The organism is Hydrogenophaga palleronii, from assembly GCF_031457455.1.
Taxonomy (GTDB): Bacteria; Pseudomonadota; Gammaproteobacteria; order Burkholderiales; family Burkholderiaceae_C; genus Hydrogenophaga; species Hydrogenophaga palleronii_A.
In genome coordinates this window covers 170,082-631,454 of sequence record NZ_JAVDWU010000002.1, presented here as the reverse complement: position 1 = coordinate 631,454, position 461,373 = coordinate 170,082, and the positions used below count along the sequence as shown (strand labels likewise).

Here is a 461,373-nt window from a genome sequence, read left to right as displayed (position 1 = left end):
CGCCTGAGGATTCACATAGTTGAAGTGGGTGAACCCCTCGGGGTACTTCAGTTCTCCCCACAGCGCATACCCATGCGCGGCCCATGCGGGCGAGCCTTGCAGCAGGAGCGACACCATGAAGAACACGGCGGCTCGCAAAGTGGGATACCGGCGAACGGAAATGCGCATGCGACAATTCTGCTGGAATTTTCTTTGGAGATTGAACAATGGGTTTTCTAGCCGGCAAGAAATTGCTGATCACGGGCGTTCTGTCCAACCGATCCATCGCATACGGCATCGCCAAGGCTTGCCACGAACAAGGTGCGGAACTGGCCTTCAGCTACGTTGGAGAGCGGTTCAAGGATCGCATCACGGAATTCGCTGCGGACTTCAACTCGACACTGATATACGACTGCGATGTGAGCGACGATGCGCAGATTGAAAAACTCTTCCAGGATCTGGGCACCGTTTGGCCCAAGTTTGACGGATTCGTTCACAGCATCGGCTTCGCGCCGCGAGAGGCGATCGCAGGCGATTTCCTCGAAGGCCTGACGCGTGAGAATTTCCGGATCGCACACGACATCAGCGCCTACAGTTTCCCGGCCATGGCCAAGGCAGCGCTGCCGATGCTGAACGACAAGGCGTCGCTGCTGACGCTGTCGTACCTGGGCGCGCTGCGCACCATTCCCAACTACAACACCATGGGCCTGGCCAAGGCCAGCCTGGAATCGTCGGTGCGCTACCTGGCTGAGGCGCTGGGCCCGCGCGGCATGCGCGTCAATGGCATCAGCGCTGGCCCCATCAAGACCCTTGCCGCGAGCGGCATCAAGGATTTTGGCAAGTTGCTGCGCATCGTCGCCAACGCCTCGCCGTTGCGCCGCAACGTGACGATTGAAGACGTGGGCAATGTGGCCGCCTTTCTCCTGTCGGACCTTGCGTCCGGCATGACCGCCGAAATCACCTATGTGGATGGCGGTTTCAGCCAGACCGGTGGCATGAGCCTGGACAGCGAACAGGCCGCTTGACGGAGCGCACTTCACTTTCATGGTGAAGTGCGCCCGTCCGGCAATACCCAGGAACCGGCTTCGCCGGTCTGAAGGTGCGTCCCCTTGAAGGGGGCGCGCGAATCGCGGCGGGGAGGGCTAATCTGCGGCCTTCTTCAGGATCGCGTAGAGCTGGTCCTTGAGCAGCAGCTTCTCCTTTTTCAGGTTTTCGATCTCGATGTGCGTACTGGGCTGGATCTGCGCCTCCATGTTGGCAATGCGCTGATCCAGATCGTTGTGTTTGTCGAAAAGGCGGGTGAAGTGGACATCGTGTCCCTTGAGCTGGGAGATGAGATCGCGGTATTCAGGAAACATCCGGGGTCCTTTCAAAACAGCGCCAGTGGACGGTGAAGGTTAACCCGATCTCACGCAATCTGCGAAATAGGCTTTTCTGCCGTCGGCGTCAGTCATCTCCACCAGGCCGTGGATGTCGGTCTCAAAACCAGGGCACTGCGTGTTGAACTCGCGGGCGAACTTGAGATAGTCCACGATCTTCTTGTTGAACACCTCACCGGGGATCAGCAACGGGATGCCCGGCGGATACGGTGTGACCAGACTGGTGGTGATGCGCCCTTCCAGGTCGTCGATCGGCACCCTTTCGGTGGTGCGGTGCGCGATATGAGCGAACGCGTCACTGGGCTTCATGGCCGGCGTTAGGTCGCTCAGATACATCTCGGTGGTGAGACGGGCAATGTCGTAGCGCGCGTACAAGGCATGCACATGCTGGCAGAGATCGCGCAAACCCATCTGCTCGTAGCGCGGGTACTTCTGGCAGAACTCGGGCAAGATCCGCCACATCGGCTGGTTGCGGGCGTAGTCGTCCTTGAACTGCTGCAGCGCGGTCAACAAGGTGTTCCAGCGACCTTTGGTGATGCCGATGGTGAACATGATGAAGAAGCTGTACAGGCCGGTCTTCTCAACCACCACGCCGTGTTCGGCCAGAAACTTGGTCACGATGGAAGCGGGAATGCCCGTCGCCTCGAATCGGCCGTCCAGATTGAGGCCAGGCGTGACGATGGTCGCCTTGATCGGATCCAGCATGTTGAAGCCGGGAGCCATGTCGCCAAACCCGTGCCAGTCCTTGGCGGTGGGTGACTCGCCTTCGCTCACTGCGGGATACGGGTTGAGCACCCAGTCGCTGGCTTCACCCATACCCTCCTCCGCCAGGTCGTCCGGTCCCCAGACCTTGAACCACCAGTCATCGCCGCCGAACTCGGCTTCGATCTTGCGCATGGCACGGCGGAAATCCAGCGCCTCGAAGATGCTTTCTTCGACCAGTGCCCGCCCGCCCGGGGGTTCCATCATGGCCGCGGCCACGTCGCAACTGGCGATGATCGCGTACTGCGGGCTGGTGCTGGTGTGCATCAGGTAGGCCTCGTTGAACAGGTGCCGGTCCAGCTTGACGTTCTGCGAGTCCTGCACCAGCACATGGCTCGCCTGGCTGATGCCGGCCAGCAGCTTGTGGATGGACTGTGTGGCGTACACCACTGATTCCATGGGACGGTTGCGCTTCTTGCCCATGGCGTGGAAGTTGCCATAGAACGGGTGGAAGGCCGCGTGCGGCAGCCAGGCTTCGTCAAAGTGCAGGTTGGCCACGTAACCGTCGAGCATCTGTTTGATGGCTTCGGTGTTGTAGAGCACACCGTCGTAGGTGGACTGGGTCAGGGTGAGCACGCGGGGCTTCACCTTGGTGGCATCCACGCCGGCCAGCAAGGGGTTGGCGCGAATCTTGGCCTGGATCGCGTCGATCTCGAATTCGCTCTGCGGAATGGGGCCGATGATGCCGTAGTGGTTGCGCGTGGGCTTGAGGAAAACCGGGATGGCGCCGGTCATGATGATGCTGTGCAGAATGGACTTGTGGCAGTTGCGGTCCACCACCACCACGTCGCCCGGCGCCACGGTGTGGTGCCACACCATCTTGTTGCTGGTGCTGGTGCCGTTGGTGACGAAGAAGCAGTGGTCTGCATTGAAGATGCGGGCCGCGTTGCGCTCGGACGCGCCGATAGCACCGTTGTGGTCCAGCAGTTGCCCCAGTTCCTCCACCGCGTTGCACACGTCGGCGCGCAGCATGTTCTCGCCGAAGAACTGGTGGAACATCTGACCCACCGGGCTCTTCAGGAACGCCACGCCGCCCGAATGGCCGGGGCAGTGCCACGAATACGAGCCGTCTTCCGCGTAATCCAGCAGCGCTTTGAAAAACGGTGGCTGGATGCCTTCAAGGTAGCTCTTGGCTTCGCGGATGATGTGGCGCGCCACAAACTCCGGTGTATCCTCGAACATGTGGATGAAGCCGTGCAGCTCGCGCAGGATGTCGTTGGGCAGGTGGCGGCTGGTCTTGGTTTCGCCATAGATGTAGATCGGTACATCGGCGTTCTTCCTGCGCACCTCGTCAATGAAGTTGCGAAGGTTCAACACCACCGGGTCCACATCAGAACCATGGCTGAACTCCTCGTCGTCGATCGACAGAATGAAGGCGCTTGCCCGGCTCTGCTGCTGCGCGAACTGGCTCATATCGCCGTAGCTCGTCACACCCACCACCTCGAAGCCCTCCACCTCGATGGCCTGCGCCAGTGCGCGTATGCCCAGGCCGGAGGTGTTCTCGGAGCGGAAGTCCTCGTCGATGATGACGATGGGAAAACGGAATTTCATGGTGATCTCCAGCTGCGTGACCAGCTCAAAAATGAGAAACGGAACCAGCTCTGCGGCCAATTGACCATCAGGCAGGCGCGAAGTGTACGGAAATCACATGGCAAGCCAGCGTACAGGCAGGCCTTTTGTCGCAGAATGTGGCGCTGGCCAGACAATGCCTTCGCGTGCCGGTTCGGTGGCGACTTTGGTGAGGCACGGTACATTCAATTGGAGGAGCAAGTATGGCGGACTCAACATTGTGGTGGTTGCTGGCGGGTTCTGCGGTGGCCCTCGAACTCTTCACGGGAACCTTTTACCTGCTGATGCTCGCCATCGGGCTCGCGGCTGGGGCGGTTGCCGCGCATGCGGGCGCAGGCACGGCCATGCAGTTGGTCGCATCGGCCCTGGTCGGATCGGCATCGGTGATTGGTTGGTACCTGATCAAGCGACGCAGCCCGACCGATCCCTCGGTTCGTTCCATGAGAAGCGTGAATCTGGACGTCGGCGAAGTGCTGCAAATAGACGAATGGCGCGCTGATGGAACGGCCAGCGTTCAATACCGGGGTGCACAATGGACCGTGATTCAGCGGCCGGGCAATGCACCCACGCCAGGCGCCTACCGCGTGGCAGAGCTTGTCGGCAACCGGCTGATGGTCGACAAGGTCTGACACACCCCTGGACGACCTTCCCTCTCCATTCATCAACCTGCCAAGAAGAAAGAAGAACACGCCATGGAAATTGCCATCCTGCTTTTCGTCATTGCCGCCATATTCATCACCCGCTCCATCAAGGTGGTGCCCCAGCAAAACTCCTGGGTGGTGGAGCGTCTGGGCAAATACCATGCCTCGCTGCCCCCGGGTTTGAACTTCCTGGTGCCCTTCATCGACAAGGTGGCCTACAAGCACAGTCTGAAGGAGATTCCGCTCGACGTTCCCAGCCAGGTTTGCATCACGCGCGACAACACGCAACTGCAGGTTGACGGCATTCTGTACTTCCAGGTCACAGACCCGATGCGTGCCAGCTATGGTTCTTCGAACTACATCATGGCCGTGACCCAGCTGGCCCAGACTTCGCTGCGATCCGTCATCGGCAAGCTGGAGCTGGACAAGACCTTCGAAGAACGCGACATCATCAACGCGCAGGTGGTGCATGCCATCGACGAGGCCGCCCTGAACTGGGGTGTGAAGGTGCTGCGCTATGAGATCAAGGATCTGACCCCGCCGAAGGAAATCCTGCTGGCCATGCAGGCCCAGATCACGGCAGAGCGCGAAAAGCGTGCCCTGATAGCAGCATCGGAAGGTCGCCGCCAGGAGCAGATCAACATCGCCACCGGTGAACGCGAGGCCTTCATTGCCCGGTCTGAGGGTGAAAAGCAGGCCGCCATCAACAATGCGCAGGGTGAAGCCGCAGCCATCATGGCGGTGGCAGACGCCACCGCACAGGCCATCGAGCGGGTCGCCGTGGCCATTCAAGCGCCGGGCGGCGCCGAAGCGGTGCAACTGAAAGTGGCCGAAAAGGCCGTGGAAGCTTATGGCAAGGTCGCAGCCGATGCCACTACCACGCTGGTCGTTCCCAGCAACATGACGGAAGTGTCTGCGCTCATCACGTCTGCCATGAAGATGGTTGGCGTCGGAAGAGCGGCCTGATCGCTGAATATTCAAAACCGCGAGGATCCGATGGCGCTCAATGTTCTGGGTGGTGAGCTGCAGGCCTGCTCCTATGACCCCCTGACGGGTTTTCTGAGGGACGGGTGTTGTCAGGTCGGGCCCGAGGATCGCGGCTCGCACTGGATCTGCGCCCGCGTGACGAGTGAGTTTCTGGCTTATTCATTCGCGTCAGGCAATGACCTGAGCACACCCAAACCCGAGTGGCGCTTCGCAGGCCTCAAACCCGGCGACCGATGGTGCCTGTGCGCGCTTCGCTGGCTGGACGCGCTGGAGGCCGGCGTGGCACCCCCCGTCGTGCTTCAGAGCACGCATGAAGAGGCCTTGACGCTGGTTCCGCTGGAGATCCTGCAATTGCACGCATGGCCCAATGCCATGGGCACTGGCGAGAAAAGGTAGGACACCTCTTTGACTCGGAAGCGCAAGGTCGCCTCGCTTCTTCCTGGATCAGGCCGGCTGGCCTGCTACAATGCGAGGCTTCGCGGAGAGGTGGATGAGTGGTTTAAGTCGCACGCCTGGAAAGCGTGTGTGGGCTAATCCCCACCGCGGGTTCGAATCCCGCCCTCTCCGCCAGGCATCAAGAAACACGCCCTTCGGGGCGTTTTTTCGTTTCAACCTCCCCCCTTTCGATCTCATTGCCTGTGAAAAATCCAGGCAAACACCGGCGCGCTCACCGCGCACCTGTCAAGTGAGCAATCTGCGAGCCGATTTCGAAGAAGGCTTCCCGCACCCGCTTCATCTGCGCGGACACGGCCTCTGAGACAGGCAGCGGCAGGTCAACTAACGTGATCTCCCCCAGCACCAAGCGCGCCAACTCGCGGCCCAGCACCGTACCCGGGGCGATGCCTCTTCCGTTGTAGCCGCAGAAAGCCACCGTATTGCGGGCCAGTTGATGAAAGCGCGGCAAGGCGTTGGCCGTCATGCCAATTTCGCCGTACCACTCGTGTTCAAAGCGAGTACCACTCAACTGTGGAAACAGCTTGCCCAGAGCACGTCGCCCCCAGTCACGGTGGATGGACAGTCCACCGTTCCGCAAGGCGCCCACGCTGCCCAGCACCAGCCGACCCTGGCGGTCTAGCCGAAAAGACGTCAGCAAGCGGCGAGTGTCCCAGGCCCCTTGGCGCTCCGGCAATATCTGCTCCAGAACCGCAGGTGGCAGCGGGGCCGTCGCCAGGTTGAAGTACGGCAGCCTCACCAATTCGGCTTGCAGCGCTCCCCACGGCCCTGCGGCATGGGAATAGGCATTGGTCGCCACGATCACCCAGGGGGCGTGAACGACGCCGCCATTGACGGTGTTCAAGCGCCAATGCTGGCCCGCATCGTGCACGGCGTTGACTGCCGATTGGGTATACAGCCGGGCGCCTGCAGCCACGGCGGCATGGGCAAGTCCCCGAGCGTAGGCCAGGGGCTGCACAGTGCCCGCGCGCATATCCAGCAATGCGCCAAGGTAGGCGTTGGTGCCGGTTTTAAGCGCTGTCTCAGCTCGGGAAAGCAGCCTCACGGGCGCGCCCAGCGCCTGCCACTGATTTTCACGTTCTTGCAATGCCCTCGGCCCGCAGTGTCAGGAGCGCAATGCAGAGTGCCGCTGCGCACTGGCTCGCAGTCCATGCCATGGCGCTCGATCAGCTCGAACACCAGCGTGGGCGCACCTCCCAGTTGCGTCAGAAGGCGGTTGCCCATGGCTTCGCCCAATTCACCGGTCAAGGCAGAGGGCATGACCCACATCCCGGCGTTGACCAAGCCTACGTTGCGCCCGGAACCACCGAATCCCACCTCCTGCGCCTCCAGCACCACGACGCGGGCGCCGCGTTGTGCGAGGTACAGCGATGCCGACAGGCCGGTGTATCCAGCGCCCACCACCACCACGTCGGCGTGCACGCTCGTGTTCAGCGCCTTCGTGTCTGGCCCCGCAGGTGCGGAAGCCTCCCAAAGGCCATGTGTACGGGGATCATGGTTCATGAGCAGACCAGAGTTGGCAGTTGGTGAATCGCTGTTCAGCCTGCCAGTGGGTCCCCCTCTCGGCGGACTGCGTACGAAAAGAAAATGCCCACAAGGCCAGCCGGGTTCTCCATTGGTGCACATGGAGACAAAAAAAAGCCGCCATGAAGGCGGCCTCGGGTGAGAAACGACCGGGCATCTTGAAGATGCCCGGCGAATCTCAGGCGATCAGCGAATGACGGCCAGGGTGGTACGTACACCACCTTTGTAGGTCATCAGCGTGAGGGCACCATTCTTGATGTCGCCCTTTTCGTCAAATGCAATGTTACCGGTCACACCCTTGTACTCGGTGGCCTTGAGAGCAGGCAGGTATTTGGCTGGGTCGGACGAGTTGGCGGTCACCATGGCGTTCGCCATGACCTTCACGGCGTCGTACACATAGGGTGCGTACACCTGGACGTCGGCACCGAACTTGGCCTTGAAGTCGGCGCGGAACTTCTCCATGCCTTCCTTCTGTTCGCCTTCGACACCACCGGCTTCTGCGCAGAAAACCTGGTCGTCGGCCATGCCATCAGCGGCCAGCTTGGGCAGTTCGCTGGAGCAGATGCCGTCGCCGCCCATGAACTTGGCGTTGATGCCAAGCTGCTTCATCTGCTTGAGCATCGGGCCGGCAACCGCGTCCATACCACCGAAGAACACCACGTCAGGCTTCTTGGCCTTCAGGGTGGTCAGGATGGCGTTGAAGTCGGTTGCCTTGTCGTTTGTGAATTCACGACCCACCACGGTACCACCGGCAGCAGCAACACCCTTCTCGAACTCGTCGGCCACGCCCTGGCCATAAGCGGTGCGATCATCGATCACGGCAACATTCTTGGCGCCCAGGGTCTCAATGGCGTACTTGCCCAGTGTGCCACCCAGGTGCACGTCGTCAGCCACCATGCGGAACACGCCAGCGTAGCCCTGACGGGTGTACTTGGGGTTGGTCGCCGAGGGGGAAATCTGGGGAATGCCTGCGTCGTTGTAAATCTGCGAAGCGGGAATGGTGGTGCCGGAGTTCAGGTGACCGATCACACCGGCCACCTTGGCGTCGACCAGCTTGGTCGCTGCAGCGGTGCCTTGCTTTGGATCGCCTGCGTCGTCTTCGGCCAGCAGCTCGAAGGTCGTGGGCTTGCCGTCGATCGTCAAACCGGCTGCATTCAGCTCTTCGATGGCCATCTTCGCACCGTTTTCGTTGTCCTTGCCCAGGTGCGCAATGGCGCCGCTGGTAGGACCGACGTGACCGATCTTGATGACCTGAGCTTCAGCCGCAGGTGCAGCCTCCGGTGCGGCTGCTGCGGGTGCTGCCTCTTCTTTTTTACCGCAAGCGGCAAGTGCGACAGCCGCAGCGATGACGGCCAGTTTGATGTTCAGTTGCATAGAAATCCTCGGAAAGGAGCAGTAGTTGGAATGCGGAGGGAACTTTTTTCTCCACATCCATAAAGATACTCCAAAAAACACCCATATTGAATAACCAAGACCAAGGGCGGAAGACATCAAGGGTTTGCCCGAAGTCCTATTACCTCAATGAATGAAGCATTAGGACCTCATATGTTGCAAACCTTCACAAGCCTACGCGGACTTGACCTCATGCCAAACGGGATCGATCCCCTCGGCTCGGTAGCGCCGCAACCGCTCCCGGGCAGCTTGCCTTTCAAGATCGTCCAGTGTCACGATCTCGAAGATTTTTTCAAACTGCCGCCAGCCGGCCACCCACTCCCGCTGAAGGTTGACCAGCATGCTCGCATGAGGTTGTGCCGGCAGCTCAGGCCCGATCTGAATGGGCGTTCGTGCGATCACGTACGGCGCGGCAGCAGTCATGCAGTGAGGAATGAATGCGTTGGGCGCCAGCGTCCATAGCGCCGATTCGACTTTCTGGACCGTACCTGGCTCAGCCAGCACAAAAAGTGACGAGCCTTTGGCATGGGCCTTGCGAAGCAAGCGACAGGCGTACTCGACCTTGTCGAGCACGTTGAAATGAAAAGCGACTTCGGTCAATTGCGGATCATTTCCAGGAAGGCACTCAGGACTTTCGCCGTGTGGGCTTCGCCGACTTGTTCACAATGCCGCTTCGCGGTACCGCAGCCACGTCCAGCACATATTGAAGCAGCAACGGAACCGGTCGGCCGGTTGATCCCTTGGCCGCCCCACTTTTCCAGGCGGTGCCAGCGATATCCAGGTGTGCCCAGGGCAAATCTGCTGCGAACTTCTCCAGGAACTTGGCCGCCGTGATGGCCCCACCCGCCCTGCCGGCCACGTTACCCATATCGGCAAAGTTGGACTTCAGGCCTTCCGCATACTCGTCATCCAAAGGCATGCGCCAGCAGGGGTCCAAGGCTGTTTCGCCTGCTTTGTGCAGCGCGTCGGCAAGATCGTCGCGGGCGGAGAACAGGCCTGAGCGCACGCCGCCCAAGGCGATCACACAGGCCCCGGTCAGGGTGGCGATGTCCACCACACTGTGGGGCTTGAGACGTGCGGCGTAGGTCAGGGCGTCACACAGGATGAGGCGTCCTTCTGCGTCCGTGTTGAGGATTTCGATGGTCTGACCACTCATGCTGGTGACCACGTCGCCTGGCTTGATGGCCTGTCCGTCGGGCATGTTCTCGCAGGCGGGAATCACACCGACCACGTTCACGGCGGGCTGAAGTTCGGCCAGCGCTGCAAAGGTGCCCAGCACGCTGGCCGCGCCGCCCATGTCGAACTTCATCTCATCCATATCAGCTGCAGGCTTGATGGAAATGCCGCCGGTGTCAAAGGTGATGCCTTTGCCCACCAGCACCACAGGAGACGCACCTTTTTCACCACCGGCGTAGTGCATCACGATGAATCGCAGGGGTTCAACCGATCCCCTGGCAACCGCCAGAAACGCGCCCATGGCAAGCGCTTCGACCTGTTTGGGCCCAAGCACTTCGGTCTTGATATTGGGTTTACGGCCCAGCTTTCTGGCCGCCTCGGCGAGCATGCTCGGTGTGGCATGGTTGGCTGGCCGGTTGGCCCATTCCTTGGCAAACTCCACGCCAGCGATCTGGGCTTTTCCGATGTCGAAGTCTTTTTGAACCACGGCCACCTTGCCAACACCCACCGTGACACGTTGGAGTGCACGGCCTTTGGCTGATGGCTTGGTGGTGGTGTAGGTGTAGGTGGCATCCGCACAAGCCTGCATGGCCGCGCGGACACTTTGACCGTCATCGGGCAGCAGGCTGAGCACAATGCCCAGCTTCTTCACGCTGGGGAGCTTCACCAGAGCCACGGCCGCTGCCACGGCCTTGCGGACGTTGGCGGGACTGCCCGAGCCGCTGCGCACAAGCACCACCCGGGCGGCCTTGAAGCCAGGCGCCCGGTAGCACACCAGCGTCTTGCCAACGCCGGACTCGAGATCACCGAGGCGCACAGCCGACGCGACCAGTTCGTTCAGCGGACCACCACTGGCAGCGCCAAACGTGTCCGGTACCAGAACCAGAAGGGCATCCACGGTGAGCCCTGCGGCGCTGGTGGGAGACAGGGTCTTGAGTTCGAAGTCCATAATTGCGTATTCCTATAGTCTCATTCGATGTTATTCCATTCTTCCATTCGCAGAGAGTTGGCACGCAGTTTCGGGGCAACCCTGGTGGTCCTGTTCACCATCGTGATCACCATGTTGTTGATCCGCACTCTGGGGCTTGCTTCCCAGGGAAGTGTCAACCCAGAAGAGATCATGCTGGTGCTGGGTTACACCGTGCTGGGCCGCATGCCCACAATCCTCACCCTGGCGCTTTTCATCTCCATCGTTTTCACGCTGTCGCGCATGTACAGGGACAGCGAAATGATCATCTGGTTCGCCAGCGGTCGCTCGTTGGGAGGCTTGCTTGGCCCAGTGATGCGGTTCTCCTGGCCGGTGCTGCTGGTCATCACCTTCATGGTCTTTTTTGTGTGGCCCTGGGCCAACCAGCAAATCAACGACTTGCGCGACCGCTTTGAGCAGCGTGGCGATCTGGACCGGGTGGCGCCGGGGCAGTTCCAGGAGTCCTCCAGCGGGCGAAGGGTATTTTTCATTGACAAGGACACTGCCGACGGCACAGAAGGGCGCAACATCTTCATCTCCAGCATCGAAGAAGATGGCGCCGAAAACGTGACCTCTGCGAGGTCTGCACGGATCGAAACGATCGACAACCAGCAGATGCTGATCCTGAGCAACGGTCAGCGGCTGGACACCAGCCCGGACACGGGCGACCTCAAGGTCAGCGAGTTTGAGGAGTACGCCACGCAGATCGGATCTTCAAAGGTGGCTCCCGGCAGTGAGCAGGCGCTCAAGGCGACGTCTTCCTGGCAGTTGCTGGTCAGTCCCACACTGGGCAAGCTGGGTGAACTGGGATGGCGCATTGGCGTGGGACTCACTGCGCTGAATTTTGTCCTGATTGCCTTGGCCACGACGGTCAGCAACCCCCGGGCCGGACGGGGCGGCAATCTGTTTTTCACCATGTTTGCGTTCATCATGTATTTCAACTTCCTGAACATTGGGCAGCGCTGGGTGACCAGCGGGCTGATGAGCCTGGGGAGCCTGCTGCTCTTGTTGCATGGCACGGTGTTTCTGCTAGGGGTTCTCTGGCTGACCAAGCGGCATCACAACTTCAGTCTGCGTGAAGGCCTGATGGCGTTGATGGGACGGAGGGCTTCGCTTTGAAGACAATTCGGCGGCTGATTTACGGCGAGATCTTCATTGCCGTCGGCTTTGTGTTGCTGGCCTTCCTCTCGCTTTTTTACTTCTTTGATTTTGTCGATGAGTTGACCGCGCTCGGGCGCCGTTCGCGGCTGGAGCCCGAATTGAGCTACGAATTGCGACACGCCCTGCTGTATGTGGCGCTGCTGATTCCCAGCCGCATCTATGAGCTCATGCCGATTGCCGTGTTGATCGGATCGGTGTTTGTGCTGGCCCGGCTGGCGCAGGGCTCCGAGTACACCATCTTGCGCACCAGCGGGCTTGGGCCCTGGCGGGCGCTGCGCACCCTGCTCGGCCTCGGAGCCATCTTTGTGGTTTTGACCTTTGCGATCGGCGATTACCTGGCCCCGCTGTCCGACCGGACGGCACAGCTCCTGAAGGCCCGCTTCGAGGGCCGCATCAGCGTGGGGCAGACTGGCGCCTGGCTCAAGGAACGCCAGACCTACAGCAACTTTTCGGTCAATGTGGGCTCGATGACACCCCGAGGGGAACTGGCTGACATCCGCATCTTCGAATTCGACAATCACGGCTTTCTGGTGTCCACCATGCAGGCCAAGTCCGGACAGATCGAACCGGACGAATCCTGGACACTTCACAACCTGGTTCGCCGTGAATTCGATACGGCCGGGCTCTCTTCGGCGCACATCAACCGGGTCGAGCAAGAGCGTTTTCGATGGCCCAGCGGCCTGAGCACCGAGATGGTGTCGGTGGCCCTGCTCAGGCCGGATCGCATGCGCACGGCCGATCTGTTTGCCTACATCCAGCATCTGGACGCCAACAACCAGACGGCCCAGCGCTACGAGATCGAGTTCTGGCGCAAGGTTTTTTATCCCCTGAGTTGCCTGGTGATGGTGGTGCTCGCCCTGCCCTTTGCCTATCTGCATTTCCGCTCAGGCGCCCTCACCGGTTACGTGTTTGGCGGTGTGATGATCGGCATCAGTTTCTTCCTGCTCAACAACGTGTTTGGCTACATCGGCAACCTCAACCAGTGGCGCCCGTGGCTGGCTGCGGCGTCACCCGCTCTGATCTACAGCTTCTTTTCGTTGGGCGCGTTTGGCTGGCTGGTCCTTCGAAGGTAGGCGCAAACATGCTTGGTGTGATTGTTTTTGCCCATGGGTCCAGAGATCCCCAATGGCGACTGCCTGTGGAAGCCGTGGCCCGACAGATCGCACAGCGGGATGCCTCTGTTGTGGTGAGCTGCGCGTATCTGGAACTGTGCGAACCCGACCTTCCCACTGCCTGCGACACGCTGGTGAATCAAGGAGCGAGCCGCATCCATGTGCTGCCACTTTTTTTCGGCATGGGCAAACATGCCCGCGAAGACCTGCCGGAACTGATCCGCGCCTTGGGGCAACGGTACCCTTCCGTTTACTTCCAGCAGCTGGCCACTGCCGGTGAAGATCCCCGCCTCACCGAACTGCTGGCCCGCATTGCGCTGGAGCAAATCCCATGAACCTGCATCAGTTCCGGTTTGTGCAGGAGGCCGTGCGCCGCAACCTGAACCTGACCGAGGCGGCCAAGGCGTTGCACACCTCGCAGCCCGGTGTTTCGAAGGCCATCATTGAACTGGAAGACGAACTCGGCATCGACATTTTTGCCCGTCATGGCAAACGCATCAAACGGGTCACCGAACCTGGAGCGCAGGTGCTCAAGAGCATTGACATCATCTTGCGCGAGGTCAACAACCTCAGGCGCATCGGAGAGCAGTACTCGGCCCAGGACAGCGGCACGCTGTCGATTGCGACCACCCACACCCAGGCGCGCTATGTGCTGCCAGGTCCGGTGGCTCAACTGCGTCACGCCTACCCCAAGGTAGGTGTCAGCCTTCACCAGGGCTCACCTGACCAGGTGGCCAAAATGCTGATGGAAGAAGTGGCAGAAATCGGGGTCGCCACCGAATCCCTGGTCAACTACCCGGATCTCATCACACTGCCCTGCTACGAATGGCAGCACGTCCTGGTGCTGCCATTCGACCATCCGCTGCTGGAGCGCGAGCGCATCACGCTGGACGATCTGGCCACCGTGCCGCTGATCACCTACCACCCCAGCTTCACCGGGCGCAGCCGCATTGACCAAGCGTTCGCACTGCGGCATCTGCAGCCCAACATCGTGCTCGAAGCCATTGATTCGGACGTGATCAAGACCTATGTGAAGTTGGGCATGGGCGTTGGCATCGTCGCGGAGATGGCCATGCAGGGCGAAAACAAGACGCCCGATCTGGTGGCACGGCCCGCTGCACAGCTGTTCGGACACAACCTGGCGCGCGTGGCCTTCAAACGCGGCACCTACCTGCGGCACTTCGTCCTGCGGTTCGCGGAATTGCTGAGCGACCGGCTCTCGCGAGACCAGATCCTTCGCGCCATGAGTGGCACGCCAGACGACTATGAGTTGTGACTCCCGCCGCACCAGCCTGACGGCCTTCACCCCCCAGGGGGCATCACCTGCGGCCTCGCAGCGCCAGTGCCGCGGTGTTCTGGATCAAACCCGTTTTCCCACACCGTCCATGCCGAGCACGACATGACCTCGATCTCCCCTCACACCCCCGCCCTCACCTCCCGCCTGCCCCATGTGGGCACGACCATCTTCACCGTCATGTCGGCTCTGGCCAGCGAAACCCAGGCGGTGAACCTGGGTCAGGGCTTTCCCGACTTTGAATGTGACCCTTCGCTGGTCGATGCGGTGACCCTGGCCATGCAGGCCGGGCACAACCAGTACCCGCCCATGCCAGGGGTGCCCGCGCTGCGCGAGGCCATGGCGGCCAAGATGCAGGCGCTCTACGGGCTCTCAGTGAACCCGAACACCGAAATCACCGTCACGGCAGGCGCCACGCAAGCCATTCTCACGGCCATATTGGCCGTGGTACATCCGGGCGACGAGGTCATCGTGCTCGAACCCTGCTACGACAGCTACGTGCCCAACATCGAATTGGCCGGTGGGGTGGTGGTGCGGGTGCCCCTGACACCTGGTACGTTCCGGCCCGATTTCGACCTCCTGGCAGCAGCCATCACGCCAAGAACCAGGGCGCTGATCATCAACAGCCCGCACAACCCCAGCGGCACCGCGTGGACCGATGCAGAGATGCAAAAGCTGCAAAGCCTGCTGGCGCCGACCGACGTGTTGCTCATCAGTGACGAGGTCTACGAGCACATGGTGTTCGACGGCCTGCAGCACCAGAGTGCCGCCCGCTATTCCGGCCTGGCGGCCCGTGCCTTCGTGATCAGCAGCTTCGGCAAGACCTACCACGTGACCGGGTGGAAGATCGGTACCGTGGTGGCGCCCGCCTCCTTGATGGCCGAATTCCGCAAAGTACACCAGTTCAATGTGTTCACGGTCAACACGCCCATGCAGCACGCACTGGCGGCTTACATGGCCAATCCGGCGCCCTACCTGGGGCTGTCTGCCTTTTACCAGCGCAAGCGCGATCTGTTTCGTGGGGGTCTGGCCAGCACCCGGTTCAAGCTGCTGCCCAGTGAAGGCACCTACTTCCAATGTGTGAGCATCGCCAACCTCGCGGTACCAGAACGCGACTTGCCCGAGGGCGAGTTCTGCCAGTGGCTCACTCGAGAAATCGGCGTGGCAGCCATCCCTCTGTCTGCCTTTTACGGCGATGGTTTTGACCAGAAGGTCATCCGCTTCTGCTTTGCCAAACGGGACGATACCTTGCTGGAGGCCCTGCAGCGCCTGGGTCGACTGTGAGCAGCTATTCGAGGACCGGGCCCACTGTCAGCAGCGCACCGGATTGCGGCAATAGCGATCAAGCTCCTTGACCGTGCTGCGGCTGGCCACGGTTTTCCGGGCGTTGGGTCCCACTTCCAGGCTCAACTTGATTTCGTACTTCTTGAAGAAGTCGTCGAACAGCTCTCCGCCCAATGTACCGGTGGCCGTCAAGGTGTCTGTTGCGGCATCATGCTCCAGCAGCACAGCGCAAAGCGGTTGTTCCGCTGGCCCCGACAAGACACGGGCGCCACGCGCCGGGTCGTACTGGCTGTGGTCGGCACAGCAGTGAATGAGATCGTTGCCCTTGCTCGGCGTTTGGGGATTGACGGCCGCCCCTTTGCGGAAACTGATGAAGCTCAGCTCCTTTGTCGGATACACCAGCTTGTGGGCACAGATGGCGGAGAAAGCCACCACGCTGCGTCGCGGGCCCACGCCCCCCGGCCATTGATAGCTTGTCCTGTCTTTTGTCTGCAGCACCGTCGAAGCCGCCGGCTTGCCCAGGTCCAGCAAGAAAACCGGTGTCGCCTCGAAAGGGTAGTGAAAGACATAGTTGGTCTGGGGTTTCAGGCTGCCCATCTTGAGGGGTTCGCCGGTTTCATCCACCAGCAGCACCCGTCCGTAGCTCTGGGCAATCGCGTCATTGGCCCACACGCCACCCGCGAGCGCGGCGGCCAGCGGCGATGCGCTCAGAGCGCAAGCCTCCACAAATTCCCGTCTGTCCATTTGTTGCCCCTCCGGTTTGGCGTCGCCGCCAGGAAGATATTTCCCGAACAGTGAACAGCAACAGGCAAAGCCCTGTCAACCGCTCAGGCAATCCGTCGACGTACGGCCGGGCAAGGCGCATGCCTGCATGCCGCCAGTGTGTCGGTGGTGTCCAGAAAGTACAGAACACTCACAACGTGAGCTGGGCCCAGCATTTGTCCAGGCGTTTCACGCTCACTGGCTGTGGCGTGCGCAGTTCCTGGGCAAAAAAGCTCACGCGCAGTTCCTCCAGCAACCACCTGAGTTCCTGCAAGCGCGCGTCCTGCACGCCTTTGCGTTCGGCCACCAACCGCCAGAAACGCTGCTCCTGAGGGCGCAGCTCGGCGGACCGGGCAGCATCGCGAGCCGGGTCGGCACGCAGCTTGTCCAGCCGCAGCTGCACCGCTTTCAGGTAACGCGGAAAGTGCTGCAGCTGCGCATACGGCGTGCTCAGCAGAAAGCGCTTGGGCACCAGGCGCTGCAATTGCTGAGTGATGTCGGTCGCCACGTCGGCGGGCGGGCGGCTGTCTTTGAGCTTGCGTGCGGCCGCCGTGTATTCGGTCAGGATCAGGCCAGCGTTGCGGGCGATCTCGGACGAAATCAGTGTGAGGCGACCCCGGCCCTCTTCCACCCGCTTCTTGAATGAAGCCTCGTCGGCGGGCAGCGGATCGGCCAGGAAGGCGCGGTCCAGTGCGAGTTCGATGATCTGGCTGCGCAGTTCTTCCAGCGTACCGCCACCCGATCCGTTGTCCGTCTTGCCGACCTGCATGTAGGCCGTGGCCATGGTCATGAGACTGGGCAGGTTCTTCTCCAGGTACTTCAGTGCGTCGCGGATCTGCAGGGCAAACAGGCGGCGCAGGCCTTCGCGGTGGCGTGCCTGGGCCACCTCGGGCTCATCGAACACCTCAATGCCCACCGCATCGCCCAAGTCCATCAGCGCAGGAAAGCCGATCAGCGTCTGTCCACCCTTGCGGATCTCCATCAGTTCGGGCAGTTCGCCAAAGTCCCAGCAGGTGTGGCGCTGCGTGGCGCTGGCGGTCGGCGCGGCGGGCGCATCGGCCACGACGCGGCGTGCACCGCCGGCATTGGTGGATGTCGGCCCGGTCTTGGGCTCGGGCGCGGCAGGCCGCAGGCGATCCAGCTTGAGCGAAGCCAGCGCCTGAAACGCCCCCCGTGCCTGACTGCCCAGTTCCGCCTTGAGTGCCGCCAGATTGCGGCCCTGTCCGAGTTGGCGCCCATGTTCGTCCACCACACGCAGATGCATGAAGTGGTGGGCGCTCAGCATGTCCACCTTGATGTCGTTGCGTGCGATGTCGAGCTGGGTGGCTTCGCGCACCAGCTTCAGCAGTGCGTCCATCAGGTTGCCAGCGCCAAACACCGCCGGCTCGGTCAGCGCAGCGGTAAAGCGTTCGGCCGTGGCTGGCAACGGCACCAGGCGGGACCGGGGTCGCTGGTGCAGCGTCTTGAGCAACGCCAGCACCTTGTCCTTGAGCATGCCCGGCACCAGCCAGTCGCAGCGGTCTTCGCTCACCTGGTTGAGCGCAAAGATCGGCACCGTGACCGACAGGCCATCGCGCGGGTCGCCCGGTTCGTGAAGGTAGGTACAAGCGCAGTCCACGCCCCCCAGCCGCAGCGTTTTGGGAAAAGCCTGCGTGGTGATGCCGGCCGCCTCATGGCGCATCAGCTCCTCTTTGGTCAGCAGCAAAAGCTTGGGGTTGAGCTTGACCGCGCCCTGGTACCAGCGCTCGAAGCCCGCGCCATTGCACACATCGGCCGGCAGTTGCTGGTCGTAGAAAGCGTAGATGAGTTCGTCGTCCACCAGCACGTCCTGCCGTCGCGACTTGTGCTCCAGCTCGGCCACCTGCTTCACCAGCTTCTGGTTGGCCGCCAGAAACGGCAAGCGCGTGTCCCACTCACCGGCAACCAAGGCCTCGCGGATGAAGATTTCGCGTGCGCCCGCCGGGTCTACCCGGCCGTAGTCGGTGCGCCGGTTGTGGTAGATCACAATGCCGTAGAGCGTGGCGCGCTCCAGAGCCGATACGCGCGCGGCCTTCTTCTCCCAGTGCGGGTCGAGCAGTTGCTTTTTGATCAAGTGGCCGCCCACCTGCTCTAGCCAGGTCGGTTCGATCGCAGCAATACCACGGCCGAATAAACGCGTGGTCTCCACCAGCTCGGCGCAGACGATCCAGCGCCCCGGCTTCTTGCTCAGGTTCGCGCCCGGGTGGCGGTAGAACTTGATGCCGCGTGCGCCCAAGTACCAGTCCTCCGATTCACTCTTCTGGCCGATGTTGCCCAGCAGCCCGGCGAGCATGGAAAGGTGCAGCTGTTCGTAGCTGGCCGGCGCGGTGTTGATCTGCCATTTGTGCTCGGCCACCACCGTGTGCAACTGCGTGTGGATGTCGCGCCATTCGCGCACCCGTCGCACGTTGATGAAGTTCTCGCGCAACAGGTTTTCGTATTGCCGGTGGCTGAGTTTGTGATCTTTACCGTGGCCGCCCTTGCTGTCCTCCAGCCACTTCCAAAGCTTGAGCGTGCCGCTGAACTCGCTCTTCTCATCGTCAAACTTCGCGTGTGCCTGGTCGGCCTGGGCTTGTTTGTCCATGGGACGGTCGCGGACGTCCTGCAGGCTAAGGGCAGACGCAATCACCATCACCTCATCGAGCGCACCGCGCTGCTGCGCCTCCAGGATCATGCGGCCCACGCGGGGGTCCAGCGGCAGGCGTGAAAGTGTCTGGCCAATGCGTGTGAGCTCGTTGGCCTCGTCCACCGCGCCCAATTCGGACAGCAGTTGGTAGCCATCCACGATGGCGCGCTTTTGCGGTGCCTCGATGAAAGCGAAGTCTTCCACCGCTCCCAGTCGCAGCGCCTTCATGCGCAAGATCACGCCCGCGAGCGAGCTGCGCAGGATTTCAGGGTCGGTGAACTTCGGTCGGCTGTTGAAGCCAGCCTCGTCGTACAGGCGGATGCAGATGCCGTCGGCCACGCGACCGCAACGCCCTGCGCGCTGGTTGGCCGCCGCCTGGCTGATCGGCTCCACCATCAGCTGCTCCACCTTCTGACGGAAGCTGTAGCGCTTCACACGCGCTGTGCCTGCATCGATCACGTAGCGGATGCCAGGCACGGTGAGCGAGGTCTCGGCCACGTTGGTGGAAAGCACGATACGCCGACCGCTGTGGTCCTGGAAGATACGGTCCTGCTCGGCCTGGCTCAGGCGCGCGAACAGCGGCAATACTTCGGCATTGCGCAGCGTGGGGATGTGGCTCAGATGTTTGCGCAGGTGGTCGGCGGCTTCGCGGATCTCGCGCTCGCCAGGCAGGAACACCAAGATGTCGCCCCCTTGCGGACCCCGCCAGAGCTCGTCCACTGCATCGGTGATGGCGCTGTTCAGGTCGTAGTCGCGACTTTCCTCAAACGGACGCCAGCGCACTTCCACGGGAAAGGTGCGGCCGGACACCTGAATGACCGGTGCAGGACCTCTTTGAGAAGCAAAGTAGTCGGCAAACCGCTGTGCATCGATGGTGGCCGAAGTCACCACCACCTTCAAGTCGGGCCGCCGCGGCAGCAATTGGCGCAGGTAGCCCAGCAGGAAGTCGATGTTGAGGCTGCGTTCGTGCGCCTCGTCAATGATGATGGTGTCGTAGGCGCGCAGGTCCGGGTCGGTCTGCGTTTCGGCGAGCAGGATGCCGTCGGTCATCAGCTTGACCGAAGCGTCCTTGCTCAGCCGGTCCTGAAAGCGCACCTTGAAACCCACCACTTCGCCCAGCGGCGTCTTCAGTTCTTCGGCGATGCGCTTGGCCACGCTGGAAGCCGCGATGCGCCTCGGCTGGGTGTGACCGATCAGCTGCGCACGCTGGCCCGGTTTCGCGTTGACCTTGCCGCGCCCCATCTGCAACGCGATCTTGGGCAACTGCGTGGTCTTGCCGGAGCCGGTTTCACCGCAAACGATGACCACCTGGTGATCGCGCATGGCGGCCTCGATCTCGTGCCGGCGGGCCGATACGGGCAAGGACTCGGGGAACTGGATGGTGGGCAGCGTACGCGCCGGCTGAGGCGCCGTATCGGAAGAAGACATAGGTGGGGATTATCGGCAGTGGATCGGCTCTGCTCGCCCGCTGCTTGTGCGTTTCTTGCGACACATTGAGGGCATTTGGGGTCTTCAACGTTGCCAAGGCACGCTCGAATCGACACAATTCGCAGCTTCGCCAGATGGCCCGCACCGATTCCGGTCCGCCATCTCCACCGACTCTCTGGAGGTCACCGCCATGTCTGCCTTGTTCGACTCCCCCGCCTGACCACAGTCCACCGCCCCGGCTGGACTGTGCACTCACACCTTCCAGCCACGGCCCTGGCGCGAACACGCGCACTCCAAGAGCCCTGGCACTTCGCCGGGGTTTTTTGTTTCTGGAGTGCACATGAGTGCCCAAAAACCGTCGCGCGCCTTTGCGCAAGGCGACATCAAGAAGCTGCGTCGCATGAAGCAGCCCATCGTGCTCAAGCTGGAAGCGTCCGGCCCGCCGCGTAACCCGGTGGCCGCCGCTCTGGCCCGCCGTAGCCTGTCCAGCGCTGCTGGCAAACACATCCGAACCCATGCGGCTCAACGCCGCGCCGACAAGGTGGCGCTGCAAAAGGCACTGCCCCTGTCGAACCGAAATCTCGATTGAATATGCATACCCCTACCTCACCGCGCGAGCCCCGGGAAGGGCTCCGCGACACCCTGGCACAGCGCCAACAGCGCATCGAGCAAGCCCGGCCTCAATTGAAAGCCGAACTCATCGGCATCGACGACGTGATTGACCGCGTGATGGAAGCGGTGAGTGCCTGGTAATTCTGCCCCGACTGTGGCCGGGTGATTGGTTTAGAACGAAATCTGCACAAGGTCGTCAAGAGCAGCATCGATGCTGGCGTATTCAAACTTGTACCCCTGCTCAAGTGTTCGGCGAGGCTTTACGTTCTGCCCCTCCAACAGGATCGATGCGCGCTCGACGCCGACCAGCCCTTTTATGAGCCAGGCTGGAACTGCCCAAACGACCGGTCTGCGCAACCGCTTCGCAAATGCCTCGGTAAATTCAGCGTTGTTCACAATCCCCGGAGCAACAGCGTTGTAACGTCCAGATGCCGATGTATCGTCAATTACTGCCACGAGGATTCCAACCATATCCTTTATATGAATCCAGGGAAAAGGTTGGCGTCCATGCCCGAGCTTTGCACCCAAACCAAGGCAGAACGGCAACCTGATGATCGGGAGAAACCCGCGTGCTCGCCCAACGCGCCAAAGCTTGCCGATCAGTGACTTGCGTTCAACCGCACCCAACACGACACCGATTCGAACCCGTACATGCCTGATCCTGGAGCTGTCGACACCCTCCGCTGCAGCTTCCCACTGTGCGACCAGTTCGGCGGGGAAATCGATACCCATGGGTTCTGACTCTTCAGTTAACTCCGGGTAAGTGGGGTCCGGGCCAGCTCCGGAAGTCCCATAGAAGCATTTTCCCGCCGTTGATACAAAAACCGATGGCGGTGTGCGACTTCTGTTCAGAACATCTACCAACGCCTTGGTTGTATCAACACGAGAACGAATGACCTCCTCTTTGTATTGCTCTGTCCAGCGACGCCGAGGATCCAGGATGTGTTGTCCTGCAAGATTGACCACAGCATCAAATGGAGGGAGCGGCCCCCGCTGCAGTTCGGTCCATGTGATGCGGTTCGCTCCAGGAGAACGAGAAATGATTGTCACCGAATCACCACGTGAGCGAAGGTGATCAGCAAGCGCACTTCCAATGAATCCGCTTCCGCCGCCGATTAACACGCGCATCATTTCCCCCACACTTGAGATGAACCTATTCAGCGATTGACAACCGCTGGAGCGCGGCCTTCATTCGAGTAGATCGAATGTAGACGAAAACTGAATCGCCGCAGCCGGCTACGAGGCCGAGCGCGAGGAAGATGAAGGCAACGCCCGCACGGGCAAGAAGCCCCATCGCTAAGGCCTTAACGCCTGGGACGCCCCGCGGGTACTGGAGTCATATGCCCGCAAACTGGCCGAATTCGGCGGCGATGCACTGAATCACCCGAAGCATGAAAGCGAGCGCCTCGGATGCTTATGATCACGCACTGATCTCTACCACCGCTTCACATCCCCTGACCCTCCGCGACTGCGCCCATGTCCAACGTCTTCAACTTCACCTTCGTGCCCTGGTTCCGGTCGGTTGCGCCTTACATCCACAAGCACCGAAGCAACACATTGGTGGTGGGCATTGCGGGCGAAGCGATCGCTGCAGGCAAGTTGCAAAACGTGGCACAGGACCTGGCGCTGATCCAGAGCATGGGCGTGAAAATCGTGCTGGTGCATGGCTTCAGGCCGCAGGTAAACGAACAGTTGCTGGCCAAGGGCCATCAGCCCCGCTACTCCCACGGCATGCGCATCACCGACTCCGTGGCGCTGGATTGCGCGCAGGAGGCGGCTGGTCAACTGCGCTATGAGATCGAGGCGGCATTCAGCCAGGGGCTGCCCAACACACCCATGGCGGGCGCCACCGTCCGGGTGATTTCAGGCAACTTCATCTCGGCCCGCCCCGTCGGCCTGATCGATGGTGTTGACTTTCTTCATTCCGGACTGGTGCGCAAGGTGGACACCGAAGGCATCCAGCGTACGCTGGACATGGGTGCCATGGTGCTGCTTTCTCCTTTCGGTTTCTCCCCTACCGGCGAGGCGTTCAACCTCACCATGGAAGACGTGGCCACTTCGGTGGCCATCGCGCTGCAGGTGGACAAGCTGATGTTCCTGACCGAAGTACCGGGCATCCGGGTCGACGCCGCTGATCCGGAGAGCGAAATCGATACCGAACTGCCTCTGGCCGAGGCAAAAAAAATGATTGGTGCCCTGCCGACTCCCTCGCAGCCCACCGACCCGGCCTTCTACCTCCAGCATTGCATTCGCGCCTGCGAAGGTGGGGTGGACCGCAGCCACATCCTGCCTTTCTCGGTGGATGGTGCACTGCTGCTGGAGATCTACACCCACGATGGCATCGGCACCATGGTGGTCGACGAAAAGCTCGAAAGCGTTCGCGAAGCAACCATGGACGACGTCAGCGGCATTGTGGCGCTGATCGAACCGTTTGAGAAAGACGGCACACTGGTCAAGCGGGACCGCACTGAGATTGAACGCGACGCCGGCTACTACACCATCATCGAACACGATGGGGTGATCTTTGGCTGTGCGGCACTGTACCCCTACCCTGAAGAACGCACGGGCGAAATGGCGGCGCTCACCGTGTCACCCGACACGCAAAGCCAGGGCGATGGGGAGCGTCTGCTCAAGCGCATCGAGAGCCGGGCCCGCGCGCAGGGCCTTCAAAGCATCTTCGTGCTCACCACCCGAACCATGCACTGGTTCCTCAAGCGTGGCTTCGTTCAGGTCAACGCCGACTGGCTGCCCGAGGCGCGCAAGCGCAAGTACAACTGGGACCGGAAAAGCCAGGTGTTGGTGAAGAAGCTGGGTTGAAAACGGGAGCGACCCGGCTCACAGAAAGGCGCTCACCTGCTGCGGCGACTCATCAGCAAGATGACTGCCATGACGGTGATGCCGGAAAAAGTCAGAAACGTCCAGTTGGCGATCGACAGGCCCAGAAAGGTCCAGTCGATTTCCGAGCAGTCGCCACTGCCTTTGAAGATCATGGGGATCGCCCGCTTGAGTGGGAACGACTCGATCATTCCAAAAAAGTCCCGCCCGCAGCTAAGAATCTCAGGCGGATTCCATTGCAACCAGCTCTGGCGCGCCGCCACAAACGCGCCGAATGCGGCGAATGCACCCATGGCCACCAGCCCGGTTGTCTGAACCACCCGCTGACCAAAGAATGCCGCGAGACCGGCCACCACGGCCACCAGAATCAAGGCATATCGCTGGACGATGCACATCGGGCAAGGCTCCAGCCCCACCGAATGCTGCAGGTACAGGCCAAAAGCGAGCATGGCAATGCTGCCAACGGAAATCAGGGTCAGCCAGAGTCTGGTGTTCGAGAAGTTCAACATGAGAGGAAGGGATGGGCCTGAAGAAGGCATTCACTGGATGCCCGCGCGGCAATTGGAGCACCATTCGCCAGGCAAGTTTCCTAAAGCGGGCACAATTTCAGCTTTCCCAATCAGTCACAGCAAGGAATTCGACATGGCCCGTACCGTCAACTGCATCAAGCTCGGCAAAGAGGCCGAAGGCCTGGACTTTCCCCCCTACCCCGGTGAGTTGGGTAAGCGCATCTATGAAAACGTGAGCAAAGAGGCGTGGGCAGCCTGGCTCAAACACCAGACCATGCTGCTGAACGAAAACCGCCTGAACCTGGCCGACGCGCGCGCCCGTCAGTACCTGGCCCGCCAAATGGAAAAACATTTCTTTGGCGAAGGCGCCGATGCGGCCGCTGGCTACGTGCCTCCATCTGACCCAGCCTGACCACCTGAGTGTGATCAGCGTCCGAACATCGACCCGGAGCACAAGGCTCGTTCGTGCAGGCTGACCGGTCACGCCATGCACTGGTGATCGGTGCCGGTCTGGCAGGTGCCGCCGTCTGTTCAGCACTGGCTGCCAAGGGCTGGCAGTTGACCTTGCTGGACGCGGCCAAAGGGCCAGCCCAGGCCGCCTCTGCGTTACCGGTCGGCATGCTCAGCCCGCATGTCACGCGGGCACCCACGCCACTTTCGAGGTTGTCTGCACTGGGTGTGGCCGCCACGCGTGCCGAACTGGAACGCCTGCTGCCTCAGGGACAGGGCTGGCAAGCCTGCGAAGTGGACAACCTGAGCCACGACGCGGGTCGGTGGCCAGCTTCACTGGTGCGGCCTGCGGCCTTGGTTCATGCCTGGCTCGACGAAGCCACCCGGCTGGGCCGCCTGACCGCGCACTGGAATCAACCGGTGGCATATCTGAGGCGGGCTCATTCAGACACCGACGCCGGTGAAGGCGCAGCAACAGCATCGGCAACCTGGCAGGCGGTGGCGTCCGACGGTTCGATGCTTGCGGAAGCCCCCGTGGTGGTGGTGTGCGCGGCCTTCGGCAGCCTCGCTCTGCTGACGGGCCGTGATGTCGAGTTGCCCATGGGCGCCCTGCCGCTGCGACCGGTCAAAGGACAAATGTCGCTGGCCAAACTGACGGGAGACCCGCTGGCCGAACGACCACAGCGAGACAACGGCGTGTATGTGCCCTGTTATGAAGACCATGGCCTGGCACCCACCTGGCCCTCGCGAATCTGGGCAATGGGTTCCACCTACGTGCGGGGAGATGCCAGCACGGACATCACAAGCGATGGCCACGAGCGCAACGCGCAGAGCCTGCAGGCGATGAACGCACACGCGGCCTCCCGTCTGCGCGAGGCTGCCGCCGCCAACAACCTCCTGGGATGGGCAGAGGTTCGCTGCGCGTCCCTGGACCGGCTGCCCCTGACAGGTGCCGTGCCCCACACCAATGCCCTGCTTCGGCTACAGGGAGTCCGCAAACGCCAGCTGCCCAGTCTGGCAGACACGCCGCGCGAACCGGGTCTGTACATGCTGAGCGCCATGGGGTCTCGAGGAATCACGCTGGCTCACTGGTGCGCCAGACTATTGGCCTCGCAGATCGAGAGGGAGCCGTGCGAAGCCGATCCGGATCTGGTCGCGGCCATCGACCCGGCCCGTTTCGCCTGGAGGCTGGCGAGAAGGTCTGCGGCCTGACGGGAAGTCCCGATGGCCGGATTCCGATCGCGGCCAGTTCAGAGTCGATCCATCCATTTCGACAGCTCTTCTGGCTGGAGCGGGCGCGCGAGCAGGGCAGCAATACCCAATCGCTCGGCGTTGCGCCGGGTGCGCCGGCGGCTCCACCAGCCGGCCAATGGCCCGGCCAACTCGCTGATCGCGACCGGCAAGGCGTCTCTGTTGCGCCGCCGGAACAATGCCATCAGTGTCCAGGGGTCGATGTGCTGGTCGTCGAGATTGAACACGCCACAGCAGTACAGATTGCGCCCCAGCAGATCGATCGTGTCGTTGGTGGTGGCGGCCGTGTCCACTTCCTCCACGCCAGCCAGGCTCAGGCTGTTGCGGAGCAGCACTGTCTCATCTTCGCTCACGCCCACCAGAATGGCGCGCTTGGGAGGGCTTCCGGTGGCAGACGGGTCTTCGTGCAAATTCGCGGGTGAAGTGATGTCCAGGTCCAGCAGGCCCGAGTCGGCCTGGTGCACGGCGAATACCGCGTCCAGATCGTGCAGGATGTTCACCCACTGGATGGGCCTCTCAAGCACCCGCCAGGCGTGTTCCGGCGCGTCTGGCCCCACCCAGATGAGCCATTGACCACGAGGCAACTGTTTGGCGTGGGAAAGCACGGCCTCGGCCGAGCTGCCATCCACAAGCATGACCTGGGGAGGAGCCAGGGCGGGTTTGGGGTCGGTCGCCGTGGGTGGCGTCCATGGTCCATAAGAGAGATCACGCTCTTCCGACAGCCGGAAGACGGTGTTGAGTGCGTGGCGTTCCACATCGCTGAACCCCACCACGCCCACCAGAACCCTTTGTTTTTGCATGCGCCGAATATTACGCTGCCCCGTGCAGCCTGCGCCAGACGAGTGTCGACGCCATGGCGGGCTGGGTGCGCAAGCCTTTCATTTCCAAAAGTTATATTGCAATAAGCAAAAAGTCGTTGGCCATCTATGGGGCGCTGCGTACAGTCACCGCCATGCCCGATGTTGCGATCATATTTGCAGGTTTTGCCGTCGGCCTCATTGTGGGCCTGACCGGGGTCGGGGGCGGCTCCCTCATGACGCCCATCCTGATCTTCTTCTTCGGCGTCAAACCATACCTGGCGGTGGGTACCGACCTGTTGTTTGCCGCCTTCACCAAACTGGGGGGGACCGTCAGCCTGGCCCGTCAACGGCTGGTGCCCTGGCGGGTGGTCGGCCAACTCTGCGCGGGCAGCATTCCGGCCGCCATTGCCACCCTGGGGGTGCTGCACGCACTGGGCCCCGCGAGCCCGACGGTGCAAAGCCTGATGACCAGCACGCTGGGCGTGGCGCTGCTGTTGACGGCTGCAGCCATGCTCTACAAGGCAGCGCGCGGCAAACAACTGCGCCGCACCCTTCCCGACGACGAACTGGCCAAGGCTTCCCATGCCCGCCACTGGAGCCTGCCCGTGGTCTTCGGTGCCGTCATTGGCACGCTGGTGACACTCACCTCTGTGGGCGCCGGTGCCATCGGCGTGTCTGTGCTGTTGCTGCTGTTTCCGTTGCTTCCCCTGCCGCGCATCGTCGCGGCCGACATTGCCTACGCTGTGCCATTGACCTTGGTGGCCGGCCTCGGCCACGCCAGTCTGGGTTCGGTGGATTGGCCGCTGTTGGGCCAGTTGCTCGCCGGATCGCTGCCGGGCATCTGGCTGGGCACGCGCCTGATGCGCCACACCCCGGAGCGGCTGGTGCGTTCCGCCCTGTCCGTGTTGCTGGCCTATGCCGGGCTGAAACTGATTGCATTCTGACCTTTGATTGCCGACTCCAAATCCCACGACCACGATGTACCAGTATTCCGAATTTGACCGCCAGTTTGTTCAACTGCGAGCCAATCAGTACCGTGACCAGCTCCAGCGTTGGCAAACTGGCTCGCTGCCTGAACTTGAGTTCAAGCCATTGCGCCTTCAAAACGGCTGGTATGTGCAGCGCTTTGCACCCATGTTGCGCGTGGCAGTGCCTTATGGCGAGCTGTCCAGTGCACAGCTGCGTGTGCTGGCCAAGATCGCCCGCGATTTTGACCACAAGGAAGCGCACGACACCTCAAACGCCAACGCAGGCCTGTCGGAAGTGCCCACCCTGCCAGACCGTTGCGCCCATTTCACGACACGCCAGAACGTGCAATACAACTGGATCCCGCTGGCCCGCTCGGCCGACGTGATGGACCTGCTGGCAAGTGTGAACATGCACGGCATCCAGACCAGCGGCAACTGCATCCGCAACATCACAACCGACGCGCTGGCCGGCATCGCCGTGGACGAAGTCGCCGACCCGCGGCCGTTCGCAGAGATCATGCGCCAGTGGAGCACTCTGCACCCGGAATTCGCCTTTCTTCCGCGCAAGTTCAAGATCGCCATCACCGGCGCACGCGAGGACCGGGCAGCCACCGCATGGCACGACGTGGGCCTTCGCCTACTGCGCAACGTCGACGGCGACCTGGGCTTCCAGGTGCGCGTGGGCGGAGGCATGGGCCGCACCCCCATCATTGGCGCGGTCATTCGAGAGTTCCTGCCCTGGAGCCAGATCCTGAACTACCTTGAAGCCGTGGTGCGCGCCTACAACCGCTTCGGTCGGCGCGATAACATCTACAAGGCCCGTATCAAGATCCTGGTGAAGGCCGAAGGCCAGGCGTTTGTGGACCAGGTGGAGGCTGAATACGCCGACATCCTTGAAAAGGATGGCGCGCCCCACACCATCACCCAGGCCGAGCTGGACCGCGTGAGCGCATTCTTCGTGCCACCGGCGCTGCAGTGCGACCGCAAAAGCGCCGACGCCAAGATCGCCCACATCCTGAAGGCAGCAGCCGAAGACGATGTGGAGTTCAGCCGTTGGCTCAACCAGAACGTCAAGCCGCACCAGAACCCCGACCTGCGTGCCGTGACGCTGTCGTTCAAACGCCTGGGCCAGGCCCCGGGCGACGCCACCGCCGAGCAACTGGAGCGGGCGGCCGAGCTGGTCGACAGGTTCTCCGCTGGTGAAGCCCGCGTCACGCACGAGCAGAACCTGCTGCTGCCCTGGGTGCGCTGCGACCAGTTGCCTGAACTCTGGCGCGAGGCACGCCGCCTCGGCCTGGCCAAGCCCAACATCGGCCTGCTGACCGACATGATCGCCTGCCCAGGCGGCGACTTCTGCGACCTTGCCAACGCGCGCTCGCTGCCCCTCGCGCAAGCCATCCTGGGCCGCTACAAGGACCTCGACGAACTGCACGACCTGGGCGAAATCGACCTGCACATCAGCGGCTGCATCAACTCCTGCGGCCACCACCACAGCGGCCACATCGGCATCCTGGGCGTCGACAAGGACGGCCAGGAGTGGTACCAGATCACGCTGGGTGGCTCGGACGGCACACGCCTGTCGGGCGAGTCCGTGCCCGGCAAAGTGGTGGGGCCTTCGTTCGCGGCCAGTGAAGTGCCCGACGTGATCGAAGCCCTGCTCGACACCTACCGCGCCACCCGCAACGACGGCGAGACCTTCATTGGCACCCTTCGCCGCACCGGCCCTGACGCATTCAAGAGCGCGGCGAATGCGGTGCGCACCCATACCGCACGCGCTGCCGCTTGAGGAGAAACCCATGACCCAAGCCCTTGAACTTTTCATCGCCGGCAGCTATTCCGCAACCGAAGCCGAAGACCGCACACTCACCCTGGCCAACGACGCCGATCCACGCGAGGCCGATCTGAGCAGCATCGACGCGGTGGAACTGCAGTTCCCCAAATTCAGCGATGGTCGTGCCTTCAGTCAGGCCTTTCTGCTGCGCCGTCGCCTCGGTTTCACCGGCCAGATCCGCGCCACCGGCGACGTGTTGATCGACCAGTTGCTGCAGATGCAACGCAGCGGTTTTTCGCAGGCGGTGCTGCGCGAAGACCAGAACCTGGCCCACGGCCAGGCGCTGCTGGCCCACTACCCCGCGTTCTATCAAGGCGATGCGGTGCACACCGCGCCCCACTTCGCCCTGGCATCAGGAGCCCATGCATGAACGCCCTGGATCTCTACAACAAGCCTTCGCCTGATTTCGCCGCCAAGGTGGAACGCAGCCTGGCGCTGCTGCGCGAAGTCTCGGAAACGCACCCCTTGCTGACTCAGGCATCGAGCCTGGGCGCAGAAGACATGGTGGTGACGCACCTGATTCATCTGGCTGGCATCAAGACCGACATCTTTGTGCTGGAAACCGGCAAGCTGCATCCTGAAACGCTGGCGCTGGTGAGCAAGATCGAGCAGCGCTATGCGCGCAGCGTGGCCCTCTACCGGCCCAAAAACGAGTCTGTGGTCAAGTTTGTGCGCAATCATGGCGAAGAGGCCATGTACCAGAGCATCGATCTGCGCAAGCAGTGCTGCGACATCCGCAAGATGGAGCCGTTGTCGCGCGCGCTGGCCGGGCACGACGGCTGGATCACCGGCCTGCGCCGCGAACAGTCCAATGCGCGCGCAGAAGTGGGCGAGATTGTGCAAGAGCCCGACCGCATCAAGGTCAGCCCGCTGGTCGAATGGACCTGGGGCGACGTGTGGCACTTCATCGGTGAGCACCAGCTCGACTACAACGCCCTGCACGACCAGTTCTATCCCAGCATCGGCTGCGCACCCTGCACGCGTGCCATCAGCGTCGGCGAAGACTTCCGTGCCGGGCGCTGGTGGTGGGAACAGGAAAGCGCCAAAGAATGTGGCCTGCATGTGCAGCCTGTTTCCACACTCCCAGTATCGACCCTCGAACGGACCCCTTCATGAACGCCCGCACCGAACCCGCCGTCATCCAGTCTGCCCTGGCACATGACAGCGCGCACCACCTGAGCAACGCGCACCTCGACGCGCTGGAAGAAGAGACCATCTTCATCCTGCGCGAGGTGGCCGCAGCCTTCGAACGCCCTGCTCTGCTTTTTTCGGGCGGCAAGGACTCCCTGGTGATGCTGCGTTGCGCCGAAAAAGCCTTTGGCGCGGGGCGCATTCCCTACCCGCTGCTGATGATCGACACCGGGCACAACTTCCCAGAAGTGACCGATTTCCGTGACCTGCGCGCCAGGGAACTGGGCGCCGAACTGATCGTGCGCAGCGTGGAAGACTCCATGGCGCGCGGCACCGTGCGCCTGTCGCACCCCGGCGAGAGCCGCAACGTGCACCAGTCGGTCACGCTGCTGGAAGCCATCGACGAGTTCCGCTTTGACGCCCTCATCGGCGGCGCGCGGCGCGACGAAGAAAAGGCGCGCGCCAAAGAACGCATCTTCAGCCACCGCGACAGCTTCGGCCAGTGGCAGCCCAAGGCCCAACGCCCCGAACTCTGGACCTTGTTCAACACCCGCCTGCAGCCCGGTGAGCACTTCCGCGTCTTTCCGATCAGCAACTGGACCGAGCTGGACGTGTGGCAATACATCGCCCGCGAAAACATCGCCCTGCCTTCCATCTACTACACCCACGCCCGCCAGGTGGTGGACCGCCGTGGCCTGCTGGTGCCCGTGACAGAGTTGACGCCACCACTCGACGGTGAAACCGTGCAGGTGCGCGACGTGCGCTTCCGCACTGTGGGCGACATCACCTGCACCTGCCCTGTCGAGAGCAACGCCGCCACCGCCGACGACATCGTGATCGAGACGCTGGCGGCCGAAGTGAGCGAGCGAGGCGCCACCCGCATGGACGACAAAACCTCCGATGCCTCGATGGAAAAGCGCAAGAAGGACGGCTATTTCTGACCACCCCCGCGTCGCGCCTGCGGCGCGCTACCCCCTCAAGGGGGCAGCACCAGCGGCCCGGCAAAGCCGGTTCCGCGGCGCCACTGGATGGGGCACTTCCTCCGGCAACCCTGCATATTCCTGAAGAGATTGATATGAACACCACCACACCCGTTCGGGCTGAGTCTGTCGAAGCCTTGCAGCCAGACACCCGCGCCGCCCTGCGCCTGATCACCTGCGGCAGCGTGGACGATGGCAAAAGCACCCTGATCGGCCGCCTGCTGGTCGACAGCAAGGCCGTTCTGCAAGACCACCTGGCGGGCGTGCAGCGCAAGGGCGAAACCGATCTCGCGCTGCTGACCGACGGCCTGTCGGCTGAGCGCGAACAGGGCATCACCATCGACGTGGCCTACCGCTACTTCAGCACGGAAACCCGCAAGTTCATCATCGGCGACGCGCCTGGCCACGAGCAGTACACCCGCAACATGGTTACCGCTGCATCCAGTGCCGACGCTGCGGTGGTGTTGGTCGACGCCACCAAGCTGGACTGGAAAAACGCGGCGCTCAAGCTCCTGCCCCAAACCCGTCGCCACAGCTTGTTGCTCAAGCTCCTGCGCGTGCCTTCGGTGGTCTTCGCCATCAACAAGCTCGATGCGGTCGACGACAGCGCGCTGGCGTTTGCCCATGTGAGCGCGGCCTTGCAAGGCTTTGCTGCCGAAGCCGGTATTCCCGTCACGGCCATCGTGCCAATTTCGGCGCTCAAGGGCTGGAACGTGGTCGACGCGCCTGCACAAACTGCCTGGTGCGGCTACCAGGGTCCCACCCTGCTTGACCTCCTCGAACACCTCCCCGTCACGGCTGCTGACACTTCGCTGCCCTTTGCCTTTGCCGTGCAATGGGTTGAAAAGTTCGCTTCCTCTTCGGATACCACCCAGGGACGCCGTGTATTCTGGGGTCGTGTGGCCACCGGTCGGGTGGCGCCCGGCCAGCAGGTGCGCATCATGCCCAACGGCCAGTCGGCGATCGTTTCACAAGTGCTCAACCATGTTCGCGACCCACGTGCGGTACCTGCAGGGCACAGTGCCGGCGTGGTGCTGGACCGCGAGGTCGACGTCTCCCGTGGTGACTGGCTGCTCGCCGCCGGCGACGGCACACCGGAAATCAGCTCTTCGCGCGACTTGCAGGTCACCGTGGCCTGGCTCGATGACGAGCCGCTGGTGCCGGGCCGTGTGTATTGGGCCTTGCATGGTCATCGCTGGGTCAAGGCCAAGGTCAAGCGCATCGTTCACCGGCTGGACATCCACACCCTGGCCGAGGAAGACGCCAGTTCGCTGGAGCCGAACGCCATCGGACACATTGAACTGACACTTCAGGAACCCCTGGCGACATTGCCTTTTCAAAGGTCACGGGCACTGGGCTCCATGGTGCTGGTCGACACCGCCTCCCACAAGACGTCAGGAGCAGTGCTCGTGAACTGACCTCCGCACTCTCACCTTAACTTATGTCAATGCAAAGGGCATGGCCATGCCCTAGCCTCTGGGGAAACCCTAAAATCGAGCGTTTTACCGAATCCGCGCCATCACCATGACCCATGTTGTCACCGAATCCTGCATCCGCTGCAAATACACCGATTGCGTTGATGTCTGTCCTGTGGACTGCTTCCGTGAAGGTCCCAACTTCCTCACCATCGATCCCGACGAGTGCATCGACTGTGCTGTCTGCATTCCCGAGTGCCCTGTGAGCGCCATTTACGCGGAAGAAGACTTGCCCAAGGACCAGCTCCACATGACGGATCTGAACGCCGAACTCGCCAGATTGCCAGGATGGAAGAGCATCACCAAACGCAAAGAGCCTTTGCCCGACGCTGACGACTGGAAAGACAAGACAGACAAGCTGTCTGAACTGCTGCGCTGAATATGGAGCCTCAACTGAACCAGGAAGTGGTGGACACCGCCATCGCACACGATGGACCGATCGAAACCGACGCGGTGATCGTGGGTGCCGGGCCAGTGGGGCTGTTCCAGGTCTTTGAACTCGGCCTGCTCGAGATCAAGGCACACGTGATCGACTCTTTGGCATACCCCGGCGGGCAGCCCGTGGAGCTGTACCCCGACAAGCCTATCTACGACATTCCGGCCATTCCGGTGTGCACCGGGCAGGAACTGACCGACGCCCTGCTCAAACAGATTGAGCCCTTCGGCGCTACCTTTCACCTCGGGCAGGAGGTCTGCAAGGTGGAACGCCAGGACGATGGTCGTTTTCATGTGGAAACGTCCAAAGGCACACGCTTTCTGACCAAGACCATCTTCATTGCGGCTGGCGTGGGCGCATTCCAGCCGCGCACGCTCAAGGTCGACGGGCTGGAGCGGTTCGAGGGCTCTCAGCTGTTCTACCGTGTGAAGAACCCGGCCGCCTTCGCGGGCAAGAACCTCGTGATCGTCGGTGGCGGCGACTCGGCGCTTGACTGGTCCTTGAACTTCGTCAATGAAGGGCCGAACAAGGCCGAAAGCGTGATCCTGATCCATCGACGCGACGGATTCAAGGCCGCCCCGGCCAGCGTGGCGCGCATGCGTGAACTCTGCGATCAGTATGAGATGCAGTTCATCGTGGGCCAGGTCACCGGCTACGAGGAAAAAGACGGCCTGTTGACCGGTCTCAAAGTCACGGGCTCAGATGCGGTCACCCGCGTCGTGCCACTGGACATGTTGCTGGTGTTTTTTGGTCTCTCCCCCAAGCTTGGCCCGATCGCCGACTGGGGCCTTCAGATCGAGCGCAAGCAACTGGTGGTAGACACTGAAAAGTTCTCGACCAACGTGCCGGGCATCTTCGCCGTGGGAGACATCAACACCTACCCCGGGAAAAAGAAGCTCATCCTCTCTGGGTTCCACGAATGTGCACTGGCAGCCTTCGGTGCCATGCCCATCGTCTTCCCGGACAAAAAGGTGTTCCTCCAGTACACCACCACGAGCCCCAAGTTGCACAAGGTGCTGGGTGTGGAATCGCCGGTGTTTGATTGATCAAGCGTCTTGTCGCCAATGGCTCGCCACAAAATTTTGACAAATTGCACCCTCCTCAAAAATCGCAAAAAAACGGCGCTATAATTTGAGGCTGTTCCCTGATAGCTCAGTCGGTAGAGCGACGGACTGTTAATCCGCAGGTCCCTGGTTCGAGTCCAGGTCGGGGAGCCAATACAACACACGAAAAGCCTTCTTCGGAAGGCTTTTCTGTTTTCAGCGCCTGAAGTGCCAATGACCCGTCCAGCCACCGCATTGATCAGAGTCGCGTTCTGGGTCAGCTTGTTCAGCGTGGTCGTGCTCTCGCTGCTCCCCACGGAACAATTGCCGCCTCAGGTATCCCTGGTCTGGGACAAGGCTCAGCACGCCGCAGGCTTTGCCGGACTTGCCGTGCTCGGGCTGACGGGGTACCCGGCAAGTTTCAAGCAGGTTTGCTTCGGTCTGCTCCTGACCGGCGCATTCATTGAACTGGCGCAGCACCTCAGTGGCTGGCGGCACGGCGACTTGGTCGACCTGTTCGCTGATCTTGTCGGTATCGTGGTGGGCACCGGAATCTGGATGGGGGCGAAACACCTCAACCGATAACCACATGCCGGGTCAATTGGTCAACCCTGCTATCTGCCCACCGCACCAAAGGGTCGCATGGACGCATCACAATAGCGCAGATGACGAAGACCCCCCATGTCCGACCGCTGCCTTGGCTTGAACCCCACCAGAGCTTTCCTCCGGTAGAACAGGCATGGGGAGAGACCGATCCGGCCCCGGGTCTGCTGGCCGCCGGTGGGGTCCTGGATGTACCCACACTGGTGGCCGCCTACAGCCAAGGGATTTTCCCCTGGTACAGCACAGGACAGCCCATTCTCTGGTGGAGCACGCATCCTCGCATGGTCCTGCAGACGGACGCTTTTCGCATGCACCGATCGCTGCGCAAGTCTCTTGCGAAACTGCTCAACGAGCAGCGCCTGACAATACGGATTGATCATGACTTTGATCGAGTCATTCAGGCTTGTGCGCACACGCCCAGGGGCGGTCAAAGCGGCACCTGGATACTCCCTCCCATGGTGCAGGCCTACACGCGTTTGAACCGCGCTGGCCTGGCTCACAGTGTGGAAACCTGGATCGACGGCGATCTGGTAGGGGGCCTCTATTGCGTCGGACTTGGGGGTATGGTGTTCGGCGAGTCCATGTTCAGCCACCAGTCGAATGCTTCCAAATACGCGCTCGCGGCCTTGGTCGCGTTTTGCCGGGCGTCTGGCATCACCATGATCGACTGCCAACAGGACACGCCGCATCTGGCCTCACTGGGTGCCCAAGCGATTGCACGCAATGACTTTTGCTGCTTCCTGAAATCCGCCATTGCCCTGCCCTCCCCCCAGTGGGAATTTCAGCCCGTATACTGGAACCAGGTCATTGATTGAAGACGGCGCACGAGAGTGACACATCTCAAAGAACTTCCGCTTCAGGCGCTGCAGTTTTATGCGACCGCTCCCTACCCCTGCAGCTACCTGCCGGGGCGTCAGGCCCGATCCCAGGTGGCCACGCCCAGCCACTTGATCCACAACGATGCCTACTCGGATCTCGTGGTGCATGGCTTTCGACGCAGCGGCATGTTCACTTACAGACCGTATTGCGATGGCTGCAACGCCTGTGTTCCGTTGCGGGTGCCTGTAGCGCGCTTCACACCCAACCGGACGCAGCGCCGTTGCATGGCGCGATTCGGTCGGTTGCAAACCCGGGTGCTCAAACTGTGCTTCGTTCCTGAACACTATCAGCTGTACCTGCGCTACCAAAACCATCGCCATGCAGGCGGCGGCATGGATCACGACAGCATCGATCAATTCACCCAGTTCCTGCTGCAAAGCCGTGTGAATTCGCGGCTGGTCGAGTTTTACGAACCTGCCACAGAGGGGCATCCAGCCAGGTTGGTGATGGTTTCCATTGTCGACGTGCTCAATGATGGGCTGTCTGCCGTCTACACCTTCTATGAACCAGCTGACCAGGCCAGCTACGGAACTTATAACGTCTTGTGGCAAATTGAACAGGCGAAAGCCCTGGATCTGCCGCACGTGTACTTGGGCTACTGGATCGCTGAGAGCGCAAAGATGAACTACAAGTCCAGCTTTCGCCCCTATGAGCTCCTGATGGACGGGCATTGGTGCGGCATTCCGGCATCGGCAAATTCAGCTTCGCCCTGAAGCGCGCAGCCGCTGCACCGCGAAGCGCCTTCACGCCCACTTGCGCGGGTCCCGATTTCATCTTGTAAAATCATGGCAACCCTTGTGAAACCATGACAAAACGCTCCGATCAGTTACCCACCACCCCGACCGTCCAGGTTATTGAACGGATGTTCAACCTGCTGGAAGTCCTGGCGTCACGTGAAGAGCCGGTTTCCTTGAAGGAGGTCAGCGAAAAGACCGGCCTCCATCCATCCACCGCGCACCGGATCCTGAACGACCTGACGATCGGCCGTTTCGTCGATCGACCTGAAGCCGGTAGCTACCGCCTCGGCATGCGCCTTCTGGAGCTGGGAAATCTGGTCAAGGCACGGCTGAATGTACGAGACGCTGCGCTCACACCGATGCGCGAACTGCACAAGCTCATCCAGCAACCCGTCAACCTCAGCGTTCGGCAGGGCGATGAGATTGTCTATGTGGAGCGGGCCTACAGCGAACGGTCCGGCATGCAAGTGGTTCGCGCCATTGGCGGTCGGGCACCCTTGCATCTCACGTCAGTGGGCAAACTCTTTCTGGCCGCAGACGAACCCCTGCGCGTGCGAGCCTATGCCACCCGGACTGGTTTGGCAGGCAATACCCGCAACAGCCTTACCCAGCTGGCGAGCCTCGAACGTGAGCTCAATCAATGCCGTCAGGCGGGCATTGCACGGGACAACGAGGAGCTGGAAATGGGTGTGCGCTGCATGGCAGCCGGCATCTATGACGACCAGTGCAAACTGGTTGCGGGGCTATCCATCTCCGCGCCTGCCGACCGCATCGACGAAAACTGGGTGTCCAAGCTTCGGGCAACGGCGTCTGAAATTTCAGCGGCCCTGGGTTGCCCCAACGCTTGAGGTGAATCGCGGGCGATTGCACCTCCGCGCTCTGGCCTGGACGCCCTCAAAAATTCGATCCTGCGTCAGCCGCCAAGCACCGCAGTGGGCGAGGTTGCAGACCGGCGGGCCCGTCAGCCCTGCGGCCTGATGGCTGCCTCGATGTTTGTCTGACTCTCAACCCATCGACGCACGCGCTCTGCATCCTCGTTCCTGCTGAGAGTGCCCGCGGCGTCGAGAAACACCATGATCACTTGCCGGCCGGCCACACGGGCTTGCATGACAAGGCAGCGGCCCGCCTCCGAGATGTAGCCGGTTTTTTGCAGGCCAATGTCCCAAGCCGGGTTGTGGATCAGCCGGTTGGAGTTGTTGTACTGCAGTGTGCGACGGCCAAGATCGAGTTGGTGACCCGGGGAAGTCGACAAATCGCGCAGCATCGGCCTTTCATAGGCCGCTGAGACCAAAGTCGCCAGGTCGCGCGCGCTGGACTTGTTCTCGCTGGACAGACCAGTGGGTTCGACGTAGCGCGTGTCGTGCATACCCAGCTCCCGCGCCTTGGCATTCATGTCCAGCACGAACTGCCGCATTCCACCTGGGTAAGTGCGCCCAAGCGCATGGGCAGCCCGGTTTTCGCTGGACATCAATGAGAGATGCATCAATTCGCCGCGACTCAGCGTGGTACCAATGGCCAGTCGCGAACGGCTGCCTTTGTAAGTGTCCACGTCAGCGGGCGTGATGGTGATGGGCGTTTCCATGGAAAGGCCTGCTTCGGCGATGACCAAGCCGGTCATGAGCTTGGTCAGTGAAGCGATCGGCAGCACCGCGTCGTCGTTCTTGCTGAAGAGAACTTCGTTGGTTTCCTGATCGATCACCAGAGCCACGCTGGAGTTGAGATCGAGTGGGTCGGTGCCGTGGCGCAACCCCATCCGCTCTCCGTTCGACAGCCTGGGCTGGGTCGCGACACGCACCACCCTGGCAGAGCGCACGCTGCTCGAATGGGGCACTTTGCTCTTGCTGGCGGCCACCCTGACCGGTGCATTTCGAATCTTGGCCACCACCCGGCTCTGGGGTACTTTGGCCTGAACTCGTTTCGCTTTCGAAGCCACTGGCTTCTTGGCGACTGGCCGCTTGACGGACTTGGCTTTGGTGGAGGCCGATTTGGCTGCAACGGGGCGCTTGCTGGAGCTGGCACTGGCCACCGCAGAAACCGGCACCGCCAACGCGAAAGAAATGATGAGCGCTGCAAAGCCCAGAAGGGGTTTGCGAGCGCGGCTTGCACAAAGTTTCATCTCTTTACTCCAACCAGACAATCAGGCTGGTGTGAAGTATAGAGACATCGAAAAAAACTAGCAATATCAAAAACTTGTGTATTGATCTTCAGTGTTCGGAAGAACTGGTGCAACTTTCCGTAGCTTTTCGTAGCATTAACACGGAAGTACCCACAAGTCTTTGATTTCTCACATCTTTTTCATCCTTGTGCCGCGACCCTGTCGCCTTTGCTGTGCAGCTTGTTCAGAGCACTCAGATAGGCCTTCGCTGAAGCGACGACGATATCCGGATCCGCGCCCACCCCGTTGACCACCCGCCCTCCGTGCTGAAGGCGCACAGTGACCTCTCCCTGGCTTTCCGTCGAACCGCTGGTGATGGCGTTGACCGAGTACAGCAACAGCTCTGCACCGCTCTTGACATGGCTTTCGATGGCCTTGAGCGAGGCATCAACCGGCCCGTTGCCATCAGAAGCACCTTGGAACTCCTTACCGTCTATGGTGAACACGACTTGCGCATGGGGCCGTTCACCCGTCTCGCTCGACTGGGACAGGGAAACCAGTCCGTACTGCTCCTTTTCCGCCGTCACGCTTTCGTCACTGCACAGCGCAAGGATGTCTTCATCGAAGATCTCGCTCTTGCGATCTGCGAGCTCCTTGAAGGCGGCGAAGGCCGTGTTGATTTCGCTTTCAGACTCCATCTCGATGCCCAGGTCCTGCAGCCGCTGCTTGAACGCATTGCGTCCGCTGAGCTTGCCCAACACAATCTTGTTGGCGCTCCAGCCCACGTCCTCCGCACGCATGATCTCGTAGGTGTCCCGCGCCTTGAGCACGCCGTCCTGGTGAATGCCACTGGCATGGGCAAACGCATTCGCACCCACCACGGCCTTGTTGGGCTGCACCACAAATCCCGTCGTTTGGCTCACCATGCGGCTGGCGGGCACGATCTGTGTGGTGTCCACACCAACATCCAGCCCGAAGTAATCGCGCCGCGTGCGCACCGCCATCACGATCTCCTCCAGCGAGCAATTCCCGGCACGCTCCCCAAGGCCATTGATGGTGCACTCCACCTGGCGCGCGCCGCCGATCTTCACCCCGGCAAGCGAATTGGCGACCGCCATGCCCAGATCGTTGTGGCAGTGCACCGACCAGATCGCCTTGTCCGAGTTGGGTACCCGCTCGCGAAGCGTGCGAATGAAGTCACCGTACAACTCAGGTATCGCATAACCCACGGTGTCGGGAATATTGAGCGTGGTGGCGCCTTCCTTGATGACCGCTTCCAGCACGCGGCACAAGAAATCTGGGTCACTGCGGTAGCCATCTTCGGGACTGAACTCGATGTCCCCACAAAGGTTTCGCGCAAAACGCACCGACTGGATCGCCTGCTCCAGCACCTGCTCTGGCGTCATGCGGAGCTTCTTTTCCATGTGCAAGGCACTGGTGGCGATGAAGGTATGAATACGCGCGCTGGCGGCCCCTTGCAGGGCTTCCGCGGCGCGCGAAATGTCGCGATCATTGGCGCGGGCGAGCGAGCAGACCGTGGAATCCTTGATCGTGTTGGCAATGGCTTGCACACAGTCAAAGTCGCCATTCGAACTGGCGGCAAACCCCGCCTCGATCACGTCCACTTTCAGCCGCTCCAGTTGGCGTGCAATGCGCAGCTTTTCATCCTTTGTCATCGAAGCGCCAGGCGATTGTTCGCCGTCACGCAAAGTGGTGTCAAAAATGATCAATTTGTCGGTCATCGTCTTCTCCGGTTTTTGATTTGTTTCAACTGATGGTTGTTTCAGAAGGTGCTGCTGTCAGGTCGGTTCTGGCCTTGGCTCTCAGGAGACCCGACAGCACCGCCTTGAATGATGCCGCGACAATGCTGGTGTCCATGCCCACACCAAACACGGTCACCTCCTCACCGACACGAAGCTCGATATAGCTCACCGCCTTGGCGTCCGCGCCCTCGCCGACCGCATGTTCGTGGTAGTCGAGGACCCGCACACACTCACCAGCTGCATTGAGTCCGTTGACGAATGCATCGATGGGGCCTTGCCCGCTCGCTTGCAACTTCAGTGACCGGTCTATCAGCAGCACGTCTGCACTCACGTGCATGCGACCATCATTGTCTTGCTGCAAAAGGCAATGCCCAGGCGCGACCACACGCTCCAGGCCATATTCCTTCACGAAGATGCGCCAGAGGTCGTCGGCCGTGAACTCGCCCCCCTGCGCATCCATTTGCGCTTGAACCACTTGGCTGAACTCGATTTGCAGCCGCCGCGGCATCTCAAGCCCGTGTTCGGATTCGAGCAAATAGGCCATGCCGCCCTTGCCGGATTGGCTGTTGACGCGAATCACGGCTTCGTAGCTCCGGCCCAAATCCTTGGGGTCGATCGGCAAATAAGGAATGTCCCAGACATCACCGTCTCGCCTCGCTGCAAATGCTTTCTTGATGGCATCCTGATGCGAGCCTGAAAACGATGTGTAGACCAGCTCGCCCACATAAGGGTGGCGAGGATGCACGGGCAACTGGTTGCAATGCTCCACCGTGCGCCGAATGTCGTCGATCCGGGAAAAATCCAGTCCAGGCGAAACACCCTGGGTGTACAGATTGAGCGCCACATTGACCAGGTCGAGATTGCCTGTGCGCTCGCCATTGCCAAACAGGCAACCTTCGATGCGATCGGCGCCTGCCATCAGGGCCAGCTCGCCCGCCGCAGTGCCAGTTCCTCTGTCATTGTGGGGGTGGACGGACAGAACAATCGCATCACGCCGTTCCAGATGGCGATGCATCCATTCGATCATGTCGGCAAAGATGTTCGGTGTGCTGTGCTCGACTGTGGACGGAAGATTGACGATGCACTTGCGATCCGGTGTGGGCTTCCAGACAGCAGTCACGGCATCGACCACCCGTTTGGAGAAGGCCAGTTCGGTGCCTGAGAACATTTCCGGCGAATACTGGAAGGTCCACCGGGTCTGGGGCCTCGCGGCCGCCATATCCGCAAACATCTGCGCGTGCTCCGTGGCAAGGGCCACGATGGCATCTTCCCCCATGCCCAGCACCACCGACCGCATGACAGGCGCCGTGGCGTTGTAGAGATGAACAATGGCCCGGGGTGCCCCTTCAAGCGCCTCGAAGGTCCGACGGATCAGAGGCTCACGCGCCTGTGTCAGGACCTGGATGGTGACATCGTCCGGAATGCGCTTTTCCTCAATGAGCAGTCGAAGGAAATCGAATTCGGCTTGCGAAGCCGACGGAAAGCCCACCTCGATTTCCTTGAACCCGATGTTCACCAGCAACTCGAACATGCGGACCTTGCGCGCAACATCCATGGGCTCAATCAGTGCCTGATTGCCATCACGCAGGTCGGTACTCAACCAGATGGGCGCCTTCGTGAGGACCGCATCAGGCCAGGTGCGGTCTGTCAGGCGAATCGGAGGGAAGGCTCGGTATTTGCTGGCAGGTTGGTTCAACATGATTGGATCTCGATGGTAAAACCCCCGCAGCCCCCAATGCAAAACGGCCCGCTGCGGGTGCAAACGGGCCGTTTGGATTGGTAGTGCTTTCGCGCTGTCAACTCTGCCCGTGAAGGACATCCAGTAGTAGGGACAGGGCGCGCAAAGACATGGGGCGAATGTAGCACAGATATCGACCGCGTGCATCAATCATGCAGTCCACGCTCGTCCGGCTCATCGGTCGAGGTGCTGATGACGCTGGTCGGCCGGCCCTTGGCCTTGCGCCAGACATACACGGCATAGCCCGAAAAGCCATACAAGACGAAAAGGCCAAACAACACGGTTGGCGGATGAATGTTGATCACGGCGATACCGAGTGCCACCAGCACAATGGCAGCAAAGGGCACGCTGCGTTTCAGGCTCAGGTCCTTGAAGCTGTAAAACGGCACGTTGGTCACCATGGTCAGCCCGGAATAGAGCGTCAGTGCGAACATGGCCCAGGTGAGATCGGCAGGGGGCACCTCGTGTTCGGTCATCAACCAGATGAAGCCTGCGACCAGCGCTGCAGCGGCAGGCGACGGAAGGCCCTGGAAGTACCGCTTGTCCACTACGCCGGTATTCACGTTGAACCGTGCCAGTCGGAGAGCGGCACAGGCGCAATACACGAACGCGGCAATCCAGCCCCAGCGGCCCAGGTCGCGCAGGGTCCACTCGTAGGCGATCAGGGCCGGGGCCGCGCCAAAAGACACCATGTCGGACAACGAGTCCATTTGCTCGCCGAAGGCGCTCTGGGTATTGGTCATGCGCGCAACCCGTCCATCCATGCTATCCAGAAACATGGCGGCAAAGATGCCGACAGTGGCCAGGTCGAAACGACCGTTCATGGCCATTACCACCGCGTAGAAGCCGCCAAAAAGCGCGGCCAACGTGATCATGTTGGGCAACATGTAGATTCCCTTGCGCCTCCTCGGGACATCCGAGTTGGGCGGGATCATGGGGTCGGTTCCGTCGTGCATGAAAGTCTCGGTGGCGGTGCAGGTGACCGCAAGGTGTCGTCAGTTGGCAGCGGATCGCCAAAGGGTCAGTGTAAGCCAGTGGCCGTCCGGAAATACCCAGGGCCACCGAAGTGGCCCTGGGCAATCTGGCTCAGCGAAAGACCCATTCGGGTCACCAAGGCATCAGTTGCGAGTCTGATCCACCAGCTTGTTCTTGGCAATCCAGGGCATCATGGCGCGCAACTGAGCACCGACCACCTCGATCTGGTGATCGGCGGTGTTGCGGCGGCGCGCCGTCATGCTCGGGTAGTTCAGGCGGCCTTCCTGAATGAACATCTTGGCGTAATCACCGTTCTGGATGCGCTTGAGCGCATTGCGCATGGCTTTGCGGGATTCTTCGTTGATCACTTCCGGTCCGGTCACGTACTCGCCGTATTCCGCGTTGTTGGAGATCGAGTAATTCATGTTGGCGATGCCGCCTTCGTAGATCAGGTCGACGATCAGCTTGAGCTCGTGCAGGCACTCGAAGTACGCCATCTCTGGCGCATAGCCTGCTTCCACCAGCGTTTCATAGCCCATCTTGATCAACTCAACCGCACCACCGCACAGCACGGCCTGCTCGCCGAACAGATCGGTCTCGGTCTCTTCCTTGAAGTTGGTCTCGATGATGCCGGCCTTGCCGCCGCCATTGGCCATGGCGTACGACAGCGCCAGGTCGCGGGCCTTGCCGCTCTTGTCCTGGTGCACCGCCACCAAGTGGGGCACTCCGCCACCCTGGGTGTAGGTGTTGCGCACGGTGTGACCCGGCGCCTTGGGTGCGACCATCCACACGTCCAGATCGGCACGGGGCACGACCTGGTTGTAATGCACGTTGAAGCCATGGGCAAAGGCCAGTGAGGCGCCTTGCTTGATGTTGGGGGCCACGTTGTTGTTGTACACCTCGGCGATCATCTCGTCGGGCAACAGGATCATGACGACGTCTGCGGCCTTGACGGCCTCATCGACTTCCATCACGGTCAGACCGGCCTTGCCGACCTTGTCCCAGGAGGCGCCGCCCTTGCGCAGGCCAACGACGACCTTGACACCGCTGTCGTTGAGGTTCTGTGCGTGAGCGTGTCCCTGGCTGCCGTAACCGATGATGGCCACCGTCTTGCCTTTGATCAGGCTCAGGTCACAGTCTTTGTCGTAGAAAACCTTCATGTTTTTCTCCAGTGAAATTCAGTTGAAATAGGTGTGGTGCCGTTCTTCGCGAGCCTGTCGAAGGGCTCTCGGGGGTCTTGTTCCGTCGGGAAACGGAACAAGGCTTCGACAGGCACGGCCAGAACGGACAAATGGCCGAGCCCTGAAAAAATCAAACGCGCAAGATCCGCTCGCCACGACCAATGCCGCTGGCACCCGATCGCACAGTTTCAAGAATCGAACCCCGGTCGATCGCCTCCAGGAACGCGTCGTTCTTGCCCTGATCACCCGTGAGTTCAATGGTGTAACTTTTTTCGGTGACGTCGATGATGCGACCGCGAAAAATGTCGGCCATGCGCTTCATTTCTTCGCGCTCCTTGCCCACGGCACGCACCTTGACGAGCATGAGTTCGCGCTCGGTGTAGGCACCTTCGGTCAGATCCACGACCTTGACCACCTCGATCAGTCGGTTGAGATGTTTGGTGATCTGCTCGATCACGTCATCAGACCCGGTGGTCTGGATGGTCATGCGCGATAGCGAAGCGTCCTCGGTAGGCGCCACCGTCAGTGATTCGATGTTGTATCCGCGGGCGGAGAACAACCCCACCACGCGAGAGAGCGCACCTGGCTCGTTTTCGAGCAGCACGGCAATGATGTGTTTCATGAATGGATTCCTCTTTTCTGAGCCCTCCCCTGCGCACGGTAATGCGCAGGCTTGGCTGCAAATAGATTCTTCAGTGATGGATGGGAGCGAAGCTTTGTGGTGTGGGTGTGGTGCGCGCAAGGCGCTGACCACCCCAGGCACGGCGGCCTCAGAGATCTTCAGACCCCAGCAGCATTTCCGTGATGCCCTTGCCGGCTTTCACCATGGGGAACACGTTTTCGGTTGGATCGGTACGGAAGTCCATGAATACCGTGCGGTCCTTGAGCTTGCGGGCCTCCCGCAATGCCGGCTCGACGTCTTGTGGACGCTCGATCAGCATGCCGACGTGGCCGTAGGCTTCAGCAAGCTTCACAAAATTCGGCAACGCATCCATGTAGCTGTGGCTGTAGCGACCTTCATAGTCGATTTCCTGCCATTGACGCACCATGCCAAGGTAGCGGTTGTTGAGCGAGACGATCTTGATCGGGGTGTTGTACTGGAGGCAGGTGGAGAGTTCCTGGATGCACATCTGCACCGAACCTTCACCGGTGACACAGAAGACCTCGCTCTCGGGCTTGGCCATCTTGATGCCCATGGCATAAGGAATCCCGACACCCATGGTGCCCAGGCCACCCGAGTTGATCCACCGCCTGGGCTTGTCAAACCGGTAGTACTGGGCAGCCCACATCTGATGCTGACCCACGTCGGACGTGATGTAGGCATCAACATCCTTGGTCATGTCCCAGAGCGTTTCAACCACGTACTGCGGCTTGATCACGTCCGTGTTGCCGCGATCGTATTTCAGGCAGTCGCGCGAACGCCAGGCCTCGATGGTCTCCCACCACAATGCCAGCGCCTTTTCGTCGGCTCTCTGAGCGCTTTCACGAACCATGTTGATCAGCTCGACCAGCACATCCTTCACATCGCCGACGATGGGCACATCGACTTTGACGCGCTTGGAAATGCTCGACGGGTCGATGTCGATGTGGATGATCTTGCGTTCGTTCTGAGCAAAATGCTTGGGGTTGCCAATGACGCGGTCGTCAAAACGGGCACCCACCGCCAGCAGAACGTCACAATTCTGCATGGCGTTGTTGGCCTCGATGGTGCCGTGCATGCCCAGCATGCCCAGGAACTTGCGATCAGACGCCGGGTAGGCGCCCAGCCCCATCAGGGTGTTGGTGACCGGGTATCCAAGGAGGTCCACCAGCGTGCGCAACTCCTGGACCGCATTGCCCAGCAGCACACCGCCACCGGTATAGATGTAGGGGCGTTTGGCCGACAGCAAAAGCTGCAGGGCTTTGCGGATCTGACCGCCGTGCCCCTTGCGCACCGGGTTGTACGAACGCATTTCCACCGATTCGGGGTAGCCGGTGTAGGCGGTCTTGTTGAAAGACACATCCTTGGGCACATCCACCACCACGGGGCCGGGACGCCCACTGCGCGCGATGTGGAAGGCCTTCTTCATGATGACGGCCATGTCGCGCACGTCCTTCACCAGGAAGTTGTGTTTGACGATCGGTCGCGTGATACCGACGGTGTCACATTCCTGGAAGGCATCCAGGCCGATGGCGGCAGTGGGGACCTGCCCGCTGATGATCACCATGGGAATGCTGTCCATGTAGGCGGTGGCAATGCCGGTGACCGCGTTGGTCAGACCTGGGCCTGACGTGACCAGCGCCACGCCCACCTCGCCGGTGGCACGTGCAAAGCCGTCCGCCGCATGCACGGCTGCCTGCTCGTGACGCACCAGAACGTGCTGAATGGTGTCCTGCTTGTAGAACGCGTCGTATATGTGGAGAACTGCGCCGCCGGGGTAGCCCCAGACGTAATTCACACCTTCGGCCTGAAGGGCCTTGACGAGTATCTCGGCGCCGCGGAGGTCTTGGGGAGAGGTGCCGGACACAGCGGCAGCGGAGGCCAGTTCGGCCTTGTTGATTTCCATGATGAACCTTTCGAGAATTTCTCTAACGAAAAACCTTGGGTGCCTCTCGACCAACTCTTGTGAAGCGGTGTCGAGACTTGAGGCCAATGACCATGGGCAGAGACATACCCTGCCGGGCCTTGACCCGTTTGCCTTGTTTTGAATTGCAGCCACCGATTATCGCACTGCATTGCGCCGGGCTGTTTCACCCAACGCCTTCCCAGACGGAAATTCACTGCTTTTTGCCGCAATGCGACAATCCCATCCTGCCATACAGCCCGTCCGAACCCGAACCGGCACTCGATTCAGCGCCTGAAGCCTCCCAGATGCGCTGTCCACATGACGGCGTCAGCACCCATGACCTCCTCACTCGCCCAAGACACTCCTGATCAAACTTCCGCCCAAGGAGCGGGCGACGCCCTCACCGCCCCTTCCCTGAAGCGCCGCATGGCCTGCTGGCTGTACGAAGGCATGTTGATGTTCGGGGTGGTGTTCATTGCGGGGTACCTGTTTTCCACCCTCACCCAGACCCGCCACGCGCTTGACAACCGGCACATGCAACAGGCGTTCCTGTTTGTGGTGTTTGGGATCTATTTCACTTGGTTCTGGGCCAGGGGGCAGACCCTGGCCATGAAGACATGGCATATCCGGGTGGTCGACCGGGCAGGTCGGCCGCTGACGCAGGCACGCGCCCTTTGGCGTTATGTGCTGTCGTGGTTGTGGTTCCTGCCGCCGCTTGCTGCGGGCGACATGTTTTCCCTGTCCGGTGCGGAAGTGTCGGTGTTGACGCTGGGATGGATTGCCATCTGGGCCATTCTTTCCCGCTTTCACACCCAGAAGCAGTTCTTGCACGACGCTCTGGCCGGGACACGCCTGGTGCACTTCCAGCCACCACCCCCACCCAAGCGCCCTGCCCGCGCCTGAATCAACCCATTTGCAGTTTGAACCATGCACAAGGAAGCTGTGGGCGCACAAAAGCAACGAACGGGGCTGAACCGGATCGTGCATGCCTTGGGGTATTCGGTGGCAGGTCTGCGTGCGGGATGGTCAGAGACCGCGTTCCGTCAGGAAGCCATGCTGGCGGTGTGCCTGGTACCGCTGGCGTTCTTTGTGGGAACCAACTGGCTGGAAGTGGCCGTCCTCTGTGCGGTGGTCATCTGGGTCATGGTGGTGGAGCTGCTCAACACGGGCATCGAAACCGCCATCGATCGCATCGGCCCGGAATGGCATGACCTGTCCAAGCGCGCCAAGGACATGGGCAGCGCTGCTGTCTTGTTGAGCCTCCTGCTGTGTGCGGGTGTCTGGGCTGCTGCCATTTGGCATCGCCTGAGCTGATAGAGTGGGCCACTCCGTGCAAGCATCCTTCCCCCTCTGCGTCTATTGCGGGTCGCGCCCTGGTGCCCGTCCTGAATTCACCGAAGTGGCTCGAGCCACGGGCCACTGGATTGGTGCGCATGGCGGCCAGCTGGTGTACGGTGGCGGTCGCAACGGACTCATGGGCACCATTGCCCAGGCCACACTCGATGCGGGTGGTCGCGTGGTCGGCGTGATTCCCAAGGCACTGGTGGAGAAAGAGTGGGCCAATCACGCTTGCACCGAGCTGCATGTGGTTGAAACCATGCACGAACGCAAGCGCCAGATGGCCGAACGTTGTGATGCGTTTCTGGCCCTGCCCGGTGGCATTGGGACGTTTGAGGAGTTTTTTGAGGCCTGGACCTGGCGGCAGCTGGGGTACCACGACAAACCGGTTGGCTTGCTCAACACCGGCGGCTACTACGACGGGTTGATGAGCTTCCTGCGCAGCACCGTGGAGCAAGAATTCATGGGTGGGTGGCAGATGGACCTGATTCAGGTGGATTCCGACGTGCACCGCCTGATACCGGAACTGATACAGGCGGCAGGGTTTTCGCCTGAGTCGCGACTTGACGAGATCTAGACAGGGACCGGCCAGCGCGAGAGGCGCGTCCCCGCGCCGAACTCACACAGCCGTTTCGTCTTCCTCGCCCGTGCGAATGCGGACCACACGCTCCACGGACGTCACGAAGATCTTTCCGTCACCGATCTTGCCGGTGCGCGCGGCACGAACGATGGCGTCGACACAGCGATCCACATCGTCGGTCTTCACGACGACTTCCACCTTGACCTTGGGCAGAAAATCCACCACGTACTCCGCGCCACGGTAGAGTTCCGTATGTCCTTTCTGACGGCCAAAGCCCTTGACTTCGGTCACTGTCAGTCCAGTGACACCTTGCTCAGCCAAAGCTTCGCGCACCTCTTCGAGTTTGAAGGGTTTGATGACGGCGGTGATCTGCTTCATGAGACGCTCTCCGGGTGCGAAAAAGAAAAAAAGGTGACGAAAACTTTAACACGCATCCCTCATCCTCACGCCGCACCGGGACGTGTTCGGGATCCGGACTGCCCCAGACCAGCATGCGCCCAATTGTGCTGAAATCACCCCCCAAACTCTTCTTCGGCGCCATGCATCCCAGCCTGCTTCCCCACCACGTTCCGATTGCAGTGACCTACCGAGGAGGCCACCCAGAAAACATTCATCATGGGTCGGTTGCCGTTGTCGACGCTCAGGGGCGCTTGATCGCCAGCGCCGGAGACGTGATATCGCCCATGTTCACGCGCTCATGCCTCAAGCCTTTTCAGGCCTTGCCGCTGATTGCGCAGTGGTCGAACCGGTACGGACTGGAGGAACCGGATCTGGCGCTGCTTTGCGCGAGCCACAACGGCGAGCCGATGCATGCGGATCGCGTCGCGGCACTTCTGTCCCGATTTGGCGCCGGTGAAAGCGATCTCGCCTGCGGTACCCACGCCCCGTACTTTTTTGGTGCAACCGGCCAGACCCCTGCGCCAGGAGCCCGCTACACATCGCTGCACCACAACTGCTCAGGCAAACACGGCGGCATGTTGATGTTGGCCCATGCGCTGGGTGCGCCGCTGGCAGGCTATCTGGACGTGGACCACCCGGTTCAGCAACAGATCGTGCAAAGCGTGAGCCACTTTTCAGGCTTGCCCGCAGACAAGCTGATCAGGGGCACGGACGGCTGCAGCGCGCCGAACTACGCCATGCCGCTCGAAGCGCTGGCGCGTGCATTTGCCAAGCTGACTTTGACCGAACCCGACCCCATTTATGGCGACACGCCACATCGCATCGCCAAGGCCATGAGCAAGCACCCAGAATGGGTCAGTGGTCAGGGGCGCAACGATCTGACCCTGATGAATGCGGGCGGCGGCGACTGGGTGAGCAAGGTTGGCGCCGATGGGGTGCAGGTTCTTGCCAGCTTCAGCCGCGGCGTGGCGATCGCCGCAAAGTGCAGCGACGGCATGCTCACGCCGTTGATGGTTGCCTTTGTCTCGGTACTCGAGCAGCTGGGCTGGCTGGATGAAGGGCGTCGCGCGGCACTGTCTTCGCTGACGCCGCCACCACTGAAGAACTCGGCAGGCATCGAGGTGGGCGACATGCGCCCGGTGGTGACACTGCGTTTCGGCAGCTGAGGTAAAGCAGGCAGGCCGCTCTTGCGCACCACAAAAGCCCCCACCTCAATTCAGATTGACGTCATGCCCGGTACTTGCTCGTGATCGGGTAGCGCCAGTCTTTGCCAAAGCTCCGGTGCGTGACCCGGATACCTACCGGTGCCTGCCGACGCTTGTATTCATTGATGCGGATCAGCCGCACCACCTTGTCCACATCGGCCGCATGGAACCCCTTGGCCACGATCTCGGCGGGACTGCGGTCGTTCTCCATGTAGAGCTCGATGATGGCGTCGAGCACGGCATAGTCCGGCAGGCTGTCCTGGTCCTTCTGGTCAGGCCGCAATTCAGCGCTGGGCGGACGCGTGATGATCCGTTCCGGGATCGGGTTGGCGCCGGTGCCATAGGGATCGTGGGCGTTTCGCCACCGGGCGAGCTTGAACACCATGGTCTTGGCCACATCCTTGATGACCGCAAAGCCGCCCGCCATGTCGCCATACAGGGTGCAGTAACCGGTGGCCATCTCGCTCTTGTTGCCTGTGGTGAGCACGATGCTGCCAAACTTGTTGGACAACGCCATGAGCAACGTGCCCCGGATGCGTGCCTGCAGGTTTTCTTCGGTGGTGTCTTCGGGCAAGCCTGCAAATTCGTCGGCGAGGCTAGCCTTGAAGGCCTCGAACTGGGGCGCGATCGAGATTTCGTCGTAGCGCACCCCCAGCCTCGACGCCATCTCACGCGCATCCAACCAGGAGATGTCGGCCGTGTAGGGGGACGGCATCATCACCGTGCGCACCCGGTCTTTGCCCAGCGCATCCACCGCGATCGCGAGCACCAGGGCCGAGTCGATTCCACCCGACAAACCCAGCAAGGCGCCGGGAAAGCCGTTCTTTCCCAGGTAATCCCGGACGCCCAGCACCAGCGCATGCCACAGATCGGCCTCTTGGCTGTGGTCCCGGTCGGTCGATGAAGCGATGTCCCAGCCATGGGACTGCCGGGTGAAACTGCAGTCAAAAAGGGCCTCTTCAAAGCTCACGGCACGCCCTGCCAGGGCGCCGTCTGCCGACAGCACAAAGCTTCGCCCTTCGAACACGATTTCGTCCTGCCCGCCCACCAGATGCGCATAAACCAGCGGCAAGCCCGTGGCCAACACACGCTGGCGCATGGTGGCCTCCCGCTCGCCTCCTTTGCCAGTGTGAAACGGCGATGCATTGATGACAGCCAGGATCTCGGCGCCGGCACGTCTGGCGTCGGCGGCGGGCTCTTCAAACCAGGCGTCTTCACAGATGAGCAGGCCGACCCGCACGGTCTCCCCCTCAGCGGTCGGCACGTCGAACACACAGGTTTCATCACCAGGCACGAAGTACCGGCGCTCGTCGAACACCTGGTAGTTGGGCAGCCTGCGCTTCGCATACGTGGCTTTCACCTGCCCCTCGAGCAGCACGCTGGCCGCGTTGTGAAGCTGGGCCACCGAGCTGCTGCGGTCCCGCACCGCCTCATTGATCGGCTCAGCGATGCGGGCCGGGTGTCCCACCACCAGATGCAGCCCCTGAAGACCTGCGGTCGCGCTGGCAATGGCTTTCAAGGCATCATCACAGGCGTCAATGAACGCGGGTCGCAAAAACAGGTCTTCTGCGGCGTAACCGCAGGTGGCCAGTTCAGGGGTCAGCAACAAACGCACACCCTTGGCGTGGGCCTGATGCGCCGCCTCGATGATTTTCTGGGCATTGCCCACCATGTCGCCCACCACGAAGTTGAGCTGGGCCACACAAATTGAGAGTGTCATGCAGTCAAGAATTGAAACAGCATCGGCCGCTGAAACAGGAAGATTGGCGGAGCGATTTCAGCTGGCGCCAATGCATGGCTTCCTGGCGTTTCCGGGAGCCTGCAATTGACGCGATCGAATTATGTCACCCGGGTTTGTTCCTCGCCGATGGAGGTGCCGGCAGAGAGCTGGAATGCCCTGCTGAAGCACGAGGCCGACCCCAGCCCTTTCATGCGGCATGAGTACCTGGCTGCCCTGCATCTGAGCGGTTGCGCAGGACCGCGGGCCGGATGGCAAGCCCAGTTCGTGACGCTCTGGGAGGGCGATCGCCTCTGCGCCGCCTGCCCCATGTATTTGAAGAATCACTCTTATGGCGAGTACGTTTTCGACTGGGCCTGGGCCAACGCATACAGCCAGCACGGCCTGGACTACTATCCCAAGGCGCTGGTGGCCGTGCCGTTCACGCCGGTGCAAGGTGCACGGCTGCTGGCGGTGAATGCCCACGCCCGGTCAGCCCTGGTGCAAGCCCTGCTCGAGCACGCGGGCCAGGAAGATCTCTCTTCGCTGCACCTGCTCTTCGTGAATGCAGAGGACGTGGAGGCTTGCGAGGCCCACGGCCTGATGCTTCGCCACACGGTGCAGTTTCACTGGCAGAACGGTGGATCGGGTGCTGGCCAGTACACCACCTTCGAACATTTCCTCGCCAGCCTGCAGCAGGAAAAGCGCAAGAAAATCCGCCAGGAACGCAAGAAGGTCGCTGAAGCGGGTGTGACGTTTCGCTGGAGCCGGGGTCGCGACATTGGCCCCGCAGATTGGGGTTTCTTTTACAGCTGCTATGAACGTACCTACCTGGAGCATGGCAACGCCCCCTACCTGAATCGCGATTTTTTTCTTCGCATGGCGCAGACCATGCCGGAAAACTGGCTGCTGTTTGTGGCCGAACAGGCAGGGCAAGCCATCGCCTGCAGCCTCATTGCCATCGATCCGGCCCGGGGCGTGGCCTATGGTCGTTACTGGGGCGCGCTGGAGCGGGTGGATTGCCTGCACTTTGAAGCTTGTTACTACCAGCCGATTTCCTGGTGCATCGAGCATGGCTACAGCCGATTTGAAGGTGGCGCCCAGGGTGAGCACAAGATGGCCAGGGCGCTGCTACCGATCAAGACCACCAGCGCCCATTGGCTCACGCACCCTGCTTTCGCCGATGCGGTGGAACGATTTCTCGCGCGCGAGGGGCAAGGTATCGACCAATATGTGCGCCACCTGGAGGCGCGAAGCCCGGTCAAGCGAGTGTCCTTGCTGCCGCAAGCAGTCCAGATTGCAGAGTCGAAGGAGGACTGAGCGTATCGTTTCAACTGGGGCCTTGATGGCTCGCTACACTAGCGCCAGATGAACGAATCGGACGCCTTCTTCACTCAAACCATCGTGGGCGCACCATTTTCTGTGGTGCTTGGTCGGCGCCTCGGCCCGAAAGAGCTGGCCGCGGCCGGCCTCGAAGTCAATCTGAAGACGGGCACCCACCAGCTCAGCGAAACCTGGCAGGACTGGCTGGTGCTCGACCACACCACCGATAAACCTGGACGGTCTCGCCGTCTTCCCGGCAAAGGCCGTTTGTGGATGGAACGGCATGCGCTGTGGCTGGCTGGGATCGGCTTGTTGTCGCTGCTTGTTTCCGGTGGCTTCTGGACATTGAAGTCATGGCTCTGAAGACTCCCCAGGACACACTCACGCTCGATCCGGTGGCCATGAATGTGGTCAACCGCGTGGCAGCGGGCAGCCAGCTCGGCGGAGAACTTCGCTTCGAGGGTGGCCTGCTGGTGCAAGGCGACTTGTCCGGACTCCTTCACGTCAACGGCAACCTCATCGTCTGGACGGGAGGCGTTGTCAGGGGCCGCATCCGTGTCACTGGCGATCTGTATCTGTTCGGGCGCTTGGGTTCGCCGGACGCAGGCCCGAACGCCACCACGCTGGAATGCCAGGGCATGGCGTATGTCGCCAACACGGGCATCTCCACGGGCACGCTGATGGCCCGGCGGCTGCAGCTGTACGAGGGTGCCGACTTGCAAGGACCGTTCAAGACGCTCAAACTGGGCGACAAACTGCCGGTGCTGCACGACGTTCACACAGGCAAGCACCGATGAAATCCCAGCGCTACCTGCACCCCGACCGCCACCTTGAACAGGACCAGGAATATCTCGACATGAACGACCAATTTGCGCCAAACAGTCCGTCCGACCATAACGAGCAGTACGCTGCGGATGGGGAATACCAGCAGGACACACAGGACCAGCCGGTAACCCAGATGGAAGTGGACGTAGGCAATGCCATGCCGCCTTCGCAACCTGCACACCTGCCTCTGCTAAAGCCAGAAACCCAGGCATTGCCCTTGCTGGATGCACAAGAAGCCGGAGCGGCGCGCAGCATGGTCGCAGAAGGCATGCGGTTTGTCGGCAATGCGGAGCTTCGAGGCCCCTGCAGCATTGGCGGACACATCGAAGGCAATATCAAACAGGCGCCGAATGTGCAGGTGGCCGTGGTGGTGACCGAGTCCGGACGTGTCAAGGGCGACATCACGGCGCACAAGATCTCGGTAATGGGGCACACGGACGGCATCCTCGACTCGGGCCAGGGCGAAGTGTCGTTGCACGACACCGCCAGCGTGCATGGTCTTGTGCGCTACGGCCGCATTCAGGTCAATGGCGCGGATCTCAACGCCACGCTGGAACGAGCCACGCCCTCTTCCCCACAGAACTGACAGGTCTGTCAGACTCCATGCCGTGGACAAGCACCGTCCAGACCGTCGATGCGACGACGGGAAATGCACCCCTGCCGGATTCAGAGCGACTCCGTCGCGAAGCCTTGCAAAGAAGCTGGCAGCGCGACAAGGAGGTGAGCCGCCGAAGGTTGCGGATGCGATGGACTGTCTGGGCGCTTTGCCGGTACGGTTTGCCGGTGCTCCTGGTCCTGGCAACGGCCATGGCGGTTTGGATCTGGGGATTGCCACACTTGAGTGCGACCCTCGCGGCAATGACTGGACATGTTGGCTCAACGCGTGTGATCCCGGGCCCAGCCGCCACCAGCCCCGCAATACCTCTGGTACCAGACCCTCTTCCTGCCACGCAAGCTCCCGTGGGTGGTACCTCGCAAGGCGAGGCGCCGCCGGTACCCCCTGGATATGGTGATGGTTCGGATGATCCCATCAAGCTGCGCCGTGAAGGCGACATCCCTTCTTCGAACAAACTGGAAGAAGACAACGCCAGCCTCGAAGACACCGACACCACGAATACCCCCATCCCAGAACTCAAGCCCGACATCGGGCTGCACAGCAAGGAGCCTTGATCCATGAATGAGAACCCCACCCCCACCCGGCTGGTTCCTGTCGACCGCCTCACGGCCATCACCAGCCTGATTGCGGAAGGTGCCGTGTTCGAAGGCAACTTCCACACCTCCAGCGATCAAGGCATCAAGGTCGATGGCCGGCTGCTGGGCAACATCACCTTTGAATCCGGAGGCACCCTGCATGTCGGCGCCACCGGTGTGATCGAAAACACCCGGCTCGAAGCCGACTACGTGTTCATCGAGGGCAAGGTGGTCGGCACGGTGATCGCACGAAAGGCGCTGGAGATCACGGGCTCGGCCACGCTGATCGGTGACGCAAGCTACGACGACCTGATCGACATGCACCCGCGAGCACGGGTGCGCGGCAAGATCGAATACCGCGGCGACATCGACGCAGAGCAACGCTGAAACCTGCCGGCTGAAAAGGAAAAGGGCCTGCCAGGAGTACATCCGGCAGGCCCTTGTTCTTGAGCAAGTGATTGAAAAATCAGCCTGGCAGTTTGTTGTAGTTGGCCACGCCGTCCAGAATTTCCTTGTGTGCGGCTTCCGGGCCTTCCCAGCCCAGGATCTTGACCCACTTGCCTGGCTCCAGGTCCTTGTAGTGCTCAAAGAAATGCTGGATGGTGTTCAGGCGCATCGGGTTGAGATCTGATGGCTTTTGCCATTGGGTGTAGATGGACAGGATTTTGTCGATCGGCACCGCGAGCACCTTGCCATCTTCGCCGGCTTCGTCCTGCATTTTCAGGATGCCGATGGCGCGGCAAGGCACCACCACACCAGGAATCAGCGGCACCGGCGTGATCACCAGCACGTCGACCGGGTCGCCGTCACCGGAAAGGGTTTTGGGCACATACCCATAGTTGGTGGGGTAGTGCATGGCCGTGCTCATAAAGCGGTCCACGAAGATGGCCCCGGTTTCCTTGTCCACTTCGTATTTGATCGGGTCGGCGTTCATCGGAATTTCGATGATCACGTTGAACGACTCGGGGACATTGTTGCCAGGGGTGACGTTGTCAAGGGACATGTTGATTGCCGAAGGTTGATAAAAAATGGGAACAGGCTGAGAGCGGGGTACGGGTCGGGGTGCACCGGAAGTAAGCCCTAGGATTTACCCTGATTTTACTGATTCCAGCCTTACTCCCAGCTACGGATCGATTCTCACCTGACGCCATGGCCTTCCCACGAAGCGCAATTCCAGCTAAATTGCTGGCGTTGGCCAATCGTCCTTCTCACCGCTTTGCTGCGCACCGAGACGGCAACGAGGAAGCAACGCAGCGGGGGCATCCCCGGAGGCGTTGCCCCCTCCAAGTCGAAACAGCAGGAGAAACTAATGGTTGGTCAAAGTGCGCTGATATTTGCGTTGGTGTGTGGGCTGGTGGCCGTGATCTACGGCTTCTGGTCCAGAAGCTGGATTCTTTCCCAGGACGCGGGCAACGCCCGAATGCAAGAGATCGCTGGAGCGATCCAGACTGGAGCAGCTGCCTATCTGGCCCGCCAATACAAGACCATTGCCATGGTCGGCGTGGTGCTGACGGTATTGATCGGCGTGTTTCTGGATGGCCTGAGCGCAGTCGGTTTCGTGCTGGGTGCGGTACTCTCGGGAGCCTGTGGCTTCATCGGCATGAACATCTCCGTGCGGGCCAACGTGCGCACGGCCCAGGCGGCGACCAAGGGTATTGGGCCTGCGCTGGACGTGGCATTTCGCGGTGGCGCCATCACCGGCATGCTGGTGGTGGGCCTGGGGCTGCTGGGTGTGGCGGGCTTCTTCTGGTTCCTTGTGGGCAACGGCAACCTCACGCCGGTCCAGGATCTTGCCAAGCTGCTCAATCCACTGATCGGCTTTGCTTTCGGCTCTTCGCTGATTTCCATCTTTGCCCGACTGGGCGGTGGCATCTTCACCAAGGGCGCCGACGTGGGCGCGGACCTGGTGGGCAAGGTGGAGGCCGGTATTCCTGAGGACGACCCGCGCAACCCCGCCGTGATTGCCGACAACGTGGGCGACAACGTGGGCGACTGTGCCGGTATGGCCGCCGACCTGTTTGAAACCTATGCGGTCACGTTGATCGCCACCATGGTGCTGGGCGCACTCATGGTGGCGGCCGCCCCCATGCAGGCGGTGCTGTACCCGATGGTGCTGGGCGGCGTGTCCATTCTGGCGTCCATCGTTGGGTGCTTCTTCGTGAAGGCCAGCCCGGGCATGAAGAATGTGATGCCCGCGCTGTACAAGGGCCTGGCCATCGCCGGCGTGCTTTCGCTGATTGCCTTCTGGTTCGTGACCGGCTGGATCATGCCGGACAACGCCATCACCGCCACCGGCAGCCAGCTGCGCCTGTGGGGCTCCTGTGCGGTGGGTCTGCTGCTCACGGCGGTGCTGGTCTGGATCACCGAGTTCTACACCGGTACGCAGTACTCCCCTGTCAAACACATTGCCCAAGCGTCCACCACCGGTCACGGCACCAATATCATCGCTGGCCTGGGCGTGTCCATGCGTTCCACCGCATGGCCCGTGCTGTTCGTCTGCGGCGGCATCCTGGCCTCCTACCAGCTGGCTGGCCTTTACGGCATTGCCGTGGCCGCCACCGCCATGTTGAGCATGGCGGGCATCGTGGTGGCCCTCGACGCCTACGGCCCCATCACCGACAACGCCGGCGGCATTGCCGAAATGGCCGAATTGCCCAGCAGCGTGCGCGATGTGACCGACCCGCTGGACGCCGTGGGCAACACGACCAAGGCCGTGACCAAGGGCTATGCCATCGGCTCGGCCGGTCTGGCCGCCCTGGTGCTGTTTGCCGACTACACCCACAAGCTTGAAACCTACGGCCATCAGATCACTTTCGATCTGAGCGACCCGATGGTGATCGTGGGCCTGTTCATCGGCGGCATGATCCCCTACCTCTTTGGCGCCATGGCAATGGAAGCGGTGGGCCGGGCAGCGGGTGCCGTGGTGGTGGAAGTTCGGCGACAGTTCAGGGACATTCCCGGGATCATGGAGGGCACAGCCAAGCCCGAGTACGGCCGCGCGGTGGACATGCTGACCACGGCAGCCATCAAGGAAATGGTGATACCCAGCCTGCTGCCGGTGGTGGTGCCGATTCTGGTGGGCGTGTTCCTTGGCCCCAAGGCCCTGGGCGGCCTGCTCATGGGCACGATCGTCACCGGCCTCTTTGTGGCCATTTCCATGTGCACCGGTGGCGGCGCATGGGACAACGCCAAGAAGTACATTGAAGACGGCCACCATGGTGGCAAGGGCAGCGAGGCCCACAAGGCCGCTGTCACGGGCGACACGGTGGGAGATCCCTACAAGGACACCGCCGGACCGGCCGTGAACCCCTTGATCAAGATCATCAACATCGTGGCCTTGCTGATCGTGCCTCTGTTGCCACTGGCCTGAGGCGGCACATCCGCCCACCGATCGGCCCGCTTCAGCGGGCCGATCTTTTTCTGGCAGCCGCCAGGCGCACTACCGATCCTTCAAGTGTGCGTGTGTCAACGCGCGGACCACCTCGCCGGCTGCCGACGAAAGGACCTGGAGTTGCTCGGCCTCCCCCTTTTCGATGGCCTCCAGCACCAACTCATTGATGCCGCCAACGGCGGCCAGCGCCATGGTTCGGCTCAGCGCCGGCGGCAGCGACGCCGACCCGTCGATGACGCTGCCGCCAGACGGCTCTGCCAGAGGCGCGTTGACCGTCTCCAGCATGAAGTCCGCCAGGTGCTGCATGACTTCCCGTCGGACCTGCATGCCGGCCGGACCCAACTGATGGATTTCAACGAACAGCGTGCGCACCAATGCAGGCCCAGCCGCCAGATGGGCGAAATAGGTGCTCAAGGCATGCTCAACCTGCGCCTGCCATGGCTTGTCGGGCGCCAGAGACGAGCGCAGGGCTTGCAATGCTGCATGGCTGGCCGACCGGTACAACGCAAGAAAGCAGGCGTCCTTGCTTTCGAAGTTTTCGTAGAAGGTTCGCTTGGAGACGCCAGCTTCCCGCACGATGTCTGCAATGGTTGCTTCCGCATAACCCTTGCGGGCAGCCACATCGGCCATGGCCTTCAATAGCCTGAAGCGGTGTTCGGTGGGTGTTCTGAGTGGCTCGCGGAGTTCGGGCTGGTTCATCCGTGCAAATGGTAGAGGTGCACGCATGTGTCGCGAAGCGCCGTTACCGACATTTGCGCAATCATGCGCCGCCCGGCGGGTTTTCGGTTGACAGGCGTGGCCACATCCGTCAGAGTGGAACCGCCCATGGTACCAATCGGTACCAGCGCTGGTTTTTTAACGTCCTCCTGAACATTCATGACCGCACTCGTCGTCCGCCGCCTCCTGATCGACCTCACACAGCCGGTCGACCGCCATTGGTGCAATGGCGACCCCTTCCTGACCGCCTGGTTCAACGCCTTGTCCATGAGCTTTCCCGTCGGCGAACAGTTCTTCATCGATGCCGTGCGCAATGGGTTCAAGCAACTGCCCGAGCCAGAACAAGTTGCTTTCAACACCGAAATCAAAGGCTTCATAGGCCAGGAAGCCACGCACCGGCGCATTCATGCCTTGTTCAACGCCCAAATCGAAAAACACGGCCTCGTCAATGAATGGGAGCCCCGGGCCCGCAAGCGACTTCGTCTGCTGGAGGGAACCGATCCCAGGCATGGCCTGGCCATCACGGCGGCAAACGAGCATTTCACCGCACTGTTTGCTGAGTGGCTGCTGTCCCACCCCACCCTGCTTGACGGCTGCGAACCGCGACTCAAGGCCCTCTGGCAATGGCACAGCGCCGAGGAAGCCGAGCACAAATGCACCGCGTTTGCCCTCTACCAGCAGCTGGGCGGAAGCCAAGCCTGGCGAACCCGCTGGATGCGCAGGGTCACACTCATTTTCCTGACCGACACCCTGCGCCAAACGGCAGACAACCTGAAGCGGGATGGCACCCTTTGGCAGTGGCGCACCTGGCGCAGCGCAGGGCGGCACCTTCTTGGCAAGCAAGGGCTGCTGCGCTGCACCTTCAGACCCTGGCTCGCGTATTTCAAGCCGGACTTCCACCCCAACCAGCAAAACAGCGACTTGTCGAGCCACTGGCTGAAACAAAACGCCCAGCTCTACACCAAGGTCGAAACAGCCTGAAGGGCCATATGAAACGGCGTGGCTCTGCCTTTTGCATGAGCAACCGCGACGGATAGACCCCATGCCGCCTGGGCTCGCTCCCACCCTGCGGTCTCAGGTCCACCATAATCGTGACATGTCGGAACGAGTCATTCCTCTTGTTGATCAGCGCCTGGCGGCGATTCCCGTGCCACTTCCTGCGGCATCTGAACCCGCGACAGGCCTGCTCATTGATGCACTGGGGCGCCCTCTGCGGGACCTGCGCATCAGCGTCACCGACCGGTGCAATTTCCGCTGCAGCTACTGCATGCCCAAGGAAGTCTTTGACAAGGACTATCCCTACCTGCCCCACAACGCACTGCTGAGCTTTGAAGAAATCACCCGGGTGGCCCGGCAGTTCGTGGCACACGGCGTGCAGAAAATCCGGCTCACCGGCGGGGAACCCTTGCTGCGCAAGAACATCGAGATCCTGATTGCGCAACTGGCCGAGTTGCGCACGGTCGATGGGCATCCGCTGGACATCACCCTGACCACCAACGGCTCGCTGCTGGAGCGCAAAGCCGCATCGCTCAAGGCGGCGGGTCTGCAGCGCGTGACCGTGAGCCTTGACGGCCTGGACGACACCATCTTCCGCGCCATGAACGACGTGGACTTCCCGGTGGAAGATGTGCTTCGTGGCATCGAGGCGGCACGCCAAGCCGGCCTGGGGCCCATCAAGGTCAACATGGTGGTCAAGCGCGGGACCAACGATCACGAAATACTGCCCATGGCACGCCACTTCATGAACTCCGGCGTGGTGCTGCGCTTCATCGAATACATGGATGTAGGTGCCACCAATGGCTGGCGCATGGACGAAGTCATGCCCAGCGCCGAAGTCATTGCCCGCATCCGCTCGGAGCTCCCCCTTGTCCAGCTCGACCCGGCAGCGCCGGGCGAAACCGCCGAGCGCTGGGGCTATGCCGACGCGCACGGCAAACATGACACCCAAGCCGGTGAAATCGGCGTCATCAGCAGCGTGACGCAAGCCTTTTGCAGCGACTGCAACCGCGCACGCCTGTCGACCGAGGGCAAGCTCTACCTGTGTCTGTTCGGCACGCAGGGCCACGATCTCAAGCCTCTTGTTCGAGGCACCGCCACGGACGAACAATTGGCCGCCGCCATCGCAGCGATCTGGCGTCCGAGGCGCGACCGGTATTCGGAGCTGAGGGCAAGCCTTCCACCGGACGTGACGGCGGGCACCAGCCGGCGGATCGAAATGAGCTACATCGGCGGATGAGCGGACCGCATTGCGCTGCTCACTTGAATCGCCGTGAGTCCCACCTTGGGTGCTCCCACGTTTTGATCGTGGTCCTTCCTCCCACTTGTCTTCCCTGAAATGATCCATTCCCACCAAATCACCGGTCTCGTGCTTGCTGGCGGTCGCGGCTCCCGCATGGGTGGCGCCGACAAGGGGCTGCAAAACTTCAACGGTACACCCTTGGCCATGCACACCTTGCTGCGGCTGCAAATGCAGGAAGGCGATCTGCTGGCAGAACAAATGATCAATGCCAACCGCAATCTGGCGGCTTACGAGGCGTTCGGGGTGCCGGTGTGGCCAGACACCCTGGACGACTTCGCCGGACCGTTGGCCGGATTCATGACCGGCCTGGAGCGCTGCGAGACGCCCTACTTGCTGACGGTGCCCTGCGATACCCCGCTGTACCCGCTGGACCTGGCTGTGCGGCTGGCGCAGGCCTTCGAAAAGGAAGACACCGAAATCGCCATGGCCGCCGCGCGGGAGGAAGACGGACAACTGCGCGCCCAACCGGTGTTCTGTTTGCTGAAGCTCGAATTGCTGGAGAGCCTCACGGCGTTCACCCAGGGCGGAGGTCGAAAGATCGATCGGTGGACAGCAGAGCACCACACCGTGATCGTCCCGTTTGATCTGCCTGCTGACGATCCAAGGGCATTCTTCAACGCCAATACGCTGGCCGAGCTGCACGCGCTTGAAAACCCCTGAGAGGCAGAGTGCGTCTGAGCGCCTTTCACTGCCACCCGCTTCGCACCCCATGAAAACGATCGATCAAATCGCAGCTGAACTTCAGGGATACGATCCCCAGTCACTCAGCGCCGACCGCGTCAACGACTTTCTCGCCAGACTGGTGGAACCGGTGTCGGAGCGTGAGTCGGTCAACGTCCTCGATGCGCTTGACCGGGTGCTGGCAGAAGACGTCATCTCTCCCATCAGCGTGCCACCCCATGACAACTCGGCCATGGACGGCTTCGCATTCGACAGCCGCCAACTTGCGCCAGGCAAGGACCTGACCCTCCGCGTCGTGGGCACCGCCTTCGCAGGCAAGGCCTGGCAAGGCACGGTGGGCACGGGCGAGTGCCTGAAGATCATGACCGGCGCGATCATGCCGCCCGCGCTGGACACAGTGGTCCCTCTGGAATTTGTTCAAATGCAGGGCGATGCCATCACCCTGCCCGCCAACGCAGTGCAGCCTGGCGACAACCGGCGCCTGCTGGGAGAAGACCTCATGGCGGGGCAACCCGCACTGAGCCAGGGGCAACGGCTGGGGCCTGCCGCCCTCGGCCTGGTCGCCAGTCTGGGCTTGCCTTCGGTGAACGTCTACCGACGCATCCGTGTGGCCTATTTCTCCACCGGGGATGAGATCCTGAGCCTGGGCGATGAGCCCCGCGAGGGGGCTGTTTTCGACAGCAACCGCTACACCGTGTTCGGCCTGCTCACCCGCATGGGTGCAGAGGTGATCGACATGGGTGTGATCGGCGATGACCCCGTGCTGCTGGAGGCCGCTTTCCGTGACGCCGCGGCCAGAGCCGACGCCATCATCACCAGTGGTGGGGTGAGCATGGGCGAAGCCGATCACACCAAGGCCATGATGAAAAAAGTGGGTGATGTGGCTTTCTGGCGCATCGCCATGCGCCCAGGCAGACCGATGGCGGTGGGCCGGATTGTTGGCCCCCACGCTCCACCGCTGCGCGGGTCGCTGCCCCCCGAGGGGGCTGACCTTGCTGGGGGCGGCCCTGCGCTGCGGTCGGATGTCCCCCACACTCCACCGCTGCGCGGGTCGCTGCCCCCCGAGGGGGCTGAACCTGCCTTGGGGCGGCCCGGCGGCAGTCTCGCTGAAAGTGAAAAGTCCGCGTTGCTGTTCGGCCTGCCAGGCAATCCAGTCGCGGTCATGGTCACCTTTCTGGCATTCGTTCGACCGGCGTTGCATCGCCTCATGGGTTGCACCGCCAGTGAGCCGGTCCTGCTGAAGGCCCACTCCATAGAGTCATTGCGCAAGAAGCCCGGTCGCACCGAGTATCAGCGTGGTGTCGTGTTTCGCACTGCGGATGGTGCCCTGCAGGTCCGCACGACTGGCAATCAGGGCTCTGGCGTTTTGAGTTCGATGGTTCAGGCCAATGGCCTGATCGTGTTGCACCACGATCAGGGCAATGTGGCCGCGGGTGATCCTGTGGATGTGATGATGTTCGAGGGGGTCGTGTAGGCCAACCGCTCGGAGTCACAGCGTACCGGACCGCCGCGTGAACGCCCTTCAATAGCGCAGTCGCCCACCGCTGGTGACCACCCCGATATCAACGAAACCGCTGCCGGTGTTTTCCTTCGAGAAGTTCACACGGTAGCCACCAAAATCCATCTCGCCAGCAGCGCGAAGCCCGCGCGCCAGGGTTTCGGGCCGTATGTCGGCGCCACTTCGACGCAGACCCTCCACAAGCACCCGCGCCACGATGTAACCCTCCAGATGGAAGCTGCTGAATTGGGTGAGCGCGGGGTCCAGTGCCTTCATGGCCGCAGCAAACTCGCGCTGCAACGGCAGCGTGCCACCCATGGGGTTGGGATAGGTCTGGGCAATGCCCACACCCCGGGCGGCCTCTTCGCCGGCCAGGCGCGCAATCAGGCCCGGAGGCACATACGACAAGGCAAATATCTGCTGCGTGACGTTGACACGGCGTAATTGGGTAATCGCGTCTGCCATGAACTTGGGGGAGCCAATGGTGACCACGCTCTGCGAATTGCCCGCTGCAACCGCTTTGGCAGCGGCCGCAATGGCGGTCTCTTCCGGCCCGGACTCGGTGGCCGCCACTTCCATTGCCGGCGTGCCCTGCGCCGCCGCCTGGACCATTTCAAGCCCCGAAGTGCCGATCGGGATGTTCTGGTGCAGCACATGCAGACGCGAAACGCCCAGCGTCCGTGCATGCTGAACAATTTTTTCAAGCTGCTGGCGATCACCTGCGCGCACGTGGAACAGGCGGGCATGTCCCGGCTCCCGCAACACCTCCGCACCTGGCACGGCATTCAGTATCAGCACATCGTGCTTGTCGAGCAGCTTGTCCTGCAGGACTTTCTGCATCGTGGCAGAACCCACCGGGGACAACAGTGCCACGGGTTTGCGCTGCATGGCCAGTTCGAGCTGCCTGGCAAATTCATCGGGACTGTATTTGTCGTCCACTTCAAAGAAGGCAATGCGCCGACCATTCACGCCACCCCGCGCGTTGATCTGGGCAAAGTAAGCCTTGGCGCCCAGGTTGATCTGATGCGCATCGGGCGCTGGCAACACCGTGAAGGGACCAATCTGGCCGACAACGATGTCCTGTGCTTGAACTGTGGACATCGCGAGCACTGCGCCTGCAGCCGCCACCAACCGAACCCAAACACGCAAAAAGGCGAAAGCCATCATTTGATATCTCTCAAAAAATCGCGAACGATAGCAGAGCTTCGTGTCCTGGCGCGGTAAAGCGCCGTGCTTTGCGGTTGAGAGACAACAGTTTTTTTGTGCTACTTGGCGGCAGGCGCTGGCCAGGCACCACCATCGGGCGCCATGCCTTCCACCGGGCGCCCACCAATGTGTTTTTTGGTGCGTGCCAACAAGGTGTACATGGTCGGCACCACAAAGATGGTCAGCAGGGTTCCCAGACTCATGCCGCCCACAATGACCCAGCCAATCTGCTGGCGGCTCTCTGCACCTGCACCGCTGGCCAATGCCAGGGGGATGGCGCCCAGCACCATGGCGCCTGTCGTCATGAGAATGGGGCGCAAGCGCAGCGCAGCCGACTGCTTCACGGCCTGCAGCTTGTCCATGCCCTGTTCCTGCATCTGGTTGGCGAACTCCACGATCAGAATGCCGTGCTTGGTGATCAGTCCGACCAGGGTGATCAGTCCGATCTGACTGAACACATTGAGCGTACCTCCCGTGAACTTGAGGGCCAGCAGGGCGCCCAGCATCGAGAGCGGCACACTCAGCATGATGATCAGCGGATCCACGAAGCTCTCGAACTGGGCCGCCAACACCAAGTAGATGAACAGCAGCGACAGTGCAAAAACGATGGCCAGCGAGCCCGATGACTTCCGGAACTCCCGACTCTGGCCATTGAGATCGGTCGTGTACCCTGCGGGCAGGATCTCGTCTGCAACCTGGTCCATGAATTGAAGCGCCTCACCCAGCGAATAGTCGGGTGAAATGTTCGCCGTAATGGAGGCGCTGCGGCGCTGGCCAAAGTGGTTGAGCTCCCGTGGCACCACCACCTCCCGTGTGGTCACCAGGGCTGCCAGCGGGATCATCGCGTCGCCCCGGCCCCGCACGAACAGTCGATCGATGTCTTCAGGTGTGCTTCGGTTGGCAGACACGGTCTGCACCACCACGTCGTACTGTTCTCCCTCGCGCTTGAAGCGTGTCACCGTGCGTCCCCCGAGCATGGTTTCCACCGTGCGGGCAATCACGTCCACCCCCACGCCCATGTCGGCTGCCCGCTCCCGGTCCACATCCATCCGGATCTCAGGCTTGTTCAGTCGAAGATCGGTGTCCACTTGAACGAACCCGGGGTTCTGCGCCAGCCTGTCCTGAAACTGCCTCACCGTCTTGGAGAGGTTTTCGTAGGTGTCGCTGGTCACGATCACGTAGTTGATGGGCCGCTCGCGAAAGCCCTGGCCCAGCGACGGCGGCGTGATCGGGAACGAGCTGACACCCGGAAGCGCGGCAATCTTTGGTGCAAGATCGCGGGCAATTTCCATGGTGGTCCGGTCGCGGTCTTCCCAATCCTTGCCACGCAGAATCACGCTGCCCTGCGCCACCGACGGATTTCCCACGATCGTAAAGACGCGCTCGAACTCGGGGTATTGGCCAGCAATGCCTTCAATGGCCTCGGCGTATTTTCGGGTGTAGGCCAGCGTGGCGCCGTCCGGCCCGTTGATGGTGGCCAGCACCACGCCCCGGTCTTCCATGGGCGCCAGTTCCTGGCGTATGGACCCCAGCAGCCACCAACTGCCCACCGCACTGGTCAACATCACGCCCACCACGATCCAGCGCACCCGCAGTGAAGCGCCCAGAACACGGGCGTAGCCTTTCGTGACCCGGGTGAGTTGGCGCTCCATGAACGCATCGAATCGGCCAGGCTGGGGGTTGTGCCGCAGCAGCTTGGAACACAGCATGGGCGAGAGCGTGAGCGCCACGAACCCGGACACGACGACTGCGCCCGCCAAGGCCAGTGCAAATTCGGCAAACAGGCGTCCGGTGCGCCCCGGTGTGAAGGCCAATGGTGCGTACACCGCCGCCAGCGTGAGCGTCATGGCCACCACGGCGAAACCGATTTCGCGCGCGCCCTTGATGGCTGCCTCGAAGGGTTTCATGCCTTCTTCAATGTGCCGGTAGATGTTCTCCAGCACCACGATCGAATCGTCCACCACCAGACCGATGGCCAGCACCAGCGCCAGCAGCGTGAGTGTGTTGATCGAGAAGCCGAACAATGCCATCAGCGCAAATGAGCCGATCAGGCTGACAGGGATGGTGACCAGCGGAATGATGGAGGCGCGAAGCGTACGCAGGAAAACGAAGATCACCAGGGCCACCAGCACCACCGCCTCGGCAATCGTGGTGTAGACGGCCTTGATGGATCGGTCGATGAAGATGGAGTTGTCGTTGGCGATCTCCACACGCACGCCGTCAGGCAGGTCCGCCTCAATGCGTGGCAGCATGTTCCGCACACCGGCGGAGAGTTCCAGTGGGTTGGCGGTGGCCTGCCGGATGACGCCCAGCGAAATCGCATCGCGACCGTTGTAGCGAACCGAGGTTCGTTCGTCCTGCGGCGCCTGCAGCACGCGCGCCACGTCACCGATCCGGATCGCCTGTCCGTTCACATTGCGAATCATGACCTCGTTGAACTGCTGCGGCGTGTGCAGATCTGTGGCAGCGGTGACGTTGAATTCGCGCAGCGCACTTTCGATGCGACCGGCGGGCACCTCCAGATTCGAGCGCCGCAGGGCATCCTCCACATCCTGCACGGTCAGCTTGTAGGCTGCCATGCGATCGGGGTCGAGCCAGATGCGCATCGAGTACCGACGCTCGCCGAAGATGCGCACATCGGCTGCGCCCGGCGCGGTCTGCAGCCTCGGCTTGACATAGCGATTGGCCAGATCGCTGAGTTCCAATGAGGTGAGCACGTCGGAGTTCAGCGCGAGCCAGACCACCGGCTGGGCATCGGCCTCCACCTTGGCGATCACGGGCTCGTCCGCGTCCTGGGGCAAGCGCTGTCGCACCCGGCTGACCTTGTCGCGCACATCTGCGGCGGCCGAATCGGGGTCGCGCTCCAGCTTGAAGCGCACCGTGATCTGGCTCTGCTCCTGGCGACTGATGGAGGTGATGATGTCCACGCCCTCAATGCCTGCCAGGGAATCCTCCAGCACCTTGGTCACCTGGGATTCGATCACCTCGCTGGAGGCGCCGCCCAGTCGGGTGCTCACCGTCACGGTCGGCTCGTCAATCTGCGGGTACTCCCGCACCGTGAGCCGGTCAAAAGACACCATGCCGACCAGCACCACCATCAGCGAGAGCACGGTGGAAAACACAGGGCGGCGGATCGATATTTCAGGCAATTGCATGCGCGCTGCTCCGTTGCGGGTAGGCCGGGTGGTTCAGTTGCCGGGGGCAGCTGGCGTCGCAGGGGCGGCGCCTGTGGCCGCGCGGGTCATGTCCACCACGCGCACGGCCGTGCCGTCTCGCTGAAGGCGCTGCTGGCCCGCGACCACCACGGTATCGGTGGCGGAAACCCCTCTGAGAATTTGCACCTCGGCCCCACGACGAACACCGATCTCGACTTCGGTCCGGCGCGACACCATCTTCTTTGCATCACCCTCGCCCTCTTCCTCGATACGGAAAACGAACTGTTTGCCCGCCTGCGGCACGATGGCCTCTTCGGGCACCACCAGGGCCGCTTCATCCACCGAGAAAACCGTCAACACCCGGGCAAACATGCCAGGGCGCAAAGCACCGCTTCGTGACGACGGCATCAGGGCGCGCACGGCAATGGAACGCCCGTTTGCATCCAGCAGAGGATCCACCGCCAGCACCCGGGCCTCAAAGGTCTCGCCCGGCAAAGCGTCCAACTGCACCTGGACCGACTGACCGGTGGCCAGTCTGCTCTGGTAGCGCTCAGGCAGGTTGAAGTCCACGGTCAGCGCCGAGGTGTCCTCCAGATTGACCAACGCATCGCCATCTTTTACATACGCCCCCAGGTTGGTACCGCTCAGTCCCACCGTTCCGCTGAAGGGGGCCGTGATGCGCATGCGCTTGAGCCTCGCCTCGGCCAGAGCCACCTGGGCTTGGGCCACCTGCAGGTTGGCTTCGCTTTCTTCAACCACGCGTTGGGCCACAAAATTCTCGGCCACCAGTTCCTTGTTGCGGTTCAGGTTGGCCTTGGCGATCGAGAGTTGTGCCTGCGCCTGGCTGAGCTCCGCGCGTTGCAGGGTGTCGTCCAGTTGCACCAGCAGCTGCCCTTCACGCACGTTGGCGCCATCGGCAAAAGCGATGCGTGCCACCCGGCCGCTGACCTCAGGCCTGAGCACCACGCTTTGCCGGGATCGCAGCGTCCCCACCGCCTGTGCATCGTCCTGCAACCGGACTTTCAAGACCCGCGAAACCTCCACGCCCGGCACGGCAGTCGCACCTCCTCGAGCAGCGGGTGCATTGGCGCCACCACCTGTGGCTGATGGTGCCTGCACAGACGCTGCATCTGGCGCTTCCCTGTTCTGTACCCACCAAGCCCCAAGGGTGGCCAGTGCGATGCCCGCCACGGCGACGAGCAAGAAGGAAGAGTTTTTTGCCATGGGATCCACTGCTCAAGACGAAGGGAAACCGGGCAGCCACACAGCGACCGCCAGGGTAAGCAACGAAATGTAGCAAGGATGAGGGGAAACTTTTGCACAAGTTCCTTCCAACCCTGCATGACCGCAGGTTGTGCCTCCTCCATGGCCTCGATACCGACCAGCGGCATCCGGCCCAGGACTTACAAAGGCACACCGCGGTTGGCCAACGCGTCCGCCCGCTCATTGCCAGGATCACCCGCGTGTCCCCTGACCCAATGCCACTCGATCTGGTGGACGCCCCCGTGCACCAATGCATCCAGGCGCTGCCACAAGTCGGCGTTTTTGACGGGCTGCCTGGAAGCGGTCTTCCAGCCTTTCGCCTTCCATCCATGAATCCACTCGGTGATGCCCTTGCGCACGTATTCGCTGTCGAGGAACAATGCGACCTTGCACGGGCGTTTCAGTGCGGTCAGTGCTTCGATCACAGCCATCAACTCCATGCGGTTGTTCGTGGTCACGCGCTCGCCACCCCACAATTCTTTTTCGAAGCTGCCAGACTTGAGATAGACACCCCAGCCACCCGGCCCGGGATTGCCTTTGCAGGCGCCATCGGTGTAGATCACCACTTGATTCAAAACACGAACTCCAGACATCAAAGAAAAGGCCGGTCAAGAAACCGGCCAAGAGAGACAGGACGAACAGGCCCTAGTGCCGATTGACCGCAGGGACAGGTGCCGACGAGGTCGCCCGACGCGGCTTCCAAGCGGGACCGAGCAGACGCATGCCGCGCACACGTTTGACCGCCACCACGAAATAGACGGCGCCGAACACCGGCCACCATTTCGCCCCGGCCCGATCCAGCCAGGCGTTTCTCTGCAACCATTTTTCAGTGCGCACCGCAGGCCGGTAACAGCCATAGCGGTCAGACTCTACTTCAAAACTCAGCAGACGAAGCCAGTCGCGCAGGCGCCAGGGCCCGATGAAGTCGCCCACTTCGGGAAGGTAAAGGCGGGAGGCACCGAGTGCCGACACCCCCATGCGACCGGCCATGTGGCCCCGTCCCTGTCGCAGCCCCCAAAGACTGGCCGGGTTCAATCCGGAAATCACCACCCGGCCTTCAGGCACCAGCACCCGCTCCACTTCGCGCAGCACATGGTGGGGGTCGGCACTCATTTCCAAGGTGTGCGGAAGCACCACCAGGTCCAGACTGTCCGCAGGGAATGGCAGCGCGGCTGAGTCCGTGACCAGTGCCACCCGGGGTCGAAGCGGATCGCCGGCGCCGGCTGGTTTCGATGCGTTGACGTTCGCAGGCGACGGCTGCAGCGTTTCCACAGGCGCTACCGCTTCTTCGGGCAGGGCCAGCCATCGGTGTGGCATGCGGTTGGTCTTCAGCGCCCACAATTCCGGCAAACCCAGTTGCAAGGCGTTGTACCCGAACAGATCCGCCACCGCGAGGTCGAACTGGGCTTGCTCCCATTCGAGGAGATACTGGCCTGGAGGGGTCTGCAACCACTCCGGCAGGCCTATAATTTGTTCAGACATGGCTTGTGGTGCGCAGGCAATGGATGATCCCGCCTCCTTCGTTTGAATCGCTCGGCTGCGGGCTTGATGTGCCGAACTCTACACGTCCCAGCCCCCCGCCGAATGGAACTCATCCCACTTCCCGTCTTTTCCGACAACTACATCTGGCTCCTGCACAACCGCGAGCGTGCCTTGGTGGTTGACCCGGGCGAGCCCACAGCGGTGCTGGCCTGGCTGGAGGAACAGGGCGTTGTTCTCGACACCATCCTGATCACGCACCATCACCCCGACCACACGGGCGGCGTTGACGCACTTCGAACCGCCACCGGCGCCAAGGTCTTTGGTCCGCTGAATGAACAGATGCCCGAACCGCTCAAACGCGTGGGTGCCGGGCACAGCGTCGAGGTGCTGGGTCTGACGTTCAATGTGCTTGAAGTGCCTGGCCACACGGCAGGACATATTGCCTACTACTGCGAAAACGTCGACGGCAAGCCCCTGGTGTTTTGCGGTGACACCTTGTTCTCAGGCGGCTGCGGTCGCCTCTTTGAAGGAACCCCGGCGCAGATGCTGAACTCGTTGGAACAGCTTGCGCACCTGCCAGAGGCCACCCGCGTCTGCTGCACCCACGAGTACACCTTGTCGAACCTGCGCTTCGCATTGGCCGTAGAGCCCCACAACACGGATCTGGCCCAACACATGGCCCACTGTAAAGATCTGCGGGCCCAGAACTTAGTGACTTTGCCCAGCTCTATCGGGCTTGAAAAACGGATCAATCCTTTTCTGCGCACCACGCAGGACACGGTGGCCCGGTCAGCACGTGTACAAGCAGGTGCTGCCAGCAACGATCCGGTGGCCGTGTTTGCGGCGCTACGCGAATGGAAAAACCGATTTTGATGTCCTTTGCCTCTTCTGCGCCCATCGCGGGCGCTTCCTCTCCTTCGATCCCTTCATTGCCTGAGGCATCACGCCCGTTGAGAACATGGCCCGCGGTCATGGCCGTCATCTTGTCGGTCTGGTTGGCAGGATGCAGCACCGTTCCCACATCAACCACCACCACACCCCCCCCCACAGCGCCCACCTTGACCACCGGCGCGCCTCCGCAGCCGTTGGCACCGGTGGTGTATGGCGCCCCACTCAGTGAAATCGGCGTGGCTGTGGGTGAGACGCCGCCCGTGCTGGCGCTTGCAGCACCCGCTGACATCTGGGACCGCATTCGTCGCGGCTTCGCCTTGAACGATTTGCAAAGCCCGCTCGTGAATGACCGCGAGCAGTGGTACGCCAGCCGACCCGACTACATCTTCCGCATGACCGACCGCTCGCGGAAATACCTCTTTCACATCGTTGAAGAAATAGAGCGGCGCGACCTGCCCATGGAACTGGCTCTGCTGCCGTTCATTGAAAGCGCGTTCAACCCACGCGCAGTGTCCAGCGCGCGCGCGGCCGGCATGTGGCAGTTCATGCCCGCCACCGGGCAATCGTTCGACCTCAAGCAAAACGCCTTCCGTGACGACCGCCGCGACGTCCTGGCATCCACCCGAGCCGCGCTCGACTACTTGGAACAGCTGTACCGGCGGTTCGGCGACTGGCACCTTGCCCTCGCCGCCTACAACTGGGGCCAGGGCAACGTCAACCGGGCCATCACGCGCAATACGAAAGAAGGCTTGCCGACCGGCTACACCGACCTGTCGATGCCGTACGAAACCCGCGAGTACGTACCCAAACTTCAAGCGGTGAAGAACATCGTGGCGGACCCGAAGAACTACGGCGTCGAGCTGCCGCCCATCGGAAACCACCCCTTCTTTGACACGGTCACCATCGACCGCGACATGGACGTGGATGTCATTGCCAATCTAGCCGAAGTCGAGATCGATGATTTCAGGGCACTCAACCCTTCGCTGAACCGGCCTGTGGTGATGGCAGCGGGCACACCCAACATTCTCCTGCCCTGGGACAACGCGGCCATCTTTGAGAATCGCCTGAAGACACATACGGGTCCACTGGCCACCTGGACCGCCTGGGTGGTGCCCACGACCATGACACCGGCTCAGGCAGCAAGCCGCGTGGGCATGAGCGAAGCGGAGCTGAGAAGGGTGAACGCCATACCGCCGCGCATGATGGTGCGCGCAGGCTCCAGCCTGCTGGTGCCTCGCACGGCGCAACGCAATGGCGACGTGCCGATCCACGTTGCAGACAACGGCCATCTCACATTCCAGCCTGAATCAGCATCGAGGCGCACGGTGGTACGCGTCCGCAAAGGGGACACCCTGACCCAGCTGGCCGGACGCTACGGTGTGAGTCCGGTCAGCGTGGCAGGCTGGAACAAGATCGCGGTCAATGCCAAGCTGAAGGTGGGACAGCAAATCACCCTGATGCTGCCTCATCGCGCTGGCGTCGCGAAGGCGGCCACCAAGAAACCGGTTCGCGTAACCAAGCCATCAGCAAAGCCATCTGTACGCAAATCAGGCAGCAAGCCCTCGTCCAGCAGCAAGCGGCCGCCTGGCTGACGTTTTTCGACATCCTGGATGGCCGCCGTGACAACAGCGCCAGCCTGGAAAATCAAGCCTTGAAACGTGCTTTGGCCTTTCGCGCGAAGTCGTTGGTGAAAGTGCGCGCCAGATCCACCCGCTGCACGGCACCGGTGGTGTCGAATCTGGTCAGCATGTTGGCGGCAATACGAGGTCCGGTGGCCGGCATCATGCCATCTGGCGTCCAGGCTTCGCGGGCACGGCTGAAGGCCGCCAGATAGAGTGCCCGATCACCGAGAAAAAAATGTTCGGGCAAGGTCTTGATGATGTCGGAAGGCCCAGCCGTCTGCAGCCATTTCAAGCCATGTACCACTGCGTCGGTCAACGCTTGGCAGACCTTGGCCTGCCCGGCAACAAATTCGGAAGGAGCACTCAGACAGCCCGCTGGCATGGGGCCACCAAAAATCTCTGTACAGCCTCGCACCGTGCGCATGTCGGCGATCACGCGAAGTGCACCGCTTTGCTCCAGCTGCGTGATAGTCGGGTCGTTGTAGCAAATGGCATCGATACCGCCAGAGTGGAAAGCGGCGATCGCTTCGGTGGACGTAGCCAGCCTGACGAACTGCACATCGTTCCTCTCCATCAGCCCCGCGCGCGCCAGTATCAATCGCGCAATACGGTCGGATGCAGAGCTTTCGGCCATCACGCCGATGCGACGCCCTCTCAGATCGCGCAACTCCCGGTAATGCGACATGGCCTTGAGCGACACACCCAGCACCATTTGTGGCGCACGCCCCTGGAGCACAAATGCCGTTTGGGAATGGCCCCTGATCTGCTGGCTGATGGTGGCGAGGTAAGGGCCTGACAACACCTGCGCGGCGCCTGACTGCACTGCATTCAGAGCCTCACCCGGGTTTGTCAATTCGCGCACCGTCACGTCGAGGCCTTCCTGCGCAAAGAAGCCTTTTCGATCTGCGATGGTCAGTGGCAGGTAGCAGAACGAGGCCTTCTGCTCAACAGCAATGACCAACTTGGCCGGCGCTGAGGCAGTCTGCGTCCAGGCCAGCGGCATGCCGGCGCCCAGCAGCGTCACGCCCGCTCCCAGCAAGCCCCTTCGATTCCACATGCCAGCATCCCTTCACGCACTTCTTGATCTGGGAGTCAGCTTAGTGGAGCCGGCAGGTAAGCGCATCGGGACCTATCCCAAGCGGGTTTTCACCGACCCGCTCCGCCATCAATGGCAGGCAACGCCGCTTAGCAGGGCAATGCCGGAGGTGGGCTGGTCAAATCTCAGCGTCTGTCGACCAGGGCATGGGCAATGGTGCCGAGGTCAACGTACTCGAGTTCGCTGCCCACGGGCACGCCGCGCGCAAGCCGGGTCACCTGCACACCTCGCGCCTTGAGCGCTTGAGAAATCACATGGGAAGTGGTCTCGCCTTCGGCGGTGAAGTTGGTGGCCAGAATGACTTCTCGCACCTCCCGCACGCCGTCAACCAGGGTGTCAACCCGCTCCAGCAGCTTATGCATGCCGATTTCTTTGGGCCCTACGCCATCAAGCGGGCTGAGCTTGCCCATGAGAACAAAATACAAACCCTTGTAGGCACCGGTTCTCTCCAGTGCCGCCTGATCCGCCGGGTTTTCCAGCACGCACAGCAGACTGCGATCGCGCCTGGGGTCACGACAGGTCGGGCAGATTTCTTCTTCCGTGAAGGTGTGGCAAAGCAAACAGTGACCCACATGCTTGCAGGCATGCTGCAAGGCTGTGGCCAGCTGGAGCGCGCCCTGTCGATCGTGCTGTAGCAGGTGAAAAGCCATGCGCTGGGCCGACTTCACGCCCACACCGGGCAACTTGCGCAAGGCCTGCACCAACAGCTCGAGCGAGTGCGCCTCAGCCACGGTGACCATCCATGCGGCGCAGACAGCTTGCGGAGCTGGGGATCAAAAGGGGAACTTCATCCCGCCTGGCAAGCCCGGCATGCCTGCGGTGAGCTTGCCCATCTTTTCTTGTGAGGTTTCTTCGGCCTTGCGCACCGCCGCATTGAAAGCCGCCGCCACCAGGTCCTCGAGCATGTCCTTGTCGTCCGCCAGCAGGCTGGGATCGATGGTCACGCGCTTGACGTCGTGCTTGCAGGTCATGAGCACTTTGACCAGGCCAGCGCCGGACTCACCCGTGACCTCGATGAAAGCCAGTTCGTCCTGGGCCTTCTTCAGGTTGTCCTGCATGGCCTGAGCCTGCTTCATGAGGCCGGCAAGTTGTCCTTTGTTGAACATGTGAGTTTCCTGAATCTTGAGTGAAAAAACGTAAGGATATGGGAATGCAGTCCAAGGCGGCTAGACGGAAATTGCCTTCAGCGTACCAGGCACGATTCTGCCGCCAAAGTCTCGCATCATGCTTTGAACAAAGGGGTCGTCCCTGATCACCCGCTCGGCTTCCTGCTGGCGCCGCTGCTGATCTTCCGCCACACGCAAGGCCGGTGAGTCCAGGACCCGACCGATTTCAACCACCAAGCGGACATCGTGCCCGTGGGCCTTCAGCGCCGCTGCCAGCCGATCCCGATTGTTGCCCTGATTGAGCGATTCCCGCTCCACGCGCAACACCCATTGTTCTGCATCTCGCGCCACCAATTGTGATTGCAACCCCAATTCGCGGACCAGGGCAGAAATGAGCTCCGCGCGCGCCAGTGCCATCACGGTGTCGAACCAGAAATCGCCTTCGGCCGTGCGCTGGACGCCGTTGGTTGGTCGCTCCGCCCCTTGCGTGTGCCGCTGTTCCAGGCGCTCAGACATGCCCGGGTCGCGCACAGGAACCGAGACCACTTGTCGGGTGGCCTGAGCAGCGTGTTCAGACGGTGGAATCTCGTCCCATGGCGGGTGATCGTCCTCCACCTCGACATCCGCGTGAATGTCTTCCTGGTATGTGCCGACGTCTTTGTTGATGGCCGGCGTCGAGCGGGTCGACTCCGTGGGGGATGGTGCGGTCGCAAGGCTCTTTGCCAGCCCACTCGGCGTGGGGTCCTGACTGGCAATCGCAGGGGCGAATGCCCGCACAGCGGCCGGAACAGCAGGTGGGGCAGTTGTCGCCACCACCTGGGCAAGGGCAACTGGCTGAGGGCTGGCAGCACCAACCTTCTCAGCGTCAGTTTTTAGTGTTTTTTTTTCCGCCAGATTCGGCTGCACAGCCGAAACGTTTGATGCGGGCTTGAACGCCAACAGACGCAGCAACACCATGGTCAGTGCCGCATATTCATCTGGCGCCAGTCCGAGCTCGCCCCGTCCATGCAGGCAGAGGCTGTACAGCAACTGGGTCTCGTCCGCAGGCAGCAACTGAGCCAGGCGCAGCATTTCTCCCGCATCAGGGTCATCGAAATCTTGCTCCGCGGCCTTGCCAGGCACCGCCTGCATCACCGCCATGCGCTGGAGCACGCCTGTCATCTCCTCGAGCGCCGATGCCGCGTTCAAGCCATTGACGCGCATGGTGTCGACGGTGTCCACCACCGTCGCCCCGTCCGCCCTGGCCAGCGCGTCGATCAGCCGCAACACATAGGAACGATCTACCGCACCCAGCATCTGGCGCACGGTGGCCTCCTGGAGCCGCCCACCACCGAAGGCGATGGCTTGGTCGGTCAGGGAGAGCGCGTCGCGCATGGAGCCCCGTGCGGCGCGCGACAGCAGGCGCAGCGAAGGCGTGTCGGCATCGACCGCCTCAGACTGCAGCACCTGCTGCAGATGTTCCAGCACCGTCTCGGGTGCCATGGGACGGAGGTTGAACTGCAGGCAACGCGAGAGCACCGTCACGGGCACCTTCTGCGGGTCGGTGGTCGCCAGCACGAACTTGAGGTATTCGGGTGGTTCCTCCAGCGTTTTCAACATGGCATTGAACGCCGTGTTGGTCAGCATGTGAACTTCGTCGATCATGAAGACCTTGAAGCGCCCCTGCACCGGCTTGTAGACCGCCTGCTCCAGCAACGCCTGTATCTCGTCCACGCCACGATTGGAAGCCGCGTCGAGTTCGGTGTAGTCCACGAAGCGGCCGCTGTCAATATCGGTGCAGGCCTGGCACACGCCGCAAGGCTCGGCCGTGATGCCGCCCTGCCCGTCCGCGCCCAGGCAATTGAGCGACTTGGCCAATATGCGCGACACCGTTGTTTTACCCACTCCACGGGTCCCCGTGAAAAGGTAGGCGTGGTGCAGGCGCTGGGTCGTCAGGGCGTTGCTCAGGGCTTGCACCACGTGAGACTGCCCGACCATTTCGGAGAAATTGCGCGGGCGGTACTTGCGGGCAAGGACGACATAAGACATGCGACGGATTCTAAGCGGCGCCCTTCGCCAACATCCTGAAGCACAGGTCGACAGCGGGGGCGATCACCATCGCCTACAATGGACAGCGACGGGCCTTCCCGCATGGTGAAGCGGCCAACCGGGTCAGGTGGGGAACCAAGCAGCCCTAACTGTGTAGCCAGTGCCGGGGTCAAGGCTCGTCACCCCCCTTTTTTTGAACCCTTCAGGTGCCCCGCACCAGTTGCATGACCTTGCCCGCGTCCAGCGTACTGGCCGTCTGGCGGATCTCTGGAAGCCACTGCGTCTGCAGTTGTTTGGCCGGGCCCAGCAGGTTCTGGAAGCTTTCCTGCAGCAAGGCAGTGCTCATGACCCGGCCCCCTGTGTAGTAGCGCTTGGCCACCTGCCCCAGCGCATAGGTGGTGGCGAAGGAAAATGCCACGCCCGTGGCAGCCCGCCCGATGCCCCCGATCATCCGGCCTGCCACCGAGCCAATGAGGCCACCCAGCAACTTGCGCCCGAATTGTTCGATGTATTGCGAGGTCAGCCCTACCCCCACGGCGGCAATGAATTCTCGAATATGCCCCTGATCCAGCTCCACCCCGTGGGCTTTGCCGATGTTGTAGATCATGCGCACCTGCAGGGGAATGATGGCCATGGACGCCCATGACTGGGGCAACAGTTCGAGCGCGCCGTTGAGCTTGGCCGAGTTCAGGATCATGCGGTCCAGCTCAGCATCACGCTCCGCATTCCCAGGTGGTTGCGCCGCCGACAATGGCGCAGACGGACTGCTCATTTTGGTGGATGGCTGGGTGCTCACAGGCAACGCGGCTCCTGCGGCAGCCACCATGGCCTGCTCTTCACGTTCAAACTCGGCCACCGCCGCCACGTCCAGCCCGAGCAGGTCCTTCAAACCGGACAGAAACGCCGATTCGGCAGGGTTTTGCCGCCCATCGGCATCGCACACACAAACCGCCATCTCATAGGCGAGCTGCCTTTGGCTTCCGTCGCCCAGGCCATTCACGGCCTCGGCCAGTGAAACGCGCTTGAGCAGCACATCCTGGTACAGGCGGGCAAGACCGGCCCCACCCGCTTCGTGGCCGAGGGATTCCGCCAGTGACTTGATGGCCTCCCGCTCAGAATCGGCCTTCTCGCCGTCGGCAAAGGCGGCCATCAGGGCGATCGTCAAAAGGGCTTGTTGTTCGGTGTTCGTCATGATGGGCTCACGCAACTGAATTGCACAAGCCTGCAATGTAGTTCAACAGGGCCGATCCACGCCGGACCCTACACACAGACGGCAATGCGCCTTGCGTCGATAATCCGCCCATGCGTTTTCTGATTGATTTTTTCCCCATCGGGCTGTTTGTCGCCGCTTACAAGCTGCACGACATTTACACAGCGACCGCTGTGCTCATGGTCGCCACGCTGGTGCAGACCGGCATCATCTACACCATCGACCGCAAGCTTCAGACACTGCACAAAGTGACGCTGGTGCTGGTGATAATCTTTGGTGCGCTCACCCTGTTCCTGCAAGACGAGCGCTTCATCAAGTGGAAGCCCACCGTGCTCTACGCCAGCATGGCGATCGTGCTGGGTGCGGCTTTGTGGGTCTGGAAGAAGAACTTTCTTCAGATCTTGCTGGGCAGCCAGTTGACGTTGCCCGATGCGGTGTGGGCACGCCTGACGGTGATCTGGATTGGTTACTTTTTGTTCATGGCAGCCATCAACGCCTACGTGGCGGCCTATTTTTCAACCGAATTCTGGGTGAACTTCAAGTTGTGGGGCTATGCCTTTCCGCTGATTTTCATCGTGGGTCAGGGCCTGTACATCTCGCGGTACCTCAAGGACGAGGACGGGGCGGAAAAATCATGAGCCGAACGATGCCCCCCTCTGACGAAGTGCCCAGCGCAGAAGCGATTCAGGCGACCCTTCAAGCGGCTTTGTCGCCTGTGACGCTCGAAGTGATCGACGAAAGCGCTGCTCACGCCGGCCATGCGGGCGCCAATGGCCTGGGTCGTGGAACCCATTTCAGGGTCCGGATCGGTGGCCCGGCGTTTGCTGGCCAGAGCCGGGTCGCGCAGCATCGCCTTGTGTATGATGCGCTGCGCCATTTCACCGATGCCGGACTGCATGCATTGGCCATCGAGATCAAGTCCTGACAGGACCGCAAGTTGCTGCGGTCCTCCCCAGATGCTCTCCACCGGCGCCGAAACCTTCTGACACCATGAGCCTGGGCTGCCAGGCAACTTTGCCAGAGCCACGTGCTCCAATCCCATTTTTCGTACCGAGGAACTCCATGAAACTCTCTATGTCGGCCCTCACTTTGGCCGTGTTGATCTCCGCGTCACCCTGGGTGGCTGCGCAAAACGTGGCCATCGTGAATGGCAAGGCCGTGCCCTCGACCCGGGTCGATGCCCTGGCACAGCAGATTGCGGCGTCTGGCCGCCCGGTCGACGACGCTGTGCGGGCGCAGATCAAGGAAGAAGTGATCCTGCGGGAGATCTTCATGCAGGAAGCCGAGAAGCGCGGCATCGCAGCAACCGAGGAATACAAAAACCAGATGGAGTTGGCGCGCCAGACCATCATGATCCGTGCCATGTTTGCCGATCAGCAGGCCAAGAACCCGGTGACGGAAGCCGACATGAAGGCCGAATACGACAAGTTCAAGGCAGCCAACAGTGGCAAGGAATACCGGGCTCGTCACATCCTGGTCGAGAAGGAAGACCAGGCCAAGGCCATCGTCAAATCCATCAAGGGCGGTGCCAAGTTTGAAGACATTGCCAAGAAGCAGTCGAAGGATCCTGGATCCGGCGCCAACGGGGGCGACCTGGATTGGGCCGCAGCCGGTAGCTACGTGACCGAATTCTCCGAGGCCATGGTCAAGCTCGACAAGGGCCAGATGACCGAAGTGCCGGTGAAGAGCCAGTTCGGCTGGCACATCATCCGCGTGGACGATATTCGTGAAGCCCAGTTGCCGCCGTTTGAAGAGGTGAAGCCCCAGCTGGAACAACAGATGAACCAGCAGAAGATGGCTGAATTCCAGCAATCGCTGCGCGCGAAGGCCAAGGTGGAATAAGGGCTCCCCTGCTGGCGCAACCCCCACGGGCGCCCGCCAGCTCAGCATCCCAGGCGGCTCCGGCCGCCTTTTTTTCGTCCCTGCCCCTGCGCCACATTTCGGTGAAGTGACACCCATGACACGGGCTTTTTTGGCCTCCCCGCAACGTGCGCCGTCTGGTTCAATACTTCGTCTTTCGCCTTCGCCAATGGGAGACCCGTCTTGGCTGCCCCTGAACATGCACCCCACCCCACTGCTTCGCCCACGCCAAATGGCCGCGAACGCCTGGATTGGGAAAGGGCCCTGTCATTCCTGGATCGTGAGCGCGCGTTGTATACAGAGCGCAATCCGCGTTCAGCGGTGCTGGCGGCTCAGGCCGCCGTGCACCTGTTGTTGGGCGTTCCACTACACTGGATGCGCGACTGGGGCACGCCATTCCCGCTGCATGTGGCACACGCCAGTGGCGCCCACGTGGTCGACGCAGACGGCCACACCCTGGTGGACTTCTGTTTGGGCGACACGGGCGCCATGTTCGGCCACTCACCGCCGCCCGTGCAGAACGCGTTGCAACACCAGGCCGGCCAGGGGTACACCACCATGCTGCCGACCGAAGACGCCGCCGTGGTGGCCAAGGCACTGAGCGAGCAATTCAGCTTGCCCTGCTGGCAGTTTGCCCTGAGTGCGACCGACGCCAATCGCTACATCGTGCGCTGGATCCGTGCCGCCACGGGTCGAAAAAAGCTGCTGGTGTTCAACGGCTGTTACCACGGCACCATCGAAGATGTGTTCGTCGATCTGGTGCAGGGACAGGCGGTCCAGCGCGACAGCCTGCTGGGGCAGGTGCACGACCTGCTGGAACACACGGCGGTGGTCGAATTCAACGATCTGGCTGCACTGGAAGCGGCGCTGCGGGCCGGCGACGTGGCCTGTGTGCTGGCGGAGCCGGCCATGACCAACATCGGCATGGTGTTGCCTGCACCGGGCTTCTGGCGAGCGGCACAAGCGCTGGTACGGCGGTACGGTGCGCTGCTGGTGATGGATGAAACCCACACCATCAGCACCGGTGTCGGCGGCTACTGTCAGGTCCATGGGATCGAGCCCGACGCCCTGGTACTGGGCAAACCGGTGGGCGGCGGTGTGCCCTGCGCCGTGTACGGCATGAGCGCCGAACTGGCCGGTCACGCGGTACGTGCCAAGGCCGATGCACCGCCCGGACACAGCGGCATTGGCACCACCCTCACCGGTAACATGCTTTCCATGGCAGCGATGCGGGCCACCCTCACCGAGGTGATGACGCCCGCAGCCTACGCCCACATGCTGCCCCTTGCCCACGAGCTGGCCGAGGGCATACGCGACCTCCTGGCCGAGCGTCGACTCCCCTGGTGCGTGACCGAACTGGGCGCCCGGGTGGAGTTCCAGTTCTGCCCGGTTCCTCCGCGAAACGGCAGCGAAGCCGGCGCGCGGCTGGATGCCGAACCGGAGCACCTGATCCACCTTGGGCTGCTCAACCGGGGCGTGCTCATCACGCCCTTTCACAACATGATGCTGGTGTGCCCCCAGACCACGGCCGAGGACGTGCAGCGGCTGTTGGCCGCGCTGGCGGCGGTACTGGACGAAGTCGTGGTTGAGGCGAGCTGAGCCGGTTCATTCCGGCTCAGCGCTGCAAGTACAGGGCCAGCCCGATCAAGCCAATCATCACGGGTTGGTGCGCCAGGTAGTAGCTCAGGCTCCAGCGCCCCAGGGTGGCCAGACCACGAGCCACCCGGCCCTCTGGTGGAACGCCCGAGCGAGCCCAACTGGGGCGGTTGCGCAACACCCATTGCCCTGTAGCCACGCCCCACCACAGCACGCCCAGCCAAGGCAACACGGGTACGTAGTCTTCCGTGATCGGCTTGCGACTGATCAGACCCAGCCAGTTCAAGCCGCGAGCGTTCATCACCTCCATGGCCGGATACTGCGAAATCAGGCTGGCGGCGACCCATGGGGCAACCATGGCCAGGGCGCCCAAGGGCCACAGCCAGCGACCCCAGCCCACGGTACATCGCGCCATCACCAGCATCACCGCGATGCCGTGCAACACCCCGAAGTAGATGAAGCTTTTGGGGAACATGAGCAGTGAGCCGGCGGTGACCAGCAGCGCAGCGCCCGCCACCTGCACCCAGCGTAGCCAGAAGCGCGGCCAGCCCTGCCCTTGGGCGCTGGCCACCGCCTGCGACAGCCCGGCCGTGAACAGAAACAGGCTCACGATCGCGGTGCGCTGCCAGGTCCAGAACGGATCGCGGTAGAAGTTCTCCTGGATCAGCCCGAAGTGGTTGAGGTCGAAGCAGAAGTGGAAAACCGTCATCCACAGCATCGCCACGGCGCGAAGCTGGTCGATGCGAACGAAGCGACCCGCTTGGTGAGCCTGAGGCGTGGTCATGCGTGCGCGGTCACTCGCCGCCCAGCAGGCGCTGGTAGAGGCGCTGAAACAGCGAGGGCCCGTCGCCTGGCAGACAGAGCAGCCCCCAGTCCGGACGCGCCGCGAGCATGCTCTGGGCAGCCGCATGCTCGTGGCTGGCGGCCTTCCTGATCCAGTGGGCAGAGGCCAGGTCGACCGCTGCGCGGCGGGACGGATCGGTCACCACGCGGGGCAACAGCACCACAAGGTCGTGTGCCGACGACATCTGACCTCCGCGCGCGCCGAGCAGGTGCCAGGCCAGGGCCTGGGTGTCGTTGCGCGGGACACCGGCAAAGCCATCTGTGTGGGCGGAGCCCAAGCAGTGGGCAGCGCTGGCAAGCCCGAGTGACGCGCCCAGTTTGCAGTGTGCCAGCAGGCTTTCGAAATCTCTTTGCGGCAGACCCAGGCCGCCTTGCACATGGGCCTGCACGATCTGCTTCATCGCCCAGTCGCTGCCGACCACCATGGCGGCAAAAGCGGTCTCATAGGCTTCCTTGTTGCGCCCCTGCTGGCGCAGCGCCCACGATTTTCGTTCCAGGGCCGATTTGTGATGCGGATGAATCGCAAGCATCCGGTCGGCCAGCGACACCATGGCCGGCCAGTTGTTCACCCGGTTTTCGGCTTCGAGCCAGCCGGCCAGATTGTCGAGCGTGGGCGCGGTCTTCGCCCGGGCTTCCCAGTAGGGCCGCCAGGTCAGCAGGTTGGGGTCTCTTCCCGTGGGGCGAACGTGTTCGTCGAGCGCCTGATCCAGCGAACGGCGATGGGGCTGCGGCAGACCCAGCCGGTTGGCCAGCGCTTTGAGCTGAGCGAACCGCTGATCGCGGACCTCCCGCTCATGCGCCCCTCCGGCATGAGCGGCCGCGCGCAGGTACAGCCATTCATAGTGCGGCGCGTATTCGATGAGACCCAGGTAGCGGTCCCAGGCTGCCTGGCGCTGGGCATCATCCAGCAGGAAGCGAGCCGGCAGATCCACCTCGCGAGCCGCCAAGCCGTAAAAGCCGCCTTGCGCAATCAAGGCATCCACCAACGGTAAAGCCTGTTGCGCGCGATTCCGTGGCCGGTGGTAGTAGCCCCCTGCACGCTCTGGCACGTACCGGTCCCGTTGAACCTCATGGGCCGCATGCACCCAGGCTGCCGCCAGCATGAGCTGGGCCGCTTGTGACTCTGGGTTGCGTGCGTGCCATGCCTGCGCCTGGTGGAGCGTGGACAAGCCTCGGCCTTCCAGTGCGTCCAGGCTGCGCACCACCCAGCGCATCTGTTCGGTCCGGTCCGGCATGGCGGCGATACCATCCCAGTGCGATTGCAGGCCGTCGAAATCCCCACGCACCAGCTGCGATGCCATGCGGTAGGGGCCAAGGTAGTGCCGTTCAATCAGGGGGGTGGGCAGGCGCGAAAGATCCACCGGTGGCGGCGAAGGCAAGGCCACACCAAAGGTCTCCTGCTCCCAGTCGCGATCCCCCCGTTCACAGGCCGTCTTTTGTGCGTGCAACACTGGGTGGGCCAGCACCAAAACCAGACACATGGACACTGCGCACCATGTGCGGCCAGAAATAAACCGAATCAAACTTGTTCCTCCGAGTCAGTGTGTGGGGATATCAATCAGATGGCGTGCCGCTCAAGGACAGCAGCATTTCAGCAAGTTCTTCTGGCTGGCTCACCATGGGGTCGTGCCCGGTGGCCATTTCCAGCACCTGCCATCCCGGCTCGCTGCGCACCCGCTGCCGGGCAGGTGCAATGGTGGCCAAGGCCGGCTGGGTGCAGTCGATGAAGGTACGCGGAATCTGCGCCACCAGCGCCCCATCGAAGTTCAGCGGTTGTTGATAGAGCCTGAACGGCTGCGGCGTCTGGCGGCGGTTGACCCATTCACGGTCTGCGCCGGCCAGACCAAACAAGGCTGAATCGGGCGGGGGGAAACTCAGACCACCGCTGGACTTCGACGCCTCAATGCGCGCCTGGCGGGTTTCGTCCGAATGGTGGCTGGACCAGCTGTCACCGGGGTAAGGCACCGCTGCATCCAGGTAAACCAGCCGGCTCAGCAGACCGGGCCGTTGGCGCTGCAAGCGGTCCGCCACACCGGTGATCACCATGCCAGCGTAGCTGTGCCCAACCAGGAGCACCCGCTCCAGCTCTTCTGCTTCGATCAGGCCGATCACATCCTGAATGTGGGTTTGCAGGTCCACCGCAGGGCTCAGCAGGTGCGCCCGCTCCCCCACGCCGGTGAGTGTGACAGCATATGCCTGCACGCCACCGGCGCGCAGAAGCGGCAGTACCCTGGCCCAGCACCAGGCGCCGTGCCACGAACCATGTACTAGAACCACAGCGGTGGCGGGCGGTGAGGAAGCTGCAATCATGTTCATTCTCCAGGACAATATCGGGCTGCATTCGCACCCGATTCTGCACCGACCCGCCATGCTGCCTCATCACATCGAACTGCTTTCGCCCGCCCGCGACGCCGACATCGGCATCGAGGCGGTGAACCACGGGGCCGACGCGGTCTACATCGGCGGCCCGTCTTTCGGCGCCCGCACCAGCGCCGACAACCGGGTGCAGGACATTGCCCGCCTGGCCCGGCACGCCCACCGCTTCGGGAGCCGCCTCTACGTCACCCTGAACACCATCCTGCGCGACGACGAGCTGGAGCCAGCGCGCAAGCTGGCCTGGCAGCTGTTTGATGCGGGTGCGGACGCGCTGATCATCCAGGACATGGGCTTGCTGGAACTGGACCTGCCGCCCATCCAGCTGCACGCCAGCACGCAAACCGACATCCGTACGCCTGAAAAGGCGCGTTTCCTGCAGGACGCAGGTCTGTCCAAGCTGGTGCTGGCGCGCGAGCTCACCCTGCAGCAGATCAAGGCGATCCACCAAACCCTTGATGCCGAGCGCTGCATCGTGGAGTTCTTCATTCATGGTGCTCTGTGCGTGGCCTACAGCGGCCAATGCTTCATCAGCCATGCGCACACCGGGCGCAGCGCCAACCGCGGCGACTGTTCCCAAGCCTGCCGGCTGCCGTACGAGGTGAAGGACAGCCAGGGCCGCATCGTCGCGCACGACAAACACGTGCTCTCCATGAAGGACAACAACCAGAGCGACAACCTGCGCGCCCTCATCGAAGCTGGTGCCCGCAGTTTCAAGATCGAAGGCCGCTACAAGGACATGGCCTACGTCAAGAACATCACGGCACACTACCGCCTGCTGCTGGACGAGATTCTGGAGGAACGACCGGAGCTGGCCCGCGCGTCCAGCGGGGAGTGCAGCTTCTTTTTCCAGCCCGACCCCAACCAGAACTTCAACCGCGAATTCACCGACTATTTTGTGCAAGGGCGCAAACAAGACATTGGCGCCTTTGACACCCCCAAGAACCCGGGTCGCCCCATCGGCTGGGTGACGCAGGTGGGGGCAAGCTCGCTGGACCTGCAACTGGACGACGCAGCCACCGTGCTCCACAACGGCGATGGCCTGTGCTACCTGGACCTGCAGAAAGAGCTGGTGGGCCTGCAGATCAACCGGGCCGAGGCCATCGATGCTTCCCAAGGCCAATGGCGCGTGTTTCCGAAAGACCCGGTCGCCAGCTTCAAGGACCTGCGCAAGAACACGCAGATCAACCGCAATCGCGACATGGACTGGGTGCGCGGGCTGGAGAAAAAATCGGCCGAGCGACGCATCGGGGCCTGGCTCAAACTGACGGAGACGGCTAACGGAGTGACCTTGAACGTGACAGACGAAGACGGTCACAGCGGCAGCGCCACCTTGCCCGGCGCCCTTGCAGATGCCAAAGACCCGGCGCAGGCCGAATCGAGGTTGCGCGAAGGACTGGCTCGCCTGGGCGAAACGATCTTCGTGCCCATTGACATACAGCTCGACATGCAGGGACCGCGCTTTGTGCCGGCCTCACAGCTCAACGCCTTGCGGCGCGAGGCCATCGAGTCGCTGGAAGCCGCCCGGACCCAGGCATGGCAGCGCCTGCCAAAAGGCGTACCCGTCGACCCGCCAGCACCCTACCCCGAAGACGCCCTGAGCTACCTCGCCAATGTTTTCAACCAGAAGGCACGGGATTTCTACACCAGGCACGGTGTCAAGGTCATCGCAGCGGCCTACGAGAGCCACGAAGAAGAAGGTGAAGTGAGCCTGATGATCACCAAGCACTGCGTGCGCTTTTCCCTGAGCTTGTGCCCCAAGCAGGCAAAAGGCGTGACGGGCGTCCAGGGCACGGTGCGTGCCGAACCGATGCAGTTGATCAATGGCAAGGAAAAGCTGACTCTGCGGTTTGACTGCAAGCCCTGCGAGATGCACGTGGTGGGCAAGATCAAGCGCAGCGTGCTGAACGCCGTGCCCGCGAGCCCCATCCAGTTTTACCGGAGCCGCCCCGCCGCCCCCCACTGACCAGCGCCGCCTCTGACCCGGGGTGGTGCAATGACCGAACTCAGATGTAGGCGTTGACCGGCTTGACGTGCCGCATGTGCAAGCTCAAGCCCAGAGCTGCCATGTGATTGCTGTTGCGGCTCAGGATTTTTTCCGCCAGGGGCAGGAACTCGGTCTCCTCGTAGTGGGCGTGCGCCTGGTATTCGGTGACCAGGCGCTGCAAATCGCTCACATCCAGTTCGCTGGCCTGTCCTTTGATGACCTGCTTGAGGCCTTTTTCGAGGCTCTTCCAGAGCTTTTCAACCGACCGGTGCTCGTCGGTCAGGCGCGTCGCCATGGCCTTGATCTTCAACTGTTCTTCACCCGGTTCAGCGCTGGCGAGCACGGCAGGAAACAACTCGCGCTCCTCTTCCAGGTGGTGCTCAAAAATCGCTTCGCGAAAGAATTCGAGCGACTGTTCTGCAATCTGCCGGGCTCGGGCGGCAGGCTCCAGCAAGGCCGGCAGCTCATCCAGCGCCTTGAGGCGCTGAATGATCCCCACATGACAGTTGTTGAAGTTGCTCAGCGGGGCTTGTGTGTCGACGGGTGACTGGGCAGACATGGTGCGCTCCTGAAGTAAACGGCATGTATGGCGACAGAAGGCAAACCTTCATCACACTCACGATGAACCGTGTCTTCAGTCTAGGCGCTGCGGCTGCCAGCACCTTGACTCAGGTCAATGGCTGACGCTGGCGCCACGCATGCGCTGGATGGCGTTGAAGATCAATACCGCAGCCGCGCCGGCCAACAGACCGGCCACAGCGCCCGCCAGGCTGGACACAACAGCCCCCGCCCAGCCTGCCTGCAAGGCCCATTGCTCGACCGCATGTGCCAACATGGGCACGCCGTGCACCAGAATGCCGCCGCCCACCAGAAACATGGCGGCCGTGCCCAGCACCGACAGCGTCTTCATCATCCAGGGCGCCAGGGTCAGAATGCCGCGGCCCAGCGCCTGCTGCCAGCCGGCCTTGCGCTGAACGAGATACAGCCCGGCATCGTCCAGCTTGACAATGCCCGCCACCAGACCGTAGACCCCCACGGTCATGATCAGGGAAATACCCACCAGCACCGAAACACGTTGTGCGAAGCTGGCGACCGCCACCGTGCCAAGGGTGATGACGATGATCTCGGCCGAAAGAATGAAATCGGTGCGCACCGCTCCTTTGATCTTCTCCCTCTCGAAGGCCACCATATCCACCTGTTCATCGGCCACCGCACGGGCCAACTCGGCATGATGTGCGGCTTCTTCGCCCTTGGATCGCATGAAAGCGTGCAGCAGCTTTTCTGCGCCTTCGAAACACAGAAACAGGCCACCCAACATGAGCAACGGTGTGATCAGCCAGGGAACAAAGGCGCTGATGGCCAGGGCAGCGGGCACCAGAATGGCCTTGTTCACCAACGAGCCCTTGGCAACCGCCCACACCACCGGCAATTCCCGGTCGGCATTCACGCCCGTGACCTGCTGGGCATTGAGCGCCAGATCGTCCCCCAGCACACCGGCCGTTTTCTTCGCAGCCATCTGCGTCATGGCGGCCACGTCATCAGCGGCGGCCATGCCCTGCCGAGCGGCCACTTTGGTCATCACCGCCACGTCGTCAAGCAAGGTGGCGATGTCGTCGATCAGGGCAAGCAGACTCGTGGCCATGGGCATAAGCCGCTGCGCGGCGTGGTTGTGGTGGCCGCGATGCTAGCAGGACGGTGAGGCCTTCTCGAGACCTACCCCACCCATTTGCGCGCATTGCGCCAGATGCGCATCCATGGGCTGTAGGCCGCCGGATCACCGCTGGTCCAGCTCATCTGGATGTTGCGAAACACCCGTTCGGGGTGCGGCATCATGGCGGTGAACCGGCCATCGGCCGTGGTCACGGCTGTCAGGCCACCGGGACTGCCGTTCGGGTTGAAGGGGTAGCGCTCGGTCGCTGCCCCGCTGTTGTCCACGAAGCGCATGGCTGTCAAGGCTTTGGTCTCGTTGCCACGGTAGGCAAAGTTGGCAAACCCTTCACCATGCGCCACCGCGATCGGCAACCGGCTGCCTGCCATGCCTTGCAGGAACAGGCTGGGCGAGTCGAGCACTTCGACCATCGACAAACGGGCTTCAAACCGTTCGCTCTGGTTGGTCGTGAAGCGCGGCCATGCTTCTGCGCCCGGGATGATGTCGGCCAGTTCGGCAAACATCTGGCAGCCGTTGCAAACGCCCAGACCGAATGTGTCTGGCCTCGCAAAAAAACCCTTGAACTGATCGGCCAGCGCCGGGTTGAAAGTGATGCTGCGGGCCCAGCCAATGCCGGCCCCGAGCGTGTCGCCATAGCTGAAACCGCCACACGCGACCACGCCCTTGAAATCCACCAGTTTCGCGCGGCCATTCTGCAGATCTGTCATGTGCACATCAAAGGCCTCAAATCCGGCCTGTGAGAATGCATATGCCATCTCCACGTGCGAGTTCACGCCTTGCTCCCGCAGAATGGCCACACGAGGCCGCGCCAGGTTCAGGAACGGGGCCGCCACGTCCTCGGCCGGATCAAACGTGAGTGCAACATGCAGCCCCGGATCGTCGGGCTGACCGGCCGCTGCATGCTCCGAGTCGGCGCAAACCGGGTTGTCGCGTTGCTGGTTGATGCGCCAGCTCACGCTGTCCCAGACCTGATGCAGGTCTTGCAGGCTGGCGCTGAAAACAGGTTTCGTGTCGCGCCACACCTGCAACTGTCCTTTGCCCGCATCCATGGCCGAGGACAGCGGGCGGGTCTTGCCGATGAAGTGGCTGTGCCTGGAAAGACCATGATCGCGCAGTACCTGCATGACCTCGTTGCGGAGGGCGGTAGGCACCTGCAGCACCACACCCAGTTCTTCGCTGAACAGGGCCTTGAGCGTGAGTTCTTCGCGCCGGGCGCTCACCTGCCCCGCCCAGTTCTTCGCATCGCCGTGATCTGCCCGGCTGTCGCTGATGCCATCGCCTTCGGTCACCAGAAGGTCGACGTTGAGGGACACGCCCACATGACCAGCGAACGCCATTTCAGCCACCGTGCTGATCAGCCCGCCGTCGCTTCGATCGTGGTAAGCCAGCACCCGCCCCTGCGAGCGCAGCGCATTGACGGCATTCACCAGATTGACCAGGTCCTGCGGGTCATCAAGGTCAGGCACGGCATCGCCGAACTGACCCAGCACCTGCCCAAGGATGCTGCCCCCCATGCGGTTCTGGCCTTTGCCCAGATCGATGAGCACCAGCGTGGTGTCCTCCAGTTCGCTGTTGAGAACAGGTGTGAGCGTGCCGCGCACGTCCGCCAGGGTGGCAAAGCCGCTGACAATCAGGCTGACAGGGGACGTCACCTTGTGCGACGCGCCGCCGTGCTGCCACTGGGTGCGCATGGAGAGGCTGTCCTTGCCCACCGGAATGGAAATGCCCAGGGCCGGACAGAGCTCCATGCCCACTGCACGCACGGTGGCATACAGGTCGGCATCCTCCCCCGGCTCACCGCAGGCCGCCATCCAGTTGGCTGACAGCTTCACGCGTGACAATTCAATGGGCGCCGCCAGCAGATTGGTGATGGCCTCGGCCACCGCCATGCGACCCGATGCCGGTGCATTCAGCGCAGCCAGCGGCGTGCGTTCGCCCATGCTCATGGCTTCGCCAGCAAAGCCCGAAAAATCGGCCAGGGTCACGGCGCAGTCGGCCACAGGAACCTGCCAGGGTCCCACCATCTGGTCGCGGTGAGACAAGCCCCCCACAGTTCGGTCGCCAATGGTGATCAAAAACCGCTTTGACGCCACCGTCGGGTGGCTGAACACATTGATGACCGCCTGCTGCAGATCCACACCCGTGAGGTCCATGGGAGCGGCTTCGCGCGCCACCGACTTCACATCGCGGTGCATCTTGGGTGGTTTACCCAGCAGCACATCCATGGGCATGTCGACTGCAGCCCCCACGCTCCCCACTTCGTGTGGTTCGCTGCCCCCCGAGGGGGCTGTGCTTGCTTGGGGCGGCCCGGCGCGGCGCACGACGTCTTCGTTGCCCACGAACAGATGCCGCTCCTCAGTGGCCACCCCGACCACAGAGAAGGGGCAGCGCTCACGCTCACAGAACGCGCGGAACCGCGGCAGCGACTCCGGCGCAATGGCCAGCACATAACGCTCCTGGCTTTCGTTGCACCAGATCTCCTTGGGTGCCAGCCCCGACTCCTCAAGTGGCACGGCCCGCAGGTCAAAACGCGCGCCCCGACCGGCATCGTTGGTGAGTTCGGGGAAGGCATTCGAGAGGCCGCCCGCACCCACGTCGTGAATGAACAGAATGGGATTGTCAGCGCCCTGTGCCCAGCAATGGTTGATCACCTCTTGCGCGCGGCGCTCGATCTCGGGATTGCCACGCTGTACGGAGTCGAAATCCAATGAGGCTGCATTGGTGCCACTGGCCATGGAGCTGGCAGCGCCTCCGCCCATGCCGATCTTCATGCCCGGGCCGCCGAGCTGGATCAACAAGCTGCCGGCGGGAAAGTCGATTTTCTTCGTGAGCTGGGCATCGATCACACCCAGGCCGCCCGCGATCATGATGGGCTTGTGGTACCCACGATTCACGCCCCCCACCGTCTGTTCGTATTCCCGGAAATACCCGAGCAGGTTCGGCCGGCCAAACTCGTTGTTGAAAGCCGCGCCGCCCAGCGGACCCTCGGTCATGATCTGCAAGGGGCTGGCAATGTGCTCCGGCTTGCCGCCGGCCCGATCACTTGCGCCGCCCCAGAGTTTGGACACGGTGAAGCCCGTCAGACCCGCCTTGGGCTTGGAACCCCGCCCGGTGGCGCCTTCGTCCCGAATTTCACCGCCCGCGCCGGTGGCTGCACCCGGAAAAGGTGAAATGGCGGTGGGGTGGTTGTGCGTCTCCACCTTCATCAGCACATGGTGCACGGCAGCCTCGGCCGCATAGGCAGGCGCTTCGTTGCTGCCCGCACGGGCCACAAAACGTTCGACGGCACTGCCCTCCATGATGGAGGCGTTGTCGGAATACGCCACGATGGTGTGTTGCGGATTCGTCTGGTGGGTGTGGCGGATCATGCCGAACAGGCTCTTGTCCTGAGCCACGCCATCCACGGTGAATTCGGCGTTGAAGATCTTGTGCCGGCAATGCTCGCTGTTGGCCTGCGCGAACATCATCAACTCCACATCGGTGGGGTTGCGCTTCAAACCGTGGAAGGCATTCACAAGGTAGTCGATCTCGTCATCTGCCAGCGCCAGACCCCAGGCTTGGTTGGCGGCTTCCAGAGCAGCCCTGCCCCCACCGAGCACGTCCACCTGTTCCATGGGCGCCGGATGAAGCTCCGTGAACAGGGCTTCAGCCTGCTTTCTCTCGGTCGTGACCGCCTCGGTCATGCGGTCATGCAGCAGGTCGGCCACGGCGCGAAGCTGCTCCTCTGACAGCCGCCCCTTGCCCAGGAGGCCCGACTTGAGCTGAATGCGGTACTCCACCAGGCGCTCTACCCGCTTTACCTGCAACCCGCAGTTGTGCGCAATATCGGTCGCCTTGGAGGCCCAGGGCGACACGGTTCCGAGTCGAGGCATCACCAGGATGGCCGCAGCGCCAGCCTTCTCGGCCTGGGCGTGTGCTTCGGCGCATGGATCGCCGTAAGCCAGCAACTCGCGAAGGCGTTCAAGCGTCGCGTCGGTCGGCGGTTCGACAAACGAGGCCAGGTGCACAAAACGCGCTGTCAGGCCTGAAATCTTGTCTGAAATGCCCTGCAGGCGGGGTAGGAGTTGCTGGACTTTGAAAACGCTGATGGCATTGCCGCCATCGAAGAAACACAGGGACAAGGTCACGATGGAGGCCTATGGGCTGAGTGATCCCGTTGGGGGAGGAAAGCGCCAATTTTATCTCTGCGCGCTGAGCCCCCATTCAAGGCGAAGAGGTGGTTGCCTCCTGCACCGCCTGCCAGACCTTCAGGGCGTCCACCGTCTGCGCCACGTCGTGAACACGCACGATGCGGGCTCCCCGCTCAACTGCCATCAGCGCTGCCGCTTCACTGGCCGCAATGCGATCAGCAGGGCGTTCACGGTTCGTCACCGCACCCAACGAAGACTTGCGCGACCAGGCCGCCAGCACAGGAAAGCCCATCGTCAAAAGGTTTTGCTGCTGCGCCAGCAAGCTGAAGTTCTGTTCCACCGTTTTCCCAAAACCCACCCCGGGATCCACCACAATCCGCTGCCGATCCACCCCCAAACCCAACAGCGCGTCTGCACGAGTGCGCAGAAATTCGAGCACGGGAGCCACCACGTCCCCCGCCATTGGCGCCACCTGCATGGTCTGGGGATCGCGGTGCATGTGCATCAGGCACACGCCACAGCGCGCATGCTCCGCCACGACCTGAAGCGCCCCTGGTCGGCGAAGCGCCCACACATCGTTGATTGCATCGGCGCCAGCATCGAGCACCGCGCGCATCACCTCGGGTTTGTAGGTGTCCACCGAAATGGGTACGCCCAGTTGCACCGCCGACTGCACCACGGGAAGCACTCGGTCCAGTTCGTCCGCCAGCGAGACCGCCGGTGCACCCGGCCGGGTGGACTCGCCACCAATGTCCAGCATGTCCGCGCCTTCCTTGAGGAGCCTTTCACACCATTGCAGGGCAGTGGATGTCGTCGCGTACAGCCCGCCATCGGAAAAAGAGTCTGGCGTCACATTGACGATACCCATCACCCTGGGTTTCGTCAGATCAATATCGAATCGGCTGGTCTGCCAATGCATGTTGCTGTCCCAAAAGCAAACGGGGCCGAAGCCCCGTCTGAGATCACGAAAACGCCCAACGAACGATCAGGCTGCCGTCGGCGCCGGATCGGGTGCGACCGGAGGCGTACCGTTGCCACCACCACCCACCGATGGGTTCCGGGGCGTCCAGTCCTTGGGAGGACGGGGTGGTTTGCCCGCCATGATGTCGTCGATCTGCTCGGCGTCGATCGTTTCCCATTCGAGCAAGGCCTTGGCCATGGCGTGCATCTTGTCGCTGTTGCTCTCGATCAGGTCGCGCGCCAGTTTGTACTGTGCATCGATGATGCGGCGCACCTCAGCGTCCACCTTCTGCATGGTCGACTCGCTCATGTTGGTGGTCTTGGTCACCGAGCGGCCCAGGAACACCTCGCCCTCGTTTTCGGCGTAAACCATCGGTCCCAGCGCATCGGTCATGCCGTAGCGCATCACCATGTCACGGGCAATGGTGGTCGCGCGCTCGAAGTCGTTGCTGGCACCCGTGGTCATCTGGTTCATGAACACTTCTTCGGCAATGCGGCCACCGAACAGCATGCTGATCTGGTTCAGCATGTAGTCCTTGTCGTAGCTGTACCGATCCTGAGCCGGCAAGCTCATGGTCACGCCCAGCGCGCGACCGCGCGGAATGATGGTGACTTTGTGGACCGGATCGCACTTGGGCAACAGCTTGCCGATCAGGGCATGGCCCGACTCGTGGTACGCCGTGTTGCGGCGTTCCTCTTCCGGCATGACCATGCTCTTGCGCTCGGGGCCCATGAAGATCTTGTCCTTGGCTTTTTCGAAATCCTGCATTTCCACCACGCGGGCGTTGCGGCGGGCGGCCATCAATGCCGCTTCATTGCACAGGTTCGCCAGGTCGGCGCCGCTCATGCCGGGTGTGCCACGGGCGATCACGCTCGGGTTTACGTCGGTACCCAGCGGGACCTTGCGCATGTGCACATTCAGAATCTGCTCGCGGCCACGGATATCGGGCAACGTGACGTAAACCTGCCGGTCAAAGCGTCCAGGGCGCAGCAAGGCCGCATCCAGAATGTCCGGGCGGTTGGTGGCTGCCACCACGATCACACCCAGATTGGTCTCGAAACCGTCCATCTCGACCAGCATCTGGTTCAGGGTCTGCTCGCGCTCGTCGTTGCCACCACCCAGGCCAGCGCCGCGTTGGCGGCCCACGGCATCGATTTCGTCAATGAAAATAATGCAGGGAGCGTTTTTCTTGGCGTTTTCGAACATGTCGCGCACACGGGCTGCGCCCACGCCGACAAACATTTCCACGAAGTCTGAACCCGAAATGCTGAAAAACGGCACCTTGGCTTCGCCCGCAATACCCTTGGCCAGCAGGGTTTTGCCTGTGCCAGGAGGGCCCACGAGCAACAGCCCGCGCGGAATGCGGCCACCGAGCTTCTGAAACTTGGCCGGATCCTTCAGGAAGTCCACCACCTCCTTCACCTCTTCCTTGGCCTCGTCACAGCCGGCGACGTCCGCGAACGTGACCGTGTTGTTGTTTTCGTCGAGCATGCGGGCCTTGCTCTTGCCAAAGCTGAACGCGCCGCCCTTGCCACCGCCCTGCATCTGCCGCATGAAGTAGATCCACACGCCGATCAGCAGCAGCATGGGACCCCAGCTGACCAACAGGGTCATCAGCAGCGAACCCTCTTCGCGAGGGCGAACGTCGAATTTGACGTTGTTGTTGATCAGGTCGCCCACCAGACCACGGTCCAGCGAGGTGGCCGTGGTGCGCACGCGGCGGTCATCCTGGGTGATAGCAACGATCTCGGTGCCCCCTTGGCCTTCCTGGATGGTGGCGCTCTTGATGCGCTGGGCCTTGACTTCGTCAATGAACTCCGAATAGCCCATATAGCCGGCGCCTGCCACCGCCCGGCCGTCGAACTGCTTGAAGACGGTGAAAAGCACCATGGCGATGACCATCCACACGGCGATTTTCGAGAACCACTGGTTATTCAAGTGCAGCTCCTGGCAAAAAGGAATTCAGAGATGTGCATGTTGAGCCCATTTTAGGACTTTCAAGCTGCAATGCCCCTGATATATGACTTGGCAATGTCAATCAAGGGGTTAGGAAATGTTTTGTGCACGACTCACGAGTCGGAAACGACCTGCACAGGCTTGAGACCCAGACCAACCAAAAAGGTTTCTGAAGACTTGTCGCGTGACGCCTTGGGCTTGAAGGTCTTGACCGATTTGAAGCGCTGGCGAAACAGGGCAACCATCGGATCGTAGGCTCCGCCGTGGAACAGTTTGACCACCAGCGCGCCATCCTTTTTCAGATGGCGCACCGAAAAGTCCACCGCCAGCTCCACCAGGTCGGTGATGCGGGCGGCATCCGCAGAGCCAATGCCTGAAAGATTCGGCGCCATGTCAGACACCACCACGTCAACTTCCTGGACGCCCTTTTCGACCAATGCCGCCTCAAGTTCGGTCAGCACACTCGCCTCCCGAAAGTCACCCTGGATGAACTGCACGCCCTCGACAGGGTCCATGGGCAGCATGTCAAGCGCGATGATGTGTCCTTGCAGCTCTCCGACCGCTGCCCCCTCCGGGCTCAGGCGGCGACGGACGTACTGGCTCCACGCCCCTGGCGTCGACCCCAGATCGACGACGCAATCCCCTGGGTGGATCAATCCCAGCGTTTCGTCAATTTCCTTGAGCTTGTAGGCCGCACGGGCTCGATAGCCGTCTTTTTTGGCCAGACGCACATAGGGGTCGTTGACATGTTGATTGAGCCACGCCTTGTTGATCTTCTTGCTCTGCGACTTGACTTTCATTCCCATGGGGCGCTCTCAGGCTGACTAAACGATAATTGTCCCATGCCCCAGATCACACTCACTCCAGCCCAGCGCAAACTCCACCGTGCCGATGCACACCACCTCGACCCTGTCGTGCTCGTTGGAGGCGACGGTCTTAGCCCGGCGGTCAAAAAAGAGGTCGACGCCGCGCTGACCGCCCATGGCCTCATCAAGGTGAGGGTGTTCAGTGACGACCGGGCCGCCAGAGAGTCCATGCTGCAGACACTGACCGAAGAGCTCAATGCTGCACCGATCCAGCACATCGGCAAATTGCTGGTGTTGTGGCGCGAGATGCCGGAGAAGGTCAAAGTCGTTGACGAAGACCGCAAGCCCGGTCCACGTGATGTGAAAGTGCTGAAATTCAGCAAACGCGGGGGTCAGCGGCCAGAAGTGAAAGTGGTCAGGGTGCTGGGCAACCAGCGCCTCACCACAGGTGGTCAGGTCAAGCGGGCCAAGGTCGTCAAAAAAAGCATCAAGAAGTCCGCCCAGTAGCCCGTTATCACTGACGGGTCCCTCGCTGATACCTTGAATCTTCCGTCCCCGAGCCAATCTGAGGCCGCATGAACGCAAACACTGCCCAAGCAGAAGGCAATCCTCTGCTCGACTTCCTTGACTTGCCCCGGTTCGACCTCATCACGCCAGCTTGCGTGGGACCCGCCGTGGACCAGCTGATTCAGGCGGCGAGCGAGGCACTGGAAACCGTGACGGCAGCGTCCTTCCCGGCCAAATGGGAACTCCTGTCAAAGACACTGGACGTACCGGCCGAGAGACTGTCCCGCGCCTGGGGCGCGGTGAGCCATCTCAACAGCGTGGCAGACACCCCTGAACTCCGCGCCGCCTACAACGCGTCCCTGCCCAAGGTGACCGAGTTCTGGACCCGTCTGGGGGCGGACGAACGCCTATACGCAAAATACAAGGCCATGGATCCCGGCACCTTGACGCCTGAGCAGGCCCAGGCACACAAGAATGCCTTGCGGGGCTTTGTGCTCGGTGGCGCCGATCTGACAGGTGACGCCAAAACCCGGTTTGCCTGGCTGCAGGAACGGCAGGCAGAGCTTGCTCAGAAATTCAGCGAAAACGCCCTGGATGCCACAGACGCCTTTGCCTACTTCGCGACGGCAGACGAAATGGCTGGCGTGCCGGACGATGTGGTCCAGGCAACCGCTTCGGCGGCGCTGGCAGAGGGCAAGACAGGGCACAAGCTCACGCTGAAGATGCCCTGCTACCTGCCAGTCATGCAGTTCGCCCACAGCAGCCAATTGCGTGAAACGCTGTATCGTGCCTATGTCACCCGGGCCAGCGACCAGGCTTCAGGCGAGGCTATCAAGTTCGACAACGGCGCCATCATGGGCGAACTCCTGAGTCTGAGGCACGAAGAAGCGCAGTTGCTGGGCTACAGGCACCACGCGGACGTTTCCCTGGTGCCCAAGATGGCCGAATCACCTGAACAGGTGATCGCGTTCCTGCGTGACTTGGCAGTCAAGTCCCGCCCATTCGCGGAAAAGGACCTGGCCGACCTGCGTGCTTTTGCCGCCTCCGAGCTCAGCCTGCCCGATCCCCAGGCATGGGATTGGCCCTATATCGGCGAAAAGCTCAAGGAGGCGCGCTACGCCTTCAGCGAACAGGAAGTCAAACCGTACTTCACCGCACCCAAGGTGCTGGCAGGCTTGTTCCAGATCGTCGAGACCTTGTTTGAAGTGGCCATCCGGCCCGATTCCGCACCTGTCTGGAATGACGGCGTGGCCTTCTACCGGATCGAACGCCAAAGCCCGGAAGGGACTCAGCTGGTTGGGCAGTTCTATCTGGACCCCTCAGCGCGAACAGGCAAGCGCGGCGGCGCCTGGATGGACGACGTGCGGGCCCGTTGGCTGCGCCCCGACACGGGCACACTGCAAACGCCAGTGGCTCACCTGGTTTGCAACTTCGCGGAAGGCGTTGAAGTGGACGGGGTCGTGCGCCCTGCCCTGTTGACCCACGATGACGTGATCACGCTGTTCCACGAGTTCGGGCACGGCTTGCATCACATGCTCACGCAGGTCAACGAACGCGACGTGTCCGGCATCAGCGGCGTGGAATGGGATGCGGTGGAACTGCCCAGCCAGTTCATGGAAAATTTTTGCTGGGAATGGGATGTGCTCAAGCACATGACTGCTCACGTGGACACTGGCGAGCCATTGCCGCGCGCGCTTTTTGACAAGATGCTGGCCGCGAAGAATTACCAAAGCGGTCTGCAAACCCTGCGCCAGGTGGAGTTCTCGTTGTTCGACATGCTTCTGCACAGCCTGCCTGAGCCCGCGACCAGCCCTGAAGCCATTCAGGCGCTGCAGCAGCAGGTCAGGGATGAAGTGGCTGTGCTGAATCCCCCACCCTACAGCCGCACACCCAACACCTTCAGCCACATTTTTGCTGGCGGCTATTCGGCCGGCTACTACAGCTACAAATGGGCCGAGGTGCTGTCCTCCGACGCGTACGCCGCTTTTGAAGAGGCGGCCCAGGCCAGCGGCCACAACACCCTGGATGTGGCCACGGGCCGGCGCTACCGGCAAGCCATACTGGAAGCGGGAGGAAGCCGCCCGGCCATGGAATCCTTCAAGGCGTTCCGGGGCCGCGAGCCCAGCATTGATGCGCTGATGCGGCATCAGGGCATGGCATGATGGCCGAACAGGTGGTCCAGAACCCCAGGCATTTGATCCAAGGAGTTGAGATGAACGTCGTTCCGTTTGCTTCGCACAACACTACCAAGTCTGCACCTGCCTGGGGCAGGCGAATGGCAGGCGTGCTGCTTGCCATGGCCGTAGCGCCAGTGCTCGCGCAAGGCGTGTACCGGATCGTGGGCCCGGACGGCCGTGTCACGTTTTCGGACCAGCCGCCTGCAGCAGATGCTGCCCCTCGCGCACCTGCTGCGACAGGCCCGTCGGCCGCCGGCAATGCTCAGTTGCCCTATACGCTGCGGCAGGTGGTCAGCCGCTATCCTGTCACGCTCTACACAAGCGCAGATTGCGCCCCGTGCAACAGCGGACGCAATCTGCTCAACGGCAGGGGCATTCCATACACCGAAAAGACCGTCTCGTCAGCCAATGACGCCGACGCCCTGAAACGGTTGAGTGGAGACGCTTCGTTGCCCCTCTTGACCATTGGCAGTCAGCAACTCAAGGGTTACTCGGACGCTGAGTGGACCCAGTTTCTCAATGCAGCCGGGTACCCCGCCCAGTCGGCGCTGCCGGCGGGCTACCGCCGGCCAGAACCCAGTCCGCTGGTGAGTACCCAGGCGGCATCACCGACGGCTGCTGAACGGGCCACAACGCCTCCCGCCGACGGTGCCCCGCCCGCCAGCCCTGAACCTGCGGTGCCGGTCACGCCCCCGGTGAGCAACCCCTCTGGTATCCGGTTCTGACCCTTCGGGGTTGTATGGATGCGCTGGCGTTGAGCCTCAGAACGCCAGCGTTCTCACGCCAGTCGCCGTGCCCAGCAGACAGACCCCGGCCTTCTGGTAGGCAAACACGCCCACCGTGACCACGCCGGGCCATTGACTCACCTCGGCCTCAAATGCCCGCGGATCATGGATCTGCAGGCCGGTCACGTCGAGAATGAATTGGCCGTTGTCTGTCACCAGGGGCGAACCGTCCTTGAGCCGAATGGCGGCCTGGCCGCCCTTTTCTGCAAACTGGCGCTTCAGGCGTTCTGCGGCCATGGGAATCACTTCGACAGGCAGCGGAAATGTGCCCAGCACTTTCACAAGCTTGGATTCGTCTGCAATGCAGACAAACAACCGCGACTGGGCGGCAACGATCTTTTCCCGCGTCAGGGCAGCACCACCGCCTTTGACCATGTGGCCACGCTCATCAATTTCGTCGGCCCCGTCGATGTAGACGGCCAGTTCACCCACATCGTTCGCTTCAAACACCGGAATGCCCAGCGCCTTGAGCCGGGCCGTGGTGGCCTCTGAACTGGAGACAGCACCTGGAATGTGGTCGCGCATGGTGGCGAGCGCGTCAATGAACTTGTTGACCGTTGAACCGGTGCCCACCCCGATAACTTCGCCGGGCTGCACATACTTCAGGGCCGCCTGGCCAACCAGGGTTTTGAGTTCGTCTTGGGTCATTTGAGACAATCGCGCTAGAAACTAAACGTTTGATTATCCAATGTCCTTGCTGCCCTACGCCTTGACCCGCCCCTTCCTTTTCAGCATGGACCCTGAAGCGGCGCACGAGTTGACAATCGGTGCCATCGCCAGATTTCAGCACTCACCCCTGACTTGCCTGTACGGTGAAGGCCGCGTGGACGACCCCATCTCATTGGCCGGCCTTACCTTCCCCAACCGGGTTGGGCTCGCAGCGGGGTTGGACAAAAACGCCCGCTGCATCGACGGCTTGGCGGCCATGGGGTTCGGTTTCGTGGAGGTGGGCACCGTCACCCCCAAAGCGCAACCGGGCAATCCCCGACCGCGCATGTTCAGACTGCCAGAGGCCCACGCGCTGATCAACCGCCTGGGTTTCAACAACGAAGGGCTGGAGGTTTTTCTGGCCAATGTGCAGCAAACCCGCTTTCGAAAGGCCCGGGTCAAGCTTCCCATGCTGCTGGGTCTGAACATTGGCAAGAACGCCAGTACCCCCATCGAGCGTGCCACGGACGACTACCTGACCTGCCTGGATGCGGTCTACCCGCATGCCGATTACGTCACCGTCAACATTTCAAGCCCGAACACCCAGAACCTGCGCAGCCTGCAAAGCGACCAGGCGCTCGACAGCTTGCTGGGCGCCGTGATGGATCGGCGGGAGCAGCTGGCGCAACGCTTCGAGCGACGCACCCCGGTGTTCCTGAAAATTGCCCCGGACCTGGACGATGCCCAGATCGAGATCATCGCCAAGACTCTGCTGCGCTACGGTGCAGACAGCAAGGGCCTCCCCAACAACACGCTGGGCGTCATTGCCACCAACACCACCTTGAGCAGGGATGCGGTGGCGAAGCTGCCGCACGCCGATGAAGCCGGCGGGCTTTCTGGTGCCCCAGTGCTTCAAGCCAGCAATCAGGTGATCCGGCAACTGCGTGCGGGGCTGGGCAAGGGCTTTCCCATCATCGGGGTGGGCGGCATCCTCAGTGGTGAAGATGCCGTGAGCAAGATCGAGGCGGGAGCCGATGTGGTCCAGATCTACACGGGCCTGATCTACAAAGGCGCAGTACTGGTGAAGGCGTCGGCACTGGCGATCAAAGCCCGGTACGCCAATCGCTGATCAATGATCACGGCAGGTTGACCACGTGCTCGGCGATGGCCAGACAACTGGTGAGGCCGGGCGACTCGATGCCGAACAGATTGATCAAACCCGGCACGCCGTGGGTCGCTGGCCCTTGGATCAAAAAGTCCGCGGCCGGCTGGCCTGGACCGCTGATCTTGGGGCGCATGCCTGCATAGCCTGGATGAAGCGCACCGTCAGGCAGCCCGGGCCAGTATTGCCTGACGGCGGTGTAGAAGCGCTCGCCCCGGACGGCGTCCACCTGCAGATCGTCTGGGGATTCTGTCCATTCAACGTCAGGACCAAATTTGGCCTGCCCGCCGAGGTCGATGGTCAGATGCACCCCAAGGCCTGCAAGGTGTCGATCGGGCTCAGGTGCGGGGTAGATCAATCGCTTGAACGGCGAACGCCCTTCCAGCGTGAAGTAGCTTCCCTTGGCGTACCAGGCGCGCGGTACGAACGAGGGCGACAAACCCTGCGTCTGCTGCGCCAGGGCACAGGCACCCAGTCCGGCAGCGTTGATCACACAGCGGGCCCAGAGTCGGGTTCCGTCCGCACAGACGACTTCCATGCCGCCATCGTTTGCCCGTAAGCCAGACACAGAGGTGTGGCAGACGACCAGGCCCTGCGCCTGTTCAAGATCGCCCTGCAGGGCGAGCATGAGGCTGTGACTGTCGATGATGCCGGTGGAGGGTGAAAGGACCGCGCCCATGCAGTTCAGATGGGGCTCCAGTACGAGCGCCTCTTCCCGCGAAACGACCACCAGGTCATCCACCCCGTTGTTGGCAGCTTGCCGCACCAGATCCGGCAAGGCGTCGCGTTGTGAGGTGGTTGAGGCCACGATCAGTTTCCCGCATCGTTGATAGGGGATGCCACGTTCGTCGCAATACCGGTAAAGCGCCTGCCTGCCCTGCACGCACAACCTGGCCTTCAGAGAGCCCGGCGGGTAGTAAATGCCGGCATGAATGACTTCGCTGTTGCGTGAACTGGTCCCCATGCCAATGCCCGCTTCGCGCTCCAGCACCATCACCTCGCGCCCGCGCAGGGCCCAGGCCCTTGCAATCGCAAGACCGACCACGCCTGCGCCCACCACCACCACATCCACCTGTTCCACAAGCGCTCCGTTCACGTTCCGTCTTCCGGTCGGCAGGCCTCCAGGCAACTTGCTGAAAGGCACCCCTATGCCTCAAGTGCCTCCGGATTGACCGATCTTACAGATGCAGAGAATGCATGAAGTGCCCGGCGCCGGACACCGCCGTATCGGTAAAATTGCGGCTTCGCTTCTTGTCTCACCTCCAACGGAACTTCAGCATGTCCCTCTTCTCAGCCGTCGAAATGGCGCCGCGCGACCCCATCCTTGGTCTGAACGAACAGTTCGCCAGTGATGACAACCCCAACAAGGTCAACCTGGGTGTCGGTGTCTACTTTGATGACAATGGGAAACTGCCCTTGCTCCAATGTGTGCAAGCCGCAGAAAAGGCCATGATGGACAAGCCCGCCGCTCGAGGCTACTTGCCCATCGACGGCATCGCCGCATACGACGCTGCGGTCAAGAGCCTCGTGTTTGGCGCTGACAGCGAGCCCGTGGTTTCCGGCCGGGTGGCCACGGTGCAAGCCATCGGCGGCACAGGCGGCTTGAAGATCGGTGCGGATTTCCTGAAGAAACTCAATCCCGATGCCAAGGTGCTGATCAGCGACCCCAGCTGGGAAAACCACCGCGCGCTGTTCGGCAACGCCGGCTTTACCGTCGAGTCCTACACCTACTACGACGCTGACAAGCGCGGCGTGAACTTCGACGGCATGCTGGCCAGCCTCAGCGAAGCCACCCCGGGCACCATCGTCGTGTTGCACGCCTGCTGCCACAACCCCACCGGCTACGACATTTCCCCGGAACAGTGGGACCAGGTGATCGCCGTGGTCAAAGCCCGTGGCCTCACCCCTTTCCTCGACATGGCTTACCAGGGTTTCGGACACGGGATTGCCGAAGACGGTGCGGTGATCGGAAAGTTCGTGGCCGCAGGCCTGACCTTCTTCGTGTCGACGTCCTTTTCGAAGAGCTTCAGTCTCTACGGCGAACGGGTGGGCGCCTTGTCTGTGCTCTGCGAAAACAAGGATGAAGCCGCGCGGGTGCTCTCACAGCTCAAGATCGTCATTCGCACCAACTACTCCAACCCACCGATTCACGGCGGTGCCGTGGTGGCAGCGGTTCTCAACAATCCGGAGCTGCGCGCTATCTGGGAAAAGGAACTGGCAGAAATGCGTGTGCGCATCAAGGCCATGCGCCAGAAGCTGGTGGATGGTCTGAAGGCTGCGGGCGTGAAGCAGGACATGAGCTTCATCACAAGCCAGATCGGCATGTTCAGCTACTCCGGGCTGAGCAAGGAACAGATGATCCGGCTCCGGACGGAATTTGGTGTGTATGGCACCGACACGGGTCGAATGTGTGTGGCCGCCCTCAACAGCAAGAACATCGATCACGTCTGCCAGGCCATTGCCAAAGTGGTCTGATGGGCTGAGCGCCCTTCGCTGCGCCTCGCCAACCAGACATCAGCCCGCCGGAAGTGCGGGCTTTTTTTCGTCTCGGGCGATCTTGCCCCGACGGTGCGACACCGGAAATGACATGCCACTGCGCGACCGGCGGCAAAAACCTCACATTCAGCGGTGAGCAACTTTCACAAATGTGACAAAACCTGGATGAAATTAGGTGTTTTCACCGGCTCACACAGTGGAGCAAGCTGCTATATTGTTGCACTGCAACATAACCATTTCCATCACCATGCTCTACCAGATTTACGAAACCCAGCGCTCAATCATGGAGCCGTTCGCTGACCTGGCCGAAGTGGCAGCCAAGCTCTACAACAACCCCATGCTGCCATTGGCCCAGATGCCGATGGCGCAGCGTGTGTCAGCCGCCTACGACCTGATGCACCGCCTGGGCAAGGACTACGAAAAGCCGGAATTCGGCATTCGCACGGTGGATGTGGATGGGGTGGACGTGGCCATCCACGAACGCATCGAAATTGACAAGCCCTTTTGCGAGCTGCGCCGCTTCAAACGCTTCTCTGATGACACCGACACGCTGACCAAGCTCAAGGGGCAGCCGGTCGTGCTGGTGGTGGCGCCCTTGTCGGGTCATTACGCCACCCTGCTTCGCGACACCGTGCGCACCATGCTCAAGGACCACAAGGTCTACATCACCGACTGGAAGAATGCCCGTCTGGTGCCCCTGTCTGAAGGTGAATTCCACCTGGATGACTACGTCAACTACGTGCAGGAGTTCATCCGGCACCTGCAGGACATCTACGGCAACTGCCATGTGATCAGCGTCTGCCAGCCCACGGTGCCTGTGCTGGCAGCGGTGTCGCTGATGGCCAGCCGGGGTGAAACCACACCGTTGACCATGACCATGATGGGTGGTCCCATTGATGCAAGGAAATCGCCCACGGCGGTCAACAACCTGGCGGTGCAGCGAAGCCACAGTTGGTTTGAGAACAACGTGATCTACCGTGTGCCTGACAACTTTCCAGGGGCAGGTCGACGCGTCTACCCCGGTTTCCTGCAGCACACCGGCTTTGTGGCCATGAATCCCGACCGGCATGCCACCAGCCACTACGACTACTTCAAGGACCTGATCAAAGGTGATAACGAGAGCGCCGAGAGCCACCGCAAGTTCTACGACGAATACAACGCGGTGCTCGACATGGATGCCGACTACTACCTGGAAACCATCGACACCGTGTTCCAGGACTTCAAGCTGGTCAATGGCACTTGGGACGTGAAGAACGAAAAGGGCAAGATCGAACGGGTGCGGCCACAAGACATCACCACCACGGCCCTGCTGACGGTGGAAGGTGAGCTCGACGACATTTCAGGCTCTGGCCAAACCGAAGCGGCCCACGGGCTTTGCACCGGTGTGCCCAAGTCACAGCGCATGCACTACGAAGCCAAAGGCGCTGGCCACTACGGCATCTTCAGCGGGCGTCGCTGGCGTGAAATGGTCTACCCGGTCATAAAGACCTTCATCCAGGTACAACAAGCCAAGGCGGCAGTGTCCGTGGTGCGGGAAGTTGGCGAGGCAACACAGCGAGCGAGGGCGGTTGCCCGGGCAAGCGCCCTGGGCAAGGCAGCACCGGCCGCTGCACTGAAAAAGCAGACAGCGGGCGCTAAGCCTGCCGCCAAGGCGCCCTCGAAAGGGAGCGCTCGCCCAGCCGCACCACGTGCGGCAAAGGCGCCTGCAACAACCAAAAAGCCGGTGCGCAGCCAGGACGCCTGATCGCATATCCCTCATGCTCAGGATCGATGGATTGTCATGGGATGGGAACACGGCGCAGATGACCGATCGGCTGCACTCTGCATGAGCGATCTCGCCCAGCGCATCAACGCGGCCCTGCCACAGACCCAGTGCACGCGCTGCGGCTTCCCGGACTGCGCCAGCTACGCCGAAGCCATCGCCCGTGGCGAAGCACGCATCAACCAGTGCCCCCCTGGCGGCGTTGAAGGCATCGCACGTCTGTCAGACATCACGGGACAACCCACCGCCCCTCTGGACCCGACCTGCGGCATCGAAGGCCCGCTGACGGTGGCGGTCATTGACGAGGACTGGTGCATCGGGTGCACGCTGTGCATCAAGGCTTGCCCCACCGACGCCATTCTGGGCAGCAACAAGCGCATGCACACGGTGATCGAGCCTTACTGCACAGGATGTGAACTGTGCCTGCCCGTTTGTCCGGTGGATTGCATTGAACTGGAAGTGGTCGACCCGAAGCTCACCGGCTGGCAGGCCTGGACAGCGGCCCAGGCCGATCAGGCCAGAGAGCGCTATTCATCGCGTCAATTGCGCCTGGAGAGGGAGAAGGTGGAAAACGATGAGCGCCTGGAAGCCAAGGCTCGCCTGAAGCTGGCCGACCTGTCTGAGCATTCACTGCACACGGACCCAGCCACACTGGACAAGAAACGCGCCATCATCGAAGCCGCGCTGGCCCGGGCACGCGCCCGACGAGGCGAATGACCTAGACCTGAGGACGCGAAACGCGGCGAGGGTGAACCCAGCCTCCGGAGCGAAGTGCCTCATTCCAGAGATACCGTCGGGCCGGCTTTGCCGGACGACTGGTATCGCCCCCTTGAGGGGGTGACGCGCGAAGCGCGGCGCGGGGGGGCTTCCTATACCCTCGCTGCCACCGTCTTGTACACGCCGCAGCCCACGTAGAGATCGTCCACCTTCACCACGTAGGACATCTTGCCCTGAATGGCCCCGGTGACCGGGTTGGCGATGTCGTACTCCACCCAACCAGGCTCCACTTCGGCCTGGGCCACAATGCTCTCCAGCAAGGCTTGGCCATCCACACCAGCGATGTCCTGCACACGGCTACCCACCTTTTCAGGCTTGCCACCGAACGCCCGGTAAACACCTTGCCGGTCGAGCGCGAACACGTACATGTCCCGGTCATGGAAATTCTTTGCCGGATCGGTCAGATCACGCACGAAGGCATCACGCCCACTGCGGTTGCGGTGCTCGATCGCATGGTCGACCAGCACCATCGCCTCCTCGGCGGTGCCCTGCTGCAACATGAAGGAAGACACCGCCTTGGACAAATGGGCGGCCCGATGCTCGAGCTGATTGGCCTGCACCACGGCGCGCTCCACCATCTGGGCGTTGCGCTGGGTGATCTGGTCCAGCTGGGTCACGGCCGACGAGATCTCGGAGAGCCCATTGCTCTGCTCGGCGCTGGAGGCCGAAATGAGCGACATGTTGGCGGCCACGCCACGCACGCCGTTGACGATCTCCGCGATGCTGCTGCCAGCGGTGCGGATCTGCGAAACGCTGGTATCCACCTGCATGCGCGACGTTTCGATCAGTTGCCTGATCTCCTTGGACGAAGCGGCGGAACGTTGAGCCAGGGTGCGCACCTCGTTGGCCACCACCGCAAAACCCCTGCCCTGCTCGCCAGCGCGTGCGGCCTCGACGGCAGCGTTCAAGGCCAGGATGTTGGTCTGAAACGCCAGGCTGTCGATCACGCCGATGATCTCGTTCATCTGCTGCGCGCTCTTCTGAATCACCTCGACCGAACTCACCGCCCTGCCCATGGACTGGGCACCGGACTCGGCCACATCACGCACGCGCGCCGCCTGCTGATCTGAATCACCGGCCGTTTCAGCGTTCTGGTGAACGGTGCTGGACAACTCGTGCACGCTGGCAGCGGTCTGCTCCAGGTTGGCCGCCTGCTGCTCGGTGCGGTCAGCCAGATCGCGGTTGCCCATGGCCAGGCTTTTTCCGGCATGCGCCACCAGGGCCGAGTTGCTGCGCACCTCGGCCACCATGGCCGACAGGTTGCCAATCATGCGGTCGAGCAGGCGGGTAAGGTCAGCCAGTTCGTCACTGCCTTTGGTTTTCAGAACCGTGCGCAGGTTGCCCGACGCCGTTTGCTCCATGCAGTCCAGCACCTGCCGGAAATCGCCCATGAAGCTGACATAGAAGCTCACCATGATGTAGGCCAGCGTAGCGACACCGATGAGTGTGGTCATCGCTATCCAGCGTGCAGCGGACGGCGAACCCGAGATCGCCCAGACCAGCAGAAGGGGCAGCGCTGAGGTCACCACCAGCAGCAAAAGCTTGCTGCGCAGGTGCAGGCGTCTCATCAGCCAGACGCCAGGGGTAAGGGGATGAATTCCGGACATGGGCGTGTCGCTCCTCTTGGTATTGGTGTGTGTATCGACCTTCTGGACCGAAGCTTGAGACTCGGACATCGCTCAATGAGGGTTAACGATGCCCGACTGTTGGGCTTCGAAGTGCCTGAACAGCTGCACTGCCATGACCCGAAGGGTGTCGTCGGCCATGTTATGGGCGTGCGAGAGCTGCTCAAGGCCGTACCGGCGATCGTTCTGCATCAGGGCACGGCTCACACACATGCCCTGGCTCGACATGCGCAAGCAAAAGGCGTCCAGGAGTTCGACCGGCCAGGCCGTCGCTGCAGACGGCGACCAACGTCTGGTCGACGCATCCGTGATGCGCCCTGGAAGTGCTGTGGACTCCATCTGCTGTGGCTTTGAGACCTGGCGCATGGCGGGCTCCTGTGATCGTGGGGCTTGAATACAGAGGTGCAGACAAGGAGGTGCGTACTGCTCTGTGCCGGTATCTTAGGTCGCCTCAGCAGCTGGCATCGGCTGAAACAGCGGGTGAAATACCGGGCAGCTTCACGGTTTTTATGCCCACTGCGGCAGAATCCGACCATGACTTCCACCTCTGCCCGTCTGCTCAAACTGACCGCCCATCCCGACACGTCGCCAGACCTCGACAGGCCTCGGCCAGAGAGGCTGATCGAAGGCAATCCGCTGCGCGAAACCTGGAACAGCGTGGATTCAGATCTACCAGCAGGCAGGGTCTACTGCGGGGTGTGGCGATGCGAACCAGGGCGATGGCGGATCGCGATGGGCGAGACTGAACGAGAACTGTTCACCGTTCTGATCGGCCGTTGCCGTGTGCACGACGTGCAGGGTGGCTACGAAGAAGTGGGCCCCGGCGAAGGCCTCTACATGCCACCGGGCTTTGCGGGGGAATTCGAGGTGCTGGAACACCTCACCAAGACTTACATGATCTCGGAGTGAGTGGCCATTTTCGAAAAAGCGGCCACCACCTCGGGTGGCGCCTGAACCAGCTCGATCAACACGCCCTCGCCCGCGACGGGAAAAGCCTCGTTGGCCTTGGGGTGCAGGAAGCAGATGTCAAACCCTGCAGCACCCTTGCGTATGCCCCCTGGTGCAAACCGTACGCCACGAGCCGTCAGCCAGGCCACTGCGGTGGACAGATCGTCGATCCACAAGCCCACGTGGTTGAGGGGCGTGGTGTGCACAGCGGGCTTCTTTTCAGGGTCCAGCGGCTGCATGAGATCGACCTCAACCTTGAACGGCCCATTGCCCATTGTGCAGATGTCTTCGTCCACGTTTTCGCTCTCACTCCGGAAGGTGCCGGTCACCTCCAGGCCAAGCATGTCGACCCAGAGGGTTTTCAACCGTTGTTTGTCGGGCCCGCCAATGGCGATTTGCTGGATGCCCAGCACCCGAAAAGGGCGTTGTGTGTCTTGCATGGAAGAAACCATTGTTGGGTCAGTGAACGATGCTGGTGCCGCGTGGTGTCTGTTCCAGCGACCAGACCGTGGCAGGAGGCAGATTCGCCCAGATGGATGTCACCCTTCGCCAGCGCCAGCCATAAGGAATGTTGGCGAAAGGACGCAGGTGCGGGGCGGCGTAGGTGTACTGGATCAGGCGCGATCCTGGTCGGTGAGCCAGCAGCGAAAGCATGGCGGTGACGCACTTCTGCACCTCCAGCTTGGGCATGGACAACAATGGCAGGGACGACACCACGGTCACCGGCGCCAGCGCATCCAGGGGAAGCTGGTCCACCAGGGAGGCACAGCGGTTCAGCACCTCCAGTTCGGGAAACCGTGCATTGAGCAGGCGAGCGAATCCGGGATCACGTTCAAACACCACGAACCGATCGTGACGGTCCTTCGCCAGCATCAACGCGTTGGTGATGCCGCCCGTCCCGGCACCCACCTCGATCAGGACGCGGGCGTCGCTGCGAAGCACTTCGTCCAGAATGGCTTGGGCCAGCGCACGAGATGCGGGTGCAATGGCGCCCACGTGGCGGGGGTTGCGCAAATAACCGAGTGCAAATGCCAGTCGCTGCCTCATGCGGTCTCCTCTGTCATCAAGCGGCACAGCGTATCTGAAATCCGTCAAATCGCGAACCCGGCGGCGGTCGGCAAGGTATCGAAATGCTTATTCGAACTCGACAATGGGTTGGTCCACCACCAGTGACTCGCCCTTGCTGGCCAGCACCTTGCCCACAATGCCGTCGGCCGAAGCAAACAACACGTTTTCCATTTTCATGGCTTCGATGACGGCCACGCGCTCACCAGCCTGCACCTTCTGGCCTGGCTGAACCGCCACGTCCACCAGCAGCCCCGGCATGGGTGAGAGCACATACTTGCTCATGTCGGCCGGCGCCTTGAACGGCATGAGCGCATGCAGCTCGGCCATGCGGGGCGAGACCACCATGGTCTCCAGCCGGGTGCCGTTGTGTTGCACCACCAGCGCCAGCGGATTCTTCAACGAACCCCGCTCCATCTGCGCGATGAAGGCCTGTCCGTTGCAGGTGCCGGTGATGACGATGTCATTCAAACGCGAGGGTGATGAAATCTGGTACCGCTTGCCCGACACCACCACCTGCGCCGCCCCGGTTTCACCCACAACCTCATCCACATGCACAGGTGTGTAGCGGTGGGCACCGTCGGCCGCCAGGCTAATGACAACGTAGCCGTGGCCGACCTTCACGCCATAGCCCGGGAGCTGTCCCGACAGGCCGGCCGCCCGCTCGCGGGACTTGCGCCGCACGAACGCGGCCAGCGCCACCAAAAAGTCCGGGTCGTCGTGCGGCACGTCTTCGGCGCGAAACCCGTGGGCATAGTGTTCGGCAATGAATCCGGTGTTGAAGTCCCCCGTCACGAACTTCGGATGTGCGAGCAGCGCTGCCTGGAAAGGAATGTTGCTGCTGATGCCACGAATGACGAAAGCGTTGAGCGCTTCGCGCATCTTGGCGATGGCGTCGTTCCGGTCGTTGCCATGCACGATGAGTTTGGCAATCATCGAGTCGTAGAACATCGGAATTTCACCGCCATCCTGCACGCCCGTGTCCACGCGAACACCCAACAAGCTCGATGTGTTCGCCTGGTACATGGTCTGCTGCGGCGGATTGAAACGCACCAAGCGTCCGGTGCTCGGCAAGAAGTTCCGGAACGGGTCTTCTGCGTTGATGCGGCACTCGATCGCCCAACCATTGCGCTGCACCTGATCCTGGGTGATGGGCAGGGTTTCGCCTGCAGCCACACGGATCATGAGTTCCACCAGATCGAGGCCGGTGATGCACTCGGTGACCGGGTGCTCCACCTGAAGGCGGGTGTTCATCTCCAGGAAATAAAAATCCTGATCCTTGCCGACCACGAACTCCACCGTACCGGCGCTTTGGTACTTCACCGCCTTGGCCAGTGCCACGGCCTGTTCGCCCATGGCTTTGCGGGTGGCTTCGCTGATGAAGGGCGACGGCGCCTCTTCGATCACCTTCTGGTGGCGGCGCTGAATGGAACACTCGCGCTCGTTGAGGTAGATCACGTTGCCGTGCGAATCGCCCAGCACCTGAATCTCGATGTGGCGAGGCTCTTGCACGAACTTCTCGATGAAGATGCGGTCGTCGCCGAAACTGTTGCGTGCTTCGTTCTGGCACGCGGTGAAGCCCTCCAACGCCTCCTTGTCATTGAAGGCCACGCGCAAACCCTTGCCACCACCGCCAGCACTGGCCTTGATCATCACCGGGTAACCAATGTCCCTGGCGATCTCCACCGCGCGTTCAGCGTTCTCAATGGCGTCGTTCCAGCCCGGGATGGTGTTGACCTTGGCCTCATTGGCCAGCTTCTTGGAGGCGATCTTGTCGCCCATGGCCGCGATGGAAAAGTGGCGTGGCCCGATGAAGTCGATCCCCTCCTCCTCACAGCGCTTGGCAAAGGCTTCGTTCTCTGAGAGGAAGCCATAACCCGGATGAATGGCCTGTGCGCCGGTGGCTTTGGCCGCCGCAATGATCTTGTCCGCGACCAGATAAGACTCGCGCGAAGGTGCCGGGCCCAGCAGCACGGATTCGTCGGCCAGCTGCACGTGGCGGGCTTCCTTGTCGGCTTCGGAGTACACCGCCACGGTGGCGATGCCCATCTTCTTGGCGGTGGCAATGACGCGGCATGCGATCTCGCCGCGGTTGGCTATCAGGATCTTGGTGAACATGTTGTTGGTCTCCGGCCCGTTCAGAGGGGGATGTTGCCGTGCTTGCGCCACGGGTTCTCGATCTTCTTGTCCTTGAGCATCACCAGGCTGCGGCAGATGCGCTTGCGTGTGTTGTGCGGCAAGATCACATCGTCGATGTAGCCCCGGTTGGCGGCCACGAACGGGTTGGCGAATCGGGCCTTGTACTCGGCCTCCTTGGCCGCGAGCTTTTCGGGGTCGCCCTTGTCCTCCCGGAAGATGATTTCCACCGCGCCCTTGGCCCCCATCACCGCAATCTCGGCATTGGGCCAGGCGAAGTTCACATCGCCACGCAGGTGCTTGGAAGCCATCACGTCGTAGGCGCCGCCGTAGGCTTTGCGGGTGATCACGGTGATCTTGGGCACGGTGCACTCGGCATACGCGTAAAGCAGCTTGGCACCGTGCTTGATGATGCCGCCGTATTCCTGGGAGGTACCGGGCATGAAACCGGGCACGTCCACGAAGGTGATCACGGGTATGTTGAAGGCATCGCAAAAGCGCACGAAGCGCGCTGCCTTGATGCTCGACTTGATGTCCAGGCAACCGGCCAGCACCAGCGGCTGGTTGGCCACGATGCCCACGGTCTGGCCGTCCATGCGGGCGAAGCCGATGATGATGTTCTTGGCGTACTCGGGTTGCAGCTCGAAGAAGTCGCCATCGTCCACCGTCTTGACGATCAGCTCCTTCATGTCGTAGGGCTTGTTCGGGTTGTCGGGCACCAGTGTGTCCAGGCTCATTTCCACGCGGTCGATGGGGTCGCCGCTGGGTCGCACGGGCGCTTTTTCGCGGTTGGACAGGGGCAGGTAGTTGTAGAGCCGGCGCAGCATCAGCAGCGCCTCCACATCGTTGTCGAACGCCAGGTCCGCCACGCCGCTTCGGGTGCTGTGGGTGATCGCGCCGCCCAGTTCCTCCGCCGTCACTTCCTCGTGGGTGACGGTCTTCACCACTTCAGGGCCGGTCACGAACATGTACGACGAGTCTTTCACCATGAAGATGAAGTCGGTCATGGCAGGCGAGTACACCGCGCCACCGGCCGACGGCCCCATGATCATGCTGATCTGCGGCACGACGCCACTGGCCATCACGTTGCGCTGGAACACCTCGGCATAACCACCGAGCGATGCCACGCCCTCCTGAATACGTGCGCCGCCCGAGTCGTTCAAACCAATCACCGGTGCGCCGACCTTCATGGCCTGGTCCATGATCTTGCAGATCTTTTCGGCGTGGGCTTCGGACAAGGCACCGCCGAACACGGTGAAGTCCTGGCTGAACACGAACACCAGGCGGCCATTGATCATGCCGTAGCCGGTGACCACGCCGTCGCTGGGGATCTTGTTGTCCTGCATGCCGAAGTCGGTGCAGCGGTGTTCGACGAACATGTCCCATTCTTCGAAGCTGCCTTCGTCCAGCAGCACATCCAGCCGTTCGCGGGCCGTGAGTTTGCCCTTGGCGTGCTGCGCGTCGATGCGCTTCTGTCCACCGCCCAAACGGGCCCGGGCGCGTTTTTCTTCGAGTTGTTGAAGGATGTCTTGCATGGTGGGTGCTTCAAATCTCCGGGTGCCCTGAGCCTGTCGAAGGGCGGAGTGGGGGTTGTTCAGGGGCTTTGACAGGCTCAGCCCGAACGGCGTCGGATTCGTAAATGGCGAGCAGTTGCCGCGCGGCGGTGCTGGCAGGCAATGTACCCGCGAGGACCTGCTGCGTGGTGTCTTCCAGCGCAGCGCGCACGGCAGGGTGGGCGCGGAAACGTTGCTTGAGACCGGCGTCGATGCGCTCCCACATCCAGGCACGGGCCTGCTGCTGGCGGCGGGCTGCGAGCCGGCCGTTCTCGGTCTGCAAACGTTGGAAGCGCAAGACTTCAACCCAGAAGGCATCCACGCCACGGCCCTGCAGCGCGCTGAGCTGAATCACCTGGGGGTGCCAGATGGCCTCGTTGTGGTGTACGTGTTCGGGATGGCCTTGCAGACCCAGCAGCCGAAGCGAAGATGTGATCTGCGCCCGTGCCCGCGTGGCGGCGTCGGGGTCGAGGTCGGCCTTGTTGATGACCACCAGATCGGCCAGTTCCATCACACCCTTCTTGATCGCCTGCAGGTCGTCGCCCGCATTGGGCAGTTGCATGAGCACGAACATGTCGGTCATGCCACTGACTGCTGTTTCGCTCTGGCCCACACCCACCGTTTCCACGATCACGATGTCGTAGCCTGCGGCCTCGCACACGAGCATGGCTTCGCGGGTCTTCTCGGCCACGCCGCCCAGCGTGCCGCTGCTCGGACTGGGCCGGATGTAGGCCCTTTCGTGCACGGAGAGCTTCTCCATGCGCGTCTTGTCGCCGAGGATGGAACCACCCGAGACAGTGCTGGAAGGATCCACGGTCAGGACCGCAACGCGATGGCCTTTTTCTATCAGGTACAGCCCCAGGGCTTCAATGAAGGTGCTCTTGCCCACGCCCGGCACACCGCTGATGCCCAGCCGAAAGGCTGTGCCCGCATGTGGCAACAAGGCGGTGAGCAACGCATCGCCCTGGGCGCGGTGATCGGCCCGGGTGGACTCCAGCAGCGTGATGGCCTTGGCCATGGCGCGGCGTTGCCCGGCGGAATCGCCGCGCAGGATGCCCTCCTGCAGCACCGAAGAGCTCACCCGATGGCCTTCTTGATCTGCTCCAGCACATCCTTCGCGCTGGCCGGAATCGGCGTGCCAGGGCCGTAGATGCCCTTCACACCAGCCTCATAGAGCATCTCGTAGTCCTGGCGAGGAATCACCCCACCCACGAAGACGATGATGTCGTCGGCGCCCTGCTTCTTCAATTCGGCAATGATGGCCGGCACCAGGGTCTTGTGGCCAGCGGCCAGCGTGGACACGCCAACCGCATGCACGTCGTTTTCGATCGCCTGGCGTGCACATTCCTCGGGCGTCTGGAACAGCGGCCCCATATCCACGTCGAAACCCAGATCGGCGAAGGCCGTGGCCACCACCTTGGCGCCGCGGTCATGCCCGTCCTGGCCCAGTTTGCTGATCATCACGCGCGGCCGCCGGCCCTGCGCTTCGGCGAAGGCGTTGATCTCTGTCTTGAGGGCGTCCCAGCCCTCGGCGGAATCGTAGGCAGCTGCGTACACGCCGGTCACCTTTTGTGTATCGGCGCGGTGGCGCCCGTAAACTTTTTCCAATGCATCGCTCACCTCGCCCACGGTGGCGCGCAGGCGGATGGCCTGGATCGACAGATCGAGCAGGTTGCCCTCGCCACTCTCGGCGGCCGCAGTGAGGGCCGCCAGCGCGGCCTGGACCTTGGCCGCGTCGCGCGTGGCCTTGATCTGCTGCAGACGGGCGATCTGCCCCTCACGCACCGCCACATTGTCAATGTCGCGCGCCTCGATCGGGTCTTCGGTCTGAAGCCTGTACTTGTTGACGCCGACGATCACGTCCTTGCCACTGTCGATGCGGGCCTGCTTCTCTGCGGCTGCGGCCTCGATCTTGAGCTTGGCCCAGCCGCTGTCCACGGCCTTGGTCATGCCGCCCATGGCCTGCACTTCTTCGATGATGGCCCAGGCCTTGTCGGCCATCTCCTGGGTGAGGCTCTCCATCATGTAGCTGCCGGCCCAGGGGTCGACCACGTGGGTGATGTGGGTCTCTTCCTGGATGATCAGCTGCGTATTGCGTGCAATGCGGGCGCTGAACTCGGTGGGCAGCGCGATGGCTTCGTCGAAGCTGTTGGTGTGCAGACTTTGCGTGCCGCCGAACACGGCGGCCATGGCTTCGATGGTGGTGCGCACCACATTGTTGTAGGGGTCTTGCTCGGTCAGGCTCCAGCCTGAGGTCTGGCAGTGTGTGCGCAGCATGAGGCTCTTGGGGCTCTTGGCGTTGAAGCCCTTCATGATGCGCGTCCACAGCAGCCGGGCCGCGCGCATCTTGGCGATCTCAAGATAGAAGTTCATGCCGATCGCCCAGAAGAAGCTCAGGCGTCCGGCAAAGGCGTCCACATCCATGCCCTTGGCAATGGCCGTTTTCACATACTCTTGCCCATCGGCCAGCGTGAAGGCCAGTTCCAGCGCCTGGTTGGCACCGGCTTCCTGCATGTGGTAGCCGCTGATGCTGATCGAGTTGAACTTCGGCATGTGCTTCGCCGTGTACTCGATGATGTCGCCGATGATCTTCATCGACGGCTCGGGCGGGTAGATATAGGTGTTGCGGACCATGAACTCCTTGAGGATGTCGTTCTGGATGGTTCCGCTGAGCTGGTCCTGCGCCACGCCCTGCTCTTCGGCTGCCACCACGTAGCCCGCAAGCACCGGAAGCACCGCGCCGTTCATGGTCATGGACACACTGACCTTGTCCAGCGGGATCTGGTCGAACAGGATCTTCATGTCCTCCACGCTGTCGATGGCCACGCCGGCCTTGCCCACGTCACCGGTCACGCGGGGATGGTCGCTGTCATAGCCCCGATGGGTGGCCAGGTCGAAGGCGACCGACACGCCCTGCCCGCCAGCGGCCAGCGCCTTGCGGTAGAAGGCATTGGACTCCTCGGCGGTGGAGAAGCCAGCGTACTGGCGGATCGTCCACGGGCGCACCGCATACATGGTGGCCTGAGGGCCGCGGATGAAAGGCTCGAAGCCAGGCAGTGTGTGGGTATGGGGCAGGTGCGCCGTGTCTTCTGCCGTGTACAGGGGCTTGACGCTGATGCCGTCTGGCGTCACCCAGTTGAGAGCATCCACATTGCCGCCGGGTGCAGATTTCCGGGCGGCTTGGGTCCATGCCTCCAGGCTGGCGGGCTGAAATTCGGGCTGTGGAGTGGTCATGTCGGGCAACGCGAAAGGGGGAGGTGGGGAACGACGGAGCGGGGGCAATCATACATCATTCATAATTATTGATGCAGATTTCGGTGATGGGACTACAATCCGCCCGTCACACCCTACGCCATTTCGCACCCACATGTCTGCACTCTCCCTTGCACCGCGCGCACTCTATGAAGAAGTGGCCGAACTGCTGCGCCAGCGCATTTTCAACCGCGAACTGGAACCAGGCAGCTGGATCGACGAACTCAAGCTGGCCGAGGCCTACGGTATCAGTCGCACGCCCTTGCGGGAAGCCCTCAAGGTGCTGGCGGCTGAGGGGCTGGTGACCATGAAGGTTCGGCGAGGCGCCTACGTGACCGAAGTGTCAGAGAAGGACCTCACCGATGTCTACCACCTGCTCTCCCTGCTCGAATCCGATGCGGCGGGCGTGGTGGCCCAAAAAGCAACCGATGAACAGATCGCCGAACTGCAGGCCCTGCACGACGAACTGGAGGCGAGCACCGCTGAAAGGAACCGGTTTTTTGCGGTCAACGAGCGCTTTCACATGAAGCTGCTGGAAACCGCAGACAACCGCTGGCGACAGCAGATGGTGGCCGACCTGCGCAAGGTCATGAAGCTCAATCGACACAACTCCTTGTTCAAGAGCGGCCGCCTCAATGAGTCTCTGGCAGAGCACAGGGGCATCATGGCTGCACTGAAGTCGCGCCAACCGGACCTGGCGGTGGCCCGCATGCGGGAACACTTCCGAAATGGACTGGAAGCCGCTGTCTGACGCCGCCTGAGGCCTCCATCGGCCACTCCCGCCAGAAACAGGGGCGCGATCAGAGCAACGCGACCGCTCGAAGCGCGTCGTCGACGTCTTCTGAAACCTCGGGCTCCATGTGAGCCTGAGCCATGGCCCAGACCTCTCTGGGCGGCAACGGTTTGAGCCGATGGTCGCTCCACACCTGGCGCCACAGCCGCGCCCCTCGCAAGCCGTGCCGGAGGCCCAGCATGTGCCGCGCAATCGCATACCAGGGGCATCCATCTTCTGCGTGAGCACGCTCCATATAGGCCACCATCTGTTCCTCAACCCCTTCACGGGTGATCAAGGAAGGCGAAGCGCCAAAGAAGCGCTCGTCCCAGGACGTCATCAGCCACGGGTGGTGGTAGGCCTCACGCCCCACCATCACGCCGTCGACCTGTGCCAGGTGCGTGTCGATCTGCTCATTGGTGGTGATACCGCCATTCACACCGATGGTGAGGTGAGGAAAATCGCGTTTGAGCTGGTACGCCAGTTCGTAGCGCAGCGGTGGCACCTCGCGGTTTTCCTTCGGCGACAGGCCCTGCAACCAAGCGTTGCGAGCGTGCACCATGAAGACCGAACACCCCGCTTCGCTGACCGTGCCCACGAAGTCGCGAACGAATTCGTAGCTCTCGGTCCTGTCGATGCCGATGCGGTGCTTGACCGTGACCGGCACAGTCACGGCATCCACCATGGCCTTGACGCCATCGGCCACCAGCCCGGGCTCCGCCATCAGGCAGGCACCGAATGCACCGCGCTGCACCCGGTCACTGGGGCAACCGCAGTTCAGGTTGATTTCGTCGTAGCCCCACTGCTCACCCAGCCGGGCGGCCGCGGCCAAATCCGCCGGTTCACTGCCGCCAAGCTGCAGAGCCACCGGATGCTCTTCTTCGTTGAAACGAAGGTGCCGCTGCACACTGCCATGCATCAACGCGCCCGTCGTCACCATCTCGGTGTAGAGCAGCGTTTTCCTGGTCAGCAGGCGGTGGAAATAACGGCAATGCCGGTCGGTCCAGTCCATCATGGGCGCGACGGAAAGGCGCCATGGGGACAAAGCGGGTTCAGATGACATGGCACCGATTATCCCAGCCCAAAAAAATACCCGCCGAAGCGGGTTTGGGAGAGGCGAAGTGCCTTGGTCCAGAACATCGCGGAACCGGCTTTGCCGGGCCGCAGATGTTGTCCCCGTGAGGGGGTGACGCGCCGCAGGCGCGGCGCGGGGGTGGGCATATTCAGCCCATGTGCAAACCGCCGTTGACCGAGAAGTCGGCCCCGGTGGCATAACCACCCTCTTCGCTCGCCAGCCAGGCAATGATGGACGCGATCTCGCTGGGCTTGCCCAGGCGCTTCACGGGCACGGTGGCGACGATTTTTTCCAGCACGTCGGGACGAATGGCGTTGACCATGTCGGTACCGATGTAGCCCGGGCTCACGGTGTTGACCGTCACGCCCTTGGTGGCCAGCTCCTGCGCCAGGGCCATCGAGAAACCATGCATGCCAGCCTTGGCGGCCGAGTAGTTGGTCTGCCCGGCCTGGCCTTTTTCTCCGTTGACAGAGCTGATGTTGACGATGCGGCCCCAGCCCTTTTCCACCATGTCAGGCACCACCTGCTTGGTGACGTTGAACATGGAGTTCAGGTTGGTTTCGATCACGGCCGACCAGTCTTCGCGCGTCATCTTCAGGAACATGCGGTCCTTGGTGATGCCGGCGTTGTTCACCAGCACGTCGATGGTCCCGTGCTCTGCCTTGGTCTTGGTGAAGGCCTCCACGGTGGAGTCCCAGTCACCCACATTGCCCACGGACGCGTAGAAGGTGTAGCCCAGGGCTTTCTGCTCGTCCAGCCACTTGGTGAAATCCCGCGTCGGGCCACACCCGGCGATGACCTTGAAGCCCTCCTTGTGCAGGCGCTGGCAGATGGCGGTACCGATGCCACCCATGCCGCCCGTGACATATGCAATTTTTTGACTCATGTTGTTTGCTCCTCTGAGGTTTGCCGAATGGCATTAAAAAACTTTGTACTTTGAAGATGCGTTGGCCTGAACGTCCAGGTCTGCGCGGAACCGGCTCTGCCGGGCCGCTGCAGACGCCCCCTTGGGGGGTGACGCCGCAGGCGGCGCGGGGGAGGACAGCCCTAGCGTTCCACAGCCAGGGAAACCCCCATGCCGCCGCCGATGCAAAGCGCCGCCACACCCTTCTTGGCGCCGGTGCGCTGCATTTCGTGCAGCAGCGTCACCAGAATGCGGCAACCCGAGGCACCAATGGGGTGCCCGATGGCAATGGCCCCCCCGTTGACGTTGACCTTGGCCGGATCGATGTCCAGCGCCTTGTTCACGGCGCAGGCCTGTGCAGCAAAGGCCTCGTTCAGCTCGAACAGATCGACATCCGACGCCTTCCAGCCCGCACGGGCCAGGGCCTTCTGCGAAGCGGGCACGGGGCCCATGCCCATGGTCGCGGGGTCCAAGCCGCTGGTGCCAAAAGCGGCAATGCGGGCCAGCGGCGTCAGGCCAAGAGCGGCGGCCTTCTTGGCGGACATCACCATCACGGCAGCGGCACCGTCGTTGATGCCGGATGCGTTGCCTGCGGTCACCGAACCGGCCTTGTCAAAGGCGGGGCGCAGGCCGGCCAGCACTTCGGTGGTGGTCTTGGCGTTGATGAACTCGTCGCTGTTGAACAACACCGGATCGCCCTTGCGCTGCGGAATGCTCACGCCCACGATCTCGTCCTTGAACTTGCCGGCGGCCTGCGCAGCGGCGGCCTTTGCCTGGCTGCCGGCCGCCAGGGCGTCCTGCATTTCACGGGTGATGCCGTGGGCCTTGGCCACGTTTTCGGCGGTGATGCCCATGTGGTACTGGTTGTAAACGTCCCACAGGCCGTCCACGATCATGGTGTCGACCATCTTCCAGTCGCCCATGCGCTGGCCGTCGCGGCTGCCGTTGAGCACGTGCGGGCTGGCACTCATGTTTTCCTGGCCACCCGCAATCACGATCTCGCTGTCGCCCCAGGCCACGGCCTGAGCCGCCAGCATCACGGCCTTCAGGCCCGATCCACACACAGCATTGATAGTCAATGCTGGCGTTTCCTTGGCCACGCCGGCCTTCATCATGGCCTGGCGGGCCGGGTTCTGGCCGCAGCCCGCTGCCAGCACCTGGCCCATGATCACTTCACCCACGGCGTCCACCGGCAAACCGGTGCGTGCCAGCAGTTCCTTGATGACGATGCTGCCGAGTTCGGTGGCGGGTGTCTTGGCAAGCGAGCCGCCGAACTTGCCCACACCGGTGCGGGCGGCTGAAACGATGACGATGTCTTCCATGTGTTTGCTCCTTGTAGTTTCAAAAGAAAGTGGATTTGCGTCGCGTGAAGTAGCCCACTCCAGGGGCACCGAGGAACCGGCTTTGCCGGGCCTCTGGTGCCGCCCCCTTGAGGGGGTAGCGCGAAGCGCTGCGGGGGTGCTTCATTTGTTCATGCCTTTGCTTTCACATACCGGCCCGGCGCAGGCTCAATGGCGGTGTAGGTTTTGCCCTTGCCATAGGCCTTGGGCGTTGCCACCAACTTGCCCGCCTGAGGCTTGAGCCAGGCGGCCCAGTCGCCCCACCAGCTGCCGGGGTGCTCGGTGGCGCTTTCGATCCAGGCGTTCACGTCAGCCGGGAACTTGTTGGCAGGACCGATCCAGTGGCTGCGCTTGTTCTTGGCTGCAGGGTTGATCACACCCGCGATGTGCCCGGAAGCGCCCATGACGAAGCGCTTCTTGCCCGGAAACACCTGGGTGCTGGCGTAGGAGCCCCCGATCGGCACGATGTGGTCTTCACGCGAGCCATAGATGTAGACGGGCAGCTTGACCTTGCGCAAGTCCACCTTCTCACCACACACCGTCATGTGTCCGGGTTTGACCAGATTGTTTTCCAGGTACATCTGCCGCAGGTAATGCGCGTAGTAATGACCCGGCAGGTTGGTGCTGTCGGAGTTCCAGTACAGCAGGTCGAACGGCGGCGGGGTTTCACCCTTGAGGTAGTTGCCCACCACGTAGTTCCACACCAGGTCGTTCGGGCGCAGGAAACTGAACGTGGTCGCCAGGTCACGCCCAGGCATGAGCCCGCCTTGAGCAAACTGCATTTCGCGGTATTTGACGAAGTTCTCGTCGATGAACACGTCCAGAATGCCGGTGTCGCTGAAGTCCAGCAGCGTGGTGAGGAAAGTGGCGCAGTTCACAGGCTCTTCGCCGCGCGCCGCCAGCACCGCCAATGCCGTGCCCAGCATGGTGCCGCCCACGCAGAATCCCAAAGCGTTGATGGTTTTTGCGCCCGTGATGTCCTGCGTGACATCGATGGCCTTTATCACGGCATCTTCGATGTAGTCGTCCCAGGTTTTCTGGGCCAGTGATTCATCCGGGTTGCGCCAACTCACCACGAAGGTGCGGTGCCCCTGTTCCACGCAGTAGCGGATCAGCGAATTCTCAGGCTGCAAGTCGAGGATGTAGAACTTGTTGATGCAGGGTGGCACCAGCAGGAAGGGACGCTCGTAGACCTTCGCGGTGAGCGGCTTGTATTCGATGAGCTGGAACAGTTCGTTCTCGAACACCACCGCACCTTCGGTGGTGGCGACGTTCTTGCCGACCTCGAACACGCTTTCGTCGGTCATGGACACATGGCCCTGCTTCATGTCGTGCAGCAGGTTGGCCACGCCCTTGGCGATGCTTTCGCCCTGGGTGTCGATGGCCTTCTTCTGGGCCTCGGCGTTGAAAGCCAGGAAGTTGCTTGGGGCACTGGCATCGATCCACTGCTGCACGGCAAAGCGCACGCGGCTGCGCGTCTTGGCGTCGCCCTGCACCGCTTCGGCCATGGCCATGAGGGTGCGCGCATTGAGCAGGTATGAAGCCGCAGAAAACGCTGCCACCGGGTTGCTTGACCAGGCATCCGAGGCGAAGCGGCGGTCACCGGCCGGCTTGACGTTGGGGCCCTGGTTCCAGAGGCCGGCCACTTCCTGCATGTAGTTTTTCTGGATCTCCATCAGTTTGGCGGGATCGAAGGACACCGGCTGGCCATTGGCATTGCTGAACAGGTCGCTCATACCCGGGAGACCTTGCACAACCGTGGGCAGGTGGGGCATGGCCATGCCGAAAGGGTTCGCTGCGCCACTCTGTGGCATGAAGGCCTTGAAGGCGGCAAAAGGGTCGGCGCCCTCTTTGGCCCCAGCCTGTGCCGCAGCCCCCGGCATGGCCTGGGCCATCTGTGTCCACTGGGCCACCAGATTCTGTTGAAACTGCTGCGCCGCCTCCAGCCAGGGTTGCTGGGGATCTTTCCCTGATGTCATCTATGTCTCCTGTGGTTGGGCCGTCGACTTATTATTCACCGGTCTAGGGCCGCATTCCGGGTTTTCCCTAGCGTCAGGGGGCTGAATTTCCAGTCGCCTGACAGTTCGTCTCGGGCTGCAGGTGAAATGTGTATCTGGTTGTGATTGGCTGGCTCTATGTGGTGCTGATGATGTCGGTGGCGGAAGCGTCCAACACGACCGGCACCGTGCTTGGAGCCATTGTGACCTTTTTTCTTTACGGTTTGATGCCGGTGACGTTGGTGGTTTACCTGATGCGCACACCTCAACGGCGAAAGGCGCGCAAGGCACAAGAAGCCGAAGAGGACCGTGCAAGGCTGGCGGAAAAAAGCGAACCATCAGCTCCAGCGCCGTCAGACGAACCAGACGCAGGCGGCCATGCGGCCGGTGCTGCCAAGGCGGACGGCATCGCGCCGGTGCGAGAAGAACCGCGCTGATTGCGCCACGGTGCACCACGACAGCGAACCGTCGTTGCCGTGCACCGATGACACGCCGACCGCCTGCAACCGGCGCCTGGCAAGCGCCGGCAGGTCCGCCAGAAACCTGCCGCCCGGCTGCGCATTGAAACAGTCAATCGCGGCTGGATCCGGAGTCACAAACGCTTCCACCACTTCTGGTCCGACCTCGAAAGCCTGCGGACCAATGCAGGGCCCCAGCCATGCAATGACTTCTGAACCTCCACCTTGAAGCGGCACAGCAGCGCCAGGCCTTACCTCATGCAGCGCACGCACGGTGGCCTCGACCACGCCCCCTGCAAGACCTCGCCATCCAGCGTGAGCGGCCGCCACAGCCTTGCCAGTCTTGCAGGCCAACAGAATCGGCAGGCAATCGGCGACCATGATGGTCGCGGCCAGGCCGGCACCAGCCCGCACCACGCAAGCATCGGCTTCGGTGCCATCGGGCGTGGTGGCATCAAGATGGGCGACATGCGTGCCGTGAACCTGCTGGAGGAACACCGGCCTCGCAGGTGAGGTCATGGCGCGAAGGCGCGCGCGATTGTCCATCACCGGGGCGGCATCGTCGTGCACGTGATCGCCCAAGTTGAAGCTGTCGAACGGAGGCTGGGACACGCCGCCGACGCGGGTCGTGAACAGCGCGCGCACACCTGCAGGTGCAGGCCAATCGGGAACGATGTGTTCGACAGAGCCGCCCATCAGGCTTCAGCGTCAGGACAGGCGGACGGCTGGGCTGCCTGGAACGCTGGGAGCGCCATGCAGGCGTCGAACACCGCCATGGTTCTCGGGAGCCCGTCCAGCGGCGTCTTGAACCGTTGCGCGTTGAAAATCTGCGGCACCAGGCAACAGTCTGCCATCGTGGGGGTGTTGCCGTGGCAGTAGAGCGCGGCTGGCCCGGCTGCGAGCTGGCGCTCAAACGCTTCCAGGCCGTCGCGCACCCAGTGCCGGTACCAGGTGTTCTTGGCCTCTTCTTCCACCTTCAGTTCTTTGGTGAGGTACTTCAGCACGCGCAGGTTGTTGATGGGATGGATCTCGCAGGCCACGATCTGTGACAAGGCACGCACCCGGGCGCGGCCCAGCGGATCGGCGGGCAACAGGGCGGGCGCTGGATGCATATCTTCAAGGTATTCGATGATCGCCATCGACTGGGTCAGGCGGGTGCCATCGTCGAGCTCGAGCAGAGGAACCAGGCCTTCCAGTGAGAGGTCGGTGAAAGCAGTCTGCCGGTGTTCGCCCTTGGCGATGTGCACGGGCAGGTATTCATAGGCCATGCCCTTGATCGCCAGTGCGATGCGCACACGGAAAGAGGCTGAGGATCGGAAGTAGTTGTAGAGCTTCATGCCGCAAGGATAAACCTTGCTGCCGAAGACTGTAGGACATGGGTCAACTCGAATCTGCCGCGGATTTCGGTCCCAGGCGGCGTTGAGCCGGCAACTTTCCTTTCAGCTGGACGATGCACTTGCCCGCGCGTTGGCTGCGGCTGCGGCTGCGATGCCCCGCTGCACGTTGACCAGCGTCAGCAGGCCCAGACCCGCCACGAAGAACACGCCGGTTGAGACGATGGCCAGGCGGTGGTTGCCGTCGGTCAGCCAGGTGACCAGTCCATAGGTCATCGGCCCAATGATGGCCGACAGGCGCACAGCGAACATCCACAGACCAAAGAACTCGGCCCGGCGGAGTTCCGGTGCCAGCGCACCGGCCAGCGCGCGGCCGGCGGACTGGCTACTGCCCATGCACAGCCCGGCGATCACGGCTGCGACCCAGAACAGGCCGGGCCCGGTGGCCAATGCGGCCAGCACGATCATCACGATCCAGCCCGCCAGGGTGATGGCCAGCGCCGGCCGGTGGCCGATGATGTCCTGCACGTAACCCCAGGCGAAGGCGCCCAATGCCGCTGCGATGTTGACCAAAAAGATCAGCATCATGGTCTCTGTCTGCTGGAAGCCCAGCACCTGTTCAGCGTAGACAGCGGCCAGCGCAATGACCACGGCAATGCCGGCCTGATAGGCCACCGAGCAGGCGAGCAAAGCGGTGAAATCCTGGAAAGAACGGGCCTCTCGCCAGGTGCGCTTGAGCCGGGCCAGCGAGGCCTTCAGGCCGGCCTCTTTCGTCGCCCTGACCTGTGGCCGGGCGCGCTCCTTGAGCAAGACAAAGGTCACCATTGCCGATGCACCGAAAACACCGGCGGTGATGAACATGCTCACTGGCACAAAGTGCGCGGCCGGTAAACCCTGGCCTTGAGCCCACAGCACATACCAGAGGCTGAGCCCCAGCGTGAGCATGCCGCCCAGGTAGCCAAAGCCCCAGCCCCAGCCAGACACGCTGCCCATGCGCTCCTCGCTGGCCAGTTCTGGCAGAAACGCGGCGATCAGCGATTCGCCATAGGTGTAGAACACGTTGGACAGGACAATCGCCACCAGCGCCCAGGCCACATCGCCCGGCCCGGCGCCAGCCAGCGCAGCGGTTCCCGCCACGCAGCCCAGCGTCGAGAGCATCAGCAGTCGCTTCTTGACCGCACGCAGGTCGGCATAGGCCCCGATGGCAGGCATGGTGAGCATCACGATCAGGCTCGACACCGCCAGCGCGCTGGTCCAGGCCAGGGTGCCCCAGGCCTCGCCGCCGGCCACCCCGCCCACAAAGTAGGCGCTGAACACTGCGGTGAGCACCACCGTGGTGTAGCCCGAGTTGGCGAAGTCGTACATGGCCCAGCCGAAGACTTCGCGCTTGCGAACACCAGGTTTCAGGGCATTTTGCGGAAACAGGGACATGGTCAGGGGTGCGACGCGCGCCATTGCTGCAACAGGCGGCCAGTGTAGGGCCGGGGCGAAAGGCTGTGAGGCCCGTTTGGCCTATCCGCCAGACCGACCCGCCCGTACCCCACGCTGATCCCATCTGACAAGCCCTGGAAAGCCCGACAATGGCGGGCATGTCAGATGCACCACCGCCCTCGCCTCCTCGATCATCGGCCAGCCAGCCACGCAACCCGCTGCACGGCGTCACGCTGGAGCGCATGGTGACCGAACTGGCCGATCACTACGGCTGGGAAGGTCTGGGGCAGCGCATTCCCGTGCGCTGCTTTACACACGATCCCAGTGTGGGCTCAAGCCTGAAGTTCCTGCGCCGCACGCCGTGGGCGCGGGAGAAAACCGAAAGCCTGTATCTGTTCATGCAGCGCGAGAATCGCCGCGCGCAGAGACCGTAAAGATCGCTCCGTCGAATTCGCATTCAAGCGAGGTGCAAAACAAGACGGTGACCACAGGTGCTGTCGAACGGTGGGGCAAGCCAGCGCAGTGATGCGTTTGAAGCTGAAGCCCACCCTTGGCCTGATCGCGCAGGCTAGGCTAAGCGGCCTGGAACGCCAGGTTTTTTCGAAACGTCTCCAGGCCTCAGTTCCCCGGCTTCGCAGGTGCTTGCTCCCCTGGTTGCTTGTCCAGCAGACGACCCAGCAGGTCCATGGGCAGCGGAAACACGATGGTGGAAGCACGATCACCGGCCACCTGGGTCATGGTCTGCAAATACCGCAGTTGCATGGCCTCGGGCTGCCGGGCCAGCATCTGCGCCGCTTCCAGCAGTGAGACAGCAGCCTGCTTTTCACCCTCGGCATGGATCACCTTGGCGCGCCGCTCGCGCTCGGCCTCGGCCTGGCGCGCGATCGCCCGGACCATCGACTCGTTCAGGTCGATGTGCTTGATCTCCACGTTCGTTACCTTGATGCCCCAGGCGTCGGTCTGTGCATCCAGGATCTGCTGCACGTCCAGATTCAAGCGTTCGCGCTCGGCCAGCATCTCGTCGAGTTCGTGTTTGCCCAGCACCACCCGCAAGGTGGTCTGGGCCAGTTGGCTGGTTGCCATCAGGTAGTTCTCGACCTGGATGATCGCTTTCTGTGGGTCGATCACCCGAAAGAACACCACCGCATTGACCTTGACCGAGACGTTGTCGCGCGAGATCACATCCTGCGGTTCCACGTCCATGGTCACCACGCGCAAATCGACCCGCACCATCTGCTGCAGGCCCGGCACCACGATCACAAGGCCCGGCCCCTTGACCTTCCAGAAGCGGCCGAGCTGGAACACCACGCCGCGTTCATACTCGCGAAGGATGCGAAATGAAGCACCCAGCAGCACCAGCACCACTGGCAGCAGGATGCCGCCCAGTCCAATGTTGAAATCCAGCATCATGCATTCTCCTTGTGTGACTGCATCGGTTCATCGCCCAGGGACTCCACGCGCAGCACCAGTCCTTCGACGGCCCGCACACGAACGGTCTGGCCAAGCGCCAGCGGGCGCTCGCCAGCCACCTGCCAGCGCTCTCCCTGCACCTGAGCCCAGGCCTTGGACCCTTCCACTGCCGTGACCTGACCCGTGGCCCCCAGCAGGACCTCACTGCCGCTGACCACATGCGCGCGACGGGCCCGCAAGGCCATGCCTCCGCCCAGCAGGACGGCCGCGGCCGATGTGAGTGAAATGCCGAACAGCAGCGGCAGCGGCACCCCAAGACCGGGCACATCCCTGTCGAACAGCAGCAAACCACCAGCCATGAAGGCAATCACCCCGCCCACGCCCAGCACGCCGAAGGCAGGTGTCAGCAACTCGGCCGCCAGCAGGGCGAAGCCCAGCAGGATCAAAGCCAGCGCTGCGTAGTTGACCGGCAGCAACTGCAGGGCGAACAGGGCCAGCAGCAAACAGATCGCACCCACCGTGCCCGGAACGCCGAAACCGGGCGATGAAAACTCAAACATCAGCCCATAGACACCGATCATCAGCAGGATGAGGGCGAAGCTGGGGTTGGCGATCACGCCAAGCAGCCGGTGCCGCCAGTCAGGCGGCTGCATGACCACGACCAGACCCGTGGTGGCCAGTTGCAGCTCGCCGCTGGCGGTGCGCACCGTGCGGCCATCGACCTGCGCCAGCAAGTCGGTCAGGTCTTTGGCCATCAGGTCGACCACGCCCTGCTCCAGCGCCTCGGCCGCGGTCAGACTGACGGCCTCGCGCACCGCACGTTCGGCCCACTCGGCATTACGCCCGCGCTCTCTGGCCAGGCCACGGATGAACGCAGCGGCATCGTTGACCTGCTTGGTGGTCATCGGATCGGCTGGCGCCGAAGCTTTGGGATCTGTCGCCTTCGGAACCTCGCCCTCCTTGCCACTCCCCGCGGGTACGGGTTCGCGTACGGACTGTGGTGCGCCTGGCATGCCAATCGCGACTGGTGTAGCGGCTCCCAGGGTCGTGGCCGGTGCCATGGCTGCCACGTGGCTGGCGTACAGGATGTAGGTACCGGCACTCGCCGCGCGGGCGCCGGTCGGCGTCACGTAAGTCACCACCGGCACAGGGGAGGCCATGATGGCCTGGATGATCTGCCGCATCGACTGGTCCAGACCGCCTGGCGTGTCCAGTTGCAGCACCAACAGCGGCGCGCCGTCGCTGGCCGCCTGCGCGATGCCGCGGACCACATAGTCGGCGCTGGCCGGGCCAATGGCGCCCTCCACCGTCAGCACGGGCGCGGTGGCGGCTCTGGCGGGCGCCGCAGCCAACATCGCCAGCCCCAGCAGGAGTGGGAACAGCCGGGCCGTCAGAAGGCAATAGAACGGGCTTCCCGTGTCTCGGGTTGCGCAAGCAGTGAAGGGACCATGGCGCAAGACCTGTCTCCTGTCTCCGGCTCTGGCAAAAGCCCCAGAACCTTCTGTTCAGGCACATGGTCCTCAATCAAGTGCCCGCTGTCCAGCCCTCAGCCTGCAGAATCGGCCGATAACTGACACACATCAAGAAGGGGAGCGCCCCGGCATCGGGCGGTCAGCAGAACCCGACAGGCCAATCAGGCAAGCGCCGGATAGTCCGTGTAGCCCTGCGCACCACCGCCATAGAAGGTGCTGCGATCGGGCGTGTTGAACGGCCCGCCGCGCCGCAGACGCTCGACAAGATCCGGATTGGCGATGTAGGACTTGCCGAAAGCCACCAGGTCGGAACCGTCTTGCAGTGCCTGCTCTGCCAGCGAAAGGTCGTAGCCGTTGTTGACCATCCACGCGCCTTTGCCGCCTGCAGTGCGGTAGCCGGTGCGCAGCGCGGCATAGTCGAACGGTCGATCGGCGATGTCGCGCGGGCCGCCGGTGGCGCCTTCGATCAGGTGCAGGTAGGCCAGGTTCATGGGCGCCAGTTGCCGCACCACGTGATCAAACAAGGGCTGGGGGTCGGCGTCCACCACGTCGTTGGCCGGCGTCACAGGCGATAGGCGGATGCCGGTGCGCCCGCCACCGATGGCATCCGTGACAGCCTTCACCACCTCCAGCAACAGGCGGGCCCGGTTTTCGATGCTGCCGCCATAGGCGTCTGTGCGCTGGTTGCTGCCGGTCTTGAGGAACTGGTCGATCAGGTAGCCGTTGGCCGCGTGGATTTCCACACCGTCAAAGCCAGCCTCGATGGCGTTGAGCGCGGCCTGACGAAAGTCCTCCACGATCCCGGGCAGTTCGTCCAGGGCCAGCGCGCGTGGCTCGGAGGTGTCCACAAAGGTCGGCACACCGTCCACGATCAGCACGGTCTTGGTCTTGGCGCGGATGGCCGACGGCGCCACGGGTGCGCCGCCATCGAGCTGCAAATCATTGTGGGACACCCGCCCCACGTGCCAGAGCTGCACCACGATCTTGCCCCCGGCGTCGTGCACGGCCTTGGTGACACGCTGCCAGCCTGCGACCTGCTCGGGCGCATACAGGCCTGGCACATCGGCATAGCCCTGCCCCTGGTGACTCACGGGCGTGGCTTCGGTGATGAGCAGACCGGCCGTGGCGCGCTGGCTGTAGTAGGTGGCCATGAGCGGCGTGGGCACAGCCCCGGGTGCGCGGTTGCGGGTCAGCGGTGCCATGACGACGCGGCTGGACAAGTTCAGTTCGCCAACGGCGACGGGTTCGAACAAAGTGGACATGAGGAAGTGGCCTGGTGAACGAAAAGCCGCGATTGTGGGCGTTTCATCCTCGCCGGGCATGCAGCTCAATCAAAGCCCTTGCGACCGCCGGGACGATGCTCACCGCGTTGGTGGCGTGGGCAATGCAGTCCGTGCTCCACACCTCACCAGCACCCGCTGCTTGCACCCGTTCGAGGGCGTCGGATGCAAACAGGGCATGGGTCACCGCCACGTCAACGGAGGCGGCACCGGCTTCTCGCAGCAGTTCAATGGCACGCACCAGGGTGTGACCGGAGCTTGCCACATCGTCGATCAACACCACCGCGCGCCCAGAAACGGACATGGCCGGAAGCTCGATATCGACCTCGCGGTCACCATGGCGCGTCTTGCGGCACACGGCATGGTCCCAACCATGCCGCCGGGCGGCCACGGCCACCCATTGCAAGGCCTCTTCGTCCGGGCCGATGAGCAACACCTGACGGCGATGTGCGGCGATGTGGTCGGCGAGAAGCGGCGCACCGCTGAGCACGACGGCATCGGGCACCGGGATGGCTTCTTCGAGCGTGGCCACGCGATGCAGGTGCGGGTCCACCGTGATCACGGCATCAAACAGACTGGCCAGAAAGCCGCCCACGATGCGCTGGCTGATGGCCTCGCCTGGTCGAAACGCCATGTCTTGCCGCATGTAGGCCAGGTAGGGTGCCACCAGCGTGAGGTGGCTGGCGCCCAACTCGCGCGCCGTGCGGGCGGCGATCAGCAGTTCCACCAGCTTTTCGTTGGGCTGATGAAGACCGCGCCAAAACACCACGCGAGGCGGCAGCGTTTCAGGCAGCCGCAGCCGAAGTTCACCATCGGGAAAGCGATGCCGCTCCATCACGGCGCACCGCAGCGCCGCCTGATCGGCCACCGCCCGCGCCATCGGCAGCTCATCGTCGAAACAAAGCAGGCAGCCCGCCGCACTGGTCGGAACATCCTTCATCAGAACTCCACGAAGACGCGCGGCACATCGGCCTCGCTGCCGATGCTGAAGCCACTGGCGCGCACGCTGGCCAGCCGGGCGAACTCCAGATCAGCTGAGTAGCTGGCGTACATGCGGTACAGCGGTTCGCCCGCGGTCACGGCGTCGCCCAGTTTGCACAGCAGATCCACGCCGGCACCTTTGACCTTGGGCGCTCCCGCCAGCCGCGCCACTTGCGCGATTTGAAGGTTGTCGATGCCGGTGACCACGCCACTGATGGGGGCCGGCACGTCCAGGCTGAGCACGCCCAGTTGCGGATGGTGGTGATCAAACCCGCGTGTTCCCTGCGCCTGGATGATCGCTTGCATCTGTGCGAGCGCGCGGCCGGAATCGAGAATGTCGCGCGCGATGCGAAAGCCATCGCCGCCGCGCACATCCGGGCTGCACTCGATGATGCGCCCTGCCAGCCGCAGCGACTTCTGTCGCAAATCGTCGGGGGCCTGCGGGTGGTTTTCCAGCACCTGCATCACATCCCGCGCCTCCAGCACCGGCCCCACACCGCGACCGATCGGCTGTCGCCCGTCGGTGATCACCACGTCCAGCGACAGGTGCAATCGCTGCGCCACGTATTCGAACAGGCGACGCAGTTTTTGCGCCTCCGGCATGGAGCGCACCTTGGCCGTGGGGCCGATCGGTATGTCCAGCACCAGGTGGGTGGCACCGGCGGCCATTTTTTTGGACAGGATGGACGCCACCATCTGCCCCGGCGAGTCGATGTTCAACGGCCGCTCCACCGAGATCAACACATCGTCGGCCGGTGAGAGTTGCGCCGTGCCGCCCCAGGCCAGACAACCCTTGTGATCACGCACGATGCCGGTGAGCTGCTCGAAAGGCAGTTCCACATTGGCCAGCACCTCCATGGTGTCGGCCGTACCTGCCGGTGAGGTGATGGCACGGGATGATGTCTTGGGAAACACCAGGCCATAGGCCGTCACAATGGGTACCACCAGCATGGTGGTGCGGTTGCCCGGAATGCCGCCGATGCAGTGCTTGTCCACCACCAGTGACTCGTGCCAGTCCAGCCGGCGCCCACTGGCGACCATGGCCTCGGTGAGAAAGTAGACCTCCTCGCGGTCGAGTTCGCTGCGGTTGCTGGCCACCACGAACGCGGTCAGTTCGATCTTGGAGTACCGCAGGTCGGCAATGTCACGGATGATCGCGTGGAAGTCTTCTCGACCCAGACGCTCGCCGTTGATCTTGCGAAACAGTGCGGGAATGGATTCCGGCGGCTCTGCCTGCGACACCGAGGCCGGGTGTCCGTGCGGCACTTCGAGCCGGGCAAACGCGTCTTCGGAAACACCCAACTCATCGCAACCCACGATGCTGGTGTCGTCCACCACATTGAGCGTAGCCAGGATGCGCCTACCGTTGGCCCGGATCTCCACCTTGGACAAGGCCTGAAAACCTTCAGCCCGGTACACCGCGCAATCCCGATGCAGGTAGGCCACGTTCTCGTGGTAGGTGTCGATGGCCACGCGCCGCAGCGACAGGCTGGTTCCCGGTGCGGGCGGTTGTTGCGTCTCCATGTTCGACACGATACACCGCAAAAAAGCCAGTCACACCGCGCGCAGAAGGCTGTTCTTTCCAGAGACACCGCGGAACTGGCTCTGCCAGGCCGCTGGTGTCGCCCCCTGGGGGGTGACGCCGTAGGCGGCGCGGGGGGGATCCGCCCTAGCCCACCACCAATCGCATCACCGGCATCACGCGCTCGGATTCGGCACGCCTCTCCAACGCCAGGCGCATATTCATCTGCGCCACTTCGGTGTGCTCCACCGCCAGTGCCTGGGCGCGTGCACTTTCGCCACGCCGCAGGGCATCGAACAGCATGTGGTGCTGGCGGTGGGCGTAAAGCATCCAGTCGCGGTCCATGGCCACCGTGCCCTGCATGGGCAACATGGCCGACGCGGGCGCAAAAGGCAGTTTGTCGTTCAATGCCACGGCCCGTTGCAGGGCGCGATTGCCGCAGGCCTCCAGCAACAGCGAATGAAAGCGATCATTCATGACAGCGTAAGCGGCGTAGCTCTCAAGCGTGAGCGGGTTGTCGGCCAGCAGGCGGTCGCCTTCGTCCAGACAGGCTTGCAGGTCGCCTTGGAGCTGTCGGGTCAAGCCGTGCTCGGCCACCAGGCGCGCCACCATGCCTTCCAGATGACCGCGCACCGCAATCGCATCGGTCACCTCCTGCGCGGTGAACTGCCGCACCAGGTACTTGCCGGTGTCGTTGGCTTCAACCAGGCCCTCCTGTTCCAGTGTGACCAGGGCCGCTCGCACCGGCGTGCGCGAAGCACCCAGGCGTTCGGCGAGTTGCTGCTCCGCCAGGCGCTGACCGGGCTCGAACTGACCGCTCAGGATCAGATCACGCAGTTGCATCAAAACAGTGTCTTGCAGGGTCATGGCGCAAACTGTACACTGAATTTTACAAACGGTATACCATTTCACCAGCCCACAACGAATCTGCAAGGACGCCACATGAAAGCCGAACTCAACCAACGCCTCACCCAGGTCGGGCCAGGCACTCCCGGGGGCGAGCTGTTGCGTCGCTACTGGCAGCCGGTGGCCTTGCTGGATGAATTCGACCCCGCGCTGGACCCGCGCATGGCGGTGCGTCCGGTGAAAGCGGTGCGGCTGCTGGGACAGGACTTTGTGCTGTTCCGCAACGCATCGGGCGCCTACGGCCTGCTCGACCGCGACTGCCCCCACCGTGGTGCCGACTTGGCTTATGGCCGCAACGAGGGTGATGGACTGCGTTGCCCCTTCCACGGATGGAAATTCGACACCACCGGTCAGTGCATCGAAACCCCGGCGGAACCGGCGGGCAGCACCCTTTGCACCCGCATTCGCCAGCGCAGCTACCCATTGGTGGAAAAAAGCGGTGTGCTCTTCGGCTGGTTTGGCCCGGAGGGACAGACGCCTCCGCCTTTCCCCAATCTGGATTGTTTTGCCGCGCCGGGCACCCACACCTTTGCGTTCAAGGGGCTCTGGAACTGCAACTGGCTGCAGGCCTTTGAAGTGGGCATCGACCCGGCCCATGCGTCTTACCTGCACCGCTTTTTCAACGACGGCTCGCTGGAAGACAGCTACGGCAAGCAGTTTCGCGGCGCCAGCGCGGGTGACGTGGGCGGCGAGCGCTGGCCCATGACGCGCGTGATGCGCGAATTCGGCCAACCTCAGATTTCGTTTGCCCCGCAACCGTACGGGCTGCAGCTCACCGCGCTGCGCCCCATGACCAACGAACTCACGCACGTGCGCATCACCAACGCGGTGTTTCCCCAGACCTTCGTGATCCCCTTGTCGGAGACCATGACCATCACTCAGATGCACGTGCCGGTCGACGACACGCACAACTACTGGTTCGCCTTCTTCACCAGCTTTGCCGGCCCGGTGGATAAAACGGCGATGCGCAACCAGCGCCTCGATGCCGTCACCCTGCCGGACTACATCCCCAAGTCCGGCCGCCACAATCAGTGGGGCTTCAACGCCGAAGAGCAGGTCAACCGCACTTACCTGGGCATGGGTGAAGACGACATCAACGTGCACGACCAATGGGCTTGCGAGAGCATGGGCGCCATCCAGGACCGCACACGCGAACACCTGGGCACCACCGACAAGGTGATCATGGCCAACCGGCGCCTGCTGCAACAGGCCATCGATGCGGTCGAGCAAGGCGGCACCGCGCCCGGCATGGCCGACCCAGCGCTGCACGATCAGATCAACGGCCCCGACACGGTGGATGGCATTGCGCCCGCACAGCAGTGGCAGGCCTGGTGGCAGGACGCGGTGCAGGCCCGGCGTGAAGGTGCGCCCTGGTCAGCCAGCACCGCCGTTCGCCCGGAGCCAGTGGCATGAGCTTTGCCGACCTTTGCGGCATACACACGCCTGAGCGCCAAGCAGCCTGCCTGAGACTTGCCAAACTCATCGAAGCCAGCGGCGTCGAGCTGGTGCGCATGGGCTGGTGCGACACCCACGGCATGTTGCGAGGCAAGACGCTCACTGCGGCTGCGGCCATTCGCGCGCTGCGCGATGGCGTGGGCATGGTAGGCACACTCATGCTCAAGGACACCGCCGATCGCACCGCCTGGAAGGTGTTTGAGCCCGATGGCGTGAGCGAGCTACCTGGCTTTGCCGGCGCGGCCAACCTCATGCTGCTGCCCGACCCGGCCAGTTTCACCACCCTGCCCTGGTTGCCCCGCACCGGCTGGCTGCGCTGTCAGCCGTGGTTTGGCGACGGCAGGCCCGTGACCCTGGACACCCGCCGCGTTCTGCAAAGTGCGCTGGCCCGATTGAAGAAGGCAGGCTACGGCCTGAAGACCGGCCTGGAGGTGGAGTTTCACATCTACCGCATCACCAGCACACGCCCCCAGCTCAACCCCGAACTGGCCGCCTGGCCCGGCCTGCCACCGGAAGTGGAAATGATCCATCCCGGCTACAACCTGCAAGCCGAGGCCATGATGGATATGGCCGACGAACCCTTGCGCATTGTTCAGCACACCGCGCAGGCGCTGGGTCTGCCGCTGCAATCGCTGGAAATCGAACTCGGCCCCAGCCAGGTGGAGGCAGTGTTCGATGCCACCGATGCCCTGACCGCCGCGGACCAGATGGTGCTGTTCCGCAATGGTGTTCGCCAAGCGCTTCGGCGTGCGGGTTACCACGCGACCTTCATGTGCCGCCCGCCGTTTCCGAACATCATGTCAAGCGGCTGGCACCTGCATCAGTCGCTGGTCGACCTCCAGTCGGGCCGGAATGCCTGCGTGCGCGAAACCGCTGCCCCCGGCAGCGGCCCGGCCGATGCCACGCACACCTTGTCCGATGCCGGCGCGCACTGGCTCGGTGGCTTGCTTGCCCACGCCCGCGGCATGACCACGCTTTGCACCCCGACCATCAACGGCTTTGCGCGCTTTCGCCCGAACGCGCTGGCCCCGCAATCGGTACTGTGGGGGCGCGACAACCGCGGCGCCATGCTGCGCGTGGTGGGCGCCGCTGGCGACAGCGCCACCCGCATCGAAAACCGTGTGGGCGAACCGGCCGCCAATCCCTACCTCTACATGGCCGCGCAGATACACGCCGGACTCGACGGACTGGCACGCTCGTTGCAACCACCGCCGGGCAGTGAAACGCCGTACGCCGAGCATGCTGAAAAAATCCCGACCACGCTGGCCGATGGCCTCGCAGCCCTCCAGGCCGACACCGCGCTGGGCGAGGGCTTGGGCAACGACTTCGTGCGCTACTTTTGCCGCATCAAGCAAAGCGAGATCGACCGCTGCGCGCAGGCCGAAGACCGGACCGACTTTGAGCGCCGCGAATACTTCGCGCGCACCTGAACACACCTCGCTCACACACCATGATCCACATCCGTTTTATCGCCGCCGACCAATCCCACCAGGACATCGAAGCCGCTGTTGACCAAAGCCTCATGAAAGCCGCCGTCGATGCCAATGTAAAAGGCATCGAGGCAGACTGCGGTGGCAGCCTCACCTGCGCCACCTGCCATGTGATGGTCGGCGCCGCTTGGGCAGAGAAATTGCCCGCAGCCACGCCCGATGAGCTCGACATGCTCGACTTCGCCGCCAGCCCGGTTCAGCCGACCAGCCGCCTGAGTTGCCAGATCCGTCTGACGCCGGAACTCAATGGCCTGGAGGTGCACCTGCCCGCTTCACAGCACTGACAATCCGATCGACAGCCGCACAGGCCCGATGCCTGTGACTCCCCGTTCGCCTGACCAAAGGATTTCCATGGACTACCTGTTTCCACCCCCACCCGTCGTGTCGGTGCCGGTGCTTGGCCGCACCGAGCGCTTTCCCGTGCACCGTGTCTACTGCGTGGGTCGCAACTACGAGGAGCATGCCAAGGAGATGGGATTCACCGGCCGTGAGCCACCGTTTTTCTTTCTGAAGCCAGCCGACACCGTGGTGGTGTGTGAAGATGGCCAGACGACGACCATCCCCTACCCCAGCCTCACGGCCAACCTGCACCACGAAATCGAGCTGGTGGTGGCCATCGGCAAAGGGGGCAGCAACATTGCCGCCGCGCAGGCGCATGAGCACATCTTTGGCTACGCCGTCGGGTTGGACATGACGCGTCGCGACCTGCAGTCCGACATGAAAAAACAGGGCCGCCCCTGGTGCATCGGCAAGGCCTACGACCACTCGGCCCCCATCGGACCGATCACGCCAGCGGCCGAAGCGGGCCCGATCCACCAGGCGCCGATTGCGCTCACGGTGAACGGTGCGGCCCGCCAGAGCAGCACCATCGACAAGCTCATCTGGAACGTGGCGGAAACCATCGAGCATTTGTCCAAGGCCTGGGAATTGTTGCCCGGAGACCTGATCTACACCGGCACGCCAGAAGGTGTGGCAGCGGTGGTGCGAGGCGACACGATGCATGGAACGGTCGGCGGTCTGACGCCGATCACCGTGCAGGTGACCTGATTGTCTTCATCGGGTTTTCCCTGTATCCCGTTTCTCTATACTTCCAAAGGAATAAACTCATTTCACATTGTTAAATTTTTAACGCCGCGCGGACCCGTCTTCGGGTTTGACCCCTTTCCCGATGTGCAGCAAATCCCTACCTTGGGCACGACGGGCACCACAACGCCTTTTTGAACAACCTTAGGAGATCCCGACCATGATCCAGCGCAGAACCCTGCTCCAGTCCGGTGCCGCCATCGCACTGGGCGCCCCCGCCCTGGTGGGCTTTGCCCAGCAAAGCGTCACGCTCAAGTTCCACACCTTCATGTCGCCCCAGTCCAATGTGTGGCTCAACATGCACAGGGCCTGGATGGACAAGGTCGAGAAAGACTCGGGCGGGCGCATCAAGTTTGAAGCCTACCCGGCCATGCAGCTCGGCGGCTCACCCGTGCAGCTGTTCGATCAGGCACGTGATGGCGTCGTGGACGTGGTGTGGACCCTGCCCGGCAACACGCCCGGTCGTTTCCCTCGCATCGAGGTGTTCGAGCTGCCGTTCATGATGAACAACGCCGAAGCCACCTCGAAGGCCTACTGGGAGTACGTGCAGACCGTGGCCAAGGACGAGTTCAAGGACGTGCAGCCCATTGCCCTGCAGGTGCACGGCCCGGGCATGTTCCACATGCGCACCAAACAGATCAAGACCGCTGAAGACCTGCGCGGTTCCAAGGTGCGCGGCCCGACCCGCCAGATCACCAAGATGCTGGGCTACCTGGGCGCCACGCCCGTGGGCATGCCCCTGCCACAAATCCCGGACGCCCTCTCCAAGGGCGTGATCGACGGTTGCGTGATTCCGTGGGAGGTGGTGCCATCGGTCAAGGTGCACGAACTCACCAAGTTCCACAGCGAGTTCGATCCGGCCGGTGGTGCGCTCTACACCACGACCTTTGTGATGGCCATGAACAAGAACAAGTACCACGGCCTGGCACCCGACCTGAAAGCCATCATCGACAAGAACTCCGGCATGGAGACCTCCGGCTGGCTGGGCAAAGTGCAGCAAGGCGGTGACCCGGCCGGGCGCAAGGCGGCGGTGGACCAGGGCAACAGCATCTACACCATCGCTGCGGCAGAGGCACAGGAATTCCGCCGCAAGGCGCGCCTGGTCGAGGTGGAATGGATGCAGGACATGGACAAGCGCGGCTTCAACGGCAAGCAGCTGTTCGAAACCGCCAAGGCCTTGATCGAAAAACACGGCAAGAAGGCCTGAGCGGCCCAGAGGCGCGCTCCCCCATCAAGAACACCGGGCCCAGGCCCGGTTTCTTTTTGGCATCATCGCCGCCGGATAAACTGCCCCCCATGAATCGCACGCCCGCCAAACACTGCCGCAATTGCGGAACCCTGGTCGAGCTGAGACTGCCCGACGATGGCGACACCCGAACGCGCGCCGTCTGCCCTGCCTGTCACACCGTGCACTACGACAACCCGCTGAACGTGGTGGGTACCGTGCCCGTCTGGGGTGAGACCGGCGAGCGGGTGCTGCTGTGCAAACGCAACATCGAGCCGCGCCGCGGCAAGTGGACACTGCCCGCAGGTTTCATGGAACTGGGCGAGACCACCGCCGAAGGTGCGGCACGCGAAACAGATGAAGAAGCCGGTGCCCGCTTCGAAATGGGCGACATCTTCACACTGATGAACGTCGCCCGCGTCGGGCAGGTTCACATCTACTACCGGGCGAGGCTGCTCAGTGACCAGTTCAACCCTGGCCACGAGACCATGGAAGCGCGCCTGTTCACGGAAGAAGAAATTCCCTGGGACGAGATCGCTTTCCGCACCGTGCGCGAAACGCTTGAGCACTACTTTGCCGACCGGCGCCGGGGCCATTTCGGTTTTCACGCGTTTGACATCGCCTAGCGTGCGCTTGGCGCACCTCCGCTGAGCCCATGCAACCGCAACGCGATTGGCCGCTCGTGCTTGCCCTGGGCACCGCCCAGACGCTGGCTTGGGGCTCCACCTACTACCTGCCGGCCCTTCTGGCCAAGCCCATGGCGGCCGGGCTCGGTTTGCCAGAGACCACGATCTGGGCCGCTTTCACGCTGGCCTTGCTCGCATCGGCCGCACTGGGACCGTTCGCGGGCCGCGCCATTGACCGTTTGGGAGGCCGCCCCGTGCTCATGGGCACCAGCCTGTTGTTTGCCGCTGGCCTTGCGGCGCTGTCGCAGGCCCAGGGCATGGTCAGTTTGATGCTGGCCTGGCTGGTGCTCGGCGTGGCCATGGGCAGCGGTTTGTACGAAGCCGCGTTTGCGGCGCTGGTGAGGCTCAAAGGCACCGAGGCACGCGCCTCCATCACCGGCATCACGCTCATCGCCGGTTTCGCCAGCACCGTGGGCTGGCCACTGAGTGGATGGCTCGAGGCTGAACTGGGGTGGCGCGGTGCCTGCCTGACCTGGGCTGCCCTGCATCTGCTGCTGGGCCTGCCGCTCAATGCCAGCATCCCCCGCGCTGCGGCATTGCCATCGTCGCCAAGGCCGGTGCAACCTGAAGACATGCCCGTGGCTGCGCAGGCGCCGTTGGCACCACCGCCGCGCCACACCGCCTGGTTGCTCTCGTATGTGTTCGCGGCCACCTGGTTCATCAGCACGGCCATGGCGGCTCACCTCCCGCAATTGCTGGTGGCCAGCGGTGCGACGCTGGCCGCGGCCGTGGCCATCGGCGCGCTGGTCGGGCCAGCGCAGGTCGCTGGCAGGTTGCTTGAATTCGGTTTGCTGCGGCGGTTCCACCCGTTGCTGTCAGCGCGAATCGCAGCCATGCTGCACCCTCTGGGCGTGTTGTGCTGGCTTGTGATGGGGCCGACGGTCGGCGCCTTGTTTGCCGTGTTGCACGGGGCTGGCAACGGCATTCTCACCATCGCCAAAGGCACCTTGCCGCTGGTGTTCTTCGGCCCGCAAGGCTACGGCCAGCGGCAAGGCATCATCATGGCGCCGTCCCGTGTGGCGCAGGCCTTTGCGCCCTTGCTGTTCGGTTTGTGCATCGAGCGCTTTGGCTCGGGCGCGCTCTGGATCTCTGCCGCCATCGGGCTGACTGCGGTGGCCGCACTGTTCTGGCTGCGCGCACACGACAGCAACTGAGCCCGCCGCTGCCTCGGGCCCTGAACCGGTGCCTGAGGGCTGGCTCCTGCGGCAAGGCATTGCAGGGACATGGATGCGCACGCCATCCGGAGTTTCACCGATTGGACAGAAGCAGCTCCATCGATACGCTTCGTTCCACCATCCATGCGAATAGAACCCTTGCCAGGCCCCAACGGCCTTTTCAGTGTGTCAGTGATGCCGCGCTTTCTGGTCGACAGCCAGCAAGTCGGCTGGCAGGGTGCGTACTTCACCGACATCGACGGCGCTCCTGAAGGCACTGTTGATCACAAACACGCGCGCTACTGCGTCCAGCGAGGACTGCACCAGGAGACACGGCGCACGCTTGGCAGCCGGGACTGGCAGCCGTTTTCAACTGGCTTTTCCGTTTGGCGCGCGGGGGATGAGCAGCGCTTCGACTGGCGCAGCGGCGGGCGTTCGCAATTCCTTTTCATTGAATCCGACATGGCAGCGTCGGTGCTTGGCGATGCGCGAGAACTCACACCTTCGGGGCATCGGAGCCCTGTCGCTTCGCACATGCTGGAGCTGATGTTCGATGCGCTTCAGGCCGATCTTGCTCAGGGCAGTCCTGCCGGCCCGCTGGTGGGCGACTCGCTGATTACAGCCATCGTCGCCCACCTGGGAGGGGCCAAGGCATCCGTCCTGCGCCAGCCAGCCAGGCGAGCTTGTGCGCGCGCCATCGAGCTGATGGAGACACGGTTTGCCGAGCCCATCACGCTGCAGGACCTGGCTGAAGTCTCTGGCCTGGGCCAGCGACAACTCTGCCGGGCCGTCGGTGAAGCCACGGGTGTCTCACCGCACCAGTACCTCCTGCGCTGCCGCGTGGACAACGCCAAGCGCCTGATCGCACGGGGGCTTTCACTCAGTGAGGTGGCACTTGACTGCGGCTTCGCAGATCAGAGCCAGTTGACGCGCACCTTCGTGCGCCAGGTGGGTACAACGCCTGGCGACTATCGCCGCAATCTCGCACGCTGACGTCCGGTTTCGACAAAAGCCGCCGTTCCTGACAAGACGGGCGACGCCCGACTGCCTACATTCCTGCTCTGCGATCGCTATGGCTTTCGCAAGCAGGGCTCCACGCTTCGACCTTCAGTCTCACCGAACGTCTGGCGCTGGCAGTCATTCAAGTCGTATCCATCAACCCTTTCTTGTTCGAGAACCCGACCATGGCTGAACTGACGACCCGTGCCTTCCTCAAGATTGGCGCACTTGCAACTGCGCTGGCCCTGTGCGGCCCAGCAAGGGCAGCCGAAGTTGAGCTTCTGCCCAATGGACTGCTGACCCCCACCACCAAAGAACAGACCCAATCCGACCAGTTCAAGAAGGCTGGCACCTGGCGCATCGGCGTGTCGACCCCCGGCGTGGGCAACACATGGATCGTGCAGATGATTCAGGAGATGAAATTTGCAGCAGCGCAGCGCAAGGAGATCGTCGAGTTCATCTTCACCGAAGCCAACTGGCAACCCGCCAAGCAGGTGGCCGACGTGGAAGACCTGCTGACCCGCAAAGTCGACGCCCTGATCCTTGCCCCCATGTCGGCAGGCATCGGTGCGCCCCTGGCAGACAAGGCGGTCAAGACCGGCATTCCGGTGGTGGTGTTCGGTGCATTTGGCAAGGCGATGCAGTCGACCGTCGAGATCGGCGCGGGAGGCGAGGTCTTCGGCCAGCAGGGTGGCGAGTTCCTGCGCAAGGAGCTCAAGGGCAAGGGCAATATCTGGGCCATCCGTGGTGTCGCTGGTGTGGACGAGGAAACACTGCGCTACAACGGCTTCCGCAAGGCCCTCGCTGGATCGGACGTCAAGATCACACAGGAGCTGTTTGGCGACTGGAGCTACGCCAAGGGCAAGCAGGTCTGCGAGAACCTGGTGCTCTCAGGCAACCAGGTCGATGCCATCTGGTTCTCTGGCGCTGAAATGACCCGCGCCTGTATCGACGTGTTCAAGGAGAGCGGCAAACCGCTGGTGCCCATGACCGGTGAAGGCAACAACGGCTTCCTGCGGGTGTGGAAGTCCACCGGCGTGAAAAGCGTGGCCCCACAGTTCACGCCAGGCGTGGGAGCGGCGCTGGTGCGGGCCACGGTGGCCCTGCTTGAGGGCAAGCCTTTGTACCGCACCTATTTCTCGGCGCCACCGGCCATCACTCAGGCGGAACTTGACAAGCACTTCCGCCCCGATCTGAGCGATGCCTACTGGCTGCCCTCCACGCTGCCCGAGGCCACATTGAAGGAAACCTTCAAGCGCTGATCGCCCAGGACCAGTTTTTTGATCATGAGCCTTGAGACAGCGCGGGCCAGCGCGGGGACTGCCACGCCCCTACCTCCCTTGATCACCGTGCGCAACATCGGCAAGACCTTCGGCCACACCCGTGCCCTGCATCAGGTCAGCCTCCAAGGGTATGCCGGGTCGGTGCATGCCATCACCGGGGAGAACGGCGCCGGCAAATCCACCCTGATGAAGCTGCTCGCCGGGGTGTATCAGCCAGACGCTGGCGAGCTGCTGATCCAGGGGATTGCGGTGCATCTTCACAGCCCGGCGGCGGCACGCGCGGCCGGCGTGTCTACAGTGTTCCAGGAGCTGACGGTATTGCCCAATCTGACGGTGGCCGAAAACCTGCTGCTGGGCCGGGAGCCCACGCGCGGCGGCTGGCTGCAGCGAACCCGGATGCTGGCACAGGCCCGGGAGGTGCTGACCCATATCGGCCTGGACCTGGACGCCGAACGCGCCTGCGGCAGCCTCAGTGTCGGCGAGCAGCAGTTGGTGGAGATCGCCAAGGGTGTGTCCACCGATGCCTCGGTGTTCATTTTCGACGAACCCACTGCACCACTGAACCGAGCCGAGGTCGACAAGCTGGAAGCACTGATTCTTCGGTTGAAGGCGCAGGGCAAGCTGGTCTTCTATATCAGTCACCGGCTCGACGAGATCTTCCGCCTCTGCGACACGGTGACGGTGCTCAAGGACGGCCAGCACGTGGCGACCGAGCCTACCAAAGCGCTGACGCACGATCGCCTCATCTCGCTGATGGTGGGACGACCGCTGCAGGCCTTGTTTCCGCCTCGTGCGACCGCCGTGGCCAGAGAGCCCGCCAGTGTGGCGCTGGACGTGCGCAGTCTCACGCCTGTTCCCGGTGGCCCCAGCACCGCCTTGCAATTGCGGCGCGGTGAGATCGTCGGCATCGGCGGCCTTGAGGGCCAGGGTCAAAGGGAGATCGTGCGGGCGCTTGCGGGTGTGCTGTATCCGCATGCCTGTGAGATCCTGCGGCAGGTTCAGCACGATCCAAACGGTCCGGCCCAGGCGTTTGATCCGCGCGTCGGCGTGGTGAGCGTGGTTCAACAAGGTGTTGGTCTGATCCCGGAGGACCGAAAGCTCGAAGGGCTGTACCTGGATCTGCCGATCGCCGACAACCTGTGGCTCGGTGCACTGCGCAGTCTGGGGCTGATGCGGGTGGCACCTCGCGATCGCGGCCTGCTCACCGGCATCACCGAGCGGCTGCAATTGCGCGCGAGCAGCCTTGCACAGCCGGCCGGTGAGCTCTCTGGGGGCAATCAGCAGAAGGTGATGATCGGGCGCTGGCTGGTCGCAGGCGTGGACACGCTGCTCATCGAACAGCCCACACGCGGCGTGGACGTGGGTGCCAAGGCCGAAATCTACGGCCTGTTGCGGGAGTTTGTGAACCGGGGCGGCGCGGTGCTGGCCGTGTCTTCCGACCTGCTGGAACTGATCGGTCTGTGTGACCGGGTCCTCATGGTTCGCGCCGGCCAGGTGGTGGGCGACGTACCAGCGGACACCGCCACCGAAGAGAGCCTGCTGGCGCTGGCACTGGTGGAGGCTACTCCATGAGCAATGCACGTTCCGGCATCAGCCGCTACACCATCGGCCTGCCGCTGCTGTTGTTCGTCGTGCTGGCGTTGAGCGCCAGCAGTTTCCTCACACCGCAGAACCTGGCCAACGTCAGCGGCCAGGTCACCGCCTTGTTGATCGTCACACTGGGACAACTGGTGGTGGCCCTGGTCGGTGGCATCGACCTTTCGGTCGGCTCGGTGGTGAGCCTGGCCAGCGCACTGGTGGCCACGCAGACCGATCCGGTGTGGGGCGTCGTGCTGGCCCTGTTGATGGGCGTTGTGGTGGGCCTGGTCAATGGGGCGGGCGTGGCATTGGCCGGCATTCACCCCTTGATCATGACGCTGGCCAGCATGACCTTCCTGCAGGGTCTGGCCTACGTGGTGCTGCCGATTCCCGGTGGTCAGTTGGCGTCCGGGCTGGGGCAACTGGCCACAGGCACGATCTGGGGCCTGCCTCGGGCTTTGCTGTGGTGTGCACTGGGTGTTGCAGGGGTTGCACTGCTTCTTCACCGCACGCGGCTGGGTCTGCACATCTTTGCTGTGGGTGCCAACGCCCGCAGTGCGCACCTCAATGGCGTGCGCTCGGCGGCGGTTGTGGTGGCGGCCTATGTGGTGTGCAGCTTGCTGGCATCGGTGGCCGGCATCTTCCTGGCTGCACGGGTGTCGTCAGGCGACCCGACCATGGGTGCGAGCTTCGCACTTGAATCCATCACGGCAGTGGCGCTGGGCGGCGTGCAGCTGACCGGTGGCGTGGGCAGCATCGTGGGTGCCGTGACCGGTGCACTGAGCCTGGGCCTGATCACCAATGGCATCAACCTGCTGGGCATCTCGCCATTTCTGCGCGGCACCATCACCGGGGTGTTGCTGCTCGTGGCAGTGAGCCTGCAGCGTCGCAAAGGGGTGGGTCTATGAGCACCTCTCAATGGCCTCGGTCTGGCGGCGCCACCCCGTCCGGTTCCCTGCCCTTGTGGCGCCGGGCCCTGCGCTGGGCGCTGGCGCTGCCACCGGCCTATGCAGGGCTTCTGGTGTTGCTGGTGCTGGCGGCGGTCATGCGTCCACAGCTGCTGTCGATGATGCTGTTGCCACTGATTGCCCGTCAGGCCGCGCCGCTGGGTCTGGCGGTGATCGGTCAGTCCCTGGTGATGCGGGGCCGCTCGATCGACCTTTCCTCGGGCGGAGTGATCGTGGGCGTGTCTTACCTCCTGACAAGTGGCTACTTTCAGGTTTCGGAGACGGTTTCCATGCTGCTGTGCGTCCTGCTGGGGCTGGTGGTGGGTGTGGTCAATGGCACGCTGATCGTGAAGGCGCGGGCCTCTTCAATGATCGTCACGCTGGCCGTGGCGATGATCCTGATGGGTGTCGTGATCGCTCTGTCGCAGTTCAGGGCACCAGGTGACGCACCTGAGTTTCTGCGTGAGCTGGTGCGCAAGCGCATCGCTGGCGTTCCGCTCCCGGTGCTGGTGTGGCTGGTGGTGCTGATCCCGGTGGCCTGGCTCCTGCGGCGCACGGTGTACGGCCGCAGCCTGGATGCCATTGGCGCCAACCCGCAGGCTGCTGCGTTGTCTGGTTTGCCACACCTGAGGGTGATCTTCTTCACCCATGTGGCTTCGGCCTTGTTTTCCGTGCTGTGCGGCTTCATTCTGGTCGGCTTCGTCGGCAAGGGCAGCGTCACGCTGGGGCAGGACCTTGCATTGAATTCCCTGGCTGCGGCCATTCTGGGTGGGGTCAATTTCGGCAATGGCAGGGGCGGCATGGCCGGTCCTGCGGTAGCGGCCTTCATGCTCACCTTCCTCTTCAATTTTCTGACCAGTCTCGGCTTGGGCGAGCCCGGCCGCTTGATGCTGCAGGGCGGAATCATTGCCGCCGCCGCACTGGCTTACAGCCTCAACAAACGCTGAAACAGCACTTCTCCTTTTCATTACCTGGAGCATCCATGACCAACGAGAACATCATGCCCGGCGCTGAGCCATTTTTCTTTGCTGGCAACGACATCGGCGTGCTGGTGAGCCACGGCTTCACCGGAACCCCGCAAAGCATGCGCTATCTCGGCGAGCAAATCCATGCGGCTGGCTACACCGTCATGGGTCCCCGCCTGGCCGGTCACGGCGTTTCACCAGCGGCCATGGCAAAAACCGGCGCAGCGGACTGGATCGCATCGATCGAAGAGGCAATGAACCAATTGCGCCAGACCTGCAAGCAGATCTACATGGTCGGCCTGTCGATGGGTGGCACGCTGACCTTGTACACGGCCGCGAAGCACCCAGGGGTGATTCAGGGCGCGGTGACGATCAACGCTGTGGTGCGGGTGGGCAGCCCTGGCATGGCTGCCGTGGCCTACGACCGCACCGCGCCTGACACCGTGCCCGGCATCGGGTCAGACATCAAGGCCCCCGACGTCGAGGAGCTCGCCTACAAGGAGGTCCCGGTGACCGCCTTTCGCGAAGCGTATGCGCTGGCGGCGGTCACGCACGATCTCCTGCCCACCATTGCCTGCCCTGCGCTGGTGATCACCGCTCGCGAGGACCACGTCGTCGACCCGACCAACGGCCCTCTGATTGCACAACGTCTGGGATCCAGCCGCATCGAACTGAGCTGGCTCGATGACTCCTACCACGTAGCCACACTGGACAACGACAAGCTGCGCATTGCACAGCAGGTTGTGGCGTTCATCCGGTCCATCGCCGGGCAATGACGCCAATGGTCGTTGCACAAACAGCCGTGCTCGCCGGCGCAACGCTTGCCACCGCCTAACCAATGAACCACCGCATGGGCACCAGCACGATGGCAGGGAACAAGACCATCAGGAACATCATGATGAATTGAGCCGACATGAAGGGAAGCACGCCCCGGGTGACCTCATCCATGCGCATCTTCCCGACCCCTGCCACCACATTGAGCACCGTGCCCACTGGTGGCGTGATGAGTCCAATGGCATTGTTCATGATGAACAGCACGCCGAAGTAGACCGGGTCGATGCCGGCGGCCTTGACCACGGGCATGAGCATGGGCGCCAGGATCAGAATGGTGGGGGTCATGTCCATGGCGGTGCCCACGGCCATCACCAGCAGCATGATCGCGAACATGAGCAGCATGGGGTGCTCAATGAGAGGGCGCAGCAGTTCGATCAGCTGTTTGGGGATGTCGGCCACGGTGATCAGCCAGGCGCTCACCATGGCCGCCGCCACCAGGAACATGATCACGGCGGTGGTTTTGGCGGCGTTCACAAACACCGCCTGGAGCTGGCGCCAGTGCAGTTCGCGGTAAACCAGTGTGGAAACCAGCAAGGCGTACATCGCCGCCACGGCCGCCGCCTCGGTGGGTGTGAACACACCCATCTTCAGGCCCACGATCACGATCACGGGCAAAAACAGCGCCCAGGTCGACTCCTTCAGTGCCTGCCACATCTCTGTCGTGGACGCCTTGGGTGGCGGTGCGATGTTTTCGCGCTGAGACACCCAGTACCAGGCGACGGCGATGGACAAGCCCATCAGCAGGCCAGGCACGATGCCAGCCAGAAACAGCTTGCTGATGGACACATTGGCGGCCACGCCAAACACCACGAAGCCGATCGATGGCGGTATGACGGGGGCGATGATGCCCGCCGAAGCAATCAACCCACCCGCGCGGGCCTTGTCATGACCGGCCTTGACCATCATCGGCAGCAGCAACGCGGCCAGTGCGGCGGTGTCTGCCACGGCAGAGCCCGACAAGGCCGCCAGCATGCAGGCCGCCAGGATGGCCACAAAGCCCAGTCCACCGCGCTTGTGCCCCACCAGGGTGAGCGCCAGCCTGACGATGCGCTGCGACAGCCCGCCCGCATTCATGAGCTCGCCAGCCAGCATGAAGAAAGGCACGGCCAGCAGCGGAAAGGAATCCGCGCCGTTGATGACGTTCTGGGCCAGGATCTGGGCGTCAAACAAGTCCAGATGCCACATCAACGCCACGCCCGACACCAGCAGCGCATACGCAATCGGCACCCCGATGGCCATCGCCGCCAGCAGGGACCCAAGAAAAATGAAGATGGTCATGTGAGGGATTCCTGGGGAACTCTATTTGGGCGTGTGGGCCTGATCACCTTGCACGCTGCTGATCGCCTCCTGGGCACCGGCGCCTCGCACGAGTTGCTCGTTCCGTATGTGCCCGGAGAGCAGGCGCCAGAGATTCAGCAACAAGAGCAGGCCGGAAGCGGCAGCGAACACCACCCCGGACGCATAAAAAATCGCCACCGACGCCCCCGTGACGGGCGCTTCCACGTCCCAGTTGATGCGCGCCTGTGCCAGCGCGCCGCTGAACAGCAGCCAGGTGCAGAAGAGCATGAGTCCGTGACTGACGACCAGGCACAGCCGCTGTCCATTGGGTGGCAGCTTCATGAGAAAAATATCGGTGCCAAGGTGTCCGTTTTCCTTCACGGCGACGATGGCGCCCAGGAAGGTGATCCACACGAACAGCCAGCGTGAGATCTCCTCGCTCACCGAAATGCCGGAGTTGAATCCGTAGCGCAACACCACGTTGCCAAACACCATCACCACCATCACCGCAAGGGCAACGGCGATGAACAGGTTGATCCACCGGCAGCACCGGTCGATGAGGGCGTTGAGCATGGTGGTGTCTCCTTGGCGAATCTTCAGGCGGTTCAGAGGCGTCGCACGTAGATTGAATGGCGGGACTTTGCAAGGCGCAAAAGCAATCAAAGCGCGGCGTCGCGCAGCAGACCGCGCTGCGACAAGTTGTTGATGAAGGCGCGCAAGCCAAAGCGCCAGGGGGCGGCGGTTTCGCTGTGTGTCACGCAGTTTTGCAGGCCACCCAGCCAGGCGCTCTGAATGGTGACCAGATCGCCCAGCTTGTGGGTGAAGCCGCTGCCAGGCTCATCACGGTCTTCGATGGGCGCGAACAGCGTGCCCAGAAACAGCATGAACCCATCGGGGTACTGATGCGCCGCCAGTGTCTGGGCCACGATGTCGGTGGGATCGCGGCTGATGCTGCCCATGGTGTTGATGCCACGCAGTTCAAAACCGTCCACCCCCACCACGCGCAGGTGCACGGTTTCGCTGCGCACCTGGTCGAGGCCAAAGCCGGCATCAAACAGGCGAATGAAGGGGCCCAGGGCGCACGAGGCGTTGTTGTCCTTGGCCTTGCCCAGCAGCAGCGCGCTGCGGCCCTCGATGTCGCGCAGGTTCACGTCGTTGCCCAGCGTGGCGCCCACGATCTGGCCCCGGCTGTTCACGGCCAGCACCACCTCGGGTTCGGGGTTGTTCCATGCCGAATCGGCGCGAATGCCGATGTCCTCGCCACAGCCGACCGAGGCGAGCACGGGCGCTTTGGTGAACACCTCGGCGTCGGGGCCAATGCCCACTTCCAGGTACTGCGACCACAGGCCTTTTTCCTGCAGCAAGGCCTTCAAGGCCTGCGCCTCGGGTGAGCCAGGGCGGATCTCGGCCAGGTTTTCGCCGATCAGCCCGATGACCTGGCTTCTGAGCCCCTGAGCGCGGCTGGCATCGCCCCGCGCCTGTTCCTCGATCACGCGCTCGATCAGGCTGGCCGCAAACGTGACGCCTGCAGCCTTGACCACCTGCAGGTCGCAGGGCGCCAACAACCACGGAAGCTTGGCGTTGCGCTCTCCGGGCAGGCTGTTGTGGATCAGTTCCTCCACGCTGCACAGCCGATGTCCCCGGGCACCATGCACAGCCTTCTCGGGCTGTTCGGCATCGAGCAATGTGCTCATGGTCGGGTAGCTTTCGCTCAGGTCAAAAACGCCCTCGGTCCGCAGCACCACGACGGCTGGACCGGGAATGCTGCCCGGGGCCCACACACGGCCCACCAGCGTGCCTTGCAGGCCGTCGTCGGGCAGAACTTGCACGCGTGTGCCCTCACCGGTCATGCGAACTGTTGTCATGTTGTTCATTCGAATTCCTTCAAGGGTTCCATTCGCAGCCATGCCGCAGCCCCTGCGGGTCGCTGCGCGATGGGCGGCAGCGCCCGCCTCAATGGTTGTGGCGTGGCGTTGTTTCGGAAATGCGCCTGTACGCCAGCGCGAAGTCCAGCGTCGCGCCGTCGGCGAGCTGCCCCGTCTTCTCGCGGTACAACGCTTCCCACGGCGAATGGCTTTGCGGGATGGGTGGCGCAGGCCCTTCGCGCCGCCTGCGCTCGATCTCTTCCGGCGGCACCAACGCATCGCAGCGGCCGGTGTTGAGATCGATGCGGATCATGTCGCCGCTTTGCAGCCAGCTCAGGCCGCCGCCCACGGCGCTCTCCGGCGACACGTTGAGGATGGAAGGACTGTCTGCCGTGCCCGACTGGCGCCCGTCACCCAAGGTGGGCAAGGTGTTGATGCCGCGCCGGATCAGCGCATCGGGTGGCTGCATGTTGACCACCTCGGCAGAGCCAGGCCAGCCGATCGGCCCCGCGCCACGCATCACCAGTATGCAGCCCTCGTCAATGTCCAGCGCCGGGTCGTTGATGCGCGCGTGGTAGTCGTCTGATCCCTCAAACACCACGGCGCGGGCTTCAAAGATGCCCTCCTGCCCTGGGTGGCTGAGGTAGCGCGCGCGAAAGGCTTGCGAAATCACCGAGGTCTTCATGATGCCGAAGTCGAACAGGTTGCCGCTGAGCACCATGAAACCCGCCTTCTCCATCAGGGGGTTGCTGAACGGGCGGATCACCTCACGATCGCGCGCTTCGCGGCCTTCCAGGTTGTCGCCGATGGTCTTGCCGGTCACGCTGGCGCAATTCGTGTGCAGGCGGCCCGCGTGCTGCAGTTCCCACATCAATGCGGGCACACCACCCGCGCGGAAAAAGCGCTCGCCCAGAAACTTGCCAGCAGGCTGCATGTTGAGCAGCAGCGGCAGGTCGTAGGCGTGCTCGGTCCAGTCTTTGGCCTCAAGCTTCACACCCGCATGGCGCGCCATGGCCATGATGTGCACCTGCGCATTGCTGGAGCCCCCGGCCACGCTGATGACCGACAGTGCATTGAGAAAGCTCTCGCGCGTCAGAATTTTCGAAGGGCGCAGGTCTTCATAAGCCATCTCGACGATGCGACGCCCGGTCTCGTAGGCCATCTGGCCGCGTTCGCGGTACGGCGCCGGAATGGCCGCGCAGCCGGGCAGCGACAGGCCCAGTGCCTCGGCCACGGCGTTCATGGTCGATGCCGTGCCCATGGTGTTGCAGTGACCCGCCGAGGGCGCGCTGCTGCAGGCACGCTGCAAGAATTCTTCTTCGTCGATCTCGCCCGCCGCCAGCTGCCGACGGCTGCGCCAGATCACGGTGCCCGAGCCCACCAGCTCGCCGTCGTGCCACCCGTCCAGCATGGGTCCGCCTGAGAGCACGATGGCCGGAATGTCCACCGTGGACGCGGCCATGATGCCCGCGGGTGTGGTCTTGTCGCAGCCCGTGGTCAGCACCACCGCATCAATGGGATAGCCGTACAGGATCTCGACCAGCCCGAGGTAGGCGAGATTGCGGTCCAGCGCCGCCGTGGGACGGCGGCAGTTCTCAAAAATGGGATGGACCGGGAACTCCATGGGGATGCCCCCTGCATCACGGATGCCATCGCGCACCCGGCGTGCCAGGTCCAGGTGGATGCGGTTGCAGGGCGAGAGGTCGCTGCCCGTTTGCGCAATGCCGATGACGGGCCGGCCCGAACGCAACTCCTCGGGCGTGAGCCCGTAGTTCATGAAACGCTCGAGGTAGAGCGCCGTCATGTCCGAGCGAGCGGGGTCGGCAAACCAGTCGCGTGAACGAAAGTGGCGACGAGGTGTCTTTTTCATGGAGCTACCAGAAGGTATGGAAGAGCCTGTCAACGCGCGGCGTCGGGCCGCGCGTTGCAGCGGGTAAAGGCGATTTACTTGGCGGTTGCTGTGCCGCGTGCCTTGGCCAGTTCGCCCATCATTTCGCTGGTGGTTTCTTCGCCAAACTCGCGCCCGTACTTGGCCAGCACCGGCTGCAGTTTGGTGCGCAGCTTGGCTTGCTCGGCTGCCGGCAATTCGGTGATCTGCATGCCCGCCTTCTTCAGCTCACCCAATGCCGTTTCGCTGAAGGCGCGGATGGTCTTGCGCTCAAAAAGCGTGGCCTCGCGTGCGGCTTCCTGCACAATTTTCTGCTCTTCAGCCGACAGGCCATCCCAGGTCTTTTTGGACATGAGCAGCACCCAGGCGCTGTACATGTGGCGTGACAGCACCAGGTGTTTCTGCACTTCAAAGAACTTGCTGGCCAGGATGGTGGCGGGCGGGTTCTCCTGTCCATCCACGGCGCCTTGCTCCATCGCCGTGTAGAGCTCGGTAAAGGGCATGGGTATCGCGTTGGTACCCAGTGCGTTGAACGTGTCCAGAAACAGCGGGCTCTGGATCACGCGCAGTTTGAGCCCGGCGAGATCGTCGGCTTTGTTGATGGGGCGCCGCGAATTGGTCACATGGCGAAAGCCGTTTTCCCAGAAACCCAGGCCAACGAGGCCCTTCTCTGGCAGCATGGCCAACAGCTTCTGGCCAAAGGGACCATCCAGCAAGGCATCGGCCTCCTGTTCGTTGTTGAAAGTAAGTGGCAGGTTGAGCACGCCAAACGGCTTGATCAGCGACATCAGCGTGGAGGAGTCCGGAATGGTCATCTCCAGCGTGCCGCCGCGCAGGGCCGACGTCATGCTCACATCGTTGCCCAATGCGCCGCTGGCATACAGCTTGGCGTTCATCTTGCCACCACTCTTGGCCGCGAGCTTTTCGGCAAAGTGCCGCACCGCCTGGGCCTGTGGGTGGTCATCGCTCAGGCCGATCCCGACCTTGAACGTGTGCTCCTTGATCTGTGCGGATACCGGGGCGGCCAGAGCGGACAGCACCGTGGCGACGACGGCGAGGGTTTTGAATTTCATGATCTTTGTCTCCGTTGGAATGGCTGTTTCGCGACGAGTTGGCGTACCACGCCGTCGGCGCCCTGCGATTCCTTGGGTGGAAGCGTCCTGACGCACGCCAAAGGTTAGGGAGCGCACCGATGCGGGTCCACTGAATCTTTTGCTACGATCCATTCCAAACACTTATGAGTCCAGACGAATTTCCGGGTAAACCCTTGTCGTTGGCACAGGCCTGTGCCCGGCTGCGGTTCCGGCATCTGCAGTTCCTGGACATCCTGGGACGCACGCGCAACCTGCGGCTCACCGCCGAGCAGATGCACGTGACGCAGCCGGCGGCCACCAAGATCCTGATGGACATCGAGGCGATTCTGGAGGCGCGCCTGTTCGACCGCCTGTCGCGCGGCATGCGGCCCAATGAGCTGGGGCTGTTCACCTTGCGCTATGCCGGCGCCGCACTTGACGGCCAGCGCAAGTTCGTCGATGAATTCAACGCTCTCAAACAAGGCGGCCATGGCCACCTGACCATTGGTGCCATCACCGGCTCTGCGGCGCATTTGCTGGTGGCCTCGGTGGTGGAGATCCAGCGCCTGCGTCCGTTGCTGGTGCTCAAGGTCCTGGAGCAAAGCAGCGATCAACTGATTTCGTGGCTGGAAGAGCGGAAGATTGATTTGATGATCGGGCGCTTCACCGACGAGGCGCAGCGCAGCCAATTCCACTACGAGCGCCTGTCTGCAGAGCCGTTGTGGGTGGTGGGCGGTCTGCACCACCCCTTGCGCGGTGCGGCGAACCTGCCCCTGACCGAACTTGCCCACTGGCCGTGGATTCTGTACCCCGCGTCGACGGCGGTGCGCAAAGTCTGCGACGACCTCTTTGGCGGCGCCGGTCTCGCGTTGTCGGCAGGCGTGGTGGAGACGCCGTCCTTTCTGTTTGCGCTCGAGTTGATGAACACCACCACCATGATGTCGCTGCAACCTGCGGCCCTGGTTGAGAAGTACGTCAACAAGGGCCTGCTGTCACGCATCCCCGTGGCGCTGCCGGATCGCATGCCCGACTACGGTCTGATCACCCGCCTGGCAGAGCCACTCACACCGTCTGCACAGGCTTTCATCACGGTGCTGCGCGAGACGGCGGGGCTGGCGATCGAGACCTCTTGAGCAGCGCACAGCCAGCGGCGTGTGGCAGCACACCGACAAAGCTTCGCTTTTGCATCGCTTCACCTGGCGGCGGGTTCTCTCAGCAAGGTCTGGGTGATGGCGCGTCCGATCTGCTCGAACGCGCGGCGGGCTTCGCGGTGTTCGTTCAGGTCTTCGGCACAAGCGGCCACGATGATGGCAGCGCGGGCGCCGTCTTGTGGGTTGATCACGCCCATGTGGCATGCACGTTCGAACTGTGTGCCGGTCTTGTGGATGAAGCGCACGGTGCGCGGAAGCCCGGCTTCAAGCCGGTAGGCGTCATAGGTTTCGTACTTGAGGTCGCCAAACAGGCGCTGCAGGTTCTGCGGCGAGAGCAGTTTGCCGGTGACCAGTTGCTCCAGCATGCCGCCATAGGCCGACAGCGAAGCGGCATTGAGCCGCCGGGCGTAATAACGTGCGTAGGCCTCCTGCATGGTCTTGGCTTGAAGTTCGCTTGTATCGACTGACAACGCGCGCGCAAACGCAGCCACGCGCCGGGCACCCATGGGCACGGAGGCCAGGCGCAGCAGCTCCATGTTGGAAAATTGGTGGGCATCGGGATGCAGTTCGCCATACACCTCCCGGCGCACCTGCGTGAACGTGGTGATGCGGTTGAACGCCTCCATGCCGAGGTACGACCGGGCCCGATGGTTCAGCCTGTCTTCGCCAATGGTTCGGATCAACATGTTGGCGGCGGTGTTGTCGCTCTCCATCAGCATGCGCCTGAGCAGCGCATCCACGGTGTACGTGGTTCCGCTTTTCTGCCACACCACGTTACCCGAGCCGTCCACCTTGTCACCATCCTGCAGCGCGATCTTATGATCGAGACGGAACCTGCCAGCCTCTGCATCCTGCAACACAGCGATGGCAATGGGTACCTTGGCCGATGAGGCCAGGTACCAGGGCCGGTCGGCCTGGTAGGCCAAGGTTTCCCCGTTGTCCAACCGTTTGACGTACACGCCCAGCTGACCTTGCGTGGCCTTGTCAATGCGCTCGATGCGCTGGCGCAAAGCGTCACTCCATTGGGCACCGAACGCCCCCAGACTAGCGCTCGTCAGGCAAAGGGTGAGGCACAGCCTGCGCAGCAGGGGGGCACAAAGGGTCATGGGGTCTTCCATCGGTGAGCAAGCCAGATCTGCAAATGGCCGCACCCACATCCCTGAGGGCACGGTCTGAACGTGTGCTCTGCAGATCACCGCGCGTGCAGGCGACCACGATCACGCGCCTCTCGTGCCCCAAGCGCGGCACGCTGATCAGGCCCGCATCACAGGTGCGTGCGCGCTGCGTGCCCGTCTTGTGGGCAAAACGCACATGCCCTGGCAACCCGGCCTTGATGCGCTGCGCTCCCGTCTGCACGCGCTCCATCACACGAAACAGATAGCGGGTATGGACGGTATTGAGTACATGCCCTTCCACCACCTGCTGCAGCAGGTCGGCATAGGCTTGGAGACTGCCTGAATTGAGACCACTGGCGTAGTACGCCTCAAAGGCGGCACCCACACTGGGCATCTCAAACGCAGCAGCTGGCGTCTGGAGCAAGTTGGCCAGTGCCTGCAGCCGATCGGCGTCGTTGCGCTGCTGCTTGAGAATGAAAAAATCCTGCCCGGTCAAATGCGCCGCCTCGGGGGTGAGGTGCTTGTATGCGTGCCGCCGCACATCCGCCAATGAGGTGATTCGCTCAAGCCCCTGCGGCACCAGTTGCTGCACCAATGCGTTCACCGCGTCGATACCCACCAGTCCAATGAGCATGTCGCTGGCGGTGTTGTCGCTGTAGATGATCATTTGCTCCAGCAGCTGCCGCACGCTCAGAGGCGTACCGACGGGCTTTGAATTCGTCGAACCGGCGCCGTCGACATAGTCCGCTGCGCGAACGCGCAGCGGGGTGTCGAGCGTGAAATCGCCACGCTCCAGCGCCCGCAGCACCGCCAGCGCGACCGGCACCTTCACGGTAGAGGCCAGGTACCAGCGCTCGTCAGCGCGCCGCGACACTTCGAAGCCAGTCTCCAGATCGCGCACGTACACCCCCACTTCCGCCGTGGGGTGGCGCACGGGAATGAGTGCGAGCTCGGTCTGCAACAGTTCGACCCAGGCAGGGGGTGCCGAGGGCGCGACCGGCACCATCGGCACTTCGTGCGCGCGCAGTTCGACCGTCCCAGCGGCCAGGGCCACTGCGCAAGCCACAGCCAGAGAGCGCGACCGGCGCCTGCTGTGCCCAGAAAACGCCTTCAGAAGCCCAGAGAAGAAGGACAGACGGCCTTGATGAACGGCCCCATGCGAATGAACGATTGCACACCTCCTTGGAACCTGTCCGTGGCCTGGCAGACATGGCCATGAGCGGACGGCAGAGCAAGACCAGCGGACTACGACGGTTTGCAGACAAGATCTCGACCGCTTACCCTACTACGGCACCTGCCACTGGCCGGTAACACCCTGTGAACGCCAAGGACGCGGGCGTGTGTGCGCCGTTAAACTCTCTCGTCGTCAGCGACTCAGAGGGCTGAATCTGTGAGAAGTTTCCGCTGGTTGCCGCCGAGCTGCCCCTGTGGTTGATCTGGAACAACCACGCCGTTTCAGCGAGAACCGCAGCCAAAAAAAGGGAACACCGTGAACACCACCGCCAGCAACGGCAAGCACATCCGCATCGGCATCGGTGGCTGGACCTTCGAGCCCTGGCGTGACAACTTCTACCCCGCAGGCCTCGCGCACAGCAAGGAACTGCACTACGCCAGCCGCCAGCTCAGCGCCATCGAAGTCAACGGCACCTACTACAGCACCTTCAAACCGCCCACCTTCGCCAAGTGGCACAGCGAGACGCCCGACGGCTTTATGTTTTCGCTCAAGGCCAATCGCTTTGCCACGAACCGACGTGTGCTGGCGGACGCGGGCGACTCGATCACACGGTTTGTGGAGAGCGGCATCTCCGAACTCAAGGACAAGCTCGGCCCCATCTTGTGGCAGTTCATGCCGACCAAGCAGTTCGATCCAGGGGACTTCGAAGCCTTCCTCGCCCTGCTGCCCAAGGCGGTGGATGGGCGCCCACTGCGCCACGCGCTCGACGTGCGGCACGAGAGCTTCGCCACGCCGGCTTTCCTGGCGCTGGCGCGCCAGTACGGCTGTGTGCCCGTGTACACCGATTCACCGAAATTTCCAGCCATTGCCGATGCAGAAGCCGACTTTGCCTATCTGCGCCTGATGCGCAGCCAGGCCGACGTACCCACCGGCTACACGCCCCAGACCATCGCCCAGTGGGCCCAGGGCGTGCGCATCTGGACCAGTGGCGAGCGGCCGCGCGACGTGTTCGTGTACTTCATCAACGGCGCCAAGGAGCGGGCACCTGCTGGCGCCATGGCCTTGATGGCGCAGCTCGGCTTGCAGGTTTAGACCGACTGACGGACCAATTCTTAGCGACTGCCCAAGGGCATCAAGTACACTGCGCCCTTCATGTCGTACACCCCTTTTCCCTTCACCGCACGCGTCACTGCCTTCCAGGGCATGGGCTTGATGCAGCCTGCGCGCGCGCAGGTAGTGGGTGCACGAATGATTACCACCATTACCCCCGCGGCCACCTGAGCACGCGCAGGTGGCCGTTTCGGCAGCCACCTGGTGATCGCTCTCTCTTCTCTCCAAGACGAATTGACTGAAACCCAGCTCTGGCAGCTGGGTTTTTTTTGTTTGTTCGTTTGATTGATCGATTGTTTTCAGTCGCTTGGAGAAGCCCATGTACCGCGATCCCGTCCAGTCCCCAGAAGCTCAACCACGCCACTGCGCCACTGTGGCGATGCGCCCCTTGCGGGTGGGCATGATCGGTATAGGCACTGTGGGTGCGGGTACCTTCCGCGTGCTCATGCGCAATCAGGCACTCATCGCGGGCCGCGCGGGGCGGGGCATTGAGGTGGTGGTGGTGGCCGCGCGCAACCTGGCACGCGCCGCGAGCGTGGTGGGAAAGGATGCAGCGTTGACCAACGACCCCATGCAGGTCGCCACCCACCCCGATGTGGATGTGGTGGTGGAGGTCGCAGGCGGTATCGGCCCGGCGCGCGAGTGGGTGCTGGCCGCCATCGCCGCGGGCAAGCATGTGGTCACGGCCAACAAGGCGATGCTGGCGGTGCATGGCAACGAGATTTTCGCCGCCGCGCGCGAGCACGGCGTGGCCATGGCGTACGAAGGCGCGGTGGCCGTGAGCATCCCCATCGTGAAGGCGCTGCGCGAGGGCCTCACGGCCAACCGCATCGAGTGGGTAGCGGGCATCATCAACGGCACCACCAACTTCATCCTGAGCAAGATGCGCGATGAAGGCGTCGGCTTTGCCGAAGCGCTGGCCCAGGCCCAGGCACTGGGCTACGCCGAGGCCGACCCCACGTTTGACATCGAGGGCATCGACGCAGCCCACAAGATCACGCTGCTGGCGGCCAATGCGTTTGGCATGCCGGTGCGGTTTGCGGATGCGCAGGTGGAGGGCATTACCACGCTGCAAGGGCTGGATGTGGCCTGCGCGGAGCAACTGGACTACCGAATCAAGCTACTGGGTGTGGCCAGGCGCCGCCATGACGGCGTGGAACTGCGCGTGCAGCCCGCGCTGGTGCCCGCCGCGCACCTGCTGGCGCATGTGAACGGGTCGATGAACGGCATCATGGTCAAAGGTGATGCGGCGGGCGTGACGATGTACTACGGCGCGGGCGCGGGGTCTGAGCAAACCGCGTCGGCCGTGATTGCCGACCTGGTGGACCTGGCGCGGCTCGATGGCACATCCGCTGCGCAGCGCGTGCCACACCTGGGATTTCATGCGCATGCCATGAACGAGCAATTGGCCGTGCTGCCCCGCGCTGCCGTGCACACCCGTTACTACCTGCGCGTGCCTGTGCACAGCGCGCCGCAGATGGAGGCTGTTGGCGCCTGGCTGGCAACGCAGCACGTGCCCGTGTTGCAAGTCTCGCTGGCGCAGGACAAGGTGCTGCATCCCGGCAGCGTGCCGCAAGTTCTGGTGCTGACCGGCCCCGTGTCGCAATCCACCGTGGACCTGGCCGTGCTTGCGCTGGCAGCGCACCCGGCGGTGGCTGGGCCGGTGGTGGCGCTACGGGTGGAACTGCTGGAAGGCTGAAGTGGCTGAGGTAAGCGCAGAAGGCCTATTTCATGCCTGGCTTTCACGCCTGATGCCGATCTGCCGCACTGAGACAACTTTGCGTCGTTCTTGACCAAGTTCCCGGCGCGTCAACCTGTAAAAGTCCGGGAAGTCTCACTCGGTGCAACTTCCTCTATTCAAGGAACAGGTCATGAAATTGAAACATGCTTTGCTCGGTGTCGCCTCCGCCCTTGCGTCCGTCTGCACGCCGCTCGCCCAGGCTGCCGAGCCTGCCAGCTGTAAAACCGTTCGCTTTGCCGATGTGGGCTGGAGCGATATTGCCGCCACCACCGGCTTGGCCTCGGTGGTATTGGAAGGCCTGGGTTACAAGCCCACGGTGACCATCGCCTCGGTGCCGATCACCTTTGCCGGCATCAAGTCCAAGCAGATCGACGTCTTTCTGGGCTACTGGGATCCCAGCATGACGCCCATCATCGAACCGTTCCTCAAGGCCGGCCAGATCAAGGTGCTGGACCGGCCCAACCTGGTTGGCGCCAAGTACACCCTGGCCGTACCCACCTACCTGTACGACAAGGGTCTGAAGACCTTTGCCGACATCGCCAAGTTCCAGAAGGAACTTGACGGAAAGCTCTACGGTATCGAGCCCGGCAACGATGGCAATGCGCTGATCAAGGGCATGATCGACAAGAACGAGTTCGGCCTCAAAGACTTCAAGTTGGTCGAATCCAGCGAAGCCGGCATGCTGGTCGAAGTGCAACGCGCAGTCCGCACCAACAAAGCCATCGTCTTCCTGGGCTGGGAACCCCATCCCATGAACGTGCAGGTGAGCATGAAGTACCTGGAAGGCGGTGACGCCGTGTTCGGCCCCAACCTGGGCGAAGCCAAGGTGTTCACGGCTGTGCCCCCCAGCTATGAGGCCCGCTGTCCCAACGTGGCCACTCTGCTGAAGAACCTGCAGTTCACCACCGAAATCGAAAACACCGTGATGCTGGCCATCCTCGATAAAGCCAAGCCCAACGATGCGGCCAAGGCCTATCTGAAGAAGAATCCTGGCGTGTTGGACGACTGGCTCAAAGGCGTGAAAACCTTTGGCGGCCAAGAAGGTCTGCCTGCAGTGACCGCAGCCCTCAAGTAAGCCTCGCCGCCGCCTCCTCCGCCTTGGGTGTTTGACGAACACACGGCAGAGCGCATCTCTGTGCGCAGCGTATTCAGCCCCAGCAGTTCGGTGCATGCTTTGCGCTGCGCTTTGTGCCGGACCGGCGCGTCTTCATCAATGCCATAAAGACCGTGGTATTGCGCTGACCTCCTGCCCTCCCAAAAGAAGAGAACGATGACCGAACACCTGATCCCCAGCTTCGTCGATGGCCTGCCCGGGCATGGCCATGGGGAACGCTTCACGACCATCAACCCCGCCACCGGCGCCGTCATTGCCGGCGTGCATGACTCAGACCAGGCCGATGTGAATGCCGCCGTGGCGGCTGCAGAGCGTGGTCTTGCCGTCTGGTCGGCCATGACCGGCGCCGAACGCGGTCGCATCTTGCACCGGGCGGCCCAGCTGCTGCGCGAACGCAACGACGAGCTCGCCGCTATCGAAGTACAGGACACCGGCAAGCCTTGGCAGGAAGCTCAGGTGGTGGACGTGGCCAGCGGTGCCGACTGCGTCGAATACTTTGCCGGCGCAGCCGCCACCCTGGCCGGCGCCCAGTACCCGCTGAAGAGCGCCTTTGCCTACACCCGGCGCGAGCCGCTGGGCGTGTGCGTGGGCATAGGTGCCTGGAACTATCCCATTCAGATTGCCTGCTGGAAGTCCGCACCCGCGCTGGCCGCAGGCAATGCGATGATTTTCAAACCGTCCGAACTCACACCGATGACGGCAGTAAAGCTGGCCGAGATCTACCTGGAGGCCGGCGTGCCTGCGGGCGTGTTCAACGTGCTGCAAGGCCGGGGAACCACCGGTGCGCTGCTGGCCGCCCACCCTGGCGTGGCCAAGGTGTCCGTCACCGGCTCCGTCCCCACCGGAAAGCGCGTCATGGCCAGCGCCGCCGGCACGCTGAAACGCGTGACCATGGAACTCGGCGGCAAGTCGCCGCTGATCGTGTTCGACGATGCCGACTTCGAGCAAGCCGTGAGCGCCGCGATGATGGCCAACTTCTACACCCAGGGTGAGATCTGCACCAACGGCACCCGCGTCTTCGTGCAACGCGGCATTGCCGACAGGTTCCTGGCCCGGTTGAAAGAGCGCGCGCTGCTGCTGCGTGTCGGCGACCCGACCGACCCAGCCACCGAAGTCGGCGCCTTGATCTCCGCAGCCCACCGCGACAAGGTGCTCGGCTATGTGGCCAGTGGCGTGGCCGAAGGCGCCACCCTGGTCTGCGGCGGCACACCGGTCAGCGTGCCGGGTTGTGAAAACGGCAACTTCGTCGCCCCCACCATCTTCGCCGGTTGCACCGACGGCATGACCATCGTGCAGGAAGAGATTTTTGGCCCGGTATTGGCGCTGCTGGTGTTCGACGACGAAGCCGAGGTGGTGCAGCGGGCCAACGCCACGCGCTTCGGCCTGGCTGCCGGCGTGTTCACCCGTGATGGCGCGCGCGGTCACCGCGTCGCCGCCAAGCTGAAGGCCGGCATCTGCTGGATCAACAACTACAACATCACGCCGATCGAGGTTCCCTTCGGCGGCGCTGGCGAGTCCGGCATAGGCCATGAAAACAGCATGGTGGCGCTGGAGCACTACACCCAGTTGAAGACCGTGTATGTTGAACTGGGCGAAGTGGCCTGTGGATACCGCTGAACCATGAGCGCCGAAAACTTCGACTACATCATCGTCGGCGCCGGCTCAGCCGGCTGCGTGCTGGCGAACCGCCTGACCGAAGACCCGGCTGTGCGCGTGCTGCTGCTGGAAGCCGGCCCCGGCGACCGCAGCATCTTTATCCACATGCCCTCGGCCTTTGCCTACCCACTGGCCAACGACAAGTACAACTGGTACTACCACTCCGAGCCCGAGCCTTTCATGAACAACCGCGCCATGTACTGCCCGCGCGGCCGCGTGTTGGGCGGCTCCTCGTCGATCAACGGCATGGTCTATATCCGAGGCCATGCACTGGACTACGAAAGCTGGGCCAGCCACGAAGGCCTGGAGAACTGGTCGTATGCCGACTGCCTGCCCTACTTCCGCAAGGCCGAGACCCGGGCCAAGGGCGGCGATGCCTACCGAGGCGACAGCGGCCCGCTGAACGTCTCCACTGGCGCCTGCATCAACCCGCTGTACAACGCCTTCATCGAGGCCGGTCAACAGGCTGGCTATGCCTACACCGCCGACATGAACGGCTACCGTCAGGAAGGCTTTGGGCCGATGGACATGACGGTCCACAAAGGCCGCCGCTGGAGCACGGCCATGGCGTACTTGCGCCCGGCGCTGAAGCGGTCGAACTTGCAGGTGCGCACCCGCGCGCTGGTAGCGCGGGTCGCGTTCCAGCCCGGGAGCAGCCCGGCGCGTGCCGTGGGAGTGGAAGTAGCAAATGGCCACCGGATCGACATGATCCATGCCAGTCGCGAAGTCATTCTGTGCGGCGGCGCGATCAATTCACCGCAACTGCTGATGCTTTCCGGCGTCGGCAACCCCGACCACTTGCGCGCGCTGGGCATTCGCGTGGTTGCACCACTGCGCGGCGTGGGAGCCAATTTACAGGACCACCTGGAGACCTACGTGCAGTACGCTTGCAAGGAACCCATCACCTTGTACAGCGCAATGAACCCGTTGGCCAAAGCCCAGATCGGCCTGGAATGGCTGGTCAAGGGCACGGGCCTGGGGGCCACCAACCATTTCGAGTCGGGTGGCTTCATTCGCAGCGAAGCCGGCGTCAAGCACCCGGATCTTCAGTACCACTTCCTGCCGATGGCGATCCAGTACGACGGCAGCGCACCCGCCAGCTTCCACGGCTTCCAGGCCCATGTAGGACCGATGCGGCCTACCAGCCGCGGCGCGGTGACGCTGAAAAGTGCCAACCCCAAGGAAGCGCCGCGCATCCTGTTCAACTACATGGCGACCGAACAGGACCGCAAGGAAATGCGCGCCGGCATCCGCCTGACCCGCGAGATCTTTGCGCAAAAAGCCTTTGACCGCTTCCGCGGAGAAGCCGTGTCGCCCAAGGACCACTTGCAGACCGATGCGGAGATCGATGCCCATATCCGTGAGCATGGCGAGAGCGCGCTACACCCCTCGTGTACCTGCCGGATGGGTATGGACGAGATGGCCGTCACCGACGGCAGCGGCCGGGTCCACGGCGTGACAGGCCTGCGGGTGATCGACGCGTCCGTCATGCCCGACGTCATCAGCGGAAACCTCAACGCACCCACCATCATGCTGGCCGAGAAAATGGCCGACGCGATCCGGGGCAAGGCGCCGTTGCCCCGCTCGGACGCACCGTTCTTCGTGCATCCCGACTACCAAACCGCTCAGCGCTAAAGGTCGATGCCAGCGCCGGCCAGGAAGTCCAGCGCTATCCGGCTGAAATCCACCGGCCGTTCCACCATGGGCGCATGCCCACAGGGCGCCAGCACCACCGGCTTCGCGTGGGGCATCAGCCGCATCAAGGTATCAAGGTGGGCCACGGGCAGAAACCGGTCCTGCCGACCCCAGAGCACGCAAGTGGGCGTCTGGATGCGCCGCGCCTTGGCATGGGTGTCGTCCATGACCGATGGGCGAAAGCCGCCCAGGTTCATCAACCCCCGCAAGGTTTTCAGGAACGCCTTCTGTGCACCCGGCTGCCGGGCCAGGGTCACTTTCTCCCGGACCATGTCCGCCGTGATGCAAGCCGGATCGGCCACCGCCGTTCGCCACAGCCGCGTGGTGCCAAACACCGTGGGCCGGGTGAGCAACTCACCGAGGCCCGGCAGCGAGGCCAGCCGGAAATCAAGCAGGGTCGGGTTGGCCATGGTGGCAGGGGCCGAGAGCACCAGCGACTGCACCCGATCGGGCGCGATCGCGGCGCACTCCATGGCCACCCGCGCCCCCAGCGAGTTGCCCACCAGCGACGCCAGATCCAGCCCCATCGCGTCCATGAACCCCAGCGTGAACCGGGCCAAGGTCGCCACGTCGTAGCTCGCATCGCCAGGCTTGGCCGTGAGCCCGCAGCCCAGCAGATCCAGCGCATACACCCGGTGCCGCGTGGCGAGGGCATGGATGCAGTGCTCCCACTCCAGCACCGAGCAGCCAATGCCGTGCAGGCACAGCACCGCGGGCCCTTCTTGTCCCTCTTGCCAATACCGGACCTGGTGGCCCTCAATGGTTGTGAACTGATCACGGGGTCGGTTCATCTGCACCATCGGTCATGCCCGGGCCTTGAGCATCTGGTCGCACACGTAGTGCGCCAGCGCGTACACCGTCTCGGACGGGTTGTAGCCAATGGAGGTAGGCAGCAGGCTGGCGTCCACCACGTAGAGGTTTTTGACGTCGTGCGTCTCACCGTGGGGGTTGACCACCGTCTTCTTCGGATCGCGGCCCATGCGGCAGGTGCCCTGTGGGTGGAAGGAGGTGTACTTGTAGCGGGCGGGCTCGTTCTTCAGCCCGCCGATCACCTTTTCCACGTCTTCCACGCGGTCAATGCTGGAGATGTGGGTGGTGGGCAGGAGCAGCCGCTGGGCACCCGAGGCGAACAGGATCTTGGCCGTGGCGATCAACCCTTTTTTCATGGATTCAAAGTCCTGGTCGTCCACGAAGTAGCTGATGTCTTTCTGGCCGTCCTTCCAGCTCACCTGGCCCACGTTCTGGTCGTGGATCAGGCTGATCAGGCGGATGGTGTTTTTGTAGCCCGACATGTAGGCCACGTAGGGCTTGCCCGTGCCCGGCTCGGCCTGGAAGCTGGCTTCCACCGGCTCCTGGATGGCGTTGAGCAGGATGTAGCCGCCTTTGTCAGGCAGGGTGTTCTGGTCCATGTACAGCGAGTGGGTGGCGCCGTGGAAATCGCGCACCTCGTGCGGAAATTCTGCGGTGACCGACATGGACGGATGACACGCGAAGTTCTTACCCACCTGCCCGCTGCTGTTGGCCAGCCCGCTCTTGAGCAGCAGCAAGGGCGTCTGGATCGGGCCGGCGGCCAGCACCACCAGAGGCGCATCGACCTGGATGTCCGCCTTCTTGCGGCCGGTGGCCGGGTCGATGATCTCGCCCTTGACACCCACCGCCTTGCCCTCTTTGGACAACACTTCGGTGACGCGGGTGTCCGAATGGATGACGGCCCCATGCGCCACCGCCCACGGCAGGTAGGTCACCAGCATGGACTGCTTGCGGTCGGTGGTGCAGCCGCTGAAGCAGAAGCCGGTCATGGCGCAGTCTTTGATGTTGCGCCGGGCCTTGCCTTGCGGGTAGCCCAGCTTGTCCATGCCCTGGCCGATCAACAACGCGCCGGGGCTGGTTTCCTGCGGCCCTACGGTCTTGATGTGCAGGTTGCGTTCCACCTTTTCAAAAATCGGCGTCATCACCGCCGGGGTGAGGTTGGTCAGGCCAAACTCCTTGGCCCAGAGCTTCAGGTAATAGTCGGGCGTGCGAAAGCACAGCGCGGCGTTGACCACCGTGGAGCCGCCCACGCAGGCCCCCTGCAACACCGAGATGTCGCCCGCCGAATTGGTCTGCCCGCCGTGGTCCTGGTAGAGCGCACCCATGGCCACGGCCAGCATTTCTGGGAACTTGTCGGAGGTGATGTAGGGCCCGGCCTCCAGCACCACCACCTTCTTTCCGGCCTTGGCCAGCTCGTAGGCGGCAATGGCACCGCCCGCTCCCGAACCCACCACCACGGCGTCGGCCTTCAGGTGGATCTGGCTGTCTTTGATGTCCGCAGCCTGGGTGACCTTGAGGCCTTGCTTTTCAACTTTGATCGCGTGATTTTTCATGTTCTCTCCGATGTGGGGGGCTCAGCGCGTGGGCAGTGGGGCGTTGCCGAGGGACTTCAGGCCACTGCGCACGGAAATCGGGCCCTCGTATTCGAGCGGCGCCCATGACGCGGGGTTGGCCCAATACGAGAGCTGCACCAGCTTCTTCAGGCCGGAAGCCAGGGCGCGGTGCGGCACTTCTTCGGCATTGCCCCAGGCGTCCAGAAAGGCGGTGGCCGTGGCGTCGTCCAGCGCCGTGAAGCGCTTGCCGTGCTGCGCCACCGGGCCTTCGTTGAAATACTGCAGCCCGCCCTTGAGGCCCGCCAGCACGTGGGGCGGCATGGTGCCCAGCAGGGCCGCGTCCAGCGTGCCCAGCAGCACCTCGGGCGTCCAGGGCGCGAGCGCGCTGCCGCCCACAGGCAGCACCACCTCGGCCACGCGGCGAAAGATGTCGGCCTCGGCGGCGTTGATGCTCTTGAGCGCCGGGGCCTGGGCCTGCGCCACCGACGCGGCGCCACTGGCGGCCACGCCCACGGCGGCACTGGCAAAGACCATGAAGTCGCGCCGCGACAGGCGGGCGACGACCTTCAGGGCCTGGTTCAAAGGGGTTTGAGTGTCCAGATGCATGGTGCGTCCTCTCGGTCTGCGTGGGGTCAGAAGGGGTAGACGATGGGTTGCTCCATCACGCTGACCCACTGGGTCTGGGTGAACTCGTCGAGGTTGGCCGGGCCGCCAAAGCGCCCGCCGTTGCCCGAGGCGCCCATGCCCCCAAAAGGCACGTGGAACTCGTTGTTCACGGTCTGGTCGTTGACGTGGATCATTCCGGTGTGCAGCCGGTTGGCGACCGCCATGGCGCGGGACACGTTGGCGCTGTGAACGGCGGCCGCCAGTCCGTAGGGCGAGGCGTTGACCAGCTCGACGGCTTCGTCCTCGGTGTCGAACACCGTGATGGGGGCCACGGGGCCAAAAATCTCGTCGGCGAACGCGGGCATGTCGGCGGTCACGCCCGACAACACCGTGGGCTGGAAGAACAGGCCCTCGTGCGTGCCCCCGGTGAGCAGCCGGGCGCCCTGGGCCACGCTGCGGTCCACGATGTCTTGCACGCGGCTGCATTGTTTGGCATTGATGATGGGGCCCAGGTGCGCGGGGCCGGCGTGCGGGTCGCCCACGTACAACGCCCTCGCCCGCTCCACCAGCTTGTCGGCATAGGCCTCGGCCACTTTGCGCTGCACCAGATGCCGCCCGGCCTGCATGCAGATCTGCCCCTGGTGCAGAAAGGCGCCCCAGGCGCCGTTGGAGGCGGCGGCGTCCAGGTTGGCGTCGTCCAGCACGATGAGGGCGTTGTTGCCCCCCAACTCCAGCGCCACCTTTTTCAGCAGCCCGCCACAGGTGGCGCCAATGCTCTTGCCCACCGCCGTCGAGCCGGTGAAGGAAATCATCGTCACGTCCGGGTGGCGCACCACCGCGTCCCCCGTTTCGGGGCCGCCTGGCAATACGTGCAGCACGCCGTCAGGCAGGCCCGCGTCGGCAAAGACCTGGGAAATCAGGTGGCCGCCGGTCACCGCCGTCTGGGCGTCGGGCTTGAGCAGCACGGCGTTGCCCAGCGCCAGCGCCGGCGCCACCGAGCGCATGGCCAGCAGCAGCGGGAAATTCCATGGGGCAATCACCCCCACGGTGCCCATGGGCACACGGCGCCAGAGGTTGGTGCGCCCGGGCATGGACGAGGGGAACATCTGCCCGTTGGCCTGCATGGGCAGCGCGGCGGCCATCAGCATCTGCTCGTAGGTGGCGTGCAGTTCCCATTCGGCCTTGGGGCCGATGGAGCCGCATTCGCGGATGTTCCAGGTGTTGATGTCGGCGGCACGCTCTTTCAGCAAGCGTGCGGCCTCGCGCACCACTGCCGCGCGCTGGTCGAACGGGGTGGCGGCCCAGGCCGCGCGAGCGGCCTTGGCACTGGCGGCGGCGCGGTTCACGTCGGCCGCGTTGGCGATGCCGGTTTGTTCCAGGGACTGGCCGGTGGCGGGTTCCCGCACATCCTGTACGCCGCCAGCGGCGTCTGTCCATCCGTTGCTGAAAATCTTGCCTGACCAAATCGCGGGGCTGCTTACGCTCATGGGTTGTCTCCGTATAGGTATGTGTTCGTGGTGGGTCACCGGTGGCGTTTCTGCAAGCGGTGTGCCAAAACGGCAATCCAGTGCATGCGCGGCTGTTTTCTGCGGGTTTGTCCGGAGTTTTTGGCCCGTCGGCGGCCGTCCATCGGACCCATTCCCGCACAGCCCCGGTGAAGATGTCTCACTGAGACGCCCATTTCGTCTCAAGCCGGGACGATCCGTCTCAACGCCGGGAAAACCCGCATGAGGCGCTCCACAACATGCACTAAAGTGCATTGACCCCCATGCTGTGCCGCCCATGAACAACCCAGCCCCCACCCTGCCGAGTCCGCGCATCGACTACCGGCCCGAGCGCATCTGGGAAGCCCGCCAGCACTATTTCAACGACGGCCAGCTGCCTGACGGGCTGCTGGATCAGCCCCTGCTGCGGTCGTGGGAGCGTTGCCGCCAGTCGGGCCGGGCGCCCCAGGAACATGTGGTTTTCGATCCAGTGGAGCGCAGCCACCTGAGCGCCCTGCTGGAGCGCGAACACCGCTTGCTGCAAGCCGCCCGCCCGGAACTCGACGTGCTGGCCGGGCGCGTGTCCGAGGTGGGTTACGCCGTGCTGCTGACCGACACCGTGGGCCAGGTGCTGGCGGTGGCCGGCGCACTGGACCGCCACTGCCAACCCATGCGCCAGGCCTTTCGCCCCGGGGTGGATGTGTCGGAAGCAGCCATCGGCACCAGCGCCATGGCCGTGGCGCTGGCCGAGCAGCGCACGGTGCGCGTGCTGGGCCCCGAGCACTACTTCGCCAACAACCAGATCTTTCACTGCTGCGCCGCGCCAGTGTTCGACCCGCGCGGGCGCCTGATGGGCACGGTGGACGTGACCCGCGACGCGCCGCAGCTGGCCACTGGCGTGATGGGGCTCACCCACCAATGCGCCCAGCAGATCGAACACCGGCTGTTCGACGCCCTCCCCGTCTTTCTGAGAATCGAACTGGCCGACACCCAGGGCGCCGCCCTCGCCTTCGACCGCGACGGCGTGCTGCTCGCCGCCAACGGCGCCGCCCGCCACCTGTTCGACATGCCCGTGGTCCGCGAGGGCCGCACCTTTGAAGACCTGTTTGAAGGGCGCTTTGACGCTTGGGCTTCCCGGGCCCGCCGCCAATCCGCCGGCAGGCTCCCCCTGCAACTGCACGGCGGGGTGCGGTTGCAAGGCGTCTCGCTGCCACAGCGCGCAGCAGCCCGGGCCTCCGTCAGCCAGACTCTCCCCGTCAGCGCGCGATGCACCGTTCTGACCGAGGAAGTGGCCACCCCGCGGCCTCCTGAACTCGCGGTGGCATTGCGCGCCCTCGAAGCCGGCCTGCCCGTGCTGGTGACGGGTGAAACCGGTGCCGGCAAGGAAGTGGCGGCCCGCGCGCTGCACCAGGCCAGCCAGCGCGCACAGGCGCCGTTCCTGGCCATCAACTGTGGCGCCCTCACGCCCGAACTGATCGCGTCGGAACTGTTTGGCCATGTGGAAGGCGCCTTCACCGGAGCGGTGCGCGGCGGCAGCATCGGCAAGTTCGAAGCGGCGCGGGGCGGCACGGTGTTTTTGGACGAAATTGGCGACATGCCCCTACCGCTGCAGGTGGCCCTGCTGCGGGTGCTGGACCGCGGCGAGGTGCTGCCCGTGGGCGCCACGCAGCCGCGCGCGGTGGATGTGCGGGTGCTCTGTGCCACGCACCGCAACCTGCAGGCGCTGGTGGCCGAGGGCCGCTTTCGCGAAGACCTGTACTACCGCATCAGCGGCTTCGTGCTGGCGGTGCCCCCGCTGCGCGAGCGCGATGATTTCCACGCCATCGTGGACAACCTGTGCCACCGGATCGGCGCCGACGCATCCCGCCTGAGCGACCCGTTGCGGGTTCAACTGCGCCAACGCCCATGGCCCGGCAATGTGCGCCAGTTGCAGCATGCGTTGACGCTGGCATTTGCGGTGGCTGAGCCGATGCGCCCTTTGGCGCTGGACGATTTTGGCCAAGCGCCGCCAGCGGCTGCGGCGCCTGCACCGCCCTGGCCCTCGCAGCCACTCGACACGAGGGTCGGGCTGTCGGTCCACGATGCCCAGCGCAAGGCCATGTCGACCGCCTTGCAACAGACCCGGGGCAACGTCACCGCGGCGGCGGCCATGCTGGGCATCGGGCGCGCGACGCTGTACCGCCGGCTCAAGTCAGACCCGGAGCTGGCCGCCTGCGGCTATTCGCGTGGGTAGTCCGTCCGGTCGAACAGACGAAAACCCGAGCCGTTTCTGGCGCGGTGGAGGGTCTTGCCGATGTCCACCTGGTCGGCGCCAACTCGATGGCAAAAAACTTACCCCGCTCCACTGTGGACTTCTGTGTGGATAAGCCTGTTCACAATCATCAAGCCCGGCGCCAGGCTTGGGTTTGCCAAGAGCGCCCGCTTTTTAAGCAGTGATCAACTTCTCGCCGGAAGCCTGCGCCTGCTGTGTTAAGGGCCGGTGTAGTCCTCCCGCCTTGTCACGCTGGGCCATGTCGACATCCGGCCGTGGGGCGCAACGGTGTCAATTGGCAAGCAGATCCAATACCGGCAATCGGTTGGTCACCTTCATCTCGCGCAATGAGATGTTCGACCTGATGCTCAACACACCCGGCAACTGCCGCAAAACCCGGTCCACAAACCGGCTGTAGTCGTCCAGATCCTTGGCCACGACCTTCAGCAAGAAGTCCGCCTCACCGGTGATGTTGTGGCAATCCACGACGTTGGGGCAGGCCCGGATGATGCGTTCAAAGTGGGCCGTGACCTCCTCACTGTGCTGGGTGCAGACGATCTGCACAAAGGCCATGACGCCGATGCCCAGCTTTCGGCGGTTCAGGGTGGCCTGGTAGCCCTCGATGACACCCAGCTCTTCCAGTCGCTTTTGGCGCCGCCAGCAAGACGCTTCGCTCAGCGCCAGTTCCTCGGCCAGCTTGGTGTTGGCCAGCCGGCCGTCCTGTTGCAGCCTGGCCAGCATGGCGAGGTCGGTTTTGTCCAGTGCGTCCATGTTTGAAAGATTCCTTCAGCAGCCACCCGCAGGCCGCGAAGGAGTTTATCGAAATACATCATGGATCCGACACAAACCGCAAAACACCTCCACATGAAATCCATAAACTGACGGAATCATTCACACCGTTGGAAATTCATGAAAGCAGTTCTCTACGAGTCCTTTGGCGCCCCACCCCGGCTGGCCCAGGTTCCAGACCCCACACCCGAGCCCCATGGGGTGGTCATCAAGGTCATGGCCACGGGGGTGTGCCGCAGCGACTGGCATGGTTGGGTGGGCCACGATCCCGACATCCAGTTGCCCCATGTTCCAGGCCACGAGTTCTCAGGCGTGGTGGAAGCGGTGGGGCAGCAGGTGCAGAAATGGAAAGCTGGCGACCGCGTCACGGTGCCGTTCGTGGCGGCGTGCGGGCATTGCCCCGAATGCCACGCCGGGCACCAGCAGGTGTGCGACCACCAGTTTCAGCCCGGCTTCACGCACTGGGGTTCGTTTGCCGAGTACGTGGCCATTCACGAGGCCGACATCAATCTGGTGGCCCTTCCAGAAACGCTCGATTTCGCCACGGCGGCCAGCCTGGGGTGCCGGTTTGCCACGTCGTTTCGTGCCGTCGTTGACCAGGGCAAGACCTCGGCCGGGCAGTGGGTGGCGGTGCATGGCTGTGGCGGGGTGGGCCTGTCAGCCATCATGATCGCCAACGCCATTGGCGCCAATGTGGTGGCGATTGACATTGCCGACGACAAGCTCAGCCTGGCCAGCGCACTGGGCGCGGTGGCCACCGTGAACGCCACGCAGGTGGCCGACGTGGCAGAAGTCGTGCGCGAGATCACCCGGGGTGGCGCGCATGTGTCGCTGGACGCGCTGGGCCACCCCACCACCTGTTTCAACTCCATCAGCAATCTGCGCAAGCGGGGCAAGCATGTGCAGGTCGGCCTCATGCTGGGTGAACACACCACTCCCGCCGTTCCCATGAGCCGGGTGATCGCGCACGAGCTGGAAATCCTGGGAAGCCACGGCATGCAGGCCCACCGGTACGGCGCCATGCTGGCGATGATGGATTCGGGAAAACTGTCTCCCGAAAAGCTCATCGGCGAAAAGATCAGCCTGGCGCAATCCATCGATGCGCTGATGAACATGGACAGCTTCGTGGTGGCCGGGGCCACCGTCGTTACCGAGTTTTGAGGGGTATCGCTTTCGAGGCATGGCGCCGGGCACGCTGCGCAAGGCGTGCTTTAGCCCGACCCCCAGGCCTCTCGAAATGCGGCAGAACATGCCGCAGGCTGCTCACGAACGATAGAAGTAGGGATCGAGCACCGACACCTCTGTGATGCGGTCAACGGGCAGTCCGTTGGCCGCTGCACAGGAGCGGATAGCGTCCGGGCTGGGTGAGTCATAGATGCAGAAGGTGTTCTTGCGATCGGGCGTCACGTAGGAGTGCAGCCAGGTGACGCCCTGCTCGGCATTCCTGGACACGACGCCGAGGGTGATCTTGCGGCCCTCGTCGTTCATCGGGATGGACAGGCCTTCTGGGAAGCTGCGTTCGATCAGATAGCGGGGCATGATGTCTCCTTAGCAAGTTCGTTTTCCACACAATGTGGTGGATTGAGTATGCTTTCGGCAAACGCCGCTTCCCATGTCCGAGCAGCCTGATCTGTTGTCCGTTCAACCCGCTGAGCATCCGCGGAACGACGAGGTGCTGAGCGATGTCTTGCGCTGGCTGCGCATCGACGGCGGCATCTTCCTTCGGGCCGAGCTGCGCGCACCCTGGGCTTACGAGTCGCCGCCCAGTGATCACATGGCTGCGGTGCTGAAGCCCGGCGCCCAGCGACTGATCCTGTTTCACATCGTCGCACAGGGGCAGTTCGGGCTGCGCCTGCCGAACGGCACCGGTGCTCGACTCGCTGCCGGCGACGTGATCATCCTCCCCTACGGCGACCAGCACCGCGTGGCGAGTACGCCTGACGCTGAGCTTGTCGACATCTCGACGCTGATCCCATCACCGCCCTGGACCAAGATGCCGGTGCTGCGCATCGGTGAGGGGGGCGAGCTCACGCAGATCGTCTGCGGCTACCTGCACAGCGACGACATCCTGTTCAACCCCGTGCTCAGCGCGCTGCCGCGGTTGATGCACTTGCGCTCTGACGACACGCCTCTGGCCGACTGGGTGCGGGCGAGCTTCCGCTATGCGTTGCATGCGACCGAACTGCTCCGACCAGCGGACGACCTGCTGCTTCAGCGCCTGCCCGAGTTGCTGTTCGTCGAGTGCCTGCGCAGGTGCCTGGCGGCAGGCTCGCACGATAAACAGGGCTGGTTCGGTGCGTTGGCCGACCCGGTGGTGGGCCGCGCGCTGCAGCTGCTTCACGGCGACTATGCAAGGCCCTGGACGCTGGACAGCCTCGCGCGCGAGGCGGCCAGCTCGCGCTCGCGGCTGGACGAGCGGTTTCGGCGACATCTGGGTGTGGCGCCGATGGCCTACCTTGCAAGATGGTGGCTGCAAGTGGCCGGGCAGTTGCTGCGTTCGACCACACGTGGCGTCGCCGACATCGCTGACAGCGTGGGCTATGGCTCCGAAGCAAGCTTGAGTCGCGCTTTCAAGCGTTACGCCGGCGTTTCGCCGGCTGCATGGCGCCGTGGCGGCGCCGCGCGGTGAAATCGCGAACAGCGCGCCCCCCAGGGTCGCTGCACTGCGTCAGACCGGCCCGGCACCTCTCGCCGCTTCCGCATGCCCACCATGGGCCAATCCCACAAGCGCAAGAATCGCAACTCCACGCCTTTGGATCCAACGCGTTGATGTACGCAGCAGGCGATGTAGACGGCTTGGCCAACAGCCGCGTCGGTTTCTCCATCACCAGGGCCCGCATGGGTGCCCCTGTCGCCACCGCATGGACAATGCGCGACGCGGACTTTGGTAAGGCCAGTACAGTAGCTCACTGATTGGCCTGACCATTTCAGTGGGCAATCCTGGCTTCGGCCTTGCCCTCGCATACACTGCAACCCACGCGGAGAACCCATGCTGGACCCCCTCAAACAGGTTGACAACCGTCGGCTGTACCAACAAATTGCCGACCAGATACGCGCCTTCATTGATAAGGGCAACTACACAGCCGGCATGCGCCTGCCGCCCGAGCGAGACCTGGCCCAGCAGCTGGGTGTGTCGCGCCCCTCGGTGCGCGAAGCGCTGATTGCGCTGGAGATTGAGGGCAGCGTGGAAGTACGCATGGGCGCTGGGGTGTATGCATGCAACCTGGCCCAGCGCAAGCCCCAAGCCCTGTCCACCATGGGCGAGAGCCCCACCGAACTGATGCAGGCCCGCGCCGCCATCGAAGGCACCGTGGTGATGATGGCCTGTGGCAAGGCCACGCCGGAGGCCTTGCAGGCGCTGCGCCAGATTCTGGACAACATGCTGGCCGCCATCGCGCAAAACCGGTCGCCACTGCCGTTTGACCGCCAGTTCCACCAGACCCTGGCCGCCATGACCGGCAACGCCGTGCTGGAGCGCCTGGTGGGCGAGTTGTTTGACGAACGCCACAGCCCGATTGCCGCACGCCTCAGCGCCCACGCCGAATCGGGCCAGACCTGGGCTGCGGCGCTGCACGAACACGAAGCCATTCTGCGTGCCCTGGAAAACCGAGACGTACTGGCCGCGCAAACCGCGCTGCGCATGCACTTGCAGGCATCGGAACAGCGCTGGGTCGAAAACAACCGCCGCGAATGGTCTTGACCCCCTGAATGCCAACCGCAGCACCACGGCTCGCGTGGTCAGGCCTGTGCACCTGCACAGGCTTTTTTTGCGCCATTTCTACCCGCATCCAAGCCAAATGCCGGGTAAATACCGATACATCCACTCACATTGGTAAGGCCAAATGACGCCGATTGCGTCATGCAGTCTTACCAATTTGCCATGACGCCCCCTCCGCTGTTTCGGCGTCGTTGACTGCCCTACAGGAGTTTGCATTGTTGCCCTCCGCATCCGATCCCGTCCATGTCGCGACGCCCAGCACGGCGACCACCGCTGGCGTGATCTTGCGGCTGGAGGGCATGACCAAACGCTTTCCCGGCGTGCTGGCGCTCGATGGAGTGAGTCTGGAAGTGCGTCGCGGCGAAGTGCATGCGGTGTGCGGCGAGAACGGTGCGGGCAAGTCCACGCTGATGAAGGTCATCAGCGGCCAGTACCAGCCCGACGCGGGCACCCTGCACTACCGGGACCAGGCCTGCCAGTTCCGCTCCCCCGCCGATTCCGAAGCGGCGGGCATTGCCATCATTCACCAGGAACTGAATCTGGTGCCCCACCTGTCGGTGGCCGAAAACATCTTTCTGGCGCGCGAACCGCGCAAAGCCTGGCTGATCGACCGCGCTGCGCTGCGGCGCAACGCCAAACAGTGCCTGGACCGGCTGGGTCTGGACATTGCGCCGGACGCGCTGGTCAAGACCCTGTCGGTGGCGCAGCAGCAGATGGTGGAGATTGCCAAGGCGCTGTCGCTCGACGCCCAAGTGCTGATCATGGACGAGCCGACGTCGTCACTGACCGAGTCGGAAACCGAAAAGCTCTTCGCCATCATCCACGAGCTCAAGCGCGCGGGCGTGGGCATCGTCTACATCTCGCACCGGCTCGACGAGTTGGCGCAGATCGTGGACCGGGTGACCGTGCTGCGCGACGGTCGCTACGTGAGCACCGACCGCTTCGCCGACACCAGCGTGGAGCAGATCGTGGCCAAGATGGTGGGGCGCTCGCTGGACGACGTGTTCCCCAAACGCACTTCGGTGCCCACGCCGGAGGTGCTGCTGCGTGTGCAGGGGCTGACGCGCCGGGGTGTGTTCCACGACGTGAGCTTCGAGCTGCAGCGCGGTGAGATTCTGGGGTTCGCTGGCCTCATTGGCGCGGGGCGCACGGAAGTGGCGCGCGCGATCTTTGGTGCCGACCCGATCGACGCGGGCCAGGTGTTCCTGGGCGAACAACGCCTCGCCATCCATTCCCCGCGAGACGCGGTGCGCCACGGCCTGGCCTATTTGTCGGAAGACCGCAAGCACGATGGGCTGGCGCTGAAGATGACGGTGGCGCAGAACATCACGCTGGCCAACATGGCGGCTGTGGCCAACCGCGTCGGCATGATCCGCTTTGACAAGGAGCAGGTCGCCGCGGCGCGCTACATCAAAGCGCTGGACATACGCACCCCCGGCAGCAACCAGATCGTGCGCCTGCTCTCGGGCGGCAACCAGCAGAAGCTGGTGATCAGCAAGTGGCTTTTCCGCGAATCGCGTGTGCTGTTCTTCGACGAACCCACGCGCGGGATCGACGTGGGCGCCAAGTACGCCATTTACCAACTGCTGGACGAGCTCGCCGGCCAGGGCATCGGCGTGGTGATGATCAGTTCGGAGCTGCCCGAAATCATGGGCATGACCGACCGCGTGGCGGTGTTCCACGAAGGGCGGCTGGTCTCCGTGCTGAACACCCGCGAAACCAGCCAGGAGGAAGTCATGCACCACGCCTCGGGTCGCAGCATCCCCGTCCCTGTCTGAAACGCCACCGGACCACCCCATGACCGAACGACAGAAAGACCTGCTCCAGAAATTTGCCGCGCTGGCCAGCCTGCTGGGCCTGATCGTGATTTTTTCCTTCACGAGCAGCGCCTTCTTCACCGTGGGCAACGGCATGACCGTGGCGCTGCAGGTGACCTCCATCGCTTACCTGGGCATTGGTGTCACCTGCGTGATCATCACGGGCGGCATTGACCTGTCCGTGGGCGCCATCCTGGCGCTGGCGGGCGTGGTGGCTGCCCTGGCCGTGAAGGCCGGTGTGCCCGTGCCGCTGGCCATGCTGACCGGATTGCTGGTGGGGGCTCTGTGTGGCCTGATCAACGGCCTGTGCGTGACCGTGCTGAAGCTTCCGCCCTTCATCGCTACCCTGGGGATGATGCTGGTCGCGCGGGGCGTGGCGCTGCAGATCACCGATGCCAAGGCCATTGGCGGCCTGGGCGAGAGCTTTGCCGAACTGGGCAACGGCTCGCTGTGGCGCGTGGTGAACATAGGTGCCGACGGTTTCCCCGATGTGGTGTTCGTCGGCATTCCCTACCCCGTGCTGCTGCTGGTGGTGCTGGCGGTGGCCGTGTCCATTTTGCTCAACCGCGCCACGCTGGGCCGGCACCTGTATGCCGTGGGGTCCAACATGGAAGCCGCCCGCCTCTCGGGCGTGAACGTGCAGCGCGTGACGCTGTTTGCCTACGTGTTTTCCGGCCTGATGGCCGGTCTGACCGGCTGCGTGCTGATGTCGCGCCTGGTCACCGCCCAGCCCAGCGAAGGGCTGATGTACGAACTCGACGCGATTGCAGCCGCCGTGATTGGCGGCACCTCGCTCAGCGGGGGTGTGGGCACGATCTCCGGCACCGTGATCGGCGCTTTCGTGATCGGCATCCTGCGCAACGGTTTGAACATGGCCGGCGTCTCGGCCTTCACGCAACAGATTCTGATTGGTCTGGTCATCCTGCTCGCGGTGTGGATCGACCAGATGCGCCACCGCAAGTGATCCCTACCGGCAGGGCCTACCGGGACGTCTGCTCCACCCCATCCACAAAGAGGAATGAAATGAAACAACTGCTGAGCACCCTGATTGCGGCCACGCTGGTGGCCGCGTCGTCCCTGGCCACGGCGGCCGACAAGGAAATCGCTGTGATCGTGAAGACGACCAACTCCGACTTCTGGCAAAACGTGAAAAAGGGTTCGAACGATGCCGCGAGCAAAGCGAAAGGCTACACCGCGACCTTCCAGGGGGCGGCCTCCGACACCGACCTGGCCGGCCAGGTGGCCCTGGTGGAAAACGCCGTGAACCGCAAAGTGGCCGGGATCGTGCTGGCGCCATCCGACCCGGATGCGCTGATTCCCGCCATGAAGAAGGCCTGGGAAGCCAAGATCCCCGTGGTGCTGATCGACTCCGCCGCCTCCGACGCCGGCAAGGCCTACTACCAGTCCTTCCTGGCCACCGACAACAAGGCCGCGGGCGAAATGTCGGCCAAAACCCTGATCGACAAGATCGGCACCACCGGCAAGATCGCCATCATGTCCTTCACAGCCGGTTCGGGCTCGGAAATCGGCCGCGTGGGCGGCTTCACCGACTACATCAAGAAGCACTCCAAGCTGCAGATCGTCGGGCCCTTCTATTCCAACTCGCAGATGGGCACGGCGTTGAACCAGACCACCGACGTGCTGGCCGCCAACCCAGACTTGAAGGGTATCTTCGGCGCCAACGAACCCACCGCCATCGGCATGGGCCGTGCGCTGGCCCAGACTGGAAAGGCCGGCAAGGTGGTGGCCATCGGCTTTGACGGCAACGCCGACCTGCAGGCTTTCGTGAAGGACGGCACCATCGAAGCCATTGCGGTGCAAAGCGCTTACGAGATGGGCAACCTGGGCGTGAAGACCGTGATGGAACTGGTGGAAGGCAAGAAGGTCCCTGCCTTCCGCGACACCGGCGTGTTGATGGTGAACAAGCAAAACATCGACAGCCCTGCGGCCAAGAACGTTCTCTACTGAGCCTCCCGCCCTTCTCCTGATGCACACCTCCGGCGCCGCGCGCCCGGGGGATGGCGTTTCCTGGCCCGATCGATTCGAACCCAAAGGACACGTATGCTGACCGTGATTTGCGAAACACCCGGCGTGCTGCGGGCCCAGGAGAAGCCCCGCCCCGCCCGTCAGGGAGACGCAGTGCTGCTGCGCGTGCGGCGTGTGGGCGTGTGCGGCACGGATCTGCACATCTTCACCGGCAACCAACCCTACCTGGCCTACCCGCGCGTTATGGGTCACGAGATCTCTGGCACCGTGGAAGAAGCGCCCGAGGGCAGCAGCCTGGCCACGGGTGACGAGGTGTTTGTCATGCCCTACATCTCCTGCGGCGGATGTATGGCCTGCCGGCAAGGCAAGACCAATTGCTGCGTCAACATCCAGGTGCTGGGCGTGCACCGCGACGGTGCCTTCACAGAGTACCTCAACGTGCCCGCCCCGTTCGTGCGCAAGGCCGAGGGTGTCTCGCTGGACCAGGCGGCCATGGTGGAATTTCTGGCCATCGGCGCCCATGCCGTGCGCCGTGCCGACGTGTTACCCGGCCAGCGCGTGCTGGTGGTGGGTACCGGGCCGATCGGCATGGCGGCCTTGCTGTTTGCCGGCCTGCGTGGCGGCCAGGTGACGGCGCTGGACACCCGGCCCGAGCGGGTGGCGTTTTGCCAGCAGCACCTGGGTGCCCACGCCGGCGTGGTCATTGGGCCAAACGACCTGGAGGAACTGCGCGCGCTGACAGACGGCGACTTCTACGACGTGGTGTTTGACGCCACTGGCAATGCGCGCGCCATGGAGCGTGGCTTCCAGTTCATCGCGCACGGTGGCAAGTACGTCATGGTGTCGGTGGTGCTGGACAACATCACATTCTCCGACCCCGAGTTCCACAAACGCGAAGCCACACTGCTGGGCAGCCGCAATGCCACCATGGAAGATTTTGAGACCGTGTTGAACGCCATGCGCGCCGGCCAGGTGCCTACCGCAGCCCTCAACACCCACCGCATGCCACTGGCCGACGTACCTACGGCCTTTGCCACGCTGATGGACCCGGCGCAGGGGGTGGTCAAGGCGCTGATCGAATGCTGAGCGGGTCCGGAGCGGCGCACCCCAGTTTGGGCGCTTCTGACAAATAAGTGCCGCTGCCGACAGGCCAGGGTGAAGTGGCGTCGATCTGGGGCAATACCGTCCAGCTTCTATAAAAAAGCCCGGACGGTTCATTCCCCGTCCAGGTCTTCTGTGTCTGCGAGCGGAGAAGCGCTCTACTTCTTCGCCGGCGGCAAATCGGTACAAGACCCGTGCGCCACCTCCGCCGCCATGCCGATGCTCTCGCCCAGCGTGGGGTGTGGATGGATGGTCTTGCCGATATCGACGGCATCCGCACCGATCTCGATGGCCAGCGCGACCTCGCCGATCATGTCGCCTACGTGCGTGCCCACCATGCCACCGCCCAGGATCTTGCCGTGGCCATGGGCTTCCAGGCTGTCGTCGAACAGCGGCTTGGTGACGCCTTCGTCGCGGCCATTGGCGACGGCGCGACCTGGTCGGGTTCATCAAGGGGGGCCCCAGCAACGAGGGGCCGCGTTAGCGACCCCCTCCAGCCGCTTTGAGCGGCTCACATCCCGAAAGCCCCTGGCTTTGCCGGGGGACGGTTACCATCGACGATGCCCAAGGTCAATTGAGCGAGTTCAGCCCGGCGATCACCGGATCGAGCTGGCAGGTCACGGCCGACAGCACCACCTCCAGCTCGACAGGTCCGGCTCCCTCCGAGCATGCGAGTTCGAGCGCCGCGGCAGCCTCGTGAACGGCCTGGGCGCCCAGCGTGCCGGCCACGCTCTTGAGGTCGTGCGCCAGTCGCGTGGCGACGCTCTTGTCAGGCAATGCGCAGGCGGCATGGAAGCGGGTCGCGAAGTTGGCTTCGCGGTCGCGAAACATCAGCAGCAGACGCCGATAGAGCCGCTCATCACCCATCAACCCCGCAAGCCCGAGCTTCCAGTCGATGCCGGGAAGGCTCTCGTTTGCAGTCGCCGCGGGCGGCCGCATGTGGCGGGCCAGCGTCGCGAACATCTCGTCCACCTTGATCGGCTTGGCGATGTGGTCGTTCATGCCGGCCTCCAGCGCCTTCTCACGGTCGCCGACCATCGCGTTGGCCGTCATCGCGATGACCGGAAGCCCTTGCCACTGAGGCTGTTCGCGCAATGCGCGCGTCGCTGCGTAGCCGTCCATGACCGGCATCTGGCAGTCCATCAGGACAGCGTCGAAGCGCTCGCGCGCGAGCATGTCCAGCGCCTCGCGGCCATGGTTGGCCACGCTCACGACGATGCCTGCACGACCCAGCAGGTCGCGCGCGAGCTCCTGGTTGATCGGGTTGTCTTCGACCAGCAGAATGCGCGCGCCGGCCAGACTGGCGCGGTCTTGCTGCGCCGCATAGGCGCGGCGCTTGCCACGATCGCCGATCCGGCGCGGGCTGCCGCCCGCCAGCAGGCAGGCCTCCAGCAGGCTCGAAGGCGTCACTGGTTTGGACAGGGTTGCGGCCACGGCGAGCCCTTCGGCTGCCAGCCGGCGTGCCACTTCGTCGCGGCTGAAGGCGGTGAGCATCAACACCGTCGGCAAACGGTGGTGCAAGGGCAAGTGCGCCAGACGTCTGGCGCACTCCACACCGTCGATGCCCGGCATCTTCCAGTCGAGCAGCACGATGTCGAAAGGCTCGCGGCTCGCGTCAGCCTGCATCACGGCGTCGATGCCCGCAGCGCCGTTGGCGGCGGCCGAGACGTTCAGGCCCAGGCTGCCGGCCATCTCCAGCAGCACCTGGCGCGCGCAGTCGTTGTCGTCCACGACCAGTACGCGGCTGCCGTGCAGCAAGGCACCCGGTGCCGCCTTCTTCACGGCGTCGTGCCTGATTCCCAGCCGCAGGCTGAAGTGAAAGCGACTACCCTCGCCCGGCGCGCTGTTCACCTCCAACGTGCCGTCCATCATGCGCACCAGGTGGTGGCTGATGGCCAGCCCCAGGCCGGTGCCGCCGAAGCGCCGGCTGATCGACGAATCGACCTGCGAGAACGGCTTGAAGAGCTTTTCCTGTTGTTCAGCCGACATGCCGATGCCGGTGTCGCGAACCTCGAACCCGAGCTGCACCGAAGCCGCGTCGCGCCCCTCCAACTCGACGGCGACGACGACCTCGCCACGCTCGGTGAATTTGGCCGCGTTGTTGCCCAGGTTCAGTAGCACCTGGCGCAGGCGCGATGGGTCGCCCACCACCTGCGAGGGCAGCCCCGGCGGCAGTGCAAAGACCAGTTCGAGGCCCTTCTCCTCGGTCTTCAGCCCCAGCACGTCGGCGAGCTGTTCCAGCACGTCGTCGAGGTCGAACGGAATCTGCTCGATGTCCAGCTGGCCGGCCTCGATCTTCGAGAAGTCGAGGATGTCGTTGATGATGCCCAGCAGCGACTCGGCCGACTGGTGCACCTTCTGCACGTAGTTGTGCTGACGCTCATCCAGGCCGCTTTGCAGCGCCAGGTGCGACATGCCGAGGATCGCGTTCATCGGCGTGCGGATTTCGTGGCTCATGTTGGCCAAGAACTCGCTTTTGGCCTGGTTCGCCGCCTCGGCGATCTGCCGCGCCGCGCGCTCCGCCTCGGCCCGGTTGCGCTCGGTCAGGTCGAGCACGAAGGCCACCGATTCTGGCGTCGTGCCCTCGAACAAGATACCGCCGACGAGCACCGGCACACGGCTGCCGTCCTTGCGCAAGTATTCTTTCTCGTACGGGGCGAAACGGCCCTCGCGCCGCAGTTCTTCCAACGCGCGGGCATCGATCTCCCGGTATTCCGGCGGTGTCATCCGGTAGCTGCTGAGCAGGCCGGCAGCGAGGTCGGCGCGCGTATAGCCCACCATCTGCAGGAAGGCGTCATTGGCCTCGAAGACGCGCCCTTCCAGATCGGAAAAGCGCACGCCGACGAGGCTGGACTCCACCAGCCGCTGCAGGCGCAATTGCCGCTCCAGCGCCGCCTGCTCGGCGCGCCGGCGCTCCGCGTTTTCTTCCTTGAGCGCGGCATACAGGCGCGCCGTTTCCAGCGAAATCGCGGCTTGCGATGCCAGCATCTCCAGCAGAGCGCCCCGGCCCTCGCCGAAGGCGTGGGTGCTGAGGCGGTGTTCGAGATAGAGCACGCCAACGAGGTCGGCGCGCCGCTGCAGCGGCAGGCACATCACCGAACGGGGCGGCTCGTGATGCAGGTAGGGGTCGGCGGAGAACGCATGCGGCGTCGCCGCGTCCGCCAGCAAGACCTGCTCCCGCGTGCGGCGCACGTAGTTGACGACCCACGGCACCGGCGCATCGGCTGCGGTGTCCGCATGCTCGCTCGGCCCCCGAACATGCACCTGCACGTCCGTCCCTTGCACCGCCGCCAGTGCGGCCAGCTGAAGCGCTTCGCCGTCCACCAGGTACAGCCGGGCCGTCTGTGCGCCCGCATGGTCCAGCGCAATGCGCATCAAGGTGTCGATCAGCTGGTTCAGGTCGATCAGGCTCGACAGCGCCTGGGACGCCTTGGCGACCGCGAGCGCGTCCAGATCCGCCTCGCGGCCGTGCGCCGGCGCCGCAGCCGGCGGGTCTTCGGCGTCGAGCGCACGCAGCTTCGCGCCCGCGCCCCAACGCTGGTAGCCCTGCCGCGCATCGCGCAGGCAGGCGCGCGCAAAGCCGGCCTGCCCGCGCTCGCGGTGAAAGGCGGCGGCGCGCTCCAGCGCCTGCGCCTCGTGCGCGACGAAGCCATGCCGGTGTGCGGTGTCGATCGCGTGCCCGTACAGGCCCTCGGCCTCGGCGTCGCGGCCGTGCAGGCGGGCCAGTTCGGCGCCGATCAGCAACCAGCGATGGCGGAAGTTGTGCGGGCAGGCCTCGGCCAGCTGCTGCATCGCGGCGTGCTCGGCCTCGAGCAGCGCCACCCACTGCGGGGGCGGCGCGGCGCGCGGGCACAGCGCTGCCGCCGAAAGCGCGCGGTAGTAGCGGTGCGTGACCTCGATCGCCATGCCGCTCAAAGAGCGGAACGACTCTGCGGCCTGCCGCGCCAGCTCGAGCGCCAGCGCGTGGTGGCCCGCCATGCACGCAGCCACCTGCTTCAGCACCAGGTAGACGTTATGCAGCGGCACCGCATCGGCGGCCTTCAACCGGGACACGTAGTCGGCTTCGTTGAAATCGTCGCCGTCCAGGCTGTCGGGTGCACTCGTCAGGCCTTGCAGGGCGCGCGCAAACTGCGCCCAGGAGCGCAGCATCAAGGGCCACAGGCCTGCCTGGGCCCGGCCGAACGAAGGCGCGTAGGTCTCGGCGCCCTTGGCGATCTGCTCCAGCGATGCGCCGCACTCGAGCAGATACTCGAGCGCGACGAGTGCGCAGCCCGTGGCGTCGTACAGGCTGCCCGACTGCAGGCTGGCATTGAAGCCGTCTTCCAGCAGCGGTAGCCCGCTCGCATACGGCTGGCGCAGGAAATAGCTGCTCGCCATGTGCGAAAAGAGCAGCGAGCCGTGGAGCGCGGTGGCGCCGAGGCGCTCGGCCAGCTGCAGGGACAGCAGCGAAAATTCATAAGCTTCGTCGAGCCGGCCCTGGCGCCGCAGCAGGCGCGGATACTGGGCATAGGCTTGGCAGCTCTGCACTGCGTTGCCGTGCTGCAACGACAGCGTGACCGCCTTGACGACGAGCACCAGGAACAGCGCAGGGCGGGCGTTGCGTGCCGGGAAGAAGGCGTCGACCAGCAATGCGATGGCCGACAGCGGGGAAGGCTCGGTCACGGCCGGGAGCGCCAGCAGGTCAGCCGGGCGGCGGCCGGCCATTGTTTGTTCGAGCGCTGCGCCGTCGGCCTCGAGCATCGTTTGCAGGCCCGCGTCGTCCTGCGGAAATTCGAGCCCGAGCAAGCGCAGGGCCTCGAGGGCGGCGTCCAGCGCCGGGCCATAGCGGCTCCAGACCAGGCGCAGGCGGCTGCGCATACGGTGTACCCGCACGCACTCGAGGTCGTTGCGTGCGTGTTGCAGCGCGGTGTCGAGGGCGCGTTCGCCGGCGTCCGGATCGCCGGCGATCGATTCGGCTTCGGCCAGATCCAGCGCCAGCTCGAATGCCTGCTCGTGGGCGGTCTGCCAGGCGCCGGCGGGCTGCAGCGCGAGCGCATTCAGGAAGTAGCTGCGCGCCGAGACGTAGGCACACTCGGCGCAGGCCTTGCGGCCCGCGCGCAGGTTGAGTGTCCAGACCTCGGTCGCTTCGTCGCCCTGCAGCAGCGCCGCGGCCCGATTGAACTGGTGCACGACATCGAACAGCCGGTGCTCTTGTTCCGGCGGTGTGGCCTTCGCCAGCAGCAGGCGGCCCGCTTGCCGGTGCATCGCGGCGCGCTCGGCCGGTGGAATGAGCTCGTAAGCCGCCTCCCGTACGCGGTCGTGGGCGAAGCTCAGGCTGCCGTCGAGCGGCAGCACCAGCGACGCCTCCAGCGCCTCGGTCAGCACGGCGGCCACGCGTTCGTGCGTGTGCCCGCTGAGCGCCGCCAGCAGGTCGATCGTCGCAGCGCTGCCCAGACAGGCCGCCTGGCGCAGCAGCTGCTGGGTCTGCGGTTGCAACCGCTGCAGCCGGCGCAGCATCAGCTCGACGACGTTGCCTGAGTAACCCTTGGCGCCGATGGCGCCGAGGTCCCAGGACCAGCCGCCGTGCGCCGCATCGAAGGTCAGCAGCGATTCGGCATGCAGCTCGCGCAGGAACTCGATGACGAAAAACGGGTTGCCGGCGGTCTTCTCGTGCATCAGCGCGGCGAGCGCGTCCATGTTGGCGGCCGGACGCCCGAGCGTTGCCGCAAGCATCGCCGCCACGTCGGCGCGTCCCCACGGCGCCAGATCGATGCGCAGCTGCGGCACCTCGTCTTGCCGCAGGCGCTCGAGCCATGCGGACACCGGGCCCGGCAGGTCGCCGTCGGCGGTTCGGCTGGTGCCGACGGCCAGCGTCGGCGTCGCGAGCGGGTCGGCCAGCAAATCGGCCAGCAGCGACAGGGTGCCGGGATCGGCGGCGTGCAGGTCGTCGAGAAACAGCACCAGCGGCGCATGCGAGCCGACGAGCACGGCGAGGATCTGCCCCAGCACCCGCTGGAGCCGGCGCTGCGCACCGAGGGCGTCGAGTTCCGCCGGCGGCACACCGGGGCCGAGCAGCACGGCCAGCGCCGGAACGAGGCGGGCAGCGACGCCAGTGTTGATGCCGAGCGCGGCTTCGAAACGTTCCCGCGCGGCTTCGACCTCGGCTTCAGGCGCGGCCAGCAGCGGGCGCACCAGATCGCCAAGCGCCGCCTGCAGCGCCGAATACGGTACATCGCGCTGTGCCAGATCGTGTTTGCCGGCGGCGAAGCAGCCGCCTGCCGCCCCTGCCCGCTCGCGCAGGCGCAGCGCGAGCGAGGTCTTGCCGATGCCGGCGCCACCGGTCAGCAGCACCAGCCGGCTGCGCCGCGTGGCGGCGACTGTGTCGAAGGCCTCGGCGAGCGCGGCCGCCTCGGCATCGCGGCCGAACAGCGCCTGCGGCAGCTCCAGGCGCCCCGCAGCGTCGCGCGTGCCCAGCGCGAAGCCGTGCACGTCGCCGCGTTCATCGGCGTCGTGAAGGCAGCGCTCGAGGTCGGCCTGCAGGCCGAAGGCGCTCTGGTAGCGCTGTTCCGGCGCCTTCGCCAGCAGCTTGGCGACGATCTCGGCCAGTATCGGCGGCAGCGCGGGAACGGCGTCGGCCAGTGAAGGCGGAACGCGGGCCAGATGGCAGTGCGCCCACTCGAGGGGGTCGCGCGCCTCGAACGGGAGCCGCCCGGCCAGCAGCCGGTACATCAGCACGCCCAGTACGTAGAGGTCGCTGCGGGCGTCGACCGGCCGGCCGGATCGGCCGGTGTGCTCGGGCGAGAGGTAAGCCCACGGATCACCCGTTTCGCTGAGGTCGGCGCGGCTGCCGTCTGCCATGCCCTCGTGCGGTGACGCCGGCCCGGGCGGGGCGGCGGCGCTGAAGTCGGCGATCCGCAGCGCCTCGGCGGGCGCGTCGAGCAGCAGGTTCCCGGGACGAAGATCGCGGTGGACGAGGCCGCGTGCGTGCAGCGCGGCCAAGGTGCGCGCGAGCACGAGCACGAGCCGCGTCGCCAACCGCCACTCCCATGGGCCGGCCCCGAGCCGGCCGACGAGCGGCACCGCGCCGGCCGGCCCGAGCGCTGCCGCCAGCCCTTCTTCACCTTGGAGCAGCGGGCCAGGCCGCGGAACGCCCGGCACGTCGATCGTGAGCATCAACTCGTGCTCGCGCCGCAGGACCGCCGCGTCGGCGCCGTCGTGGGCGATTTTCAGCAGCACGCGCTCGCCATCGGCGAGCCGCACGGCGCGGGCGATACGAGACGAACGGGTGTCTCCCAGCCATTCCTCGACGCGCCAAGTCCGCGTCGTCACTGCTCTGCCCCAGGCATGCCGGGATCATCGCGCTTTAGCGGCATGGGCAACAAAGTGGTGCCTTCCCATCCCACAGCCCGGCGGCTGCGATCGGCCGCGAACGATGGCGCCATCGGCCACGGCACGGGCGGGTGTCGGGCGCCGCGCCGCTCAGCCCCGCGCCGGTGGCACCGGCGCGCGGGTGTAATTGACCTCGACGGCGAGCGCTTCGTCCCCGGCCGGCGTGATGTTGAAACGGACAGGAAATCCAACCGCATGAAAGTGAGTATTGCACAGGTATTGAGCATCACAAGCCTGCACGTTGGGCACAGCAAAGGGAACACCTCGTAGATGCGGGCGATGCTTTCAGCTCCAGTGGCGTGAGTGTGATCTCGTCCACCTTGGATGCGCGCTTGTCGTGTTGGTTGCTGCCAGGTTCGCTGTGCTGCTTGGCGCAGCGGTAGACCAACTCGCTGCCCGCTTTGCGTGGCCGCTGCAGCGCAAACGGCGGTCGCGCGCTTCGATGCAAACGCTGGTGTCCACCGAGAAGCCGCTGTGGCGGTACGCCAGCATCTCTTGGGCGTCAAAACGCTCCAGCAGGCCCCGGCCCACAAAGGCCCGCAGGATGCGGTTGCGCGGCGTTCCTGTGCTTGCGCCGCAGTTTGCGCAGGCCGGGTGGAAGATCACACTCGGCCTTGTGTTTTGCCCGTGCGGGTCCACCACTTCCTCAAACACCCCATCGAGCGCACACATGGAAGTGCACATGCTCGTTCAGGCTGGAGTCGAACCGGCAGATGTAGGCAACAGCGCCGATGTTCAAGCTCGCCCTGTTCACCTTGTCTATATGCGCCGCACCGGGGCTGCTGGCTTGCAGGCTTTGCTCCATCACCCGCAGGAAGATGCGCAACACCATGCCCAGCACCGCTCCATCGCGCAGCATGAAGTAGCGCAGCCGTTAGCACAAAGGCCGATCAGTTGCCGGATCGGCCTTTGTTGGATTGGCCTGGAGACGGGTTTACTTCTTCGCCGGCGGCAAATCGGTACAAGACCCGTGCGCCACTTCCGCCGCCATGCCGATGCTCTCGCCCAGCGTGGGGTGCGGGTGGATGGTCTTGCCGATATCGACCGCGTCAGCGCCCATCTCGATCGCCAGCGCGATCTCGCCGATCATGTCGCCGGCATGCGTGCCGACCATGCCACCGCCCAGGATCTTGCCGTGGCCATGGGCCTCCGGGCTGTCGTCGAACAGCAGCTTGGTCACGCCTTCGTCGCGGCCATTGGCGATGGCGCGGCCCGAAGCGGTCCAAGGGAACAGGCCCTTTTTGACCTTGATGCCTTGCGCCTTGGCCTGGTCTTCGGTCAGGCCCACCCAGGCCACCTCCGGGTCGGTGTAGGCCACGCTGGGGATCACGCGGGCGTTGAAGGCGGCCGCGGCCAGCTCCTTGTTGCCCTGCAGTTCTCCGGCGATGACCTCGGCCGCCACATGCGCCTCGTGCACCGCCTTGTGCGCCAGCATGGGCTGGCCCACGATGTCGCCGATGGCGAAGATGTGCTGCACGTTGGTGCGCATCTGGATGTCGACGTTGATGAAGCCGCGATCCGTCACGGCCACGCCAGCCTTGTCGGCGGCGATCTTCTTGCCGTTGGGCGTGCGGCCCACAGCCTGCAGCACCAAGTCGTAGACCTGGGGTGCGGGCGCGGTGCCGCCGGGCTCGGCGCTCTCGAACGTCACCTCGATGCCTTCGGGCGTGGCCTTGGCCCCCACCGTCTTGGTCTTGAGCATGATGTTGTCGAAGCGCTTGGCGTTCATCTTCTGCCAGATCTTCACCAGGTCGCGGTCGGCGCCCTGCATCAGACCGTCGAGCATTTCCACCACATCCAGGCGCGCACCCAGCGTGCTGTAGACCGTGCCCATTTCCAGGCCGATGATGCCGCCGCCCAGAATCAGCATGCGCTTGGGCACGTCTTTCAGCGCCAGCGCGCCGGTGCTGTCGACCACACGTGGATCGTCGGGCATGAAGGGCAGGTGCACGGCTTGTGAGCCGGCGGCGATGATGCACTTCTTGAAAGCCACCACCTTTTTGCTGCCGGTTTTTTCCTGGCCTGTGCCCGAGGTTTCTTCCACCTCCACGTGGTTGGGGCCCACGAAGGCGCCGTATCCGCGGACGGTGGTGACCTTGCGCATCTTGGCCATGGCAGCCAGTCCACCCGTGAGCTTGCCGATCACCTTTTCCTTGTGGCCACGCAGCTTTTCGATGTTGACGATTGGTCGGCCAAACTCCACACCCAGGTCTGCCATGTGGCTGACCTCGTCCATCACTGCGGCCACGTGCAGCAGCGCCTTCGATGGGATACAACCCACGTTCAGGCACACGCCACCCAACTGCGCGTAACGCTCCACGAGCACCACCTTGAGGCCGAGGTCGGCCGCGCGGAAGGCGGCCGAATAGCCGCCAGGGCCGGCGCCGAGCACGAGCACGTCGCACTCGATATCGGCACTGCCAGCAAAGCTGGACGCCGTGGGCGCCACGACCGGCGTGGCGGCCTGGGCAGGTGCCGGCGCAGCTGTGGGCGCTGCGGCTGCAGGTGCTGGAGCCGACGAAGCGGGCGCGGAGGCTGCGCCCTCACCTTCCAGCACCAGCACCACCGAGCCTTGCTTGACCTTGTCGCCCAACGCGACCTTGAGCTCTTTCACCACGCCAGCGTGCGAAGAAGGAATCTCCATCGAAGCCTTGTCAGACTCCACGGTGATGAGCGACTGCTCGGCCTTGACGGTGTCGCCGGGTTTGACCAGCAACTCGATCACGGCCACTTCGTCGAAGTCACCGATGTCCGGAACCTGGATATCAATCATTGCCATGGTCCGGCTCCTTTACAGCAATACCCGGCGGAAGTCGCCGAGGATCTGGCCGAGATAGGCGTTGAAACGCGCGGCGGCAGCGCCGTCGATCACACGGTGGTCCCAGGTGAGCGACAGTGGCAACATCAGGCGCGGCTGGAAAGCCTTGCCATCCCACACCGGTTCCATCTGGTTCTTGCAGACGCCCAGGATGGCGACTTCAGGTGCGTTGATGATGGGTGTGAAATAGCGGCCACCAATGCCTCCCAGCGAGGAGATGGTGAAGCAGGCACCGGACATGTCGGCCGGACCCAGCTTGCCATCGCGCGCTTTCTTGGCGAGCTCACCCATTTCCTGGCTGATCTGCAGCACGCCCTTCTTGTCGGCGTCCTTGATGACCGGAACGACCAGGCCGTTCGGCGTATCGGCAGCAAAACCGATGTGGTAGTACTGCTTGTAGATCAGCGCATCGCCGTCCAGGCTGCTGTTGAACTCAGGGAATTTCTTGAGCGCGGCCACGCAGGCCTTGATCAGGAAGGCGAGCATCGTCACCTTCACGCCGCTCTTTTCGTTCTCCTTGTTGGTGGAGACACGGAAGGCTTCGAGGTCTGTGATGTCGGCGTCGTCATGGTTGGTGACGGCCGGAATCATGATGGCATTACGCAGCAGGTTGGCGCCGCTGATTTTCTTGATGCGGCCCATCTCCTTGCGTTCGATCGGGCCGAACTTGGCGAAGTCGACCTTCGGCCAGGGGATCAGGCCCAGTTCCGAACCACCACCGGCGGCGGGCGCTTTGGCAGCCTGTGCCCTGGTCTGCACCGCACCGGCCATGACCGACTTGGTGAAGCCCTGCACGTCGTCCAGGGTGATGCGGCCCTTGGGGCCCTTGCCCTGCACTTCCTCCAGCGGCACACCGAGTTCGCGTGCGAACTTGCGCACCGAAGGCGAGGCGTGAGGCAGACCCAGCGCCGGCGTGGCTGTGGGATTGTGGGCGGGCGCGGCTGCAGCCGATGTGGTGGCTGTGGATGGTGCGACTGCGGCAGCCGTGGCAGGCGCAGCGGCGGGAGCTGGCGCTGCGGTCGCAGGTGCTGATGCCGGAGCAGCGGCACCTGCAGTGCCTTCCAGGATCGCCAGCAGATCACCGATATTGACCTTGTCGCCGACCTTGACCTTGAGCTCCTTGAGCACGCCCGCAGCGGACGAGGGGATCTCCATCGAAGCCTTGTCGGACTCGACCGTGATCAGGCTCTGCTCGACCTTGACAGCATCGCCGGGTTTCACAAGCACCTCGATGACGGCAACGTCCTTGAAGTCGCCGATGTCCGGCACACGCACTTCCACCGGCCCTGAAGCCGCAGGTGCGGCAGGGGTTGCCGGCGCGGCGGCAGGTGCGGCAGCCGCTGGTGCGGGCGCCGAAGCGGCGGCTGGTGCTGGTGCTGCGGCTTCACCCGCCGCCTCCACCACCAGCACCACCGACCCCTCCTTCACCTTGTCGCCCAACGCGACCTTCAATTCCTTGACCACGCCGGCCGTGCTCGACGGGATCTCCATCGAAGCCTTGTCGGACTCGACCGTGATCAGCGACTGCTCCGCCTTGACCGTGTCACCCACCTTGACCAGCAGTTCAATCACTGCCACTTCATCAAAGTCGCCGATGTCCGGGACCTTCACTTCAACCAATGCCATGTCTGTCTCCAATCAGATGTTCGATGCGCCGAAAGCGATGCCTTCAACCCGGGAAACCGCCGCGCTGGCAGGGCCTGCGGGCTGATTTCGCCCCTTTGAAGGGGAAGCGCCTGAGGCGCTGCAGGGGTAAGCCCGCTTCATGCATAGAGCGGGTTGACCTTGTCGGTCTTGATGCCGTACTTCTGGATCGCCTCAGTGACCTTGGCCATGGGGATCGCGCCCTCATCGGCCAGCGAGCGCAGAGCGGCGATCACGATGTAGTGGCGGTTCACCTCGAAGTGTTCGCGCAGCTTGCTGCGGAAGTCGCTGCGGCCAAAACCGTCGGTGCCCAGCACGCGGTAGGTACGCCCCTTGGGAATGAACGGGCGGATCTGCTCGGCGTAAGCCTTCATGTAGTCGGTGGACGCCACCACCGGGCCGACATGCTTCTCCAGCTGCTGTGCCACGAACGGTACACGCTGCTGCTCGGTGGAGTGCAACAGGTTCCAGCGGTCGGCGTCCTGGCCATCGCGGGTCAGTTCGTTGAAGCTTGGGCAGCTCCACACATCAGCGGCCACGCCCCAGTCTTTCTCCAGCAGCGCCTGGGCCGCGATGGACTCACGCAGGATGGTGCCGGAACCCAGCAGTTGCACCCGCTTGTCGCCCTTGGCACCCGGCTTGCACAGATACATACCCTTGATGATCTGATCTTCGGTACCGGCGGTCAGGCCGGGCATGGCGTAGTTTTCGTTCAACAGCGTCAGGTAGTAGAAGACGTTGTCCTGCTTCTCCACCATGCGCTTCAAGCCGTGGTGCAGGATCACGCCCACTTCGTGCGCGAAGGTCGGGTCGTAGCTGATGCAGTTCGGGATGGTGCCGGCCAGGATATGGCTGTGGCCGTCTTCGTGCTGAAGGCCTTCGCCGTTGAGCGTGGTGCGCCCCGACGTTCCGCCCAGCAGGAAACCCCGGGCCTGCATGTCGCCCGCCGCCCAGGCCAGGTCACCCACGCGCTGAAAACCGAACATCGAGTAATACACATAGAACGGCACCATGATGCGGTTGCTGGTGCTGTAGCTCGTGGCCGCCGCGATCCAGCTGCTCATGCCGCCGGCTTCGTTGATACCTTCCTGCAGGATCTGTCCGGCCTTGTCCTCCTTGTAGTACATGACCTGGTCTTTATCCACCGGGGTGTATTGCTGACCCGCAGGGTTGTAGATGCCGACTTGGCGGAACAGGCCTTCCATGCCGAAGGTGCGCGCCTCGTCGACCAGGATGGGCACCACGCGCGGGCCCAGGGCCTGATCCCGCAGCAACTGCGTCAGAAAGCGCACATAGGCCTGGGTGGTGCTGATCTCGCGCCCTTCGGCCGTGGGCTCCAGCACGGCCTTGAAGGTTTCCAGTGATGGCACCGTGAAGCTCTCGTCCGCCTTCACACGGCGTTTGGGCAGGTAGCCGCCCAAGGCTTTACGGCGCTCATGCAGGTATTGCATTTCCGGCGTGTCGTCTGCCGGCTTGTAGAACGGAATCTTGGGGAGTTCGCTGTCCGGAATCGGCAGGTTGAAGCGGTCGCGGAAGATCTTGATGTCTTCGTCGGTGAGCTTCTTGGTCTGGTGAACGGTGTTCTTGCCTTCGCCCGACTTGCCCATGCCAAAACCCTTCACGGTCTTGATCAGCAGCACGGTGGGCTGGTCCTTGTGGTTCACCGCGCGGTGATAGGCCGCATACACCTTGTGCGGATCGTGACCGCCGCGGCGCAGGTTCCAGATTTCGTCGTCGGTCATGTGGGCAACCAGCTCCAGCGCCTTGGGGTCGCGACCGAAGAAATGCTTGCGCACGTAGGCACCGTCGTTGGCCTTGAAGGCCTGGTAATCGCCGTCCAGGGTCTCCATCATGATCTTGCGCAGTGCGCCGTCCTTGTCGCGCGCCAGCAGCGGATCCCAGTTGCTGCCCCAAAGCAGCTTGATCACGTTCCAGCCGGAACCACGGAACTCGCCTTCGAGTTCCTGAATGATCTTGCCGTTGCCACGCACCGGACCGTCCAGGCGCTGCAGGTTGCAGTTGACGACAAAAATCAGGTTGTCGAGCTTCTCGCGGGCGGCCAGGCTGATGGCCCCCAGAGATTCGACCTCGTCCATTTCACCGTCACCGCAAAACACCCAGACCTTGCGGTTTTCGGTGTTGGCGATGCCGCGGGCGTGCAGGTATTTCAGAAAGCGGGCCTGGTAGATCGCCATCAGCGGGCCCAGGCCCATGGACACCGTGGGGAACTGCCAGAACTCGGGCATGAGCTTGGGGTGCGGGTAGCTGGAGAGCCCCTTGCCGTCGACTTCCTGACGGAAGTGCAGCAACTGCTCTTCGGTCAGACGACCTTCCAGGTAGGCCCGGGCGTACACGCCGGGCGATACGTGGCCCTGTATATAGAGGCAGTCACCGCCATGGTTTTCGCTCTCTGCATGCCAGAAATGGTTGAAGCCGGCTCCGAACATGTGGGCCAGCGAAGCGAATGACCCGATATGACCACCCAGATCGCCCCCGTCTTCCGGGTGGTGGCGGTTGGCCTTGACCACCATGGCCATGGCGTTCCAGCGCATGTAAGCACGCAGGCGCTCTTCGATTTCAATGTTCCCAGGGCAGCGCGCTTCCTCGGTGGGCTCAATGGTGTTGACGTAGCCCGTGTTCGCGGAGAACGGCAGGTCGATGCTGTTTTGCCGGGCCTCCTCCAGCAGTTGCTCCAGAAGAAAATGCGCCCGCTCGGGCCCTTCACGCTCGATGACCGCAGCCAGTGCGTCCATCCACTCCCGGGTTTCCTGGCTGTCCACGTCCACGGCACTCTGGCCGTTGTGCGGGTCGGTCACTGACATGTTTGTCTCCTTTTGAGGGTTTGAAATCAAGCTTAAGGCGGGCTTTCCACCGTGTCACGGATTTTCCCACAATGTTTTCATAATTTCAATATGTGCATGGAGATTTCATATTGCGAATTTATGGAATTGAATGACCACAAGGCAGACTTTCAGAAAAGAACCCGAAACCACCACCAATGCACGCCGATGCACGCTTTTGACGAGAAGCGAGATCACACACTCACGTAGACTCAGTCCAGCAATGTCGACCCAGCCCCAGCCCAGCCTCAAACCTGCACCCCGGCGACCACAAACCGTGTGGTGGAAACGCTGGTGGCGGCGCCTGCCGCCCTCGAGACAAGACCGATTCGCCACGCTCGGGCCGCTGCTGGCGGTGCTGCTGTTCCTCTCGGCCATCGCAGTGGCCATCACCTACCTTCGTTTTGAGGAACTGAAGCGCGATCAGGAGGCCGTCACACGGGACGTGGAATACGCCCAGCAGCGCCTGAGGTTGCGCCTGCTGGAGCGTCAGGAACAACTGATGCGCCTGGCACGCGAGGTGGGCAACAAGGAAATTGAAAATGACGAGTTCGAATTTCAGGTTGAGTCGCTGATCAGCCAATTCCCTGAGCTGATGGCCATCAGCTGGATCGATGCCCGGCGCAATGTACTGGCGGCCTACGCATCGCCCAGCGCACCTGTGCACCTGATGCGCCCTGTGGACAGCACGCTCGACGCGGGCGAAACGGACGGCACTTTCGAACTGGCCCGGGACTTGCGACAACCCATCTACTCCCGGCCGATGGGCAAAGAACCGCGCAATTCGGTGCTGATGCTCCAGGTCCCGATGAGTGAGCAAGGTCGGTTCTCTGGCACGGTCATGGGCGAGTACTCGGTCGACGGCCTTCTGCGCTTCGGCATCCCCCCTGAGATCATGGCCCGCTACGCCGTCGCACTGGTGGATGAACAGGGCCTGGTCTTGGCGGGCAGCCTGCAGACGCCCAACGAGGTGTTGCGCCTGTTGCCGTGGTCCGACCAACCCCTCGAGCACGAGGTGCCCGTGTCCCCCGTGGGCAACGGGCTGATCCTGAAAGCGCAGGGCTACCGCACCTCGCAAGACATCGTTGGCAGCGGCTTTTTCTGGGTGATCGGCGCGTTGAGTGCGCTGACGGTCTGGATGCTCCTGGGAACCTGGCGCCACACCAGGCGAAGGGTGCAGGCCCAGCAGGCCCTGGTCTCAGAAACCAACTTCCGGCGGGCCATGGAAAACTCCATGCTGACCGGTATGCGAGCGCTCGACCTGCAGGGCAGGATCACCTATGTCAATCCCGCCTTCTGCTCCATGACCGGGTGGACCGAGGGCGAGCTGGTCGGGCGCACGGCACCCTTTCCCTACTGGCCGGAAGAAGACCACGACCTGCTGGCCGCCAGGCTGGACGACGAGTTGAATGGGCGCTCCACCCCGGGAGGATTCGAGGTGCGTGTGCAGCGCCGCGATGGCAGCGTCTTTGATGCACGCATGTATGTCTCGCCGCTGATCGACCCCCATGGGCACCAGACCGGGTGGATGACATCGATGACCGACATCACCGAGCCCAAGCGCATTCGCGAAGAGCTGTCCGCTTCGTACGAGCGTTTCACGACGGTGCTTGAAAGTCTGGACTCGGCCGTCTCTGTGGCACCCCTGGGCAGCGATGAAATGCTGTTCGCCAACAAGATGTACCGGCTCTGGTTTGGCACGCGCGGCCAGGGACACCGCCATCTGGTCGACCTCGCAGGCAACCAGCCCACACCCAGTCCCGACGACGGCGACGCGGTGGATGCGTTTGCGGGCATGCCCACAGAGACCCTCACCGACGCAGGTTCGGAAAACGCGGAGGTGTTTGTCGAAGAACTCGATCGCTGGCTGGAGGTGCGAACGCGCTACCTCACCTGGGTCGACGGCCGCTTGGCCCAGATGGTGATCGCCAGCGATATCACGCCCCGCCGACTGGCCGAGGAACAGACCGCCAGGCAAACTGAACGCGCGCAAACCGCCAGCCGCCTCATCACCATGGGCGAGATGGCCTCCAGCGTTGCGCACGAGCTCAACCAGCCACTCACTGCCATCAGCAACTATTGCAACGGCATGATCTCGCGTCTGCAGGATCAACGCATCAGCCCCGACGAGCTGCTGGGTGCACTGGAAAAAACCGCTCGACAGGCCCAGCGCGCTGGCCAGATCATCCAGCGGATCAGGGCTTTCGTGAAGCGCAGTGAGCCGAACCCGACACTCTCGGACGTGCCCCAGATGGTGAGCAATGCAATCGAGCTGGCAGACATTGAACTGCGCCGCCAGCAGGTCCGCCTCACGTCCTATGTGGCCGCACGCCTGCCGCTGCTCATGGTGGACCCCATCCTGATCGAGCAGGTGCTGATCAACCTGCTGAAAAACGCAGGCGAAGCCATTGCCCAGGCCGGCCGGCCACCGGGCAACCGTTCGATTGAACTGCGGGTCGGCCCACGTCGGCAGGAAGATCAAGACGTGATCGAGTTCTCAGTGATCGATACCGGCAATGGCGTGCCCGACGAGATGATCGAGCGCATCTACGAAGCGTTCTACAGTACCAAGAACGAAGGCATGGGCATCGGACTGAAACTGTGCCGCAGCATCGTCGAGTCCCACCACGGCAGAATGCAGGTACAGAACCTCTACAATGGCGACGAGGTCTCGGGGTGCTGCTTCAGCTTCTGGATCCCCGTGGTGTCGCGGCTGCGTGCCGAGAACCCTGGTGAAAGCGCCCCTTCCAAGTCGTTGACGGACACAGAAAGAGCGAGATGAGTTTGATTCCCAAAAAAGGCACCGTCTACGTCGTCGATGATGACGAGGCCGTCCGCGACTCCCTCCAATGGCTGCTTGAAGGCAAGGACTACCGCGTCCGCTGTTTCGAGTCTGCCGAAGCATTTCTCAGCCGCTACGATGCACGCGAAGTCGCCTGCCTGATTGCTGACATCCGCATGGGCGGAATGAGCGGCATGGATCTGCAGGAACGGCTGATTGAACGTCAGTCTCCATTGCCGATCGTGTTCATCACGGGCCATGGCGATGTGCCCATGGCAGTGAACTCCATGAAAAAGGGTGCACTGGACTTTATCCAGAAGCCCTTCAAGGAAGATCAACTGGTCGCACTGGTCGAGCGCATGCTCGAACATGCCAAGGACGCGTTCGCCACCTACCAGCAAGCCGCCAGCAGAGATGCCCTGCTGTCAAAGCTCACCAGTCGTGAGGCCCAGGTGCTGGAGCGCATCGTCGCGGGTCGCCTGAACAAGCAGATCGCCGACGACCTCGGTATCAGCATCAAGACCGTGGAAGCGCACCGAGCCAACATCATGGAAAAACTCGGCGCCAACACGGTCGCCGATCTGCTCAAGATTGCGCTGGGACAGACGCCCGCCAAAGTCTGAATCCATCAGCGCCACCAAGCGACCCATGGCGGGCCCGCGCACACGCGGTGTGGCGCCGCGAACGCATTTCATCTCCCACACGCTCATTCCGATGACCGCTCAACTGATCAACGGCACCGCCCTTTCCCAGAAGATCCGATCCGAGGTTGCGGCACGCGCCGCTGCGCTCACCGCAAAAGGTGTTCAACCCGGACTCGCGGTGATCCTCGTTGGTGAAGACCCTGCTTCGTCCGTGTACGTGCGCAACAAGGTGAAAGCCTGCGCCGAGGCGGGTTTGCACTCCGTGCTCGAGCGCTACGACGCCGACCTGACCGAGGCCGCCCTGCTGGAGCGCATCCAGGCTCTCAACAGCAACCCGAGCATTCACGGCATCCTGGTGCAGATGCCACTGCCTAGACACATCAACCCGCAGCGCGTGATCGAGACCATCTCCACCGCCAAGGACGTGGATGGTTATTCGGTGCAGAGTGCAGGCGACCTGATGAGCGGCCTCCCCGGTTTCCTGCCCTGCACACCGTACGGCTGCATGAAGCTCATTGAAAGCACCTGCGTTGATCTGCGCGGCAAGCACGCCGTGGTGATCGGGCGCAGCAACACGGTGGGCAAGCCGATGGCATTGCTGCTGCTGCAAGCGAATGCCACGGTCACGGTCTGCCACAGTGCCACCGTCGACCTCAAGTCGCACACGCGCCAGGCTGATGTGATCGTGGCGGCCGTGGGCAGGCGCGATGTGCTGACCGCGGACATGGTGAAACCCGGGGCGGTGGTGATCGATGTGGGCATGAACCGCAACGACGAAGGCAAACTCTGCGGTGATGTGGACTTTGAAGGGGTGAAGCAGGTGGCCGGCTGGATCACGCCGGTACCTGGCGGCGTCGGGCCCATGACCATCGCCATGCTGCTGGTGAACACGCTCGCATCGGCGGAACGAACACTGCCCTGATCCCGCCCTGCCGGCCCACGGGATGCCCTGTCATCGCAAGGCGACCGACGCAGAGTCGCCCTGCACGCTCGCGCCACCGATGGGATAATCGCGCCATGAGCATCACCTACAAAGACGAAGCGGGTATTGCAGGCATGCGCGTGGCCGGGCGCCTGGCATCCGAAGTGCTGGACTACCTCACGCCCCTCATCCAGCCTGGAGTCACCACGCTGGAAATCGACCGCCTGGCGGCCGAGTTCATGAAGCAGCAGGGAACCGTCTCGGCCACCATCGGCTACCAGCCCAGCGGCTACCCACCCTACCCTGGTCATTTGTGCACTTCGGTCAATCAGGTGGTGTGTCACGGCATTCCCAATGAAAAGCCGCTGAAGAAGGGCGACATCCTCAACGTGGATGTGACCGTGATCAAGGACGGCTGGTACGGTGACAACAGCCGCATGTTCCTCATCGGCGGCGAAGCCGCCTGCACGATCCAGGCACGTCGGCTCTGCCAGGTGACCTACGAGGCCATGTGGAAAGGCATTGTCATGGTCAGGCCGGGCATCCGCCTTGGCGACATCGGTCATGCGATCCAGACCTACGCCGAAGCCAGCGGTTTCTCGGTGGTTCGCGAATTCTGTGGCCATGGCATCGGTCAACGGTTCCATGAGGATCCCCAGGTGCTTCACTATGGTCGGCCTGGCACGCTGGAAGAGCTCAAGGAAGGGATGACCTTCACCATCGAGCCCATGATCAACGCCGGCAAACGCGAGATCAAGGAAATGGGCGACGGCTGGACCATCGTCACCAAGGACCGATCGCTGTCGGCCCAGTGGGAACACACTGTGCTGGTCACCCCCACAGGGTACGAAGTGCTCACCCTGTCCGCCGGCAATCCGCCGGCGCCCGCCTTCGTCACCGCCGAAACCGCCACGGCGAGCGCCTGACACCATGTCAGCGCCCGTGCTCGCGCCCGGTGTGAGCGACCTCGGTTCGCTGCGCCTGCAGTACCGCCGCGAAAAGGCGGCCCTGCTGGCACAGCTGGGTGTTGAAGGCTCTTCGACGCGTGGAGTGCGCAGCGCCTTGCAACGGCTCTCGAAATTGACCGACCAAACCTTGCGCGAGCTGTGGGCACGATCGGGGTTCGGTCCGGGCTATTCCCTAGTGGCTGTGGGTGGCTATGGGCGCGGCGAGCTGTTTCCCTGTTCAGACGTCGACGTGCTGGTATTGCTGCCTGATGGCAGCACCCCGGACTCCGACAGCGTCCTGAAGGCCCGACTGGAAGGTTTCATCGGTGCCTGCTGGGATCTGGGTCTGGAGATCGGCTCCAGTGTGCGCACCGTTGAGGAATGTGTGGACGAGGCGCTGCGCGATGTGACGGTGCAGACATCGCTGCTCGAATGTCGGCTGCTTTGCGGCAGCAAGTCGCATTTCACCCGCCTGGTGGGAAAGCTGGGCGACGTCATGGATCCGAAGGCGTTTTTCGTGGCGAAAAAGCTCGAAATGCGCCAGCGCCACAATAAGTTCGAGAACACGCCCTACTCGCTGGAGCCCAACTGCAAGGAATCCCCCGGCGGGTTGCGCGACCTGCAGATCATTCTCTGGGTGGCCAAAGCTGCCGGGCTGGGTCGGAGCTGGGACGAACTGGCCCGAAAGGGACTGGCCACGCCACTGGAGGCTCGCCAGATCAAGGCCAACGAGGCCATGCTCAGCCTCATTCGCGCACGCCTGCACCTGCTGGCCAACCGGCGCGAGGACCGCCTGGTTTTTGATCTGCAGACCTCGGTGGCGGAGTCCTTCGGTTTCAGGGCGCACGCGCCCGCCGTGTTGACCGGTTCAGCACCGGAAGCACACGCCGCGCCCACGTCCAAAGGCACCCGCCGGGCCAGTGAGGCGCTCATGAAGCGCTACTACTGGGCGGCCAAGGCCGTCACCCAGCTCAACCAGATTCTGCTGCTCAACATTGAAGAACGGCTCAGCAGCGACGAGGCCGGTGTGGACCGATTGCGGCCGCTCAACGAGCGCTTCTTTGACAAGGGCGGCATGCTGGAGGTGGCCAACGACAACCTGTACGTGCAGCAGCCGCACGCCATTCTGGAAACCTTTCTGCTGTACCAGACCACCGTGGGCATCAAGGGACTCTCGGCGCGCACGCTTCGTGCCCTGTACAACGCCCGTCCGGTCATGAACGCGCGCTTCCGCAACGACCCGGTGAACCGCGCAACGTTCCTGCGCATCCTCCAGGAACCGGAAGGGATCACGCACGCGATCCGCCTCATGAACCAGACCTCGGTGCTCGGCCGCTACCTCTGGGTGTTCAGGCACATCGTCGGGCAGATGCAGCACGACCTGTTCCACGTCTACACGGTGGACCAGCACATCCTGATGGTGCTGCGCAACGTCCGCCGGTTCTTCATCGCCGAGCACTCGCATGAGTACCCCTTCTGCTCGCAACTCGCAGCAGGCTGGGACAAACCCTGGATCCTGTACATCGCGGCGCTGTTTCACGACATCGCTAAGGGACGGGGTGGCGATCATTCCGAACTGGGTGCGCGCGATGTGCGCGCCTTCTGTCGCCAGCACGGTATTGCGCGAGAAGATACCAAGCTGATCGAGTTCCTGGTGGCACAGCACCTGATCATGAGCCGAATGGCCCAGAAGGAAGACCTCAGCGACCCGGAAGTGATCAGTGCGTTCGCCCAGCGGATTGGCAACGAGCGCTACCTCACAGCCCTCTATCTCCTCACTGTGGCAGACATCAGGGGCACCAGCCCCAAGGTATGGAACGCCTGGAAAGGCAAGCTGCTGGAGGATCTGTACCGCTACACCCTGCGCGCACTCGGCGGGCGCGCCCCCGATCCCGGCGCCATGATCGAGGCCCGCAAGCGCGAAGCACTTTCGATCCTGGCACTCCACGCCCTGCCCCATCAGGCGCACAAGGCGCTGTGGGACACGCTGGACGTGAGCTATTTCATGCGCCATCAGGCCGACGAAATCGCCTGGCACACCCGGGTGCTGACCCGCCAGATCTCACAATCAGGCGGATCCTCCCCGGCTCATGCAGACGGCAAAACCATCGTTCGCGCCCGGCTCTCGCCGGCTGGGGAAGGCTTGCAGGTCCTGGTGTATGCGGCCGACCAACACGACCTGTTTGCGCGCATCTGCGGTTACTTTGATACGTCCGACTTCAGCATTCTGGATGCGCGCGTGCACACCACACGGGACGGACACGCGCTCGACACCTTCCAGGTGGTGGCACCCACGCTGTCCGACCACTACCGCGAACTGATTGCCATGGTGGAAAACAACCTCGCGCGCACCATCGACGAGCGTGGTCCTTTGCCAGCGCCCACCAAAGGACGCCTTTCGCGCCGGGTCAAGAATTTCCCTGTCAACCCACGCGTCGACCTGCGGCCAGACGAGAAGGCTCAGCGCTGGCTGCTGAGCGTCTCGGCCAGCGACCGGGCGGGTCTGCTCTACTGCATCTCGCGCGTGCTTGCCCGCCACGACATCAGCGTCCAACTGGCCAAGATCACCACCTTGGGCGAGCGCGTTGAAGACACGTTCCTGATCAGCGGGCCGCAACTGCAGGTCAACCGCCGACAGATCGAAATCGAAACCGAACTCCTGGAAACATTGGAGGGATAGTCGCGACCACCCTGCAAGGGGTGCGGCAGACCTGCAGTTCAGTCATCCTCCACCGCCAAGCCGGGAAACAGCACTTCGGTAAAGCCAAACCGGGAAAAATCGCGCATGCGCATGGGATAGAGCTTTCCCCAGAGGTGGTCACATTCGTGCTGCACCACGCGGGCATGGAAACCATCAACGGTGCGATCAATGGCCTGCCCTTGCGCATCAAAGCCCTGATAGCGAATGCGCTGCCACCGGGGCACCACACCCCGCATGCCCGGCACGGAAAGGCAACCCTCCCATCCGTCCTCCTCCTCATCCCCCAGAGGCGTGATCACCGGATTGATCAGCACCGTGCGAGGCACCAGCGGCGCATCCGGATAGCGGGGATTGACACTCTCCCTGCCAAACACCACCACTTGCAAGTCCACGCCAATCTGCGGCGCGGCGAGCCCGGCCCCCTCGGCCGCCGCCATGGTTTCTTCCAAATCCACGATGAGCTGGTGAAGCGCCGGTGTACTGAATTCACGCACAGGCTGCGCCAGGCGAAGGAGACGAGCGTCTCCCATTTTGAGAATGGTGTGTACGGTCATGACGGAAAAGGGGCATTGGCCTGGAGCCTGATGCGCGAGCGGATGGTTGAGCCGGGTTCATTGTCATACAGCTTTGAATCGACCGCTGCGGTTGTCCACTGGGTCAGTTTGCATGCACCGCGCTGAGAATCCGGTGCACACAAGCCCTAGACTACAGGGCTGCCTCATGCCTCCCACTTCCATGTCCGCACATTCCTTTGCCTTGAGGGCCTTGCGCCACGCCATCCTGGGCCTCGTTGTCTCTCTGAGCTCGGCACATGCGACCATCGAGCAGGCAAAGACAGCAGCCTCAACCCCTGCTGCGGTTGCACCAGCCGCCGCAGAACCCTCGTCGTCGGCGCAGGCCCTGTTCTCGCGCACAAAAGACGGCATCGTCCAGGTGCGGGTGCTGCTGTCCAGCGCAAATGAACAGTCCTCCCTCGGCTCCGGGTTCCTGGTGCGCGACGACGGCGATCAGGGTGCCTGGGTGGTCACCAACTACCACGTGATCTCTGCGCTGGCCATCCATCCCGAGCGCTACAGGATGGAGCTCCGGGGCACCAACCAGCGTGTGGTGGAAGCCGAACTGGTGGCCATTGATGTGATTCACGATCTGGCGGTTCTGCGCACCAAGCCGTCTGCCCAATCGCCCGCACCCGCCTGGCCGGTGCTCACCTTGAGTGATCAGTCCCTTGTGCAGGGTTCACCGGTGTTTTCACTGGGCAATCCGCTGGAACTGGGCTTCCTGATTTCGGAAGGCATCTACAACGGTTTGGTCGAAACCCGCTTGTACGAGCAGATGCTTTTCTCCGGCTCCATCAACTCAGGCATGAGCGGTGGGCCAGCGATTGACCAGCGCGGCCAGGTCGTGGGCGTGAACGTGGCCACCCGACGTGATGGCCAGCAGCTGAGTTTTCTCGTGCCGGTGCGCTACGCGAAGTTATTGCTGGAGCGCTCCTGGGCGGCGCCGCCACAGGTCGAATGGCGCAGTCAGATCGCCCTGCAACTGCTCGAGCATCAGCAGTTCGTGACCCAGAAAATGCTGAACCAGCAGGCGCCACCCATTGCAGATGGGCAGCGAAACCAGACCGCAGGTTTCTCGTCACAGTCGCTCGTGGGTCGTTCGGTGCCCACCCTGCACGGCACGCTCACCCGGTGCTGGGCCCAAGGGCGTGATGTCGAGCGATTGCGCTATTCGCGTGACCGGTTGAATTGCAGCCTGAAGGAGGACGTCTTTGTGCGCGACAGCCTCTACACGGGCACCCTGGAAATCGAACACAACCTGCTGCGCAACGACCAGCTCGCCACGCCCCAGTTTCTGGCATTGGGCAACGGCATGGGGTACCTGAGGAGTGGTCAGACAGGTGAACTGACACCCAACCGCTGCACGGACGCCTACATACAGGGCGGCGAACGCACCTACCGTGCGGCCATCTGCGTGCGCGCCTACCGCAAGTTTCCGGGTCTCTACGACTACACCGTGCAAGCCACCCAGGTGGACGATGCGCGCGAGCGGCTGAGCAGCCAGTTGAGCCTGCGCGGATTTTCTTTCGACAACGCCCAGCAACTGGGGCAGCTGTTTCTGGAGCGTCTGCGATGAAATGGTTTGTCGAACATCTGCACCGCGACGGCTCGGTGCTGGCCCGTGTTCCGGTGCAAGGGGACGTGTTCCGGATTGGCCGCGCGCTGGACAACGATCTGGTGCTGGACGACCTGCACACCGCCGCTCACCACGCCACACTGCAGCCGGGCACCGACGGCACCGCCAGTTTGCACGACCTCGGCAGCAAGAACGGCATTGCGACCGCCAAGGGCAAGCGCCGCCAGGCCTTGCTCATCACCGACGAACAACCGGTTCGAGTCGGACAGCAGCTCATCCGGGTGCGCTGCAGCGATTGGCCACTGGCGCCAGAAATCGCCCTGAGCGCCGGCCGCTTTGGTGTCTGGGCGACGCTCGCCCTGCTGGGGGTCGTGGCCTATTCACTCTGGGAGCTGTGGTTAATGGATGTGCAGGACAAGTCGCCGCCCTATCTCTACGGCATCAGCGGGGTCGTCGGTGCCGTGGCGCTGTGGAGCACGGCCTATGCGGTGTTCGGACGGCTCATCAGTGGCGCGGATCGCTTCACCACCCATCTCTTGATCGCCTGCAGCGGCTATCTCGCAGCAGCGGTCACCAGCGACCTTCTGGACGGCCTGGCATTTGCCGCAGGATGGGTGTGGCCGCTGCAGATCGCACAGTACGTTTTGATCGGGGTCGTTGCGATCACGGTGAGAGCCCATCTGCGACAGGCAGATCCCAGACACTGGCCCACCACGCGCTGGGCCTGGGCGCTGGTGACGTTGGCCGTGCTTTTCGTGCCGCTGACGCAGGAGTGGATTTCCAACCGCCAGCTGACATCGATTCAGACCATGGACGTCCTGTCGTACCCCTCGTTGCGAATGGTGGCACCGACCTCGATCACTGATTTCACGCAAAAGGCGACCGTGCTGCAGCAACGGGCCGACCTGGCCAAAGAACAGGAAGCCGGTGCGGAAGAGGCCGAGGATGATGAATGACGGGATGCGGCGCTGAAGGCTGGCCGACCAGACGCCGAGATACTGTGTGAGCCTTTCACTTGCAGACGCATGCTCTGAGACTCGATCGGGTTCAGATCCGGATCGCTGCTAGCTTCCGCCATCCAGCATCGCAAGCATGCCTGCTTCGTCCAGAACCGGCACGCCCAGCTCCACGGCCTTGTCCAGCTTGCTGCCTGCCTCGGCGCCCGCCACCACGTAGCTGGTCTTCTTGCTCACGGAGCCGGCCACCTTGGCGCCGGCAGCCTCCAGCCGTTCCTTGGCCTGCTCGCGACTCAGCGTGGGAAAGGTGCCCGTCAACACAAAGGTCTTGCCAGCAAGGGGCTGGGGCGCGCGTTCGGCGGGCTCACCCTCTTCCCAATGCAGACCACAGGCGCGCAGCTGCTCCACCACCTTGAGGTTGTGTGGCTGATCAAAAAAGGTGCGCACGCTTTGCGCCACCACCGGCCCCACGTCATTCACTTCGAGCAGCTGTTCCGTGCTGGCGGCCATGATGCGGTCCAGGCTGCCAAAGTGACGCGCCAGATCCTTGGCGGTGGTTTCGCCCACGTGCCGAATGCCCAGGCCAAACAGAAATCGCGGGAGCGTGGTCTGTTTGGACTTCTCCAGCGCAGAGACGATGTTCTGGGCGGATTTGTCGGCCATGCGGTCGAGCTGAGCGAGAGCGGTGAAGCCCAGGCGGTACAGGTCGGGCAAGGTCTTGACAAGGCCAGCATCCACCAATTGCTCCACCAGCTTGTCGCCCAGTCCTTCCACCTCCACTGCCCGTCGCTGGGCAAAGTGAAGAATGGCCTGCTTGCGCTGGGCACCACAGAACAGACCACCGGTACAACGGTAATCGGCTTCACCCTCCTCGCGAACGGCGGCGCTCCCGCAAACGGGGCATTGTCTGGGCATGGAAAAGGGTTCTGCGTTTGCGTTGCTGCGCCGATCCAACAGCACCGACACCACCTCGGGAATCACGTCGCCGGCGCGGCGCACGATCACCGTGTCACCCACCCGAACGTCCTTGCGGCGCGCTTCGTCCTCGTTGTGCAAGGTGGCGTTGGTCACCGTCACGCCCCCCACAAACACGGGTGCCAGCTTGGCCACGGGCGTGAGCTTGCCGGTGCGGCCCACCTGCACGTCGATGGCCAGCACGGTGGTGAGCTGTTCTTGCGCGGGGTACTTGTGCGCCACCGCCCAACGCGGTTCACGACTAACAAAGCCCAGCTGTTTCTGCAGTGCGAGCGAGTTCACCTTGTAGACCACGCCATCGATGTCGTAAGGCAACTGGTCACGGGCCGCGCCAATGCGCTGGTGAAACGCCACCAGCTCGTCCGCACCGGTGCAAAGCGCCGTCTGCTCTGCCACCGGAAACCCCCAGGCCTTGAGGCGCATGAGCATTTCATGGTGGGTGCCAAACTCAGGCCCACCCTGGTCCGGTGGGGTGATCTCGCCCAGGCCATAGGCGAAAAAACGCAGGGGACGCTGCGCAGCGATGGCGGAGTCATGCTGGCGGACGGCGCCTGCTGCGGCGTTGCGCGGGTTCACGAAGGTCTTTTCGCCCTTGGCGCCCGCCGCGATTCGGTTGCGCTGGCGTTCGTTGAGCGCATCAAAATCGTCGCGGCGCATGTAGATCTCGCCCCGCACCTCGAGCACGGGGGGCACATCCTTGGGTAGCCTCAAGGGCACCGACTTCACGGTACGCAGGTTGTGGGTCACATCTTCACCCACTTGGCCATCGCCACGCGTGGCCGCCAGCACCAGCACACCATCCTCGTAGCGAAGGCTCATGGCCAGGCCATCGAACTTGAGTTCGGCCACATACGCCACCGCCGGATCGCCTTCTTTCAGACCTAGCGCACGACGCACGCGGCTGTCAAATTTGCGTGCCCCGCTGGGTTCGGTGTCGGTCTCGGTATTGATCGAGAGCATGGGCATGCGGTGCCGCACCGCCACCAACTCGTCCAGCACGCGTCCACCCACCCGCTGCGTGGGCGAATCGGAGGTGAGCAGTTCGGGGTGCCGCGCTTCCAATGCCTGAAGCTCGCGAAAAAGGCGGTCGTACTCCGCGTCAGGAATTTCAGGATCGTCGAGCGTGTAGTAGCGGTAGGCGTGGTGATGGAGCTGCTCACGCAAGGCGGCAGCCCGGGCGGCTGGCGACACGTCAGAAGAAAAAAGGTCAGGTGTGCTCATGCAAAAAGATCACGCTTGGGTTGTGGGCAAGTCCGACCGGGGGTCCCTTCAGGGAAGACCGGCGCGTCGCGTTGGCCCGTTTTGATGCGCCACACACGCAGGGCTTCAGGCCATGCCGATGCGTCAGGAAAAGAGCCGTCGGGCCTGTGGAGAGCCCGCAGAAAGATCGCGACTGTCCAGCGCATCGTAGAGGCTCTCCAGGTCGGCGCCGATGCTGTCCATGGTTTCGATCGAAAGCAGCTGACCAGCGTCATCGGTGATCACCCCGTCCATGGCCTCGGCCAGCGCGATGGCCGCCTGGCGCATGCGCTGGAACGGCTGTTCGCTGCGCGGCACATGGGTCACCTCCAGCGCCAGCGCCACTTCGCGCAGCGCGGTCTGTTCCGGGTCCTCGGCCATGGCCGCCTGGGAATCGAACGTCAGGCTCAGGATGGGTGCCTTGCCGCCCTGGCTGCCCGGCAGCACCATGCGACCAGGCAACACACCAGCCACAAATCCGATTTGAGCCGCGTTTTGCGTCAGGTAACCCGGGCTCCAGGCGGCCCGGCGGGCGCGCAGGGTGAAGCCAAGTTGCGCGTCGTGCCCGCTGGCGAATGCGTCGAGCTCGCGCGCGCGGGCCACCTCGGCGCGCATGTCGGGAAAATCCGGGTTGGCGCCCACGGCGTCCGCATAGGCCTGCGCCTTCACCACAAACTCAGAAAACTCGATGTCGTTGAGCGGGCCGGCCCGATTGGCCAGTTGCACACCGGCCTGCAACACGCGGTAGCGCTGCCCCGGCCGCGGCGTCTCCCATTCGCCGGTCTCTTCGCACTGGGCTTCCACGGCAAAGGGCTTGCTTCCCACGCGGCGAGTGCCCGGCATCGCGGCCAGCAGCGCATCGCCGGAAACCTGGTTTTCCAGCAGCAGCGGCGTGATGACATCGATCAGCGCGTCAAGTCCGGGCCGTTTTTCCGGTGCGGTGATCACGTGGTTAAGCGTGACCGGCACCGCCGGGGGAACGACTGAGACAGGGGCGACAGAAGGGGCGACTGGCGCCACAAGTGCCAGTTGCTGTTCGGATGTGGCGCCAGACAGCGGGTTCACGGTGCCCCCTTCAGCCAGCACAGGCGCATCGTCCAGCACGGGTTCGATCCGTTGGGCCAGCCGGTCCTCGGGCAAATCGGTATCGACAAACGCGCGCGGCCCTTGTTGGCCCGCCTCGGTGCCCGGCGCATCCTGCGGCCACTCGCGCGCCGTGCGTGGTGCGCTCTTGCTGGTCAGCCAAGCGTTGTAAGCCACCACCCCCGCCAGCACGAGGCCGCCAATGATGGCCAGACTGATTTGAAGTGAACTCATGGTGTTCTCGACCCGTGCTCAGGTGGATTCCAGCATGCCAGCGGCGGACTCCATGTCCACCGCCACGATGCGCGAAACGCCCTGCTCCTGCATGGTCACGCCAATCAGTTGTTCGGCCATCTCCATGGCGATCTTGTTGTGGCTGATGAACAGGAACTGCGTCTCCTTCGACATCGCGGTCACCAGTTTCGCATAGCGTTCGGTGTTGGCGTCATCCAGCGGTGCGTCCACCTCGTCCAGCAGACAGAAGGGGGCGGGGTTGAGCTGGAAGATGGCGAAGACCAGGGCGATGGCGGTCAGCGCCTTTTCACCACCCGAGAGCAAGTGAATGGTCTGGTTCTTTTTGCCCGGCGGCTGGGCCATCACCTGCACGCCGGCATCCAGAATCTCCTCGCCCGTCATCACCAGTCTGGCGTTGCCACCGCCGAACAGCTCGGGGAACATCCTGCCGAAGTGCGTGTTGACCGTGGCGAACGTGCTGCCCAGCAAATCCCGGGTTTCGTTGTCGATCTTCTTGATGGCGTCTTCCAGCGTGGTCATGGCCTCGTTGAGGTCGGCACACTGCGCATCCAGGAACACCTTGCGCTCGCTCGCCGCCGTGAGTTCATCCAGCGCGGCCAGGTTCACGGCACCCAGTGCCTGAATGTCGCGGTGGATGCGGTCGATCTCACCCTGCATGCCGGCCAGGCGCACATTGCCTTCCTGAACACTCTGGGCCACGGCGGCCAGGTCCGCCTGGGCTTCTTCCAGCAACTGGCTGTACTGCTCCACACCCAGCCGGGCGGCCTGCTCCTTGAGCTGGAAATCAGTGATGCGGGTGCGCAGGGGCTCCAGTTCGCGTTCGAGCTGAAGGCGTCGTTCGTCGCTGGCTCGCAGCTTCGAGGTGAGGTCGTCGTACTGGCTGCGCAACGCGCCCAGCGCCTGCTCGCGCTCGAGCTTCGTGGCCAACGCGTTCTGCAGCCCGGCCTGCGCCGCAGCGTCGTTGAGGCGACCGAGCTCTTCGGTGGCGCGCTGCTCCTCATCGGCCAGCGATTTTTCCTGCGAGGCAGCGGTCTCCAGGGAGCGCTGCAATTCCGCCTGGCGCGCCTGGAGGCTGCGCAGAGCGAAAGTGGCCTCTTGTGCGGTGCGTTCCAGGGAGCGCTGCTGTTCACGCGCCTGATTCAAAGCGCGTTCGGCTGCGATGACCGTATCGTCCAACTGGGCGTGCCGCTCCTGACTGTCTGCCAGTTGCATGTCGAGCTCTTCAAAACGCGCTTCAGCGGTCACGCGCCGCTCCTGCAGTTCGTCGAGTTGCGCGTCCACCTCGGCCAGGTCGGCGTTGATCTGCTCGCTGCGTGCTCGGGTCTGCTCGGCCAGTTGCGTCAGGCGCAGGGCCTCGACCTGCAGTTCGTGGGCCCGGCTGCGCGATTCGGCGGCTTCACGCCGGGCACTCACCAGCCGCTGCGAGGCATCGGTGTAGGCGGCCTCTGCGCGAACCAGGCCGGCACGTGCCTGCTCATTGATCAGCACCTGGGCCTTGAGCTGCTTCTCGATGTTTTCGATTTCCTGCGCACGCGCCAGCAAGCCGGCCTGCTCGCTGTCGGGCGCGTAAAAGCTCACGCTGTGCGCCGTGACCGCGTGACCGCTGGCGACAAAGATCACTTCACCGGGCTGCAACTGGTCGCGCTGCGCCATCGCTTCTTCCAGGCTGGGCGCAGTCAGGCAACCGTGCAGCCACTCGCCCAGCAGGGCCTGCTGGCCCGCATCGTTCAGGCGCAGCCAGGCGGCCAGCGGCTTGAGCCCTGTGGTGGACCCCGGCGCAGCACCGCCCGCGGGCGGGCTGTAGAACGCCAGCTTGGCTGGTGGTGCGTCGGCGCCGAAAGCCCGCACCATGTCCAGGCGCGAGACTTCAAGGGCCCCCAGGCGTTCGCGCAGCGCGGCTTCGAGGGCGTTTTCCCAGCCGGTCTCGATGTGAATGCGGCTCCACAGGCCCTGCAGGCTGTCGAGCCCGTGCTTGGCCAGCCAGGGCTTCAGTTTGCCGTCGGTCTTGACCTTCTCCTGCAGCGCCTTGAGCGCCTCCATGCGCGCCGAAAAATCGGCCTGCCTGGCGGATTCCTGGTTCACCGCTTGCTGCGCGGCCCGCCGCGCTTCGTCCAGCTGGGGCACGCTGTCCTGCAGCTCGTGCAGCACGGCGTCGTTCAGGTCGGCCGCTTCCTGCGCACTGGCGAGCTGGCTTTGTGCCTCCAGCACCCTTGCCTCGTCGGGCGCGGCGAGCGCACTCCGATCTGCGATCAGCTTTTCACGACGCTGGTTGAGCGAACGGCTCTGTTCTTCGATATTGCGCTGCTCCGCAGCCAGCACCTGAATCTGCTGCTGCACCTGCGAGACGCTGGCACGCTGCTCGTTGGCACGGGCCTGGGCCTGGCGCAGGCTGTCTTCCAGCGCAGGCAGGGCACCCGATTGTTCTTCGCCCTGCGCCGCCAGCACGACCGACTGGTCTTCCGCCACGACCATGCTTTCCGCCAGTTGCTCCAGCTCCACAGCAGCATCTTCGCTTCGCGTGGACCAGGAGGCGATCTGCTCCTTCAATTGCACCAGGCGCTGTTCCACCCGGGTGCGCCCCTCCACCACGAAGCGGATCTCGGCTTCAAGCTTACCCACCTCGGCACTGGCTTCATACAGCCGGCCCTGTGCCTGATTGACCTGATCACCCGCTGCGTAGTGCGCCTGGCGGATGGTTTCCAATTCGGATTCGATGCGCCGCAGATCGGCGGTGCGGGCCTCCAGGTCGTTGACCGCCTGGGCCGCGTCGGTCTTCACCTTCACCTGATCGGCCTCGGCTTCGCTGCGCTTCAGAAACCACAGCTGGTGCTGCTTGAGCGTGACACTGGCTTGCAGCTGGTTGTACTTCGCCGCCACCTCGGCCTGCTTTTCCAGCTTGTCCAGGTTGGCGTTGAGCTCCCGAAGGATGTCTTCGACCCGGGTGAGGTTCTCGCGCGTGTCGGCCAGACGGTGGGCCGTTTCGCGGCGGCGTTCCTTGTATTTGGAAACACCCGCGGCCTCTTCCAGGAACAGCCGCAGTTCTTCGGGCTTGCTCTCGATGATGCGGCTGATCGTGCCCTGACCGATGATGGCGTAGGCGCGCGGTCCCAGCCCGGTGCCCAGAAACACGTCCTGCACGTCGCGGCGGCGCACCGGCTGGTTGTTGATGTAGTAGCTGCTGGTGCCATCGCGCGTGAGCACGCGCTTGACCGCGATTTCGCCAAACTGTCCCCATTGCCCGCCGGCCCGGTGGTCGCTGTTGTCAAACACCAGCTCCACGCTGGAGCGGCTGGCCGGCTTGCGGGTGTTGGTGCCGTTGAAAATCACGTCCTGCATGGACTCACCACGCAGTTCGCTGGCCTTGGACTCGCCCAGCACCCAGCGCACCGCGTCCATGATGTTGGACTTGCCGCAGCCATTGGGCCCCACCACGCCCACCAGTTGGCCCGGCAGCATGAAGTTGGTGGGTTCGGCGAAAGACTTGAAGCCTGAGAGCTTGATGGAGTTGAGACGCACGGGCTGCTTGGATTCGAAAAGAGGGGAAGCACCCACCGGAGCAGGCACAGCGGGGAAATGATACCCCGCGACAGCAGGCTGAAAGTACACACTTCGATACCCCGGCGTGAGGATTGCCGCGCGTCAGGCCCGCCCCACGGATAATTGCGGGATGAATCCGCTTCTCTCCCGCCTCCAGCCCTATCCTTTTGAGCGTCTGCGCAAACTTTTTGAGGGCGTCACGCCCAACCCTGCGTTCGAACCCATCAGCCTGGGCATTGGCGAGCCCAAGCACGCGGCACCTGAATTCCTCAAACAATCGCTGTCCGCTGCGCTGGACAACGGCCTGAGCAACTACCCCGCCACCGCAGGAACGCCTGCCCTGAAACAGGCCTGCGCCCGCTGGCTGATGCGACGCTACGGCGTGAGTGTGGATCCGTCGACACAGGTGCTGCCGGTGAACGGCTCGCGCGAAGCCCTGTTCGCCTTTGCCCAGACCGTGCTGGACCCCTCACAACCCGGCGCCACGGTGGTGTTTCCCAATCCGTTCTATCAAATCTACGAAGGTGCGGCGCTGCTGGGCGGTGCGCAGCCGCACTATGTGGCGAGCGACCCGAAGCGCAATTTCGCGGCCGACTGGGCCAGCGTTCCAGAAGCTGTCTGGGCGCGAACGCTGTTGCTGTTCGTGTGTTCACCAGGCAATCCGGCGGGCGCCGTAATGCCCCTGGACGAATGGCGCACGCTGTTTGAACTCAGCGACCGCCATGGCTTCGTGATCGCGTCCGACGAGTGTTACAGCGAAATCTATTTCCGCGACGAACCCCCGCTGGGTGGGCTGGAAGCAGCCAAACTGCTCGGACGCACCGACTTCCAGCGCCTGATGTGTTTCACCAGCCTGTCCAAGCGCAGCAACGTGCCCGGCCTGCGCAGTGGCTTTGTGGCTGGCGACGCGGCGCTCATCAAGCCCTTTCTGCTGTACCGCACCTACCACGGTGGCGCCATGTGCCCCGCCGTCCAGGCCGCCAGCGCCGCTGCGTGGGCCGACGAAACCCATGTGGAAGACAACCGTCGCCAGTACCGGGACAAGTTTGCGCAGGTCACGCCGGTGCTGGCGGAGGTGCTGGACGTAGCGCTGCCGGACGCTTCTTTCTATCTCTGGGCCGGCGTACCCGCATCGTTTGAACACCGGGTGCCTGGACTGAGCGCGGACGAGGCCTTTTCGCAGGCCCTGTTGGCTCAATACAATGTCACGGTTCTGCCCGGCAGCTACCTGGCCCGTGAATTTGGTGGTGTCAACCCGGGCAAGGGGCGCGTTCGCATGGCCCTGGTGGCCGAAACCGCGGAATGCCTGGAGGCCGCCCGCCGCATCGCCGAATTCGTCACCCGCAACGCCTGAGACGCACAGGTCGACTTTTTTACTTTCTACAAGCCTTATGACTCAACAACTGCAATCACTGATCGACAACGCCTGGGACAACCGGGCCGAGCTCTCTCCAGCCACGGCACCCAAGGAGGTCATGGACGCCGTGGAACACGTCATCGCCGAACTCAACTCGGGCAAGCTGCGCGTGGCCACACGGGAAGCGGTGGGTCAGTGGACGGTGCACCAGTGGGTGAAGAAGGCGGTGCTGCTGTCGTTCCGCCTGAAGGACAACGAGATCATGCGCAGTGGCGACCTCGCCTTCTACGACAAAGTCTCCACCAAGTTCGCCCACCTGTCCGACGCTGAAATGAAGGCCACTGGCGTGCGGGTGGTGCCGCCTGCGGTTGCGCGCCGCGGCAGTTTCATCGGCAAAGGGGCCATCCTGATGCCCAGCTACGTGAACATTGGCGCCTATGTGGATGAAGGCTCCATGGTGGACACGTGGGCCACCGTGGGTTCATGCGCCCAGGTGGGCAAGAACGTGCACCTCTCTGGCGGCGTCGGCCTGGGTGGTGTGCTGGAACCCCTTCAGGCCAACCCCACCATCATTGAGGACAACTGCTTCATCGGCGCGCGCTCCGAGGTGGTCGAAGGCGTGATCGTGGAAGAAAACTCGGTGATCTCCATGGGTGTGTACATCGGACAGAGCACACCGATCTACGACCGCGCCACCGGCGAAATCAGCTACGGCCGGATTCCGGCGGGTTCGGTCGTCATCAGCGGCAGCCTGCCCAAGGACGGCGGCAAGTACAGCCTGTATGCTGCGATCATCGTCAAACGCGTCGACGCCCAGACCCGTGCCAAGACCAGCCTGAACGATCTCCTGCGTCCCTAAAGATAAAGACAGACCGTTTTCCAGTTTCCTGAAAGGCAACACATGAGCAGCGGAACGATGGAGCGCATCCTGCGCCTGATGGCTGAGAAGAAGGCGTCCGACGTCTATCTGTCGGCGCACGCGCCGGCGATGATCAAGATCAACGGACAGACCATCCCCATCAACAGCCAAGTGCTGCCGCCGGAAGCACCCCGCAATCTGCTGGCCGAAATCGTCCCGCCCACCCGCATTGAAGAGTTGCAGGAAACCGGCGAACTCAACATGGCCGTGCCGCTGGATGGTGTGGGCAACTTCCGGGTCAGCGCCTTCCGCCAGCGCAACAACTACGCCGTGGTGATGCGTTTTGTGCCCAGTGAAATCCCTTCGCTCGATTCGCTCAACGTCGCGCCGGTGCTCGCCGAACTGGTCATGGAGAAGCGCGGTCTGGTGTTGATGGTGGGCGCCACGGGCGCCGGCAAAAGCACGACGCTGGCCGCCATGATCGATCACCGCAACGAGCGGGCGACCGGGCACATCCTCACGGTGGAGGACCCGATCGAGTACATGTACCGCAACAAGAAGTCGGTGGTGAACCAGCGCGAGGTCGGCTCCGACACCGCGTCCTTGCAGGTTGCACTCAAGAACGCCCTCCGGCAGGCACCCGACGTGATCCTGATTGGTGAGATCCGCGACCGGGAAACCATGTCGGCTGCGATTGCCTACGCTCAGTCTGGCCACCTCTGCCTGGCCACCATGCACGCCAACAACAGCTACCAAGCCCTCAACCGCATCTTGAGCTTCTACCCTGTCGAGGTGCGCCCCACCATGCTGGGCGACCTCGCCGCCGCCCTGCGGTCAGTGGTGTCCCAGCGCCTGTTGCGCACCCACACCGGCGGCCGCGTGCCGGCCATGGAGGTCATGCTCAACACCGCATTGATTGCCGATCTGATCCAGAAGGCCGACTTCTCCGGCGTGCGCGAGGCCATGGAGAAGTCCCTGGCCGAAGGTTCGCAGAGCTTCGAACAGGACATCGCCCGCCTGGTGAATGACGGCGTGATCGCTCGCAATGAGGGCCTCGCCCACGCCGACTCGCCCAACAACCTGATGTGGCGCCTGCAAAACGACTTCAACGCCAGCAAGTCCAATCTGTCCGCCACGCCCACCGAAGAAGAGCACAGCGACAGCGCGACCTTTACCGAGTTCACGCTCGACGTCAAATTCTGATGACCGCCACCCTGCGACTGACCGAACAACTCATCTCACGACCTTCCGTCACACCGCAGGACGAGGGCTGTCAGGCCGTGATCGGCGAGCGCCTGTCCGCGCTGGGCTTCAACTGCGAAACCATCGAAAGCGGCCCACCCGAGTTCCGGGTGACCAACCTGTGGGCGCGCCTGGGCCAGGGCAAAAACCCCACCCTGGTTTTTGCTGGACATACCGACGTGGTGCCCACAGGCCCGCAAGACCAGTGGAGCAGCCCACCCTTCACCCCATCGCACCGCGACGGGAAGCTGTATGGCAGAGGGTCCAGCGACATGAAAACCTCGCTGGCGGCCATGGTGGTCGCCTGTGAAGAGTTCATTGCACAGAACGCCCACCCTCCCATCGACATCGCCTTCCTGCTCACCAGTGACGAAGAAGGTCCTGCGCTGGATGGCACAGTGGTGGTTTGCCGCGAATTGCAGAAGCGCCGCGAGCGCCTGGACTGGTGCATCGTGGGCGAACCCACCTCGGTGGAACGCACCGGCGACATGATCAAGAACGGGCGGCGCGGCACCATGAGTGGCAAGCTCACGGTCAAGGGTGTGCAGGGGCACATCGCCTACCCCCATCTGGCGCGTAACCCCATTCACATGGTCGCACCCGCGCTCGCTGAACTCACCGCCACGGAGTGGGACCGGGGAAACGATTTCTTTCCGCCCACCAGCTGGCAGGTGAGCAACATCCATGGGGGCACCGGGGCCAGCAACGTGATCCCGGGCACGATGGTGATCGATTTCAACTTCCGCTTCTGCACCGAATCCACACCCGACGACTTGCAGCAGCGCACCGCCGCCGCGCTTCACCGGCATGGTCTGAAGGCCGAGGTCGACTACGACCTGCAATGGACGGTGGGCGGCCTGCCCTTTTTGACCCCCCCGGGCGATCTGGTGGACGCGGTGCGCCTGGCCATCGAACTCGAGACCGGCATCAGCACCCAGCTTTCCACCACCGGTGGTACCAGCGATGGGCGCTTCATCGCGCAGGTCTGCCCTCAGGTTATTGAAGTGGGTCCGCCGAATGCCACGATCCACAAGATCGATGAACACGTGGCACTGGCCGACATCGAGCCCTTGAAGAACATCTACCGACGCACGCTGGAGAATCTGGCTGCCGGTACCGATGACCGGCGCTGAATGCCCATGATCCTGAAAGATCTCATTTCGTGGGCGCATGCGCAGCTTGACGAAGCCCGCTTGTCCTACGGCCACGGCACAGACAACGCGCACGATGAAGCCGCGTGGCTGGTGCTCTGGCAACTGGGGCTGCCGCTCGACACCGATCTCGATGAGCATGCCGACCTGACGGTGAGCCCCGAAGCGACACAGGCCACCGAAGCGCTGATCAAGAAGCGTATCGAATCCCGAAAGCCGACGGCCTACCTCACACGCGAGGCCTGGCTGCAGGGCCTGCCGTTCTATGTGGATGAGCGTGCCATTGTTCCTCGAAGCTTCATCGCCGAGCTGATCGCCGACGGCGGCATCGACCCCTTCCTGGGCGCGCACACGCAATCAGTGCTTGACCTGTGCACGGGCAACGGCAGCCTGGCCGTGCTGGCGGCCATGGCCTGGCCTGAAGTGCTTGTGACCGGCGCCGACCTCTCGCCCGATGCCTTGGAAGTCGCGCGCATCAATGTCGAAAGGCACCACATGGAAGACCGCATTCAGCTGGTGCTGTCCGACGGGCTGTCTGAATGCCCCGGGCCATACGACCTGATCATCTGCAACCCACCCTACGTCAATACGCAGAGCATGAAGTCGCTCCCAGCCGAGTTCCGAGCTGAACCAGCGCTCGCGCTGGCCGGCGGCGAAGACGGCATGGATTTCGTGCGACATCTGCTGGCAGACGCGCCGACCCGCATGAGCCCCAATGGTGTGCTCGTGCTGGAAATCGGTCATGAGCGTACGCATTTTGAGGCCGCCTTTCCTCGGCTGGAGGCCATCTGGCTCAGCACCAGTGCTGGCGACGACCAGGTGCTGCTGCTCACCCGGGACGACCTGCGGCCATGACCTTGTGGCTTCAGCGCAGCACCGTCCAATGATTTCGGGCCAACCCGCCATTTCTTGACCGGCACCGCCCTGCGCCGCGAGGACGCGGCCAACTCCCTATTGCTTTCCCTTTGTCATGATCACCCTCAAAAATGTTGTTCTTCGCCGCGGTGTGAAGGTCCTGCTCGATGGCGCCTCCTGCGTGATCAACCCGGGCGAAAAAGTCGGCCTGGTCGGTCGAAACGGCGCGGGCAAGTCCAGCCTGTTCGGCCTGCTCAACCACACCCTTCACGAAGACAAGGGCGACTTCTACGTGCCACCACAATGGCGCATGGCCCAGGTGGCCCAGGACATGCCGGAGACCGACCAGACGGCCACACAGTTCGTGATCGAAGGCGACGTGACCTTGCTCGCGGCACAACAGGAAGTGACCGCCTCGGAAGAAAGCGGCGATGGTGAACGCATGGCCCACGCCTACATGGCCCTGCACGATGCCGGTGCCCACGATGCGCCGGCCCGCGCACAGGCACTGATTCTTGGACTCGGTTTTCGTACCGACGAGCTCGAACGCCCCGTGAACAGCTTTTCCGGTGGCTGGCGCATGCGCCTGCAGCTGGCGCGGGCGCTCATGTGCCCCAGCGAGCTCCTGCTGCTCGACGAACCGACCAACCACCTGGATCTGGATGCCCTGGTCTGGCTGGAAGCCTGGCTCAAGCGCTATGAAGGTACGATGCTCGTGATCAGCCACGACCGCGAATTTCTGGATGCCGTCACCAATGTCACGGTGCATATTCACAATGCCCAACTGACGCGCTACGGCGGCAACTACAGCCGCTTTGAAGACATGCGGGCTGAACAGATGGCCTTGCAGCAATCGGCCTTTGCCAAGCAGCAGGAAAAGATGGCCCACCTGCAGAAATTCATCGATCGTTTCAAGGCCAAAGCCAGCAAGGCCAAGCAGGCGCAAAGCCGTGTCAAGGCGCTGGAGCGCATGGAGAAGATCGGGCCGGTGCTCGCCGATGCCGAGTTCACCTTCGAATTTGCCGAGCCACAGAACCTGCCCAATCCGATGCTGGCCATGAGCGATGCCAGCTTCGGCTACCCACCACCCGACGAAGGCAGTGAACCCACCGTCATCGTGCGCAACATCAGCCGCTCGGTACTGGCGGGCCAGCGCATCGGCATTCTCGGTGCCAACGGGCAAGGCAAGTCCACTGTGGTCAAGACCATCGCCCGCGACCTGCACCCGCTTGCCGGGCAGATCACCGAAGGCAAGGGCCTCAATATCGGCTATTTCGCCCAGCAGGAACTGGACGTGCTGCGGCCGGCCGACACGCCGCTGGAACACATGATCCGCCTGGTTCGCGAGTGCACGGCAGAGGGACGCCTGAGCGGCCAGCCCACCCGCGAGCAGGACCTGCGCAGCTTCCTCGGCAACTTCAACTTCACGGGCGACCAGGTCAAGCAGTCGGTGGGTAGCATGAGCGGCGGCGAAAAAGCGAGGCTGGTGCTGTGCATGATCGTCTGGCAGCGCCCCAACCTGCTGCTGCTGGACGAACCCACCAACCACCTGGACCTGGCCACCCGCGAGGCCCTGTCGGTGGCCCTCAACGAGTTCGAAGGCACCGTGATGCTGGTGAGCCACGACCGCGCCCTGCTGCGCGCGGTGTGCGACGAATTCTGGCTGGTGTCGCGCGGTGGTATCGAACCGTTCGACGGCGACCTGGACGACTACCAGCGCTACCTGCTCGACATGGCCAAACAGTCGCGAGAAGCGCAGCGCCAGGAACAGCGCGGCGCACAGCGCGCTGCGGCGCCTGCCGAGGCACCGGCCCCGGCACCAAGCAAAAAGCCCACGCAGCCCGGCAGAACGCCTGAACAGAAGCGCGCAGACGCCCAGCGGCGCCAGCAACTGGCCGAAAAGACCAAGCCTTTGAAGAAGGAACTTGATCAAAACGAAAAGCGCATGACCCAACTGGCGCAGGAGAAGGCCGACCTGGAAGCGGCCATGGCGCAACCCATCAGTCAAGGCGATATGGCAGACATGGGGCGCCGCCTAAAGGCCTTGAGCGATGAAACCGACACGCTCGAAGCACGTTGGCTCGAATTGCACGAGGCCATTGAGGAATTGGGCCGCTTCTGATGGATTGACACGGTGCTGCGGTATCCTGAGCGGATCGTCAATCGGGCGCCTGCCCCCTTTGCAAACCAAGGAAGCACCACATGATGTCCATTCTCGGCACCCTGTTCATTGGCCTGATTGCAGGTTTCATTGCGCGAGCTCTCAAACCTGGTGATGACGGCATGGGCTGGATCATGACCGCCTTGCTGGGCGTGGCCGGTTCGTTCGTCGCCAGTTACCTGGGCGCCGCACTGGGCCTGTACCAGCCTGGCCAACCAGCAGGGTTTGTGGCCTCGGTACTTGGGGCCATCCTGCTACTGGTCATCTATGGAATGGTCAAGAAAAAATAGCCAACGGCTGGCCGCCCCGATGCTTCAGTAGTCGTTGCCGCCGGCCAGGCTTTCGAAGCGGGTGAGCATGTTCAGGAAGGCCAGCTTCACTGTTCCGGTGGGGCCGTTACGCTGCTTGCCGATGATGATCTCCGCTACACCGGGCTCCTTGCACGCATCCTTGGTGTAGTACTCGTCGCGGTAGATGAACATGATGATGTCCGCGTCCTGCTCAATGGCGCCGGATTCGCGGAGGTCGCTCATCATGGGTCGCTTGTCGGTTCGGGTTTCCACGCTGCGGTTGAGCTGCGAGAGCGCAATCACCGGGCACTGCAGCTCTTTGGCCAGCATTTTCAGGCCTCGGGAAATTTCACCGAGTTCAGAGGCCCGGTTGTCACCATCCGAGCCACTGCCGCTCATGAGCTGCAGGTAGTCAACCACGATCAGGCCCAGCTTGCCGCACTGGCGTGAAAGGCGCCGGGCATTCGCGCGCAGCACACTGGGTGTCAGGCCTGGGGTTTCATCGATGTGCAAGGACACATTGCGCAATTTCTCGATCGCCTCGGTCAGGCGCGGCCATTCGTCATCGGTCAGCTTGCCATTGCGCAAATGGCTCTGGTTGATGCGCCCGATCGAACCGACGATACGCACCGCCAGCTGGGAAGCACCCATTTCCATCGAGAACACAGCGACCGGCAACCCTTCGTTCAGCGCCACGTGCTCTGCAATGTTGATGGCAAATGCGGTCTTTCCCATGGAAGGGCGTGCGGCCAGCACCACGAGGTCACCGGCCTGCAAGCCGGAGGTCATTCGATCGAGATCGATGAACCCAGTGGGCACGCCGGTGATGTCGTTCGGGTTGTCAGCCATCTCCTGCACACGGTCGAGCAGGTCGACAACCAGCGTGTCCATGCCCTGAAAACCCTCTTTCATGCGCGAACCCTCTTCCCCGATGTGGAAGATCTTCTGCTCGGCTTCGTCCAGGATCTTGTCTACCGGGCGGCCCTGGGTATTGAAGGCTGCCGTGGCGATTTCATCGCTGGCCGCTACCAGCTTGCGCAGAATGGCGCGTTCGCGCACGATCTCGGCGTAGCGGCGGATATTGGCGGCGCTGGGCACGTACTGAGCCAGCGAGTTGAGGTAGGCCAGTCCGCCCGCTTCTTCGGCTTTGCCCAGGTTCTGCAAGTGTTCAAAGACCGTGACCACGTCAGCGGGTTTGCTGGCGTTGACCAGGGCAGCAATGGCTGAGTAGGCCAGTCGGTGCTCGTACCGGTAGAAATCAGAGTCGTTGACCAGATCGGCCACACGGTCCCAGGCGCCGTTGTCGAGCAGCAGACCGCCCAGCACACTGGACTCGGCCTCGATCGAATGGGGAGGGACACGCAATTGGGCGATCTGGCGATCACCCAGCGAAGGGTCATCAAGACCCGAGTCAAAAGGCGGAAACGGACTGGAAAAAACGGCGGACATGGGCTCTCTTTGGTCAGTCGACGATGGTACGCGCTGAGGCGCCGGAAGTCATGGGACAACCCTGTGGACAACCGGTGCAGTCTCGGTGGACGGGGTGGGAACAACGGCCAGGCGACCAGCGGTCTGATGCACGATCCACCCACTCAAGAAAAAAAGCCGCCACCCTTTTGGGGTGGCGGCTTTTGGTGCGGCACCTGTAGGCGCCAGCAAAAAGGATCAGGCCGACTCGCCGAGCACGGTCACAGCCACTTCAACCGTCACGTCGGTGTGCAGGTTCACGCTCACCGTGTAGTCGCCCACGTTCTTGAGGGGACCGTTGGGCATGCGCACTTGCGACTTGGCGACCTTGAAGCCCTGCTTGTTGAGCTCTTCGGACACATCATGGTTGGTGACGGAGCCGAACAGGCGGCCGTCCACACCAGCCTTTTGCGACAGCTTGACCGTCGCGGCGGCCAGCTTTTCGCCCAGGGCTTGCGCCTCGGCCAGTTTGGCGGCGGCCACTTTTTCGAGTTCGGCGCGGCGTGCTTCGAACTCGGCGATGGCGCCTTGCGTGGCGCGGCGGGCGCGGCCGGAGGGGATCAGGAAGTTGCGGGCGTAGCCGTCCTTGACCTTGACCACATCGCCGAGCGAGCCGAGGTTGACAACTTTGTCGAGCAGAATGATTTGCATGTCAGGCTCTCTTTCAGACGCGGTGCTGGTCGCTGTAGGGCAGCATGGCCAAGAAGCGTGCACGCTTGATGGCGGTGTTGACCTGGCGCTGGTAGAAGGCACGCGTGCCGGTCAGGCGTGCGGGAATGATCTTGCCGTTTTCGGCGATGAAGTCACGCAGGACGTCCACGTCCTTGTAGTCGACTTCTTCGACATTGGCCACGGTGAAGCGGCAGAAGCGCTTGCGCTTGAACAGCAGCGACTGGGTGTTGCGCTTGGGGCGCTTGTCTTTGTTGAAACGTTTGGGTGCAGCCATGATGGGCCTTCCTATGTTTTGCTGAAATCTTGGATATGGAACACAACGCCTTTGCCGTTGCGTGCACTCGCCATGAAGCCGTGAAACTCACAAACCGCGTCAAGCCCCTGGCGGGACAACACTTCGGCCTGCGCACCGAAGGCAATGGCCTTCAGTTGCAGCTTCACCTGCCGCGGGGTATCCATCTCGACGATCTGGGACTCGTGTTCAAGCACCAGATTGACGGCCGGTATGCCTGCCGGGGTGTAGCGCATGCTCTGCACCTGCACCACAACGGCGGACAACTGGAGTTGGTTCACCCGCTGACGGTGTCACGCAGCAGCATCAAGCTGCGGCCTGTTCCTGCGGTTGTTGCTGGGACTTGCGGGCTTCTTCGCGCTCGACCGACTTCATCATGGACGAAGGACCGGTTTCGGCCTTCTTGCGCAGAACGGTCAGGTGGCGCAGCACGGCGTCGTTGAACCTGAAGGCGTGCTCGAGTTCGGCCATCACGGCCTGATCGGCCTCGATGTTGACGCAGAGGTAGTGGGCCTTGGACAGCTTGTTGATCTGGTAGGCCAGTTGACGGCGACCCCAGTCTTCAACGCGATGGATCTGACCGCCACCAGCGGTGATCATGCCCTTGTAGCGTTCCAGCATGGCCGGAACCTGTTCGCTTTGATCCGGGTGGATCAGCAAAACGATTTCATAGTGACGCATAGACTCTCCTTGTGGATTCGCCCACCGACTTCAGCGGCGAGACTGGATGAAAGCTACCCCCAGCGTCGTTTGGGGTGCAGCAAGGCAAGCCCGCGATTCTAGCAAAAAACCCGGCCAGTCGCAAAACTGGCCGGGTCGGGGGGAGCTGACCGGCACCGAGGTGTCGGTCAGCTCGGGGCTGAAAAGCGGTTTCAGCTGTCAGGCAGACCGCAGACTGGGGTAACGGACGTGCTCCACCAGTTCCTGGATCTTGCGGCTGGGCGCCGGTGTGATCAGGCTCACCAGGATGATCACGGCAAAACCCACCGGCACGCCAAAGAGACCTGCCGAGATCGGCTGAATGCCCCACCACAGCTCGATAGGCGAGGTCACACCGAACAAGCCGCGCATCCACACTTGCGTCGTTGCCATGTAGTAGAAGGTGATGCCCAAACCGGCAATCATGCCAAGTGATGCCGCGATCCCGGTAGCACGCTTCCAGAAGATACCGAGCACCAGCGCCGGGAAGAACGCCGCCGCCGCGAACGAGAACGCCGCCGACACCAGGAACAGAATGTCCGCCGGTTTCTGCGCCGCCACGTAGGCCGCACACAATGCCACGATCAGCAGCAACATCTTGGAGATGGTGACGCGACGGGCGGTGGAAGCATTGGGGTCGATCATCTTGTAGTACAGGTCATGCGACAGCGCGTTGGCAATCGTGAGCAACAGGCCGTCGGCGGTAGACAGTGCCGCAGCAAGGCCACCAGCAGCCACCAGGCCCGAGATCACATAGGGCAACCCACCAATTTCAGCAGTGGCCAGCACGATGATGTCACCACCGATCGTCATCTCGTTGAGCTGCAGGATGCCGTCCTTGTTGATGTCGGTGATCGACATCAGCGAAGGATCCACCTTGTTCCACGACGCCACCCATGATGGCAACTGATCGAATGGCGTGCCCACCAGGACATGGAACACCTCGTATTTCACCAACACGGCCAGCGCTGGGGCAGTGAAGTACAGCAGAAAGATGAAGAACAACGACCAGGTCACCGACTGCCGAGCCTCCTTCACGCTGGGCACCGTGTAGTAGCGCATCAGGATGTGAGGCAGCGCAGCGGTACCGATCATCAGGCAGAAGATCAGCGCCAGGAAGTTGCGTCGCGATGTGTCGTAGGCTTCCACAGCCGCTGCATCACCGTTCGGGTTGCCAGAGAACTGTTGCGCGTGAGGCGGCATGCCATTGAGCGGTTTCGCTTTGTTGTCTGCGGCTGTCTTTGCCCGGGTCCAGGCGGCTTTGGCTGCCGCTTCGTCCTTGGGCAGGTCTGCGATCGCCTTTTCCGCCGCAGCGACGTCGCTGGATGGCGCATTGGCGGCACGCAGTTCGGTCAGCTTGGCTTCAGCAGCGGCCTTGTCCGCCACCAGTGCAGCCGCCGGGTCCTTGAGCTTTTCGGCCAGCGCATCGGAACGCGCCTTGAAGATGCCGCGCACCTCCAGCTCCTTGGGATCTTCAGTCAGCAGCTTTTCCTTGGCCGACACCTTCTCCAGCTGGAAACCGTAGATGGCCTGAGGCACCGGCACGCTGGTCTGCTTCACCGACAGCCACACCACCGGAATCATGTAGGCCACGATCAGGATGATGTACTGCGCCACCTGTGTCCAGGTCACCGCGCGCATGCCGCCCAGGAACGAGCACACCAGAATGCCGCCCAGGCCCAGGAACACCCCGAGTTCGAACGCCACGCCGGTCAGGCGCGAAGTGATCAGGCCCACGCCGTAGATCTGCGCCACCACATAGGTGAACGAACACAGAATGGCGGCAAAGATGCCGATGAAACGCGGCAGGTTGCCACCATAGCGCTCACCCAGGAAGTCGGGAATGGTGAACTGGCCGAACTTGCGCAGGTAAGGCGCCAGGAACAGCGCCACCAGACAGTAGCCGCCGGTCCAGCCCATGATGAAAGCCAGGCCGCTGTAGCCAGTCAGGTAGAGGGTACCCGCCATACCGATGAACGACGCGGCTGACATCCAGTCCGCGCCCGTGGCCATGCCGTTGTAGACCGCCGGGACCCGCCGCCCCGCCACGTAGTACTCGGCCGCGTCGGTGGTGCGGCTCATGATGCCGATGCCGGCATACAGGCCAATGGTGGCAAGCAGGAAGATGAAGCCGATCCACTCGCGGGAAAGACCCATCTGCTCAAGGATTGCAAGCACGATCACGAAGACGAAGAAGCCCCCCGTGTACCACTTGTAGACCTTGTTGAGTTGTTGTTTGAACGCGCGATTGGAATCGCCCGCGCTCATGCCGGCTTTGGTTTCGAACATGCCTGCCATGGTGTTATTCCTCGGTCTCTTCGACACCGTGTTCGATGTCGAGTTTGTTCATGTACCAGGCGTAGTACCCAATGATCACGCAGTACACCACCAAGGCGCCCTGGGCACCCATCCAGAAACTGAACGGCCAACCAAAGAAGTTGAAGCTCAGCTCACGGGCGAAATAGCTCACGACGAACGTCACCACAAACCATATGGCGAGCAGTATGGCTGTGATGTTCAGGTTTTTCCGCCAGTAGCGGCGGTGCTTGTCAGTCAGTTCCATGCGATCGACCTCCAATCAAACACACCCTTTCGGGCAAGCCACGGACGCTGCCAATGTCCCCCGGGCAGCCTTGCAACCCGTCCGCGTTTCTCGGGAACCTGCTTGCGCCGGCTCCCCCTTTTGATGGCTGCGCAGCGGCAGCGCGACCTCAGGCCTGGGAATGCCCCAGACCGGTTTCGCGCTCCAGTTGTGCCGCCACTTTGGGCTCGAACTTTCTGAGGTGGCGAATGATCTTCGCCGCCTCGTCGGGTTCTTGCCGGTCTACATGAACCCGGGCCAGTTGGTACCAGCCGTAAGGACTCATGGGTTGCAGTTCGGTGTTCTTGCGCAGGGCTTCAACGGCTTCTTCGAAGCGGCGCTGGCGGATGAGACTCAGACCCAGGCCGTACCAGGCCCGGTCGAGTTTGGGGTCCAGTTCGGTCGCGCGCCGAAAGGCCGCTTCGGCCTCCTCCAGTTGACCCATTTCTTCGCAAAGGTAGCCCAGGTTGAACCACGCCGCAGGCTGCTCGGGCTGCGTCGCCACCAGCCGTTTCAGGTTCTGCTGCGCCCCGGCCTTGTCGCCCAGTTCGGCCAGAAGATGGGCGCGGGTGGCAAGTGCATGCGGGTCTGCAGCATTGAGGTCGAGCAATTCGTCCACTTTGTCCAGGGCACGCTGCCGTTGCCCTAACAGCACCAGGGCGCGAACCTGGAGCTGGAGGAATCGCCGATGAAGGGAGCGACCTATTGACACAATGCCACTCCGATCTTGAGACAGTGATTGATCTTGGCAAAGGTGACGGCGATCCAGACGAAGCCCAGAACAAGAAACGCCACCAGGGGATGGTGGCGTTCAAGCACGAACTTTGGTGTGATCAGTCTCGCCAGTTGCACAAAGGGTTTTCCCACTTGTTGCAGCAACTGGTAGAACAGGTTTTCGTTCTTGCGCTGCCCGGCAAGCAAACCCAGTACCCACTGACCAAACAGCGCCAGCAGTGCGATTTCGGCAATCAACTTGACCGATGAAATGAAAAAGAGCATGCAGCCCTCACAAGAATGTGTGTCATTCTGAATTCGCACCTTACCGTGTTCTTACAAATTGTCCCAACTCGGCGCTGACACAGGTCAAACCCTCTCAGGATTTACCCTCAGTCCAAACTGGGCACAAGCGTTAGGATGAAGCACCCTTTCGAGTGCCCGATTTCATCGTCCCGATGTCCAGTCACCTTCTCGACCCCTCCTCTTCGCCCGCCACGCCACCCAGCGAAGTTGCGGGGCCGACAAACGATCCGGCGCTCACGCTCATGACCACGCCGGTCAGGGCGCTTGTGAAGCGGGCGCCCATTTCGCTGCCGCCCCAAACCACCATCCGCGAGGCAGCGCAGGTGATGAGCGAGCAGCGGGTTTCATCCATCCTCATCGTCGAGCAAGGCCTGCTCTTCGGGTTGATCACCGATCGGGATCTGCGCAACCGTGTGATCGCTGCAGGCCTCGACACATCGCGCCCGATCCTGGACATTGCCACGCTGGCGCCGCTGTCCGTTGGCGTGGATGACCCGGCATTCAGCGCACTGCTGCTGATGGCTCGCCACAACATCCACCACGTGCCAGTGCTCGATGGTCAGCATGTCGTCGGCATGATCACCGCCACCGACCTGACCGAGCAACACAGCACCTCGGCCGTTTTTCTGGCGGGTGACATCTACAAGCAATCTTCGGTGGAGGGCCTGCAGCGTGCGAGCACCAAGGTCAAGGCGCTCCAGCAAAGTCTCGCTGCCGCCGGTGCGTCTGCCTACAGCACCGGCCATATCATCACCGCCATCACCGACGCCATCACCAGTCGGCTGCTGCAACTGGGTGAGGCCCAACTGGGCCCTGCCCCGGTGGACTATGTCTGGGTGGCAGCAGGCTCTCAGGCCCGCAATGAGCAGTCGGCCAAGTCGGATCAGGACAACTGCATGGTGCTGGACGACAGCTTCGACGAAAACACACATGGGGCTTACTTCAAGGCCCTGTCGCAATTCGTCTGCGACGGGCTGGACGCCTGTGGCTACATCTACTGCCCCGGCGAGATGATGGCAATGACCGACGCGTGGCGCCAGCCGATGCGCCGATGGTCCGAGTATTTCGCCCGCTGGACCGGACAACCCGATCCCAAGGCGCTGATGCTGACGTGCGTGTTTTTCGACCTGAGGGCCATCTACGGTCGATCAGAACTGCTCGACCAGTTGCGCCAGGATGTGTTGCAACGCACCAAGGGCAACACCCTTTTCCTGGCACACATGGTGGGCAACGCACTCACCCACTTTCCCCCGTTGAATGTGTTCAACCGCATATCGCTCATCCGCAGTGGAGAGCACAAGGGCACGATCGATCTCAAGCACGGTGGCATCGTGCCCATCGTCGACCTGGCGCGTGTCCACGCACTCTCCAGCGGCGACGAAGCCGTCAATACCCACGACCGCCTCGCCAACAGCGTGCCCGGTGCCGCCATCGGCGAACAAAGCGCCAGGGATCTGCGCGACGCCCTGGAGTTTCTGGCCTTCATGCGCATCCAGCACCAGACCCGCCAGATCAGTGCCGGCCAGCCCCCGGACAATCACCTGCGACTGGAAGAGATCTCCAACTTCGAACGCACCCTGCTCAAGGACGCATTCACCGTGGTGCAGTCGATGCAGAGCGTGTTGGGTCAGCGGTATAGGTTCTGACGCCCGCCACGGGCGTCAATACTTCAATCGTGCGTAGAACGTCCGCTGCGCCGCTTCGCGGGCCTGTCCCAGCGTGTGAATGCCCTTCTCCGCCAGCAAGGGGATCAGCTTCAGGAAGACCTCGGCTGTGACCATGGCATCGCCAATGGCGGTGTGGCGTCCGATGACGGTGACGTTCAAGCGTTCGGCAATCGCTTCCAGGCGGTGGGAGTCCTGCTGCGGGTGGATGAGGGCCGAGAGCAGCAGTGTGTCCAGCACCGGCTGATCGAAGATCACGCCGGTCTGGCGCTCCTTGATCTGCAGAAACCGCATGTCGAAGGCCGCGTTGTGTGCCACCAGAACCGTGTCGTGCGCAAAGGTGTAGAACGCGGGCAACACCACATCGATGGTGGGCTGGCCCTTCACCATCTCTGGTCGGATGCCGTGGATGGGGATGGAGGCGGCCGGGATGTTTCGCCGTGGGTCGACGAGCTGATCGAAGCACTCCTGCCGCAACAGCTTGCCGTTCACGATGCGCGTGGCGCCCACCTGAATGATCTCGTCACCCTCAAGGGGATTCAGGCCGGTGGTCTCGGTGTCAAACACGGTATAGACCAGTTCCGTCAGCTTGTGGTCGTCCAGTGAGCGCGTGAATTCAGAGGTCTGGAACAGATCAAAGTCGTAGTACTCCGGCCGCCCCTGGTTGCGCACAATGGTGGCCACGTCCAGCTGTTCCTGCGGGTTGGCCAGGGGCAGCAGGAATCGGAAGAACGCCTGATTGCGTACCCGCTCACGCTCAAACCAGAAGGCACCCCCGTGTCGCTCCACCACATCGCGCACCGAAAGGCGGGTCGCTTCAGACCCGACTCTCATGCCGTCCATCTCCCAGCTCATGACGGTCTCCGTGCTCATCGCCCCTCCAGACCAGATGAGATCGAGCTGCCCCTTGCCAGGGCTGGCAGTGGCAGCACTCAAGCGCAGTTGCACGAACCGCACCGAAAACTCGTCTGCCAGCCGCCCCGACAGGTAGACCAATGCCTGCAGCAGCGAGAAGCTCTCCACCTTGAGCCACAGCGACCCATCCACCTCGATCGTCGAGGCCTGCAGGCCCGTCACCGTCTCGATGCGCCGAAGGGCCGCCTGCAGCAGGTCGGTGCCCAGCATGTCCTCGAGTGGCCAGCGGCTTTTGATGTGGGCGAAGGCACCGGCTTCCGCGTCCGCGATGCGGCGGGTGAGCATTTGCGTTTCCTCTCGAATCACCCGAAGGAATCGCTCACGGGTGGCGGTGTCCAGATCGGGGAAATCCAGCATGTCCACAGCGGCCTGCATGTTGGCCAGGGCCGACCGACTGCCTTCGGTCAGCGCATGCAGAACCTGGTCTCGCGCGGAGTCTGACTCATAGTCCTGGGTGATGTTCTCCAGCATCAGGACAAAACCAGTCAGCTCGGCCCGGTCGGCGGGGGACTCCGCGACTTGTGCCTGCATGGAACGCACCGGCGCCATCTGCACACGCAGCAATTGCCCTGCAGCGGTGCTGGTGACGAACTGTGCCGATGGCTGATCCGCACCCCGCAGCATGCGCTGCTGAATGTTTTCCAGCGCGTGCGTCACCAGCTTGCGATCGAACACACTGTAAATGGAGCGCCCCAGACCGATCAGCTCGGCCCCTCCGGCGACCACGGGTGTGGAAGACAAGGCGCGAAACTGGAAGCGTGCCCGGTTGTTGTACAGAATGACGCGCCCATCCAGATTGCACACGACCACGCTTTGCGTGAGTTCCGACATGAGCGCCGCCAGACGGCTCTTTTCCAGCTCGATGTTCTGGCTCGCCTCTTTCACGCGCTCGTCCATGTCGCGCCGCAGCTTGCCGCGCTGCTCAACCAACAGATTGATCACCCGCGCCAGCGCCCGGTTCTCGGTGCTGCCCCGCTCCGGCAGCCCGCGTGCCACATCCGCCCGCGCCACCGCGCCGCTTTCTTCGGCCAGCTGGGCGGCCGGCGCCAGGAAATGCTGCATCAGCGCATGGAGCGCAAAACCGCATAGTCCGACGAAGACCAGGCCCATCATCACCATCAGGGCCATCGCCGAAAAGCCCCACTCACCCCAGACTTGTGAAAGCAGTCCGCGCTGGCTGGCGGTCAGCGTGGACCACAGCAGGCCCGCAGTGGCCAGCAGCCACGCCACGAGAGCCACCACCATCAGGGCGCTGCCCCACAGCAGCCGCCGGTCCAGCGGACGACGGTTCACTGAACCACCCTCCGTGCTGCGCACTCCGAGGCCGTGCGCCCTCGGAACGGCCGAGGGTTTGAGGCAGGATGTCTCATGGTGTCTGCCCCAGCATTTCCCGCACCTTCTGCACCAGTTCCTTCGTGGAAAACGGCTTGGTCATGTAGGCGTTGGCGCCCAGGGCCAGGCCTTTTGCCACATCCGTGTCGCGTCCCTTGGCGGTGAGCATGAGAATGGGGGTGTCCCGCAAGGTTTCGCTGGCGCGCACCTCGTGGCAGACATCGAAGCCCGTCTTGATCGGCATCATCACGTCGAGCAGCACCAGTGCCGGGCGCTCACGTTCGATGGCGTCGATGGCCTCCTGGCCGTCCCTGGCCACCACCACTTCATAGCCCTCGCGCTTCATCAGGAACTCCAGCGAGATCAGGATGTTGGGCTCGTCATCTGCAATCAGGATCTTCTGGCTCATATCTCACTGCTCCGGTTCATGGGTTCATCTTGTTCGTCAGGGGCTTCGCGATGCCAGGGGAGAAAAAACCCGAAACAGGCACCCTGCCCGACCTCCGAGCGCAGCCACATGCGACCGCCAAAGTACGCCACGATCTGTCGGCTGATCGGCAAGCCGAGACCCGTGCCACCGGGGCGGTAATGCTCGTCCCCTTCCACCTGCCGGAATTTCTCGAACACCATGCCTTGCTGGTCGTCTGGAATGCCCGGCCCGTTGTCCTGTACCTCCACCGTGATGCCCTCTTGATCTTCGCTCAAGGTCAGCACCACTTGGCCACCGCCTCGGGGTGCGTACTTGGCCGCATTCGACAGCAGGTTCAAAACCACCTGGGTGATGCGGTCGGCGTCGACCCGAAGGGTGCGCACCTTGTCGGGCAGGCGCATGTTGAGTGTGATGCCCCTTTCCCGGTAGAACTCTGCCATGCTGCCAAAGGCCTTGGCCAGCAGGTCGCGCATGTCCACATCGGTAGGGTGCCAGTCGGCATGGCCCGCTTCCAGCTTGGCCATGTCGAGCACCTGGTTCACAAGTCGGCTGAGGCGCTCGGCCTCGGTCACGATGATGTCGAGAAACTTCTGGCGCTGCGCAAGCGGCATATTGTCATCATCACGCATGAGTTCGGACAATGCCCTGATCGACGTCAAGGGCGTGCGCAACTCGTGGGTGACCGACGACATGAAGTCGTCCTTCATGCGGTCCAGGCTCTTGAGCTTCTGGTTGGCCTTTCGAAGCTCGGAGGTGGCCCGTTCCAGCGAGCGGGATTTGTCTTCCAGTGCATGTGAATAAGCGCGCAGGTGGGAGGCTTCTTCCAGAATGCGCATGACGTCGTCGAGGTCGAGCGCCTCCTCCTCCACCACCGAGGCCACCATCACGCGCGCAGACGCACTGCCAATGGCTCCCGCGAGCTGGGTTTCCACGAACTGCACCAGCCGGGCATCGGCCGAGATGTCCTCGATGCGGGCCACACCCACGCGGCGGGCATAGTCCTCAAAGAGCCGCTGTGCAGGTTCCGCCCCCAGGAAGCGTCCCACCAGGGGCAGCAAGGCCGAGACCTGTGCCTTGCCTTGCCAGAACACCGGATGAGACGCCGCCGTGCGGTGGAACACGTCAACGAACAACAAAGCCTGGCTCGTTTCAACCGCGGTGGGCGAACGCCACAGAGACAGCCCGGCGTATGCAGCGATGTTGGCCAGCAGGCTCCAGAACAGGGAATGCGTGAGGTTGTCCAGGCCGGTCAAGCCCAGAAAGGCCTCGGGCTTGAGCAGCTCGACGCCCAGCAAGCCTTGATCAAGAAAAGCCGAAGGCAACCACCCCGACTTGGCCAGCGAAGGCAGCATCAAGGTGTACGCCCAGAACGCGAAACCCACCATCAGGCCAGCCAGTGCGCCGCGCCGGGTGCCGCCTTTCCAGTACATGCCACCCAGCATGGCCGGTGCAAACTGAGCCACCGCCGCAAAACTGATCAGGCCGATGCTGACCAGGGCATACGCCTCGCCGGCGAGGTGAAAGTAGAGGTAGCCAAGCAGCAGGATGCCCAGGATGGCCAGGCGCCGGATCCCCAGCAGCAAGCCGGTCAGGTCGCCACTGGCGCGGGCACCAAACCGCCGCATGCGCAGCAGGATGGGCATCACCAGATCATTGCAGACCATGGTGGACACGGCAATCGCCTCCACGATCACCATGCCGGTGGCGGCCGACAGCCCGCCCACGAAGACGAACAAGGCCAGCCAACCGTAGCCCTGCGACAAGGGCAGAGACAACACGAAGGTCTCGGGGTCCATGACCCCAGGCCCAAAATGCAGCAGACCACCAATCGCGATCGGCAGGACGAACAGATTGATCAGAAACAGGTACAGAGGGAAAGCCCACACAGCCCGGCGAAGGTGCTGCTCATCCACGTTTTCCACCACCATCACCTGAAACTGGCGCGGCAGGAAGATCACGGACAGCATCGCCAGCAAGGTCAGGCCCAGCCACTGGGCGTAAGCAAATGGCTGCCCTTGTCCGAACTGCAGAAGCTCGCGAAGTGCAGGCACGGCGCGGGCCTGCTCGAACAAAGCCGCCGGGCTTGAGAACAGCCAGAAGCTGACGAACAGCCCCACCGCCATGAATGCCATCAGCTTCACCACAGACTCGAAGGCGATGGCGGCCACCATGCCTTCATGTCGTTCGGTGCTGTCGAGGTGCCGCGCACCGAACACGATCGTGAACCCGGCCAGCGCCAGCGCCACATACAAGGTGCTGTCGCTCCACCATTGCGTGCTCTGTACGGCCGGCTGGCCCAGTGGCGATGTGAGCACCGCATAGCCGCTGGCAATGGCCTTCAACTGCAGGGCAATGTAGGGCACGATGCCCACCACGGTGATGAGCGTGACCAGACCGGCCAGCGTGGGACTTTTGCCGTAGCGGCTCGCGATGAAATCGGCGATGGAGGTGATGCGGTAGGTCTTGGCAATGCGAATCATCTTTCGCACCACCATCCAGGCCATGATCATCGCCAGCATGGGTCCCAGATAGATCGGCAGAAACCACACCCCGGAATTGGCCGCTCTGCCCACGCTGCCGAAATAGGTCCATGCGGTGCAATAAACCGCCATGGACAAGGCATAGACCCAGGGGCTAGCGATGACGGATCGCCCTTGCGCCGCGCGCCAATCGCCCCAGTAAGCCACCGCGAACAGCACCAGCAGGTACGCGAATGAAACCCCGATGACCAGTGACCCGGACAGCATGCTCAGCGGGCTTTGGCGTCAAGGCGCTGGATGACCCCGTGTCGGCGCCCCGCGCGAACTGGACAGCAACGGGTGCGCCGACCAGCCCAGGCGGCCCCACAGGCACGCATGCCAAATGGTGACGGGATTCTGAGATGTGCAGGGATGTGCATGGCCATCTCTGAACTCAATCACCGCGCGTTGCGGCGGTCGCCCGCTTTTCGCGCCAGGCACTGCGCTCCATCACCCAGGCCAGCGCAGCGATCAGCAGCGCCCACACCACGAACAACGCCAGGGGAAACAGTGGCAGACCGAACACGACCGTGTCGTGTTCCCAAAGGGCCAACAATGGGAAATTGAACAGCGCCCAGCCTGCCAGAAACAGGGCCACCAGCCGTTGTGCGTCCAGGCCTTGAAACATGTGTGTCTCCTCATTCGACAGGTCCCGGTACATTGCCGTCGCCCTGCCCGTTCATTGTGCCCCAGGCACTGACCCAGCGCTTACGCAGGCGGACACAAAAAAGGCGAGGTCATGACCTCGCCTTTTCGCTGGATCGTCAGTCCTGCCTGGTCATCAATCCGCGTCTTTGGCCGTTGACGCCAGCAGTTGCCAGGTGTCCACCACCGAGTCCGGATTGAGCGAGATCGAGCTGATGCCTTCATCGCGCAGCCATTGGGCAAAGTCCGGGTGGTCGCTGGGTCCCTGGCCGCAGATGCCCACGTACTTGCCGGCAGCCTTGCAGGCACCGATGGCCATCGTCAACAAGGCCTTCACAGCGGGGTCGCGTTCATCAAAATCATGCGCCAGCAGTTCCAGCCCCGAATCGCGGTCCAGCCCCAGCGTGAGTTGGGTGAGGTCGTTCGAACCGATGGAGAAACCATCGAAGTACTGCAGAAAGTCCTTGGCCAGCACCGCGTTGCTGGGGATCTCACACATCATGATGACCTTGAGGTCGTTCTCGCCACGCTTGAGGCCTTTCTCGGCCAGCAACCCTGTCACGCGTTCGGCCTGCGCCAGCGTGCGCACGAAAGGCACCATCACCTGCACGTTGCTCAGGCCCATGTCTTCACGCACGCGCTTGAGTGCCTCGCACTCCATGGCAAAGGCTTCGCGGAAGTCTTCGCTGATATAGCGCGCTGCGCCACGGAAACCCAGCATCGGGTTCTCTTCATCGGGCTCGTAGCGCGAGCCACCGACCAGTTTGCGGTATTCGTTGCTCTTGAAGTCCGACAGGCGAACGATGACCGGCTTCGGCCAGAACGCGGCGGCAATGGTGGCCACACCTTCCGCGACCTTGTCGACGTAGAAAGCACGGGGCGATGCGTGCCCACGGGCCACGGATTCGACGGCTTTCTTCAGGTCGGCATCGATCTGAGGGTAGTCCAGGATCGCCTTGGGATGCACGCCGATGTTGTTGTTGATGATGAATTCCAGACGCGCCAGGCCCACACCGCCATTGGGCATCTGGGCGAAATCGAAGGCGAGCTGGGGATTGCCCACGTTCATCATGATCTTCACATCCAGCGGGGGCATTTCGCCGCGCTGCACCTCGGTGATCTCGGTTTCCAGCAGGCCGTCGTAAATGTGGCCGGTGTCGCCCTCTGCACAGCTCACTGTCACCAGCGTGCCGTCCTTGAGGGTGTCTGTGGCATCACCGCAGCCCACCACCGCAGGAATACCCAGTTCGCGCGCAATGATGGCCGCGTGGCAGGTGCGCCCGCCGCGGTTGGTCACGATGGCGCTGGCGCGCTTCATCACCGGCTCCCAGTTCGGGTCGGTCATGTCGGTCACCAGCACGTCGCCAGGCTGCACCTTGTCCATCTCGCTGATGTTGTGCACCAGGCGCACCGGACCGGTGCCCACCTTCTGGCCAATGGCACGACCGGACGCCAGAACCGCACCTTTGCCCTTGAGCTTGTAGCGCACCTCGGTCTTGCCCGCGCTCTGGCTCTTCACGGTCTCGGGGCGTGCCTGCAGGATGTAGATCTGGCCGTCGGTGCCGTCCTTGCCCCACTCGATGTCCATCGGACGGCCGTAGTGCTGCTCGATCACCAGGGCGTACTTCGCCAGTTGCTCCACGTCGGCGTCGGTCAGGCTGTAGCGGTTGCGCTGCTCCACTGGCACGTCGACAGTCTTCACCAGCTTGCCCTTCAGCGGACCGTCTGCGGCCTTCTCCTCGGCCGTGCTGAACACCATCTGGATCAGCTTGGACCCCAGGTTGCGGCGGATCAGCGCGCGCTTGCCGGCCTTGAGCATGGGCTTGTGCACGTAGAACTCGTCAGGGTTTACAGCGCCCTGCACCACGGTTTCGCCCAGGCCATAGCTGGAGGTGATGAAGACCACATCTTCAAAGCCGGATTCGGTGTCAATGGTGAACATCACGCCAGCGGCGCCGGTGTCGGAGCGCACCATGCGCTGAACGCCTGCGGACAACGCCACGTCTGCATGGGCGAAGCCTTTGTGCACGCGGTAGCTGATGGCGCGGTCGTTGTACAGCGAGGCGAACACCTCCTTCATCTTGTGCAGCACTTCGTCAATGCCGTGCACGTTCAGAAAGGTTTCCTGCTGGCCAGCGAACGAAGCATCGGGCAGATCTTCGGCGGTGGCCGATGAACGAACGGCGAAAGTCGCCTGGTGGTTGTCGCCCACCAGGGTCGTGAACGCGTCGCGGATGGCTTTTTCCAGGTCGGCAGGGAATGGCTGGTTTTCCACCATGGCGCGAATCTCGGCACCGGCCTCGGCCAGGGCGCGCACGTCTTCGGTGTCCAGTGCATCAAGCCGCGCATTGATGCGATCGGTCAGGCCGTCATACTTGAGAAACTCCCGGAACGCATGGGCCGTGGTGGCGAACCCCGTGGGTACTTTCACGCCGCTGGGGAGCTGGGAAATCATCTCGCCGAGGCTGGCATTTTTGCCACCGACGGTTTCGACGTCGCTCATCCGCAAATGCTCGAAAGGCACGACCAGATCGGTCGGGGAAAACAGGGACATGGATAGACTCCGCTCAAGTTAAAAAACCGGGGGCTCCATGCGCGAGGCTCATGACCTGTGGTTGTGTTGTGGGTCGGGCGCCGGGCAACGGGGCGGAAATCGAGGCAGGCAGAACCGGGATAATGGGTTCGAGCCAAGCCGCTGATTGTAGTGGGCAGGCCCATTTCAAAAGCCTGACGGATGGGTGCGCTGTAAAAAAACACAGCCCAGCCCAACGTCCCTTGTCACCTGACCCGGTCAGAGCCACAACATGTCCAACAGAACGGTCTATTTCATTTCCGATGGCACCGGCATCACCGCCGAGACCTTTGGCAACGCCCTGCTGGCCCAGTTCGAAACCTCGGTTCGTCGGGTGCGCCTGCCGTTTCTGGACAGTGTGGACAAGGCGCACCAGGCGGTGCGGCAAATCAATCACACCGCTGCGGTGGAGGGCAAACGCCCGCTGGTGTTCACCACGGTGGTGAACATGGACGTGCTCTCGGTGTTCACCAACCACTGCCAGGGCATGATGCTGGACATGTTCGGCACCTTCGTCGAACCCATGGAGCAGGAACTGGGTCTCAAGTCGAATCACCGCGTCGGCCGGTTTTCGGATGCCTCCAAGAGCAAGGCGTACAACGATCGCATTGAGGCCATCAACTTTTCACTGGCCCACGATGACGGCCAGAGTCACCGCGACCTGGAAGGATCCGACGTGATTCTCGTGGGCGTGAGCCGCAGCGGAAAGACGCCCACCTCGCTCTACCTGGCCATGCAGTACGGGCTCAAGGCGTCCAACTACCCCCTCATCCCGGAAGACTTCGAGCGCCGCAAACTGCCACCCGCCCTGGCACCGCACAAGAAAAAGATCTTTGGCCTGACGATCGCGCCCGAGCGCCTGAGCGAAATCCGCAACGAACGCCGGCCCAATTCGCGCTACGCCAACCTGGACAACTGCCGCATGGAAGTGAGCGAGGCAGAGGGCATGATGCGCCGCGAAGGGATTCGCTGGTTGTCGACCACCACCAAGTCGATCGAAGAAATCGCCACCACGATCCTTCAGGAAATTCGGCCGGAGCGGCTGGAGTATTGACTCCCCCCTGCGCCGCTCACGCGGCTTCCCCCCAGAGGGGGGACGCACCTTTAGGCCCGGCAAAGCCGGTTCCTCGGGTGCCCTGGTCTGAGGCACTTCTTTCCACGCGGGATGGACGTTCCCGCAGTTCGCTCACACAGAGGTGCTCAGCTGCTTTGTTTCTTCTTGGGGCCCAGCCCATGGGCCTGACGGCTGAGCGCAAACGAAGCAAACAGTTTGCACCACAAGGTCACACCCGCAACAGCGATCCAGTCGTCTGATGCCAGCGCCTGGAAGCCGAGCACGGCCACCAACAGGCAGACCATCACGGCCCCTCCCACCAGATTGATCGCCATCTCGTAGGGGGCGTACTTTTCCACATTGGGCGGCGGCACGCCCTTTTTCAGCGCAACCTCGGAGTAGTCCCGCTTCACGAGAATGCGGTAGGCGCGTCGCAGCCAGAAAAAAGCCACCGGAAACAACGCAAGCAAAAAGATCCAGTTCAGGATGAAAACACTGGGCAAAGGCATTCGATCGGTCCTTGGGAAAACAGTTTTCAGTCAACGTCGATGAACAGACTCTGCAAAGCCCGCGTCAATCACGGCTTTGCAGAACCCACGCAATGGGCAACATCCATGGCGCGATTGTGCGCCTGGAGCACCAGAAACAACACGGCCCCGCCGGCGAACCGACGGGGCCGTGTTCAGCATAGCGCCGGCGTCGCCGCCAGCGTCAGCAGTCTCAGACCTTACTTAGTGGCCGCCAGTGGCCACGCCAGCGCCCTTGGGCACGCGGACCGACTCCACCAGCTCCTGGATGTGCTTCGGTGCAGGTGCCGTGATCTTGTTCACCAGGAAGGCCACCACAAAGTTGGTAATGGCACCCACGGTACCGAAGGCTTCGGGCGTGATGGTGAAGAAGCCGTTCACGCCACCCACCATCTCCACATAGGCAGTGCCCGGGATGAAGAAGATGCCCTTGTGAGCGAACACATAGAACAGGGTCACGAACAGGCCCGCCAGCATGCCGGCAACAGCACCCTTGTCGCTCATGGTGCGGCTGAAAATGCCCATCATCAACGCGGGGAAGATGGTGGAAGCCGCAATACCGAACGCCAGAGCCACCGTACCCGCCGCGAAGCCGGGCGGGTTCAAGCCCAGCCAGCCCGCCACAAAGATGGCCACCGCCATGGCGATCTTGCCGGCCATGAGCTCGCCCTTTTCGCTGATGTCAGGCTTGATGGCGCCCTTGATCAGGTCGTGCGAAATGGCAGACGAAATGGCCAGCAGCAGACCAGCAGCGGTGGACAGCGCAGCGGCCAGGCCACCAGCAGCCACCAGCGCGATCACCCAGTTGGGCAGCAGCGCAATTTCCGGGTTCGCCAGCACGATGATGTCGGCGTTCACGGTCAGCTCGTTGCCCTTCCAGCCAGCCGCTTCGGCCTTGCCTTTGGCGACTTCGTTTTTGGTCTTGTCGTTGTAGTACTGGATACGGCCATCGCCGTTCTTGTCTTCCCACTTCAGCAGGCCGGTGCGCTCCCAGCGCTTCATCCAGTCAGGACGCTGTTCGTAGACCAGGCTGTTTTCGGTGGCATACACGTCTGCATTGGCCTTGACCGCCTCCGGGTTCACACCCAGGCGACCGTCGGCGTCACTCACCAGACCCACAGCGGAGTTCACCGTGCCATGCAGGTTCAACTTGGCCATCGCGCCAACAGCAGGCGCCGTGGTGTACAGCAGTGCAATGAACACCAGTGCCCAGCCAGCGGATGCGCGTGCATCGGCCACTTTGGGCACGGTGAAGAAGCGCACGATCACGTGGGGCAGACCAGCGGTACCGATCATCAGTGAGATCGTGTAGAACATCATGTTCAGCGTGGAACCCGCAGCAGTGGTGGTGTACTGGCCAAAGCCCAGGTCGGTCACCACCTGGTCCAGCTTGGTCAGCAGCGACACATCGGTACCAGCGATGGAAGAGCCCAGGCCCAGTTGTGGCAGGAAGTTACCGGTCAGGTTCAACGAGATGAAGAAGGCCGGCACCAGGTAGGCCAGGATCAGCACGATGTACTGCGCCACCTGTGTGTAGGTGATGCCCTTCATGCCACCGAACACGGCGTAAGCAAACACGATCGCCATACCGATGTAGATGCCCTGATCGCTGGTCACGCCCAGGAAGCGAGCGAAGGTCACGCCCACGCCGGTCATCTGGCCGATGATGTAGGTGAGCGAAGCCACCAGCAGACACAACACGGCGACGTTGCGGGCTCCCTTGGAGTAGAAGCGGTCACCGATGAACTCCGGCACAGTGAACTTGCCGAACTTGCGCAGGTACGGTGCCAGCAGCATGGCCAGCAGCACGTAGCCGCCGGTCCAGCCCATCAGGAACACGGCGCCGCCGTAGCCCATGTTGGAGATCAGGCCGGCCATGGAGATGAAAGACGCGGCCGACATCCAGTCGGCTGCGGTGGCCATGCCGTTGGTCACGGGATGCACGCCGCCGCCGGCCACATAAAACTCGGAGGTGCTGCCAGCGCGGGCCCACACGGCGATGCCGATGTAGATCGCGAAGGTGAAGCCCACCACCACGTAGGTCAGGGTTTGAAGGTCCATTTTTATTCCTCTTGATCAGTCTTCTTGCATGCCGAACTTGCGGTCGATCTGGCCCATCTTGTGCGCGTACCAGAAGATCAGCGCGATGAACACGTAAATGGAGCCTTGCTGTGCAAACCAGAAACCCAGCGGGTAGCCGCCGAGACTGATGTTGTTGAGCAAGGGGGCAAACAGAATGCCGGCTCCATAAGAGACCAGGGCCCAGATGACCAGAACCTTGGTCAACAGCCCCAGCGTTGCAGACCAATAGGCCTTTGCGTTGCTATCGCTACTCATGAAAGATGTCTCCTCGATGGAAGGTTGTCCCACGAACCGGTGTTCAAACTGGTTCGACTTGCACGACATGAACACACGGTTCGTGCCACTACGGGGCCAATGTCGTGAGACTGGCTTACGCGAAAATTGCGTGACAGCCCTATTGAGGCGACATCAAGGGTAATCACCTAAGACCCCGCAGAAAACCTGACGCCAAGCTTTCAAAGTGATAGCAAGCTTGGCGTAAGAAACAAAAAAAGCGACCAAGGAGGTCGCTCTTTTTTTTATGCCCGCCAGCGGGCCCCTGATGAAGGACGAGGTTTCAGGCGGCCACTTCTATTGGCTCCATCACAGGCTGTCGAATCAGGTAATCAAAGGCACTCAAGGCTGCCTTCGACCCCTCGCCGGCTGCGATCACGATCTGCTTGTAGGGCACCGTTGTGCAGTCGCCCGCTGCGAACACGCCGGGCACATTGGTGTGTCCCTTGGCATCCACCACGATCTCGCCGAAGCGGCTGAGTTCAATCGTTCCCTTGAGAAACTCCGTGTTGGGCACGAGCCCGATCTGCACGAACACACCTTCAAGTTCAATGTGATGCACACCACCGCTGACGCGGTCCTTGTACGACAGGCCATTGACCTTGCCGTCGGCGCCTGTGATCTCGGTGGTCTGGGCATTCACATGAACGGTCACATTGGGCAGGCTCTTGAGCTTGCTCACCAGCACCGCATCGGCCTTGAGTTCGTCTGCAAACTCGATCAAGGTGACGTGCTGCACGATACCGGCCAGATCGATCGCGGCCTCAACGCCCGAATTGCCACCGCCGATGACCGACACACGCTTGCCTTTGAACAAGGGACCATCGCAGTGCGGGCAGTACGCCACGCCCTTGTTTTTGTATTCCTGTTCGCCAGGCACGTTCACGTTGCGCCAGCGTGCACCAGTGGACAGAATCACGCTGCGCGCCTGCAACACCCCACCGTTGGCCATCTGCACCTGCACCAGACCACCCGGCTCCTCAGCAGGAATCAGCTTGTCTGCGCGCTGCAGGTTCATGATGTCCACCTCGTAGTGGCGCACCTGGGCTTCGAGGGCCGCAGCAAATTTGGGCCCGTCGGTTTCCAGCACGGAGATGTAATTCTCGATCGCCATGGTGTCGTTCACCTGACCACCAAATCGTTCGGCCGCCACACCCACCCGGATGCCCTTGCGAGCAGCGTACACCGCAGCCGCGGCGCCTGCGGGGCCGCCGCCCACGATCAGCACGTCAAACGGGTCTTTGGCATTGAGCTTCGCGGCATCGCGATCGCCAGCGTTGGTGTCGAGCTTGGCGACGATTTCCTCCACCGTCATGCGACCGGAACCAAAGACCTGCCCGTTCAGGAACACCATGGGCACGGCCATGATCTCGCGCTCGGTCACTTCCTTCTGGAAGGCGCCACCTTCGATCACCACCGTCTTCACCTGGGGATTGAAGATGGCCATGAGCGACAAGGCCTGCACCACGTCCGGGCAGTTGTGGCAGGTCAGGGACATGTAGACCTCAAAATCGAAATCACCGTCCAGCGCCTTGATCGAATCGATCACGTCAGCCTCCACCTTGGGCGGGTGGCCACCGGTCCATAGCAGGGCCAGCACCAGCGAAGTGAACTCGTGCCCCAGCGGCAAGCCGGCAAAGCGCACGCCAGTGCTTTCCCCGGATCGCGCGACCACGAACGACGGTTTGCGACTGTCATTGCCCGAGGTGTCCAGGGTCACCTTGTCGGAAAGGCTGACGATGTCCTCCAACAGGCCGCGCATCTCCACCCCGGTGGCACTCTCGTCCAGTGAGGCAATGAGGTGAATGGGCTGGCGCAGCATGCCAAGGTAGGTCTGAAGCTGCGATTTGAGGGTGGCGTCAAGCATGGCGGACTCCTGAAGAATGAAACGGGTGAGCACTGAAGGGTTCAGTGCCGCTGTTGGATGGGCCTATGAACAAGCCCATCGGGCAGCGGAACTGCCAATCAAGGGAGCGGTTCCGGAGCGAGCTGCTCCATTCCAGAGATACCGTGGAACCGGCTTTGCCGGGCCACTGGTATCGCCCCCTTGAGGGGGTGACGCGCCGCAGGCGCGGCGTGGGGGCGGGCTTAAATTTTCCCGACCAGGTCCAGCGAAGGGGTCAGGGTCTTCTCGCCTTCGTTCCATTTGGCAGGGCAGACCTGGCCAGGGTTCTTGGCCACGTACTGAGCGGCCTTGAGCTTGCGCAAGGTTTCCTTCACGTCACGGGCGATGGCGTTGTCGTGCACTTCCATCGTCTTGATTTCGCCTTCCGGGTTGATGATGAAGGTGCCGCGCAGCGCCAGACCCTCTTCTTCAATGTGCACACCAAAGCCACGGGTCAGTTGGTGGGTGGGGTCGCCCACCAGCGGGAACTGGGCCTTGCCCACGGCGGGCGAGGTTTCGTGCCACACCTTGTGGGAGAAGTGGGTGTCGGTGGTCACGATGTAGACCTCGGCACCGGCCTTCTGGAATTCGGCGTAGTTGTCGGCGGCATCTTCCACTTCGGTGGGGCAGTTGAAGGTGAACGCGGCGGGCATGAAGATCAGCACCGACCACTTGCCTTGCAGGTCCTTGTCGCTCACTTCGATGAACTTGCCTTGCTTGAAAGCCTGGGCCTTGAACGGCTGAACTTTGGTGTTGATCAGAGAAATGGGGTTGATCATGGTCATGGTGTTTCCTGGATGGAGGGTTGAAAGAGAGGGAGGGAATCGTCAGATGCGACCCTCGAATCATAGTAGACAACTATCAAATCAACGAATTGATAGTTGCTATGAAGTGCATAGCTTTTGTTGCCATGCAGCATTCAAGAACAATCGTAATGGTTTTCGTTATTGGCTGAAGCCGCAACGACGGCTCGCATGGTTCGATGGGCTGAGGCCTCTCAAGTCTGGATCTTCATGAGAAGATGAGTTTCAGTATAGAACTCATTCTCATTTGCAATAGAATCGCTTTCCCAGCCAGCCATGGCGCGCAAATTGTTGCGCCGCAGCCAGCCGACAACACCTTGCCAGCGAACTGCGCACCCATGTCTGCAACCCCTTTCCCTCCTGCTTCTCGCCCTGCCCTTGCCGGCACTGGCACCGACGCCGTCAGCCCCCTCTGCTCCTCTGCCGCCCTGCTGCCGCTGGGTGCGATGCTGCTGGCCGGCACCATGAACGCCATGGCGCAAAACGCGCCGCCCCCTGCCGAAGCCTCGTTACCCACGGTGGTGGTGCGTGAAACGGTCGAGGCGCCAGAGGGCAAGGACGCATTGCGCGCCACTGAAACCCGCATCGGCAAAGGCAATCAGCAGTTGCGCGACATTCCTCAGTCGGTCACGGTCGTCACCGAAAAGCTCATCGACGATCGCAACCTCGACACCGTCAAGGAAGCGCTGAAGAACACTTCCGGCATCACCTTCCTCGCGGCAGAAGGCGGTGAAGAAGACATCCGCTTGCGTGGCTTCTCGCTGCAAGCCACGGGTGACCTGTTCATCGACGGCATGCGCGACCCGGCCATTTACGACCGCGATACCTTCAACCTGGACCGCATGGAAGTGCTGCGCGGTTCGGCCTCCATGCTGTTTGGTCGCGGCTCCACCGGCGGTGCCGTCAATCAGGTCAGCAAGGCGCCCCGCCTGATCGACGAACACCAGGTTGACCTGACCCTGGGCAGCCACAAGTACGTGCGCGCCACGGGTGACTTCAACATCAAGACCGGCGAAAGCTCGGCCCTGCGACTCAACGCCATGGCCACCAAGGCCGACAACAATGGCGCGGGCTCCAGCCTGGACAAGCGCGGCGCGGCCATCGCCTACCGCAGCGGCATCGGTGAAAAGAACGAGTTCCTCGCCAGCCTCTACCACCTGGACAACAACAATGGCATCAACTACGGCATTCCGTACATCGCACCCACCCCTGACGCGACCGACCGGGTGCTGCTGCCGCTGAGCCCCGATGCCTACTACGGTGCTGCCAGCGATTACAGCCACAGTGGCGGCACCATCGCGACCTTCGGCCACACCCACCGCTTCAGCCGCGACAGCGAGCTCAGGACCCTGGTGCGTGTGGGCAAGTTCGAACGCGACCAGCGTTCAGGTGCCATCCGCCTGTGCACCTCGAACACCAACCCGACCACTGGTATGGTCAACAACCCGCAGTGCCCGAGTGCCGTCAGCCTGGACAGTTTCGGCCCCGGCACGGTGCTCACGCGCGGCAACCACCTGAAAATTCAGGACATGGAAAACATCCATGCCCAGACCGACTACAACACCCATTTCGAAGGTCTGGGGCTGAAGCACGAGTTGATTGCTGGCGCCGACGTGTCGCGCGAAAAGCGAACGGTGTTTGCGGCTCGCTCTGCCGCTCAAGGCGGCGTCACGATCACGAAGCCGACCACCACCGTGGGCACGCCCAACGACGGCGCCTGGGTCGATGAATCCTCACGGGTGCTGAGAGTGAACAATCAGTACGTGGCGCAGGGATTCGGCGCCTACGTGCAGGACACTGTGCACGTGGCCCCGCATTGGAAGCTGGTGGGCGGCCTGCGCTATGACCACCTGACCGGCGATTACGATACCTACAACCTGCCAAACGATGCAGCCGGTCCGCTGACCGCCGAGAGCTACCGCATGAAAGTCTCTGAGGTGAGTCAGCGTGTGGGCGTGCTGTTCCAGCCCACGGCCCTGCACTCTTTCCACGCTTCGGCAGGCACCTCTTTCAATACATCGGGGGACGCCTACTCGCTGGGTGCGTCCAACGTGGACACGCCGCCCGAGAAGAGCATCAACCTCGAAATCGGTGCCAAACTGGACTCGGCCGACAAGCGCTTCACCACCCGCCTGGCGGTGTTTCGCTCCACCAAGCTCAACGAACGCAACACCGATCCGGACCGCCCGGTAGTCACCTTGAGCGGCCGCCGCCACGTGGCCGGTTTCGAAACCGACATCACCGGACGCCTCGCCCCCGAATGGGAGGTCTATGGCTCCTACATGTGGATTCCGGTGGCCAAGGTGGACAATGCAGCCCCCTGCCCGGCCACCGGCGCCTGCACTCAGGGCGCGCCCGGTGAACGTGTCGGCGACCGCCCATCGCTCACGCCTGAGCACAGCGGCACCGTGTGGACCACCTACCAGCTCACGTCCCGGTTGCGCGTGGGCGCTGGGTTGAACTTCCGCAGCAAGCAAAAGCCCACCCGCGTCGACTGGAGTGTGCCCTCCTACGTCACCACGGACCTGATGGCCGAATACAAGTTCGACTTCGACCGCCTCACGCTCAAGGCCAACCTCACCAACGTCACCGACAAGCTGTACGCCGACCAGCTCTACCCCGGGCACTACATCCCGGGTGCTGGTCGCACCTTGCAGGTGACCGCCAGCTTGAAGTTCTGAACGCTCGCACCGTCAGGTTTTTTGTCTCCAGGGTTTGCCGCCCCTGCTGCGCAGCGGGGCGGCTTTTTGCCTTTTTGTGAATACCGCTCATCTTCCCAGAAGCTCCCATGCTGCTCAAACTGCCCGACATCCTGACTGCGAAAGACCTGGCCGAGATCCAGCTGTTGTTGGCCGACGCGCCCTGGGCAGACGGTCGCGAGAGCGCGGGCCCGCAGGCCCGGACCGTGAAGAACAATCAGCAACTGCCGCACGACTGTGCGGCGGCTCAGCGCATCCGCCACCTCGTCCTCAGCGGCCTGGACCGTTCGGCCCTGTTTTTTTCGGCCGCGTTGCCCCTGCGTGTGTTCACGCCGCGCATCAACCGCTACAGCGGCGAGGCCAACACATACGGCAACCACATCGACAACAGCATCCGCATCAAGGCCGACACCGGTGAGCGCGTGCGCACCGACGTGTCGTGCACCGTGTTCCTCAACGACCCCGACAGCTATGACGGCGGCGAACTCGTGGTGGCCGACACCTTTGGCACGCGCGGCGTGAAGCTGCCCGCAGGCCACGCCGTGCTCTACCCCGGCACCAGCCTGCACCAGGTGACACCCGTCACGCGCGGACAGCGTGTGGCCTGCTTCTTCTGGGTGCAGAGCATGGTGCGCAGCGACGAACAGCGCCGCCTGCTCTACGAGCTGGACATGAGCCTGCTCGCACTGCGCCAGCAGCACGGCGAAACCGCCGAGACCACGGCCCTGACCGGCACGTACCACAATCTTCTGCGCATGTGGGCGGAAGTATGAGTGGAGAAGACCCCCACGCTCCGCCGCTACGCGGGTCGCTGCCCCCCGAGGGGGCTGACCTTGCTTGGGGCGGCCCGGCGCTGCGGTCTGAAGGCCCCCACGCTCCGCCGCTGCGCGGGTCGCTGCCCCCCGAGGGGGCTGACCTTGCTTGGGGCGGCCCGGCGCTGCGGTCTGAAGGCCCCCACGCTCCGCCGCTACGCGGGTCGCTGCCCCCCGAGGGGGCTGACCTTGCTTGGGGCGGCCCGGCGCTGCGGTCTGAAGGCTCCCACGCTCCGCCGCTGCGCGGGTCGCTGCCCCCCGAGGGGGCTGACTCGGTAGGGGGCGGCCCGGCCACTGATGCGGCATCGGTGCGCACGACATTGCCCGAGGGCCTTGTCAATCTCGCCGACCATGAGGCTTTTGCCCGCTCCGTACTCTCCGCTCAGGCTGATGCCTACTTCAACGGCGGGGCGGCCGACGAGCTCACGTTGCGCGAAAACGTGCTGGCCTGGCAACGCATTGCGCTGCTGCCCCGTGTGCTCCAACCCTTGGCGGGCGCGCACACACGGGTCGAGTTGCTGGGGCGTACGCTGGCGCACCCGATTTTGATTGCCCCCATGGCCTATCAGCGCCTGGCCCATCCCCATGGCGAAATGGCCACGGCGCTGGCTGCGGCGGTACTGGGCGCCGGTCTTGTCCTGAGCACCCAGGCCAGCACGCCTCTGGAAGACGTGGCACGACTGGTGCTGGCCGAGAGTGCCCGCGGGCCGCTGTGGTTCCAGCTCTACCTGCAGGCCGACCGGGGTTTCACACGCGAATTGGTGCAGCGCGCCGAGGCGGCGGAATACGAGGCGCTGGTGCTCACGGTGGACGCACCTGTCAACGGAGCACGCGATCGCGAACGACGCGCCGGCTTCACACTCCCGCCCGGCATCTCGGCCGTCAACCTTCGGGGACTGCGCGAGCCCGACCCGGTGGTCTTGCGGCCCGGTCAGAGCGCCCTCTTCGACGACTTGATGACCCACGCCCCCAGCTGGGACGATGTGGCCTGGCTGCGGTCCATCACTCGGCTGCCGGTGCTGCTCAAGGGCATCACCCACCCCGCCGACGCCCGCCTCGCCGTGAGCGCCGGCGCGGCCGGCCTGATCGTGTCCAACCACGGCGGTCGCACGCTCGACACGGTGCCCGCCACGGCCATGCTGTTGCCGGCGGTGGCGCAGGTAGTTGGCGGTGCCGTACCCCTGCTGGTGGATGGCGGCATCCGGCGCGGAACCGACGTCCTGAAAGCCATCGGCCTGGGTGCTGCCGCGGTGATGGTGGGTCGCCCCATTCTTCACGGGTTGACGAATGCGGGCGCCATCGGTGTGGCGCACGTGTTGCGACTCCTGCGCGACGAGCTGGAGTTGGCCATGGCCCTCACAGGGTGTTCATCGCTGGTTGGCGCCAGTGAAGCGCTCGCCAAGCCGATGTCTTCCCCCTAAGGACCTCCGACCAGCATCGAAAGATCGGCATCGCTTCAAATACACATATAAATGCGACGCATTCTCGTTTATACTAAACCCAGAAAATGCCATTTGGCACCGTTCAAGAAGGGAACCACCATGGTCACGGGAGTCACAATGTTGGGCCTTAGCCTCGCTGCCGTGCTCGCCGCGCTCTGGTGGGTGTTTCGCTCTTGAACGAAGAGCCTGTTCTTGATACCCACCCCGCCTGCCTGCCTGCGACGCTGACACCATGATTGCTTCTCCATTGGCGCCCGCACTGCCCCAGCCCTTCATGTCATCCGCTTCATCTACCCGCATTCCCCAACGGCTGGCCGTTGTCTGCGCCGTGATCGGACTGCATGTCGTGGGCCTGTGGGCCATGCAGAGCGGACTGCTTTCACGCGTGGTCGAGACGGTGGTTCCGGTGCAGGTGATCGCAGAAATGATCGAAGCCCCGCAGCCCGAGATCCCACCTGCGCCGCCCCCTCCTCCGGCGCCTAAACCCGAGCCCGTGATTCAGAAGCCTCGCCCCGTCGTGAAGCCCGTGCCCCGGCCAGAGCCCGTGCCCATTGCCGAACCCCTTCCCCAGGTGGCTGAGCCGGCGACGATCACTGCGCCGCCCCCACCGCCGCCCGTCGCCCAGGCGCCAGCCACAGCGCCTTCCGTGCAGACCGAAGCCGTCCAGCAGCCTGCCCCGCCTCGCATCGAGCTGCCTTCAAGCGACGCCGACTACCTCAACAACCCTCGCCCCGCCTACCCTGCACTCTCTAGACGCCTCGGGGAACAGGGCAAGGTCGTCGTGCGGGTATTCATCGACGCGAATGGCACTGCCACGCGCGCCGAAATCCGCACCTCCAGTGGCTACGAACGCCTCGATCAGACCGCACTGCAAACCGTGCAGAGGTGGCGCTATGTGCCCGGCAAGCGCAATGGCGTTGCCGAAGCCATGTGGTTCAACGTGCCCATCAATTTTGTTCTTGAATAACCGTCTTTGAGGAACTTCCCAAATGGATTCACAAATCGCCACATCAGGATTGGCACAAGTCTGGCTGCAGGGTGACTGGGTCACACGCTCGGTCGCCCTGGTGCTGCTGGCCATGTCGCTGGCCACCTGGATCATCATTCTCTGGAAAGCGCTGGACCAGCGCGCGCAGCGCGCACAGGCCAAAGGCATTGAGGGCTTCTGGCACAGCGCGGATTTCGCCGAAGGTCTCGACAAGCTAGGCTCCACGGAAAGCAATCCTTTCCGGGCGGTGGCACTGGAAGGCCGGGAGGCCACCCGGCACATCCTGCACAAGGACGGCCGCACCGGAACACAGCTGCACGACACGCTGGACGTGAGCGACTGGGTCGAGCGCTCATTGCGCAAAAGTGTCGATGACTTCCAGGCGCGCGCACAGGGTGGCCTGTCCGTGCTGGCTTCGGTTGCCTCCACCGCACCCTTCGTGGGGCTGTTTGGCACGGTCTGGGGCATCTACCACGCCCTGATCGGTATCGGCGCGGCGGGTCAGGTGAGCATCGATCAGGTCGCCGGCCCCATTGGAGAAGCGCTGATCATGACCGCGCTGGGCCTGGTGGTGGCCATTCCTGCGGTGCTGGGCTACAACGCCCTGCTGCGTGGCAACAAGGGTGTGATTCACCAGCTCAATCGCTTTGCACACGATCTGCATGCCTACTTTGTGACCGGCGCACGCGTCACCGCCAGTGGCGACGGCAAGGTCCTTCCCATGAAGAAGGCCTGAAATGAAACACCCCCGCCGCGCTGCGCGCGACCCCCTCAAGGGGGCGGCACTGGCCGTCCGGCAAAGCCGGCCCGGCGGCGCCCTGGGCTTGTACCGCGTCATGCATCGGGATAGCGCTTCGGCGCATCGAAGTCTTCACGCATAAAGGAGAGCCGCTCATGGCCATAGGAACCCAGGAAGACAGCGACACCATGATGGGCGAGATCAACATGATCCCGTTCATCGACGTGATGCTGGTTCTCCTGATCATCTTCATCATCACCGTCCCCGTGATCAAACACGCGGTCAACATCGACCTCCCACGCGCCAGCAACGAGAAGGTGCTGGACAAGCCGGAGAACATCCGGCTCGCCGTGGATGCAGACGGTGTCTACTTCTGGAACGACGCGCGGATCGACGACGCAGAGTTCGAGGCTCGACTGGCGGCAACGGCCGCGCAGGAGCCACAACCGGAACTGCACATTCGCGGCGACAAGGCTGTGCGCTACGAACGGGTGGCCCAGGTGATGGCTGCCGCCCAGCGGGCCGGTGTTCGCAAGATTGGTTTCATCACCGAACCTGCTGCGCAGTGATTGCGCCGCTCAGCATCCAGGGACATTGCCATGAAAACACCACAACCCGCCGCAGACATCGACCCGCGCAAGCCCTCATGGGCGCGCGAAATGTCACCGACTGAGCCGTCGGAAGTCTCTCAGGTGTTGCACAGCGCCAGTCTGCTGCGAGGGCAGAAAACGGTGGCCATCGAACACAACGGAGCGCTCTACCGCCTGCAAAGCACCCGGGCCGGCAAGCTCATCCTCACCAAATAGGCGTTCTTCCGCCGGTATCTGTATCTGTTTCATCGTGGGGCGACCCGGGGATCTCACCCTCCCCGACGTCGTTTTTGGCCAGCCAGGGAAGCCCTCAAGGCGACCGTTAGCCAGGCATTTTTTGAATCAGACCGCGGTCAGAGACCGATCGCAGCGATGCCGGCGCGGGCAATCTGGGCATCTTCGGTGGATTTCACACCGCTCACGCCCACCGCGCCAATGGTCTGCCCGTCCTTCAGGATGGGCACCCCACCCTCCAGCATGCCGGATACGGTGGGCGCACTCAGAAACGACACGCGCCCCTGATTGATCACGTCTTCATAGACCTTGCTTTCACGGCGGCCCAGCGCTGCCGTGTGGGCCTTGGCAGGGGCAATGTGGGCAGATATTGCCGGGGCGCCGTCCAGACGTTGCAGCCACAACAGGTGCCCACCGTCGTCAACGATCGCAATCGTCACGGCCCAGTTGTTCTGCAGGGCCTCTGCTTCGGCGGCTGCGGCAATGGCCTTGAGATCGACGAGTTCGAGAACGGCTTTGTTTTTCATGAACTTTTCCTTGGTGAGGTGGTCAGAGAACGGACACGACAGACGGCGCATGGGGTACATGAACACAGACGCCGCAAGTCCGGTGCGGTGAATGGAGCATACCCAAAGGCTGCTTGCACTTGCCCGGGCACGCGCTGGGCCCCAGCCGTCTACAATGCCCTTTCGACAATCCTGCGCTCCAAGCGCTTGATTGCCCACCTGAGTCAGATATTGAAGGAGTTCACCACCATGTCCGACCACATCCAAACCAGCGGCCGCTTCGGCACTGCTGTTTCGACCTCTGCCGAGCGCAACAAGGTCATGCGCAATACCTACTGGTTGCTTGCCCTGTCCATGGTGCCCACCGTGCTGGGTGCGTGGATCGGTGTGCAGACAGGCATCACAGCGGGCCTCACCGGCGGTCTGGGTCTGATCGTGTTCCTTGGTGGCGCGTTCGGCTTCATGTTCGCGATCGAGAAAACCAAGAACTCCGCAGCAGGCGTGCCCGTTCTGTTGGGGTTCACCTTCTTCATGGGTCTCATGCTCTCCCGCCTGCTCGGCGCCGTTCTCGGCCTGAGCAACGGATCGAGCCTGATCATGACCGCCTTCGGCGGTACAGCGGCCGTCTTCTTCGTGATGGCCAACCTGTCCACCATCATCAAGCGCGACCTGTCCGGCATGGGCAAGTGGCTCTTCGCAGGTGCACTTGCGATCATGGTCGGCGCCATCATCAACGTGTTCGTTGGCAGCACCGCCGGCATGGCCGCAATCGCCACGCTCGCGATTCTGGTGTTCAGCATGTACCTGCTCTACGACCTCAAGCGCATCGTGGACGGCGGCGAAACCAACTACATCACGGCGACCCTTGGGCTGTACCTGAGCTTGTTCAACATCTTCCAAAGCCTGCTGGCACTGCTGGGGATCTTTGGCGGCGAGCGCGACTGACGTGCACCGTTCCCGTTGGCCCTTTGAGGCACAAAAAAAGGACCTTCGGGTCCTTTTTCTTTTTGCTGCGACGGGTGTGTCGCTTCTGCAAAAGGCATCAAGTTGCGCACGGAAATGCCGAAAGAACTTCCAACAAGCCCTTTCCCATCATGCGACACCCCGCCATCACCCTTTGTCTGGTCAGCGCAGCGAGCCTGCTCGCTGGGTGCGAAGCCCTGGGCATCGAGACCGCGACCCAGATTGCAGCCAAGAAAGAGGCCGAGGCCAAGGCCATTGGCAGTGCCTGTCGTCACGCGGTGCGCAGCATCGAAGCCTGCTTTGAAAGCAACCCCAGGGCCGGCAAGGCTGCCGTGTTTGCAGGTTGGCGCGAGATGGACGAGTACATGCGCGAAAACGCCATCGTCGGCATGCCGGCGGTGAGCCCAACCGGCGGCTCGGACCCATCCAGCACCCAGGAATCCGTGTCGCCCGATCCGTCAAAGGCTGGCCAGGGTTCGCGCAGCTCCTGAACAAGGCGCGCCAACCACTGGGCTGGCGCACCCCACCTGCATCGATCAGTCGTCCAGATCAAAAACGGCCATGCTCTCCACATGCGCCGTGTGGGAGAACATGTTGACCACCCCGGCAAACGTACAGCGGTAGCCCGCCTGGTGCACCAGGAGGCCAGCGTCGCGGGCCAGGGTGGCTGGGTTGCAGCTGACGTAGACAATGCGCCTGGGTGGCGTCCAGTCGCCGCGCAGATCGGGTTGCTGGTGCAGATCGGCCATGGCTTTTGCCAGGGCGAATGCGCCCTCGCGCGGCGGATCCACCAGCCATTTGTCGGCAACGCCGTCGTTCACCAGCATCTCCGGCGTCATCTCAAACAGATTGCGCGCCACAAAAGCCGTTTGACCCAATGGCGCCAACCGGTCGGCCTGGTTGAGTTCAAAGTTCTCGCGTGAGCGAGCGACCAGGGTTTCACTGCCCTCGATGCCCAGCACCTCGCCCGCGAGCGTGGCAATCGGCAGCGTGAAATTGCCAAGTCCACAGAACCAGTCGATCACTCGCTCATTTTTCTGGGGATCCAGCAACCTAATGGCCCGGGAAACCAGCACCCGATTGACATACGGATTCACTTGCGTGAAATCGGTTGGCTTGAACGGCATGGAGATGTCGAATTCCGGCAGGCCATAGGAGAGCATGGGGCCGCCCTCATCAAGCAGCTTCACGGTCTCTGGTCCTTTGGACTGCAGCCACCACTGCACGCCATGCTGCACCCCGAAGGCACGAAGTCGGGCCACATCGTCTTCCGACAGGGGCTCCAGATGCCGCAATACCAGAGCCGTCACCTCGTCGCCGCTGGCGAGCTCGATCTGGGGGCAGGTTTCGCGGGCGTCCATGCCGAAGATCAGCTCCCGCAGCGGCATGAGCATGGCACTGACATGGGGTGGCAAAACGGGACAGACGGTCATGTCAGCGACATAGCGGCTCTTGCGCTCGTGGAACCCGATCAGCACCACCCCCTTCTTGTGCACATGGCGTACCGAGAGCCTGGCCCGGTAGCGATAGCCCCAGGAAGGCCCCTCGATGGGGCGCAACATGGTTTCGGCCTTCACTTTTCCCAGGTGCCAGAGGTTGTCTTCCAGCACCCGCTGTTTGATCGCCACCTGGGCGGACGCATGGAGATGCTGCATCTTGCAGCCGCCGCAGGCACCGGCATGCAGGCCAAAGTGCGGGCAGCCCGGGCGCACCCGCTGCGAGGACTCGCGGTGGATCGCCGTGACGACACCCGCCTCCCAGTTGTTCTTCTTGCGGTGCACGCTGGTGCTGACCACCTCAAAAGGCAAGGCGCCCTCGATGAAGACGACCTTGCCGTCCGGACGGCGCGCGATGCCCTGGGCATCGATGTCGAGAGATTCCACCGCCAGCCAGCCGTCAGGCAAAGAGGCCTCGGATGCGGCGGGCGCGTCTTCACGCGCGGTGGTGAGCAAGCTGTTTTCGTGGGCAAGGGGTGCAGTCATCCCCCGATTGTCTCAGGACGCGAGTGGCGGTCTGGCCACGCGGCCAACCGCAGACCCAGTTTCACATCCAGGCCGTGAGGTACTCGTCCCAGTGACTCTCCGTGGAGGCCAGATTGCCCAAGGTTTCCTTGACGTAGGCGATCTCCTGCTCGTACTCGGCTTCGGTGAAGCCGCCGCGCATCTTCTGGAACCGGCAATACACCAAGTAGGTGTTCATCACGTCAGTTTCGCAGTAGCGACGGATGTCCTCCAACTGGCCGGCGAGGTACTGTGCGTAGACCTGCGAGCCGTCCATGCCCAGCTTGCCCGGAAAACCGCAAAGCTTGGCCAGCGCATCCAGCGGCGCATTGTTTTTGGGCGAATACATGGCCAGCAGATCCATCAGGTCGAGGTGACGCATGTGGTAGCGGCTGATGTAGTTGTTCCACTTGAACTCGCGGTCGTCTTCCCCGAGGTCCCAGTACTTGCCGGCTTCCACGCCGTGTCGCAGCCCCCGGTAGTGCAGCACCGGCAAATCGAAGCCGCTGCCATTCCAGCTCACGAGTTGTGGGGTGTGCTTCTCGACCGCATTGAAGAAGGTCTGGACCACCTTGCCTTCGCTCTGGCCATCGCGGTCCACAAACGAATGGATGCGCAGTCCTTCCGAGTTGCGAAACACCACGCTGATGACCAGGATGCGCTGCAGGTGCAACGGCATGAAGTCGCTCTGCCCTTTTTCCTTGCGCCCTGCCAGCCAGGCGCCATACACCTCTGCGTCGGACAACTCGGGCGGGGCGGCATGCAGGGCTCTCAGACCATCGACATCAGGAATCGACTCGATGTCAAACACCATGACAGGCCAGGTCATGCTGTTCGGCGTCGGTGCGAGTTGGGTTTCAGGCTCAACGCCGCGGCAGGTGGTTGAGCGGATCGACCGGCTTGCCCTGACGGCGGACCTCAAAGTGGAGCTTCACGCGGTCGGTGTCGCTGCTGCCCATCTCGGCGATCTTCTGCCCCTGACGAACGGACTGATCCTCGCGCACAAGAAGGGCTTGATTGTGTGCGTAGGCCGTGAGGTAGGTATTGTTGTGTTTCAGAATGACGAGGTTGCCATAGCCACGCAATCCGGCGCCGGCATAGACCACCCGACCATCTGCTGCCGCAATGACAGGATCACCCACGCGACCGGCAATGGACACGCCCTTGTTCTTGGCTTCATCGAAACCCGCGATCACCGTGCCCTGGGCAGGCCACACGAAGTTCAGTTCGTCAGCGCCGGCCGAATCCGTATTCGGCGGCACGGCCGGAGTCGCCGGGGTGGTCGCAGACGGTGTGGCAGGCGCCAGTGGCACTGGATCGCTCGAGGAGAGCGGGCGCGGCACCACACCGGAAGGCGCCACAGGTGTGACGGCAGCAGTACCCGGCGTCGCAGCGGGCGGAGTGACCGCCGCCACCGGGGGTGGTGTGGCACCTGGCGGCTGCACGCGCAAGATCTGCCCCACTTCCAGAATGTTCGGATTGGTCAGGTTGTTCCAGGCCTGTATGTCGCGCCAGCTTTGTCCGCTGTCCAGCGCGATCCGGAACAACGTGTCGCCCGGCTTGACGGTGTAGAAGCCGGCCTTGCCGGCATTTTCAGCGCCAGGCAAAGGCTTGACGTCCGTCACAGCACCACCAATACGGTCCTCCACGGGCGCGGGCGACGAGGCGCGACGGGTTGCGCAACCGGCAGAAAGCAGCATCACGGCCATCAGGCCCACCACTGCAGCCCCCTGCCAAGAAGGCCGTCCCGGATGGACCGCGGAGTCCGCAGCAAGGAAATCGCGCTTGATCATGAAAACTCCCACCAATTGCACCTTTATGCGCAAGCACCGACCAGATGGCGGTACTCAAAAAAATATGTTCGATTACCCATGAAGCACAGGGTTTCACCCGATGCCCGATTTTAGTGGCACGAAGTGCACCGCTTCCAGCTCGGTCCGCACCAGGCCTCTGGCGGTCTTGTCCACCACCACCAGATTCTGCTGCCCGGTGGCCGTCACCGTCGGCGCCACCAGCCGCCCACCCACGGCAAGCTGCTCAAGCCACGCTTGCGGAATATCATTACCGCCTGCGGCCGCGATGATGGCCGCATAGGGCGCCCCCTTGGCAAAGCCCAACATGCCGTCCCCCATCAAAAGATGAAGATTGGCCAAGCGCAACAGGCGCAGGTTCTCGCGTGCCCGCTCATGCAATCCGCGCAAGCGCTCCATGCTGTAGACCTCGGTCGCCACCACACTCAGAACGGCGGCCTGGTAGCCACAGCCTGTGCCAATCTCCAGGACACGCCCGAGCTTCCCAGGCCGGTCGTGACACAGCAGTTCGATCATGCGAGCCACCACGCTCGGTTTGGAAATGGTCTGCCCGAGGCCAATGGGCAGACTGGTGTCTTCATAGGCTTGATTGGCCAGCGCCGAATCCACGAAACGGTGCCGTTCCACCTTGCCCATGGCGGCAAGCACCGCCGGATGCCGAATGCCGTGGGTCTCCAGCTTTCGCACCATGGCCAAGCGAGCCGCCTGCGACTCTGTCCCGTGGGCCTTTCGGACTGGAGGTCTTGATGGTTCCCGCCCCACCTGGACTGGGGCAAACGCAGCGGGTTTGCCAACTGCCTGCACCCGAGGACCCTGACCGGAGGCTCCCACCTGGCTGCGACCCTGTGGCGCCTGCTGTGCGGTCGTCAGCTTGACGGGAAACGAGGGCCTGGGCCGCACTTCCGCGCCGACGGCCGATGGCTTGACCAACTTGCCGATGACGTCCCGTTTCAAAAAGCATCTCCTGCGTCGGTCGTCATAGGGGCTTCTTTGGGCAATTGCGTCGTCGACGGCGACGCTTGCGAAAGCTGGGCCGCCGCCGGTGCCCAATAAGGCAGTCTATCGTGATCGGTCAGATCCACCTGCAGGGGTGTGATCGTGGCGTAGCCTTGGGCGGCCGCGTGGAAATCGGTTCCTTCGGCATCGTCTTTGGCAGGCCCGGCATTTCCAATCCAGTACATGGTGTCACCCCGGGGATTGGTCTGCGAGATGACCTGTTCGGCCGCATGGCGCCGTCCCAGGCGCGCCACCTTGAAGCCCTTGATGTCTTGCAGCGGCCGGTTGGGGATGTTCACATTAAGCAACCAGGGTTCCGCCCGCTGCGCCGCCTCGCTCAAGGAGGGCAACAACTGAGCCACCAGTTGACTGGCCTTGCTGGCAGCCGCCTCCAGGTGAGCCCATCCCTTCTCGGTCTGGGAAAACGCGATGGCCGGGATGCCAAACAGGTAGCCCTCCATGGCCGCACCAACGGTGCCGGAATAAATGGTGTCATCCCCCATGTTGGCACCGTTGTTGATGCCTGACACCACCAGGTCGGGCCGGTAGCCGAGCAAACCGGTCAATGCGATGTGCACGCAGTCGGCTGGGGTGCCATTGACGTAACGAAATCCGTTGGGTGCCGTGTGAACATACAGTGGCGAATGCAGGGTGAGCGCATTGGACTTGGCGCTGTTGTTGTGCTCCGGCGCCACCACTTCCACCTCGGCCAGTCCTTTGAGCGCTTCGTACAGGGCGACGATGCCCGGCGCCTGGTAACCGTCGTCATTCGAGATGAGGATTTTCATTGAGCAGATTCTAGGTGCAATGGCCTCGCTGATCGGGTTCGTCTGCTGGCTGCGCATGGGTCACGCCCGGGACAAATGCTGGACTTACCCTGTTGTTGCGGGCCTCACTCTGTCTCTATCATGGTCAGCTTTGATTCAGGTCCTGCCATTCGGATGTTTCCAGGCATGAATGGGCGCCTTCGCCCAGAGGACGCTGCCGCGAATGCTCGCGGTTTTAGTTGTCATCGCTGCTGCTCACATCCGAATGCCGTGCCTCAACATAGGAAATCCCCATGCAAGCCTGGCTGTGCGAGAACCCGGTGGGCGTCGACGCCCTGATCTGGAAAGAATTGCCGACCCCTGTGCCTCAAAAAGGCGAGGTGCTGATCGAAATCCAGGCTGCGAGCCTGAATTTCCCTGATCTCCTGATTGTGCAGAACAAGTACCAGATGAAGCCCGCCCTGCCCTTTGTGCCGGGCTCGGAGTACGCCGGGGTGGTTCAGGCCCTGGGCGAGGGCGTTACCCATCTCCAGGTGGGTCAGCCTGTGGCGTGTCTCAGCGGCACCGGCGGCTTTGGTACCCACACCCTGGCACCTGCTGCGCTGTGCATGCCGCTGCCTCTCGGCTTTCCTCCGGTGGATGCAGCGGCTTTCATCATGATCTACGCCACCTCGTGGCATGCGCTGATGGACCGGGCCGCACTCAAGGCCGGCGAGACGGTATTGATACTCGGTGCCGCCGGAGGCGTGGGCACCGCCGCGATACAGATTGCCAAAGCGGCCGGCGCGCGGGTGATTGCCGCAGCGTCCAGCGAAGAGAAATGCGAGCTGTGCAAGCAGTTGGGCGCCGATGCCACCATCAACTACAGCGAGCACACGCCCGCCAAGGGGCTTCGCGACGTGATCAAGCAGTTGACCGATGGCAAGGGCCCGGACGTGATTTACGACCCCGTGGGCGGCGAATTTGCCGAGCCGGCCTTCCGGTCCATTGCCTGGCGGGGTCGCTACCTCGTGGTGGGCTTTGCCAGTGGCCCGATTCCCTCTCTGCCCTTGAACCTGACCTTGCTCAAGGGCGCAAGCATCGTGGGCGTGTTCTGGGGCGACTTCGCGCGCCGCGAACCCACGGCCAACGCCGAGATGATGCAAACACTGGCCAGCATGTACGCCAAAGGCCAGGTCAAGCCCGTGATCGACCAGACCCTGCCCATGAGCGAGTTGCACAAGGCCTACGAAATCATGGGATCGCGATCGGTCAAGGGCAAGTTGGTGCTGGTGAACTGAACCGGCAGGGCGTCATGCGCCTCTAGCCCTGCTCCTCTATCGCAAGTTGAAACTGCCACCCAGCAAGCCAACCAGACCGATGATGATCAGGTAAATCGCAACGATGTAGTTCAGCATGCGGGGCATGATGAGGATCAGGATGCCGGCGATCAGTGCGATCAGTGGGCCAATGCTCAAATTCAGGTTCATGGTTTCTCCGTCGATGGAACTGGGGTGGTGGCGCGGCCTGTGCTGAGGCATCAGGGCAGACGACCCATTTTGTATGGGTTCGGCCAGCCGTCTGTGCGCTATCTAACGCAGGCATTCAACAGACGAGTCTGGAAGCCGTCGCGTGGCTTGTTGCTGTCGGTCTGTCAGTGGTTCCGCTTTCCAGATATCTTGTCATCCGGGGAACCCCATCGCAAATCTCGCAAGCGTCAAGACCACAAACAAAAAAGCCCGGTTTCAAAAACCGGGCTTTCTTCATTCGATGGGGTGGCTGATGGGGCTCGAACCCACGACAACAGGAATCACAATCCTGGACTCTACCAACTGAGCTACAGCCACCGCAAGCGTCGAATTATAGCTCGAAGTCCACTCGACTTTTCACCCGGATGCCGGGTGAAGTCGATCAACGTGGTGCGGCGGCCGCAGCAGCAGGTTCCGGAACCAGGATGCGGACCTTGAACCGCTCCTTGAGCATGTCGTAATAGGCCACGCCTTCGGCGGCGGACCACCACTGGGTGTACTGCTGCACCTCTTGCGCCAGGCGCTGTGCGTCGCCCGGTTCGCGGGGCAGCACCTTGTCCACCCTGACCACCGCATGCCCCTGCTCGCCCAGGCTCACGCCAACCCAGGCCGGCAGAGCCTTGGGGTCTGCACTGAGCGCTGCCGTGAGCACCTGGGGCAGGACGCCCTGCGGGTTGTCACGTGAAACCGTGACCGCTGCTGCAAGCCCTGTGGTGTCGCCTCCCGCTTTCCATGCGGCCAGCTTTTTCTCGCCCTCTTCTCGCGCCAGTTCGGCAGAGCGCTGTGCCACCAGTCTTTGCCGCACGCTCTCGCGGACATCGGCCAGAGGCAGGGTGCGCGCAGGTGAGTGCTGGACCACGCGAGCCGAGGTCAGTTGACCAGAGCCGGTTTCAACGGCCTCCGTGTTGCGCTTTCGCTCGATGGATTCGGGCGAGAAAATCGCCTCAAGCAACGCGGGGTTGGCCAGAACGCCAGCGTCTTGCTGAGGCTGGCGGGTCAAGCCTTTCGCCTCCTGGATGTTGAGTTTGAAGCGCTCTGCGGCAGGCCGAAGCGAATCGGGTTGTTCGTACACCAGGTTGCTGAAGGCTTCGGCTGAGTCCGCAAAGAGGCGCTGTGCCTGCTGTCGCTTCAGATCCTTCTCGATCTCGGCGCGCATGTCCTCAAAGCTCTTCAGTGGGGGAGCCTTGATGTCGGTGAGCTGAATGATGTGAAAACCGAATTCGGTTTCCACCAGATCGGAAATGTCGCCCTTCTGCATCGCGTAGACCGCATCTTCAAACGGCTTGACCATGGAGCCGCGAGCAAAGAAATCGAGATCGCCTCCATTTGGCGCCGAGCCGGGGTCCTGCGATTGTGATTTCGCCACTTCGGCAAAGGTCTGGGGTGCACCCTTTACCTGTGCAAGCAGCGCAGCAGCGCGCTCACGAACAGCAGCCTTGTCGGCATCAGAAGCGCCCTGGGGCACGGTCAGCAGGATGTGGCTGGCGCGACGCTCTTCGGAACCTGACAAGCGGGCAGCGTTCTGTTCGTAGTAGGCCCGCACATCGGCCTCTGCCAGCACGACCGACTTTTCCAGCGCCGCTGCGTCGAGCACGAGGTACTCGATATCGGCCTGCTCGGGTGCCTGAAACAGCGCCGCGTTGCTGCTGTAAAACGCTTCGATCTCGGCCTCGGTTGGTTTCACGCTGGCGGCAAAGTCTGTGGACAGAAACTGCGCCACCCGGATCTCGCGCCGTTCAAAGAAGGCGTTCAATGACACATTTGCCAGCGCCTCGGTGGCGAAACTGGTGCCCTGGATGGCTTGCGCAACTTGCCGCTGCGAAAGATCGGCCCTCACCCTCGCCTCGTACATCTCGGGCGTCAAGCCCTGACGACCCAGCAACACACGGTATGCATCCACATCCAGCGTGCCGTCCGGACGACGCAAGGAAGCAATGGTTTCATTGGCCTGCAGATCCTGTGCCAGCCGGCGATCGCTGGTATAGAGGTTGAGTTTCTGAGCCGCAGTGGCCAGAACCCGCTGGCGCACCAGGCGCTCCAGGGTGGCGTAGCGCGCCTCTTCGCTGTCGAGCATGCGCGCGTCCAGAGAAGGCATGGCTTCACGCAGACGTTGCGATTCGGTCTGGTGCGCCCGATCCCATTCCAGCTTGTTGATTTCTTTTCCGTCGACGGTGGCCACTGGTTCCCCGCCTTCGTTGAAGCGGCTGTAACCCTCGACGCCGAACAGCACGAACGCTGGAATGATCAGGATCATCAAGAAGCCCATGAGGTACTTCTTGTGATTGCGGATGGAATCGAACATGCCTTGATACCCTGAAACAAAAGACCGGAGCCACCCACTCGGGCGCTGCGGCAACATAAAAAAAGGCGAACCCGGGTTCGCCTTTTCAGTGGTGGTGGGTGCTGACGGGGTCGAACCGCCGACCTACGCCTTGTAAGGGCGCCGCTCTACCAACTGAGCTAAGCACCCCACCGGAAACCTGCAGATCGCATCAGTTCAGCGCATCTTTGAGGGCCTTGCCCGGGCGGAACTTCGGGACCTTGGCGGCCTTGATTTTAATCTCAGCACCCGTGCGTGGGTTGCGCCCTTTACGCGCCGGGCGTTTCGTCACGGCAAACGAACCAAAACCCACCAGCGAAACGGTGCCGCCCTTTTTGAGCGTGGTGCGAATGGCGGTGATGGTGGAGTCCAGCGCTCGCGCAGCTGCCGCCTTGGAGATGTCGGCGTGCTTGGCGATGTGTTCGACGAGTTCGGTTTTATTCACAAATAGCCCCTCTTGAATTGATTGAAAGAATCCGTGTGGAAAGGTGCAGGCCGACGGTACTGTTGGTATCGCGGGCAAACCCTGTGAGCTCCGATGGGCACCTGCGCAACCCATCGGGCCACGCCAGAGCGCCGGGTGATTAGACCCACGGGCCGCCACCGCTGTCAATACGCGTGCGGCACTGGAGCTCACCAGACATCACGAAACGCGAGATTCTAGTCGCTTTCACAACGGGTGCTGGCGGGCCGGCCCAGTCACAGGGTCTCAGCGGCGCAACGTTGGACCCTTCCGTGGTCAGGCGCCCAACAGCGCCTGCTCGATGGCCTTGCCAACGTCACTGGTCTGGGCGGAGCCACCAAGGTCGGGGGTGCGCGGAGCCCCGCTGCCAGGCGACAGGACCGACTCGATGGCCTGCATCACGGCGTCATGGGCCGCACGATGCCCCAGGAAATCGAGCATCATGGCGCCACACCAGATCTGCCCGATCGGGTTGGCGATTTGCCGTCCTGCGATGTCGGGGGCGGAACCGTGCACCGGTTCGAACAGAGACGGGTGCGTGCGGTCCGGGTTGAGGTTGGCACTGGGCGCGATGCCGATGGTGCCAGTGCATGCCGGACCCAGATCGGAGAGGATGTCGCCAAACAGATTGCTGCCCACCACCACATCAAAAAAATCGGGGCGCTGGACGAAATGGGCGGTGAGAATGTCGATGTGGAACTTGTCGACCCTGACGTCCGGATACTGTTTGGCCATCTCCGCCACGCGTTCGTCCCAATAAGGCATGGTGATCGCAATGCCGTTGGATTTGGTCGCGCTGGTCAGGTGCTTTTTGGGGCGCGAGCGCGCCACCTCGAAGGCGTAACGCAACACCCGATCCACGCCGATGCGTGACATCACTGTCTCCTGTACCACGATCTCGCGCTCGGTACCGGGATACATGCGCCCGCCAATGCTGGAGTATTCACCCTCGGTGTTTTCGCGCACGATCACCATGTCGATCTCGCCGGCCAACCGTGGACTGCCGTCACGGCGCACCACCGGTGCGGTCACACCTGGCATGAGCTTCGCAGGCCGGATGTTCACGTACTGATCGAACTCGCGTCGGAACAGCAACAGCGAACCCCACAGCGAGATGTGGTCAGGCACTTTGTCCGGCCAGCCCACCGCGCCGAAATAGATGGCCTCGTGGCCACCGATCTGGTCCTTCCAGTCATCGGGCAGCATCTTGCCGTGCCGCTCGAAATAGTCGCAACTCGAGAAATCAAAGTGGTCGAATTGCAGCTCAATGTTGAACCGGGAAGCCGCCGCCTCCAACACCCGAAGTCCTTCAGGCATGACTTCCTGGCCAATGCCATCTCCGGCGATGACAGCGATGCGGTGCTTGCTCATGGTGTTCTCCTGCGGTTGAAATCTCATGCCATGGCCACAGCATAGCCCTTAGCTGAGCAACAATAATGGAATCAATCATTTCCTCATGAGAAACAATTGGAACGTTCCGATCTGGAGCTTGTCACGGCCGTCCGCCAACATGGCAGCCTGGTCATGGTGGCCAAGGCCCTGCGTGTGGCCCCATCGGCCATCACCAAACGACTCGCCGCCCTTGAAGCCGAACTCGGCCTGCGCCTGTTTCAGCGCACGACCCGCCGCGTCAGTCCGACTGCCGAGGGCGACGTCCTGTGCGAGCGCGCAGCCCGGATCCTGAGCGCTTTTAACGAACTGGAATCCGAGCTCAGGGAACGCCAGGTCGAGCCTGCCGGCCCGCTGCGCTTGGCAGCCACCTTCGGTTTCGGCCGGCTCTGGGTGGGACCTGCCCTGGCCGACTTTCAACACCGCTACCCCAGGGTCGCGATCGACCTGCAACTCACCGAGCGCCTGCCGGATCTGGCGGTGGAGGGCTTTGACGGTGCCATCTGGCTGTGGAACGCGCCTGACGAACGCGCCGCCGAGTGGGTGTCCAGACGGCTGGCACCCAACCAGCGTGTGCTGGTGGCCGCACCCAGCTACGTTCTGGCCCACGGCACCCCCCGAACATCGCAAGACCTCCATGCACACAACTGCCTCGTCGTGCGCGAGAACAGCAGCCCGGTCGATCGGCATATTGACCATTGGCGACTGCAGCGGGGCGTCGAGCCCCAGGTGCTGCACCTGCCAGCAAGCGGCAGCATGTCGTGCAACTCGGGCGAGATGGTGCGCGACTGGTGTCTGGCCGGACAGGGGATCATGCTGCGTAGCCTGTGGGACATCGGACCCCAGCTGGCCAGCGGGCAGTTGGTGCGTGTGCTGCCTGAATATGCGATGACGGATGCAGACATCCACTGGCTGGCACCTTACCGGCCACAAAATCCCAAACGCATTCGCCTGCTGGTGGATTTTCTCGCCGAACGCTTCCGCGAAGAACCGTGGAAAGTCAGGCGGCCCTCGCCGGCCTCACGACCAAGCTCACGCCGAAAGCGGTGAGCGCAATGCCGGCCACCGTCACGAGCGTGATGGGCTCGTCGAACAGCATCCAGGCGATCAGCGCGGTACACGGTGGCACCAGGTACATCAGGCTGGTGACCGATGCCGCCGCTCCACGCTGAATCAGCATGTAGAGCAGCGAGCTGCCACCCAGGGTCAGGCCCAGCACCGACCAGGCCATGGCGCCGGTCAGCTCCCAGTTCACGCCAGCATCGCCGTGCGTCCAGCGCATGGCCTCAAACTCCAGCAGGGCCAGCGGCAGTGTCACCAGAAACGCGGCAAGCAACTGCACGGCATTGGCAGAGCGCACGTCGCAGGCCGCCACATAGCGCTTCTGGTACAGCGTGCCCACGGTGATGGCCAAAAGCGCCATCACGGCAAACGACAGATTGATCCAGTTGGCCTGGTCGCCCGGCCCGCCTGCGCCGAACTTGCGCGACACCACCAGCACCAAGCCGGCAAAGCCCAGCAGGAGCCCCATCCATTGGCGCCTGGAGACCTTGGCACCCGTGCCCGAGAGCCAGATGGCCGTGAGCACCGGCTGAATGCCCACGATCAGCGCCGACAGGCCGGAGCCCATGCCGGCCTTGATGGCGGCCCATACGCCGCCCAGGTACCCCGCATGCATGAGAACCCCGGTCACCGACAGGTGCAGCCACTGCTTGCGACTGGACGGCCACTTGACACCCGAGAACCAGATCCAGGGCAGAAAGCACAGGATGGACAGGGCGTACCGCACGGCCAGGAACTTCATGGGGGGTGCGTGCGGCATGCCGTAGCGCGCCACGATGAAGCCCGTGCTCCAGATCAGCACGAACACCCAGGGCATGGCACGCAGCCACGCGTTGTCCTTGGTTGTGCTCACCATGTTCGCATTGGGCAGCGGATCAGCGCGCGCGGGCGCGAATTTCCGGCAAGGCTTTTTGCAGGTAATACACCATGGACCAGACCGTGAGCACCGCAGAGGCCCAGATGAGCCAGGTGCCCCAGAGATGGGTATCGATCATCCCGAACACACTGCCATTGAACAGCAGGAAAGGAATGGCCACCATCTGCACCGTGGTCTTGACCTTGCCCAGCATGTGCACGGCCACGCTCTTGGTGGCGCCAATGATCGCCATCCATTCCCGAAGCGACGAAATGGCGATTTCCCGACCAATGATGATGAGGGCCACGAACACGTCGGCCCGGTCCAGATGCACCAGCACAAGGAGGCTGGCGCAAACAAGGAACTTGTCGGCCACCGGATCCAGGAAGGCACCGAAGGCCGAAGTCTGGTTGAGCTTGCGGGCCAGGTAGCCGTCGGCCCAGTCGGTGGCTGCAAACACAACGAACATGATCGTGGCGATCAGGTTCTTTTGGGCCATGCTCATGCCTTCCAGATAAAACACCCCGATGATCAGGGGAATCGCAATGATGCGCGCCCAGGTCAGCAAGGTAGGAAGGTTGAAGAACATGACGCGATTATGCGTTGGCGCCGCCCGGGCGTTTCAACCATGTGGTTTTGCAGAAATCAGGCGAGAGGTGACCTCGACGAAATGCCGTCTCGCAGGCCAGGGCCATCCCATCGCAGCTGTCAGTGGAGCGCCCGGTAGATGGCATCGGCCAGCTCGGCTGAAATGCCGTCCACGGTGCACAGATCTTCCACGCTGGCCGATGCCACGCCACGCACACCGCCAAAGCGCTGCAACAGCCGAGCACGCTTTTTCGGCCCGACACCAGGAATATCTTCCAGCCGGCTGCCCCCGGTGCGCACCTTCGCCCGCTGGGCGCGCATGCCGGTGATGGCAAAGCGATGGGCCTCGTCGCGGATTTGCGCCACCAGCATCAGGGCGGCGGAATCGTGCCCCAGGTAGACCTTGTCGCGCCCGTCGGCAAACACCAGCTCTTCCAGACCGACCTTGCGGCCCTCACCCTTCTCCACGCCCACAATGAGCGAGAGATCCAGCCCCAACTGCTCAAACACCTCGCGCGCCATGCTCACCTGACCCTTGCCACCATCGATGAGCACCAAGTCGGGCATTCGTGGACCGGAAATGGCTTCTACCGTGGGTTCAGGCAGAGCGGTGTCGGCGGGGTCCTGCTCTGCGAGCGCTGGGGCTGAAGGCCCCAACACCGAATCCTCGGTGCCGGCCGGCACGAGTGCCTCGCCAGTGTCTTCCTTCATCGCCTCGGCAATCTTGCCGTAGCGGCGCAACAGCACCTGCCGCATGGCGGCGTAGTCGTCGCCTGGCGTGATGCCTTCGATCTTGTAGCGCCGGTACTGGCTGTTCTGCATCTTGTGGCCCTCGAACACCACGCAGGACGCCTGAGTCGACTCTCCCGCCGTGTGCGAGATGTCGAAACACTCGATGCGCAGCGCGTCCAGCTGGTCGTCGGGCAGATTCAATGCATCGGCCAATGCGCGGGTGCGGGACTGCTGGGAGCCCTCTTCGGCGAGCAGGCGCGCCAACGCGATCTCGGCGTTTTTCTGTGCCATTTCCAGCCAGATGCGACGGTGCTCACGCGGCTGGTGCACGGCGCTGACCTTGGCGCCCGTCTGCTCGGAAAGCGCATCCAGCAGTGGCCTGCCCACCGCGTGGCTGGTCACCAGTGTGTGCGGCATGGCAATGCCCAGGTAATGCTGGGCAATGAAAGCTTCCAGTACCTGCCTGGCCACGCGCTCGCTGGGTTCTCCTGGCTGGGGAGCCTCATCGTCGGCCAGCGCGCCTTCGATGGCAGAGGCGTCTTCCACATGAGCAGGGAAATACGGCCGGTCGCCCAGATGGCGGCCGCCCCGGATCATGGCCAGGTTCACACAGGCGCGACCGCCCTGCACCTTCACGGCCAGCACGTCCACGTCCTTGTCTGACACGGTGTCCATGGCTTGCTGGTGCAACACCCGGGACAGCGCCGACATCTGGTTGCGGATCTCTGCCGCCTGTTCAAATTCCAGTTTTTCTGCGTGGCCCATCATGCGCTGCTCCAGTGCGTCGAGCACGGCCTGGGTTTCACCACGCAGAAAGCGCTCGGCATCGGCCACATCGCGCGCATAGGCTTCGCTGTCCACCAGGTCCACGCAGGGGCCGCTGCAACGCTTGATCTGGTAGAGCAAACAAGGGCGCGTGCGGTTGGCGAACACGGTGTCTTCGCAGGTGCGCAGGCGAAACACCTTCTGCAGCAAGGTGATCGACTCCTTCACCGCCCAGGCGCTGGGGTAAGGGCCGTAGTAGCTGTGTCGCCGATCCACCGCGCCGCGGTAGTAGGCCATGCGCGGGAATGCGATGGAGGGCGAGGGCTGGCGCGGCGCCGTCCGAAAGGTTTCGCGGGTACCGGTGATCTTCAGGTAGGGGTAACTTTTGTCGTCCCTGAACAGGATGTTGAAACGCGGATTCAGCGTCTTGATGAGGTTGTTTTCCAGCAGCAGCGCTTCGGCCTCGGAGCGCACCACCGTGGTCTCCATGCGCGCGATCTTGCTCACCATGTGCCCGATGCGGGTGCCGTCGTGGTTCTTCTGGAAGTAACTGGCCACGCGCTTCTTCAGGTTGCGCGCCTTGCCCACATAGAGCAGTTGGCCCTGGCTGTCGAAATAACGGTACACGCCGGGCAGGCCTGGCAGGGTGGCAACTTCACTCAGCAGTTGTTCGGAATGGGTCTCGGACATGGGCGCCATTGTGAACTGAGCGGCAAGGGTCGTCATGGCAGGTGGGCCAGTTTGAAATGCGGCAAGATCACGGCCATGGTTCATCCTTCCAGAGTCACGCTTGCCAACCACGACCGTCCCACGTGGGATGTGTTCTGCCATGTGGTGGACAACCTGGGCGACATCGGTGTGTGCTGGCGCCTGGCCACCAACCTGGCTGCGAGAGGACAACACATCCGGCTCTGGATGGACCAGCCCGAACCGCTGCGCTGGATGGCGCCGGGCGCATTGGAAGGCACACACCCCTGGATCGAGGTGATTCCGTGGACCACACCGCTGCCAGCAGGTTTGTGCGAGTCACTGACACCCGCCCAGGTCTGGGTGGAAACCTTCGGCTGCCACCCGCCCGAAGAGGCACAAGAGGCCCTGGCAGCCCATCTTGCCACGGGCGTAACGCCGCCAGCGTGGATCAACCTCGAATACCTCAGCGCCGAGCCGTATGTGGAGCGCTCGCACGGCCTGCCATCACCGGTGATGAGCGGACCGTTGAAAGGTTTGGGCAAATGGTTTTTCTTTCCCGGGTTCACGGCCGCCACGGGTGGGCTGTTGCGCGAGCCCGATCTGGAGGCGAGGCGCGGGTCGTTCAGCGCAGCAGCATGGCGCGCGCGCATGCAGATCCCAACAGATGCACTGGCGGTCAGCCTGTTTTGTTATGAACCTCAGGCGCTCGAAATGGCGCTACTCCAGTCAGCGCATCGGGACCGGGCAGTGCACTGGTTGATCACACCTGGCCGTGCCGCAGCCGCCGTGCAAACCCTGCGCATGCGAAAGGTATCCGCACCCTGGGCATCAGGCGAACACATGCATCCCCTGCCCCTTCAGGATCAGGCGGGGTTCGATGAGCTGCTGTGGGGGTGCGATCTGAATTTTGTGCGCGGAGAAGATTCGCTGGTGCGCGCGCTGTGGGCCGGCAGGCCTTTTGTCTGGCAGCTGTATCCGCAAGATGAGGGCGCCCACCTGATCAAGCTCGCAGCCTTTCTGGACTGGCTGCTAGCGCCAGACGACCTGCGTCAATTCCATCTCGCCTGGAACGGTGGAGCGCCTGCTGAAACCCTGCGTTGGCCCGATCCCGCCAGTCTGGCAGAGTGGAAAACGACGGTCGAGTCAGCGCGGGTGCGGCTGTTGCGCCAGCCCTCGTTGGCGGAACAACTGCTGAGCTTCGTGGAGCAAGCAGCCGCGCAAAGGACCTGAGTCCTTTCACACGAAGGCAAGGCCCACCGTCAAGGTGACGGCATCAGCGACACCGTCTGTGGCGTCCAGATGCCTGTGCCCGGATTACTTGCAATGCGGATTTCGCCATTGCTTGTGCGGCGCAGAACGAGCTCGGCTTGCGCATCGCCATTGACGTCGGTCACTGCCGCCAACTGGAATCCGGATGGCAGGGCCGTCAGGGCCGTTTGATGTGCCGACATGGTGAATGCCAAGCCAGTCCCCTGGCTGAGTGAATAGCGGATCGCGCCCCGGTTGTTGAAAACGAAATCCGGCCGACCATCGCCGTCTATGTCCGGTGTGGCGACCAGGGTTCCTGCCAGATTCAGCGCGCCCACGCTCAAAAGGAAGGGATTATTGGGCAAGGTGTCGCCCTGCCAATGGACAAAGTGGGCCTCCTTCGGCATGCGACTGTTCCGGAAGAGCACCTGTGCGCGGCCCGTGCCGTTGAAGTCACCCACTGCCACCGGCGCGAACGTGGTGATCAGTCGCCCATTCAGGTCTGTGAAGCCAAAGAGGAAGTCCACGAGATCAGGGACATAGTTGCCTGAACCGTTACGAGAGAGCAGCACCAACTGCATCAGCCGCTGGCGAGGATCGTAGAGCGCCAGATCGGCGATGCCATTGCCATCAAAGTCGCCCAGACCTAGCACCTTGATGCTGCGGTCCATTCGGGCGTGCAGCAGCCACTCGCCGGTCTCAGTCCCGCCGCCGTTGTCACGTTCCTGCAGCACACTGAGGGTTTCGGTGCCAAACAGGCCCGGGCGGCGCAGCACCACGTCGTCACGACCATCGCCGTCAATGTCTTGCACCGCCACGATTTTCGCGGTTCCATATTCCAGCGGTTGGAAAACCGCTGGTGAGCGCCACGTGTCGTCCTCGCTGAGGCCATTGGCAGTACCGTTGAGACGGGCGGCCTGGTAGGCGGTGCGCCCGAGCGGGCTGGCCCGCAGGTCGCGCAGCACCAGCTCGCGCGGACCGGTGGTGTGGCCTGTGCGCGCCACCATGACCAGCGGCCGGGTGGGGGTGTGCAGCCAGTTGCGCAAGCCGCGGGAATAGGCCGTGGAAAAACGGCCATACTCGTCGGGCAGGCCATTGCCCGCCGTGCCAGCCAAGTTGCACGCCGAGAAACCACCCCACAAGGTACCAATCACCTGGTTTTGGGCATTGAGCAAAGCAGAGCCACTGCTTCCACCCTGAGTCGCTCCTTCGTGCCAGAGAACGCGAAGGAAATTACTGGAACGGGCGGGCGATGCAAATCCGAGGCTGCGCATCAAGTGGTCACCACCGGGGTGGTGCAGCCCCACCACGGCTTGCGTGCCCGTTTGTGTGGCCGCACTCCAGCCCGCGAGCGTGAGACCGTCGGCTGGCACGTGGTAGTTGCCATCGAAAGGACGCAACAGGGCCATGTCGGCCCCTTTGCGAACGGTTTCAGAATACAGGTACTCGAGACCTGCTGCAAACAGTGCATAGCGGGAATCCACGGTGGAACCGCCACAAGTGGTGGAGCGAAAGAACAGGTAGGCGTCGGTGTCGTAAGCGCCTGCCGCCGTGCCGATGCAGTGGTCGGCCGTCAGCACATAGGGTGCATTGGTTTGTGCACTTTCGCCCACCAGCATGCCGGAACACAAATAGTTCGACATGAAGCCGAACTTGTCGTACCGCACAAAATCCAGAAACAGCGCGGCGTCTGCCACTTGCGGCGTAGCCCCCCCGCACACAAAGTCGCGTTGACACGCACCAGAGAAATTGCCTTCCCGACGTTTCTCTGTACTCCGGTCAAACGCCTCTTCCGTGCTCATCACCATGTGGATGACCCGGTCCACGCTCAGGCGCACGGCCGACGTAGAAACACCCGGGGGCACTGCCACCTCGACAACACCCACCGACCCGGCCGAGGCGGGCGCCCAGTAGGTGCTACCGCCTTGCAACGCGCCGGCCTGCTGCTTGGCCTGCATTCGAGCCAGGACCTGCGATGCCGGCAACTCCACCATGGTAGTCGCCTCCGGTGCGTAGAAACGCAGCAGGGCTTCGGGAGGCAGCGCGTCAATCTGAAGACCCAGCCGGACGCCTTTGGCATCGCCGGTATTCACGGCCAGCGAACCTACCTGCCAGCCGTCGGGCAAGGTGCGCCAATTCCAATTCGAACCTTCGCTTCGGGTCAATGCCGAGACTTGCGGCGACAGCCTGCGCCCGACACCCGTACGCACCAGCCGCTGCTGCATCTCGTCGCTGGGTTTGCCACTCTCGTCCTGCGAGCTGGTCAATTCCGCAGCCGACAGTGCACCAAGTTGCACGACATTCGCCTGCGGCGCCAACGCCAGTTCGCGTGGCTGCATGGGCGACCGCCCCCCGGATCTGGCCGCGGCCACCGGATACGAGCTTGCACTTTCCGATTCAAAATCCTGGCTCAGCGCTGTGTCGGTGTCGTCGACCGGTTCTGCGCCCACACCAGGCTGAAAAGAAGGGAACTCGCCGTCGACCGGCTCTTCAATACCACCCCCTTGGCTGCCATCGGCAACCTGTACCGGCATCACCGTGGGTGTGGTTGTGCTCTCGCCACCTTCAATACCACCACAAGCGGCGAGGAGCGCCGCCGCCAAGAGGCAGAAACCCCGAAACAACCCAACTTTCAGCTGCATGCGCCCTCCTGACGAATCTTGCGAATGGATGCGACCAGCATGGCGTCTGGCGGCCGCCAACAGTGTAACTAAATAACTACTACTGCCGGGCACCTTTGATCCGCCAAATCCCACCGTCTGCGCAGTCTTCATGAGCTCGCAAGCCGACGAAACGCTGGAAAGCTGCCCCGCTATGCCACACCGGATGCGTCGACTAAAATAGCGGGTTTTGCGGACCAGCCCGGGTCTACCGGCTGATCCTTCTGCATCTGCCTCGCCGCACAGATCGCGACCACCACCCACGTTCCAGGGGCCGCATGGCCACTCAGGAAACGCGCGGCCCAACCGATGGAATCCTATGAAAATCGCTCAAGAACTCCGCGCCGGCAACGTCATCATGCACGGCAAGGACCCGATGATCGTGCTGAAAACCGAGTACAGCCGGGGCGGCCGTGGTGCTGCCACCGTGCGCCTCAAACTCAAGGCCTTGCTCAACAACATGGCCACTGAAGTCGTCTGCAAGGCCGACGACAAGATGGACCAGATCATTCTGGACAAGAAGGAGTGCACCTACTCCTACTTCGCCGATCCCATGTACGTGTGCATGGACGCCGACTACAACCAGTACGAGGTGGAAGCCGAGAACATGGGCGACGCCCTGAACTACCTCGAAGATGGCATGACCGTTGAAGTGGTGTTCTATGACGGCAAGGCCATCTCGGTCGAGCTGCCCACCAGCGTGGAACGCGTGGTGACCTGGACCGAACCCGCCGTCAAGGGTGATACCTCCGGCAAGGTGCTCAAGCCCGCCAAGATCGCCACCGGCTTTGAAGTCGCGGTGCCGCTGTTTGTGGCACAAGACGACAAGATCGAGATCGATACGCGCACGGGTGAATACCGCCGCCGGGTCTGATCGATTAACGATCTCGCTGACATCACTGAAGGCTCCTGCGGGAGCCTTTTGATTTTCCCTCTCACCGCTGAGCCTGCATGGACCTCATCGCGCGCATCACCGACGTCATCCTCCCGGTGTTCCTGATCGTGGCCATCGGCTTTGGCTACGCCCGCCGCAGCGACCCCGACATGACGGTGTTCAACCGGGTTGCGCTCGATGTGCTGGCGCCGGTGCTGGTGTATTCGGCACTCGCTGCGAAAGACTTCCACATCTCCGAACACGCCACCCTGCTGATCGGTGGTGCCATCCTGATCCTGGGCAGTGGCCTGATTGCATGGCCCATCGCGCGTGCTTTCGGTGCGCAGCCCCGAACGCTGGTGCCGGTGGTGATGTTCAACAACTGCGGCAACATGGGGCTACCACTGGCGCTGCTGGCCTTTGGCTCGGCGAACTTCGGTGCGGCTGTGGCGCTGTTCTCGGTCAGCAACCTCTTGCACTTTTCGATTGGTGCGCGCATCACCAGCAGCCACGCCCGCACGCGCGACCTGTTGCTCAGTCCGCTCATGATCGCCACGGCACTCGGCTTCCTCAGCGCGATGACCGACATCAGGCCACCCGATGTGGCGATGGCGGGTCTGAAGCTGCTGGGCGATGCACTGCTGCCCATGATGCTGTTCGCGCTGGGTGTGCGCTTGACCGCACTGACGCGCGCAGGACTGGGCATGGGCATGCTGGGCGCCCTGGCTCGCCCGCTGATCGGTCTGGCGATCGGTCTGCCACTGGTCTGGGCACTGGGGCTGGAAGGCGCAGCCAAAGGCCAGCTCCTGTTGTTTGCTGCCCTCCCCCCTGCTGTGATGCAGTTCATGCTGGCTGACCGCTACCACCAGGAGCCGGACAAGGTTGGTGCGATGATCATGCTGGGCAATGCGCTGGCCATCGTCTTTGTACCGCTGGCGCTCGCACTCAGCCTTTGAGCCGCGCCCCCTCATTTCGATCAACGTCAGGAGTCAATTCATGGAAGCCACACAAGACATCAACGAACGCCGCCTGGCAGATGCCTGGGCCGAGCTGCAGGCCCATGCCAACGATGGTCACCCCCTGCAGGCAGACGCTTACCGGCTCGCCTTCGCGGACCCCGAATTCATGCTGCGCCGGGAAACCCGTGGCATGCGCTTTCAACTGGAGATGCTCAAGCCCGATCTGGCACAACAGGACCTGGGCATCGAGAACACCATCGTGGTGTTCGGCAGCGCCCGCTTCCGCGACGCCGCCGAATCTGCAGAACAGCTGGTTCGCGCAGAGCGCAGCGGCGAACCCCGCGACATTGCGCGCGCCAAGGCGCTGGTGCGCAACGCCCATTACTACGATCAAGCGCGCGAGTTCGCACGCATCGTGGCGCGCTACAGCAAGGCATGCCCTAAGGAAGACCAGTTGTTCATCTGCACCGGTGGCGGCCCCGGCATCATGGAGGCAGCCAACCGCGGCGCGCACGACGAAGGCGCGCTCAACGTCGGCTTGAACATCGCCCTGCCCCACGAGCAGGCCGCCAACCCTTACGTGTCACCGCGACTGAGTTTCAAGTTCCACTACTTCGCCTTGCGCAAGATGCATTTCATGATGCGCGCCAAGGCCTTGGTCGCTTTTCCCGGTGGCTTCGGTACCCTGGACGAACTGTTCGAGGTGATCACGCTGGTGCAATGCAAGAAGGCCAAGCCGGTACCGATCGTGCTGTTCGGCAGCGACTACTGGAAACGCCTGATCAACCTCGATGTGCTGGTCGAGGAAGGCACCATTTCGCCAGAAGACCTGCAGTTGTTCAACTACGTGGACGACCCGCAGACCGCGTGGGAAACGGTCAAGCAGTTCTACGACCTCCCCAAGGTCTGACCCGGCTGCCAGACGCGAGGATGGGCACATCATCCTGGCGTGCAAACTTCTCCGAAGCAAAACAAAGAGCCGCTGCCTGAACGGATCAGAGAGCGGCTTTTTTTAGAGCAGCAACGGTGCGAACCCGACTGCACCTACTCGGACCAGCCTCCGCCCAGCGCCCGATAGAGCGCCACCTGATTCTGTTGTTGAGCCAGGCGGGTTTGCACCAACGCCTGTTCGGTGCCGAAGAGTGATCGCTGCGCATCCAGCACATCCAGAAAACTGGCCACGCCATTGCGATACCGCAATTCAGCCAGACGGAAGCGCTCGGCCTCTGCGGTGGCCTGGACCTGCTGAGCGCGCAGCTGCTCACCCAGGGTGGCTTGTCCCGCCAGCGCGTCGGCGACCTCGCGGAAGGCGGTCTGAACGGCTTTTTCGTATTGGGCGACGGCGATGTCGCGACCGACCCTGGCCGATTCGAGTGATGCCCGGTTTCGCCCTGCATCAAAGATCGGCAACAGCGCCTGCGGCGCCAAGGTGAAACCCCATGACCCGTCCTTGAACAGGCCGGACAACTCACTGCTGGCGGTGCCTGCACTGGCCGTGAGCGAAATGCGCGGGAAAAAAGCCGCCCGCGCGGCACCGATGTTGGCGTTGGCTGCAATGAGTTGCTGTTCCGCCTGGCGAATGTCGGCGCGCCGCTCCAGCAGGTCGGACGGCAGGCCCGCAGGCACATCGCTCAACAAGGGCTGCATCGCAGTACCGCCCTCACCGGTGGATGCGGCTGGCTGGCTCGGTTCGAGCAGCTTGGCCGGGATGGGTTGCCCCACCAGCAGGGTAAGTGCATTCAGGTCGAGCGCGCGCTGGCGCTGTTGTTGAGCGAACGAGGCCTGGGCTGCGGCGGTGAGCGACTCGGCCTGGCGCAAATCCAGCGCCGATGTGGCGCCGTTGTCAAAACGCAGCTTCGTCAGACGCAGTGAGTCCTCCCGGGTGGCCAGTGTTCGCTGCGTGAGCGCCAGAAGATCGTCACTGCTTTGCAGGCTCAACCAGGTGCTGGACACCGCCGCCACCAGGCTGGTCTGAGCAGCCCGCTGTGCCTCTTCGCTCGCGAGGTACTGCGCCAGCGCCGCCTCTTTCAGACTCGCAATACGCCCGAAGAAATCAATCTCCCAACTGCTCAATGCCAGGCCGGCACTGTAGGTACTGCTGATACCACCGTTGCCATCGGGCTGGCGATTGCCGCTGGCGGCAAGCCCCAAAGACGGTAACTGATCGGCACGTCGGATCTGGTACTGTGCGCGCACCTGCTCGATGTTCAACGTGGCCACACGCAGATCGCGGTTGTTGGCCAACGCCAGCGCGATCAGCTCACGCAGATGGGCATCCCCAACGAACGAGGTCCAGGCCAGGGCTGGCGCAGTGGCCTGCGTGCCGGCATTCGACCCGAGTGAGGGATAAGCATCAGCCACCGGCGCCGCGGGGCGCTCATGGGTGGGAATGAACGAGCAGCCCGCCAGGACGGCCGCCGCCACGAGCGAAAGCGCTGTGCGCAACTTGGGACCAGTGGATTCATGCATCGCTGTGCACTCCCATGTGTTCGGCATCGGCCGCATGCAAGCGGCGCTGGCGGTCGCTGCCCTTGAACAGCGTGCGCACCACGACAAAAAAGATCGGAACAAACACCACGGCGAGGATGGTGCCGGTGACCATGCCACCGATCACACCCGTGCCAATGGCACGCTGGCTGGCCGAGCCGGCACCGGACGACAAGGCCAACGGCACCACGCCCAGCGTGAACGCCATCGAGGTCATGACGATGGGCCGGAACCGCAGGTGGGCAGCGGCCAGGGCCGATTCGATCACGCTCTTTCCCTGGGCCTGAAGGTCCTTGGCGAACTCAATGATCAGAATCGCGTTCTTTGCCGAGAGGCCGATGATGGTGATCAGGCCCACCTGGAAATACACGTCGTTGGAATAGCCGCGCAGCATCGTGGCCAGCAACACCCCCAGCACACCCAGCGGCACCACCAGAATCACCGAGAGCGGAATCGTCCAGCTCTCATACAGCGCGGCCAGGCAAAGGAACACCGCCAGAATGGCAAAGGCATACAGCACCATGGCCTGGGAGCCGGCCAGTTTCTCTTCACGCGACTGGCCTGTCCATTCGAAGCCCATGCCCTGGGGTAACTGGGCAGCCAGCTTCTCCATCTCGGCCATTGCCGCGCCGGTACTGGCGCCGGGTGCCGCGCTGCCACTGATGCGCATTGACGGATAGCCGTTGTAGCGCACGGTCTGCATGGGCCCGGTGATCCAGCTTGTGGTGGCGAACGCCGACAGCGGCACGGCCTGACCCTGCCTGTTGAGCACGTTGATGCGCAACAGGTCCTCGGGTTGCATGCGCGCGGGTGCGTCGGCTTGTACCACCACGCGCTGCAGGCGTCCGGCATTGGGGAAATCGTTCACATAGCTGGACCCGAGCGCCGTACCAATGGCGCCGCTGATGGCATCGAAGCCCACGCCCAGGGCATTGGCCTTGTCGCGATCGATGTCGATCTGCAGCTGGGGCGCGTCCTCCAGGCCGTCAGGGCGCACCTGAGTCAGCACCTTGCTCTGGGACGCCATGCCCAGCAACTGGTTGCGAGCACCCAGCAGCGCCTCACGACCCAGACCAGCGCGATCCTGCAACCGGAAGTTGAAGCCGGATGAGGCACCCAGCTCCGGAATTGGTGGCGGACTCAGCGGGAAGATGAAGGCGTCACGGACACCGGAGAGCGCGCCAAACGCACGCCCCGCCAGCGCCTGTGCCGAACTGCCGGGGTCCGAGCGCTCGGCCCAGTCCTTGAGCGTCACGAACGCCAGCGCCGCGTTCTGTCCTTGCCCGGAGAAGCTGAAGCCCAGCACCCCGACCATGCTCTGCACTTCCGGTTGCTGCAGCATGAAGCCTTCGACCTGCTTCATCACCTCCAGCGTGCGCTCCTGTGTGGCGCCCGGTGGCAACTGCACGTTCACCAGCATGGTGCCCTGATCCTCACCGGGGAGGAACGAAGTGGGCAGACGGTTGTAGACCCAGGCCACCGCACCGATGATCACGGCGTAGATGACCAGCGTGCGACCAGCGCGCGGCAGCAAGGCCGCCACACCGCGCTCGTACCCTTTGGCGGTACGGGAGAAGCCCCGGTTAAACCAACCGAAGAAGCCCTTCTTCTCGTGGTGGTGACCGGCTTCCACCGGCTTGAGCAGCGTGGCACAGAGGGCCGGCGTGAGCGAGAGCGCCATGAAAGCCGAGAACGCAATCGACACCCCCATCACGGCGGCAAACTGGCGGTAGATATTGCCCACCGAGCCGGCGAAGAACGCCAACGGCACAAAAACCGAAATCAGTACAACGGTGATGCCGATGATGGCGCCCGAAATCTGGCCCATGGCTTTTCGGGTGGCTTCCAGCGGGGGCAAACCCTCCTCGCTCATGATGCGCTCGACGTTTTCCACCACCACGATGGCGTCGTCCACCACGATGCCGATCACCAGCACCATGCCGAACATGGTCAGCACGTTGATGGAAAAACCCATCGCCAGCAGCACGGAGAACGTACCCAGCAATGCCACCGGCACCACGATGGTGGGGATGATGGTGTAGCGGAAGTTCTGCAGGAACAGGAACATCACCAGGAACACCAGCGCCACGGCTTCTGCCAGTGTGATGGCCACTTGCTGGATGGAAATTTTCACGAAGCGCGAGCTGTCGTAGGGGATCGACCAGCTCATGCCTTCGGGAAAGAATTTCTCCAGCTCGGTCATCTTGGCGCGCACCGCATCGGCGGTAGCCAGCGCATTGCCACTGGGCGAGAGCTGCACACCGATACCGGTGGAAGGCTTGCCATTGAGGCGTGCTGAAGTGGCATAGGCCTGCGCACCGAGTTCGATGCGCGCCACGTCTTTCAGGCGTACGGTGGAGCCATCGGTGTTGGCTCGCAGCACGATGTTGCCAAACTGTTCCACATTGCTCAGCTGGCCGTTGACCACCACGGTGGCGGCGATGCTCTGTCCCGCAACGTTGGGCAGTGCACCGATTTCGCCTGCAGACACCTGGGCATTCTGTGCCCGAATCGCTGCCGCCACGTCGGCCGCGCTCAGGTTGTATCCCAGCAGCTTTGTCGGGTCGATCCAGATGCGCATGGCCCGCTCGGTTCCGAACAGCTGCGCCTGACCCACACCGGGCAGCCGCTGCAGTTCAGGGACCACGCTGCGCGAGGCGTAATCACCCAGGGCCACCGGGCCCCAGGCCGGATCGTCGCTGGAAAGGATGGCAAACAGCAGGAAGTTGCTGCGCGACTTGTCCACCCGCACGCCCTGCTGCGTCACCGCTGCCGGCAGCCGGGGCGTGGCACGTGACAGGCGGTTTTGCACATCCACTTGCGCCAGATCTGCATTGGTGCCGGTCTCAAAGCTCAGCGTGATGCTGCCGGTGCCGTTGGCCTGCGCCACCGACTCCATGTAGATCAGGCCCGGGGAGCCGTTCATTTCCTGCTCGATGACCGACAGCACGCTGTCTTCCAGCGTGGCCGCCGAAGCACCCGGATAACTGGCGTTGATGACGATGGCAGGAGGTGCCACCGGTGGGTACTGTGCGATCGGCAACTGGGTGATGGACACGCCGCCCAGCACCATGATGAACAGCGCAATCACCCACGCAAAGATGGGTCTGTCAATGAAGAACTTCGCCATGTGGGGCGCTCCTTAGCTCGTCGCGCCGGCCGGTGCGGGGGCTTCACCTTTCGCAGGCGCCTCCGCTCCCTGGGGCTTCCAGGGCACCGCCTTCACAGGGGTACCGGGCGGCATCATCTGCAGCTTCTGGAAGCCATCGACCATGACCTGCTCACCGGCCTTGAGCCCTTCGCGGATGACCCACTGGCCATTCTGCTGGCCACCCACCTTGACCGACCGGCGTGAAATCTTGCCTTCGGCGTCCACCACGCTGACCGTGTCGCCCTGCGCGGTGCGCGTCACCGCCTGCTGGGGCAAGGTGACCGCGTCGCCGGCCGTGGCCTGCTCCAGGCGCACGCGCACGTACAGACCTGGCAGCAGCGCGCCGCCCGGATTGGGCACTTCAGCGCGCAAAGTGATCTGACCCGTGGCCGAATCCACCGTCAGGTCCGAGAACAGCAACCGGCCCTGCTTGTCATACTCGCTGCCGTCTTCCAGCACCAGCCGCACGCTCGCCGCATCTGCACCGGCGGCCTTGAGTTGCCCCGCCTGCATCGAACGGCGCAGCGCCATGACTTCTGCCGCCGATTGGGTGAAGTTGACGAACATCGGGTCAACTTGCTGAATCACCGCAAGCGGCGTGGCCTCGCCCTGCCCCACCAGCGCGCCTTCGGTCACCAGCGAGCGACCGATGCGACCGGCGATGGGCGCCGTGACGTTGGCGTAGCCCAGATTGATCCGGGCGGTCTGCACGGCGGCCCTGGCCACGGCCACATCGGCTTCGGCCGACTTCTGCGCCGCTTCGGCGTTGGCGAACTCCTGATGGCTGATGGCGTTTTCGGCCACCAAGGGCTTGTAACGCTCGGCCAGCGCCGTGGCCTGTGCTTTGTTGGCCTCAGCGCGGGCCAGCGAGGCCTGGGCACTTTGTAATGCTGCTGCATAGGGCCCCGCATCGATGCGGAACAGGGCCTGCCCGGCCTTCACGTCGCTGCCTTCGCGGAACAAGCGTTCCTGAAGAATGCCGGCCGCCCGGGCACGAACCTGGGCGACACGCGAGGCTTCAAGACGGCCGGGAAGCTCGGTCACCAGCCCGACGTCGCCCGGGGTCACCGTGATCACACCGACCTCGGGCGCAGGCATGCCACCTCCCGCAGGCGCCGCACCTTCGGGCGCAGCGCTCTGCCCACAGGCCACCAACACGGCAGACAAGGCCATCACAGACAAGCCACGAGCCATTTGAGGCGGAGGCAGCGGAGCAGACCAGATGCGCAGGATGGGCACGGTCTTGATGAAGCTCAAGGCGGGCATGAGAGTCCTTGGGATAGAAGGTGGAAGCCGCACGACCACAGGGTATACCCTGACAGCTTGTGCTATTGCAAAGCGGCAAAGTATACATACATGCACGAATGTATGTATAGTCCCGCCCATGACAAAACTGTAAGCCAACCGGAGAAACACGATGGTTCGTCGAACCAAAGCCGACGCACTGGCCACACGCAACAGCCTGCTGGATGCTGCCGAACTTTTATTTCAGGCCAATGGCGTCTCGCGCACCTCGCTCAACGACATCGCAGTGGCTGCAGGCACCACACGCGGCGCGATCTACTGGCACTTCAAGGACAAGGCAGACCTGTTCAACGCCATGATGGAGCGTGTGACCATGCCGCTGGAATCCACGCTGGCAGGTACGGCGTGCAACGCCAGTACGATTGACGATCCCCTGCTCTCACTGCGCGACTTGATGATGGCCGCGCTTCGGCAGACCGCCACGGACGAACAGACCCGGCGCGTTTTTGAGGTGGCCACGCACAAGGTGGAATACGTGACGGAAATGCAGGCCGTGCGAGACCGTCACCTTCAGGTGCGCAATCAGTGTGTCGCAATGACCGAGAAAGCCCTGCATGAAGCGGTGGTCCGAGAGGGCATCCTGCTTCCGATCCCGCTCTCCACTGCAGCACTGGGCCTGCATGTGATCATCGACGGCCTGATCCAGAACTGGTTGCTGGACCCGCAGGCCTTCGACCTTGAAGAAAGCGGGCGCGACACAGTGGATGTTTACTTTGCGGGCCTGGGCTTCAGTCATTCCGGCGCTCAGGCACCGCATCAGCCGGCACCGGCGCACGAGATGCCAGCTTGAGGTGAAGCGCCGCCTGGGCCATGAGGTTGGCTGACACGGGAGCCGTCACGAACACGAACAAGGTGATCAACAATTCGGCGATGCCGGGGCGTCCCTGACTGGCGGCAACCAGCATGGAAGCAATCAACACACCGCCCACGCCAAGGGTGGACGCCTTGGTCGGCGCGTGCAGGCGCATGTAGAAGTCGGGCAGTCGCGCCAGGCCAAGTGCACCCACCAGTAGAAAAAAGGCAGCGATCACGATCAGGGCGGCGGCTGTCCATTCGATCAGGGGATTCATGTCGTCTCCTTATTCGACCACGTCGCCGCGGCTGAGGTAGCGCGCCAAAGCCACGGTGGACGCAAATCCGAGCATGGCCACCAGCAAGGCCGCCTCGAACAGCAAGGGCGTGTTCCAGCGCATGCCCAGCACCACGATGAGGGCCACGGTGTTCAGGTAGAGCGTGTCCAGCGCGAGCAGGCGGTCAGTGGTTTCAGGTCCGAACAACAACCGCCACCCGCACAACAACAGAGAGACGGTGATCGCGGCCAGCGCAATATTCAGGGCAATGCCAAGAATGCTCATGTGTTGCTCCCGGTACGGCCCTGCTGGCCAAAGATCCGCATCAGCGGCGCTTCATAACGGTTCTTCATGTCGTCGATCATGGCCTGGGCGTCATCACAATTGAGCGCGTGCACCAGGATCACATGCCTCTGCTCGTCAACCACGCACGACACGGTGCCCGGCGTGGTGGTGATGATGGTGGCAAACAGCGCATTGATGCGGGGATGGTCGGTGGCCAGGGGCACAGGCAACCAGGCGGGCTGCGGACGGCTCATGGGGCCGAGCACCAGCCGCGCCACGGTGATGTTGGACAGCACAACGTCCTTGAGAACCACCGCGCTCAGGCGCAGTGCCGCTATCCAGTCGATTCGGTTCGCTGGCGCCAGAAAGGGGTGCAACAGGCGAGGCACGATCAACCCGATGAGCAGGGCCGAGAGCAGGTGCACCAATGCCAGGCTGTGCGAAAGAGCGAGCCAGCTCACACCCAGCAGCACGGAAAGCACCGGGTGGGCCAACCATGTCGCCCTGGATGCGGGCAATCGAGGCGCGGTTGCGGGTTCGGTCATGGACGGTCCTCCGTTGACTTGACGGCTGGCTCGGGTCGCGTGCCGTCGTAGGGTCGCATGGTGGGCGTGGTAGCGCGATCAGGGCCCAGCACGGCGCGCACATAAAGGGCCTGATCGGCGAGTTGGGCGGCAGCCGCATCGGTGTAGCGCTTGATGGGCGACGCCAGCACGGCCATGGCCACCGTCATCAGCATAATGACCCACACGGCTGACAGCAGCTTGAGACTGGAGCCCGAGGCACCATTGCTCTCACCTTGCGCCGGTTGCACATGCCAGAACACCACCACACCGGCGCGGGCCAGTCCCACGATGGAGAAGAAGCCGACCAACAGCACCACGGTCCAGACCCAGGCCTGGGCGGGCAGGCCCGAAGCACTTTCCAGCACCATCAGTTTGCCCAGAAACCCAGGCAACGGGGGCAGGCCCGCTGCCGAAGCGGCGCCGAAGATCATCATCAGGCCGAGCAACAGCGGTTCTCGCACCGCCACCGCAGGGCGCAACCTGTCTTGCGCTTCTCCGCGTTGTGAGGCCATGAGCTCCACCAGCAGAAACAGTCCCGCGATCACCACGGTGCTGTGCAGCGTGTAATAGAGAGCGGCAGAAAGGGTGCCGGTCGTGAAAAGACCCACGCCCGCCAGGATGGTGCCCACGGAGGACACGGTGAGGTAGGCCACCAGCCGTGCCATGGAATGTGCGGCCAGTGCCCCCAGCACGCCGAGCACGCTCGTGGTGAGCGCCAGCGGCAACAGCCAGTCCTGCACCGCCAGCGCGGCCTCACCGGCTTCCACACCAAACACACCCCAGTGCACACGGATGATGCTGTAGACACCGACCTTGGTCATGATGGCAAACAGTGCCGCCACAGGCGCGCTCGCCGACGCATAGGTCGCGGGCAGCCAGAAGTACAGGGGTACGAGGGCGGCCTTCAGGCCGAACACCACCAGCAGCACCAGCGCCGCAGCGCGCGCGAGGAATGCGGCATCGCCCGTGAGCTGCCCGACACGAAACACCACATCCGCCATGTTGAGTGTGCCGGTGACGGCATAGACCATGCCCAGGCCGATCAGGAAGAGCCCCGACGCCGCGAGATTGAGCACCACGTAGTGCACACCCATGCGGAATCGCTCCTTGCCTTGCCCGTGCACCAGCAGCACGTAGGAAGCGATGAGCAGCACTTCGAAGAACACGAACAGGTTGAACATGTCGCCCGTGAGAAAGGCGCCACACAGACCCATGAGCTGAAACTGGAACAGGGCGTGAAAGTGCCGTCCACGGCAGTCCCAGCCGCCCGTGGCGTACCACATGGCGGGCACGGCCACCGCGTAAGTGAGCAGCACCATCAGGGCCGAAAGGCGATCAAGCACCAGCACGATGCCGAACGGCGCAGGCCATTCGCCCATTTGGTAGACCAGCAACTCGCCCTTGGATGCATGCCAGACCAGACTGGCTGCCATGAAGGCGCCAAGCAATACCGAGCCCATGGCCAGTCGCCGACGCCAGCGCAGGCGGGTGTCGTCATGGGCACCGCCCTGCGCCGACACGCCCGACGGGTCCCCAACAAGCAGCATGAGGATCGCGGTGAAAGTCGGCAGAAGCACCGACAGCACAGGTGCGTGCTGCAGCCAGAAAGCACTGATCACACTCCACATCAGTTGCGCCCTCCGGGTTCACGGCCATCGACATGATCGGTGCCACTTTCATGGCTGCTGCGCAAGGCGAGCTCGATCACGAAACCGGTGGTGGCAAAACCGATCACGATGGCCGTGAGCACCAGCGCCTGCGGCAGCGGATCGGCCACGGCCCCCTCGCCCACCAGAATGGGCTGGGCGTTGGTCCACAGGCGGCCCATTGCGAAGAGGAACACGTTGACAGCGTAGCCAAACAGCGACAGGCCAAGCACGACAGAAAAAGTGCGCCCGCGCAGCATCAGGTACACCGCACAGGCCGTGACAAAGCCAATGCCGGAAGCCAACAGGAATTCCATGCTCATGCAACGCTCCCGGAAGATTGAACGGGCGCGGGGCTTTCGCGCGAAACAGAGCCCAGCACCGAGATGGTCAACAGCGTCGCACCCACGACGGTGAAATAGACCCCGAGGTCGAACAGCGCGGCTGAAGCAAACGGCAATTCACCAAGCCAAGGCACGTGCGGGTGACCATGCGCGCTGGTCAGGAACGGCCGGCCGAACAGGAACGCGCCGACCCCGGTCAGCCCGGCGATGCCCAGACCAGAACCGATCCAGACAACAAAACGGCGACCTGCATGCGCCCGCAACAAGGACTCGGCCTTGCTTTGGCCCATCGACATGAACTGGAGGACGAGTGCCACCGCCGTGATCAATCCGGCGATGAAGCCGCCGCCGGGCAGATTGTGACCGCGCATGAAGATGTAGATGGTGAACACCAGCGCCAGCGGCAGCACGACCGAGGCTGCCACGCGCAGCAGCAGCGGCTGTGCGGCAAAGGTCCAGGCGCGCCCGTCAGGGTCTGCTGCGGGCCGGCGCGTGCGCATGCCCTCCATCAGTGCAAGCACGCCCAGCGCTGCAATGCCGAGCACCGTGATTTCACCAAACGTGTCGTAGCCCCGGAAGTCCACCAGGATCACGTTGACCACATTGGTACCGCCACCCACCGGCATGGACTTCTCGAGGAAGTACCAGGAGATGGACTCGAAGTCGCGCGTGAGCACCACCCAGGCAATGCCAGCCATGGCCGCACCGGCTGCCAGCGCCAAGCCCGCATGGCCGATTCGGTGAATGGATTTCGTCTCCTTGGGAGACCGCTGCGGCAGCAGGGCCAGCCCCATGAGAAGCAGGACCGTGGAGACCACCTCCACAGAAAGCTGGGTCAATGCCAGATCGGGGGCAGAAAGGCTCACGAAGGTAAGTGCGGTGACCAATCCCACCACACCCACCAGCACCACCGTCTGAAACCTCTCGCGGTGCGTGAGCGCTATTGCCATGCAAGTCGCCAGCAGAAGCACCCAGACCGCGATGGCCAGTGGAGATGCTGCCATCAATTCCCGCCCGCCGGTACCGATGTTGCTGTTGGCCAGGGGGATGCCGGCCAGCAACAGCGCAACACCGAGCAACCACGCCACATAGCTTTGCAGCGACCCATTTTCAAGCCGCTCCGAGATCCGGCCGGACACGGCAAACAGCCCGTCAATGACGCCGTCGAACATCTGACGCCCCGTGGCCGGACCAAACCAGTCTTCGGAACTGATTCGATGCAGCCACCTGCCACGGGCGAGCCAGAAGTACAGGCCAGCGCCCGCTGCCAGCGCGATCACGCTCATGAGCAGCGGCAGGTTGAAGCCGTGCCAGATCGCCAGGTGGTATTCAGGCAATGGCTTGCCGGCCAGCGCGGTGGCAGCCACATCGACCAGGGGGCCGAAGGTGAGCGCGGGCAAGAGGCCGACCACGATGCACATGGCCACCAGCAGCATCGACGGCAACTTCATGCCCAGCGGTGGCTCGTGCGGATGCGGGTTCGGCACATCGCCGATCGGTCCATTGAAGTAGGTGTCGTGAATGAAGCGCACCGAATAGGCCACGCTGAAGATGCTGCCCAGCGTCACCGCCACCGGCACGAGCAAGCTCCACAGGCCAGCCGTGCCCACCACGGCTTCTGTGAGGAACATCTCCTTTGAAAGGAACCCGTTCGTCAGCGGCACACCGGCCATGGAGGCCGCCGCCACCATCGACAGCGTGGCAGTCCAGGGCATGAGGCTGTACAGGCCGCCGAGCTTGCGCATGTCGCGGGAATGGGTTTCATGATCAACGATGCCTGCGATCATGAACAACGAGGCCTTGAAGGTGGCGTGGTTGAGCACATGGAACACCGCCGCCACCGCAGCCAACGGCGAGCCCAGCCCCACCAGAAAAGTGATGAGCCCGAGGTGGCTCACCGTGGAATACGCCAGCAAGCCTTTGAGGTCGTGCTTGAAGATCGCTATGAAGGCCGCAAACATCATCGTTGCCAAGCCGGTCGTGGTGACAATCACCTCGAACCAGCCTGAACCAGCCAGGATCGGATACAGGCGCATCAGCAGGAACACCCCGGCCTTCACCATGGTGGCCGAGTGCAGGTAGGCCGACACCGGCGTGGGCGCCGCCATGGCGTCTGGCAGCCAGAAATGGAACGGAAACTGTGCACTCTTGGTGAAGCAGCCCAGCAAGATCAGCAACAGCGCGGGCACGAACATCGGATCGGCCTGGATCTGTGCCACCTGACCCAGCATGGCGCTAATTTCGTAGGTACCCGCAATCTGGCCCAGCAACACAAAGCCACCGAGCATGGCCAGGCCGCCTCCACCGGTCACGGCCAGCGCCTGCCGGGCGCCTGCTCTTGCGTCGGCACGGTGGCTCCAGTACCCCACCAGCAGGAAGGACGACAGACTGGTGAGCTCCCAGAACACCACCAGCAGCAGCAGGTTGTCGGACAGGACCACACCGAGCATGGCCGCCATGAACAGCATCATCTCGCTGTAGAACTTGGCCACCGAGTCCTTCAGACTGAGATAGAAGTGGGCGTAGATGACGATCAGCAATCCGATGAACAGGATCAATCCCGCAAACATCAGGGACAGCCCGTCCAGCCTGAACACCAGGTTCAGACCAATCTCCGGCACCCACTGCCAGCTGTTCATCACCACCTCACCCGACATCACGGCCGGGGCATGGGAGACCAGCAACACGAAGCTGGCCAGAGTGACCAGTCCAGCGGCCAAGGCAGTCAACAAACGGGATTTCGACCCCAGCCAAATGGTCGACAAGGTACCCAACAGGAGCGGCAGCAGAACAATGAGCAACAGCACGGCATGTCTTTCAGGTTAACCGTTGATTCTAAAAGTAAATTTTTGCGGCCCTGTTGTGGCTTCCACCAAGCCCGTGGCGCAGCCGCCCTGCCCGGCTTCGGATCAGGACTGAATGCGTTCAGGTGCGCTGGGCGGCGTTCGCAAGGACCAGGCCAGGGGCGAGGCCAGACCAACAGCTGATCCCACCAGCCAGAACACTGCCCCCACGCCAATCAAGGCTCCCGCCGATCCAAACAGCAAGGGCATGACCACACTCGACCCATTGATGGCCATGGCGCGCAAGCCGAGGGCCTCGCCGTGGCGGTGATGCGGCGTCATCTGATGCAGCGTGCTCATGATCATCGGCTGCACCGAGCCCAGTGCCACCCCCAGCAACACCGAGAGCACCGCCATCGCCCACGCAGCCTGTGCAAAGGGATACAGGCCGAACAGCGCGGCGGTTGCCAGCATGGCCGCAGTGATCACCGCCGATTCGCGCAGATGGGCAGCCAGCCAGGGCATCGCCAGCCGGATGGCGGTGGCGGCCAGGGCAAAACCGCCCAGGATGGAGCCGATCACCGTGGCGCTCAGGCCGCGCTCATGGCCCAGCACCGGCACGAGGAAGGTGTGCACATCCCAGCATGAGGAAAGCAACCAATTGACAGTCATCAGCCTCCGAAACCCCTTGTCGCGCAGCAGGTTCCATGAAGAGCCACTGGACTGACGAAGCCCAGGATCCACAGGCGCATGTTCAACGGTGTGACGCACCCAGAACCATGCCAGGGAAGGCAACAGGGCGAGCAGCAGGAAGGCAGCCCGAAAGCCGAAGCTGTCGATCATCACACCGGCAGCAAAAGGGCCCAGGAAGTTGGAGATCGATGGTCCGATAGCCATCCAGCTGAACACCTGTTTGAGCTCGGTGGGGCCTTGAGCGAGCCGGCCCACATGGCGCTGCAGCGCGATCATCGCAAGTCCCGTGGCCGCGCCACAGGCGAAGGCGGTCACGCACAACACCGCAAAAACAGGAAAGGCCACCGCCAGCGCCGCGCCCACCGAGGCCACCCCCACCGAGATCGCTACCGGCTTTCGGAGGCCGCGTCGGTCCGCGTAGCGCCCGGCCGGCAAGGCGATGAACACCGTGGCCAGTGCAAAAAGCGCCAGCAACACACCCACCGCAGCAGGGCTGTGCCCCTCACGCAGCGCCATGAGCGGCGCGGCCATGCGAAAACCCGTCATGCAGGCGTGAAGGCAGATCTGTGCCGCGATGAATCGCGCCAGCGCAGCGCGCAGGTTGGGGTTCAAGTTTCTCCGGCGTCGTTGGGGTCCAGAGGCAGCAGCGCACTGGCCTGCTCTTGCGGCAAGGCCTCCACCGTCTTGAGTGCCCGACCCATTGCGCGACTGCGGGTTTCCGCACTGTCCAGCGTGTTGAGCACCGTCTGGGTCTGGCTTTTGACCCTGGCGAGCACATCACCGAATTTGCCGAATTCGGTCTTGACCGCGCCCAACACCTGCCAGACCTCACTGGAACGCTTCTCCAGCGCCAGCGTGCGAAAGCCCATCTGGAGGGAGTTGAGCATGGCCATGAGCGTGGTTGGCCCGGCCAGCGTGACGCGGTGTTCGCGCTGCAAGACCTCCATCAACCCAGGGCGGCGCAGCACTTCTGCGTACAGCCCCTCAGTGGGCAGGAACAGGATCGCGAAGTCGGTGGTGTGGGGTGGCGCCAGATACTTGTCCGCCATCGACCGGGCTTCCAGCCTGATGCGTTGCTCCAGCCCTCGGCCCGCCAGTTCGGCACCTTCGGCGTCCGCTCGCTGTTGTGCATCGAGCAGGCGCTCGTAGTCTTCATTGGGAAATTTTGCGTCGATCGGCAGCCAGCACGGCGCGCCGTCGTCGCCCCGTCCCGGCAACTTGATGGCGAAGTCGACCGCGAACCGGCTGTCCGGTTTGGTCATCACCTGTGTGGCGTACTGATCGGGCGCAAACACCTGTTCCAGCAAGGCGGCGAGTTGCGCCTCGCCAAACATGCCACGCGTCTTGACATTGGTCAGCAGGTGCTTGAGATCGCCCACGCCCTGCGCCAGAGTCTGCATTTCACCCAATCCTTTGTGCACCGCCTCCAGGCGGTCGGCCACCTGCTTGAAGCTCTCGCCCAGGCGCGCCTGAAGTGTGCTCTGCAGCTTCTCGTCCACCGTGGCTCGCATTTCGTCCAGTTTGGCGGCATTGCTTTGCTGCAACTGGGTGAGTTGGCCATCCAGCGTGGTGCGGATCTCGGTCAGGCGCCGGGCATTGCCTTCGCTCATGTCCTGCAACTGCCGGGTGAGCGTATCGCCCAGCGTGCCCCGCAACTGCATCAGTTGCTGGGCAAAGCCGTCAAGCTGGGCGTTCTGGGTGCGCGTGGCTTCGGCCTCTTGCCGGGACAGCGTTTCCTGAAAGGTGGCCAGCGTCTGCTGGATCTCCTGCCGGGCGCTGCGCGCGTTATCACCCATCTCTCGTCGCAATTCGCTTTCCACCCGCTCCACGCGCTGGCCAATGGCCTGGGTGTGTCCCAGCAAATGCGCGCGGTGTGCTTGCTCGTCAGCATCCACAGGACGTGGGCGCACCACCAGCCAGATCCCGATCAGGAGATTGCAGACCAGCAACGCCAGCAGCACCCAGCTCAAGGTCTCGACACTCACCGGACTACCCTCCGTGCTGCGCACTGCGGGGCTGAGCGCCTTCGGAACGGCCGGGCGGCGCTCATTCGCGCGTCACCTCGGGGTTCAGCGGGGTGAGTGCCTTGCCCTGGGTCAGGTAGGCAATGACGTTGTCGGCAGCCAGCATGGCCATGGCCATGCGGGTGCCCAGGGTGGCGCTGGCGATGTGGGGCGTGAGCACCACGTTGGGCACGGTGAGCAGGTCGGGATGCACCTTGGGTTCGCCTTCGAACACATCCAGCCCGGCTGCGGCAATGCGCTTTTCACGCAGGGCATGCGCCAGGGCAGCGTCGTCCACAATGCCGCCGCGTGCGATGTTGATCAGTGTGGCGCTGGGCTTCATCTGGGCGATCTCGGCTGCACCGATGCTGTGGTGAGACTCAGGGCTGTAGGGCAGTACCAGCATCAGGTGATCGGCACACCTGAGCAGTTCCGCCTTGTCCACATAGCGCGCCTTGCATTCGGCTTCAAGGGCGCCATCCAGTCGCGAGCGGTTGTGATAGATCACGTTCATGCCAAAGCCGTGTGCGCCACGACGAGCAATGGCCTGCCCGATGCGGCCCATGCCCAGAATGCCCAGCGTGCTGCCATGCACTTCGGCGCCCGCAAACATGTCCAGGCTCCAGCGGTTCCATTGCCCGGCTCGCAGAAAGTGTTCGCTTTCGGTCAGGCGCCGAGCCGTGGCCATCAACAACGCAAAGCCGAAATCAGCGGTGGTCTCGGTCAGCACGTCTGGTGTGTTAGTGGCCAGCACGCCAGCTGCGTTGATCGCCGCCATGTCGAAGTTGTTGTAACCGACCGCGATATTGGCCACGATCTTCAGCTCGGGGCAAGCGGCCAACAATGCCGCATCCACCCGCTCACTGCCGGTGGTGAGCACGCCCACCCTTCCCTGCAGGCGCTGGGCCAGTTGCTCGGGTGACAGCACGTGGTCGGTGTCGTTCATCTCGACATCGAAGTGCTCACCGAGCCGGGCGACCACTTCAGGAAACACCTTGCGGGCGATGAAGATGCCCGGACGGCTCCCCGTCTCAAAAGCCATCAGACCGCCAGCAAATCGACTTCAAACAGCAGTGTGGCATTGGGCGGGATCACGCCGCCCGCACCCCGGGCACCGTAGCCCAGTTCTGCCGGGATCACGAGCCGGCGCGTACCGCCCACGGCCATGCCTTGCACACCTTCGTCCCAACCCTTGATGACGTGCCCCGCACCCAGGGGAAACTCGAAGGGCTGGCCGCGGTCTTTGCTCGAATCGAACTTGGCGCCCTGAACGCCATTGGTGTAGAGCCAGCCGGTGTAGTGCACCTGGACCGGGCGACCGGCTTGCGCAACTTCGCCATTGCCGACCACGGTGTCTTCGTATTGCAGGCCGCTGGGGGTGGTGATCATGGTGTGTCCTCGGGTTGGAAATGAAATAGGCAAAACCCGATTATCCCCGCCCGAAAAATCCCTCGCCGGCACGGCGTTCGATACAGCCGGCAGCACCGTTTACCGGCGCTTTGCAAACGAGTCACATGGGGTTGATGTGCGCAAGATCTACTGTGGTCTCCGCATCCACTCTCTTTGGAGATTTCTCATGGAAACACCCAGCTTGTTGCTGACCCGCCGCATGGCACTCGGAGCGCTCACCGGCGCTGCGTTGCTGAGCGCCCTTCCCGCCCAGGCGCTGGGCAGCCTCGCCAACGTGCGTGTGATTGACCGCGACCGCAACCGGGTCCTGCCCCTGTACCCGCACCGGGGCGAACTGTGGCTCCCTGGTGAGCCCGGCGCTCGCTATGCCGTGGAGCTGTTCAATGAGAGTGGCGAACGCTTGTTGGCGGTGGTTTCGGTCGACGGTGTCAACGTGATCACCGGTGAGACCGCCGCGTTCCACCAGTCGGGCTACGCGCTGGCGCCGGGGCAGCGCTACGAGGTCACCGGATGGCGCAAGAGCCACCGTGAGGTGGCGGTCTTCCGTTTCACTGATTTGCCGCGATCGTATGCCGCTCGCACCGGGCGTCCCGACGATGTCGGTGTGATCGGCGTGGCGGTGTTCCGGGAAAAAGCAGCCAGGCCGACGCCTCGACCGCCCTGGGGGCACTACGGCGATGTGCCGCAGGCTCAGGGGCGTTCGGCGCCAGAAGCCCAGGGCAAGTCCATCCCCTGGGGAACAGGGCCGCAACTGGGCACCGGTCATGGCGAGCGTGAGCGGGATCGCGTGAGCTCCACCGATTTCGTCAGGCGCAGCCAGCGACCCGATGAGATCACCCTGATCCGCTACGACAGCCACGCCAATCTCGTGGCCAGGGGCATCGCCCCGCCGCCCCGCAGACGCCCCCGCTTTGACCACCACCCCAACCCATTCCCGGGCGCTCGACCAGGCTTTGCGCCGGATCCGTACTGAGCCAAGACCCAGGCGCGATCCGGATTGGCCTCGCAGCGCTCAGCTTATTGATCCGGCCCGGTGAAGCATCAACCGTTCGCCGCGAAGCGACGCGGGGGTGTACTCTCCGGAGCGAAGTGCCCCATTGCAGCAACACCCAGGATCCGGCTTTGCCGGTCCAAAGGTGTGCCCCCTTGAGGGGGTGACGCGCTGAAAGCGCGGCGCGGGGGTGTTTCATCCACACCAGTGCGTGAAAGACGCGACCGGCTCGCGCGGCGTGTGGAAGTCGTTGACCTTGTCTTCAGGGTCGGCATAGCCCAATGACATGCCGCAGACCAGCATCTCCTGCTCACCTGCGCCTATATGCGGCAGGATGATCTTGGCGAAACCGTTCCAGGCCGCCTGTGGGCAGGTGTGCAGACCGCGGCCCCGGGCTGCGATCATGATGTTCTGCAGAAACATGCCGTAGTCCACGAGCGAGCCCCGTCCCATGACCTGATCGAGTGTGAACATCAGTCCCACCGGTGCGTCAAAGAACCGGAAGTTGCGCTGGTGCTGTGCATGCATCTTGTCCTTGTCGCCCTTCGTGATGCCCAGCAGGCCGTACAGGCTCCAGCCGTTTTCGCGCCGGCGGTCGATGTAGGGGCTGACCCATTTTTCAGGGTAGTAGTCGTAGGCCTCCCGGTACTCGCTGGCCAGCGACGGGTCGGCGCGCAAGGCATCGTGCGCGGCACACACCTTCTGAACAAGGGCATCACGGCTGGCGCCCTGCAACACGTAGACCTTCCAGGGCTGTGTATTGGTACCGGAAGGTGCGCGACTCGCGACCTCCAGGATGTGTTCGATCACCTCGCGTTCCACCCCTTGCGGCAGAAAGGCTCGCACAGACATTCGGCTGGTGATGGCAGCATCAACCGCTTGGGCACTGATCACGGACGCAGATGGCGTGGGGTTGTGGCTCATAGAAGGGTCTCCAGGGTCGATTTCAGTGGCGCGGGCAATGAGACGGGCCGGCGGGTTTCGCGGTCTACATAGACGTGGACAAAATGGCCGCATGCCGCCGCCGCTTGATGGCCTGGAGCGAACAGACCGACTTCGTAACGAACGCTGGAGTTGCCCAGATGCGCCACCCGCAGTCCTGCTTCTACCGTTTGCGGGAAAGCCAGAGGAGCAAAGTAATTGCACTGGGTCTCGATCACGAGGCCAATGACCGCACCCGCATGGATATCCAACGCCCCCTGCTCGATCAGGTAGGCATTGACGGCGGTGTCGAACCAGCTGTAGTACACCACGTTGTTGACGTGACCATACACATCGTTGTCAGCCCATCGTGTGCCGATGGGACGGAACACGCGGTAGGCACTGCGGGGCTGCGGCTCGGCGCGGGAAGGTCGGCTGTCTGTACTCATGCAGCGGCATTTTGCCAGCGAGGTGCACCCATGCCTGTCGCAGCAGCGGCCATGGATGAGCACGGTACCAAGGCTTGCCAACGCTGGTCGTATTCAAGTGCCGTGCGGTAGGTGTGCATCTGCACCTGCAAGGTGGTCTCCATGTCGGCGCCGTAGCCTCCCGCCATGGCAAACGCCAGAGGCACGCGGCGCTGCCAAGCCCAGTCCATCACGCGCCTGTCGCGGGCCTCCAGTCCATCGAAGCTGAGCTTCAGCCGCCCCAGTCGATCGCCTTCGTGCGGATCGGCCCCTGCAAGGTAGATCACCAGTCCGGGGATGAAGCGCCTATCCAGCTCATCGAGCGCGTGCTCCAGAGCCTCCAGATAGGCGGCGTCTCCGCAGCCGTCTGGCAGATCGATATCCAGATCGCTGGACTCCTTGCGAAAGGGAAAATTCTTCGCCCCGTGCATCGACAGCGTGAACACCGAGGCGTCGCGTTCGAAGATGCGCGCAGTGCCATTGCCCTGGTGCACATCCAGATCAATGATGGCCACAAGCAGTGGTCCGCTGGAGCGAGCCACGCGCGCATGCTCGGCCTGCATCAACCTGGCGGCCACGGCGGCATCGTTGAACACGCAGAAACCACCGCCCTTGTCGGCATAGGCATGGTGCGTGCCACCGGCCAGATTGGCCGACACGCCCGCCCCACTCATTGCCGTGCGGCAAGCCTGCAGCGTGGCACCGACGGACCGTCGGGCGCGCTCGGCCATGGCAGGGCTCCAGGGAAAACCGATCTCGCGCAGCGCTGCGGGCGAAAGGGTGCCAGCGGTCACGGCGGCGATGTAGTCGGGCGTGTGGGCCAGCGCCAACTCGCCATCGCTGGCCGGCATGGCCTCATGCATCTGCACCTGCGGCAACTCGACGGCCAATCGCTCTCGCAACCGGGCGTATTTGGCCATGGGGAAGCGGTGCCCGCTTGGCAGCGGCAATACGAAATGGTCGGCGTAGTAGGCGTGCACGGAAGACCTGGGTGAAACGAGGTGAGGATTGTGGCTGCGCACGACCACCAGTCGCCATGGTGGGGTTTTAGAAGCTGCCATCTAATATGCTGCATTGCAACAATTAGGACTTGCACACTCCGCACAACTGCCTATAATTCAAACCATGTTGCAGTGCAGCAAATCGAACGAAAACAACAGCGTCCAGACAGCGCGGTGTTCCATAGCAGCCCTCAACTGACCCCGTCATCCGACCCCCGTCATCCACCTCAGGAGTATGAACATGCTGACCGCTGAACAAATCGTCGCCGCCCAGAAAGCCAACATTGAAACCCTTTTCGCCTTGACCAACAAAGCTTTCGAAGGCGTGGAAAAGCTGGTTGAACTCAACGTGCAAGCCACCAAGGCTGCCCTCTCCGAGTCTGCCAACAGCACACAGGCGTTGCTCAGCGTCAAGGACGCTCAGGAACTGCTGACCCTGCAGGCCAGCCTGTTCCAGCCCCTGGCTGAAAAGACCGTGGCCTACAGCCGTCATCTGTACGACATCGCTTCTGGCACCGGCACCGAATTCGGCAAGGCCGCTGAAGCCCAAGCAGCTGACGCGCAGAAGAAGTTCAACGCCTTCGTTGACAATGCAGCCAAGAACGCCCCTGCCGGTTCCGAGACCGCCGTGGCCGTGATGAAAAGCGCCATCTCTGCCAGCAACAACGCTCTGGAATCGGTGCAGAAAGCTGTCAAGCAAGCCACCGAAATGGCCGAAGCCAATTTCAACACCGTGACCACCCAAGCTGTGAACGCCACCAAGGCCACTGCCAAAAAGCGCTGAACTGAACCAGGATTGCACGGTTGATCGGGCGACTTGACTTTTGTCAGACCGCCCACAATTGAGACACTGTGCGATTCACGCAGCCCTGCAAAGGCGGCTCTTTCGCAATTGCCCGTTTTTTCTGGTTGTCTCCTCGGGTCCTTTTCGAAATTCGGTTTCATCGGACCCCTTAAGCCCTCACTGCAAGGTGGGGGCTTTTTTTATGCGCGCGTCCTCCTGCGGCCATGCATGAGAGCCCTACCGCAGTGAATCCACCGGCTTCAAGTTCTCAATGCTTACTAATAACCATTCGTGTTTCTGATAGCATTCACAACTGAACCAGTGCACACGCCGTCCGAGACGACATGCACCGTGCAAGTGACGCTGGCATTCCGTTTTTCCGACTCAAAGAAAGGCCCCAAGTGACTTCTTTCGCCAAGCTCCCCCTGGCCATCGCCGCGATGGCCACCGCCCTGTGCCTGCCAGCGCAGGCCCAAGAGAAGGTGCTCAATCTCTATTCAGCGCGTCACTACCAGACCGACGAAGTGATGTACGACACATTCACCAAAACCACGGGTATCAAGATCAACCGGGTCGATGCGGACGACGCCGGCATTCTTGCCCGCTTGCGCGCCGAAGGCGCAGCGTCGCCTGCTGATGTGATCCTGCTCGTGGATGCCGCCCGCCTGGCTTCGGCCGACAGCGACGGACTCTTCCAGCCGATCAAATCAGCCAAGCTCGATGCAGCGATTCCTGCCAACCTGCGCGCTGACGCCGGTGAAGGCGGGGTCACATGGACAGGCTTCTCCACCCGCGCACGTGTCATTGTTTACGACCCGCTTCGCGTCAAGCCTGAAGCCGTGGCCACCTACGAACAGCTCGCCGATCCCGCCCTCAAGGGCATGGTGTGCACCCGCAGCGGCTCCCACCCCTACAACCTGTCGCTGTTTGCCACTGTGGTCGAACGCCTGGGAGATGCAAAGGGCGAAGCCTGGCTCAAGGGCGTGGTCGCCAACATGGCGCGCGCGCCCAAGGGCGGCGACACCGACCAGATCAAGGCCGTGGCGTCTGGCGAATGCGGTGTGGCCGTGACCAACAGCTACTACGTGGCACGGTTGCTGAAATCCAGCAAACCCGAAGACCGCGCCGTGATGGAAAAGGTGCGCGTGGTGTTTCCCAACCAGGGCACCAGCGGCACGCACGTCAACATCGCTGGCGCCGGCGTGGCCAAGCACGCCAAGAACCCTGAGAGCGCCATCGCCTTCATGGAATTCCTGGCCAGCCCCTTTGCACAGGACTACTTCGCCAACGGCAACAACGAGTTCCCTGCAGCCAAGGGCGTGAAGGTCAACAACCCGGCCATCAAGGCCATGGGCGGCGATAGCTTCAAGGCCGAGACCATTCCTCTCGGCGTGGTTGCCAAGAATCTGACCAAGGTCCAGCAGATGCTGGATCGTGTCGGGTACAAGTAAGCCCACCCCCGCGCCGCGCCTGCGGCGCGTCACCCCCTCAAGGGGGCGGCATCAGCGGCCCGGCAAAGCCGGTTCCGCGATGCCACTTGACTGGACTCCTCCTCACTCCTCTTACCCCTCTCCGGCGCGAAATGCCTTTATCCAGAGATGCGGTGGAACCGGCTTTGCCGGGCCACTCGCATCGCCCCCTTGAGGGGGGCGCGCTCAGCGCGGCAGGGGTGGGCCTAGCCCCTGCGGAGGTGTTCAATAGACCTGCGGTACGTAGATCTCGCCCGGCACCTGGTGGCGGCGATAGCCTTCGTGGCGCACGCGCTCGGGCAAGGTGATTGGGGGGCGTTCCACTTCGCTGTATTTCATCTGCGACAGCAGGTGCGCAATGCAATTGAGTCGCGCTTTTTTCTTGTCATCAGCCGGGACCACCCACCAGGGGGATTCCGGGATGTGTGTGCGGGCGATCATCACCTCCTTGGCCTTGGTGTAGAGCTCCCAGCGGCGGCGCGATTCCAGATCCATCGGGCTGAGTTTCCACTGTTTCAATGGGTCGTGAATGCGGCCCAGGAAGCGCAGCTCCTGCTCCTCGTCCGAAATCGAAAACCAGTACTTGATCAGCTGGATGCCTGAGCGCGTGAGCATTTTTTCGAACTCGGGCACATCACGAAAAAACGCTTCGTACTGCTCATCGGTACAAAAGCCCATCACCTTTTCCACGCCGGCACGGTTGTACCAGCTGCGATCGAACAACACGATTTCGCCGCCCGCCGGCAGGTGGGGTACGTAGCGCTGGAAATACCACTGCGTGCGTTCGCGATCATTCGGTGCCGGCAGTGCGACCACGCGGCAAACCCGCGGGTTCAAACGCTGGGTGATGCGCTTGATCACGCCGCCCTTGCCTGCGGCGTCGCGTCCTTCGAACACGATCACCACCTTGTGCCCGGTGGCCACCACCCAGTCCTGCAATTTCACCAGTTCGGCCTGCAGGCGAAACAGCTCCCGGAAGTAGACGCGACGGCTCTCCTTCTGGCTCGCGAGAGTCAAAGGGTCCAAACCCTGGGACAACTCGTCGACGTGGCGATCTTCGATTTCCATCTCGATCTCTTCGTCATAGCCGTCCATCAAATCGTTGTGAATGCGGCGCAGCAGCTCGTCCTGATTGTCGATCATGAAATCACTCCATTCCGGAATCGGAAAATCGGATCAGGCTACCCACCTCACATGACAAACTCGTGAAAATCACGTGCCACGGCTGTGACAGCTGGCACCGTGATTGCCCTGGTTCATAATTGACGTTTACGTTAACGTCAAATCCTCCCGAGGAGCAAACCATGGAAATTCAAGGCAAGGTATTCATCGTCACCGGCGGCGCATCTGGTCTGGGCGAAGGCACGGCCCGCATGCTGGCCGCCAACGGCGGCAAGGTGGTGATTGCCGACATGCAGGAAGACAAAGGACTGGCTGTTGCGAAGGACATCGGTGGTGTTTTCGTCAAATGCGATGTCAGCAACGAGGCAGATGGGCAGGCGGTGGTGGCACAGGCCACTTCGATGGGCAAACTCATGGGCCTGGTCAATTGCGCTGGCATTGCGCCCGCTGAAAAGACCGTCGGCAAAAACGGACCGCACAGCCTCGCTGTGTATTCCAAGACCATCATGGTCAACCTGGTGGGCACCTTCAACATGATCCGCCTGGCGGCAGACGCCATGTGCAAGAACGAGCCCGAAACCACCGGTGAGCGTGGCGTGATGATCAGCACCGCCAGCGTGGCGGCTTACGACGGCCAGATTGGCCAAGCGGCCTACGCGGCATCCAAGGGCGGTGTGGTGGGCATGACGCTTCCGATCGCCCGCGACCTGGCGCGCAACGGCATCCGCAACATGACCATTGCTCCCGGCATCTTCGGCACACCCATGCTGTTCGGCATGCCGCAGGAAGTGCAGGATGCCCTGGCAGCCAGCGTCCCCTTCCCCAGCCGCCTGGGCACGCCGGCCGACTACGCCAAGCTGGCAAAGCACATCATCGAAAACGACATGCTCAACGGCGAAGTGATCCGACTGGATGGAGCAATCCGTCTCGCGCCACGCTGAAGCCTGCCCTGCCTGGCTCGCTGCTGCCTGCAGCACCATAAAAAAAGCCGGCCTGTGGGCCGGCTTTTTTGAGCGCGCCTCGTCAGCGCTACTGACTCACTTGGCCGTGCGCGCCTGCGCCACAGCGTCCTGCACCTCTTTCCACAGCGACTCACCCACGTTGGCAGCGATGGAGGTGTTGATCGCGCTCAACTTGTCGCGCATGCGGCCTGCCTCGGCAGACGAAAGTTCGTTGACCTGCATGCCCTTTGCGCGCAGATCGGCCAGCGCCTTGTCGGCTTCAGCCCGCGTGTCTTTGCGTTCGAAATCGCGACTCTTTTTCGCAGCATCGAGCAGCACCTTCTGCTCATCCTTGCTCAGGCCGTCCCAGTACTTCTTGCTGACCAGGACGATCCAGGGGCTGTAAACGTGGTTGGTCACCGTGAGGTACTTCTGCACCTCGTAGAACTTGCTGGACAGAATAGTGTTGTACGGGTTCTCCTGGCCATCCACCGTCTTGGTCTCCAGCGCGGTGAACAGCTCGGAGAATGGAAGCGGTACGGCATTGGCGCCCAGCGTCTTGAAGCTGTCGATGAAGACGTTGTTCTGCATCACGCGCAGCTTGATGCCCTCCATGTCTTCGAGCTTGGTCACCGCGCGCTTGTTGTTGGTGAGGTTGCGGAAGCCGTTTTCCCAGTAGACCAGGCCCACCAGGCCTTTTTCCTGGAGCTTGTCCATCACCTTCTGCCCCACCGGGCCGTCCAGCACGGCGTCAGCCTCTTTGCCATTGTTGAACAGGAAAGGCGTGTCCCAGATGGCCATTTCCTTGGTGATGCCCACCAGGGTGGCGGTGGAACCCACCATCATTTCCTGTGCGCCGCCAATCAAGGCCTGCTGCATCTGAACGTCGGAGCCCAGTGCGGCGGCGCCAATGGCGCGGATCTTCATCTTGCCACCCGAGGCCTTTTCCACCTCGTCGGCGAACACCTTGGCGGCGCGCCCCTGGTTGGACACTTCGTTCAAGCCGTAGCCGAAGCGGATCAGGCGGTTCTTGATGTCTTGCGCCTGGGCCAGGCCTGTGCCCAGCGTGGCCAGCGCCACAGCGGCGGCGATGGTGAGTTGTCGGATCTTCATGGTTTATCTCCTTGGGGTGGAATCGGCGAGTGCCGCGAGGGAAAGAAAAATGCGATGTGTCAAAACATCAGCTTGAGAGGCCACAGAACGATGGCGGGGAAAAGAATCAGCAGGACCAGCATGGCGAAATACACCAGCAGAAAAGGGGTCACGCCCTTGATGACAGGCTCCATGCGCAGGCCACCCACGCCGGCCACCACATTGAGCACCGTGCCCACCGGTGGTGTGAGCAGACCCAGGCAGCCCACAAAGATGAAGACAAAGCCGAAGTACACCGGATCGATGCCGGCCTTGGCGGCCAGTGGCGCGAGCACCGGGGCCAGGATCAGGATGGTGGGTGTGAGGTCCATGACCATGCCCACGGCCAGCAGGAACAGGCAGACCACGGCCATGAACAGCATGGGGCTCTGCAACAGCGGGCCCATGTTCTGGGCCAGCTGGCTGGGCAGATCGGCCAGCGTGATCATGTAGCTGGCGGCGGTGGCTGCTCCACAAAGGAACATCACGATACCGGTGGTGCGGGAGGCATCCACCAGCACACGGTAGAGCCGCTGCAGGTTGAGCTCGCGATAGATCAGCGTGGCCACCAGCAGCGCGTACATGGCCGCCACCACCGCCGCTTCGGTGGGTGTGAAGAAGCCAAAACGCAGGCCCCCGATGATGATCACCGGCATCATCAGCGCCCAGGCACTGCCGCTGAGCACTTTGCGGCGCTCGACCCAACTGGTCTTCTCTGCCACCGGCAGATCCTTGCCACGCGCAATGCCGCGCCAGACCAGCACCAGGCCGATGGCCATGATGATCCCTGGGACGATGCCGGCCAGAAACAGCTTGCTGATCGACGTGTTCGTGGTCACCCCATAGATCACCATGGGCATGGACGGCGGCACGATGGGCGCGATGATGCCGCCCGATGCGATGAGGCCTGCGCTGGGGCCGGCTGGGTAGTTCTGCTTGCGCATCATCGGCAGCAGCAGCGTGGCCAGGGCAGCGGTGTCAGCAATGGCCGATCCGCTCATGGATGCCAGCATCAGCGAAGCGCCTATGACCACATAGCCCAGACCACCGGGAATGTGCCCCACCATGGAACGGGCCAGATCGATGATGCGGCGGCTCAGCCCACCGGCGTTCATCAGCTCTCCCGCAAGAATGAAGAAGGGCACCGCCAGCAAGGGGAAGCTGTCGAACCCGGCCTGCACGTTCTGCGCCAGCAACTGGGCATCGAAAAAGTCCAGGTGCACCATGAGCGCCAAGGCGGTCAGCATGAGCGCGAAGGCAATGGGCACGCCCACCGTCATGGTTGCAAACAACACCAGCAGGAAAATGGCAATGGTCATGGTTGCGCCCTCCCCGGCTCGGCTGCCTGCTCGCCAGGGCCGTCGCCTCGCAGGTCCTGCCAGCTCTGCAACAGCAGCAGCACCGCCATGCACACACCCATGACCAGCGTACCGGCGGCGCCCAGCGCCAGCGGGTAGTTCATGACCGGGCTGCGGCTGTCCATGCCCACCAGTACCTGTTCCCAGGAGCCGCGGACGAGGTACCACAGCGCCAGCGCGATCAGCCCGCGCGACAGCCAGCGCAGCACGGTCGCCTTCGTGCCACTCATGCGCGCCGTGAGCAGATCGAAGCCCAGGTGTTTGCCCTCACCGAAGGCCAGGGTGGCCGACAGGCACACCAGCCAGACGAACAGCAGACGCGAAAGCTCTTCCGACACCACCCAGCCTGTGCCCAAGAAGTAGCGCAGCAACACGTTGCCGAACACGGCCAGGACCATGCCGGTCATGCACATCGCCATGAGGGCTTCCACCAGATGACGCAGGGTTTTCGCGAGATTCATGGTGCCACCTCCACCGGCCCGTCCGGCTCACCCACCCGGACCCACCGCACCACGTCCGCTTCCAGTGATTCGAGCGAAGCGGTGGCGTCCAGGCTAAGCACGCCAGGCTCGCTGCAGGGGTCCTCCAGCGCTTCGAACTGGCTGGCCACCAGACTCACGGGAAACAGATGGGCGGGTCTCGCAGCCACGCGTTCGCGGGCCTGGGCGGGTGTCAGAGCCAGAAAGACGAATCGAAGTCCGGGCACCGCCTGCCTCAGATGATCACGGTAGCGCTGTCTGAGCGCGGAACAGGTCAGCACACAGCCGGTCGACAGGCGCAGTTGAAGCTCTTTGGCCAGCACGTCCAGCCACGAATGGCGGTCGGCATCGGTCAAAGGCACACCGCTCCGCATTTTTTTGACACTCTGTGCGGAGTGGAAATCATCGCCTTCCAGCAAAGGAACACCGAGCGCCTGGGCGCACCGTGACCCGAGGCTGGACTTGCCGCAGCCGGCGACGCCCATGATCACCAAAAAGGCCTTTTCGGATGATGTTGTCATTATGGTAGCGCTATCCCAAAAAGGGAAAAAATCAGGATCCGGGAGGGGCAACGCGTGCCTTCGACAACGGATCCTGTGGAGAATCAGAAGGCTTGTGAGCCTTCATGGATAGCGCTATCCTACGCAAAACGCATCCCACCTTCATCAGGGAAAACCCTTGAAAACACCCGAACGCAGGCGCCGCCCCAGTGGTCGCGTCACCCTCTCAGACGTGGCCAAAGCGGCCGAAGTCAGCCCCATCACCGCTTCACGCGCACTGCGCGGCGAGCGCGGCGTGGCGGCCGGCCTCGTGGAAAGGGTCAAATTGGCGGCCAAGAATCTCGGGTACGTGCCCGACCCCGCAGCGCGCGCGCTGGCTTCTCAACGCAGCGCACAAGTACCGGTGCTGGTGCCGCTGCTGTCAAATGCGCTGTTCGTGGACGTGCTGGAGGCCGTGCACCGGACGCTTCAGCCGCACGGGTTCCAAACCCTGATCGGCGTCACGCACTACGACCCGGATCAGGAAGAGCAGTTGCTGAGTTCGTACCTGGCCCACCGCCCCGCCGGGCTGTTGCTGACCGGCTTCGACCGCACAGAGGCTGCCAGACAGTTGGTCGCGAAAAGCGGTGTGCCCTGTGTGCACCTGATGGAGCTGACACAGGCCAGCGGCGTCTATTGCGTGGGATTCTCCCAACATGACGCGGGCCACGACCTGACCGAACACCTGGTGGCGCGCGGCAGAAAACGCATCGCCTTCGTGGCAGCGCAACTGGACCCTCGCACCATGCAGCGCGCAGAAGGTTACCGTGCCTGCCTGCGCGAGCATGGGCTCTACGATCCGCGGCTGGAGCTTCTCAGCCCGCAGCCTTCGTCCATGCGCCTGGGCGGTGAGCTGTTTGAAGACCTGCTGCGCACCCGCCCCGACGTGGACGCCGTGTTTTTCTGCAACGACGACCTGGCACAAGGCGGGCTGCTCACGGCCCTTCGCTTGCGCATCGATGTCCCGGGGCAGATCGCCATCGCGGGCTTCAACGATCTCTCCGGCAGCGACCTGATGGTGCCGCCGCTGACCACCGTTCGCACGCCCCGCAGCGCGATGGGGGTGGCCAGCGCACAAATGCTGCTGAGTCTGATGCGCGGCGAAACACCGACTCACAACTCGACCGATCTCGGCTTCGAGCTCATGGTGCGCGCCAGCACCTGACCCCACGGCAGCGGCGCTTTCTGAAACTTTGCGCCACAAATCAGGGTAAATCCCAGCCATCAAACGCAAGAGAGTACAAATTCGTCTCTTTTGCGTACAAACCGCGCCTGAGCGTCGGCCGAGAATTCTTCCACGGTTCACCGAAAACCGTTGACCAGAACTTCCGCCCATCCTTCCAGGAGACAACTGTGAAATTCCGCCTTGCTTCTGTCCTGACCGCTGCGTTGCTGAGCACCGGCCTGGCACACGCCAACACCGAACTCGTGATTGCCACCGTGAACAACGGCCACATGATCGAGATGCAGAAGCTCAGCAAGAGCTTCGAGGCCGCCAACCCCGACATCAAACTGAAGTGGGTCACGCTGGAGGAAGGCGTTCTGCGCCAACGCGTCACCACAGACATTGCCACCAAAGGCGGTCAGTTCGACATCATGACCATCGGCATGTACGAAGCGCCGATCTGGGGCAAACGCGGCTGGCTGCAGGAGCTCAAGACCGACGGCGCCTATGACGTGGACGACTTGCTTCCCGCCGTGCGAAACGGCCTGACCGTGGACGGCAAATTGTTTGCCGCACCGTTCTACGGCGAAAGCTCCATGCTGATGTACCGCAAGGACCTGGCCGACAAGGCCGGTGTAAAAGTAGCCGAGCGCCCGACCTGGACCGAAGTGAAAGACTTGGCGGCCAAGATTCACGACCCCAAGAACGGCGTGTACGGCATCTGCCTGCGCGGCAAACCGGGCTGGGGTGACAACATGGCTTTCCTGACGACCCTGGTCAACACCCATGGGGGCCAGTGGTTCGACATGGAATGGAAGCCGCAACTGGAATCCAAACCCTGGAAAGACGCGATCAACTTCTATGTGGACCTGCTCAAGAACTACGGCCCACCGGGATCGGCCGCCAACAGTTTCAACGAAATCCTGGCGCTGACCAACTCGGGCAAATGCGGCATGTGGATCGACGCCACCATCGCTGCTTCGTTCGTCAGCGACCCCAAGCAGTCCAAGGTGGCTGACCAGATGGCCTTCGCCCAGGCGCCCACCGCTGTCACGCCCAAGGGTGCCAACTGGTTGTGGTCCTGGAATTTGGCGATTCCCGCTGGCTCGAAAAAGGTCGATGCCGCCCAGAAGTTCGTGACCTGGGCCACCAGCAAGGACTACATCCAGCTCGTGGCCAAGACCAATGGCTGGGCCAACGTGCCCACCGGCACCCGGGCCAGCACGTACGCGTCGCCCGAATTCCAGAAGGCAGCGCGCTTTGCTGCGGCCGAGAAGATGGCCATCGACAGCGCCAACCCGACCGATTCCACCCTGCCCAAGAGCCCGTACGTAGGGGTTCAGTTCGCAGCGATTCCGGAGTTCCAGTCCATCGGCATCGCGGTTGGGCAGCAGATGAGCGCCGCACTGTCAGGCAAGACTTCGGTCGATGCAGCGCTCAAGGCCAGCCAGACGGCGGCCGAGCGTGAGATGAAGAAAGCCGGGTATTACAAGTAGGCTGTCGCCGGGTGCTTTGTGCTCCCTCCCCCGCTGGGGGAGGGAGTTTGGTACTCGTGCTCCGTACACACGCTTTTGTCATCTCCAAAGCCCCCATGAACCGTCTGCTTCCCCGACTGCTGCTCACGCCAGCCGTGGCCACGCTCTTCCTGTGGATGATCGTGCCGCTGGTGATGACGATCTATTTCAGCCTCATCCGCTACAACCTGCTGCAGCCCGACCAGACCGGTTTCATCGGCCTGGAAAACTTCGAATACTTCGTCACCGATCCGTCGTTCGCCACCGCCATTGGGAACACGGTGCTGCTGCTGGGCAGCGTGATCCTGATCACCGTGGTCTTCGGGGTGGCGATCGCATTGCTGATCAACGAGCCCTTTGCCGGCCGCGGCTTGGTGCGCGTGTTGCTGATTTCGCCCTTCTTCGTCATGCCCACGGTCAATGCCCTGATGTGGAAAAACATGATGATGAACCCCATCTATGGCGTGCTGGCGCAGGTGTGGCTGTTCTTCGGCGCCACACCGGTTGACTGGCTCACCGATCACCCGCTGTTTTCCATCATCGTCATGGTGTCGTGGCAGTGGCTGCCGTTTGCCACGCTGATCTTCATGACGGCGTTGCAGAGCATGGACCGTGAACAGCTTGAAGCCGCCCGCATGGACGGCGCCACTTACGGCCAGCAGCTGCGCTACCTCTACATCCCGCACCTGGGTCGCTCCGTGGCCGTGGTGGTGATGATCGAGCTGATCTTCCTGCTCAGCGTGTTCGCCGAGATCTACACCACCACCGCGGGTGGCCCGGGTGATGCCAGCACCAACGTGGCCTTCCTGATCTTCAAGCAGGCGCTGCTGAATTTTGATGCCGGTGTCGCTTCGGCTGGCGCCCTGTTCGCCATCGTGATGGCCAACATCGCTGCCATCTTCCTGATCCGCATGGTTGGCAAAAACCTGGACAAGTGACTATGAAACACCCCCGCCGCGCTTCGCGCGCCCCCCTCAAGGGGGCGGAAGTACTGGCTCCCCCCGCCGCGCTCCGCGCGACCCCCCAGGGGGCGGCTCTGGTGGCCCGGCAAAGCCGGTTCCACGGAGCCCTGGCTGACTCCCCCTCTGTCCTGGAATTCACCTGATGAGAGCATCCATCTATACACCCGCATTTGCCGTGCGCACCGTCGCCGCCTGGGCCGTGGCCCTGTTGCTGTTCTTTCCGCTGGGCTGGCTGCTGCTCACCGCATTCAAGACCGAACTGCAGGCCATCGCCGTGCCGCCCGAGCTGTTCTTCAGCCCCACGCTGGAGAACTTCCACGAGGTGCAGGAGCGCAGCGACTACCTGCACTACGCCTGGAACTCGGTGGTCACCAGCGTGGTGTCCACCCTGCTGGGCCTGGCCATTGCTGCGCCGGCAGCCTATGCCATGGCCTTTCACAAAGGCAAGCGCGACAAGGACATCCTGATGTGGATGCTGTCGACCAAGATGATGCCGGCCGTGGGCGCCCTGGTGCCGATCTACGTGATCGCGCAGAAGAGCCACCTGCTGGACACCCAGCTCGCACTGATCATCGTGTTTACGCTGTCCAACCTGCCCATCATGGTCTGGATGCTGTATTCATCCTTCAAGGAAATCCCGAACGAGATCCTGGAGGCCGCGCGCATGGATGGCGCAACGCTCTGGCAGGAAGCCACCAAAGTGCTGCTGCCGCTGGGCATGGGTGGCCTGGCGTCCACCGGGCTGCTGTGTCTGGTGCTGAGCTGGAACGAAGCCTTCTGGAGTCTCAACCTCACAGCCGCCAAGGGAGGCACCCTGGCCACGCTGATCGCCAGCTACTCCAGCCCTGAAGGCCTGTTCTGGGCCAAGCTGTCAGCCGCCTCGCTGATGGCCATTGCGCCCATCGTGGTTTTTGGCTGGTTCAGCCAAAAGCAACTCGTCCAGGGTCTGACCTTCGGCGCGGTGAAATGAACGCCCCCCGCGTCGCCTTCGGCGCCACCCCCCACTGGGGGGCGCGACTGGCGGCCCGGCAAAGCCGGTTCCGCGGTCGCCTTGAACAAGACACCTTCGCTCGCAACGCATCTGCGGCATCGAACATCTGAGGAGACATTCCAGTGGCCTACCTGCAACTCAAAGGCATCGAAAAATTCTTCGGTGAGCACCGCGCCATCAAGGGCATTGATCTGGACATCCAGCAAGGGGAGTTCGTCGTTTTCGTGGGTCCGTCGGGCTGTGGCAAGTCGACGCTGCTGCGCCTGATCGCCGGGCTGGAGCGCATTGACGGTGGCCAGCTCACGCTGGACGGCAAGAACATCACGCACCTGCCCTCGAGCAAGCGCGATCTGGCCATGGTGTTCCAGAGCTATGCGCTGTACCCGCACATGAGCGTGTACGAGAACATGAGTTTTGCGCTCAAGTTGGCCAAGGTCGATGCCAAGGTGATTGAGGAAAAGGTACAGAACGCCGCGCGCATCCTGAACCTCACGACCTATTTGCAGCGTACGCCCAAGGAACTCTCAGGGGGGCAGCGCCAGCGTGTGGCCATTGGTCGCGCCATCGTGCGTGCGCCCAAGGTGTTCCTGTTTGACGAGCCGCTGTCCAACCTGGATGCGGCGCTGCGCGGCCAGACCCGGGTGGAGATTGCCAAGCTGCACCGCGACCTGGGCGCCACCACCATCTACGTGACCCACGACCAGGTCGAGGCCATGACCCTGGCAGACCGCGTGGTGGTGCTGCGCGACGGCGTCATTGAACAGGTAGGCACGCCCCTGGAGCTGTACGACCGGCCCGCCAATCAGTTCGTCGCGCAGTTCATCGGCACGCCGCAGATGAACGTCGTGCCATTGAACCAGTTGCCTCCGCTGGTGCAGCACCAGGCCCCGGCAGATGCCGTGGGTGGCGCGATCGGCCTGCGGCCCGAAAGCGTGACCGTGCAAGCCACGGGGCACACACCGGTCACCGGCACCGTGGACCTGGTCGAGGCCCTGGGCGCGGAGACGCTCATCTACGTGAGCACACCCAGCGGCGCGCAGTTTGTTGCGCGCCAGAACGAGCGCACCCAGCTGCACGCAGGCGAAGCCGTGAGCCTGGACATTGACACCTCGCTGGCCCACTGGTTCGACACCACGGGACGCGTGGTCGGTCGGGTGAACAGCGCAGCAACGGCGTGACCTGGCGCTCTCACCTTTGTCATTCACTCAAACCATGAGCCAAGCACAAGCACTTGCCGGCCAGGTGGCAGCCATCACGGGCGCGGCGTCGGGCATTGGTTTCGCGAGCGCCCATGCGATGGTGAAGGCCGGCGCGCAGGTCGTATTGATCGACCGCGATGAAGCCGCGTTGGCCAGGGCCTGCGCGTCCCTGGGACCCGCCGCCCAACCCCTGGTGCTGGATTTGCTGGACACCGGGCAGTGCGCAGGCATGCCGGAGCGTGTGCTCGCGCAAGCGGGGAGGCTCGATGTGTTTCACGCCAACGCGGGCCTCTACGTGGGAGGGAACCTCGTTGACGCCAGCGACGATGCCATCGACCGCATGCTCCAGCTGAACATCAATGTGGTCATGAAGAACGTGCGTGGCGTGCTGCCGCACATGATCGAACGCGGCAGCGGCGACATCATCGTCACCAGCTCGCTGGCCGCCCACTTTCCCACACCTTGGGAGCCTGTCTACGCCTCGTCCAAGTGGGCCATCAACTGTTTTGTGCAGACCGTGCGCAGGCAGGTCTTCAAACACGGCATCCGGGTGGGCGCGATCTCACCGGGACCGGTGATCACATCATTGCTGGCCGACTGGCCCGCCGACAAGTTGCAGGAGGCCAAGGCCAGCGGCAGCCTGATCGAGGCGTCTGAAGTGGCCGAGGTCGTGCTCTTCATGCTCACGCGTCCGCGCGGCGTGACGATTCGCGACATCGTGATGATGCCCACCCAGTTCGATCTCTGACCGCTCCCACCCATCTCACCATTCCGTCTCTCGACACCCTGCCCCAAGGGTCATTGCTCACCATGAACACCATCCTGCACCTGGGCCTGGGCTCGTTCCATCGCGCGCACCAGGCCGTTTATGTCCATCAGCTGCGGCAACTTGGCGACAAGCGCTGGCGCATCGCCGCAGGCAACCTGCGCCCCGACATGCAGGACACCATCGCCGCACTGCAGTCACAGGGTGGCGCCTACACGCTCGAAACCGTGACGCCGCAAGGCGAGCGCAGCTACACGCGCATCACCGCCATTGAACAAGTGATCCCGTACCAGGCGGATCTGGCGCCCCTGGTGGCCGTGGGCGCCAACCCGACCACACGCATCATCTCTTTCACCGTCACCGAAGCAGGCTACTACCTCGACGCAAACAGCCGCCTGGACTGGGCCGGATTCCCAGAGCTGCGCGCCGACCTGGAGGCCATGAAAACGGGCCTGGCCGGCCACACCCTCTACGGTGCCCTGGTCACCCTGCTGCGAGCGCGGGCAAAGGCGGGTGCCGGGCCTGTCACGCTGCTGAACTGCGACAACCTGCGTCACAACGGTGAGCGCGCCCGCAGCGGTCTGCTGCAGTTCATCGACGCACTTGGCGATACGGCACTCAAGGCCTGGGTCGAAGCCCAGACCAGCAGCCCCAACGCCATGGTGGACCGGATCACGCCCCGCCCCTCGCCCGACGTGGTCGATCGCGTCCTGGCCGCCACTGGTGAACAAGACCCTGCTTCCCTCATGGCCGAGAGCTTCATCCAGTGGGTGATCGAAGACGATTTCATTGCAGATCGGCCAGAGTGGGAGCGCGTCGGTGTGGAAATGGTGGATTCGGTGGATGCCTTTGAAGAAGCCAAGATCCGCCTGCTCAACGCCACGCACAGCTGCATCGCCTGGGCCGGCACTCTGCTGGGCTTGCGTTACATCCACGAAGGCACGCAGCATGCAGTGATCCGCCGATTCGCCTACGATTACGTCACCGACGACGTGATCCCCGTGCTGGACACACCGGAACACCCCTGCCCCATCCACCTGCCCTCCTACCGAGATGTGGTGCTTGACCGCTTCAGCAACCCCGCCATTGCCGACACCAACCAGCGCGTGGCCATGGACGGGTTCAGCAAGATCCCGGGCTTTGTCGTGCCGACCATTCGCGAGCGCTTGGCCCGGGGTGAGAGCATCGAAAGTGTGGCCATGCTGCCAGCGCTCTTTCTGGCCTACCTGCAGCGCTGGCATGCCGGGCAGCTTCCCTACACCTACCAGGACCAAGCCATGAAACCCGACACCGCACACGCCCTCTGCGAAGCGGCCGACCCGGTGGCCGCCTTCTGTGCCGAGCATGCGCTGTGGGGCGAACTCGCTGCAGACGCCCGCCTGGTGGAAGCGGTGCGCCGTGCCCGCGACCGGGTGAGCCGTTTTGTCACCGCCCACACCGGCGTCGGTCCGGCTGCCGCCTGACGCGGATCGCCACGCAGGGGAACACCATGATCGTCCGCAGCCGCAGTGCCCCGCGCCAGATCAGACCCGAGCTGGAACACGAGCTGGCGCGCTCGCCCAACCTGGGCTACGAGTCGCCAGTCGACGTGGGCTTTGTGCGATGTCTGGCACATGGCTTCCCCACGCCCCTGGCGCGCTGGCATTACCACGACGAATACGAACTGCACCTGATCACCAGCACCAGCGGCAAGGTGTTCGTGGGCGACTGGATCGGCACCTTCCAGCCTGGCCAGGTGGTGCTCACCGGTCCGCGTCTGCCCCACAACTGGGTCAGCATGGACGTGCCCGAAGGCGGGGTGGCCCAGCGTGATCTGGTGATCCAGTTCACCCATGAGCCGCTGGCGCAAGCTTCCGAGACCATTCCTGAATTGCGCGAAGTGCTGCCCTTGCTGGAGCGCGCCAAACACGGTATCGAGTTCTTCGGTCTGTCCGAGGCCGCCGAACAGCACTGGCACCGCGTGAAGGCCGCACGGGGTCTGCGCCGCCTCATCGCATTCTGCGACTACCTGGCCGATCTCGCCGCCTGCACCGACTACCGACAGCTCTCCAGCGTGCAGTTGCAAAGCGACGACGACGACGCTTCCATCGACCAGATCCACGCCGTGGTCAGCCGCATCACCGACCGCCTGGCCGACGAACACTCGGCGGCCGCACTGGCCGCCGAGCTCGGCATGAGCGAGAGCCGGTTCAGCCGCTTCTTCCGCAAGGCCACCGGCAACACCTTCACCGACTTCGTGAACCGCGTGCGCATCAGCCGGGCCTGCCAGTTGCTCATGGACACGGATCAGCAGGTCACCCACATCTGCTTTGAGGTGGGTTTCAACAACGTGGCCAACTTCAATCGCCGCTTTCTGGAAATGAAGGGCATGACGCCCAGCGAGTTCCGCAAACAATCGCTCACCCGATTCAGGGGCGCGGCATAAGACCCCTTTGTTCAGCTTGGTTCAAGACGGCGCTGACGCACAAGTCTGGGCCTGCGAGGCATCCAGATAGGGCCTCAGCACCGGCCCCATCGAACTCAGGATCTGCACCGGCAGTCCCGAGGTGAACCGGTACCTTGCGGCATTGGGTCCGACAACGTACGCAGTCACCGTGCCGAAATAGCGCGGACCCAGGTGAAACACAAAGGTGGCAGTGCGGTTGAGCGAAAGCGCGGCGCGACCGCGCACGACCACGCGGTTGTCGCCGGTGCCGGTCTTGCCTCCCGGCGACAGGTCTTCACCGCCCTCGGTGCGGAAGCTGCCCGCCAGGCGACGCGCCGTGCCACGTTCCACCACGTCAGCCAAGGCTTGCTGCAGCGCCCGGGCCACCTCTGGCGCCATCACACGTTCGCCTGCCACGGAGCCCCTCGCCAGCGAGGTGGCCCAGGGGGTGTCGCTGGCAAACTGCACGCCTGTCAGGTGGCGGGTCGGCAGGCGCACGCCGTCGTTGAGAATGATGCCCATCAGTTCGGCCAGCGCCGCAGGCCGGTCACCCGAGCTTCCCAGCGCCGTGGCCAGCGAGGGCACCAAGTGGCCGAACGGATAGCCCAGCCGGGTCCAACGCTGATGGATGTCCAGGAAGGCCTCGACTTCCAGCAGGGTGTAGATGCGTGTGTCCTGTGCACTCTTGACGCGGGAACGGAACAACCAGCCGTAGACCGCCTGCCGTTCGCTCTTGCTGGCGCTCAGCGCCTCGCTCAAGGTGGCTGCGGGGTTCTGCAAGCGGTACGCGACCAGCCAGAGCTCCAGCGGGTGCACGCCGGCCAGGTAGCCGCGGTCGGGCAGGTCCAGGGTTTCGGGCGCGAAGCGGCTGTACAAACGCTCCAGACGGGGTGCACCCGGCGTTCTCTCGCCAAGCCGTTCGTGCAGAAAGGCGCTCAGCGCCTCCTGCGAAGCGTCCGGCTCCAGGTAACGGAACACGGCGGTCAGACGCTCAGGCGTTGGGCGAAGGCCTTCGAGCAACATCGAGCGCAATTCAGTGGCGCTACGCGGTTCCAGTTTGCGCCAGAAACGGCGCAGAAAGGTCTGCCCCTCCCGATCGGCAAAGCGAGCAAGGTAAACCTCACGGCGCGGGTCGCTGTCGTCTTCGAGCAATCGCGCGGTGCTGCCCGGCACCTGGTACATCGTGTGGCGGACGACTTCCCTCATCAGTCGCACAAACGGCAGGTTGATGGAGGCCTGCATCGCTTCCCGCAGGGTCGGCGAGCGTGAGTTGTCGTCGGCGTTGAAATTGTTGAAGGTGTGCAGGCCTCCGCCAGTGAAGAAGCCCTCGCCGGGGTCGGCCGAAAACCGCCGCTCCAGCGCGGCATGGAGCATGGCATCAAGGCTGCTGTCTTTCGCGTGGCTGAGGTGCTGCACAGCCCAGCGCGTGAGCGTGTCCTGCCCGTCAAAGGCGCTGGCCCGCAGGCTTTCCGCATCCAGGGGGGCCAGGCGGGCGTGCAGCTCAGCCACCAGTTCCAGGTAGGTGGCCAACACCCGCAGCTTGGCGGTGGAGCCCAGTTCGAGCTTGCTGCCTTCGTTGATGTCCAGCGGCTGGGCCGTGGTGTCGGTCTGTACGCGCACCAAATTGCCCTCGTCTGTGCGCTCCAACAAGGTGAAGCTGTAGTTCACCTCGCTCAGCGTGGCGGGCTGCAGCAGGCGCTCACCGATGAGTGCCTGCGAGCGCGCAAAGCCCGCATCGCTCAGGCGCCCCAGGTAGTCACTGACGGCATCCTGCAGTTCGCCATGGAGCGTGGTGTCCAGGCTGGCATCCAGTCGGTCCAGGCTGTAGAGCGACGTGCCCAGCCAGGTCGCCAGGCGGCTGCGCGCCACGGCACTGCCTTTGCCGAGGTGGGTGGGCAGCAGAGGTGGATCGATAGCCATGTCGCGGAAACCAAGCCGTTGCCCCAATGCGGCGTCGCGCCAGCCGGCATCGATGATGCCTTCGGCAGCCAGCAGGCGCAGGTAGGCGTCTGTCGTGGCCTCGAGGTCATCGCGTCCCTGGGCGAGGTACCACGAGGGACGGCGGTGCGCCACCATGAGGGCCACCACCTGACGCAGGATCTGGCCACGTTCGGTCTGGTGCTCGCCCACCCCCTCTCCAGGCGTGAGCAGGAAACGGGCGCGGTCGAGGTCGGTACCAAACCACACCCACAAACCATCAGCGAGCCCATGGACTTCGCCATGGCGCGGTGCGGCCGACAGCGGAACCGTATTGAGATAGTCAAGCAGAATCTGGCGCCGTACCGGCAGCGTGTCCTTGCCACGCTGGTAGGCACGCACCGCAGCTGACACCATCTGGCGCAACTTTTCGCGTTCGTTGTGGGTGATGCCGGCAGGCGAATGCCGGTACTTTTCGATCTGCGTCGCCAGGGTGCTGCCACCGGGCGTGTCGACCTCGGCGTGGAGGCGGTTGCCGAGCTGACCCAACACAGCCCGGGTGAAACGCACCCAGTCGACCGCCGGGTTCAGGTTCGGTCGCTCGGGATCCAGCAGGTCGCGGTTCTCGATGAACAACAGCGACTGCGCGACCACAGGCGGCACGTTGTCCAACTGCTCGAACTGGCGATGGGGATAGCGGAAGCGGTGAATCGAGTTGTGGCGGCAGTCGAACACCGTCAGCCCGGCCTGCGCCTTTTCGGCATAAGGGGCGTATAGGCCGCGATCCAGGTGCGCAATCAGAGCCGGGTTGTGCCTCGCCTGCTCCGTGACCTCGAAGCCGCGGGCCTGCAGGCTGGTGAGGAATGCAGGAATGCGGGTGTAACCCAGGCGCTCATCGAACGGACCGTGCTTGGGAAACCGAATGTGCTCGCTGGGCCCGGGGGCCACTTCAAACCCCAGTGGGGCGGCGTAGCGTTGCAGCGCCCAGGCCTGCCAGCGAGACGTATGCGCTTCGTGTGACAACAGCACGACAGCCAGAATGGCCATCAACAGCAGGGTGCCCAAAACCATCAGCCACAGGCGTGAGCGCCTACGTCGACCGGGCTCGGCCGCGTGTTCGCTGAAGGCCGTTTGGCCAGTCTCCCGGAAAGGCGTCTCGGTCATGAAGGCTCTGTCTGCAGTATGAGCGCCATTGTGTGCTGACATGCCAGGAATCCGTGTGTCGAAAAACACGACTGCACACTCAGTTACGTACTGTGCACTGGCAGGATGACCGGGCGCCGGATAATCCCACTCCATGCTTATGCGTCAATCGCGCCGCCTGTTGCTCAGTCTGGCGCTCGCCATCTCTGCCCCACTGCTGCTGGCCACGTCAGCAGCACAAGCGTCCACGTTCGATTTGCCTCCGCTGGATCGCATCGTCAGCTATGCGCCGAAGCTCCCCCTGCAGGTGTTCACCGCCGACGGTGTGGAGATTGCCCAGTTCGGCACCGAGCGGCGGGTGTATGTGCCGCTGGCACAAACGCCGCAACAACTGAAAGATGCCGTGCTCGCCGTGGAAGATTCCCGCTTCTATGAGCACTCCGGCATCGACCCGAAAGGCATGGCCCGCGCGGCCGTGGCCCTGCTCACTGGCGGCAGAAAGCAAGGCGCGTCCACCATCACGCAACAACTGGTGCGCACCATGCTGCTCACGCGCGAGCTGTCGGCCGAACGCAAGGCCAAGGAGATCCTGCTGGCACTGCGGCTGGAGCAGGCGATCTCCAAAGACCGCATCTTGGAGATCTACCTCAACGAGATCTTTCTTGGTCAACGTGCCTACGGGTTCGCCGCCGCCGCGCAGGCCTATTTCGGCAAGTCCCTGGACAAGCTCACGCTGGCTGAAACCGCGATGCTGGCCGGACTGCCGCAGAACCCCTACTACGCCAACCCGGTCGCCAACCTTGATCGGGCAGTGAAACGCCAGCGCGTGGTGCTGGAGCGCATGCGAGCGGTGGGCGTCATTGACGAGAGGCAACTGGCCGCCGCAAAAGCCGAAAAGCTGCAACTGCGCACCAGAGGCCCGCGCAGCGTGAACGCCGCCCACGTGGCCGAGATGGCCAGGCGGGCGGTGGTGGAGCGTTTCGGCACCGAGGCCTACTCCACCGGGCTCAAGGTCACCACGTCGTTGAAGTCAGCGGATCAGCGTGCGGCCCACGAAGCGCTGCAACGTGGCGTGCTCGCTCACGATCGCCGCGGCGCGTGGCGTGGCCCCGAATCGTTTGAAGCGATTTCGGGCAGTGGAGCGGAACTGGAGCGTGCTGCGGCAGAAGCCCTGAAAGACCATCGCGACGACGAAACGCTACGGGTGGGCATCGTGCTCGCCGCTTCACCCAATGAGGTGCGGGTTCAACTGGCCAGCGGGGAGCAGGTCCGCCTGCAGGGCGAAGGCCTGCGCTGGGCCCAGCGTGGGCTGGCGCCGAAAGCCAAGGACTCATTGAAGCTGGCTCGGGGCTCGGTGATCCGGGTCGTGAAGACGGGTAAGAACTGGTCCATTTCGCAATGGCCGGAAGTCGAGGCTGCCCTGGTGGCGGTGGATGCAAAAACAGGCCGGGTCCGTGCCCTGGTCGGCGGTTTCGATTTTTCCCGCCAACCCTTCAACCACGTCACCCAGAGTTGGCGCCAGCCCGGCTCTGCATTCAAACCACTGCTCTACTCCGCAGCGCTGGAAGAACGGGTGATGCCTGGTACCCTGATCGATGATCTGCCCTACACAGCCCCGAACGGCTGGAGTCCGGGCAACAGCAACGGCGAATTCGCAGGCCCCATCACGCTGCGCACGGCGCTGGCCAAGTCGAGCAACCTGGCCAGCGTGCGCGTGTTGCAGCACATGGGCACTCAGCGGGCCCGCGACTGGACCAGCCGTTTCGGCATGGATGCTGAACGCCATCCCAACGACCTCACGCTGGCCCTGGGCACGGGAAGCACCACACCGATGCAGATGGCGCAGGCCTACGCCACACTGGCCAATGGTGGCTGGCGCGTGGAGCCGGTCGTGGTGGAGAAAATCACCGATGCACACGGCAAGGTGCTTTTCGAGGCGCCTGCGCCCGCTGCGCACACCGAAGACAACCGCGTCATCCCGGCCCGCAATGCGTACGTGACCAACAGCCTGCTCAATGAAGTGGTCCGCACGGGCACTGCTGCGCGCGCACAGGCCTTGCTCAAACGCAGCGACATCTACGGCAAGACTGGCACCACCAACGACGTGCAAGACGCCTGGTTTGCCGGCCACCACCCGTCGCTGGCCACCGTCGTCTGGATGGGCCACGACCAACCGCGCAGCCTGGGCAACAGCGAGTCGGGCGGTCGCATGGCCCTGCCCATCTGGATCGACTACATGGCGGCAGCACTCAAGGACGTACCGAACAAGCCACTGGGGCCGCCGCCAGCCGGCCTGGTGCGCGAAGGCGACGACTGGCTCTACAGCGAGTGGCGCGAAGGCGGCTGGGTGGCACACATCTCGGATCCCGACAACGTGGAGTACGCACCGCCGCCGGGCCTTTTCTGGAACCTTCGCAGCCTGTTCAGCGACGTGCCGAGCATGTTTCCCTTCGATTCGAGACCCTGACTGGCGTCATCGCTTCAGCTCGACGAGGGCAAAGAAAAAACCGGCGAAGGCCGGTTTTTTCGCAGGAGGCTGGCGCAAGCGTCACTGGGCGCAGATCCGCGCCCTGGCCTCTGCATACTCCTTCTTGAATCTGGCAACAAGGTCCGCCGCCGGTACCACTTCACGGATGGCGCCGATGCCTTGGCCGCAACCCCAGATGTCTTTCCAGGCCTTGGCGGCATTGGCGCCTTCACCGGTGCCGAAGTTCATCTTGCTCGGGTCGCTCTGCGGCAGGTTGTCCGGGTCCATGCCGGCGTTCTGGATGCTGCCCTTGAGGTAGTTGCCATGGATGCCCGTGTAGAAATTGCTGTAGACGATGTCGTCCGAATTCGACTTCGTGATCATCTCCTTGTAGCCGTCCACCGCGCGCGCCTCTTCGGTGGCAATGAAGGCCGAGCCGATGTAGGCGAAATCGGCACCCATGGCCTGTGCCGCGAGAATGGCGCCGCCCGACGCAATGGAACCAGACAAAGCCACCGGGCCACCGAACCATTCGCGAATCTCCTGGATCATCGCAAAAGGGCTCTTCACGCTCGCGTGACCTCCGGCACCCGCAGCCACAGGAATCAGGCCATCGGCCCCCTTCTCGATGGCCTTGTGCGCGAACACGTTGTTGATCACGTCGTGCAGCACCACGCCGCCCCAGCTGTGCACGCCCTGGTTCACGTCCTCACGCGCACCCAGACTGGTGATGATGATCGGTACCTTGTACTTCGCACACAGGGCCATGTCGTGCTCCAGCCGGTCGTTGCTCTTGTGCACGATCTGGTTGATGGCGAAAGGCGCGGCCTTGTTGTCGGGGTTGGCAGCATCATGTGCAGCCAGTGCCTCGGTGATTTCGGCCAGCCACTCGTCCAGTTGCGATGCTGGCCGCGCATTCAACGCGGGCATGGCGCCCACCACACCAGCCTTGCACTGGGCAATGACGAGTTTGGGGTTGCTGATGATGAACAGCGGCGAGCCGATCACCGGGAACTTGATGTTCTTGAGAACCGGGGGCAGGCTGCGGGCGGGTGCTGTCATTTGGTCTCCGTCGATGGGGGTTGGTTCAGAACGATTCAATGGCCAATGCTGTGACAGCGTCCGCGCCGTCAACGATCGCATCGCGCGTGCCGGGGACGCGACTGAGGATGTGGTCGGCATAGAAGCGTGCGGTGGTGATCTTGGCCTGCATGAAGGCCACGTCCTGTCCCTTGGCAGACAGCTCTTCAGCGACCAGCAGCGAGCGAGCCAGTTGCCACCCTGCCATCAGGTTGCCGGCCAGCATCAGGTAGGGCACGCTGCCGGCGAACGCCGCGTTGGGGTTGGAGCGCGTGTTGGCGGCGATGAAATCCACCACGTCCACAAACGCCTCGCGCGCTGCCTTCAGGCGCTGGTGCACGGCCTTGGCGTTGGCACTGTCACGCTTCGCCAGTTCGGCCTCGGTCTTCTCGATCTGCGCAGCAATGGCCTTGGCGCCGGTGCCGCCATCGCGGGCGGTTTTGCGACCCACCAGGTCGTTGGCCTGAATGGCCGTGGTGCCTTCGTAGATGGTCAGGATCTTGGCATCGCGGTAGTACTGTGCCGCGCCGGTCTCCTCGATGAAGCCCATGCCGCCATGCACCTGCACACCCAGGCTGGTGACTTCGAGGCTCATCTCGGTGCTGTAGCCCTTGACCAGCGGCACCAGGAATTCGTAGAACGCAGCGTTCTGCTTGCGCACCTCGGCGTCCGGGTGGTGGTGCGCGGCGTCGTAGGCCGCGGCCGCCACGGAAGCCATGGCGCGACAACCTTCGGTGGAGGCGCGCATGGTCATGAGCATGCGCTTCACATCCGGGTGGTGGATGATGGGTGCGGCTGCGCTCATTGAACCGTCCACCGGGCGGCTTTGCACACGGTCTTTCGCGTAGCCCACGGCCTTCTGGTAGGCACGTTCTGCAATCGCAATGCCCTGCACGCCCACTGCGTAACGCGCGGCGTTCATCATGATGAACATGTACTCCAGACCGCGATTCTCCTGGCCCACGAGGTAGGCAGTAGCACCCCCATGGTCACCGTACTGCAGCACGGCCGTGGGGCTGGCCTTGATGCCCATCTTGTGTTCGATGCTCACGCAGTGCACGTCGTTGCGATCACCCAGCGTTCCGGCCTTGTTCACCAGGAACTTCGGCACCACAAACAGGCTGATGCCCTTCACACCCTCGGGCGCGCCGGTCACGCGCGCGAGCACCAGATGCACGATGTTTTCGGCCATGTCGTGCTCACCGTAGGTGATGAAGATCTTGGTGCCAAACACCTTGTAGCTGCCGTCGGGTTGCGGCTCAGCCCGGCTGCGCACCGCTGCCAGATCGCTGCCGGCCTGCGGCTCGGTGAGGTTCATGGTGCCGGTCCACTGCCCGCTCACCAGCTTTTCCAGGTAGATGGCCTTGAGTTCGTCGCTGCCCGCAGTGATCAGCGCCTCGATGGCGCCATCGGTCAGCAGCGGGCAGAGCGCGAAGCTCATGTTGGCGCTGTTGAGGATTTCGCCGCAGGCCGCGCCAATCGTCTTGGGCAGGCCCTGACCACCAAAATCGACCGGGTGTTGCAGGCCTTGCCAGCCCCCTTCAGCGTACTGCTTGAAGGCGTCCTTGAAGCCGGGGGTGGTGGTGACCACTCCATCTTTGAAAGACGACGGATTCTTGTCGCCCTCGAAATTCAGCGGCGCAATCACGCCTTCGTTGAGCTTGGCGCACTCTTCCAGGACGGCTTGCGCCGTCTCCAGGCCGGCGTCTTCAAAGCCTGGCATCTGCGACACCTGGTCGATGCGTGCCAGATGCTCGATGTCGAACAGCATGTCTTTGAGGGGTGCGGTGTAACTCATTCTCTTGTCTCCAGCAGATTCCAGGGTGCAGATACAACAAGGAACAAGGGCATCGCGAACGATGCCCTTGCTTTCTTCAGAGGGCTCAGAGCGCCTTGATCAGCTCAGGCACGGCCTCGAAAAGGTCGGCCTCCAGGCCGTAGTCGGCCACGGAGAAGATCGGGGCTTCGGGGTCCTTGTTGATCGCCACGATGACCTTGCTGTCCTTCATGCCAGCCAGGTGCTGAATGGCTCCGGAAATGCCAGCAGCGATGTAGAGCTGCGGTGCAACGATCTTGCCGGTTTGGCCCACCTGCCAGTCGTTGGGTGCGTAGCCGGCGTCCACCGCTGCGCGGCTGGCGCCCAATGCAGCACCCAGCTTGTCGGCCAGCGGTGTCATCACGTCGTTGAATTTTTCTGCGCTACCCAGGGCGCGGCCACCGGAGACGATGATCTTGGCTGCAGTGAGTTCCGGGCGGTCGCTCTTGGCGATCTCACTGCCCATGAAGGTGCTCTTGCCGCTGTCAGGCTGGGCTGCCGCTGTTTCAACAGTGGCGCTGCCACCCGTGGCGGCGGCCGGATCAAAGCCCGTGGTGCGAACGGTGATCACCTTGGTGGCATCGGCGCTCTGCACCGTGGCCACCGCGTTGCCTGCGTAGATCGGGCGCTCGAAGGTGTCCGGGCTTTCCACCTTGGTGATGTCGCTGATCTGGCCCACGTCGAGCTTGGCGGCCACACGAGGGGCGATGTTCTTGCCGCTGGCGGTGGCCGGGAACACCAGGTGCGAGTAGCTGGATGCGATGTTCAACACCTCGGCTGCCATGTTTTCGGCGAGGCCGTGGGCCAGGTACTCGGCGTCCGCATGGATCACCTTGCTCACGCCCGCGATCTGGGCGGCAGCAGCGGCGGCGCCACTGGCGTTGTGGCCGGCGATGAGCACGTGCACATCACCCCCCATCTGGGCGGCGGCGGCCACGGTGTTGAGCGTGGCCCCCTTGACGGTGGCGTTGTCGTGTTCGGCAATGACGAGTGCAGTCATGACTTGAATTCCTAAAAAAGCAGATACAGGTCGAAAGAAGTGTGTCGGTCAAGGAACCCGCGGAACTGGCTTTGCCAGGCCGCAGGGTCCGCCCCCGGGGGTGACGCCGCAGGCGGCGCGGGGGGAGCGTCATCCCTGCGCGGGGGGTTAAATGACTTTTGCTTCGTTCTTGAGCTTGTCCACCAGCGTGGCCACATCCGGCACCTTGATGCCGGCGCCGCGCTTGGGCGGCTCGCTGACCTTCAGCGTTTTGATGCGCGGGCTCACGTCCACGCCCAGATCTTCGGGCTTGAGGATGTCGAGCTGTTTCTTCTTGGCCTTCATGATGTTGGGCAGGGTCACGTAGCGCGGCTCGTTCAGACGCAGGTCGGTTGTGACGATGGCCGGCAGGCTCAGGCTCAGGGTTTCCAGGCCACCATCCACCTCGCGGGTGACGTTGACCTTGCCGTCGGCCACTTCCACCTTGCTCGCGAACGTGCCCTGAGGAAGATCGGCCAGCGCCGCCAGCATCTGGCCGGTCTGGTTGCAGTCGTCGTCAATGGCCTGCTTGCCCAGGATCACCAGGCCCGGCTGTTCCTTGTCGAACAGCGCCTTGAGCAGCTTGGCCACGGCCAGCGGTTGCAGCTCTTCCGCCGTTTCCACCAGAATGGCGCGGTCTGCGCCAATGGCCATGGCGGTGCGCAGGGTCTCCGAACACTGTGACACGCCACAGGAGACGGCAATCACTTCAGTGACCACACCCTTCTCCTTCAAACGAACCGCTTCTTCCACCGCGATCTCGTCAAACGGGTTCATGCTCATCTTGACGTTGGCGATGTCCACACCCGTGCCGTCACTTTTGACGCGCACTTTGACGTTGTAATCCACCACACGTTTGACGGGGACGATGACCTTCATGCTGGGTTGCTCCTGATACGTAGTGAAAAGAATCTGATTGACGTACACGTCAATTGTCGGATTGTAGAGCCGGGGCCCTGGAAAGTCCGGATTGACCTGCCGCCTGCCTGATCGTTCCGCAGATCACCGCAAAAAACGAACGATCGTGCTTTTTTGTGATTATAGGGGAAGTCACGCGATCGCGGACAAACGCAGGCGACTCCTTCTCGTCCGCATTAACCAACCCATTGGTCGGCTAACTCGGGTAAGCATGGAGACGACCGTAAAAGGAATTGGCCTATAGTTCCCTGTTGGGCATCTATTTCTGTTGAACAATCTTATTCCCGACCTTATAAGGAGCCAGTTGATGAACTTACGTTATGCACTCGGTGCGGTCTTTTCCGGCACGCTCATGGTCAGTGGACTGGCCTCTGCACAGACAGTGTTCAACACCTCCAGCTGGGTCCCCCCCACCCACACCATCAGCGTGGCCCAGGCCAATTGGTGCAGTGAGCTGGAGAAAGAAAGCAGCGGACGCATGAAGTGCAATGCCCTGCCCAAGGCCGTCGCGGCCCCGCCCGGCACCTTTGATGCCATCCGGGACGGCCTGGCCGACATCTCGTTCACCGTGGACGGCTACACGCCGGGACGCTTCATCAACACGCAAGTGGCGGAATTCCCTTTTCTGGGTGACAGTTCCGTGGCGACCTCGGTGGCCTACCAGCGCATCTACAGCAAATACTTCGCTCCGCTCGGTGAACACCGTGGTGTGAAGGTGCTGGGTGTGTTCACACACGGCCCCGGCATCATTTTCAACACCAAGAAACCGGTGACTTCAGCCGCCGACGCGGCCTCGCTGAAGTTCCGTATCGGGGGCGGCAACATCAATGAGCTGTCCAAGGCCATGGGCTGGAACACCACGCTCAAGCCTGCGCCCGAGTCGTTTGAACTGCTGTCCACCGGGGTGATGGACGGCACGTTCTTCCCGGACGAGTCCGTCGCTTCTTTCAAGCTCTCAATGATCAGACACGCCACGACCTTCCCTGGCGGCCTGTACAACACCAGCTTCGTCTTCATGATGAATCCGGGCAAATACGACGCGCTGTCGGCCGAAGACAAGGCCGTCGTCGACAAGATTTCGGGAGAACGCGTCGCACGGGTGTTCGGCGAAGGCTGGGACAAGGTCGACGCCGTCTCTCGCGATACCGTGCAGAAAGCACAAGGTGTGCAGCGGGTACAGGCCAGCGAGAGCTTCATCAATGAGGTGAAGGCAAAACAGGCGGCCCTTGAAGACCGATGGGCGGCGGCAGCCGAAGCAAAGGGCCTGAAAAACGCCAAGGCTGTGTTGGCCGAATTCCGTGCTGAAATCGCCAAACTGAAATAAGTTAAGGCACTCCCCAACCCCTGCTGGCACTGGCTGGCGGGGCAGCCCGAGTTGACGCTGCCCCGCCAGCCCTTTTTTTGCCAGCCCTTTCTGCTCTGACATGCAAAAGACTCTGGACCGACTGCTGTACTGGTCGACCGGCCTCATGGCCTCCATGGCATTGTTCGCCATCATGTGGCTCACGCTCATTGATGTGAGCGGGCGCAAGTTCCTGAGCAACTCGGTGCCTGGCGCGCTGGAGATCACCGAGATCCTGATGGTGATCGTCATTTTTGGCGCGCTTCCTCTGGTGTCCTGGCGCAACGAGCACGTCACATTCGACTCCTTCGACGCGTTCATTCCCGACTGGCTCAAAAACATCCAGGCACGGCTAGTGGACCTGCTGTGCGGTGCCGTGTTTGCGTTCCTGGGGTACCTGATGGTGACGCGCGGAGATCGCTTTCAGGAATACGGTGACACCACCGCATACCTCCTGCTGCCGGTCGCTCCCGTGGCTTACCTGATGGCGGCGTTGCTCTTCCTGACCGCAGCGACCCACTTCGTGCGGGCTTTCCTGAAACGCCCGCCGGGACATGGCCCGGCCTACATCGACGGGAGCGTTTCATGATCGAAGCGTTCCTGGGTTTCCTGGCCGTTTTCACGATGGCCTTCATGCGCATACCGCTGGCCGTGGCCATGACCATTTCCGGTTTTGTCGGCATGGGCCTCATGCGCGGCTGGTCACCGGCGATGGCCAGCACCAGCCAGGTGATTTTCGAGACCGGGTTCCACTACGTGCTTTCAGTCATTCCCCTGTTCGTGCTGATGGGCAACTTCGTGGCCAAGGCTGGATTGGCGCGGGAACTCTTCACTGCCGCCAATGCGTTCGTGGGACACAGGCGCGGCGGTCTGGCCATGGCCAGCATCATCGCCTCCGGTGGCTTCGGCTCCATCTGCGGCTCGTCGATTGCCACCGCTGCCACCATGTCGCGCGTCGCCTATCCCCAGATGAGGGCCCACGGCTACAAGGACACCCTGGCCACCGGCTCCATTGCATCGGGCGGCACGCTGGGCATCCTGATTCCGCCGTCCACCATTCTGGTGGTGTACGGCATCATCACGGAAACCGACATCGGCAAGCTGTTCATCGCGGGCATCCTGCCCGGTGTGGTGGCCATCGTCTGCCTGTGCATGGCCGTCGTTTTCGTGACCTGGCGCGACCCGCTGGCTGGCCCGCCTGCCGAGCGCTTTAACTGGACGCAACGCCTGAAGGCCATTCGCGGCATATGGGGCGTGGCGGTGCTGTTCGCGCTGGTGATTGGTGGCATCTACGGCGGCGTTTTCACCGCCACCGAAGGCGCGGGCGTGGGCGCGGCGGGGGCTTTCTTCTTCGCGCTGTTCAGGGGTGCACTCACGCCCCGGGTGCTGATGGATGTGCTGGTGGAAAGCACCCGCACCACGGCCATGCTGTTCGCCATCCTGATCGCGGCCATGGTGTTCACCAATTTCGTCAACTTCACCACCATGCCGGGCGACCTGCGTGACTTCGTGCTGCAGTTCAGTCCACACCCGATCATGGTGGTGGTGGTGATGATGGGCATCTACCTGGCGCTGGGCATGGTGATGGAGGAGCTGGCCATCGTGCTGCTGACCATTCCCGTGTTCTTCCCAATCATCACGGGCTTGGGCTTCGACCCGGTGTGGTTCGGCATCCTGATCGTGACGATTGTTGAAATTGGCATGATTTCCCCGCCCGTGGGCCTGAACCTGTTCGTGCTCAACTCCCTGTTGCCCGATGTGAAGCTCAGTGCCATCTACAAAGGCGTGATACCTTTCGTGATGGCCGACATCGTGCGACTGGGCATCCTGATCGCCGTGCCGTCGATCGCGCTTTGGCTACCCAGCCTGATGGGGCGTTGAACCGGCCGGTGGGTGGCCGGTAGCCTGTAGCGCAGCCAGTGCTGCGCGATCGGCTGCCGGCACATGCAGCACCCGTTGCGGGTAGGGAATCTCGATCCGGTGTTCCCGCAACGCCTTCAGAATACATCGGTTGATGAGGGAGCGCAGACCGAGCTGACCGTTCTCCGGATCACTGATCCAGTAACCCAGCGTGAACTCCAGACCGTCAGCACCGAAGGCCGACAAGGCCACCGACGGCCCTGGGTCGCGAAGCACCCGCTCCTGCGCGAGTGCTGCATCCATCAGCAACGCAATCACCAGCTCGACATCGCTGTCATAGGCCACCGAGACAATGGTCGACTGCCAGACACGGTTGTCCGCCAGCGAGAGATTTTCCACCCGATTGATGATGAGCAATTCATTGGGCACGATGGATTCACGCCCGGTGAGGCTGCGGATCACGGTGTACCTGGCATTGATGTCGGTGATACGGCCCTCGAAGCCGTCCACCCGCACGTTGTCGCCGATGCGCATGCTGCGCTCGGCCAGGATCACGAAGCCACTCACATAATTGGAAGCGAGCTTCTGCAGGCCAAAGCCAATCCCCACGCCTATCGCGCCACCCAGCACGGAAAGAGCGGTCAGATCGATGCCCACAGTCGAGAGCGCAATGATCAGGCCCACGAACATCAGCAGTGCGCGAGTGGCATTACTCACCGCCTTGCGCAGCGACAGATCGCCGCCCACGGCCTTGCGCAGCAACCGGGCCTCAATGGCCGAAGAAACCCACAGCGACAGAATGAGCACGGCTCCGGCAGTGAGCACGCCCTCCAGCAGGGTCAGCAGGCTGATCTGAGTGGAGCCGATCTTCCAGTTGATCCGGTCCATCTCGGCCAGCACCAATGGCAACAGGCCGCTCACCCACAACACCATGGCCAGCCAGGCCACCCAGGAAATGGTGCGCTCCAGCACACGCACCCACGGAGCGGTGGCGAAGGCGACCTGCAGGACCTTCACCCCCACCCGTATCACCACCAGCGACACCAGCACCGGGATCGCAACCTTGAACGCCGCCAGCGGCATCAGCTTCAACAGCCATGCACGGGCGATGTAGCCCAGCACCAGCAACAGCAGCGGAAACATCACCCCGTCCACAATGCGACGGCCGAAGGTGACGGAGGCCTCGTCTCCCTCGGCCCCGACGGCGCGGCGCAAGAGCCAGGTCAGGCCCCAGGCCAGCAACACGCAGACGGCCAGGGCAGCGAGCTCCGCCAGCACGGTGGGCTGGGTGAACCCGCTGAGCCAGAGCTCCAGGTCATCAATCGGCTTGGGACCGCCGGAAACGGCAGACGGTGCGGGCTGGGCGGGCGAAGCGGCGTCAGAGTTGGGGGTCATGTCGAAAGCGGAAATAGGATCTCAGCGGCGCCAGCTCGGTGCACGTTTGTCGATGAAGGCCTGAACGCCCTCCTGCGCCACGGGATGGGCCATGTTGCACGCCATGGTCTGTCCGGCCAGTTGATAGGCAGACTCCACACCCGTTTCCAGTTGCCGGTAAAACAGGGCCTTGCCCATGGCCAGCGCTTCTTTTGGCTTGTCCAGCAGCCGCACCAGCAAACGCTCAACTTCGGCGTCCAGCTCTTCGGCAGCCACCACCCGGTTGACCAGCCCGCGCGCGCGCGCTTCGTCGGCATCGATGAATTCACCCGTCAGCAGCATTTCCATCGCTTGTTTGGGCAACAGGTTGCGCGACAGCGCCACACCAGGCGTGGCACAGAACAGCCCCACATCGATGCCGTTCACCCCGAAGCGCGCTTCGTGCGCAGCCACCGCCAGGTCGCACTGGGCCACCAGCTGGCAGCCTGCCGCCGTGGCCAGCCCCTGAACGCGCGCCACCACCGGCACCTCCAGCCGGCGGATCGCCAGCATCACGCGGGTGCATCGCGCAAACAAGGCCTGGTAATAGGCCTGGTCAGGCTGGGCGCGCATCTCCTTGAGATCATGTCCCGCACAGAAGGCCTTGCCGGCGGCGCCAATGACCACGGCACGGGCCTGATCGTCGGCGGCCACCCCATCCAGCCCGTGTTGCAGGGCCGCCAGCATGGCTTCGCTCAGTACATTGAAGCTGCGGGGTGTGTTCAAGGTGAAACGATGCACGCCGCGCGCATCGCGCTCATGCAACATCACGGAATCGGTGGGATCGGCGTTCATGTGGTCTCAGTCAACAGCTGGGCTGAACATTGTCAGGGATTCCCGCGCAGCAAAGCATCGCCACGGGCGAGAGCATAAGATACTGGACTTCCGTCATCCGGAACCGCTCACCCACGCCCCTCGTCCTGAACCACCCGTTTGCGCATGAATCCGCCCGCCAGCCGCCCCGTCCGTTCCCAGTACGAAGACTTCATGCGCCATGTGTTCACCACTGGCGTGCAGAAAACCGACCGCACCGGCACCGGGACCACCAGCGTGTTCGGACATCAAATGCGCTTCAACCTGCAGGAAGGCTTTCCCCTGATCACCACCAAGAAGGTGTTCCTGAAGGCCATCATCGTCGAGTTGCTGTGGTTCCTGCGCGGCGACAGCAACGTGAAATGGCTGCAGGAACGCGGCTGCACCATCTGGGACGAATGGGCGCGTGAAGACGGCGACCTGGGACCTGTGTACGGCGTGCAGTGGCGCAGCTGGCCCACGCCAGAAGGCGGCCACATCGACCAGATCACCGACGTGATGCAGACGCTCAAGTCCAACCCGGATTCCCGCCGCATCATCGTGAGCGCCTGGAACGTGGCCGAGCTTTCCAAGATGGCCCTCCTGCCCTGTCACGCCTTCTTCCAGTTCTACGTGGCGCCACCTCAGAATCCGGGCGAACGCGGCAAGCTGAGCTGTCAGCTGTACCAGCGCAGCGCCGACATTTTTCTGGGCGTGCCCTTCAACATCGCCAGCTACGCCCTGCTCACCCACATGGTGGCGCAACAGTGCGATCTCGATGTGGGCGACTTCATCTGGACCGGCGGCGACTGCCACATCTACAGCAACCACCACGAGCAGGTAGAGCTCCAACTGAGTCGCCAGCCGTTCGCCTACCCGACCCTGCACATCAAACGCCGACCCGATTCCATCTTCGACTACCAGTACGAGGACTTCGAGGTGCAAGGCTACGAGTGCCATCCCGCCATCAAGGCACCCGTGGCGGTTTGATGCCGGCCGAGACAGCTTCGACCGCATGATTTCGCGCCGCCAGCTCTGGGGATTGCTGGCCCTCACCCTCATGTGGGGTGTCAACTGGCCCATGATGAAGCTGTCGCTGCAGCAACTCACCCCACTGTATTTCCGGGCGATCACCATGTGCCTGGGTGCCGTGTGCCTGTTGGCCTACATGGCCACCCGCGGCGAGCGCTTACGCCCCACAGGCAAGGAACTGCTTGCCATCACGGTGCTGGGCGTGCCCAACATACTGGGCTGGCACACGCTCTCGATCTTCGGCGTTCAGGAACTGGCCTCCGGAAGGGCCGCCATCCTGGGCTTCACCATGCCGATCTTCACGGTGTTGATCGGCGCCATGTTCTTTGGTGAACGCATCACACCCCGCGTGCGGGTGGCGGTGGTGGCGGCCGGGATCGCGGTGGGCCTGCTGCTCTGGCACGAACTGCAGCGCATGACCGGGCGCCCGGCCGGCGTGGCCTGGATGCTCGCTGCGGCGATTTCCTGGGCTATCGGCACCTTGATGTTCCGTCGCGCCCACCTGACCCTGTCGGCCCTGGTGGTCACGGTCTGGATGCTGCTGCTTGGCAGTCTGGCCGTCTGGATACTGGCCATTGCGCTGGAACCCGTGCCGGCCCCGGCATCGTTCACATCGGCCATGTGGATCAGCCTGGCCTACGGTGTGTTCATTAACTACGGTGCTGCTCAGCTGATCTGGTTCGGCATGGCGCGAGACTTGCCGCCAGCCACCAGCGCCATGAGCGTCATGGCCATTCCGTTGGTGGGCACGCTCAGCGCCACGGCGCTGGTGGGCGAGGTGCCGCACTGGCAGGACTGGATCGCCATGGGCTTCGTGATGATCGCTATCGCCAGCGTCCTATGGCCTGCCCGTCGGGCAAACACGCCCATCACTGCACAATAACCCCATGTCCACGGAAACCACCCGCCTGCACCTGATCTTCGCGCGCGCCGCCAATGGCGTGATCGGCAAGGACAATGCCCTGCCCTGGCACTTGCCGGAAGACATGGCGCACTTCAAGCGCACCACCCTGGGCTGCCCGGTGATCATGGGGCGAAAGACCTGGGATTCGCTGCCACCCAGGTTCCGCCCCCTGCCGGGTCGGCTCAACATCGTCGTCTCGCGCAACGCGAGCTGGCAGGCCGATGGTGCATTGCGCGCGGCCTCGCTCGCAGATGCATTGGCGCTGTGCCCGCCAGACGCAGACGCCTGGGTGATCGGCGGCGCCCAGATCTATGCAGCCGCCCTGCCTCTGGCCCAAACGGCCGTGGTCACGGAGATTGCGCGAGAATTCGAGGGCGACGCCTACGCGCCCGCGTTCGGTCCCGCCTGGCACGAAGTCGCACGCGAGAGCCACACCGGATCCAATGGTCTGCCCTACGCCTTCGTCACCTACACTCAGGAGCGCTGAAACCATGCAACTTGCCACATGGAACATCAACTCCCTCAGCGTGCGCCTGCCCCAGGTGCTGGACTGGCTGGTGGCCAACCCTGTCGATGCGCTGGGTCTGCAAGAGCTCAAACTGGTGGACGAGAAGTTTCCCTTCGCCGCGCTGCGGGAAGCGGGCTATCACGCGGAGTGCTTTGGTCAGAAAACCTACAACGGCGTGGCGATCCTGAGCCGCTCGCCGCTGCGCGACGTGGCGCGAAACATTCCCGGGCACGGCGACGAACAGTCACGCGTGATCGCCGCCACGTTGGACACTCCCGACGGTCCACTCCGCCTGGTGAACTGCTACTTCGTCAACGGGCAGGTGCCCGGCAGCGAAAAGTTCACCTACAAACTGGGCTGGCTGGATGCCTTGCTCCGGTGGATCGGTGAAGAGCTGAAAGCCCATCCCCGGCTGGTCCTGATGGGCGATTTCAACGTGGCTCCGGAAGACCGCGACTCCTTCGATCCGGTGGGTTTGAAGGACACCATCCACCACACGGTCGAAGAGCGGTCCCACTTTCAGGCGTTGCTCCAGCTTGGCCTCACCGACGCCTACCGCCTGTTCGAACAACCCGAAAAGAGCTATTCGTGGTGGGACTACCGCATGCTGGGCTTTCAGAAAAACCGCGGCCTGCGTATCGACCATATCCTCGTGAGCGATGCGCTGCGCGACAAAGTGACCGCCTGCACCATTGACCGCGCACCCCGCAAGAACCCACAACCCAGCGACCATGCGCCGGTGGTGGTGACACTGAGCTGATCGCGGACCGATCCGGCGCCGGGCCGCCCCCAGCAAGGTCAGCCCCCTCGGGGGGCAGCGACTCGCAAAGCGGCGGAGCGCGGGGGCTCCATCCGATCCGGCGCCGGGCCGCCCCAAGCCGGATCAGCCCCCTCGGGGGGGCAGCGACCCGCGCAGCGGCGGAGCGTGGGGGCTCCACTATTCCAGGTGCAATTCCTGGATCTTGCGCGTGATCGTATTGCGGCCAATGCCCAGTTTCTGGGCGGCCTCGATGCGCCGCCCACGCGTGTTGAGCAACGCGGTCTGGATCAGTCTCGTTTCAAATCGCCGCGTGAGCACGTCCCACACGTCGGTGCGGCCGTCCTCCAGCAGGGTCAGGGCCTCCGCCTGCAACCCGGCTTCCCAGGAATTCGGTTGATCCGCCACAGAAGGGGCCGCGAGCACGGCACCGCCAATGGGCGCGTCGTCTTCCGGCGCCTCGCGCAACCCCTTCTCGGTCGCAGCCCACTCGCTCACGTCGGGCACCTCGGTCGAGCGCGACACAGCCTCCACAGGCGCTCTCGCAGCGGCCACACCGTCAGCCCCGGCCGCCAGCAACACCTCCGGAGGCAGGTCCTTGAGCTCAATCATCTGCGCTGGCGCCATCACGGTCAGCCAGTGGCACACGTTTTCGAGCTGGCGCACGTTGCCCGGAAAGTCGAATGTGCCCAGCAGCTTGAGCGCCGATTCCGAAATGCGCTTGGGCTCGACACCCAGCTGTTTTGCGCTTTGCTGAAGGAAGAAGCGCGTCAGCATGGGCACGTCTTCGCGTCGCTCACGGAGCGCAGGCAGGCGCAAGCGGATCACATTGAGACGGTGAAAGAGATCTTCGCGGAACACGCCTTCCTTGACGCGCTGCTCCAGGTTCTGGTGGGTGGCAGCGATCACACGCACATTGGCCCGCACGGCGCTGTGGCCGCCCACACGGTAGAAGTGCCCATCAGACAACACCCGCAGAAGACGCGTCTGCAGGTCGAACGGCATGTCGCCAATTTCATCAAGAAACAGCGTGCCGCCGTCGGCCTGCTCGAAGCGGCCTCGGCGCATGGTTTGCGCGCCGGTGAAGGCGCCGCGCTCATGACCGAAGAGTTCAGACTCCAGCAGGTCTTTCGGGATGGCTGCGGTGTTGATGGCCACAAAAGGACCGCCAGCGCGGGGCGAATGCTTGTGCAGCGCACGCGCCACCAATTCCTTGCCGGATCCGGATTCGCCGGTGATCAGCACCGTCACCTGGCTCTGGCTCAGGCGACCGATGGCGCGGAACACGTCCTGCATGGCCGGTGCCTGACCCAGCATTTCCGGCGCGGCCGCCATGCGCTCTTCGGCCACCTCTTCGCGCTGACTTTCTTCCACCGCGCGGTGGATGAGTTCCACTGCCTTGGGAAGATCGAAAGGTTTGGGCAGGTACTCGAAGGCGCCGCCTTGAAAAGCCGACACCGCGCTGTCGAGATCAGAAAACGCGGTCATGATGATCACCGGCAGGCCGGGGAGCATCTCCTTGACCTTCTCCAGCAGCTCCAGCCCGGACCCGCCGGGCATGCGGATGTCACTGACCAGAATCTGAGGTCCCTCAGCTTCAGGCGTGTCTGCCAGGGCGCTCAGCACTTCCTGGGGGTTGGTGAAGCTGCGGGTCGGCAGGTTTTCGCGCAACAGCGCCTTTTCAAGCACGAAGCGGATCGATTGGTCGTCGTCCACTATCCAGATCGGCTTCATTTGTGGGTCATCCCTTCGTGCGGCGAGGCAGTGTGATTCAAATTTCAAGGCAACGGAATCAGGATCTTGAAGTCCGTCTTCCCCGGCACACTTTCACACTCGATCAAGCCATGGTGCTGCTGGACAAAGGTCTGTGCCAATGTGAGTCCAAGACCAGATCCGCCATCACGCCCAGAAACCAATGGGAAAAAAATGCGGTCCTTGATCGAGTCCGGTACGCCGGGTCCGTTATCGATCACATGCAATTCCAGTGCCAGCTTGTAGCGCTGCTTGCCAAAGGTCACCTGCCGACCCACACGCGTTTTGAAAGTGATCTCTCCTTCGCCTGAAGCAATGCTTGCAGACAAGGCATGCGCCGCGTTGTGAGCAATGTTGAGCACCGCCTGGATGAGTTGCTCGCGATCGCCGCGAAACTCGGGAATCGACGCGTCGTAGTCGCGCAGCACCCTCAGCCCCTTTGGAAACTCGGCCAGGATCAACGAACGAACACGCTCGCAGACCTCATGGATGTTCACATCGCCCACCACGTGCGGCCGCCGGTGTGGCGCCAGCAGGCGATCAACCAGCGACTGCAGGCGATCAGCCTCGTGGATGATGACCTGGGTGTACTCGATCAACTCCTTGGACTCCAAGTCCATCTGAAGCAATTGCGCTGCACCGCGAATGCCCCCGAGCGGGTTCTTGATTTCGTGCGCGAGGTTGCGGATCAACTCCTTGTTGGCTTGCGCCTGATCGAGCAAACGCTCCTCTCGCTCCTGGCGCGTCTGCTGCTCCAGCGGCAGCAATTCGACGATGACCTCGCCTGGTGTCTCGGTCTGCGCCACCACCACATGCACAGGCAGAGGCTCGTGATTGGTGCGCTTGAGGAACGCGTCGTAACGAAGAGCGGCAAATTCATTGCCTCGCGCGCCAGACAGCGCGCTTTCAAGCAATGCGGGATCGTTAAAACACGCCTGTAGCGGGGTCCCTGTGATGCTGCGCCGTGACATGCCCAGCGCATCCTCCAGCGCCGCATTGGCATACAGCACGTCGCCATTGGAAGACACCACCGCCACCAGCGTCGCCAGCATGTCAAGCGACTGAAAGCGCTGTGCTGCGGGTATCAGCAGTTCGGTGAGTTTGCGTTTGGCAACAGATCCAGGCCGTGCCAACAGATCGGGGGGGAACTTCGAAGGCGTCTTCCGTCCGTTCATTGGTTCGACGGAGGTGTCGAGCCGTTCGCCGCGGGCAGGCGCCCCAGTTCCCGGCGAATGCCCGCCACATCGCTCTCTGCACGCCCCACGGCCTCCTTGAGTTCGGCCACCCGGTCAAGGTAACGCTGGTGATTGCGACCCTCGATACCCTGCTTCTCGGGCTCGCCACCGGCGTAGGCTTTCCGGGCCTCCGCCAGCCGTTCTTCGGCACGCCTGAGTTCTGTCTCCAGAATGGCGCGCGCGTCGCTGTCGCGTGCACGCTGTGCCGCCGAATCCACACGTTCGGCGGCTGCGGGTGATCGACGGGCCGCCGCAGGGTTGGCTGCCTGAGGTTTGATCCCTTCGATGACCGTGATGTTGCCGCCCTGCATGAGCGCGCAGCCTCTGCTTCGCGCCTGTTCGGCGTTGTTGATGTATTCGACAGGCGTGCCGGGGCAACGGTAGACGCGGTCCTGCGCTTGAACCTGGGTCAGGCCAAGCCCCGCCATGAAGACGGCCATCCAGCGAATCGTTGATGTGGGTGTCGAGTTCAAATGCACTGTTTACTCCGTGGACACAGGTTGCGCGGCGGCACCTGCTCGCCTGTCAAACCAATGGCAGTATGAACCAAAAGCCCCCCAAAAGTGCCCGGATCGCTGCTTCGGCGCGACGGATCGCGTCTGTGGCGCGACGAATCGTCAGACTGAACGAAAAAGGGACGCTTGGTGGCGTCCCTTTTTTGATCCATTGTCTGTATGTGAAGTGAACCTCCTGCTGCGGCCTGGTTTGCACCAGGCGCAGGCATCACAGGCTGTAATACATGTCGAATTCGACCGGGTGTGGCGCCATGCGGAAACGCGTCACCTCGGCCGACTTCAGCTCGATGTAGGCGTCGAGCATGGAGTCGGTGAACACGCCACCCTTGGTCAGGAACTCGCGGTCCTTGTCCAGGTACTCCAGCGCCTGGTCCAGGCTGTGGCACACGGTCGGCACCAGCTTGTCTTCCTCGGGTGGCAGGTGGTACAGGTCTTTGGAAGCAGCCTCGCCGGGATGGATCTTGTTTTCCACGCCATCCAGACCCGCCATCATCAGTGCCGAGAAAGCAAGGTAAGGGTTGGCCGATGGATCTGGGAAGCGCGCCTCGATGCGACGGCCCTTGGGGTTGGCCACATAAGGGATGCGGATGGACGCTGAACGGTTGCGAGCCGAATAGGCCAGCTTCACCGGAGCCTCGAAGCCAGGCACCAGGCGCTTGTACGAGTTCGTGCCCGGGTTGGTGATGGCATTCAGGGCGCGGGCGTGCTTGATGATGCCGCCGATGTAGTACAGCGCGAAGTCGCTCAGGCCCGCGTAGCCGTCGCCAGCGAACAGGTTCTTGCCATCTTTCCAGATCGACTGGTGAACGTGCATGCCGGAGCCGTTGTCGCCTGCGTAGGGCTTGGGCATGAAGGTCGCGGTCTTGCCGTAGGCATTGGCCACGTTCCACACCACATACTTGAGCACCTGGGTCCAGTCGGCGCGCTCAACCAGCGTGCTGAACTTGGTACCGATTTCGTTTTGGCCAGCGCCCGCCACTTCGTGATGGAACACCTCGACCGGAATGCCCAGCGACTCAAGGATCAAGGACATTTCAGCGCGCATGTCTTGCATGCTGTCCACCGGCGGCACGGGGAAATAGCCACCCTTCACGGTGGGACGGTGGCCGCGGTTCCCGCCTTCGAGCTTGGCGCCGCTGTTCCACGGGGCTTCGTACTCTTCGATTTCGTACATCACGCGGCCGGGCTCGTTACTCCAGCGCACGCCGTCGAAAATGAAGAATTCCGGCTCTGGTCCGAAGAAGGCGGTATCGCCCAAGCCGGAGGCCTTGAGGTACGCCTCGGCACGCTTGGCGATGGAACGGGGATCGCGGTCGTAGGCCTTGCCATCGCCCGGCTCGATCACATCGCATTGGATGAACAGGGTGGTCTCTTCAAAGAAGGGATCGATGTTGGCGGTATTGGGGTCGGGCATGAGTTGCATGTCCGATGCTTCAATCCCCTTCCAGCCTGCCACGGAAGAACCATCAAAAGCGTGGCCCGAGGTGAACTTGTCTTCGTCGAAGTGGGACACAGGCACGGTCACGTGCTGTTCCTTGCCCCGGGTGTCGGTGAAACGCAAGTCAACGAACTTGACTTCGTTGTCTTTCACCATTTGCATCACGTCTGCGACGGTCTTGGCCATCAAATACTCCTGTAGCTGGGTGGGTGAGTGGAAAGGAAAAGTCGATGCTTATAAGCAGTATCTGTGCCAAATGGTGACCGACGCCCTCAGACGGCCTCGACAAGCTTCGCCGGAATTATGGCGCAGCCATGCATCAAAACGGTTCAAACCCGCATCTCGCACCATCTGGATCGCGCAGGTGCACGCAAGCCGACCGGAAATGCACCGCATTGGCACTTTTTATATTCATTCGCGTCCAGATGCACTGTTTTTGTGCATCTATGATCGCACCATTTCGGGGCCCAATGATGCACGGTGGAGATGAAGCCCGGCGAGCAAATCGGCAAAAGCAGCGCCCACGGCGGCTGTTTCGCCTTTCACACCCAGCTCGATATGGCGACCGTATTCCGGGTGGTCCACGCTGGGCAAGCTGAACACCTTGACCGCATGCTGGCGTTCGATCTGTTCCATCAAGGGTGTCAATGCAGCCTCCATGGCACCGAAGACGATGACCGAACGCTCCTGCCTCTCGCCCGGTCGCTGGATGTGCTGGTACTCGTTGTCCAGCACCCACTCGATCATGGGCCAGGCCATCACCGGAAAACCAGGCAAAAAGTGCACGCGACTGCCAGAGGTGCCCGAACAGCTGAACCCAGGGATGCGGTTGTAGGGGTTGGGAATGATGTCGCAGCCCACAGGAAACACCCCCATGTTCAGGCGATGCACATTGTCTGGATGCTCCGCATCAAATGCCTTGCCCTGCTCTGCTGCCACCTCCCGCATGCGCTCGAAGATCAGATCTCTGGCAACGGGGTGCAGCGCTAACGGCGTACCCAGCGCCGCGGCGGCGCACTGTCGGGTGTGATCATCCGGCGTCGCACCAATGCCTCCGCAGCAGAAAACAGCATCGCCGCTGCCCAATGCATCGCGCAGCACCGCCGTGATCCGCAGCGGGTCGTCGCCCACGCAGCGCGACCACGCCAACCCCTGCCCTCTGGCCGCCAGCAGCTCAATGACCTTGGGCAGGTGCTTGTCGCTGCGTTTGCCAGACAGGATTTCATCGCCGATGATGATCAGGCCAAAGGCGGGTGATGGTGAGGTGGGTTCGCTCATGAATGGGTCCCTTGTTGACCTGGGGCTGGCAAGGTGTACGGCTCATATGCGGTGACGGCATCTTCTGGCGGCACCGGCCGTCCGCTCAAGGCGTACCGGGGTTCCGGGTCAAGCACCGCGATGGGCGGCGTGGCCCGCAGGCGCTCCAGGACGCTGAGCAGGTAGTGGGCAAACCAGAGAGAGGCGAACGCAAAAACCAAGGTGTAGATCCAGATCGCCATCGGCACAAGCACTGGCGCCATCGCAATGAACATCGCGCCCGAAGCCCACAACAAGCTGGGGGCAGCACCCAGATACCCGGTGAGCACGCCCATCAGAAAAAGGCTCGTGCGATGCTCTTTGAGAATGACCTTGCGTTCCTCGCGGCTGGCATGCGCAGCCAGGGCATCGAACGAAAAAACCCGGTAGGTCAACCAACCCCAGATCAGGGGCGGGAGTATCAACACCAGCGGAGGAATGAGCCAGAGCGGCATCGAAAGAACCAGCGCCATCACGGCCAACAAGGTCGATCCGAGTGACCAGAAAACGCTCACCAACAGGGATCCGCCATGCTTGCGCTCCAGGCGAGTGAACCTGCGCCGCCCCACCAGCTCCACCATGGCAGGTGTCATGAACATCGCCACCAACAACAGGCACATCAGCACGATCACCGGGGTGGCCAGGATCAACACCAGCAAAGGGGCAAAAACTGCGCGCAGAGGCCCCATGCCGATGCCGTCCATCCATCCCAGAAAGGTCTGCACCCACACAAGCCCGTCCAGCCAGGCCGTGACCATGGCAACCGCGTTCTCCCAAAAAAAATAGCCCAGGACAAAAGAGAACAGCACCATCAGGAGCAATGGAAGCACAGAAAGCGCGATGACGCGCGGGTGCGCGCAGTAAGCGACAGCACGCCAGAACGAATCAAAAAGCAAACGCATGCTGCGAAGAATACAACCAATACTTCGCGCGCGAATGCGCCGCCCAGGCTCCCAAGCGGGCCCTGGGAAGTGGACCACGCCACGCCGTGCTGCACGCTAGGATGCACCCATGATGAACCGAATCGAGATTTCTGGCGTCTGCCTGGAAGTGACAGCGATCCCAGGCCCGAGAGAGCGTGCGCCCCTCGTCTTTCTCCACGAAGGCCTCGGAAGTGTGTCCATGTGGACCCAACGTGGTCGGGATTGGCCCTCGGAACTGTGCGCAAGCACGGGTCGTCCGGGTTGGGTGTATTCAAGGCGCGGCTACGGCCAGTCTGATCCCGTGCCCGATGTTCGCGGCGAACCGGGATGGGACGGCTTCTGGCACACCGGCCGCCACGAGCCGGACTACATGCATCTGGAGGCATGGCACGTGCTTCCCGCCCTGCTCCAGAAGCTGGAGTTGCACAAGCCTGTGCTCGTTGGGCACTCCGACGGCGCCACCATCGCCCTCCTCCATGCGAGTCGCCAGCCCGTGACAGCCTGTGTTGCCATCGCTCCGCACGTCATGGTGGAAGACATGGCCATCACAGCCATTGCACGCGCAAAGGAGCTTTTTGAAGAGCCGATACCCGACAAGCCGGGACTCCGCCAGCGCCTGGCGAAGCACCATGCCGACGTCGACAACGCGTTCTGGCAATGGAACGATGTCTGGCTCAGCCAGGCGTTCAGGCAATTCGACATCAGGACCACCTGCCACACCATCACCGCGCCCTTGCTGCTGGTTCAAGGCGATAGCGACGAATACGGCACCCTTCAGCAATTGCAGTGGGTGCAGGAGGCTGCGTCACATGCCCGCCAGGTTGTGATCAAAGACTGCGGCCACTCCCCTCACAAAGACCAGCCAGATACCCTCACGGCCTCGGTGGTTTCGTTTCTCACGGGACTGCCCTGAGCTGATGCCCGACGGGGCCGCCCATCCGAAGATCCAGTCTGGGCAGGAGGCGTCAGGTTGAGCCCCTGAAATCTGACGTCGCCCACGAGCCACAGGGCACTCCGATGAATGCATTTAGGCAAAAATCGCCAAAGAATGCACACTAAGGTGTGGCAATAAAACCCAAATACCGTCCACCAACGACCTATCTGTCTACACTTTGATACAACTCGCCCTCCGCACGATCAGATGATTGAATGGCACAACCCTTGGCTGCTCGCAGCCCTCGCTCCGCTCCTGATGGCGCTGGGAGCGTGGCTGCATCGCACCTGGGTGGCGCGCACGGCCCGGAACCAGCGCCGCATTCCCAAGCATTGGCCGCTCAGCACGCGCGCATTGACCAACAGCGAAGAAGCCAGGGTCTGGCATTGGCTGTCCCGTACGTTCTATGACCATCATGTGATGGTGAAACTGCCCGTCACCCGGTTCACCCTGCCAAGGGACCGGGAACAGGGCATGCACTGGTACCGGTTGCTGGGCAGTGTCTACTGCACCTTCACCATTTGCCAGCCAGATGGCAGGGTGGTGGGGTGCCTGGACGTGCCGGGCTCCGCAGGTCTTCCCCGGAGCACCCGCATGCTCAAGCACTCCCTTCTGACCCAGTGCGGCCTGCCGTACTGGGTGGTCCGGTCCAACAACCTGCCTTCGGTGGTTGAGATCCGTGCTGAATTTCTGGGGGAATCACCCACCATCCAGGCCATGCGTGAGCGCGAGCAGGAAGAGCGGGCCATCATCGCAGCGCAGGCGAACCTGCGCACGGCTCTGACGCGCCAGCGAAGCAGCCGGAACAGCGACTTCAGCCCGGTGTCCAACTGGTCCAACAGCACCACCGGCGGCATCCGCAGCGACTTTCATTCGCAGTGGCAAGACGAAAACTCTTTTCTCATGCCACTGGACAGCCGCAAGGGTGACCTGCTCTGATCTCTCAGGGCGCCGCCCCAGCCACGAGCCCCCGCGGTCTCACCTGACCTTCTGCGTCAGCGTCTCGATTTCATTGCGCGTCAGCCAGCGCCACTGTCCCTCCGGCAACGAATCCGAAAGTGCCAAGGGGCCGATGGCCGACCGGTGCAATGCCTCCACCCGGTTGCCCACCGCCGCGATCATCCGCTTGACCTGATGGTATTTGCCCTCGGTCAGCGTCATTCGGAGAAGGTGCTCACTGACGGCTGTGCAGGCCTGGGCGCGTACCGGCTTGGGATCGTCATCCAGCACCACCCCCTCCAGCAGGCGAGTGGTCATGCGATCGTCGAGCGGGTGCTTGACCTGCGCCTCATACACCTTGGGCACGTGATGCCGGGGCGACGTCATCCGGTGGATGAACTTGCCATCATCCGACAACAGCAACAACCCAGTGGTGTCTTGGTCAAGCCTGCCGACGGCCTGCACGCCCGCCGCAGCGCTCCCCCCACGCTGGCGCAAAGGTCCTGGCAACAGGGTGTACACGCTGGGGTAGGTGCCCGGCTTCTGCGAGCACTCAAAACCCGAAGGCTTGTGGAGCATCAGATAGGCCCGTTCCTGGTAAACCCACCGAACGCCCTGAACCCAAAATACAAGGTCTTCGGTCGGAAGAAGTGCCAGTGGATCGGTACACGCCTCCTTCGCCTCTCCCACCGCAACAAACCCCTGCTGAACCAGTCCACAGCAGATCCGTCGCGTGCCGAAACCTTGTGAAAACAATATGTCTTGCAACTGCATCATCGTGATGGAATTGTCGCTGCTCAGGCGGATGTGTCATCTGGTTCGGCGAAAATAAGAGGTTGATTGGCGCCCTGCCATCCGCATCTGATTCCAAATGAAAAAAAGACTCAAGTCATGGCTACCCAAGCCGGAGACACTGCTTCAGAACCGCTGGCTGAGGTGGATGGGTCCTGCGCTACGGCACCCGAGACTGTGGCACTTCAGCCGCAAGGGCATCTCCCTTGGCTTGGCCCTGGGCATCTTTTTCGGCCTGCTCATTCCTGTTGCCCAGATACCTTTTTCTGCCACCCTGGCCGTGATTCTGCGGGCCAACCTCCCGATGGCGGTGGCCAGTACGCTGGTCACCAATCCCGTGACCTTTGGCCCTGTTTACTACGGCGCCTACCGACTCGGCAAAGCGGTGCTGGGTGAGCCACCAGTTTCTGAAGAAGAGGCCATGAGGGTGCTCGAAGATGCCCAAGTCGAACCGCCAGAGATCACCGGATTGTCCGACCGTGCGGCCTACTGGGCCGAGCACCTCCGCACGGTTGGCAAGCCTTTGGTCGTGGGTTTGGCCATCGTGGCAAGTGCGAGCGGAATCGCCGTGTATTTCCTGGCCAGTGGCTTGTGGGTACTGAGGACACGATGGAACAGAAACAAGCGACTTCGCGACCGCGCAGCTCGCCTGCCGTCTCAACCACAGCCTGCAGAACGCAAACCCTGACGCCTGCACGCTGGTAGCGCCGCGGTGGGTGGCTGTCGTGGCAAATAAAAAGGGCCCGGAGACAATCCGGGCCCTGGTGCTGGGGTCTACTGAATGAACGTCCAGAACCCGCATGAACGCTAACTTTTGCTAAGGTTCAATTTCATTTGTTCCCCCCTTTGTTCCCCACAGACTGGCGACCTAGCCTTGCTCAGTTGAGAATTTTTGCTTTTTCAGAGTCGTATTCCTGCTGCGTCAACGCGCCACTGTCCAACAGTTTCTTGAGCCTTTCGAGCTGGGTGAGGCGATCTTGTTGTGGTGCCGTCTCTGCTCGGTCTGCTGCCTTCACCGGATGGCACTCAAAAACAAGCTCAGCGCGGGGAAAGTTTCCGAGGATATGAGGCGGTACTGATCTGCGCCACTTCACCGCGCGAACGACGGAGCCCTTGTGCTCGCAAAACTTCGCCGCGTTGTGCTCCACATCTTCCACGACACCAGACAAGGGCACGAACCCTGTTGCGCCTTGCTCAAAGATGCGGAATTGCTCCATGCCCGGAGTGAGAGAGGCAACCTCCAGCTCCTCTCCCTTAAAGACCGCATCTGCAAAGCCGGACTCACTGGAACCAGGCGAGATTACGGGGGACACAGCGCAGCCAAACAGCGCCGCAGCGGCAAAAACAGAAAACCAAGAGCGAAACACGAAAGCCCTTCACTTGGCAATTTGCCAACTCAGTTAGTGAGCTAGGTCACGAAAACTGCTAGCGACTTGCGACAAAGACCGCCAGACAAGTGTAGCTGGCTATACTCGTACATCGTGTTACGAATTCGGCTTTGATCTGCTTAATATTTCTTAGCCGCTTCCCAGACCACGGCAGGAAAGGGGTGCCTGACTACACCCACATCAGGAGACACGACAGTGAAGAAATTACTAGTGGCAGCGACTGCAGCAATTTTGCTTGCAGCCTGTGGCGGCGGCAGTGATGGTCCAGTTGATAAGCCTTTGAACAGTTTGTGGACCAACACAGATACCGGCGCCACCCTTGATATGCAAGCGCTGCAGCTAGGTCAAAGCCTCACCGTTGCACTGTTTCCCCCCAGCGCAGTTCGTTGTCTGTGCACGTTGACGGTCATTGGCTCGCAAACCTCGGGCTCCTTTGCCATTACTGGTTGCATCGTTTCACCGTATGACGCAAGGACGAACAATCAATGTACCGCGTTAAACACAACCGGGAACTACAGCAAGTCGACTGACGTGCTGACTCTGACAACACCTAACGGCGCAAGCAATTACAGATGATGTGAATTTTCCGGCCGCGTCCGTGGCTAGCGTTTTGCATAAACCCGCTTCGGCGGGTTTTTTCTTTGGGAGATACCTTGAGCACCAACGATTGAACTAGGCCAATAGAAGGCGAGCCATCAAGCTACTCAGTGCCTCCTCCCGAAGCTGTTCGCAGTCCATTACACCCGCCAAGATGTGTTTATAGGTACGCTGCCGCATACCCTTAGGTCGGCGCCAGTGATCACCCAAAAGAGCTGACAACCGCGATTGCTTGCGCCACAGCCGGTCCATCTCATCTTCTGACTGAGAGGCATATGCAATGCGCTGACAGGTTCGGCAGGCAAACCGCCCCCACCGAAGATACAACAGCGCCACGCGCCGCCCACAGCGAGGGCAGGCGAACCATTGTCTCGCGCCACCATAAGGGCATGCAGTCATCGGCAGTTCGACCCTTTGCGCAACGTCGCGCCGTTCGCCGTTTTCGGTCACGGTGTAACGCAGCGTCAAATGGTTGGGCGAACTAACCGATACCCCGATAGATCCCGCCGGTTCAGTGCCACACCGCCAGGACCAGGTAAACGTGGCTGCCCTTTTCAAATAGCCGCGCCGCGCCCACTCCCTTACATCAATGCGCTGCATGTTCTCAGCTTTGGCGCGCGTGGCTGGCCTGCCAGCTCCCCAACGGGAACCGCCCCTGCTCATGTCGCCGCCTCCACTGAATACGAAATCAATTGTCTAAGTGCCTTTTTCGGAGACCGGTACGCGCGCGCGCGCGAGGCCGCTAGGTGTTTGGCCCCGTCAGCAGAGCAGAAGCAGACCGAGAGAGACAGAACAGAGAATGGCTTCTCTATAAAGCTGTCCATCTCTGAAACATCGAAACCGGCGGAAATGGCGTCTGCAAGTCCATCTGCGAATCGTACAAAGACATGTGCGCCCCTTGATGGTTTCAGCGGTGGACTTGCAGCGCCTCTCATGGTTTCAGCCGTGGACAAAGCTTTGCGTTTTTTCATCTGGCTGCCGTCCCCCATTGGGTAATGTCCAGTCTCGCTTGGGCTTTGCATTGGGCATGGGCAAAGGTGTGTCAATTCGATAGGCCTTGGCTTTGAAACAGTGCAATGCTTCGGGGTCGAATTTTGGCGATACGTCCAGCGGAAACCAGGTCAAGGCGAGCAGTTCACAGGTGGACGGCATGTGACCTTTGCGGGTCACGTACACAAAGCCAGCTTTGATCAGCTCTGACTTACAGCGCCAGAGCGTTGTTCTGGATCGCCAGCCGCGTTTGCTCACCACCGACCATGCCACCGTCAGATTGCCGTTGTTGTCCCCCCGGTATTGCCCGGCCAACTCAAGTAGCAGCTTACAGGCATGAGGGCTAAGTCCGACAAAGGCCGGAGATTCGAACACGCTGCGCACGATGCCCACGAATGGCTCGGCGTACTTGGTTCCCTTGTACCGCGCGTTACCCCCCGCCATCACCCGTCCCCAGCACCCCCGCAAGGAACATCGTTGCAGCCTCCAGGGTCGCCAACGGTTGCACCGTGCCAAGTCGCATTGCGTAATACAGCGCCTGCCCGTCTATCGCCGGGTCTCCCTTGATCAACACGTACCCCAGCAAAGCAAACTGCGCCGCCAGCGTAGCAAAGGCCTTGCCCTCCCGTTCGGCCGTTGGTGTTTCAAGATCGTTTGTCTGGTTCATGGCTGGCCCTCAAGAACGTACAACCCGACCCGGTGTTTGTCACCCGATTCGGTTTCCACGGTCTGCCAATGGGTTGCGATTTTGTAGCCCTGTTTGCGCAATTGCAGAATTCGTGCGGGGCAGTGATACACATCCAGGTAGCGCATGGCTTCAAACGTGGTCACGGAATAGCGCGACAGCGCCTCCAACAACCGCGCGCGTTGCGAACTGCTAGCATTGCCCTTAAACTCGGTTCGGATCATTTCCAGGGCTGCTTTCTTTTCGGGGGAGGTGGCCTTTTCTTTTGTCATGGCTTTTCCCCCTCACACCGTGGCTAGGTCTGCGCGCTTCGCGTGCAAACGACTCACCAACTCCCGAATCTCAGCCTCTGATTTCCCGGCGATACGTGCGGCATTGATCGCCTGCACTTCGCTATCAGGCCAGCCTACCGCACGCTCCCCAATAGGCACCGGCTTAGTGAACAGCCCCACCCGAATCGCGTTGTAGATGCTCGCATGTGAACGGTGCCCCGTCTCAGCCTTGACGGCTGGGAGTCTCAAGATCGCCATATTTGCCCTTTACTGTATGTCGGTGGATTTCGACATGGGCAATTTACTGATCGAGGGCTACGATGAATAGACTAGATTATTCCGAAATATGTCGGACCAATCGATGGGAATAACAAGTCAATGGTTCGGAACCATTGACATCTTTCCCCACAGGCTAACGGCGGCCAGCGGGAAGACCATCTGCTCGCAATATCGAAGCTATAGCCCTTGCCTTGTCTTTTGCAACGCCGCGCTCTTGCATCAACCAATCCGCCACCATTTCATTTGTTGGTGCGGTCGAGGTGTCACTTGGGTCATAGAGTGTCCAGAATCTATGAGCTGCAGCCTCAAGATGCGCCAGTTGCGCGGTGTGATGACCTCCCCAGGGCCAATGCTGAGTGCTCACCGTTCTTTCGTTGACCGGGTCTTTTTGGGCAAGATGCAACCCATATTCTCTCACTCGATCGAAAGTCCAAAGTGTGGTTTTGTAAATCCATTCCTGCTTTCGATGCACTCGGTAGATGATTCCAAATAAGGCAGCCACACCCATTAGAAGAATCCCGAACTGCATCATTCCGAAGATTGCTAGGTTTCCGAGCACTTCAGCGTTGAATTTAGTTGGATCCACAACCCCATAAAATCGTTTGTAGAAGGAGAACAGAACTATTGCAGTTCCTGCAATATATAGCCCCCATCCTCCGATTTCCCACAAGTGTTTTTCTACAGCCGCTATAACACGCCCCAACAGCGGTTCATCTGATTTCTCTACTTCTAGGTTCAAAATGGGCCTCGATTAGCTGCACCGACTAGAAACCAGGACCAACGGGTCGGAGAGTCCCGCGTTTCACTCCCGGGCATGGCCGGGGCTAGGCATGGCGTCAAACCTTCAAGCTCGTTTCATAAGAATGACATCGGCACCAGCGGCAAGGAGGTCCATGTAGTCCGCCCATCGCTGCATCATGTCCGCCCGCTGTTTGATGTACTGCGTGCGGTTGTAGGCCCGTCCGTTCGCGTCCTTAACCGAGTGCGCCAGTTGGGCCTCGATCACAAGCGGGTCACACTCAAGTCGCTCCGCCAGCATCGTGCGCGCCGTTGCCCGGAAGCCGTGCCAGGTTTGCACGTCCGGGGTGTAGCCAAGCGTGATCAAGGCTGTTCTTACCGAGTTTTCAGATATGGGCCGATCGTGGCTGCGCTCACCGGGAAACACGTTCATGCCGTGGCCTGTGTAGCCACGCAAACCCCGCAAAATTTCCACCGCCTGACGTGGCAAGGGCACCAAGTGCGGATCGCCGTTTTCTTTCCCGTCTTTGCTGCGCTTCATGCGCGCCGCCGGAATCGTCCAGAGGGCCGCGTCCAGGTCGATCTCTGCCCACGTTGCACCGCGTAGCTCACCGGGCCTCTGAAATAGCATGGGAGCCAGTTGCAGCGCAGCCCGAACTATTGGCCCGCCCTTGTAAGCCCGAATAGCCCGGATCAACTCCCCCAGCTTGGCCGGTTCCGTGGTCGCAGCAAAGTGAGTGCCACGGTAAGGCATGAGAGCCCCCTTCAGGTCGCCGGTAATGTCGCGCCCTACCCGGCCCGTCGCCACCCCATACCTCCAAATCTGCCGCGCCAACATCAGGCCCCGGTCTGCTGTTTCGACTGCTCCACGCTCCTCCACCTTGCGAAGTGTTGCCAACAGTTCAACGGGTTCTATGTCGATCAAGCGCCGCTCACCGATCCAGGGGAACAGATCCCGCTCAAGCTGGCGTTTTGATCTCTGCGCATGGGCCTCACTCCATTGGCCCGCCTGTTTGTCGAACCACTCCAAGGCCACCGCCTTGAATGTGTCGCCCGCCGGGTTGGTCGACTTGAGTTTTTTCAACTTGCGGGCCTGCCCCAAGTCGACGCCATCCGCCCTTTGGCTCTTCGCAGCATCGCGGGCCATGCGTGCCGCTTTCAAAGTCACCGTGGGATAGCTGCCCAAGGCCACGCGGGAATCGCTGGCACCCTTGCGAAACTTCCAGAACCAGCGGCGTGAACGGTTCGGACTCACCTCCAGGTAAAGCCCCCCGGAATCGGTTAGGCGCACCCGCTTTTTTTCTGGTGGGCAGATAGCGTTTTTGCAGTCGATGTCGGTCAGCATGAGGTAGCGTGGTTGAAGTCTGTTCCCCACCGCGACCATGAGGCTTGACCCCACAATACGCTGATGTTCCCCACAAAGTGTGGGGTAACAGGCTTTGTTCCCCGCATTGTTCCCCACACTGAAACTGACTGTCAATAGCGGTCTTTGTATGTCGCTGCACGCTAGGTCTTTGATTTTCCAAAGAAAAAGGCCGCTAGGTGTATGTTCCTAGCGGCCTTTGTCACAGGTTATGGTGGAGCTGGGGGGATTTGAACCCCCGTCCGCAAGCCTTATCCGAGCAGTTCTACATGTGTAGCCATCTGATTTGATTCTCGCTTCCCGCATCGCGCAGTGGCACGCTATACAAGACGCCAGCAACCTTGGATCTCATTGCGCGCCAAGTTACCCGACGCACAACCAGCCTATTGAATTATCTTTGCAGCCTGGACCCCGCCGGCTTGCGCCGTAAGGACCCTTGCCCAGCCCATAGGCCTGCTGTTGCAAAGCTCACTGGCAATTAAGCAGCGAGTGCGAAACGTTCGTCGTTTGCAGTTAGTTTTTTTCTGCGGATTTACGAGGTGACAGAACCTCGACATGCCCTGCTGCGTGTCCGAACCCACGTCGAAACCAGTGCAGCCCCTGAAGTGAGTAGTTTAAGGCAAAGCGATTAATTTCAAGAGCTCAAGTGGATGGTTCACTTCCGCGTGCGCTCCCCAGGCGGAAACCGTCGACACATCCCCCACGTAGCCGTACCTGGCAGCGACGGTGTGCATGCCTGCCGCCCTGCCTGCAACAATGTCTCGCTCGTCATCACCCATATACATGCACTGACCGGGGCGCAATGCCAAGCGCCGTGCGGCTTCAAGCAGTGGTTCTGGGTGTGGTTTGGAGAAAGGCGTGGTGTCCCCGCCGACAATCGCACCCGCGCTCGCGAACATGGCCATGGCGGCCGTGATGGGCTGGGCGAAACGTTCTGCTTTGTTGGTCACCACGCCCCAGCGCAGGCCCCTCTCGGTCAAAGCCTCTACCAACTCCGCGGCCTCGGCAAAGGGACGTGTGCGTTCAAGCATGCATGACTCATACAGCGTCAAAAATTCAGCCTTCAGGTCTTCATAGTCCGGGTCACCCGGGGCCGACTCGAGCGCCACGCGCAGCATGCCTCGCGCTCCAGAACCTGCATGCGGCCGATAGCGATCTATCGGTAGCGATGGCAAGCCTCTGCGAGTTCGCATCAGATCGGCCGCAGCGCCAAGATCGGGCGCACTGTCGATGAGAGTTCCATCAAGATCAAACAGGATCGCCTTGATGCCTTCAACAGGTTTGAAAATCATGGCCTGCGGGTGGCCACCATGTAGTTGACGCTGGTGTCGGCACTGAGCCAGTAGCGCCTTGTCAACGGGTTGTACTCCAAACCGCGTGTGTGCTCGAGTTCAAGACCGGCTTCGCGGCAATACCTGGCCAACTCGTGCGGTCGTATCAGCTTGGCATACTCGTGCGTCCCCTTGGGCAGCATGCCCAATACATACTCCGCGCCCACGATAGCAAAAAGGAACGATTTGGGGCTTCGATTGATGGTGGAGAAGAAGACCCATCCGCCCGGCTTGACCAGCGCATGACACGCCCTGACCACCGACGACGGATCAGGCACGTGTTCCAGCATTTCCATGCATGTCACCACATCAAACGAACCAGGGCGATCCCGCGCGAGATCCTCGGCACTGATCTCTTCGTAGCTCACATTGGGCGTCGCTGCTTCAAGCGCGTGCAGTTGCGCAACGCCCAAGGCTTTGGAGGACAAATCGATCCCGGTGACCTTGGCCCCTTTGCGAGCCATGGAATCAGCAAGAATGCCGCCGCCACAACCCACATCAAGAACCTGCTTTTCTCCGATGTCCGCAAGCCCCTCAATCCAGGCCAGGCGCAACGGGTTGATCTGGTGCAATGGGCGAAATTCGCTTTCGGTATCCCACCAACGGTGCGCGAGATCAGAAAATTTGGCCAGTTCGGCAGGGTCGGCGTTGATGTTTGGATTCATGGGTCGATTATCGTCAGGACACAAAAAAACCGCGCCGAAGCGCGGTTTTTTTGTTGGTCGGTTGCCCGGTGATCAGTTGGCGCGGGTGCCCACAACTTCCACTTCAACACGACGGTTCTTCGCACGGCCTTCGCGGGTGCTGTTGTCAGCCACTGGCTGAGTCAGGCCCTTACCTTCGGTGTAAATGCGGTTGCTTTCGATGCCCTTGCTCACCAGATAAGCCTTGACGGCTTCGGCGCGGCGAACCGACAGCTTCTGGTTGTAGCCAGCAGGGCCGGTGGAGTCGGTGTGACCCACTGCAATCACGACTTCCAAATTGATGCCACCCACCTTGCTGGCGAGATCGTCCAGCTTGGCTTTGCCTTCAGGCTTCAGGACAGCCTTGTCGAAATCAAAGAAGGCATCAGCTGCGTAAGTAACCTTGGCAGCAGCAGGCGCTGGTGCGGGTGCGGGTGCAGGCGCTGGTGCAGGCGCGGGAGCTGGTGCAGCAGCTGGTGCGGGCGCGGGTGCGGCAACAGGCACGATAGCACCGTCACAGCCGGCGGCTGCGGTGGCTGGCGTCCAACCGGCATTGCGCCAGCAGAGTTCGTTGGTGCCGTTTTTCCAGACAGTGCCATCGGCAGCACGCCAGTTGTCCACGGTTTGGGCACCCGCGGCCGTTGCCATGGCGGCGGTTGCAAACAGCATTGCCACTTTATTCAGTTTTTTCATGGTATTCCTCTTGGTGATCCGCAGACTTGCTGCGTTACAGAAATTGACGCTCGAAGTGACCACCACCCAAAGCGTTGAATTCATTGTGCCACAAGCCTGATGGGGCTAATGCGACGCATGAGGGACCTGTTGTAACCACTTTTGGCTGTGCGAACGCATTCGTTGTTGAACCGCAACACCGGCGCAGCCTGCGACCGATTGCCTGAGCACTCTAAAATGTCAGGTTGCCTTCTGGCCTCATCCCGTACAACCGACGCCACTCATGACACAGTTTGCCAAAGAGACCCTGCCCATCAGCCTTGAAGAGGAGATGAGGAGAAGCTATCTGGATTACGCCATGAGCGTCATCGTGGGACGGGCTCTCCCTGATGCCCGGGACGGTCTCAAGCCTGTGCATCGGCGCGTGCTGTTCGCCATGCATGAGCTCAACAACGACTGGAATCGCCCCTACAAAAAATCTGCCCGCATCGTGGGTGACGTGATCGGTAAATACCACCCTCACGGCGACAGCGCGGTCTACGACACGATCGTTCGCATGGCGCAGGATTTTTCTTTGCGGCACATGCTAGTGGATGGACAGGGCAACTTCGGCTCGGTCGACGGCGACAACGCGGCTGCGATGCGGTACACGGAAATTCGCATGTCGAAAATTGCCCACGAGATGCTGGCAGACATCGACAAGGAAACCGTCAACTTCGGGCCCAACTACGACGGCTCGGAAAAAGAACCTCTGGTGCTGCCTGCACGGCTTCCCAATTTGCTTGTAAATGGCTCCGGCGGAATTGCTGTGGGCATGGCCACCAATATTCCACCGCACAACCTCAATGAAGTGGTGGACGCATGCCTTCACCTGCTGCGCAGTCCAGACGCGACCATTGACGAATTGATGGAAATCATTCCCGCTCCGGATTTCCCCACCGGCGGGATCATCTATGGCGTCAATGGCGTAAAGGATGGTTATCGCACCGGCCGCGGCCGCGTGGTGATGCGGGCCAAATGCCATTTCGAGGATATCGACAAAGGCCAACGCCAGTCCATCATCGTGGACGAGCTGCCCTATCAGGTCAACAAGAAGACGCTGCAGGAACGTATCGCCGAGTTGGTCCACGAAAAGAAAATCGAGGGCATCAGCCACATTCAGGATGAGTCGGATAAATCCGGCATGCGGTTGGTGATCGAGCTCAAACGAGGCGAAGTGCCAGAGGTCGTGCTCAACAACCTTTACAAACAGACCCAGCTGCAAGACACCTTCGGCATCAACATGGTGGCGCTCGTCGATGGGCAGCCCAGGCTGTGCAACCTGCGAGAGCTGGTCCAGGTGTTCCTCGAACACCGGCGGGAGGTGGTTACCCGACGCACGGTGTTCAACCTTCGCAAGGCGCGCGAGCGGGGTCATGTGCTCGAAGGTCTGGCGGTGGCGCTGGCCAACATCGACGACTTCATCGCCATCATCCGCGGTGCTCCAACGCCGCCGGTGGCCAAAGCGGAACTCATGGCACGGCCATGGGACAGCCAACTGGTACGGGAGATGTTGACCCGCTCACGCGCCGACGGCGGCGTGGTCAACGCAGACGATTACCGTCCGGAGTCGCTTGAGCGCGAGTTCGGCATGGGCTCGGATGGCCTCTATCGGCTCTCCGAGACGCAGGCGCAGGAGATTCTGCAAATGCGCCTGCAACGCCTGACCGGGCTGGAGCAGGACAAGATCGTTGCCGAATACAAGCAGGTCATGAGTGAGATCGACGACTTGCTGGACATCCTTTCCAAACCTGAACGGGTCTCGACCATCATTGGCGATGAACTCACCGAGGTAAAACTGGAATTCGGACAAACCAAGCTGGGCGCGCGACGCAGTGAAATCGAGCACAGCGCACAAGATCTGAGCACCGAAGACCTGATCACCCCCACCGACATGGTGGTGACATTGAGCCACAGCGGCTACATCAAGAGTCAGCCGCTGGCCGAATACCGGGCACAAAAGCGTGGCGGCCGAGGCAAGCAGGCCACGGCGACCAAGGAAGACGACTGGATCGATCAACTCTTCATTGCCAACACCCACGACTACATCCTGTGCTTCTCGAACAGAGGCCGCCTGTACTGGCTGAAGGTGTGGGAAGTGCCCGCTGGGTCGCGAGGATCTCGCGGCCGCCCCATCGTGAACATGTTTCCGCTGCAAGAGGGTGAGAAGATCAACGTGGTGCTGCCCCTGACGGGCGAGATGCGCACCTTCCCCTCCAATCGCTATGTGTTCATGGCGACCAGCATGGGCACCGTCAAGAAGACCGCGCTGGACGAGTTCTCCAATCCGCGCAAGGCGGGCATCATCGCTGTGGATCTCGACCAGGGGGATTTCCTGGTGGGTGCGGCGCTCACCGACGGCGAGCACGACGTCATGCTGTTCAGCGACGGCGGAAAGGCCGTCCGCTTCGACGAAAACGACGTGCGCCCCATGGGACGCAACGCACGCGGCGTGCGCGGCATGATGATCGAAGAAGGCCAGAGTGTGATTGCGATGCTTGTGGCCGAAGACGAAGAACAGAGCGTGCTGACCGCCACCATCAATGGCTATGGCAAACGCACATCCATTGCCGAATACACGCGACACGGGCGTGGCACCAAGGGCATGATCGCCATCCAGCAGAGCGAACGCAATGGCAAGGTCGTTGCCGCCACGCTGGTGCACAACGATGACGAGATCATGCTGATCACCGACACAGGCGTACTGGTGCGCACCCGCGTTTCCGAGATCCGGGAGATGGGGCGCGCCACACAGGGCGTCACGCTGATTGCGCTCGACGACGGCTCTGAACTCTCTGGGTTACAACGCATCGTGGAAAACGATGCCAATGTGACCGACGCGCCCGAAGCGAACGGCGCGGAAGAAGCAGGCAACGGCGGCACATGATGCGTCCGTTCAATTTTTCGGCGGGTCCAGCGGCCATGCCTGCGGAGGTTCTGCAAGAGGCCGCTTCAGAAATGCTTGACTGGCACGGCAGCGGCATGAGCGTGATGGAGATGAGCCATCGCGGCAAGGAATTCATGTCCATCCGCGATCAGGCGGAGGCCGATCTGCGAGAGCTGCTGGCCATTCCAGAGCACTTCAAGGTGCTGTTCATGCAGGGTGGCGGGTTGGCTGAAAACGCCATCGTGCCCTTGAACCTTTCACGAGGCGCGGCCGCCGACTTTGTTGTCACCGGCAGCTGGAGCAAAAAATCAGCCGCCGAAGCACAGAAGTACTGCCGGGTCCATGAAGCGGCCAGCAACACCTCTGACAACCACACTTGCCTGCCTGACCCCGGGCACTGGCAGTTGAACTCAGACGCACAATACGTGCACATCTGCGGCAATGAAACCATCAACGGCGTCGAGTTTCACGAACTGCCGGATCTGAAATCCCTCGGCAGCGACGCGCCCCTGGTGGTTGATTTCTCGTCACACGTGGCTTCTCGCCCGGTCGATTGGTCGCGCGTCGGCCTGGCATTTGGTGGAGCGCAGAAGAACCTCGGGCCCGCAGGACTGACCCTGGTGGTCGTGCGCGAAGACTTGCTTGGCAGGTCGATGAGCGTCTGCCCCTCTGCGTTCGATTACGCCACCGTGGCCACTCATCAGTCCATGTACAACACGCCGCCCACCTACGCCATCTACGTGGCGGGGCTTACTTTCCAGTGGCTCAAAAGGCAAGGCGGTGTGGCCGAGATGGAACGGCGCAATGTGGCCAAAGCCGCTCTGCTGTACGGCTTCATTGATGGCTCCGACTTCTATGTCAACAAGGTAGCCAAAGACTGCCGCTCGCGCATGAACGTACCCTTCTTCTTGCGCGACGAGACGCGCAACGATGCCTTTCTGACGGGAGCGAAAGCACGTGGCTTGCTCCAGCTCAAGGGTCACAAATCCGTGGGAGGCATGCGGGCCAGCATCTACAACGCCATGCCGATGGAAGGTGTGCAAGCGCTGGTTGATTACATGCGCGACTTCGAACACTCCCAGGCTTGAGCAGCATGACGCAACCCAAACCATCGGACTCGCTTGGCGATCTGCGCATCCAGATCGATGCCCTGGATCAGCAACTGCTCTCGCTGCTGAATCAGCGCGCCCACGTCGCAGAAAAAGTCGGCGAGATCAAACGCCAGGAGGGCTCCCCCTTCTTCCGACCGGACCGGGTGGCACAGGTCATCGAGAAGATCCAGGCCGCCAACCAGGGGCCGCTGCTGAACCAGCACGTGGCCTCCATCTGGCGAGAAATCATGTCGGCTTGCCTGGCGCTTGAGGCACCACAGCGCGTGGCGGTGCTCGGCCCTCAAGGCACCTTCTGCGAGCAGGCGGCAATCGAGTTCTTTGGCAGCGCAGCCAACCTGATCTACTGCGCCAACTTTGATGAGGTGTTTCACGCCACGGCAGCCGGCACAGCACAGTACGGTGTGGTGGGCATGGAGAACTCGACCGAGGGTGTGGTGGCAAGATCGCTGGACCTGTTCCTTCGCTCACCCGTACACGTGGTAGGCGAAGTCAGTCTGCTGGTTCGCCACAACCTGCTCAGGCAGATCAACAACCTGGACGGCATCGAGGTCGTGATGGCCCACCCGCAGGCCCTGGCACAGTGCCAGAACTGGCTGTCCCAACACCTGCCGAACGCCGAGCGGCGCGCGGTTTCAAGCAATGCCGAGGGCGCGAGACTGGCCGCGACCCAACCGAACTGGGCCGGCCTGGCCAGCGAACGCGCGGCAGCTCAGTTCGGACTGCACATCGTGGCCCATGCGATTCAGGATGAGGCATACAACCGGACCCGGTTTGCCGTCATCTGCCTGCCTCAGACGCTCGCCATGCCGCCGGCGTCCGGCAAGGACTGCACCAGCCTCGTGGTTTCGGTTCCCAACCGTCCAGGTGCAGTACACGATCTGCTGGTGCCACTGAAAAACAATGGCGTGTCCATGACCCGGTTCGAGTCCCGCCCTGCCAAATCCGGTCAATGGGAGTATTACTTCTACATCGACATCGCAGGGCATCCGTCCCAGCCTCATGTGGCGGCGGCACTGGGGGAACTCCAGAATTTGTGTGCTTTCTACAAGGTTCTGGGCGCCTACCCGGTCACAGAGTGATGCCAACCCGCCCTCTTTTGAAGAAACTGTATGTTTGAACAACTTGGCCTCATTGGCTGCGGCCTGATGGGCGGCTCATTTGCTCTGGCGCTCAAGAAGGCGGGCCTGGTCAAGCGGGTGGTGGGCTACAGCAAATCGCCTTCCACCACCGAGCGCGCCCGGCAGATGGGCGTGATCGATGTGGAAGCGCCGTCGGCCCTGCTGGCGGTGTCGGGCGCGGATCTGGTGCTGCTGGCCGTGCCGGTGGCTGCCACTGAGGCCACCTTCAAGGCCATTCGCCATCTGGTGACACCGAACACCCTCATCATGGATGTCGGGTCGACCAAGCGCGAAGTGATCGATTCGGCGCGCCGGGTGCTGCGCGATCAGGTGGGGGTGTTCGTGCCCGCCCACCCGATCACAGGCAAGGAACTGGCAGGCGTGGAGCATGCCGACGCCGAACTCTATCGCGGGCGCCAGGTCATCCTGACGCCCATTGAGCGCACCCTCACGGCCCAGCTGGAAAAAGCCCAACAGGTGTGGACGGCACTGGGCTGCCACGTGCGGCAGATGTCGCCTGAGGCGCACGATGCGGCCTACGCTGCGGTGAGCCATTTGCCCCACCTGATTGCCTTTGCGCTCATGAACTCCATCAAGGGCCAAGCGGATGGCGACACCTACCTTTCCCTGGCGGGTCCCGGCTTCCGGGACTTCACCCGCATTGCGGCCAGCGACCCGAGCATCTGGCGCGACATCCTGATCTCCAACCGGGAAGAGCTGATCGCACAGTCCAGGCACTTTCAGCGTGCTCTTCACACGATGGAAACAGCCATTGCGGCGGGCAACCCGGATGCGCTGGAGGCCCTGATCGATGCTGCCAGTTCTTCGCGATCCCATTGGCGCATGACGGCAATCAAGTCCCATGGCTGAAATCCCGGGTCCCGCTCGCGATCCGTCTCACCACGTGATGGACCCAACGAGCCGCCCACGACCCAACTGCCCGAATGTACTCAACTGACCACCTAGACATCCCCCCTCTGGCGAGCGCTGGCGGGACGGTTCAATTACCAGGCTCCAAAAGCATCTCGAACCGCGTGCTGCTGCTGGCAGCACTCAGCACCGGCCATACCGACATCACCGACCTGCTGGATTCGGACGACACGCAGGTCATGCTTCAGGCACTTGCCACCTTGGGTTGCCAAGTTGAACACCGTTCGAACGGTGAAGTGCGGGTGCACGGCCTGGGTGGCACCCTGCCGGTCAAAACCGCAGCGCTGTTTCTAGGCAACGCCGGCACGGCCATGCGACCACTCACGGCGGCACTGGCCGTTTTGGCCAGCCAGCACGGCGGTCAATTCGACCTCAGCGGTGTTGCACGCATGCACGAACGTCCCATCGGCGACCTGGTAGATGCACTGCGGCAGCTGGGTTGTTCGGTGACCTACACGCTCAACGATGGTTATCCACCCTTGCGCCTGGGTACCGGCGAGCCCACCGAACTGACGATTGATGCACCCATTCAGATCCGGGGCGACGTCTCCAGCCAGTTCCTCACTGCACTGCTGCTGACGCTGCCGCTGGCCGCCCGCACACGCGACATTCATATCGATGTGGCGGGTGAGCTGATTTCTCGGCCCTACATCGAAATCACACTCAATCTGATGCAGCGCTTCGGCGTCGACGTGAAGCGGGACGAGTGGAAACGTTTCACCATTCCGGCTGGCAGCCAGTACCGATCCCCCGGGCGCATCCCGGTGGAGGGTGATGCTTCATCGGCCAGCTATTTCATTGCACTGGGAGCCATTGCGCCCTGCTCGCCCGGCTGCGACGGCATCTCCATCAAGGGGGTGGGCTTGGCTTCGATCCAGGGCGACATCCGCTTCATTGAAGCCGCCAGGCTTATGGGAGCCGACCTCAGCGGTGACGCCAGCACGCTGCACATCAGGCGAGGCGCCTGGCCGTTGAAGGCCATTGATCTTGACTGCAACCACATCCCTGATGCGGCCATGACGCTGGCCGTGATGGCGCTGTATGCGGACGGTCCGTCCACATTGCGCAACATCGCCAGCTGGCGCGTCAAGGAGACCGACCGCATCGTCGCCATGGCCACAGAATGCCGCAAGCTCGGCGCTTTGGTAGAGGAAGGTCCGGATTTCATTCGCATCACACCGCCCGCGTCCGCCGAGGCCTGGTCCGCCGCCAGCATCCACACCTACGACGACCACCGGGTCGCCATGTGTTTTTCTCTGGCGGCATTCAACCCGGCCGGACTGCCCGTGCGCATCGAAGACCCCAAATGCGTGGGCAAGACCTTTCCCGACTACTTCGAGACCCTGTTTGAGGTGTGCCAGACCCCGCCGGCCAACATACCGGTGATCTGCATCGACGGTCCCACCGCGTCAGGCAAAGGCACCCTGGCTGCGGCTTTGGCACATCGGCTGGGCTACCACCTGCTGGACTCCGGTGCCTTGTACCGACTGGTGGGTCTCGCGGCGGAAAGAGCGGGCCTTGCAACAGACGAAACTGCGCTGAAGGCCGAGAATCAGGCCGATCGACTTGGCGAGCTGGCTTCGAGCATGCAGGTGCGCTTCACGGGTGACCATATCCTGCTGAACGAGGAAGACGTGACCGAGCTCTTGCGCAGCGAATCTGCCGGCATGGCCGCTTCCCGGGTTTCGGCGGTGCCGCAGGTGCGGTCCGCATTGCTGGGTCTGCAGCACGACTTTCGCCAGCTCCCGGGCCTCGTGGCCGACGGGCGCGACATGGGTACGGTCGTTTTCCCCGATGCGGCTCTGAAGGTGTTCCTGACCGCCAGCGCCAGCCAGCGGGCACAGCGCCGGCATAAGCAGTTGATTTCTAAAGGATTTGCTGCTAACATCGACGACCTTCTGGCGGATTTGATCCGGCGCGACGAGCGAGATTCTTCCCGCAGCCATGCGCCTCTCAGGCCCGCCGAAGACGCCTTGCAACTGGACAACTCGGGTTTGAGTATCGAGCAATCGATCGATCAGATGTTGATCTGGTGGCAAGACAAAACGGCATTCCCAAAGGTTTGAAAAGCGTTTGAGTTTGTCGGTGTATTTGGCCCAGACGGTCCCGCCGGGTATTCACAGCCCGCAGGCCTGATGGTTCTTGACCCTTAACCCCGCGGTGCCCCGGCCCGCAACGTCAATACCGCCCATACGCCGATTCGCATGCTGCACCTCTTGTGCGCAGCTGTGCACGGCTTTGATCGGTTTTAGGAAATTCAATGTCTGAATCTTTTGCCGCCCTGTTCGAAGAGTCCCTCAAACGCGCTGAAATGCGCTCGGGCGAAGTCATCACCGCTGAAGTTGTTCGAATCGAACACAGCCACGTGGTGGTCAATGCCGGTCTGAAGTCGGAAGCCTATGTGCCGCTGGCCGAATTCAAGAACGACCTGGGCGAACTCGAAGTGCAGGTGGGCGATTTTGTGTCCGTGGCCATCGACTCGGTCGAAAACGGCTTCGGCGACACCCTGCTCTCCCGCGACAAGGCCAAGCGCCTCGCATCGTGGATGTCGCTGGAAAAGGCGCTGGAATCCGGCGACTTCGTCACCGGCACCACCAGCAACAAGGTCAAGGGCGGCCTGAAGGTCATGGTCAACGGCATCAGCGCCTTCCTGCCAGGCTCGCTGGTCGACAGCCGTCCCACCAAGGACCTGACGCCCTACGAAAACAAGACCATGGAGTTCAAGGTCATCAAGCTCGACCGCAAGCGCAACAACGTGGTGCTGAGCCGCCGCGCCGTGGTGGAAGCCTCCATGGGCGAAGAGCGCGCCAAGCTGATGGAAACCCTGAAAGAAGGCGCCATCGTCAACGGTGTGGTCAAGAACATCACCGAATACGGCGCGTTCGTGGACCTGGGCGGTATCGACGGCCTGCTGCACATCACCGACATGGCCTGGCGCCGTGTGCGCCACCCGAGCGAAGTCGTTCAGGCCGGCCAGGAAATCACCGCCAAGATCCTCAAGTTCGACACCGAGAAACAGCGCGTCTCCCTGGGCCTCAAGCAAATGGGCGATGACCCATGGATGGGCGTTTCGCGCCGCTACCCACAGAGCACCCGCATGTTCGGCAAGATCACCAACATCGCCGACTACGGCGCGTTCGTGGAACTCGAGCCTGGCATCGAAGGCCTGGTGCACGTGTCTGAGATGGACTGGACCAACAAGAACGTGGCCCCGAACAAGCTGGTGTCGCTGGGTGACGAAGTCGAAGTCATGGTGCTCGACATCGACGAAGACAAGCGCCGCATTTCGCTGGGCATGAAGCAGTGCCGCGCCAACCCCTGGCACGAGTTCGCTGAAGCCACCAAGCGCGGCGACCGCGTCAAGGGCCCGATCAAGTCCATCACCGACTTCGGCGTGTTCGTGGGTCTGGCTGCCGGCATCGACGGCCTGGTGCACCTGTCTGACCTGTCCTGGAACGAAACCGGCGAAGCCGCCGTGCGCAACTTCAAGAAGGGCCAGGAAGTGGAAGCCATCGTGCTGGCCATCGACGTGGAGCGCGAGCGCATCTCCCTTGGCATCAAGCAGCTCGACGGCGACCCCTTCACCACCTTCGTGTCGGTGAATGACAAGGGTTCCATCGTGACCGGCAAGGTCAAGACCGTGGACGCCAAGGGCGCCGAGATCGATCTGGGCGAAGACGTGCTGGGCTACCTGCGCGCCAGCGAAATCAGCCGCGACCGCGTGGAAGATGCGCGCAACGTACTCAAGGAAGGCGACGAAGTGAGCGCTGTGGTGACCAATGTGGATCGCAAGACCCGCAACATCCAGTTGTCCATCAAGGCCAAGGACGCCGCTGACCAGCAGGAAGCCATGAGCAGCCTGAGCCAGCAATCGTCCCGTGAAAACGCCGGCACCACGAGCCTGGGCGCCCTGCTGCGCGCCAAGCTGGACAACAACAACTGATAGCCGAGGCACGGCGTTCGACCTGATGCATCGGGTGGGTTTTTCCCGCCCGATGCATGCATGCCGAACACCTGAGGTCCAACGCTCAACCACAACACAATGACCCGATCAGACCTTGTTGAAGCTCTGGCCAACCGCTTTGGCCAGTTGACCCATCGTGATGCCGAGTTCGCCGTCAAGGCGATCCTGGACGCCATGGGCGACGCCTTGGTCAAAGGTCATCGGATCGAGATCCGTGGGTTTGGCAGCTTCTCCGTCAACCGCCGCTCTCCCCGAATCGGGCGCAATCCACGTTCGGGCGAAAGCGTGATGATTCCGGAGAAACGTGTGCCGCATTTCAAGCCAGGCAAGGCATTGCGCGAGCATGTGGATGCCAGAACGGCTGAAATCCTGGGACGGGAGCCAAAGAAGCCTGTGTAGGCGGCTGATGGCGATCCGACCTTGTGCTCGGATCGCTACAATCGTTCCACCACAAAGGGGACGATTTGAGATACCTGATGTGGCTGCTCAACGCAGCCATTTTTTTTGCACTTTTCGCCTTCGCCCTGAACAACCAGGACGATGTCACGCTGCGGCTCTTCTTTGGGGCAAGCTGGCAGGCACCCTTGGTATTGATCCTGTTGGTGGCCTTGATCGCCGGTGTGTTTCTCGGTGTGGCCGTGATGCTGCCGCTGTGGCTGCGTGCGCGCAAAGCGCGACGCGCCCAGCCTCCCGCCGCACCGGCCACCGAGATCGACGTGAGCCAGTTCCCCGAGCCTCACGATCCGCGGCATGGACTTTGATTTCACATGGTTGCTATGGGGTCTGCCCCTGGCGTTCGCCTTGGGCTGGATCGCCTCCCGACTGGATCTGCGACAGTGGCGCATTGAGGGTCGACAAGCGCCCAAGGCATATTTCCGGGGCCTGAATCACCTGCTCAACGAGCAACAGGATCAGGCCATCGACGCTTTCATCGAGGCGGTTCAAGGCGATCCGGACACCGCCGAACTGCACTTTGCCTTGGGCAATCTCTTTCGCCGACGGGGTGACTACGATCGGGCCGTGCGCGTCCATGAACATCTGCTTTCGCGCGCCGACATCGGGCGCAAAGAGCGTGACCGGGCACAGCATGCGCTTGCGCTGGATTTTTTGAAAGCGGGCCTGCTGGACCGCGCAGAGACCGCCTTGCACCGCCTGGAAGGCTCAGCCTACGAGGCCGAGGCTTTGCTCGCACTGCTTTCAATCTACGAACGCTCGCGCGACTGGCCGCAAGCCAAGGTGATCGCTGAAAAACTCGAAACTGCTGAACAAGGCAGCTTCTCCAACCGCCTGGCGCACTATCTGTGTGAAGAAGCCGAGCAGGCTGTGCGCACCGGCGACACAGAGAAGGCGCTGAAGCTGCTGAACGATGCCGTGGCGCGGGCGCCGCAGTTGGCGCGCGGCTGGTTGGCGCTGTCCTCTTTGAAATCGCAAGCAGGCCAGCCCGATGCGGCATTCAATGCGCTGCGCGAACTGCAGAAGCAGGCACCGTCCGCCATGCCGCTGGCTGCCCGATCCCTTGCCGATCTGGCCCGGCAGACAGGGCGACTGGACGAGGCCAGACAGCTGCTCACGATCAGCGACCAGCGCGCTCCCTCGATCGATGTGACCGAGGCCTTGGCCAGCCTTTGTGAAGACAGGGAAATTGCACGGACGCAGTACCTGACCCATCTGGGCCGCGAATCCTCCTTGGTTCTGGCGGCCCAGTGGCTGGCGGGTGAACAGTTTTCGAACCCAGCCGCGCAGGCGCCCGTACAGACAGCGCTCGCCCAGGCCAGCATGCCGCTCAAGCGCTACCGCTGTGCGGCATGCGGGTTTGAAGCACAGCAGCACTTCTGGCACTGCCCAGGGTGCCAGACCTGGGACAGTTACCCGGCCAGGCGGGTTGAAGAGCTTTAAGACTTGGCCCACCCCCGCGCCGCGCCTGCGGCGCGTCACCCCCTCAAGGGGGCGATACCAGTCGTCCGGCAAAGCCGGCCCGACGGTATCTCTGGAAGGGGCACTTCGCTCCGGAGGATGTGTCTCTTACTTCCTCGCCCCTCTGGGGAGAGGGCTGGGGAGAGGGGCCACGCCTTCTCAAATGCTTCTTTTCTGAGAAAGGCTGGTTGGGCTGGTTCGCGGTTCGGTCCAACCTTGCGAAGAAACAGACCATTGCGGGGAGGCGCCCTTGATTCCTGGCGTCCCGCGTTCGCTACGGTGCACCGTACCCACCACCCCCTGGCGTAAGGATTTCGAAGATGTCGCCGGGCTTCATCTCGGCCTGACCAATATGAGCCAGGTCCTCGACACTGCCGTCTGAGCGCACCACGCGGTTGATGCCGACAGCGCCGGGTTGTCCGCCAGCCATGCCGAACGCGCCGTGCACCCGACCATTGGAGAGGATGCTCGCAGTCATGTCCTCAAGAAAGCGGACACGGCGAACGCCACCATTGCCGCCGTGCCATCGCCCTGCCCCACCTGAGCCGTCGCGGATCTCATAGCTTTCCAGCCTGACTGGAAAGCGGAATTCGAGCACTTCCGGATCGGTCAACCTTGAGTTCGTCATGTGGGTCTGCACCACACTCGTGCCATCGAAACCGTCGCCTGCACCACTGCCCCCGGAGATGGTTTCGTAGTACTGGTGGGTGGCATTGCCGAAGGTGAAGTTGTTCATGGTGCACTGGCTGGCGGCCATGACCCCCAGAGCGCCGTACAGCGCATTGGTGATGCAGCTTGAGGTCTCCACGTTGCCTGCCACCACGGAGGCAGGCGGATTGGGGTTGAGCATGGAGCCGGCGGGAATGATCACCTTCAATGGTTTGAGACAACCTGCATTGAGCGGAATGTCGTCGTCCACCAGCGTGCGGAACACGTAAAGCACCGCCGCCATGCACACCGCGGTAGGCGCGTTGAAGTTGTTGAGTTGCTGCTCGGAGGTGCCGGTGAAGTCGATCTCGGCGCTACGGGCTTGGGTGTCCACGCGAATGGCCACCCGGATCTGTGCACCATTGTCCAGCGGCAACGTGTATTCACCGTCTTTCAAACGCGTGATGACGCGTCGCACCGACTCCTCGGCGTTGTCCTGCACATGACCCATGTAGGCCTGCACCACGTCCAGGCCGAACTGGTCGACCATCTTGCGCAGTTCCTGCACACCCTTCTCGTTGGCGGCGATCTGTGCCTTGAGATCGGCCATGTTCTGCTGCGGGTTGCGCGAAGGGTATTCACCGCTCTGCAGCAACGCGATCATTTCGGCTTCGCGCAGCATGCCCTTGTCCACCAGCTTGACGTTGTTGATCTGCACGCCTTCTTCCTCGATGCGGGTGGAGAACGGGGGCATGGAGCCAGGGGTGGTGCCTCCGATGTCGGCGTGGTGGCCACGGCTGCCCACGTAGAACAGAGGCTTGTCGTTCCCCGCTGCGGCGAGATACACCGGCGTGATGACGGTGACATCGGGCAGGTGCGTGCCTCCGTGGTAGGGATCATTCAGGGCGTACACATCGCCCGGCTGCATCTTGCCCGCGTTTTCGCGGATCACGGTCTTGATGCTTTCACCCATGGAGCCCAGATGCACCGGCATGTGCGGTGCGTTGGCGATCAGGTTGCCTTCGGCGTCGAACAGCGCGCAGCTGAAGTCGAGCCGCTCCTTGATGTTGACCGAGTAGGCCGTGTTCTGCAACTGCAAGCCCATCTGCTCGGCAATGTTCATGAACAGGTTGTTGAACACTTCGAGCAGCACAGGGTCGGCCGTGGTACCCACCGCAAAAGAGGCGTTGCGCGGGATCCGGCGGTCCAGCACCAGATGATCAAGCGCGGTGAGCACAGCCTCCCAGCCGGGCTCCACCACCGTGGTGGCGTTCTTCTCGGCAATGATGGCCGGTCCGGGAATCACATCGCCAGGTCGCAGGTCTTCGCGCACCACCAGTGCCGCGTCAAACCACTGGCCGCCGGAGTACATGCGCACGGTCTCGCGGCGGGGGACTTCGCGTGCCTCGAAGGTGTCGAAGCGGGGTTCGTTTGGCGCGTCGCCTGCGATCACGGCTTCGACCGACACGGCTTCGATCACCAGCCGCTTCCCCTGCATGAGGAATGCGAACCGCTGGCGGTAGGCCACCTCGAACCCAGCCTGTATGGCGGCCAGATCGCCAAACGGCACCACCAGCGCCGCGTCGCTGCCTTCATACCGAACATGCACGCGATGGTGCAGGATGATGGGCCCTGCACTGACCTGCTGGCTTTCCAGCTCTCCCTGTGCAGCGGCGGCCAGCTTGTCGAGCTGGTCAGCAACCAGCGGCAAGGCGTTGGCCTCCAGGGGCAACTCAACGGCCTCCTCACGGATCACGTTCTGGTCGGCCAGGCCCATGCCGTAGGCGCTCAACACGCCGGCCAAAGGATGCACGAACACGCGTGTCATGCCCAGCGCGTCGGCCACCAGGCAGGCGTGCTGCCCCCCTGCCCCGCCGAAACATTGCAGGGTGTAGCGGGTGACGTCGTAGCCGCGTGCCACCGAAATCTTCTTGATGGCATTGGCCATCTGCTGCACGGCGATGTTGATGAAGCCTTCGGCCACCTCTTCAGGCTTGCGACCGGTCTGCGTCGCCAGCTCTTCGAACTTCGCTTTCACCGCCTCATGGCTCAGCGATTCGTCGGCCCCGGGTCCGAACACCTTGGGAAAATGGTGTGGCTGGATCTTGCCGGTCATCACGTTGGCGTCCGTCACCGCCAGCGGGCCGCCACGGCGGTAGCTCGCCGGCCCGGGATTGGCGCCGGCGCTTTCCGGTCCCACGCGGAAACGCGATCCATCAAAAGACAGGATGGAGCCTCCACCCGCGGCCACGGTGTGGATGCTCATCATGGGTGCGCGCATGCGCACCCCGGCGACCTGGGTCTCGAATTCACGCTCAAATTCGCCCGCGTAGTGCGAGACGTCTGTGGAGGTGCCCCCCATGTCAAAGCCGATGACTTTCTCGTGCCCAGCCAGACCGGCGGTGCGTGCCATGCCCACGATGCCGCCCGCCGGGCCAGAGAGAATGGCGTCTTTGCCCTGGAACGCGCGGGCGTCAGTCAGACCGCCGGACGACTGCATGAAGAACAATTTCACGCCAGGCATCTCGGCTGCCACCTGGTCCACATAGCGGCGCAGGATGGGTGAGAGGTAAGCGTCGACCACGGTGGTGTCGCCCCGGCTCACGAACTTCATCATCGGGCTGGTTTCGTGCGAGGCGCTCACCTGCGTGAAACCCACCTCGCGCGCGATGCGGCTGGCGATGCGTTCGTGCTCGGTGAAACGGTAGCCGTGCATGAACACGACAGCCACGCTGCGAAGTCCGCGACCGTGAGCGGCGATCAAGTCGTCGCGCAATGCGGCTTCATCCAGTGGCTGCACCAGCTCACCCACAGCACCCATGCGCTCCCGGGCTTCGATCACCTCGCTGTAGAGCAATTCAGGCAGCACGATGTGGCGATCAAACAGGCGTGGACGGTTCTGGTAGGCGATGCGCAGCGCATCGCGGAAACCGCGCGTGGTCACCAGCAACGTGCGCTCACCTTTTCGTTCGAGCAAGGCATTGGTGGCCACGGTGGTGCCCATCTTCACGCACTCCACCTGCTCTGGCGTCACCAGTTCACCGGGCTTCAGCCCCAGCAGGTGGCGAATGCCGGCCACCGCCGCGTCACGGTACTGCTCCGGGTTTTCGGACAGCAGCTTGTGGGTGATCAGTGTGCAGCTTCCATCGGGCAACGGTTTCTTCGCCACGATGTCGGTGAATGTGCCGCCCCGGTCGATCCAGAACTGCCAGCGGTTGCCTGTGGGGGGTGTCGTGTCTTGCATGATGAGGGACTTTAGCGTTGAAAGTAGTAGGGCACAAAGATGACGTTGGCCTCATTGCCAACCGACTGCACCCACTCACGGGAAAAACGTTCGCCCAGGCGCTTGAGCTCGGCTTCGAAGCTGGGGGAAATCCGGCCCACCTTCATGCCCTTGAGCTCAAGTTCCCGGGTAGAAGCCTCGGCCACCTGCTGGCTCATGGCCCAGCCACGCGACTCGGCTTCTTTGGCCGCGGACAGCACCGCCTCGCGCACCGCAGGCGGCAAGGCTTCGACCGCCTTGAGGTTGACGAAGACGATGTTCTTTGGGAACCAGGCGTTGATGGTGTAGTAATGGCCGATCTGCCCCCAAACCTGGTTCTCCACGCCAGTGATGGCCGAGGTGATCATGCTGTCGATCCTGCCGCCTGCGAGCGCCTGGTTGACCTCCACCATGGGCACGTCGACCGGTTCGGCGCCCAGCATCTGGGCAATGCGCCGGGTGGACAGGTTGTACGTGCGCATGCGCTTTCCATTGAAATCGGCAGGTGACTGCACCGGCGATTTGGTGAAGAGCCCCTGTGGCGGCCATGGCACGGCGTACAGCGGCATCAGCCCTCGCTGGGAGAAGTGCTTGGCAATAAGGGGCCGCTGCAGGTCCCAGAGCCTGCGAGCGTCTGTGTAACTGCCGACCACAAATGGAATGGCATCGGCACCCGCGATGGGCAGATCAGCCACCATGTTGGTCATGATGGTTTCACCGGCCTGCACCTGGCCGGATTGCACCGCCTGCGGAATCTCGGGCAGCTTCAAGAGCGTGTTGTTCGGGTGCACCTCGATGCGCAGGGCGCCATTCGTGGCCCGCTCCACGTCGCGGGCGAACTGCGCGATGTTCTCGGTGTGAAAGGACTCGGCCCGGTAGCCGGTGGCCAGTTTCCACTGGGTCTGGGCGTGCGCCACCGAGGCTGCGGCCAGCGCAACCAGAACAATCCATTTCATGGGAGGCTCCTTTTTCGGAAGGTGGATCAGGCCCGGTTCGGCAACCAGAGCACCAGCTCGGGCACAAAGTAGGTCGTGATGACCGCAAACACCATAAGCAGGAACAGCGGCAGCGCCGTTCTCGCAATCCAGGTCACTTCGCGCCGCGTCAGCCCCTGCAGAACGAACAGGTTGAACCCCACCGGCGGTGTGATCTGCGCCATCTCCACCACCAGCACGATGAAGATGCCGAACCAGATCAGGTCAAAGCCTGCGGCCTCCACCGTGGGCAGCAGCACGGCAATCGTGAGCACCACCATGGAAATGCCGTCCAGGAAACAGCCGAGCGCGATGAAGAACACGATCAGCAGCAGCATCAGCACGAAGGGCGAGAGGTTCAGGTCACCAATGAACTCCGCCACGTGCCTGGGCAGCCCGATGAAGCCCATGGCCAGGGTGAGGAAAGCGGCGCCGGCGAGGATGAGGCCGATCATGCAGTACACCTTGCAGGCCGCCACCAACCCTTCCTTGAACCGGCTCCAGTTCAGCGAGCCTTCAATGGCGGAGAGCGCCAGCGCACCTGCTACCCCCACCGCCGCCGCCTCGGTGGCGGTGGCAATGCCGCTGTAAATGCCTCCCAGCACCAGCCCGATCAGCACCACCACCGGAATCAGGTGGCGCGCCGCCGCCACCTTCTGGAGAAAGCTCATGCGGATGCCGGCAGCGGGCACTTTGTCCCGGTTGAACAGCGACCACACCATGATGTAGCCCATGAACAGCGCGGCCAGCAGCAGCCCGGGCACCACGCCCGCCAGAAACAACTTGGCGATCGACACATTCGCCGCCACGCCATAGACGATCAGGATGATGGACGGCGGTATGAGCAGGCCCAGGGTGCTGGCGCCGGCCAGCGTGCCCACCGACATTTCTTCCGGATAACCGCGCTTCTGCAGTTCGGGCAGCGTGATCTTGCCCACGGTGGCGCAAGTGGCGGCCGAAGAACCGGAGATGGCCGCAAAGATGGTGCAACCCACCACGTTGGTGTGCAGCAGTCGGCCCGGCAGGCTTTCCAACCAGGGCGCCAGGCCCTTGAACATGTCGTCGGTGAGTTTGCTGCGGAAGAGGATTTCACCCATCCACAGGAACAGTGGCAAGGCGGTGAGGGTCCAGCTGGAGGTGTGGCTCCAGATGGTAAGCATCATGCTGTCGCCCACCGGGCGAGAGGTGAAGAGTTCCATGCCGATGTAGGCCACCGCCGTCAGGGAAAGGCCGATCCATAGGCCCGATCCAAGAATGGCAAACAGCAGCACCATCAGTGCCAGTGCGATCACGACGTCCATATTTTCTTTCTTCTTCACGGCACCAGGCCGCTGTTATTCGGCACGGGCGGCTTCGTCGCCGCTCTTGGCCATGAAGTCGCCGCCCTGCCAGCGCAACACAATGGCGTGCACAAACGCCATGGCAAATCCGATGCTGCCCAGCACCAGGCCCATTTGTGGCATCCACAGCGGCGTCACATCGGCTGCGGGCGACACGTCGTGGTACACGTACGATTGCCACGCCAGCCGCGCGGAGAACCAGGCCATGAGACCTGTCACCAGCAGACCCGCACCCAGACAAAACCACTCCATCGCGCCCCGAAGCGACGGCGGCAAGCGGTCCAGCACAAGGGTGACGCGAATGTGATCACCGCTGGCCAGCGTGGCCGGCAGCGCCAGAAACAGCGCACAGACGATCGCGTAGCCGGCATAGGCGTCAAGCCCGGGAATGTCCCACTGCGCCTGCCTGGCCACCACCCCGAGCGCCACCGAACCGAAGGCAGCGAGCATGGACAGACAGGACAGTGCCAGCAGGCCCTGATAAAACGCATAGACGAGTCTGGACACCGCACGCTCCTGGTTCGGTCTTCAATTCAGTGGGAGAGGCAGGCGACGGGGCGGCCGGCTTGCCGGTACGCTCGCCGCACTGCGGAGGATCAACGGCCGCGGTAGGCGTCGATCACGGCCTGGCCATCAGGCCCGGCGGTCTTGAGCCATTCGGCGGTCATGGTGTCGCCAATGACGGCGAGTTCCTTCTTGATGGCCTCCGAAGGCTGGGCAATGGTCATGCCCTTGGCGCCCAGTTCCTTGATGTATTCACCGTCGAGCCGCTCGCTGGTGATCCAGCCGCGCTGCTCGGCGTTCATGGCCGCCTTCAGCACGGCGTCCTGTGTGGCCTTATCAAGCTCATCAAAAGCCTTCTGGTTCACCACCGTGGCATTGCGCGGCAACCAGGCGCTGACCGGATAGAAGTGCTTCACCTGCTCGTGCAGCTTGCTCTCGACACCGCTGGCGCTGGAGGTCAGGAAGTTCTGCACACCGCCGGTGGCCAGGGCCTGGGGCAACTCGGCGAGCTGGATGGTCACTGGCTGCGCCTTGAGCAACTGCGCAATGCGCGTGGTGGCCGGGTTGTAGGCGCGCATCTTGGTGCCGGCAAAGTCGGCCGGGCTGTTCACAGGCTTGATCGAGTACAGCGACTGGCCTGGCCACGGCACGGTAAACAGCACCTTCATGCCTTGCGAGGCCAGCAGCTTGTCCTGCGCCGGCTTGGCGGCTTCGTACAGACGTTTGGACGCGGCATAGCTGGTGGCCAGGAAGGGAATCGAGTCCACACCGAACAAAGGATTTTCGTTGGCCGCACCGGAGAGGATGAACTCGGCCGCGGGCACTTGCCCGGTCTGCACCGCGCGTTTGATCTCGTTGGCCTTGTAGAGCGAACCACCGGCGTGAACCGTGATCTTGAGCTTGCCGTTGGTGAGCTTGTCCACTTCATCGGCGAACTGCTGAACGTTCTGGGTCTGGAAGCTGTTGGCCGAGTAGCCGGTAGGCAGATCCCATTTGGTCTGGGCAGAAGCAGCACAGGCAAAGGCGACGGCGGTGAGGCAGAACAGGGTTTTCTTCATCGGAGGCTCCTGGTTAAAAACTGGCGAGTTGGTGGTTGAGGAGATCGGTGATCAGCATCGCGCCGGGGGCATGGGTGATGCAGAACGCGGGGCGGGCCTGCTGGATCGCGGCCTGCGGCGTGACGCCACAGGCCCAGAACACGGGCAGTTCATCGGGCATCACGTCGACCGCATCGCCGTAGTCAGGGCGGGCGAGGTCGGCAATGCCGATCAGGGAGGGATCACCGATGTGCACCGGCGCGCCATGAACATTGGGAAAGCGGGAAGTGATCTGCACCGCGCGAATCACGGCACTGGCGCGCAGGGGTCGCATGGTCACCACCAGCGGCCCTGAAAAAGGTCCTGCGGGCTGTGTAGGAATGTTGGTGCGGAACATGGCCACGTTGCGCCCCTGCTCCACATGCCGCAGGGTAAGTCCCGCTTCCATCAACGCCTGTTCGAAAGAAAACGAGCAGCCAATCACGAAACTCACCAGATCGTCGCGCCACAACGCCGTGATGTCGGTGGGCTCATTCACCAGTTCGCCATCGCGCCACACGCGGTAGCGCGGAACATCGGTGGCGATGTCGATGTCCGCACCCAGCGTAGGCAGGCTGCGGTCCCCCGGGTTGGACACCGCGAGCACCGGACAGGGTTTGGGGTTGCGCTGGCAATACAGCAGAAAATCGTCAGCCTGCGCCTTGGGCAGGATCACCAGGTTGCCCTGCACATGTTCATCGGCCAGACCGCTGGTGTGCGAGGTCCACAGACCCTTGCGGATCCGGCTTCGCACCAGCGCTGCGGTCTGCAAGCCTTCGGCGCCAAACACCGCGATCGCCTGTTCGCTTTCGTTCTTCACTGCGTCTCCTGTTATCCGAACATGTCACCGTGATGACGTTGGGCGGATTGTGGAGTGCGTGGCGCCTCAGTTCAAACTCAAAATATTTCTCTTACTTCATCGATTTTTTCGATGATCCATCAAGGGGCGCCGTGCGCCTGTTTGGTGCACTCTTTGCCCGGCCACCGGAACCTGCATGCACCGCCTGGAAGGCCAGTGCCGACTTCACCACCGTCTCGACCGCATCCGTGCTGGGGTCGGTCCGGTAGCTGGCATGAATGGGCAAGGGTTGCAGCGACGTATCGCAACTCAGGGGGCGAAGGTTCGGGTAGTTCTGCATGCGCTCCACCGCCTTGCGCGGCAGGGTGGCCACCCCAAAGCCGCCCTGCACAAGCTGCACCATGGCCGAGATGGACGAGATGGTGTGTATGCGTCGGGGCTCGATCGCTTCCTGCCGGAACACATCCAGCAAAGCCACATGCGGGAGCGAGCCTCGCTGGAAGGTCAGTATCTCGAACTCACCCAGTTCGGCCAGGGTGTAGCGGCGCTTGCGATGCATCTGTGTGTGACCCATGAAGACCATGTCCATGGGCGGCAGACTTCTGCTGCGCACGCCATCAGCCGAAGCGGGCAAGGCCGCGAAGACGAGATCTTGCGTTCCGCGCTGGACCTGCTCCACCAGAATGGGCGTGGTCTCCACCGTCAGCTCCAGCGCCAGCGCCGGGTGATCGGCTCGCAGCTTCTCGATCCATGGAATCAACCAGGAATGCAACACCGATTCAATGGCTCCGATGCGCATGGAAACCGCCAGCGATGCACCGGACCCCATCTCGGTTTTCGCTTCCCGCTGCAGCTCGAGCAAGCGCTGCGCATAGGTGAAGAAGCGCGTGCCGGCCACCGTGAGCCGGAACTGCTTGTCGCGCCGGTCCAGCAGCAGCACCCCCAGCTCGTCCTCGAGCGCGGCTATGCGACTTGACATGGCCGACTGCGTGAGAAACAGCTTTTCCGCCGCCCTGGTCACGCTCTTGAGCGAGACCACCCAGTAGAAGGCCTCGACAAAACGAAGGTTCACGTCAGGCCTCCGAGATGCTGCAGACATCCCACGGGGCACCGCCGCACAGGGGAAAACACCCTGACGCCTGGCCCACTACTTGCATTTATGCTCTGGCTTCCCATCATTCAATCATTGTCCCGGAGAAACCATGAAGTTCAAATTTGGAATGCTCGCTGCCGCCCTGGCCCTTGGCACCGCTGCCCAAGCCCAAACCAAATGGGACCTGCCGGCGGCCTACCCGGCCACCAACTTTCACTCGGTCAATCTCGCGACTTTTGCCAGCGATGTGGCCAAGGCCACCGACGGCAAACTCGCGATCACGGTGCACCCGGGTGCGTCGCTTTTCAAGGCACCCGAAATCAAGCGTGCGGTGCAGGGTGGACAGGCCCAGGCTGGCGAGATCCTACTGGCGGCTTACCAGAACGAATGGCAGATGTTTGGCGCCGATGGCCTGCCCTTTCTGGCCACCGGCTACGACGATGCGATGAAGCTCTACAAGGCCCAGAAACCCATCCTAGAGAAGAAGCTGGGCGAACAGGGCATGCAGCTGCTCTACACCGTGCCATGGCCACCGCAAGGCATCTACAGCAAGAAGGCAGTCACAAGTGCGGCAGACCTCAAGGGCAGCAAATGGCGCGCCTACAGCCCCGCCACTTCGCGCATCGCAGAGCTGGTAGGTGCCCAGCCCGTGACAGTACAGGCCGCCGAACTGTCGCAAGCCCTGGCCACCGGCGCGGTCGAGGCCAACATGACCTCCGGCGCCACCGGTGTCGACAGCAAGCTGTACGAACATTTGAAGTTTTACTACGACGTACAGGCCTGGTTGCCGAAGAACGCCGTCATCGTCAACAAGCGCGCCTTTGATGCACTCGACAAAGCCACCCAGGATGCCGTGCTCAAGGCCGCTGCCGATGCCGAAACACGCGGCTGGGCAGCGTCGCAGAAGGTCAACACCGATACGCTGGCCGTGCTCAAGGCGAACGGCATGGCGGTGGAACCACCATCGGCCACGCTCAAGGCAGACATGATGAAAGTGGGCGACACCATGCTCAAGGAGTGGCTGGAAAAAGCAGGCCCAGAAGGGCAGGCCATGCTGGACGGGTATAAAAAATAGACACCCCCGCAGCGCTTCGCGCTACCCCCTCAAGGGGGCGATACCAGAGGCCCGGCAGAGCCGGTTCCTCGGTGTCTCTGGAAAGGGGCATTGCGCGCCGGCAACGCATTGGGTCCGGCCCATCCCTTTGCACCACCATCTCTTGCACCGCACCGCCCTCTCGGCGCGCAATCTGCTCATGCGAAAAATCCTCGACGCACTCTACCTTGGTTCGGCCTGGCTGGCCGCGCTGTTCATGATCGGTGTGCTGGTCATGGTGCTGCTGTCCATCTTCGGTCGGCTGCTTCAGTTCTATGTGCCGGGCACAGATGCCTACGCAGGCTATGCCATGGCAGGTGCTGGTTTTCTTGCGCTGGCGCACACGCTCAAGAGTGGCGAGCACATTCGCGTGACTCTCATCATCGGCAAGCTCACCGGTTCAGCCCGCCGTGGTCTGGAGCTTTGGTCGCTGTCTGTGGCGGTGCTGCTGGCGGCCTTGCTCGCGGTGTATTCATGGCGGCTGGCCTGGCAGTCGCATCAATTTCACGACATCTCCACCGCAGCGGATGCCACCCCCTTGTGGATTCCGCAAATTCTGATGGGGGTGGGCACGACGGTGTTACTGATAGCTTTCGTCGACGAATGGGTGCTCGAACTCCGGCAGCGCCGCCACCATGATGCCGGGAGCACCCGCCATGAGTGAGTTCGTCGTCACCACGCTGCTCATCGTCTCGCTGTTCGCCCTGCTGGGCAGCGGCGTCTGGATCGGCCTCACACTCGCGGGTGTGGCCTGGATCGGCATGGAGCTGTTCTCCCCCCGCCCCGCTGGCGATGCCATGGCCATCACCATCTGGGGCTCGGCCAGCAGCTGGACGTTGACCGCGCTGCCGCTGTTCGTGTGGATGGGGGAAATCCTGTTCCGCACCAAACTGTCGGAAAGCATGTTCAAGGGGCTGGCACCCTGGGTGAACGCCCTGCCCGGCCGGCTGCTGCACACGAACATCCTGGGCTGCACCATTTTTGCTGCCGTCTCGGGGTCGTCAGCAGCCACCTGCGCCACGATCGGCAAGATGAGCATTCCCGAACTGTCCAAGCGCGGCTACCCTGCCGACAAGATCGTGGGTTCGCTGGGGGGCGCCAGCACGCTCGGCCTGCTCATTCCGCCTTCCATCATCATGATCGTCTATGGCGTGGCGGCTGAGGTGTCCATTGCCAAGCTGTTCATGGCCGGCGTCGTTCCCGGCCTGTTGCTGGGCGCGCTGTTCAGTGGATACATCATGGTGTGGGCACTCTTCAACCCCAGCCAGGTGCCCCTGAGCGACACGCGGCTGACCCTGGCACAGAAGCTCGTCGAATCGCGGCACCTGATCCCGGTGGTGCTGCTCATTGGCGGTGTCATCGGCACCATCTACACCGGCATCGCCACCGCCACCGAAGCGGCGGCCGTGGGCGTGGTGGGCGCCTTGGTCCTGTCGGCTGCACAGGGTTCCCTGACCTGGGCCACGTTCCGCGACTCACTTCTGGGTGCCACGCGTCTCTACTGCATGATCGCGTTGATCCTCTCTGGCGCGGCCTTTCTGACACTGGCCATGGGCTACATCGGTCTGCCCAGGCATCTGGCCGAATACGTCACCGGACTTAACCTGTCGCCGGTGGTGCTCATCATCGCGCTGGCGCTGTTCTACATGCTGCTCGGCTGCTTCCTCGACGGCATTTCCATGATCGTGCTGACCATGGGCGTGATCCTGCCCACCGTTTCGGCCGCCGGCATTGACCTGATCTGGTTCGGTGTTTTCGTGGTCATCGTGGTGGAAATGGCACAGATCACGCCACCGGTGGGCTTCAACCTGTTCGTGCTGCAAGGCATGACAAAACGCGAGATCACCTGGATCGCCAAAGTGACCATTCCCTACTTTTTCCTGATGGTGCTGGCCTTGGCCCTGCTGTGGTGGTTCCCCCAGATCGCGACCTGGCTGCCAGGCCGCATGTGACCGTCTGGCGCTCCGGCGCTTACCACCGAAGCATCTCATCCCGGCCCCACTAAGATGACGGGTTGCGCTCGCCAAGCGGGCGCCACTCTTTGTTGTTGTCAGAAGGATTTCCGTGTTCAAGAATGTGACGATTTACCGCCTGGCCCCAGGCTGGAGCCCCTCTCTGGAGGCCATGGAAGCAGCGCTGGATACCACCCGGTTCGTGCCCTGCGGCGCCACGCAGGACAAGTCCGTGGGCTGGGTTGAACCACGCGGTGAAGACCATGGCCCGCTGGTGGAGTCGGTGGCGGGTCAACGCATCCTCAAGCTGAGAATCGAGACCAAGGGTGTGCCGGGCTCGGTGGTGCGCGAAAAGGCCCAGGAGGCGGCTGACCAGATCGAGGCTTCCACAGGCCGCAAACCTGGCAAGAAAGAAACCAAGGCCCTGCGTGAAGACGCCTTGCTGGCCCTGCTGCCACAGGCCTTTGCCCGGCAGATGAATGTGTGGGTGTGGATCGACCTTCAGAACGGCTGGCTGGTCACCGACGCCAGCAGCCAGGGCAAGCTCGACGAAGTGGTGACGGCACTGGTGCGGGTCTTTGACGGCCTGACCATCACCTTGCTTCAAACCCAGGTCACGCCACAAACCGCAATGACGCAGTGGCTGTCGGCCACCTCCACCGACCCGGACGAAGGCGCCGTGCCCGGCGGCTTCGCTGTCGAGCGCGAGTGTGAACTCAAGTCGGGCGACGAAGAAAAGTCGGTCGTGAAGTTCACTCGGCACAACCTCGCCACCGACGAGGTGCGCAAGCACATCGTAGAAGGCAAGCTGCCCACCCGCCTGGCCATGAGCTGGGAAGGCCGCATCGGTTTTATGCTCACCGAATCCCTACAGCTCAAGAAGCTGGCCTTCCTGGAGGGTGTATTCGACGACCGTGCCAACGACGATGAAAGCGGCTTCGACACCGACGTGGCGCTCTCCACTGGCGAATTGCAGAAGCTGATTCCCGAACTGGTCGAGGCGCTGGGTGGCGAACAGACCTTCGATGCGGCTACCGCAAGCGCAAGCGCAACCAGCGTTGGCAACGAGGCTTCGCTCGCCACTGCAACCATGACACAGGAGCCTGTCACCGCTGAGGCAGACGAGGAAGGCCCTCCGTTTTGAGCGTCATGACCGTGCGGGCCGGACCTGGAACAGCCACGCCGCCACATCCTGACGAGCTCTCGACAGGTTGCGGGCGCACGGAAAACCCAACCGCGATGCAATGAACACTTTGCCCAGCGTGCTTGCCATTTGCCTGGGTGCCTGCGTCGGCGCCCTCGCCCGGTGGCGTCTGGGTCTGTGGCTGAACCACGGTACTGCATTGTTGCCCTGGGGCACCCTGGCAGCGAACTGGATCGGGGCCTATCTGGTGGGCATGGCAGTCGTGTACTTCCAGAACCAGACACAGCTCGACCCGGCCTGGCGCCTCGCCATCGTGACTGGCTGTCTGGGTGCGCTGACCACGTTTTCCACCTTCTCGGTGGAGGTGGTGGGCATGCTGCAGCACGGCCGCTGGTTGCTTGCCACCGGTACCGCGAGCCTGCACCTGTTCGGCTCTCTGGCGTTGACGCTGGCCGGCATGAAGTCGGCGCAACGCTGGTTGTTCTGAGCGGCTGCCCCCCCCGGACACTGACGGCCAGTTGGTCAATTTTCTTGATGCAAGTCAAGCGCACACAAACATTCATTTTTAATGAATTAATTCGGACATATAGTCCGCGCATGACGAATTTCCCGAGACCCTCACGTCAGTCGGTGTTGGTGGGTTTTTTCGCCGGCTTGCGCTTGGCCGCAGGCACGTGCGTGGGTTCGGCCTTGGCACCCGGGGCCGCCCCCTTCTTCCGCATATTCAGCGAAGCCATCTGGATCGGAATCAGGTGCGGCAGCTGCCCTGCCTGTGCCTTGGCCAACGACACGGGAGCCAGCAGATCGGCCAGCGTGATGCCATCAAGCACGTCAAAAAACCCCTTTGTCGCCTTGTACAAGGCGTCCTTGAGCCTGCAATAGCCATCCAGGCGGCAGGTGTTGGTCTTGCGATCAAAACATTCCACCAGGGTCATGTCGGTTTCGGTCTGGCGCACGATCTCGCCCAGCGTCAGATCCCGGGCCGGCTTGAGCAAACGCAGGCCACCACCCCGACCCCGCGTGGTGGCCAGCCAGCCGAACGACGCCAGGATCATGACGATCTTGGTGAGGTGGCTGCGGGAAATGCCATGCGCCTCCGCGATCTCGCTCACCGTGGGCGGATGTTCACGCCCTTCGCAGGCGGCGCAATACATCAGCACCCGCAGGCTGTAGTCGGTCCATTGAGTGAGTCGCATGAGTCCTTGCCCGGGGTTGAGAGCGGTTGAATCCATGACTGTAGCGTCAATGTGCTTGCCCCAAGAAACCGGGCACCGAAGCCGCTCCGGCAGAAACGATTTTCGATGAAGGGCGTGAACCCTCGAATTGACAAAAATCAACGTCGTGTGCGTTGGTGAAGTCTACATTTGACACTCCCAGGGGTATATAACACCAGCCCGGGAAACGTTCACCAACAGGAGACATTCATGGCCGATTTCCAGGCATCAGATCACCGGGTGGAAGCTGCACGCCGCCGCTTTCTTGTCGGCCTGGGCGCCCTGCCGCTGGCAGCGACGCTTGCGCAGACCAGCACAAAGGCGCGTGCCAGCAGCATGAAGAGCAGCGCCCGCATCGTGATCGCCGGCGGCGGTGCTGCTGGCCTGGCAGTAGCCTCCCGCCTGGCGGCCGCCCTCGACGGCGCCTCCATCACCGTCATCGATGGGCGCAAGGCGCACTACTACCAGCCTGGCTTCACCTTGGTGGCCTCGGGCATCAAGCCTCAGGATTACGTTGTGTCCAGCACTGGCAGCTACATCCCCGCAGGGGTCGAGTGGGTGGCGGAGAAGGTGGCCGAAATCGACCCCGATAGCAACAAGATCACCACGGAAAGCGGCAAGACGATCGCCTACGACTTCCTGATCCTGGCCACCGGGCTGGAGCTGCACTACGCAGGCATCGAAGGCATGGACACCACGCGCATTGGCCAGAACGGCATGGGCAGCATCTACCACAGCCCAGAGGGCGCGTCCGCCACATGGAAGGCCATGTCCGGGTTCGCCGACAAGGGGGGCATTGGCCTTTTTGGCCGGCCTGCCGGTGAAATGAAGTGCGCTGGCGCACCGCTCAAGTACACCTTTGTCACAGACGACTACCTGCGCCGCCGCGGCAACCGGAGCAAGGCAGAGATGATCTACATGGCGCAGAGCAAGAGCCTGTTCGGTGTCCCGATCGTCGCCGAAAAGGTGCGCATGCTGTTCCAGGACCGGGGCGTGAAGGTCAACCACGAACATGTGCTGCAAGCCATCGACTTGGACAAGCGCATCGCCACTTACAAGACCCCTGCGGGTTCGGTCGAGCAGAACTACGACTTCATCAATGTTGTGCCACCCATGCGAGCGCCTGAAGTGGTGCGCAACAGCCCCCTGCCCTGGACCGAAGGCCCGTTTGCAGCCGACGGCTGGGTTGAAGTCGACCGCGAGACGCTGCGGCACAAGCGCTATCCCAACGTGTTCGGCGTTGGTGACATCGCCGGCGTACCCAAGGGAAAGACAGCAGCCAGTGTGAAGTGGCAGGTTCCGGTGGCGATATCGCACCTCCTCGGGGACATTTCAGGCAAGCCCTCCACCGAGGTCTACAACGGCTATACCTCGTGCCCGCTGATCACCCGCCTGGGCCAGGCCATGCTGATCGAGTTCGACTACAAGGACAACCTGATCATGTCTTTCCCTAGCGTGATCGCGCCCCTGGAGGAGCTGTGGATCAGCTGGGTCATGAAGACCATGGCCCTCAAGCCCACCTACATCAGCATGTTGCGCGGCAACGCCTGACCCTTTTAGGAGAACGACCGTGAAAGAACTCGATCCTCTGGTATTTCTGTCGGTGTTTCAGGAAATGCTCGGCTTCTGGCTGTGGCTGATGTTGATCGCCGGTGTGTTGTGCCTGGCGGCATTCCTGGCGCTGCTGGTGCACGAACGCCAAGTGGTGTCGCGCCGCCTGATTCAGGCCGAAGTGCTGGGCCTTCTCGGCGGTGTCGTGGCGCTGTTCATCATGGCCAAGGTTTCGTCGTCGGGCTTCACCGACGCGGGCGGTCCGGCAGACTGGTTCCTGATTGCGCTGGTTTACGGGGTCGGCCTGGTGGCCACCGTTGTGCTGACGTACACGACCATGGGCTGGTTGTCACCACGCAGGCGTGCAACTTGACAGGCACCATGCCTGCGCCTTTGACCACGGGCATGAACGAGCAGGATCGAAATGGCACCCGGCCTGTTCGTACCGGCTTGCCCGCGCGCGGTGAGATGAGCCCGGCCATGTGAAAAAGGCCACAAAAAAAAGAGGCTCCCGAAGGAGCCTCTCTTTTTTGCTGAGCAAGTTGGCGGGCCGCTGACCCGCCAGACCTGGCTCAAGCGGCTTTGGAAGCCTTCTTTGCCATATCGGTGGCTTGCTTGGAAGCCGTTGCGAAGTTGGCTTGCGCGGTGGCAGAAGCCTTCTTGATGGTGGCTTGAGCAGACTCGATCGCCTTCTGGCTGTTGCTCAATGCGCTCTGGAAAGCCGCCATGGCGGCTTCTGAGCCAGCGGGTGCGCTCTTGACCATCTGGTCCACGGAGGCGCCAATCGCTTTTTGCGCATCGGCCAGTTGGGCTTCGATCTGCTGGGTGAAATCAGCGCTGCCTTCGGTGGCGATGCTTTGCACGTGCTGGAAGTAAGCTGCAGACTTCTCTGCCAGAGGCTGGAAGAAAGCGGCCTGGACAGACATGAATTCCTGCGGCGACTTGGCAGACATCACCGCTTGAGCAAAGCTGAAGGACTCGCCCAGAGCAGCCTTGGAAGCGGCCATGTTGAGTTCCACGAGCTTTTCGACGCCGGTGTAGGCCTTCTTGGCGGCACCTTCCAGGGCTTCCAGGTTGGCTTTGTTGGTGGCCATGATGTGTTCTGCGGGGTTGTTCATTTCGATTTCCTTAAGGTGGAGAGGATGGACGGGGCACCGTGGAACACAAATCGACAAGTCAATTTATGTTGCAGTGCAGCATGGGGTCGATTCTAGGGCGAATTCAGCGCAATGCAAGTATTTTTGCTGCGCCGCAGCAAAAACTAGAGGTGCCACCCCAATCCGGGCGAATGGTGCTGCCAGTTCCAGTTGTTCCCCATCGCAGACAGCATCGTGCCGCGCTGGCACACAGCGGCCAGCCAGATGTTCAGCGCCGGTGCTTGCGGGCCAGTGCACGCCGCACCTGGCGACTTTGCCGGGTCTGTGCGTTCGCGTCTTCGCGGGCCTGCCGACGCCTTCTCATCGCGGCCGCAATCGCTCGCGCAATCCCGAAGGCAATGGCGGCGCAGGCTGCCGCCACCACCACACCGGCAAGGCTGATGTCCATCATTCCACCCGCGTGATGCGCGTGGGCTTGAAGCCCAGGTCGGCCGCCTTGCCCTTGCGAGCCCGGGCTGCGCGTGCGTTGTTCAAGCTTCGGATTTCCAGCGTTTCGTCGCGATCCTTGCCGCCTCGGCCAATGCCTGCGATCTTCACGCTGCGGGTGTAGGCCGCTGCACCGGCCAGGGTGTCCTTGGCGTCGAGATCGAGCAGCATGAGGCCTCGACCACCCTTCTCCATCGCCTTGAGTTCACCGATTTCGAAGGTGAGGATGCGGCCGCCAGTCGAGGCGCAGGCCACGTGCGTGGCAGGTACCAGCGGTTGGCTGCCCGAGGTGTTGGCCACATGCGAAGGAGCGCAGATGGTTTCGCCCTCGCCCACGCTGATGAAGGCCTTACCAGCCTTCTGGCGCGAGACCAGGTTTTCCACCGTGGCCAGGAAACCATAACCACCGGTGCCACTGAGCAGCAAGGTGGCATTGGCCGGGCCAGCGAAGTAGTGCAGCGGCTGGGTGCCGCTTTCGAGTTCGATCAAAGTGGTGATGGGCTGGCCGTCGCCGCGAGCGCCAGGCAGGCTGGCCACCGGCACACTGTAAACGCGCCCGTTGCTGCCGAAAGCAATGAGTGTGTCCACCGTGCGGCATTCAAAGGTGCCATACAGACCGTCACCGGCCTTGAAGGCGAAACTGGCGGCCTCGTGGCCGTGGCCGGTGCGCGCACGCACCCAGCCTTTGCTGGAGATGACGACCGTCACCGGCTCATCCACCACCTTGATTTCGGCGACGGCCTTTTTCTCGGCCTGGATCAGCGTGCGGCGCGGGTCGGCAAAGGTCTTGGCGTCGGCCTCGATCTCCTTGACCATCAGGCGCTTCAGGCTGGCCGGGTTGCCCAGAATATCTTCGAGCTTGCCCTGCTCTTCGCGCAGGTCTTTCAGCTCCTGCTCGATCTTGATGGCTTCGAGCCGTGCCAGCTGACGCAGGCGGATTTCGAGAATGTCTTCGGCCTGCCGTTCGCTGAGCTTGAAGGCCTCGATCAGCGCGGGCTTGGGCTCGTCGCTGTGGCGAATGATGCGGATCACCTCATCGATGTTCAGCAGGACGAGCTGTCTGCCTTCGAGGATGTGGATGCGGTCCAGCACCTTGTTCAGCCGGTGCCGCGTGCGGCGAACGATGGTGCTCTGGCGAAACTCGATCCACTCGCTCAACATGAGCCGCAGGCTCTTCTGGGTCGGCCGGCCGTCCAGACCGATCATGGTCAGGTTGATGGGCGATGAACTTTCCAGGCTGGTGTGGGCCAACAGCGCGGTGATGAGTTCCTGCTGCTCGATGCGGCTGCTCTTGGGCTCGAACACCAGTCGCACGGGTGCGTCCTTGCTCGATTCGTCACGCACCACGTCCAGCACCATGAGCATGCTCGCCTTGAGCTGCGTCTGCTCCTGGCTCAGGGCCTTTTTGCCCGCCTTGACCTTGGGGTTGGTGATTTCTTCGATCTCTTCGAGCACGCGCTGCGTGCTCACGCCAGGCGGCAGTTCGTTCACCACCAACTGCCATTGGCCACGCGCCAGATCTTCGATCTTCCAGCGCGCACGCACCTTCAAGCTGCCGCGGCCGGTGCGGTAGGCGTCGGCAATGTCGCTGGCCGGGCTGATGATCTGACCACCACCGGGGTAGTCTGGGCCGGGAATGATCGCGGCAAGCTCTTCGTCTGAGATCTTGGGGGTTTTGATCAGCGCCACACAGGCGTCGGCCACCTCCCGCAGGTTGTGGCTGGGGATTTCGGTCGCCAGGCCCACGGCAATGCCGCTGGCGCCATTGAGCAGGTTGAATGGCAGGCGTGCGGGCAACTGCCGGGGTTCTTCAAACGAGCCGTCGTAGGTGGGGATGAAGTCCACCGTGCCCTGGTCGATTTCGTCGAGCAGCAGGCCGGTGATCTTGGCCAGGCGTGCTTCGGTGTAACGCATGGCGGCGGCGCCGTCGCCGTCCCGGCTGCCGAAATTGCCCTGGCCATCGATCAGCGGGTAGCGCTGCGAGAAGTCTTGAGCCATGCGCACCAGGGCGTCGTACGCCGCGCTGTCGCCATGCGGGTGGTACTTGCCCAGCACGTCGCCCACCACCCGGGCGCTCTTGACCGGCTTGGCAGCGGTATTGCCGCTGAAGCCCAGACCCATGCGGTCCATGGCGTACAAAATGCGGCGCTGCACCGGCTTCTGCCCGTCGCACACATCGGGCAAGGCACGGCCCTTCACCACAGACAGCGCATATTCCAGGTAGGCGCGCTGAGCGTAGGTGGCCAGGTTGTCTTCACCGGGCGCATCGGCCGGCTGCAGATCGAGTTCAGGGGTGTCGTTCATGTGGAATCAGAAATCTTTGCGAGGAACGGATCGGCTATGCGTGAAGTGCCTGCAGTCCAGAACATCGCGGAACCGGCTTTGCCGGGTCGCAGATGTTGCCCCCTGGGGGGTGACGCGAAGCGGCGCGGGGGGAGGGGTCAAACATCCACTTCGACCGAATCGCCGTGCAATTCCATCAGTTCACGCCGTGAGGCGGCTTCGCCCTTGCCCATGAGCTTGGTGATGAGCGCCTCGGTGCTCGCAAAGTCCATGGCGCCCAGTTGCACCGGCATGAGGCGGCGCGTGTCGGGGTTGAGCGTGGTGTCCCAGAGCTGCTCGGCGTTCATCTCGCCCAGGCCCTTGAAGCGGCTGACCTGGCACTTGTCGGGCGCTACGCCGTCTTTCGCGCACTTGTCGAGGATCGCGTGCAGCTCGCCTTCGTCGAGCGCGTACTGTTTGCTCGCGGGCTTTTTGCCGCGGGCTGGCACGTCCACCCGGAACAGCGGGGGACGAGCCACGTACACATGGCCGGCCTCGATGAGCTTGGGAAAGTGGCGGAAGAACAGGGTGAGCAGCAGCACCTGGATGTGCGAGCCGTCCACGTCGGCGTCGGACAGGATGCAGACCTTGCCGTAGCGCAGGCCGCCGAGGTCGGGCGTGTCGTTGGGGCCGTGCGGGTCCACACCGATGGCAACTGCAATGTCGTGAATTTCATTGTTGGCGAACAGGCGATCGCGCTCGACATCCCAGGTGTTGAGCACCTTGCCACGCAAAGGCAACACGGCCTGGCATTCCTTGTCACGCCCCATCTTGGCGCTGCCGCCGGCCGAGTCGCCCTCCACCAGAAACACCTCGTTGTGCGCCAGGTCGCGGCTTTCGCAGTCGGTGAGCTTGCCGGGCAGCACGGCCACGCCGGAGCCCTTGCGTTTTTCGACCTTCTGCCCCGCTTTCTGGCGGAATTGCGCGGCCTTGATGGCCAGTTCGGCCAGCTTCTTTCCGTAGTCCACGTGCTGGTTGAGCCAGAGTTCCAGCGCCGGGCGCACATAGCTGGAGACCAGGCGCACCGCATCGCGCGAGTTCAGGCGCTCCTTGATCTGGCCCTGGAACTGTGGGTCCAGTACCTTGGCTGAGAGCACATAGGAAGCGCGTGCAAACACGTCTTCCGGCAACAGCTTCACCCCTTTGGGCAGCAATGCATGCAGCTCGATGAAACTCTTCACCGCCTGGAACAGGCCATCGCGCAGGCCGCTTTCATGCGTGCCGCCGGCGCTGGTGGGAATCAGGTTGACGTAGCTCTCGCGCACCGGCTGGCCATCTTCGGTGAAGGCCACACACCAGGTGGCGCCTTCGCCTTCGGCAAAGTTGTCATCCTTCGCGTCGGCAAAGCCTTCGCCTTCAAACAACGGAATCACCGGGTCGCCATGCAGCGTCTGCTGCAAGTAATCGCGCAAGCCGCCCTTGTAGAGCCAGGTCTGGGTGTCCTTGGTCTTTTCGTTCACCAGCGTGACCGACACACCGGGCATGAGCACGGCCTTGCTGCGCAGCAAATGGGTGAGCTCGCCCATGGGCAGCGCGGCGGATTCAAAATACTTGCCGTCGGGCCAGGCACGCACGGTGGTGCCCTGCTTGCGGTCGCCCTCGCCCTTGGGCGTCATGGCCAGCGGCTCGATCACATCGCCAGCGGAAAACGCCAGGCGAGCGACTTGCCCTTCACGGTAGCTGGTGACTTCCAGCCGGGTGGACAGCGCGTTGGTGACGCTCACGCCCACGCCATGGAGTCCACCCGAAAAGCTGTATGCGCCGCCCGTGCCCTTGTCGAACTTCCCGCCAGCATGCAGGCGGGTGAACACGAGTTCGACCACTGGCGCGTTTTCTTCCGGATGCAGACCAAAGGGAATGCCGCGCCCGTCGTCTTCCACGCTGACCGAGCCATCGGTGTGCAGCGTGACCTTGATTTTTTTGCCATGCCCGGCCAGCGCTTCGTCGGCCGCGTTGTCCAGGACTTCCTGGATGATGTGCAGCGGGTTGTCGGTGCGGGTGTACATGCCCGGGCGCTGCTTGACCGGCTCCAGTCCCTTGAGGACGCGAATGGAGCCTTCGGAATATTCTGAGGGGGGTTTGCTTGCCATGGGGGCGGATTGTAAGCGTCTCACCCCCAAAGACCTGTATGGAATCACATGCACCGAGCCCGAACGGAGCTGCTGATGCGCCGATCGCATCAATTGCCGCATGAAATGTCACCGGCCAGGCACACGCCCGCGACAAGCAGAAGCTCGCGCAATTCGCTAAAGTCGCCGGATGCCTGCCACGCCCACCTCCGCCCCCCTCCAACAGCCAGCCCGCCTGAGCCTCTGGCAGGTGCTTGCCTGTGGCGCCGCCATCGTGACACTCTCCATGGGCATTCGCCACGGCTTCGGCCTCTGGCTGCAGCCCATCACCATGGCCCAGGGCTGGACGCGCGAGACGTTTTCTTTCGCCATGGCCATCCAGAACCTGTCCTGGGGCGCCTTCGGCATCTTCGCCGGCATGGCTGCGGACCGGTTCGGCGCCTTCCGGGTGTTGCTGGTGGGGGCGGTGCTGTACGCGGCCGGGCTGGTGGGCATGGCGCTGTCCACATCCTCCATCGCTTTTGCCATGACGACCGGCGTGTTGATCGGCGCGGCTCAAGCCGGCACCACCTACGCCGTCATCTACGGTGTCATCGGGCGCCAGATACCGGCCGAAAAGCGTTCGTGGGCCATGGGTGTGGCCGCTGCGGCCGGGTCTTTTGGCCAGTTTCTGATGGTGCCGGTGGAGGGCTGGCTGATCAGCAGCTTCGGCTGGCAGGAAGCCCTGCTGTTCCTGGGTGCGGCGGTGCTGCTCATCATGCCGCTGGCCCTGGGCCTGCGCGAGCCGGGGTTTGCGGCCGGCGGCGCGCCGCTGCGCGACCAGAGCATCATGCACGCGCTGCGCGAGGCGCTTCGTTACCGCAGCTTCCAGTTGCTCATGGCGGGTTATTTCGTCTGTGGCTTTCAGGTGGTGTTCATTGGTGTGCACATGCCCAGCTACCTCAAGGACAACGGGCTTTCACCTCAAGTGGCCAGCTATGCGCTCGCGTTGATCGGCCTGTTCAACGTCATCGGCACCTATGCGGCGGGCGCCCTGGGGCAGCGACTGGCGAAGCGGCACATTCTGGCGTTCATCTATTTCGCCCGCGCCGTGGTGATTGCCGTGTTCCTGATCGTGCCCCTGTCGCCCATGAGCGTCTACGTGTTCGCCAGTGTCATGGGCCTGCTCTGGCTCTCCACCATCCCGCCCACCAACGCGGTGGTGGCGCAGATTTTCGGCGTCGCGCACCTGTCCATGTTGGGCGGTTTCGTGTTCTTCAGTCACCAGATCGGCAGTTTCCTGGGCGTGTGGCTCGGCGGCGTGCTTTACGACCGCACCGGCAGTTACGACATCGTGTGGTACATCGCCATTGCCTTGGGGGTGTTTGCGGCACTGATCAACCTGCCAGTGCGCGAGTCACCCATTGCCCGTGGGCCGCAACGTGCAGGAGCGGCGGCGTGACGGCCACCCGGCTTGCGGTATGGGCGGCCATTGCACTGGCCCTGGTGGGCACGCTCATGCTCTACAACCAACCGGGGTTTCTGGTGAACCTGGCCGACCAGCTCTGGAGTTGCTTCTGATGCACGGCAACGAAGCACCCTCGCCCTGGGTCCAGCGCTGGGCTCACCTGATTGGGCCAGGGGGATCGGTACTGGACGTGGCCTGCGGCCATGGCCGGCACATGCGATGGCTGGCTGCTGCGGGCCACAGAGTCACCGGCGTCGACCGTTCGCCCGAAGCCATCGCATCAGTCGAGACACTGGGTCGTGCGGTGCAGGCCGACATTGAAAACGGGGCCTGGCCCTTTGATGGCGAACTGTTTGACGCGGTGGTGGTCACCAATTACCTGTGGCGTCCGCTGATGAACACCTTGCTGGACAGCGTGGCGCCGGGTGGCGTGCTGATCTACGAAACCTTCGCGGCCGGCAACGAATCCGTAGGCAAGCCCTCGCGACCCGACTTCCTGCTGCAGCCCGGTGAACTGCTCCAGGTCTGCGAGCAACTGCACGTGGTCGCATTTGAAGACGGGTTCTGCGACCAGCCAGCGCGCTTCATCCAGCGCATCGCGGCGGTACGAAAACCGACAACACCGTCCGCCCTACCCCTGCGCCATTCCCTGGCGACCACTGGGTAGAATGCATCACCCTCGTGCTTGCGCGTCGCCGATCATCCATGGTCTGGTCCGCGAGACACGCTTTCTTTGAGCAACTGGCCTATGAACACCATTACCGGCAGCACCGTTGCCCTGGTCACACCCATGCTGGAAGACGGCAGCGTGGACTATCCCACCCTGCGCGAACTGATCGACTGGCACATTGCCGAGGGCACCGACTGCATCGGTGTGGTCGGCACCACCGGCGAATCGCCCACGGTGACCGTGGAAGAGCACTGCGAGATCATCCGGGTTGCCGTCGAGCAGGCGGCCAAGCGCGTGCCCATCATGGCGGGCTGCGGCGCCAACTCCACGGCAGAAGCCATTGAACTGGCCCGGTTTGCCCAGGGCGTGGGCGCCGATTGCCAGCTGCAAGTGGTGCCCTACTACAACAAGCCCACTCAGGAAGGCCAGTACCAGCACTTCAAGGCCATCGCGGAAGCCTCGGGCGACCTGCCCATCGTGCTCTACAACGTGCCTGGTCGCAGCGTGGCCGACATGTCGGTTGACACCACCCTTCGTCTGGCCCAGATCGACGGCATCGTCGGCATCAAGGACGCCACCGGCAACATCGAGCGGGCGCAATGGCTCATTCGCGAAGCGCCCGAAGGTTTTGCCATCTATTCCGGTGACGACCCGACCGCCGTGGCCTTGATGCTGTGCGGTGGCCACGGCAACATCAGCGTGACGGCCAATATTGCGCCGCGCCTGATGCATGAGTTGTGCGTGGCGGCCATGGCCGGTGACGCCAGACGCGCCATGGACATCCAGTTCCGACTGATGCCTGTGCACAAGCACCTGTTCGTCGAATCCAACCCGATTCCACTCAAGTGGGCGATGGCCCGCATGGGTCTGTGCGGACCGGCGATGCGCCTGCCTCTCACACCCATGGCCGCTGCGTACGAGTCCATCGTGGAAAGCGCCCTGCAGGACAGCGGCCTGATCGCCTGAACCTCTGCGACCTGTCAGACTCCTACCTGCCATCCTCTGAACAACCGAGTCCATTCATGCTTCCATTGAACGCGTCAACGCCCATCTCCCGCCCGCAGGTTGACACCGGCGCCACGCCCTTGCGCGCCACGCTGATTGCCATCACCGCCGCAGCCCTGTTCAGCGGCTGCACCGTGCTTCAGGAAGACAAGATCGACTACAAGAGCGCGCAACGCGGCAGCACCCTGGAAGTGCCCCCTGATCTGACCCAGCTCAACCGCGACAACCGCTTCAACGTGCCAGGCGCGACGGTCACGGCCAGTGGCTTCGAAGCGGGCCAACCTGCGCAGCCGGGTGGCAGCACAGCGGCCTCCACCGTCGGCGACGTGCGCATCGAGCGAGCGGGCAGCCAGCGCTGGCTGGTGGTGGACCGCCCGGCCAATGCACTCTGGGAACCGGTGCGTTCCTTCTGGCAAGAGAACGGCTTTGTGCTGGAACTCGATCAGGAAGCGCTCGGCATCATGGAAACAGACTGGGCCGAAAACCGTGCCAAGTTGCCGCAGGATTTCATCCGCCGCACACTGGGCCGGGTGCTTGACTCGTTCTACTCCACTGCGGAACGCGACCGTTTCCGCACCCGTCTGGAACGCACACCTTCAGGCGGCACGGAGATCTACATCAGCCACCGCGGCATGATCGAGGTCTACACCAACACGCAGAAGGAAGACACCCGTTGGCAGCCCCGGCCGGCTGACGTGGAGCTGGAAACCGAGTTCCTGCGCCGGCTGATGGTTCGACTGGGCGTGAGCGAAGCACAATCCCAGGCCGTCACGGCCACCGCACCTGTGGTGGCTGCGGCGCGTGTGACCACGGCCAACAACGTGCCCGTGATGCAGTTTGAAGATGGTTTTGACCGCGGCTGGCGCCGGGTGGGCCTGGCACTGGACCGCACCGGTTTCACCGTCGAGGATCGCAACCGCAGCCAGGGAATTTACTTCGTCCGGTATGTGGAGCCACGCGCCGACAAGGGTCAGCCAGGATTGATCAGCCGGGTGTTTGGCGCCTCCAGAGCCGAAAATGCGCCGGTGCGCTACCGGGTGTCGGTGGTCAGCGCCGACAACATCACCACTGTGACCGTGCTTTCCAGCGAGGGGAAGCCCGACAGTTCGGCGAACGCGCAGCGCATCCTGACACTTCTGGCCGACGACCTCAAGTAAGGCACCGGATGCCGCGTCCCATGAAAAAACCGCCCGTGTGGCGGTTTTTTCATGGTGAGCCCTCGGCACTGAGGGCATGTGACAACCTGACGATGCTGGCGACAGGTTCAGGTCACCCGCAAGTTCCGTGGCATCGCAGAAGGATGCGCCTGAGCGGCAATCACTGCGCCTGCTTTTTCGCAGCCTCGGCGGTCGCCTTGGCAGCATCGGAGGCCCGTTGTGCAGCCTCCTCCGCTGCCTCGGCAGCGGCAGCGCCCGCTTCCTTGGCCGCCTTCATTGCCGCCTCACCGGCCTCGGTCGCGCTTTCTGCAATGGCACCTGTCGCCTCCTTGGCAAGCTCCGCACCATCTTTGGCCGCTTCTTTGGTTGCCTCTGTGACGGCCGCCGCACCTTCCTTGACTTCTTCCGCTGCCTCGGATGTGGCGTTCCTGGTGGACTCAACGGTTGTTGGCACAACCACCGTCGGCTCTTCCGGTTTGCTGCAGGCAGACATGGCCGTGGCGGTCAACAAAGCGGCGAACAAGATGGCTGTTTTCATGGCAAAGGCTCCCTTGAATGAAATGACGCGGCCAGATGATACGCCCGAAGGGCGCTGGCATCACCCAGCCAACCAACGCTTTCATTTCTTACGCATTTCTTCGAGATGTGCTCATGCACGCACGCTGCGACGCCCTCTACAGACCCAAGGTGCTTGCCGGAAATGAGGGTGACGCCTTGTGCCATGCGGCATCCAGACGCTCGCCCAGCGCCACGCGCCGGGCCGGGTCGAAGGTAGCGACCACCACGTTGTGTTTCAAGTCCAGTCTCTCCATAGTCCATTGGGAGGTCCACAGGGCACTGGGCAGCTCACCTCCTGTCCCTCTGCCTGTGGCACGGGCCTCGACCAGATGCGACCACATCACGCGCCACTGCACAAACCGGGGATGGTGTTGCTGAAGCACGGAAAAGTCCTGTGCCAGCAGATGCAGCGAGCGCCCGCTGGCCGACCAAGCCTGCATCGATTCGATCACCGAGCGCTCACCCAGGGGCCAGTCGGCGAAGTCCGGGTCGCACCACACCATCTTCACCCAGCCCTCGGATGCAGCGGCAGCGATGGCTTGTCGCACCAGATCAACGAACGCACGGCGACCCAATATGCGCCCCTCGGGCAGAGAGGGGTTGTCGAGGGCCTGGTCAGTGGCTGGATTCATGAGTCAAACCTCGCTGATCTGTGCGGGGGTCAGGTTCAGTCTGGATCGGTGAGCTGCAGCCAGCCGGCCTCAAACCACTCCTGCAGCAAAGCCAGCGCAGCGGTGCTTGCTTTGCGCACGTCGCTTGCGGCGAGCTGTCGCTGGTCGGCCAGACGACGCATGAGCCGGGCATCTGCCCCGCCCGCCCGAAAACCCTCTCCATTGATGAACACATGGCGATCGTCGTACATCATGCGGGTTCGGCGGTCCAGGTGCAAGGCCCGGGGCGACCAGGCGCCAGCGGGTTGGTCGAACCACACGCGCGGCTTGGGCTCCGTCATGACCTCGCCCAGCGCACAGGCCAGTGTCTGGCGTTGGGCCAGCAGCCGCTGCAAGGCGTCGGCCGCAAAGGCCTCCAGCGCCGACGGCATGGCAGCGGGCGTCGACGTGGCAGGCTGGTTCCGATCGGCGTAGAGCGTGGTGTCTTCAAATTCATCGGCCATGCGCTGAAGCAGCTCACCGGCCAGGCCGCCGCGCTGCGGGACCCGGAAACCGATCGAATAGGTCATGCAATCGCCGCCCACGGCCACACCGTCGTGGGCCCACCGAGGCGGCAGGTAGAGCATGTCGCCCGGGCCGAGCAGGTGCTCTTCTTCGGCTTCGAAGTGACTCAGTATCTTCAAGGGCACATCCGGCTCCAGCGACAGGTCTTTCTGCCGACCAATGCGCCAGCGGCGTTGTCCGCTGACCTGAAGCAGGAACACGTCGTAGCTGTCAAAGTGAGGCCCGACGCCGCCGCCATCGCTGGCCCAGGAAATCATCAGGTCGTCGAGCCGCGCGTCCGGCACAAAACGGAATCTCTGAAGCAAAGCGTGGGCGGCATCCAGATGGGTATCCACGCCCTGAACCAGTAGCGTCCAGCCCTTTTTCTTCAACGGCGGAAAGGCGCGGGGCGAAAAAGGTCCGTGCCGGAGCGTCCAGCCAGCATCCTTGTGTTCAATCAACCGTGACTCCACCGCGTCGTCTGCGGTCATGGCAAACAGCGCCTGGCGGCTCAGCAATGGTGCGAAGTCAGGCAGTGCGTCGCGGATCAACAGGGGCTTCTTCTGCCAATGACGCTGCATGAAGCGGGCCGGGGACAGGCCACCCAGCAATGCAGAAGGCTCATGGGGTGACGGGGCAATGGGACTGGTGGCGCGGACGGGTGTCATGGGACAATTGTCGGATGAAAATTTCTGAACAATGCGTGGTCGCGTTGACCTGGACGCTCAAAGACACATTGGGTGAAGAACTCGATACGCTCGACGAGCCGGTCGAGTTCCTGGTTGGCGGAACCGATCTGCTCGACAAGATAGAAGATGCGCTGCAGGGTCATGTCGCCGGGGACACGATTGAACTGCACCTGGAACCACAGAACGCGTTTGGTGACTACGACGATCGCCTGCTTTTTCTTGAACCCCGCCACCTGTTCCCCGAGCACATCGAAGAAGGCATGGGGTTTGAAGGGCTCCCTGAAGGCGGCAACTCCGCGGCACCGAAGGATCGACTGTACTTCGTCAGCGACATCTACCCAGAGCATGTTGTGCTCGATGGCAACCACCCTCTGGCGGGCATTGCCTTGCGCATCAAGATGAAGGTGCATGCCGTTCGCGAGGCCACATTGAACGAAGTCGGACTGGGCACGCTGGGCACGGGCTTCTTCCGTATGCAGCTCGACCCCAGCCGGCCTTCTGGCGAAGGCGAAGACCCTTCACCAGGATCCCGCACACTTCATTGAAGGCCATGGCTTGGGCTGCCGCGCACAGCCCGGCCAGCCATGCCCGCGTCATCGATGCATGGGGTCGCTTCGGCAAGGCGGGCGCTTGGCCGCGCCCGTCCGGGATGGTGCCTATCCCCGTCCCGTCGATCCGTAACCACCTGAACCGCGCTCGCTGGCCTCCGCAAAGTCGTTCACCACACGAAAGCTCGCCTGCACCACGGGCACGATCACCATTTGCGCGATGCGCTCCATGGGTTCGATCGTGAATGGCACATCGCTGCGGTTCCACGCACTGACCATCAATTGCCCCTGGTAATCGCTGTCGATCAGGCCAACCAGATTGCCCAGCACAATGCCGTGTTTATGACCCAGCCCGGAGCGCGGCAGGATCATGGCCGCGAAGCCCGGGTCGGCCAGATGAATGGCCAGACCGGTGGGCACCAATTGCCAGGCATTGGGTGCCAGCGTCAGCGGCGCATCCAAGCATGCCCTCAGATCCAGCCCGGCGCTGCCGGGGGTGGCGTAGGCTGGCGGCTGCTCGCGCAGGCGTTCGTCAAGAACTTTGAGATCGATGTGCATGGTTGCGGAAGCACCTCCAGCGTTCATTCTGCCGCTCGCTTGATCGCCTCTTCCAGCGCCTTGGCAGGGTCTTCCTCCGCCGCGGACTGTGGCTGACCGGGTGTGGCGTCGCTGCCCTCCGCTCCAGGCTCGGGGAGGCCGAAGTCTGGCGCAGGCATCGGCTCGTCAAAGCCCTGCAAGTCCTGCATGTTGTTGAGCATGTCGGTGACAGCCGCGTCGTCCACCACAGCCTCCTTGTCCAGATTGCCTGTGACGATGCCCGGGTTGAACAGAATGACACCGACCATGATGAGCTGAAGGATGATGAAGGCGATCGATCCCTTGTAGATCTGCGCGGTCGTCACCGCCTTGATGCGCTTGCCGGTGATCACGTCATCGTAGTCGTTGCGGGCCGCCACACTGCGCAAGTAGAACAGCGCGAAGCCGAACGGCGGCGTGAGGAACGAAGTTTGCAGGTTCATGGCCAGGATGATGCCGAACCAGATCAGGTTGATGTCGAGCTTCTCAGCCACCGGCGCCAGCAGTGGAATGACAATGAAGGCAATTTCGAAGAAATCGATGAACATGCCCAGCACGAAGACCAGCGCGTTCACGAACAGCAGAAAGCCCAGTTGCCCACCCGGCAGTTTGTCGAACAGGTGCTCGACCCAGATGTGACCGTCGGCCGCATTGAAGGTGAAGCTGAACACGGTCGAGCCGATCAGGATGAACATCACGAAGATGGCCAGCTTGGTGGTGTTCTCCAGCGCCTGCTTGAGCAGGCTGAAAGACAGCGTGCGGCGGGCGCCGGCCATGATCAGGGCGCCCAGGGCGCCCATGGCGCCACCCTCGGTGGGTGTGGCAATGCCAAGGAAGATCGTTCCCAGCACAAGGAAGATCAGCACCAGCGGCGGGATCAACACGAAGGTGACGCGCTCGGTCAGTCGGGAGAGCAGACCGATCTTGAACAACCGATTCACCAACGCCAGGCCCAGCGCCAGAAAAGCACCGATGGTGGTGGACAAAATAAACACCTCATCGCGCGGCGCCGGCAGTTCCCGGCCCAGCCATGGGTTCATCACACTCTCGTGAATTTGCGCCCAGCCCACGCTGACCACCGCACAGATGGCCAGCAGCAGCACCAGCGAGCGGTGGCCACTGGAACCATTGGGTTCGCTGTAGATACGGGCTTCGGGTGGCAAGGCCGGCACCCAGCCTGGCTTCACCAGTGCAACGACCACAATGAACAGCAGATACAGGCCGACCAGCATCAAGCCGGGTACCAGCGCACCAGCGTACATGTCCCCCACCGAACGGCCGAGCTGGTCGGCCAGCACGATCAACACCAGCGAGGGCGGCAAGGCCTGAGCCAGCGTGCCTGAAGCGGTGATGGTGCCGGTGGCGATGGTGCGGTTGTACCCGTAGCGCAACATGATCGGCATGGCGATCAGGCCCATGGAGATCACCGAAGCGGCCACCACGCCCGTGGTCGCAGCCAGCAATGCACCCACCAGCACCACGGCAATGCCCACGCCGCCGCGCAGCGGACCAAAAACCTGGCCCACCGTCTCCAGCAGGTCTTCGGCCATACGGCTGCGCTCCAGGATGATGCCCATCAGCGTAAAGAACGGAATCGCCAGCAGCGTGTCGTTCTGCATGATGCCGAAGACCCGCAGCGGGAGTGCCTGGAACAGGTTGGAGGGAAACAGCCCCAGCTCCATGCCAATAAAGCCAAAAAACAGGCCTGTGGCGGCCAGCGAGAATGCCACCGGAAAACCCGCCAGCAGAAAGATCAGCAGGCCCGCGAACATCACGGGCACAAAATTCTGAGTCAGCAGTTCAATCATGTCGCGGCTCCTGCGCGACGCGCTTTTTCGTCGGCGGCAATTTGTTCGGCCAGCAGTTCCGCCTCGGAAGGCCCGGTGTGGCTCAAGACATCGGGCCCTTGACCTGTGATGAACGCGAACCGCTTGATGAGCTCAGACACGCCCTGGATGAACAGCAGCGTGAAGCCCAGTGGAATGAGGCCGTACACCGGCCAACGGATGAGGCCACCCGCGTTCGACGACATTTCGCCCGTGTTCCATGCGCGCTCGAACAACGGCCAACCCAGCGTGGCCATCATGTAGCACATGGGAAAGAGGAAAACGATGATGCCGGCGACGTCGATCCAGTTGCGCGTGCGCGGGCTGAACTTGCTGGAGATGAAATCGATGCGGACATGGGCATTGCGAAGGAAGGCATAGCCACCGCCAAGCATGAACACGGCCGCAAACAGGTACCACTGGATTTCAAGCAATCCGTTGGAGCTGACGTTGAACACCTTGCGCACAATGGCGTTGCCGGCGCTGATGACCGTGGCGGCCAGGATGAGCCACATGGCTCCTTTGCCGATCAGATCGCCGATGGCGTCAATGAGGCGTGAGATTCTGAGCAATAACGACATGATGGTCCCTTGGACGCAAATGCTTGTGCGGGTGCTTGAAGCGACACGCGAGTCTACGTGGCAGACATGGACGAGGACTGAAGAACGGCTGACGGCAGCAGCCACGTCTGCGACTGGCGGGGCACGGTAACCGATCAAAAAACCCCGCAGGTGCGGGGTTTTCTGATCGGACTGAAGGGCCGATTACAGGCTGGCAGACTGCATGTAGCGATCGAACTGGGCTTCGGTGAAACGGAACCAGAGGTTCTGATCCTTGCGGAAGGCCGAGTAGTCGTCGTAAATCTTCTTCCACTTCGCGTTCTTGCTGCTGATGTCCGAATAGAGCGCCATCGAATTCTTGAAAGCAGCGTCCATGACCGCCTTGGGGAACGGCAGCACCTTGGTGCCCGAAGCCACGAGCTGCTTGAGGGCGCCCGGGTTCAGTGCGTCGTACTTGGCCTGCATGGTGGTGTGCGCGATGGCAGCAGCGCATTCCACAATGGCCTTGTTCTCTGGCGACAGGGCAGCATAGGCCTTGTTGTTGATGTACAGCGAGAGCTGTGGGCCACCTTCCCACCAGCCAGGGTAGTAGTAGTTGGGTGCGACCTTGTTGAAGCCGAGCTTCTGGTCGTCGTAAGGGCCAACCCACTCGGTGGCGTCGATGGTGCCTTTTTCCAGCGCCTGGTAGATCTCGCCGCCGGGAATGTTCTGTGGCACGCCGCCCATGGTGGTGAGCACCTTGCCGGCGAAACCGCCGATGCGCATCTTCAGGCCCTGGATGTCGGCAAGGCTCTTGATTTCCTTGCGGTACCAGCCACCCATTTGTGCACCGGTGTTGCCCATGGGGAAGTTCACAATGTTGTAGCCCTCGTAGAACTCGCGCATCAGCTTCATGCCGTTGCCTTCGTACATCCACGCGGTCATCTGGCGGCTGTTGAGGCCGAAGGGAATGGCGCAGTCCAGAGCAAAGGTGTCGTCCTTGCCGAAGAAGTAGTACGGCGCGGTGTGTGCGCACTCCACGGTGCCTTCCTGCACGCCATCAACCACGCCGAACGCGGGCATGAGCTCACCGCCCGGATGCACCGAGACCGAGAACTTGCCGCCGGACATTTCGCCGACCTTCTTGGCGAAAACTTCTGCCGCTCCGTAGATGGTGTCCAGCGCCTTGGGGAAGCTGGAGGCCAGACGCCAGCGAATGGCGGCCTGGGCGTGAACCGCAGGTGCGGCCCCTGCTGCCAGCACGCCGGCGATGCCTGCGTGCTTGATGAGTGAACGACGATCCATATCGATTGACTCCGTGGTTGGTATGGGAAAGACCCGACCCGGTGATCCAGGCAGGTGACTCGATAGTCAAGGGGAATTGTAGGAACGGGGTCACCATGACCGGTGGGGGTTTTCCCTCGAAAACGGGTGCCTGAGGGTGAGTATTCAGCCTCTTGCAAGCTTCGAAACAGGACCGGTCCCCGCGTCACGCCACCGCTCAGATGCGAAACCGAAAACCCCGCTCATGCCGTGCAAAGGCAAGGCCGAGGTGATGCAAGATCACCATGAAGGCCACGAAAGGCCGGCACATTCAGCAGATGAGATGCGAATGCGGGCCGTCTTGAGCAGGTTCAGGCCACCACTTTCAGGCCAGGAGAAGCGTCAACGATGGCTGAGAATCGCTCGCGCACCGAGCGCTCGATGCCCTCAGCGTCGAGACCCACCATGCTCAACAGCTTGGCGGGGTCCCCATGCTCGATGAAGACGTCGGGCAAACCCAGTGTCAGCACCGGCAGTGTAAAACCCTCGGCCTGCAAGGCTTCGAGTACGGCGCCGCCGGCCCCACCTTGCACGCAGCCCTCTTCGACCGTGACGATCGCCTGATGCGTGCGGGCCAGTTCAAGAAGCAGCTCCACGTCGAGCGGTTTGACCCACCGCATGTTGGCCACGCTCGCTCCCAGCTTCTCTGCCGCCTTGAGGGCGGGATAGAGCAAGGTGCCGAACGCCAGAATGGCCACGCTCCGGCCCTGGCGTCGAATTTCCCCCTTGCCGTAGGGCAAGCCTTCCAGGGTGGCGGGCACAGCCACGCCGGCGCCTGCACCGCGCGGATACCGCACGGCGACGGGATGGTTCTGTTCGTGCGCGGTGGAAAGCAGCTGGCGACACTCGGCCTCATCCGCGGGACATGCCAGCGCCATGTTCGGGATGCATCGCACAAAAGCAATGTCGTAGGCCCCCGCATGGGTCGCACCGTCGGCGCCCACCAGACCGGCTCGGTCCAGAGCAAACACCATCGGAAGATTCTGTAGCGCGACATCGTGGATCAACTGATCGTAGCCACGCTGCAGGAAGGTTGAATAAATGGCCACCACCGGCTTCAATCCTTCGCAGGCCAAGCCGGCAGCAAAGGTCACCGCGTGCTGTTCGGCAATGCCCACGTCGAAATAGCGGTCCGGGAAGCGGCGCTCGAACTCGACCATGCCAGAGCCTTCGCGCATGGCAGGCGTGATGCCCACCAGTTTGGGATCGGCAGCCGCCATGTCGCAAAGCCATTGCCCGAACACCTGCGTGAAGGTGGTCTTGGGCGTGCTCGTTGGTGGCTTCAAGCCCACGGCCGGGTCGAACTTGCCAGGGCCGTGGTAAGCGATGGGATCGGCTTCGGCGAGTTTGTAACCTTGGCCTTTGCGCGTGACCACATGGAGGAACTGGGGACCGCTACCGGCCTCCAGCAACTGCCTGATGTTTTCCAGCGTGGGAATCAGCGATTCAAGGTCATGGCCATCGATGGGGCCGATGTAGTTGAAGCCGAACTTCTCGAAAAGCGTGGCGGGCACCACCATGCCCTTGGCGTGCTCTTCCAGCCGCTTGGCCAGCTCGAAGAGGGGGGGTGCGTTCTTCAGCACCTGCTTGCCCACGTTCTTGGCGGCGGCGTAAAACTGCCCGCTCATGAGTTGGGCCAGGTAACGGTTCAAGGCACCCACGGGCGGTGAAATCGACATGTCGTTGTCATTGAGCACCACCAGCAAGCGGCCCTCGGCCACGCCCGCGTTGTTCAGGGCCTCGAACGCCATGCCTGCGGTCATGGCGCCGTCGCCGATGATGGCCACGGCATTGCGGTCCTCACCCTTGATCCGGGCCGCCTGCGCCATGCCCAGCGCAGCCGAGATGCTGGTGGACGAATGGGCGGTGCCAAAGGTGTCGTATTCACTTTCACTGCGGCGAGGGAACCCGCTGATGCCGTCGAGCTGCCTGAGCGTGTGCATCTGGTCACGTCGGCCGGTCAGGATCTTGTGTGGATACGTCTGGTGCCCCACGTCCCAGACCAGCCGGTCATCAGGCGTGTTGAACACGTAGTGCAAGGCCACCGTGAGCTCCACGGTACCCAGGTTGGAACTCAGGTGGCCACCGGTGCGCGCCACACTCTCCAGCAGGTAACTGCGCAACTCGTCGGCCAACGGATGCAACTGGGCGCGGGTGAGTAGCCGCAGGTCGGCGGGCGATTCGATCGTGGACAACAAAGATGACATGGGACTGCGCGTGGATCGCTGTTCGAATGGCGGTTCAACAATCGCGTCGGCCGACCCAGTCGGCGAGCGAGTGAAGAACATCGCGATGGACAAGACCGGTCTGGCTCAGGGCATCATGGGCCTCGGCGAGCGCCCGGTCGGCGTATTGCTGGGCCGATTCCAGCCCCATCAGTGAAACGAAGGTGGGCTTGTCGCAGGCAGCATCCTTGCCCGCAGTCTTGCCCAGCTTGGCGGAATCGGCGGTGACGTCCAGTATGTCGTCAACCACTTGAAAAGCCAGCCCAAGGCTGGCACCAAAGCGTTGCAGCTGGGCAGTGGCTTCGCTGCTGACTTGCCCGGTGGCAGCCCCCATCATGACACTGGCCTGCAGCAGCGCCCCCGTCTTGCGGCGGTGCATGGCTTCCAGCGAGGGCAGATCGAGCGACTTGCCCACACTGGCCAGGTCCACCGCCTGACCACCGGCCATGCCATCCGCACCCGCCGACAGCGCCAGCAGGCGGCACAGCGCAACAGACAGGCCAAGCGGCACGCTGGCGTCGCCGGGCACCAGCAGTTCAAAGGCCAGTGCCTGCAGGGCATCGCCTGCAAGCAAGGCCTGGGCCTCGCCAAACTTCACATGCACTGTCGGCTTGCCTCGCCGCAACACATCGTTGTCCATGCAGGGCATGTCGTCATGGACCAGGGAATAGGCATGGATCAGTTCCACCGAACAGGCGGCCCGCATGGCCGCAGCCGCATCGCCGGAAACGGCTTCACTGGTGGCCAGCACCAGCAAGGGACGCAATCGCTTGCCACCGTCAAGCACGGCATAACGCATGGCATCACCCAGACCGGCCGGTGCACCAGGCAGCACCCAGTTCGACAGCGCCGTTTCCACCGCCTGCTGGGCCTGCGCGCGCCACGCGACGAATGAGGCGTTTTCAGATGTTCTGGCGTTCACGTGGCGTCCCAGGGTTTGAGTTCGCCACCTTCGAGCACCTTGATCTGCTTGTCCACCGCCTCCAGTCGATCACGACAGAAAGCCAGCAAGGCAGCGCCTCGCTGGTAACGCTCAAGCAACTGGTCCAGTGGCAGTTGTCCGGCTTCCAGTTGCGCCACCAATTGCTCCAGCTCTTCAAGCGCAGCCTCGTAGCTGGCGGCGGGCTCGGACGCCTGGGCAGGTCTGGCAAGCGATTTTGAGGTTTTGGTCGGAGGTGCTGTCGTCATCGGGGAGTTTGTCAACCGGGCCACGGGCCTCGTGAACGTCAACCAAGGCAAGGCCGGGTGCCACCTGATTGAAACGTGATCTCGGGAATTTTATCCCTCCGCCACCATCGAAGCCGATTCTGCAGGCGACACCCTGCCCGTCGGGCGCGTTTCTTGCTGCGTCATTTCGCCCCACCTGTACAATCCGCCCTTTTTTCTTCTACGACGGACAATCATTGTCCGGAGGGACGCACCACTTCACCCTTCCCGCGCGAATTCGATCTTCGACCAGCGCTTACCCTGCCCCTTCATAGGGGGAGTCTCTAGGTCACGACCACCATGTCTGATTTAAGTCTTCAATTTCAGCAGGCCAGAAGCCAACTCCCGGTTTCCAGCTATTTTGACCAGGCGCTGTTCCAGCGCGAACTGGAAACGATCTTTCAGCGCGGGCCCCGGTATGTGGGGCACGCCAACGCAGTGCCCAACGTGGGCGATTACCAGACGCTGCAGCATGAGGGCGAAGGCCGCGCGCTGGTGCGCACGGCCCAGGGCGTGGAGCTTGTCTCCAATGTCTGCCGCCACCGGCAGGCCGTGATGCTCAAGGGTCGGGGCAATCTGGCTGAGCAGAAGGCCGGCCACGCGGGCGGTCAGATCGTGTGTCCGCTGCATCGCTGGACCTACAGCGGCGGGCAACAGGCGCCACTCGGCTCCCTGCTGGGAGCGCCGCATTTTGCGCAAGACCCCTGCCTGAACCTGAAGCGCTACCCGCTGCGCGAGTGGAATGGCCTGCTGTTCGAGGACAACGGCCGGGATATCGAGGCCGATCTGGCGGGCATGGGGCCACGCGCCGCGCTCAGCTTTGAAGGCATGGTGCTCGACCACGTGGAATTGCACACCTGCAACTACAACTGGAAAACCTTCATCGAGGTCTACCTCGAGGACTACCATGTCGGCCCCTTCCACCCGGGCCTGGGCAATTTCGTGACCTGCGAAGACCTGCGCTGGGAGTTCAAGCCGGAATTTTCGGTACAGACCGTGGGTGCCCAGAACCTGGAAAAGAAGGCCGGTAGCCCCGTGTACCAGCGCTGGCACGAGCAATTGATGCAATACCGGGAGGGCAAAATGCCTGAGCACGGCGCCATCTGGCTCACCTACTACCCGCACATCATGGTGGAGTGGTACCCGCACGTGCTCACCGTTTCCACCCTGCACCCCATCAGCGTGGACCAGACGCTCAACCGGGTGGAATTTTTCTACCCGGAGGACATCGCGGCCTTCGAGCGGGAGTTTGTCGAGGCGCAGCGCGCGGCCTACATGGAAACGTGTATTGAAGACGACGAGATTGCCGAACGCATGGATGCGGGACGCAAAGCGCTGCTGGCGCGTGGCGACAACGAGGTGGGGCCCTACCAGAGCCCGATGGAAGATGGCATGCAGCACTTCCATGAATGGTATAGGGAGAGGATGATCCCCCCCGCGCCGCCTTCGGCGTCACCCCCCCAGGGGGGCGTCACCAGCGGCCCGGCAAAGCCGGTTCCGCGGTGACCCTGGACGACGCTGTCCGCGCAGCGGCGACGCTTGGGGGCAACGCGATCCGGCGCCGGGCCGCCCCAAGCCGGATCAGCCCCCTCGGGGGGCAGCGACCCGCGCAAGCGGCGGAGCGTGGGGGCTATTAGTCATGCAGGCCCTGTGGATGCTGCTGGCATCGCTGTTCTTCGCCTCCATGGGTGTGTGCATCAAATTTGCGTCGGTGCACTTCAACAGCTTCGAGATCGTCGCCTACCGGGGGCTGGTGGGCGTGCTATTTCTGATCGGGTTCACGCGCATGCGGGGGGTGACGCTCGGCACTTCGGTGCCCATGATGCATTTCTGGCGCAGTGTGGTCGGCGTGATTGCTCTGACGGCGTGGTTTTATGCCATTGCCGCGCTGCCGCTGGCCACCGCTGTGACCCTCAACTACATGAGCAGCGTGTGGATCGCCGCCTTCCTTGTCGGCGGTGCGGTGCTCACCCAGGGCAGCAATGCCCCGATCCGACGGCAGGGCCCGCTGTTTCTTACCGTGTTGGCCGGTTTCGCCGGCGTGGCCATGATGCTGCGTCCCACGCTCAACAATGACCAGGCAGTGGGTGCGCTGGTGGGTCTGCTCTCGGGCATCTTCTCCGCTTTTGCCTACCTGCAGGTCGCGTCACTGTCCCGCGCGGGCGAGCCAGAGAGCCGAACCGTCTTCTACTTTTCGGTGGGTGCTGTGGTCGCTGGCGGGCTCGGCATGCTGTTTGTCGGAGCCAGTGCATGGCATTGGCCGAGCGCGCTCTGGTTGCTGCCGATCGGGCTGCTCGCGGTGATGGGTCAGCTTTGCATGACGCGCGCCTACTCGCGTGGTGCCACGATGGTGGTGGCGAACCTGCAGTACTCAGGCATCGTGTTCGCAGGCATCTACGGACTGGCTTTCTTCGGCGATGTGCTGCCACTGATGGGCTGGGCCGGCATGGCCCTCATCATCGTCAGCGGCATCGCCGCCACGGTGCTGCGTTCGCGCGCGGTGCCCAATGCGCCGGCCGAAGACCATTGATGCCCGCCTGATTTCGTGAAAACCTGCGCAGGCGTCTGCCCGCAGTAACGCTTTGGTGGCATGGCCACATTGCGCCTCGTGCGGGACAATCCCGGGCATGCATACCACCCTGATCACCGCTGAGACGCTCCAGGCGTTGCTCAACAGCAGCCTGCCACCGAGGGTCTTCGATTGCAGTTTTGATCTGACCGACCCAGCCAAAGGTCGCGCGCAGTACGAAGAACAGCACATTCCAGGCGCCCGGCACGCCGACCTGAACCTGCACCTCAGCGCCCACGGCGCTGACGCAAGTGAGGGCAGGCACCCCCTTCCCTCTCGCGGACAGTTCGCTGGCTGGCTCGGAGGGACCGGACTGACCCCAGATCAACAAGTGGTTGTCTACGACCGCCAGGGAGCGAATTACTGCGGGCGCCTATGGTGGATGCTGAAATGGGTCGGGCACGAAGCAGTGGCCGTGCTGGATGGCGGACTTCCCGCCTGGCTGGCCACCGGCGCTCCCACCGAATCAGGCACCGGCCCCGCAGCGATTCCAGCCACGGACTACCCTTTGCGGGACGCACTGGTGAAAACCATCGACACCGCCACCCTCGTGAAGCGCATCGGCCAGCCGACCTTGACCCTCGTCGATGCACGCGCGTCGGCCCGGTTCCGCGGCGAAATGGAGCCGCTTGATCCCGTGGCGGGTCACATACCGGGTGCATTGAACCGGCCTTTTTCAGACAACCTGCTGCCCGATGGCCGGTTCAAGCCGGCCGAGGTGTTGCAGGCCGAGTTCAAGACCTTGCTGGCCGGTCGTGACGTGCAAGGGGTGGTCCACCAGTGCGGCAGTGGCGTCAGCGCGATTCCGAACCTGCTGGCCATGGAGCTTGCCGGCCTTGGACGCACCACGCTGTATCCCGGCAGCTGGAGCGCATGGTGCAACACGCCGGGCACACCACGTGCCAAGAGTTAAGTCTGCGCGGAGCTGGTCGATAAATCTGCAGGCGCCCGGCATGCCGGAGCGCAAGAAATAGGCCGCGGGGACAACAGCGTACAGAACACCACGAGCACCGACCCCCGTGAAACCCATCGAGACAAGCACCCCGCCGCTTCAAGAAGCGCAGGCCATCGACCGGCAAAGCGAGTCGTTGGGATGGATTGCACTCCTGATCAGCCTGGCGGCGACCATCTTGGTGCCATTGGTTTACTTCACCACTTCCAACCAGCTGGAAACAGTGGTCACGGCGCTGATGGCACTGTCTAGCTGGACCTGCTGGGTGTTCTTTCGACTGGGCCTTCGCAGGTACATGGCCCATGCCCTCGTGTTCTCGGTGATGGTTGTGGCGGTCGTGGGTGTCGTGGCATTCGGATCGGTGCGAACCAGCTCCAGCTTCCTTTTCGTGGGCGCGGTCGCCGCTGCCGGCATTTTCATGGGTCGAAAGGCCCTTGTCGCTGCGGTGGCGTTCAGTGTGATTTCCTTGGGCGGTCTGATCGCAGCTGAAGCCAACGGCCTTCTTCGCCTCGCTGATTTTCAGGTCGGCCTCAAGAACTGGTGGACACTGTCGATCACATTGGTCGTGGTGGCTGCCATGGTCTACTACAGCCGCCTGCAGCTTGAAACGACGTCGGCCGAACTGAGCAATGAGCTGGAACGCAGGAAGCGCACAGAAAAAAAGCTCGACCTCAATCAGGAACGCTTTGCTCGCATCTTTCGGACCAGCCCAAGCCCGATGATCGCGCAGTCGGCAAGAACCGGTGCCATCCTGGATGTAAACCCCGCGTTTGAGCGCTGCTACGGCTATGCGCGTGAGGCCGTGCTGGGTCAGTCGGACGAAATGCTCTGGGCCCAACCCGAGCAACGTGTGGCCTACGCCGCTCGCCTGTTCGAATTGCGTCAGGTACAGCTGTTTCGATGCACCGGATTGCGTGCGGATGGCAGCACCTTCGAGGCCCATGTTTCCAGCGAAATGGGCAATGACCGGGAGGACAAGCTCATCATCACCACCGTGAGTGACATCAGCGAACTGGCGCATGCACTGGAAGAGCTGCGTCGATCGGAAGAGCGGTTTGCGAAGGCTTTCAACTTCAGCCCGCTGAACATGACCATCACGCGGGTGTCGGATGGCTCCTTCATTGAAGTCAACGAAGGTGCCGATCGCGTGCAGGGCTTTTCGGCCCAGGAACTCAAGGGCAAGAGCACCCTGGAAGTGGGCTCATGGCTCACACAGGCCGATCGGGATGCCTTTGTCTCGAAACTGAGAGGCGAGGGACGCATTCACAACTACGACACCCGCATGCGTCACAAGGATGGCAGGGTGATCGATGCACGGCTATGGGCCGAACTGATCGAAATAGACGGGGAGCCGTGCATTCTTTCCTGCACCGTCGACATCAGCGCCGAGAAACGCCGGGAGGCCCTGTTGCTTGATGTGGCCCGAGGCGTGACCGGCAAGACGGGGGAAGACTTTTTTCCAGCTCTCACCCGGCACATGGCACTGTCACTGGACGCTGACATGGTGATCATGGGCGAATTGAGGTCTGAGCAAAAAATCAAGACCCTTTCGGTCTGGCGTGAGGGCGGGCAAAGCCGAAATTTCAATTTCGCCCCCCAGCACACACCCTGCGACCAGGCGCTTCGTGAGGCAGGCCTCTGTGTGCACACAGAGCAACTGGCTGCCCGGTTTCCCGACGGCACGTCCCTGGTCGCTGCGGGCTTCGAGGCTTACGTGGGACAGTCGATGCGGGATGAGCAAGGCGTGGCCATTGGCGTGCTCAGTGCAATGTGGAAGCGCCCCATCGTGCTCACACCCGAGATGCAGGCCCTGATGTCGATCTTCGCCAGCCGGGCCAATGCCGAACTGCTGCGCCTGAAGCGGGACCGGGAAATCCGGCATCTCAATGAAACACTGGAGGTCCGTGTGAGGGAGCGCACCGCCGACCTGCAACGCCTCAACAGTGAGCTCGACTCGTTCGCCTATTCGGTGTCACACGATCTGAAGTCGCCACTGCGTTCGATCGATGGCTTCACGCAGATCCTGAGCGATCACCTTGCTGGTCGCCTCACCGAGGAAGAGCAGGCTCTGTTCGATCGGATCCTCGCTTCAACCCACCGCATGAGCAACCTGATTGCCGACATGTTGGCGCTCGCCCGGGTGAGTCAGGGCAAGCTGCAACTCCAGACCGTCGACCTCAGCTGCATGGTGCGTGACATCCTGGAACAGGAACTGGCCAGGCAACCCGAACGCAAGGTGGAGCTACGCATCAAGCCAGGGCTCAGCGCGCGATGTGACGCCCGCCTCACACGGATTGCGCTGGAGAATCTGCTGGTCAACGCCCTGAAATACACCCGCATGCAGGCCTCACCCCTGATCGAGTTCGGACAGTTGGCCACCGTCCCGGGACTGCCGACGGATTTTTATGTGCGCGACAACGGTGTTGGATTCAACATGGCACTGGCCGATCAACTGTTCAAGCCCTTCCAGCGTCTGCACATGCCCGGCGAGTTCGAGGGCACAGGCATCGGGCTGGCCACCGTGCGTCGAATCATTGAGCGCCACGGCGGCAGCATCAGCGGCTACGGCGAACCGGGTGCGGGCGCCACCTTCTCGTTTCACCTTGAACCTGTCTGCCCGCAAGCGATGGCGAACAGAACCACGCCAACCCAAGCCTGAAATTCCACGCCTTCATGGATTACCTTCCCGTCGACGACGACCCGTTGAGCCCCCGCCTGCCCAGCGCCATTGAACAGCAGCAACGTCAGGTCGTGCGCTCACTGTTGCTGACCGTCTGCTGCTTCATGCCTGTCATCTTTCTGGCTCTGCTTGATCGAAGTGGCTTCACGCCCCTGACAGGGGTGGTGGGGGCGATGTGTGTTTTTGTCTTGACCCTCTGGCTGCCCTTTCAAATTGGGCACACGCGGCTGGTGGCGCACTTGCTGATCGGCGGCCTTCTGGCCACCTCCACCATGGCGCTGTACTACGAAGGCACGGTACGCAGTGCGGCTGTGCTGGCCATGATGGCGGGCGTGATCATGGCAGGCACCTTCCTGCCCAAACTGAGCCTGGCGACCGTGGGCGTGTACTGCATCGCGGTGCTGGGCGCCTTCAACTGGATGGAGCAGCAAGGCATGCTTGGGAGCCAAATGCTGCCCGTCACCTGGGTGGTCTGGTTCATCCAGGCGGGCGTGATCGCGGCGATTCTGGTCAGCATGTTTTTTGGCCGCCATCGCCTGATCGAGGCCTACCACAGCCAGGCCCAGAGCCTGCTCAAAGCACAGGTCGCCCAGGAAGGCCTTCGCGCCAGTGAGAAGCGCTTCAAGACGCTGTTCCGGAACAACCCCGCGGCCTGCCTGGTGCAGTCGGTTGAAGCGAAGGTGGTGATCGATGCCAATGATGCTTTCCTGGCACTCACCGGCTACAGGCGGGAAGAGGTGCAAGGGCAACTGCCCCCCTCGCTCTGGGCGGACGCTGACGAGCATCGGCGTTTCCGGGCCCAGCTCAAACAGCACGGAGAGGTTCGCGCCATGCGTGCGCGCAGCCTGCGCAAGGACGGCAGCTGCATTGATGTGCAGATTTCTGCCGAGCTGCTGGAGGAAGGATTTGAGCGCCTTCTGCTGGTGATGGTGCTCGACGTCACCAACGAAGTGGCGTCGCGTGTGGCACTGGAAACATCGCAACAACGCTTCTCCACCGCTTTCAGTTTCAGCCCCCTGGGAACCGTGATCTGCCGATTGCGCGATGGCCAGTACCTGGAGGTCAATGATGCCAACGAGCAGGTGCTGGGCTATCGCGCAGACGAAATGCTCGGACACACCTCGACAGACCTGAACGTTTGGGTGACAGAGACGGAGCACCAGGCCTACACCCGGCAACTCAATGAACACGGAGAGGTTCTTGGTTTTCCCACGCGGCTACGCAACAAGTGGGGAGAGCCCGTTCACGTGAAACTCTGGTCGCGCCGCATCGATCTGGATGGCGAGGCCTGTGAACTGGTCTACAGCGTCAATGTCAGTGAGCAGCAACGCCGGGAAGCCATGTTGATGAGCGTTGCTCGCGGGGTGTCGTCCAAGACCGGCGAGGCGTTCTTCCTTTCGCTCGCCGAACGCCTGGCCGAAGGCATTGGCGCAGATGGCGTGTTGATTGGCGAGCTCGGTCAGAGCGGTGAGCTCGACACGCTTGCCCTGCTACAGGAGGGCGACCTGCAGCCGAATCGGGGCATAGCGCTCGCGCAGACCACCTTGATCGGCATCCTGGCGCAGGAAGAACTGGTCACCATCGATGCGCGTGCGAGTCAGATGGTGTTGAATGTGCCTGCGATGGAACTGGATGCACCACAGACGATGTCGGGTGTGGCGCTGCGCGACCCGGACGGTTCGGCGATTGGTGTGATGGCGGTGGTCTGGCGCGAGCGGCGCGACCCGACGCCCGATGTGCGTGCCCTGCTCACCATCTTCGCCAGCCGCTGCAACGCCGAACTGGTGCGCTTGCGCAGGGACAGGGAAATTCGCCGCCTGCAGGCCACGCTGGAGCATCGGGTGGCGGCGCGCACCCAGCAGCTCGAGTACCTGAACCGCGAACTGGAGAGCTTCTCTTATTCGGTGTCGCACGACCTGAAGTCGCCACTGCGGTCCATGGACGGCTTCACACACGTGTTGCGCGAACAGATGGCCGGTCGACTCACGCAGGAAGACGAGCATCTGATCGCCCGGGTGCAGGGTGCCATCGCCCGCATGAACAGCCTGATCACCGACCTGCTGGCCCTGGCACGCGTGAGCCAGGGGCGCCTGCAGCGCATGGAGGTCAGTCTCACGGATCTGGCAGAGGATGTGGCTCGCCGTCTGTACCACACCGATGCAGGCAGAGAGGTGGAGGTGCGCATCCAACCCAGCCTCACGGCCAATTGTGATGCGCGTATGGCCCACATCGTGCTGGAGAACCTGCTGGGCAACGCCTGGAAATACACCCGCCACCAGACGCCGGCTTTGATCGAGATGGGCAGGGAAGGCACTGGCAGTGGCCCCCCCAGGTTCTACATCCGCGACAACGGCGCAGGTTTTGACATGTCGCGCTCTGATCGCCTGTTCAAGCCCTTCAACCGGCTGCACGCAGTGACCGAATTCGAAGGCTCAGGCGTGGGTCTGGCCACGGTGCGGCGCATCATAGAGCGGCATGGTGGCGACATTGCAGGCTCCGGCGAACCGGGCGGAGGCGCGACCTTCGTCTTCAGTTTCGGCAGCGAAACCACTGGCTGAACTGGCCCACCCCTGCGCCGCTTCGCGTCACCCCCTCAAGGGGGCGATACCTGTGGCCCGGCAAAGCCGGTTCCACGGTATCTCTGGAAAGGGTCATTCGCTCCGGAGGGGAGGTTGGTCCTAGGGCACCGCGGAACCGGCTTTGCCGGGCCGCCAGTGCCGCCCCCTTGAGGGGGTGACGCGAAGCGGCGCGGGGGGGTGCTCAGTGAGCCAACCCGCTCACCAGGGTGACCATGCCGATGCCGGTCAGCAACCAGGCCACTTGTGCCGCCGTTTCGCGCAGACCCAGGCGCTTTTGCAACTGGGGAATCAGATCGGCCAAAGCCACGTAGACGAAGCTGCTCGAAGCGGCAACCAGAAAATAAGGCAGGTAGTCGGCGAGACGGTTGAGCAGAAAGTAGCCCAGCAATCCGCCCACGGCCGTGACCGTTCCGGCCATCGATACCTTCCAGAGCGCGGCACGGGCGGTTCCCGTGGCCTGCCGCAGCACCACCAGATCGCCGATATGGTGAGGCACTTCGTGAGCCAGCACGGCCACCGCCGCAACCACACCCAGGCGCATGTCGGCCATGAAGGCAGAGGCGATCAGGATGCCGTCGCCGAATGCGTGCACGCTGTCGCCAGCCAGAACAGCCCATCCGCCGGCGCGGCCTTCGCCTCTGGCGTGGTGGTGATGCCCGTGGTGGTGACCATGCGCCAGACCCGACGTGGCGTGGTCATGATCATGATCATGGGTGTGATCCTGGTGGTGCTCATGCCCGTGATGCCAGAGCTCGGCTTTGTCCAGCAGGAAGAAGAACACCAGCCCGGCCAGCAGCAGGGCGAACAACTCGTGGGCACCGGCCTCGCTCTCGAAAGCCTCTGGCAACAGGTGCATGAAGGCGGTGGCCATGAGTGCCCCAGCAGCCAGGCTGAGCATGTGCTGGGTGTACCGGGCGAGCACGGAAAAGCCCAGCAAGGCCGCCAGCCACACACTGCCGACACCCGCGGCGATGGTCCCGACCAGGATCGCAAGCAAAGTCATGTTTTTCTGTTCTGTTCAAACTCACATACGGCTCGTACCAGAACCCTGGGCACGGGTGCCGGTCACCTCATCCACGCGATGCCTATTCAGCCACAAAAAAGGGCCACCTCCTGGCGACCCTGTTCAATCCGGCCCCTCACGGCCTGAGCTTGATCAACCCACACCGTGTTGCTTGAACCAGGCCAGTGCACGTTTCCAGCCATCTTCGGCAGGCTCCTTGCGGTAACTGGGCCGGTAGTCGGCATGAAAGGCATGCGGCGCGTCTGGATAGACCACGAAGGTCGACGCCTTGGCGGCGGCGTTGCCGCCAGCCAGTGCGGCCTTCATCTTATCAACCGTGTCAAGCGGGATGCCCGTATCGGCCGCGCCGTACAGGCCGAGCACGGGGCCATGCAGGCCAGCGGCCACATCCACCGGGTGCTTCGGGTTGAGCTCCGAGCTCTGCCCCTCCAGGCGCCCGTACCAGGCCACGCCCGCCTTCACCGCCGGGTTGTGGGCAGCATACAGCCACACCTGACGGCCTCCCCAGCAAAACCCGGTGACACCGAGTTTGCTCACATCGCCACCGTTGGCACCGGCCCATTTCACGGTGGCATCCAGATCGGCCATCACCTGCACGTCGGGCACCTTGGAAACCACTTCAGCGATCAGCTTGGCGATCTCGCCATAGCTCTGCGCGTCACCCTGGCGCACGAACAGTTCAGGGGCAATCGCCAGATAGCCCTCCCTGGCAAAACGACGGGCCGTGTCGGCGATGTATTCGTGAACGCCAAAAATCTCGGACATCACCAGCACCACCGGCAGGCCGGTCTTGCCAGCGGGCGCGGCACGGTAGGCTGGCATCGAATAGCCGTTCACATCGATCATCACCTCGCCCACGGTCAGACCATCAGACGGCGTCTTGATGGCCGTCTGCGCCACCACCGGCAACACGGAGGCGGCATAGCCCACGCCCAGGGCCACCTTCAACGCGGTGCGCCGCGTGGCACCCTCTGCGGTGGACTGGCCGGGCAGAAGCGCTTCGGCATCGCGGGTCAGGTCGGGTGTGAGTTTGCCTGTGAGCATGAGCTTGTCTCCTGGGTTGAAATGAAAGGACTCATTCCGATTCTGACCCGAAGACAAAGTTCTGCAGAAATGGGGTTATGGCGCCCGACCGGGCAGCGCACGTCAATGCACCGTGGGCACCAGGAAGTCCTGACTGATGCGACCACCGAGTTCGTTCACCCGATCGAGGAACTGGGTAAGAAATGCATGCAGGCCGGTGGAGAGGATTTCGTCGATCCGGGCGTATTGCAGGTCGGCCTTGAGCTTGCCTGCGCGACGCAATGTTTCGCCTGAGTGGTCGTTGGCCACCACGCTGAGGTTGCTCACCACCTCATTGAGGCTGGCGGCCAGGCTGCGTGGCATGTCGGCGCGCAGGATGAGAAGCTCGGCCACACGCTCGGGCGTGATCACGTCGCGGTACACCTTGCGGTAGACCTCGAAGCCCGAGACCGATCTCAGGATGGCGCTCCAGTGGTAGAAATCGTATTCCTGATCCAGCTTGCTCGCAGCACCGAAAAAGTCGCTTTGCACGGCATGAAACTTCACATCGAGCAGGCGCGCGGTGTTGTCGGCCCGCTCCAGGAAGGTGCCCATGCGATAGAAGTGGAAGGCTTCGTCCTGAAGCATGGTGCCGATGGCCACGCCGCGGGAAAGGTGCGAACGGAACTTGACCCACTCAAAGAACTGAGAAGGATCACGCTCAAAGTCCTTGCCCTTGAGCATGCGGGTGAGCTCCAGCCATGTCTGGTTCTGGGTTTCCCAGAACTCGGTGGTGAGTGCGCCGCGCACGGCGCGCGCATTCTCGCGCGCAGCGCGCAGGCAGGACACGATGCTGGACGGATTGCCCTCGTCGCGCACCATGAAATCAAGCACGCCGCGCGGGGTAACGGCCTGGCCATACTTGGCGGAATAGGTGGGCAAAAGCTCGCTGATGGTGAGCAAACCCTCCCAGCCGACCTGGGCCACTTCGGCCGACTGCGGCAGCATGGACGTCTGGTAGTTCACATCCAGCATGCGGGCGGTGTTTTCGGCCCGCTCGGTGTAGCGAGACATCCAGAACAAGTGGTCGGCAGTACGTGAAAGCATTTTTATAACTCCAGCAAACAACGCCACAAACGCAGCGCATGAAGTGATTCATTCCAGTGGCACCGAGGAACCGGCTTCGCCGGGCCTCTGGTGCCGCCCCCCTTCCAGGGGGGTGACGCCGAAGGCGGCGCGGGGGGTTATTCCAATACCCACGTGTCCTTGGTGCCCCCCCCTTGAGACGAGTTGACGACCAGCGATCCCTCCTTGAGCGCCACGCGGGTCAAGCCACCGGGCACCATCTGCACCTCCTTGCCCGACAGCACGAACGGACGTAGGTCGATGTGGCGCGGCGCCACGCCACTCTCCACATAGGTGGGGCAGGTGGAGAGGCTGAGCGTGGGCTGGGCGATGTAGCCGTCGGGCTTGGCGATCACTGCCTTGCGGAATTCCTCGATCTCGGCCTTGGTGGATGCCGGACCCACCAGCATGCCGTAGCCACCGGCCCCGTGCACCTCCTTGACCACGAGGTCTTTCATGTTGGCCAGCATGTACTTGAGGTCTTCCGGGTCACGGCCCATGAAGGTGGGCACGTTGCTCAGAATGGGTTTCTGCCCCAGGTAGAACTCGATCATCTTGGGCACATAGGGGTAGATGGACTTGTCGTCTGCCACGCCCGTGCCCACCGCGTTGCAGATGGCCACGTTGCCACTGCGGTACACGCCCAGCAGGCCGGCACACCCCAGCGTGGAGGTGGGCCGGAACACCAGCGGGTCGAGGAAATCGTCATCTACCCGGCGGTAGATCACATCCACCCGCTTGGGCCCGCGCGTGGTGCGCATGTAGACAAAGTTGTCCTTGACGAACAGGTCCTGCCCCTCCACCAGTTCAATGCCCATCTGCTGCGCGAGAAACGCGTGTTCGAAATAGGCGCTGTTGTACATGCCGGGTGTGAGCACCACGACCGTGGGCTCAGCAGTGGTGGCCGGGCTCACCGCGCGCAGCGTTTCCAGCAGCAGGTCGGGGTAATGCTCCACCGGTGCCACCCGGTTCTCGCCAAACAGTTCGGGAAACAGCCGCATCATCATCTTGCGGTCTTCCAGCATGTAGCTCACGCCACTGGGCACGCGCAGGTTGTCTTCGAGCACGTAGTACTCGCCCACGCCGTCGGTGTTGGGGGCCCGCACGATATCGACACCTGAGATGTGCGAATAGATGTTGTGGGGCACGTCTACCCCCATCATTTCCGGGCGGAACTGCGCGTTCTGGAAGATCTGGTCAGACGGGATCAGGCCCGCCTTGATGATTTCCTGGTCGTGGTACACGTCGTGGATGAAGCGGTTCAGCGCGGTGACCCGCTGCACCAGGCCTTCTTCCATGCTCTGCCATTCGTCTGCCGGAATGACACGCGGGATGAGATCAAAAGGAATGAGGCGCTCGGTGCCGGAGCCGTCTTCGTCCTTGGCGCCGTACACCGCAAAGGTGATGCCAACGCGTCGAAAAATCATTTCGGCCTCTTCCCGCCGAGCCGCCATCACGTCGGGTGGCTGCTGCGCCAGCCAGCGTGCATAGCTCTGGTAGTGGGCCCGAACCTCGCTGGGCGAGGCATTCATTTCGTCAAACATCGGTCGGCTCATGGGCGTTTTTTCTCCTGCCCACAGCATAGCAAGGACTGGGCCAGCAGAGGGATTTTCCTGTCAAACCCGGCGCAGATGGCCGGCACAAGCCAAGAGGTCAGTCGGGACGGGATGCCGAATCAGGTTCGCCCGGGTGGTGCCAGAAGCGCCTTTCCGCCTGCCGGTGGCAGTGCACCGTGTCGGGTTGCCAGCTGCGCCAGGTGGCCGCACCACAGTTGGCCGACGTGACCCAGGGAATCCCTCGCTGCCTGTAGCGGTCCAGCACGGTGGGCGCCGGATGGTTAAAGCGGTTGCGGTAGCCCGCCTGCGCGATCACCCACTGCGGGCGCAATGTGTTCAGCAGCACCGGGCTTGAGGAAGACCGGCTGCCGTGGTGCGGCGCGAGCATGACGGTGGCGCGCAGATCGGGCCGGTCAAGCGCCATGCGCACCTCCTGCCGGTCGGTGATGTCGCCACCCAACCAGGCACTGTGTTCGCCCGCCGTCACCAGCAACACGCACGACATGTCGTTGGTGGACAGGCGTCCTTTGCCTGTTTCGTCAAAGTGGTGCGGGTGGGGGTGCAACACCTCGAACCGCACGCCATCCCATTCCCAATGCTGACCGGCCAGGCAGCGCCTTCCGGGATCCGGGTCATAGGAAGACAGCCACCGGGCCTTTGGGTGAGCGGCCTGCACCGCATCGGCACCGCCGGAGTGATCGCCATCGATGTGGCTGACCACCACTGTATCGAGACGCTCACCGAGCGCCCGCAGCAAAGGCACAACGATGCGATCGCCAGCATCGCTCTCTGGCGAATAGCGGGGGCCGGTGTCGTAAAGCAAGCCGTGGTTCGCGGTGCGAATCAGCACCGCACTGCCCTGCCCCACATCCACGGCCATCAATTCGAAAGCGGCCATCGGCGGGCGAGGCAGCGACCAGAGCAGGATCGGCCACAACAGCAGCAGCCCGGCACTGCGCACCGTCCAGGGCAATCGCAGCACCAACAGGAGTCCGCCGAACACGCCTGCCAGCGACAGCCACAGGGGCGCGACCGGGCGGTGCACCGCCGCCCAGGGCCACTGGGCCAACCAGCCCAGCCACACCGACAAGACCTGCACCAGCCATGCGGCCACATCCCACAGGGGCGCAAAAACGGCACCTAGCAGCACCAGCGGCATCACCAGTTGCGTGACAAGGGGAATACCCACCAGGTTCGCGGCCAGACTGGCCACCGAAAACTGACCAAACAGCAAGAGGCTCAGCGGCGCGAGCGCCACGGTCACCACAGCCTGGGTACGCACCATGCCCATGAAGGAAAGCAGCAGGCGTCGCCAACGATCGCGCGCCGCGGAGGGCCGTGCATCGTCGTCTTGCGATGGCATGCCCGGCAGCTGCCTGCCCGAAGCAAACAGCACCCCCACCGCAAAAAAGCTGAGCCAGAAACCCGGCTGCAACCAGGCCATGGGATCGATCAGCAACACCGCCCACATGGCGCAACCCCAGACCAGCGGCCAGGGCCAGCGACGCGCCCCCAACCGCAATACCATCACCACACCCAGCATGATGACCGCGCGTTGCGCAGGCAGACCCCAGCCCGAAAACAGCGCATAACCCGCGGCCAGCAGCCAGCCACCCCAAGCGCTGGCCACCGGCGTAGGCACGCTGAGCAGCAGCACGGGCCATTGGCGACCCAGGCGTGGCCAGATGGCCGCCACCATGGCCATGGCCATCCAGGCAAACAGCGTCACGTGCAGGCCAGAGATCACCATCAAATGGGCCACCCCCGTCGTGCGGAACAATGCCCAGTCGGCGCGCTCGATGGCCGATTGATCGCCCACCAGCAGGGCGGCGAGCACGCCCGCCGCGCGAGGGTCATCCACCCTGGCCTGAATGGCGTCGCGCACCTGCTGCCGTGCAGCCTGCAAGGGGTAGCCGCTGGCGGCGGCGATTTTTTGAGGCACTGGATCGCGCGGCCCATTGCGCACATAGCCGGTGGCACCGATCCGTTGGCTCCAGAGCCAGCGCTCGAGATCGAATCCATGGGGGTTGGCATTGCCATGCGGGCTGCGCAGGCGCACCGAGAAACGCCATTGCTCTCCGGTGCGCAGGCCGGGGCTGCCTGCTCCTCGAGCCCACATGGCAGCCCCCTCGCCGCCGCCATACCAGCCCAGCTGGAGCCGCTGCGGCACATCCACCGGTTGGCCCCGCTGCCGGGCAGACGCCACGGCAAACAGGAAGCGCTCCCCTTGCGCGGTGCGCTGCGGCAGCGAATCGATGTGCCCGGTCACCTCGATGTTCACGCCTTGCAGCTCAGGCGCCAGCGCCTGGCTGGCAAAGTGCGCCGCTCGCCAACCCGTTGAACCAGCGCCCGCCAGAACGCCCGCAAGCACAAAAACGCCAGCCGCAAGCCGTCTGCCCGGGATACTGAGACGTCCCGTGCATCGGATCCACCACAACCAGAGCACGGCGCCAAAGCCCAGCAGACCACTCCAGCCCAGCATGGCCAGGTAGCGATTCCCGGACCAAAGCCATGGTTGCTGCAACTGCCACGCCAGACCCACCACGGTACCCGACATCAAGGCCAGGCCATGCCGCCCGGCGATCAAGGCTCGAATCCCCTGCCCGACATGCAGCCGGAGCGATTGTCATCGCCGTTTGGCGCAAGACTTGCTAGCATGGCTGCCAGCCGCACGGCAAACCGATTGCCTGCGGACCCGTTGTCGGACCCATTGTTTTCCTCCCTGTTGAAAGCACTCGCATGGCCATTCATGTTGCTCTGAGCCACGTCACGCATTATCGGTACGACCGCCTCGTCAAACTCGGCCCACAGGTGATCCGCCTGCGCCCTGCGCCGCACAGCCGCACCAAGGTGCTCTCTTATTCGCAGAAGATCGAACCGGGCGGGCACTTCATCAACTGGCAGCAAGACCCCTTCGCCAACTACCAGGCACGACTGGTGTTTCCCGAACCCACGACCGAATTCAAGGTCACGATCGACCTGGTGGTGGAAATGGCGGTGTACAACCCGTTCGACTTCTTTCTGGAGCCGCGCGCAGAGAACTTCCCATTCGATTACGACGCAGCACAGAAGCAGGAGCTCGCCCCCTATTTGGTCACTGCGCCATCCACTGGGCTGCTGGACACCTACCTGAAGAAGATCGACCGCAAGGAGCGCCGCACCATCGACTTCCTCGTCGATGTGAACCAGATGCTGCAACGCGACATCGCGTACACCATCCGCATGGAGCCTGGCGTACAGACGCCCGAAGAAACGCTCAAGCTGGGCAGCGGCTCCTGCCGCGACACCGGCTGGCTGCTGGTTCAGATCCTACGCCACATGGGGCTGGCGGCGCGATTCGTCTCGGGCTACCTGATTCAGCTGGCGCCCGATGTGAAATCCATCGACGGCCCCAGTGGCCCGGAAAAGGATTTCACCGATCTGCATGCCTGGTGCGAAGTGTTCCTGCCCGGCGCGGGCTGGATCGGTCTGGATCCCACTTCCGGTTTGCTCGCAGGCGAAGGGCATGTGCCGCTGGCCTGCACACCGCAGCCTTCCAGCGCCGCGCCGGTGGAAGGCGCCATGGACGAGTGCGAGGTCGAATTCAGCCACCACATGGGTGTGACCCGCGTGTACGAATCGCCGCGCGTGACCAGTCCTTACACAGATGAACAATGGGCAGCAGTGCTGGCGCTGGGTGAAAAAGTGGACGCCGACCTGGACGCCCACGATGTGCGCCTGACCATGGGTGGTGAACCCACCTATGTGGCCACCGCAGACCGCGACGCCCCCGAGTGGAACATTGATGCGCTGGGCCCCACCAAACGCGGTTACGCCACCGAACTGCTGGGCCGCCTGCGCGAGCGCTACGGCCAGGGCGGCTTCGTGCACATGGGGCAGGGCAAGTGGTACCCCGGCGAACAATTGCCGCGCTGGGCGCTGTCGGTGTTCTGGCGCGCCGATGGCGATCCCTGCTGGCACAACCCGACCCTGCTGGCTGACGAGCGCGACGACGCACACTACACAAGTGAAGATGCGCAACGCTTCACACAGGCGCTGGCCCGCAAGCTGGGTTTGTCGACGCAGTACATCACCCCGGGCTACGAAGACACCTGGTACTACCTGTGGCGCGAGCGCCGCCTGCCGGTCAACGTGGACCCGTTCGATGCCAAGCTGGACGACGAACTGGAGCGCGCGCGCCTGCGCCGAGTCTTCTCGCAAGGCCTGGATGCCACCGTGGGCTACGTGTTGCCTTTGCAGGCGGCAGCTCACGGCGGCGCGCTGACCAGCAACGGCAAGAGCGCCTACCACCGTGTCTCAGGCACCGTGTGGTCCACCGGCCCCTGGTTCTTCCGCGACGAGCGCATGTACCTGGTGCCTGGCGACTCACCCATGGGCTACCGCCTGCCGCTGGATTCGTTGCCCTGGGTCTCGGCGGCCGACTACCCCTACCACATCGAGCAGGACCCGCACACCGCGCGCGACCCCCTGCCGCGTGGCGCCGCCACCCGGCACCAGGTGGCGCCGCACCAGGTGGGTGGCGGCTTTGCCGAAGGCGGCACGGTGTCCATGCAAGGCGTGGATTTCGACGCCCAGGGACCTGTGATCGATGGCCTGCGCCCCGGACAACCTGGCCCTGGCTCCACGCCTGCCCAGGCCTTGTCGGCCCGCTATCCGCAGCGCAGCGAATCAGCTGCCTGGCTCACGCGCACCGCACTGGTGGTGGAAGCGCGCGACCCCCACCGCTCGAACGGGCCCAAGGTGGAAAAAGACATGGGCGGAAAGTTTCAGCACGTCTATGTGTTCATGCCCCCCATGGCCCATCTGGAGGACTACCTGGACCTGCTGTCTGCGGTGGAAGCCACGGCGGAAATGCTGGGCATGGCCATCGTGCTGGAAGGCTATCCACCGCCGCGCGACCCGCGGCTGAAGGTCCTGCAGATCACCCCCGACCCCGGCGTGATCGAAGTCAACATCCACCCGGCGCACAACTGGAGCGAGCTGGTCGATCACACTGAATTCCTGTACGAAGCCGCGCATGAAACGCGGCTCTGCGCCGAAAAGTTCATGACCGATGGTCGCCACACCGGCACCGGCGGCGGCAACCACTTCGTGATGGGCGGCGCCACGCCAGCCGATTCGCCCTTTCTGCGCAAGCCCGAGCTGCTGGGCAGCCTGATCGCCTACTGGCACAACCACCCTTCGCTCTCGTATTTGTTCAGCGGCCTGTTCATCGGCCCCACCAGCCAGGCGCCGCGCGTGGACGAAGCGCGCAACGACCAGTTGTACGAGTTGGAGATCGCGCTGGCGCAGATTGCAAAGAACCGGGAAGTCCATGGTGAGCAAATGCCGCCATGGCTGGTGGATCGCACCCTGCGCAACATCCTGATCGATGCCACCGGCAACACCCACCGCAGCGAGTTCTGCATAGACAAGCTGTACTCGCCCGACGGCCCCACCGGGCGCTTGGGCTTGCTGGAACTGCGCGCGTTTGAAATGCCCCCGCATGCCCGCATGAGCATCGCCCAGCAACTGCTGCTGCGCGCGCTGGTGTCACGCTTCTGGCAACAACCCTGGCAGGGCAAACTCACGCGCTGGGGCACCGAGCTGCACGACCGTTTCCTGCTGCCGACCTTCATCCGCATGGACTTCGAGGACGTGCTGGCCGACCTGACCGACTTTGGCTACCCCATGGACATGGCCTGGTTCGAGCCACACTTCGAGTTCCGCTTCCCGCTGGTGGGCCAGGTGGCGGCGCGCGGCATCGAACTCACACTGCGCAATGCGCTGGAGCCCTGGCATGTGATGGGCGAAGAAGGCGCGCCAGGCGGCACCGTGCGCTACGTGGATTCTTCGCTGGAGCGCATCGAAGTGAAGGTGAGCGGCTACAACGACAGCCGCTACGTGATCACCTGCAATGGCCGCGCCCTGCCCTTGCAAAGCACGGGCACCGTGGGCGAATACGTGGCCAGCGTGCGCTACAAGGCCTGGAGCCCACCGTCTGCCCTGCATCCGTCGATTCCTTCACACACACCGCTGACCTTTGACATCGTCGACAACTGGATGCAGCGTTCGATGGGCGGCTGCCAGTACCACGTGGCGCACCCGGGTGGGCGCAACTACGACACCTTCCCCATCAATGCCTACGAGGCAGAAAGTCGGCGTCTGTCGCGCTTCTTCCAGATGGGCCACACCTCTGGCCGCATGACGGTGGCGCCTGCTGTTCACAGCAGGGAGTTCCCGTTCACGCTGGATTTGCGCTATTGAACACCCCCCGCGTCGGCTTCGCCGCCACCCCCCTGAAGGGGGGCGCCAGCAGCGGCCCGGCAAAGCCGGTTCCGCGCTGGCCCTGGATGGGCGCTCCCGCGAGCGAGCCTGAGCATGCTCCGGGACAGGTCCGGATGAGTCCTTTGGGTTGCGGCGGCCTTTCGACGTGACGGACGACACACGAAAACCTGCGGCGCGGGTTTCGCCCAAAGGCCCTTCGAAGGAAGCGAAGGCATACTCGGAACCCGTGAACAACGACGCCTCCGACTCCCTGTTTGACGAACTCAGTCCCGAATCGCCCGGTGACTGGGCGCTGTCTTTGTCTCTCCCGGCCGATCCCGGCCACCGGGACGAGCTGCGTCGGGCCAACCCCAAAGACCCGGACGCCCCCGCAGAATTGTCAGCGCAGTGGGCCAGTTTCTTCGAGCACATCGGGGCAGACGGTTTCGCCGATCTGAACCGGCGCTCGGACAACCTGCAGCGCCAGATCCGCGACAACGGCGTCACCTACAACGTCTACGCCGACGCGGCCACCGGTCTGCAGCGCCCATGGGCGCTCGATCTGTTCCCCATGATCCTGAGCCCCAGGGACTGGGCGCACATCGAAGCCGGTGTGCAGCAAAGGGCGCGCCTGCTCAACGCCATGATGGCCGACCTGTACGGCGAGCGCGAGTTGCTCAAACGGGCCCTGCTGCCGGCCGCGCTGGTGCAAGGCCACCCCGGCTACCTGCGCGCCATGCAGGGCATGCGCCCACCGGGCGACACCTGGCTGCACATCGTGGCCATGGACCTGGCCCATGGGCCTGACGGCCGCTGGTGGGTGGTGGGCCAGCGCACCCAGGCGCCCTCTGGCCTGGGTTACTTGCTGGAAAACCGCATCGCCATCGCTCGACAGTTCCCCAAAGCCTTTGCCGGCATGAAGGTACAACGCCTGGCGGCCAGCTACCGTGCCCTCATGGAGGGCATCAAGGCCATGGCGCCCGAGGGCGAGAACGCGCGCATCGCCCTGCTCACGCCCGGCCCCTACAACGAAACCTACTTTGAACACGCCTACCTGGCCCGCTACCTAGGCCTGACCCTGGTCGAAGGCAACGATCTCACCGTGCGCGACCAGCGCCTGTACCTCAAGACGCTCGGTGGCCTGGAGCCGGTGCACGCCCTGATCAAGCGGCTGGACGACGAATGGCTGGACCCGCTGGAACTGCGCTCGGACTCCACACTGGGCGTGCCGGGCCTGCTACAGGTGCTGCGCGCGGGCAACCTGCTGCTGGCCAACGCCCCGGGTTCGGCCCCGCTCGAATCCAGTGCCATGCTGGGCTTCATGCCCGCCATCAGCCGCCATTTGCTGGGGGAAGAACTGGCGTTGCCGTCGCTGGCCACCTGGTGGTGCGGTGAAGACGCCGCGCTGCGTGAAGTGCTGCCCCTGCTCAAGCAGAGCGTGATCCGCCCCACTTATCCGCGGTCGGGTCTTGACACCGTGATGGGTCAGAGCCTGAGCCCACGCGAACGCGACGAATGGGCGGGCCGCATGGTGCGCCACCCGGATCACTACACCGTGCAGTCGTGGCTACCGCTGTCGCAGACCCCAACCTGGAGCGGTGAACGCCTGGTACCCCGCTCGGCCATGCTCCGGGTTTTCGCCCTGGCGGATGGCCCACAGTCGTGGCGCGTGCTGCCCGGTGGGATGGTCAGATTGGCACCGCGTGGCCAGCTGATTGCGGCCATGCAGCGCGGGGGCAGCAGCGCCGATTGCTGGGCCATCACCGAAGGTCAGGTGGACCACACCAGCCTGCTGCAGTCCGCGCCCAGCACGCTGGCGCTGGCGCATCAGAAGCGCCCCGTCACCAGCCGCGCGGCCGAAAACCTGTTCTGGTTGGGCCGCTACACCGAACGCGCAGAAAACAGCATCCGGCTCGCGCAGATCGTGCTGGACCACCTGGGCGGCGAAGAACCGAGTTCACGACCGCTGATGGCGTGGATGTCAGCCACCGCCCGCGAGAACTCGCTGGTGCTCGCCGATGTGCCCGATGCCAGCCAGTCGGCACGGGTGTTCGCGCGCAGCCTCATTGCCGGTCTGTCACCCGCCAAGGGTGACCCCATGGCGGCCACCTCTTATAGCGTGGGCTTCAACCTGCGGGCATTGAAGTCGTCTGCCTCGCAGGTCCGGGAACGCCTGTCGCAGGAACACTGGAACCTGATCGAGCGCACGGAAGCCGAGTTCGCACGCGATTGCGCAACCCTGACCAGCGACGCCGAATACACCACCGCGGAGGCCCTGTCCGCCCTGCAGAACGCGAGCGAACTGCTCGCCGCCATCACCGGCTCGCAGACAGACCGCATGGTGCGCGACGACGGCTGGCGCCTGCTCTCTGTGGGGCGCCACATTGAGCGCCTGATCACGCTTTCGCGCGCGCTGATGCTGGGCATGGAGCACGGCTGCGTGCACGATGCGGCCGGGTTTGAAGCCGTGGTGGCGTTGTTCGACAGCACCATCACTTTTCACGCGCAATACCAGCAGCGGCGCGACATGGTCGCCCTCATCGACCTGCTGGTGATGGACCGAGACAACCCGCGTTCGCTGGCCTGGGTGGTGCAGACGCTGCGCTCCCGGCTGGCCAAACTGTCGCAGACTGCTGCGCCGCATGACGCCGAACTCGCCATGGCCCTGCCCGACCCCGACACCTGGGTGCTGGCCGATCTGAGCAACTGGCAACGCAGCCCCGAAGGCTTGCGAACCTGGGGTGAACTGGCTGAACTGCTGGACCAGTGCGAACTGGCTGCGGGCGAACTGTCGGACGAGATCACCCGGCTGCACTTCAGCCACGCCGACAGAAAAACCATATGACGCCCCCTCGTTGCCTGCTCATTGTGTGTCGCCGCACGCGGTGTATCAGGAAACCCTGACATGCTGCTTCGCATCCTCCACCGCACGGTCTACGACTACCACGGCTCGGTCAACATGGCGCAGCACATGGTGCACCTCACGCCGGTGAACACGGGCAGTCAGACCTTGCTTGAACACGCGCTGCGCATCCACCCGGAGCCAGCGGCGCGCAACCAGACCGTGGATGCCTTTGGCAACCTGCGCACCTTCTTTTCCCAGCAGGCGCCTCACCACACGCTGACGGTGGAAGCCGAAAGTCTGGTCGAGACATCGGAACCGCTTCCCCTGCCCGATGGCCCGGACTGGGAAGCCCTGTCCTGGGAGCAGGTTCGCGAGCACTTCAGGTACCGGGCCAAGGCCCCTTACGACCCGGCGGCCGAGTTCCTGTTTGCGTCGCCCTATGTGCCGCGCGACGATGCGTTCACCGCGTTCGCCCGCCCCGCCTTCGAGCCCGACCTGCCGGTGCTGGACGCGGTGCGCGCGCTGATGGAGCGCATCCACACAGAGATGACCTACGAAACGGCCAGCACCGAGGTCAACACCCCGGCCCTGGAAGCGCTGGAACAAGGCAAGGGCGTGTGCCAGGACTTTGCCCACATCATGCTGGGCTGCCTGCGCAGCCTGGGCCTGCCAGCGATGTATGTCAGCGGCTACCTGCTGACCCAGCCGCCACCGGGAAAGCCGCGACTGGTCGGTGCCGATGCCTCCCACGCCTGGGTATCGCTCTACCTGCCCCTGCCGCCGGTGGAGACAGCGTCCGACAGTGAGGCCGCCTTCGAGCCGAGAGGCACCTGGTTCGACTTCGACCCCACGAACAACCGCTGCGGCTGGGGCAGCCCGGGCGAAGACTATGTGACGCTGGCGACCGGGCGGGACTTTGGCGATGTGTCGCCGATGCGTGGTGTGATGCAGGGCGGCTCCAAACACACGCTGAAGGTGGGCGTCACCGTGGCTCCGCCTGACGAGTTTGCTGCCCTGCTGCGGCGCTGACCACGTCACCGCGCCCTCATGATTTCGGCTGATGCGAGTGGCGCAGACAGGGCACCCGCCACCTTGGCCAACCATCGCGTCGATAGAATGAAGCGGTCATTTTTCAGGAGTCCTTTATGAGCGTTTACGACCAACTCGCCCGCCTCAACATCGTTTTGCCGCCCGTCTCGGTGCCCGCCGCTGCGTACGTGCCTTTCGTGCAGACAGGCAACCTCATCTTTCTGAGCGGGCACATTGCGCGCCAGGATGGCAAGCCCTGGGTCGGCCAGGTGGGCCTGACCATGACCACCGAAGAGGCCAAACTCGCTGCACGCGCGGTGGCGATCGATCTGATGGGCACGCTGGCCGCCGCCTGCCTGGCGGTCAACAAAGACCTCAACCACGTCAAGCGCATCGTCAAGGTACTCAGCCTGGTCAACTCCACGGCCACCTACACCGAGCAGCACCTGGTCACCAATGGCTGCAGCGAACTGCTGGGCGAAGTGTTCGGCCCGACCGCAGGCGCGCACGCCCGCAGCGCGTTTGGTGTGGCACAGCTACCCATGGGTGCGTGTGTGGAGATTGAGCTGATCGCTGAGATCGGCTGAACCGCAGACCACCCGGCCCGTTCATCCGCCGCCACGCTGCATGTAAAGATCGAAGCGACGCATGAAGGTGTAGCGCTGGGCGGCGTCAAGGCCGCTGAAGGCAAAGCGCACCTGCAATACCGGCATGCGCATGAGCGCAATCACCCTGGGGGGACAGGTTTCCCAGCGCAAAGACAGCGTGCCCGGTGGCACTTCCACCGTGGCTCTTTGTCCGTCTCGCCTCCAGACACAGTCGCCCATGGCGGCCGGCAGCCAGCCCAGCCATTCGGCCTCTGTGCAGCCCATTTCGCGCTCGAAGCGCTCGGCGTAGTTCGATTGCAAGTCAGACACTCCGCCATGAGGGCCAGGCCCCCAACCGGAGGAGGGGTTCCAACCCAGAGACACCGCCGGGCTGGCTTTGCCAGACGGCTGGTGTCGCCCCCTTGAGGGGGTCGCGCGCAGCGCGGCAGGGGTGATTCATGTTCAACCGCCAGCAATCGGCGGCCAGATGGCCAGCACGTCGCCTTCGGTGAGCGTGGTGCTCAAGCGGGCTTCAGGCTCGATGTATTTGCCGTTGACCAGCACCAGGTGCACCAGCTTGGGCGGCAGGCCAAAGGGCTCGATGATCTGGCTGATCGTCGCAGCCGGGTCGACGTCGAGCGACACCTGGTTGCTGCGCCGCGCTTCGGCGGGCAGGTAGTCGGTGAGGGTGGCGAACAGTTTGAAGGTGATGTTCATGGAAGACATTTTGTTCGGCAGCGATCGATCCGCCGCCGGGCCGCCCCAAGGCGGATCAGCCCCCTCGGGGGCAGCGACCCGCGCAGCGGTGGAGCCTGGGGGCCATACCTTCAGCGTCGACGTTCATCGGCAGCACCCGCCCATTGCCCCTGCCCTTGCGCACTCGCCAGGTAGGCGTCCATGAGCTTGGTGGGGTCGTGCATGAGGCGGTCTTTCCAGCTTCCCAGATGCACCTGCCCCTCAACCAGCCCCCGCATCACACCCACGTGTTCGGTCCAGCCCACCGAATTGCAGCCCACCATCACGTCGTCCTTGAACTGCAGGCTGAGGTGGCGACCGCTGGCCTTGTCGGTGAGTTCGGTGTGCTCGCCACCGGGCACGCCTTCCCAGTTGCCGAAGCTGGTGGAGATCAGGCCCAGGGTGTCGAGCACGTTGATCTGCGTCACGCCCTTGAGTTCGGTCTTCTGGCCCACCATGTTCAGGGCGGCCACGCGTGCTTGCTCGGCCGCGTTGGGTTGGATGGCGCTGACGATGGTCTTGCCGCTGACCTTGTCGAAAGCTTCAGCGCAATCACCGGCGGCGTAAATGCCCGGCACATTGGTTTGAAGGTGCTCATCAGTGAGCACGCCCAGCAGGCAGGTGATGCCCGAGTCCTCCAGAAATCCAATGGCCGGTCGCACACCGGTGGCGCTGATGACCAGGTCGGCCTCCACGGTTTGCCCGTTGGAGAGCTTCACACGCAGCCCCGCCGTCGGTTCGTCTGACCCAAGGCCGATGGCACTGGCGATTCTGCTCACCACGCCGCCGCCACCGCCGGCTTCGATGCCTTCCACCTTGGTGCCGGTATAGACCTTCACGCCCTTTTTCTCGCACCACTCGCGGATCATGTTGCCCGCCGTGGGGCCCATCATGCGCGGCACCATGCGGTCGCCCATTTCCACCACGCTGAGTTCCACGCCGCGTGCGGCCAAGGCTTCCATGATGATGCAGCCGATGAACCCTGCACCCATCTGCAGCACCCGCGCGCCGGGCTTGGCCAGCTTCATGATGGCGCGGGCGTCGTCCAGCGTCCAGCACGGGTGCACGCCGGGCGAGTCCATGCCTGGAATGGGTGGGCGCACCGGGTGCGAGCCGGTGGCGATCAGCAGGCGGTCGAAGGACAGCGTGGTTCCGTTGTCCAGCGTCACGGTGCGGGCGGCTGCATCCACCGCCGTGGCACGACCACCCACTTGGTCGATGCGCAGGTCGGCGTAGTGCGTGAGGCTCTTGCGCAGGTAGGTGCCCGTTTCCTTCACATTGCCGATCAGCAAATAGGGAATGGCCATGCGCGAATACGGCGGCTCGGCTTCGTCGCCCACCAGGGTGATCTGGTCGTCGGGGGCATGCTTGCGAATGGTCTCTGCGGCAATGACACCGGCGGGGCCGGCGCCCAGGATGACGTGGTGCATGTCTGTCTCCTCAAGAAATGAAAAAGGGGGCAGCGTGACAACTGCCCCCTGGGTTCCAGCCAAAGCTCAAGAGGGGCCAGGCATCAAAGGCTCAATCGCGCCCGGGTCTCCGCAGTCGGCCGACCTTCCGTGTCCCAGCCGCGCGCGGCGTAGTACTTGGGCAGCATCTCGGGCAATTTGCTCACCATGCCCTTGGAAGCGCCGGTCTTGGCGGCTTCGGTGAGCAGACGCTTGGGCAGGCTGTCGTCTTTGGATGTAAAGCCGGCAGCGTTGTTGAATTCGCGCTCCATGTTCCAGATGCGCTCGCCGATCTTCTCCAGCTCTTCGGTAGTGAAGGCTTCATCACACGCTGCCTGCAACTGAGGCGCCAGGTCAGCCACACCCCAGGCAAAGGTGGTGAACACGCACAGGCCCGACGAATCGAACGCGGCGGTGGCGTCCTGGAAGGCCTTCACCAACTCGGGTTTGCCTTCGGACTCCACCGGATCGGTCTTGACCGGAATGCCCAGCACTTCAGAAGCGATGGTGTAGCCGCGCAGGTGGCAAGCCCCCCGGTTGCTGGTGGCGTAGGCCAGGCCGATGCCCTGGATGGCACGGCCATCGTAGGCCGGGAATTCCTGGCCCTTGACGCTCATGGACAGATCCGGGTAGCCATACTTTTCGGTGAGCCGCTTGGAGCCCTGGCCGATTTCCTTGCCAAAACCTTCGCCCTTGGCCGTGATCTCGGCAAAGTGCGCCAGCGCCTGGGCCGAGCCAAACTTGGCGTCGATGCCCAGTTGCTCCGCGGTGAGCACGCCCATTTCATACAACTCCATCACCGCGCCCACCGTGGCGCCAAAGCTGATGGGGTCAAAACCTTCTTCGTTGCAGAGCAGGTTGGCATATTGCAGCGCTTCCAGATCGTTCACGCCGTTGGCCGCGCCCAGTGCCCAGGCCGCTTCGTACTCCAGACCGCCATTGGCGCCCCAGTACTGCGGCTTGTTCTGCACAGTGAAGTGGCCTTCGTCCATCTTGCTGATGCGACCGCAGGCAATGGTGCAGCCGAAGCAGGCCTGGTTGGTCACCAGGTGCTTCTTGCCGTCGCTCTCGCGTGGCGTGACCATGGCCTCGGCCGAGATGTCTTTCGCGCCTTCGAACTGCACGTCGCGGTGGTTGCGGGTGGGCAGCGCGCCGATCTCGTTGATCACGTTCATCAGCACCTGGGTGCCGTAGGCCGGCAGGCCCTGGCCGGTCACGGCGTTTTCGGCCAGGATCTTCTTCTTCTCGAAGGTGGTCTTCATGAAGGCCTTGGGGTCGCGGATATTGCCCACGCCCTTGGTGCCGCGCACCGCAATGGCCTTGAGGTTCTTGCTGCCCATGACCGCGCCCACGCCGGAGCGGCCAGCCGCACGGTGCAGGTCGTTCACCACGGCGGCGAACAGCACACCGTTTTCACCCGCCTTGCCGATGCTGGACACCCGAATCAGCGGGTCCTGCAGGCTGGACTTGAGGATCTCTTCGGTCTTCCACACGCTCTGACCCCACAAGTGGGCCGCATCGCGCAGTTCGGCTTCGTCGTCGCTGATGTGCAGGTACACCGGCTTGGCCGACTTGCCTTCGACGATCACCATGTCCCAGCCGGCCATCTTGAGTTCGGCACCGAAGTAGCCGCCCGAATTGGAGCAGGCAATCGCGCCGGTGAGCGGGCCTTTGGTGATGACGGTGTAGCGCCCGCCGGTGGAGGCCATGGTGCCGGTGAGCGGCCCGGTGGCCCAGATCAGTTTGTTCTCGGCAGCGAGCGGGTCGACCTTGGGATCGATCTCGCTGATCAGGTATTTGCTGCCGAGCCCGCGCGAACCCAGGTAGGCGCGCGCCCACTCCATGTTCAGCGGTTCGGATTTGACGGTGCCCGCGGTGAGGTTCACGCGAAGCAGTTTTCCAGCCCAGGACATATCGGTTCTCCTTGTGTGCGTGGTGTTCAGGCGGCGGCAGGCTGGTTGCCCAGCTTGTCGGCCCACTGCTTCATCTTGTCGATACCGGTCCAGTTGGCATCGATGAAGGTGATCGCTGTCGTTGGGCAGGCTTCGACACAGGCGGGTTCCCCATCGCACAGATCGCACTTCTGCACCTTGCCGGTTTCCTGCACATAGTTGATGGTGCCGAACGGGCAGGCGATGGTGCACACCTTGCACCCCACGCAGGTCGCGTCGTTGACCACCTTGGCGCCGGTGAGCTTGTCCACCGTGATGGCCTCCACCGGGCAGGCATGCAGACACCAGGCTTCATCGCACTGCGTGCAGGTGTAGGGCACCTTCTTGCCGGTGTGATGAAAGTCGAACACCTTGATGCGCGATTTGGAGGTGGCGTAGGTGCCGTAGTTCTCGAAGGAACAGGCCATTTCGCACTGCAAGCAGCCGGTGCATTTGTCCGGGTTGATGTGCAGGACTTTCTGCATGTGTGTCTCCTGTTGGGTAGCGGCGCGCCTTGGCTGCGCCATGCCTATGTGGGAAAGTGCATAAGCATTGTTGGAGCGCCGCCGGGCTTTGAGTTCAGGGTTATCCCTAGTCGGGCATACGTGCAGATGGATATTCTCAAAATGAAACACTGACCCTTTGAACACTGGGCGTGCGCAAGCCCGAACATCGGGCCAGAATGGCGGTGCAAGATCGAAAAGACCAAGAGACAGGCCCATGACGATTTCACACACCATGCCTGCCGTGCCCTCGGAGGTGGAGCGCCTCTCCCGGATCGAGAAGGCCCGTCAGGACATCCTGAGCGATGGCGCCGTAGCGCCGACAGAGTGGGTAGAGCCTTGGATCGATCGGTCCTGGCGCCGGTGCCTGGCGCGGGGTTTCCAGCCCTCGCAGCGACTTTCCTTTGACGCCGTGTCGGCCGCCGAAGCCCGGCGCGCCCTGGAGGCCAGCCAACCCCTTTTGCAGGCGGCTGCGCCGGTGATCCGCTCCCTGGCCCGTGCCATGGCCGACACGCGCTATTTCGCCGTGCTGACCGATGCCCAGGGCGTGGTGATCGACGTCAACGGCCCTATCGACCACCAGAACCCCCAAGCCAGCGCAATCGCCCGCATCGGCGTGAATCTTTCAGAAGCGGCGGTGGGCACCACCGCCATCGGCGCCACCTTGACCGAGTTGCAACCGGTGTGGCTGCACCGGGGCGAACACTTCTTCAACGACACCACGGTTTACAGCTGCGCCGGCGCTCCCCTGTTTGGCCCGGATGGCCGCTGCGTGGGCATGCTGGACCTCACCGGCATCAACGTGCCGGAACGCCCTGCCCTCAAACACCTGGTCACCCAGTCGGCTCGCAGCATCGAAAACGCGCTCACACTGGCACAGCCGCACCGCCTGCTGCTGCGCATCAACTGGCCAGGTGCCGGGCTTGGAGAAGAAGGTGATGGCCTGGTGTGCGTGGACGCCGATGGCCGGATCACCGGCGCCAACCGCACGGCAGCCGACATGCTGACCCTGCCCTCCGGATTGCCCTGGCCACATTGCAGCGATGTGTTCGCCGTACCGCCCGACAGCCTGTTCGATGCCGCACGCGCCCAACGCGCGGCCACTGAACTGCCCCTGTGGTCGGGCCTGCGACTGCAGGTGCTCGCACGACTGAACCATGGGGGCGCGGGCACCATCACCCCACAGCAGCCGCTGAAAGACGTGGAAACCGCGCTGATCCGCCGCGCGGTTGAAGAAGCACGCGGCAATGTCATGGAAGCCGCCCGCGTGCTCGGCATCAGCCGGGCCACGGTGTACCGCAAAATCGCTAGACGGTGACCCCCTGCGCCATTTGCGGCGCAGGGAAGTCTCCACTACGGCGCGGTGAGTGTCATCCCCTGCTGCTGGAAGATCTTCAGCAGCTCGCCGCTCTCGCGCAATGACTTGAGCGCGGATTCCAGTGCCTGACCCAGCTCCCTGTGGCCCGCCTTGATCGCCATGCCCACCGGCCAGCCAGTGTCGACGATGCCGTTGTTGAAGTTGAGCTTGGCAATACGGAAGTGGCTGGCGCTGTCCGGGTTGCGTGACAGCACCGACTCGGCTTGTGCGCGCGTCACGAACGCCGCCGCGGCCTTGCCATCCACTGCGGCCTGGACCGCTTCAGTGCCCGTGTTGTGGATCGAGACCTGCGGGCGCAAAAGCCCGCCGCCGTAACCCATGAGCACACTCGCCGCGCCCGCGCCACGCTCGGCAGTCAGCGGCACGCCCTTGAGGTCTTCGGGCACTGCAGCGTCGGCTAGCTTGCGGACGTCGTGCACCAGCACCAGCGACTCCCGCATGTAGGGCGCGAAGATCATCACCTGCGGGTTCTTCTGGGCCAGGTACTTGTCGGCCGGCACATGCAGCATCACGTCGGCGGGGCCGTAGCCCAGGTAGTGCCCTTTCCAGACCATGTTGCGCAGGTCGTCGCCCATGTTTTCACCGGCATCGAAAGGGAGCAACGAGAGCTTCAGGTTCAACTGCCGCGCCAGACCTTCGGCCAGTGCCACATCCAGTCCCTTCATGGCGGCCGCGGCGCCATCCGAGAACGGCGCGTTGTCCTTGTACACCGACACCTTCAACACGCCGCTGGCACGGATGCGGGCCAGGTCGGTAAGCTCGGTCTGCGCGTGCACCGCGTGGTGTCCTGCGAGCAAAGGCATCAGCACAGCCAGCATCTGCCGGCGGGTCAGCCCGCGATTCACAGCCCAGGGCTCCTCGAAGTTTTTTGAATCGAATGGCATGCTGCGTTGTCTCTCTTGTGGGTATCGGGCGGGAGTGGCGGGCGGCGATCAGGGTTCGCGACGCGTCTCGATGTAGGTGCGGATGGCCCACACCGCTTCCTGCGTCAGCGTGCCTTCAAACGGCGGCATATAGACGCGACCGTCCCGCACGCGGCCACGCCGCACCGTGGCAGTGAAAAAGTCGTCCATTTCTCTGAAGCAGGCGGCCTTCTTGGCCGCATCGGCCAGCCCCGTGCAGTCGCCGTCGAACTTGCGCAAGTCCGGGGACATACCACCGGAAATGGCTTCCAGGCCATGGCAGCGCGCGCAGTTCTGGTTGTAGGCCGAGGTGCCGATGCGCAGCGCTTCGCCTCGCGCCGGGCTCTGTTCGTTGTAGGGATTGGCGTCGAGCCACTTCTCGCCGAGCTGTGGCAGGGTGTGGGTGTCCACGCTCTGCGGCACCACGTCGCCGTGCGCCATGACGACGGCGGCGACGAGGCCACTGGCTGCCAAGGCCAGCACACGCAGCGTGGCGCGCGAGGGTTTCTTGAAGAGAGGGTTTTTCATGGGGGATGTCTCCTGTTGTCAAATGGCTTCACCCCTCCTTTCAGCAATATGCGGGCCACCAGCTTCGGACATCCTGAGACCCACGCCAAGGCAGCATTTCAGTGTTCCAAATTGAAGCAGTTGCCCCTCATCGGACCAGCGAACTGTCACAGACTGACATGCAGACGCGCCCGATGGCGGGCCACAAGCGGCCATGCCCGTTGGCGAACTACTTGCTATGTCTCACAACGTGGCAGCAGGTACAACATGTTTCATACCGGGAATACCCAGTGTTGATTCATGTGACAGATATGAAGAGAATCACATGAGCCAAGACCAACAAGACACAGACGAGACAACACCCCTCCTGGCTCCGCGCGATGCACCATGGGGCATGGACTACTGGGGGGGATTTCCGACCGATCCTGGAGACGACATGAGTGCAGGCATCCACACGCGCCCCGATGGTGGCAGCGTCGGGACTGCGCCAGCTGGCGCCTCCCCGAACCCAGACCTGATTGACCAGTCCCACCAGCGCTCGGCGTCCTACGGACTGACGACCCAGGCTGAGCCCGACTTCTCCAGCCCATCGCGCGGGTTGCTGAACGACGCGCTGGACGAGAACCGCTTTCTCTTCCAGCACGCGGCTCCCGTGATGGAGACGCTGTACGACCAGATCGTCAACACCCACAGCATGGTGCTGCTCACCTCCGCGCGGGGCATGGTGCTTCATTCGCTGGGTGACACCGACTTCCTGGAAAAGGCCTCGCGCGTGGCGCTCACGCCGGGCATGGACTGGTCAGAGCAGAACAAGGGCACCAACGCCATCGGCACCGCGCTCACCGAAGAAGAAGCGCTCACGGTGCACGGCAGCCAGCACTACCTGAACGCCAACAAGTTCCTCACCTGCTCCGCCGCACCCATCTTCGATCCCTATGGCCAGGTCATCGGCGCGCTCGACGTCACCGGCGACCACCGCAGTTTTCACCAGCACACGCTGGCGCTGGTGCGCATGTCGGCGCAGATGATCGAGAACCACATGTTCGCCGACATCTTCCCGAAGGCGATCCGCATCCACTTCCATACCCGCTCGGAGTTCCTGGGCACGCTGGTCGAAGGCATCGCGGTGTTCTCGCCGGAGGGGCGCTTCATCTCGGCCAACCGCAGCGGGCAGTTCCAGATCGGCCTGCCCTTTGCAGCGCTCAAGGCCCACACCTTTTCTTCGCTGTTCGGTATCCCTATCTCGGCGCTGTTTGACCTCTTCAGCGGCACGCTGCCCAACCCCAAGCAACTGCTGCTGCACAACGGCGTCTCGGTGTGGTGTCGTGTCAAGGTCAAGGCGGCCGCCCACCCCTGGTCGGCAGTCCGGTCGACGCCGGACCAGGAACCATCTGCCGCTGGTGAAACCGCGGGCCAAAGTACCTCGTCGCCCCTGCCAACCAGGTCCACCGGCAAACGGGCCCAACTCTCTTCGCTGCAGTACCTGGACACGGGCGATCCGCAGGTTTCGTCGGTCATTCACAAGCTGCGCATGGTCTCGGGCAAGGACATCCCGGTCATGATCCTGGGCGAAACCGGCACCGGCAAAGACCTGCTGGCGCAAGCCATTCACGGCGACTCCAACCGCTGCGGCCAGCCGTTCGTGTCGGTCAACTGCGCCTCGATTCCCGAGACGCTGATCGAGTCCGAGCTGTTCGGCTACGAAGAAGGCGCCTTCACGGGCGCGCGCAAGAAGGGTGCCATCGGCAAGATCCTGCAGGCCAATGGCGGCACGCTGTTCCTCGACGAAATCGGCGACATGCCCAAGCACCTGCAGGCGCGGCTGCTGCGCGTGCTGCAGGAGCGCCGGGTCAGCCCGCTGGGTGCGGGCAAGGAAGTGGAGGTGGACGTGGCCGTGGTCTGCGCCACGCACAAGAACATCAAGGACATGATCGCGCGCGGCGACTTCCGCGAAGACCTGTACTACCGCCTCAACGGCCTGGTAGTGCGCCTGCCGGCACTGCGCGAGCGTTCCGACTTCGAACTGGTCGTGCGCAAGATCCTCAAGGCCCTGTGCGAGAACGGCGAACAGGTCGGCATCTCGGCCGAGGTCATGAACATCTTCAAGCGCTACCATTGGCCGGGCAACTTCCGACAGTTGCACAACCTCTTGCGCACGGCTGTTGTCATGGTGGGCTGCCAGGGCGTGATCGAACTGAGCCACATGCCTGACGACTTCATGGAAGAGCTGGAACACGGTCTGCCCCACCCGATACCGCCGCGCCTGATGGGCTCGATTGGCTCGGCCCAGCCACTGCCGGACGAGCCCAACACAGCCCCGATACCCGAGCCCGTCGTGCCCGAAGGCACGCGCCTGGAAGACGTGGCCCTGAGCGCGATGGCGCAGATGCTGCGGCTACACAAGGGCAATGTGTCGGCTGCGGCCAAGGCACTGGGTGTTTCGCGGAACACCATCTACCGAAAGAAGGACTTGCTCCCTCCAGGCACTTTGTAACCCCCCGCGCCGCCTTCGGCGTCACCCCCGAGGGGGCGATGCGAGTGGCCCGGCAAGCCGGTTCCACCGCATCCCTGGATGAAGGCATTGCGCGCCGGAAGTTTTATTTCGTTGGTGTCGCGCCTTGATCCATCCATACCGGTTCCAGCTCGCGCCAGGCGCGTTGTAGGTTGAAGCCGTGGCGTGCTTCGTAGCCGGCCCAGTCTCGGTAGGCCGGTAGCTCGCCCCAGGTGGTTTCCTGCGGCTGGTGGCCCTCGTCCATCGCAAGCAAGACGCGCGATCTCAGCGCTGTCAGGTAGCCTTGTGTCGCCGCCAGTGCCGGGGGCGGATCACCCGCTGCGGCCGCGCTTGACCACACCGTGCCCAGCACCTGCCGCGGCCGCAGTGCCTTCAACCGCTCCAGCGCCGCGAGCCAGCCGTCCAGACTGCCCTGCGCGAGTTCGGGCACACGGCCGTCGTACACCAGGCCGCCGGCCCACAGCACTCGGTGGCGGGCGTTCCAGAGCACCAGATCACCTTCGGTGTGGCCGGGCTCGATGGCCTGCACCACCAGACTCAGCGTGCCCACGCGCAGCCGCTCACCGACAAACAGCGTGCGACTGGGCAACACGATCTGCGTGTCTGCCAGCGCCGCTGCGCCAACGCGGTTGGTGAGGCTCACCAGGCAATCCGCGCAGCGTTGCTGCATGGCGCTGCGGGTGGCGGCACTGGCCATGATCTCCAGCTGGCCAGCTTCAAGCAGATCGGCAAAGGCCGAATTGGCCAGCACGTTATCGGCGTGCGCATGGCTGTTCACCACCCAGCGCGGCTTCGCCTTGAAACGGCAGGCCAGAGACGCGCGCACGCGCAGGCCGTGTCGATGGCTCGGGCCGGGGTCGATCACCAGTGCTTCGCCACGGCTCACCACCACGCTGGTGGGCAGCACATGGCCGGCGTTGTCGGGCGATACCTCACCATTCTCCGTCGCAGGCCAGACCCAGATGCCCGGCGCCACCGGCTGCCAGGGCACAGCATCGACCGCCTGGCAATCGGGTGACGGACCGGTTGCGTGCGTCGGCGCGACGAAGCCGCCGAGGCACAGCAGCGTGGTCAGCCAGCGGCGCAGCACAGCGCTCACCAAATGCCCCGCGTGATGTGCGCGGCGGTGAGCGTGCATGGGAAGCGTCCTCATCCGTGTCTCCGCACCACCGCACGCAAGGCCGCAAGCATGCCCGGCTCGCCGCCCAGGTGGCCGCTCAAGGGCTCGGTCAGTGTGACTTGTTGCGGCGCCAGTCGACGGCCCAGCGCAGCCCAGGCGCGGCTGTTGGCGGGCGGACAGACGGCGTCGCAGGTGCCGTGCACCCAGTCCACCGGTACGCCCAGGCGCGCCAGGCCGAGCACGGCGGCATCGAGCGCACCCGGCCGCACAAAGCCCCGGTGCTGCAGGTAGTGCGCCTGGATGCGGAATTTGTGCAACGCCGCCCGGTCGGACGGGTGCATGGCGAGGCGGTGTCGGCTCGCTTGCGCCTGTCGCTGCCGGCGCCGCAACGTGGCCCAGTCACACCGCATCGCTGAGGCTCGCGCAGCGGGGGTCTGCATCACCGCCCGCAGCAGCGCACGGCGCATGCCGTTCGAGACGCAGGCCGATTCCAGCAAGGCCCAGCGGCGCAACACGCGCCGGCCTGCAACACCCGGTGTTCCACTTTGAAGCAGTTGTCTCAGTCTGGCCAGCGTCGCGGGCAGTGGCACACCCGGCGCGGCGGGCCAGGCGGCCTCGCGGACGAGGGTTTGTTGCACCCGGCGAGACGGCTGCAGCAGGCCACCCACCTCGCGCCGGCTGAGCGCGAACGCGCCGCGCAACACCAGCCGCCGCACCCGATGCGGGTGCGCCTGCGCGTACGCCAGCGCCACCACCGTTCCCCACGACCCCGCCAGCAACGACCAGCGCTCGACACCCAGATGCCGCCGCAGCGCCTCCAGATCGGCCACCAGCGCCTGGGTGGTGCTCGCGGCGGTTTTCCCTCTGGGCCGGCTCGCTCCGCAGCCCCGTTGATCGGGGGCGATCGCCCACTGACGCGCCAGATCCAGCGGTGCGAGCATGCCCGGTTGGCAACTGCTGCCTGGGCCACCGTGCACCAGCAACCAGGGCTCACCCTGCGGGTTGCCGACAGTCCGGTAAGCCATGCAGTGACCGCGCCCGACGGCCAGGTAGGTGGGCATCGGCCAGGCGCTGCGCCGACCTGCGGCAGGCGCCACCTCAGGGGTATCCCTAGGACGGTCCTTCGTGGCATTGATATTGCTGAACATGGTCGCGGCTTGAGGTGCAGAGGTGCTGACAAGTTCGCAGACATGTTTCATGCCAACCCACTCTACAGGAGACACACCATGCAATGGACCACCCCCGCCTTCACCGACCTGCGTTTCGGTTTTGAGATCACGATGTACATCGCCAACCGCTGAGCGCAGCGTGATGTATTCGGGGCGCACGGGTGAGTCACACGTGCGCCTCTTTTTTTTCCATTCCATGGTGAACTGACATGCGCATACGGGTTCTCGGCTCTTCGGCCGGTGGTGGCTTCCCACAGTGGAACTGCAACTGTCCCAATTGCGACGGCGTTCGGCGCGGCACGATCAAGGCGCGTGCGCGCACGCAGTCGTCCATCGCGGTCAGCGCCAACGGCAGCGACTGGCTGCTGGTCAACGCCTCGCCCGACATCCTGACCCAGATCCGCGACAACCCCGAGCTGCAACCGGCTCGTGCCATCCGCGACAGCGGCATCGTCGCCGTGCTGCTGATGGACGCGCAGATCGACCACGTCACCGGCCTCTTGATGCTGCGCGAGCGCCAGACACCGCTGCCCCTGCTGGCCACGCCCGAGGTGCTCTCGGACTTGTCCGACGGCTTTCCCATCACCCGCATCCTCTCGCATTTCTGCGGCGTGGACCGCCACGAGCTGCCCATCGACGGCCGCACGCTGGCTGTGCCCGGCCTGGCCGACGTGCAGCTGCAGTGCGTGTCGCTCTCGTCCAAGCCGCCGCCGTATTCACCGTTTCGCGGCAACCCGCGCCCGGGCGACAACATCGGCCTGGTGATCACCAACCCGCTGAACGGCCAGCGCGTGTTCTACGCGCCCGGACTGGGCGAGGTCACGCCCACGTTGCTGGAACTGATGGCCGGCTGTTCGGTGGTGATGGTCGACGGCACCTTCTGGACCAACGACGAAATGCAGCGCATGGGCCTGCACAGCAAGACCGCCACCGACCTGGGCCACCTGCCGCAAAGCGGGCCGGGCTGTATGGTCGAACAGCTCGACCGCCTGCCCGCCCACGTGCGCAAGATCCTCATCCACATCAACAACACCAACCCCATGCTGGTGGAAGACTCCGAGGAACGCTCGCTGCTGACGCAGCACGGCATCGAGGTGGCTTTTGACGGTATGCACATCACGTTCTGAAGACCCAGCCATGGAAATCGCCCAAGCCATCCGCAACGACAGCCACCTGCCCGCCTGGAGCACCGAAGCCTTCGAAGCCCAGCTGCGAGACAAAGGCCGCGCGTACCACATCCACCACCCGTTCAACGTGCGCATGAACGCCGGCGGCTGCACGCCCGACGAGATCCGCTGCTGGGTGGCCAACCGCTTTTATTACCAGATCTGCATTCCACGCAAGGACGCCGCCATCCTCGCCAACATGCCCGACCGCGCGCACCGCCGGCTGTGGCTGGAGCGCATCCTGGACCACGACGGCCATGGCGATTACGAAGGATCGGCCGCGGGCGGCATCGAGGCCTGGACGCGACTGGGTGAAGCGGTCGGCATCTCGCGCGAAGACCTGTGGTCGCTGCAAGGCGTGGTGCCCGCGGTGCGTTTCGCCTGCGATGCCTACGTGAACTTCGCGGCCAAGGCGCCATGGCAGGAAGCCGTGTGCTCCTCGCTCACCGAGATGTTCGCGCCGCAGATCCACAAAGACCGCCTCGCCACCTGGCCCACCCACTACCCCTGGATCGAGTCCGATGGCCTGGCCTATTTCCGCAACCGCATTCCGCTGGCCACGCGGGACGTCAAACACGGCCTGCAGGTCACGCTGGCGCACTTCCAGACCCGGCAGGCCCAGCACCACGCGCTGGACATCCTGCAGTTCAAGCTGGACATTTTGTGGACCATGCTGGATGCCATAGAAAAAGCTTGTCAATGAGCACGCTTCCGAATCAACCCAAGCTCTCGCGCCGCTTCCGGCTGCAGTACGAGGAAGCGCAGAGCCGCTGGGTGCTGCTGTACCCCGAGGGCATGGTGCAGCTCAATCCGTCGGCGGCCGAGATCCTGCAGCGTTGCGACGGCGTGCGCACGTTCGACGGCATCGTCGCCGAACTGGAAGCCGCGTTCAACGCGAAAGGCATTTCACCCGAAGTGCAGGCCCTGCTTGAAGAAGGACAACGCCGTGGCTGGATCGACTGAACCCCCCACCCTCGGCCAGCCCCTGTGGCTGCTGGCCGAGCTCACCTACAAGTGCCCGCTGCACTGCGTGTTTTGCTACAACCCCACGCAACACGCGCACATCCACGACGAGATGAGTACGGCGCAATGGGTCGACGTGATGACCCAGGCGCGCAAGCTCGGCGCAGCGCAATTGGGTTTCTCGGGCGGCGAGCCGCTGCTGCGCGACGACCTCGAAGAACTGGTGCAGGAAGCTCACCGCCTGGGCTACTACACCAACCTCATCACCTCCGGCGTGGGCCTCACGCCCACCCGCGCGCAGAAGCTGAAAGACGCCGGGCTCGACCACGTGCAGCTCTCGTTCCAGGACTCCACCAAGGAGATGAACGACTTTCTCAGCCACACCAAGACCTTCGATCTCAAGCAGCGCGTAGCGCGGCTGATCAAGGAACACGACTGGCCGATGGTGATGAACTGCGTGCTGCACCGACACAACCTGCCGCACGTGCGCAAGATCATCGAGATGGCAGTGGCGCTCGAAGCTGAATACCTCGAACTCGCCAACACGCAGTACTACGGCTGGGCCTGGGTCAACCGCGACCACCTCATGCCTACACGCGAAGAACTCGTTGAAGCCGAGGCCGTGGTCAACCGCTTCCGCGCCGAACAGGAAGGCAAGACCGGCCCCCAATGCCGCGTGCTGTTCGTGGTGCCCGACTATTTTGAAGAGCGGCCCAAGGCCTGCATGAACGGCTGGGGCGCGGTGTTCCTCTCCATCGCGCCCGATGGCTTGGCCATGCCCTGCCACAACGCGCGCGACCTGCCCGGCCTGCAGCTGCCCAACGTGAAAGACACGCCCATCGCCGACATCTGGCAGCGCAGCACCGCCTTCAACGCCTACCGCGGCGACGCGTGGATGAAGCCCACCTGCCGAACCTGCGACGAGCGCCACAAGGACTTCGGCGGTTGCCGCTGCCAGGCCTTCCTGATCACCGGCGACGCCACCGAGACCGACCCGGTGTGCAGCAAGTCGGCCCACCACCACAAGGTGGTGCAGGTGGTGAAGAACGCGCCTGCGCGGCGCAACATCCCCATCGTGTTCCGAAGTGACGCCGAATCGCGGCTGTTGCATCCCATGCCTTGATTGCATCCAGGACCGATCGTCTTGAGCCAGCGGATTGAAAGCCGTCAGCATCGGAACACGAAATCGGGCCTTCGCCAGCGCCACGGCGCTCCCATCCGCTTCAACACGCAGTAGGCAGCGTATGCCGAGGGTTCATGGCTTTGCGGTCATGACCCATTCGGCCAAGGTCTTGATGTCAGCGGGGTTCATGCTGGGGTGTGCGGGCATGGGAATGCGGCCCCACTTGCCTTTGGAGCCGTTCTGGATGGACTGCGCCAGTGACGCCACAGCGTCCTTGTCGTCTTTGTATTTTTCAGCCACCGAGATGAAGGCTGGGCCAACGACTTTTTCTTTGGACGAATGGCAGGACAGGCAGCCATTGTTCTTCGCCAGTTCCAAGGCGGCGGCTTCGTCGATCGCGTGTGCAGTGCCGGAGGCGTACAGCACGGCGGCGGTGAGGATCAGGACAGTGCGCATGGGTGAAAGATGGAAATGGGGTGAAAAAGGATGGAGTACCAGCCAAGCGCATCAGCGCCGCCAGACTGGTTCGAAGGGCCACCACCGCAGGCGGTGGCCCGGCGCTGTTCAATGCGCAGCGGCGCAACGGGGGGTCACTTCAGGAGCTTGAAGGTCCAGACAGAGCCGCCTTGCTCCAGGAAGTTGACCTTCTTGGCCACTTCACCGCCCCACAGCGGGACCGCCCCGCCCCAGCCGGAGACCACGCTGACGTACTGCTCGCCGCCTTCGGTCCAGGTGATGGGCGGCGCCACCACGCCGGAGCCGGTCTGGAACTGCCAGACCACCTTGCCGGTCTTGGCATTCGCGGCCTTGAGGTAGCCCTCAGGCGTGCCCCAGAACACCAGGTCGCCGGCCGTCAGCACGCCGCCCCAGAGCGGGGCTTCGTTCTTGACTTCCCATTCGACCTTGCCGGTCTTGGGGTTGATGGCGCGCAGCGAACCAATGTGGTCGTCGAATAATGGCTTGATGGTGAAGCCCGCACCCAGGTAGGCGGCGCCCTTCTTGTAGGTGATGGGTTCGTTCCAGATTTCCATGCCCCATTCGTTGGTGGGGACGTAGAACAGGCCGGTCTTCGGGCTGTAGGCCATGGGCATCTGGTTCTTGCCACCCAGGAAGCCTGGTGCCGAGAACACCGACTTGCCCTTGGTGCCGTCGCCGCCTTCGGCCGTTGGGTCGCCCGGGCGGTTGGCTGGGTCGAAGTTGGGGCGTCCTGTCTCCAGGTCGATGCTGGTGGCCCAGGTCACTTTCTTCACGAAGGGGAATGCATTCAGCAGCTTGCCCGTGGCGGCATCGTTCACGTAGAAGAAGCCGTTGCGGTCAGCCTTCGCACCCACCCGTTTGCCGTCCATGTCGAAAGTGATGAACTCGTTCACACCGTCGTAGTCCCAGCCATCGTTAGGCGTGTTCTGGTAGTGCCACTGGATCTGGCCCGTCTTCACGTCGATGGCGACGGTGGAGGTGGAGTAGAGGTTGTCGCCCTTGCGCACATGGCTGTTCCAGGGGCCGGGGTTGCCGGTGCCAAAGTAGGCCAGCTTGGTCTTGGGGTCGTAGGTGCCACCCAGCCAGGTGGCCGCACCACCGGTCTTCCAGGTCTCGCCGGGCCAACTGGCGTTGGTGGTCCCGGTGATGCCATTTTCCTTGCCGTCCAGGTAGCCCATGTGGCCTTCAACCACAGGGCGCGACCAGACCATCTTGCCTGTCTTGGGGTCACGCGCTTCGACGCGGCCGACCACGCCGAATTCACCACCAGAGACACCGGTCAATAGCAGGCCTTCGGCGATCAGCGGCGCAGCGGTGTAGCTGTACCCAGCCGAGTAATCGTCGATCTTCTCGCGCCACACCACCTTGCCACTTTCCTGGTCAAGTGCCACGAGTTGAGCGTCCAGCGTGCCGAAGATGACAAGGTTGTCGTACAGGGCAGCGCCGCGGTTGATCACATCGCAGCAGGGCATGATGCCCTCGGGCAAGCGGTGCTCATACTTCCAGAGCTTCTTGCCGGTCTTGGTGTCCACCGCGTAGATGCGCGAGTAGGACGCCGTGACAAACATCTTTCCCTTGTGCACCAGCGGCTGGCTTTGTTGGCCACGCTGTTTTTCACCACCGAATGACATGGACCACACGGGCACCAGTTTGCTGATGGTTTTCTCGTTGATGCCGGTCAACGGCGAGTGGCGCTGGCCCTGAGTGCCGAGGCCCCAGCTCAGCACGTTGTCGGGGGTCTTGGCGTCGTCCGCGATCATTGCGTCGGTGACGCCCTGGGCGCTGACATGGGCCGTGGCGGCCATGACCATAAGGCTCAATAGAGTGCGTTTCACTGGTTTGTCTCCTGCTCGTTCGTGAGGTTGATGGGCTGCGTCCGTGCGGCGTGCCCGGCCGTTTGTGAACTCCCGACCCTCCGGTCTGTGGGTTGCACGCGCATCAAGATGGCAACATCTGTGCCACCTTTCTCTCCCGCTTTTTCAAGCCGTTTTCAGTGCCCTTTCTGCGCCACTTCTGCGTTTTTTTGCGGGTGTTTTAGGGGTATCCCCTGAGAGCGATCGGGTTGGATGCGCAGGACTGCGCCAACCACTGTCCCGGTGGATCCACCAGGGCCGTGACACTGTTCAGAAATGTGGCAATCAGTTGGTCAAGCTGCAACAACCAGCGGGCAGGCCCGTGCCCGCGCCATTCGTCAGCGGCTGGGCACCGGGCCGGCCAGCGCGCGCTGCTCGTAATGCGGATACCACTGCGTCAGGCTGCGGTGCAGCTCGGCGGGTTGCGCGGCCCAGTCTTTGAAACGATCGGGCACGGGCGTGCTCAGCACCTCGCTCAGGTCGAGCCCCCGTTCAGCGCTCTCCAGCATCAGCGTGGTGAGCCAGTGCAGCCAGTCGCGGGTCTGCTGCACGCCCGCCAGACCACTGTGCACCGGGCCGTGGCTGGGCACCACGGTTTTCACCTGACCGCTTGCGATGAGTTGTTCCAAGGCGTCGAGACTGGCGAGCCAGCGTTCAAAGTCGGCGTGCGGCGTGGTGGGCGCACGCTCGGCGAACACCAAGCCACCGGCGAACAGCACGCCGGTCCTTCGGTCGAGCAGCACGAGGTCGTCGGCGGTGTGACCCTGCAGACGCATCAGCTCCAGCGGGTGCTGGTCGAGCTGCAGGGTCTGCGGCAACACGGCTTCGCGCGCCGGGGTGGGTTCGGTGCCGCGCATCCAGTCGCCACAGAGGCGGTAGAGGTTGTCCGCGTAGGCAGCGCCCTCCGCCTGCATCCCGGCGATGCTGCCCGGCAGTGCCTGCGTGGGCCGGTGGGCCCAGGCCTGATTGCCGAAGAAGTAATCGGGGTGCAGGTTGAGTGCCAGCACACGCGCCACCGGTTCGCGCGTGACACTTTCGATCGCGCGGCGCTGCTGCTCACCGTACAGGCGCGAAGGCCCGGTGTTGATGACCACCACACCCGAGCCGGTGGCGATGAAGGCGGTGTTGATGATGTTGCAGCCGTTGGCGCGGTTGAAGTCCTGCACCGCACCTTCAATGACCCAGGTGCCTTTGGCGATCTGGCGCGGTTGCAGGTCGTAGTTGAGGCTTGCGATGTCGGGCTTCGATGCCAGAGGGGGCACGGCGCTGTTTTGCGCCTGCGCACTGCCCGCCAGCACGAGCGCCACCACCAGCCAGCACTTCATGCCCCCACCTCGGCATCGATCCGGTTGCCGTTGTTGTCGCGCCCCACCAGCCGCAGGCCGCTCACCACCTGCGGTGGCAGCTCAAAGGTGATGAGCGGGTTTTCCGACACCGGTTCGTGCAGCGCCAGCTTCCACCAGGCCTGGCCCGCGCTGTCCACCAGTTGCAGTTCCTCGATGTAGAAGGCCGGGATGCCCGCGACCAGGCCGGTGTCCATGGGGTGCATCACACGCACGCGCAAGCGCCGGCTGCCTTCGAGCACGTTGTTGAAAAAGCGCGCCTGCACCTGGCCCAGGGTCTTGCTCCAGGAACCGTCGGCACGTGTGAGGCCAGGCACCGTGCAGCCACCGCCCGCCGCCAGCACCCAGGTGCTGCCCACGTGCCACTGGCTGTCTTTGGTCTGCACAAAGGCCCGCACCGGTGAAGCCTGCTCCATGCGGATGCGAAAGGCCAGCATGGGCAGCGCACGCAGGGGCTCGAAGTCCAGCACCTGGCGCACCGGGTTGCGGTCCACCGCCACGCGGATGCGCGCCACACCACCACCCACTGCGTTCATCCCGCGCGCGTCCACCAGCAGCGGCACGTTCATCGCGTCGTCGGCAAATGCCGGGCCTTTGACGATCACCGCGTCGGAGAACCGGGCCGTGGCCTTGCCGATGGTCTGCTCGCGCAGACTGGGGTACTGCATGGAGCCCAGCGGGTCGCCGCCGTTGGGATCGTCCTGCGCGAACGCCAGCGGCCAGCAGGCCAGACCGACCACACCACCCAGTGCTTCACGTCGATTGGTCATCGCCGCATCCAGCCACGCTGGGGGTCGTAGCCCCACAAGGCAGCCACAAAAAAAACGATGTTGCAGCTCACCACCACCGCCCACGACAGCGCCGTGAACTGCCCGACCAGCGCAAACCGCATGGCCTCGACCGCATGGGTGAAAGGGTTCCACTGGGCCAGCTTGAGCAGCCACCACGCGCCCGACTCTTCCAGCTTCCACAGCGGGTACAGCGCGGGGCTGATGAAGAACATCGGGAAGATCACGAAATTCATCGTGCCAGCGAAGTTCTCCAGCTGCTTTACGTACACCGAGAGCATCAGCCCCAGCGCAGCGAGCATGGTGGCACCGCAGGCCATGGCGACCAACAGACCCGGCAGGAACGCCAGCGGCACCTCCACCCCAAAGGCCCAGGCAATGGCGAGGAACACCACCATCTGCAGCACCGACAGGCAGGTGCCCGCGAGCAGCTTGAAGCCCAGCAGCCAGCCGCGCGCCAGCGGCGCAGTGAGCAAGAGGCGCATCACGCCCATCTCGCGGTCGTACACCATCGAGAGCGAGCTCTGCATGCCATTGAACAGCGCCACCATGCCGAGCAGACCGGGCACCATGTAGGCCTTGTATTCGATGTAGGTCTCGTAGGGCGGCACGATGGCGACACCGAACACGTTGTTGAACCCGGCCGAAAACACCACGAACCACAGCAACGGCCGCACCAGCGCAGAACCCAGGCGGGTGGGCTGACGCAGGAAGCGGTTCAACTCGCGACCCACCACCGCGCGCAAGGCGCGCAGCAGGTGCAGTGGAAGCGAAGGCGCTCCGAGCCGCATCACGGACGCGCTTTGCATGCACTCTCCTGTTCATCGACACCCAGTGTGTCGAGCACTTCTTTCGGGTGCAACACGCCCTCCAGTGGCGCCGTGCCCACCACGCCATCGACGTGACTCAGGAACAGCGGCTGGCGCAACTGGCCGTCCCAGGCGCGAAAGGAAATGCTGCGACCCTTGAAGCCGTCCAGCGTGGTGCTGCCGCCGCGCAGCGACTTGAGCTGTTGCGCGACCGTGGCCTTGGGGTTCTCGGCCAGCACCGTGGCCACCGCGCGGCCTGCGGCCCAGGCGGCCCAGTCGGCGCCCTGCATGGGCCGCCGCGCCAGCTTGACGAAGCGGCGCGTGAGCTGCGGGCCGCCGTGACGCTCCCACTGCGGGTGCCATGCCGCCGCTACCAGGCCGCTGGCGCCCACCACCGGACGCGGCCACTGCGTGGCATAGGGCAACAAGCGCGCGAACTCGCCGTCGCTGTCCATCACCGCCACCACCTCGTGCTCGCGGTCACCGGTGAGCAGGCGCGTGTTGCCCAGGTCGCGCTCGCGCGGGTCGCCGGTGAGCTTGAACGGCTTTTGCGCCACGACCTTGATGCCGAAACGCTTGGCCGCGCGGTTGAAGGCCTCGTTCATCAGCGCGTCGGCGGGGAGTGGTCCTTGCAGCAGCAGCGCCTTGCGCCAGTTGCGCGCGGCCAAGTACTGTACCAGCGCGTCGCTCAGCATGGCGCGGCTGGGTGCGGTGTGCAGCAGGTGCGCCGCGCACTGGGCGCCGCGCAGGCGGTCGTCATCCAGCCCGGTGTTGAACACCATGGCACCGCCCAGCGCAGCGGGCGCGGCCTGTACCAGCGCGTGCAACTCGGCCAGCGGCAGGTCGGCCACCACGTGCTGCACCCTCAAAGCTTTCAGCTCGGCCAGCGCCTTGGGCAGCGCCGCGGCGTTGGGCAGCACAACGTCTTTCACCACCAGCTCGATGCCAGCCGCGTCGAGCTCGAATGCCGATTCCTCGGCCGCGAGGCGCACGCCATCAATGGCCCGCCCGCCCGGGTGCCCGGGATAGGCCTTCTCCAGGCGGCGCGGTGCAAGGCGTGGATCGCCGTCGAGCGACACCACCGCGATGGTGATCTGGGTGGCCGCAAACGCTGGCAAGACAGAGGCCAACGCCAGCACCCCGGCCAGGGCGCGGAGCGAAGACGTCAAGCGTCTTTTCATGGGGAAACTAAAACAGTGTGCGGCACCCGCCCGGCCGGCACCGTCCTGATCGCCTTGCCTGAAGCCGTGTCGATCAGCGTCATGTCGTCCGACAGGCCGTTGGCCACGTACAGCGTCTTACCGTCGGGCTGGAAGCCCAGACCCCAGGCGCGTTGGCCGACCAGGATCTGGTTCTTCACCACCTTGGTGGCCACGTCGATCTCGGCCACGTGGTTGGCCTTGCCCAGCCCCACCCAGATGGACTTGCCGTCGAGGCTGATGGTCATGCCCACCGGGGTGATGTCGGCCTCGCGCATGCCCTTGACCGTGAACTTGATCTTCTGCTTCTCGGTGTGGGTCCTGGTATCGACCACGCTCACCGTGGCGTCCAATTCGTTGGTCACCCACAGTTCGGCGCCGTCTGGCGACAACACGAAGCGGCGCGGGCGCTTGCCGACCTTGATGTTCTTCGTGACCTTCTTCGCGCCGAGGTCGATCACATGGACCACGTTGGCCACCTCGGATGTGACATACGCGGTCTTGCCGTCGGGCGTGACCAGCACGCCCTCGGGCTCACCGCCGGTCTTGACCTCGAACACCGCCTTTTTGCTGTCGATGTCGTAGGCGGCCACCACGTTCTCGTCTTCGATCGACACATAGGCTGTTCTCCCGTCCGGGCTGAGGTCGAACATCTCGGGGCTGTCGCCCAGGGGCACGGTCCCGGTCAACTTGCCGGTGGCCACATCTACCAGGCCCATGGCGTTGCTGTCGCCACAGATCACGAGGATCTGTTTGCTGTCGCCACTGAAGCGCATGTCACGTGGACGCTTGCACACGTCGATGGCGCCGGTGCGCTCACCCCGGGTGTCGAACACATAGATCTTGTTGTCCTTCTCGCTGGACACGTAGACCTTGCCTGCGCCTTGTGCCTGGACAGGGAACGCGAGCGAGGCGGCAGTTGCGGCGATGGACAGGGCGCGCAGAGCGAAAGCCAAAGGGGCTTGGTGGGTCATGAAATGTCTCCAGTCTTGTGTGTCATGGATGAACGGGTGTTCGTCCTGCACGCATCGAGGTGCGCATGGTCAATCTGCAAAAACGGTGCCAGGCCCGCAGGAATAGAAATTGCGGGAAATCAACCCGTGCCCGGGGCTTTCCCGGGCAATGGAGACAAGGCGGCCGCCCCATGAGACACCCACCGTCACAACCATCGTTCAAAAATGACACAGGGGAAACCCCAGAAGCGTTCCATCACGACACGCCCGGGTGTTCGCGGCGCAGCCTCATCGGCGCAGCGGTATCTCTGGTGCTGGGAGCGGCATTGCCCAGGGTGCACGCTCAGCCTTCCAGCCCCGAGCCGGCATGGCCGAGCCGTCCGTTGCAGATGATCGTTCCCTGGCCTGCAGGCGGCGCGACCGACCTGACATTGCGCATTCTGTGCGAAGAGGCCGAACCGCTGCTGGGTCAGCCGATCGTCATCATCAACAAACCCGGCGCTGGCGGAACGCTGGTGGCCGCGCCACTCAAGGCCGCCCAGCCTGACGGCTACACCATTGGGCAGGTGCCGATCACGGTGTACCGCCACGCGCTCATGAACCCGGTGCCCTGGAACCCAGTGACCGACTTCAGCCCCATCGTGCAGGTGTCCGGCGTGACCTTCGGGGTGCTGGTGCCCGAAAGCAGTCCGTGGCATCACTTTGCCGATCTGCTGGACTGGGCGCAGAAGCACCCAGGCGAACTGATCCTGGGCTCCACCGGCATCGGCACCACCGCCCACCTGGCGATGGAAGAGATCCTCCTGCAGCACGGCGTGCGCTATGTGCACGTACCCTACAAGGGCACGGCCGACCAGATGCTGGCCGTTGCGGGCGCGCAGATCATGGCCGGCGTCAACTCCACCGGCTTCGCCCCTTGGATCGACCAAGGCAAGATCCGGCTTCTGGCTGTTTTCAGTGCGCAGCGCAGCGCACGCTGGCCCAGCGTGCCCACCATGCGCGAACTGGGCTACGAGCAGGCGGTCTACACATCCCCCTGGGGCCTGGCCGCACCGCGCGGCACCCCTGATGCGGTGGTGAAGAAGCTGCACGATGCGTTCCACCGCGCCATGTTCAGCGAGCGACACCAGGCCGCGCTGGCCAAGTACGACCAGGGCCTGGACTACCTCAACACCGCCGACTATCGTCGGGCGGTGCTGGCCACGGTGGAGCGCGAAAGCCGCTTGCTCAAACGCATGAACCTGCTGGCTCACCCGGCCAACTGATGTCCTCGACACCCCCTATCGCCATGAGCACGCCTTTTCTACTCACTGCGCAAAACCTGCACAAGGCCTACAACGGCAAGCCGGCGCTCAAAGGCGTGAACCTGACGCTGCGTGCGGGTGAGATGCTGGCCCTCCTGGGCCCCAACGGCGCGGGCAAGTCCACCCTGCTGCAGTTGCTGACCGGCCTGTTCAGCCCTGATCAAGGCACGATCGTGGTGATGGGGCACGACTTGCAGCGACACCCCAGCCGCGCGCTCGCTTCGCTGGGCGTGGTTTTCCAGCAGACCGCGCTTGACATAGACCTCACGGTCATGGCCAACCTGCTGTTTCACACCGATCTGCACGGCCTGCCGCGTATCATGGCGCGACAGCGCATCGCCGACGGGCTGGCTGCCATGGGCCTGGGCGACCAGGCCAGGGCCGTGGTGCGCAGCCTCTCCGGCGGCAACCGGCGCAAGGTGGAGCTGGTGCGCGCGCTGCTGCACGAACCGGCCCTGCTGTTGATGGACGAGGCCACCGTGGGGCTGGACCCGGCCTCGCGCCAGCACCTGCTCGACCAGGTCCGCAGTCTGTGCCACGCGCGCGGCATGGCGGTGCTCTGGGCCACGCACCTGATCGAAGAAGCCAAGGTGGCCGACCGCCTGTTGCTGCTGCACCAGGGCACGGTGCGTTTCGACGGCAGCATCGACACCTTCATGTCCGCATCCAGTGGAAACGACTTCCAGGCTGAAGTGTTGCAACAGCTCGAAAAGCCCGGCCCCTGAACAAGCTCAGGTCTTTCCAGACGCCGCTGCGGAAGCCTCTTGCGCATCCAGTTCGGCCATTTCGGCTGGCGTGAACACGCGCGAGCGCGTGTGGAAGGCTTTGCCCTCCGGCCCTTCAAGCGAGAAGGTGCCGCCGTGGCCTTCGATCACGTCGATGATGAGCTGCGTGTGGCGCCAGTAGGCGTACTGCGCCTTGCCGATGTAGAACGGGCAGCCGCCAATGTGGCCCAGGTACACGTCGCCCGCGCCCATGGTGATCTCGCCCGGCAGGTAGCAGTTGGCCGCGCTGTTGTCGCAGCAGCCGCCGCTCTGGTGAAACATGAGATCGGGACCGTGCTTGGTCTTGAGGAATTCAATCAGCTCGACCGCGGCCGGTGTGGCAATGACTTTTTCAACCATGTCTGTCTCCTGGTTCTGAAAGAAAAAGGGACACCTCCGAAAAGAGATGTCCCATTCCAGAACGCAGCGGAACCGCCCTTCGACAAACTCAGGACGGGCCGCCAGCGTTGCCCTCTTGAGGGGTGACGCACCGCAGGCGCGGCGCGGGGGTGGGTCAAAAGAAGCCCAGTTTCTGCTCGCTGTAGCTCACCAGCAGGTTCTTCGTCTGTTGGTAGTGGTCCAGCATCATCTTGTGGGTCTCGCGGCCGATGCCCGATTCCTTGTAACCTCCGAATGCAGCGTGTGCCGGGTAGGCGTGGTAGCAGTTGGTCCACACGCGACCGGCCTTGATGGCGCGGCCCATGCGGTAGGCCACGTTGCCATTGCGGCTCCACACACCGGCGCCCAGGCCGTACAGCGTGTCGTTGGCGATTTCCAGCGCTTCGGCTTCGTCCTTGAAGGTGGTCACGGCCAGCACGGGGCCGAAGATTTCTTCCTGGAAGATGCGCATCTTGTTGTGGCCCTTGAACAGCGTGGGCTGCACGTAGTAGCCGCCTTCGAGATCACCACCGAGGTGGGCCTGGCCGCCGCCGGCCAGCACTTCGGCACCCTCTTCCTTGCCCAGCGACAGGTACGACAGGATCTTGGTCAGCTGCTCCTTGGAGGCCTGCGCGCCCATCATGCTGTCGGTGTCCAGCGGGTTGGCGTGCTTGATGGCGGCCACGCGCTTGAGCACGCGCTCCATGAACTTGTCGTAGATCGATTCCTGGATCAGCGCACGGCTGGGGCAGGTGCAGACCTCGCCCTGGTTGAACGCGAACAGCACCAGGCCTTCGATGGCCTTGTCCAGGAAGCCGTCGTCCTTGTCCATGATGTCGGCGAAGAAGATGTTGGGCGATTTGCCGCCCAGTTCCAGCGTGGCCGGGATCAGGTTGTTGGCAGCGGCCTGGGCGATCACGCGGCCGGTGGTGGTGGAGCCGGTGAACGCAATCTTGGCGATGCGCTTGCTCGTGGCCAGCGGCATGCCGGCTTCGCGACCGTAGCCGTTGACGATGTTCAGCACGCCCGGGGGCAGAAGGTCGGCGATCAGCTCGGCCAGGATCAGGATGGAGATGGGGGTGGACTCTGCGGGCTTGAGCACCACGCAGTTGCCGGCACCCAGGGCAGGGGCCAGTTTCCAGGCGGCCATCAGAATGGGAAAGTTCCAGGGAATGATCTGGCCCACCACGCCCAGCGGCTCGTGGATGTGGTACGCCATGGTGTTCTCGTCAATCTCGCTGATGCCACCTTCCTGCGCGCGCAGGGCACCAGCGAAGTAGCGGAAGTGGTCCACGGTGAGCGGAATGTCGGCGTTGAGCGTTTCGCGGATCGCCTTGCCGTTGTCCACCGTCTCGGCGTAGGCCAGCAGTTCCAGGTTCTGCTCGATGCGGTCGGCGATCTTGAGCAGGATGTTGCTGCGTGTGGCGGCGTCGGTCTTGCCCCACTTGTCAGCGGCGGCGTGGGCGGCGTCCAGTGCCAGTTCGATGTCTTCAGCCGTGGAGCGCGCGGCCTGGGTGTAGACCTTGCCGCTTACCGGCGTGACCACGTCAAAGTACTCGCCCTTGACCGGGGCGACCCACTCGCCGCCAATGAAGTTGTTGTACTGGGCCTTGTAGGCGATCTTGGCGCCGTCGGCGCCGGGGGCTGCATAAAGCATGGGTGTCTTCCTCTGGGTGAACGTGATTGAAGAATGAATTCCCGAATCGGGCCCCACACTCACTACAAGTTCCATGCCACGGCAAACCCAGCCCACACAGCTTGGAATGCAACATCTTTTGAAGCAGCGCTGCTACAGAACGCCACACCCACGCGCGCCACTCAACTCAGTTGTTCAAATCTGGTACGCACGCTTCTGCATAGGCTCGCCGGCTGGACAGCCGCCCCTGCAAGCAATGGTGTGGGTTCCTGCGTGGGTTTTCAGTGGCGACAGATTCTGGCGACTTGTGCGGCAGCTTGAGGCTGGTTGCTGCCGGTGGCTTAACACGCCTGAATGTCGTCCGCCGCGGGCACCTGACGTTCGAGGACGCAAGGGTTGAACGACCGCTGCACCTCCATCTCCGGCCATCCAGCGCAGGCCACCCTGGTCGCGATCCGGGGTCAACTCAGAGGCTGCAGGTTAGATAGGAAGCATGCTGTATGCAAATCTGCAACGCCTTGACATTGTGTTCGTTGGTCACGGATGTGAAACTGGAATTGTCAAGCAGAGCTTCGATGGTTCAAGTCTTGTTCTCGGTGTCTAGCATGTGGGCTGAGGCCGAGCGCTCGAACACTTCGATCAAACGCATGGCGGCCGGCGACAGAAAACTGTTGGAACGGTAGGTGACCACCAGCCTGCGTCGCATGGACGACCCTCGGATGGGGACTTCCTTCAACCCGGGAATCCGGTTAGGTCCCTGCAGGTGGTATCGGGAAATAAAGCTGAGCAGTCCGGTCTGCACGATCAAAGCCGGCAGCATCAACAGCATGGTGGTTTCCACCTGAACGTGGGGGCGGGGCAGGCCCTTTCTGTCGAACGTGTGATCCAGCCAGTCGCGTGTCGGTGCGCCAGATGGTTGCAAAGCCCAGCGATAGCCCGTGAGGTCCTTGAAACTCCTCGCGTTGTGAAATACTTCGTGATCCTCACTGGCGGCCACGACGATCATGTCTTCGGCAAGTAGCTTCGATTGGAAGCCCTTCTCGACGCCGCTCTCGGTTCCGACCATCAAGTCCAGCTCCCCCGCGCGCAGCTGTGGCTGAAGCGTATCGATCAGTCCAACCACGGTGCGCAGGGTCACATCAGGGGCCTCCAGGAGCAGGTCACGCGCCACCGACGGCAGCAAAGCCTGCGCGGCAGTGGGAACGATGCCCAGGCGCACATGCCCCGTCAGCCCGGCGCCGATAGCGCGGAGTTCGCGGCGGGCGTCTTCAACGTCGAAGCGCATTCTTCTCGCCCACTTCAGCAAGACCTTGCCCGCCTCGGTGAGCCGAATGCCACGCCCCGACTTCTCAAACAGGGCCGCACCGTAGTCCGCTTCCAGACGCCGCACGCTGCTGGTGAGCGCGGGTTGGGTCCGGTGCAGTTTCGCCGAGGCGCGCCCCATGTGCTGAAGCTCGGCGATGGCTTCGAAGTAGCTGAGGTCGCGAAGATCCATTGCAAAAGTCCTGTGAATGGATTTCAAGAAATTATCGATTGGACCAATTGTCGTCGTGTTTCAACAATCAGCACTCCCGTCAACGCTGCGTCATGACGGCGCAGACAACATTAGGAGACAAACGACATGAAGACCACACGGCGCCTGCTGCTTGCGCTGGCTACCAGCTTTCTGGCCGCCTCGGCTTTCGCGCAAGCCAGCTTTCCGGACAAACCCATCAAGCTCATTGTGCCGTTCCCCCCGGGCGGCGGTACCGACATCATCAGTCGGGTGATCGGCGACAAGCTTTCGACCACGCTGGGCTGGAAGATCGTGATCGAGAACAAGGCCGGTGCCGGTGGCACGCTAGGTCTGGACGCTGCAGCAAGGGCCAGGCCCGACGGGTACACGATGGTCATGGGACAGACCAGCAACATGTCCATAGCGCCCTCACTGATGTCTGGCCTTCCGTACGACCCGGTCAAGGACTTCACGCCGGTGACGCTGGTCAGCGAAGTGCCGCTGGCCATCGCAGTGGGTGTCGACTCGCCAATCAAGACATTTGCCGATCTTGTGAATGCGGCCAAGGCAGACCCGGGCAAGCTGTTGATGGCCTCCCCCGGCAACGCCACCGTTGCGCACCTGACGGGTGAGTATCTGCAGAAGGCCGTTGGCATCAGCTACAAGCATGTGCCATACAAGGGAACTTCCCAGGCCCTGCCGGACGTGATCAGTGGCCGAGCCACCTTCTTTGTGGCTTCGGTGGAGTCGGTGCGCGGGCCAATCAAGGCCGGCCAGTTGCGTGCGATTGCCGTGACCTCGGCCAAGCGTATCGCTGATTGGCCAACCGTGCCGACGGTGGCCGAGTCGGGCTTCCCCGGTTTCGCTGCGGTCACCTGGTTCGGCATTGCAGTGCCTGCCGGCACGCCGGATGCCGTGGTGTCGCAAATGAACACCGAAATCACCAAGGTGCTGCAAGCACCGGACGTGCGCGAGAAGCTTGAAGGCGGCATCGTTACCGGTCCGGCCGCTTTTGCCGCGGCGATCAAGAGCGATCACGACAAATGGGCTGGTGTGATCAAGGAAGCCGGCATCAAGGGCCAGTGAGCCATTTCATGAGCATCTGAAGGCAGACAGGCATGAGCACCAAGTTCCCCAACAACCGCGACGCACTGGCCGGCCTGCTCTTTATGGCGCTGGGCACCATCGGCTTCTTCGTCGCGCTGTCTTACCCGTTCGGCAGCCTCCAGGAAATGGGGCCGGGCTTCTTCCCACGCGTTCTGGGGGTGATCCTGATCGGCTTCGGCATCGTCACCCTGCTCAAGGGACTGCGGTCCGGTGAGCAGGTCGACGGTTCCTGGAGCTGGTTGCCGCTTTTGCTGCTGGCTGTTGCGCTGGTCGCTTTTGGCTGGCTCATGGAGCGCTTCGGCCTGCTGCCTGCACTCGTCGTTCTGATCGTGACGAGTGCGCGGGCGGGCAAGGAGTTCCGGTGGAAAGAAGCCGTCGTGCTCACTGTGATTCTGTGCCTGATGGCCGTGGCCATCTTCGTCTGGGGACTGGGCCTGCCTTATTCCTTGTTTTCCTTCGAGCTGGGGCACTGATCCATGGACGTCATTTCAAATCTCTCGCTCGGGTTCGGGGTCGCTTTCACGCTGCAGAATCTGGCGTACTGCTTCCTGGGCGTGCTGCTGGGTACGCTGATCGGTGTGCTTCCAGGCGTTGGCCCGCTGGTGACGATTGCCATGCTGTTGCCGATCACCTTCGGTCTCGATCCGGTGAGCTCGCTGATCATGCTTGCGGGCATCTTCTATGGTGCGCAGTATGGTGGCTCGACCACGGCGATTCTGGTCAACATGCCCGGCGAAGCCTCGTCCGCCGTGACGGCAATCGATGGCTACCAGATGGCACGGCAGGGCCGCGCGGGTCCGGCGCTCGCGATCGCGGCGGTTTCTTCTTTCGTGGCCGGCACGATCTCCACGCTGGTGGTGGCCTTCTTTGGCCCGCTGATTGGCACATGGGCACTGGAATTCGGCGCCGCAGAGTACTTCTCTTTGATGTTCATGGGCCTGGTGTTCTCGGCCGTACTGGCGCATGGCGACCTCGTCAAGTCGCTGGCCATGGTGGCTGCCGGGCTGATGCTTGGCATCGTGGGCACCGACGTCACATCGGGCCTGCCGCGCTTCTCGTTCGGCGTGTCGGAGCTGCTCGATGGTGTGGGTTTCACCGTCATCGCCGTGGGCCTCTTCGCAGTTGCCGAGATCGTCCAGAACGTCTCCAGGACCGAGAAGGTCGAGATCTTCTCCAAGGACATCAAGAACCTGATGCCCACCTGGGCAGACATGAAGGCGGCCTGGAAGCCCACCTTGCGCGGCACGGCGCTGGGTTCGTTCTTCGGCGCGCTGCCAGGCATCACAGCCTCCGTAGCGTCGTTCTCGGCATACATGCTGGAGAAGAAGCTGGCCAAGGATCCCTCCCGATTCGGCAAAGGTGCCATCGAAGGCGTCGCAGCACCCGAGGCGGCCAACAACGCCGCCGCGCAGACCCACTTCATCCCTACCCTGACCCTGGGCATCCCGGCCACCGCCGTCATGGCACTCATGCTGGGCGCGCTGACCATGCAGGGCATCCAGCCCGGTCCAGAGGTCATGAATTCCAGACCCGAACTGTTCTGGGGTCTGGTGGCCAGCATGTTCGTTGGCAACGCGCTGCTGCTGGTACTCAACCTGCCCTTGGTGGGCCTGTGGGCGCGCTTGACCCAGGTGCCGTACCGCTGGTTGTTCCCGGCCATCATGATGTTCGCCGCGCTGGGCAACTACAGCCTTAACAACAGCGCCATGGACGTCTACCTCTGTGCCGCCACCGGCATTCTGGGCTACGTCATGGCCAAGCTCGAATGTCATCCGGCGCCGCTGATCCTGGGTTTTGTGCTCGGACCCATGCTGGAAGAGAACCTGCGCCGCGCCTTGCTGATGTCGGACGGCAGCTTCGCTGTATTCGTCACGCGCCCGATCAGCCTCACTTTCCTGCTCGTCACCTGCGTGCTGTTCCTCGCCATGGTGCTGCCCTCGGTGCGGCGCAGGCGCGATCTGGCCACCGCTGGCGATGGATCGGACTGATCGACCCCCACAGATCGCCACTGGCACCAGAACACCCTGTCTCCGCGTCCGCGTTTGACGCCCTTCATCTCCGTCAAGGAATCCCATGTCCCAATCCGACATCATCAAAGACTTCCCGCGCGTCGCGCCCCAGCTGGTCGCTCAGGCGACCCAGTACCAGCCAGCCATCTTTTCCGACATCAACGGCCGCCGTGGGGCGCTGCACGGCCGTATCAAGGCGCTACGTCCGCGCATGAAGGTGGCTGGTCCGGCCTTCACCGTGGAGGTGCGTCCCGGCGACAACCTGATGATCCACGCCGCCATGGCGCTGGCCAAACCCGGCGACGTGCTGGTGATCGACGGCAAAGGCGACCAGACCTCGGCCCTGATGGGCACCATCATGATGACCGCCTGCCGTCAACTTGGCCTCGCTGGCGTGGTGATGGACGGTGCTGTGCGCGACAGCCTGGAGATCGACGAGATGGACTACCCGGTCTTCTCGGTCGGCACCAACCCCAATGGCCCGACCAAGAACAACGCTGGACGCATCGGCCATCCGATCAGCGTGGGCGGTGTGACGGTGAAGCCTGGTGACTTTGTCATCGGAGACTGTGATGGCGTGGTGGTGGTGGAACGCGAGTCGCTGGCCGGACTGCTTCCGCTCGCCGAACACAAGGTAAATGCCGAAGCCAAGCGCATTGCCCAGATCAAAGACGGCAACACCTCGGCCGCCTGGCTGAACGCCTCACTGGTCACGGCCGGTGTGCTCAAAGCGGGAGAGACACTGTGAGCACGCAACCCGTCATCCTCGTCACCGGAGCCGATCTGGCACCGCAGGCGCTCGCCTTGCTGAGCGACTTCGAGGTGGTGTTTGCCGGCAAGACACCGCAACTGTCGGATGTCGCAGCCCTCGCCAGGCAACACAACCCGGTGGGTATCATCGTGCGCTACAGCGGCGTGAACGCCGAGGTGATGGACGCGGCGCCCGCGCTGCGCGTGATCTCCAAGCACGGCAGTGGCACCGACACCATCGACAAGGCGGCTGCGGCTGCACGCGGCATCGTTGTCACGGCCGCCGTGGGCGCCAACGCCGCAGCCGTGGCCGAGCAGGCCATGGCGATGCTGCTGGCCTGCGCCAAGTCGGTCGTGCAGCTCAATGCTCGCATGCACGACGGTCACTGGGACAAGGCCACGCACAAGAGCCTGGAGCTGGGCGGCCGCACGGTCGGCCTAGTGGGCCTGGGTGCGATCGGCCTGCGCTTCGCAACGATGGCCCATGCAATGGGCATGCACGTGATCGGCTTCGACCCGTTCGCGAAGAACCTGCCTGAGTATGTGACGGCAGTGGACCTGGCGACGATCTGGAGCGAAGCCGACGCCATCTCGTTGCACTGCCCGCTCACACCCGAGAACAAAGGCCTGCTCAACGCCGAGACGCTGGCCCGGTGCAAGCCCGGTGTGATCGTGGTGAACACCGCACGCGGCGGACTGATCGATGAGCCAGCGCTTCTGGCTGCGGTGCAGAGCGGCCAGGTCGGCATGGCCGCTCTCGACAGCTTTTGCGTCGAGCCCATGAGCCACCCGCACATCTTTCATCATCAACCGGGCTTCGTTCTCAGCCCCCACATCGGCGGTGTGACCAGCGACGCCTACGTGAACATGGGGGTCGCGGCGGCCCGAAACACGTTGGACGCTCTGAAGACCCTTGTCAGTGCCATCCATTGAGTTCACCTGGTGGGCATCCCCCCACCTCATTGAGACCCCGCCTTTCAACCAGCAGGAGACAAAGATGCAATTTACCCTTCTTCGCCGCAGCCTCTTGGCATGCGCCGCCCTCACCGTCCTGGGCCTTTCGGTGGCCCACGCCCAGAGCGACTGGCCCAATCGCGTTGTCAAGATCATCGTGCCCTATGCGCCTGGCGGCGCCGTCGACGTGGTGACGCGCAAGATGGCCCAAAAGCTCAGTGAACAGACCGGCCAGAGTTTCATTGTCGAGAACAAGGCAGGCGCCACCGGCACCATCGGCACCAACCAGGTGGCGCAGTCTGCAGGCGATGGCTATACCCTGCTGGCCAACGACACCACCTATTCGCTGCTGCCGCATATCTTCAAGAAGCTGCCCTTCGACCATGCGACCCAATTGGTTCCGGTGGGCGCCTACGTCTTTGCGCCAATGGGTCTGGTGGTCAATGCGCAATCACCGCACAAGACCTTGGCCGATCTCACCACAAAGGCCAAGAGCGCACCCGACACGGTGAGCTACGGCACGGGAGGCCCTGGCACAACGCCACACTTCGCCAGTGAGGCACTGGGCATCGCAGCGGGTGTGAAGTTCATGCACGTCCCGTTCAAGGGTGCCGCCGAGGCCACCGTGGGCGTGCTTTCAAACGCCATCGAGTTTCAGATTGCTTCCACCACCGGACTCATGAGCAACGTGCAGGGCGGTCGGATGCGGATGCTGGCGGTCAGCGGGGACCAGCGCCTTCCCGCTCTTCCGGATGTACCAACTTTCAAGGAGTCCAATATCGGCTGGTCGGGCGTGGTCAACTGGACCGGTCTCTGGGCGCCCAAAGGGACCCCGGTCGAAGTACTTGAGCGCCTGCACAAGGAAATCGAGAAGGCCATGGCCAGCGAAGACATGAAGAGCTTTGCAGTGGGCATGGGCGCCGAGGCACGCCAGGTCACCGGGCCAGCGTTTGCGACGATCCTCAAGGACAGCACCGACAGCTGGGGTAAGGTCGTTGCAAATACCGCTTTCGAAAAGCGTTGAAAGCGTCCCAACCCAACCAGATCCCGCTGCCACCATGTTGCTGCTCAACTCTCCCAAACTGCGTCCGCTGGATGCCTGGACAAGCTTGCCCTCCCGGTTCAGGCAGAAGCGACGCACCGGCTGGAGCGACGCCAACATGGGCGGGCGCGATGTCGACTCGTTCCTGGAGGGACCGGTGTTTGATAGCGCCGGCAATCTGTATGTGACCGACATCCCGTTCGGCCGCGTGTTCCGCATCGACCCTCAGGGCGATTGGGACTTGGTGGCGCAATGGGATGGCGAGCCCAATGGCATGAAGTTCCTGAACGCCACTGAACTGCTGGTCACCGACTACCGCAACGGCCTGATGGTGGTGGACAGCCACAGCGGTGCGGTTCGTCCTTACCTGGGGCGGCGCAACACCGAGAGCTTCAAAGGGCTGAACGACCTCACCTTTGACTCGCATGGCAACCTGTACTTCACCGACCAGGGTCAGACCGGCCTGCACGATCCTACGGGCCGCGTCTACCGGCTCAGCCCTTCCGGTCGTTTGGATCTGTTGCTGAGCAACGTGC

Annotated in this window: 399 protein-coding genes, 4 tRNA genes, 2 other RNA genes and 2 pseudogenes (2 of these 407 running past the window's edge); 191 read left to right on the top strand and 216 right to left on the bottom strand. The window is 62.9% G+C overall.

The features are described 5' to 3' along the window. Positions 1-117, bottom strand: partial view of an extracellular solute-binding protein gene (locus tag J2W49_RS07435; protein WP_310313827.1) — the beginning only. The gene continues 1,680 nt to the left of window position 1, outside the view; only the first 117 of its 1,797 coding nucleotides appear in the window; it begins with the start codon at positions 115-117; its stop codon lies off the left edge, out of view. Between the two features lie 89 nt (positions 118-206). On the opposite strand from J2W49_RS07435, the gene fabI reads away from it, so the two are divergent. Next, positions 207-1,004 (top strand): enoyl-ACP reductase FabI, encoded by a 798-nt coding sequence (gene fabI / locus J2W49_RS07430; RefSeq protein ID WP_310313660.1) that lies wholly within the window; start codon positions 207-209, stop codon positions 1,002-1,004. A gap of 117 nt (positions 1,005-1,121) precedes the next feature. Here the strand turns inward: fabI and J2W49_RS07425 are convergent, their stop codons facing one another. Together J2W49_RS07425 and J2W49_RS07420 are read right to left on the bottom strand one after the other, a co-directional pair. Continuing rightward, a complete protein-coding gene (locus tag J2W49_RS07425) occupies positions 1,122-1,337 on the bottom strand; it encodes an HP1242/YdcH family protein (protein ID WP_310313657.1) in 216 nt (71 codons plus the stop codon). A 39-nt stretch (positions 1,338-1,376) separates the two neighbouring features. Next, positions 1,377-3,671 carry an Orn/Lys/Arg family decarboxylase gene (locus J2W49_RS07420; RefSeq protein ID WP_310313654.1) on the bottom strand — a complete coding sequence of 765 codons (2,295 nt, stop codon included), beginning with the start codon at positions 3,669-3,671 and terminating at the stop codon, positions 1,377-1,379. Positions 3,672-3,892: 221 nt separating this feature from the next. On the opposite strand from J2W49_RS07420, the gene J2W49_RS07415 reads away from it, so the two are divergent. The 4 genes from J2W49_RS07415 (at position 3,893) to J2W49_RS07400 (ending at position 5,887) form a co-directional block, all read left to right on the top strand. Then, on the top strand, positions 3,893-4,318 hold the full coding sequence (locus J2W49_RS07415) for an NfeD family protein (RefSeq protein WP_310313652.1): 426 nt from the start codon (positions 3,893-3,895) through the stop codon (positions 4,316-4,318). Between the two features lie 63 nt (positions 4,319-4,381). Beyond that, positions 4,382-5,296 (top strand): SPFH domain-containing protein, encoded by a 915-nt coding sequence (locus tag J2W49_RS07410; RefSeq protein ID WP_310313649.1) that lies wholly within the window; start codon positions 4,382-4,384, stop codon positions 5,294-5,296. Positions 5,297-5,326: 30 nt separating this feature from the next. After that, positions 5,327-5,713 (top strand): DUF2237 family protein, encoded by a 387-nt coding sequence (locus J2W49_RS07405; protein WP_310313647.1) that lies wholly within the window; start codon positions 5,327-5,329, stop codon positions 5,711-5,713. 84 nt (positions 5,714-5,797) lie between these two features. Further along, positions 5,798-5,887: transfer RNA gene (locus J2W49_RS07400), tRNA-Ser, on the top strand. A gap of 97 nt (positions 5,888-5,984) precedes the next feature. On the opposite strand, the gene J2W49_RS07395 is transcribed toward J2W49_RS07400, so the two are convergent. The 5 genes from J2W49_RS07395 to J2W49_RS07375 all read right to left on the bottom strand — a co-directional run bounded on the left by J2W49_RS07395 (position 5,985) and on the right by J2W49_RS07375 (position 10,811). Continuing rightward, entirely contained in the window at positions 5,985-6,815 is an 831-nt protein-coding gene (locus J2W49_RS07395; RefSeq protein WP_310313644.1) for an NAD(P)/FAD-dependent oxidoreductase, read from the bottom strand. After that, entirely contained in the window at positions 6,812-7,273 is a 462-nt protein-coding gene (locus J2W49_RS07390) for an NAD(P)/FAD-dependent oxidoreductase (protein ID WP_310313641.1), read from the bottom strand. The genes J2W49_RS07395 and J2W49_RS07390 overlap by 4 nt, the downstream gene beginning before the upstream one ends. A gap of 207 nt (positions 7,274-7,480) precedes the next feature. Further along, positions 7,481-8,668 (bottom strand): branched-chain amino acid ABC transporter substrate-binding protein, encoded by a 1,188-nt coding sequence (locus tag J2W49_RS07385; protein ID WP_310313639.1) that lies wholly within the window; start codon positions 8,666-8,668, stop codon positions 7,481-7,483. A gap of 192 nt (positions 8,669-8,860) precedes the next feature. Next, positions 8,861-9,286 carry a DNA polymerase III subunit chi gene (locus J2W49_RS07380; RefSeq protein WP_310313636.1) on the bottom strand — a complete coding sequence of 142 codons (426 nt, stop codon included), beginning with the start codon at positions 9,284-9,286 and terminating at the stop codon, positions 8,861-8,863. Positions 9,287-9,311: 25 nt separating this feature from the next. Continuing rightward, the gene (locus J2W49_RS07375) at positions 9,312-10,811 is read right to left on the bottom strand and encodes a leucyl aminopeptidase (protein ID WP_310313633.1); all 1,500 of its coding nucleotides are present in this window, start codon (positions 10,809-10,811) and stop codon (positions 9,312-9,314) included. Positions 10,812-10,838: 27 nt separating this feature from the next. Here J2W49_RS07375 and lptF point away from each other — a divergent pair, with 27 nt between their 5' ends. The 5 genes from lptF (at position 10,839) to J2W49_RS07350 (ending at position 15,680) form a co-directional block, all read left to right on the top strand. Next, positions 10,839-11,948 (top strand): LPS export ABC transporter permease LptF, encoded by a 1,110-nt coding sequence (gene lptF / locus J2W49_RS07370; protein WP_310313630.1) that lies wholly within the window; start codon positions 10,839-10,841, stop codon positions 11,946-11,948. After that, on the top strand, positions 11,945-13,063 hold the full coding sequence (gene lptG / locus J2W49_RS07365) for an LPS export ABC transporter permease LptG (protein ID WP_310313628.1): 1,119 nt from the start codon (positions 11,945-11,947) through the stop codon (positions 13,061-13,063). The genes lptF and lptG overlap by 4 nt, the downstream gene beginning before the upstream one ends. Positions 13,064-13,071: 8 nt before the next feature. Beyond that, complete coding sequence (locus J2W49_RS07360) at positions 13,072-13,437, top strand: sirohydrochlorin chelatase (protein ID WP_310313625.1); 366 nt, start codon at positions 13,072-13,074, stop codon at positions 13,435-13,437. Then, positions 13,434-14,378, top strand: coding sequence for a CysB family HTH-type transcriptional regulator (locus J2W49_RS07355; RefSeq protein WP_310313623.1), 945 nt, complete (start codon positions 13,434-13,436; stop codon positions 14,376-14,378). Before J2W49_RS07360 ends, J2W49_RS07355 begins: the two co-directional genes overlap by 4 nt. A gap of 123 nt (positions 14,379-14,501) precedes the next feature. Continuing rightward, a complete protein-coding gene (locus J2W49_RS07350) occupies positions 14,502-15,680 on the top strand; it encodes a pyridoxal phosphate-dependent aminotransferase (protein WP_310313620.1) in 1,179 nt (392 codons plus the stop codon). A 27-nt stretch (positions 15,681-15,707) separates the two neighbouring features. Here the strand turns inward: J2W49_RS07350 and J2W49_RS07345 are convergent, their stop codons facing one another. Then, positions 15,708-16,424, bottom strand: coding sequence for a Rieske (2Fe-2S) protein (locus tag J2W49_RS07345; protein WP_310313617.1), 717 nt, complete (start codon positions 16,422-16,424; stop codon positions 15,708-15,710). A 169-nt stretch (positions 16,425-16,593) separates the two neighbouring features. Next, positions 16,594-20,514 (bottom strand): ATP-dependent RNA helicase HrpA, encoded by a 3,921-nt coding sequence (gene hrpA / locus J2W49_RS07340; RefSeq protein ID WP_310313614.1) that lies wholly within the window; start codon positions 20,512-20,514, stop codon positions 16,594-16,596. A 340-nt stretch (positions 20,515-20,854) separates the two neighbouring features. On the opposite strand from hrpA, the gene J2W49_RS07335 reads away from it, so the two are divergent. Further along, the gene (locus tag J2W49_RS07335) at positions 20,855-21,103 is read left to right on the top strand and encodes a hypothetical protein (RefSeq protein ID WP_310313612.1); all 249 of its coding nucleotides are present in this window, start codon (positions 20,855-20,857) and stop codon (positions 21,101-21,103) included. A 2-nt stretch (positions 21,104-21,105) separates the two neighbouring features. Further along, positions 21,106-21,267 (top strand): hypothetical protein, encoded by a 162-nt coding sequence (locus tag J2W49_RS07330; protein ID WP_310313610.1) that lies wholly within the window; start codon positions 21,106-21,108, stop codon positions 21,265-21,267. Positions 21,268-21,297: 30 nt separating this feature from the next. On the opposite strand, the gene J2W49_RS07325 is transcribed toward J2W49_RS07330, so the two are convergent. Then, a complete protein-coding gene (locus J2W49_RS07325; RefSeq protein ID WP_310313608.1) occupies positions 21,298-22,257 on the bottom strand; it encodes a TIGR01777 family oxidoreductase in 960 nt (319 codons plus the stop codon). A 345-nt stretch (positions 22,258-22,602) separates the two neighbouring features. Between J2W49_RS07325 and argA the strand changes: the two genes are divergently transcribed. Continuing rightward, positions 22,603-23,943: an amino-acid N-acetyltransferase gene (gene argA / locus J2W49_RS07320; RefSeq protein WP_310313605.1), complete on the top strand. Its 1,341-nt coding sequence runs from the start codon at positions 22,603-22,605 to the stop codon at positions 23,941-23,943. A gap of 32 nt (positions 23,944-23,975) precedes the next feature. On the opposite strand, the gene J2W49_RS07315 is transcribed toward argA, so the two are convergent. After that, positions 23,976-24,470, bottom strand: a complete 495-nt coding sequence (locus J2W49_RS07315; protein WP_310313603.1) for a disulfide bond formation protein B — start codon at positions 24,468-24,470, stop codon at positions 23,976-23,978. A gap of 133 nt (positions 24,471-24,603) precedes the next feature. Here J2W49_RS07315 and J2W49_RS07310 point away from each other — a divergent pair, with 133 nt between their 5' ends. Then, the gene (locus J2W49_RS07310) at positions 24,604-24,882 is read left to right on the top strand and encodes an oxidative damage protection protein (protein WP_310313600.1); all 279 of its coding nucleotides are present in this window, start codon (positions 24,604-24,606) and stop codon (positions 24,880-24,882) included. 53 nt (positions 24,883-24,935) lie between these two features. Then, positions 24,936-26,132, top strand: coding sequence for an FAD-dependent oxidoreductase (locus J2W49_RS07305; protein WP_310313597.1), 1,197 nt, complete (start codon positions 24,936-24,938; stop codon positions 26,130-26,132). 38 nt (positions 26,133-26,170) lie between these two features. Here the strand turns inward: J2W49_RS07305 and J2W49_RS07300 are convergent, their stop codons facing one another. Continuing rightward, the gene (locus tag J2W49_RS07300) at positions 26,171-26,971 is read right to left on the bottom strand and encodes a hypothetical protein (protein ID WP_310313594.1); all 801 of its coding nucleotides are present in this window, start codon (positions 26,969-26,971) and stop codon (positions 26,171-26,173) included. Between the two features lie 152 nt (positions 26,972-27,123). On the opposite strand from J2W49_RS07300, the gene J2W49_RS07295 reads away from it, so the two are divergent. From J2W49_RS07295 to J2W49_RS07235, 13 genes are all read left to right on the top strand, one after another. Next, on the top strand, positions 27,124-27,915 hold the full coding sequence (locus tag J2W49_RS07295; RefSeq protein WP_310313591.1) for a sulfite exporter TauE/SafE family protein: 792 nt from the start codon (positions 27,124-27,126) through the stop codon (positions 27,913-27,915). A gap of 34 nt (positions 27,916-27,949) precedes the next feature. Next, positions 27,950-29,725 (top strand): nitrite/sulfite reductase, encoded by a 1,776-nt coding sequence (locus J2W49_RS07290; RefSeq protein WP_310313588.1) that lies wholly within the window; start codon positions 27,950-27,952, stop codon positions 29,723-29,725. A 10-nt stretch (positions 29,726-29,735) separates the two neighbouring features. Further along, entirely contained in the window at positions 29,736-30,140 is a 405-nt protein-coding gene (locus J2W49_RS07285; RefSeq protein ID WP_310313586.1) for a DUF934 domain-containing protein, read from the top strand. Then, on the top strand, positions 30,137-30,886 hold the full coding sequence (locus tag J2W49_RS07280) for a phosphoadenylyl-sulfate reductase (RefSeq protein WP_310313583.1): 750 nt from the start codon (positions 30,137-30,139) through the stop codon (positions 30,884-30,886). The genes J2W49_RS07285 and J2W49_RS07280 overlap by 4 nt, the downstream gene beginning before the upstream one ends. Continuing rightward, complete coding sequence (cysD, locus tag J2W49_RS07275; RefSeq protein ID WP_310313580.1) at positions 30,883-31,842, top strand: sulfate adenylyltransferase subunit CysD; 960 nt, start codon at positions 30,883-30,885, stop codon at positions 31,840-31,842. Before J2W49_RS07280 ends, cysD begins: the two co-directional genes overlap by 4 nt. Positions 31,843-31,976: 134 nt before the next feature. Then, entirely contained in the window at positions 31,977-33,299 is a 1,323-nt protein-coding gene (locus J2W49_RS07270; RefSeq protein WP_310313577.1) for a sulfate adenylyltransferase subunit 1, read from the top strand. 106 nt (positions 33,300-33,405) lie between these two features. Further along, positions 33,406-33,735, top strand: coding sequence for a ferredoxin FdxA (gene fdxA / locus J2W49_RS07265; protein ID WP_310313573.1), 330 nt, complete (start codon positions 33,406-33,408; stop codon positions 33,733-33,735). Positions 33,736-33,737: 2 nt separating this feature from the next. Then, positions 33,738-34,838, top strand: a complete 1,101-nt coding sequence (locus J2W49_RS07260) for an NAD(P)/FAD-dependent oxidoreductase (protein ID WP_310313570.1) — start codon at positions 33,738-33,740, stop codon at positions 34,836-34,838. Positions 34,839-34,933: 95 nt separating this feature from the next. After that, positions 34,934-35,009: transfer RNA gene (locus tag J2W49_RS07255), tRNA-Asn, on the top strand. A 60-nt stretch (positions 35,010-35,069) separates the two neighbouring features. Further along, entirely contained in the window at positions 35,070-35,420 is a 351-nt protein-coding gene (locus J2W49_RS07250; protein ID WP_310313568.1) for a VanZ family protein, read from the top strand. Between the two features lie 80 nt (positions 35,421-35,500). After that, complete coding sequence (gene aat, locus J2W49_RS07245) at positions 35,501-36,253, top strand: leucyl/phenylalanyl-tRNA--protein transferase (protein WP_310313565.1); 753 nt, start codon at positions 35,501-35,503, stop codon at positions 36,251-36,253. Between the two features lie 15 nt (positions 36,254-36,268). After that, on the top strand, positions 36,269-37,030 hold the full coding sequence (locus J2W49_RS07240) for an arginyltransferase (protein WP_310313563.1): 762 nt from the start codon (positions 36,269-36,271) through the stop codon (positions 37,028-37,030). 92 nt (positions 37,031-37,122) lie between these two features. Further along, positions 37,123-37,902: an IclR family transcriptional regulator gene (locus tag J2W49_RS07235; protein ID WP_310313560.1), complete on the top strand. Its 780-nt coding sequence runs from the start codon at positions 37,123-37,125 to the stop codon at positions 37,900-37,902. A 113-nt stretch (positions 37,903-38,015) separates the two neighbouring features. Here J2W49_RS07235 and J2W49_RS07230 read toward each other — a convergent pair whose 3' ends face one another. The 7 genes from J2W49_RS07230 to J2W49_RS07200 all read right to left on the bottom strand — a co-directional run bounded on the left by J2W49_RS07230 (position 38,016) and on the right by J2W49_RS07200 (position 47,352). After that, a complete protein-coding gene (locus J2W49_RS07230) occupies positions 38,016-39,170 on the bottom strand; it encodes a serine hydrolase (RefSeq protein ID WP_310313557.1) in 1,155 nt (384 codons plus the stop codon). Positions 39,171-39,349: 179 nt separating this feature from the next. Further along, positions 39,350-40,891: a 2-isopropylmalate synthase gene (locus J2W49_RS07225; protein WP_310313554.1), complete on the bottom strand. Its 1,542-nt coding sequence runs from the start codon at positions 40,889-40,891 to the stop codon at positions 39,350-39,352. Positions 40,892-40,916: 25 nt separating this feature from the next. After that, positions 40,917-42,611, bottom strand: a complete 1,695-nt coding sequence (leuA, locus tag J2W49_RS07220) for a 2-isopropylmalate synthase (protein ID WP_310313825.1) — start codon at positions 42,609-42,611, stop codon at positions 40,917-40,919. A 185-nt stretch (positions 42,612-42,796) separates the two neighbouring features. After that, positions 42,797-43,606 carry a CDP-diacylglycerol--serine O-phosphatidyltransferase gene (pssA, locus tag J2W49_RS07215; RefSeq protein WP_310313551.1) on the bottom strand — a complete coding sequence of 270 codons (810 nt, stop codon included), beginning with the start codon at positions 43,604-43,606 and terminating at the stop codon, positions 42,797-42,799. 162 nt (positions 43,607-43,768) lie between these two features. Then, entirely contained in the window at positions 43,769-44,785 is a 1,017-nt protein-coding gene (gene ilvC, locus J2W49_RS07210) for a ketol-acid reductoisomerase (protein ID WP_310313547.1), read from the bottom strand. A gap of 151 nt (positions 44,786-44,936) precedes the next feature. Beyond that, the gene (gene ilvN, locus J2W49_RS07205) at positions 44,937-45,428 is read right to left on the bottom strand and encodes an acetolactate synthase small subunit (protein ID WP_310313545.1); all 492 of its coding nucleotides are present in this window, start codon (positions 45,426-45,428) and stop codon (positions 44,937-44,939) included. A gap of 148 nt (positions 45,429-45,576) precedes the next feature. Beyond that, positions 45,577-47,352 (bottom strand): acetolactate synthase 3 catalytic subunit, encoded by a 1,776-nt coding sequence (locus J2W49_RS07200; RefSeq protein ID WP_310313542.1) that lies wholly within the window; start codon positions 47,350-47,352, stop codon positions 45,577-45,579. 336 nt (positions 47,353-47,688) lie between these two features. Here J2W49_RS07200 and J2W49_RS07195 point away from each other — a divergent pair, with 336 nt between their 5' ends. From J2W49_RS07195 to J2W49_RS07185, 3 genes are read left to right on the top strand one after another with little or no spacing between them, the layout of a single operon-like run. Beyond that, positions 47,689-48,255 carry an RDD family protein gene (locus tag J2W49_RS07195; RefSeq protein ID WP_310313539.1) on the top strand — a complete coding sequence of 189 codons (567 nt, stop codon included), beginning with the start codon at positions 47,689-47,691 and terminating at the stop codon, positions 48,253-48,255. A 24-nt stretch (positions 48,256-48,279) separates the two neighbouring features. After that, positions 48,280-48,666, top strand: a complete 387-nt coding sequence (locus tag J2W49_RS07190; protein WP_310313536.1) for a diacylglycerol kinase — start codon at positions 48,280-48,282, stop codon at positions 48,664-48,666. 16 nt (positions 48,667-48,682) lie between these two features. Beyond that, positions 48,683-49,267, top strand: a complete 585-nt coding sequence (locus J2W49_RS07185; protein ID WP_310313534.1) for an LOG family protein — start codon at positions 48,683-48,685, stop codon at positions 49,265-49,267. A 42-nt stretch (positions 49,268-49,309) separates the two neighbouring features. Here the strand turns inward: J2W49_RS07185 and J2W49_RS07180 are convergent, their stop codons facing one another. Then, the gene (locus J2W49_RS07180) at positions 49,310-49,648 is read right to left on the bottom strand and encodes a P-II family nitrogen regulator (RefSeq protein ID WP_310313532.1); all 339 of its coding nucleotides are present in this window, start codon (positions 49,646-49,648) and stop codon (positions 49,310-49,312) included. A gap of 113 nt (positions 49,649-49,761) precedes the next feature. Between J2W49_RS07180 and J2W49_RS07175 the strand changes: the two genes are divergently transcribed. After that, positions 49,762-50,835 (top strand): asparaginase, encoded by a 1,074-nt coding sequence (locus J2W49_RS07175; protein ID WP_310313528.1) that lies wholly within the window; start codon positions 49,762-49,764, stop codon positions 50,833-50,835. Between the two features lie 61 nt (positions 50,836-50,896). Here the strand turns inward: J2W49_RS07175 and J2W49_RS07170 are convergent, their stop codons facing one another. Further along, positions 50,897-52,594 (bottom strand): NAD+ synthase, encoded by a 1,698-nt coding sequence (locus tag J2W49_RS07170; protein ID WP_310313525.1) that lies wholly within the window; start codon positions 52,592-52,594, stop codon positions 50,897-50,899. Between the two features lie 147 nt (positions 52,595-52,741). Here J2W49_RS07170 and J2W49_RS07165 point away from each other — a divergent pair, with 147 nt between their 5' ends. The 6 genes from J2W49_RS07165 (at position 52,742) to J2W49_RS07140 (ending at position 56,317) form a co-directional block, all read left to right on the top strand. Beyond that, a complete protein-coding gene (locus tag J2W49_RS07165) occupies positions 52,742-53,911 on the top strand; it encodes a GNAT family N-acetyltransferase (RefSeq protein WP_310313823.1) in 1,170 nt (389 codons plus the stop codon). 48 nt (positions 53,912-53,959) lie between these two features. Then, on the top strand, positions 53,960-54,277 hold the full coding sequence (locus J2W49_RS07160; RefSeq protein ID WP_310313522.1) for a hypothetical protein: 318 nt from the start codon (positions 53,960-53,962) through the stop codon (positions 54,275-54,277). After that, the gene (locus J2W49_RS07155) at positions 54,268-54,711 is read left to right on the top strand and encodes a bactofilin family protein (protein WP_310313519.1); all 444 of its coding nucleotides are present in this window, start codon (positions 54,268-54,270) and stop codon (positions 54,709-54,711) included. Before J2W49_RS07160 ends, J2W49_RS07155 begins: the two co-directional genes overlap by 10 nt. Continuing rightward, positions 54,708-55,325, top strand: coding sequence for a bactofilin family protein (locus J2W49_RS07150; protein WP_310313516.1), 618 nt, complete (start codon positions 54,708-54,710; stop codon positions 55,323-55,325). The genes J2W49_RS07155 and J2W49_RS07150 overlap by 4 nt, the downstream gene beginning before the upstream one ends. A 374-nt stretch (positions 55,326-55,699) precedes the next feature. Beyond that, positions 55,700-55,909 (top strand): hypothetical protein, encoded by a 210-nt coding sequence (locus J2W49_RS07145; protein ID WP_310313514.1) that lies wholly within the window; start codon positions 55,700-55,702, stop codon positions 55,907-55,909. Between the two features lie 3 nt (positions 55,910-55,912). Further along, on the top strand, positions 55,913-56,317 hold the full coding sequence (locus J2W49_RS07140; protein ID WP_310313511.1) for a bactofilin family protein: 405 nt from the start codon (positions 55,913-55,915) through the stop codon (positions 56,315-56,317). Positions 56,318-56,396: 79 nt separating this feature from the next. On the opposite strand, the gene ppa is transcribed toward J2W49_RS07140, so the two are convergent. Further along, positions 56,397-56,933 (bottom strand): inorganic diphosphatase, encoded by a 537-nt coding sequence (gene ppa / locus J2W49_RS07135; RefSeq protein WP_310313508.1) that lies wholly within the window; start codon positions 56,931-56,933, stop codon positions 56,397-56,399. 306 nt (positions 56,934-57,239) lie between these two features. Between ppa and J2W49_RS07130 the strand changes: the two genes are divergently transcribed. Beyond that, a complete protein-coding gene (locus J2W49_RS07130; RefSeq protein WP_310313505.1) occupies positions 57,240-59,300 on the top strand; it encodes a sodium-translocating pyrophosphatase in 2,061 nt (686 codons plus the stop codon). Between the two features lie 69 nt (positions 59,301-59,369). Here the strand turns inward: J2W49_RS07130 and J2W49_RS07125 are convergent, their stop codons facing one another. Beyond that, on the bottom strand, positions 59,370-60,020 hold the full coding sequence (locus tag J2W49_RS07125; protein ID WP_310313503.1) for a TetR/AcrR family transcriptional regulator: 651 nt from the start codon (positions 60,018-60,020) through the stop codon (positions 59,370-59,372). Between the two features lie 177 nt (positions 60,021-60,197). Here J2W49_RS07125 and J2W49_RS07120 point away from each other — a divergent pair, with 177 nt between their 5' ends. From J2W49_RS07120 to J2W49_RS07105, 4 genes are all read left to right on the top strand, one after another. Further along, complete coding sequence (locus J2W49_RS07120; RefSeq protein WP_310313499.1) at positions 60,198-61,019, top strand: metal-dependent hydrolase; 822 nt, start codon at positions 60,198-60,200, stop codon at positions 61,017-61,019. A 115-nt stretch (positions 61,020-61,134) separates the two neighbouring features. Beyond that, positions 61,135-62,274: a GTP 3',8-cyclase MoaA gene (gene moaA / locus J2W49_RS07115; protein ID WP_310313496.1), complete on the top strand. Its 1,140-nt coding sequence runs from the start codon at positions 61,135-61,137 to the stop codon at positions 62,272-62,274. Between the two features lie 99 nt (positions 62,275-62,373). Continuing rightward, on the top strand, positions 62,374-62,997 hold the full coding sequence (gene mobA / locus J2W49_RS07110; protein WP_310313494.1) for a molybdenum cofactor guanylyltransferase MobA: 624 nt from the start codon (positions 62,374-62,376) through the stop codon (positions 62,995-62,997). A gap of 49 nt (positions 62,998-63,046) precedes the next feature. Further along, positions 63,047-64,492 carry a molybdopterin molybdotransferase MoeA gene (locus J2W49_RS07105; RefSeq protein ID WP_310313492.1) on the top strand — a complete coding sequence of 482 codons (1,446 nt, stop codon included), beginning with the start codon at positions 63,047-63,049 and terminating at the stop codon, positions 64,490-64,492. Positions 64,493-64,540: 48 nt separating this feature from the next. Here J2W49_RS07105 and J2W49_RS07100 read toward each other — a convergent pair whose 3' ends face one another. The 5 genes from J2W49_RS07100 to J2W49_RS07080 form a co-directional block, all read right to left on the bottom strand. Beyond that, a complete protein-coding gene (locus tag J2W49_RS07100; RefSeq protein ID WP_310313490.1) occupies positions 64,541-65,617 on the bottom strand; it encodes an ABC transporter substrate-binding protein in 1,077 nt (358 codons plus the stop codon). 164 nt (positions 65,618-65,781) lie between these two features. Next, a complete protein-coding gene (locus J2W49_RS07095) occupies positions 65,782-68,877 on the bottom strand; it encodes an efflux RND transporter permease subunit (RefSeq protein ID WP_310313487.1) in 3,096 nt (1,031 codons plus the stop codon). Between the two features lie 33 nt (positions 68,878-68,910). Beyond that, complete coding sequence (locus J2W49_RS07090; protein ID WP_310313483.1) at positions 68,911-70,101, bottom strand: efflux RND transporter periplasmic adaptor subunit; 1,191 nt, start codon at positions 70,099-70,101, stop codon at positions 68,911-68,913. 179 nt (positions 70,102-70,280) lie between these two features. After that, the gene (gene rnhA, locus J2W49_RS07085) at positions 70,281-70,715 is read right to left on the bottom strand and encodes a ribonuclease HI (protein WP_310313480.1); all 435 of its coding nucleotides are present in this window, start codon (positions 70,713-70,715) and stop codon (positions 70,281-70,283) included. A gap of 70 nt (positions 70,716-70,785) precedes the next feature. Further along, a complete protein-coding gene (locus J2W49_RS07080; RefSeq protein WP_310313477.1) occupies positions 70,786-71,622 on the bottom strand; it encodes a class I SAM-dependent methyltransferase in 837 nt (278 codons plus the stop codon). A 102-nt stretch (positions 71,623-71,724) separates the two neighbouring features. Between J2W49_RS07080 and gloB the strand changes: the two genes are divergently transcribed. Together gloB and J2W49_RS07070 are read left to right on the top strand one after the other, a co-directional pair. Beyond that, complete coding sequence (gene gloB, locus J2W49_RS07075) at positions 71,725-72,495, top strand: hydroxyacylglutathione hydrolase (protein WP_310313474.1); 771 nt, start codon at positions 71,725-71,727, stop codon at positions 72,493-72,495. Positions 72,496-72,593: 98 nt separating this feature from the next. Further along, positions 72,594-74,105, top strand: coding sequence for a transglycosylase SLT domain-containing protein (locus tag J2W49_RS07070; protein WP_310313472.1), 1,512 nt, complete (start codon positions 72,594-72,596; stop codon positions 74,103-74,105). A gap of 52 nt (positions 74,106-74,157) precedes the next feature. Here the strand turns inward: J2W49_RS07070 and J2W49_RS07065 are convergent, their stop codons facing one another. The 4 genes from J2W49_RS07065 to dnaX all read right to left on the bottom strand — a co-directional run bounded on the left by J2W49_RS07065 (position 74,158) and on the right by dnaX (position 78,365). Then, positions 74,158-75,192 carry an ABC transporter substrate-binding protein gene (locus tag J2W49_RS07065; RefSeq protein ID WP_310313470.1) on the bottom strand — a complete coding sequence of 345 codons (1,035 nt, stop codon included), beginning with the start codon at positions 75,190-75,192 and terminating at the stop codon, positions 74,158-74,160. Between the two features lie 164 nt (positions 75,193-75,356). Continuing rightward, a complete protein-coding gene (recR, locus tag J2W49_RS07060) occupies positions 75,357-75,971 on the bottom strand; it encodes a recombination mediator RecR (RefSeq protein ID WP_405000995.1) in 615 nt (204 codons plus the stop codon). Positions 75,972-76,004: 33 nt separating this feature from the next. Further along, positions 76,005-76,337 (bottom strand): YbaB/EbfC family nucleoid-associated protein, encoded by a 333-nt coding sequence (locus J2W49_RS07055; RefSeq protein ID WP_304913088.1) that lies wholly within the window; start codon positions 76,335-76,337, stop codon positions 76,005-76,007. Between the two features lie 60 nt (positions 76,338-76,397). Continuing rightward, positions 76,398-78,365: a DNA polymerase III subunit gamma/tau gene (dnaX, locus tag J2W49_RS07050; RefSeq protein WP_310313463.1), complete on the bottom strand. Its 1,968-nt coding sequence runs from the start codon at positions 78,363-78,365 to the stop codon at positions 76,398-76,400. An 87-nt stretch (positions 78,366-78,452) separates the two neighbouring features. Between dnaX and ffs the strand changes: the two genes are divergently transcribed. Beyond that, an RNA gene (gene ffs / locus J2W49_RS07045) (signal recognition particle sRNA small type) lies at positions 78,453-78,549 on the top strand. 18 nt (positions 78,550-78,567) lie between these two features. On the opposite strand, the gene J2W49_RS07040 is transcribed toward ffs, so the two are convergent. Beyond that, complete coding sequence (locus J2W49_RS07040) at positions 78,568-79,557, bottom strand: DUF533 domain-containing protein (RefSeq protein ID WP_310313459.1); 990 nt, start codon at positions 79,555-79,557, stop codon at positions 78,568-78,570. A gap of 110 nt (positions 79,558-79,667) precedes the next feature. Here J2W49_RS07040 and J2W49_RS07035 point away from each other — a divergent pair, with 110 nt between their 5' ends. The 4 genes from J2W49_RS07035 (at position 79,668) to J2W49_RS07020 (ending at position 83,034) form a co-directional block, all read left to right on the top strand. Next, complete coding sequence (locus J2W49_RS07035; protein ID WP_310313456.1) at positions 79,668-80,213, top strand: septation protein A; 546 nt, start codon at positions 79,668-79,670, stop codon at positions 80,211-80,213. 8 nt (positions 80,214-80,221) lie between these two features. After that, complete coding sequence (locus J2W49_RS07030; protein ID WP_310313453.1) at positions 80,222-80,500, top strand: BolA family protein; 279 nt, start codon at positions 80,222-80,224, stop codon at positions 80,498-80,500. 137 nt (positions 80,501-80,637) lie between these two features. Further along, positions 80,638-81,417: a peptidylprolyl isomerase gene (locus J2W49_RS07025; RefSeq protein ID WP_310313451.1), complete on the top strand. Its 780-nt coding sequence runs from the start codon at positions 80,638-80,640 to the stop codon at positions 81,415-81,417. 264 nt (positions 81,418-81,681) lie between these two features. Then, the gene (locus tag J2W49_RS07020; protein WP_310313820.1) at positions 81,682-83,034 is read left to right on the top strand and encodes an aspartate aminotransferase family protein; all 1,353 of its coding nucleotides are present in this window, start codon (positions 81,682-81,684) and stop codon (positions 83,032-83,034) included. Positions 83,035-83,050: 16 nt separating this feature from the next. On the opposite strand, the gene J2W49_RS07015 is transcribed toward J2W49_RS07020, so the two are convergent. The 3 genes from J2W49_RS07015 to J2W49_RS07005 form a co-directional block, all read right to left on the bottom strand. Then, positions 83,051-83,815 (bottom strand): heparan-alpha-glucosaminide N-acetyltransferase, encoded by a 765-nt coding sequence (locus J2W49_RS07015; protein WP_310313448.1) that lies wholly within the window; start codon positions 83,813-83,815, stop codon positions 83,051-83,053. A gap of 10 nt (positions 83,816-83,825) precedes the next feature. After that, positions 83,826-85,355, bottom strand: a complete 1,530-nt coding sequence (locus J2W49_RS07010; protein ID WP_310313445.1) for an SEL1-like repeat protein — start codon at positions 85,353-85,355, stop codon at positions 83,826-83,828. A 73-nt stretch (positions 85,356-85,428) separates the two neighbouring features. Next, a complete protein-coding gene (locus J2W49_RS07005; RefSeq protein ID WP_310313443.1) occupies positions 85,429-86,184 on the bottom strand; it encodes an alpha/beta fold hydrolase in 756 nt (251 codons plus the stop codon). A gap of 58 nt (positions 86,185-86,242) precedes the next feature. Between J2W49_RS07005 and J2W49_RS07000 the strand changes: the two genes are divergently transcribed. After that, positions 86,243-88,213, top strand: a complete 1,971-nt coding sequence (locus tag J2W49_RS07000) for a peptidase U32 family protein (protein WP_310313818.1) — start codon at positions 86,243-86,245, stop codon at positions 88,211-88,213. A 40-nt stretch (positions 88,214-88,253) separates the two neighbouring features. Here J2W49_RS07000 and J2W49_RS06995 read toward each other — a convergent pair whose 3' ends face one another. From J2W49_RS06995 to J2W49_RS06970, 6 genes are all read right to left on the bottom strand, one after another. Next, positions 88,254-88,793 (bottom strand): hemerythrin domain-containing protein, encoded by a 540-nt coding sequence (locus J2W49_RS06995; RefSeq protein WP_310313439.1) that lies wholly within the window; start codon positions 88,791-88,793, stop codon positions 88,254-88,256. Positions 88,794-88,907: 114 nt separating this feature from the next. Further along, positions 88,908-89,876 carry a DUF808 domain-containing protein gene (locus tag J2W49_RS06990; RefSeq protein ID WP_310313436.1) on the bottom strand — a complete coding sequence of 323 codons (969 nt, stop codon included), beginning with the start codon at positions 89,874-89,876 and terminating at the stop codon, positions 88,908-88,910. Positions 89,877-89,947: 71 nt separating this feature from the next. Beyond that, on the bottom strand, positions 89,948-94,030 hold the full coding sequence (gene purL / locus J2W49_RS06985; protein ID WP_310313433.1) for a phosphoribosylformylglycinamidine synthase: 4,083 nt from the start codon (positions 94,028-94,030) through the stop codon (positions 89,948-89,950). Positions 94,031-94,106: 76 nt separating this feature from the next. Further along, on the bottom strand, positions 94,107-94,952 hold the full coding sequence (folP, locus tag J2W49_RS06980) for a dihydropteroate synthase (RefSeq protein ID WP_310313431.1): 846 nt from the start codon (positions 94,950-94,952) through the stop codon (positions 94,107-94,109). A gap of 66 nt (positions 94,953-95,018) precedes the next feature. Then, a complete protein-coding gene (gene ftsH / locus J2W49_RS06975; RefSeq protein ID WP_310313427.1) occupies positions 95,019-96,932 on the bottom strand; it encodes an ATP-dependent zinc metalloprotease FtsH in 1,914 nt (637 codons plus the stop codon). Between the two features lie 131 nt (positions 96,933-97,063). Next, complete coding sequence (locus J2W49_RS06970; RefSeq protein WP_310313816.1) at positions 97,064-97,750, bottom strand: RlmE family RNA methyltransferase; 687 nt, start codon at positions 97,748-97,750, stop codon at positions 97,064-97,066. A 42-nt stretch (positions 97,751-97,792) separates the two neighbouring features. Between J2W49_RS06970 and J2W49_RS06965 the strand changes: the two genes are divergently transcribed. The 3 genes from J2W49_RS06965 (at position 97,793) to J2W49_RS06955 (ending at position 101,165) form a co-directional block, all read left to right on the top strand. Next, positions 97,793-98,263 (top strand): YhbY family RNA-binding protein, encoded by a 471-nt coding sequence (locus tag J2W49_RS06965; RefSeq protein ID WP_310313425.1) that lies wholly within the window; start codon positions 97,793-97,795, stop codon positions 98,261-98,263. A 68-nt stretch (positions 98,264-98,331) separates the two neighbouring features. Beyond that, a complete protein-coding gene (locus J2W49_RS06960; RefSeq protein WP_310313423.1) occupies positions 98,332-100,425 on the top strand; it encodes a M3 family metallopeptidase in 2,094 nt (697 codons plus the stop codon). 113 nt (positions 100,426-100,538) lie between these two features. Further along, complete coding sequence (locus J2W49_RS06955; RefSeq protein ID WP_310313815.1) at positions 100,539-101,165, top strand: glutaredoxin family protein; 627 nt, start codon at positions 100,539-100,541, stop codon at positions 101,163-101,165. 36 nt (positions 101,166-101,201) lie between these two features. Here J2W49_RS06955 and rpiA read toward each other — a convergent pair whose 3' ends face one another. Continuing rightward, positions 101,202-101,873 carry a ribose-5-phosphate isomerase RpiA gene (rpiA, locus tag J2W49_RS06950; RefSeq protein WP_310313421.1) on the bottom strand — a complete coding sequence of 224 codons (672 nt, stop codon included), beginning with the start codon at positions 101,871-101,873 and terminating at the stop codon, positions 101,202-101,204. A gap of 40 nt (positions 101,874-101,913) precedes the next feature. Here rpiA and J2W49_RS06945 point away from each other — a divergent pair, with 40 nt between their 5' ends. Beyond that, positions 101,914-103,002: a quinone-dependent dihydroorotate dehydrogenase gene (locus J2W49_RS06945; protein ID WP_310313418.1), complete on the top strand. Its 1,089-nt coding sequence runs from the start codon at positions 101,914-101,916 to the stop codon at positions 103,000-103,002. Between the two features lie 7 nt (positions 103,003-103,009). Here the strand turns inward: J2W49_RS06945 and J2W49_RS06940 are convergent, their stop codons facing one another. Then, positions 103,010-104,131, bottom strand: coding sequence for an NAD(P)/FAD-dependent oxidoreductase (locus J2W49_RS06940; protein ID WP_310313415.1), 1,122 nt, complete (start codon positions 104,129-104,131; stop codon positions 103,010-103,012). A 182-nt stretch (positions 104,132-104,313) separates the two neighbouring features. On the opposite strand from J2W49_RS06940, the gene J2W49_RS06935 reads away from it, so the two are divergent. The 3 genes from J2W49_RS06935 to rsxB all read left to right on the top strand — a co-directional run bounded on the left by J2W49_RS06935 (position 104,314) and on the right by rsxB (position 108,010). Further along, positions 104,314-105,510, top strand: a complete 1,197-nt coding sequence (locus J2W49_RS06935; RefSeq protein ID WP_310313412.1) for an amino acid aminotransferase — start codon at positions 104,314-104,316, stop codon at positions 105,508-105,510. Positions 105,511-105,778: 268 nt separating this feature from the next. Beyond that, the gene (locus J2W49_RS06930; RefSeq protein WP_310313407.1) at positions 105,779-107,275 is read left to right on the top strand and encodes a polyhydroxyalkanoate depolymerase; all 1,497 of its coding nucleotides are present in this window, start codon (positions 105,779-105,781) and stop codon (positions 107,273-107,275) included. 36 nt (positions 107,276-107,311) lie between these two features. Next, complete coding sequence (gene rsxB, locus J2W49_RS06925; protein ID WP_310313403.1) at positions 107,312-108,010, top strand: electron transport complex subunit RsxB; 699 nt, start codon at positions 107,312-107,314, stop codon at positions 108,008-108,010. Positions 108,011-108,162: 152 nt separating this feature from the next. Here the strand turns inward: rsxB and J2W49_RS06920 are convergent, their stop codons facing one another. Then, the gene (locus J2W49_RS06920; RefSeq protein ID WP_310313400.1) at positions 108,163-109,677 is read right to left on the bottom strand and encodes a methyl-accepting chemotaxis protein; all 1,515 of its coding nucleotides are present in this window, start codon (positions 109,675-109,677) and stop codon (positions 108,163-108,165) included. Positions 109,678-109,749: 72 nt separating this feature from the next. Continuing rightward, complete coding sequence (locus J2W49_RS06915; RefSeq protein WP_310313398.1) at positions 109,750-110,061, bottom strand: hypothetical protein; 312 nt, start codon at positions 110,059-110,061, stop codon at positions 109,750-109,752. 168 nt (positions 110,062-110,229) lie between these two features. Between J2W49_RS06915 and J2W49_RS06910 the strand changes: the two genes are divergently transcribed. Then, positions 110,230-110,604, top strand: coding sequence for a cupin domain-containing protein (locus J2W49_RS06910; RefSeq protein ID WP_310313395.1), 375 nt, complete (start codon positions 110,230-110,232; stop codon positions 110,602-110,604). Here J2W49_RS06910 and J2W49_RS06905 read toward each other — a convergent pair. The 6 genes from J2W49_RS06905 to scpA all read right to left on the bottom strand — a co-directional run bounded on the left by J2W49_RS06905 (position 110,586) and on the right by scpA (position 118,631). Continuing rightward, positions 110,586-111,083 carry a VOC family protein gene (locus J2W49_RS06905; protein ID WP_310313392.1) on the bottom strand — a complete coding sequence of 166 codons (498 nt, stop codon included), beginning with the start codon at positions 111,081-111,083 and terminating at the stop codon, positions 110,586-110,588. The two genes, J2W49_RS06910 and J2W49_RS06905, sit on opposite strands and share 19 nt — an antisense overlap. A gap of 19 nt (positions 111,084-111,102) precedes the next feature. Then, positions 111,103-111,690: a class I SAM-dependent methyltransferase gene (locus J2W49_RS06900; RefSeq protein WP_310313389.1), complete on the bottom strand. Its 588-nt coding sequence runs from the start codon at positions 111,688-111,690 to the stop codon at positions 111,103-111,105. Positions 111,691-111,777: 87 nt separating this feature from the next. After that, on the bottom strand, positions 111,778-113,826 hold the full coding sequence (locus J2W49_RS06895; protein ID WP_310313386.1) for an acetyl-CoA carboxylase biotin carboxylase subunit: 2,049 nt from the start codon (positions 113,824-113,826) through the stop codon (positions 111,778-111,780). Between the two features lie 20 nt (positions 113,827-113,846). Further along, positions 113,847-115,379 (bottom strand): acyl-CoA carboxylase subunit beta, encoded by a 1,533-nt coding sequence (locus tag J2W49_RS06890; RefSeq protein WP_310313383.1) that lies wholly within the window; start codon positions 115,377-115,379, stop codon positions 113,847-113,849. 10 nt (positions 115,380-115,389) lie between these two features. Next, a complete protein-coding gene (meaB, locus tag J2W49_RS06885; RefSeq protein WP_310313380.1) occupies positions 115,390-116,478 on the bottom strand; it encodes a methylmalonyl Co-A mutase-associated GTPase MeaB in 1,089 nt (362 codons plus the stop codon). Beyond that, positions 116,475-118,631 carry a methylmalonyl-CoA mutase gene (gene scpA, locus J2W49_RS06880; RefSeq protein WP_310313377.1) on the bottom strand — a complete coding sequence of 719 codons (2,157 nt, stop codon included), beginning with the start codon at positions 118,629-118,631 and terminating at the stop codon, positions 116,475-116,477. Before scpA ends, meaB begins: the two co-directional genes overlap by 4 nt. A 133-nt stretch (positions 118,632-118,764) precedes the next feature. On the opposite strand from scpA, the gene J2W49_RS06875 reads away from it, so the two are divergent. Continuing rightward, positions 118,765-119,400 carry a GntR family transcriptional regulator gene (locus tag J2W49_RS06875; protein ID WP_310313375.1) on the top strand — a complete coding sequence of 212 codons (636 nt, stop codon included), beginning with the start codon at positions 118,765-118,767 and terminating at the stop codon, positions 119,398-119,400. Positions 119,401-119,449: 49 nt separating this feature from the next. On the opposite strand, the gene dusA is transcribed toward J2W49_RS06875, so the two are convergent. The 7 genes from dusA to J2W49_RS06840 all read right to left on the bottom strand — a co-directional run bounded on the left by dusA (position 119,450) and on the right by J2W49_RS06840 (position 127,960). Further along, on the bottom strand, positions 119,450-120,484 hold the full coding sequence (gene dusA / locus J2W49_RS06870) for a tRNA dihydrouridine(20/20a) synthase DusA (RefSeq protein ID WP_310313372.1): 1,035 nt from the start codon (positions 120,482-120,484) through the stop codon (positions 119,450-119,452). A 160-nt stretch (positions 120,485-120,644) separates the two neighbouring features. Next, positions 120,645-121,382 (bottom strand): acetoacetyl-CoA reductase, encoded by a 738-nt coding sequence (gene phbB, locus J2W49_RS06865; protein WP_310313369.1) that lies wholly within the window; start codon positions 121,380-121,382, stop codon positions 120,645-120,647. A gap of 161 nt (positions 121,383-121,543) precedes the next feature. Next, positions 121,544-122,722: an acetyl-CoA C-acetyltransferase gene (locus J2W49_RS06860; RefSeq protein ID WP_310313366.1), complete on the bottom strand. Its 1,179-nt coding sequence runs from the start codon at positions 122,720-122,722 to the stop codon at positions 121,544-121,546. A 149-nt stretch (positions 122,723-122,871) separates the two neighbouring features. Continuing rightward, the gene (locus J2W49_RS06855) at positions 122,872-124,719 is read right to left on the bottom strand and encodes a PHA/PHB synthase family protein (RefSeq protein ID WP_310313363.1); all 1,848 of its coding nucleotides are present in this window, start codon (positions 124,717-124,719) and stop codon (positions 122,872-122,874) included. Between the two features lie 371 nt (positions 124,720-125,090). Next, positions 125,091-125,891 carry a peptidoglycan editing factor PgeF gene (gene pgeF / locus J2W49_RS06850; RefSeq protein ID WP_310313360.1) on the bottom strand — a complete coding sequence of 267 codons (801 nt, stop codon included), beginning with the start codon at positions 125,889-125,891 and terminating at the stop codon, positions 125,091-125,093. Beyond that, positions 125,891-126,532, bottom strand: coding sequence for a maleylacetoacetate isomerase (gene maiA / locus J2W49_RS06845; protein WP_310313357.1), 642 nt, complete (start codon positions 126,530-126,532; stop codon positions 125,891-125,893). Before maiA ends, pgeF begins: the two co-directional genes overlap by 1 nt. Before the next feature lie 102 nt (positions 126,533-126,634). Then, positions 126,635-127,960, bottom strand: a complete 1,326-nt coding sequence (locus tag J2W49_RS06840; RefSeq protein ID WP_310313354.1) for an MFS transporter — start codon at positions 127,958-127,960, stop codon at positions 126,635-126,637. A 158-nt stretch (positions 127,961-128,118) separates the two neighbouring features. Between J2W49_RS06840 and J2W49_RS06835 the strand changes: the two genes are divergently transcribed. Next, on the top strand, positions 128,119-128,394 hold the full coding sequence (locus J2W49_RS06835; protein ID WP_310313351.1) for a VF530 family protein: 276 nt from the start codon (positions 128,119-128,121) through the stop codon (positions 128,392-128,394). 184 nt (positions 128,395-128,578) lie between these two features. Here the strand turns inward: J2W49_RS06835 and J2W49_RS06830 are convergent, their stop codons facing one another. The 6 genes from J2W49_RS06830 to J2W49_RS06805 form a co-directional block, all read right to left on the bottom strand. Continuing rightward, entirely contained in the window at positions 128,579-129,370 is a 792-nt protein-coding gene (locus J2W49_RS06830) for a slipin family protein (RefSeq protein WP_310313348.1), read from the bottom strand. Then, positions 129,367-130,725 (bottom strand): NfeD family protein, encoded by a 1,359-nt coding sequence (locus tag J2W49_RS06825; protein ID WP_405000997.1) that lies wholly within the window; start codon positions 130,723-130,725, stop codon positions 129,367-129,369. The genes J2W49_RS06830 and J2W49_RS06825 overlap by 4 nt, the downstream gene beginning before the upstream one ends. Positions 130,726-131,003: 278 nt before the next feature. Next, entirely contained in the window at positions 131,004-132,104 is a 1,101-nt protein-coding gene (locus J2W49_RS06820; RefSeq protein WP_310313343.1) for an alkene reductase, read from the bottom strand. A 43-nt stretch (positions 132,105-132,147) separates the two neighbouring features. Continuing rightward, positions 132,148-133,062: a ribose-phosphate diphosphokinase gene (locus J2W49_RS06815; RefSeq protein WP_310313341.1), complete on the bottom strand. Its 915-nt coding sequence runs from the start codon at positions 133,060-133,062 to the stop codon at positions 132,148-132,150. Continuing rightward, positions 133,062-134,627 (bottom strand): thymidine phosphorylase family protein, encoded by a 1,566-nt coding sequence (locus J2W49_RS06810; protein ID WP_310313339.1) that lies wholly within the window; start codon positions 134,625-134,627, stop codon positions 133,062-133,064. The genes J2W49_RS06815 and J2W49_RS06810 overlap by 1 nt, the downstream gene beginning before the upstream one ends. A gap of 145 nt (positions 134,628-134,772) precedes the next feature. Then, positions 134,773-135,492 (bottom strand): GntR family transcriptional regulator, encoded by a 720-nt coding sequence (locus tag J2W49_RS06805; RefSeq protein WP_310313336.1) that lies wholly within the window; start codon positions 135,490-135,492, stop codon positions 134,773-134,775. Between the two features lie 75 nt (positions 135,493-135,567). On the opposite strand from J2W49_RS06805, the gene J2W49_RS06800 reads away from it, so the two are divergent. The 13 genes from J2W49_RS06800 (at position 135,568) to J2W49_RS06740 (ending at position 149,172) form a co-directional block, all read left to right on the top strand. After that, positions 135,568-136,944, top strand: a complete 1,377-nt coding sequence (locus tag J2W49_RS06800; RefSeq protein WP_310313334.1) for an aromatic ring-hydroxylating dioxygenase subunit alpha — start codon at positions 135,568-135,570, stop codon at positions 136,942-136,944. Beyond that, on the top strand, positions 136,941-138,416 hold the full coding sequence (locus tag J2W49_RS06795; protein WP_310313332.1) for a glutamine synthetase family protein: 1,476 nt from the start codon (positions 136,941-136,943) through the stop codon (positions 138,414-138,416). Before J2W49_RS06800 ends, J2W49_RS06795 begins: the two co-directional genes overlap by 4 nt. 20 nt (positions 138,417-138,436) lie before the next feature. Beyond that, entirely contained in the window at positions 138,437-138,760 is a 324-nt protein-coding gene (locus J2W49_RS06790; protein ID WP_310313328.1) for a 2Fe-2S iron-sulfur cluster-binding protein, read from the top strand. A gap of 67 nt (positions 138,761-138,827) precedes the next feature. Beyond that, positions 138,828-139,523 (top strand): fumarylacetoacetate hydrolase family protein, encoded by a 696-nt coding sequence (locus tag J2W49_RS06785; RefSeq protein ID WP_310313325.1) that lies wholly within the window; start codon positions 138,828-138,830, stop codon positions 139,521-139,523. Positions 139,524-139,719: 196 nt separating this feature from the next. Continuing rightward, positions 139,720-140,766, top strand: coding sequence for a TRAP transporter substrate-binding protein (locus J2W49_RS06780; protein WP_310313322.1), 1,047 nt, complete (start codon positions 139,720-139,722; stop codon positions 140,764-140,766). A gap of 89 nt (positions 140,767-140,855) precedes the next feature. Further along, entirely contained in the window at positions 140,856-141,410 is a 555-nt protein-coding gene (locus J2W49_RS06775; protein WP_310313319.1) for an NUDIX hydrolase, read from the top strand. A 29-nt stretch (positions 141,411-141,439) separates the two neighbouring features. Beyond that, a complete protein-coding gene (locus J2W49_RS06770; RefSeq protein WP_310313316.1) occupies positions 141,440-142,624 on the top strand; it encodes an MFS transporter in 1,185 nt (394 codons plus the stop codon). Between the two features lie 144 nt (positions 142,625-142,768). After that, positions 142,769-143,617 (top strand): AraC family transcriptional regulator, encoded by an 849-nt coding sequence (locus J2W49_RS06765; protein WP_310313314.1) that lies wholly within the window; start codon positions 142,769-142,771, stop codon positions 143,615-143,617. Between the two features lie 191 nt (positions 143,618-143,808). Further along, the gene (locus tag J2W49_RS06760) at positions 143,809-144,885 is read left to right on the top strand and encodes an ABC transporter substrate-binding protein (protein ID WP_310313311.1); all 1,077 of its coding nucleotides are present in this window, start codon (positions 143,809-143,811) and stop codon (positions 144,883-144,885) included. 24 nt (positions 144,886-144,909) lie between these two features. Further along, positions 144,910-146,478, top strand: coding sequence for a sugar ABC transporter ATP-binding protein (locus J2W49_RS06755; protein WP_310313307.1), 1,569 nt, complete (start codon positions 144,910-144,912; stop codon positions 146,476-146,478). Next, complete coding sequence (locus J2W49_RS06750) at positions 146,475-147,392, top strand: ABC transporter permease (protein ID WP_310313304.1); 918 nt, start codon at positions 146,475-146,477, stop codon at positions 147,390-147,392. Before J2W49_RS06755 ends, J2W49_RS06750 begins: the two co-directional genes overlap by 4 nt. After that, positions 147,389-148,378 (top strand): ABC transporter permease, encoded by a 990-nt coding sequence (locus J2W49_RS06745; RefSeq protein WP_310313302.1) that lies wholly within the window; start codon positions 147,389-147,391, stop codon positions 148,376-148,378. The genes J2W49_RS06750 and J2W49_RS06745 overlap by 4 nt, the downstream gene beginning before the upstream one ends. Before the next feature lie 35 nt (positions 148,379-148,413). Further along, on the top strand, positions 148,414-149,172 hold the full coding sequence (locus J2W49_RS06740; RefSeq protein ID WP_310313299.1) for an alpha/beta hydrolase: 759 nt from the start codon (positions 148,414-148,416) through the stop codon (positions 149,170-149,172). 55 nt (positions 149,173-149,227) lie between these two features. On the opposite strand, the gene J2W49_RS06735 is transcribed toward J2W49_RS06740, so the two are convergent. The 5 genes from J2W49_RS06735 to J2W49_RS06715 all read right to left on the bottom strand — a co-directional run bounded on the left by J2W49_RS06735 (position 149,228) and on the right by J2W49_RS06715 (position 155,334). Then, positions 149,228-150,508 carry a TRAP transporter large permease subunit gene (locus J2W49_RS06735; RefSeq protein ID WP_310313296.1) on the bottom strand — a complete coding sequence of 427 codons (1,281 nt, stop codon included), beginning with the start codon at positions 150,506-150,508 and terminating at the stop codon, positions 149,228-149,230. A 21-nt stretch (positions 150,509-150,529) separates the two neighbouring features. Further along, positions 150,530-151,081 carry a TRAP transporter small permease gene (locus J2W49_RS06730; protein ID WP_310313293.1) on the bottom strand — a complete coding sequence of 184 codons (552 nt, stop codon included), beginning with the start codon at positions 151,079-151,081 and terminating at the stop codon, positions 150,530-150,532. 86 nt (positions 151,082-151,167) lie between these two features. After that, complete coding sequence (locus J2W49_RS06725) at positions 151,168-152,382, bottom strand: fumarylacetoacetate hydrolase family protein (protein WP_310313290.1); 1,215 nt, start codon at positions 152,380-152,382, stop codon at positions 151,168-151,170. 79 nt (positions 152,383-152,461) lie between these two features. After that, positions 152,462-154,243: an IlvD/Edd family dehydratase gene (locus tag J2W49_RS06720; RefSeq protein ID WP_310313287.1), complete on the bottom strand. Its 1,782-nt coding sequence runs from the start codon at positions 154,241-154,243 to the stop codon at positions 152,462-152,464. A gap of 74 nt (positions 154,244-154,317) precedes the next feature. After that, the gene (locus J2W49_RS06715) at positions 154,318-155,334 is read right to left on the bottom strand and encodes a TRAP transporter substrate-binding protein (protein ID WP_310313284.1); all 1,017 of its coding nucleotides are present in this window, start codon (positions 155,332-155,334) and stop codon (positions 154,318-154,320) included. 164 nt (positions 155,335-155,498) lie between these two features. Here J2W49_RS06715 and J2W49_RS06710 point away from each other — a divergent pair, with 164 nt between their 5' ends. Then, positions 155,499-156,467: a LysR family transcriptional regulator gene (locus tag J2W49_RS06710; RefSeq protein ID WP_310313282.1), complete on the top strand. Its 969-nt coding sequence runs from the start codon at positions 155,499-155,501 to the stop codon at positions 156,465-156,467. 59 nt (positions 156,468-156,526) lie between these two features. On the opposite strand, the gene J2W49_RS06705 is transcribed toward J2W49_RS06710, so the two are convergent. Together J2W49_RS06705 and J2W49_RS06700 are read right to left on the bottom strand one after the other, a co-directional pair. Further along, the gene (locus J2W49_RS06705) at positions 156,527-157,495 is read right to left on the bottom strand and encodes a serine hydrolase (RefSeq protein ID WP_310313279.1); all 969 of its coding nucleotides are present in this window, start codon (positions 157,493-157,495) and stop codon (positions 156,527-156,529) included. 34 nt (positions 157,496-157,529) lie between these two features. Continuing rightward, positions 157,530-158,654: a serine hydrolase gene (locus tag J2W49_RS06700; protein ID WP_310313277.1), complete on the bottom strand. Its 1,125-nt coding sequence runs from the start codon at positions 158,652-158,654 to the stop codon at positions 157,530-157,532. A 435-nt stretch (positions 158,655-159,089) separates the two neighbouring features. Between J2W49_RS06700 and J2W49_RS06695 the strand changes: the two genes are divergently transcribed. The 5 genes from J2W49_RS06695 to betA all read left to right on the top strand — a co-directional run bounded on the left by J2W49_RS06695 (position 159,090) and on the right by betA (position 166,030). Further along, positions 159,090-159,866 carry a DUF72 domain-containing protein gene (locus J2W49_RS06695; protein WP_310313275.1) on the top strand — a complete coding sequence of 259 codons (777 nt, stop codon included), beginning with the start codon at positions 159,090-159,092 and terminating at the stop codon, positions 159,864-159,866. Between the two features lie 337 nt (positions 159,867-160,203). Beyond that, the gene (locus tag J2W49_RS06690; RefSeq protein ID WP_310313271.1) at positions 160,204-161,583 is read left to right on the top strand and encodes a homoserine dehydrogenase; all 1,380 of its coding nucleotides are present in this window, start codon (positions 160,204-160,206) and stop codon (positions 161,581-161,583) included. A gap of 172 nt (positions 161,584-161,755) precedes the next feature. Next, positions 161,756-162,700: a choline ABC transporter substrate-binding protein gene (locus J2W49_RS06685; RefSeq protein WP_310313268.1), complete on the top strand. Its 945-nt coding sequence runs from the start codon at positions 161,756-161,758 to the stop codon at positions 162,698-162,700. Positions 162,701-162,895: 195 nt separating this feature from the next. Further along, positions 162,896-164,356: a betaine-aldehyde dehydrogenase gene (gene betB / locus J2W49_RS06680; RefSeq protein ID WP_310313266.1), complete on the top strand. Its 1,461-nt coding sequence runs from the start codon at positions 162,896-162,898 to the stop codon at positions 164,354-164,356. 3 nt (positions 164,357-164,359) lie between these two features. Continuing rightward, the gene (gene betA / locus J2W49_RS06675) at positions 164,360-166,030 is read left to right on the top strand and encodes a choline dehydrogenase (protein WP_310313263.1); all 1,671 of its coding nucleotides are present in this window, start codon (positions 164,360-164,362) and stop codon (positions 166,028-166,030) included. Here betA and J2W49_RS06670 read toward each other — a convergent pair. Genes J2W49_RS06670 through J2W49_RS06655 form a run of 4 tightly spaced genes read right to left on the bottom strand, consistent with a single transcriptional unit; the run spans position 166,027 to position 170,546 of the window. Further along, positions 166,027-166,881 (bottom strand): alpha/beta fold hydrolase, encoded by an 855-nt coding sequence (locus J2W49_RS06670; protein ID WP_310313260.1) that lies wholly within the window; start codon positions 166,879-166,881, stop codon positions 166,027-166,029. The genes betA and J2W49_RS06670 overlap by 4 nt on opposite strands. A 12-nt stretch (positions 166,882-166,893) precedes the next feature. After that, on the bottom strand, positions 166,894-168,453 hold the full coding sequence (locus J2W49_RS06665) for a GMC family oxidoreductase (protein WP_310313257.1): 1,560 nt from the start codon (positions 168,451-168,453) through the stop codon (positions 166,894-166,896). A gap of 21 nt (positions 168,454-168,474) precedes the next feature. Then, positions 168,475-169,059: a twin-arginine translocation signal domain-containing protein gene (locus tag J2W49_RS06660; protein WP_310313254.1), complete on the bottom strand. Its 585-nt coding sequence runs from the start codon at positions 169,057-169,059 to the stop codon at positions 168,475-168,477. Between the two features lie 26 nt (positions 169,060-169,085). Then, complete coding sequence (locus tag J2W49_RS06655) at positions 169,086-170,546, bottom strand: benzaldehyde dehydrogenase (protein ID WP_310313252.1); 1,461 nt, start codon at positions 170,544-170,546, stop codon at positions 169,086-169,088. A gap of 295 nt (positions 170,547-170,841) precedes the next feature. Between J2W49_RS06655 and J2W49_RS06650 the strand changes: the two genes are divergently transcribed. After that, a complete protein-coding gene (locus J2W49_RS06650; RefSeq protein WP_310313249.1) occupies positions 170,842-172,776 on the top strand; it encodes a sigma-54-dependent Fis family transcriptional regulator in 1,935 nt (644 codons plus the stop codon). 309 nt (positions 172,777-173,085) lie between these two features. Here the strand turns inward: J2W49_RS06650 and J2W49_RS06645 are convergent, their stop codons facing one another. Continuing rightward, positions 173,086-173,565 (bottom strand): Lrp/AsnC family transcriptional regulator, encoded by a 480-nt coding sequence (locus J2W49_RS06645; protein ID WP_310313246.1) that lies wholly within the window; start codon positions 173,563-173,565, stop codon positions 173,086-173,088. A 138-nt stretch (positions 173,566-173,703) separates the two neighbouring features. Here J2W49_RS06645 and J2W49_RS06640 point away from each other — a divergent pair, with 138 nt between their 5' ends. Then, positions 173,704-174,744, top strand: coding sequence for a zinc-dependent alcohol dehydrogenase family protein (locus J2W49_RS06640; RefSeq protein WP_310313243.1), 1,041 nt, complete (start codon positions 173,704-173,706; stop codon positions 174,742-174,744). 102 nt (positions 174,745-174,846) lie between these two features. Here J2W49_RS06640 and J2W49_RS06635 read toward each other — a convergent pair whose 3' ends face one another. Then, a complete protein-coding gene (locus tag J2W49_RS06635) occupies positions 174,847-175,122 on the bottom strand; it encodes a DUF4242 domain-containing protein (protein ID WP_310313241.1) in 276 nt (91 codons plus the stop codon). Between the two features lie 73 nt (positions 175,123-175,195). Here J2W49_RS06635 and J2W49_RS06630 point away from each other — a divergent pair, with 73 nt between their 5' ends. From J2W49_RS06630 to J2W49_RS06605, 6 genes are all read left to right on the top strand, one after another. Then, positions 175,196-176,212 carry an AraC family transcriptional regulator gene (locus tag J2W49_RS06630; protein WP_310313238.1) on the top strand — a complete coding sequence of 339 codons (1,017 nt, stop codon included), beginning with the start codon at positions 175,196-175,198 and terminating at the stop codon, positions 176,210-176,212. Positions 176,213-176,572: 360 nt separating this feature from the next. After that, the gene (locus J2W49_RS06625; RefSeq protein ID WP_310313235.1) at positions 176,573-177,283 is read left to right on the top strand and encodes a FadR/GntR family transcriptional regulator; all 711 of its coding nucleotides are present in this window, start codon (positions 176,573-176,575) and stop codon (positions 177,281-177,283) included. A 296-nt stretch (positions 177,284-177,579) separates the two neighbouring features. Then, positions 177,580-179,079 carry a sugar ABC transporter ATP-binding protein gene (locus J2W49_RS06620; RefSeq protein ID WP_310313814.1) on the top strand — a complete coding sequence of 500 codons (1,500 nt, stop codon included), beginning with the start codon at positions 177,580-177,582 and terminating at the stop codon, positions 179,077-179,079. Positions 179,080-179,098: 19 nt separating this feature from the next. Then, positions 179,099-180,082, top strand: a complete 984-nt coding sequence (locus J2W49_RS06615; RefSeq protein WP_310313233.1) for an ABC transporter permease — start codon at positions 179,099-179,101, stop codon at positions 180,080-180,082. Between the two features lie 59 nt (positions 180,083-180,141). Further along, complete coding sequence (locus J2W49_RS06610) at positions 180,142-181,086, top strand: ABC transporter substrate-binding protein (protein ID WP_310313230.1); 945 nt, start codon at positions 180,142-180,144, stop codon at positions 181,084-181,086. Between the two features lie 93 nt (positions 181,087-181,179). Then, positions 181,180-182,190, top strand: a complete 1,011-nt coding sequence (locus J2W49_RS06605) for a zinc-binding alcohol dehydrogenase family protein (protein WP_310313229.1) — start codon at positions 181,180-181,182, stop codon at positions 182,188-182,190. 173 nt (positions 182,191-182,363) lie between these two features. Here J2W49_RS06605 and J2W49_RS06600 read toward each other — a convergent pair. The 6 genes and pseudogenes from J2W49_RS06600 to aceE all read right to left on the bottom strand — a co-directional run. Then, positions 182,364-182,651: pseudogene (locus tag J2W49_RS06600) on the bottom strand (dihydrolipoyl dehydrogenase); the annotation flags it as partial. 124 nt (positions 182,652-182,775) lie between these two features. Beyond that, positions 182,776-189,444, bottom strand: a complete 6,669-nt coding sequence (locus J2W49_RS06595) for a response regulator (protein WP_310313226.1) — start codon at positions 189,442-189,444, stop codon at positions 182,776-182,778. A 415-nt stretch (positions 189,445-189,859) separates the two neighbouring features. Then, positions 189,860-190,447 (bottom strand): annotated as a pseudogene (locus tag J2W49_RS06590) (transposase); the annotation flags it as partial. A 60-nt stretch (positions 190,448-190,507) separates the two neighbouring features. Then, positions 190,508-192,352 carry a dihydrolipoyl dehydrogenase gene (gene lpdA, locus J2W49_RS06585; RefSeq protein ID WP_310313223.1) on the bottom strand — a complete coding sequence of 615 codons (1,845 nt, stop codon included), beginning with the start codon at positions 192,350-192,352 and terminating at the stop codon, positions 190,508-190,510. 12 nt (positions 192,353-192,364) lie between these two features. Continuing rightward, positions 192,365-194,017, bottom strand: coding sequence for a dihydrolipoyllysine-residue acetyltransferase (gene aceF, locus J2W49_RS06580; protein ID WP_310313220.1), 1,653 nt, complete (start codon positions 194,015-194,017; stop codon positions 192,365-192,367). Between the two features lie 137 nt (positions 194,018-194,154). Beyond that, positions 194,155-196,857 carry a pyruvate dehydrogenase (acetyl-transferring), homodimeric type gene (gene aceE, locus J2W49_RS06575; protein ID WP_310313217.1) on the bottom strand — a complete coding sequence of 901 codons (2,703 nt, stop codon included), beginning with the start codon at positions 196,855-196,857 and terminating at the stop codon, positions 194,155-194,157. A gap of 241 nt (positions 196,858-197,098) precedes the next feature. Here aceE and J2W49_RS06570 point away from each other — a divergent pair, with 241 nt between their 5' ends. The 5 genes from J2W49_RS06570 (at position 197,099) to J2W49_RS06550 (ending at position 204,850) form a co-directional block, all read left to right on the top strand. After that, the gene (locus J2W49_RS06570; protein WP_310313214.1) at positions 197,099-199,657 is read left to right on the top strand and encodes a PAS domain-containing sensor histidine kinase; all 2,559 of its coding nucleotides are present in this window, start codon (positions 197,099-197,101) and stop codon (positions 199,655-199,657) included. Further along, positions 199,654-200,280 (top strand): response regulator transcription factor, encoded by a 627-nt coding sequence (locus tag J2W49_RS06565; protein WP_310313212.1) that lies wholly within the window; start codon positions 199,654-199,656, stop codon positions 200,278-200,280. The genes J2W49_RS06570 and J2W49_RS06565 overlap by 4 nt, the downstream gene beginning before the upstream one ends. Before the next feature lie 91 nt (positions 200,281-200,371). Then, the gene (gene folD, locus J2W49_RS06560) at positions 200,372-201,223 is read left to right on the top strand and encodes a bifunctional methylenetetrahydrofolate dehydrogenase/methenyltetrahydrofolate cyclohydrolase FolD (protein WP_310313208.1); all 852 of its coding nucleotides are present in this window, start codon (positions 200,372-200,374) and stop codon (positions 201,221-201,223) included. A gap of 32 nt (positions 201,224-201,255) precedes the next feature. Beyond that, a complete protein-coding gene (gene map / locus J2W49_RS06555) occupies positions 201,256-202,149 on the top strand; it encodes a type I methionyl aminopeptidase (protein WP_310313811.1) in 894 nt (297 codons plus the stop codon). 4 nt (positions 202,150-202,153) lie between these two features. Beyond that, positions 202,154-204,850: a [protein-PII] uridylyltransferase gene (locus tag J2W49_RS06550; RefSeq protein ID WP_310313206.1), complete on the top strand. Its 2,697-nt coding sequence runs from the start codon at positions 202,154-202,156 to the stop codon at positions 204,848-204,850. A gap of 38 nt (positions 204,851-204,888) precedes the next feature. Here J2W49_RS06550 and def read toward each other — a convergent pair whose 3' ends face one another. Continuing rightward, positions 204,889-205,425, bottom strand: coding sequence for a peptide deformylase (gene def, locus J2W49_RS06545; RefSeq protein ID WP_310313204.1), 537 nt, complete (start codon positions 205,423-205,425; stop codon positions 204,889-204,891). 181 nt (positions 205,426-205,606) lie between these two features. On the opposite strand from def, the gene J2W49_RS06540 reads away from it, so the two are divergent. Both J2W49_RS06540 and J2W49_RS06535 read left to right on the top strand, forming a co-directional pair. Then, positions 205,607-207,004: a S1C family serine protease gene (locus tag J2W49_RS06540; RefSeq protein WP_310313200.1), complete on the top strand. Its 1,398-nt coding sequence runs from the start codon at positions 205,607-205,609 to the stop codon at positions 207,002-207,004. Further along, on the top strand, positions 207,001-207,960 hold the full coding sequence (locus J2W49_RS06535; RefSeq protein WP_310313198.1) for an FHA domain-containing protein: 960 nt from the start codon (positions 207,001-207,003) through the stop codon (positions 207,958-207,960). The genes J2W49_RS06540 and J2W49_RS06535 overlap by 4 nt, the downstream gene beginning before the upstream one ends. Before the next feature lie 108 nt (positions 207,961-208,068). Here J2W49_RS06535 and ligA read toward each other — a convergent pair whose 3' ends face one another. The 3 genes from ligA to smc form a co-directional block, all read right to left on the bottom strand. Then, positions 208,069-210,156 carry an NAD-dependent DNA ligase LigA gene (gene ligA, locus J2W49_RS06530; RefSeq protein WP_310313194.1) on the bottom strand — a complete coding sequence of 696 codons (2,088 nt, stop codon included), beginning with the start codon at positions 210,154-210,156 and terminating at the stop codon, positions 208,069-208,071. 123 nt (positions 210,157-210,279) lie between these two features. Then, on the bottom strand, positions 210,280-211,491 hold the full coding sequence (locus J2W49_RS06525) for a cell division protein ZipA C-terminal FtsZ-binding domain-containing protein (RefSeq protein ID WP_310313192.1): 1,212 nt from the start codon (positions 211,489-211,491) through the stop codon (positions 210,280-210,282). An 18-nt stretch (positions 211,492-211,509) separates the two neighbouring features. Then, positions 211,510-215,028: a chromosome segregation protein SMC gene (smc, locus tag J2W49_RS06520; protein WP_310313189.1), complete on the bottom strand. Its 3,519-nt coding sequence runs from the start codon at positions 215,026-215,028 to the stop codon at positions 211,510-211,512. A gap of 151 nt (positions 215,029-215,179) precedes the next feature. Between smc and dapC the strand changes: the two genes are divergently transcribed. The 7 genes from dapC (at position 215,180) to J2W49_RS06485 (ending at position 222,964) form a co-directional block, all read left to right on the top strand. Next, positions 215,180-216,403 (top strand): succinyldiaminopimelate transaminase, encoded by a 1,224-nt coding sequence (gene dapC, locus J2W49_RS06515; RefSeq protein WP_310313186.1) that lies wholly within the window; start codon positions 215,180-215,182, stop codon positions 216,401-216,403. A gap of 37 nt (positions 216,404-216,440) precedes the next feature. Further along, positions 216,441-217,265, top strand: a complete 825-nt coding sequence (gene dapD, locus J2W49_RS06510) for a 2,3,4,5-tetrahydropyridine-2,6-dicarboxylate N-succinyltransferase (RefSeq protein ID WP_310313183.1) — start codon at positions 216,441-216,443, stop codon at positions 217,263-217,265. Positions 217,266-217,307: 42 nt separating this feature from the next. Continuing rightward, entirely contained in the window at positions 217,308-218,468 is a 1,161-nt protein-coding gene (locus tag J2W49_RS06505) for a PilT/PilU family type 4a pilus ATPase (protein ID WP_310313180.1), read from the top strand. Further along, positions 218,468-219,640: a succinyl-diaminopimelate desuccinylase gene (gene dapE, locus J2W49_RS06500; protein WP_310313177.1), complete on the top strand. Its 1,173-nt coding sequence runs from the start codon at positions 218,468-218,470 to the stop codon at positions 219,638-219,640. Before J2W49_RS06505 ends, dapE begins: the two co-directional genes overlap by 1 nt. 6 nt (positions 219,641-219,646) lie before the next feature. Beyond that, positions 219,647-220,513, top strand: coding sequence for a 50S ribosomal protein L3 N(5)-glutamine methyltransferase (gene prmB, locus J2W49_RS06495; RefSeq protein ID WP_310313174.1), 867 nt, complete (start codon positions 219,647-219,649; stop codon positions 220,511-220,513). Positions 220,514-220,628: 115 nt separating this feature from the next. Further along, the gene (locus J2W49_RS06490) at positions 220,629-222,635 is read left to right on the top strand and encodes an ABC-F family ATP-binding cassette domain-containing protein (protein WP_310313171.1); all 2,007 of its coding nucleotides are present in this window, start codon (positions 220,629-220,631) and stop codon (positions 222,633-222,635) included. Between the two features lie 80 nt (positions 222,636-222,715). Beyond that, positions 222,716-222,964, top strand: a complete 249-nt coding sequence (locus J2W49_RS06485) for a GlsB/YeaQ/YmgE family stress response membrane protein (RefSeq protein ID WP_310313168.1) — start codon at positions 222,716-222,718, stop codon at positions 222,962-222,964. 24 nt (positions 222,965-222,988) lie between these two features. On the opposite strand, the gene dnaB is transcribed toward J2W49_RS06485, so the two are convergent. From dnaB to J2W49_RS06440, 9 genes are all read right to left on the bottom strand, one after another. Further along, on the bottom strand, positions 222,989-224,413 hold the full coding sequence (gene dnaB / locus J2W49_RS06480) for a replicative DNA helicase (protein WP_310313165.1): 1,425 nt from the start codon (positions 224,411-224,413) through the stop codon (positions 222,989-222,991). Between the two features lie 216 nt (positions 224,414-224,629). Further along, on the bottom strand, positions 224,630-225,082 hold the full coding sequence (gene rplI, locus J2W49_RS06475) for a 50S ribosomal protein L9 (RefSeq protein ID WP_310313162.1): 453 nt from the start codon (positions 225,080-225,082) through the stop codon (positions 224,630-224,632). A 13-nt stretch (positions 225,083-225,095) separates the two neighbouring features. Then, positions 225,096-225,377 (bottom strand): 30S ribosomal protein S18, encoded by a 282-nt coding sequence (rpsR, locus tag J2W49_RS06470; RefSeq protein ID WP_068166407.1) that lies wholly within the window; start codon positions 225,375-225,377, stop codon positions 225,096-225,098. Between the two features lie 11 nt (positions 225,378-225,388). Then, complete coding sequence (gene priB / locus J2W49_RS06465; protein WP_310313159.1) at positions 225,389-225,676, bottom strand: primosomal replication protein N; 288 nt, start codon at positions 225,674-225,676, stop codon at positions 225,389-225,391. Between the two features lie 25 nt (positions 225,677-225,701). Further along, positions 225,702-226,076, bottom strand: a complete 375-nt coding sequence (rpsF, locus tag J2W49_RS06460; RefSeq protein WP_310313156.1) for a 30S ribosomal protein S6 — start codon at positions 226,074-226,076, stop codon at positions 225,702-225,704. Between the two features lie 198 nt (positions 226,077-226,274). Continuing rightward, positions 226,275-228,392, bottom strand: coding sequence for a sodium:solute symporter family protein (locus J2W49_RS06455; protein WP_310313153.1), 2,118 nt, complete (start codon positions 228,390-228,392; stop codon positions 226,275-226,277). A 4-nt stretch (positions 228,393-228,396) separates the two neighbouring features. After that, on the bottom strand, positions 228,397-228,657 hold the full coding sequence (locus J2W49_RS06450) for a DUF4212 domain-containing protein (protein ID WP_310313150.1): 261 nt from the start codon (positions 228,655-228,657) through the stop codon (positions 228,397-228,399). Between the two features lie 148 nt (positions 228,658-228,805). Beyond that, positions 228,806-229,330 carry a tetratricopeptide repeat protein gene (locus J2W49_RS06445; protein WP_310313148.1) on the bottom strand — a complete coding sequence of 175 codons (525 nt, stop codon included), beginning with the start codon at positions 229,328-229,330 and terminating at the stop codon, positions 228,806-228,808. Between the two features lie 47 nt (positions 229,331-229,377). After that, positions 229,378-229,674 (bottom strand): hypothetical protein, encoded by a 297-nt coding sequence (locus tag J2W49_RS06440; protein ID WP_310313146.1) that lies wholly within the window; start codon positions 229,672-229,674, stop codon positions 229,378-229,380. Between the two features lie 173 nt (positions 229,675-229,847). Here J2W49_RS06440 and J2W49_RS06435 point away from each other — a divergent pair, with 173 nt between their 5' ends. Then, entirely contained in the window at positions 229,848-231,341 is a 1,494-nt protein-coding gene (locus J2W49_RS06435) for a putative nucleotidyltransferase substrate binding domain-containing protein (protein ID WP_310313144.1), read from the top strand. Between the two features lie 15 nt (positions 231,342-231,356). Here J2W49_RS06435 and J2W49_RS06430 read toward each other — a convergent pair whose 3' ends face one another. From J2W49_RS06430 to ppsA, 5 genes are all read right to left on the bottom strand, one after another. Next, positions 231,357-233,567, bottom strand: coding sequence for a 3'-5' exonuclease (locus tag J2W49_RS06430; protein ID WP_310313143.1), 2,211 nt, complete (start codon positions 233,565-233,567; stop codon positions 231,357-231,359). A gap of 73 nt (positions 233,568-233,640) precedes the next feature. Continuing rightward, entirely contained in the window at positions 233,641-234,015 is a 375-nt protein-coding gene (locus J2W49_RS06425) for a response regulator transcription factor (RefSeq protein ID WP_310313140.1), read from the bottom strand. Next, on the bottom strand, positions 234,012-236,783 hold the full coding sequence (locus J2W49_RS06420) for an ATP-binding protein (RefSeq protein WP_310313137.1): 2,772 nt from the start codon (positions 236,781-236,783) through the stop codon (positions 234,012-234,014). Before J2W49_RS06420 ends, J2W49_RS06425 begins: the two co-directional genes overlap by 4 nt. 166 nt (positions 236,784-236,949) lie before the next feature. Next, positions 236,950-237,183, bottom strand: coding sequence for a hypothetical protein (locus J2W49_RS06415; protein WP_310313135.1), 234 nt, complete (start codon positions 237,181-237,183; stop codon positions 236,950-236,952). A gap of 153 nt (positions 237,184-237,336) precedes the next feature. Further along, positions 237,337-239,754: a phosphoenolpyruvate synthase gene (gene ppsA, locus J2W49_RS06410; RefSeq protein WP_310313131.1), complete on the bottom strand. Its 2,418-nt coding sequence runs from the start codon at positions 239,752-239,754 to the stop codon at positions 237,337-237,339. 250 nt (positions 239,755-240,004) lie between these two features. Between ppsA and ppsR the strand changes: the two genes are divergently transcribed. Further along, positions 240,005-240,826 carry a posphoenolpyruvate synthetase regulatory kinase/phosphorylase PpsR gene (gene ppsR, locus J2W49_RS06405; protein WP_310313128.1) on the top strand — a complete coding sequence of 274 codons (822 nt, stop codon included), beginning with the start codon at positions 240,005-240,007 and terminating at the stop codon, positions 240,824-240,826. Positions 240,827-240,972: 146 nt separating this feature from the next. On the opposite strand, the gene J2W49_RS06400 is transcribed toward ppsR, so the two are convergent. The 5 genes from J2W49_RS06400 to ahpC all read right to left on the bottom strand — a co-directional run bounded on the left by J2W49_RS06400 (position 240,973) and on the right by ahpC (position 246,360). Beyond that, positions 240,973-241,335: a hypothetical protein gene (locus J2W49_RS06400; protein WP_310313125.1), complete on the bottom strand. Its 363-nt coding sequence runs from the start codon at positions 241,333-241,335 to the stop codon at positions 240,973-240,975. A 222-nt stretch (positions 241,336-241,557) separates the two neighbouring features. Further along, positions 241,558-243,414, bottom strand: coding sequence for a sodium:solute symporter family protein (locus J2W49_RS06395; protein WP_310313122.1), 1,857 nt, complete (start codon positions 243,412-243,414; stop codon positions 241,558-241,560). 15 nt (positions 243,415-243,429) lie between these two features. Next, positions 243,430-243,690, bottom strand: coding sequence for a DUF4212 domain-containing protein (locus tag J2W49_RS06390; RefSeq protein WP_304913187.1), 261 nt, complete (start codon positions 243,688-243,690; stop codon positions 243,430-243,432). A gap of 301 nt (positions 243,691-243,991) precedes the next feature. Further along, positions 243,992-245,575, bottom strand: a complete 1,584-nt coding sequence (gene ahpF, locus J2W49_RS06385; RefSeq protein WP_310313119.1) for an alkyl hydroperoxide reductase subunit F — start codon at positions 245,573-245,575, stop codon at positions 243,992-243,994. Between the two features lie 221 nt (positions 245,576-245,796). Next, a complete protein-coding gene (gene ahpC / locus J2W49_RS06380) occupies positions 245,797-246,360 on the bottom strand; it encodes an alkyl hydroperoxide reductase subunit C (protein WP_310313809.1) in 564 nt (187 codons plus the stop codon). 374 nt (positions 246,361-246,734) lie between these two features. On the opposite strand from ahpC, the gene J2W49_RS06375 reads away from it, so the two are divergent. The 7 genes from J2W49_RS06375 (at position 246,735) to J2W49_RS06345 (ending at position 253,882) form a co-directional block, all read left to right on the top strand. Then, a complete protein-coding gene (locus J2W49_RS06375) occupies positions 246,735-249,077 on the top strand; it encodes a TonB-dependent receptor (protein WP_310313116.1) in 2,343 nt (780 codons plus the stop codon). 107 nt (positions 249,078-249,184) lie between these two features. Beyond that, positions 249,185-249,868, top strand: coding sequence for a Fe2+-dependent dioxygenase (locus J2W49_RS06370; RefSeq protein ID WP_310313114.1), 684 nt, complete (start codon positions 249,185-249,187; stop codon positions 249,866-249,868). A gap of 347 nt (positions 249,869-250,215) precedes the next feature. After that, the gene (locus J2W49_RS06365) at positions 250,216-251,328 is read left to right on the top strand and encodes an alpha-hydroxy acid oxidase (RefSeq protein ID WP_310313112.1); all 1,113 of its coding nucleotides are present in this window, start codon (positions 250,216-250,218) and stop codon (positions 251,326-251,328) included. Positions 251,329-251,623: 295 nt separating this feature from the next. Then, positions 251,624-252,316 carry an energy transducer TonB gene (locus tag J2W49_RS06360; protein WP_310313110.1) on the top strand — a complete coding sequence of 231 codons (693 nt, stop codon included), beginning with the start codon at positions 251,624-251,626 and terminating at the stop codon, positions 252,314-252,316. Positions 252,317-252,338: 22 nt separating this feature from the next. Continuing rightward, positions 252,339-253,073 (top strand): MotA/TolQ/ExbB proton channel family protein, encoded by a 735-nt coding sequence (locus J2W49_RS06355; protein ID WP_310313107.1) that lies wholly within the window; start codon positions 252,339-252,341, stop codon positions 253,071-253,073. Positions 253,074-253,231: 158 nt separating this feature from the next. Continuing rightward, entirely contained in the window at positions 253,232-253,645 is a 414-nt protein-coding gene (locus J2W49_RS06350; RefSeq protein ID WP_310313104.1) for an ExbD/TolR family protein, read from the top strand. Between the two features lie 30 nt (positions 253,646-253,675). After that, positions 253,676-253,882 carry a hemin uptake protein HemP gene (locus J2W49_RS06345; protein WP_310313101.1) on the top strand — a complete coding sequence of 69 codons (207 nt, stop codon included), beginning with the start codon at positions 253,676-253,678 and terminating at the stop codon, positions 253,880-253,882. A gap of 137 nt (positions 253,883-254,019) precedes the next feature. Here J2W49_RS06345 and J2W49_RS06340 read toward each other — a convergent pair whose 3' ends face one another. After that, positions 254,020-254,427 (bottom strand): GlcG/HbpS family heme-binding protein, encoded by a 408-nt coding sequence (locus J2W49_RS06340; RefSeq protein WP_310313098.1) that lies wholly within the window; start codon positions 254,425-254,427, stop codon positions 254,020-254,022. A gap of 228 nt (positions 254,428-254,655) precedes the next feature. Here J2W49_RS06340 and J2W49_RS06335 point away from each other — a divergent pair, with 228 nt between their 5' ends. After that, on the top strand, positions 254,656-255,351 hold the full coding sequence (locus J2W49_RS06335) for a Bax inhibitor-1/YccA family protein (RefSeq protein ID WP_310313095.1): 696 nt from the start codon (positions 254,656-254,658) through the stop codon (positions 255,349-255,351). A 149-nt stretch (positions 255,352-255,500) separates the two neighbouring features. Beyond that, positions 255,501-255,860, top strand: a complete 360-nt coding sequence (locus J2W49_RS06330) for a hypothetical protein (protein WP_310313093.1) — start codon at positions 255,501-255,503, stop codon at positions 255,858-255,860. Between the two features lie 45 nt (positions 255,861-255,905). Here the strand turns inward: J2W49_RS06330 and rlmD are convergent, their stop codons facing one another. The 5 genes from rlmD to surE all read right to left on the bottom strand — a co-directional run bounded on the left by rlmD (position 255,906) and on the right by surE (position 260,964). Next, positions 255,906-257,351 carry a 23S rRNA (uracil(1939)-C(5))-methyltransferase RlmD gene (gene rlmD / locus J2W49_RS06325; protein WP_310313090.1) on the bottom strand — a complete coding sequence of 482 codons (1,446 nt, stop codon included), beginning with the start codon at positions 257,349-257,351 and terminating at the stop codon, positions 255,906-255,908. Between the two features lie 61 nt (positions 257,352-257,412). Further along, entirely contained in the window at positions 257,413-258,198 is a 786-nt protein-coding gene (locus tag J2W49_RS06320; protein ID WP_310313087.1) for a 3'-5' exonuclease, read from the bottom strand. A 34-nt stretch (positions 258,199-258,232) separates the two neighbouring features. After that, positions 258,233-259,078, bottom strand: coding sequence for a peptidoglycan DD-metalloendopeptidase family protein (locus tag J2W49_RS06315; RefSeq protein WP_310313805.1), 846 nt, complete (start codon positions 259,076-259,078; stop codon positions 258,233-258,235). 177 nt (positions 259,079-259,255) lie between these two features. Next, complete coding sequence (locus tag J2W49_RS06310) at positions 259,256-260,080, bottom strand: protein-L-isoaspartate(D-aspartate) O-methyltransferase (RefSeq protein WP_310313802.1); 825 nt, start codon at positions 260,078-260,080, stop codon at positions 259,256-259,258. A 50-nt stretch (positions 260,081-260,130) separates the two neighbouring features. Beyond that, complete coding sequence (surE, locus tag J2W49_RS06305) at positions 260,131-260,964, bottom strand: 5'/3'-nucleotidase SurE (RefSeq protein WP_310313084.1); 834 nt, start codon at positions 260,962-260,964, stop codon at positions 260,131-260,133. Positions 260,965-261,236: 272 nt separating this feature from the next. Here surE and J2W49_RS06300 point away from each other — a divergent pair, with 272 nt between their 5' ends. Further along, a complete protein-coding gene (locus tag J2W49_RS06300; protein ID WP_310313080.1) occupies positions 261,237-262,223 on the top strand; it encodes an NADPH:quinone oxidoreductase family protein in 987 nt (328 codons plus the stop codon). Positions 262,224-262,259: 36 nt separating this feature from the next. Here J2W49_RS06300 and J2W49_RS06295 read toward each other — a convergent pair whose 3' ends face one another. From J2W49_RS06295 to J2W49_RS06270, 6 genes are all read right to left on the bottom strand, one after another. Continuing rightward, the gene (locus tag J2W49_RS06295; RefSeq protein WP_310313078.1) at positions 262,260-262,412 is read right to left on the bottom strand and encodes a DUF3096 domain-containing protein; all 153 of its coding nucleotides are present in this window, start codon (positions 262,410-262,412) and stop codon (positions 262,260-262,262) included. Positions 262,413-262,693: 281 nt separating this feature from the next. Further along, positions 262,694-262,769 (bottom strand) — tRNA-His (locus J2W49_RS06290). Positions 262,770-262,833: 64 nt separating this feature from the next. Next, positions 262,834-264,753: a SurA N-terminal domain-containing protein gene (locus J2W49_RS06285; protein WP_310313075.1), complete on the bottom strand. Its 1,920-nt coding sequence runs from the start codon at positions 264,751-264,753 to the stop codon at positions 262,834-262,836. Positions 264,754-264,845: 92 nt separating this feature from the next. Continuing rightward, positions 264,846-264,921: transfer RNA gene (locus tag J2W49_RS06280), tRNA-Val, on the bottom strand. Between the two features lie 22 nt (positions 264,922-264,943). Then, complete coding sequence (locus tag J2W49_RS06275) at positions 264,944-265,216, bottom strand: HU family DNA-binding protein (protein ID WP_304913224.1); 273 nt, start codon at positions 265,214-265,216, stop codon at positions 264,944-264,946. A gap of 294 nt (positions 265,217-265,510) precedes the next feature. Continuing rightward, complete coding sequence (locus J2W49_RS06270) at positions 265,511-266,605, bottom strand: tartrate dehydrogenase (RefSeq protein ID WP_310313072.1); 1,095 nt, start codon at positions 266,603-266,605, stop codon at positions 265,511-265,513. A gap of 96 nt (positions 266,606-266,701) precedes the next feature. On the opposite strand from J2W49_RS06270, the gene J2W49_RS06265 reads away from it, so the two are divergent. Next, the gene (locus J2W49_RS06265; protein WP_310313069.1) at positions 266,702-267,673 is read left to right on the top strand and encodes a LysR family transcriptional regulator; all 972 of its coding nucleotides are present in this window, start codon (positions 266,702-266,704) and stop codon (positions 267,671-267,673) included. On the opposite strand, the gene J2W49_RS06260 is transcribed toward J2W49_RS06265, so the two are convergent. The 3 genes from J2W49_RS06260 to uvrC form a co-directional block, all read right to left on the bottom strand. Then, complete coding sequence (locus J2W49_RS06260) at positions 267,624-268,541, bottom strand: DMT family transporter (RefSeq protein WP_310313066.1); 918 nt, start codon at positions 268,539-268,541, stop codon at positions 267,624-267,626. The genes J2W49_RS06265 and J2W49_RS06260 overlap by 50 nt on opposite strands. Before the next feature lie 19 nt (positions 268,542-268,560). Further along, entirely contained in the window at positions 268,561-269,130 is a 570-nt protein-coding gene (gene pgsA, locus J2W49_RS06255; RefSeq protein WP_310313059.1) for a CDP-diacylglycerol--glycerol-3-phosphate 3-phosphatidyltransferase, read from the bottom strand. A gap of 119 nt (positions 269,131-269,249) precedes the next feature. Beyond that, entirely contained in the window at positions 269,250-271,316 is a 2,067-nt protein-coding gene (gene uvrC / locus J2W49_RS06250) for an excinuclease ABC subunit UvrC (RefSeq protein WP_310313799.1), read from the bottom strand. A 75-nt stretch (positions 271,317-271,391) separates the two neighbouring features. Here uvrC and earP point away from each other — a divergent pair, with 75 nt between their 5' ends. Then, a complete protein-coding gene (earP, locus tag J2W49_RS06245; RefSeq protein ID WP_310313057.1) occupies positions 271,392-272,546 on the top strand; it encodes an elongation factor P maturation arginine rhamnosyltransferase EarP in 1,155 nt (384 codons plus the stop codon). A gap of 29 nt (positions 272,547-272,575) precedes the next feature. On the opposite strand, the gene J2W49_RS06240 is transcribed toward earP, so the two are convergent. After that, positions 272,576-275,206 carry an FG-GAP-like repeat-containing protein gene (locus J2W49_RS06240; protein ID WP_310313054.1) on the bottom strand — a complete coding sequence of 877 codons (2,631 nt, stop codon included), beginning with the start codon at positions 275,204-275,206 and terminating at the stop codon, positions 272,576-272,578. A gap of 337 nt (positions 275,207-275,543) precedes the next feature. Here J2W49_RS06240 and efp point away from each other — a divergent pair, with 337 nt between their 5' ends. The 3 genes from efp to J2W49_RS06225 all read left to right on the top strand — a co-directional run bounded on the left by efp (position 275,544) and on the right by J2W49_RS06225 (position 277,967). Then, positions 275,544-276,098: an elongation factor P gene (gene efp / locus J2W49_RS06235; protein ID WP_304913231.1), complete on the top strand. Its 555-nt coding sequence runs from the start codon at positions 275,544-275,546 to the stop codon at positions 276,096-276,098. 77 nt (positions 276,099-276,175) lie between these two features. Then, the gene (locus J2W49_RS06230) at positions 276,176-277,054 is read left to right on the top strand and encodes an AEC family transporter (protein WP_310313051.1); all 879 of its coding nucleotides are present in this window, start codon (positions 276,176-276,178) and stop codon (positions 277,052-277,054) included. 40 nt (positions 277,055-277,094) lie between these two features. After that, positions 277,095-277,967, top strand: a complete 873-nt coding sequence (locus J2W49_RS06225) for an LOG family protein (protein WP_310313049.1) — start codon at positions 277,095-277,097, stop codon at positions 277,965-277,967. Between the two features lie 134 nt (positions 277,968-278,101). On the opposite strand, the gene J2W49_RS06220 is transcribed toward J2W49_RS06225, so the two are convergent. From J2W49_RS06220 to J2W49_RS06210, 3 genes are read right to left on the bottom strand one after another with little or no spacing between them, the layout of a single operon-like run. Beyond that, on the bottom strand, positions 278,102-279,526 hold the full coding sequence (locus J2W49_RS06220) for an efflux transporter outer membrane subunit (protein ID WP_310313047.1): 1,425 nt from the start codon (positions 279,524-279,526) through the stop codon (positions 278,102-278,104). After that, on the bottom strand, positions 279,519-282,674 hold the full coding sequence (locus J2W49_RS06215; RefSeq protein ID WP_310313044.1) for an efflux RND transporter permease subunit: 3,156 nt from the start codon (positions 282,672-282,674) through the stop codon (positions 279,519-279,521). The genes J2W49_RS06220 and J2W49_RS06215 overlap by 8 nt, the downstream gene beginning before the upstream one ends. A gap of 12 nt (positions 282,675-282,686) precedes the next feature. Further along, on the bottom strand, positions 282,687-283,889 hold the full coding sequence (locus tag J2W49_RS06210) for an efflux RND transporter periplasmic adaptor subunit (RefSeq protein ID WP_310313796.1): 1,203 nt from the start codon (positions 283,887-283,889) through the stop codon (positions 282,687-282,689). Between the two features lie 223 nt (positions 283,890-284,112). Here J2W49_RS06210 and J2W49_RS06205 point away from each other — a divergent pair, with 223 nt between their 5' ends. Continuing rightward, positions 284,113-284,790, top strand: a complete 678-nt coding sequence (locus J2W49_RS06205) for a TetR family transcriptional regulator (RefSeq protein ID WP_310313041.1) — start codon at positions 284,113-284,115, stop codon at positions 284,788-284,790. On the opposite strand, the gene J2W49_RS06200 is transcribed toward J2W49_RS06205, so the two are convergent. From J2W49_RS06200 to J2W49_RS06155, 10 genes are all read right to left on the bottom strand, one after another. Continuing rightward, positions 284,729-285,070 carry a Na+/H+ antiporter subunit G gene (locus tag J2W49_RS06200; RefSeq protein WP_310313037.1) on the bottom strand — a complete coding sequence of 114 codons (342 nt, stop codon included), beginning with the start codon at positions 285,068-285,070 and terminating at the stop codon, positions 284,729-284,731. The genes J2W49_RS06205 and J2W49_RS06200 overlap by 62 nt on opposite strands. Positions 285,071-285,079: 9 nt before the next feature. Then, the gene (locus J2W49_RS06195; RefSeq protein ID WP_310313035.1) at positions 285,080-285,355 is read right to left on the bottom strand and encodes a K+/H+ antiporter subunit F; all 276 of its coding nucleotides are present in this window, start codon (positions 285,353-285,355) and stop codon (positions 285,080-285,082) included. Beyond that, positions 285,352-285,900 (bottom strand): Na+/H+ antiporter subunit E, encoded by a 549-nt coding sequence (locus J2W49_RS06190; RefSeq protein WP_310313032.1) that lies wholly within the window; start codon positions 285,898-285,900, stop codon positions 285,352-285,354. Before J2W49_RS06190 ends, J2W49_RS06195 begins: the two co-directional genes overlap by 4 nt. Beyond that, positions 285,897-287,549 (bottom strand): monovalent cation/H+ antiporter subunit D, encoded by a 1,653-nt coding sequence (locus tag J2W49_RS06185; protein ID WP_310313029.1) that lies wholly within the window; start codon positions 287,547-287,549, stop codon positions 285,897-285,899. Before J2W49_RS06185 ends, J2W49_RS06190 begins: the two co-directional genes overlap by 4 nt. Next, positions 287,549-287,884 carry a Na+/H+ antiporter subunit C gene (locus tag J2W49_RS06180; protein ID WP_310313793.1) on the bottom strand — a complete coding sequence of 112 codons (336 nt, stop codon included), beginning with the start codon at positions 287,882-287,884 and terminating at the stop codon, positions 287,549-287,551. The genes J2W49_RS06185 and J2W49_RS06180 overlap by 1 nt, the downstream gene beginning before the upstream one ends. A 2-nt stretch (positions 287,885-287,886) precedes the next feature. Continuing rightward, a complete protein-coding gene (locus tag J2W49_RS06175) occupies positions 287,887-290,718 on the bottom strand; it encodes a monovalent cation/H+ antiporter subunit A (RefSeq protein WP_310313026.1) in 2,832 nt (943 codons plus the stop codon). A 102-nt stretch (positions 290,719-290,820) separates the two neighbouring features. Beyond that, positions 290,821-291,987 carry an MFS transporter gene (locus J2W49_RS06170; protein ID WP_310313791.1) on the bottom strand — a complete coding sequence of 389 codons (1,167 nt, stop codon included), beginning with the start codon at positions 291,985-291,987 and terminating at the stop codon, positions 290,821-290,823. 8 nt (positions 291,988-291,995) lie between these two features. After that, a complete protein-coding gene (locus J2W49_RS06165; protein ID WP_310313023.1) occupies positions 291,996-293,372 on the bottom strand; it encodes a DNA recombination protein RmuC in 1,377 nt (458 codons plus the stop codon). A 61-nt stretch (positions 293,373-293,433) separates the two neighbouring features. Further along, positions 293,434-294,432 (bottom strand): 2-hydroxyacid dehydrogenase, encoded by a 999-nt coding sequence (locus tag J2W49_RS06160; protein WP_310313020.1) that lies wholly within the window; start codon positions 294,430-294,432, stop codon positions 293,434-293,436. After that, on the bottom strand, positions 294,432-294,779 hold the full coding sequence (locus J2W49_RS06155) for an FKBP-type peptidyl-prolyl cis-trans isomerase (protein ID WP_310313017.1): 348 nt from the start codon (positions 294,777-294,779) through the stop codon (positions 294,432-294,434). Before J2W49_RS06155 ends, J2W49_RS06160 begins: the two co-directional genes overlap by 1 nt. A 187-nt stretch (positions 294,780-294,966) precedes the next feature. Between J2W49_RS06155 and J2W49_RS06150 the strand changes: the two genes are divergently transcribed. Further along, on the top strand, positions 294,967-295,773 hold the full coding sequence (locus J2W49_RS06150; RefSeq protein WP_310313014.1) for a hypothetical protein: 807 nt from the start codon (positions 294,967-294,969) through the stop codon (positions 295,771-295,773). Positions 295,774-295,986: 213 nt separating this feature from the next. Here J2W49_RS06150 and J2W49_RS06145 read toward each other — a convergent pair whose 3' ends face one another. From J2W49_RS06145 to J2W49_RS06135, 3 genes are read right to left on the bottom strand one after another with little or no spacing between them, the layout of a single operon-like run. Further along, positions 295,987-296,715 (bottom strand): nitroreductase, encoded by a 729-nt coding sequence (locus tag J2W49_RS06145; protein WP_310313011.1) that lies wholly within the window; start codon positions 296,713-296,715, stop codon positions 295,987-295,989. Beyond that, positions 296,712-297,161 carry an acyl-CoA thioesterase gene (locus J2W49_RS06140; protein WP_310313008.1) on the bottom strand — a complete coding sequence of 150 codons (450 nt, stop codon included), beginning with the start codon at positions 297,159-297,161 and terminating at the stop codon, positions 296,712-296,714. The genes J2W49_RS06145 and J2W49_RS06140 overlap by 4 nt, the downstream gene beginning before the upstream one ends. Beyond that, a complete protein-coding gene (locus J2W49_RS06135) occupies positions 297,158-298,159 on the bottom strand; it encodes a histone deacetylase family protein (RefSeq protein WP_310313788.1) in 1,002 nt (333 codons plus the stop codon). The genes J2W49_RS06140 and J2W49_RS06135 overlap by 4 nt, the downstream gene beginning before the upstream one ends. A 262-nt stretch (positions 298,160-298,421) precedes the next feature. Here J2W49_RS06135 and J2W49_RS06130 point away from each other — a divergent pair, with 262 nt between their 5' ends. Beyond that, entirely contained in the window at positions 298,422-298,964 is a 543-nt protein-coding gene (locus tag J2W49_RS06130) for a phasin family protein (RefSeq protein ID WP_310313005.1), read from the top strand. 440 nt (positions 298,965-299,404) lie between these two features. Further along, positions 299,405-300,415 (top strand): extracellular solute-binding protein, encoded by a 1,011-nt coding sequence (locus tag J2W49_RS06125; protein ID WP_310313785.1) that lies wholly within the window; start codon positions 299,405-299,407, stop codon positions 300,413-300,415. A gap of 243 nt (positions 300,416-300,658) precedes the next feature. On the opposite strand, the gene ppk2 is transcribed toward J2W49_RS06125, so the two are convergent. Further along, entirely contained in the window at positions 300,659-301,576 is a 918-nt protein-coding gene (gene ppk2, locus J2W49_RS06120; protein WP_310313002.1) for a polyphosphate kinase 2, read from the bottom strand. Positions 301,577-301,737: 161 nt separating this feature from the next. Here ppk2 and J2W49_RS06115 point away from each other — a divergent pair, with 161 nt between their 5' ends. Next, positions 301,738-302,496: a 3-hydroxyacyl-CoA dehydrogenase gene (locus J2W49_RS06115; protein WP_310312999.1), complete on the top strand. Its 759-nt coding sequence runs from the start codon at positions 301,738-301,740 to the stop codon at positions 302,494-302,496. A gap of 96 nt (positions 302,497-302,592) precedes the next feature. Here the strand turns inward: J2W49_RS06115 and J2W49_RS06110 are convergent, their stop codons facing one another. From J2W49_RS06110 to J2W49_RS06095, 4 genes are read right to left on the bottom strand one after another with little or no spacing between them, the layout of a single operon-like run. Beyond that, positions 302,593-303,609 (bottom strand): TRAP transporter substrate-binding protein, encoded by a 1,017-nt coding sequence (locus J2W49_RS06110; RefSeq protein ID WP_310312996.1) that lies wholly within the window; start codon positions 303,607-303,609, stop codon positions 302,593-302,595. A gap of 59 nt (positions 303,610-303,668) precedes the next feature. Then, the gene (locus J2W49_RS06105) at positions 303,669-304,946 is read right to left on the bottom strand and encodes a TRAP transporter large permease (RefSeq protein ID WP_310312995.1); all 1,278 of its coding nucleotides are present in this window, start codon (positions 304,944-304,946) and stop codon (positions 303,669-303,671) included. Further along, complete coding sequence (locus J2W49_RS06100) at positions 304,943-305,446, bottom strand: TRAP transporter small permease (RefSeq protein ID WP_310312992.1); 504 nt, start codon at positions 305,444-305,446, stop codon at positions 304,943-304,945. The genes J2W49_RS06105 and J2W49_RS06100 overlap by 4 nt, the downstream gene beginning before the upstream one ends. Continuing rightward, entirely contained in the window at positions 305,443-305,985 is a 543-nt protein-coding gene (locus J2W49_RS06095) for a gluconokinase (protein ID WP_310312989.1), read from the bottom strand. Before J2W49_RS06095 ends, J2W49_RS06100 begins: the two co-directional genes overlap by 4 nt. A 157-nt stretch (positions 305,986-306,142) precedes the next feature. On the opposite strand from J2W49_RS06095, the gene gntR reads away from it, so the two are divergent. From gntR to J2W49_RS06055, 8 genes are all read left to right on the top strand, one after another. Further along, positions 306,143-307,168 carry an HTH-type transcriptional regulator GntR gene (gene gntR / locus J2W49_RS06090; protein WP_310312986.1) on the top strand — a complete coding sequence of 342 codons (1,026 nt, stop codon included), beginning with the start codon at positions 306,143-306,145 and terminating at the stop codon, positions 307,166-307,168. Between the two features lie 188 nt (positions 307,169-307,356). Further along, complete coding sequence (locus J2W49_RS06085; protein ID WP_405000994.1) at positions 307,357-308,664, top strand: ABC transporter substrate-binding protein; 1,308 nt, start codon at positions 307,357-307,359, stop codon at positions 308,662-308,664. Between the two features lie 95 nt (positions 308,665-308,759). Continuing rightward, the gene (locus J2W49_RS06080; RefSeq protein WP_310312983.1) at positions 308,760-309,620 is read left to right on the top strand and encodes a carbohydrate ABC transporter permease; all 861 of its coding nucleotides are present in this window, start codon (positions 308,760-308,762) and stop codon (positions 309,618-309,620) included. Positions 309,621-309,786: 166 nt separating this feature from the next. Next, a complete protein-coding gene (locus J2W49_RS06075) occupies positions 309,787-310,614 on the top strand; it encodes a carbohydrate ABC transporter permease (protein WP_310312979.1) in 828 nt (275 codons plus the stop codon). Between the two features lie 143 nt (positions 310,615-310,757). Then, complete coding sequence (locus tag J2W49_RS06070; protein WP_310312977.1) at positions 310,758-311,813, top strand: ABC transporter ATP-binding protein; 1,056 nt, start codon at positions 310,758-310,760, stop codon at positions 311,811-311,813. Positions 311,814-311,847: 34 nt separating this feature from the next. After that, the gene (locus J2W49_RS06065; protein ID WP_310312975.1) at positions 311,848-312,582 is read left to right on the top strand and encodes an SDR family oxidoreductase; all 735 of its coding nucleotides are present in this window, start codon (positions 311,848-311,850) and stop codon (positions 312,580-312,582) included. A gap of 62 nt (positions 312,583-312,644) precedes the next feature. Beyond that, complete coding sequence (gene dalD / locus J2W49_RS06060) at positions 312,645-314,063, top strand: D-arabinitol 4-dehydrogenase (protein WP_310312973.1); 1,419 nt, start codon at positions 312,645-312,647, stop codon at positions 314,061-314,063. Between the two features lie 26 nt (positions 314,064-314,089). Next, positions 314,090-315,025: an AraC family transcriptional regulator gene (locus J2W49_RS06055; protein ID WP_310312971.1), complete on the top strand. Its 936-nt coding sequence runs from the start codon at positions 314,090-314,092 to the stop codon at positions 315,023-315,025. Positions 315,026-315,046: 21 nt separating this feature from the next. On the opposite strand, the gene J2W49_RS06050 is transcribed toward J2W49_RS06055, so the two are convergent. Further along, the gene (locus J2W49_RS06050) at positions 315,047-318,106 is read right to left on the bottom strand and encodes a transglycosylase domain-containing protein (RefSeq protein WP_310312969.1); all 3,060 of its coding nucleotides are present in this window, start codon (positions 318,104-318,106) and stop codon (positions 315,047-315,049) included. A gap of 133 nt (positions 318,107-318,239) precedes the next feature. On the opposite strand from J2W49_RS06050, the gene J2W49_RS06045 reads away from it, so the two are divergent. Further along, positions 318,240-320,552: a penicillin-binding protein 1A gene (locus J2W49_RS06045; protein WP_310312966.1), complete on the top strand. Its 2,313-nt coding sequence runs from the start codon at positions 318,240-318,242 to the stop codon at positions 320,550-320,552. An 81-nt stretch (positions 320,553-320,633) separates the two neighbouring features. Here J2W49_RS06045 and J2W49_RS06040 read toward each other — a convergent pair whose 3' ends face one another. The 4 genes from J2W49_RS06040 to J2W49_RS06025 form a co-directional block, all read right to left on the bottom strand. Then, positions 320,634-321,614, bottom strand: a complete 981-nt coding sequence (locus J2W49_RS06040) for an NAD(P)H-dependent flavin oxidoreductase (RefSeq protein ID WP_310312963.1) — start codon at positions 321,612-321,614, stop codon at positions 320,634-320,636. Between the two features lie 25 nt (positions 321,615-321,639). Next, positions 321,640-323,430, bottom strand: a complete 1,791-nt coding sequence (locus J2W49_RS06035) for an acyl-CoA dehydrogenase (protein WP_310312960.1) — start codon at positions 323,428-323,430, stop codon at positions 321,640-321,642. An 85-nt stretch (positions 323,431-323,515) separates the two neighbouring features. Then, a complete protein-coding gene (locus tag J2W49_RS06030; RefSeq protein WP_310312957.1) occupies positions 323,516-324,448 on the bottom strand; it encodes an electron transfer flavoprotein subunit alpha/FixB family protein in 933 nt (310 codons plus the stop codon). A 147-nt stretch (positions 324,449-324,595) separates the two neighbouring features. Next, complete coding sequence (locus J2W49_RS06025; protein ID WP_310312954.1) at positions 324,596-325,345, bottom strand: electron transfer flavoprotein subunit beta/FixA family protein; 750 nt, start codon at positions 325,343-325,345, stop codon at positions 324,596-324,598. 346 nt (positions 325,346-325,691) lie between these two features. Here J2W49_RS06025 and J2W49_RS06020 point away from each other — a divergent pair, with 346 nt between their 5' ends. The 3 genes from J2W49_RS06020 (at position 325,692) to J2W49_RS06010 (ending at position 328,607) form a co-directional block, all read left to right on the top strand. Next, positions 325,692-326,708 (top strand): TRAP transporter substrate-binding protein, encoded by a 1,017-nt coding sequence (locus J2W49_RS06020; RefSeq protein ID WP_310312950.1) that lies wholly within the window; start codon positions 325,692-325,694, stop codon positions 326,706-326,708. 100 nt (positions 326,709-326,808) lie between these two features. Beyond that, positions 326,809-327,315 (top strand): TRAP transporter small permease, encoded by a 507-nt coding sequence (locus J2W49_RS06015; RefSeq protein WP_310312945.1) that lies wholly within the window; start codon positions 326,809-326,811, stop codon positions 327,313-327,315. After that, a complete protein-coding gene (locus J2W49_RS06010; RefSeq protein WP_310312942.1) occupies positions 327,312-328,607 on the top strand; it encodes a TRAP transporter large permease in 1,296 nt (431 codons plus the stop codon). Before J2W49_RS06015 ends, J2W49_RS06010 begins: the two co-directional genes overlap by 4 nt. On the opposite strand, the gene J2W49_RS06005 is transcribed toward J2W49_RS06010, so the two are convergent. Both J2W49_RS06005 and J2W49_RS06000 read right to left on the bottom strand, forming a co-directional pair. Then, the gene (locus J2W49_RS06005) at positions 328,584-329,981 is read right to left on the bottom strand and encodes a mechanosensitive ion channel family protein (protein WP_310312939.1); all 1,398 of its coding nucleotides are present in this window, start codon (positions 329,979-329,981) and stop codon (positions 328,584-328,586) included. The two genes, J2W49_RS06010 and J2W49_RS06005, sit on opposite strands and share 24 nt — an antisense overlap. A 21-nt stretch (positions 329,982-330,002) precedes the next feature. After that, the gene (locus J2W49_RS06000) at positions 330,003-330,794 is read right to left on the bottom strand and encodes an enoyl-CoA hydratase (RefSeq protein WP_310312938.1); all 792 of its coding nucleotides are present in this window, start codon (positions 330,792-330,794) and stop codon (positions 330,003-330,005) included. 144 nt (positions 330,795-330,938) lie between these two features. Between J2W49_RS06000 and J2W49_RS05995 the strand changes: the two genes are divergently transcribed. The 4 genes from J2W49_RS05995 to xth are packed head-to-tail and all read left to right on the top strand — an operon-like array spanning position 330,939 to position 333,995. Further along, the gene (locus J2W49_RS05995) at positions 330,939-331,781 is read left to right on the top strand and encodes a thymidylate synthase (protein ID WP_310312935.1); all 843 of its coding nucleotides are present in this window, start codon (positions 330,939-330,941) and stop codon (positions 331,779-331,781) included. A 25-nt stretch (positions 331,782-331,806) separates the two neighbouring features. Continuing rightward, positions 331,807-332,706: a DMT family transporter gene (locus tag J2W49_RS05990; protein ID WP_310312932.1), complete on the top strand. Its 900-nt coding sequence runs from the start codon at positions 331,807-331,809 to the stop codon at positions 332,704-332,706. A gap of 4 nt (positions 332,707-332,710) precedes the next feature. Further along, positions 332,711-333,214: a dihydrofolate reductase gene (locus J2W49_RS05985; RefSeq protein ID WP_310312929.1), complete on the top strand. Its 504-nt coding sequence runs from the start codon at positions 332,711-332,713 to the stop codon at positions 333,212-333,214. 4 nt (positions 333,215-333,218) lie between these two features. After that, on the top strand, positions 333,219-333,995 hold the full coding sequence (gene xth / locus J2W49_RS05980; RefSeq protein WP_310312926.1) for an exodeoxyribonuclease III: 777 nt from the start codon (positions 333,219-333,221) through the stop codon (positions 333,993-333,995). Between the two features lie 177 nt (positions 333,996-334,172). Here the strand turns inward: xth and ntrC are convergent, their stop codons facing one another. From ntrC to J2W49_RS05950, 6 genes are all read right to left on the bottom strand, one after another. After that, a complete protein-coding gene (gene ntrC / locus J2W49_RS05975) occupies positions 334,173-335,726 on the bottom strand; it encodes a nitrogen regulation protein NR(I) (protein ID WP_310312923.1) in 1,554 nt (517 codons plus the stop codon). 44 nt (positions 335,727-335,770) lie between these two features. Further along, positions 335,771-336,796, bottom strand: a complete 1,026-nt coding sequence (gene glnL, locus J2W49_RS05970; protein WP_310313779.1) for a nitrogen regulation protein NR(II) — start codon at positions 336,794-336,796, stop codon at positions 335,771-335,773. Positions 336,797-336,915: 119 nt separating this feature from the next. Further along, the gene (locus J2W49_RS05965; protein ID WP_310313776.1) at positions 336,916-337,419 is read right to left on the bottom strand and encodes a hypothetical protein; all 504 of its coding nucleotides are present in this window, start codon (positions 337,417-337,419) and stop codon (positions 336,916-336,918) included. Positions 337,420-337,702: 283 nt separating this feature from the next. Further along, on the bottom strand, positions 337,703-339,118 hold the full coding sequence (gene glnA, locus J2W49_RS05960; protein WP_310312921.1) for a type I glutamate--ammonia ligase: 1,416 nt from the start codon (positions 339,116-339,118) through the stop codon (positions 337,703-337,705). Between the two features lie 258 nt (positions 339,119-339,376). Then, complete coding sequence (locus tag J2W49_RS05955) at positions 339,377-340,210, bottom strand: competence/damage-inducible protein A (protein ID WP_310312918.1); 834 nt, start codon at positions 340,208-340,210, stop codon at positions 339,377-339,379. Then, positions 340,207-341,130: an EI24 domain-containing protein gene (locus J2W49_RS05950; RefSeq protein WP_310312915.1), complete on the bottom strand. Its 924-nt coding sequence runs from the start codon at positions 341,128-341,130 to the stop codon at positions 340,207-340,209. The genes J2W49_RS05955 and J2W49_RS05950 overlap by 4 nt, the downstream gene beginning before the upstream one ends. A gap of 109 nt (positions 341,131-341,239) precedes the next feature. Between J2W49_RS05950 and J2W49_RS05945 the strand changes: the two genes are divergently transcribed. Then, positions 341,240-342,064, top strand: coding sequence for an alpha/beta fold hydrolase (locus tag J2W49_RS05945; RefSeq protein WP_310312912.1), 825 nt, complete (start codon positions 341,240-341,242; stop codon positions 342,062-342,064). A gap of 228 nt (positions 342,065-342,292) precedes the next feature. Next, positions 342,293-343,024, top strand: coding sequence for a hypothetical protein (locus J2W49_RS05940; protein ID WP_310312911.1), 732 nt, complete (start codon positions 342,293-342,295; stop codon positions 343,022-343,024). 39 nt (positions 343,025-343,063) lie between these two features. On the opposite strand, the gene J2W49_RS05935 is transcribed toward J2W49_RS05940, so the two are convergent. Then, positions 343,064-343,798 carry a 16S rRNA pseudouridine(516) synthase gene (locus J2W49_RS05935; RefSeq protein ID WP_310313774.1) on the bottom strand — a complete coding sequence of 245 codons (735 nt, stop codon included), beginning with the start codon at positions 343,796-343,798 and terminating at the stop codon, positions 343,064-343,066. Between the two features lie 97 nt (positions 343,799-343,895). On the opposite strand from J2W49_RS05935, the gene J2W49_RS05930 reads away from it, so the two are divergent. Next, the gene (locus J2W49_RS05930; RefSeq protein WP_310312908.1) at positions 343,896-344,504 is read left to right on the top strand and encodes a DUF2062 domain-containing protein; all 609 of its coding nucleotides are present in this window, start codon (positions 343,896-343,898) and stop codon (positions 344,502-344,504) included. Positions 344,505-344,694: 190 nt separating this feature from the next. Here the strand turns inward: J2W49_RS05930 and J2W49_RS05925 are convergent, their stop codons facing one another. Next, a complete protein-coding gene (locus J2W49_RS05925) occupies positions 344,695-345,183 on the bottom strand; it encodes an SHOCT domain-containing protein (protein ID WP_310312905.1) in 489 nt (162 codons plus the stop codon). Positions 345,184-345,399: 216 nt separating this feature from the next. On the opposite strand from J2W49_RS05925, the gene J2W49_RS05920 reads away from it, so the two are divergent. After that, the gene (locus J2W49_RS05920; RefSeq protein WP_310312902.1) at positions 345,400-345,780 is read left to right on the top strand and encodes a hypothetical protein; all 381 of its coding nucleotides are present in this window, start codon (positions 345,400-345,402) and stop codon (positions 345,778-345,780) included. 960 nt (positions 345,781-346,740) lie between these two features. Here the strand turns inward: J2W49_RS05920 and J2W49_RS05915 are convergent. The 10 genes from J2W49_RS05915 to ompA all read right to left on the bottom strand — a co-directional run bounded on the left by J2W49_RS05915 (position 346,741) and on the right by ompA (position 352,835). Continuing rightward, on the bottom strand, positions 346,741-347,184 hold the full coding sequence (locus J2W49_RS05915) for a hypothetical protein (RefSeq protein WP_310312899.1): 444 nt from the start codon (positions 347,182-347,184) through the stop codon (positions 346,741-346,743). A 37-nt stretch (positions 347,185-347,221) separates the two neighbouring features. Further along, a complete protein-coding gene (locus tag J2W49_RS05910) occupies positions 347,222-347,458 on the bottom strand; it encodes a hypothetical protein (RefSeq protein WP_310312896.1) in 237 nt (78 codons plus the stop codon). Next, positions 347,455-347,748 carry a helix-turn-helix domain-containing protein gene (locus J2W49_RS05905; protein WP_310312893.1) on the bottom strand — a complete coding sequence of 98 codons (294 nt, stop codon included), beginning with the start codon at positions 347,746-347,748 and terminating at the stop codon, positions 347,455-347,457. The genes J2W49_RS05910 and J2W49_RS05905 overlap by 4 nt, the downstream gene beginning before the upstream one ends. 12 nt (positions 347,749-347,760) lie before the next feature. Beyond that, on the bottom strand, positions 347,761-348,006 hold the full coding sequence (locus J2W49_RS05900; protein WP_310312890.1) for a helix-turn-helix transcriptional regulator: 246 nt from the start codon (positions 348,004-348,006) through the stop codon (positions 347,761-347,763). Between the two features lie 154 nt (positions 348,007-348,160). Then, the gene (locus tag J2W49_RS05895; protein WP_310312888.1) at positions 348,161-348,766 is read right to left on the bottom strand and encodes a hypothetical protein; all 606 of its coding nucleotides are present in this window, start codon (positions 348,764-348,766) and stop codon (positions 348,161-348,163) included. Between the two features lie 105 nt (positions 348,767-348,871). Further along, positions 348,872-350,110, bottom strand: a complete 1,239-nt coding sequence (locus J2W49_RS05890; protein WP_310312884.1) for a tyrosine-type recombinase/integrase — start codon at positions 350,108-350,110, stop codon at positions 348,872-348,874. A 230-nt stretch (positions 350,111-350,340) separates the two neighbouring features. Continuing rightward, positions 350,341-350,729: a transfer-messenger RNA gene (gene ssrA, locus J2W49_RS05885) on the bottom strand. A 13-nt stretch (positions 350,730-350,742) separates the two neighbouring features. Beyond that, positions 350,743-351,420: an HAD-IA family hydrolase gene (locus J2W49_RS05880; protein ID WP_310312881.1), complete on the bottom strand. Its 678-nt coding sequence runs from the start codon at positions 351,418-351,420 to the stop codon at positions 350,743-350,745. After that, positions 351,417-352,124 carry a bifunctional 2-polyprenyl-6-hydroxyphenol methylase/3-demethylubiquinol 3-O-methyltransferase UbiG gene (ubiG, locus tag J2W49_RS05875; protein WP_310312878.1) on the bottom strand — a complete coding sequence of 236 codons (708 nt, stop codon included), beginning with the start codon at positions 352,122-352,124 and terminating at the stop codon, positions 351,417-351,419. The genes J2W49_RS05880 and ubiG overlap by 4 nt, the downstream gene beginning before the upstream one ends. A 72-nt stretch (positions 352,125-352,196) precedes the next feature. Further along, entirely contained in the window at positions 352,197-352,835 is a 639-nt protein-coding gene (gene ompA / locus J2W49_RS05870; RefSeq protein WP_310312875.1) for an outer membrane protein OmpA, read from the bottom strand. 262 nt (positions 352,836-353,097) lie between these two features. Here ompA and gyrA point away from each other — a divergent pair, with 262 nt between their 5' ends. The 9 genes from gyrA (at position 353,098) to lapB (ending at position 364,760) form a co-directional block, all read left to right on the top strand. Next, entirely contained in the window at positions 353,098-355,740 is a 2,643-nt protein-coding gene (gyrA, locus tag J2W49_RS05865; RefSeq protein ID WP_310312871.1) for a DNA gyrase subunit A, read from the top strand. Further along, positions 355,737-356,828 (top strand): 3-phosphoserine/phosphohydroxythreonine transaminase, encoded by a 1,092-nt coding sequence (serC, locus tag J2W49_RS05860; RefSeq protein ID WP_310312868.1) that lies wholly within the window; start codon positions 355,737-355,739, stop codon positions 356,826-356,828. Before gyrA ends, serC begins: the two co-directional genes overlap by 4 nt. Positions 356,829-356,833: 5 nt before the next feature. Continuing rightward, positions 356,834-357,931: a prephenate dehydratase gene (gene pheA, locus J2W49_RS05855; protein ID WP_310312864.1), complete on the top strand. Its 1,098-nt coding sequence runs from the start codon at positions 356,834-356,836 to the stop codon at positions 357,929-357,931. Between the two features lie 30 nt (positions 357,932-357,961). Beyond that, positions 357,962-358,840 (top strand): prephenate dehydrogenase, encoded by an 879-nt coding sequence (locus tag J2W49_RS05850; RefSeq protein WP_310312861.1) that lies wholly within the window; start codon positions 357,962-357,964, stop codon positions 358,838-358,840. Positions 358,841-358,914: 74 nt separating this feature from the next. After that, complete coding sequence (locus J2W49_RS05845; protein ID WP_310312858.1) at positions 358,915-360,966, top strand: bifunctional 3-phosphoshikimate 1-carboxyvinyltransferase/cytidylate kinase; 2,052 nt, start codon at positions 358,915-358,917, stop codon at positions 360,964-360,966. A gap of 194 nt (positions 360,967-361,160) precedes the next feature. Beyond that, positions 361,161-362,843 (top strand): 30S ribosomal protein S1, encoded by a 1,683-nt coding sequence (rpsA, locus tag J2W49_RS05840; RefSeq protein ID WP_310312855.1) that lies wholly within the window; start codon positions 361,161-361,163, stop codon positions 362,841-362,843. Positions 362,844-362,942: 99 nt separating this feature from the next. Beyond that, a complete protein-coding gene (locus tag J2W49_RS05835) occupies positions 362,943-363,263 on the top strand; it encodes an integration host factor subunit beta (RefSeq protein ID WP_310312852.1) in 321 nt (106 codons plus the stop codon). Positions 363,264-363,340: 77 nt separating this feature from the next. Further along, the gene (locus tag J2W49_RS05830; RefSeq protein WP_405000993.1) at positions 363,341-363,625 is read left to right on the top strand and encodes a lipopolysaccharide assembly protein LapA domain-containing protein; all 285 of its coding nucleotides are present in this window, start codon (positions 363,341-363,343) and stop codon (positions 363,623-363,625) included. Further along, positions 363,615-364,760, top strand: coding sequence for a lipopolysaccharide assembly protein LapB (lapB, locus tag J2W49_RS05825; RefSeq protein WP_310312846.1), 1,146 nt, complete (start codon positions 363,615-363,617; stop codon positions 364,758-364,760). Before J2W49_RS05830 ends, lapB begins: the two co-directional genes overlap by 11 nt. A 292-nt stretch (positions 364,761-365,052) precedes the next feature. Here the strand turns inward: lapB and J2W49_RS05820 are convergent, their stop codons facing one another. The 7 genes from J2W49_RS05820 to J2W49_RS05790 form a co-directional block, all read right to left on the bottom strand. After that, a complete protein-coding gene (locus J2W49_RS05820; protein WP_310312843.1) occupies positions 365,053-368,670 on the bottom strand; it encodes a hydantoinase B/oxoprolinase family protein in 3,618 nt (1,205 codons plus the stop codon). Positions 368,671-368,681: 11 nt separating this feature from the next. Continuing rightward, positions 368,682-369,644, bottom strand: coding sequence for a TRAP transporter substrate-binding protein (locus J2W49_RS05815; protein WP_310312841.1), 963 nt, complete (start codon positions 369,642-369,644; stop codon positions 368,682-368,684). A 26-nt stretch (positions 369,645-369,670) separates the two neighbouring features. Continuing rightward, positions 369,671-370,963, bottom strand: coding sequence for a TRAP transporter large permease (locus J2W49_RS05810; RefSeq protein WP_310312838.1), 1,293 nt, complete (start codon positions 370,961-370,963; stop codon positions 369,671-369,673). A gap of 33 nt (positions 370,964-370,996) precedes the next feature. Next, a complete protein-coding gene (locus J2W49_RS05805; RefSeq protein ID WP_310312836.1) occupies positions 370,997-371,509 on the bottom strand; it encodes a TRAP transporter small permease in 513 nt (170 codons plus the stop codon). Positions 371,510-371,598: 89 nt separating this feature from the next. Next, positions 371,599-372,564: a TRAP transporter substrate-binding protein gene (locus tag J2W49_RS05800; RefSeq protein ID WP_310312834.1), complete on the bottom strand. Its 966-nt coding sequence runs from the start codon at positions 372,562-372,564 to the stop codon at positions 371,599-371,601. Positions 372,565-372,577: 13 nt separating this feature from the next. After that, entirely contained in the window at positions 372,578-373,354 is a 777-nt protein-coding gene (locus J2W49_RS05795; RefSeq protein WP_310313771.1) for a putative hydro-lyase, read from the bottom strand. 139 nt (positions 373,355-373,493) lie between these two features. After that, positions 373,494-374,453, bottom strand: coding sequence for a LysR family transcriptional regulator (locus J2W49_RS05790; protein WP_310312831.1), 960 nt, complete (start codon positions 374,451-374,453; stop codon positions 373,494-373,496). Positions 374,454-374,583: 130 nt separating this feature from the next. On the opposite strand from J2W49_RS05790, the gene J2W49_RS05785 reads away from it, so the two are divergent. From J2W49_RS05785 to crcB, 5 genes are all read left to right on the top strand, one after another. Next, positions 374,584-375,549, top strand: coding sequence for a TRAP transporter substrate-binding protein (locus tag J2W49_RS05785; protein WP_310312828.1), 966 nt, complete (start codon positions 374,584-374,586; stop codon positions 375,547-375,549). Between the two features lie 178 nt (positions 375,550-375,727). Continuing rightward, positions 375,728-376,231, top strand: coding sequence for a TRAP transporter small permease (locus tag J2W49_RS05780; protein WP_310313768.1), 504 nt, complete (start codon positions 375,728-375,730; stop codon positions 376,229-376,231). Beyond that, a complete protein-coding gene (locus J2W49_RS05775) occupies positions 376,224-377,519 on the top strand; it encodes a TRAP transporter large permease (protein WP_310312825.1) in 1,296 nt (431 codons plus the stop codon). Before J2W49_RS05780 ends, J2W49_RS05775 begins: the two co-directional genes overlap by 8 nt. Before the next feature lie 112 nt (positions 377,520-377,631). Then, entirely contained in the window at positions 377,632-378,663 is a 1,032-nt protein-coding gene (locus J2W49_RS05770) for a recombination-associated protein RdgC (RefSeq protein WP_310312823.1), read from the top strand. A 109-nt stretch (positions 378,664-378,772) separates the two neighbouring features. Beyond that, complete coding sequence (gene crcB / locus J2W49_RS05765; RefSeq protein ID WP_310313765.1) at positions 378,773-379,150, top strand: fluoride efflux transporter CrcB; 378 nt, start codon at positions 378,773-378,775, stop codon at positions 379,148-379,150. A gap of 136 nt (positions 379,151-379,286) precedes the next feature. Here crcB and J2W49_RS05760 read toward each other — a convergent pair whose 3' ends face one another. Continuing rightward, a complete protein-coding gene (locus tag J2W49_RS05760) occupies positions 379,287-379,859 on the bottom strand; it encodes an Rrf2 family transcriptional regulator (RefSeq protein ID WP_310313761.1) in 573 nt (190 codons plus the stop codon). Between the two features lie 228 nt (positions 379,860-380,087). Between J2W49_RS05760 and J2W49_RS05755 the strand changes: the two genes are divergently transcribed. After that, on the top strand, positions 380,088-381,428 hold the full coding sequence (locus J2W49_RS05755; RefSeq protein WP_310312820.1) for an NAD(P)/FAD-dependent oxidoreductase: 1,341 nt from the start codon (positions 380,088-380,090) through the stop codon (positions 381,426-381,428). Between the two features lie 19 nt (positions 381,429-381,447). Continuing rightward, complete coding sequence (locus J2W49_RS05750; RefSeq protein ID WP_310312818.1) at positions 381,448-381,801, top strand: DUF5368 domain-containing protein; 354 nt, start codon at positions 381,448-381,450, stop codon at positions 381,799-381,801. A gap of 199 nt (positions 381,802-382,000) precedes the next feature. On the opposite strand, the gene J2W49_RS05745 is transcribed toward J2W49_RS05750, so the two are convergent. The 4 genes from J2W49_RS05745 to J2W49_RS05730 all read right to left on the bottom strand — a co-directional run bounded on the left by J2W49_RS05745 (position 382,001) and on the right by J2W49_RS05730 (position 387,423). Further along, positions 382,001-382,546, bottom strand: coding sequence for a phasin family protein (locus tag J2W49_RS05745; RefSeq protein WP_310312816.1), 546 nt, complete (start codon positions 382,544-382,546; stop codon positions 382,001-382,003). A gap of 247 nt (positions 382,547-382,793) precedes the next feature. Continuing rightward, a complete protein-coding gene (locus tag J2W49_RS05740; protein ID WP_310312813.1) occupies positions 382,794-382,973 on the bottom strand; it encodes a hypothetical protein in 180 nt (59 codons plus the stop codon). Then, entirely contained in the window at positions 382,973-385,315 is a 2,343-nt protein-coding gene (gene parC / locus J2W49_RS05735) for a DNA topoisomerase IV subunit A (protein ID WP_310312811.1), read from the bottom strand. The genes J2W49_RS05740 and parC overlap by 1 nt, the downstream gene beginning before the upstream one ends. A 137-nt stretch (positions 385,316-385,452) precedes the next feature. Then, positions 385,453-387,423, bottom strand: a complete 1,971-nt coding sequence (locus J2W49_RS05730) for a DNA topoisomerase IV subunit B (protein ID WP_310312809.1) — start codon at positions 387,421-387,423, stop codon at positions 385,453-385,455. A gap of 169 nt (positions 387,424-387,592) precedes the next feature. Here J2W49_RS05730 and J2W49_RS05725 point away from each other — a divergent pair, with 169 nt between their 5' ends. The 5 genes from J2W49_RS05725 to bamC all read left to right on the top strand — a co-directional run bounded on the left by J2W49_RS05725 (position 387,593) and on the right by bamC (position 391,681). Continuing rightward, positions 387,593-388,843 (top strand): MFS transporter, encoded by a 1,251-nt coding sequence (locus J2W49_RS05725; RefSeq protein ID WP_310312806.1) that lies wholly within the window; start codon positions 387,593-387,595, stop codon positions 388,841-388,843. Next, complete coding sequence (locus J2W49_RS05720; RefSeq protein ID WP_310312803.1) at positions 388,840-388,962, top strand: hypothetical protein; 123 nt, start codon at positions 388,840-388,842, stop codon at positions 388,960-388,962. The genes J2W49_RS05725 and J2W49_RS05720 overlap by 4 nt, the downstream gene beginning before the upstream one ends. Then, positions 388,962-389,516 (top strand): class I SAM-dependent methyltransferase, encoded by a 555-nt coding sequence (locus tag J2W49_RS05715; RefSeq protein ID WP_310312800.1) that lies wholly within the window; start codon positions 388,962-388,964, stop codon positions 389,514-389,516. The genes J2W49_RS05720 and J2W49_RS05715 overlap by 1 nt, the downstream gene beginning before the upstream one ends. A gap of 81 nt (positions 389,517-389,597) precedes the next feature. Next, positions 389,598-390,485, top strand: a complete 888-nt coding sequence (gene dapA, locus J2W49_RS05710; RefSeq protein WP_310312797.1) for a 4-hydroxy-tetrahydrodipicolinate synthase — start codon at positions 389,598-389,600, stop codon at positions 390,483-390,485. 56 nt (positions 390,486-390,541) lie between these two features. Continuing rightward, a complete protein-coding gene (bamC, locus tag J2W49_RS05705) occupies positions 390,542-391,681 on the top strand; it encodes an outer membrane protein assembly factor BamC (RefSeq protein ID WP_310312795.1) in 1,140 nt (379 codons plus the stop codon). A 160-nt stretch (positions 391,682-391,841) separates the two neighbouring features. Here bamC and J2W49_RS05700 read toward each other — a convergent pair whose 3' ends face one another. The 3 genes from J2W49_RS05700 to J2W49_RS05690 all read right to left on the bottom strand — a co-directional run bounded on the left by J2W49_RS05700 (position 391,842) and on the right by J2W49_RS05690 (position 394,061). Continuing rightward, on the bottom strand, positions 391,842-392,219 hold the full coding sequence (locus J2W49_RS05700; protein ID WP_310312792.1) for a hypothetical protein: 378 nt from the start codon (positions 392,217-392,219) through the stop codon (positions 391,842-391,844). Between the two features lie 136 nt (positions 392,220-392,355). After that, positions 392,356-392,871: a hypothetical protein gene (locus J2W49_RS05695; protein ID WP_310312789.1), complete on the bottom strand. Its 516-nt coding sequence runs from the start codon at positions 392,869-392,871 to the stop codon at positions 392,356-392,358. A gap of 35 nt (positions 392,872-392,906) precedes the next feature. Beyond that, positions 392,907-394,061, bottom strand: coding sequence for a JmjC domain-containing protein (locus J2W49_RS05690; protein ID WP_310312787.1), 1,155 nt, complete (start codon positions 394,059-394,061; stop codon positions 392,907-392,909). A gap of 14 nt (positions 394,062-394,075) precedes the next feature. Between J2W49_RS05690 and J2W49_RS05685 the strand changes: the two genes are divergently transcribed. After that, entirely contained in the window at positions 394,076-394,627 is a 552-nt protein-coding gene (locus J2W49_RS05685; protein WP_310312785.1) for an FKBP-type peptidyl-prolyl cis-trans isomerase, read from the top strand. A gap of 111 nt (positions 394,628-394,738) precedes the next feature. On the opposite strand, the gene dut is transcribed toward J2W49_RS05685, so the two are convergent. The 7 genes from dut to xseB form a co-directional block, all read right to left on the bottom strand. Continuing rightward, the gene (gene dut / locus J2W49_RS05680) at positions 394,739-395,188 is read right to left on the bottom strand and encodes a dUTP diphosphatase (RefSeq protein ID WP_310312783.1); all 450 of its coding nucleotides are present in this window, start codon (positions 395,186-395,188) and stop codon (positions 394,739-394,741) included. A 23-nt stretch (positions 395,189-395,211) separates the two neighbouring features. Continuing rightward, positions 395,212-397,014, bottom strand: a complete 1,803-nt coding sequence (locus tag J2W49_RS05675) for a TRAP transporter large permease (protein ID WP_310312781.1) — start codon at positions 397,012-397,014, stop codon at positions 395,212-395,214. Beyond that, positions 397,011-397,613, bottom strand: a complete 603-nt coding sequence (locus J2W49_RS05670) for a TRAP transporter small permease subunit (protein ID WP_310312779.1) — start codon at positions 397,611-397,613, stop codon at positions 397,011-397,013. The genes J2W49_RS05675 and J2W49_RS05670 overlap by 4 nt, the downstream gene beginning before the upstream one ends. 183 nt (positions 397,614-397,796) lie before the next feature. Continuing rightward, entirely contained in the window at positions 397,797-398,876 is a 1,080-nt protein-coding gene (locus tag J2W49_RS05665; protein WP_310312776.1) for a TRAP transporter substrate-binding protein, read from the bottom strand. 329 nt (positions 398,877-399,205) lie between these two features. Continuing rightward, entirely contained in the window at positions 399,206-401,101 is a 1,896-nt protein-coding gene (gene dxs / locus J2W49_RS05660) for a 1-deoxy-D-xylulose-5-phosphate synthase (RefSeq protein ID WP_310312772.1), read from the bottom strand. A 34-nt stretch (positions 401,102-401,135) separates the two neighbouring features. After that, a complete protein-coding gene (locus J2W49_RS05655) occupies positions 401,136-402,041 on the bottom strand; it encodes a polyprenyl synthetase family protein (protein ID WP_405000992.1) in 906 nt (301 codons plus the stop codon). Next, positions 402,038-402,307 carry an exodeoxyribonuclease VII small subunit gene (xseB, locus tag J2W49_RS05650; protein ID WP_310312769.1) on the bottom strand — a complete coding sequence of 90 codons (270 nt, stop codon included), beginning with the start codon at positions 402,305-402,307 and terminating at the stop codon, positions 402,038-402,040. Before xseB ends, J2W49_RS05655 begins: the two co-directional genes overlap by 4 nt. Before the next feature lie 318 nt (positions 402,308-402,625). On the opposite strand from xseB, the gene J2W49_RS05645 reads away from it, so the two are divergent. From J2W49_RS05645 to J2W49_RS05625, 5 genes are all read left to right on the top strand, one after another. Then, positions 402,626-403,831, top strand: a complete 1,206-nt coding sequence (locus J2W49_RS05645) for an aromatic ring-hydroxylating oxygenase subunit alpha (RefSeq protein ID WP_310312765.1) — start codon at positions 402,626-402,628, stop codon at positions 403,829-403,831. A 133-nt stretch (positions 403,832-403,964) separates the two neighbouring features. Next, positions 403,965-404,855, top strand: a complete 891-nt coding sequence (locus J2W49_RS05640; protein ID WP_310312763.1) for a DMT family transporter — start codon at positions 403,965-403,967, stop codon at positions 404,853-404,855. A 97-nt stretch (positions 404,856-404,952) separates the two neighbouring features. Next, on the top strand, positions 404,953-405,807 hold the full coding sequence (locus tag J2W49_RS05635; RefSeq protein WP_310312760.1) for a sulfurtransferase: 855 nt from the start codon (positions 404,953-404,955) through the stop codon (positions 405,805-405,807). A 106-nt stretch (positions 405,808-405,913) separates the two neighbouring features. Then, complete coding sequence (locus tag J2W49_RS05630; protein WP_310312757.1) at positions 405,914-408,505, top strand: PAS domain-containing sensor histidine kinase; 2,592 nt, start codon at positions 405,914-405,916, stop codon at positions 408,503-408,505. Between the two features lie 14 nt (positions 408,506-408,519). Then, a complete protein-coding gene (locus J2W49_RS05625) occupies positions 408,520-411,084 on the top strand; it encodes a PAS domain-containing sensor histidine kinase (protein WP_310312754.1) in 2,565 nt (854 codons plus the stop codon). A 202-nt stretch (positions 411,085-411,286) separates the two neighbouring features. Here the strand turns inward: J2W49_RS05625 and J2W49_RS05620 are convergent, their stop codons facing one another. The 5 genes from J2W49_RS05620 to J2W49_RS05600 form a co-directional block, all read right to left on the bottom strand. Next, positions 411,287-412,108 (bottom strand): ZIP family metal transporter, encoded by an 822-nt coding sequence (locus tag J2W49_RS05620; RefSeq protein ID WP_310312752.1) that lies wholly within the window; start codon positions 412,106-412,108, stop codon positions 411,287-411,289. A 153-nt stretch (positions 412,109-412,261) separates the two neighbouring features. Further along, positions 412,262-413,173 (bottom strand): dienelactone hydrolase family protein, encoded by a 912-nt coding sequence (locus J2W49_RS05615; RefSeq protein ID WP_310312749.1) that lies wholly within the window; start codon positions 413,171-413,173, stop codon positions 412,262-412,264. Between the two features lie 102 nt (positions 413,174-413,275). Then, positions 413,276-414,238, bottom strand: a complete 963-nt coding sequence (locus J2W49_RS05610) for an alpha-E domain-containing protein (RefSeq protein ID WP_310312747.1) — start codon at positions 414,236-414,238, stop codon at positions 413,276-413,278. Between the two features lie 137 nt (positions 414,239-414,375). Beyond that, complete coding sequence (locus J2W49_RS05605) at positions 414,376-415,812, bottom strand: circularly permuted type 2 ATP-grasp protein (protein ID WP_310312744.1); 1,437 nt, start codon at positions 415,810-415,812, stop codon at positions 414,376-414,378. 97 nt (positions 415,813-415,909) lie between these two features. Beyond that, complete coding sequence (locus J2W49_RS05600) at positions 415,910-418,399, bottom strand: DNA internalization-related competence protein ComEC/Rec2 (RefSeq protein WP_310312741.1); 2,490 nt, start codon at positions 418,397-418,399, stop codon at positions 415,910-415,912. A gap of 152 nt (positions 418,400-418,551) precedes the next feature. Between J2W49_RS05600 and J2W49_RS05595 the strand changes: the two genes are divergently transcribed. The 4 genes from J2W49_RS05595 (at position 418,552) to J2W49_RS05580 (ending at position 426,519) form a co-directional block, all read left to right on the top strand. Next, positions 418,552-422,058, top strand: a complete 3,507-nt coding sequence (locus J2W49_RS05595; RefSeq protein ID WP_310312738.1) for a transglutaminase family protein — start codon at positions 418,552-418,554, stop codon at positions 422,056-422,058. A gap of 247 nt (positions 422,059-422,305) precedes the next feature. Continuing rightward, on the top strand, positions 422,306-424,903 hold the full coding sequence (locus tag J2W49_RS05590; RefSeq protein WP_310312736.1) for a circularly permuted type 2 ATP-grasp protein: 2,598 nt from the start codon (positions 422,306-422,308) through the stop codon (positions 424,901-424,903). 60 nt (positions 424,904-424,963) lie between these two features. Further along, complete coding sequence (locus J2W49_RS05585; protein WP_310312733.1) at positions 424,964-425,932, top strand: transglutaminase family protein; 969 nt, start codon at positions 424,964-424,966, stop codon at positions 425,930-425,932. A 116-nt stretch (positions 425,933-426,048) separates the two neighbouring features. Beyond that, entirely contained in the window at positions 426,049-426,519 is a 471-nt protein-coding gene (locus J2W49_RS05580) for a RidA family protein (RefSeq protein WP_310312730.1), read from the top strand. 21 nt (positions 426,520-426,540) lie between these two features. Here J2W49_RS05580 and J2W49_RS05575 read toward each other — a convergent pair whose 3' ends face one another. From J2W49_RS05575 to J2W49_RS05555, 5 genes are all read right to left on the bottom strand, one after another. After that, positions 426,541-426,849 (bottom strand): hypothetical protein, encoded by a 309-nt coding sequence (locus tag J2W49_RS05575; protein ID WP_310312727.1) that lies wholly within the window; start codon positions 426,847-426,849, stop codon positions 426,541-426,543. A gap of 132 nt (positions 426,850-426,981) precedes the next feature. Continuing rightward, positions 426,982-427,236 carry a sulfur carrier protein ThiS gene (gene thiS / locus J2W49_RS05570; protein WP_310312724.1) on the bottom strand — a complete coding sequence of 85 codons (255 nt, stop codon included), beginning with the start codon at positions 427,234-427,236 and terminating at the stop codon, positions 426,982-426,984. Between the two features lie 110 nt (positions 427,237-427,346). Then, complete coding sequence (locus J2W49_RS05565; RefSeq protein ID WP_310312721.1) at positions 427,347-428,684, bottom strand: NAD(P)/FAD-dependent oxidoreductase; 1,338 nt, start codon at positions 428,682-428,684, stop codon at positions 427,347-427,349. A gap of 83 nt (positions 428,685-428,767) precedes the next feature. After that, a complete protein-coding gene (locus tag J2W49_RS05560) occupies positions 428,768-430,615 on the bottom strand; it encodes an aldehyde ferredoxin oxidoreductase family protein (protein WP_310312718.1) in 1,848 nt (615 codons plus the stop codon). Positions 430,616-430,641: 26 nt separating this feature from the next. After that, entirely contained in the window at positions 430,642-431,118 is a 477-nt protein-coding gene (locus J2W49_RS05555; protein WP_310312715.1) for a 4Fe-4S dicluster domain-containing protein, read from the bottom strand. Between the two features lie 235 nt (positions 431,119-431,353). Between J2W49_RS05555 and J2W49_RS05550 the strand changes: the two genes are divergently transcribed. Further along, a complete protein-coding gene (locus J2W49_RS05550; protein WP_310312712.1) occupies positions 431,354-432,454 on the top strand; it encodes a helix-turn-helix domain-containing protein in 1,101 nt (366 codons plus the stop codon). A gap of 35 nt (positions 432,455-432,489) precedes the next feature. Here the strand turns inward: J2W49_RS05550 and J2W49_RS05545 are convergent, their stop codons facing one another. Together J2W49_RS05545 and pedF are read right to left on the bottom strand one after the other, a co-directional pair. Next, positions 432,490-433,398 (bottom strand): substrate-binding periplasmic protein, encoded by a 909-nt coding sequence (locus J2W49_RS05545; RefSeq protein ID WP_310312709.1) that lies wholly within the window; start codon positions 433,396-433,398, stop codon positions 432,490-432,492. A 48-nt stretch (positions 433,399-433,446) separates the two neighbouring features. Next, the gene (gene pedF, locus J2W49_RS05540; RefSeq protein WP_405000991.1) at positions 433,447-433,944 is read right to left on the bottom strand and encodes a cytochrome c-550 PedF; all 498 of its coding nucleotides are present in this window, start codon (positions 433,942-433,944) and stop codon (positions 433,447-433,449) included. A 415-nt stretch (positions 433,945-434,359) separates the two neighbouring features. Here pedF and J2W49_RS05535 point away from each other — a divergent pair, with 415 nt between their 5' ends. Then, positions 434,360-436,417: a sigma-54-dependent Fis family transcriptional regulator gene (locus tag J2W49_RS05535; protein WP_310313752.1), complete on the top strand. Its 2,058-nt coding sequence runs from the start codon at positions 434,360-434,362 to the stop codon at positions 436,415-436,417. 103 nt (positions 436,418-436,520) lie between these two features. Here J2W49_RS05535 and J2W49_RS05530 read toward each other — a convergent pair whose 3' ends face one another. Beyond that, positions 436,521-437,573, bottom strand: coding sequence for an MBL fold metallo-hydrolase (locus J2W49_RS05530; RefSeq protein ID WP_310312706.1), 1,053 nt, complete (start codon positions 437,571-437,573; stop codon positions 436,521-436,523). Between the two features lie 11 nt (positions 437,574-437,584). Further along, complete coding sequence (locus J2W49_RS05525) at positions 437,585-438,703, bottom strand: alpha/beta fold hydrolase (RefSeq protein ID WP_310312703.1); 1,119 nt, start codon at positions 438,701-438,703, stop codon at positions 437,585-437,587. A 78-nt stretch (positions 438,704-438,781) separates the two neighbouring features. Here J2W49_RS05525 and pqqA point away from each other — a divergent pair, with 78 nt between their 5' ends. From pqqA to pqqE, 5 genes are all read left to right on the top strand, one after another. Further along, positions 438,782-438,856, top strand: coding sequence for a pyrroloquinoline quinone precursor peptide PqqA (gene pqqA / locus J2W49_RS05520; protein WP_068167214.1), 75 nt, complete (start codon positions 438,782-438,784; stop codon positions 438,854-438,856). 77 nt (positions 438,857-438,933) lie between these two features. Next, the gene (gene pqqB, locus J2W49_RS05515) at positions 438,934-439,851 is read left to right on the top strand and encodes a pyrroloquinoline quinone biosynthesis protein PqqB (RefSeq protein WP_310312700.1); all 918 of its coding nucleotides are present in this window, start codon (positions 438,934-438,936) and stop codon (positions 439,849-439,851) included. Between the two features lie 10 nt (positions 439,852-439,861). Then, on the top strand, positions 439,862-440,593 hold the full coding sequence (gene pqqC / locus J2W49_RS05510; protein WP_310312697.1) for a pyrroloquinoline-quinone synthase PqqC: 732 nt from the start codon (positions 439,862-439,864) through the stop codon (positions 440,591-440,593). Then, positions 440,590-440,853: a pyrroloquinoline quinone biosynthesis peptide chaperone PqqD gene (gene pqqD, locus J2W49_RS05505; RefSeq protein WP_310312695.1), complete on the top strand. Its 264-nt coding sequence runs from the start codon at positions 440,590-440,592 to the stop codon at positions 440,851-440,853. Before pqqC ends, pqqD begins: the two co-directional genes overlap by 4 nt. Next, positions 440,837-441,976 carry a pyrroloquinoline quinone biosynthesis protein PqqE gene (gene pqqE / locus J2W49_RS05500; protein WP_310312693.1) on the top strand — a complete coding sequence of 380 codons (1,140 nt, stop codon included), beginning with the start codon at positions 440,837-440,839 and terminating at the stop codon, positions 441,974-441,976. The genes pqqD and pqqE overlap by 17 nt, the downstream gene beginning before the upstream one ends. 132 nt (positions 441,977-442,108) lie before the next feature. Here the strand turns inward: pqqE and J2W49_RS05495 are convergent, their stop codons facing one another. The 7 genes from J2W49_RS05495 to J2W49_RS05465 all read right to left on the bottom strand — a co-directional run bounded on the left by J2W49_RS05495 (position 442,109) and on the right by J2W49_RS05465 (position 449,419). Continuing rightward, positions 442,109-442,432 carry a c-type cytochrome gene (locus J2W49_RS05495; protein WP_310312690.1) on the bottom strand — a complete coding sequence of 108 codons (324 nt, stop codon included), beginning with the start codon at positions 442,430-442,432 and terminating at the stop codon, positions 442,109-442,111. 134 nt (positions 442,433-442,566) lie between these two features. Further along, positions 442,567-444,264 (bottom strand): PQQ-dependent methanol/ethanol family dehydrogenase, encoded by a 1,698-nt coding sequence (locus J2W49_RS05490; RefSeq protein ID WP_310313747.1) that lies wholly within the window; start codon positions 444,262-444,264, stop codon positions 442,567-442,569. A 380-nt stretch (positions 444,265-444,644) separates the two neighbouring features. After that, entirely contained in the window at positions 444,645-445,631 is a 987-nt protein-coding gene (locus tag J2W49_RS05485) for a quinoprotein relay system zinc metallohydrolase 1 (RefSeq protein ID WP_310312687.1), read from the bottom strand. Beyond that, on the bottom strand, positions 445,628-446,419 hold the full coding sequence (locus tag J2W49_RS05480; protein ID WP_310312684.1) for a quinoprotein dehydrogenase-associated SoxYZ-like carrier: 792 nt from the start codon (positions 446,417-446,419) through the stop codon (positions 445,628-445,630). Before J2W49_RS05480 ends, J2W49_RS05485 begins: the two co-directional genes overlap by 4 nt. Further along, on the bottom strand, positions 446,416-447,246 hold the full coding sequence (locus tag J2W49_RS05475; protein ID WP_310312679.1) for an ABC transporter permease: 831 nt from the start codon (positions 447,244-447,246) through the stop codon (positions 446,416-446,418). The genes J2W49_RS05480 and J2W49_RS05475 overlap by 4 nt, the downstream gene beginning before the upstream one ends. After that, entirely contained in the window at positions 447,228-448,427 is a 1,200-nt protein-coding gene (locus J2W49_RS05470; protein WP_310312676.1) for a type 1 periplasmic-binding domain-containing protein, read from the bottom strand. The genes J2W49_RS05475 and J2W49_RS05470 overlap by 19 nt, the downstream gene beginning before the upstream one ends. Next, the gene (locus J2W49_RS05465) at positions 448,424-449,419 is read right to left on the bottom strand and encodes a PQQ-dependent catabolism-associated beta-propeller protein (RefSeq protein WP_310312673.1); all 996 of its coding nucleotides are present in this window, start codon (positions 449,417-449,419) and stop codon (positions 448,424-448,426) included. The genes J2W49_RS05470 and J2W49_RS05465 overlap by 4 nt, the downstream gene beginning before the upstream one ends. A 368-nt stretch (positions 449,420-449,787) precedes the next feature. On the opposite strand from J2W49_RS05465, the gene J2W49_RS05460 reads away from it, so the two are divergent. Together J2W49_RS05460 and J2W49_RS05455 are read left to right on the top strand one after the other, a co-directional pair. Continuing rightward, entirely contained in the window at positions 449,788-450,663 is an 876-nt protein-coding gene (locus tag J2W49_RS05460; protein WP_310312668.1) for a tripartite tricarboxylate transporter substrate binding protein, read from the top strand. Positions 450,664-450,686: 23 nt separating this feature from the next. Beyond that, positions 450,687-451,427, top strand: a complete 741-nt coding sequence (locus tag J2W49_RS05455; protein WP_310312665.1) for an ATP-binding cassette domain-containing protein — start codon at positions 450,687-450,689, stop codon at positions 451,425-451,427. A gap of 6 nt (positions 451,428-451,433) precedes the next feature. Here the strand turns inward: J2W49_RS05455 and J2W49_RS05450 are convergent, their stop codons facing one another. From J2W49_RS05450 to J2W49_RS05440, 3 genes are all read right to left on the bottom strand, one after another. Next, entirely contained in the window at positions 451,434-451,826 is a 393-nt protein-coding gene (locus tag J2W49_RS05450; RefSeq protein ID WP_310312662.1) for a DUF779 domain-containing protein, read from the bottom strand. Positions 451,827-451,980: 154 nt separating this feature from the next. Next, positions 451,981-453,501, bottom strand: coding sequence for an aldehyde dehydrogenase (adh, locus tag J2W49_RS05445; protein ID WP_310312661.1), 1,521 nt, complete (start codon positions 453,499-453,501; stop codon positions 451,981-451,983). A 559-nt stretch (positions 453,502-454,060) separates the two neighbouring features. Next, on the bottom strand, positions 454,061-454,975 hold the full coding sequence (locus J2W49_RS05440) for a LysR substrate-binding domain-containing protein (RefSeq protein WP_310312658.1): 915 nt from the start codon (positions 454,973-454,975) through the stop codon (positions 454,061-454,063). Between the two features lie 126 nt (positions 454,976-455,101). On the opposite strand from J2W49_RS05440, the gene J2W49_RS05435 reads away from it, so the two are divergent. From J2W49_RS05435 to J2W49_RS05405, 7 genes are all read left to right on the top strand, one after another. Continuing rightward, positions 455,102-456,061, top strand: coding sequence for a Bug family tripartite tricarboxylate transporter substrate binding protein (locus tag J2W49_RS05435; RefSeq protein ID WP_310312655.1), 960 nt, complete (start codon positions 455,102-455,104; stop codon positions 456,059-456,061). A gap of 32 nt (positions 456,062-456,093) precedes the next feature. After that, entirely contained in the window at positions 456,094-456,555 is a 462-nt protein-coding gene (locus J2W49_RS05430) for a tripartite tricarboxylate transporter TctB family protein (RefSeq protein WP_310312652.1), read from the top strand. Between the two features lie 3 nt (positions 456,556-456,558). Beyond that, on the top strand, positions 456,559-458,070 hold the full coding sequence (locus J2W49_RS05425; RefSeq protein WP_310312648.1) for a tripartite tricarboxylate transporter permease: 1,512 nt from the start codon (positions 456,559-456,561) through the stop codon (positions 458,068-458,070). 85 nt (positions 458,071-458,155) lie between these two features. Further along, positions 458,156-458,839 (top strand): RraA family protein, encoded by a 684-nt coding sequence (locus J2W49_RS05420; protein WP_310312646.1) that lies wholly within the window; start codon positions 458,156-458,158, stop codon positions 458,837-458,839. Continuing rightward, entirely contained in the window at positions 458,836-459,774 is a 939-nt protein-coding gene (locus J2W49_RS05415) for an NAD(P)-dependent oxidoreductase (RefSeq protein WP_310312643.1), read from the top strand. Before J2W49_RS05420 ends, J2W49_RS05415 begins: the two co-directional genes overlap by 4 nt. A gap of 64 nt (positions 459,775-459,838) precedes the next feature. Then, positions 459,839-460,819, top strand: coding sequence for a Bug family tripartite tricarboxylate transporter substrate binding protein (locus J2W49_RS05410; RefSeq protein WP_310312640.1), 981 nt, complete (start codon positions 459,839-459,841; stop codon positions 460,817-460,819). Between the two features lie 34 nt (positions 460,820-460,853). Beyond that, on the top strand, positions 460,854-461,373 hold the 5' portion of the coding sequence (locus J2W49_RS05405; RefSeq protein ID WP_310312637.1) for an SMP-30/gluconolactonase/LRE family protein. The gene runs 407 nt beyond the window's last position; 520 of the gene's 927 nt are visible here — the first part of the coding sequence; it begins with the start codon at positions 460,854-460,856; its stop codon lies beyond the right edge, outside the window.

Bases quoted from the DNA above. Each gene is read 5' to 3' on its own strand.
- fabI (WP_310313660.1), top strand. From the start codon at position 207: ATGGGTTTTCTAGCCGGCAAGAAATTGCTGATCACGGGCGTTCTGTCC.
- J2W49_RS07425 (WP_310313657.1), bottom strand. From the start codon at position 1,337: ATGTTTCCTGAATACCGCGATCTCATCTCCCAGCTCAAGGGACACGAT.
- J2W49_RS07420 (WP_310313654.1), bottom strand. From the start codon at position 3,671: ATGAAATTCCGTTTTCCCATCGTCATCATCGACGAGGACTTCCGCTCC.
- J2W49_RS07415 (WP_310313652.1), top strand. From the start codon at position 3,893: ATGGCGGACTCAACATTGTGGTGGTTGCTGGCGGGTTCTGCGGTGGCC.
- J2W49_RS07410 (WP_310313649.1), top strand. From the start codon at position 4,382: ATGGAAATTGCCATCCTGCTTTTCGTCATTGCCGCCATATTCATCACC.
- J2W49_RS07405 (WP_310313647.1), top strand. From the start codon at position 5,327: ATGGCGCTCAATGTTCTGGGTGGTGAGCTGCAGGCCTGCTCCTATGAC.
- J2W49_RS07390 (WP_310313641.1), bottom strand. From the start codon at position 7,273: ATGAACCATGATCCCCGTACACATGGCCTTTGGGAGGCTTCCGCACCT.
- J2W49_RS07385 (WP_310313639.1), bottom strand. From the start codon at position 8,668: ATGCAACTGAACATCAAACTGGCCGTCATCGCTGCGGCTGTCGCACTT.
- J2W49_RS07375 (WP_310313633.1), bottom strand. From the start codon at position 10,811: ATGGACTTCGAACTCAAGACCCTGTCTCCCACCAGCGCCGCAGGGCTC.
- lptF (WP_310313630.1), top strand. From the start codon at position 10,839: ATGTTATTCCATTCTTCCATTCGCAGAGAGTTGGCACGCAGTTTCGGG.
- J2W49_RS07360 (WP_310313625.1), top strand. From the start codon at position 13,072: ATGCTTGGTGTGATTGTTTTTGCCCATGGGTCCAGAGATCCCCAATGG.
- J2W49_RS07355 (WP_310313623.1), top strand. From the start codon at position 13,434: ATGAACCTGCATCAGTTCCGGTTTGTGCAGGAGGCCGTGCGCCGCAAC.
- J2W49_RS07350 (WP_310313620.1), top strand. From the start codon at position 14,502: ATGACCTCGATCTCCCCTCACACCCCCGCCCTCACCTCCCGCCTGCCC.
- J2W49_RS07345 (WP_310313617.1), bottom strand. From the start codon at position 16,424: ATGGACAGACGGGAATTTGTGGAGGCTTGCGCTCTGAGCGCATCGCCG.
- hrpA (WP_310313614.1), bottom strand. From the start codon at position 20,514: ATGTCTTCTTCCGATACGGCGCCTCAGCCGGCGCGTACGCTGCCCACC.
- J2W49_RS07335 (WP_310313612.1), top strand. From the start codon at position 20,855: ATGAGTGCCCAAAAACCGTCGCGCGCCTTTGCGCAAGGCGACATCAAG.
- J2W49_RS07330 (WP_310313610.1), top strand. From the start codon at position 21,106: ATGCATACCCCTACCTCACCGCGCGAGCCCCGGGAAGGGCTCCGCGAC.
- J2W49_RS07325 (WP_310313608.1), bottom strand. From the start codon at position 22,257: ATGATGCGCGTGTTAATCGGCGGCGGAAGCGGATTCATTGGAAGTGCG.
- argA (WP_310313605.1), top strand. From the start codon at position 22,603: ATGTCCAACGTCTTCAACTTCACCTTCGTGCCCTGGTTCCGGTCGGTT.
- J2W49_RS07315 (WP_310313603.1), bottom strand. From the start codon at position 24,470: ATGTTGAACTTCTCGAACACCAGACTCTGGCTGACCCTGATTTCCGTT.
- J2W49_RS07310 (WP_310313600.1), top strand. From the start codon at position 24,604: ATGGCCCGTACCGTCAACTGCATCAAGCTCGGCAAAGAGGCCGAAGGC.
- J2W49_RS07300 (WP_310313594.1), bottom strand. From the start codon at position 26,971: ATGCAAAAACAAAGGGTTCTGGTGGGCGTGGTGGGGTTCAGCGATGTG.
- J2W49_RS07295 (WP_310313591.1), top strand. From the start codon at position 27,124: ATGCCCGATGTTGCGATCATATTTGCAGGTTTTGCCGTCGGCCTCATT.
- J2W49_RS07290 (WP_310313588.1), top strand. From the start codon at position 27,950: ATGTACCAGTATTCCGAATTTGACCGCCAGTTTGTTCAACTGCGAGCC.
- J2W49_RS07285 (WP_310313586.1), top strand. From the start codon at position 29,736: ATGACCCAAGCCCTTGAACTTTTCATCGCCGGCAGCTATTCCGCAACC.
- J2W49_RS07280 (WP_310313583.1), top strand. From the start codon at position 30,137: ATGAACGCCCTGGATCTCTACAACAAGCCTTCGCCTGATTTCGCCGCC.
- cysD (WP_310313580.1), top strand. From the start codon at position 30,883: ATGAACGCCCGCACCGAACCCGCCGTCATCCAGTCTGCCCTGGCACAT.
- J2W49_RS07270 (WP_310313577.1), top strand. From the start codon at position 31,977: ATGAACACCACCACACCCGTTCGGGCTGAGTCTGTCGAAGCCTTGCAG.
- fdxA (WP_310313573.1), top strand. From the start codon at position 33,406: ATGACCCATGTTGTCACCGAATCCTGCATCCGCTGCAAATACACCGAT.
- J2W49_RS07260 (WP_310313570.1), top strand. From the start codon at position 33,738: ATGGAGCCTCAACTGAACCAGGAAGTGGTGGACACCGCCATCGCACAC.
- J2W49_RS07250 (WP_310313568.1), top strand. From the start codon at position 35,070: ATGACCCGTCCAGCCACCGCATTGATCAGAGTCGCGTTCTGGGTCAGC.
- aat (WP_310313565.1), top strand. From the start codon at position 35,501: ATGACGAAGACCCCCCATGTCCGACCGCTGCCTTGGCTTGAACCCCAC.
- J2W49_RS07235 (WP_310313560.1), top strand. From the start codon at position 37,123: ATGACAAAACGCTCCGATCAGTTACCCACCACCCCGACCGTCCAGGTT.
- J2W49_RS07230 (WP_310313557.1), bottom strand. From the start codon at position 39,170: ATGAAACTTTGTGCAAGCCGCGCTCGCAAACCCCTTCTGGGCTTTGCA.
- J2W49_RS07225 (WP_310313554.1), bottom strand. From the start codon at position 40,891: ATGACCGACAAATTGATCATTTTTGACACCACTTTGCGTGACGGCGAA.
- leuA (WP_310313825.1), bottom strand. From the start codon at position 42,611: ATGTTGAACCAACCTGCCAGCAAATACCGAGCCTTCCCTCCGATTCGC.
- pssA (WP_310313551.1), bottom strand. From the start codon at position 43,606: ATGCACGACGGAACCGACCCCATGATCCCGCCCAACTCGGATGTCCCG.
- ilvC (WP_310313547.1), bottom strand. From the start codon at position 44,785: ATGAAGGTTTTCTACGACAAAGACTGTGACCTGAGCCTGATCAAAGGC.
- ilvN (WP_310313545.1), bottom strand. From the start codon at position 45,428: ATGAAACACATCATTGCCGTGCTGCTCGAAAACGAGCCAGGTGCGCTC.
- J2W49_RS07200 (WP_310313542.1), bottom strand. From the start codon at position 47,352: ATGGAAATCAACAAGGCCGAACTGGCCTCCGCTGCCGCTGTGTCCGGC.
- J2W49_RS07195 (WP_310313539.1), top strand. From the start codon at position 47,689: ATGACCTCCTCACTCGCCCAAGACACTCCTGATCAAACTTCCGCCCAA.
- J2W49_RS07190 (WP_310313536.1), top strand. From the start codon at position 48,280: ATGCACAAGGAAGCTGTGGGCGCACAAAAGCAACGAACGGGGCTGAAC.
- J2W49_RS07180 (WP_310313532.1), bottom strand. From the start codon at position 49,648: ATGAAGCAGATCACCGCCGTCATCAAACCCTTCAAACTCGAAGAGGTG.
- J2W49_RS07175 (WP_310313528.1), top strand. From the start codon at position 49,762: ATGCGCCCAATTGTGCTGAAATCACCCCCCAAACTCTTCTTCGGCGCC.
- J2W49_RS07170 (WP_310313525.1), bottom strand. From the start codon at position 52,594: ATGACACTCTCAATTTGTGTGGCCCAGCTCAACTTCGTGGTGGGCGAC.
- J2W49_RS07165 (WP_310313823.1), top strand. From the start codon at position 52,742: ATGGAGGTGCCGGCAGAGAGCTGGAATGCCCTGCTGAAGCACGAGGCC.
- J2W49_RS07160 (WP_310313522.1), top strand. From the start codon at position 53,960: ATGAACGAATCGGACGCCTTCTTCACTCAAACCATCGTGGGCGCACCA.
- J2W49_RS07155 (WP_310313519.1), top strand. From the start codon at position 54,268: ATGGCTCTGAAGACTCCCCAGGACACACTCACGCTCGATCCGGTGGCC.
- J2W49_RS07150 (WP_310313516.1), top strand. From the start codon at position 54,708: ATGAAATCCCAGCGCTACCTGCACCCCGACCGCCACCTTGAACAGGAC.
- J2W49_RS07140 (WP_310313511.1), top strand. From the start codon at position 55,913: ATGAATGAGAACCCCACCCCCACCCGGCTGGTTCCTGTCGACCGCCTC.
- ppa (WP_310313508.1), bottom strand. From the start codon at position 56,933: ATGTCCCTTGACAACGTCACCCCTGGCAACAATGTCCCCGAGTCGTTC.
- J2W49_RS07130 (WP_310313505.1), top strand. From the start codon at position 57,240: ATGGTTGGTCAAAGTGCGCTGATATTTGCGTTGGTGTGTGGGCTGGTG.
- J2W49_RS07125 (WP_310313503.1), bottom strand. From the start codon at position 60,020: ATGAACCAGCCCGAACTCCGCGAGCCACTCAGAACACCCACCGAACAC.
- J2W49_RS07120 (WP_310313499.1), top strand. From the start codon at position 60,198: ATGACCGCACTCGTCGTCCGCCGCCTCCTGATCGACCTCACACAGCCG.
- moaA (WP_310313496.1), top strand. From the start codon at position 61,135: ATGTCGGAACGAGTCATTCCTCTTGTTGATCAGCGCCTGGCGGCGATT.
- mobA (WP_310313494.1), top strand. From the start codon at position 62,374: ATGATCCATTCCCACCAAATCACCGGTCTCGTGCTTGCTGGCGGTCGC.
- J2W49_RS07105 (WP_310313492.1), top strand. From the start codon at position 63,047: ATGAAAACGATCGATCAAATCGCAGCTGAACTTCAGGGATACGATCCC.
- J2W49_RS07100 (WP_310313490.1), bottom strand. From the start codon at position 65,617: ATGTCCACAGTTCAAGCACAGGACATCGTTGTCGGCCAGATTGGTCCC.
- J2W49_RS07095 (WP_310313487.1), bottom strand. From the start codon at position 68,877: ATGCAATTGCCTGAAATATCGATCCGCCGCCCTGTGTTTTCCACCGTG.
- J2W49_RS07090 (WP_310313483.1), bottom strand. From the start codon at position 70,101: ATGGCAAAAAACTCTTCCTTCTTGCTCGTCGCCGTGGCGGGCATCGCA.
- J2W49_RS07080 (WP_310313477.1), bottom strand. From the start codon at position 71,622: ATGTCTGAACAAATTATAGGCCTGCCGGAGTGGTTGCAGACCCCTCCA.
- gloB (WP_310313474.1), top strand. From the start codon at position 71,725: ATGGAACTCATCCCACTTCCCGTCTTTTCCGACAACTACATCTGGCTC.
- J2W49_RS07070 (WP_310313472.1), top strand. From the start codon at position 72,594: ATGGCCGTCATCTTGTCGGTCTGGTTGGCAGGATGCAGCACCGTTCCC.
- J2W49_RS07065 (WP_310313470.1), bottom strand. From the start codon at position 75,192: ATGTGGAATCGAAGGGGCTTGCTGGGAGCGGGCGTGACGCTGCTGGGC.
- recR (WP_405000995.1), bottom strand. From the start codon at position 75,971: ATGGTCACCGTGGCTGAGGCGCACTCGCTCGAGCTGTTGGTGCAGGCC.
- J2W49_RS07055 (WP_304913088.1), bottom strand. From the start codon at position 76,337: ATGTTCAACAAAGGACAACTTGCCGGCCTCATGAAGCAGGCTCAGGCC.
- dnaX (WP_310313463.1), bottom strand. From the start codon at position 78,365: ATGTCTTATGTCGTCCTTGCCCGCAAGTACCGCCCGCGCAATTTCTCC.
- J2W49_RS07040 (WP_310313459.1), bottom strand. From the start codon at position 79,557: ATGACGAACACCGAACAACAAGCCCTTTTGACGATCGCCCTGATGGCC.
- J2W49_RS07035 (WP_310313456.1), top strand. From the start codon at position 79,668: ATGCGTTTTCTGATTGATTTTTTCCCCATCGGGCTGTTTGTCGCCGCT.
- J2W49_RS07030 (WP_310313453.1), top strand. From the start codon at position 80,222: ATGCCCCCCTCTGACGAAGTGCCCAGCGCAGAAGCGATTCAGGCGACC.
- J2W49_RS07025 (WP_310313451.1), top strand. From the start codon at position 80,638: ATGAAACTCTCTATGTCGGCCCTCACTTTGGCCGTGTTGATCTCCGCG.
- J2W49_RS07015 (WP_310313448.1), bottom strand. From the start codon at position 83,815: ATGACCACGCCTCAGGCTCACCAAGCGGGTCGCTTCGTTCGCATCGAC.
- J2W49_RS07010 (WP_310313445.1), bottom strand. From the start codon at position 85,355: ATGTGTCTGGTTTTGGTGCTGGCCCACCCAGTGTTGCACGCACAAAAG.
- J2W49_RS07005 (WP_310313443.1), bottom strand. From the start codon at position 86,184: ATGATTGCAGCTTCCTCACCGCCCGCCACCGCTGTGGTTCTAGTACAT.
- J2W49_RS07000 (WP_310313818.1), top strand. From the start codon at position 86,243: ATGCTGCCTCATCACATCGAACTGCTTTCGCCCGCCCGCGACGCCGAC.
- J2W49_RS06995 (WP_310313439.1), bottom strand. From the start codon at position 88,793: ATGTCTGCCCAGTCACCCGTCGACACACAAGCCCCGCTGAGCAACTTC.
- J2W49_RS06990 (WP_310313436.1), bottom strand. From the start codon at position 89,876: ATGGCCACGAGTCTGCTTGCCCTGATCGACGACATCGCCACCTTGCTT.
- folP (WP_310313431.1), bottom strand. From the start codon at position 94,952: ATGCATTGGCAGACCAGCCGATTCGATATTGATCTGACGAAACCCAGG.
- J2W49_RS06970 (WP_310313816.1), bottom strand. From the start codon at position 97,750: ATGAAAGTCAAGTCGCAGAGCAAGAAGATCAACAAGGCGTGGCTCAAT.
- J2W49_RS06965 (WP_310313425.1), top strand. From the start codon at position 97,793: ATGCCCCAGATCACACTCACTCCAGCCCAGCGCAAACTCCACCGTGCC.
- J2W49_RS06960 (WP_310313423.1), top strand. From the start codon at position 98,332: ATGAACGCAAACACTGCCCAAGCAGAAGGCAATCCTCTGCTCGACTTC.
- J2W49_RS06955 (WP_310313815.1), top strand. From the start codon at position 100,539: ATGGCAGGCGTGCTGCTTGCCATGGCCGTAGCGCCAGTGCTCGCGCAA.
- rpiA (WP_310313421.1), bottom strand. From the start codon at position 101,873: ATGACCCAAGACGAACTCAAAACCCTGGTTGGCCAGGCGGCCCTGAAG.
- J2W49_RS06945 (WP_310313418.1), top strand. From the start codon at position 101,914: ATGTCCTTGCTGCCCTACGCCTTGACCCGCCCCTTCCTTTTCAGCATG.
- J2W49_RS06935 (WP_310313412.1), top strand. From the start codon at position 104,314: ATGTCCCTCTTCTCAGCCGTCGAAATGGCGCCGCGCGACCCCATCCTT.
- J2W49_RS06930 (WP_310313407.1), top strand. From the start codon at position 105,779: ATGCTCTACCAGATTTACGAAACCCAGCGCTCAATCATGGAGCCGTTC.
- rsxB (WP_310313403.1), top strand. From the start codon at position 107,312: ATGGGATGGGAACACGGCGCAGATGACCGATCGGCTGCACTCTGCATG.
- J2W49_RS06920 (WP_310313400.1), bottom strand. From the start codon at position 109,677: ATGTCCGGAATTCATCCCCTTACCCCTGGCGTCTGGCTGATGAGACGC.
- J2W49_RS06915 (WP_310313398.1), bottom strand. From the start codon at position 110,061: ATGCGCCAGGTCTCAAAGCCACAGCAGATGGAGTCCACAGCACTTCCA.
- J2W49_RS06910 (WP_310313395.1), top strand. From the start codon at position 110,230: ATGACTTCCACCTCTGCCCGTCTGCTCAAACTGACCGCCCATCCCGAC.
- J2W49_RS06905 (WP_310313392.1), bottom strand. From the start codon at position 111,083: ATGCAAGACACACAACGCCCTTTTCGGGTGCTGGGCATCCAGCAAATC.
- J2W49_RS06900 (WP_310313389.1), bottom strand. From the start codon at position 111,690: ATGAGGCAGCGACTGGCATTTGCACTCGGTTATTTGCGCAACCCCCGC.
- J2W49_RS06895 (WP_310313386.1), bottom strand. From the start codon at position 113,826: ATGTTCACCAAGATCCTGATAGCCAACCGCGGCGAGATCGCATGCCGC.
- J2W49_RS06890 (WP_310313383.1), bottom strand. From the start codon at position 115,379: ATGCAAGACATCCTTCAACAACTCGAAGAAAAACGCGCCCGGGCCCGT.
- scpA (WP_310313377.1), bottom strand. From the start codon at position 118,631: ATGACCACTCCACAGCCCGAATTTCAGCCCGCCAGCCTGGAGGCATGG.
- J2W49_RS06875 (WP_310313375.1), top strand. From the start codon at position 118,765: ATGTCTGCACTCTCCCTTGCACCGCGCGCACTCTATGAAGAAGTGGCC.
- dusA (WP_310313372.1), bottom strand. From the start codon at position 120,484: ATGTCATCTGAACCCGCTTTGTCCCCATGGCGCCTTTCCGTCGCGCCC.
- phbB (WP_310313369.1), bottom strand. From the start codon at position 121,382: ATGAGTCAAAAAATTGCATATGTCACGGGCGGCATGGGTGGCATCGGT.
- J2W49_RS06860 (WP_310313366.1), bottom strand. From the start codon at position 122,722: ATGGAAGACATCGTCATCGTTTCAGCCGCCCGCACCGGTGTGGGCAAG.
- J2W49_RS06855 (WP_310313363.1), bottom strand. From the start codon at position 124,719: ATGACATCAGGGAAAGATCCCCAGCAACCCTGGCTGGAGGCGGCGCAG.
- pgeF (WP_310313360.1), bottom strand. From the start codon at position 125,891: ATGGGCGGCTCTGTCGAACACATCGTTCCCGATTGGCCTGCACCTGCA.
- maiA (WP_310313357.1), bottom strand. From the start codon at position 126,532: ATGAAGCTCTACAACTACTTCCGATCCTCAGCCTCTTTCCGTGTGCGC.
- J2W49_RS06840 (WP_310313354.1), bottom strand. From the start codon at position 127,960: ATGTCCCTGTTTCCGCAAAATGCCCTGAAACCTGGTGTTCGCAAGCGC.
- J2W49_RS06835 (WP_310313351.1), top strand. From the start codon at position 128,119: ATGTCAGATGCACCACCGCCCTCGCCTCCTCGATCATCGGCCAGCCAG.
- J2W49_RS06830 (WP_310313348.1), bottom strand. From the start codon at position 129,370: ATGATGCTGGATTTCAACATTGGACTGGGCGGCATCCTGCTGCCAGTG.
- J2W49_RS06825 (WP_405000997.1), bottom strand. From the start codon at position 130,725: ATGTTGGCTGCGGCGCCCGCCAGAGCCGCCACCGCGCCCGTGCTGACG.
- J2W49_RS06820 (WP_310313343.1), bottom strand. From the start codon at position 132,104: ATGTCCACTTTGTTCGAACCCGTCGCCGTTGGCGAACTGAACTTGTCC.
- J2W49_RS06815 (WP_310313341.1), bottom strand. From the start codon at position 133,062: ATGAAGGATGTTCCGACCAGTGCGGCGGGCTGCCTGCTTTGTTTCGAC.
- J2W49_RS06810 (WP_310313339.1), bottom strand. From the start codon at position 134,627: ATGGAGACGCAACAACCGCCCGCACCGGGAACCAGCCTGTCGCTGCGG.
- J2W49_RS06805 (WP_310313336.1), bottom strand. From the start codon at position 135,492: ATGACCCTGCAAGACACTGTTTTGATGCAACTGCGTGATCTGATCCTG.
- J2W49_RS06800 (WP_310313334.1), top strand. From the start codon at position 135,568: ATGAAAGCCGAACTCAACCAACGCCTCACCCAGGTCGGGCCAGGCACT.
- J2W49_RS06795 (WP_310313332.1), top strand. From the start codon at position 136,941: ATGAGCTTTGCCGACCTTTGCGGCATACACACGCCTGAGCGCCAAGCA.
- J2W49_RS06790 (WP_310313328.1), top strand. From the start codon at position 138,437: ATGATCCACATCCGTTTTATCGCCGCCGACCAATCCCACCAGGACATC.
- J2W49_RS06785 (WP_310313325.1), top strand. From the start codon at position 138,828: ATGGACTACCTGTTTCCACCCCCACCCGTCGTGTCGGTGCCGGTGCTT.
- J2W49_RS06780 (WP_310313322.1), top strand. From the start codon at position 139,720: ATGATCCAGCGCAGAACCCTGCTCCAGTCCGGTGCCGCCATCGCACTG.
- J2W49_RS06775 (WP_310313319.1), top strand. From the start codon at position 140,856: ATGAATCGCACGCCCGCCAAACACTGCCGCAATTGCGGAACCCTGGTC.
- J2W49_RS06770 (WP_310313316.1), top strand. From the start codon at position 141,440: ATGCAACCGCAACGCGATTGGCCGCTCGTGCTTGCCCTGGGCACCGCC.
- J2W49_RS06765 (WP_310313314.1), top strand. From the start codon at position 142,769: ATGCGAATAGAACCCTTGCCAGGCCCCAACGGCCTTTTCAGTGTGTCA.
- J2W49_RS06760 (WP_310313311.1), top strand. From the start codon at position 143,809: ATGGCTGAACTGACGACCCGTGCCTTCCTCAAGATTGGCGCACTTGCA.
- J2W49_RS06755 (WP_310313307.1), top strand. From the start codon at position 144,910: ATGAGCCTTGAGACAGCGCGGGCCAGCGCGGGGACTGCCACGCCCCTA.
- J2W49_RS06750 (WP_310313304.1), top strand. From the start codon at position 146,475: ATGAGCAATGCACGTTCCGGCATCAGCCGCTACACCATCGGCCTGCCG.
- J2W49_RS06745 (WP_310313302.1), top strand. From the start codon at position 147,389: ATGAGCACCTCTCAATGGCCTCGGTCTGGCGGCGCCACCCCGTCCGGT.
- J2W49_RS06740 (WP_310313299.1), top strand. From the start codon at position 148,414: ATGACCAACGAGAACATCATGCCCGGCGCTGAGCCATTTTTCTTTGCT.
- J2W49_RS06735 (WP_310313296.1), bottom strand. From the start codon at position 150,508: ATGACCATCTTCATTTTTCTTGGGTCCCTGCTGGCGGCGATGGCCATC.
- J2W49_RS06730 (WP_310313293.1), bottom strand. From the start codon at position 151,081: ATGCTCAACGCCCTCATCGACCGGTGCTGCCGGTGGATCAACCTGTTC.
- J2W49_RS06725 (WP_310313290.1), bottom strand. From the start codon at position 152,382: ATGAACAACATGACAACAGTTCGCATGACCGGTGAGGGCACACGCGTG.
- J2W49_RS06720 (WP_310313287.1), bottom strand. From the start codon at position 154,243: ATGAAAAAGACACCTCGTCGCCACTTTCGTTCACGCGACTGGTTTGCC.
- J2W49_RS06715 (WP_310313284.1), bottom strand. From the start codon at position 155,334: ATGAAATTCAAAACCCTCGCCGTCGTCGCCACGGTGCTGTCCGCTCTG.
- J2W49_RS06710 (WP_310313282.1), top strand. From the start codon at position 155,499: ATGAGTCCAGACGAATTTCCGGGTAAACCCTTGTCGTTGGCACAGGCC.
- J2W49_RS06690 (WP_310313271.1), top strand. From the start codon at position 160,204: ATGTACCGCGATCCCGTCCAGTCCCCAGAAGCTCAACCACGCCACTGC.
- J2W49_RS06685 (WP_310313268.1), top strand. From the start codon at position 161,756: ATGAAATTGAAACATGCTTTGCTCGGTGTCGCCTCCGCCCTTGCGTCC.
- betB (WP_310313266.1), top strand. From the start codon at position 162,896: ATGACCGAACACCTGATCCCCAGCTTCGTCGATGGCCTGCCCGGGCAT.
- betA (WP_310313263.1), top strand. From the start codon at position 164,360: ATGAGCGCCGAAAACTTCGACTACATCATCGTCGGCGCCGGCTCAGCC.
- J2W49_RS06670 (WP_310313260.1), bottom strand. From the start codon at position 166,881: ATGAACCGACCCCGTGATCAGTTCACAACCATTGAGGGCCACCAGGTC.
- J2W49_RS06665 (WP_310313257.1), bottom strand. From the start codon at position 168,453: ATGAAAAATCACGCGATCAAAGTTGAAAAGCAAGGCCTCAAGGTCACC.
- J2W49_RS06660 (WP_310313254.1), bottom strand. From the start codon at position 169,059: ATGCATCTGGACACTCAAACCCCTTTGAACCAGGCCCTGAAGGTCGTC.
- J2W49_RS06655 (WP_310313252.1), bottom strand. From the start codon at position 170,546: ATGAGCGTAAGCAGCCCCGCGATTTGGTCAGGCAAGATTTTCAGCAAC.
- J2W49_RS06650 (WP_310313249.1), top strand. From the start codon at position 170,842: ATGAACAACCCAGCCCCCACCCTGCCGAGTCCGCGCATCGACTACCGG.
- J2W49_RS06645 (WP_310313246.1), bottom strand. From the start codon at position 173,565: ATGGACGCACTGGACAAAACCGACCTCGCCATGCTGGCCAGGCTGCAA.
- J2W49_RS06640 (WP_310313243.1), top strand. From the start codon at position 173,704: ATGAAAGCAGTTCTCTACGAGTCCTTTGGCGCCCCACCCCGGCTGGCC.
- J2W49_RS06635 (WP_310313241.1), bottom strand. From the start codon at position 175,122: ATGCCCCGCTATCTGATCGAACGCAGCTTCCCAGAAGGCCTGTCCATC.
- J2W49_RS06630 (WP_310313238.1), top strand. From the start codon at position 175,196: ATGTCCGAGCAGCCTGATCTGTTGTCCGTTCAACCCGCTGAGCATCCG.
- J2W49_RS06625 (WP_310313235.1), top strand. From the start codon at position 176,573: ATGCTGGACCCCCTCAAACAGGTTGACAACCGTCGGCTGTACCAACAA.
- J2W49_RS06615 (WP_310313233.1), top strand. From the start codon at position 179,099: ATGACCGAACGACAGAAAGACCTGCTCCAGAAATTTGCCGCGCTGGCC.
- J2W49_RS06610 (WP_310313230.1), top strand. From the start codon at position 180,142: ATGAAACAACTGCTGAGCACCCTGATTGCGGCCACGCTGGTGGCCGCG.
- J2W49_RS06605 (WP_310313229.1), top strand. From the start codon at position 181,180: ATGCTGACCGTGATTTGCGAAACACCCGGCGTGCTGCGGGCCCAGGAG.
- lpdA (WP_310313223.1), bottom strand. From the start codon at position 192,352: ATGGCAATGATTGATATCCAGGTTCCGGACATCGGTGACTTCGACGAA.
- aceF (WP_310313220.1), bottom strand. From the start codon at position 194,017: ATGGCATTGGTTGAAGTGAAGGTCCCGGACATCGGCGACTTTGATGAA.
- aceE (WP_310313217.1), bottom strand. From the start codon at position 196,857: ATGTCAGTGACCGACCCGCACAACGGCCAGAGTGCCGTGGACGTGGAC.
- J2W49_RS06570 (WP_310313214.1), top strand. From the start codon at position 197,099: ATGTCGACCCAGCCCCAGCCCAGCCTCAAACCTGCACCCCGGCGACCA.
- J2W49_RS06565 (WP_310313212.1), top strand. From the start codon at position 199,654: ATGAGTTTGATTCCCAAAAAAGGCACCGTCTACGTCGTCGATGATGAC.
- folD (WP_310313208.1), top strand. From the start codon at position 200,372: ATGACCGCTCAACTGATCAACGGCACCGCCCTTTCCCAGAAGATCCGA.
- J2W49_RS06550 (WP_310313206.1), top strand. From the start codon at position 202,154: ATGTCAGCGCCCGTGCTCGCGCCCGGTGTGAGCGACCTCGGTTCGCTG.
- def (WP_310313204.1), bottom strand. From the start codon at position 205,425: ATGACCGTACACACCATTCTCAAAATGGGAGACGCTCGTCTCCTTCGC.
- J2W49_RS06540 (WP_310313200.1), top strand. From the start codon at position 205,607: ATGTCCGCACATTCCTTTGCCTTGAGGGCCTTGCGCCACGCCATCCTG.
- J2W49_RS06535 (WP_310313198.1), top strand. From the start codon at position 207,001: ATGAAATGGTTTGTCGAACATCTGCACCGCGACGGCTCGGTGCTGGCC.
- ligA (WP_310313194.1), bottom strand. From the start codon at position 210,156: ATGAGCACACCTGACCTTTTTTCTTCTGACGTGTCGCCAGCCGCCCGG.
- J2W49_RS06525 (WP_310313192.1), bottom strand. From the start codon at position 211,491: ATGAGTTCACTTCAAATCAGTCTGGCCATCATTGGCGGCCTCGTGCTG.
- dapC (WP_310313186.1), top strand. From the start codon at position 215,180: ATGAATCCGCTTCTCTCCCGCCTCCAGCCCTATCCTTTTGAGCGTCTG.
- dapD (WP_310313183.1), top strand. From the start codon at position 216,441: ATGACTCAACAACTGCAATCACTGATCGACAACGCCTGGGACAACCGG.
- J2W49_RS06505 (WP_310313180.1), top strand. From the start codon at position 217,308: ATGAGCAGCGGAACGATGGAGCGCATCCTGCGCCTGATGGCTGAGAAG.
- dapE (WP_310313177.1), top strand. From the start codon at position 218,468: ATGACCGCCACCCTGCGACTGACCGAACAACTCATCTCACGACCTTCC.
- prmB (WP_310313174.1), top strand. From the start codon at position 219,647: ATGATCCTGAAAGATCTCATTTCGTGGGCGCATGCGCAGCTTGACGAA.
- J2W49_RS06490 (WP_310313171.1), top strand. From the start codon at position 220,629: ATGATCACCCTCAAAAATGTTGTTCTTCGCCGCGGTGTGAAGGTCCTG.
- J2W49_RS06485 (WP_310313168.1), top strand. From the start codon at position 222,716: ATGATGTCCATTCTCGGCACCCTGTTCATTGGCCTGATTGCAGGTTTC.
- dnaB (WP_310313165.1), bottom strand. From the start codon at position 224,413: ATGTCCGCCGTTTTTTCCAGTCCGTTTCCGCCTTTTGACTCGGGTCTT.
- rplI (WP_310313162.1), bottom strand. From the start codon at position 225,082: ATGCAAATCATTCTGCTCGACAAAGTTGTCAACCTCGGCTCGCTCGGC.
- rpsR (WP_068166407.1), bottom strand. From the start codon at position 225,377: ATGGCTGCACCCAAACGTTTCAACAAAGACAAGCGCCCCAAGCGCAAC.
- rpsF (WP_310313156.1), bottom strand. From the start codon at position 226,076: ATGCGTCACTATGAAATCGTTTTGCTGATCCACCCGGATCAAAGCGAA.
- J2W49_RS06455 (WP_310313153.1), bottom strand. From the start codon at position 228,392: ATGGCAGGCATGTTCGAAACCAAAGCCGGCATGAGCGCGGGCGATTCC.
- J2W49_RS06450 (WP_310313150.1), bottom strand. From the start codon at position 228,657: ATGGAACTGACTGACAAGCACCGCCGCTACTGGCGGAAAAACCTGAAC.
- J2W49_RS06440 (WP_310313146.1), bottom strand. From the start codon at position 229,674: ATGCTCTTTTTCATTTCATCGGTCAAGTTGATTGCCGAAATCGCACTG.
- J2W49_RS06435 (WP_310313144.1), top strand. From the start codon at position 229,848: ATGTCCAGTCACCTTCTCGACCCCTCCTCTTCGCCCGCCACGCCACCC.
- J2W49_RS06425 (WP_310313140.1), bottom strand. From the start codon at position 234,015: ATGAGCCAGAAGATCCTGATTGCAGATGACGAGCCCAACATCCTGATC.
- J2W49_RS06420 (WP_310313137.1), bottom strand. From the start codon at position 236,783: ATGCTGTCCGGGTCACTGGTCATCGGGGTTTCATTCGCGTACCTGCTG.
- J2W49_RS06415 (WP_310313135.1), bottom strand. From the start codon at position 237,183: ATGTTTCAAGGCCTGGACGCACAACGGCTGGTGGCCCTGTTTCTGGCA.
- ppsA (WP_310313131.1), bottom strand. From the start codon at position 239,754: ATGTCCCTGTTTTCCCCGACCGATCTGGTCGTGCCTTTCGAGCATTTG.
- ppsR (WP_310313128.1), top strand. From the start codon at position 240,005: ATGTCCAACAGAACGGTCTATTTCATTTCCGATGGCACCGGCATCACC.
- J2W49_RS06400 (WP_310313125.1), bottom strand. From the start codon at position 241,335: ATGCCTTTGCCCAGTGTTTTCATCCTGAACTGGATCTTTTTGCTTGCG.
- J2W49_RS06395 (WP_310313122.1), bottom strand. From the start codon at position 243,414: ATGGACCTTCAAACCCTGACCTACGTGGTGGTGGGCTTCACCTTCGCG.
- J2W49_RS06390 (WP_304913187.1), bottom strand. From the start codon at position 243,690: ATGAGTAGCGATAGCAACGCAAAGGCCTATTGGTCTGCAACGCTGGGG.
- ahpF (WP_310313119.1), bottom strand. From the start codon at position 245,575: ATGCTTGACGCCACCCTCAAATCGCAGCTTCAGACCTACCTTGGCATG.
- J2W49_RS06375 (WP_310313116.1), top strand. From the start codon at position 246,735: ATGTCTGCAACCCCTTTCCCTCCTGCTTCTCGCCCTGCCCTTGCCGGC.
- J2W49_RS06370 (WP_310313114.1), top strand. From the start codon at position 249,185: ATGCTGCTCAAACTGCCCGACATCCTGACTGCGAAAGACCTGGCCGAG.
- J2W49_RS06360 (WP_310313110.1), top strand. From the start codon at position 251,624: ATGTCATCCGCTTCATCTACCCGCATTCCCCAACGGCTGGCCGTTGTC.
- J2W49_RS06355 (WP_310313107.1), top strand. From the start codon at position 252,339: ATGGATTCACAAATCGCCACATCAGGATTGGCACAAGTCTGGCTGCAG.
- J2W49_RS06350 (WP_310313104.1), top strand. From the start codon at position 253,232: ATGGCCATAGGAACCCAGGAAGACAGCGACACCATGATGGGCGAGATC.
- J2W49_RS06345 (WP_310313101.1), top strand. From the start codon at position 253,676: ATGAAAACACCACAACCCGCCGCAGACATCGACCCGCGCAAGCCCTCA.
- J2W49_RS06340 (WP_310313098.1), bottom strand. From the start codon at position 254,427: ATGAAAAACAAAGCCGTTCTCGAACTCGTCGATCTCAAGGCCATTGCC.
- J2W49_RS06335 (WP_310313095.1), top strand. From the start codon at position 254,656: ATGTCCGACCACATCCAAACCAGCGGCCGCTTCGGCACTGCTGTTTCG.
- J2W49_RS06330 (WP_310313093.1), top strand. From the start codon at position 255,501: ATGCGACACCCCGCCATCACCCTTTGTCTGGTCAGCGCAGCGAGCCTG.
- rlmD (WP_310313090.1), bottom strand. From the start codon at position 257,351: ATGACTGCACCCCTTGCCCACGAAAACAGCTTGCTCACCACCGCGCGT.
- J2W49_RS06320 (WP_310313087.1), bottom strand. From the start codon at position 258,198: ATGACCTGGCCTGTCATGGTGTTTGACATCGAGTCGATTCCTGATGTC.
- J2W49_RS06315 (WP_310313805.1), bottom strand. From the start codon at position 259,078: ATGGCCGTGATGCTGCTTTCTGCCGGTTGCGCAACCCGTCGCGCCTCG.
- surE (WP_310313084.1), bottom strand. From the start codon at position 260,964: ATGAAAATCCTCATCTCGAATGACGACGGTTACCAGGCGCCGGGCATC.
- J2W49_RS06300 (WP_310313080.1), top strand. From the start codon at position 261,237: ATGCAAGCCTGGCTGTGCGAGAACCCGGTGGGCGTCGACGCCCTGATC.
- J2W49_RS06295 (WP_310313078.1), bottom strand. From the start codon at position 262,412: ATGAACCTGAATTTGAGCATTGGCCCACTGATCGCACTGATCGCCGGC.
- J2W49_RS06285 (WP_310313075.1), bottom strand. From the start codon at position 264,753: ATGTTCGATTCCATCCGCAATCACAAGAAGTACCTCATGGGCTTCTTG.
- J2W49_RS06270 (WP_310313072.1), bottom strand. From the start codon at position 266,605: ATGAGCAAGCACCGCATCGCTGTCATCGCCGGAGATGGCATTGGCCAG.
- J2W49_RS06260 (WP_310313066.1), bottom strand. From the start codon at position 268,541: ATGGTGAGCACAACCAAGGACAACGCGTGGCTGCGTGCCATGCCCTGG.
- pgsA (WP_310313059.1), bottom strand. From the start codon at position 269,130: ATGTTCTTCAACCTTCCTACCTTGCTGACCTGGGCGCGCATCATTGCG.
- uvrC (WP_310313799.1), bottom strand. From the start codon at position 271,316: ATGTCCGAGACCCATTCCGAACAACTGCTGAGTGAAGTTGCCACCCTG.
- earP (WP_310313057.1), top strand. From the start codon at position 271,392: ATGGTTCATCCTTCCAGAGTCACGCTTGCCAACCACGACCGTCCCACG.
- J2W49_RS06240 (WP_310313054.1), bottom strand. From the start codon at position 275,206: ATGCAGCTGAAAGTTGGGTTGTTTCGGGGTTTCTGCCTCTTGGCGGCG.
- efp (WP_304913231.1), top strand. From the start codon at position 275,544: ATGAAAATCGCTCAAGAACTCCGCGCCGGCAACGTCATCATGCACGGC.
- J2W49_RS06230 (WP_310313051.1), top strand. From the start codon at position 276,176: ATGGACCTCATCGCGCGCATCACCGACGTCATCCTCCCGGTGTTCCTG.
- J2W49_RS06225 (WP_310313049.1), top strand. From the start codon at position 277,095: ATGGAAGCCACACAAGACATCAACGAACGCCGCCTGGCAGATGCCTGG.
- J2W49_RS06220 (WP_310313047.1), bottom strand. From the start codon at position 279,526: ATGCATGAATCCACTGGTCCCAAGTTGCGCACAGCGCTTTCGCTCGTG.
- J2W49_RS06215 (WP_310313044.1), bottom strand. From the start codon at position 282,674: ATGGCGAAGTTCTTCATTGACAGACCCATCTTTGCGTGGGTGATTGCG.
- J2W49_RS06210 (WP_310313796.1), bottom strand. From the start codon at position 283,889: ATGGCTCGTGGCTTGTCTGTGATGGCCTTGTCTGCCGTGTTGGTGGCC.
- J2W49_RS06205 (WP_310313041.1), top strand. From the start codon at position 284,113: ATGGTTCGTCGAACCAAAGCCGACGCACTGGCCACACGCAACAGCCTG.
- J2W49_RS06200 (WP_310313037.1), bottom strand. From the start codon at position 285,070: ATGAATCCCCTGATCGAATGGACAGCCGCCGCCCTGATCGTGATCGCT.
- J2W49_RS06195 (WP_310313035.1), bottom strand. From the start codon at position 285,355: ATGAGCATTCTTGGCATTGCCCTGAATATTGCGCTGGCCGCGATCACC.
- J2W49_RS06190 (WP_310313032.1), bottom strand. From the start codon at position 285,900: ATGACCGAACCCGCAACCGCGCCTCGATTGCCCGCATCCAGGGCGACA.
- J2W49_RS06185 (WP_310313029.1), bottom strand. From the start codon at position 287,549: ATGTGGAGTGTGATCAGTGCTTTCTGGCTGCAGCACGCACCTGTGCTG.
- J2W49_RS06180 (WP_310313793.1), bottom strand. From the start codon at position 287,884: ATGGAATTCCTGTTGGCTTCCGGCATTGGCTTTGTCACGGCCTGTGCG.
- J2W49_RS06160 (WP_310313020.1), bottom strand. From the start codon at position 294,432: ATGGCTTTTGAGACGGGGAGCCGTCCGGGCATCTTCATCGCCCGCAAG.
- J2W49_RS06155 (WP_310313017.1), bottom strand. From the start codon at position 294,779: ATGATCACCACCCCCAGCGGCCTGCAATACGAAGACACCGTGGTCGGC.
- J2W49_RS06150 (WP_310313014.1), top strand. From the start codon at position 294,967: ATGGAAACACCCAGCTTGTTGCTGACCCGCCGCATGGCACTCGGAGCG.
- J2W49_RS06145 (WP_310313011.1), bottom strand. From the start codon at position 296,715: ATGAGCCACAACCCCACGCCATCTGCGTCCGTGATCAGTGCCCAAGCG.
- J2W49_RS06140 (WP_310313008.1), bottom strand. From the start codon at position 297,161: ATGAGTACAGACAGCCGACCTTCCCGCGCCGAGCCGCAGCCCCGCAGT.
- J2W49_RS06130 (WP_310313005.1), top strand. From the start codon at position 298,422: ATGCTGACCGCTGAACAAATCGTCGCCGCCCAGAAAGCCAACATTGAA.
- J2W49_RS06125 (WP_310313785.1), top strand. From the start codon at position 299,405: ATGGCCACCGCCCTGTGCCTGCCAGCGCAGGCCCAAGAGAAGGTGCTC.
- ppk2 (WP_310313002.1), bottom strand. From the start codon at position 301,576: ATGATCGACAATCAGGACGAGCTGCTGCGCCGCATTCACAACGATTTG.
- J2W49_RS06115 (WP_310312999.1), top strand. From the start codon at position 301,738: ATGGAAATTCAAGGCAAGGTATTCATCGTCACCGGCGGCGCATCTGGT.
- J2W49_RS06110 (WP_310312996.1), bottom strand. From the start codon at position 303,609: ATGAAGATCCGACAACTCACCATCGCCGCCGCTGTGGCGCTGGCCACG.
- J2W49_RS06105 (WP_310312995.1), bottom strand. From the start codon at position 304,946: ATGACCATTGCCATTTTCCTGCTGGTGTTGTTTGCAACCATGACGGTG.
- J2W49_RS06100 (WP_310312992.1), bottom strand. From the start codon at position 305,446: ATGAATCTCGCGAAAACCCTGCGTCATCTGGTGGAAGCCCTCATGGCG.
- J2W49_RS06095 (WP_310312989.1), bottom strand. From the start codon at position 305,985: ATGACAACATCATCCGAAAAGGCCTTTTTGGTGATCATGGGCGTCGCC.
- J2W49_RS06080 (WP_310312983.1), top strand. From the start codon at position 308,760: ATGAACCGTCTGCTTCCCCGACTGCTGCTCACGCCAGCCGTGGCCACG.
- J2W49_RS06075 (WP_310312979.1), top strand. From the start codon at position 309,787: ATGAGAGCATCCATCTATACACCCGCATTTGCCGTGCGCACCGTCGCC.
- J2W49_RS06065 (WP_310312975.1), top strand. From the start codon at position 311,848: ATGAGCCAAGCACAAGCACTTGCCGGCCAGGTGGCAGCCATCACGGGC.
- dalD (WP_310312973.1), top strand. From the start codon at position 312,645: ATGAACACCATCCTGCACCTGGGCCTGGGCTCGTTCCATCGCGCGCAC.
- J2W49_RS06055 (WP_310312971.1), top strand. From the start codon at position 314,090: ATGATCGTCCGCAGCCGCAGTGCCCCGCGCCAGATCAGACCCGAGCTG.
- J2W49_RS06050 (WP_310312969.1), bottom strand. From the start codon at position 318,106: ATGACCGAGACGCCTTTCCGGGAGACTGGCCAAACGGCCTTCAGCGAA.
- J2W49_RS06045 (WP_310312966.1), top strand. From the start codon at position 318,240: ATGCTTATGCGTCAATCGCGCCGCCTGTTGCTCAGTCTGGCGCTCGCC.
- J2W49_RS06040 (WP_310312963.1), bottom strand. From the start codon at position 321,614: ATGACAGCACCCGCCCGCAGCCTGCCCCCGGTTCTCAAGAACATCAAG.
- J2W49_RS06035 (WP_310312960.1), bottom strand. From the start codon at position 323,430: ATGAGTTACACCGCACCCCTCAAAGACATGCTGTTCGACATCGAGCAT.
- J2W49_RS06030 (WP_310312957.1), bottom strand. From the start codon at position 324,448: ATGACTGCACTCGTCATTGCCGAACACGACAACGCCACCGTCAAGGGG.
- J2W49_RS06025 (WP_310312954.1), bottom strand. From the start codon at position 325,345: ATGAAGGTCATCGTCCCCGTCAAACGTGTGGTGGATTACAACGTCAAA.
- J2W49_RS06020 (WP_310312950.1), top strand. From the start codon at position 325,692: ATGAACTTACGTTATGCACTCGGTGCGGTCTTTTCCGGCACGCTCATG.
- J2W49_RS06015 (WP_310312945.1), top strand. From the start codon at position 326,809: ATGCAAAAGACTCTGGACCGACTGCTGTACTGGTCGACCGGCCTCATG.
- J2W49_RS06010 (WP_310312942.1), top strand. From the start codon at position 327,312: ATGATCGAAGCGTTCCTGGGTTTCCTGGCCGTTTTCACGATGGCCTTC.
- J2W49_RS06005 (WP_310312939.1), bottom strand. From the start codon at position 329,981: ATGACCCCCAACTCTGACGCCGCTTCGCCCGCCCAGCCCGCACCGTCT.
- J2W49_RS06000 (WP_310312938.1), bottom strand. From the start codon at position 330,794: ATGAACGCCGATCCCACCGATTCCGTGATGTTGCATGAGCGCGATGCG.
- J2W49_RS05995 (WP_310312935.1), top strand. From the start codon at position 330,939: ATGAATCCGCCCGCCAGCCGCCCCGTCCGTTCCCAGTACGAAGACTTC.
- J2W49_RS05990 (WP_310312932.1), top strand. From the start codon at position 331,807: ATGATTTCGCGCCGCCAGCTCTGGGGATTGCTGGCCCTCACCCTCATG.
- J2W49_RS05985 (WP_310312929.1), top strand. From the start codon at position 332,711: ATGTCCACGGAAACCACCCGCCTGCACCTGATCTTCGCGCGCGCCGCC.
- xth (WP_310312926.1), top strand. From the start codon at position 333,219: ATGCAACTTGCCACATGGAACATCAACTCCCTCAGCGTGCGCCTGCCC.
- ntrC (WP_310312923.1), bottom strand. From the start codon at position 335,726: ATGAAGCCGATCTGGATAGTGGACGACGACCAATCGATCCGCTTCGTG.
- glnL (WP_310313779.1), bottom strand. From the start codon at position 336,796: ATGCTGGCGACGCTGGTGGCGGTGGTGTCTTCCAATGGCGACGTGCTG.
- J2W49_RS05965 (WP_310313776.1), bottom strand. From the start codon at position 337,419: ATGGCCGTCTTCATGGCGGGGCTTGGCCTGACCCAGGTTCAAGCGCAG.
- glnA (WP_310312921.1), bottom strand. From the start codon at position 339,118: ATGGCCAAGACCGTCGCAGACGTGATGCAAATGGTGAAAGACAACGAA.
- J2W49_RS05955 (WP_310312918.1), bottom strand. From the start codon at position 340,210: ATGAGCGAACCCACCTCACCATCACCCGCCTTTGGCCTGATCATCATC.
- J2W49_RS05950 (WP_310312915.1), bottom strand. From the start codon at position 341,130: ATGCGTTTGCTTTTTGATTCGTTCTGGCGTGCTGTCGCTTACTGCGCG.
- J2W49_RS05945 (WP_310312912.1), top strand. From the start codon at position 341,240: ATGATGAACCGAATCGAGATTTCTGGCGTCTGCCTGGAAGTGACAGCG.
- J2W49_RS05940 (WP_310312911.1), top strand. From the start codon at position 342,293: ATGATTGAATGGCACAACCCTTGGCTGCTCGCAGCCCTCGCTCCGCTC.
- J2W49_RS05935 (WP_310313774.1), bottom strand. From the start codon at position 343,798: ATGCAGTTGCAAGACATATTGTTTTCACAAGGTTTCGGCACGCGACGG.
- J2W49_RS05930 (WP_310312908.1), top strand. From the start codon at position 343,896: ATGAAAAAAAGACTCAAGTCATGGCTACCCAAGCCGGAGACACTGCTT.
- J2W49_RS05910 (WP_310312896.1), bottom strand. From the start codon at position 347,458: ATGAACCAGACAAACGATCTTGAAACACCAACGGCCGAACGGGAGGGC.
- J2W49_RS05905 (WP_310312893.1), bottom strand. From the start codon at position 347,748: ATGACAAAAGAAAAGGCCACCTCCCCCGAAAAGAAAGCAGCCCTGGAA.
- J2W49_RS05900 (WP_310312890.1), bottom strand. From the start codon at position 348,006: ATGGCGATCTTGAGACTCCCAGCCGTCAAGGCTGAGACGGGGCACCGT.
- J2W49_RS05890 (WP_310312884.1), bottom strand. From the start codon at position 350,110: ATGCTGACCGACATCGACTGCAAAAACGCTATCTGCCCACCAGAAAAA.
- J2W49_RS05880 (WP_310312881.1), bottom strand. From the start codon at position 351,420: ATGATTTTCAAACCTGTTGAAGGCATCAAGGCGATCCTGTTTGATCTT.
- ubiG (WP_310312878.1), bottom strand. From the start codon at position 352,124: ATGAATCCAAACATCAACGCCGACCCTGCCGAACTGGCCAAATTTTCT.
- ompA (WP_310312875.1), bottom strand. From the start codon at position 352,835: ATGAAAAAACTGAATAAAGTGGCAATGCTGTTTGCAACCGCCGCCATG.
- gyrA (WP_310312871.1), top strand. From the start codon at position 353,098: ATGACACAGTTTGCCAAAGAGACCCTGCCCATCAGCCTTGAAGAGGAG.
- serC (WP_310312868.1), top strand. From the start codon at position 355,737: ATGATGCGTCCGTTCAATTTTTCGGCGGGTCCAGCGGCCATGCCTGCG.
- pheA (WP_310312864.1), top strand. From the start codon at position 356,834: ATGACGCAACCCAAACCATCGGACTCGCTTGGCGATCTGCGCATCCAG.
- J2W49_RS05850 (WP_310312861.1), top strand. From the start codon at position 357,962: ATGTTTGAACAACTTGGCCTCATTGGCTGCGGCCTGATGGGCGGCTCA.
- J2W49_RS05845 (WP_310312858.1), top strand. From the start codon at position 358,915: ATGTACTCAACTGACCACCTAGACATCCCCCCTCTGGCGAGCGCTGGC.
- rpsA (WP_310312855.1), top strand. From the start codon at position 361,161: ATGTCTGAATCTTTTGCCGCCCTGTTCGAAGAGTCCCTCAAACGCGCT.
- J2W49_RS05835 (WP_310312852.1), top strand. From the start codon at position 362,943: ATGACCCGATCAGACCTTGTTGAAGCTCTGGCCAACCGCTTTGGCCAG.
- J2W49_RS05830 (WP_405000993.1), top strand. From the start codon at position 363,341: ATGTGGCTGCTCAACGCAGCCATTTTTTTTGCACTTTTCGCCTTCGCC.
- lapB (WP_310312846.1), top strand. From the start codon at position 363,615: ATGGACTTTGATTTCACATGGTTGCTATGGGGTCTGCCCCTGGCGTTC.
- J2W49_RS05820 (WP_310312843.1), bottom strand. From the start codon at position 368,670: ATGCAAGACACGACACCCCCCACAGGCAACCGCTGGCAGTTCTGGATC.
- J2W49_RS05815 (WP_310312841.1), bottom strand. From the start codon at position 369,644: ATGAAATGGATTGTTCTGGTTGCGCTGGCCGCAGCCTCGGTGGCGCAC.
- J2W49_RS05810 (WP_310312838.1), bottom strand. From the start codon at position 370,963: ATGGACGTCGTGATCGCACTGGCACTGATGGTGCTGCTGTTTGCCATT.
- J2W49_RS05800 (WP_310312834.1), bottom strand. From the start codon at position 372,564: ATGAAGAAAACCCTGTTCTGCCTCACCGCCGTCGCCTTTGCCTGTGCT.
- J2W49_RS05785 (WP_310312828.1), top strand. From the start codon at position 374,584: ATGAAGTTCAAATTTGGAATGCTCGCTGCCGCCCTGGCCCTTGGCACC.
- J2W49_RS05780 (WP_310313768.1), top strand. From the start codon at position 375,728: ATGCGAAAAATCCTCGACGCACTCTACCTTGGTTCGGCCTGGCTGGCC.
- J2W49_RS05775 (WP_310312825.1), top strand. From the start codon at position 376,224: ATGAGTGAGTTCGTCGTCACCACGCTGCTCATCGTCTCGCTGTTCGCC.
- J2W49_RS05760 (WP_310313761.1), bottom strand. From the start codon at position 379,859: ATGCGACTCACTCAATGGACCGACTACAGCCTGCGGGTGCTGATGTAT.
- J2W49_RS05755 (WP_310312820.1), top strand. From the start codon at position 380,088: ATGGCCGATTTCCAGGCATCAGATCACCGGGTGGAAGCTGCACGCCGC.
- J2W49_RS05745 (WP_310312816.1), bottom strand. From the start codon at position 382,546: ATGAACAACCCCGCAGAACACATCATGGCCACCAACAAAGCCAACCTG.
- J2W49_RS05740 (WP_310312813.1), bottom strand. From the start codon at position 382,973: ATGGACATCAGCCTTGCCGGTGTGGTGGTGGCGGCAGCCTGCGCCGCC.
- parC (WP_310312811.1), bottom strand. From the start codon at position 385,315: ATGAACGACACCCCTGAACTCGATCTGCAGCCGGCCGATGCGCCCGGT.
- J2W49_RS05730 (WP_310312809.1), bottom strand. From the start codon at position 387,423: ATGGCAAGCAAACCCCCCTCAGAATATTCCGAAGGCTCCATTCGCGTC.
- J2W49_RS05725 (WP_310312806.1), top strand. From the start codon at position 387,593: ATGCCTGCCACGCCCACCTCCGCCCCCCTCCAACAGCCAGCCCGCCTG.
- J2W49_RS05715 (WP_310312800.1), top strand. From the start codon at position 388,962: ATGCACGGCAACGAAGCACCCTCGCCCTGGGTCCAGCGCTGGGCTCAC.
- dapA (WP_310312797.1), top strand. From the start codon at position 389,598: ATGAACACCATTACCGGCAGCACCGTTGCCCTGGTCACACCCATGCTG.
- bamC (WP_310312795.1), top strand. From the start codon at position 390,542: ATGCTTCCATTGAACGCGTCAACGCCCATCTCCCGCCCGCAGGTTGAC.
- J2W49_RS05700 (WP_310312792.1), bottom strand. From the start codon at position 392,219: ATGAAAACAGCCATCTTGTTCGCCGCTTTGTTGACCGCCACGGCCATG.
- J2W49_RS05695 (WP_310312789.1), bottom strand. From the start codon at position 392,871: ATGAATCCAGCCACTGACCAGGCCCTCGACAACCCCTCTCTGCCCGAG.
- J2W49_RS05690 (WP_310312787.1), bottom strand. From the start codon at position 394,061: ATGACACCCGTCCGCGCCACCAGTCCCATTGCCCCGTCACCCCATGAG.
- J2W49_RS05685 (WP_310312785.1), top strand. From the start codon at position 394,076: ATGAAAATTTCTGAACAATGCGTGGTCGCGTTGACCTGGACGCTCAAA.
- dut (WP_310312783.1), bottom strand. From the start codon at position 395,188: ATGCACATCGATCTCAAAGTTCTTGACGAACGCCTGCGCGAGCAGCCG.
- J2W49_RS05675 (WP_310312781.1), bottom strand. From the start codon at position 397,014: ATGATTGAACTGCTGACTCAGAATTTTGTGCCCGTGATGTTCGCGGGC.
- J2W49_RS05670 (WP_310312779.1), bottom strand. From the start codon at position 397,613: ATGTCGTTATTGCTCAGAATCTCACGCCTCATTGACGCCATCGGCGAT.
- J2W49_RS05665 (WP_310312776.1), bottom strand. From the start codon at position 398,876: ATGGATCGTCGTTCACTCATCAAGCACGCAGGCATCGCCGGCGTGCTG.
- dxs (WP_310312772.1), bottom strand. From the start codon at position 401,101: ATGTCATCTTTGTTGTCCACGATCGAATCGCCCGCCGACCTGCGGCTA.
- xseB (WP_310312769.1), bottom strand. From the start codon at position 402,307: ATGACGACAGCACCTCCGACCAAAACCTCAAAATCGCTTGCCAGACCT.
- J2W49_RS05645 (WP_310312765.1), top strand. From the start codon at position 402,626: ATGTCTGATTTAAGTCTTCAATTTCAGCAGGCCAGAAGCCAACTCCCG.
- J2W49_RS05640 (WP_310312763.1), top strand. From the start codon at position 403,965: ATGCAGGCCCTGTGGATGCTGCTGGCATCGCTGTTCTTCGCCTCCATG.
- J2W49_RS05635 (WP_310312760.1), top strand. From the start codon at position 404,953: ATGCATACCACCCTGATCACCGCTGAGACGCTCCAGGCGTTGCTCAAC.
- J2W49_RS05625 (WP_310312754.1), top strand. From the start codon at position 408,520: ATGGATTACCTTCCCGTCGACGACGACCCGTTGAGCCCCCGCCTGCCC.
- J2W49_RS05620 (WP_310312752.1), bottom strand. From the start codon at position 412,108: ATGACTTTGCTTGCGATCCTGGTCGGGACCATCGCCGCGGGTGTCGGC.
- J2W49_RS05615 (WP_310312749.1), bottom strand. From the start codon at position 413,173: ATGCTCACAGGCAAACTCACACCCGACCTGACCCGCGATGCCGAAGCG.
- J2W49_RS05610 (WP_310312747.1), bottom strand. From the start codon at position 414,238: ATGCTTTCACGTACTGCCGACCACTTGTTCTGGATGTCTCGCTACACC.
- J2W49_RS05605 (WP_310312744.1), bottom strand. From the start codon at position 415,812: ATGAGCCGACCGATGTTTGACGAAATGAATGCCTCGCCCAGCGAGGTT.
- J2W49_RS05595 (WP_310312738.1), top strand. From the start codon at position 418,552: ATGGCCATTCATGTTGCTCTGAGCCACGTCACGCATTATCGGTACGAC.
- J2W49_RS05585 (WP_310312733.1), top strand. From the start codon at position 424,964: ATGCTGCTTCGCATCCTCCACCGCACGGTCTACGACTACCACGGCTCG.
- J2W49_RS05580 (WP_310312730.1), top strand. From the start codon at position 426,049: ATGAGCGTTTACGACCAACTCGCCCGCCTCAACATCGTTTTGCCGCCC.
- thiS (WP_310312724.1), bottom strand. From the start codon at position 427,236: ATGAACATCACCTTCAAACTGTTCGCCACCCTCACCGACTACCTGCCC.
- J2W49_RS05565 (WP_310312721.1), bottom strand. From the start codon at position 428,684: ATGCACCACGTCATCCTGGGCGCCGGCCCCGCCGGTGTCATTGCCGCA.
- J2W49_RS05560 (WP_310312718.1), bottom strand. From the start codon at position 430,615: ATGTCCTGGGCTGGAAAACTGCTTCGCGTGAACCTCACCGCGGGCACC.
- J2W49_RS05555 (WP_310312715.1), bottom strand. From the start codon at position 431,118: ATGCAGAAAGTCCTGCACATCAACCCGGACAAATGCACCGGCTGCTTG.
- J2W49_RS05550 (WP_310312712.1), top strand. From the start codon at position 431,354: ATGACGATTTCACACACCATGCCTGCCGTGCCCTCGGAGGTGGAGCGC.
- J2W49_RS05545 (WP_310312709.1), bottom strand. From the start codon at position 433,398: ATGCCATTCGATTCAAAAAACTTCGAGGAGCCCTGGGCTGTGAATCGC.
- pedF (WP_405000991.1), bottom strand. From the start codon at position 433,944: ATGAAAAACCCTCTCTTCAAGAAACCCTCGCGCGCCACGCTGCGTGTG.
- J2W49_RS05535 (WP_310313752.1), top strand. From the start codon at position 434,360: ATGAGTGCAGGCATCCACACGCGCCCCGATGGTGGCAGCGTCGGGACT.
- J2W49_RS05530 (WP_310312706.1), bottom strand. From the start codon at position 437,573: ATGCACGCTCACCGCCGCGCACATCACGCGGGGCATTTGGTGAGCGCT.
- J2W49_RS05525 (WP_310312703.1), bottom strand. From the start codon at position 438,703: ATGTTCAGCAATATCAATGCCACGAAGGACCGTCCTAGGGATACCCCT.
- pqqB (WP_310312700.1), top strand. From the start codon at position 438,934: ATGCGCATACGGGTTCTCGGCTCTTCGGCCGGTGGTGGCTTCCCACAG.
- pqqC (WP_310312697.1), top strand. From the start codon at position 439,862: ATGGAAATCGCCCAAGCCATCCGCAACGACAGCCACCTGCCCGCCTGG.
- pqqD (WP_310312695.1), top strand. From the start codon at position 440,590: ATGAGCACGCTTCCGAATCAACCCAAGCTCTCGCGCCGCTTCCGGCTG.
- J2W49_RS05495 (WP_310312690.1), bottom strand. From the start codon at position 442,432: ATGCGCACTGTCCTGATCCTCACCGCCGCCGTGCTGTACGCCTCCGGC.
- J2W49_RS05490 (WP_310313747.1), bottom strand. From the start codon at position 444,264: ATGGTCATGGCCGCCACGGCCCATGTCAGCGCCCAGGGCGTCACCGAC.
- J2W49_RS05485 (WP_310312687.1), bottom strand. From the start codon at position 445,631: ATGAAGTGCTGGCTGGTGGTGGCGCTCGTGCTGGCGGGCAGTGCGCAG.
- J2W49_RS05480 (WP_310312684.1), bottom strand. From the start codon at position 446,419: ATGACCAATCGACGTGAAGCACTGGGTGGTGTGGTCGGTCTGGCCTGC.
- J2W49_RS05475 (WP_310312679.1), bottom strand. From the start codon at position 447,246: ATGCAAAGCGCGTCCGTGATGCGGCTCGGAGCGCCTTCGCTTCCACTG.
- J2W49_RS05470 (WP_310312676.1), bottom strand. From the start codon at position 448,427: ATGAAAAGACGCTTGACGTCTTCGCTCCGCGCCCTGGCCGGGGTGCTG.
- J2W49_RS05465 (WP_310312673.1), bottom strand. From the start codon at position 449,419: ATGACCCACCAAGCCCCTTTGGCTTTCGCTCTGCGCGCCCTGTCCATC.
- J2W49_RS05460 (WP_310312668.1), top strand. From the start codon at position 449,788: ATGATCGTTCCCTGGCCTGCAGGCGGCGCGACCGACCTGACATTGCGC.
- J2W49_RS05455 (WP_310312665.1), top strand. From the start codon at position 450,687: ATGAGCACGCCTTTTCTACTCACTGCGCAAAACCTGCACAAGGCCTAC.
- J2W49_RS05450 (WP_310312662.1), bottom strand. From the start codon at position 451,826: ATGGTTGAAAAAGTCATTGCCACACCGGCCGCGGTCGAGCTGATTGAA.
- adh (WP_310312661.1), bottom strand. From the start codon at position 453,501: ATGCTTTATGCAGCCCCCGGCGCCGACGGCGCCAAGATCGCCTACAAG.
- J2W49_RS05440 (WP_310312658.1), bottom strand. From the start codon at position 454,975: ATGGATCTTCGCGACCTCAGCTACTTCGAAGCCATCGCCGAGCTTCAG.
- J2W49_RS05435 (WP_310312655.1), top strand. From the start codon at position 455,102: ATGAAGACCACACGGCGCCTGCTGCTTGCGCTGGCTACCAGCTTTCTG.
- J2W49_RS05430 (WP_310312652.1), top strand. From the start codon at position 456,094: ATGAGCACCAAGTTCCCCAACAACCGCGACGCACTGGCCGGCCTGCTC.
- J2W49_RS05425 (WP_310312648.1), top strand. From the start codon at position 456,559: ATGGACGTCATTTCAAATCTCTCGCTCGGGTTCGGGGTCGCTTTCACG.
- J2W49_RS05420 (WP_310312646.1), top strand. From the start codon at position 458,156: ATGTCCCAATCCGACATCATCAAAGACTTCCCGCGCGTCGCGCCCCAG.
- J2W49_RS05410 (WP_310312640.1), top strand. From the start codon at position 459,839: ATGCAATTTACCCTTCTTCGCCGCAGCCTCTTGGCATGCGCCGCCCTC.